This window comes from Streptomyces noursei ATCC 11455 (assembly GCF_001704275.1).
In the GTDB taxonomy this organism is placed as follows: domain Bacteria; phylum Actinomycetota; class Actinomycetes; order Streptomycetales; family Streptomycetaceae; genus Streptomyces; species Streptomyces noursei.
In genome coordinates this window covers 7687125-8143591 of sequence record NZ_CP011533.1, presented here as the reverse complement: position 1 = coordinate 8143591, position 456467 = coordinate 7687125, and the positions used below count along the sequence as shown (strand labels likewise).

Here is a 456467-nt window from a genome sequence, read left to right as displayed (position 1 = left end):
GGTGCGGCGATCAGGGCGCTGCCCGCAGGGGTCCTGCTGCTGGCGCTGCGCCGGCAGGCGCCCCACGGGACGTGGTGGTGGAAGTCGCTGGTGCTCGGCACCCTCAACGTGGGGTCCTTCTTCACCCTGATCTACCTCGCGGCCCAGCTGCTGCCGACGAGCATCGCCTCCACCATCATGGCGTCATCGCCCGCGGTCTTGATGCTGCTCGCCTGGGCCGTGAACGCAGAACGCCCTTACAGCCTCCCGCTGGTGGGCGTCGGCATCGGTTTCGCAGGCGTATGCCTGATGCTGCTCACCGGTGACGTCCCCCTGAACGCACTCGGCGTCCTCGCATCGGTCACGGCGATGGTGACGTCCTCCTTCGGCTACGTGCTCGCGAAGCGGTGGAGCAGCGAGGTCGATGTCCTCGCCTCGACATCCTGGCAGCTCATTGCCGGCGGCCTGGTCGTGCTGCCGCTGGCCGTCGTCCGCGAAGGAGCACCGCCCGACCTCGATGCGGGCGCGATCCTCGGATTCGCCTACGTCACCGTCGTCGCGACAGCGGTCGCCTTCGCCGCCTGGTTTGCCGGCCTGCGTCACCTGCCGGCAGCCACTGTCGGCCTGGTCGGACTGCTGAACCCGGTCACCGGCGTGCTGCTCGGCACCGTCATCGCCAAAGAGCCCCTCACCCTGCAGCAGATATGCGGACTGGTTCTGGTCCTGTTCGGGATCGTGCTCGGACAACCGATCGCCGCCACGGCCACCGCCCGCATCCGGTCCCGGGCAACCAGGGCACCGTGGCGCAGCTCGTAGGCCCTTGGTGGAAATGGTGTTGGCGGCGGTGTCGCATTGATCGCTGCGGCTCCGAGTGCCCCGCTGCGGCGCCCTCAGGGCATGTCGTGGGCCCGGCGAGGTGTCGGACAGGGTGGCCCCTCCGGTGGTGCTCGCCGGTGCGCGGCGGGCACTGCCGGAAGGGGCCTGTCGCGTCTGTGCGCGTCGGGTTGGCGACTCGCGCCGCGTCGATCGCCGTTCTGACACGCGCGGGCCCCTGGAACAGTAGGGGCGTTGGGGTCGTCAGGCAGCTTCGGCCGGTGGCCGGTCGTCGATGATGATGCGCGTTACGGGCGGGCAGTCGTTGCCGGGTTGGTAGTGGGCGTCGGCTTCGCCGGTGTCGACTTTGCGTAGGGCTACGCCGATGCGTTCGTAGATCCTGCCGGCGAGTCGCCGGGTCCCGGGGATGGCAGCGGGGTCTTGATGGGTGGCGTGCAGTGCGTCGAGTGCGGCGATGAGAGTACGGCCGGAGATCTCGGCATGGATGAGGCCACTTCCTTCCTTGACGCCGGCGGGGAGCCGAAAGTGCTGACCGCGGCTGGATTGGCCGACGAGGAAATCCCAGTGGTCCCGATGGCAGATGATCTGGGCATAGGCAATGCCGGCGGCGAGGGTGAGGAGGTGCTCGAAGTCGTCGTCCTCGGCTGGGGGTTGGGGTGGCTCTTGCGCGGCCGGCTTCGTCGGGGGTGCGGGTGGCTCCGGAGTCCTGGCGGCTGTGAGGTCGGCACGGAGTCCTTCGACGCTGCTGTGGAGTTCGGCGAGCCGGATGAGGATCTGCTGGTCGTCGCGTGAGGGTGTGGCGGCTCGTAGGCGTTGGGTGTCGTTGCGGAGACCCTGGAGTTCGCTGTGGATGGCGTCGGTTCTGGCATGGGCGAGGGCCGCTGCGTCGCGTGCGTGCTGGGCTGCGGTCAGTGTGGTTTCGATGGTGGCGCGGAGGCCGGCGAGGCTGCGGTCGAGTGCATCGGTGATTGCCGATTGCGCATCGGTGATTGCCGATTGCACGTTGCTGATTGCCGTGCGGAGCTCTCTGATGATGCGTTCAGCGCCGAATGCCACGGTCCCCCCTGGTGTTGGTGGCTGTTGTTGCAGCGGGAGGCTCCCCGTCGATCGCTGGGGTGACGCGGCGAGTTTCGGTCGTGGAAATCATGGGAGCGCATTGGTGTGGATGCGGTTGCGTGGAGTGCCGCATCGGGCTCTTCGGCTCCGCGCGCCCCATGTTGGCGTCTTCGCGCCCTGTCGTCCGCCGCTCTGTCGCCGGCAGGTTGTCGTCTTCCTGGCCCGAGGAGGCTGGCGTTGGCTTGTCCGCTCTGCACAGCAGGGGGCCGTAGGGAGGTCGGCGATCTCGTGGATGTGACCACGCTCGCTGTCGCGTTCGTCAGTGTCGGTGGAACGCCGTGCAGGACGCTGGGGGGAGCTACGGTTAGCCAGGGGCTGCTTGGTTGGACTGGGTGGTCGTGTCGTACGGGGTGGCGATGCCGCGTCGTTGCTTCAAGCCGTTGTCGACGCTCACGCCACGGGTGCAGGACCGTGGGTTCCGGTGGCGCCTTGGCTGAGCGCCAGCTGCGCCTGGGTGAGCCTGCGGACTGCCTCGGTGAGCTGGCCCGAAGGGAGGGTGTACGGCAGTCGGATGTACCGTTCGAAGGCGCCGCCGATCCCGAACCGTGGTCCCGCCGCGATGGTCACTCCGTAGTCCGGCGCGATCGCTGCCAGCCGTGAGCTGATGGGCTCGCGGAACGTTGCCCACAGTGTCACGCCTCCAGCCGGTTGCGGTGCGTGGACGTCGGGCAGGTGCTCGGTGAGTGCGTGCCGTAGTGCGTCGCGTTGCGATCGCAGTTGCCGGAGCGTGTCGGGCCGTTCGGTCTGACGCTCATTCAGAAGGACGGCCGTGGCCAACTGTTCGACGACAGGGGTGCCGAGGTCCGTGGCGGGACGGGCCTTTTCGAGGCGCTGCAGGAGTGAGGGGAGGGCGCGGATCCAGCCGATGCGGAGGCCGCCCCAGACGCTCTTGGAAACCGAGCCGACGCTGACGGCGGTCGGCATGTGTACTGCGAACGGTTCCGGTCTTGCGCCGTCCAGAGCCAGTTCGGTCATGGTCTCGTCGATGATCGTGGGACAGGCCAGCCTGAGCCGACGGCGCACGCTCGCGGACATGCACATCCCGGTCGGGTTGTGGAAGTCCGGTATCAGGTAGGCGAGTTGTGCGTCACGCCCGGCCGCCTGGAGTTGTACCGCATCCCAGCCGGACGCCCCAACGGCCACGGGCAGGAGTCGGGCGTGCGCATCGGTGAACGTCCTGATCGCGTGCGGGTATGTGGGATGGTCGATCAGGACCTTGTCCCGTGGGGCCAGGAGCGTGCGCGCCAGGAGACCGAGCGCGTGCTGCGCACCATTAGTGATCATGATGTGGTCGGGGGCGGTGGGCAGCCCTCTGCGCTGGTACCAGTCGGCGACCGCCTCGCGCAGCTCGGCGGTGCCGTATCGATCGTATCCGTGCCGCTCGAAGTGCCGTGGCAGCCGTTCGAGAGCAGCCGCGAACGCGGCGTGGAGGATCTCGACGGGTGCCGGTGGCGCGGCGAACGACAGGTCGATGGTCATCGGGTCCGCGCTGGCCGGGGGCTCGGGCGGGGTGTCCTGCGGGAGGCGCACCGTCGCCCGGGCGCGCGCCCTCGTGGCGAGGTAGCCGTGCTCGACCAGAGTGCGGTATGCGGCACCGACGGTGGTTCGGCTGGTGCCGAGCACGGTGGCGAGGTCGCGTTCGCTCGGCAGTGCCGCCCCGAGGGACAGACGTCCGTCCAGGATCAGCAGCCGCAGCCTGTCCGAGAGGCACTGGTGCGCCGGCCCGGGCCCCTGCTGCCAGGTCCCCATCATGCGCGCAACCGCGTACGAACTGATCTTCACCGAGCCAGCCTAATCAATCTGGCTATGGAATCCGAGTCCAGTTGGCGTCGAGGCTTGCGCCATGGCTCCTCCTGCTTCCCCCGCCCAACTGTCCGTCCCGGCCCGTCATGACCGCCCTGTGATCATCCGCATGAACGCCTTCGCCCAACTTCGCGCAGGCCGAGCGGGGCGGCGCATTCCCCAGCTCCTGATCGGCTTGGTGGGATACGGCGCCGCCGTCATGGTGCTCGTCCGATCCGGTCTCGGCACAGCCAGTTGGAGCGTGCTGACGGACGGCACGGCGAAGACTCTCGGCATCTCATTCGGATGGGCCACGAACCTGATCTCGCTCATCGTGCTTCTCGCCTGGATACCCCTGCGCGAACTACCCGGGCTCGGCACGCTCCTCAACGTCGCAATCGTCGGCTTCGCCGCAGACGCGACCGCGGCGGTGCTCCCTGCCCCTCACGGGACACTCGCCGAGAGCGGTTACCTTGTAGTCGGCCTCGTCGCGCTGGCCTTCTTTGACGCGCTCTACCTCGGCGCACAGTTCGGGTCAGGACCACGTGACGGCATCATGACCGGACTTGTTCGACTCACCCGCCTGCCCGTCGCGGTGGTGCGTACCGGCATCGACGTCGCCGTCGCCGGGATCGGTTGGGCTCTCGGCGGAAGCTTCGGGGTCGGCACGGTACTCGTCGCCCTGTGCATGGGGCCTCTCATCGGATGCTTTCTGCCGCTTCTGACGGTTCGCCTCCCCGCTGCTACGGCAGGCGAACGGTGCAGCCGGTGATCGCCAGTAGCGTGCCGCTTCAGCGGAGTGGTCGGCACCGCGGCGAGGTCGGCGCCGGCCCGGCCGTGCGACCGTTCGCGCAGTTCGCTGAGCGCGGGTTCCCAAGCGGTCGCCGAGCGGTCGCGGGCCGCACCGCATCGGGACTTCATCGCCATTTCAGCGCCACCCACGACAGTGGACCGAACAAGGCGCCGGACAGCCAGTCGTGCGCCTGCCGCGTCCGCACCCCTCTCCGTAGGTGCGCGCCCTCAGCGAGTGAACGGGTTCCCCATGAACGATCTTTTGCACAAGCTGGTCTCCACCGCCATCACCGGCGCGCTGATCGCCCTGGTGGGATACCTCAGCGTGACCGTGCGCAGGCGTCGGGTAGCCCGCGAGGAGGCCGCCGCGCCGGCCCCCGTCGAGGACCCGACCCAGGCCCTGCTGCGGCAGGCCCAGCAACTGGACGTCAGCCGGGACGAATTGGCCATCCAGGGCCGGCAGGCAGAGGCACTGGCCCGGGCCGGGGAGGCCGCCGACGCCTGGCGCGCGCTCACCCGGGCCCGGCCGGGGCGGTTCCAGGCGGAACGCAGGGCAGCACTGGTCCGGCTGAGCGAACTGCTGGTCGCCGAGGGGCAGGAGCAGCAGGCCGCTCAGGTCCGCCAGGAAGCCACCGGCCTTTCCTGACCGAGCGAGGAGAAGCATCCATGCCCGCTGCGATCTGGACCGGCCGGAACGCCACTCCCGAGCAGGCTGCCGCCGACATCACCGCGGCGCTGCGGGACGAACTCGGCCTCACCGCACCACCGTTGGCCATCACACTGCCGGCCGAGAGCACCGGCGTACCGGCCGGCAGTCTTCTGCCCTCGCGCGCACGGTTCAGCGGAATGCCCGTGCCGACGCTCTGCTTCCTCTACATCGACGCCCAGTCCCCCAGGCCCTTCGAACTCCGCGCCTCGGTCCTGACCGGACGCTCGGGCATCCGCCGAAGCCTGGGCCTGGGACATCTCCTCTACGCGGTGCCCCTGGCACCGACGGTCCCCTCCGTCATCGAACTGAACACGCCCGGCGGCACCACCCCCGCCCGCTTCGAGGGATCCCCCGCGACCGCTGACCGGCTGAACCAGGACACGCACCTCATCGACGCGGCCCGCGCATTGACGCCCACCACGGCCGGCCCGGACCGGAACCACAGCTGGCAGGTGGCCCGCCGACTGGCGATCGAGCCGCTTCCCGAGAGTCCCGAGGGTTCGGTCCTGTTCGTCCAGACCCTGCACCGCCCCACCACCCGCGCCTGGTCCCTCCGCGCCGCCGCGATAATGGACTTCGCGGGCCGGGTGGAATCGGTCTTGGCGTAGTACCGGTTCGGGGTCGCGATGCGTGATCGGCCGGACTTCCAGCCTGCGCGGAACGCCGCCGAGGGGCGCAGGGCTGTCGGGCAGCCGCCCCGGGCCGGGCCCGCTCTGAGGACGGAGAGTTCGCCCTCTGCCGGGCTCGCGCGCCTCGTGGCACGACCATGGTCGGAGCCTGGCAGGCAAGCTCCGACCATCTGTGACGACGCCCGCTACGGCACCCACGCCCAGGGGCCGCTGGCCCTGCGGTGTTGGCGTGGACCCTGGCGGCACTGGCTACCGGGGACGCAGGGGGTGCACGTGTCGGTCTGATGCGACGTTCAGGCTACGGACGCTCCGGGGCATCCAGTCGACCAACCGAGTCGTCCGTCTCGGAGTAGTTGGAGCCGTCGTAGAGGTCCCGGACGGTGCGCAGCGCTCTGCCGAAGGTTGCCGCCGCAGTGCAGCCCATCTGCGCCCCGGAGACGCACGTCTGCGGGTCTGCCTCGGCTGCTGCACCGGCCCTCGGTACAGGGGCGGCGTCGGCGATCGGCGCGATGAGTGCGGTAGCGGACACGGCAAGGGCAGCCGCTGCGAGAACAGTGCGAAGTTTCGTCATGCGTTGATCAACGACCAGACGAACGGTCGGTAATGTCAAGCGAAGGCAAGGCCGACCTGGCGTGAGCCGGTCACGGTCGGCGATGGTCTCCGCACCATCGTCGCCGCATCCGGCTCCCCGCACCGTACTGACCGGCTCAGCCGGCGGCACCGGCGTAGGAGAGCCGGAAGCCGCCTGCCGTGCGGACGGAGGGCGCAACGCCCCTGGCTGCTCAGACCTGCACGCGCTGCCAGTGGCCTCGCCGGGTCCACTCGCCGTCGTCCTGCGCCCAGCTCGTCACCAGGGCCGCGACCTCGTCGTGGCCCTTCATGGCGTAGGGCGGCGCCACGACGGTGCGGAAGTGCTGGTCGGGTCCGCCGTCGCGGTACTCCACGAGGCAACTCCCGTCCTCCGCGAGGTGGACCTGGATATAGTACTGCTCCGGATCGCGGCCGTCCGCGCGTTCCACGACGAGGAACGGCAGCGCCAGGTTCAGCTCGCTGAGCAGGTCGTAGAGGGTGTCCGGGTCGGGACGGTCGTGCACGGCCCCGATAGCGGTGTGGACGCGGGTGGCGGTCATACGGCCTCCTCCGGACGCAGCACCGACTGATCGGCCAACGCGACGAGCTCGTCCCCGGTCGTCCGGATCGCTCCGTCCGGTCCGTGCACCGTCAGGGTGTCGTCGCACTCCGCCCGGAAGACGGCGCCGAGGCGGTTCTCCCACTCGACGTGACTGCCGGGGGAGCCGGGCAGGAGGGACAGTTCGTGCCGCAGGACGTCCAGGGTCGCCAGGCCGCGGTCCGGGCCTTCGCTGTGGCTCCCGGTGCGTTCGTTGCGGTAGCGCATGCGGAGGAAGGGGACCGGGTCGCGCCGCAGCCGTGTGGGCTGCAGGCCGCGGTCGAATTGGTGGCGGGCCTCCGCCAGGCTCTCCGAGCCGGCGAACTCCTGGCGCCAGGCGGGGAAGAGTGCCACCGTCGCCTTGTGGAGGTCGGTGTCCTCCTGGCTGTGGTACTCGTGCACCTCCGGTCCGACGGCGGCGACCGTGTCGAAGTCCCACCCGGGGCAGGCGAGCCCGTCCAGCGTCATCAGCGGACGGTCGCCGTCGAGCACCTGCTCCGCGTGGTCGCGGGCCAGTTCCAGCACGGCGCGGGCCAGTGCCGGGTCGTACTCGCCCATGACGCGCATCTCCAGCACACGGTCCCCGGAGACCACGGCGTCGAACGAGAAGATCATGCGTGACCAGTGCCAGGCGTCCGGCACGCCAGGTACGGGCTCGGCGCCGGGCTGGGCGGCCAGCTTCGACGTCAGGTCCATGGTGGGTGGCTCCTCTGCGGGGGTCCTGCTCAGGTGCAGGAGTAGTTCGGGCCGGTGTCCTGGCGGTAGGTGGAGGTCATCTTGCCTCCGCCGCTGGAGTTGTCCTTGCGGGACATGGGCTCCATGTTATTGGCATCGTTGTAGAAGTCGTTGCGGGTGGCGCGGTCGGAGTTGTAGCCCGTCTGGTTCCAGTGGTCGACGACCGGATGCAGATGCTCGTAGGTGAGGTGGTCCTTTCCGGCGGGCACGGGTTCGCCCTTGGAGTTGAACCAGGTGAGCTGGTCCCGTGGGATGCGCTCACCCTCCTGTGGGTGGCCGGTGGGGAAGCGGGGGGCGCCGCCCTGTGCCTGCCCCTCGACGGTCCACTTGGACGTCATGGCGTCATGGGTCGACTGTCGGTAACTGCCGGGATATTCGGTGTCGCGGTTGTGGGTCGCCGGACCGTTCGGGTTCGGGAGGAAGCGGCCGTTGGGTCCGCGCTGCGGCGTCAGCCCGAGGGGGTCCGCGACGGTGAGCGGGTTGTCGACGTAGGCGTAGTGGTTGGGGGCCGCCACCAGCCCCAGTGGGTCGGGGGTGAGGTAGCGGGCCGTCTCCGGGTCGTAGTGGCGGAAGTAATTGTAGTTCCACCCGGTCTCGGAGTCGGCGTACTGGCCGGGGAACCGCAGGGGGCAGGTGTCCGCCGGCCCGTCGCCGACCGGCATGCCCCAGGCGGTGGTGCGCAGCCGCCAGGTGATCCGTCCGTCCGGGGTGACCAGTTCGGTCGGGGCGCCCGAGACGTCGGTGACCACGGTGTGGAAGTCGACGCGGCCCTCGGCGTGGACGACGGTCTGAGTGAGCGGCCGGTGGGTGCCGGAGTGGTAGTCCCAGACGGTCGCGGTGCCGTCCGACGTCACCTGCTCCGCGAGTCGGGTGCCGTCCCAGACGAAACGGACCTCCTGGGCCGGGCGCCCGTCACCGTCGAGGCGACGCTTGACGGTGCGCCGGCCCGCCGTGTCGTACTCGTATGTCCAATGTGTGCCGTCGGCCAGCACGGCGTCGGTGAGTTGGTCCGCCGTGTTCCACGCGAAGGAGGCGGTACGGGTCTGGCCGTTGAGGAGCCGCGTGGTGCGGCGCACCATGCGGCCGTCCTCGTCGTACGCGTAGGTGTGGCGTCCGCACCGCTCAAGGCGGTTGCCGGTGAATGCGCGCTCCGTGCCGGCGGTCCCGTCGCCGGGAACCTCGGCGTGGGTGAGGTTGCCGGCGCTGTCGTAGGCGTAGGTCTCGGTCCAGCCCTGGGCGCGCACGGCGGTGACCCGGCCGTCGGGATCGAGCTCGAAGTGCCGTGTGCCGCCCGCCGAGTCCGTGATGCCGCGGAGGTGGCCGTCCGCGCGGTAGGCGTAGGCGCGGTGCTGGAGGGTGTCGGCACCGAGGGTGACGGCCTGGGAGCTGAGCCGGCCCGCGCTGTCCCACTCCTGGGAGAGGACGAGGTCGGGGCCGATGAGGCGGCGCACCTCCCGGTCGGCTTCGTCGAAGGCGAAGCCCACCCGGTCACCCCCGACGTCGAGGGTGGCCGGCCGCCCCGCGGCGTCGTACGACCACGTGGAGAGCACTCCGCTGGGGGTGCGCCGGCTGGTGCGCCGCCCCAACGCGTCGTAGGTCCAGGTCGTGGTGCGGCCGTCGATGTCCTCGGAGAGCTTGCGGCCGAGGACGTCGTAGGTGTGGGCGACGGTGGTGGTGGCGTTGGCGGACCGCAGCAGGCAGCCGGCCGGGTCGTAGGCAAAGGTGGCGATACCGTCGGGCGAGTGCTCCTCGACGGTGCGGCCGAGTTCGTCGCGGACGAACACCGTGGTGCGGCCGGCAGCGGTGGTGCGGGCGGCGATATTGCCCGTGGGGTCGGGCCGGTACTCCACGGCCCGGCCCTGGAAGTCGCTCTCCCGGACGAGGTGGCCGACGGCGTCGTATGTGTAGTCCCAGGTGTGGCCGCGCGGGTCGGTGACGGTGGTGAGCCGCAGTTCGGTGTCGTGCGCGAAGGTATAGGTGGTCCCGTCGGGAGCGGTGCGCGTGACGGGGAGGCCGAAGTGGGTGTAGGTGAACCGGGACACCTGACCCAGTCGGTCGGTGTGGGCCACGAGATTGCCCTCACCGTCCCACTCCCATGTCTCGGTCGCACCGTCGGCGAACTCCCGCCACGCCGGCTTGCCCTCGACGGTCCAGCCGAAGCGCTCGGTCCGTCCACAGGCGTCGGTGTAGGAGCCGACCCGCCCGAACGCGTCGCGCTCGACGACCGTGGTGTGGCCCAGCGGATCGGTGACCGTCAGCGGCAGGCCGGCCGCGTTGCTCGCCACCGTGCGGGTGTTGCCGAGGGCGTCGGTGACGGCGGTCAGCCTTCCGCCGTCGTAGGCGAAGCCGGTGACGGCGCCGGTCGGATCCGTGGTGCGTACCTGGTTGCCCCGGGCGTCGTACTCGTGCCGCCAGGTCGCGCCGTCCACCTCGACGATCTCGACCGGCAGGCCCAGTGCGTTGTAGGTGGCACGGGTGGTGCGGCCGTCGGGGCGGGTGACGGTGGTGAGGTTGCCGTCGTCGTAGGTGTAGCTGCTGGTGTGGCCCAGCTCGTCGGTGACCGAGGCGAGCAGGTCCCGGCCGGTCCAGGTGCGGTGCGTGCGGTGGCCCTCGGCGTCGGTCCAACCGATGAGGCGCCGCTGCTCGTCGTAGTGGTAGACGGTGGTGCGGCCGAGGGAGTTGGTGTAGCTGTTGGCACGGTTGCGGACGTCGTAGGTGAGGGTGCAGGACAGGTAACCGTCGGATCCGGTGCCGCGCACGCAGCGGTCGGCGCCGTCGTACTCCCAGCGGTACCAGCCGCCGTTGCGGTCGACGCGTTCGACGATGCGACCCGACTCGTCGTAGTGGAAGCGCTCGGTGTGGCCGAGCGCGTCGGTGACCGCGGTGAGTTGGCCGTCGTCGTAGCCGTAGTGTCGTAGCACCGTGCCGGCCTCGCCGGCTTCGGTACCGAGGAGGCGGAGGGCCACGACCCGGTCTCCGTCGGTGTCGACGGCGATGCGGTACCCGCCGCTGTGCCGGATCTCGAAGGGGGTGCCGTCGTCGTCTCGCCAGATGTCGACTCGGTGGCCGTTGCGGTCGGTCACGGCCTGGAGGGGGAGGGTCACCCGGCCGGCGGCGGCCTCCGCCGGTGTCACGGTGGCCGGCATGAAGTGCAGGGTGTGCCCGGTGTCGCGGTCGGTGACGAGGATCTCGCCGGCCGGTGTCCCGTCCCACCGCAGCTCCCGGCGGGGGCCGTGGTGGGGAAGGTTGACGGTGTGCGGGGCCGGCACGTCGTACGAGAGCAGCATGCCGTCCGCGGTGGCGAGCACGAGTCCCCGTTCGTCGGCCTCCAGACGCTGGTCCAAGGTGGAGGCCCAGGAGCTGCCGAACCACTGACCGCACCGGTAGGACGACAGGTGGGTGCGCTCGACGACGAGATCGAGCAGACCGGGCAGGCGCACGTCGGTCGCGGTGAGGATCATCTCGCCCGACACCAGGTCGATGGGGTCGCCGCCCTTGCAGCGGCCGCCCGCCGGCTTGGACGACCCGACTCCGTCCCGGTTCGCCCCGTCCCGCAGTGAGGGGTCGGAGGAGTTCGGCCGACCGGAACCCGGGCCCTCCACGGGGCTCTTGGGGCCCTTGGGGCCCTTGGGGCCCTCACCCCCCGGCCCGCCCGACGTGTGCGGCGATGAGGAGGGGGATGCATGGGGATCCTTGGGCATGTCACCGTGCCGGCCCTTGAGGATGCCCTCCATCTCCGAGGCATGCTTCGCGTCCGTTTCGGCGTGGTTCTTCGCCACCTGCCGCAGGCGGTCGCCCGTATCGTGGTAGAGGTTCTTGACCGCCTTGCCGGCGTCCTCGCCGAGGGTCTTGCCGAGCCGTGATGCGCCGTCCTCCAGCGCCTTGACGATGCGGTTCGTCACGCGAAGCTCACCCCGCTCAGCTTGCTCTTGAAGTCCTCGGCGTGCGCCGCCACCGTCTCGGCGTGCTTGGACAACGCCTGTGAGCGAGCGTGCAGTTCCTCGGGATGGACGGAGAAGCTCTGCCCTGCGCCCCCGCCGCCGGACACCCCGAGGGCCTTGGCGGTTCCCTCGTAGACGAGCCCGCTCACCGCGTTGCCGACCACGTCGACGAGCGGGGTGATGGCGGCCTCGATCACCTGGCCGATGACGTACTGTTCCAACTGCTGTTCCAGATAGCTCGTCGCCTTGCGGGCCGCAGCGATGATGCCGGCCTCCGCGACTTCGGCGAGCCCGAAGGTGAAGGCCGCGGCGGCCTGGTCCGCGACGAACGTCACGGCGAGTACCACCAGTTCGGCGATCGCCGCCGCCTTCATGCCCACGATGACACCGGCCGCAGCGTCCAGCGCGGTCGCCACCGTATGGCACGCGGTCACCAGCTCGTTCATGTGACTGGACGACATCTGGCCCCACTTGGCCATGAGGGCGTCGTAGGAGGCGCCCTGGTAGACCTCGGACAACTGCTCCACCGACGAGGTGGCGTCCTGGTGACTCTGCTGGATGTTGTTGGCGAAATCCCTTACATGGCCACCAAACTCGCGGACCTTGTCCTCGTCGACATTGGGCCAGTGGACACCGATGAAGTCGAGAAACGACACCACCGCGTCGGGTAGTTCCAGTGCCACCGCGCCCCCAGGTGAGAACTCGTCAGACCGCTCGTGGCAACGTATCGCCGCCGAACAAAGCCGAGGTAATCAAAGGGTCAGTTTTGCCCCAGGGTGTCGAGAGCCTGCGCCGGGCCGGCGCGCCGGCAGGACGGAAATTCGCCAACCCGGGCCGCACAAAGGCGAGGACGCCCTGACGTTGACGGGGAACGATGCGGCGGGCCTCAGCAATCCTGCTCGTCGCCGCGCCCCCGGCATTCCTGCTCGTCGCCGCCCTCGCCGCCTGCGCCGCAAAGGGGATATGGAAGCGCTCACCCCCCCGTCAGTTGTGCTCACCTCCCGTCAATTGTCGTCATCGTTCTCTTGATCCATCTGACGGAACTCCTCGTACACAGCCGTCCCCGGCCCCGCCACATGCACCTCGAAGTCCGCCCAGTCGGAGTCGTGGAATTCGCGGAAGAACAAGTTGGCGATGCTGTCGTTGATTTCGACGCTGGCCACGTGCAGGGCCGGAACACGGAACGGCTTCACACGGGGCCAAGGCTCATCGCCCGCCTCGTCCACATGGATGTCGATGCCGAGCAACGGCAGATCGTCGGAGGCAAAGGTCTCCGCGTCGGCCAGATAGAGGTGGTCGTACGGCAGGTCGTGGCCGGATTCGGGGGCGGCGGCGAGCACCGTCTCGGGCAACAGGCCCCGGTACTTCTCCTCGTCGATCGGGGTGACATACGAGATGGCCCGGTCGTAATCGCAGATGTCCTGCGAGCCCTCCTCGAAAGCGACGGGCATCTCCAGGGCCCGCAGCAGGCGAGCCCAGCCGCCGAGGTCGGTGACGTCGGTCCGCAGTACGGGAGCAGCGTCCGTGCGAGGCAGGCGTATCGATCGTCGATCGTGATTCATGCCGTGGACCCTAGTGCCGGGCACTGACAGGACACGGGCGCACGGGCCGCGCGCCGGTCGGCCCGCGCCCCTGAGTGCGACTCCGGCTCGGGCACCCAACGCGACTTCGCAGGGCGCAAGTTCGCCCATCTGCGCTGGTACCGCCGCCTGCGGATCCGCTGGGAGATCCGCGGCGACATCCACCAAGCGTTCCTCACCCCCCGACGTCTCCCCTCCCCACGATTCGAGCCTTGAGAGATCATGTTGAGCATGACGATTGCGGACGTAGCCGTGGTGACAGGCGCGAACCAGGGGATCGGGCGAGAGGTGGCACGGCAACTCGCCGCCGCGGGCATGGTGGTCTATCTCGGTGCCCGGGATGCGGAACGGGGCCGCGCTGCCGCACGCGAGTTGTCCACTGCCGGCGACGTGCGGTTCGTGCCTCTGGACGTGGCAGACCAGTCGCAGGTCGACGCCGCGGCCCGAACGATCGAGGCGGAGTGGGGCAGGCTCGACGTACTGGTGAACAATGCGGGCATCGGCGGCACCCGCCCGGCGGTGGAGGAGACCACCGCGGACGATTTCACAGAGGTCATGGACGTCAACCTGCTCGGCGCTGTCCGGACGACACACGCCCTGCTGCCTCTGTTGCACAAGGCTCAACATCCACGCATCGTGAACGTGTCGAGCGGCCGCGGGTCGTTCACCATCAGCGACGACCCGGAGCGCATGGAATCCCGGTTGCGGGGCCTGGTCTACCCGGTCTCGAAGGCGGCCTTGAACATGCTCACCTACCAGTACGCCCGCGCTCTGCCCGGCTTCCGCATCAACGCCGTCGATCCTGGGTTCACCGCGACCGCGCTCAACAACCACACCGGCATCGGCACGCCCGCGCAGAGCGCCGTGACGGTCGCGCAAATCGCCCTGGCGATCGACGGGCCCAGCGGACGACTCTTCGATTCCACCGGCCAGGTCGGCTGGTAGTGACCCTCCTGCGCCCGGTCCGAGCGGCCACCCGGACCTCATCCCCGGCCGGACACCGGACCCGACAGCGGGACAGGTGTCCGGCCCTCCTCAGCTCCTGACCTCGAAGGACTTCTTCTCGATCAGCTTGCCGTCCTGGAAACAGAACCGGAAAACCGGCTGCATGCTCCAACTGCTGCTGTTCTCGTAGGACATCAGCGTGAGGCATGCGGCGCCCTTGGGTGCGGGCGGTGCTCCTCTCTCCAGATCTTCGGCCAGGAACGAGTTTCCGCGGGGCAGTTTCGCTCGGACTTCCGCTTCCGACTGGCCCACCCGCACCGCGTCGTACTGCTTCGGCTCGATCATGGCCTTGTCGGCCTCCCCCACCAGGAAGACCGCGGCGACGACCCCGAAGACCACCAGCAGTAGGAGGATCAGTGCCGCGATCCCGCAGCCGATGGCGACGCCGCTGCGCTTCGTGTTCCTGCTCATGGCCCTGGCCAGCTCCCTCGGAAGACCGTTCCCGTCGATGACCGGAACACGTTCGCCCAGAGGGCCGGCCGGCATCTGCTCCCGAAAGTCGCCGGTGGGATCGACGAACGTCGTCACCGCATCCCCCGGTGAGCGACCCGCGGCCCCGCCTTCCGGCGAGGCGTAGGGCAGCACGCCCGCCAGCCGGAAGCCACCGTCCGCCGTCGGGCTCGCGTGCACCATGCCGCCGATGAGCCGGGTCCGTTCGCCGAGGCCGGTCAGACCCTGACCACCGCTCACCACGCTCCGGCCGGTCTCCGCCGTCTGCGGGGCGGGGCCGTTCGCGACCTCCACGACCAGCGCGTCCGGCTCGTACCGCAGCTCGATGGTGATCGCAGCCCCCGGGGCGTGCTTGTGGGCGTTGGTCAGCCCCTCCTGGGCGACGCGGTACGCCGCGTGATCCGCGGTCGGGGCGAGCGGGCGAGGTTCGCCGGAGCGTCGCAGCTCCACGGTCGTCCCCACGCTCCGGGACGCCTCCGCCAGGCCCTCGATGCCGACCACCCCGCGCGACGGCGCCGTGTTGCCCTCCTCCCGCACCGCGTGGAGGCCATGGGTGGCGCCTTCCTGGTCGGGCCCCTCCATCCCGTCCCGGAGCAGCCCGACCACCTCGCGCAGCTCGTGCATCGCGGCCACCGACGCCTCGCGCAGCACACCGACGGCTTCCCGTTGCCGTCCGGTCAGTTCCCGGTCCACCTCCAGCGCCCCGGTGTGGACCGAGATGAGGGTGAGGTGATGGCCGAGACTGTCGTGCATGTCCTGCGCGATGCGCTGGCGCTCCCGCATCCGGGCCTGGCCGGCGACCATCGCGCGTTCGCGCAACAGCTGGGCGTTGTACTCCCGCAGGATGTCCGTCAGTGTGCGGCGTTGTGACCAGTAACGGCTGATCAGACCGGGGACGACGATCATGACCAGCAGCAGCGGGACGGCGAGGGTAAGGGTCATCGTGAGGGAGAGCGGCTCCTTCAGGAGGCCCAGGCCGAGGCTGAGGACGTATGCGGCGGCGAAGGCGCCGGCCGCCTTGCCGACCCCCTCGATCCGCCGCCCGGCCGACCAGGCGGCGACCGGGAGCAGCAGGATGAGGCCGTCGAACTCGGCCATGCCGGTAGCGGTGATCAGAAGCACGGTGGCGGGCAGGACCCGGCGCAGGGGCGAGAGCAGCGCGGCGGCCAGACCCACGGCGACGACCCGTACGATCCCGGCGTCGGACACCGACCCCGACGGGATCTCGACAGCCGCCGCCAACAGCCCGAGCAACGCACACAGCAGCGTTTCGCCCACGATGCGCCCGGAAGTCCACATCCCCGGGGCGAAGAGTGCCCTGACCGGATCGGTAAGCCGCCGGGGCGCCGAGCGCAGCGCCGCTGCCAGCGCCTGGCGGGCCGAAGCCGAAAGGTCCATATGTTCCACACGTGTCACGCGGCCACGGTAGGCGGCCGCCGCCGGACACCGCATTCGCCGTTGGTCGCGACGGCCGACGACTTAAGTCGCTCATCGAGAAACCTGCGTGGCGCGGTACGGATCGGGCCCAGGGCGGCGACAACCGTACGACGACGTGCGGGCGAAGCTGCCTGAGTTCCGCAAGGCGTCACCGGTCTTCGGCGAGTTCACGGCCTGGGGCCTGACCGGCTGCACCGACTGACCGGTCGCCGGCAGGACCGGCAAGACCGAGGTCGGCGCCAAGGGCTCGTAGCACCGCCCGCGCCCAGGAGGCGCGAAGGGGCTGAATCGCAACACCCCGGCTATCGGGGTTGGCGGCCCGGGTGCAGGTGTCAGCGGGCGATCCAAACCCCGCGAACCAACGTCGTATGCGGCTCAACACCAGGGTGCCCCTCTCTCTGGGTGACGTCGGCCGCGGGGAGCGTGACCTCGGTGGCCGAATGACCGTTGACGGATTGCACCCGGCCGTCGACCCCCGGGGTATCCGCTCGCCGCGTGCGCCCTGGGGCCCGGCTCGTCCTGGGGCCCGGTCGGTCCCTGCGTGCCTTGCTGTCCGCGGAGCCGATCAGGGATGCGGGCCAGTCGGGCCGGGTGCCCTTGAAGCCTTCCGTGACGGCCACTTCGTACGCGGAAGTGCCAGGCACGGAAACGTTGTTCGGCTTGGTGGGGTCGGTCGGCGCGGTGTCGGCGCGGCCGACCTCGGACGCCTCGGCGGGCAGAACGTGCCGATCCCCCTTTGACGAGCTTCGTCACCTCAGATCGACGGAACAACCTGCGAAACCCGGAACTCGCTGGCTCACCGTCGACGGCGTGCAGCTGCGGCACGGGCGGGCGGACCGCGTCCTGATCGCGGGCTCCGCCCGGTCTGCGCTTCTCCTGGCCTGCTTCGACGACACCTTGTGCGAGCACGACTTCCGGACCATCGTGGGTTGGCCACGCGACGAATTCCACGCCTTGGCGGCGAAGTGCGAGGTCCTGGACGCCGAGGGGCTGCGAGCCGAGATCTTCCGTGCTCGTGCATCGGGGGACGGTCTCCGGCGCCGCAAGCTGCTGACCTTCGCCCTTGACCACATGGACATGGGCCCGACCAGCAGGGACGTGGAGTCGGCAGAGCGGGGCCTTGCGGAACTGGCCGACACCTGCGACGTGGAGATGCTCACAGATCTGCTCGCAAGAGTTCGGGGCAGGGTGCTGGCATCTCCACCATCTCCACGCCGCTCCAGGGGACCGAGGTCCGGACTCCGTGGCCAACGGCCCCACCGGTGAAGGTCGTTCGTCCGCCGCGCCTTTGCCGCCCGTCCGGGACGGCGGGGGGCACGGCTGTGTGCGGGGCTTGGCCCGGGGGCCGTGTCGATTACACGCTGGCCCGCGAAGTCTGCCGTCGGTGTCGGCTGGTTTTCCTCGGTGCTGTGCTGGGAGGGGTGTTGCGGTGGGTGTGGTGCCGGGTGAGGGTGGCCAGGGCTGCGATGGTGAGGCCGCAGCCGGTGATGATCCACCAGGCGGGGCGGCTGGCGTGGTCGAACGTGGTGGCGGTGTAGCCGGTGGCCGGGAGGGTGGCGCCGGTGACGGCGACGCCGAGGGCGCTGCCGATCTGGCGGCTGGTGGTGGTGATGGCGGAGGCCACGCCGGCCTGGGCGCGGGGCATACCGGAGACGGCGGTGTGGGTGATGGGGGCGTTGACGAGTCCGAAGCCGATGCCGAAGAGGAGGTAGCAGGCCAGGAGGAGCGGGGTGTGTTGCTGGGCGCCGAGGAGGGCCAGGAGTCCGGCGAGGGTGGTGGCGGTGCCGGAGAGCACCAGGGGCAGGTGGGGGCCGCGGGTGGCGGTGAGGTGTCCGGCCAGGGGTGGGCAGGCGATGGTCATGGTGGCCATGGGCAGCAGGTAGAGGCCGGCCTGCCAGGCGTGAAGGCCGCGGGCGTCCTGGAGGTCGAGGGCGGTGAGGAAGAGGAAGCCGCTCAGGGCGGCGAAGGCGCACACGGCGCTGAGGGCGGCTGCGGTGAACGGGGGTTGGCGGAAGAAGCGCAGTTCGATCAGCGGTTCGCGCTGGGCGAGTTCGGTGATGATCAGCGCGGGCAGTGCCACGGCGGCGGTGACGGCGCAGGCCAGTACCTGGGGGGAGGTCCAACCCGTGGCCGGGCCCTGGATGATCGCGTAGACGCTGGTGGCGAGCAGCACGACGATGAGGAGTTGGCCGAGCGCGTCCAGGGGGCGGGGGTGCGGGGCGCGGGATTCGGGCACCTGGCCGGTCAGGGCCAGTGCGAGGAGGCCGATGGGCAGGTTGATCAGGAAGATCCAGCGCCAGCCGACGGTGTCGACCAGTAGCCCGCCGAGCAGGGGGCCGACGGCCATGGTGATGCCCTGGACCGCGCTCCAGACGCCGATGGCGCGGGCGCGTTCGCGGCGGTCGGTGAAGACGTTGGTGATGAGGGCCATGGCGACGGGGGTGAGCATGCAGCCGCCGACGGCCTGGAGGGCACGGAAGGCGACCAGCCAGCCGAGGCCGGGAGCCAGGGAGCACAGCAGGGAGGCGGTGGTGAACAGGGCGAGCCCGGCGCGGAAGACGCGGCGGCGGCCTATGCGGTCGCCGGTCGAGCCGGCGAGCAGCAACAGGGCGGAGAGCACGACGAGGTAGGCGTCGACGGTCCACTGCAGTCCGGCGGTGGAGGCGTCGAAGTCGCGCTGGATGGCCGGCAGTGCGGTGTTCAGGGCGGTGTTGTCGAGGCTGACGAGGAACAGGGCTGAGCAGCAGACGGCAAGGACCAGCTGCCGCTGCCTTGGGGACGGCTCGGACACGGCATCACCTCGGTGGAGGACGTTCGGGACGGGGTGTGGGCGCGGACGAGCACAGCGGTGGTGCACCGGCCCCGGGACGGAAGGGGTGAGGCCGGTGCACCGTCGGGGTTCACCAGCGCAGGAGTCCGCCGGTGGCCGCGAGGTGGTCGAGCACCTCGTGGGTGGTGGCTCGGGGGCGGTGGCCGTGGGTGCGGGTGACGAGGAGCCGGCCCTCGTCGAGCCGGGGCCGGGCCACCTTCTCGGACGCCTCGGGCACCGGGGCCTCAGTCGGCGGTCGGGACGCCCGCGACGCGGCGCTCGCCGCCGTTGCGCTCCTGCCAGAACCGGTACACCTCGACGGCGTCCTCGCGCTCCTCGTAGCGCATCGGCAGCCTGCGGTCCTGCCAGGGCTTGGCGAACTCGTCGTAGAAGGTGTCCAGCTCGAAGTACTTGCGGTCGTCGACGTAGTGGGGCTCGTAGGCGTCGCGGGTGGTGAGGAAGACGACCTCGTCCGGCGAGCAGTAGTACAGCGAGCCCAGGCACATCGGGCAGGGGTGCGCGAGTACGTAGATGGTGGTGCCGGTCAGGTGCTCGGTGCCCAGCTTCATGCATGCCTCGCGGATGGCGAGGATCTCCGCGTGGGCGGTGGGGTCGTTGGTCTGGGCGACCTTGTTGGGGCTCTCGGCGAGGATCTTGCCGTCCTTGACGATGACGGTCGCGAACGGGCGGCCGCCCTCGGCGACGTTCTGGCGGGCGATGTCGATGGTGCGCTGGACGAAGTCCATGAAGGGTCCTCCAAAGAGGGAAGGGGGATGCGAGGCCGCGGGCAGGCGGCTTCGCGGGGTTCGGGGAACAGGGCGGGGCGGGCCGGAAGGCTGTTTCCGGCCCGCCCCGTTGCCGTCCGTCTGCGACGCCGTGCCGGCGCCGGTCAGAAGGGCTTGGTCGGCAGGTACTTGCCGTCCAGGGTGATGACGGCGCGCTCGCCGCCGTCGGGGTCGGCGACCTTCTTCACGTCGAGCTTGAAGTTGATCGCGGAGATGATGCCGTCCCCGAACTCCTCGTGGACCAGGGCCTTGAGGGTCGTGCCGTAGACCTGGAGCATCTCGTAGAAGCGGTACATGGTCGGGTCGGTCGGGATCCGGTTCGGCATCGAGCCGCGGACCGGGATGGTCTGCAGCAGCATCACCGCGTCCTCGTCCAGGCCCAGCAGCTCGGCGACGGCCTTCGCGGAGTCCTCCGGCAGGGGGTGCTGGCCGAGGACGGCGGCGGTGGTGAAGGCCACCGACAGACCGGATGCCTCGGCGATCTGCTTCCAGGAGAGGTTCTTGCGGGTCTTGGCCTCCACGGCCTTGGCGGCCAGGGCCTCACGAGCGGTCTGCTCGAACTGGGCGTGCACCATGATCAGTACGTCCTCTTCTCAGATGTGCCACTCCACGAACAGGGGTGGGGTGAAGTGGCGAGTGGGTGGGGTGGAAACGGGTTCCCGGCACGCTGTCGTCGTCGCGGACCGGGAACCGGAACCGGGAGGGTCAGGCCGAGAGCGCCGGGCCGGCGGCGGCCAGGTCCTCCATGCGACCCGTGGGGATGTCGTAGACCCAGCCGTGCAGGGCGACCTTCCCCTCCGCCAGGGCCTTGGCGACCGAGGGGTGCGTGGCCAGGTTCGCCAGCTGGGCGAGCACGTTCTGCCGCACCAGGGCGGGAACGTCACCGGCAGCGGTGGTGCGAGCCTGGGAAGCGTCCGCGTGCCGCAGCCAGGCGGCGACCGCCGGGGCGCCGCTGAGGTCGTGGCCCTGGGCCAGGGCGGTCATCGCGCCGCATGCGGAGTGACCGCAGACGACGATGTCCTGCACGCCCAGCGCGGCGACGGCGTACTCGATGCTCGCCGCGACCCCGTCGGCCTCAGTCGTATAGGCGGGGACCAGGTTGCCGGCGGTGCGGACGACGAACAGGTCGCCCGGCTCGGTGCCGGTGATCAGCTCGGGCACGACGCGGGCGTCGGAGCAGCTGATGAACAACGTGTGCGGGGTGTGATGCGTGGCCAGATGCGCGAAGAGCTCTGCCTTGGCCGGGAAGACGTCCCTCTGGAAACGGGCGACGCCCTCGGTGAGGTCCTGCATGGGTCACTCCCTCCGGGTGGTGATCTACCCCTGTGGGCTGGTGAGATCCACCATGCATGACCTGTATCTATAGTGTCCAAGAGCCATTAACCATAGAAGCTATTAGCCCCATCTATAGTTTCCCCATGGCTGCTCTCGAACTGCGTCATCTGCGCTATCTGCTCGCCGTGTCCGAACACGGCAACTTCACCCGCGCCGCCGAAGAGCTGCACATCTCCCAGCCCACGCTCTCCCAGCAGATCAAGCAGCTGGAGCGGACCCTGGGCGTGCAGCTGCTGGACCGCACCGGCCGCACGGTACGACTCACCGACGCCGGCGCCGTCTACACCGACCATGCCCGGCGCGCACTGCGCGACCTGGCCGCCGCCGAACGCGCCGTCCACGACGTCCAGGACCTCTCCCGCGGCCACCTGCACCTGGGTGTCACCCCCACGTTCACCGCCTACCTGATCGGCCCGCTCACCGCCGAGCTCCACACCCGCCACCCCGGCGTCGGCCTCACCCTGACGGAGATGCCCCAGGACCGCATCGAAGCGGCCCTGCTCGCCGACGACCTCGACCTGGGCATCGCCTTCGCCGGCCCCCACCTGCCCGGCATCACCGCCACCCCGCTGTTCACCGAGACCCTCAGCCTCGTCGCCGGCACCCCGCGCGCCCGGGCGATGCCGGACCCGCTACCCGCCCGCGCCCTCAAGGACGAGCAACTCGCCCTGCTCAGCGGCGACTTCGCCACCCGTGGCCACATCGACGCCTACTTCGCCCGCCATCAGGTCGCCCCCCGCATCACGATCGAGGCCAACTCCATCCAGGCCCTCACCGAAATCGTCCAACGCACCACCCTCGCCACCGTCCTGCCCGACGCCATCACCCACGACCACCGCCACCTCACCCCCATCCCCCTCGACCCGCCCCTGCCCACCCGCACCGTCACCCTCCTGCACCGCACCGACGCCTACCGAAGCGCCGCCACCCATGCCTTCGCCGACCTCACCCACGACCTCATCCGCACCCGCGGCTACGCCCCGCCCCTGTGAATCCACGCGCCTGGGGCACCTCGCGGACCGGTGAAGCTGATGACCAGTCACTGCCGTGATCTCGGCGGCCAGTTCGGTGGTCACCGTGGTGTGCGGCGCCCCCCTTCACCACCCAACCCTCAACCGTGACCGCTTGGTTATCGCTGATCAGCTTGGTTGGGAGCAGGTGTCCTGCCCCAGGCCCCGACGGATCGCGATCTCCACGGGCGAGTACGCGCCGTCAGCCCGTTCCAGTTCGTACGGCGTGGCCGGCATCAGCGGCGGCTGGGCCATGAAGCGCGGCCGCGCCCCATGGTGCGGTTGCGCCGCGTGCACCAGGAACGGATGGCACAGGAAGACGTCGCCCGGGGCCCCGGTGGCGAGGGCGAGTGGCCGGTGGTCGGACGCCGTCACCAGATCGGGCGCCAGGGCCAGCCCGCTCGCCCCGTCCTCCCCGTACTCCGCCAGCACCTTCGGCACGTCGAGGTGTGAGCCGACCCGGATCCGGGTCGGGGCGTCCTCCTCACCGACCTCGCTGAACAGGAACAGCATCAGCAACGCCCGGCCCCGGGAGCGCAGATTCGCGAAGTACCAGCTCTCGCCCTCCGGCAGATAGCTCCCCTCGATGTGCCAGCCCGCGTCGTCCGGCTCCTCCTCGTGCGGGAAGCGCAGCGGGAACGAGCCCAGCGAGTAGCGCGGCTCCCAGCGTCCCGCGCCGACGAGCAGGTCGTACGCGCGATGCAGGGAAGGGGAGTTGGGCGCGGCGGCGAACGGCCCCTGCGCCAGACCCGCCACCCAGTGCACGGGCTGCGTCCACGTCGCCGGATCGTCCGGGTCGCAGCCCGTCTCCCGCCACAGCAGCCGCGCGCAGTCCGCGGCCACGCGCGGCGCGACGGCGCCCTCCAACTTCACGAAGCCGTCGCGGAGGAAGCGGGATACCAAGGTCGTGTCGTCCATGCCCTCATCGTGCGGCGACGCCGCTCCCGTTCACCCGACATTTTCCGCACCGCCTGTGTCGGGTGTTCAGCGAGTCGAGCCGCGGACGCCGGTTCGCGGGCGCGTCCGTCGCGTAGGAGCGCCCGCGGGACGTCGACCACAGGAGATAGGCCATGGCGCGCAGGTGGCCGAGTAGCCTGTGCGGAGGGATGGCGAAGGAAGGCGACAGCGGTGGACCGAAGTGACGAGGAGGCCCGCCAGGCATCCGGCAGGCGGGCGCGCGGTGAACTGGAGAGCGATGTGCTCGCCGCACTCTGGGCCGCTCGCGGTCCGCTGACTGCGCGCGAGACGCAGGAACGGCTGCCGGGCGACCTGGCCTACACGACCGTCATGACGATCCTGTCGCGGCTGCATGACAAGGGCATGCTCATTCGACACCGCGAGGGCCGCGGGTACGCCTACGAGCCGGCCCGGGACGAAGCGTCCCATACCGCCCAACGCATGCACTCGCTGCTGGAGGGCGGCTCCGACCGAGAGGCGGTGCTCGCCCGTTTCGTCTCGGAGTTGTCCGCGCAGGACGAGCACCTGCTGCAACAGTTGCTGACCGGGCACGGCGAACCACCCGCCGAGAGCGAGCGCTCCCCCAGGAACCGGTGACCCCGTGCTGGTCAGCGTCTACGTCCCGTTCCTCGTCACCGCCGCACTCGCGGTGCTCGCACCCCCCATCGCACGTCGGCTGCCTCCGCGCCCGGCCGCCCGGGCACTGGTCTGCGTCGCGCTCGTCACGGCGGTCGGCTGGACCGGATCGCTCGCCCTGCTGGCCTTCACCGGCGTGGCGCAGATTCCGCAGATCGCGAAGGAAGGTCACTGGTCCGTGGCCGTCCTGCGCGCCGAGGACCCGGTCCACCTCGCCGTCGCGGCCGGCAGCGCGCTGGCACTGGCGACGGGCCTCGTGTCGTTGGGCGTGGCCGCCGTACGCCAGGTTCGCCACCTGATCCGGGCACGACAGGAGTGCGCCGACCTGCCCGGGCGGACGGAGCTGGCCGTCGTCGACGACGATGTCCCGCTGGCCTTCGCACTGCCCGGGGCGCCCGGGCGGATCGTGGTGTCCCGCGGGATGCTGCGCTGCCTGGACGACGACGGACGCGCGGCCCTGCTCGCACACGAGCGGGCACATCTGACCGGGCGCCACCACCTCTTCCAGGGCCTTTGGCGACTTGCCGCGGCCCTGAACCCGCTGCTGCGGCCGCTGGCCGCCGCGGGCGGTTTCGTCCTGGAACGGTGGGCCGACGAGGAAGCCGCGGCGCGTGTCGGCGACCGCCGGGTCGTCGCCCATGTCGTCGCGCGCGCCGCGCGCGCCTCCGCCGCCGCGGCCCGTCCCCCGGCACTGGCCGCTACCGGCGGGGCGGTACCGCAGCGGGTGAAGGCCCTGCTGTCCCCGCCTCCCGCCCGCCGGAGGCTGCCCTTCGCGGCGGGCGGTCTGCTGCTGGCTCTCTGCTGCGCGAGCCTGGCCAATGCCGCGTCCGACAACGATCGGATGCTGGACAACGCGCAGTGGGCGCAGTGCGCGGCGTACGACGACACCGCGCGCTCATGGCCGGCCGAACACGAGGTGCGGCCGGGCCTGCACTGCATGGATCGCGATCGACGGGAACACGAGGAACGCCGCTCGTAATCGGCGCGGCGTCCGAGCCCGCTCCCCTCACTCGGGGCACCCACTCCCCAAGTTCTACATCATGTAGTAGCTTCGGCCTTCGACGCTGCCGCAATCAGCCATGGCCCGGATCCGCATCGAGGCCCGACCTCGGCCTGTGCGCGGTACCGCCCGCCCGGAGTGCACCCATCTCGCACCCCGCATTCCGTGCACTCCATGCATTTCACGCATTCCGCCAGGAGGCTGATCGACCGTGCCCGAGCGTGACCAACTGCTGCCGGGCTCGCCTCCCTCCGTAGGACCGCAGGGGACGGGCCGCCACCGCATCGTCGTCATTTCCGCGAGCGTCGGCGCGGGCCACGACGGGGCGGCGGACGGGCTGACCTCCCGGCTGGCCGCACAGGGATTCCTGGTGGACCGGTACGACTTCCTCGACCTGCTGCCCGCGCGCACGGGCAAGCTGCTGCGCGACGCCTACCACCGACTGCTGACCCGGGCACCGGAGAGCTACCAACGCCTCTACCAGGCCACGGAGCACGCTCCGCGCCCCGGAGCGGTCTGGCGGGCACTGTTCCGCAGTGCCGAACACCGCACCCTTGCCGCACTCCCGCCGGACACGACCGCGGTCATCTCGACCTACCCGGGAGCCAGTCAGGTCCTCGGCGCACTGCGGCGGCGCGGTGTGCTGAAGGTGCCGGCCTACACCTTCCTGACCGACTTCTCCGTCCACGCCCTCTGGATCGCCCCGGGCGTCGACGCGCACCTGGCCGTGCACCCGATACCCGCGGCCCAGGCCCACGCCCGGGGCGCCGCCGCCGTCACCGTCGTCGGCCCGGTCACCGATGCGCGCTTCGCCCCCGTCATCGGCGGACAACGATCCGCCGCACGGGCCCGGTTCGGCCTCCCCGAACAGGCGCCCCTGGCCCTGCTGGTCGCCGGGTCGTGGGGCGTCGGAGCGGTGCGGCAGGCCGCCGCCGAGATACAGGAGACGGGGGTCGCGGTGCCGGTGGTGGTGTGCGGGCGCAACCAGGCTCTCGTCGAGCAGTTGCGGCAGGACGGCATCGCCCACGCCTTCGGCTGGGTGGACGACATGCCCGGCCTGATGCACGCCTGCGACGTACTGGTCCAGAACGCCGGCGGGCTGACCGCACTGGAGGCGTTCGCCTCCGGGCTACCAGTGGCCAGCTACCGCTGCATCCCCGGCCACGGCCGCACCAACGCCCAGGCACTGGAGGAGGCGGGCCTGGCGGCCTGGATCCGCACCGCCGACGACCTGCGCCCCGTGCTCGCCGAGCTTCTGCACGAGCCACGAGGCAGGGCCCAACGCCTGGCAGGTATCGCCCTGCACCGAGCCGCCCCCGGCCCGGTACCGGCGATCACCGCCCGAGCCAGACACCGGCTCGCACCCCCCGCGCCGTCGCCCACGGTGCGCCACCCGGGCAGGCGACGGCTCGCCCTGGCCGCCGCCACCGCAGTGGCCACCGTCTCGCTGGGCGTCGCCGCGCCGCTGACCTACGCCTACGCCAAGGCACCCGCCCACTTCACCACCGTCGCCCACTACTTGGACGGAGACGACCGATGACCCCGGCCCGCGCCGCACTGCTCGCCTCGGCCACGGTCCTGCCGGGGCTTGCCGCCCTGCACGCCGCCCCCGTGGTCTCCACTTTCGGTCCACTGCGCAACACGGCCATGCCCCGTCTGGCCGGGCAGGGCCGCCCCGACCACGTCGCTCTCACCTTCGACGACGGACCCGACCACCTCTCGACCCCGCACTTCCTCCGCCTTCTCGAGGCACGCGGGATCCACGCCACCTTCTTCCTGCTCGGTTCGATGCTGCTCCGCTCGCGCGGCCTGGCGAAGGAGATGGCCGCCGCCGGGCACGAACTCGCCGTCCACGGTTGGCAGCACCGCCCGCTGCTGCTCCGCGGCCCCCGCGCCACCTGGGACGACATCGCCCGCGCCCACGACGCCGTGGCCGATGTCACCGGCCGACCACCAGCGCTCTTCCGGCCTCCGTACGGGGTGATGACCACCGCCGCCCATGTCGCCTGCCGCCGCCTCGGGCTGACCCCGGTGCTGTGGACCTGCTGGGGCGAGGACTGGCGCAAACGCGCCACCGCGCACTCCGTCCGGAACACCGTCCTGCAGGATCTGCGCGGTGGCGGCACCATCCTGCTCCACGACTCCGACTGCACCTCCGCCACCGGCTCCTGGCGCACCACCCTCCGGGCCCTACCGCGCATACTCGACAGCTGCCAGGCACGCGGCTGGCACGTCGGCCCCCTGCGGGAACACGGCATCCCCGGCCTCCCCGACACCGCCGATCGGAACACGATCCACACGTTGCGGTAGTCCACGCCGGCACGAGGAACCGGGGAACGCCCACACTGCCGCCCGTCCCTCTGCGCTCGCCGTCCCGCACCGGTACGCAGACGTCTTCGCGGACCACCGATCCTGAACGACTCTTCGAGGCACGTGCCTCGCTACCCTGGTGCGGGCCATGACAGACCGAGGTATCGGGGGCGGGCTGTGGTAGGTCGCCTGAGCTTGAGGCGGGCATATCGCGAGTGGCATCGGCGCAGGGAGTGGCACAGGCACCTGGGCTCCCTGGAGCCGTGGCTGATCGCCGCCGCGCGCAAGGCCGTCTTCCACGGCGTTGTCGAAGCGCAGGGCTCTCCCTCGGGGCGTGCGTTCGTCGGTGTCCGAGACGTCCTCGCCCAGGTCCGCCGCGACCTGCACCAACAGGCCGCTCTGGGCGCCCTGCTCTCGGCGAGATCCCTCGGGGCCACCTTGGATGACGCGCTCGACGAGGCGCGGGCGGACGAGCGGCGGGCGGGCAACTTGGAGATCCCTGCCTGGACGGCTGCGGCAGCGCTGCGGCGGCATCTGGAGATGCGTCAGCTCCCGATCGACACGGACGCATACGATCCCGTCCACGAGCGCCCCGATGCCTAGGGTGATGCGCCTGAAATGTCGAGGTTCAAGTCCACGGCCAGATCCCGGAGCCCGGAGCCCCGGCAGTGCCGCTGTGGGGGCGGCCCGCTGGTCGTCGGAGAGAGCGGCACGGACTCCGGCGAACGACGCCTCGTTGTGAAGGCGTTCCGGTCGACGTCCGATGAACAGCGCCGTGAACCCGCCGCGCCTGGCCCCGTTCGGTCCGCTCCGCCCAGTCGCTTCCGCCCGCATCGGCTACTCGGCGAGGATGTCGGCGAGTTGGGTGCGGGAGCCGATGCCGAGTTCGGGGAACGCCCGGTAGAGGTGGTGGCCCACCGTGCGCGGGCTCAGTAGGAGCTGGGTGGCGATCTCCCGGTTGGTCGCGGCGAGTCGCACCACCTCACGCTCCTGTGGACTCAGCCGTGCGATCGGGGAGTCCGCGGCGAGCGTCGGGTCGTGGTGCTCGCCGGCGGCCCGCAGCTCGGTCCGGACCCGCCGCGCCCACGGCTGCGCGCCCACTCGGTCGAAGCGTTCCGGTGCGGCGCGCAGTCGGTCGCGGGCGTCGAGCTTGCGGCGCCGGCTGCGCAGCCACTCGCCGTAGAGCAGCTCGGTGCGGGCGCGTTCGAAGCTGTCGTCGGCCGGGTGCAGGTCGAGGGCGGCGCGGTAGTGCTCCTCGGCCCGGGGATCCGGTCCGGTCAGGGCCCGGAAGCGGCGGGACCGCGCGCCGACCGCGGGCTGTCGGAGGGCGTCCGCGCACGCCGCGAGGGCCTGCGCGTGCCCGGTGCCGTCCAGCGTCCGTGCCAATGCCCGGTGCGCCGCGATGCGCTCCGCGAGCGGCGCGTGCCGACAGGCGGCGAACCGGACCAGCGGATGCCTGAAACGCAGCCTCGATCCGGAGACGGTCAGCAGCCCGGCCCGTTCGGCGGGCGCCAGATCGTCGGCCGACCCCCCGGACCGGGCTGCCGCCGCCAGTACCGCGGCCAGATCCCCGGTGTCGTCCGCGGCGGCCACCGCGAGGATCCGACGGGTGGCCTCGGGCAGCCGACGGACCTGCTCGGCGAGCGCCTCCTGCAGGTGGCTCGGGAGCGCCGGCGGCGCCTCCGGCAGCGCCAGCGGCCCCAGTTGACCGGACCGCTGCGCCGGGGTGAGCGCTGCGGACAGCTCCCGCAGCGCCAGCGGATTGCCCTGCGCCTGGTCGATGATCCGCTCGGCGACGTGCGGCGCGAGCCCGGGCAGCAGCGCCGCGGCCGCGGTCCGGTCGATGCCGGAGATGTGCAGTCGGGGCAGCGCCCTGGCCGCGCTGCCCGGCAGGTCGCCGCGGGCGGCGAAGAGCATCGCGACGCCCTCGGCGCGCAGTCTGCGGGCGGCGAACGCCAGCACGTCCACGGACGGTTGGTCCAGCCACTGCAGGTCGTCGACGAGGCACAGCAGGGGCGTGTCGGCGGCGGCCTCGGCGAGGGCGACGGTCAGCCGGTCCCGCACCGGCGCGTCGACGAGGCCGGAGACCGAGCGCAGCGCCTGGGCCTGCGGGGCAGGCAGTCGGTCGAGCACCTGAAGGACCGGCAGGAAGAGCTGGTGCAGCCCGCTGAAGCCCAGCTCCATCTCGGACTCGATGCCCTCGACGCGCAGCACCCGCAGGCCCTGCGCGCGGGCGGCGGCGTGCTCCAGGAGCGCGGTCTTGCCGATGCCGGCCTCGCCGTGCAGCAGCAGGGCGCCGCTCTCACCGCACCGGGCGTCGGCGAGCAGCAGCTCGATCCGCCGCAGCTCCTCGTCGCGTCCCTGCATCCGTGCCCCCGCGGGTCCGCCAACCCGGCCAGCGTCGGGCCTCGTTGATCGCCACTGTACGCGGACCGGGCGGGGCGGACCGGGACGCATCCGGGAGGGCGGCGACCGCTGCTCCTACGACGCTCGCTCCGGCTCGGCCACCGGCGCCGACCAGATCATCCGGATCTCCGTGGTCCGGTAGCCGGCCCGCGCGAAGGCCGCCGCCATCGGTGCGTTCCCGGTGTCGGTGGTGGCGGTGATCAGTTTGGCGCCCGCCTGCGCATGGCTCCGGGTGACCTCGGCGAGCAGGTCGTCCACATAGCCGCGGCCGCGGAACTCGGGCAGCACGCCGAGGAATCCGACGTTCCGGGCGTACGGCGTCGCGGAGGGGATCGCCAGTCCGGCGAGCCGCCCGTCGGGGCCGTACGCCAGCCGCCACCACTCCCGTTCGCCCGGGCAGCCGCGGTAGAACTCCCACTCCTCTCGGGCGGCCGCCTCGACACCCCTCGCGGCGACGTTCCGGCGGGTCTCCTCGTCCAAGCTGCCGACCGCGATCCGCCGGACCGTCCTGAGGAACTCCTCGTCGGAGGCCGGGGCGAAGCTGAGCCGGCTGTCGCCCCCGGCAGCGCAGCGCCGCTCGTCCACTCCAACTGCAGCCGCTCCACCTCGTGGCCGAGGCCGGCGGCCCGCGCGGCGGTCCGCGCGGCCTCTGACGGACGAGTGCGGTTCCGCGGCACCGGCCTCAGTGGCAGAAGCTTCGCTTGACCGCATCGACGATCTTCTGCCCCCTGTCGTGCACGGACTCTTGCTCATCGAGTCCGCGGAAGGACGCCTCCGCGTTCTTGGCCGTGGTTGCCGGGTCCTTGCCAGCGGTGATGTCGGCGCAAACCTCCATGGCGTGGCGGACCGCGGGGCCCGTCCGGCGGACGTATCCGAAGTCGATGGCCTCCAGAGCCCGGTAGAGCTCCTGCCGCTGGGTTGCGTCCGGACTGGGCGCGACGGTCGGCGCGGTGGCCACGGCCTCCGGAGAAGACGAGGAATCGCTGCCGCCGGAGCAGGCGGTGAGGAGGAGCGCGGCTGCGGCCATTGCCGCCCCGCCCATGATCTTGTTGTTGTGCATCCGCACATCTTGCCGGATCCCTCGCGGTGGTCGTCCGGACGGACTGCTCGATGACCGATGCATCCGAAATGGCCTCGCCTTCCCGCGTCCGCATGGGGATCTCCCCGGTCGCCGAGCGGATGGCCGTCAGGTGCGACGGCGCGCCCACCCCTCAAGCACGGCCCGCTGGGCGTCAGTTACCGACAACGGCGGCATCTTCGAGCCAAGGCGCCCCACACTCAACTCACGATCCACGGTGTCCGCTCACCTCCACGCGAGCAGCCTCGCCTCTCGTCGCCCGAGGCCCGCACGCCGTCGGCACACCGTAGGGCGGGAAGGAGAACCCGCGACGCTCCGAGCCTGGATCGACGGGGTTTCCGGGCTCCTCACGCGCCGGTGGCAGCCCGGTGGGCGATGATCGGCTGAAGTGCGGTCACGCACGGGGTGGGGTGCGCAGGGCGAGGATGGCCATGTCGTCGTGGCCGTCGCCGGGGTGTTGGTCGGCCAGGGTCTGACAGAGCGCGTCCAGGGGCAGCTCGGCGTGAGCGGTGGCGATGCGGGCGAGGAGGTTCAGACCGGCGTCGAGGGAGTCCTGAGGATGTTCGACCAGCCCGTCGGTGAAGAGGATCACGGTGGCGCCGGCCGGCAGCGGGTGGGTGTGGTCGGGGCGGGGCTGGGCGAGGTCGACGCCGAGGGGGACGCCGGGGTCGGCGTGCAGATACTCGGTCCGGGCATCGGGGGTGATCAACAGTGGTGGGAGGTGACCTGCGGTGCTCCAGCGCAGTGTCCAGGCGTCGTCCCCGGGTTCGATGCGGGCCAGGCAGGCGGTGGTGACGGGGTTGTCGGTGATCGCGCACAGGGTGCGGTCGAGCTGGGCGAGGACGGCGCTGGGCGGCGTGCACCTCTCGTAGAGCAGGGCGCGCAGCATGTTGCGGGTCTGTGCCATGGCGGCAGCAGCGTGCATGTCGTGGCCGACGACGTCGCCGATGACGGCCGCGCAGGCATGGTCGGGCAGCAGGACGGCGTCGTACCAGTCCCCGCCCAGGAGCCCGGGGGCGGGGGCCGGTCGGTAGATCGCGGACGCGGTGAAGGGCCACAGGTCGGGCAGGTGGGGCAGGAGCAGGCGCTGGAACTGTTCGGCTCCGGCGCGGACCTGCTCGAAGAGGCGGGCGTTGTCGATGGCCACGCCCGCGGCGCTGGCCAAGGCGAGCACCACACGCTCGTCGTGGGCGTCGAAGGGCTGCCCGTCCAGCCGCTCGGACAGGTACAGGTCCCCGTAGATCTCGCCGCGCACGCTGATCGGCACACCGAGCAGGGTGCGCATCTGTGGATGTCCGGGCGGGAAGCCGGCGGCGTGGGGGTGGGCGGGGACGTTGTCGGTCCGCAGCGGTTCGGGGTGGCGGATCAGATGGCCCAGCAGCCCCCGGCCCTGTGGCTGCCCGACACCGGCCAGGGCGGCGACCTCCCGGTCGGTGAGGCCGACCGGGATGAACTCCGACAAGCCCGTGTGCTGCTCATTCAGCACGCCCAGGGCGCCGTAGCGCGTACCGACCAGGTCCATCGCGGTGCTGACGATGCGGCGCAACACCACGGGCAGCTCCAGCTCCCGGCTGATGGTGAGCGCGGCGTCCAGCAGCCCCTGGAACTGTTCCTGGGCATCGGCCAGGGTGCGGAGCCGTTCGGTGACACGGTCCCACTCGGCGTCCAGGCGCAGCCGCAGCGCGGGAGGCAGCGGGTCCTCTCCTTGCTCCATGTGCGGCTCTTTCCTGCCACTGCCCTGCCAGACCATGATCTGGACGGCGCATGCCTCGGTGCCGGCGGCGTGGGCGCCTTGGTGTCCACCATAAGGAAGACGACCGCCTCCCGCCGCCGCTGCGGAGCCCAGACGTCCGGCTCGCCCGCCACCAGGCGTATGCCGGAGCCGACCGACCACCCGCGCCCGTCGCTCCGTCCACTCCACCCGTCGCCCTGTGCGATCCAACGGACACGACCGCCGTGCGTCGTCGTCGCGTCGGCTCCGCGCTGGTGGTGGCCGCACACATCCCCCGGCCGGAAACTGTGACGGTCCACTGCATCCCCCTCTGACCTGCGGGTTCCTACCGTATGGCGACGCTGGGACGTCCCCATCCGCCGCCCGGAAGTGAGTGCCATGGTCGCCCCCCTCAACCGCTCCCCCGACGTCCACCGGACTCAGACGGGCCGTCGCCGCCAGTCTCGTCGACACCACCACCGAGTGGTACGACAACTCATCCGATCAGGGCTATGACCTGCGGTTTTCCTTCGTTGGCAGCCTCGCAGTCAGCACGGAACCAGCACCGGCAACACACCGTGCTGGCCGACGCAGCAATCCACGGTCCAACGCGGAGCGAGGTTGGAGGCCATCAGCCGGCCAAGCTCACGGATCGCAGTCAGCTACCCGACCGGCGAACGCCCGGTCCGCAACCATGATGGAGGGCCGCAGGCGCCCGCCGTCAGCCGATCACCCGAGGGGCCCGCAGGGCGGCCGTGACCTGCTCGACGGCGAGCCCAGGCATGCTCGGGTTGGCAGGGAACACGTCAGGACAGGAGGTCGAGGAGCGTTCCGGACCCGGCGGTCTCGGCCTGCCGGTAGGCCAGCCAGCTCAGGGCCAGGTCTTGCCAGGGCAGGCCGACAGGGGCGTAGACGGTGATCTCCTGGTCGTGGGAGCGGGCGGGCGCGTCGCCACGGATCACCGCGCCCAGGCAGGCCGCGGCGGTGGCGGCGGGCAGACCAGCGTTGGCGAGAGCGCCGTGCGCGGCGACGAGGGCGGCGTCGTCGACGATCAGCCGGGCGCGGCTGAGGACCTCGGCGGCGAGTTCCTGCTTACCGGGTTCGTCGGCACCGAGCGCGGTCAGATGCTGACAGGACCTCAGATCACCTAATTCGAGCACCGGTTGGCGAGACCAGGTGGCCAGCACCACAACGTCCGCCTCGGCGGCCACCTGCCCGGGCGTGGACATCACGGTTCCGCCGTACCGACCGGCGAATTCGGCCGCGCGCTGCCCGTCGGTGTCATGGACGACAAGGCGGTTCCACGAGCGCAGCGTGCGCAGTCCCCGGATGGTCAGTTCGGCCTGGGCTCCGGCCCCGATCACGCCGACCGTGTGGGCACCGTCGCCGCCCGGCCTGGCGATCAGGTCCGTGGCCAGGGCCGCGGCGAGGCCGGTGCGCCAGGCGGTGACGGTGGCTGAGTCGATCAGCGCCAGCAAGGCGCCGTCCTTGCCGCTGTGGAGGCAGATCACCCCCCGAAGCGCCGGGGCGGCGCCGGGAAACTTCGCGTTGACCTTGACCGTGTAGGCGTCGATGCCGGGCAGCAGCCCGGGCAACAGGGCGGTGGCGGTGCCTGGGAAGGGGAGGTCGGTGCGCACCCGCTGGCCCGATACCGTGCCGTGCGGGGCTGTCGCGAAACCTTCCCGGAGCGCCTGGATGCAGTCGTGGGGGTTGAGCAGTTCCAGGAGATCGGTGCGGGTCAGGATCCGGGTCATGGCGTGAGGGTTTCACGGAGTCCGTGTCGGTCGGTGCGGAACATCGAGCTTCTCCGCAGGGACCGCGTGCGACTGTCGACATGGGTCTGGCATGCTTCTCGGATGTCTCTTGAAGCGCCTTTGCGGCAAGTGGTCCTGACTGCTGGTGAGTTACTTCTCCGGCCTCCGAGTGTGGAAGAGAGTTCCGCGGTCCTGGAACTCGGCCTCGACTCGGACGTGCGCATGTGGAACCCCCGCTGCCGGATCACCGACGAAGCCTCCGCGATCAAGGACTGTCTCGCGGGCGCGGACTGGTCGGACGGCAGCCATGCGACGTTCTCCATCGTGCACGGCCCCGACGGGCGGTACGCCGGCAACATCGCCCTTCATGGCATCGACCATGTGAACGCGCAGGCAAAAGTGGGGTACCGGATCGCCCGCTGGACCCGTGGCCAAGGGGTTGCCACGGCCGCCGTGCGCAGCGTCGCCGACTGGGCCCTGAGCGAACTGGGGCTCAACCGGATCGTCCTGACCCACGGTGTGGAGAACACCGCCTCCTGCAGAGTGGCGCACAAGGCCGGGTTCGACCTTGAAGGCACCATGCGCATGGCCAAGCGGTTCGGCGACGGACGGTTGCACGACGAACACCTCCATGCCCTCATCTCGCGATCTGCCGCCTCCAGGACGGTGTCCCGCCGCATGGTGTAGCCGGGCACGGGCCATGAACGCGCGGATGTCCGCCTCGGGCGTGCATCCGCTGGCGATGACTGATCCCTGGGCAAGGGCAGGACAAACACACGAGTCTCCCTGGTGAACGGGGAGTTCGGCCAGGCCGGTGCATGCGGCGCCGGGCCACGGGAACCGAGCGGCGCAGACACAGGCGACGGCTCGCGGTCCGTTTCCCGACAGAGCATCAGGAACGGTGGATTCAGCGCCCGCCCAGGCTGCTTCCGCCATCGACATCGAGAACATGGCCGGTGATGAAGCCCGCCTCGTCGGACAGCAAGAACGCCACCGCCGCGGCGACTTCGTCGGGAGTTCCCAGACGCCCCATCGGAATCGAAGCAATCGCCCTTCGCTCACCCTCACTGCCGACCGGCCGTGCACGACGGAACAACTCCGTCGCCGTCGGGCCGGGGGACACCGCGTTCGACGTGATGCCATCCTGAGCCAGCTCCAACGCCCACGACCGCGTGCAACCCACCAGCGCACTCTTGGCCGCCGCATAGGACGTACGCTCCCTGGCCCCATACGTCGCCCGTGAGGTGATGTTCACGATCCGACCGAACCTCTCCGAACGCATGCCCGGGACAAGCGCCTGGACGATCTGAACCGAAGCGCGCAGGTTCAAGTCCACCACCTGTTGCATGACCGCCAAGTCCAGGTCCTCGATGGGCTGGGGCTGGGCGATACCCGCGTTGTTGACCACCCGACACACCGCACGCCCCCGGGTCACCTCCTTGAGCATGCGTGCGGTGTCCTCGACATCGGAGAGGTCGCACCGCAGGAACGTGCCGGGGAACTCCCCCTCGGGTGCACTCCGAGCCACACCGATGACCTCGTACCCCTTCTCCGCCAACCGCTGAGAAGCCGCCAACCCGATGCCCTTGCTAGCCCCGGTGATCAGAACGTCTTTCATGTTGCTCCTCGAACTTCCAGGGAATTCCCAGCCGTTGCCCGTCCCGTCCCCTCGAACACGGCTGCCCGCACCATGGTGGCACCCCCACTCTCCTGGCCCACAACTCCCTGCCGCACAAAGGCCCGCGCCCGGACCGGCGACTCAAGACGCAGTCCGGCAAGGGCAGTGCGCATGGTCAGGGCAAGCTGCACACAACTCCTCACCTCCGCCCTCAAGGACGAGCCGCATTCCACCAACGGCTCCTCCCGACTCGCTGTTCCCACCCACGAGCTGCGGCAACTGCATCCCGGACAGCACGCAGCCGGAGACCCACCCTGTCCGGCCAGCCCTGTCCGGCGAGCGGCCTGTGCATCACGGGCCGGAGGAACGGCGGTACGGGAGGGGGACCAGCGCGTTCACTCACCCCGCCACCCCAACAGACCATCGGCTGCAGACCAGTGGATTCGGCCCGCACCCACACCATCGAGCAATGGCAGGACTGCTCGAAGACTCACGAACCGCCCTCTTGGATCTGGGGCTTGACACTCCACCTACATGCGAGGTGGGCACGCATGTCGTTCTTCTGCGAGTCCTGAGCGCACTTGCCCCGCCGTAGCCGGCAACCGTGACCCGGATCGGATCAGCAGCTTGGGCCGGCTCGCCCCCGGCCATCGCGCCGGTGGTGGCCGCGCACATCCCCCGGACGGTAACTGTGGCGGTCCGCCACATACCCCTCTGACCTGCGGGTTTCTAGCGTATGGCGACGCTGGAAGGTCCCCATACGCCGCCCGGAAGTGAGTGCCATGGTCGCCCCCTCAACCGCTCCCCCGACATCCGCCGGACTCAGACGGGTCGTCGCCGCCAGTCTCGTCGGCACCACCATCGAGTGGTACGACTACTTTCTCTACGGGTCCGCCGCGGCCCTGGTCTTCGGTCGGGTCTTCTTTCCGGAGTCCGACCCGTTGACGGGGACCCTGCTGTCGTTTCTCACCTACGCCATCGGCTTCGTCGCCAGGCCGTTGGGGGCCTTGGTGTTCGGGCACTTCGGCGACCGTCTGGGGCGCAAGAAGCTGTTGGTGGTCAGTCTGTTGATGATGGGCGGGGCCAGTGCCTTGATCGGCTGCGTGCCGGGGTACGACGCCATCGGGGCCGCCGCGCCGATCCTGCTGACGACGTTGCGGCTGGTCCAGGGCTTCGCCCTCGGTGGTGAGTGGGGCGGCGCGGTGCTGCTGGTCTCCGAGCACGGCGAGCCCGAGCGTCGTGGGTTCTGGGCCTCGTGGCCGCAGGGGGGTGCTCCGGCGGGCAATCTGTTGGCCGTGGGTGTGTTGTCGTTGGTGACGACGTTGCAGAGCGAGGCGTCGTTCACCGCGTGGGGGTGGCGTATCCCCTTCCTGCTCTCGGCGGTTCTGGTCGGCGTCGGTCTGTGGATCCGGCTGTCCGTCGACGAGTCGCCGCTCTTCAAGGAGGCGCTGGCGAAGGCGGAGCGGCGCAAGGCGGCGCAGGGGGCCGAACAGCCGCCGCTGCTGGCGGTGTTGCGCCATCACTGGCGGGACGTCCTGGTCGCCATGGGCGCGCGGATGGCCGAGAACATCTCCTACTACGTGATCACGACCTTCGTGCTCGCCTACTGCGTCGAGCACCTGAGGATCGAGAAGCAAGCCGCGTTGAACGCCGTACTGATCGGTTCCGCGATCCAGTTCTGCCTGATTCCGGTGTTCGGGGCGCTGTCGGACCGGCTCGGGCGCAAGCCCGTCTATCTGGTGGGCGCGGTCGGCGTGGGCGGGTGGGCCTGGGCCTTCTTCGCTCTGCTGGACACCAGGTCCTTCCCGGCCCTCGTGCTGGCCGTGACGGTCGGGTTGGTCTTCCACAGCGCGATGTACGCGCCGCAGGCCGCCTTCTTCTCCGAGTTGTTCGCCACCCGCATGCGGTACTCGGGCGCGTCCATCGGCGCCCAGTTCGCATCGGTGGCGGCCGGTGCGCCGGCTCCGCTGATCGCGACGGCGCTGCTGTCCTCGTACGGCGACGCGACGCCGATCGCGGTGTATGTGACGTCGGCCGCCGTGCTCACCGTGATCGCCCTGGCCGCGGCGCGGGAGACCCGTGGGCGCGACCTCGCCCGGGTCTCCCGGGTCTCCCCGGGCGCTGTTGGCGATCCGTCGGATTCGGATGGCACCGCGGGGGAGACAGCCGCTTCGTCCGCCTGAGATCCGCCGACGGCGGGAGGGGCCGGGAGGTCGCCCCCCCATGTCCCCGTCCCCCCTCCCCTTCCCCTGTTCCCCTCTCTCCTGCTACGGCTCGCCTCATGAACCCAGATACCGTGTCCGCCGCTCCGTACCTGCGTCGCCTGATCGATCTGCTCGGCGCGGACGCCCCGGCCGAGGAGTTCGGCGCGGTCGCCGCCGAGGCGCGCGTCAACGGGGTCGGTGCCCAGGATCTGTCCGAGGTGGAGGGCGCCACCCGGACCGTGCTGCGGATGAGGGGCGTGCTGCGGCAGCACCGGCGGCGTGAGGCGGAGCTCGCGGCCCTGTTCGACACGGCCGGTGACCTGGCCGGACTGCGCGACCTCGATGCCGTGTTGCAGTCGATCGTGCGCCGGGCCCGGACGCTGCTGGGCACCGACACCGCGTACCTCACGCTCCCCGACCCGGCGGCCCGGGACACCTATATGCGGGTCACCGACGGCTCGGTGTCCGCGCTGTTCCAGGGGCTGCGACTGGGGCTGGGCGACGGCCTCGGCGGCCTGGTCGCCCAGAACGCCCGACCGTACGTCACACCCGACTACCGCACCGACAGCCGCTTCCGTCACACCCGCACCATCGACGCCGGGGTCCTCGACGAGGGCCTGGTGGCGATCCTCGGCGTGCCGCTGCTCCTGGGGTCCGGGGGTGGCGGCGGTGGCGAGGTCATCGGCGTGCTGTTCGCCGCCGACCGCACCCCGCGGGCCTTCTCGCCCGACGAGATCGCCCTGCTGTGTTCGCTGGCCGCGCACGCCGCCATCGCCATCGACACCGCGGCGGCGATCACCAACACCCGGGCCGCGCTCGCCGAGTTGGCGGCGGCCAACGAGGTCATCCAGGCGCACGCCGCCGCCATGCAGCGCGCCGAGGAGGCGCACGACCGGCTCACCGACCTGGTGCTGCGGGGCGGCGATGTGCGGGACGTGGCCGCCGCGGTCGCCGACCTGCTCGACGGGGCCATCGCGATCCACGACCCCGAAGGGCGGGTACTCACCGCCGTCGGCCCCGGCGGCGCCGCGTTCCCCGGCCGCGGCACGGTGGCCGAGGTCGTGGCGGACTCCCGGACCGCCGGCCGCACGGTGTTCCGCGACGGGCGCTGGACGTGTGCCGTACTGGCCGGGCAGGAGGTGCTGGGCAGTCTGGTGCTGCACGGCCGGCCCGACCTCGACGACGCCGCCAGGCGGCTCTTCGAGCGGGCCGGCGTCGTCACCGCCCTGCTCCTGCTGCAACGGCGTTCCGTCGCCGAGGCGGAGAACCGGATCCGCGGGGAACTGATCACCGACCTCCTCAACGCCCCCGACCGCGATCCCGTCGGCCTGACGGAGCGCGGGCGCCGCCTGGGGTTCGACCTCGACCGGCCCCATCTGCTGCTCGTCGCCGAGGCCTACGCCGAATCCCGGCAGCGACTGGCCGGGGCGGCCATGCGCCACCGCGTCGCCCGCGACAGCATCAGCGCCGAACACGCCGGCCGGGTGGTGGTGTTGCTCGCGGAGAACGGCGCCCCGCCCGGCGACGTGGCCAGAAGCGCCGCCAGGCACCTCAGCCGGCTCGCCGGCGCGCCGGTGACGGTCGCCGCGGCCGGACCCGCGGCCGGACCCCAGGCACTGGCCGCCGCCCACGCCGAGGCGGTCCGGTGTCTGCGGGCCCTGCGCGCGCTGGGCCGGGAGGGCGGCGCCTGCGCGGCCGACCTGGGGTTCCTCGGCATACTCCTGGGCGACGAGAAGGACGCGGACGGCTTCGTCGCCGGTGTCCTGGGGCCGCTCCTGCGGTACGACGAGCGACGCGGTACCGCACTCGTGCGCACCCTTGAGGCGTACTTCGGCTGCGGCGGGAGCCTGACCCGCGCCAAGGACGAGCTCCACGTGCACGTCAACACGGTCGTGCAACGGCTCGACCGGGTCCAGGCACTGCTCGGGGAGGACTGGAACGGCCCCGAGCGCGCACTGGAGTTGCAGATCGCGCTCCGGCTCCATCGGCTGACCGGGAGTTGACGCGGCGACCCGCCGGCCGGGAGGTGACGCCCCCGTCCCGGTCGGCCCGCCGTGCCGGCCGAGGTCGCGGACGGTGGGCCGACCGGGGTGCGGTGACGGTCGGTTCGCCCCGCCGGTGGTGGTCCAGCGGGCCGCGGCGGCGCTGCGCAGGGGCGTGACCGCCCCGGGCATCGATTGGTCTAGTCCTACCTTGGTCCAGTCCATTGACATGCCCCTGACCCCAGAGCTATCCCAGATCCCATACCGCCGCGTACCAACGGGAATCGGCGGTCACTCCCCCTCACACCCGGGACAGACATGAGACGCAGGCGCTCCCTCCGTGCACTCCTCACCGCTACCGTCACCGCCGTGGCCACGGCCGGCCTGACCGCCCTGGGCGGGGGCGCGGCCCAGGCGGCGACCCCGCTCCCGGCCCATGTGTTCGCCCCCTACTTCGAGTCGTGGACGGGCGAGAGTCCCGCCGCGCTGTCCGCCCAGTCAGGCGCCAAACACCTGACGATGGCGTTCATCCAGACAGCCACCAAGGGCTCCTGCACGGCCCTGTGGAACGGCAGCACCGACACCCCCATCGCCACGTCCTCGTTCGGCGACGACATCAAGACCATCCGGGCGAACGGGGGCGACGTCATCCCGTCGTTCGGCGGATACACCGCGGACACCACCGGCACCGAGATCGCCGACAGCTGTACCGACGTCGACCAGATCGCCGCCGCGTACGAGAAGGTCATCACCACCTACGACGTCACACGGCTGGACATGGACATCGAGGCCGACTCGCTGGACGACTCCGCGGCCGTCGACCGGCGGAACAAGGCCCTCAAGCTCGTCCAGGACTGGGCCGCCGCCAACGGGCGCACGGTCGAGATCTCGTACACCCTGCCCACGACGACCCGGGGCCTCGCCGACAGCGGGGTCGCCCTGCTGCAGAACGCGGTGCGCAACGGGGCCCGGGTGAACGTCGCCAACATCATGACGTTCGACTACTACGACAACGCCACGCACGACATGGCCAAGGACACCGAGACCGCGGCCCAGGGGCTGTACGACCAGCTCAAGACGCTCTATCCCGACAAGACCCCGGCCCAGCTGTGGAGCATGATCGGGATCATCGAGATGCCCGGGGTGGACGACTTCGGCCCGGCCGAGACCTTCAGCCCGGCCAACGCCACCCAGGTCTACAACTGGGCGGTGGCCAAGGGCATCAGCACGCTGTCGTTCTGGGCGCTGCAACGTGACAACGGCGGTTGCCCCGGCGCCCCGTCCGGCGACACCTGCTCCAGCATCCCGCAGAACACCTGGGACTTCAGCCACATCTTCGAGCCGTTCACCGGCAGCGGCACGGCGCCGACCGACGACTTCTCCGTGACGGCCAGTCCCGGTGCGGGTTCCGTGGCGGCGGGCAGCCGGACCACCGCCACGGTGCGGACCGCGGTCACCGCCGGGGCGGCGCGGACGGTGGACCTCACCGTCGGCGGGGCCCCCGCGGGGGTCACCGCCTCGCTCAGCCCCACCTCGGTGACGGCGGGCGGGTCCTCGACGCTCACCGTATCCACGACCGCGGCGGCGGCCTCCGGCACGTACCACCTCACCGTCACCGGCACCGGCCCCGCCGGCACGCACAGCGCGTCCTACGACCTGACCGTCACCGGCGGGAGCGGCAACCAGTGCACGGCGAGCCCGTGGACCAGCGGCACGGTCTACACCGGCGGCCAGCAGGTCTCCTACAAGGGGCACACCTGGAAGGCCAAGTGGTGGACGACGGGCGAGGAGCCCGGCAGCACCGGCGAGTGGGGTGTCTGGCAGGACCTCGGCGCCTGCTGACCCGCCCCCGGCGCCGGCCCGGGCGGCCCGGGCCGGCGCGTCGCCCCTCAGCAAGAGGCATCAACTTCCTCTTTCTGTAGATGAGTTGACGACGGCGACGGGTGGGCGCGGCGGCAGACGTCGGGGGGCGGCCCCGGCGGCCGGATCGGTCGGACCATCCCTTGACATCACGGATCGGCCCGGGCCAACATCCGGTCCGAGAACCCGGCGTTGATCATCGCGATCGACGAGGAGGCCGGGGACGTCACCCGACTCGAATCCACGACCGGCGCCACCCGGCCCGGCAACTTCGCCCTCGGCACCGTGGACGATCCCGACCCGACCGGGTCCGTCGCCCGCGACCTGGACCGCCAGCCGCACGCCGCCGGCGTGAGCCTGGACTGATCGTCACCGACGCCGTCGAGGTGGCCGCCGTCGCGGATCGCCATGGCCTCGGCGGCGCCGCGGCCGAGGCCGTCGCCGCCGGCGCCGACGCGGTCTGCGTCAGCGGGGAGAGCGCCGAGGAGTCCACCGTCGCCCGCCGCGCCCTGCGCGTCGACGGCCCGAGGGCGGGCGCCCTCCCGCTGGCCGCGGCCCCGCACGTGGTGGAACTGGTGCCCTCGCCGACCTCACCGCCGCACGTCCGGACGCCGTCGTGGTCGAGATGGGACTGCCGGGCGACGGCCTCCCCGGAGCGGTCCGGATCTTCACGCACGGCGCCACCGCCGCCTGTGGGGTCGCCGCCGCGGAGGTCCTGGCCGCAGGCCACCCGGACCGGCCCTAGGGCGCTTCTGATGGATCTCCGCGGCGTCGCGGCGCCTGCCACGCACGCTCGCGGCGTTGCCGAAATGCCCCCATAGCTCCGCTATGAAGACATCCCGGCGCCTTGCGATCGCACGCACCAGGCGCCGCTCCTTCTTCCACGGAGATCCATCAGAAGCGCCCTAGCCGCCGACGAGGCCACCGACGGCGGACAACAGGGCAGCGCTCCCGGCCGGGGAGTGTTAGAAATAGCAGCATGGCCGCAGGGTCCGGCCGATATCGGCGCGCAACGGTACGGTCACTGACCGAACGACGTCCGCAGAGCCTCGCGGGGCAGGTTTTCCTGCTCCAGCTCACGGTCGGTCTCCTGCTCGTCCTGGGCGCGCTGGCGGCTCTGCTGCTGACCTCGCGGCACGATGCCGAGCAGGAGGCGCGCAACCGCTCGGTCGCGGTCGCGGAGACCTTCGCACACTCCCCCGGCGTCCAGGCAGCCCTCAAGGCCCCGGACCCGTCGAAGATCCTCCAGCCGCTCACCGAGGCGGCCCGGAAGCGGGCCGACGTCGACTTCATCGTCGTGATGAACACCCACGGCATCCGCTACACCCACCCCAAGCCCGAGGAGATCGGCAAGCACTTCGTCGGCAACATCGGCCCCTCGCTCGCCGGCAAGGTCCGGGTCGAGAGCGTGCACGGGCCGCTCGGTCACGAGGTGCAGGCCATCGTGCCGATCACCGATGCCAAGGGCACGGTCGTCGGCCTGGTGTCCGCGGGGATGAAGGTGGCCAGCGTGAGCCGCGCCATCGCCTCCCACCTCCCGGTGATCTTCGGCATCGCCGGCGCGGCGCTGTGTCTCGCCACGGCCGCCACGGCGGTGATCACCACCAGGCTGCGGCGGCAGACCCGCGGGCTGGGGTCCGTCGAGATGAGCCGGATGTACGAACACCACGAGGCGGTGCTGCACGCCGTGCGGGAGGGCGTGGTCATCGTCAGCGGCGCCGGCCGGCTGCTGCTGGCCAACGACGAGGCCAGGCGGCTGCTCGCGCTGCCCGAGGACGCCGAGGGGCAGGAGGTGTCCCAGCTGCCCGGGCTCGCCCCGGGGCTGGCCGCCCTGCTGGCGTCGGGCCGGGCCGCCACCGACGAGATCCACCAGGCCGGTGGCCGGCTCCTGGCGGTCAACCAGCGGCACACCGACCGGCACGCCGCCGGCATGGGAACGGTCACCACCATCCGCGACTCCACGGAGCTGCGGCTGCTCTCCGGCCGCGCCGAGGTCGCCCACGAGCGCCTGCGGCTGCTCTACGAGGCCGGGGTGAGCGTCGGCACCACCCTCGACGTGGCACGGACCGCGGAGGAACTCGCGGAGGTCGCGGTCCCCCGGCTCGCCGACTTCGTCACCGTCGACCTGGCGGCGCCCGTCCTGCGCGGCGACGAGCCGGCCGGCAGCGGCCTCCAGCAGATGCGGCGCACCGCGGTGCACGGCATCCTCGACGACCTCCCGTTCCTCCCGCCCGGGACGCTGATCACCTTCGTGCCCGGCACGCCCCAGGCGCGCGGTATGGCCGGCGGACGCTCCGAGGTGGTGTCCGACCTCTCGACGACCCACAGCTGGCAGCTGCAGGATCCGGAGCGGGCCCGGCGCGTCCTCGCCTGCGGCATCCACTCGCTGATCACCACGCCGCTGACGGCCCGCGGCAACATCCTGGGCGTGGCCAACTTCTGGCGGTCGCAGAAGCCCGAGCCCTTCGACGACGACGACCGGTCGCTGGCCGAGGAACTGGTGGCCCGCGCCGCGCTGAGCATCGACAACGCCCGGCGGTACACCCGGGAACACGCCCTGGCGGTGACCCTGCAGCGCAGCCTGCTGCCGCGCACCCTGCCCGAGCAGAGCGCCATGGAGGTGGCCCACCGCTACTTGCCCGCCCAGTCGGGGGTGAGCGGTGACTGGTTCGACGTGATCCCGCTGTCCGGCAGCCGGGTGGCGCTGGTCGTCGGCGACGTCGTCGGCCACGGGCTGCACGCCGCGGCCACCATGGGCCGGCTGCGCACCGCGGTGCACACCTTCTCCACCCTGGACCTGACGCCGGACGAGCTCCTGGGCCACCTCAACGACCTCGTCGACCAGATCGACCAGGAGGAGGCGGACACCGCCAGCGGTACCGGCATCACCGGCGCCACCTGCCTGTATGCGATCTACGACCCGGTCTCGCGGCGCTGCGACATGGCCCGGGCCGGGCATCCGCCACCGGCGCTGGTCCACCCGGACGGCACCGTGGAGTTCCCCGAGCTGCCGGCCTGCCCGCCGCTGGGGCTGGGCGGCGTCCCGTTCGAGACCACGGTGCTGCACCTGCCCGAGGGCACCCAGATCGTGCTCTACACCGACGGGCTGGTCGAGGAGCGCACCCGGGACTTCGACGTGGGGATGGAGCTCCTGCGCGGTGCGCTGTCCCATCCGGGCCGGTCCCCGGAGGAGAACTGCCGGGCGGTGCTCGACCGGCTGCTCCCGGACCGCCCGCGGGACGACGTGGCCCTGCTGATCGCCCGCACCCGGGTGCTCGGCCCGGACCGCGTCGCGGCGTGGGACGTGCCGTTCGACCCGGCCGCCGTCGCGGGGATGCGCTCCAGCATCTCCGACAAGCTCACCGAGTGGGGCCTGGACGAGCTGGCCTTCGCCACGGAGCTGGTGGTCAGCGAGCTGGTCACCAACGCGATCCGCTACGGCTCGCCGCCGGTGAAGGCGCGGGTGCTGCGGGACCGCAGCCTGGTCTGCGAGGTGGCCGACGGCAGCAACACCTCGCCCCACCTGCGGTACGCCGCGACGACGGACGAGGGCGGCCGCGGCCTGTTCCTGGTGGCCCAGCTGACCGATCGCTGGGGCACCCGCTACACACCGCAGGGCAAGGTCATCTGGGCCGAGCAACAGCTGCCCCAGGTCGCCCCGAACGGCCCGAACGGCCCGGACGGCCCGGTCAGCCTGGACGGACTGATCAGCGCGGACGACCCGGACGCCCCAGGCGGCCCGGCGGGCTCGGGCGCCCGGGGCGAGTCCTAAGCCCCCGGAACCTCCCGCCGACCGTCGCCGGGATCGGGGACTCGGGATCAGGGACCGAGGCGGTCCGGGGAGCCGTCCTGCCCGGTCGCGGCGGCCCGCTGCCGGTCCAGTGCGTCGTCGAGCGTGGTGGCGGCCATGATGAGCGACAGATGGGTGAACGCCTGCGGGAAGTTGCCCAACTGCTCGCCGCTGGGGCCGATCTCCTCGGCGAACAGGCCGACGTGGTTGGCGTAGGTCTGCATCTTCTCGAAGGTGTAGCGCGCCTGGCGGAGCCGGCCGGCGCGGGCGAGCGCGTCGACGTAGAGGAAGGTGCACAGGCTGAAGGTGCCTTCGGAGCCGCGCAGGCCGTCGGGTGAGGCGACGGGGTCGTAGCGGTAGACCAGGCTGTCCGACACCAGGGTGCGTTCCATTGCGTCCAGGGTCGACAGCCAGCTCAGGGTCCTGGGGGCCAGGAAGCCCACGCGCGGCAGGAGCAGCAGCGAGGCGTCGAGCACGGTGCCGTCGTAGTGCTGGACGAGCGCCTGTTGCCGCGCGTCCCAGCCGCGCTGCATGACCTGTTCGAGGATCGCGTCGCGGGCGGCGGTCCAGCCGGCGGTGTTGGCGGGGCGGCTGTACTCGGCCGCCAGCCGCAGCCCCCGGTCGAAGGCGACCCACGACATGATCCGGCTGAAGGTGAAGTGCTGGCGCCCGCCGCGGGTCTCCCAGATGCCTTCGTCGGGGCGGTCCCAGGAGTCGGCGAGCCAGTCCAGCGTCCGGGCGAGGTTCTTCCAGCCGTGGTAGCCGGCCCGCATGGCGATCTCCCGCCCCTCCGACAGGGCGTAGAGCGCCTCGCCGTAGATGTCCAGTTGCAGCTGGTCGGTGGCGGCGTTGCCGACGCGTACGGGCGCCGAGCCGCGGTAGCCGGCGAGGTGCGGAAGGACTTCTTCGGGGAGGTCGGGGTCCCCGTCCACGCGGTACATGATCTGCAGCGGTTCGTCACGGTCGCCGTCCCGGGCCTGGAGGCGGTCCCCCAGCCACTGGGTGAACTGCGCCGCCTCCTCGACGAACCCCAGGTCGAGGAGGGCCCGTACCGACAGCGAGCCGTCGCGTACCCAGGTGTAGCGGTAGTCCCAGTTGCGTTCGCCGCCCACCTGCTCGGGCAGTCCCATGGTGGCCGCGGCGACCGGCGCTCCGGTGGGGGCGTAGGTCAGGAGCTTGAGGGTGATCGCCGAGCGGTGCACGACCCCCGGCCACCTGCCCCGGTAGCGGGAGGTCTGCACCCACCGCTGCCAGAAGTCCACGACCTCCCAGTAGCGCTCCGCCGCGCCGTGCGGCGTCAGGGGCGGTGGGGCCGGCGCGTCGGGACCGTCGACGGTGAGGACGGCGGTGGCCAGCTGTCCGGCGCGCAGGGTGAGCGTGCCCCGCACGTCGACGCCGTCGGGCCGGAGCGGGAAGCTGCTCTGGAGGTGTGCGGTGATGCCCGGCGCCCGGAACGTGGCGGTGTCGCCCCGCACCTCGCAGGTGTGGGTGGCCCGCCCGTAGTCGAAGCGCGGGCGGCATTCCAGGCCGAACCGGACCGTTCCGCGGACCACGCGCGCCCCGCGGATCAGGACGTGCCGGTCGGACGGCGTCCCGGCGCGGTCCGGCGGCATGCAGTCGAAGACCTCGCCGACGCCGTCGGGGGACATGAACCGGGTCACCAGCACCGCGGTGTCGGGGTAGTAGAGCTGTTTGCAGGTGCTGCCCGGGTCGTCCGGCGCGAAGCGGAAGTAGCCCCCGCGGTCGTGGTCGAGCAGGGCGGCGAAGACGCTGGGCGAGTCGAACCGGGGTGCCGCGAACCAGTCGACGACCCCTTCGGAGGAGATAAGCGCGGCGGTCTGGAGATCGCCGACGATGCCGTGGTCCGCGATGGGTGGGTACCGTTCCATGATCTTCCCGCTTCCTGGACAGGTACCTCCACTGTCCGCCCGCGCCGACGGACGCGCGACGGCGCAGGCCGCGGCGGCGGCAGGGGCGGACGCGGTGCGGGGCCACGGAGGCGCCGGCCCGGCCCGGGGCGGGTTTCAGGGGGTCGTCGCCGCGCCCCGGTCCGGCCGGCCGCCCGCCCGGCGGCGACGCAGGGTGACCACGAGGATGTGGCCGCTGACGGCCAGCATCCACAGCGGGAAGACGAGTTCGAGGTGGCTGGTGCCGCCGACCGCGAAGAGCAGCACCAGTGCGACCAGATAGCCCAGCCACGCCAGCCAGCGCGGAAAGATGCCCAGCCGGTGCCCGATCGTCGTCGTCGACACCACGAACACGGCGGCCATCCGCGTCGCGTAGCCGGTCAGCAGCTCCAGCACGAGGTGGCGTCCGTACTGCCACAGTGCCCGCTCCCCCGCCGAGGCCGAGGCGGACACGTCCGTCACGGCCAGCAGGCTCCCGGTCGTCGCCGCCAGGACGAACAGCATGGCCACGAAGAGGAATCCGCTGCCGAGGAAGAGGGTGGCGAAGAACCGGTCCTCGGCCTCCCCCACGTAGTCCCGGACCGCGCCCATGAACCACAGGAAGAAGATCCCGGCGAACGGCAGCAGGGCCAGCGCGCCGTGCAGGAAGTCCCGCTGGGAGGTGTGCTCGACCCAGTCGGCGGCGTCCTGGGGGTGCTCGGGCACCGCCAGGTGGACGAGCAGCACGGCCGCGCCCAACAGCAGCGCCGCGACGATCCCGGCCACCGCGGCGACCTTCGGTGTCCGCAGCATGCGGGCCGTTGCCCCGTCGGTCGTTCGCATCACGCTCTCCCGCCGCTCGTCACCGGCTCCGCGGGCCCCGGCCGCGCGGCCTGCGCGGACCGGCCGGCCGACCCGCCGTGCGCACCGCGCCTGACTGTCAGTTCTACGACCCGGCGAGGCGGCGCACCGCGTCGTCCGGGCCAGACGGGTGAGCGGGCGGCGGTCCGCGTTACCGGGCCGCGGGACGGCGTATCGGGCGGCTCCCCGGGCCCCGGGGCCGCCGCTCAGAGCCGGAGCAGGCGGGCGAAGTAGGGGGTGCGCTCCGGACCGGCGTACCGCAGCAGCGCGCCCAACCCGTCGGCCAGCGACAGTTGCTGCTCCGGCACCACGACCAGTCCCGCGCCGGTGCGCACCGCGGCGCGGATCACGGCGGCGGGCGCGGGGCCGGTACGGAAGCCGAGCGCGCCGTACGGGGCCAGTGCCGCGTCGCACGGGTCGAGCGGCGCCCCGCCGGCGTCCACATGGAGGCGCATCGCGAGATCCAGGGGGACGCTGAGCAGCAGCGAGCTGACCTGGGAACGGCGCAACGCGGCCACCACGCTGCACAGGCCCTCGACGGCGCCGTGCCGGCTGGTCCGGCGGGCCCGGAACAGGTCGAGCCGGGCCCGGTCGGCGATCCGGAGCTGTCCCTGGAACGCCTCGGTGAGCTCCCGTTCCATCAGGGCCCGGCCGGGCGGCGCCGGGTAGCCGTCGCCGCCGCTGGTCACGAGGCGTTTGCGCCAGCGTTCTGCGAGGTGGTCGGCGAGCGCGTTGCGGGCCCGGGTGATCCCGCCCAGCACGATCGTCTCGGCATCGGTGCGGCATGCCAGTTCGGCGATGCGGGCGGCGGCCAGCCCGGCCCCGTCGGTCCAGCCCGCGGCGGGGCCGCTCATCAGGTGGCAGACGCCCGGCGCGACGGCACTGCTCGGCCACGTCCCGGCCTGGAAGGCCACTTCCCATCCGTCCGGGGGCTCCGGTCGCGGGCGCGGCGTGCTGTGCACGGTGGCGGCGACGTAGCAGATGTCCGGGGCGTGCTGGAGAGCCAGCGGCATCAGGTCGGGCAGCGGGGTGAACTCGGCCTCGTCGTGCGCCGGCGGCTCGGGAAGCTCCACGGTCAGCACCACCCGCCCGCGGCTGGCGACGATCGCCTGGCCGTGTCGGCCGGCGATCTCCCGGTCATCGCCCGCGACGGCCGCCAGGGCGTCCACCGTGGCGCCGTCGGCGCCCTGTTCCACGAGCGTCTGGCAGACCTGCCGCCTGCGGAGCGCCAGCGCCTGCTCCGGCTCGTCGGCGTCGCGTGATGTGTCGAGATAGGCGCAGGCGTACGGTCCCCCACTCGCGTACACCGCATTCAGGAAGGCCAGGTCCACGATGCCTCCACGCGCTGTGTCGGTCGGCTGCCTGGTGTTCTTCCCTCCCAGTAGAGCCCCAAGGCACCGGGGCCGCGCGCCGAGACCGGGCGCGCCCGGCGGCACCGCACGTCCGCGGACCGAGGCCGCCGGGGCCCGCTCAGTCCGCCTGCCCGGCCGGCCCCGGCAGGCGGGCCGCGACGGCCTCCAACAGCAGTTCCAACGCGTACGGATAGCCGCTGCGGCGCATCTCGGCGGCGAGCCGGGAGGCGGTCGCGGCGATGTGCGGGTGGGTGTCCGCCGGCAGCCGTCCGTAGTCGGCCTGCCAGACCTCGCGGTCGGCGGCCTGTGCGGCGGCGGGCAGGGCCAGGGCCGCCGCGTCCAGGGCCGCGAAGCCCAGGCTCTGGTCGACGAAGGCGTGGTAGACGCGGACCGCTTCGGGGTCCGGGAAGCCCGCGCGGCGGAGCACTCCGAGGATCGCCTCGACGGCGCGGGTCTCGTGGGTGCGCCCGGTGGTGCGGTGCGCGGCCAGCAGCGCCGCCTGGGGGTGTGCCTGGTAGGCGCGGTGGATGCGCAGGCCGATCTCGCGCAGGTCGGCGCGCCAGTCGCCGGTGGGCCGCCAGCCGTGCTGGGCGCGCCCGATCAGCTCGTCGGCGAGGGCGAGGAGCAGGTCGTCGGTGTTGCGGAAGTAGCGGTAGATCGCGCTGGGGTCGGCGCCGAGCGCGGCGCCCAGCCGCCGCACCGTCAGCGCCTCGGCGCCGTGCTGGGCGACCAGCCGCAGCGCGGTGTCGACGATCAGCTGTCGGGAGAGGACGACGCCCTGCCTGGTCGGCCTCCGGCGTCGCCGCTGCGGCTCGGGAACCACTCGTTCGGCCATGGCCCCGCACCTTATGACAACGTCATTGACGTGTGAAGTGCGCGAGGGCTTTCATGTCCAGCCAACCGGCCATCCGGTCGGATTCCACACGAGTACGGCGGTGATCCATTGACAGCCAAGGTCAAGGGCACGAGCACGGGCCGGGGAACGGAAAGCGGCGACCGTCCGGCCGCCATGGAACGGTCGCTCGGGGTCGGTGGCGCCGTGGTGATCGCCGCGTCGAGCACCGCGGCCACCAGCAGCATCGGCATCGGTCTGGGCCTGATGGCCGGGGTCGTCGGTCTGCACCTGCCGGCGATCATGCTGGTGGCCTTCCTGCCGGTGCTCGCCATCGCCGGCGCGTACGGGCGCCTCAACCGCGTCGAACCCGACGCCGGCAGCAGCTACCGCTGGGTGGGGCGCATCCTCAACCCCTGGTTGGGCTTCCTGACCGGCTGGGTCAACGTCGTCGGCACCGTCGTCTTCATGGCCTACACCACCGCCGTCACCGGCTCGGCCGTGCTCCAGCTCCTCGGCGAGGCCGCCGTCCACCGCGTCGGCGGCCTCGCGCTCGACCCGGACTCCACGCTCCAGTCGACCCTGATCGGCCTGGTCGTCCTGATCGCCGCCGCCCTGGTCGCCGTCCGGGGCCTCGACCTCGCCGCCCGGCTCCAGCGGTATCTGCTGGTCTTCGAGTACGCGGTGCTGCTCGGCTTCTGCGGCTACGGCCTGATAGCCGGCGACCAGCCGTTCTCGATGGAGTGGTTCGACCCGTTCGCCCTCCCCTCGCTGGAGGCGCTCGCCCAGGGCATGGTGCTGGCGGTGTTCTGCTACTGGGGCTTCGAATCGGTCTTCAGCGTCGGCGAGGAGGTCCGCACCGCGCGGGACGCCTCCCGCGGCGGCTTCCTGGCCCTGGCGATCATGATGCTGCTCTTCGTCTTCGCCGGCACCGCCTTCCAACGGGTGCTCCCGTTGGGCGAGTTGGCCGACAACGGCGCGCACGGGCTCACCTACTTCGGCGCCAAACTGGCCCATCAGCCGCTCGCCGCACTGCCGTTGATCGCCCTGACCTTCTCGGCAGCGGCGTCGCTCCAGGCCGCGGTCATCCCCACGGCGCGCGGGATGTACGCGATGGGCCGCGACGGCACGCTCGGCCGGGTGTGGACCCGGCTCCACCCCCGCTACCGGACGCCCGCCGCCGGCACCCTGCTGATCACCGCGATCGCGAGCGTCCTCGCGGTGCTGTCGCTGGTCATCCCGACCGTCGGCGCGCTGATCTCCGCCGCGGTCAACGCCATCGGCATCGTCGTCGCGCTCTACTACGCCCTCACCGCGCTCGCCGCCGCGGTGCACTTCCGCGCGCTGCTGCGCACCGCGCCCGCCGAGGCGCTGCGCGTCGTCGTGGCACCACTGCTCGGCGCGCTCGTCCTGCTCGCCGTCGGCGGATACCTCTCCTGGGACTTCTACCGGTCGACGGACCACTTCGAACTCGCCGCCGACAACGGCTGGTTCGAGCTCGCGGTGGTCGCGTTGATGCTCGTCTCGGGCCTGCTGGCCGCCGCCTGGTCCCGCTGGCACCGGCGCGCCCCGTACTTCACCGGGCGGCCGGACCAGGGGGCGCCGGCACCGACCGAATAACCGCCCCCCGATCCGCCTCCCCCTGTACTGCTTGTATCGCCGTACCGCCGTACCGCCGCGGACCGCACCCGGTCCGCCGACCCGACTGGAGTACCCTCCATGCCCAAGGCCGACCTGGTCTTCACCCACGGCCCCGTGCACACCGGGGACGCCGCCCGTACCCGGGCCAGCAGCCTGGCCGTCACCGGCGAGCGGATCACCGCCGTCGGCCACGACGAGGTCCGGGAGCTGATCGGCCCCGGAACCGAAGTGGTCGACCTCAGCGGCAAGTTGCTGCTGCCCGGCTTCCAGGACGCACACGTCCACGCCGTCTTCGGCGGCCTGGAGCTCGCCGAGTGCGACCTCACCGGAACGAACGACGCCGAAGCCTCCCTGCGGCGGATCCGCGAGTTCGCCGACGCCCACCCCGAGCGGACCTGGATCACCGGCGGCGGCTGGTCGCTGGAGAGCTTCGCCGGCGGCCTGCCGACCCGCCAACTCCTCGACTCCGTGGTACCGGACCGCCCGGTCTACCTCCCCAACCGCGACCACCACGGCGCCTGGGTCAACACCCGCGCGCTCGAACTGGCCGGTATCACCAAGGACACCCCCGACCCGTCCGACGGCCGGATCGAGCGCGAGAGCGACGGCACGCCGAGCGGTGTCCTCCAGGAGGGCGCCACCGGCCTGTTCGCCGCGCTCCTGCCGCAGCGGACCGCCGCTGACCGCCTGGCCGGCCTGCTGCGCGCCCAGGAACTGCTGCACTCCCTCGGCATCACCGGCTGGCAGGACGCCCTGCTCGGCGCCTTCCACGGGCAGGCCGACCCGTCGGACGCCTATCTGACCGCCGCCCGCGAGGGCAGCCTGACCGCGCGTGTCACCGGCGCGCTCTGGTGGGACCGCGCCCGCGACGCCGAGCAGATCCCCGAACTCATCGCGCGGCGGGCCGAGTTGGCCCACGGAAGGTTCCGGGCCGGCGCGGTCAAGATCATGCAGGACGGCATCGCCGAGAACTTCACCGCCGCCATGACCAGCCCCTACCTCGACGCCTGCGGCTGTGCGACCACCAAAACCGGCCTGAGCTTCGTCGACCCCACGGCGCTGCGCCAGTACGTCACCGCACTCGACGCACTGGACTTCCAGGTCCACTTCCACGCCCTCGGCGACCGCGCCGTCCGCGAGGCCCTCGACGCCATCGAGGCGGCCCGCGCGGCCAACGGCCGCCGCACCGCCCGGCACCACCTCGCCCACCTCCAGGTCGTCCACCCCGACGACCTCGACCGCTTCGCCCGACTGGGCGCCATCGCCAACATCCAGCCGCTCTGGGCCGCCCACGAACCCCAGATGGACGAGCTGACCATCCCCTTCCTCGGTCCCGAACGCGCCGGCTGGCAGTACCCGTTCGGCGCCCTGCTGCGGGCCGGCGCCACCCTCGCGGCCGGCAGCGACTGGCCCGTCAGCAGCCCCGACCCGCTCGCCGGCCTCCATGTCGCCGTCAACCGCCAGGAGCCCGACGCCACCGACGACCGGGTCTTCCTCCCCGAGCAGCGCCTCGACCTCACGACCGCCGTCGCCGCCTACACCGCGGGCTCGGCGCACGTCAACGGCCTCGACGACGCCGGCACGCTCCAGGTCGGCCACCTCGCCGACCTGGTCGTCCTCGACCGGGACATCTTCACCGCCCCGCCCCAGGAGATCGGCCGGGCCACCGTCCTCCAGACGTACGTCGGCGGGGCACGGGTGTACGCGGCCGACTGACCCGGGCCGCACCCGAAACCGCGGCGCGGGCGGAAGGGGGCCGGTGGTCGTCGACCCGGCCCCCGCGCCCCTTCCGCCGGCCCTTCGGCGCGCACGATCGGGCCGGAGCTGGTCTGCTGGAGGAGGAGGACGGGGGCCCGGACGCCGGCGTGCGCCGGCCGAGGACGACGCGACATCTCCGACATCTCCAGGTCACCGCCGGCGGCGGGCCCCGGGACCGCCGGGTGTGACGTGCGGAACGACCCCTTCGACCCTCCGGATCGAGGCGAACCTGAGCGATGAGCACCGCACGGGACCTGATGATCACCGCCGTGGACGTGGCGCCCGGCCACCCCGTGGAACAGGGCGACCTGTCACTGGCGCTCGCCGGGGCCGAGGTGATCGACCTGCTCGCTGCCCAGGCCCTCACCCTGGACGACGATCGCATCGTGCCGGGCTTCCGCCCCACCACGGACGATCCCCTGCTGGACCGGGCCGCGGCGGACCTGGTCCGCGAGACGCCCTACGAGCCGGTCGAGGACTGGCTGTGGCGCCGCGGCCGCGGCCTGTCCGCGACCTATCTGGCGACCCTGGAAGCGGAAGGGCTGCTCAGTCGGCAGCGCCGCCGCGGGATCCCCCTGCGGGCCGGCCAGATCGTGCTGGCCGATTCGCCGCAGCGACGCACCGCGGCACACCGCCGGGCCTCCGACGAGCCCGTCCTGACCGCCCTCACGGCGGCCCTCGGGCTCCGCGGCGAGGACCGGACGGAGGCCGCGGACCCCCCGGGTGTCGGCGACGACGCCGTGGACACCGTGCTGGCCGCCGTCCACGGCGCGCTGATGCACCTGGAGGCCATGCGGCAACGGCGCGCGATCGAGCAGGCCGCCTTCGACAACATCTGGCGCGGCGACTGACGCGGGCCGCGGAAGGCCGCCGGCAGGCCGGCGGAGCGCCGCGCCTCTCGTGCCATTTCCGTCAGGATGGCCGAACTCTTCCGCATCCACCGTTTAGTGGTCGTCTATCCGTTCAGGGTTAGCTGTCCGTGAGCGCTTGACCGCGATGAGCGGTCAACGGCTCCGAGTACGGGGGCGAAGCGATCCGACGACCGCTCTCCAGCGGTCGTCGGGACGCCTGTTCAGCACGGCACCACCGACGGTGGTCGTGAAGTGCCCCCGATTCCACATGCGAATCAAGGGGGACCTGTGATCTCGAAAACGAAGAAGGCCGCGCGTTCCGTGGGCGTGGCGTTCGCCGCAGCCGCCACCCTCACCCTGGCCGTGCCGACCGGCGACGCGTTCGCCATCGACCACATCGAATGACGGGGCGACAGATCGATTGCCAGGACGGCCATTTGGTCGACCGTCCGTCCTGGTCACCGCCCCAGGTCGGGCGAGCGTGAAAGTTCCGTAGCGGGAATCCGCTCGCACCCGGGCCACTGGTGCCAGCCGCTCCTCCCAGGCGTGGCCGGCACCAGTCGGAGGCGTACGCCCGCCCGCATCCCGTGATCCCGTGCGCCCTGTCATGCCGGACTTCGGGCGTTGTACGGTTTTTGCTCGACATGCGCCACTTTCCCAACGGACGCTCTTCGGCCGCGTCGTTGGGGCCCGCGCACCCGCCGACAGGGGAGCTCGCCTGTGGCTGACCGGCCCTATCCCTACCGATCCGCGCTGATCACCGGCGCCTCCAGCGGCATCGGAACGGCCATGGCCCGGCAGTTGGCGGCCCGGGGCGTCACCCTGGTGCTCGTCGCCCGCCGGGAGCCGCTGCTGCGCGACCTCGCCGAGGAACTGCGCCGCGCGCACGGCGTCGAGGTGGAGGTCCTGCCGGCGGACCTCACCGACGCCGCACAGCTGACGCGGGTGGAGGCCCGTCTGACCGACGCGGCCCGGCCGGTCGAACTCCTGGTCAACAACGCCGGTTCCGGGGCGGCGGGCGTCTTCGCCAACCTCCCGGTGGACCACGAGGAGGCCACGGTACGGCTGAACAGCCAGGCAGCGGTGCGGCTCACCCGGTGCGTGCTGTCGCGGATGCGGGCGGACGGGCACGGCGGAATCCTCAACGTCTCGTCCCTCACGGGCGAGTTGCCCTCGCCGTCGCTGGCCACCTACTCCGCGACCAAGGCGTTCCTCACCCACTTCTCGGAGGCCCTGGCCATCGAGAACCGCGGCGCGGGCATCCACGTCTCCGCGCTGCTGCCCGGCTTGACCAGAACCGACTACTTCGCCTCGAACGGCCTCACCGCCGCCTGGGTGCCGGGGTTCTGCTGGCTGGCGGCGGAGCAGGTCGCCGCCGCCGGCCTCAAGGCCGTCGCGGCCGGCAGCGGGCGTTGCGTGCCCGGGGTTCCCTACAAGGTCGCGGCGGCGCTGCTCCCCCTCACTCCCCGCCCCCTCAAACGAGCCCTGGGACGCTACCTCTGGCATCGGTGAGGCCGCCCGCGCCGCCTCCCGCCGCGGTCGCCCGGCCGGTGGCGGCATCCCCGCCCGGCGCCCCGGTCCCGGCCAGGAGCTTCTCGACGGCGGCGAGGATCGCGGGGATCACCGTGGTCATACGGGGCCGCCAGCCGGGCACCGCATTGACCTCGCAGAGGGTGTGGCCGCCGTCGGCGGTGAAGAGCAGATCGACCCCGGCGACGGTCAGACCGAGCGCGCGGGCGGCCCGGACCGCCAGGGCCTCGCCCTCCGGATAGCGGCCCGGACACAGCTCGGCGGAGGCGCCCCGGGCGAGGTTGGAGGCCAGGGACCCGTCGCGGGAGCTGCGGATCTGCGCCGCGACCGGCTCGCCGTCCACGACGATCACCCGCAGATCCCGTCCGTGGGAGGGGGCGACGTACTCCTGGAGGATCAGCGGCACGTCCTGGGCGAGGCTGCCCGACAGCGACTGCAGCAGCTCCGCGTCCGGGGCCAGGAACACATGCGCGCCGTTGCGCCCGTTGACGCTCTTCACCACGCACGGCGTCTCGACCTGAGGGCTGCGCACCACTCCGGCGAAGGGCGCGGTGGCATACGACAGGGAATCGGGCACCGGCAGTCCGGCGGAGACCAGCTCCTGCAACTGCCAGATCTTGTTGCCGCAGCGTTGGTGGGCCGTCGCCGAGTTGATCAGGACGGCCCCCATGTGCTCGAGGTGCCGGAGCAGGGTCAGTTCGCGGTGCTGCGCCATGGAGCCGGGCGTCTGCCGCACCAGGACGACCTTGGGTGGCGGGATGTCCTGGCCGCCCAGGTTCTGCAGCGTCAAACGGCTGTCCCGCACGCCGAAGAGGAGCTCGTCGGAATGCCAGACGGCGAAGCGCGGCCCGTACGCTTCCTCCAGTGCCTGGCCCAGGGCCCGGGTCGCCCTCATCAGCGGCGCCGGGTGTTCCCGCGCCAGCACCCAGACCTCGGCCGGTGCGTCGATCGCCCACGGCATCCCCTGCTCCTCTTCCCTAGCTGACCGCTGGAGCCGGCAGGAGCCTCTCCCGGCCCGACCGGCAAACGTTCGGCACGCCCTACGCCGGACCGCACCTCCGCTTGCCCGCGACGATCCGCGAGCCCGACGCCCCGAGCGTAATGGTGGCGCAGGGCCTGACAGGGTGTGACCGGCCATGGAGCCGCGAGTGGGGCCCACGTGGACGGACGGACCGACCGCCCCGCCCTCCGGGCGAACGGCGGCGCTTCGCGGCCACGACCAGGGCGCCGCGGAGATCCGTCAGAAGCGCCCTGGGCCTGTCCGATGGGTCAGGCCCTAGACGGTCCGTTCGGTGGCGTCGATCGCCCGGCGCAGGGTCAGCCGGGCCTGCGCCAATTCCTCGGCGCGCCGGTCGAGGTGGGCGAGCTGGGCGCGGAGCTTGTCCAGGACCCCGGGGCAGGGGCGCAGCGAACCGTCCGCCAGGCCGCACGGCAGCACCTGCCGGATCAGGGTGGTGGGCAGTCCGGCCGCGAGCAGGGCCCGGATCTGACGGACCCTCTGCTCGGCCGCGTCGTCGTAGTCGCGGTAGCCGTTGGCGAGTCGGCGCGAGGCGAGCAGGCCCACGCGCTCGTAGTACCGGAGCAGGCGCTCGCTCGTTCCGGTGCGCCTCGCCAGTTGCCCGATCAGCATCGCTCCCGCTCCCCGTCCGGGTCGGCCTTGCCCCGACGCCAGGCACCAACACCGTTCGCCGCTCCGGCATTCCCCCGCCACGCGGCCCGATGGCGGCCCGGCGTCAGGCGTCCGCGTCGAGGGTGAGCACGGTGCGCAGCAGGTCCGGGAACCGCTCGTCGAATTCGGGGCGCAGCGAGACCCAGCAGCGGGTGCCCTCCGGCCGGCTGTGGGTGATGCCGCCCTGGCGGAGCTTCTTGATGTGGTGGCTGAGCGTGGACTGTGAGACGCCCAGGTCGAAGTCGCCGGCCGGGTGTTCCCGGCCGTCGGTCAGTACGCGCACGATCGCCCGGCGGGTCGGATCGGCCAGCGCGGCGAGAGCGTCGGACAGCGAGACCGAGGACAGCTGCGGATGGTCGAGGGAGCGCATGGCGCCAGTGTAGGCATTACATCGATGATCGACGAACATCGATGTATGGTCGGACGGAAGCCCGGACAACGACCACCGCACGAGACAGCGACAGGGGAGCGTCATGATCGTCGACCATCGCGTGTACACCATCCGGCCCACCCGCGTGGCGGACTGGGTGGCGCTCTACCGAGAGAAGGGCTACCCGCTCCAGGAGCGGTACCTCGGCCGGTGCGTGGGGTGGTACGTCCCGGTCGAGGGCCGGCACGACCAGGTCGTCCACCTCTGGGCCTACGAGGACCAGGCCGACCGGGAACGCCGCCGGACGGCGCTGTACGCCGACCCGGAGTGGCAGGCATATCTGGCCGAAATGAAACGTGCGGACCTGCTGCTCACCATGGAGAACCGGATCCTCGCACCGACCGACTTCTCCCCCGTGCCGTGACCACCGCGGCACGGGCCGCCGGCGGGCCTGCCCGGTAGCGCCGATCCCAGGACGAGGAAACCACTGGCCGACCGCGCCGCCCGGCGGGAACCTGGAGGGATGACGACAACGCTGATCACCGGAGCGAACAAGGGCCTCGGCTTCGAGACCGCGCGCCGCCTCGTCGCCGCGGGCCACACCGTCTACCTCGGCAGCCGCGACGCCGAGCGCGGGCGCCGGGCCGCCGAGCAGTCGGGGGCGCGGATGGTGCTCCTCGACGTCACCGACGTCGCGTCCGTCGACGCGGCGGCGAAGACCATCGAGGCGGACGGCGGACTGGACGTGCTGATCAACAACGCCGGAGTCGAAGTGCGGGGGCCGGACGGCGGGGTGGCCGGCGCCGCGGACGTGACCGCCGACATCATGCGGCAGGTGTTCGAGACCAACGTCTTCGGCATGGTGCGCGTCAGCCATGCCTTCCTGCCGCTGCTGCGGCGGTCCGCGGCGCCGGTCGTGGTCAACGTCAGCAGCGGCCTGGCCTCACTGACCCGCGCCACCACCCCGGACGCGCCGGGGTACGCCTACCCGGGCGTCGCCTATCCGGCGTCGAAGGCCGCGGTCAACATGATCACGGTGCAGTACGCCAAGGCGTTCCCGAACATCCGGATCAATGCGGTGGAGCCCGGTTACACCGCGACCGACCTGAACGCACACGCCGGCACGCAGACCGTCGAGGAGGGCGCCGAGATCATCGTCCGTATGGCGCAGGTGACGCCCGACGGCCCGACCGGCGGCTACTTCGACGCCGCGGGCCCACTCCCGTGGTGAGCTGACGGCTCGCAGGGCACGAGGGCGCGACGACGGACGCCGCCGGGCAGGCACCGCCGGGCAGGCACCCCACGCACGGCTGGACGGGGACTCCGCCACCCCGCCCAGCCGTCGTCCGGTCCGTCGGTGTCCGGACTGCCGGCGTCCGAACTACCGCGCGCCGTCCGGTCTCGCCGCGGCCCGGTTGGTGGCGTCCACGGCGGCCCCTCGGCCGCTCTGCACGGTCCAACTGGTGGAGCCGGTCAGGGAGGTGCGGACGGCGGGGTCGCGCACCGCGTTGGTGGCGTCGGTGACGGTCGCCGTCAGCCGGTGGGCGCCGCGGCCCAGCGTCAACTCGCCGATCGCCACCCGGTCGCGGTCGCGCTGGCGGCGCAGTTCCTTCCCGTCGAGATACCAGCGGACGGTCACCTTGCCGTGCGCGGTGTCGTTCGCCCGGGGCAGCGCCAGGCGGGCCGTGCTGCTCCAGGTCCGGGCGTCGCCGACCGGGACGGCCGGCTTGGCGTGCCGGTAGAAGCCGGCGATCATGGCTTCGGCGCCCGGCAGGTTGAAGGGCTTGCCCAGGGTGCGCATCAGGGAGTTGTCGGTGGGGCGGTACAGCCCCTTGACGTAGTAGTTGCCGCCCTCGTACGCGCCGACGGCCCCGCCGTCCGGCGAGGTCGCGCCAAGCCAGCGGTACCACTTGGCGTGCGCGCCGGCCATCGCGTCCGCGGTCAGCACGGACGAGTTGGCCTGCGGCATCTCCGGCCCGGTGTACTGCTCGTACTCCGGCACGCCGGGGTAGAAGTACTCGTCGGCGAGCTTGCCGAGGGAGTGGCCGGTCTCGTGGACGGCGACCTGGCTGGAGTCCTTGTTGTGGGCGGAGAAGGTGGCGATGCCGTCGTAGCCGAGGGTCGGACTGGCCTCGTTGTAGCCGGCGCCGCCGTACTTGGTGCTGTTGGCGAGCACGACCACCAGGTCGGCCTGCGGCGCCTTGGCGACGTAGGAGTCGACCTTCCGCTGGTCGATGCAGAGCAGTCGCTCGGTGCCGTCGCACCAGAAGTGCGCACCGAGGGCGGTGTTGCGGACGACGTCCTGACCGGGGTCGCCGCTGACTCCGCTCTCCGCCGAGACGGCGTCGACGGTCCAGACGTTGAAGAGCTTCTGGTACGTGCGGTAGGGCTCCACGCCCAGGAAGTCGTTCCACTTCTCCTTGACGTCGAGGTGGAACTGGTCGAGTTGGTCCGCGGTGTAGCCGTCACCGATGACGACGACGTCGAGGCGGTCCTTGGTGTCGCCGTTGTCGATCACCTTGGTGACCTGCCCGTCGGCTGCCCGACCCGGGCCCGTCAAGGCCGCCTTCGGGGTGTGGAAAGTCCGCGGGACGGAACGGTAACCCGCTCCGGCCTCGCCACCGGCGGGGCCGGGGACTTCGACCCGGACCCGGTGCGGGCCGGGGGCTTCCGCCCCGACCGACTGGGGGCCGGGGGCCGCCACGGCGGAGGCGGAAAGACTCACGAACGCCAGAACGCAGGCACCCACGGCGGCGCCCACCGGTCTCATCCGACGCACGGCTATCGGTATGTGCACGAAGTGCTCCTCTTTCCCCGCTACTTGATGGCTTGCCGGTCGACTCCGAGCCGAGTTGACGCGGTCGGCCGGAACGCCAGGCAACGATGGCACGGAACGTCCGACCGATCGACGTGGAGTCGTCGGGAGCGGTCGCGAAGTGAATCCGCGCGCGGGGTGTGAAAAGACCGCGGGGACATGGCGCGGCCTGCGGGGGCCGCCCGCCCCCGCACCCGACCTCCGGGGGAAATTTCACAGGCGCACGCACCGATCCCGACGTCCGCTCCGCCCCGGTCCAGCCCAATCCATATCTCCCCCTCCCCACTCGGCTTGACCTTGTCACGGTGTCAACCTTCGACACTTGCGCCACGGCGACCGCACTCCCCCGCGGCCGCCCGAACCGCTCCGCCCGTTTCCCTCCGACCAGGAGAATTCCTTGATCATCGACGCGCACAGCCACGTCCACGACCCCGTGCACAGCCACCTCGCCCTGCTCGACGAGGCCGGGGTCGACCGCGCCGTGCTCTTCGGCACCCGTCCACACCCCGAACGGGCCACCGATCTGGCCTCGTTGCGCCGCGAGATGAGCGTGTTGCACGAGACGATCGGCGGGCGGTCCGACGCCCCGGAGGGCTACCGGGCCGCACGGCGGGAACTCGAAGCGGCCTGCGCGGCCCACCCCGACCGCTTCCTCGGCTTCGGCAAGGTACGTCTGGACCTGACGGTGCGGCAGACAGCGGCCGAGGTCGAACGGGAGGTGGTGGGCCGGGGTTTCCGCGGCATCGGTGAGCTCACCCCGCCCCCGGACGGAGCCGGTCGGATCGAGCCGGTGCTCCAGGCGGCCGCCGACCACCGTGGACTGCCGGTCGTCGTCCACGGCTTCGCCCCGACCACCGCGGGTGACCTGGCGACGCTGGCCGGCCTGGCGCGCCGCTATCCGACCGTCCCACTGGTGATCAGCCAACTGGGCGGGCTGAACTGGCTGACGGCGATCGAGCTGGCCCGCCAGAACCCGAACATCTACCTGGAGCTGTCGACGGCGCACATCATCTTCGCCGTACGACTGGCCATCACCGAGGTGCCCGAGCGGACGATGTTCGGATCGGACGCCCCGTACGGCGACCCGGTCCTCGCCCGCGCCACCGTCGAACGCGTCACCCGGCCGGGCACCTTGCGCGATCGCGTACTGGGCGACACCCTCGCGGAACTGCTCGGGCTGTGACGGCCTTTGGGCCGCGACCTACCCGGAGGCCCTCGGGCTGACGCGCATCCGGATGTCGTCGGCCGCCCAGAGGACGAACCGCTCGATCGGCGTCACCTCGTGCCCCGGTACCGGCCGGAACCGGAAGCGCTTGAGCAGTACGGCCAGCACCAACGTGGCCTCGACCATGGCCAGGGCGGCCCCCTCGCAGCCGCGCGGCCCGAACCCGAAGGGGATGTGGGCCAGCCCGGGTCGTGCGGCCGCCTCGTCCGGCGTGAACCGCTCGGGCGCGAACTTCTCTGGCTCGGGCCAGTGTTCGGGGTTCATGTGGACGGCCCAGAACGGACAGAAGAGCGTCGCCCCGGCCGGGATCGTGTAGTCGCCCAGCCGCAGGGGTTCGGTCGTCTCCCGCGCGCCGTACGGGCCGGGCGGGTAGAGCCGCATCGCTTCCTTGAGGGTCATGTCCAGATACGTGAGACGGCGGAGGTCGGCGTACTCGGGCGCCGCGCGGTCGCCGAGTACGCGGTCCAACTCGTCCGTGACGCGGGCCGCCACGTCGGGATGCCGCCCCACCAGATACAGCGTCCACGAGACGGCCACCCCGGTCGTGTGGTGGGCGGCCAGCATCGTCATCATGACGGTGTCGCGGATCCGCGCGGGCCGCTCGCCGGCCGCCACCATCGCCCCGATCAGATCGCTCCGGTCGATCCGGTCGCTGGTCCGATGCGCGCTGACCACCCGGTCCACCGTCGCCCGCAGGGAGGCGAGGGCCTTCTCCGCCCGCTCGGCACGCCCGTCCCGGGCGCCACTGCCGGGCGGCTCGTACAGCCGTCCCAGATGCTCGGTGAGCACCTCCTCGAACGCGGCGACGACGCCGTCCGGGTCCGCGAGGTCGCCGCCCAGCGCGAACGCGCAGATCATCCGCAGGGACAGCGCGGTCAGGTCCTTCTGCAACGCGACGGGCTCACCGTCGGCCCGCTCCGCCCAGCGGTCGGCGAGCGCCGTGGTCAGCGCGGTGAACTGCGCGAAGTGCCGCTGGTGGGACGGGCGTCCGGCGAGCACCGACAGCAGCAGGTGCCGCCAGGGGGCGTGCTCGTCGGCCGGCAGCACCTGGAGGTTGCCGGCCTCGCACAGCGGGTCCAGGAAGGCGAACAACCGCTCCGGCCGCTCGTCGAGGTGAGCCGTGGCCTCCAGCAGCACGGGGTCGGCGACCGACACCGCCAACTCCGCACCCGGCAGCTGGAACCGCACGACCGGTCCGTACTCCGCGTGCAGCCGTAACTGATAGGTGTGCAGCCCGCCGGCCGCCGCGATGGCGCCGGCCCCACCGTCGGCCCGGGGCTCCGGACCCGGGATGTTCATGGCCGACCCGGCCGCCCGACCACCCGCTTCACAGGATTCCACCGCTGCTCCTCCCACGCCGGCGACCGGATCCCGTTCCCCACCGCCCCATGACGCCCCGTCATGGATCCCTCTCCACGGATTGATTCCAGTGCAACACCGCCACCGGCCCCTTGCCCAGTCCCACACCCCAGGCATTCCGACGAAGCCGACCATCCCCGCCGTCCCACCCGCGTCGATTCCTGCGGTGACCATTCCGGCCGTGCGGCGTTGGTCCTGGAGACCGGTGGGTGGGGTCGGGGATGTACGTCGCCGTGGTTGGGCCCGACGCACATCCCCGACCGGCGCGCCCCGGCCCGTCCGGACAACAGGCGTCAGTGGTCGCCGGTCGCCCGAAGGCCGCCCGCGATCCGCTGCCACTTCGCGAACACCTGCGGCCGCTCGTCAGCCGGCGCCCGATCCATCTCGTCGTCGAAGCGCCGGGCGAGGGACGGGCTGGCGAGCGCCTCACGAATACGCTCGATGGTCCATGGCATGATGCTCATACCTTCCTCCCTTTCCGGCATTGTGAAGCTTTCAAAGATAGCGGCCCGATCGGGCCCTTGAACGCCTTTCCCCCGGCAGCAACCCGAAGGGGCGAATCACCGGGAGCGACGGCCGAGCCGAACGCCGCCCCACGGGCCGCACACAAGACCCCGAAGAACGGCCCCGCCTGCCGGGGCTGGGCTGGGCTGCGGTCGTCACGTGGCCGATCGGTGCGGTCGGACATGGGTGGGCGTGTCGTCTCGTTCCAGGACCGCCTGGACGGAGTCGCGGATGCGGGAACGCAGCCACTGATGGGCGGGGTCGGCTTCGTCGCGTGGGTGCCAGGCCAGGGAGAGCTCCAGCGGGGGCAGGGCAAAGGGCAGTTCACGGGTGACCAGGCCGAGGGTGCGCACGTTGGTCCGGTACTGGCGCCAGGGGAAGAAGCCGATCACATCGTGCCGGTTGGCCAGCATCAGCAGCGTGGCGGCGAACGTCGGGGCGACGACGGCGGCGCGACGGCCGAGACCCCGCGCGGCCAGGGCGTCGTCCAGCGGTCCGTGCAGCCGGCCGCGGCGCGAGGTGACGATGTGTCTGGCATCGGCCACCCGCTCGGCGGTGAGATCGCCCGCGGCCAGGGGGTGGTCGGGGCGCATGACCATGACGGTGTGGTCGGTGGCCTCGGCGCTGTCCTGGGCCGTCAGTCAGGCGGCTCGGGGCCATGGCTCAGGAGCATCCGGCGCCGGGTGGGGCAAGCGTTGGCGGCCAGCCGTGCGCGATGGAGCGGCTTGGGGCGATCGCCCACTCCGATGGCACACCGTGACCGTCGCTCGGTACGGGCATACAGAGCCCCCTCCCCCTCGCCCCGCTCCGACCTGTGTGCCGTGCACCGGAGGTACCGGCAAGGGAGCGATCCGGCCGCCTGGCTGCCCGGCGCGCCACGTCGGGCCGGGGCGGCGGCGCCATTCGGGGGAGTACCCCGGGCGGAGCGTTCGGGCGGGGGCCCGGGCGGAGCGTTCGGGGGCTCCGCCAGGGGCGGGGCACGGGGGCGGCCCGTGGGGTGGCGCAGGCGGGCGGGTCGCTCGGGCGGCCGGTGGGGCCCGGGTGGGGAGGTGCCGGAGGTGCGAACGGACCCGGTGGCGTCGATCCTGAAGCAGAGGAGTCGCACGTCGCGGCGACGACGCACCGGGCGACAGTACCGGGAGTGAGCACGAGGTACCTGACTAGGCAGCGTGTCGCGGCACCGTCGTGACAGCGGAACGGACGCACATGAGCAACGGATCCCTGGGTCCGGAGGGTTATGGCCCGGACTCGTTTGGTGACTTCCTCGCGCGGTTCTTCGGGCGTTCCGCGCAGTCGCCGGGTGAGGAGGGGGGCACCGCCATGCCGCGGCAGGCGGACATCGCCCGGCTGATGAGCGGGCCGGCCCGGGATCTGGTGACCTCCGCCGCCGCGTACGCCGCCGAACACGGCAGTCCCGAGCTGGGCACCGAGCACCTGCTGCGGGCGGCGCTCAGCGCGGAGCCGACCCGGAGCCTGATGCGGCAGTCGGGGGCGGATCCGGATGCGCTGGCCGCCGAGATCGACCGCAACGCCGGGTCCGGACCGCTGCAGAAGAGCGTCGCGGTGACCCCGGCGGTCAAGCGGGCGCTGCTGGGGGCGCACGAGCTGGCGCGCGGCACGGGGGCGTCGTACATCGGGCCGGAGCACGTGCTGGAGGCGCTGGCCGCGAATCCGGACTCGGCGGCCGGCCGGATCCTGCACCTCGCGCACTTCGACCCGCAGGCGTCCACGGGCGGGCACGGCGGTGGCGGGACGCACCAGCCGTCGGGGGCGGGGGCCGAGCACGGTCCCGCGCCGCATCACGAGACGCCGACGCTGGACAAGTACAGCCGGGATCTGACGGACCTGGCCCGGGCCGGCCGGATCGATCCGGTCATCGGGCGGGAGGAGCAGATCGAGCAGACCATTGAGGTGCTGTCGCGGCGTGGAAAGAACAATCCGGTGCTGGTCGGCGACGCCGGCGTGGGCAAGACCGCGATCGTGGAGGGGCTGGCGCAGCGGCTGGCCGACGGGGAGGTGCCCGAGACGCTGGCCGGGCGGCGGATCGTGGCGCTGGACCTGACCGCGGTGGTGGCCGGCACCCGCTACCGCGGTGACTTCGAGGAGCGGATGAACAACATCATCGAGGAGGTCCGGGCGCACTCCGACTCGCTGATCGTCTTCATCGACGAGCTGCACACGGTGGTGGGGGCGGGCGGCGGTACCGGGGAGGGCGGTGCGCTGGAGGCCAGCAACATGCTCAAGCCGGCGCTGGCGCGCGGTGAACTGCATGTGATCGGCGCGAGCACGCTGGAGGAGTACCGGCGGTACATCGAGAAGGACGCCGCGCTGGCCCGCCGCTTCCAGCCGATCCTGGTGCCCGAGCCGACGGTGCCCGACACGGTGCAGATCCTGCGCGGTCTCCAGGACCGCTACGAGGCCCACCACCAGGTGCGGTACGCCAACGAGGCGGTGCTGGCGGCGGTGGAGCTGTCGGACCGCTACATCACCGACCGGTTCCTGCCGGACAAGGCGATCGACCTGCTCGACCAGGCCGGCGCCCGGGTGCGGCTGCGGTCGGCCACCAAGACTCCCAACGTGCGCGATCTGGAGCGCGAGGTGGAGCAGCTGGGCCGGGACAAGGACCAGGCGGTCGCCTCGGAGCAGTACGAGCGGGCCACCGAGCTGCGGGACCGGATCACCGCGCTCACCGAGCGGATCCGCAACGTCCAGGAGGAGACGCAGCAGGAGCGGCCGGTGGGCGGCGACGGGCGGATCGTGGAGGTGACCGCCGAGGACATCGCGGAGATCGTGTCGCGGCAGACGGGGGTTCCGGTGAGCAGTCTGACCGAGGAGGAGAAGGATCGGCTGCTGGGGCTGGAGGGGCGGCTGCAGACCCGGGTGATCGGGCAGAGCGACGCGGTGACGGCGGTGTCGGAGGCGGTGCTGCGGTCGCGGGCCGGTCTGGCCGACCCGAACCGGCCGATCGGCAGCTTCCTCTTCCTCGGCCCTACCGGGGTGGGCAAGACCGAGTTGGCGCGGGCGCTGGCGGAGGCGCTGTTCGGCAGCGAGGACCGCATGGTGCGGCTCGACATGAGCGAGTATCAGGAGCGGCACACGGTCAGCCGGCTGATCGGCGCGCCGCCCGGATACGTCGGCCACGAGGACGCGGGGCAGCTCACCGAGGCGGTCCGCCATCACCCGTACTCCCTGCTGCTGCTCGACGAGGTGGAGAAGGCGCATCCGGACGTCTTCAACATGCTGCTCCAGGTGCTCGACGACGGGCATCTGACGGACTCTCAGGGCCGCACGGTGGACTTCAAGAACACCGTGATCGTGATGACCAGCAACCTCGGTTCGGAGGCGCTCGGCAGCGGTCGCGGGGTGCTCGGCTTCGGGACGTCCGAGGCGGGCGCGGACGACGGCGCGCGGGAGCGGGCGCTGAGCGCGCTGCGCGGGCACTTCCGGCCCGAGTTCCTCAACCGACTGGACGAGATCATCCTCTTCCGGCAGCTGACCGACGAGCAGTTGCACCAGATCACCGGGCTGCTGCTGGAGGGCACCCGCCGCAGGCTGCACGCCCAGAACATCACCGTCGACTTCTCCCCCAGCGCCGTGGACTGGCTCACCCGCCGCGGCCACCAGCCCGAATACGGTGCCCGGCCGCTGCGCCGGACCATCCAGCGGGAGATCGACAACCGGTTGTCGCGGATGCTGCTGGACGGGGCGCTGTCCGGCGGGGACCGGGTGCGGGTGGACGTCGCCGACGACGCGCTGTCGTTCCAGGCCAGTGCGGCGGAGCAGATGAAGTGAACCAGGAGAAGTGAGCTGCGCGACCGCGGGCAACGGGAGGAGTCGACCTGAACGGCCAGCCGGATGACGGGAGCGAGTCGGAGCTGATCTGGCCGCGGGGCCGCAACGAGACCGAGGAGGAGCGCGCCGACCGGAGGTGGACCGAACTCCTGCAGGAGGTACGGGTCATCCAGACCGGTGTGCAGATCCTGTTCGGCTTCCTGCTCACCGTCGTCTTCACCCAACGGTTCGCCACGCTCGACGCGGCGGACCGGAACATCTACGTGATCACCCTGCTGTTGGGGGCGTCCACCACCGGTGCGCTGGTGGGGACGGTGACCTTCCACCGGCTGGTCTCCGGGCACCGGCTCAAACCGCAGACCGTGCTGTGGGCGTCGCGGTTGGCCCTGACCGGCGTGGTGCTGCTGCTGGGCACGGTGGCGTCGGCGCTGTTGCTGATCCTGCGGTTGGCGCTGAACGGCAGCGCGGCGCCGTGGGTGGTGACGGCCCTGGTGCTGTGGTTCGTGGTGTGCTGGTTCGTGCTGCCGGCGTGGGTGCTGCGCCGCTATTCGTCGTCGGAGTAGCGCCTGTCTGTGGAGTGGCTCAGGAGGCCCCGGCTCCGATCCGTCGGGCCCGGCCCCGAGCGCCCTGCGGGCCGGCGGGGGCGGTGCGACGATGGAGGAGAGGTGTGGGGCGCGCCGGGTGGGGCGGCGGGAAGGTTGCAGGCCCGGCGCCGCCGACGGAACCGCGGGATGGAGGGATCACCATGACGGTCTGCGAGGTCTGCGGGAACGACTACCCGCGGGGATTCGAAGTGCGTATCGACGGCGAGGTGCACTCCTTCGACTGCGTGGAATGCGCCGCGCATCTGCTCGCACCGACCTGCGAGAACTGCCAGTGCCGGATCCTGGGGCACGGGCTGGAGGCCAGTGGCCGCTTCTTCTGCTGCGCGCACTGCGCGCGGACCCGTGGGGTCACCGAGCTGGCCGACAGCGTGGCGTGACGCCGCGCGGTGTCGCCCGGTGCGGCTCGGCGCGCCACGGAAGGTGAACTGACGCGGCGTCACATCAGCGGTGGACGCCGGCCCGGACATGCGTGCGGCGGCCGTCACCGAAGGACGGCCGCCGCACCCCGCTCGCCGCTCACACAGCGGCCGTCGCGGGAGTCACCCTGCGCGGGCGCAGGAGCAGCGCGGCGCCGGCGAGTCCGGCGCTCACGATCGCGAGCCCGACCGCCAGCAGCTCCGGCCAGATCGTGGCATCGCCCAGGCTGCTGCGCAGCGGGACCAGGACGCCGGCCCGGGACAGCGCGTGCAGGATGATCACGGTGACCGCGGCCGCGGCGCTGGCGGTCCAGATGGCAGCCGTGTCGCGCACCGCCAGGCAGCCGGCCAGCAGCAGGTACACCACCGCGATGGTCAGCGAGATGGCGTCCGACGAGCCGCCGTTGGTCTCCACCGGTCCCACCGGCAGGTGGCTCAGCCCGCACAGGGCCAGGGCCGCCGCGGCGGGCCAGCGCAGGACCGACCGCAGGACGCCGCCGACCGCGTGAGCGGCCTGGGCGGGCGTCTCGGCCGACGGCCAGTCCCGGCCACCCTGTGCCGCGGTGGCCGACGGCCACGGGGCGCGCTGGGGCCGCGGCGGGGGCTCCGGCGGGGCCCCGTCCCGCATCGCCGGTTCGCCGTGGGCGCCGGCCGGGTAGCCGTCGGGCGCCTGCTGGCCGTAGGGATCGGGGTAGGGGTCGGCGTAGGGGTCGTTGAAGGTGGGCGGACCCGTGGTGCCCATGTTCGCGGTGTCGGCATGACCGTCGGTGTAGGCGTCGCCGTCCGACGCCCCCGTGACGGGGAGGTGGCCCTCCTGGGCCCGGTCGAACAGCCTGATCAGCTGGACGACCTCGTCGACGGATCGGCCCACCGCCGCCGCACGCAGCGCCTCATAACTCGCCTCCGCGGTGTGCGGGGTCTGGCCGAGCATCGCGAGCAGCGGCCCGAGCTCGCTCACCGGGCGGGTCATCGCCGCCACCCGCAGGGCTTCGTCGCCCGGATTGGGGTCGTCACCACTGCGCTTGAGCAGTTCCACGAGGGCGGCGACTTCCTCCACCGGTCTCGTGGTGGCCGCCGTCCACACGAGAGTGCGGAACGAGACGTTCTCCTGGCTGCTGGACGGAATGTGTTCGCCGTGGTCTGTCGGGGACGGATCGGATTGGCCCCCACGAGGAGCTGGTTCAGGTGACATGTAGGGACTCCACTGAACGAGGTGAGAGCGTCCGCACCGGAGGCGCCGGCGCTCATCGGGCGTTGTGCGTACTGGTTGTGCCTGCTCTGGTTCAGCCAACGTCCCTCTTGGCCGCGGGCGCCAATGCTGGCGGGCCATCTGGTGGAGACACGCCGCGGGACGGGAGGACGACCGGGCGTGTCGGCCCGGCGGGATCAGTCCTGCGCGGTGGCGACGGTGAACAGTCCGCCCTGCGGATCCCGGATCACGGCCTCGCAGCCGCTGTCGTCCACCATCGGCGTCACCGGCAGCGCGAAACCGCCCGCGGCGACCGCGGCCGCGGTGACCTGTTCGATGTCGTGCACCGGGAAGTACACGTGCCAGCGGGGGCGGACGTGCGGGTCGGGGGCCGCCTCGACGGCGCCGCCGCGCAGCGCGGCCACGGTGCGCCCCGCCATGTCGCGCACCATGACCTCGTCGTGCTCGTAGGTGATGTCGCAGCCGCCGGGCCGGTCGGGAGCCCAGCCGAAGACCTCGCCGTAGAAGATCGCCGCCTCGAAGGCGTCACGGGTGCGCAGTTCCAGGCACATCGGAGCCGCGCCCTGCCCCACCGCCCAGGAGAGCGTCTGGCCCTCCCAGAGGCCGAACACCGCACCGTCCCGGTCGGCGGCGAGCGCGCCGCGCCCCTTGCCCAGTTCGAGCGGGCCGACGGCGAGCGTGGCGCCGCGCTCGCGGATCCGGGCGGCGGTGTCGTTCGCGCTCTCCACCGCGAAGTACGGCGTCCAGGCGACGGCGATGTGCCACTCGGGCGCCAGCGTGCCGATCCCGGCGACCGGCTGGCCGTGGGCCAGTGCGATGGAGAAGTCGCCGCCCAGCGTGCCGGGGCGGAAGGTCCAGCCCAGGACCTTCCCGTAGAAGTCCTGTGCGCCCTTCAGGTCGTGGGTCACCAGGCTCACCCAGCACGGGGCGCCGCCGATGGCGGCGGTGGTGTTGCGGGCTTTGGTCGCGGGCATCGGGATCCGCCTACCAGGGCTGACGGCGGCCCCGTGTGCCACGCGGGCCCGACGTGCGGAAGAGGAAGCCGATCAGCAGGACGGCGACGAGGGCGAGGGCGACGAGCCAGAGCACTCTCATGACGAGGCCGGCGCCCACCAGGAGCAGCACGAGCAGCAGGACGAGGAGGAGAGGGGCCATCGGGATCCACCTCCGGACAGGCTGGTTCCCTACCTGGCCACCATTATGCGCTTCCGCGGTCGGCCCCTCTCGTGTCCGGACCCACGGGCCCGGACACGCTTCCGTGCCTGGTCAGCGGCGCAGCGTGACGTTTCGAGGTGCCGACGGCGGCGGGCCCTGATTCGCTGGTGGCAGCGGCTTCCCCGGATGGACGCCGGTCACCGCGCGTCACCGGGCTGCCGGGTATCGGCACCGGACGAGAGGGACGGGTCATGGGATCGGAAGAGACACGCGAACGCCTTCAGCACATGCGGGAGAAGGCTCAGGAGCTGGCCGAGGCCGCGGAGCGCGCCAGCGATCCCAAGGAGCGGCAGCGGCTCCAGGAGAAGTCCCGCCGGCTGCAGAGCCGGAGCGAGCAGGAGAGCGCGATGCGGGGCGGTGACATCTACCCCTCGCAGTGATCCTTCGCCCTGCGATCAAGGGAGTTGAGCACTTCGGGACGCCGGCGGCGGGCCGCGCCGCCGCACGCCGCACGCCCGGCTGTTCGAGTGGCTTACGGCCGGGTGCCGGTGCGCCGTCCGCGTCCCCGGGAAGGAGGTGCGGCGGAGGAACGGCGGCAGGAGGCGGAATGCACCGCACGCGGCCCACCGTGGTCTATGTGCACGGGAACGGGAACAAGGTCCGCTCGGGACTGCTCAAGTCGCAGTGGGACCAGGCACTCTTCGGCCGGGACATGGCGGACGCGTCCCGCATGGCGTACTGGGCCGCGCTCCAGTACGAGCGGCCCCTGCCGGATTTCCGGGTGGACGCGCTGGACGGCGGTCCGCTGACGGAGACCGAGTCGGTGGCCGCGGCGGGGGCCGGGGTGTTCGACTCGCCGGAGGAGTTCGTGGCGCGCACCGTCCAGGAGGCCCGGCGGGAGGCCGGGGCCGCGGCGCCGGAGGGCCGGGCCGTCGAGACCCCGGCGGAGGCGGCGGAGGGCGCGCTGGTCGGCTGGCTGCGCGAGATGACCTATCTCGCGGAGACCCTGGGCGCGGCGGAGACCGGCGGCCATGAGGGCACCGAGGACGACGGGGCGCTGCCGCTGGAGGTGCTGCCGCTGCCCAGGCCGCTGCGGACCGCGCTGTTCCGGGAGCTGGTCCGGCGCACGTTCCGGGACGTCCATGCGTACTTCTTCGGCGACCGGGGGCCGGCGATCCGGCGCGTGATCGAGGACGCGCTGCCGCCGCGGGGTGCGGGGCCCGTGGTGGTCGTCGGCCACAGCCTGGGGTCGGTGGCCGCCTACGAGGTGCTGCGGGAGCGCGAGCAGGAGGTGGCGCTGTTGGTCACGCTGGGGTCGCCGCTGGCGATCACCGAGGTGCGGGACCAGTTGGCGCGGCCGCCCGCGGTGCCGGCGGGGGTACGGGCCTGGCGCAACGTGTCGGACCTGCGGGACCTGGTGGCGCTCGGGCACACCCTGCGGCCGGAGTACGGCCCGCCGGAGCGGATCACCGACGCGCTGGTCACCAACAACAGCGAGAACCACCACGGGATCAGCCAGTACCTGGCCCAGGCGGCGGTCCGGGAGCCGGTGCAGCGCCTCTTCGGTCAGCCCGCCTGAGCTGGGATTTCCGGCGCCGGGCCGCGCCTTGCACAGGGGCAGACCGGATGTAAGCATGACAAAGAGGAGGAAGGACGGGGGCGGGCCGACGTCCCTGCCCACAGGCCGGCCGGGTAGGTGCGGGCATGCCGTTGCGCGAGACCGAGTGGGAATCCGTCACGACGTGGCTGGAGAGGTATCTGCTCAACGTCGTCGACCCGTACACCCAGCTCGCCCCGTACTTCGACGAGGAGTTCATCGCGGCGCTCCCCCTCGGCAACATCAGCTCCCACAACGCCCGGGTGCTGGTGTCCGCCTCGCGCCGGGACATCCAGCGGCAGGTGAAGCTCATCGAGGTGGTCACCACCATCGACGAGATACGGGTCCGCCCGGAGTTCGGCGAGGCGGCCGAGTTCCTGCACCGCCTGCGCGAGGACGCCCGGATCCACGCCACGCAGGACCCCTTCGGCACCCGCGTCCTCAAGGGCGGCACCGAGGCGTTCATCGACCGCGAGGACCTGCGGGAGACCCTGCGCCGCTTCGTCGTCGACCCGGAGAAGTCGGTGCTGCTGGTGGACGGCGAACCGGACAGCGGGCGGTCGTACACCTACCACTTCCTGTGCCACGTCGGGCAGCACCGGGGATTCCGGCCGGCCCGGGTCACCCTGTCCCGCACCTCCACCCCGCGGCAGGTGCTGCAGCGGCTGGCCGGGTTCGTCACCGATCCACAGGCCGGGACGCAGCCGTTCCCGTCCTCCGCGCTCAACGATCCGCTGCTGTCGCTGGACGACGCGGTGCACTGGGTGGTCGGCCTGGCCACCTCCTCCGACCTGCACTTCTGGCTGGTGCTCGACGAGTGCGACAAGCTCGATCCGCACTCCGACGTCTGGGACCTGATCGGCCAGCTGGCGCTGGCGATCTACGAGCACGCCGCCGTCCACGGCGACCGGGCGCCGCGGCTGGTGCTGCTCGGCTACGGCCGCGCGATGCCCAAACTCCCCAACGACGTGCAGAGCAGCCTGTGCTGGGACACCGCCCGGATCGTCGAACCGGACGACCTGCGCCGCTTCTTCGACCAGCTCTTCCACGAGTCGCGGCCCGCCCGCCTGGACGACGCCGACCCCGCGGAGATCGACGGATTCGTCGAGGAGGCGGTCACGGAGGTGCTGCACGCCGCGCAGGACGACGACGGCGAGAGCTATATGCGCAGGCTCTGCACGGCGACGGAGAAGGCGATCGATGTCTACCGCAGCTTCTGACCCCGACCGCCGGGCCCGCTCCCCGCTGCGGGAGGAGTTCGCCGCCCGGCTGCGGCGCGCGCTGCGGTCGGAGGAGCCCTCGCGCGCGGCGGTCCCCGACGGCCGCCGGGCCTATCGCGAGGCCGCCTGCCTGCTCGCCGGCTTCGACCCGCGGCGGCTGCGGCTGCCCGGTGAGGACCGGCCGAGCGGCGGCGCGGTGCTGGCGCTGCTCGACGACTGCACCACCCTGGGTCACCGCCGCGGGGGCACCGCGTGGGTGCTCAAACCCGAGGCCAGGGAGGACGCGTTGCACGGCATGGCCGGGCCCGAGGCCGCCCTGCGGGCCCTGGAGGCCAACCGCGAGCAGTTCCCCGACGCACCCGGCGGCCCGGAAGCCCTCTGCCTGGCCTACCTCCAGGGCACGCTGCCCGCGAGGGCCGACCGCCCCGCGCGCCGGTCGGCCGAGGAACTCGCCGACACCCTCCAGGCGGTCCTGTGGCTCTCCCGGATACCCGGCGTCGGCGGCCTCCCGGACCCTGCCGAGCTCCAGGCGGCCCTGGACCGGACCAGGCTGCTGGAGCCGCTCCGCCGCCTGATGGCCACGCCGTTCCACGGCCGTTCCCAGGAACTGCGCCAACTGCACGCCTACGTCCACGGGTCCGGAGCCGACCAGGGGACGCCGGCGGCCGGCGGGGACGACGCCCGCCCGGCCTTCGTACCGCCGCTGGTCATCCACGGGCCGGGCGGGATGGGCAAGAGCACGCTGCTGGCCGCGTTCCTGCTGGGCCAGGTGGCCGGGGCGGAGGACGAACGACCGGGCGGCGGCCCGTCGGCGTTCCCGTTCGCGTACATCGACTTCGAGCGGCCCACCCTCTCCATCCGGGAACCGGTCACCCTGATCGCCGAGTCGGCCCGCCAACTCGGCGTGCAGTACCCGGAGTTCGGCGCCGAGCTGGCGGCGCTGGCGGACGAGTGCCAGGAGGCGGCCGCCACCCAGCGCGAGGAGCAGGAGCGGATCACCCAGCTGCACCAGCTGGCCACCACCCGGGTGCTGGGCCGCAGTTCGTCGGAGGCGTTCCAACTGCAGGCCACCGAGCGGGAGACCGGTCTGATCCGGCGGGTGGCCGACGTCCTGGTGCGCGCGGTGGCCGCGGCCGGCCAGCAGGATCCGCCGTTCGTGCTGGCCGTCGACTCCTTCGAGGCGGCGCAGTACCGCGGCTCCCCGGTGCTGGGCCGGATCTGGGCGATCTGCACCGCGCTGCAGAGCGTCTATCCGAAGTTCCGGATGGTCGTCTCCGGGCGGGCGCCGGTCGACCACCCGGCCCGCACCATGGCGCTGTCCGAGATCGAGCTGCGGGAGCTGGACCGGCCGGCCGCCGTGGCGCTGCTGCGCTCCCTGGGCGTCCACGACGCCGATGTGGCCGAGGCGCTGGCCGAGCGGGTCGGCGGGCATCCGCTCAGCCTGCGGCTGGCCGCCCGGGCCGCCGCGCTCGCCGGCAGCGAGGCCGAGCAGACCGGCGAGCTGATCCGCAGCCTGCCCGAGCGCGGGCCCCGCCACCGGGTCGACCGACTGCTGCTCCAGGGCGCCCTCTACGACCGGATCCTCAGCCATGTCGCCGACGAGGACGTGCGGCGGCTCGCGCACCCCGGGCTGGTGCTGCGGGTGATCACTCCCGAGCTCGTGCAGGACGTGCTGGCCGGGCCGTGCGGGCTGACGGTGGCGGACGCGGGGGCGGCGCACCGGCTGTTCGCCGGGCTGAGCCGCCTGGACATGGTGGAGCCGGCCGGACCGGAGGCGGTGCGCTACCGCCGCGACGTCCGCGCGATCATGCTGCGGCTGCCCGGCGGGGACCGTGGCGAGGTGATGCGCGAGGTCGAGCGGCGGGCGGTGGCGCACTACGCGGCGCGCGAGGGACTGGAGGCGCGCGCCGAGGAGATCTACCACCGGCTGCGGCTGGACGAGGACCCGCGGTCGGTGGAGGAGCGCTGGCTCCCCGGCGTCGAGCGGTTCCTGGCCGGGGCGCAGCAGGACATGTCGCCGCGGGCCGCGGGGCTGTTGACCGCCCGCCTCGGCAAGGGCGCGCCCGACCGGGTGGCCGCCGCGGCCGACCAGGAGGACTGGGAGCGGATCGCGGCCCGCGAGGCGGAGGACCTGCTGGCGCAGGGGTTCGCCGACGCGGCGCTGGCCAGGCTGGGGCAGCGGCGGCCGTGGACGCCGTGCAGTCCGCTGCACTCCCTGAGCGCGGACGCCCAGAACCGGCTCGGGCGGCGCGACGAGGCCCGCAGGGGCGTGGCGGAGGCCATCGGGCAGGCGGAGCGGGCCGGTTGCGCCGAGCGGCGGCTGGAGCTGCTGCTGTTCGGCGCCCGGCTGGCCGAGGAGGCCGGCGATCTGGCGGACGCCGACCGGCAGTTGCGGGTGGCCGAGGACGTCGCGGTGGACCTCGGGCAGGATCTTGAGGCGATGGGCGTGCGGCTTGCGCGGGCCCGGCTGCCCGCCACCCGCGACACCGCCCGCTCCGGCGCGCAGGCCGGCCGTCAACTCGCCACCCAGCTGCGGGAGTTGCCGGACAAGGTGCTGGCCGATCAGCCGGTGCTGGTGCGCGCCGTCGCCTCGCAGATCTACGGCCAGGACCCCGGGGCGCTGTCGCACGCCCTGGACGTGGTGGGCCTGCCGACCGACGACGCGACGCTGGAAACCCTGGGGGCCGCGATGCGCCGGGCGACCCGTCGACAACCGGCGCTGCTGGGGGCGGTGATGGGGATCCTGGACGAGGCCGCGGGGCCGTCCGGGACACCGCCGTGGTCCGAAGCGCCGACGCCGACGCCGCGGACGCCGGGTCCACCGGCACCGAGCCCCGTGGCCACCGGGCCGCGCACGCCCACCGCCGCGGCGGCCCCCGAGGCCCCCGCACACCCCGCCCCGCCCTCCCGCCCCACCGGCATCACCGGCATCCTGCGGCTGGCGCGCGACCGCGGCACCCTCAACGCGCTGGCCCGCCGGCTGCTGTCGGTCCCCGACCGCAGCGGCGAACTCGTCGCCGGGGTCGCCGCGGCGATGGGCGTCGGGACCCACGGCCGCACGACGCCGGACGGGGCGCCCGACGGGGCAGCGGCACCACAGGCCGGGCGCCACCGGCCGGACGGAAGGAGCGGCCCGGCCGGGCCTGAGCGCCGATGACCGCCTATCTCTCCCCGGACGAGCTCCTCCTACTGCGGGACGCGGCGCTGGAGAGCGGGCTGACCGACCCCGGCGTGCGCCCGCTGCTCTTCGACGGGATCATGCCCAGATACCGCGGCACGCTGCCGATGCTGGCCGCCCCGATGCATCAACTGCACTCCGACCTGGCCCAGATGAACCAGGTGGAACGGCTGGTGGACGGCTCGGTCCCACTGGAGATCTGGCTGCGCAACGCGGTGGCGCAGACCACCGAGGCCGAGCCGCTGAAGGTCTTCCAGCGCGCCCTGGACGAGGTGGCCCGGCGCGCCGGCGGCGAACCCGACATCCTGGCCGACCGCCCGGCGCCCGAGATCAAGGAGCAGATCGTCCACCGCGACGACACCGTCCCGATCGGCTTCCTGCGCGGCGGCGACCTGGCCGGCACCGCGGTCGCCCGCCTCAAGGTGCCGCCGTACCAGGACGGCGCCCCGCTGCAACCCAACGGCTTCCCGCACGCCGGCACGGGCTGGCTGATCGCCCCCGCCCTGCTGATGACCAATCACCACGTGGTCAACGCCCGCACCGGGACCGGCGCGGAACGCCCCCTGGCCGCCCCCGAGGACCTGCGGCTCCAGGCCCGGCACACCCGCGCCCGCTTCGGCTACGACAGCGACTCCGGCGACCTCGACGACTCCGCGGCCGAGGAGGTCGAGGTCGCCGAACTCGCCGCCGCCGACCCGGACCTGGACTATGCGGTGCTGCGGCTGTCCGCGCCGCCCGACCGCCCGGTGCTGAAGCTGGCCCGGCGCCCGCTGGAGGTCGCCGACGGCGAGTACGTGGCGGTCAACATCATCCAGCACCCCGGCGGCCAGTCGAAGCGGGTGGCGCTGCGCAACAACCTGGTCTACGAGACGGACGAGCACGACGTCCGCTACTTCACCGACACCCGAGGCGGTTCCTCCGGCTCCCCCGTCCTCACCGACGACTGGCGGGTGGTGGCGCTGCACCGCGGGACCCGGCGGGTGGAGGACGTGCTGTTCCAGGGGCGGACGACCGCGTTCGTCAACGTCGGCACCCAGATGACCAGCGTGCTGCGCCACCTGGAGACCCATGCCCCGGACGTCCACGCCGAGATCAGCGCGGCACAGGGCGACGGACGGGGCTGAGCCGGCCGACCGGCGCCACGGCCCGGCCGACCCGACCGAGGAGGACGAGATGGACAAGCGGAGCCGATCACCGGTGGCGACCGGTCCCGAGCGGGTCTTCTCCGATCTGCACGCGGTGGCGGCGCGGGTGCGGGACCAACTGTCCTGGGAGGAACCGGAGTCCGCCGTTGAGCTGCCCCCGGCACAAGCGCCGGCCGGGCAGATCTCGCAGTACGCCCGGCAGGAGCGCACCCGGGTGCTGTCGGCCGGCGCCAACGGTCTGGAGAAGCTCGCCGAGGGGCGGGCCGACGAGATCAGCGACGACGAGTCCTTCGGGATGGAGGCGATCGTCCTGCTGGAGGGGCGCCCGGCCATCCTCGTCCAGCACCACGACTTCGCGCCGCAGCAGGGCGACTGGGCGGTGCTGGAGGGCCATCGGGCGGCGATCCGGGAGTCCCTGGCCCGGGTCGGCCGGGTGGAGGTCTCCGGGCACATCAGCCTGGACTGGCTGGGCACCGGGTTCCTGGTCGGGCCGGAGACGGTGATGACCAACCGCCACGTGGCGGTGGAGTTCGCCCGGAGCGCGGGCGAGGGCTGGGCCTTCCAACAGGGGCTGGGCGCCGCGCTGGACCTCGGCGAGGAGTACGGGGCCGGCCGGGAGCCCGCGGACGGCGGACCGTCGTACGAGGTCACCGAGGTCCTGGGGATCCATCAGGACGTCGATCTGGCCCTGCTGCGGATCGCCCCGTACCTGGGCGGCAGTGCGCTGCCCACTCCGCTGGCGGTCGCCGCGGACGCGCCCGCGGACCTGCCGGGGCACCCGGTGTACTGCGTCGGCTACCCGGCCTGGGACGGCCGTCGCAACGAGCCGGAGTCCATGCGCCGGATCTTCATGGACGTCTACAACGTCAAGCGCCTCCAGCCGGGCATGACGACCGGGCTGGAGGCGGAGGGTGATGTGATGCGCCACGACTGCTCCACCCTGGGCGGCAACAGCGGCTCCCCGGTCATCGACCTCACCGACCACCGCGTCCTCGGCCTGCACTTCGGCGGCCGGTACGGGCTGGGAAACTACGCGGTGCCGCTGTGGCAGTTGGTGGAGGACCCGCTGCTGGCGCGGGGGCGCGTCAACTTCGTGTGAGCGCCGCGCGCCGGCAGCAGACGCGACGTCACTTCTTGACGAACTCGGTGGTGTAGGTCTTCTTCAGGTCGATGGTGGCGTTCTTCAGGGTGGGGTTGAACGCCTTGAGGACCCGCTCGACGGTGGCCGGTCCGTCCGCCGGCATCACCCCGTCCTTGGTGAACATCGGCAGGGTGTCCTTGATGGCCTGGACGTACAGCTCCTTGCCGCCCTGCGCGTAGTCCGCGGGCATCTTCGCGGCGATCTCCTCGGCGGTGTGCGTGGACATCCACTTGAGGGTCTTGACGAAGGCGTTGGCGAGCTTCTGGACGGTGTCCTTGTGGCTGTTCACCCAGTCGGTGTTCATGTAGAGGCTGGACGACGGGTAGGGGCCGCCGAGCGCCTGCCGGGAGCCCTCGGGGGTGCGCATGTCGACGAGCACCTTGCCGATCTTCTTGTTGACGACCTGGGCGACGGTCGGGTCGGTCGTCATCCCGGCCTGGATCGAGCCCTGTTCCATGGCGGAGAGGAAGGTCTGGCCGGCGCCGACCGCGACCGGGGTGATCTCCTCGGGCTTCACGCCGTTCTTGACCGCCAGGTACTTGGTGAGGAAGTCGGTGGACGAGCCCAGCCCCGTCACGCCCAGCTTCTTGCCCGTGAAGTCCTTGGGCGAGGTGATCTCGGAGGCGGCCTTGGTGGAGACCACCTCCACCTCGCCGGGCGCGTGGGCGAGCTGCACCACCGATTCGACCTGCTTGTTCTTCGCCTGCAGGTCCAGGGTGTGGTCGTAGAAGCCGACCACGCCCTGGACGTCGCCGGAGATCAAGGAGGTGGTGGCCTGGACGCCGGCGGGCTCGGTCAGCAGGGTGACGTTGAGGCCCTCGGCCTTGAAGTAGCCGAGCTGCTGGGTGAGTCGGGCCGGCAGGTAGATGACCTTGTCCAGGCCGCCGACCATGATCTGGATCCGGCCGTCCCCGGCGTCCGCGGCCGAGCCGGAGGAGGAGCCGCCGCAGGCGGTGAGGCCGGTGAGGGCGAGCGCGGTGGCGGCGACCGCGGCCGAGATCTTGAGCGGGGTGCGCATGGTCACGTCCTTGTGAGGTGAGGCGGTGCGGGCGGGTGTGCGGGGGTCAGCGGCCGTCGCCGGCGTCGGCCGGCTTCCAGCGGAAGAGCCGCTTCTCCAGGAAGGCCAGCAGCCCTTCGGCGAGCAGGGCGACGACCGCGAGGATCGCCATGGCGGCGTAGACGCCGGCGGCGTTGAAGGTGCCCTGGGAGGCCGAGACCAACAGGCCCAGGCCCTTGGTCGCGCCGATGTACTCGCCGACGATGGCGCCGATCAGCGCGAAGCCGAAGCTGACGTGCAGGCTGGTGAAGATCCAGGAGGTGGCGGAGGGGATGACGACCTGGAGGGTGACCTGGCGGTTGCTGGCGCCCAGGATCCGGGAGTTGGCCACCAGGTTGCGGTCGACCTCGCGGGCGCCCTGGAAGGCGTTGAAGAAGACCGGGAAGAAGACCAGGACGACGGCGGAGGCCACCTTGGAGGCCGGTCCGAGGCCGAACCAGATGAGGAAGATGGGGGCCAGGACGATCCGCGGCAGCGCGTTGAGGACCTTGATGTAGGGGCCCAGCACATCGGCCAGGAAGCGGATCCGGCCGAGCGCGATGCCCAGGACGACGCCGCCGATGACGCCGATGACCCAGCCGAGCAGCGCCTCGTAGAGGGTGTACCAGACCTGTTCGATCAGGGGGCCCTGCGGGGTGCCGTTCAGCGCCCACTGGGTGATCTGGTCCCAGATCTTCGAGGGCATGGAGAAGTTGAACGGGTCGATGACGGCGGCGCGGGCCAGCCCCTCCCACAGGGCGACCAGTGCGACCAGGAGCGCGACCCGGGTGGCGTAGACCAGGATCTTGTGGTTGCGGGCGGCGCGGGCCCGGGCCTGGCTGCGCTCGCCGGGGATGCCGGCCTCGGTGGTGGCGGCCGGTGCGGCGACGGTCTCAGGCGACATGGGCGGCACCCCTTTCGCGGGTGATCCGGACCTCTTCGCCGAGCGAGGACCAGATCTCCCGGTAGATCTCCACGAACTGCGGCTCCAGCCGCACCGACTCGACCCGGCGGGGCCGCGGCAGGTCGATGGTGAAGACCTCCTTGACGGTGGCGGGGCCGGCGGTCATCACCACGACCTTGTCGGCCAGCGCGATCGACTCCTCCAGGTCGTGGGTGACGAAGACGACGGAGGCGCCGGTGCCGGACCACAGGTCGAGGAGCTCGTCGGACATCAGGGCCCGGGTCTGCACGTCGAGCGCGGAGAACGGCTCGTCCATGAGCAGGATCTCGGGGTCGTTGACGAAGGTCGCGGCGAGCGCGACGCGCTTGCGCTGGCCGCCGGAGAGCTGGTGCGGATAGCGGTCCTCGAAGGCGGCCAGGCCGACCCGGGCAAGCCATTCACGGGCCCGCTCCCTGGCCTCGGTCTTGGGGACGCCGCGGAAGCGCGGGCCGGCCATGACGTTGGAGAGCACGGTCCGCCAGGGGAAGACGGCGTCCTGCTGGAAGACGAAGCCGACCTTGTCGCCGATACCGCGGACCGGCTCGCCGGCCACCAGCACCTCGCCCTCGGTGGGCTCCTCCAGGCCGCTGACCAGCGTCAGGGTCGTGGACTTACCGCACCCGGTGGGCCCGACGACGGCGACGAACTCGCCGCGCTCCACGGTCAGGTCCAGGTCCCGGACGGCGGTGTGCAGACCGCCCGAGGGGGTGCGGAAGGTCTTGCTCGCTCCCCGTAGCTCGATGGCGGGGCTCGTGTGGCTGTTCATGGACCGGGAGGCTAGGAGCGGTGCGGGCCACCGCGGCAGCCTTGTGGGCGCAAGCCGTCTTTCTGCGCGCAAACCCTGTTGTGCCCATTTTGCTCACGCTAGAACAACAAAAGTTCGACGGGGTCTGGGCAGCCGGGCCGCGGCGGCTTACGTTGCGTTCACACGAGATCAACAGACAGCGTCATGAACGGAAGGCGTCGGTTCCGCATCCCGCGGAGGGCCGGCCGAGACAGGGGGGACCGCATGCGGATCCACTGGCCCCGTCGCGTCTTCGCGCAGGTCCTGACCGCGCAGCTGGTCATCACCACCGGTGTGATGGTGCTGGCCACCGGGCTGTTCCTAGCCCCGCTCGGCCACGCCCTGGACGACCAGGCGATGCGCCGGGCCCTGGCCATCGCCCAGACCACGGCCGCCGACCCGGAGCTGGCCCGCGAGGTGCAGGCCACCGTGCCGGCCCCGGGAGGCCCGGTGCAGTCCACCGCGGAGCGGATCCGGCGGTCGACCGGGGCGCTGTACGTCGTCGTGATGGACACCCGCGGGGTCCGCTGGTCGCACACCAACGCCGCGGAGATCGGCCATCACGTCTCCACCGACCCCAGCCGGACGCTGGCCGGCAAGGAGGTCCGCCAGATCGACACCGGCACGCTGGGCCGGTCGGCCCGCGCGAAGGTGCCGCTGCGCGACGACGACGGCGCGATCGTCGGCGCGGTCTCGGTCGGCATCGCCTACGACAGCGTGCACGGCCTGCTGCTCGGCACCATCCCGGGGCTGCTGCGGTACGCGGGCGCGGCGCTGGCGGCCGGGGTGCTGGCCGCGGTGGTGGTCGCCCGGAGCCTGCGCCGCCGCACGCACGGGGTGGCCACCGCCGACATCTCCGCGCTGCTGGACGAGCGGGAGGCGATGCTGCACGGCATCCGCGAGGGCGTGGTGGCGTTCGACCGGCGGGGCCGGATCCGGCTGGTGAACGACGAGGCGGGGCGGCTGCTGGGCCTGGACGCCGGCGCCGCCGGCCGGGCCCTGGACGAGGTGCTGCCGCCGGGCCGCACCACCGACGTGCTGGCCGGCCGGGTGGCCGGCGGCGACCTGCTGGCGATCAGCGGCGGCCGGGTGCTGGTCGCCAACCGCGTCGCCACCCGGGACGGGGGCGCGGTGGTGACCCTGCGGGACCGCACCGAACTGGAGCTGCTGGGCCGGGAACTGGACAGCACCCAGGGCCTGTTGGACGCCCTGCGCGCCCAGGACCACGAGCACGCCAACCAGCTGCACACGGTGCGCGGGCTGCTCGAACTCGGCCGGTACGACATGGCGGTGGAGTTCGTCGCCGAGGTGGCCAGCGCCCATCGGGCGTCCGCGGAGCAGATCGCCGAGCGGGTGCACGACCCGCTGCTGTCCGCGCTGCTGGTCGGCAAGGCGGCGATCGCCGCCGAGCGCGGTGTCGCGCTGCGGGTGTCCTCCGGCACGCTGCTGCCGGACGCGGTGGTGGACCCGCGCGACCTGGTCACGGTCCTGGGCAATCTGATCGACAACGCGCTGGACGCCACCGCCGAGCGCCGCGGCGCCGATCCGTTCGTCGAGGTGGAGCTGCGTGCCGAGGGCAGCACCGCGGTCGTCCGGGTCAGCGATACCGGGCCGGGCGTGCCGCCCGAGATGCGCGACCGGATCTTCGCCGAGGGCTGGTCCACCAAGACCGCCACCGTCGCCTCCCGGGGCCGGGGGCTCGGCCTGGCGCTGGTGCGCCGGCTGTCCGAACGCTACGGCGGGATGGCCCGGGTCACCGCCCGCGCGGGCGGCGGCGCGGTCTTCACCGTCGTCCTGCCCGAGGCCCTGTCGCCCGACCTCCACCCCCCGATTCGTCAGCTCACGGCCACAGGAGAGTCACCTTGATCGATGTCCTTGTCGTGGACGACGACTTCCGCGTCGCGGAGATCAATGCCGCGTATGTGTCCCAGGTGCCCGGCTTCCGGGTCGTCGGCCGCGCCCACACCGCGGCCCAGGCGCTGGCCACGTTGGAGCGCGGCCACGTCGACCTGGTGCTGCTCGACCACTACTTGCCGGACGAGACGGGTCTGACCCTGGTGCGGCGGCTGCGCCAGATGGGCCACCACACCGACGTGATCATGGTGACCGCGGCCCGGGACGTGGCGACGGTGCAGGCCGCGATGCGGTACGGCGCCCTGCAGTACCTGGTCAAGCCGTTCGGCTTCTCGGGGCTGCGCGCCAAGCTCGACGGCTATGCCGCGCTCCGCCGCACCGTCGAGGGCGTCGGCGGCCGGGGCGAGGCCGGCCAGGAGCAGGTGGACCGGATCTTCGCCGCACTGCGCACCCCGGACTCCCCGCACACCGAACTGCCCAAGGGCCACTCGGCGGCGACCGTCGACCTGATCCGCCGCATCCTGGACGAGGCCGGGCTGCCGCTCTCCGCCCACGAGGTCGCCGAACGCGCCGGCGTCAGCCGCTCCACCGCCCAGCGCTACCTCAAGCACCTCGAACGCACCGGCCGCATCAGCCTCACCCTGAAATACGGCGACACCGGGCGCCCGGAACACCGGTACGCCCGGGCCCGCGCGAGCTAGGGCCTGTCCGCCCCCGACCCGTCGGACGGCCCCTGGGGCGTGTCGTCCTCCGCGGCCTCGTAGCACGCCTCGATCAGGGCGCGCAGACCGACCCCGGGTGGTCCGGTCCGCACCGCGAGATAGGCCCGCATGACCGGTGCCGGCCCGGCGAGCGGGCGGAACACCACGCCCGGGACCGGGAGTTGGTCGGCGTGCGGGGCGTAGAAGACCGTCCAGGACGGTTTGCCGTAACCGATGGCGGCGAGGGTGTCCTGGGCGTTGGTGAACTCCGGTCCCTGGACGGGCTCGAAGCCGGCCTCCCGGCAGGAGCGCATGACCAGGTCGTGGAGCGCGGGGTTGCGGGTGTGCGGGGAGAGCCGCAGCGGCAGCCCGGCGAGCCCGGACAGCTCGACGCTCTCCCGCGCGGCGAGCTCGTGCCGCGCGGGCAGCGCCGCCATCAGCGCGTCCTGCCACAGCGGCAGGAACTCCAGCCCGGAGTCGGTCCGTTCACCGCGCAGGAGGGTGGCGTCCAGGTCGCCGGCGCGCACCTTCGCCAGGCGTTCCTCCGTGCTGCCGGCGACGAGCTCCAGCTGGGCGTGGTCGGCGCGCCGGTCGAACGCGGCGAGCAGGGCGTCCAGCCGCGCGCCCAGTCCGGAGCTGGTGCCGAGCCGCACCGTCGCGGCCCGTTCGGCGCGCAGTTCGTCGATGGCCTCCCGGGCCCGGGCCTGGAGGGCGAGCATCTCCCTGGCGTACGGCAGGAGCCGGTCGCCGGCCTCGGTGAGCCGGACGACGCGGGTGGAGCGGGCGAACAGCTCCGTGCCCAGCTCGCGTTCGAGCCGGCGGAGCTGCTGGCTGACCGCGGACTGCACGATGTGCAGCCGCTCGGCCGCCCGCCCGAAGTGCAGTTCCTCCGCCACCGTCAGGAAGTAGCGCAGCTGTCGGATCTCCATGGCCCCCCGTTCGCCGTGACCCGCATTGATCACCGTACGCGATGAGTGTAGGCGCGGATCGCCCATTGGTCGGCGGAGGTGATCGCGGTTGGCTGAGGACGTCACACACCGCGCGGCCCGCAGGGGTCACAAGGTCGGAGGAGACCGCCATGCCGTACCTGGACGTCAACGACACCACCCTCTACTACGAGGACGAGGGGACCGGCCCCGCGCTGCTGTTCCTGCACGGCTGGGGCACCAGCGGCCGGGTCTGGGGCGCGCAGCTGCCGGACTTCACCCAGGACCACCGGGTGGTCACCGTCGACTGGCGGGGCTGCGGGCGGTCGGCCCGCCCGCTGCGGGGCAACACCACCGCCGGCGTGGTCAGCGACCTGGTGGCGCTGATCGGCGCGCTGCGCCTGGACCGGCCGGTGGTCGTCGGCTCGTCGATCGGGGCGACCTTCGGCACCGAACTGGGGGTGCGGCGACCCGAGTTGATCAGCGGCGTGATCGCGGTGGACGGACCGGGGTACTGGCCGTCCACGGGGATGCCGATGACGGAGCTGATGGCGGGCCTGCGCCTGGACCGGGCCGGCACGCTCGCCGGCTGGGTCCCCGGGTGGTACGCGCCGGGCACCTCGCCCGCGCTCGTGGACTGGACGGTCCGGCAGATCCTGGACTCCGGGGTCCACATCGACCAGCACTTCGTCTCCGCCGGCAGCTACGACCCGCGGCCGCTCCTGCCCGCGCTGCAGGTGCCGATCCACTACCTGCACGGCGAGCTGGACACCTCGATCCCGCTGGAGGTGGCCCGCACCTGCGCCGCTCTCACGCCGGGCGCCGAGGTCGGCGTCATCCGCGGCGCCGGACACATGCCGCAGCAGGAGCGACCCGACGCGTTCAACGCCGCACTGCGCTCCGCACTCGCCCGGATCGCCCCGGCCGCGGCCTCGGCCCACACCCGCTCCTGAACACCCCACCTCACCCCACCCCCTCGAAGGAGACCTCCATGCCCGTCACCCAGGTACCCCTCGCCGACGGCGCCGCCAGCATCGCGTACGACCGCACCGGGACCGGCCCGGGGCTGGTGCTGGTGCACGGCACCGGCGCCACCCGTGCGCAGTGGGGGCCGCTGACCGAAGCCGTCGCCGACCGCTTCACCGTGGTCGCGCCGGACTACTCGGGCTCCGGCGACACCACCGACCACGGCGGCCCGCTCACCCTGGCGGACCTCGCGGACGAGGTGCTGGCCGCGGCCGACCACGCCGGCCTGGACCGCTTCCACCTGGTCGGCCACTCGCTCGGCGCCGCGATCGCCACCCACCTCGCCGCCCACCACCCCGGACGGATCCGCTCGCTGGTCCTGCACGCCGGCTGGGTCCGCACCGACACCCGGCTGCGCGCCGAATTCGCCTACTGGCTCGACCTGCTGCGCACCGACGCCGAGCACGGCACCGCGCACTTCGCCCGGATGCTGCCGCTGATGGCGTTCGGCCCCCGGTACTGGGAACGGACCGACACCGCGGCGAACGAGGAACTGGTGCGGACGCTGGCCGCCACACTGGCGCCCGGCATCGCCCGGCAGATCGAGGTGGACCTGTCGGTGGACCTGCGGCCGCTGCTCGGCCGGGTCACGGCGCCGACGCTGGTGCTGGCCAGCGCCCACGACCGGATCATGGGCGCCGATCAGCAGCAGGCGCTGCTGGCCGGGATCCCGCACACCCGCTACCAGGAGATCGACGCCGGGCACGGTGCCCCGGGCGAGGACCCGGCCGGATTCGCGGCCCTGATCGCCGCGTTCCTGGACGAGCGGCGCGCCGCCGAGGCGTCCGAGGCGGCACCGGCCCCCGGCACCGCGGACGCCCCGGGCCGGTCGGCCGTCGCGGCGCCCGCATAGGTCCCGCCCCCGATCCGCTCCCCCGCCCCGATTCCGGTCCACTTTCCTGCAATTGGATCAGGAGACGGGGGCCCGCCCCCGGCTAGGTTCGGTCGTCCCGACCCGACGAACGGAGCACACCGTGCACCCCCACCTCGCCGCCGATCTCGCCGCGCTGCCCGACCTGTTGGAGGCCACCCGGGAACGGGCCGCGGCCTTCCTCGACGGCCTCGCCGAGGCGCCGGTCGTCCCCGCCCGGCCAGCTCCCGAGCCGCGGCCGCTGCCCGTGCGCGGCACCGGACTGCGGGACGCCCTGGCGGACTTCGCGGCGCGCTGGCAGCCCGGTCTGTCGGCCAGTGCCGGCCCGCGCTACCTCGGCTTCGTCACCGGCGGCGTGACCCCTGCCGCCCTCGCCGGTGACTGGCTGACCGGCGCCACCGACCAGAACTCCATGTCGTCCCTGGACGCCACCGGACAGCACCTGGAGCGGGAGACGGTGGGGTGGCTGCGCACGCTCTTCGGGCTGTCGGACGCCCACGAGGGCGCGTTGGTCAGCGGCGCCACCATGTCCAACACGGTCGGGCTGGCGATCGCCCGCGAGTGGCTCGGGGAACGGCGCGGCATCTCACCGGCCGAGGACGGGACGGCCGCCCTCGGCCCGGTCCGGGTCCTGTCCGGCACCCCGCACTCCAGCGTGGCCAAGGCACTGTCGCTGCTCGGCCTCGGCCGGTCCGCGCTGGTCACCGTCCCCACCCTGCCCGGCCGCGAGGCGGTGGACCCGGCCGCGCTGGAACGTGCCCTGCGGGACGCGGACGGCCCCTGCGTCATCGTGGCCAACGCCGGCACCGTCAACACCGTCGACTTCGACGACCTCCGTGCGCTCGCCGCGCTCCGCGACCGCTACGACTGCTGGCTGCACATCGACGCCGCGTTCGGCGCCTTCGCCGCGCTCTCCCCGGACCACGCCCACCTGGTCGACGGTCTGGACCTCGCCGACTCGCTCTGCGTCGATCTGCACAAGTGGCTGAACGTCCCGTACGACAGCGCGGTCCAGTTCACCCGCCGCCGCGACCTCCAGGCCCGCGTCTTCCAGAACGCCGCCGCGTACCTGGGTCCGCTGGGCGACACCCCCGACCTGGTCCACCTCACCCCGGAGAACTCCCGCCGGCTGCGCGCCCTGGCCACCTGGTTCACGCTGCGCGCCTACGGGCACGAGGGCCACCGCGACATCGTGGACCGCTGCGCGGAGGGCGCCCGCACCCTGGGCGCGGCGGTCGACTCCCTCGACGGCCTGGAACTGCTCTCCCCGGTCCGCCTCAACGTCGTCTGCTTCACCCTGGCCCGCTCCGCCACCGCCGAGCGCCTCGCCGCCCTCGCGGATGCCCTGGCCGCCGAGGTGTTCCTGACCCCCACCGTCCATGCCGGACGGCCCGCCCTGCGCGCCGCGTTCAGCAACTGGCGGACCACCGCCGAGGACGTCCGACGCATCGTCACGGCCCTGGAGCGCGCGGTCCGCGACCTGCCGGCGGACCGAGGGACCCGGCCATGACCCATCGGACACGATCTAGATGAATGAGTCCGATGTCTTCAGTGGTCATACGCGATCAGTGATCGTTTGGCTGGGGCGTTGGTGGTCCAGTTGTGCCAGATCACCGTGGCCAGGGCGAGGAGTCGTTGGCCGGTGCGGGCGAAGACACCGGCGAGTGTTCGGCCTCCGTGTTGTTCCAGGCTGAGCTGGCCTTTGAGGGTGTCGAATACCGCCTCGATCCACTGGCGGACGTGGGCCAGGCGTCCATGTCGGACAGGCTCGTTCTTCATGTCCGGCCGCACCAGATGGACGCCCAGGCACTCTTCGAGGAACGCCTCGAACTCCCGCCCGGCGAAGCCCTTGTCCGCGAGGATCACTTGACCGGAGCGGATGAGGTGGTGGTCGCGTTCCAGCAGCGCGGTCATCACCTGGCGTTCACCGAGTTTGGGGTTGGCCAGGCACCAGGACACCGGCATGCCCTCGGCGGTGGTCAGCAGGTAGAGCCGGAATCCCCAGAAGAAGCGGGAATGGCTTGGGCAGTAGCCGTATCCGGCGTGCCCGGCCAGGTCGGAGCGTTTGACTGTCTCGCGGGAGGCCGCGCAGGGCACAGGTGTGGAATCGATCAACCGCAGGTTGTCGTTCCACGTGGGAACCTGCCTGGCCAAGGTCTCGATCACGCGGCTGATCAGCGGGCCGGCTGCGTTGAGGCGCTTGTTGTAGGCGGACTGTTGGGGTAGATAGCGAAAGAGGTGTCCCAGGCGGGCGTGTACGAAGCGGATCCAGTGCCTGGGTGAGGGAAAGCCCAGCAGGACCTGGGCGACGGCCAGGCACAGCAGTTCGGCGTCTGTCAGTTTCGGGGGTCGCCCGATCCGGCGACGCGGGGCCACATGGTCGTCGATGAACACGTACAGTGCCGCCAGAAGGGCGTCCAGGTTTGTCGTCACACACGAGCCAACGGGCGCCCTTCGCCATGGTCGCGGCCAGCACAAACATCGGACTCATTCATCTAGGCTGCGCCCCATGCGACACTCCACGATCAACGAGCCTGACGACGGCCCCGAGCCCGTCGTCCTGGACGCCCACGGCGTGCTGGCCGACCCCGAACTGGCCGCGGAATTCGCCGGGTCGACGCACCGGATACTCGCCGACCTGGTCGGCGCCGGCGCGGCGCTCGGCTGGGTCGATCCGCCGGACCGGGACGAGGTGGCCGAGCTGGTCGAACGGGTTCTGGCCGCCGCCACGTCCGGCGACGGGGCCCTGCGCGCCGCATACGTCGGGCACACCCTGATCGGCCTGGGCTACTGGCTGCGCCACACCCGCCCGACCAACCGCCCGCACGCCGATCTGGAGAAGCTCGCGGTGGCCGCCACCGCCCACCGCCGCGGCACCGGCCGGACGCTGACCACCGCCCTGATCGCCGACGCCCGCGCGGCCGGCATCGAGGTCCTCACCCTGGACGCCCGCGCCGACAACACGCACGCCCTGCGGCTGTACCGGTCACTGGGCTTCCGCGAGTACGGGCGCCTGCCCGGCTTCGTCGCCATCGGCGAGCGCCGCTGGGACAAGGTCTTCTACATGCTGGACTTCCGCGCGGAACCCTCCGGCGCGACGGCGCCCGACGCGGGCCCGGTGGTCGGGCCCTAGCCACGACCACGCGAAAGGTCCCTCTCCCGATGGGAAGAGGGACCTCTTCCGCGAGCGCCCGGCCCGGGACGGGGCACCGCTCAGCGGCGCGTGGCGAAGTGCCGCTCGAAGGAGGCGAAGGCGGTCTCCTGCCGCCACTCGACGGCCGCCTTGGGGCTGGACGCGAGCAGGTGTCGGCAGGCGAGACCGGGGGTTCCGTCGCCGGGGAGCTGACCGCGACAGGCCGCGACCGGGTGGTAGCCGTTCCGCGTCGGGTTGCCCTGCCACAGGCTGCGACCGGGGAGGAAGGAGTACTGCAGGGAGGCGCGGGCCAGGTCCTTCAGCTCGCCGTAGCCGAGGTCGTACGTCGTGGCGGCGTACTGGTACTCGTGGGTGATGTCGATCCGGGAGACACCGGGATCGTCGGTGGCGAGCACGATCGGCACCCCGTACGCCCGGTAGGTCGAGAAGGGGTGTTCGGCGCCCTTCACCCCGAGGATCTGGGCGTTGCTGCTGAAGGGGACCTCGACGGCCACCTGGCGGGCGGCCATGGTGCGCGCGAGTCGCCGCCAGTCGTCCTCGTGGACGAGGTCGACGCCGTGGCCGATGCGTTCGGCCTGGGCGACGTTCACCGCCTCATTGATGTGGAACTTCAGGTCCTCCGGCTTGACCAGGCCGGGCCACAACTCACCGGCGTGCAGGGTGATGTGGGCGCGCGGATAGACCCGGTGGAGATAGGCGAGCATCCGCATCTGGAGGGAGTAGTCGCGCAGGGCGTTCTTCCCGTCCTCGGGCTGGACGAGGTTGACCGCGGTGAACCGTGAGTCCCGCTCGGCCAGCCGCATGCCGACTTCCATCTGCGCGAAGACCCGCTCGGGGCTGCTGCCCCGGGACACCTGGGAGTTCCACCGCACCGTCAGACGGCATCCGGGAGCGGCGTGCGCCGTGCCGCAGCGCGAGGTCGCGCGGAACTCGGCATCCGCGTCGTCCGCCTCCTTGCGGGCGGTGGCCACCAGGCGGTCCAACTTGCCTTCGGCGACCAGGGACCGGTGCATGGCGGCGAAGTCGTCGACCCAGCCGACCGCGTCGGCGACCTTCTTGGTCTCCTCGGAGGCGGGAGTGACCAGCGTCTCCAGGTAGAACTGGTGCTGCGCGGCGATGCCGTCGGCGACCTTCGCCAGCAACTTGCCGCGGTGGCGCCAGGTCACCTCGCCGAACTTGCCGAACGTGTCGAAGAAGTGGTCGTGCCCCGACTGGCCCGACGGGAAGTCCTCCATGGACCAGGCGCGCAGCACCGCGTCATGGAACGCCCGGTCGGTCCGGGCGTCGGCGGCCGGTCGCTTCCCCGGTCCGCACGGCGCCGTGACCGCCGTCATCGTCTTCTCTTCTATGCACAGCCCGTCCTCGGCGGCGAGCGTGATCAGATACTCGGTCGGTATCGCGCCGGAGAGGTGGTTGTGCAGGTCACCGCCCTTCGGCAGCTGCCGGAAGAAGTCGCGCAGCCGTCCCGGGTCCTGGCGGACGGACTCCAGGTACGCGGCGGTACGGGCCTCGGCGGCGCCGAGCGGACGGGCGGAACTCGACTTGGGAGTCGGTGAGTTGGGTATCTGCGCGGCGGCGGGCACCGCGGGGAGCAACGACAACATGCTGAGGGTGGCCAGACCGGTCCGGAGAACCCGGCGACGGTTCGTGGCTCGACGATCACGATTCACTGTCGCATCGTCACCGCCTGACACCATCATGGCGAGACGGTTTTCAGCACATTCTCCCAAGGCGGACGATCACCCCGATGCCCCCGTCCGGCGCCGCGCCCGCCTCCCCCCTCCACGTCCCGGACATCCCGAACCGGGCGTTCTCGGGCGGAAGTTGAACACGGCGGGCGGCATGTGGTCGGGCGAACACGACGACCACCTCGAACGGACCGCACGCGCGTTCGCGGGGCGGATCCGGCGGAAACACGCCGGGGAGCGCTCCCCGGCGCGGGCCGTTCAGTCCCGCCGGGAGCCGCCGGGGGTCGCGTCCGCGGGCATGGGCGACCACAGTCCGGCGGCCGTGCCGTCGCGCAGGTGCTCCTCGTAGGTGACGACCTTGGTGTGGACGACCGCCAGGCACGCCTGGAGCTCGGCGATCCTGGCCTGCACGTCCCGCTCGTGTTCCCGCAGCAACGCGAGCCGTTCGGGCTCGTTGCCCGGACCGGAGCGGACGAGAGCGGCGAACTCCCGGATCGTGGCGATCGGCATGCCCGAGGCGCGCAGCCGGTCGCAGAGCGCCAGCCAGTCCACGTCCGACTGGGCATAGACCCGCTGTCCGCCCCCGGACCTCGGGATCTCCCGCAGGAACAGTCCTTCCCGCTCGAAGAACCGCAGCGCGTGCACGCTCATGCCGGTCGCCTCGGAGACCTTGCCTATGGACAGTCCGGTGGTGCGCTCGCTCATCCCCGCACCGTACCTTGACCTAGCGCGCACTCCAGCTTCTAGCGTCGTCCGCATGATCACCGAGCAGCAGAAGATCGGCACCGGATTCGGTGCGCACAGCACGGCCGACGACGTCCTCGTCGGGATCGACCTGACCGGCACCACCGCGCTTGTCACCGGCGGATATTCGGGACTCGGCCTGGCGGCGACGCGCGCCCTGGCCGGCGCCGGGGCCCGCGTCATCGTCCCGGCGCGGCGGACGGCCACCGCCCGGGAGGCCGTACGGGACATGCCCGGCGTGGAGGTGCTCCCGCTCGACCTGGCCGACCTGGAGAGCGTCCGGATCTTCGCCGAGCACCTCCTCGACGCCGGGCGCACCCTTGACGTCGTCCTCGCCAACGCGGGCATCATGGCCTGCCCGGAGACTCGTGTCGGGCCCGGTTGGGAGGCGCACTTCGCGGTCAACCACCTCGGTCACCACGCGCTCGTCAACCGACTCCGCCCGGGCCTCGCGCCCGGCGCCCGGGTGGTGGCGGTGGCCTCGTCCGGCCACTTCCTCTCCGACATCCGGTGGGACGACATCCACTTCCGGACCGGTTACGACCGTTGGCTGGCCTACGCCCAGTCCAAGACCGCCAACGCGCTGTTCGCCGTGCACCTCGACCGGCTCGGCGCCGCGAGCGGCCTGCACGCCTTCGCCGTCCACCCCGGCAGCATCCTCACGCCGCTGCAGCGCCATGTCCCGCGCGAGGACTGGGCGGGGCTGGGCTGGGTGGCGGCCGACGGCCGGCCGGCGGAGGGCTTCAAGACGCCGGAGCAGGGCGCCGCGACCGCCGTCTGGGCCGCGACCTCGCCCCTCCTCGACGGGCGCGGCGGCGCCTACTGCCAGGACTGCGACCTCGCGGAACCGGCCACCACCGAGGACATGCTCGTCGGCGGGGTCAAGCCCTGGGCCCGGGACCCCGACGCCGCCGCCCGGCTCTGGGACCTGTCGGCGGAACTCACCGGCACGCACGCGTTCTGACGGCCCCAACGGGCCGCACCGGTGGCCGGGTCGACGCGAAGCGGCCTGCCCTGGACGGGGCCCGGGCAGGCCGCTTCGGGGTCAGGAGATCAGGCGATCAGGCCGACGGGGCCGGGTAGGTCGGGTACTCCACCCCGGAGACGTACTGGACGACGCGGATGACCTGGCAGGAGTAGCCGAACTCGTTGTCGTACCAGAGGTAGAGGATGGCGTTGTCGCCCTCGACCTTGGTGGCACCGGCGTCGACGATCGAGGCGTGGCGCGAGCCGATGAAGTCGTTGGAGACCGCGTCGGGGGCGCTGGTGAAGTCGATCTGGCGCTTGAGCGGCGAGGTCAGCGACACGTCGCGCAGGTAGTCCAGGACCTCCTCGCGGCTGGTCTCGCGGGCCAGCTGGAGGTTGAGGATGGCGATCGAGACGTCCGGCACGGGGACGCGGATCGAGCTGCCGGTGATCTTCGCCTTGAGGTCGGGCAGCGCCTTGGCCACCGCGGAGGCGGCACCGGTCTCGGTGATCACCATGTTGAGCGGCGCGGAACGGCCACGACGGTCGGACTTGTGGTAATTGTCCAGCAGGTTCTGGTCGTTGGTGAACGAGTGGACGGTCTCCACGTGGCCGCGCAGCACGCCGTACTCGTCCTCCATCGCCTTCAGCGGCGGGACGATCGCGTTGGTGGTGCAGGAGGCGCAGGACAGGATCTGCTCGTCCGGCTTGATCATGTCGTGGTTGACGCCGTGCACGATGTTGGGCACGTCGCCCTTGCCCGGGGCGGTCAGGACCACCTTGTCGACGCCGGGGCGGAGGTGCTTCGAGAGGCCCTCGCGGTCGCGCCACTTGCCGGTGTTGTCGATCAGGATGGCGTCCTTGACGCCGTACTCCGTGTAGTCGATCTCCGACGGGTCGTTGGCGTAGATCACCTTGATCGGGTTGCCGTTGGCGATGATCGTGCTGTTCGCCTCGTCGACGGTGATCGTGCCCTGGAACTGGCCGTGGATGGAGTCGCGGCGCAGCAGCGAGGCGCGCTTGACGATGTCCTGCTCGCCGCCCTGGCGCACGACGATCGCCCGCAGCCGCAGACCGTTGCCGGAGCCGGTCTTCTCTATGAGGAGGCGGGCGACGAGGCGGCCGATGCGGCCGAAGCCGTAGAGGACGACGTCGCGCCCCTGACGGCACTCGATCTTGTTGGCGCCCGTGGCACCGGCGACGGCCTCGGCGGTGAAGTCCGCCACCGACAGACCGCGGTCGTCGGTCCGGTACGTCGCGGCGAGCATGCCGATGTCGATCTGCGACGGCCCGAGGTCGAGGGTGGCGAGCGCCTGGAGGAAGGGCAGCGTCTCGGTGACCGAGAGCTCCTCGCCGGCGATCTGTCGGGCGAACCGGTGGGTCTTGAGGATGCTGACCACCGACTTGTTCACCAAGGAGCGGCTGTGGAGCAGGACGGTGACGTCACGCTCCCGGTGCAGCTTCCCGATGATCGGGATCATCGACTCCGCGATCTCCTCGCGGTTCTTCCAGTTGGTGAACGAGTCGTCGTTGACAGTCACAGGCTTATCTCTCGATCGAGCTAGGCGGTGCTCATATGCTAACCCCACGCCGATTCGCCCCTTCAGGGGGTGCCCTCCGGGGACCCCGAAGGCGCGACGATCGCTCCAACTCGCCCAGCGCGATGGGGAGTTGGAGAACGATCAAGGAATCGGCGGACGGGCGGCCGGAACGCTCCGCCCGCTCGGGGCGAACCCCCGACCGCCGCTCCCTTGACAGCTCCCCCGTCCCCGACCGACGATCCAGGGGTGAACCTGTCAGACAGCCAGACAGCTGGTGTCCTGCCCACCGCCCCCGTACCGCGCCGCGTGAGCGCGATGGAGGCCGTCCTGAGCCATCTGCGCGACGCCATCGAGCGGGGCGAGTACGCCGTCGGGGACAAGCTCCCCTCCGAGGCCGAGCTGTGCCGCCGCCTCGAAGTCAGCCGGCCGGTGCTCCGTGAGGCGCTGCGCGCGCTCCAGACGATGGGCCTCACGGTCTCCCGCACGGGCAAGGGCACCTTCGTCGTCTCGAACGGCGCGGTGCCGGACCCGACCTTCGGCGACTACGCGGCCAGCGACCTGCTGGAGGTCCGCCGGCACGTCGAGGTCCCGGTCGCCGGGTACGCCGCGGTGCGGCGGACACCGGAGGACCTCGACCACCTGACGCATCTGCTGGAGCGGATGGAGCGGGAGACCGACACCACGGCCTGGGTCGCCATGGACACGTTGTTCCACCTGGCGGTCGCCCAGGCCGCCCGGAACCCGGTCTTCCGCCGGGTGATCGAGGAGATCCGGGACGCCCTGGCCCGCCAGTCGGCGTTCCTGAACGACGTCGGCGGGCGACGCGAGCAGGCCAACCGGGAGCACCGGGCGATCGTGGAGGCCCTCGTGGACCGGTCCGAGCACGACGCCGTCGAGGCGATGAAGCACCATCTCGCACGGGTCGAGTCGACGCTGTCCACCATCGTGCGGACGGCGCACCGCCCGGCCGCCGACGCCGACGGCAGCGAGGACGGGGAGGGTCGGTGAGCGCGTCACCGATACGAGCAGCGGTTCCGACCGCGACCGCACGGGACGGGGCCACGGACGCTCCCCCGCCCGTCCGCACGCCGCGCCATGTGCCCGTCGCCGAACTCGTCCGCGGCGGCATCGTCGAGGGCGTCCACCACGGTTCGGTGGTGGTGCTGGCGGCGGACGGGACCGTGGCGTACCAACTGGGCGACGCCGAGGCCGCGTTCTACCCCCGCTCGGCGCTCAAGCCGCTCCAGGCGGTCGGCCTGCTGCGGGCCGGGCTGCCGCCGCTGGACGAGGCGGCGCTGGCGCTGGTCGCGGCCAGCCACTCCGGTGACGAGCGCCATCTGGCGACCGCCCGGCGCATCCTGCGGCACGGCGGACTGACCGAGGACGACCTCGGCAACGTCCCCGACCTCCCCTACGGGACCGCCGAGCGGCACGCCTGGCTGGGCCGCGGACTGGGCCCCGGCCGGCTCGCCCAGAACTGCTCCGGCAAGCACGCCGCCATGCTGCTGACCGCGCGCGCCCGGGGCTGGCCGCTGGAGCGCTATCTCGACGCCGGGCATCCGCTCCAGCGGGAGCTGGCCGCCACCGTCGCGGAGCTCACCGGCCAGGGCATCGCCCACATCACCGTCGACGGCTGCGGCGCACCGCTGTTCGCGGTCTCGTTGCTCGGGCTGACCCGGGCCGCGGCCCGGCTGGCGACCGCCGCCCCGGACACCGACGAGGGCCGGGTCGCGGACGCCATGCGCACCCACCCGGAGCTGGTCTCCGGCCGCGGGCGCGACGTCGCCCGGCTGGTCGGCGCGCTGCCCGGACTGCTGGCCAAGGACGGCTTCGAGGGCGTGCAGATCGCGGCGTTGCCGGACGGCCGGGCGGTCGGCGTGAAGATCGCCGACGGCGCGGACCGCGCCCGGATGCCGGTGACGGCCGCGGCGCTGGCCCGCTGCGGCATCGACCCCGACGTGCTCGCGCCCTTCGCCACCGCACCGGTGCTGGGCGGCGGCGCGGAGGTCGGCCACCTGCGGGCGATCGACGCGCCGGCCGACCGCCCCGACCGCGACCGCCCCCGGCAGCCCGCCGGGTGACCCGCCCCCTCCCCCTCGACTCGACCCCTCGCACGAAGGAACCGCCCGTCATGACGTCCGGCCACCGCCGCGAACACGACCTGCTCGGCGACCGTGAGATACCCGCCGACGCCTACTGGGGCGTGCACACCCTGCGCGCCGCGGAGAACTTCCCCATCACCGGCACGTCGATCTCCGGCTATCCGCACCTGATCGACGCACTGGCCGCCGTCAAGGAGGCCGCCGCCCGCGCCAACGCCGACCTCGGGCTGCTCGCCCCGGAGCAGGCCGAGGCCATCGCCGCCGCCTGCCGGGAGATCCGGGACGGCCATCTGCACGACCAGTTCATCGTCGACGTCATCCAGGGCGGCGCCGGCACGTCGACCAACATGAACGCCAACGAGGTGATCGCCAACCGGGCGCTGGAACTGCTGGGCCACAGCAAGGGCGACTACGCCCGGCTGCACCCCAACGAGCACGTCAACCTCGGCCAGTCCACCAACGACGTCTATCCGACGGCCGTCAAGATCGCCACCGTCGGCGCGGTGCGGGAGCTGCTGGCCGCGATGACCGTGCTGCGCGAGGCGTTCGCCGCCAAGGCCGAGGAGTTCCGGGACGTCCTCAAGATGGGACGCACCCAGCTCCAGGACGCGGTGCCGATGACGCTGGGCCAGGAGTTCTCGGCGTACGCGGTGATGCTGGAGGAGGACCAGAGCCGGCTGGCCGAGGCGGTGACCCTCGTCCACGAGATCAACCTCGGCGCCACCGCCATCGGGACCGGGCTCAACGCGCCCAAGGGCTATGCCGAGGCGGCCCGTCGGCATCTGGCGGAGATCACCGGGCTGCCGCTGGTGACCGCCGCCAACCTCGTGGAGGCCACCCAGGACTGCGGTGCCTTCGTCCACCTGTCCGGCGTGCTCAAGCGGATCGCGGTGAAGCTCTCCAAGAGCTGCAACGATCTGCGGCTGCTGTCCTCCGGCCCGCGCGCCGGGCTCGCGGAGATCAACCTGCCGCCGGTGCAGGCCGGTTCGAGCATCATGCCGGGGAAGGTCAACCCGGTGATCCCGGAGGTCGTCAACCAGGTCGCCTTCGAGGTGATCGGCAACGACGTCACCATCACCATGGCCGCGGAGGCCGGGCAGCTCCAGCTGAACGCCTTCGAACCGATCATCCTGCACGCGCTCTCGGAGAGCATCACCCACCTGGGCGCGGCCTGCCGCACCCTCGCCGAGCGCTGCGTCCTCGGCATCACCGCCAACACCGAGACGCTGCGGGAGAGCGTGCAGAACTCCATCGGCCTGGTCACCGCCCTCAACCCGCACATCGGGTACACCGCGGCGACCGCGATCGCCAAGGAGGCCCTCGCCAGCGGGCGCGGCGTGGCGGAACTCGTCCTGGAGCGGGGGCTGTTGCCCGCGGACCGGCTCGCCGCGCTGCTCCGCCCCGAGGAGATCGCCGGCGCGGGCGGCGGCCCGACCTGATCCGGCCGCGGCGCGGGCGGTCGTGCGCCGCGCCGTGCGCTCCGCCGGGGCCCGGTCCGCGTCCGCCGCGGGCCGGGCCCCGGCCATTCCGGAAGGGAGGTGTGGCACGGGGCGGCACCGCGTACCGTCCAGGGCAGGGCGGCCCGCACGGGCCGCGGGACCGGCTACGACAGGAGAGAGCTCCGATGCGGATCGCGCTGTGCCAGATGACCTCGTCGACCGAGCCGAAGGAGAATCTCGCGCTGGTCGCGGACCTGGTGCGCCGGGCCGCCGCCGAGGGCGCGCGGCTGGCGGTGCTGCCCGAGGCGGCGATGGTGCGTTTCGGGGTGCCGCTCGGCGCGGTGGCCGAGCCGCTGGACGGGCCGTGGGCGGAGGGGGTGCGGGCGGTGGCCCGGGAGACCGGGGTGACGGTGGTGGCCGGGATGTTCACCCCGGCACCGGACGGCCGGGTGGCCAATACGCTGCTGGCCACCGGGCCCGGCGTCGAGGAGTCCTACGACAAGATCCACCTCTATGACGCCTTCGGTTTCCGCGAGTCGGACACCGTCGCGGCGGGCGAGCGGGTGGTGACGATCGACGTGGACGGCGTCCGGGTGGGCCTGGCGACCTGCTACGACCTGCGGTTCCCTGAGTTGTTCCGGGCGCATGCGGACGCCGGCGCGACGGTGTCCGTGCTGCCCGCGTCCTGGGGCGCGGGGCCGGGCAAGCGGGAGCAGTGGGACCTGCTGGTGCGGGCCCGGGCGCTGGACGCGACGGTGTGGCTGGCGGCGGTGGACCAGGCCGCGCCGGACCAGGGCGCCGATCCGGAGGCGCCCACCAAGGCGCCCACCGGGGTGGGGCACAGCGCGCTGATCGGCCCGGACGGCGCGGTGCGGGCGCGGCTGGGCGGTGCGCCCGGGCTACTGGTGGACGAGGTGGACCCGGCGGAGGCCGAGCGGGTGCGGCGGGCCGTGGCGGTGCTGGACAACCGGCGGCTGTAGGTGGCGTGCGCGGGCCCCGGTCGGAGGGTTCCGGCCGGGGCCCGCGTCGTTCATCCGGCCAGGGGTTCGGCGGTGCTCGACGGGGTGTCGCGCAGTCCGAGGCGGAGGTGCTCGACGTGGTAGAGGGCCTGGTCGAGGAGTTCCGCGACGTGGTGGTCGTAGAGGGCGTAGACGATCGAGCGGCCGTTGCGTTCGCCGGTGACCAGGCCGAGGTTGCGCAACAGGCGGAGCTGGTGGGAACAGGCGGACTGTTCCATGCCGACCGCGGCGGCGAGGTCGCCGACCGCGCAGGGGCCTTCCTGGAGGCGGGCGAGGATGCGCAGCCGGGAGGGGGTGGACAGGGCCTGGAGCGTGGCGGCGACGTCCGCGGCCCCTACCGCGTCCAGGCGTTCGCGGGTGGTGGCGCTGCTGTTGGCATCAATTCCGTGGCCCATAAAGGCCATCCTAAGGATCCGGAGGCGCGGAATAGATGAATAACTGTACATATATTCCTGCGTGAGGTGCCGCTGTCCGCCCCGACCGGTTCGTGAACGGCCCCGTGGGCGCACGGACGCCTGGCCGGGGCGGGCGGATCCGGGGCCGGGCGGATCAGTCGCGCGCCGGGACGGCGGCCGGGGCGTCGGTGCCGTCGGGCGGTGCGGGACGGGCCGCGTGGTCGGCGAGGACGCCGGTGCGGTGACGCTGGACGCACCAGTAGTAGGTGAAGCCGCCGACCGCGACCAGGCCGACGAAGAGCACCGCGCCCCAGCGCAGATACCAGTGGTGCGGCGGGGCGGCGTTGTAGACGGCCGCGCGCGGCCAGGCCAGGTTGACGATCATGGCGGCGCCCCAGAGGACGGCGGCGAGGTTGACCGGCAGTCCCCAGCGGCCCAGGCCGAACCGCCCGCCGCCGGCCGGCCGCCATCTGCCGCGCAGCCTGGCCACCAGCATGGGCGCGGTGACCAGCAGATACGCCGCGTAGATCATGATGATGCCGATGCTGGTGACGACCGAGAAGATCTGCGGCTGGCGGATGTTGAGGAGCAGGACGGTCAGCGCGAGCACCCCGATGATCACCGCGGGCAGTACCGGGGTCCGAAAGCGCGGGCTGACCCGGGCGAGCCGGGCGGCGAAGGGGAGGTTGGTGTCCCGGGCCATCGCGAAGGCGAGCCGGACGGCCGCGGTGTGCACGGCCAGCGCACAGACCGTGACGGCGATCAGTACGCACCACAGCATCGCCTTGCCGCCGGTCCCGCCGAGCACGTCCAGGACGACGTACTGGAGCCCGTCGGTGGTCAGCCCCTTGCCGTCGAGGCTGCTGACGCTCATCAGGGCGAGCAGCAGGACCAGCCCGCCGAGCACGAACGAGGCGATCAGTGCGCGCAGGATGGCGCGCGGGGCGTTGCGCGAGGGGTCCAACGACTCCTCGCCGAGCGAGGCGGCGGTGTCGAAGCCGTACATGACGTAGGCGGAGGCGAGCGAGGCGGTGAGGAAGGCGCCGACATAGCCGAGGTGCTGGCCGGCTCCGGTGTGATGGGTCTGGAGGAGCACCTCGGGGCCGCGGACGACGTGCACCGCGAACAGCACGACGAGGACCACGGTGGCGATCAGTTCGACGAAGACGCCGGCGGTGTTGATCCGGGCCATCAGCTTCACGCCGAAGGCGTTGACCAGGGTGGTGAAGAGGATCAGCACGGCGGCCAGCAGCACCGCGTTGGTGGCGGTGTCGTAGGTGCCGGTGCCGTCGCCGACGAACTGGAAGGCGGTGGAGATCTGCGGCAGGGTCAGCTGGTAGGCGAGGGCGACCGCGGCCAGCGAGACGACGGAGGCGACCAGCATCATCCAGCCAGCCAGCCAGCCGATGTGCGGATTGCCGAGCTTCTTGGCCCAGTTGTAGACGGAGCCGGCGACCGGATGACGGGCGGCCAGCTCGGCGAAGCAGAGGGCGACCATCAGCTGGCCGACGAAGACCATCGGCCAGGACCACCAGTAGGCCGGGCCGCCGTGGCCGTAGCCGAAGTAGAAGAGCTGGAAGGTGCCGGTGAGGATGGAGATGTAGCTGATGCCGGCGGCGAAGGTGTGGAAGTTGCCCAGGGTGCGCTGGAGTTCGGGGCGGTAGCCGAACTCGGCCAGGCCGGTGTCGTCCTCCGGTGGTGCGTCGTCGGATGCGGTCAAGGCCGTCCTCCTCGGTCGAACCGGTGCCGCGCCGTGGGCGCGGTGGTGCGCCACGCCTGCCCGGGAGGATCCCGGCGGCCATCTCCATGAGCGAATCAGCCGCGCCCGGCGGCCAGTTGCGCGGCGACCCAGGCGTGGAACCCCCCGATGTGGTGCTCGCTGGGCACCAGGACGCCGCCGTCGCGGTAGGCACGGGAGTCCATACCCGGCTGGGTGCGCTCGCAGGCGTCGAAGTCCTGGACGTTGACCCGGTGGAAGAGCTCGACGGACTTGGCGACGTCGGCGCCGGAGTCGATCACCTCCGGGAGGTACAGCCAGTCGCACTCGACCAGGGTGCGGTCGGCGGCGAGCGGGAACATCCGGTGCAGGATGACGTGGTCGGGGACGAGGTTGATGAAGACCTGCGGGCGGACGGTCACCGCGTAGTACCGGCGGTCCTGGGCGTCGTCGATGCCGGGCAGCCGGCCGAACCCGGCGCTGCCGTCCACCGTGAAGCCCTGCACCTGCTCGGCGAACTCCGCGCCGTGCCCGACGTAGTACTGGGCCGCCAGGCCGTCCGCGAACTCCGGCAGCACCTCGGTGAGTTCGGGGTGGATGGTGGCGCAGTGGTAGCACTCCATGAAGTTCTCGACGATCAGCTTCCAGTTGGCCCGCACGTCGTAGGTGATGCGCCGGCCCAGCGCCAGGGTCTCGGTGCGGTAGCGGTCGATGGCGGCGAGGTCGCCCAGCCGCTCGGTGGCCGCGCCCCGCACGGTGTCCTCGAAGGACGGCGGGTCGTCGGCCAGGCAGACCCAGGCGTAGCCGAGCCACTCCCGCAGCGGGACGGGCACCAGGCCGCGCTCGGTGCGGTCGATGTCCGGCATCTTCTGGAGGTTGGGGGCGGCCACCAGCCGGCCGTCGAAGTCGTAGGTCCAGGCGTGGTAGGGGCATTGGAGGTTGCGGCGGACCTCGCCGGACTCCTCGGTGCACAGCTGGGCGCCGCGGTGCCGGCAGACGTTGAGGAAGGCGCGGAGCGCCCCGGCGCGGTTGCGGGTGATCAGCACGCTCTCCCGGCCGACCCGGACGGTGCGGAAGGCACCGGGCCGGGCGAGGTCGGCGCTGCGGACGGCACAGAACCACAGCCGTTCGAAGATCAGCTCCTGTTCCTGCCGGAAGCCCTCGGGGTCGGTGTAGGAACGGCCGGGGAGGGTCGCGATCAGGCTGGCGGCGGGTGCGGGGACGGTCGGTTGCGCGTCGGCGGAGGTGGTCGTCATGGCTGCTCTCCTCAGGCGACCGGGGCGGCGGGCCGGCCGGGGCTCTCCCCGGCGAAGCGGCGGGACGGGGCGAACAGGTCGATCGGGTGCGTGGTGGCGCCGGTGAGCGCGAGGTCGGCGACGATCTCGCCGACGACGGGGACGAACTTGAAGCCGTGGCCGGAGAAGCCGCAGGCGACGGTCACGGTCTCCGGGTGGGCCGGATGGCGGCTGATCACGAAGTGCTCGTCGGGGGTGGTGGAGTACATGCAGGTGGCGGCCTTCAGGAAGCGGCCGGGCAGGGCGGGGATCCGCGGACCGAGCTGGTCGGCCATGGCGCGCACCTCGTGGTCGTGGACGGTGCGGTCGATGGTCTCGGGGGTGCAGACGGTGCCGTTGCGGAAGAAGGCGACCTTGGCACCGCCGTCGGGGCCGTCGATGGCCGGGAAGCCGTAGATCTGGACGCCGTGGGCGTCCTCCCAGATGTAGATGGGGTGGCGCGCGGGGACGAAGGGAGCGGTGCCGCCCTCGGGGGCGAACCAGTACATGAGGTGCCGCTCGATGGTGACCGGGACGCCGAGGTCGGCGAGGAGCCGGGGCGCCCAGGCACCGGGGCAGATCACCAACTGGCCGGCGGTGTAGGCGTTCTCGTGGGTGTGGACGCGGACTCCGGCGCCGCCGGGCAGCTCCTCCCAGCGGGTGACCGGCTCCTCGAAGTGCAGCTCGGCGCCGTCCTGGGTGGCGAGCTGGACGTGGGCGGCGACGGTGTTCTCGGGGCGGACGAGGCCGGCGCGCGCCTCGTGGAGGGCGACCTCGTCGGGCGCGGGGGTGAGGGTAGGGAAGCGGCGGCGGATCTCCTTCGCGTCGAGCATCTCGTGCGGGAGGTCCCACTGTCGGGCCGAGGCCAGGCTGCCGCGCACGGTGCGGCTGTCCGGGCGGCCGACCATCACGCCGCCGCAGAGGGTGGCGATCTGCCGGCCGGTGTCGCGCTCCAACTTCTCGTACAGCTCGTAGGCGCGCAGCAGAAGCGGGACGTAGGCGGGGTCCTCGAAGTAGGACTGGCGGGTGATCCGGGAACCGCCGTGGCTGGAGCCCCTGTTGTGCACCGGGCCGAATTTCTCCAGGCCCAGGACCCGGGCGCCGCGGGCGGCGAGGTGGTGGGCGGCGGCGCTGCCCATCCCGCCGAGGCCGAGGACGATGACGTCGTAGGTGGGGGCCATGCGGACGCTCCTTCGTCGTGCGGACACGACCTAGCGGCGGATGCGGGTCATCTGCGGATCGAAGAGCGGCTCCCGGGCGACGGTCGCGGCGACCTTCTCCCCGAAGTACTCGATGTGGACGGCGGTACCGGGGACCGCGGCGGCGGCCGGCAGCCAGGCGTAGGCGATCCCGCGGCCGAGGGTGTAGCCGTAGGCGGCGGAGGTGACATAGCCGACCGGGTCGCCGTCGAGGAGGACGGGTTCCTTGCCGAGGACGTTGGCGGCCGGGTCGTCGAGGGTCAGACAGGTGAGTTTGCGGGTGACGGTCTCCTCGCTGAGGCCCGCCAGGGCGGCCCGGCCGAGGAACGCGCCCTTGGCAGGGCGGACCGCGAAGGCGAGTCCGGCCTCGTACGGATTGTGCTCGGTGGTCATGTCGTGGCCCCAGGAACGGTAGCCCTTCTCCAGGCGGAGGCTGTTGAAGGCGCTGCGGCCTGCGGCGATCACACCGTGTTCGCGGCCGGCCTCCCAGAGCGTGTCCCAGAGGCGGAGTCCCAGGTCGGCGGTGGTGTAGAGCTCCCAGCCCAGCTCGCCGACGTAGCTCAGGCGCAGGGCGGTGACCGGGACGTGGCCGAGATGGGTCTGCCTGGCCCTGAAGTAGCCGAAGGCCGCGGCCGAGAAGTCGTCCCGGGTCAGCGGCTGGACGAGGTCCCGGGCGAGCGGGCCCCAGACGCCGATGCAGCAGGTCCCTGAGGTGACGTCCCGTACGTGCACGTCGTGGGGCGCGTGCCGCAGGAGCCAGTCGAGGTCGGCTCCGCTGTTGGCGCCGACCTGGAAGCGGTCGGCGGCGAGCCGGGCCACGGTGAGGTCGGAGCGGATGCCGCCGGCCTCGTCGAGCAGCAGGGTGTAGGTCACCGCGCCGGGCTTCTTGTCGAGCTGATTGGTCGTCATGCGCTGGAGGAAGTCCAGCGCGCCGGGCCCGGTGACCTCCAGGCGGCGCAGCGGGGTCATGTCGTAGAGGGCGACCCGCTCGCGGGTGACGGCGGCCTCGGCGGCGGCGATCGGCGACCAGTAGCGGGCCGACCAGGCGTCCCGTTCGGGGAGCCGGATCCCCTCGGCGAGCGGGGCGTTGGCCTCGTACCAGTGCGGGCGCTCCCAGCCGCCGGCCTCCAGGAAGTACGCGCCGAGCTCCTGTTGGCGCGGATAGAAGGGGCTGGTGCGCAAGGGGCGGGGGCGCTCGACGGGTTGGAGGGGGTGGACGACGTCGTAGACCTCGATGAAGCTCTGGGCGCCGCGCTCCTCTATATAGGCGGGCGAGCGCTGGGCGTCCTCGAAGCGGGTGAGGTCGCATTCGTGGACGTCGGTGGCGGGGCGTCCGTCGGTCATCCATTCGGCGACGGCCCTGGCGACGCCGGCGGAATGGGTGACCCAGACCGCCTCGGCGAGCCAGAAGCCGCGCAGGGTGCGGGACTCGCCGAGGACCGGCATCCCGTCGGGGGTGAAGGAGAAGACGCCGTTGAAGCCGTCGGCGATCCGCGACCGGCCGAGGGCGGGCAGCAGCTCGACGCTGTCGCGCCAGCTGGGCGCGAAGTCCTCCTCGGTGAACGGCAGCGAGGACGGCATCACGGGGGCGTCGTCGTAGGCCGGCACGGTGAACGGGTCGACGGGCATGGGGCGGTGGGCGTAGGAGCCGATGCCGAGTCGGCCCCCGGTCGCGTCGAGGTGCTCGCGGAAGTAGAGGTCGCGGTCCTGGAAGCGGAGGATCGGCCGAACGGCCTCGTCCCCCGAGCCCTCGGCTTCCTTCGAGCGGAGGGAACCCTCGTACGGGGCGTCGGTGCCGGCGAGTTCGGGCAGCGGCGCGGTGGTGGCGTACTGGTGGGCCAGCGGCAGCAGCGGTACGTCCACCCCGGCCAGGGCGCCGATCACCGGCCCCCAGAAGCCGGCGGCGGAGACGACGTGCTCGGCGGGGAAGACGCCCCGGTCGGTGACGACGCCGGTGACGCGGCCGGCCGCCCGCTCGATGCCGGTGACGGTGTGTCGGGCCAGGAAGCGGGCGCCGCGGCGTTCGGCGCGGGCCATCTGGGCGCGGCAGGCGGGCAGGGCGCGGGCCAGTCCGTCGTCGGGGGTGTGGAAGCCGCCGTGGAGCCTGCTCGCGTCGAGCATCGGCCAGAGCTTCTTGCACTGCTGGGGGTCGAGCAGTTCGCCGCGGACGCCCCAGGAGGCGGCGAGGCCGGCCTTGCGGTGGAGGTCGGCCCACCGGGCCTCGGTGGTGGCGACCTCCAGGCCGCCGACGGGGGTGAAGCAGGGCCGTCCGTCCACGTCGAGGGAGCCGAGCTTCCGGACGGTGTAGGCGGCGAACTCGGTCATGGTCTTGGAGGGTCCGGTCTGGAAGACCAGGCCGGGGGCGTGCGAGGTGGAGCCGCCGGGGGCGGGCAGCGGGCCCTGGTCCAGGACGGTGACCCGGCGCCAGCCGCGGGCGGTGAGTTCGTCGGCGAGCGAGCAGCCGACGATGCCGGCTCCGATGATGACGACGGGGGCGTCCACGGGGTTGCGCAGCGGGCCGGTCACAGGACCACCACCGAGCGCAGCACCCGGCCGTCCCGCATCTTGTCGAAGGCGGCCTCCACGCCGTCCAGGCCGATGGTCTCGGTGACGAAACCGCCGAGGTCGAGCCGGCCGCTGAGGTAGTGGTCGATCAGGACGGGGAAGTCGCGGCTGGGCAGACAGTCGCCGTACCAGGAGGACTTCAGCGCGCCGCCGCGCGAGAAGAGGTCGATCAGCGGCAGTTCGATCGTCATGTCGGGTTCGGGCACCCCGACCTGGACCAGGGTGCCGGCGAGGTCCCGCATGGCGAAGCCCTGGCGGTAGGTCTCGGGGCGGCCGACGGCGTCGATGACCACGTCCGCGCCGTGACCGTCCGTCAGTTCCCGGACCGCCTCGACCGGGTCGGTGCGGCGGGAGTTGACGGTGTGGGTGGCCCCGAAGCGGGTCGCGCCGTCGAGTTTGTGCTCGTCGATGTCGACGGCGATGACCCGGCGGGCCCCGGCGATCGAGGCGCCCGCCACGGCGGCGCTGCCGACGCCGCCGCAGCCGATGACGGCGACCGTGTCGCCGCTGCCGACCGCCCCGGTGTGGACGGCGGCGCCGTAGCCGGCCATCACCCCGCAGCCGATCAGACCGGCCGCCTCGGGGCGCGCCGACGGGTCCACCTTGATCGCCTGCCCGGCGGCGACCAGGGTCTTCTCGGCGAACGCGCCGATGCCGAGGGCGGGGCTGAGCGGGGTGCCGTCCAGGAGGGTCATCGGCTGGGCGGCGTTGCGGGAGTCGAAGCAGTACCAGGGTCGGCCGCGCCGGCAGGAGCGGCACGCTCCGCACGGGGCCCGCCAGGCGAGCACCACGAAGTCGCCGGGCGCGAGGTCGGTGACGCCCTCGCCCACGGTCTCGACGATCCCGGCCGCCTCGTGGCCGAGCAGGAAGGGGAACGCGTCGTCGACGGCGCCCTCGCGGTAGTGCAGGTCGGTGTGGCAGACCCCGCACGCCTGGACATCGACGCGCACTTCTCCCGGGCCGGGATCGGGCACCACAATCATCTGCGGACCGACGGGTGCGCCCTTCTTCGCCGCGACGACGGCATGGACTTCGTGTGGCATGCCTAACCCCTCAGTGTTGCGCACTGCACGACTGGTTGCGCGATGAGAGACATAGTGGGAACGGCGTATCGGCAGCGTCAAGAGGTACGTGCCGGCCGTTCGTCAACGGCCGGTTACGCATGCGGACACACGGCGCGCCGGCCGCGCACGCCCCGCGCACGCGAAAGCGGGGCCGGGTCGCGCGCCCCGGCCCCGCTCCGGACGGCCGTCAACAGGCGGTCAACGGGCGCCGCGCCCGCATCGCCCGGCACCGGTCAACAGGCGTACCCCATCCGCCGGGAGAGCTCCACACCGGCGGCGACGGTGCGCTTGACCACCTCCGGCAGCCGCTCCTCGTCCAACCGGTAGGCGGGCACCGAGACGCTGATCGCGCCGATGACCGAGCCGTCGTGCGCCCGCACCGGCGCCGCGACCGCGCGCAGCCCCAGCTCCAGTTCCTCGACCGCGACCGCGAAGCCCCGCTCGACGACCTCGGCGAGCTGATCGCGCAGCTCGACCGGGGAGGTCACGGTCCGCTCGGTCAGCCGCGGCAACTTCCGTGCCAGCACGGCCTCCTGGACCGGCGTCGGCTGGTACGCGAGCAGCGCCTTGCCACTGGACGTGGCGTGCAGCGGCGTCCGGCGGCCGAGCCAGTTCTGGGCGGTGACCGATGCCGGACCGCGGGCCTGCATGATGTTGACCGCGGCGTCGCTCTCCATGACCGCGATGTTGACCGTCTCGCCCAGCTCGTCGGCGAGCGTCCGGCAGACCACCGCGCCCTCCTGGGAGATGTCCAGCCGCACCGCCGCGGCCCCGGCCAGCCGCAACACCCCCGCGCCGAGGTAGTACTTGCCGCGCTCCTGCTCCTGGGCGACCAGTCCGCGGTTCTCCAGCACGCCCAGCAGCCGGAACGCGGTCGACTTGTGCACGCCCAGCTCGTCGGCGATCTCGGTCACTCCGGCCTCGCCGAGTCTGGCCAGGATCTCCAGCACGGTCACCGCCCGGTCCACCGACTGCACCGCGCTCGCCGCGCCTCTGGGTGGCTTTCCCGCCACCGCCCTGCGCGGCTTCCCGTCCGGCCTGCCCGCCGGCTGATTCTCCGCCCGCGCCTCCGACTTAGCCGTTTTCGTCATAGGTCCGTGTCACCACCCAGCTCGCTGCCACCATCCAGCGGCCCGATCGGGCCGGCATTCCCGAGGACCGCTTGACGCGCCCGGCCCCCGACTGGATTCTGTTGCGCATAACGCTCTGTCGTGCGGATTGCGAAACTCGATAGTACCGAACAGTAATAGGGGGGCCCAGTGATACCCGTCTGCCACCTCGCTGACCTGCCCGCCGGCGAGTCCGTTCGCCTCGACACCACGCCTCCGATCGCCGTCTTCAACGCCGACGGAGAGCTGTACGCCATCGACGACACCTGCACCCACCAGGACGCCTCACTCGCGGACGGCTGGCTGGAGGGGTGTCTGGTCGAATGCCCGCTGCACGCCGCTTCATTCGATCTCCGCACCGGCGCACCGACCTGCCTGCCCGCCCGCCGCCCCGTCCGCACCCACCCCGTGACGGTCGAGGACGGCATGGTCTATGTCCACCGCACGGCCGAGGAGGACACCGCCGCATGAAGTCGGTCACCGTCATCGGAGCCTCGCTGGCCGGGCTGTACGCCGCGCGGGCGCTGCGCGCCCAGGGCTACGACGGCCGCCTGACGATCGTCGGGGCGGAGCCGCACCGCCCGTACGACCGCCCGCCGCTCTCCAAGGAGTTCCTCACCGCGCCGGCCACCGCGGACGGCGACGCGGACCCGGCCGCCGAAGGGCCGCTCGCCCTCACCGACGCCGAAGAGCTCGCCGGACTCGACGCGGAGTGGATCCTGGGCACCCGCGCCACCGCCCTCGACACCCGCCACCGCGCCGTCCGCCTCGACACCGGACGCACCCTCACCACCGACGGCATCGTGCTCGCCACCGGCGCCGCACCGCGCCGCCTGCCCGGCCCCGCACCGGACGGCTCGCACACCCTGCGCACCCTCGACGACGCCCGGGCCCTGCGCGCCGACCTGGCCCGCGGCGGCCCGGCCCGGGTCGTGGTGATCGGCGGCGGCTTCATCGGCGCCGAGGTCGCCGCGTCCTGCGCCGCCCTCGGTCACCGGGTCGCCGTCGTCGAGGCCGCACCCCTGCCCCTCGTCCCCCAACTGGGGGAATCCATGGCCGAGTTGTGCGCCCGGCTGCACGGCGACCACGGTGTCGCCCTGCTCACCGGCACCGGCGTCCGGGGGCTGCGGGCGGGCGGCGACGGCCGGGTCACGGCGGTCGAGCTCGCCGACGGCCGGCTGCTCTCCGCCGACGTCGTCGTCACCGGCATCGGCGTGCGCCCCGCCACCGACTGGCTCGAAGGATCCGGCCTGCCGCTCGGCGACGGCGTCCGCTGCGACGCCGGCTGCGTCACCCCGATCCCCGCCATCGTGGCCGCCGGCGACGTCGCCCATGTGGCCGGCGCCCGCGCCGAACACTGGACCAGCGCCACCGAACAGGCCGCCACCGCCGTCCACAACCTCCTCGCCGGCCGCACCGCCCGCACCCACCGAGCACTCCCCTACTTCTGGTCCGACCAGTACGGCGTCCGCATCCAGTTCGCCGGCCGCCGCCGACCCGGCGACGTGCCCCGCATCGTCGAGGGCTCCCCGGACGACCGCAGCTTCCTCGCCCGCTACGAACGCGACGGCCGCACCACCGCCCTGCTCGCCCTCAACCGCCCCCGCCCCTTCATGCGCCTGCGCCGCGAACTCGCCCACCCGTCGCCCGCCCCGACCGGCTGACGGCCCGGCAACCCCGGTCTGGCACCCCACGAGAAGGAGTAGCCGACGGATTCGGGGCGGCGGCGCGCACACCCCGAACACCGCTTCCACCGCGGATAATTCGGCGGAACGGCGGGGCGTCGGCGGACATAATCGGCACCATGACCGCGAACGACTCCCCCACCGCCCCCACCCGGATCACCCCGCAAGGCCCCTGGCTCGCGCCCGGAGTCGTGGTGATCACCGGCATCCATGCCGCCGGCAAGTCCACCGTGGCGCAGGCGCTCGCCGAGCGGCTGCCCCGGGCGGTACATCTGCGCGGCGACGGCTTCCGGCGCAACATCGTCCGTGGCCAGGTCGGCATGACCCCGGACGCGGGGGAGGAAGCCCTCGCCCAACTGCGGTTGCGCCATCGGCTGACGGCCGTCTGCGCGGACGAGTACGCCCGGGCCGGCTTCACCGTCGTCGTCCAGGACATCCTCCTCGGCGAGCATCTCGCGCAGCTGGCCGCCGACATCGTGACCCGCCCGCTCGCCGTCGTCGCCCTGCTGCCCGACCCGGAGGCGGTCGCGGCCCGCGAGGCGGGTCGGCCCAAGACCGCGTACGGGCCGGACTGGAGCGTGCGGGACCTGGACGTGCTGCTGCGCGCGGAGACGCCCCGCGACCTCGGGCTGTGGCTGGACACCACCCGGCAGACCGTCGAGGAGACGGTGGACGCCATCCTCGGCCGGGCGTGGACCGAGGGCGCGGTGGCCTGACGGCCGTGGCCGCGACAGGGCGGCACCCCCACGACCGGTGGGCGGCACCCCCGCGACCTCCCACCGGTCGCGCCGCCTTCACCGCCGCGGCAACTGCCGGGCGAAGAAGGACGGCAGGGGGCGCGATGATCCGGATCCACTTCACGGCCGCGGACTTCGCCCGGGTCCGCTTCGCGCCCCGACCGGCCCCGCTCCAGGAACTGAACGTGGCGCTCGGCATGATGTGCCGTCGCGACGCCGCACCGCCCTTCGAGCGCTGGCGGCAGCGGACGCTGCGCGCCCTGCCGACGGCCGCCGAGCCCTTCGGGAACCTGGTCCCCGTTCCGCGGGCCCCACGCTTCCTCGACCAGTTCGACGACGACCTCGCGGAGGGGCTGGAGTCCGTCCGGGCCACCGGGCCCGAGGTGGTCCGTGCCGAGATCGAGCGGGTCTACGCCGGGCAGCGGACGCCGGCCCCGCACTGGGTCCATGGCCTGCACCGGGGCGACGCCGACGCCTGGCGGCTGCTCAGCCGGGCCCGGGGTGCCGCCTTCGAGGCCGTCCGGCGTCCCGTCTGGCCACTGATCCGGCCGGGCCGGGGCTTCCCCTGCCGCCGTCCCCGGCCGGCGGCGCCGACGAGGCACTGGCCGCGGTGCTGGGCCGGACCCGTCTGGACATCCTGCTGGTCCTGGCGGAGGAGCACACCACCGGGGCGCTCGCCCGCCGGCTGTGCGTCAGCAACGCCACGGTCTCGACCCACACCGCGGCGCTGCGGGGTGCCGGCCTGATCACCACGGAGCGGGCCGGCCGGGCGGTGCTGCACCGCCGGACGCCGCTGGGAACCCTGCTCGTCCAGCGGGGTCGGCCGGCGGGCCCGCCGCCGGTGTAGTGGTGGCCGCGGACGGCCCGGGGGCGACGTCGTCCGCGGCCACCGGCCCGTCAGCGCAGAGCCATCACGTTGGTGGCCTTCGCGCCGTGCACATCGAAGACGACCTGCTGGCCGACGTCGGTGGTCTGCGTCTCCATCCCCGAGAACGGGAGCCGCTCGCCGTGCTCGTCGGCGATGATGCCCACACAGTCGCTCTTGTTGAACAGGACGATGGTTCCCTGCGGCATCGCTTCCTCCGTGGACGGACAGATCCCGGCGGCGGGCCACTCCCGCCGACTGCGGTGGGTAGGAAACCTATTACGGAACGTGCGTCGAGGGGGAAGGGTCCGACGCCTCCTTGGCCATACTTGACCGAAAGTCAGCCCTGCATGCTTCGCGTTCGCGACCGGGCAAAGGTCAGCCGGGACGCCCGCACCGGACCGGGCCCGGACCGCCGGCGCGGCGGTCCGGGCCCGTCCCCTCAGCCGCGGGCGCCCTCGACGGCCCCGCACAGCTCGTCCTGATGCCGACGGACGGCCTCCGCCGCCCAGTCGCACATCATCAGCCGGGGCAGCGTCCCAGCGTCGAACCAGTGCAGCATCACCCCTTCGGTGAGCGGCAGCGCGGCCGCGTCACCGTTCCAGTGCCCGAGGAAGACCTGGATGTGCCCGCGCAGGACGCCGTCCGGCCCCGAGCGGCGCAGCAGCACGAACGGCGCCAGGTCGGGCACCGCCAACCCGGCCTCCTCGCACAGCTCTCGGGTGAGCGCCTCGTGCGCGGTCTCGCCCGGCTCGAGGGCGCCGCCCGGCAGCGACCAGGTGCCGGAGTCGTGGATCTCCTTGTGGGCGTCCCGGAGATGGAGGAGGTACTGGCCCCGGTCGTTGACCAGCAGTGCCGCGGTGCCGGTGACGACGGGCCGGTCCTCCGGGGCCGGGGCGTCCGCCGGATCGGCCGGAGCCAGCGGGACGGCCGGAGCAAGCGGGACGGCCGGAGCAAGCGGGACGGCCTCCGTGACGATCGGCCCGCCCGCCTCGTTCCGGTGTGTCTCCCGGGTGTGCTGGTAGGCCCACAGGTCCCGGAACAGCCCTGGTTCGGCGACCAGTTCGGGGAAGGTGCCGTGCTGGACGACCCGGCCCTTGTCCAGGACCAGGATGCGGTCGGCCACCGCCACGTTGGTGAGCCGGTGGGTGATCAGGACCACCGCACGGGTCGCCGCGCTCTCCCGCAGACCGGCGAAGATGCGGTGCTCTCCGAGCGGGTCCAGCGCGGAGGTCGGCTCGTCCAGGACGAGCAGTCCGGCCCGGCGGTGGAACGCCCGGGTGAGGGCGATCCGCTGCCACTGCCCGCCGGACAGCTCCTGTCCGCCGAGCCAGTCGCGGGCCAGCACCGTGTCGAGCCCGGCCCGGAGTTCGGCGATCACCTCGTCGGCACCGGACCGCGCACAGGCGTCGCGGACGTCGGCGTCGCCGCCCTCGGTGGGCCGGCCCAGGGTGATGTTCTCCCGGGCGGTCAGCGGCCAACGGGCGTAGTCCTGGGGCACCAGGGCGACCTGCGCCCACATCGCCTGCGGGTCGAGGTCGCCGGTGGGCACGCCGTCCCAGGTGACCGTGCCGGTGGTCGGCAGGTACAGCCCGCTCAGCAGCTTGGCCAGGGTGGTCTTGCCGCTGCCGTTGTAGCCGACCAGGGCGATGACCTCACCGCGCCGCAGGCTGAACGAGACACCGCGCAGCGCGTCCTGGGCCGCCTCCTCGTACCGGAAGACGAGATCCTGGACGCGGATCTCCTGCGGGGCGGCGGGCACGACGTCGCCGCGGCGCATCCGGAAGCCGCCGGCCTCCGCCAGGAACTCCGACCAGTCGTCCATGTAGAGCCCGGTGCGCATGATGCGGGCGCCCCCGGCGACCAGGCCGCGCAGCGCCGTGCCGACCGTCTGGAGCGCGAACACCGCGGTGCCGGCGTGCCCGACGGTCATCCCGCCGGTGGCCAGCAGCCACACCACCGCCGCCCAGACCGCCGTGGAGGCCAGCCCGCCGCAGACCGCGCCCGCCGCGGACATCCGTGCCCCGGTGTCGGCCGCGCGCCGGTCGGCGCGGTTGATCCGATCGGTGATCTGGCGGTAGCGCCCGATCAGGAAGTCGGCCATGGTGCCGGCCCGTACCTGGTCGGCGGCGTACCGGTCGCAGACGTGCCAGCGCAGGATCGACAGCAGCCGGTAGTCGCCACCGGCCCGCAGCCGGGCCAGGTACCGCACCCGGGCCGCACCGACCTGGGCCACCGCCTGGGGCAGGCTGGCCAGCGCCAACAGCGGCAACAGCGCCGGGTGCAGCGCCGTCAGCACACCCGCGCCGGCCGCCAGCGAGGCGAGCGAGGCGATCAGGTCCTGCCCCTCCCCCACCAGGTCCTGGGCGATCTCGGCGCCGCGGTCGGCGGCCTCCTTGCGGTGGGTGAAGCCGGGCGCGTCATAGGCCGTCAGCTCGACCTCGGTCACCGCCTGGAGCAGCCGGAGTTCGGCCTCCCGGGACATCTGCGGCCCCAGCCTGGACGACAGCCAGACCACCACGATGCCGAGCGCCGCCCGCACCCCGGCGGCGACCGCCAGCAGGACCACCGACGGCCAGGCCCCGAGCAGCCGGCCGTAGATGTCCCCGCCGGTCAGCAGCGCCGTGATCGTCCCGCTGACCGCCAGCAGTCCGAGCGCCTGCAACGCCCCCGAGGCCGCCTGGCAGACCAGCAGTCCCAGGGCCGCCGTGCGGTCGGTGCGCCAGGCCAGGGCGACCGACCGCCGCACCAGTTGCGGCAGTCGGCGCGCCATGTCCACCAGGCGGATCTGCCGCGCGGCCCGCTCCCGGCTGCCGGTCCGGTCGACGTACCGGAGCTCCTCCCCGTCCGTCGCCCCGCCGGCCACCGCCGCGGGTTTCTCCTTCCGTACCCGTCCGTATCCCCCAACTCGCGTACTGCGCATCGCTCTTGTTCCCCTTCCACGGTCATCGGCTGGTGCTCGCGGCCGGGCCGGCCGGGCCCGCAGGGCGCGCCGTCCCGGCTCCCGCGGTGTCAACCGCGCGCCGCGCCCGGACGGGCCACCGGAGAGGAATTCGAACGGAACCGGACCGCGCCCGGACACGGGCGCCGGCCCGCCCCGCTCTCTCCGAGGCGGTCGATGGGCACAGGTGCCCTACAGAACGGCCCGCAGCGGACCCCGTAACGGGTGATCCGGGGGCAGACATTGCACATACGTTCCCCCAGCCCGCGGGAAGCCGTGGGAGATCTGGCGTCCGGACGCCGACGACCACTCGAACAGCGCGGGTCACTCCTGCGGGGTATTGCGAGCCGGTCCCGGTACGCGGCTCCCGGGCGGGCGCCGCACCGCCCCCGACCGCCCTCGACGGCACCCCGTCGTCAGGGCGTAGCGGACCCGACTGACCTCCTCCCCCATCGCCTCCGCGGCGTCCTCCACCGAGTAGCCGAGCACCTCGTGCAGGACGAACGCGTCGTATTCCAGGACGTGATGACGGAGCGCCGGCTGCGCACGGTGACGTAACGCGCCCTCCTCCAGGGTGGGGTCCGGGCCCCCGCCGCGCTGCCGTATGCGGGTGCTCACCAGGGTCCAGGCGCAGGCGGCCGGGTTGGGCCGGCGGACGATGTCGGCCCAGCGGATGGCGACTTCACCCATGGCCTCGCCCAGGATCCGGGAGGCGGCCGGTTCCGCCGCGTGGGCCAGGGCGTAGTCGAGGTAGCGCCCGCAGTGCAGGGCGTAGAAGGCTTCGAAGGCGGGCGGCAGGGTGACCGCCGGCGGGGCGGCGGGGACCGCGGACCGCCGGCTCGCCGGGGCCGACGCACGGGAGGGGGCCGGCGCGCCGGAGGGGGGCGGCGTCATCCGAACGCCTCGGCGCGCGGCGTGCGGCGCTCGGACACCAACCCGCAGGTACGGCGGGCGAGTTGGGCGAGTCGGGCGTGGTCCCAGAGCGGACGGATGTCGTCCGGGCGGCCGTGCAGGACGCCGACGACCGTGCCGACGGTCTCCCAGTCCGGGACGAGGGAGCCGTGCAGCAGGCCGGCGACCTCCCGCTCGTTCAGGGCGTGCCCGCTGGAGCGGCAGATCTGGGTGGGATCCGGGCAGGCCGCGGAGAGATAGAGCCCGCGCAGCGCCGCGTGCAGACTCCCGGCGCGCGCCGGGCGCCGTCCGTGCGCGGCGTCCCACAGCGGGCGGACGGTCTCCGGGTCGCCGCCGCAGGCGTGCACCAGCCGGCGGGTGACCTTCCAGGAGGGGCTGCGCTCGCCGGAGAGGATCCGCGAGATGTACGAGGCACTCACCCGCGCCTCGTCGGCCAGGGCCCGGAGGGTCTTGTCACTGGCCCGCTGGAGGTGGGACAGCGCCGAGGCGAGCGCGGTTCCGGAGTCCTGGCCCGGCGGTCCGCCGCCCGGCGCGACCGTGCCACCGGCCGCACCCCCGTCGCCGCCTCTCCCCCCGCCTTCGCCGCCGCCCTCGCCCTCCGGGTACGGGCCGCGCTGCGGCGAGGTGCGGACGGTGCCGGCCCGACGGCGCTCGCCGTCCGCGCGGACGGCGGACGGCGGCTCCGGGCGGGGCGGGGCGGTCAACTGCTCCGGGCGGGCCTGGCAGGGCGGCGGCTCGGCCCGGCCGGCCTGCAGCGCCGCCGGGATGGCGGCGAGGGTGGCCGCACGCCGCTCGCGGCGCTTGGTCATCTTCCGGACGATGCGCTCCGCCGTGTACGACCGCCCGACCTTGTCCACGGTGACGCGCAGGGCCTCGGCGATCGCCGGCCCCTTGTGGCCGCGGTCGCGGGCCTGTTGCACCACGGCGGCGGTGACGTGGTCGAGGTCGCTGGTGAGCTCGACGACCTGCCGGAGCCCGGCGAGGGCGTCGCCGTCGCGTATCTGGGTCCGCAGCACCGCGATCCGGCAGGCCATGTCGTTGGCGACCTGAAGGGCGTCCTCGTCGTGCGACCTGGCCTCCGGTGTCCGCCGCGAGCTGCGGATCTTGCGGGCGGCTCGGCCGCAGGCGTCGCTGCAGTACTTCCGACGCCGCCCCGGGCCGGATCCGCTCTCCACCGTGTTGGGGCAGCCGGCCCTCGCGCAGGGGACCGATCCAGGATCCTTAGGAGTCATCAGCTGTAATCCTTCTGGGGGATGTTCCACCGTGAACTCGCCGCAGAAATGGGCGATTTGCGGTTTGCCGGCGGGCATCGGAGTCGCGACCCGAGGGCCGTCGGGCGCCGCGTCGCGACCCCGGCACCGTGCCGGGCGGCCCGCCGTGACGCCGGAAGGACCTCCGGCGCCACGGCGGGCCCAGGTCTCGGACCACCGTCCGAGCGCGTCTCACCGGGACCGGGCGGCTGCGCGCCGCACCGGGTCAGCCGGCGCGTCGGCGCTGGTGGCGGAGACGGGAACGGCAGACGGCGATCAGTCCGGCCAGCGCCACGGCGGACGCCCAGCGGGTGTCGACACCCTGCACCAGGACGTTCCCCAGATACGGGATCGCGAGGAACGCACCGAACGGCGCGGTGAGTTGGACGTCGCACCGGACGCCGAACCGGGCCGCGGACCGGGTGCCCGCCCGGTCGTTGACCGGGAAGTCACGCCGGCCCCCGGTTTCAACCGGGCCCCCGCGAGGGATGTTAGCTTCGTAGCGCTTCAACTGGGCTGCCCTCGGGCGCCAGTGAGGCGTTCGGTCAGGGGGCATCTGTCCTCCTCGATCGAGTGGGATGCGAATGAGTGGCCCTGGCACCGGTTCCGAGCCTTGCCAGGGCCACCTCGTGTTCCCGGGACGGTACATCGTCACAGAACCCATCCACCAACGCTACAGTCGGTTATTGGCACGATTGCGGTTGCCGTTGCCTTTCCAGTTGCGAATCCGACTCCCCCTGCAACGCCTTTTCGGATTTCGCGCCACGGAAAGGGCGTTCGCCCTGCTCCCGCGGTTTCCCCCGCGGCGCGCCTCCGGGCGACGTAGGGTGAACGGGTGATCGAGACCTGGCAGACCACCGACCCCGGGGTCCTGCGACTGCCCTCCGGTCGTCTGGTCCGCGGACGCGGCCTGCGCCGCCCGCTCCCCGCCGGCCCGACGCCCTCCTACGCCGTCCACCTCCTCGGCAAGCAGCCACCCGAAGTCCCCTGGGAGGCCGGGTGGTTGCTCTGGCCGGACTTCCGACTGCCGCGCGATCGCGCGCAGGCACAGCACGTGCTCCGCGAGGCGTGGGAACGGGCGGCGGGGGAACGCGTCGAGTTCGCCTGCGGCGGCGGGCGCGGTCGGACCGGTACGGCGCTGGCCTGCCTCGCCGTACTCGACGGCGTCCCGGCCGACGAGGCGGTGGAGTTCGTCCGCCGGAACTACGACCGGCACGCCGTGGAAACCCCCTGGCAGAAGCGGTACGTCCGCCGCTTCACGGCATAGCGCAGGCCGTCGAACTCCCGCCCGCCGCAAGGCGCTTCTCGTGTCGGTACGTCGAGGAGTGCCCTCCGGCAGGGCACACGTCCCCCGAACGCCCGGTGTGGTTCGCGGGTGCGAAGCAGGGGTCGCTGTCAGTGGTCGGTGGTATCCCTGAGGATCGGGCGACGCGCGTGCCGACGCCGCGCCACTCCGGGGCCGAACGGGGCGCGGGGGCCCGGCCGTTCGACCGAACCCCCGCCGGTCACCGCGCCCGCTCGGGCCGGGTCAGCCCCGGACGCCGTTCACCCACTTCCTGAAGGCGTGGATCTCGGTGTGGATGTCCGGCGTCGTACCGCAGGTCGAACCGACCCCGCGGCTGTCGACGCCGTCGATCTCCCAGCGGCCGGCGGCCCACCGAGGCCACTTGGGTCAAGTGACACCACTGCAGCAACAACTCACGCAGGAACAACGGAAGTTACGAGTGCGGTGGATGACACGGGGGAGCGTCAGGGGCGTGGGGCGGTCCCCGGCATCTGGGCGGCACCACCGGCGCGTACCGCTTCGAGCACGGCCCGGTGGAGCACGTCCACGCCACCGGGTGGGATCCGGACCGGGCCCCCTTCGAGGTCGTAGCGGTCCTCGGCTCCGGTGTAGTGGATGACGACCTGGGCCGTGCCGTCGCCCCGGTCGGTGGTGGTGACGGTCAGGTCGCCGGTGATGACACCGACCTGAACCGTCATCGCGCCACCGGGACCGGCGGTGACCCGGTCGGTGAGTGCGTCGGGGTCGGAGGTGGTCACGGTTCGCAGGTGTCCAGCATCTCGGTGAGTTTGACCTTCTCGGGCGCGGTGATGTTGAGGTGGTAGAGGTGTTTGACGTCGGTCCAGGCGCGGGCGTAGGTGCACCAGTAGGTCTTCAGCGGCGGGGCCCACTGGTCCGGGGACTGGTCGCCCTTCGACCGGTTCGAGGCGGCCGACACCGCGATCAGCTGGGAGTGGACGAGGTCGTTGGCGAACTTCCGGCGCTCGAAATTCCTGGGTTTGGAGGGGTCGTTGTCCCACTCGTCGGCGCCGGAACGCCAGGCGTTGGCCAGCGGGACAACGTGGTCGATGTCGAGCTGCCTGGCCTCGGTGAATTCCTTTCCGTCGTATTCGCTGGTCCATCTCCCGGAGATGGCCCGGCACTTCTCGTCCTGCTTGACGTCTTCGCCGTCCCGGGCGAGGACGACCTCGCGGGTGTCGCATTCCCCGTACTGCTTGATCCAGTGCGGGAATTTCGCGCGACTGTACCCCTCCATCGAATGCGGCGGCGCGACGTGTAGTTCGGCGAGTTCGGTGCGCACCTCGCCCACCGGCGGCGGCTCGGGGAGTTTCAGCGGCGCGGCGTCGAATGCGGTCCCCGCGGGCCGCAGCGCAGAGGCGGGGGTGGCGTACGGATCCGGGGCGGCTATCGCGGTCGTCGACGCGTTCGGCAGAACCGCGGCGAGGATCAGGGCTGTTGTGGTGGCGACACGGCGCCACCATGCGTTGGTCAACACCCGGAGAGCATCACCAGGCGAAACGATTCCGCATCCCGAAATTCACTCCTTGGTGGGTAAATTCGGGTTTCCGGCATTCCGTTGAGGAGTGAGCAAGTACAAAGCGCTGCACGATTCGCAGGAATTTCGGGCGAGGGCGGGGCAGGATGAATCGGAACGGGGATTGCGACAGGGACTGCGGCAGCTGCTGCGGCAAGGACTGCGACGGCGACTGCGACGGAAAGCGAAGAGATACCGGTCGGAATCGGAGCGGGAATCGGATCTCGCGAATCCGGAGACGCTCGGCGGTCCGGCCGCGCCGCGGGTCCCTCAGGCCGGGGCGTGGGGTGGTGGGGGCGGCATCGTGCCGATGTCGGGGGCCGATTCGGGCCAGACCAGCAGGACCGGGCAGGGGGCGTGGTCGACCACGAAGCGGCTGGCGGGCGAGAGGCTGTGCGGGCCGAGGTGGCGGCGGTCGCCGTCGCGGGCGAGGATCAGCAGGTCGGCGCCGTCGGCGGCGGCGACCACCGCGCGTTCGGGGCGGCCGGGGCGTTCCTGGCGGGCGCAGGGGCGGGCGAGGCGGGCGGCGGCGGTGCGCAGGAGCGCGTCGGCGGAGGTGGCGGCCAGGTCTTCCAGGCGGGTGCCGGGGTCGCTCCCCCAGCCTTCGGCGGCGCGGTGCCCCCGGCCGTGGCCGCGGCCGAGCAGTCCGGCGTAGGCACCGTGGGCGGCGGCCGGGACGTCGGGGCCGGTGACGTGCAGGAGGACGATCTCGGCGTCCTCGGGGACGTGGCGGCGGGCGGCGTCCACACAGGCCGGCCAGGTGCCCTCGACGATCCAGACGATGACGGTCACGCGGTCGGTCTCCGTGCTCAGCTTCCGAGGACGTGCAGCGACAGCCACAGTGCTACCACGGAGAGCACCAGCGCGGCGGGGACCACGAGCAGGCCGAGCAGGGTGAATTCGCCCAGTGCCACCTCCGCGTCGTGTTCCCGGACGATGCGCCGCCACAGCAGGGTGGCCAGCGAGCCGGCGTAGGTGAGGTTGGGGCCGATGTTGACGCCGAGCAGCACGGCGAGCACCGCGCCGGGCCCGGCGGGGGCGGTGAGCGGCACCAGTACGAGGGTGGCGGGCAGGTTGTTGATGACGTTGGCCAGGGCGGCGGCGAGCGCGGCGAGGCCCAGCAGGGCGGGCAGGGTGCCGCTGTGCGGGACCAGGTGGGCGAGGCCGGCGGCCAGCCCGTTGTCGACCACCGCGCGGACGACGATGCCCAGCGCCAGCACGAAGGCGAGGAACGGCAGGGCGGCGGAGCGGACGATCGCGGCCGGGGTGGTGCGGCGCCGGACCAGGGCGCGGGTCGAGAGCACCAGCGCACCGGCCAGCGCGGCCCAGACCGGGGCGATGCCGACGGCGGAGGCGAGCACGAAGCCGGCCAGTGTGCCGGCCACGGTGAGCAGGGCGAAAAGCGGCAGTTGTGGTGGTTCATCGGGGGCCGGGGCGAGCGCTCCGGCGTCCAGGTCGGTGGCGAAGAACCGTCGCAGCACCACGTACTCGACGGCGATGGCGGCCAGCCAGGGCAGCGCCATCAGCGCGGCGAACCGGGTGAAGGTCAGCCCGCTGGCCGCGAACGCCAGCAGGTTGGTGAGGTTGGAGACGGGCAGCAGCAGGGAGGCGGTGTTGGACAGGTGGGTGCAGGCGTAGACGTGCGGCTTGGGGCGGGCGCCCAGGCGCGCGGCGGTGGCGAAGACCACCGGGGTGAGCAGCACCACGGTGGCGTCCAGGCTCAGTACCGCGGTGACCACCGACGCGACCAGGAAGACCTGTGCCAGCAGCCGGCGCGGACGGCCCCGCGCGCTGCGCGCCATCCAGGCGCCGCAGGCCCGGAACAGCCCCTCGTCGTCGCAGAGCCGGGCGAGCACCAGCACCGCGGCCAGGAACCCGATGACCGGTCCGAGCCGCTCGGTCTCGGCCCGCACGTGTTCCAGCGGGACCGCCCCGGTCGCGATCACCACGCCGGCCGCCGGGACCGCGACCACCGCCTCCGGCCAGCCCCGGGGCCGTACCACCGCGCAGACCAGGACGACCACGAGCAGCCCGACGGACAGTGCTTCGGCCAACGGCGTGTTCAGGATCGACTCCTCGCGGACGGGCGAGGCGGCGACGCCTCGGGGTAGCGGGCCCACGGTAACTTCCCGGCCTCGGGACCCGGCCGGTCACCCGCCGCGCCCGCCCGACGTGCCCCGGGCCGCCACCGAGGTGCACCGACCGTGGCCCCGCCCCCGTGCGAGACTCGCCCGATGATGATCCGACTCGCCACGGAACGGGACCTGCCCGGCTTCCTCGGTCTGGCCGCGCAGGTGGAGCAGTGGTTCGGGCCGATGGTCGAGGAGCCGGACTTCCATCGCGCCGTCGAGCAGCACGTCCACCGCTCGGCCGCGCTCGTCGCCGTCCCCTCCTCCGGCGGGCCGGCCCTGCTCGGCGGCCTGCTGTTCGGGGCCGACGCCTCGGGTTCCCCTCAGGCGCCGTGCCATCACGTCCACTGGCTCGTCGTCGCGTCGGAGGCGCGGGGGCGGGGCGTGGGCCGTGCCCTGATGGCGGACGCGGTACGGCGGTTCGTGACGGTTCCCGCGAGCATCGAGGTGGTCACCTTCGGGAGCGACCATCCCGGGGCCGAGGCCAGCGGGGCGCGCCGCTTCTACGCGTCGCTGGGCTTCGTCCCCGCCGAGCCCGCTCCGCCGGGTCCGGAGGGCGGTTCCCGCCAGGTGTACCGCCGGGCGCGGGAGTACCGGGCCGCCGACTGACCGCCGCGCCCCGGGGAGGGGCTGCCTCGCCAACCTCCCTTGGTTCGGCGGAAATTGGCGTGCGCGGCGGCGGTGGACGCTGCGATGATCCCCGGATGCCCGGTCCGACGGCAGCCGGCGGAGAGGGAGCGGCGGATGACCACACAGCGCGGGCGGGCGGCCGGGCCGGCGGCGTCCGGGTGCCTGATCGTCTCGGGGATGCCGGGGGCCGGGAAGTCGACGGTGTCGCCACTGGTGGCCGGGCACTTCGAGCGAGCGGCGCACATCAACGGGGACTTCCTGTCGTACATGGTCGTCCAGGGGCGGGTCGGATTCCTGGGCCGGCCCGCTGAGGAGTCGCGGCGGCAACTGCTGCTGTGCGCCCGCAACATGTGCGCGTTGGCCGACAACTTCGCCGAGCACGACATCTTCCCGATCATCGAGTACGCCATCGCCGACCGCGAACTCCTGGACTTCATGGTCGGGTTGCTCGCGCCCCGGCCGGTGATGTTCGTGGTGCTGGCCCCACCGCCGGAGGTGTGCCGGCAGCGCAACGCCGCCCGCCCCGCCCGGGAACGCGTCGACTACGACATCGCCCCCTTCCACCGCGCGATGCGCGACGAACTGGGCGACGTGGGGTGGTGGCTGGACAGCACCGGGCAGACGCCCGAGGAGACCGCCGCCGGCATCGCGGCCGAGGCCCGGCACCGGGCCGTGCTCACCGGTGGTCAACTGTCGTAGTGCAGGGTGCCGTCCTCGTCCATGGTCGGGTGGATCTTCGTCGGGCCGTAGTCGTCCACGTCCGACCGGCGGGGTGGTTCCGGGCCGTCGGGGCCGATCCTGACCATCCGCTCGATGCGGCAGATCTGGAACCTCTTGTCGTCCACCCGCACCTCGTTGGCGCGACCGGCGGCCTTGAACTCCTCGGCGGCCTCGACGTACCGCTGCCGCTCGGCGGCGCTGAACTCGTAGAGCTGCGGCCAGAATTCGATCATGGCGTCGACGAGCAGCCGGCGCGCCTCGTGCGGGGTCGGCATCAGCGCTCCCCGCGGCTGCCAGCACCCGCGGCGGCGTTCGGCGACGCCGAAGCCGACGGGCAGCAGGACGACCTCCGGGTAGGCCGTGCGGGCCCGCTCGGACTCCTCGCGGACGGCGGCGGGGAAGCGCGCCCCGGAGTAGGCGTAGCCCTGGAGCGCCACCTTCATGGCGACGACCATAGGGCTGGTCTCCCGGCCGGGGACGAGGGCGAAGTCCCGGTCGGGCGAGGGGGTGTCGCTCCGGCCGCCCCAGGTGCGGTCGGCCGGCTCGGGGTCGGTGGGCCGGGGCGGCTCCAGGCCGCTCCGGCCGGTGCGGGCGAACTCGTCGCCGCGGACGATCCGGTAGCGGGCGCCGCAGACCGTGAGGTCGTCGATCGGTTCGCGTTCCAACCGCGCCACCGCGGCCAGCAGTTCGCGCCGCACCGCGGGATCGTCGGTGTCGTCCTTGGCCTTGAACCAGAGATGTGAGTTGAGGGTGTCCCGGGCGTCCTGCGGCGTGGCGTCGGTCACCGGTTTCAACAGGCGCCATTCCGCGGCGCGTTCGGGGTCCGCGGGATCGAGGACGGCAAGACCGAAGACCGGACCGCGGAAGGCGAGGTCCGGGTAGCGGCGGGACGCGTCCACGGCGTCGGCCTCCACGACCCACTCGGCCGGATCGTCGCGCCGCACCAACTCCGCGTGGAGCCGGTCGATCTGTCGCTTCCAGTCATCGGTCATGAGCGCATTGTGGTCGCTGACCGGGCCGATTTTGGCCGGAACCGTGGATGTGGCCCACTCCCGTGGGTGAATGTGGGGGAAAGTGTTGCCGCCCCGGGGCCGGGGCGGGTCGCGGAAGAGCCGAGAGAGGCACGGGATGGGCAGCGGAACGGGCAGCGGTACGGGCGCGGTGACGAGCCGGCAGCGCGGTGATCGACCGCCGCAGGCACACGCCACGTTCGGGGTCGGCGTCATCGTGCTGGATCCGGACGGACGGATTCTGCTCGGTCTGCACCGCGCGGGGACCTGGGAACTGCCCGGCGGCAAGGTCGATCCCGGCGAGGGCGTACGGCACGCCGCGGCCCGTGAGCTGCGCGAGGAGACCGGGCTGGACACCGCGCCGGACGACGTCCGGGTCTTCGCGATGCTGCACGACGACGTGCACGGTCTGAACCGCATCACGATGGCGTCGCTCGTCACCCGCTACCAGGGCACGCCGTACGCCGCCGAGCCTCAGCACGTCAGCAGTTGGGAGTGGCACTCCCCCACCGCGCTGCCCGGCCCGCTGTTCACGCCGTCCGCGCAGATCCTCACGGTGTGGCGGCCGGAGCTGGAGATCGCCGCTCCGACGGCGCACCGGCTCGACGTGATGTGCGTCGGGACGACCTGAGGGACGTCGACAGCGCCCGGGCGGTGCGGCTGATTTCGGCCACCGTCGGCCCCGGTACGGGCGGGCGGGCGGTGGCGCGGTGCGGCGCGGCGCGGCGCGGCGCGGAAACCGGCTGCGGACGGTGCACCGGCCCGGTGACCATGGAGGCATGCACTCGACATCAGCGCACCCGACGGTGCACCGGCTCGACCTGGGCTACTTCGTCCGGCCGGCGTCGGAGACCGGCGGCCCGGAGCCCCGCGTGGAGCCGGCACTGGCCTATCTGGTGGAGCACGACCGGGGCCTGCTCCTCTTCGACACCGGCATCGGCGCCGCCGACCCGGAGACCGAGGCCCACTACCGCCCCCGACGCCGCCCGCTCCAGGCCGCGTTGGCCGCCGTCGGGGCGGCCCTCGCGGACATCTCGCTCGTCGTCAACTGCCATCTGCACTTCGACCACTGCGGCGGGAACCCGCTGTTGGCCGGGAAGCCCATCCTGGTGCAGGACGTGGAGTTGGCCACCGCCCGCCGGGGCGACTACACCATCGACGAGCTGATCGACTTCCCCGGTGCGCGCTACGAGCGGCTGACCGGCGAGGCGGAGGTCTGGCCGGGCGTCCTGGTCGTCCCGACGCCCGGCCACACCGACGGGCACCAGTCACTGGTCCTCCACCACCCCGACGGCACGGTGGTACTGGCCGGCCAGGCCCATGACTTCGCCTCGCACCACGCCTCGGACCACCTGGCCCGGCAGGCCGCCCTGGACGGCGCGGCCCCGCCGCTGCCGGGCTACCGCCCGTGGCTCGACCGGCTCGCCGCCTTCGCTCCGCGGCGGGTGTACTTCGCCCACGACTGCTCGGTCTGGGAACCGCCGCACGCCACGTGACGCACCGCGGAGCGGGGTCGCCGGGTCGCCGCGCGGCCCCTCGCGGGTACGGTGCACCATGACCACCCACCGCACCGTCATCCACCCCGTCCCGTACCACTCCCAGTGGGCCTCGCCCGAACTCGTCCCCGCGCTCCTCGCCGGGACGACGTCGGCCACCGAGGACCCCCGCTGGCCGGAGTACGGCGCAGGGACCCCCGAGGAGTACGCCTGGTGGTCCTGGCGCCTGTGCGGCATGGCCTGTCTGCGGATGGCGTTGGAGTTCTGGCGGCACTCCGCCCCCACCGCCATGGAGCTGGCCACCGAATGCCTGGACGCCGGCGCCTACGTCCGCCATGCGGAGGGCCTGCACGGTCTGATCCACGCACCGTTCGCCGCCTACGCGGAACGCCGTTGGGGTCTGAGCGCGGAGTCCCGGCCCGACCTGCCCCGGGAGGAGATCCCGGCGCTGATCGGCGCCGGCCGGCTCGTCCTGCTCTCCGTCCACCCCTCCATCCGGGACGCCGACCCCGAACCGCCGCGGCGGGGCGGCCATCTGGTCCTGGCCGTCGGCGTCACCCCGGACCACGTCGTGATCCACAATCCGTCCGGACTCCCCGGGCACTCCCAGGAGTTCGCCCACGTCGAGTGGCGCCGGCTGGACCGGGTGTACGCCGGACGCGGCGTCGTCCTGGGGCAGCACCGGGAGTAGCGCCTGTCCGATGGGGCATGGCCGGGGCTGCGGCGTCTGGCGCGGCTTCCCGCCCCTGATCCGCCGGAAGAACGCCTCGAATTCCCTCCCCGCAAGGGACGTTGGACTCACCGATATCGAGCGGAACCCTCCCTACCTCTGGTAATTGCTTGAGCAAGCAGTTACGTTACCGCCGTGATCGGGTTCGAGTCGATGCCACAGGACAGCTCCGCGGCACCCGCCGGCGACGCGGAGGACGAGCGCTGGTGCATGGCGGTGCGGCTGTTGGGCCGGGTGGAGAAACAGCTGGACGCGACCCTCCAGCGCCGCCACGGCCTGCCGCTCTCGGAGTACCGGGCACTCTGCGCGCTCAGCCGTCCGGACAGCGGGCCGGCGCTCCGGATGGGCGAACTCGCCGACCGGATCGGCCTGCAGGACAGCACGGTCACCCGCCTGATCGGCCGGCTGGAGGCGCAGGACCTGGCCGAGCGCGCCGCCGCCCCCGGTGACGGGCGGGCGGTCGCGGCCCGCATCACCGAGGCCGGCCGACAGCGGTACGCGGAGGCGACCCCCACCTACCGGGCGGCGCTCGGTGCCGCCCTGGAAGCCTCCATGGCCAATATCTACCTCGCCGACCTCGCGGCGTGGGTGCGCACCGGCGAGTCGGCCGTCGAGGGCACGCCCCACACACCCGAAGGGACCTCCTGATGACCGATGCCGTCGACCACTACGCGCGACTGCTCGCCGAGCACTACACCTGGATGCTGGGCGGCGACATACCCGCCGCCGCGTCGGGCCAGCTCGAACTCCTGCGGAAGCTGGGCGTGCACGCGGAATGGGGCACGTCCGACGCGTCGGACGACGCGCGCGGGGAGGCCGTCGCCGTCGATCTGGGCTGCGGGCCCGGTACCCAGACGCTGGCCCTGGTCCGCCTCGGGTTCGCGCCCGTCGTCGCCGTGGACACCAGCGCGCACCTGCTGGCCGAGCTGGCCGCGACCCACGCGGGGACCGGCGGCGCCGCGGAGGCGCTCCGGCCCCTCCGGCGGGACATCCGCGGCGCTCTCGCCGAGGCGGCGCCCGCGGGCTCGGTGGCCGCGGTGGTGTGCATGGGCGACACCCTGCCGCACCTGCCCGCCAAGACCGACGTCACCGAGCTGCTCGGCGACGTGGCACGCGCGCTCCGCCCCGGCGGCCATTTCGTCGCCACCTACCGCGATCTGACGGTGGCGCTGCACGGCACGGACCGCTTCCTGCCGGTCCGCAGCTCGGACGACCGGCTGCTGACCTGCTTCCTCGAATACGTCGACGACGACACGGTGCTGGTCCACGATCTGTTGCACACCCGCTCGGCGACGGGTTGGGAACAGCGGACCAGCAGCTATCCGAAGCTGCGGATCCCGGCGCGGTGGCTGGTGGAGCAGTGCCGCGCCGCCGGCCTGGAAGTGCGGCACGACGAGACCGGGCCGCGGGGGATGCGGGTCCTGCACGCCGTCAAACCGTGACCTGATCCGGTCGCCACGACACCCTCCCCCCTTATGGGTGATGGCCAACTCAGCTCGTTTCCAAGGAACATGAGAAGGAACATGAAAGGGAGCGTGCGGCCGGAACGCACTCCATGAAGCCGGCGCGGCCGCGGGGAGGGGACCGGTGACGGGCTTGCAGCGCGACGGAAGCGAGCGGGAGGGGCGTCGACGCATCCCGTTCGGGGCCATCGGCCTCACCCTCGCGCTGGCGTGCAGCATCGCCGGCATCGTCTGGACCGCCGGCCTCGACGAGACCGGCGTGGAGGTCGCCCCGTCGAGCGGCGACACGCTCCGCCCCGCCGCCACTCCCGCCCCGCCGCCGTCCCCGCACCGCGCCGCGCCCTCCCGCCCGTAGCGCCGCGGCAGTTGGCGCGCCCGCGGTGCCACTCGGCCGCGGCGTGCCCGGCGCGGCGTGCCCCGTCCCCTCGCGCCCGTCCTGAAGTATGGGACAAAAGGTGCGTACACCCACAGAACTCCGTGGGTGCCGCGTCACCGGCCGAACCCGCCGCACCCATCGCAGCAGAACGAGGGCACGTCCCATGGAGATGCACCAACCGACCGCACCTGCCGCGCCCCGGAATCCCGGCCTGAAACGCGACATCGGGCTGATCGGGCTGATCTGGACCTCGGAGGGGTCCATCATCGGATCCGGATGGCTGTTCGGGGCGCTGTTCGCGGCACAGGCGGCCGGCACCGCGGCGCTGGTCTCCTGGGGCATCGGGGCGGTGGCCATCGTCATCCTGGCGTTCGTCCATGCCGAGCTCGGGGCGATGTACCCGGTCGCGGGCGGCACCGCGCGCTTCCCGCACTACGCGTTCGGCAGCGCGGCGGGCGCGTCCTTCGGCTGGTTCTCCTGGCTGCAGGCGGTCACCGTGGCACCGATCGAGGTGATGGCGTCGCTGAACTACCTCAGTGTGCACGCACCCTGGGTGCAGACCGGCAAGAACCACCTCACCCCGGCCGGCTACGGACTCGCGGTCGCCTTCATGGCGTTCTTCGTCGTCGTCAACTTCTTCGGCATCAGGTGGCTGGCCCACACCAACAGCGTGGCGACCTGGTGGAAGCTGGCCGTCCCCGTCGTCACCATCATCGTGATGGGGGCCGCGGCCTTCCACCCGGGGAACTTCGGATACCAGGGCTTCGCACCCTTCGGCGCCAAGGGCATGCTCTCGGCGATCAGCACCAGCGGCATCATCTTCGCCCTCCTCGGCTTCGAGCAGGCCGACCAGTTGGCGGGCGAGAGCCGCAATCCGGCGCACGACATCCCGCGGGCGGTGATCGGCTCGATCTTCATCGGCGTGTTGGTCTACGTCGCACTGCAGACGGTGTTCATCGGGGCGCTCCCGCGCACCGCCTTCGCGCACGGCGGCTGGGCCGATCTGACGTTCAGCGGCAAGGCGGGGCCGTTCGCGGGGCTCGCCACCTCCATCGGCCTCGGCTGGTTGGCGACGCTGATCTACATCGACGCGGTCGTCTCGCCGTCCGGTACCGGCCTGGTCTATGTGACGGCCACCTCCCGGGTCTCGTACGGGCTGTCCCGCAACGGCTATGTGCCGGCGGTCTTCGAGCGGACCACCCGGCGCGGCGTGCCGTGGTTCGGGCTGCTGATGGCGTTCGTCGTCGGGCTGATCGTCTTCCTGCCGTTCCCCACCTGGCAGAAGCTGGTCGGCTTCGTGACCTCGGCGAGCGTGCTGATGTACGCCGGTGCCCCGCTCGCCTTCGGCTGCCTGCGGAAGCAGGATCCCCACCGGCCGCGTCCGTACCGCTTGCCCGGTGGGCTGCTCTGGGCCCCGGTGGCCTTCATCGTCGCCAACCTGATCATTTACTGGGCCGGTTGGGACACGCTGTGGCGCCTCGGGGTGGCGATCGTCCTCGGCTATGTCGTCCTGGGGGGCTCCGCGCTGCTGAAACTCAACCCCAAGGCCCCGCGCCCGAACTGGAAGAACGCGCAGTGGCTGCCGGTGTATCTGCTGGGCATGGGGGTGATCTCGTGGCAGGGCGGTTTCTGCAGTACCGGACCGGCGGCCAAGGTGTCCTGCGGCGCGACCGACGCCCTTCCGCTGTGGTGGGACATCGCGCTCATCGCCGCCTTCAGCCTCGTCATCTACTTCTGGGCGCAGGCGGTGCGGCTGCCGGACGAGGAGACGCGGGAGTACATCGGATCGGTGGAGGTCGTGCCGGGGGCGTGAACGGAGCCGCGGTGCGGGGGATCGCGGGAAAAACCGGCCGTGGCGCGGCCGTCACGGGGCCCGTGGCGGGGTTCGACGGGGCGGCGGACGGGGTTTCCCGCGGCACGTGGGGCCGTCGGTCGGCGTGCCTCGGCGCGGCGCACCAGGCGGGCGCGGGGGCGCTCCGACCGATGGGCCTGACCTGGGCGTATGTCGCCGTACGTCGCATGGCGCCGTAGCCTCGCCAGGGACTGCGGAGCCTGGCAGCGGGACGGGGAGGGCCGATGGGCACGGTGGACGGATGCGGGCGGCCGGAGGGGTCCGGCGATGGCGGGCGGGGGGAGCCGGACGCGCGGAACATCCGGACGGTGGAGGACGTACTCCGGCTGCTGGACGGCCTGTTCGCGCCGGCGGCCGACCGCTGGACCGCGGACGGCGCCGCCTGGTGGGACGGGTTCTACGCGGACCGCGACCGGCCGGTGCCGTTCTTCGTGGCGAAGCCCGACGAGAACCTCGTGTCGTACCTCGACCGCGGGCTGATCACCGTCGGCCGGGCGCTGGACCTGGGCTGCGGTCCGGGCCGCAACGCGCTGCACCTGGCCTCGCTGGGCTTCGAGGTGGACGCCGTGGACCTCTCCCCGGCCGCCGTCTCCTGGGCCCGGGAGCGGGCCCGCGAGGCGGGGGCCGCCGTCCGCTTCCATTGCGGCGACGCCTTCGCCGCCCTCGCGGACCCGGACGCCGGGCTCGGCGGCCCGTACGACCTGGTCTACGACTCCGGCTGCTTCCACCATCTGCCGCCGCACCGCCGGATCAGCTATCTCGCCCTCCTCGACCGGGCCCTGGCCCCCGGCGGCCACTTCGGCCTCGCCTGTTTCGCGGCCGGGGGGATGGGGTCCGAACTCCCGGACGCCGACTTCTACCGCGGGGCGGGGCTGCACGGCGGCCTCGCGTACACCCCGGAGTCGTTGCGCGCGCTGTTCGCCGAGCTGACGGAGGTCGAGTTGCGCCGGATGCGGGACGAGCCGCCGCAGTCCCCCGCGTTCGGGGAGGCGTTCCTGTGGACGGCGTTGTTCCGGCGCCCGCCCCGGAGGTAGTCGCGCGGCGTGCGCCGGTCGCATGCACCGACACACCACATGTTTTCTCACTTGCGCAAGTTTCAGGAGTACTGTCGGCCTGTCGTGGCTCCGTCCGGGCAGGAGGCCGAGGTTGGGTGCCGTCAGCTTTCCCGTGCGCGGGACGACCCGCGCCGCAACGGTGTGGGGTCGGATCCTCGGCCGGGGGTCCCTGGTCCGCCGGCTCGACTGGATGTTGTTCGGCGCGGCCTTCGCGCTCTCCGTGATCGGCGCGCTGCTGGTCTTCTCCGCGACCCGCGGGCGGATGCAACTCAACCAGGGCGACCCGTACTTCTTCGTGGTGCGGCACCTCATCAACACCGGGATCGGCCTCGCCCTCGGCGCGCTCACCCTGTGGTACGGCCACCGGCGCCTGCGCGACACCGCGGCCGTCCTCTACGCCGTGACGGTGCTGCTGGTGGCGCTCGTGCTGACGCCGGTCGGCGCGACCATCAACGGCTCCCGGCGGTGGATCGTGATCGGCGGCGGCATGTCGATCCAGCCCGCCGAGTTCGTCAAGGTCGCGATCATCATCGCCATGGCGGTGGCGCTCACCGCACGGGTGGACGCCGGTGACCTGATCGAGCCGGACCGGCGGGGCATCATCCGGGCCCTCGCCCTGGGCGGGGTCCCGGCGCTGCTCGTCCTGCTCACCCCCGATCTCGGGCAGGCGCTCGGCATCGCGGCGATCGTGCTGTGCATGCTCGTCGCGGCGGGGGCGCCGAAGCGCTGGGTCCTGGGGCTGCTGGCGACCGGCGTGGCGGGCTGCCTGGCCGTCTGGCAGTTCCACCTGCTGGACCAGTACCAGATCAACCGGTTCGCGGCGTTCGCCGACCCCGCGCTCGACCCGTCGGGCGTCGGCTACAACACCAGTCAGGCGAGGATCGCCATCGGCGCGGGCGGGCTGACCGGCTCCGGGCTCTTCCACGGGGCCCAGACCAACGGGCAGTTCGTGCCCGAGCAGCAGACCGACTTCGTCTTCTCGGTCGCCGGGGAGGAACTGGGCTTCCTCGGGGCGGGCCTGATCATCGTCCTGATCGGCGTGGTGCTGTGGCGGGCCTGCCGGATCGCGCGGCACTGCCCGGATCTCTACGGCACGGTCACCGCGGCCGGGATCGTCGGCTGGCTGTCCTTCCAGGCGTTCGAGAACATCGGGATGAACCTCGGCATCATGCCGGTCACCGGGCTGCCACTGCCGTTCGTCAGCTACGGCGGGTCGTCGATGTTCGCCGGCTGGGTCGCCGTCGGGCTGCTGCAGTCGATAAAGGTGCAGCGGACGATGTCGGCCTGAGCGGACGGGCGGCGGCGCCACGGCCCGGCGGGCCGCGGGCCCCGTGCCGGGACCGGCCGGGCCCTGGGGCCTGTCCGACGGGTCAGGCCCTAAGCGCCGGCGAACAGGCCGCGCAGCCGGCTGCCGTTGGCGAGCACGACGACGCCCGACAGCGCGAGCCCGCAGACGCCCTGCTCCACCTTCAGCCACGTCGGGAACGGGCCGGGGACCGCGATGATCACGGCGATCGCCGCCGTCATGACGGCGGAGACGATCCGCAGCCTGCGGTAGGCGCCGCGGGACCCACGGGCCGTCCCGGCGGCGAAGAGGTAGGTCAGCACGGCGCTGACGACGACGATGCTCGCCCGCACCCAGACCGCGTCGTTGACGACGGCGGGATCGCCGCGGAGCAGGTAGACGGCCGCGAGGGTGAGCGCGCTCAGCCCGAGGTAGCCGGCGACCAGCAGCTTTATGCCTCGTAAGGCACGGGTGGCACGGGGGTGTCGGAGCGCTTCGGGGGGAACGGTGGCGGGGCGCGGGCTCCGGGCGTTCATGGTGATGGTCCCTTCTGTCGTCCGGAGCGGCGGCGCGCCCCTGCGTACGGTCACCTCCAGGATCCGGGCGCCCCGGCGGTCGTTCATCACCCACGCGGACGACGCGCCGGGCGCCCGGCCTCGGGGGGCGGTGGGGGGCAACCCGTACGGGCTCCCACCACCGGGTCTCGGGGTCGCCGTCCGACGGGCCGGGCGCCGCCCCGAAGGTCTACGAGGGCGGGTGCCCCGGGCCGGTGCCGGTGACCGGCGACAAGGTGCTCAACAGGGCAGCATTTGCAGCAGCGTTGAGACATTCCACGCCTCACTCCAGGCGCGGCTGCCTCTAGAATCCTGCGGTAACGCGAAAGGTGGCCCATGACGATCTCGGGGGACGTCACCGTCGTCGTGTACGACGAGGACGCTGATGACCAGGAACTCGACGCACTGACCCGGCAGTTGCATGAGGAGCTGCTGCGGCTGGACCTGCCGGAGGTCGTCCGGGAGCAGACGCCCGGCACGGCCGGCGGCAAGGGCGGACTGCTGGCGTCGCTCGGCACGCTGCTGCTCAGCGGCGGCTTCTCGATCGCCGTGCTGCGGTCGGTGACCCGCGTCGTGCGGGACGTGATCCAGCGCACCGGAGCCCGCAAGGCCGTCCTGGTCAGCGGGAAGAACCGGCTGGAGATCCAGGGGGCGTCGAAGAGGACGACGGACGCGGCGGTGGATGCCTGGATCCGGGCCGTGGCCGACGAGTCCGCCGCCGCGCCGGGCGGAGCGGTGGGGCCGGCGGCGCTGGAGGGCCCCTCAGGGGACGCCTGATGGCCCGGCCGGACCGCGCCGGGCCCGGCCTGGCGCGGCGGTCCGCGGGAGCGTCCCGTGGGTGACCGCCGCGCCCTGCTGATCGCCACCGAGCGCTATCTCGACGACTCGCTGCCCCAGCTGCGGTCGCCGGTCCACGACGCCCGCAAGTTGGCGACGCTCCTCGAAGACCCCGACATCGGCCAGTTCGACTCCGTGCAGGTTCTGGTCGACGAGTCCAAGGCGGTCATCGAGGAGGCCGTGGAACGGCTCTTCATGGACCGCGAGGTCGACCTCGCCCTGGTCTACCTGTCCTGCCACGGGCTGAAGGACACCCGGGGGCGGCTGCACTTCGCGACCGTGCGGACCAACCGCGAGATGATCCGGGCCAGTTCGGTCTCGGCGGAGTTCATCAAGGAGTCGATGGAGTACAGCCGGGCGCGGCAGAAGGTCGCGCTGCTGGACTGCTGCTTCTCCGGCGCGTTCGGGATGTCCAAGGGCGATGCGGAACTCGACGACATCCCCCGGCAGTTCGTGGACCATCGCGGCAGCTATGTGATCACCGCCGCCAACTCCGTCCAGGAGGCCGTCGAGGACGAGACCCCGGGCGGCGGCCCCGCCGCATGGAGCTCGGTCTTCACCCGCGCCGTGATCGAGGGCCTGCACACCGGCCGGGCCGACCTCGACGAGGACGGCTGGGTCACGGCGCAGGAGCTGTACCAGTACGTGTCCGACACCGTGGCCCGCACGCACGAGCAGAAGCCCACCTTCTTCGGCAGCGACATCCAGGGCGGCAGCCGACTGCGGCTGTCCAAGGCGTCCCCGCACGCGCACCGGCCGTTCCCGGGCCTGACCGAGACCGACGGCCCAGCCCCGCTCGCCACCATGGACCAGCTGCTGCCACCGCTGGTGGTGACCCACGACCGCGGCCTCATGCCCGAGACGTGGCGGGACAACGGCCGGCTGGTCACGCCGATAGGCCGGTCGCACCGGGCCGAGGGCCGCCGGGTCCAGACCCACTACGTGGACCTCTCCGGGGGCGCCGGGCACGTGGCCGTGGCCGGTGGGCCGCGCAGCGGCAAGACCCTGCTGCTGCAGACGCTGGTGACCTCGCTCGCGCTGACCCACACCCCGCACGAGGTCGAGTTCCACTGCATCGACTTCGGCGGTGGCGGGCTCCGTCGGCTCAAGCACCTCCCGCACGTCCGCGGCTTCGCCCAGCGTCAGGACCCGGACGGGGTGCACCGGATGGTCGCCCAGGCGGTGGCGCTCAACACCCGCCGGGAGAACGACTTCGAACGGCTGCCGGCGATCGACTCCATCGAGGCGTACCGCGGCGCGCGGGCCCGCGGGCAGCTCGCCGACCAGCCCGTCGGCGACCTCTTCCTGGTCGTCGACGGCTGGCCGGAGTTCGCCGAGAACTTCCAGGACCTCGCGGTGGCACTGCGCGGCATCGGGGCCACCGGCCTGCGCCACGGGGTGCACCTCGTGCTGAGCACCTCCCGCTGGCCGGCGGTCCCCCGGCCGCTGCTGGAGGTGATGCTGAGCCGCTTCGAGCTGGCACTCAGCTCCCCCGACGAGTCGCTGATCCACCCGGAGCTGGCCGCCCGGCTGACCCCGGCCACGCCCGGGGTGGCGCTGTGCAACGACCGGGCCGAGAAGCGGTACGTGCACATCGCGCTGCCGCGCACCGACGGGGTCTCCGCGGTGCACGACCTGGCGGCGGCCGCCGCGGAGCTGGGCGCGCGGGCCCGCGGCGGCTGGGCACGGTTCGCGACGGCGGAGCCGGTCGCCGCGGCCCGCGCGGACCGGGACGAGCTGTCGTTCGTCGAACTGCTGGAGATCGGCGATCCGGGGAGCTTCGAGGTGTCCCGGCTGTGGCGGCGGCGGCGCCCGCCCGAGGAGCGGCTGCGGGTGCCGATCGGGCTCGGGCAGGACGGCCGGCCGGCCTTCCTGGACCTCAAGGAAGCCGCCCAGGGCGGGATGGGCCCGCACGGCCTGTGCGTGGGCGCCACCGGTTCGGGCAAGTCCGAGCTGCTGCGCACCCTCGTGCTGGCGCTGGCCGTCACCCACTCCTCCGAGGACCTGAACTTCGTCCTCGCGGACTTCAAGGGCGGCGCGACGTTCGCCGGGATGGCGGAACTGCCGCACGTGGCGGCGGTGATCACCAATCTCGCCGACGACGTCGCCCTGATCGACCGGATGCGGGACGCGCTCACCGGCGAGCTCCAGCGCCGGCAGGAACTGCTGCGCTTCGCGGGGAACCACCCCAATCTCACCGACTACGAACGGGCCCGGGCCGCGGGGGCGCCCCTGGAGCCGATGCCGTCGCTGGTCATCGTGGTCGACGAGTTCAGCGAGCTGCTGGCGGCCAATCCGGACTTCATCGAGATCTTCGTCCAGATCGGCCGGATCGGCCGCTCCCTCGGCGTCCACATGCTGCTCGCCTCGCAGCGCCTGGACGAGGGCCGGCTGCGCGGCCTGGACAGCCACCTGTCGTACCGGATCGGGCTGCGGACGTTCTCCGCGGCGGAGTCGCGGGCGGCGATCGGGGTGCCGGACGCCTACCACCTGCCGAGCACGCCGGGCGCCGGCCTCCTCCGGTACGGCAGCGAGGCCATGATCCGGTTCAAGGGCGCGTACGTCTCCGCCACCCACCGGGCGCCCGGGAAGGACGGGGCGGCCGTGGGCCACGCTGACGCACCCTTCGAGAGCGTGCTGGACGTCCTGGTCGGACGGCTGATCGGCCAGGGCCCGGTGGCGCACCTGATGTGGCTGCCACCGCTGGACGTGCCGCCGACGGTCGACCAGATGTTGCCGCCGCTGGCGGTCACCGCCGAGCGCGGCCTGCACGCGGCCTCGTTCGCCGCGTCGGGCCGGCTGGCGGTGCCCGTCGCGGTGGTCGACGCGCCGTTCGCGCAGCGCCGCGAGGTGATGTTCCTGGACTTCACCGGTGCGGGCGGGCACGGGCTGTTCGTCGGCGGCCCGCAGAGCGGCAAGTCGACCGCGCTGCGTACGACGATCGCCACGTTCGCGCTCACCCACACCCCGCGCGAAGTGCAGTTCTACTGCGTGGACTTCGGCGGGGGCGGGATGCTCGACCTGGCGGAGCTGCCGCACGTCGGCGGGGTCGCCTCGCGGCTGGAACCCGACCGGGTGCGCCGTACGGTCGCCGAGGTCGCCGGCCTCCTGGAGCGCCGCGAGGAGTTCTTCCACGCGCACGGCATCGACACGATGGCCACCTACCGGCAGCGCCGGGCCGCCGGGGAATTCCCGGAGGAGGCGTGGGGCGATGTCTTCCTGGTCGTCGACGGCTATTCCTCGCTCCGGTCGGACTTCGAGGAGCTGGAGGGCACCCTGCTCGACCTCGCCGGGCGCGGTCTGGCCTTCGGCGTCCATCTGGTGCTCAGCGCCTCCCGGTACAGCGAGCTCCGGCCGGCGCTGCGCGATCTGCTGCTCAACCGGGTCGAGCTGCGGCTGGGGGATCCGCTGGAGTCGGAGATCGACCGGCGGCGGGCGACCAACGTGCCGGCCGACCGGCCCGGCCGCGGTCTGTCGCCGGAGCGTCTGCACTTCCTCACCGCGCTGCCCCGGGTGGACGGCGTCACCGAGAGCGACAACCTGGGCGTCGCGCTGGGCGAGCTGGCCTCGACGGTGCGTGCGCACTGGTCGGGTCCGGGGGCGCCGCCGGTCCGGATGCTGCCGTCGATGCTGCCGGCCGCCGAGCTGCCGGCGGTGGTGGGCGCGTCGGGCGGGCGCCCGCCCGGTATCCCGTTCGGCATCGACGAGGTCGCGCTGGCCCCCGTCCACGTCGACTTCGAGAGCGATCCGCTGCTGGTGGTCTACGGCGAGACGGAGTCGGGCAAGTCGTCGCTGCTGCGACTGCTGACCCGGCAGCTCGCCGCGCGCCATCCGGACAAGGAGGCGCTCATGGTGGTCTCCGACTACCGCAGGTCGCTGCTGGGCGACCTGCCCGACGCCCACGTCGTCGAGTACTGCGCCTCGGCGCCCCGGCTGAAGGAGGCGGTGGCCGGCCTCGCCGAGACGCTGGGCCGTCGGATGCCGGGGCCGGACGTCACGCCGGAGCAGCTGCGCAACCGCAGCTGGTACGACGGGCCGGACGCGTTCGTGATCGTCGACGACTACGACCTGGTGGCGACCGGCAGCGGCAACCCGCTGCAGCCGCTGCTGGAGTACCTGCCGTTCGCCCGTGACCTGGGTCTGCGCCTGATCCTGGCGCGCAGCACCGCCGGCGCCGGCCGGGCGGCCTTCGAACCGGTGCTGCAGCGCACCGTGGAGCTGGGCGCGCAGGCCCTGCTGTTCTCCGGCGACCCCGCGGAGGGCGCGCTGGTCGGCCCGTACCGCCCGGTGAAGCTGCCGCCGGGGCGGGCGCGGTTCATCACCCGTAAACGGGGTGTTCAGCTGGTGCAGACGGCCTGGCTACCGGGCGGTTAGGACGCGCCGGAGGCGGCTCGGGAGCGGCTGACGTGGGCTGATTTGCCCCGGGCCGGGGGCGGTGTGCGACAGTGGGCCCTCCGGTCGGCCGGGCGCTTCGCCGTGTGCGGCGGTGGCCGCCGGAATTCTGACATTCCCCATCCCCGAACGACGGTTCAGGCCGCGCCGTGCGCGGATCCTGCCCGTACGTCCGCCCCTCCCCGAGCGATTTCTTCCCCCCGAGAGCGATGCAGGCGACGACTCTTCTCCCCCGGACCACGGACCTGTTCACCCAGGGCCTGGAGTCGCAGAGCGGCTCCGCGCTGCTGCGTTTCGGCGCCGCGCGACCCCGCCCGGCCGGCCGGATCAGCTGGTCCGGCGAGGGTGCGGTTGCCTGGCTCGACGAGCCGCGCGGCCATCTCTGGAGCGTCGGCGAGCCGACCGCGGCGGCCGGTCTCGTCCTTCGCGCCACCCATCGACTCCCGGACGCGGTGCGGGAGTTCACCGCGCCGCGGGGCACCGAGACGCTGCTCGGTCGGCACCTTGCGGTGACCGACCCGATCGCCTGGGACTTCCGGTGGACGCTGGCCGAGCCGCCGGCCCATCCGGCGGAGGAGCGGGTGGTCCCGCTGGACGAGACGCACCACGACGAGCTGCTCGCCTTCCTCACCGAGCACAGCCCGGCCCACTCCACCGGGCCCGGCTCCGCGGACGTCAGCCTGTGGACCGGGATCCGTGGCACGGACGGCCGGCTGGTGGCGTGCGGAGCGCTGAGCAGCCTGCGGGACAGCGGCGCCCCGCTGATGGCGTCGGTCGCCACCGACGCGGCCCAGCGCGGCCAGGGCCTGGGGGCGGCCCTGACGTCGTGGCTGACCCGCTACGCCGTCCGCCGGTACGGCTTCTGCACCCTGTGGCAGCTCGCCGACAACACCCCCGCCGACCGGCTCTACACCCGCCTCGGCTACCGCGACGAGGACCCCTGCGTGGCCGGGCGGCTCAGCGGGCACTGACCGCCGGGGCGCGGCCGCCGGGCGGCCGGTGGTGGCGGTTGCGCAGGTAGTTCTGCAGGCGCCCGCCGCGGCGGGCGGCGTGCTCGGGCCGCAGCGGCGGGAGGGCGTCGGTCAGGAAGAAGAGGTAGGCCAGGACCTGTATCGCCCAGCGGTCGAAGGCGACGAGGCTGCGGAACTGGCTCCGCGGGTAGTGCCCGGTGCGGAGCAGCGCGGCGGCCGGTGAGCTGAGGACCAGGATCGTCAGGGCCACCAGCGCCAGGACGGCGGACAGCCCGCCGATCCACCACACGAGCCGGAAGACCAGGCCGACGAGCGCCACCAGCAGGAGCTGCGGGAGGGCGCGCAGCCGCGACAGGAGCAGCCCCGGGCCGCGGGGCAGGTGCTCGGGGCGGTCGATGAAGAGGCGGGCGGGGTAGTCGGGGACCGCGCCGAGGGTGAAGGGCGGGTAGCGGTCGGTGGCCAGCGCTCCGTAGGAGTAGTAGGCCACGCGCCAGGCCCAGCGCAGCACGCCGGTGGAGTAGAGGAACAGCCACCGGGGGTAGCGCCCGGTGAAGAAGATCACCGGGAACGCCAGCGCGGTGGCGATCAGCAAGCCGATGCCCAGGGCGGTCAGCAGGAAGTGGTGCGGCAGGAGGAGCAGCCACTTCACCGCCCAGAGCCAGCGGGACAGCGGCTCGTCCAGGTCCGCCTCGACCCGTACCGGCCGGTACTCCGCGGCGATCGTCGACATGGCCGTCAGCTCCCTTCCGCCACCGTGGCCGGATCCGGCCGGAGCACCCCCTCCCCACCAGCGTGACCGAGTCGGGCCGGTTTGGGCAGGGGCTGTGGACGACGGACCTGCGCCCCCGGCCCGGCGCGGCGGCCGGTGCGTGACCGACCGCGGTCAGTCGCGGACCGTCTGCTCCGGGATGACCGGGCGGCCGGCCTGCTTGTTCTCCGCGCCGTGGGCGAAGCCGCCGGCGTCGGCGGCGTCGCGGTGCGGGCGCTGCTGGGCCTGCAGGCGCGGCAGGACCCGGCGGAGGTCCTCCAGGAACAGGTCGCCGAGGTCGTGGCCGAAGCCGTTGCGGACGACGACGCGGAGGGCCGCGAGGTCGGTGCGGTTGGCGGGGAAGGTGTAGGCGGGGACCTGCCAGCCGCGTTCGCGGAGCGCGGCGGAGACGTCGAAGACGGTGAAGTTGGTGACGTCGTCGCTGGTCCGGAAGGCGAAGACGGGGAGTTGGCTGCCGTCGGTGAGCAGCGTGAACGGTCCCATCCCGGCGATCTCGGCGGCGATCCGGGTGGCGACGTCCCGGCTGGTCTGCTGGACGGCGCGGTAGCCCTCGAAGCCCAGGCGCAGGAAGTTGTAGTACTGGGCGATGACTTGGGCGCCGGGCCGGGAGAAGTTCAGCGCGAAGGTCGGCATGTCGCCGCCGAGGTAGTTGACGTGGAAGACCAGGTCCTCGGGGAGCGCGTCGGCGTCCCGCCACAGGGCCCAGCCGACACCGGGCATCACCAGGCCGTACTTGTGGCCCGAGGTGTTGATGGAGGCGACCCGCGGGAGCCGGAAGTCCCAGACGAGTTCGGGGTCGAGGAAGGGCGCGATCATCGCGCCGGAGGCGCCGTCGACGTGCAGCGGGACGTCGATGCCGGTGCGCTCCTGGAGGTCGTCGAGGGCCGCGGAGATCTCGGCGACCGGTTCGTAGGCGCCGTCGAAGGTGGAGCCGAGGACGGCGACGACGCCGATGGTGTTCTCGTCGCAGAGCTCGACGGCCCGCTCCGGGGAGAGGATGAACCGGTCGCCCTCCATGGGCACGTAGCGCGGCTCGACCTCGAAGTAGTTGGCGAACTTCTCCCAGCAGATCTGGACGTTGATGCCCATCACCATGTTGGGGCGCTCGGTGGACCTGCCCTCGGCGCGCCGGCGCTGCTGCCAGCGGCGCTTGAGCGCCAGCCCGGCGAGCATCGCCGCCTCGCTGGACCCGGTCGTCGAACAGCCCACCGCGGCATGGGAGTCGGGGGCGTGCCACAGGTCGGCGAGCATGTGCACGCAGCGCGCCTCGATCTCGGCGGTCTGCGGGTACTCGTCCTTGTCGATCATGTTCTTCTCGGCGCACTCGGCCATCAGCCGCTGGGCCTGCGGCTCGGCCCAGGTGCTCACGAAGGTGGCGAGGTTGAGCCGGGCGTTGCCGTCCAGCATGAGTTCGTCGTGGACGATCTGGTAGGCGGTGTCGGGGTCCATGCCGTCGGCCGGCAGCTCGTACCGGGGGACGTGGACCGGCTGCCGGCTGAAGACCGGGTTGACGGCGAGGTTGCGGCTGGCGTCGCGGTGCTGGTGCGGGCGCTTGAGTGGCATGGTGAGCGTGTCCTTCTCGGGTACGTGCCGGGCCGTGCGGCGGACCGGCCCGGCCGACCCTCCCGCCCGGCCGGGCCGGTCCACACGCGGCGGTCAGGGTAACGGGTGCGACTGTGCGGGAGCGGCGGGGTGCGGCGGGCACAGGGCTACTTCCCGCCAATCCGGTCACGTTGGACGCGTTTCTCCTCCCGGGCAACACCCTCGCCTCCTTCGATCGGCGCCGCACCGGCCCCCACCCACGGTGACCCCTCCGCCACCAACCGCCGCCGCCCGCTCGGCGCGCGTGATCGGCCCGGAGCTGGTGTGCTGGTGACAGGAGGCCGTTGCACCAACGCGTCACAGCGCCGGCAGGTGGCAGAGCCGACGGCACGTGGCGCGACCGCGCCGGCAGGTCCGGGCGGCCGGCACGTCCATGTGGGAGAGATCCAGATGAGCAGCTACCGAGTCGCGCAGGTCGGTGCCGTCGGCGCACCCTTCGAGATCGTCGAGCGGGCGGTGCCGCGGCCGGGACCACGGCACGTCCGCATCGCCGTGGACGCCTGCGGGGTCTGTCACAGCGACGCCATGTTCGTCGACGGCGTGCTGCCGGGCGTCCACTTCCCGGTGGTGCCCGGTCATGAGATCGCCGGCCGCATCGAGGAGGTCGGCGAGGGCACGGACAACGGCTGGAAGGTGGGCGACCGGGTCACGGTGGGCTGGTTCGGCGGCAGCTGCCACCACTGCACGCCCTGCCGGCAGGGCGACTTCATCGTGTGCGAACAGCTGAAGGTGCCGGGCTGGGCGTACGACGGCGGGTTCGGCGAGCAGGTGATCGCCCCGGCCGATGCGCTGGCGCGGATCCCCGACGGCCTGGCGGCGGCCGACGCGGGCCCGATGGCGTGCGCCGGGGTCACCACCTACAACGGGCTGCGGCGCAGCTCGGCCCGGCCGGGCGATCTGGTCGCCGTACTGGGCCTCGGCGGCCTGGGGCACCTGGGCGTGCGGTTCGCCGTCGCCATGGGCTTCGAGACGGTCGCGATCGCCCGCGGCGCCGACAAGGCGGACTTCGCCAAGCAGCTCGGCGCGCACCACTACGTCGACAGCACCGCCGGCACCGCCGTCGCGGACGCGCTGCAGTCGCTCGGCGGCGCACAGGTGGTGCTGGCCACCGCCGCCAACTCCGCCGCCATCACCGCGACCGTGGACGGCCTGGCGCACCGCGGCGAACTGGTGGTCATCGGCGCGGACACCGAACCGCTGCGCCTCACCCCCACCCAACTCCTGATGCGCGCAAGGGTCGTCCGCGGCCACCCCTCCGGCACCGCGCAGGACGTCCAGGACACCCTGGAGTTCTGCGTCCTCCAGGGGATCCGCCCGATGATCGAAACCATGCCGCTGGACAACGTCAACGAGGCGTACGGGCGGATGCTCTCCGGGACGGCACGGTTCCGGATGGTGCTCACCCACACGGAAGCCGGCCGCGCGCACTGACGCCGGCGGCCACGCCCCGTGCGGCGGCCGACCGCGACGCCGTCCACGAAGGCGACCAGGGCCCGCAGCAGGGGCCGAGGTCGCGGGAGACCGCCTCCCCCCGGTGCGTCGCGCTACGCCGCCGCCCGGAACGCCCGGCGATAGGCGCCCGGCGTCGTCCCCAGGGCGCGCAGGAAGCGTCGGCGGAGGTTGGTGGCCGAGGAGAGGCCGACGCGGCGGGCGACGGCGTCCAGCGGGAGGTCGGTGGACTCCAGGAGTTCCCGGGCCGCGGTGATGCGCTGGGCGAGCAGCCACTGCCCGGGGCTCGCGCCGAGTTGGTCGGTGAAGCGGCGGGCCAGCGTCCGGGCCGATACGCCCTCGTGCGCGGCCAGTTCCTCGACCGTGAGCGGTTCGTCGAGCCGGGCGGTCGTCCACTCCAGGAGCGGCGCCAGCGAACCGTCCATCTGGACGGGGTGCGGTGGGGCCGTGAACTGGAGCTGACCGCCTTCGCGATGCGGCGGCATGACCATGCTCCGGGCGACCTGCGCCGCGTAGCCGGCCCCGTGGTCGGCGCGGACGAGGTGCAGGCACAGGTCGATGCCCGCCCCCGAGCCCGCGCTGGTCGCGACGTCTCCGTGGTCCACGTACAGCACGTCCGGGTCCACCCGGACGGCCGGGAACCGTTCGGCCAGTTCACCGGCGCGCGCCCAGTGGGTGGTCGCCCGCCGCCCGTCCAGCAGCCCGGCGTGCGCCAACGCGAAGGCGCCGGAGCAGATGCTGACCACCCGCGCCCCGCGGTCGTGCGCCCGGCGCAGCGCCCGGACGACGGCGGGTGACGGCGGCTCCTCCGGAGGCAGCCACCCGGGGAGGACGATGGTGTCCGCCCGGTCGAGCACGGTCAGCCCGTCCGGCACGAGCATGTCGTACCCGGCGAGCGTGGCCACCGGGCCGGGGTCCTCGGTGCACACCCCGAAGACGTACCGGACCGCGACCCCGCGCCGCTCGATCCCGAACACCTCGGCCACACAGCCCAGTTCGAAGGTGGACTGCGGCGGGCGGACGAGTGCGACGACACGATGGACGGCAGGCATGGCAGAAAAGTACCTCAGGATGTCATTCCTGACACTCGGCCGGTCGGCGCCGACCGACGAGGCTGTCCGCATGGCTACGAAAGAGAACGCAGGAAACGGACAGGCCGGCTACGTGTGGACCGCGCTGGCGGACGCACCGGTGCACGAGATCTTTCCCGGCATCCGGTCCCGTCCCCTGTGGAGCGCGGAGAACGGCGCCAAGGCCCAGGTCCTGGAGATGGATCCGCAGACCTGCTGGGAGGGCATCGACGTCCACGAGCCGGGCCCGGAGGAGGTGTTCGTGGTCTCGGGCGTCTTCAACGACGGCGAACGGGACTATCCGGCCGGCTCGTTCATCCACGCGCCGGCCGGATCCTGGCACGTCCCGCAGACGACGACGGGCTGCACGCTGTTCGTCTTCTACCCGGAGGGCTAGGGCCTGTCCGACGCCCGTCGAGGCGGCCGGGCTCGCCCCCGCGAGGCCGGCGACCAGGCCGCGACGATGACGGCAGCGAGCGCACGACCTGCGACGCCACATCTGACGTCATCATGGCACCACGCATAGCGCCGGCCGCGCCAACCACCCACGCCGGGCACACATCACAGGCACCACAAGGCACCCCACTCCGACCACCATCCACCTGACGCCGACTCACACACCCAGGACGCACCCAGGTCACACCCCACGAAAGCCCCGACAACGCGACACGATCGCCCGCTCGACGCCATCACGGCACACATTTGACGCCAGCACTCTCGCAGTGGCGCCACATGTGTGCCATGATGGCGTCATGGACCTCACGCCTCATGCGGCGTCCGCCGCCATGACCTCGACCCTCCGCACCCCCACCCGCCCCGCGGCGATCTCGGCCGTCGGGCTCGCCAAGTCCTACGGCGACAAGGTGGTGCTCGACGGGATCGACCTGACCATCCCCGAAGGCACGGTCTTCGCCCTGCTGGGGCCCAACGGCGCAGGCAAGACCACCACGGTCCAGATCCTCTCCACACTCCTGTCGGCGTCCGCCGGCCAGGTGCGCGTGGCGGGCCACGACATCACCCGCGAACCCGACGCCGTGCGCACCGCGATCGGCGTGACCGGCCAGTTCGCGGCGCTGGACAACCTCCTCAACGCCCGGGAGAACCTCCTCCTGATGGCGGACCTGCACCATCTCGACCGCCGCGAAGGCCGTCGCCGCGCCGCCGAACTGCTGCGCCGCTTCGACCTCACCGACGCCGCGACCAAGCCCGTCGCCACCTTCTCGGGCGGTATGCGCCGCAAGCTCGACCTGGCGATGACCCTGGTCGGCGACCCTCGCATCATCTTCCTGGACGAGCCGACCACCGGACTCGATCCGCGCAGCCGCCGGACCATGTGGGAGATCATCCGCAGTCTGGTGGCCGACGACGGCGTGACCATCTTCCTCACCACCCAGTATCTGGACGAGGCCGACCAACTCGCCGACCGCATCGCGGTCCTGGACCGCGGCAAGCTGGTCGCCGAGGGCACCGCGGACGAGCTCAAGCGCCGGATGCCCGGCGGTCACATCCGCCTCCAGTTCGCCGGCCTCGACGGTCTGGAGTCGGCCGCCGCCCTCTTCGGCGCCGCCACACCGGACCGCGACGCGCTCTCCCTGCAGATCCCCGGCGACGGCCGGATCCCCACCGTGCGCGCCGTCCTCGACGCCCTGGACACCGCGTCGCTGCAGGCCGAGTCCCTCACCGTGCACACCCCCGACCTCGACGACGTCTTCCTCGCCCTCACCGGCCGTCCGCAGCACGACGAGCGGTCCCCGCGGACCCGCCGGTCACCCGACTCCCGGATGGAGAACGCCCGATGAGCACCCCCTCGTACGCGCTGCGCGACTCGATGACGATGCTGCGGCGCAACCTCAAGCACGCGCGGCGCTATCCGTCCATGACGATCTCGATCGTCGCCATGCCCATCCTGATGATGCTGCTGTTCGTCTACGTCCTGGGCGGAGCGCTCGGCAGCGGCATCGGGCTCCCGAACGGCGCGGACGACCGGAGTGGGTACATCAACTACCTCGCGCCGGGGATCATCCTGATGGCGGCGACCTCGGGCGCGGTCGCCACCGCGGTGTCGGTGTGCACCGACATGACCGAGGGAATCATCAACCGCTTCCGCACCATGCCGATCTCGCGCGGTTCGGTGCTCACCGGTCATGTGGTCGGCAGCGTCGTCCAGACCATGGTCAGCCTCACCCTGGTCATCGCCGTCGCACTGGCCATCGGTTTCCGCCCGCACGCCACCCCCCTCGACTGGATCGCCGCGATCGGCCTGCTCGCCCTGCTGACCTTCGCCCTCACCTGGCTGGCCGCCGCGATGGGGCTGGTGGCCAGGACCGTCGAATCGGCGAGCAACGCCCCGATGCCGCTGACCTTCCTGCCCTTCCTGGGCAGCGCCTTCGTCCCGCCGGAGTCCATGCCGGCCGGAATCCGCTGGTTCGCCGAGTACCAGCCCTTCACCCCGATCAACGAGACCGTGCGGGGCCTGCTGACGGGCACGCCGATCGGCAACAGCGGGATGGCCGCCCTCGCCTGGTGCGTCGGCCTCGCCCTGGCCGGCTACGGGTGGGCGCGCATCGCCTTCCGCCGCCACGCCAAGCGCTGACCGGGCCCGACGACTCCGCCGCGCCCCGGGCACGCCACACCCCGACCACTCCACGCGACCATCCAACTGCGTTGCACACGGAAGGACTTGACCCATGTCACACGAACCCGCAACCCCCACGACGTCTTCGGCACCGTCGGCGCCCTCGTCAGCGCCGGCCGCGCGGCCGGCGCGGGAACCGCTCACCGAGCTGCCGATCACCCGCCCCGCGGGATGCCCCTTCGCCCCGCCCGCCGAACTTGCGGAACTGCGCGAGGAACAACCGCTCCGCCGGATGCGCTACCCCGACGGGCACCTCGGCTGGCTGGCCACCGGGTACTCCGTGGCCCGTGCGGTGGCCGCCGACCACCGCTTCAGTTCGCGCTACGAGCTGATGCACATGCCGTTCCCGGGCACAGCGGCCGTGGAGCTCCCGCCGGCCACGGTCGGCGACCTGACCGGCATCGACCCGCCGCACCACACCCGCTACCGGCGGCTGCTCATGGGCAAGTTCACGGTCCGTCGGATGCGCGAGCTGACCTCACGCGTCGAGCAGATCACCGCCGAGCACCTGGACGCCATGGAGCGACAGGGCCCGCAGGTCGACCTGGTGAAGGCTTTCGCGCACCCCGTTCCGGCGCTGATGATCTGCGAACTGCTCGGAGTGCCCTACGCCGAACGCGCGCGCTTCCAGCAGCACGCCATGACCGCGTCCAGCACGGAGGGGTCGGTGGAGGAGCAGTACGCCGCCATGGCCGCGCTCCAGGAGTTCGTCGGGGAGCTGGTGCGCGCCAAGCGCGCCCGGCCCACCGACGATCTGCTCAGCGACCTGACCGGCACCGACCTCACCGACGAGGAGCTGGCCGGCCTCGGGAGCTTCCTCCTGGGCGCGGGGCTGGACACCACCTCGAACATGATCTCGCTCGGCACCTTCGCCCTGCTGACCCATCCGGACCAGGCCGACGCCCTGCGCGCCGATCCCGGTCTCGCCGAGCAGGCGGTGGAGGAGCTGATGCGCTACCTCACCATCGCCCACACCGGGGTCCGGGCGGCGCTGGAGGACATCGAGCTGGAGGGGCAGTCGATCAGGGCCGGGGAGTCGGTCACCGTCTCCCTCCAGGCCGCCAACCGCGACCCGCAGCGCTTCCCCGACCCGGACCGCCTGGACCTGCGGCGCAAGGCCACCGGCCATCTCGCCTTCGGGCACGGCATCCACCAGTGCCTGGGCCAGCAGCTGGCCCGCGTCGAGATGCGCGTGGCCTTCCCCGCGCTGCTCACCCGCTTCCCTACGCTGCGGCTGGCCGTGCCGCCGCACGAGGTGCCGCTGCGCAACGACCTCTCCATGCACGGGGTGCAGCGCCTCCCCGTCACCTGGGACGCCGCGTAGAGCCCGGCTCCGCCCGGTGTCCGGGATGTGCCCGTCCGCGGCCGGCGGCCGGGCACGCCCCGTCGGCACACCGGACCCTGATGGACCGTCAGACCCCGAACGCCGCCGCGTACCGGATCACTCCGCTCGGCACGGCGTGGGACGCGTCCAGCACGAGGGCCATCAGCGCCTCGTCGGGCACGTCGAACGGGGCCCGGATGCCGAAGCGGGACGCCGGGACGAAGCCGAACCGCGGGTAGTAGTCGGAGTGACCGAGGACCACCACCAGGCCCTCGCCCTGCGCCCGGGCGGCGTCGAGCGCGGCGCGGATGGCGGCCGCCCCGGCGCCCCGGCGCTGGTGGGCCGGCAGTACCGCACACGGAGCCAGCGCCAGCGCGGGCCGGCCGTCGATGTGGCAGCGGGTGAGCAGGGCGTGCCCGGCGGGGGTGCCGTCCGGCGCCCGGGACACCAGGGAGAGGCCGTCGATCCAGGCTTCCGGGTCCGCGCGCAGGGCGTCCACCAGGTCGGCCTCCTCGGCTGAGGGGAACGCCGCGAGGTTGATCCCGCGGATCGCGGCGGCGTCCTCGGGCGTCTCGGAGCGGGTGGTCCAGGTGGTGCTCACGACAGTTCCGTTCTGGGTGCGGGGCCGACGACCGGCGCGATCCGGCGCCACGGTCCGAGGGCGCGGTGACAGGGGCCCGACGGTAACACTCCCGTCGCGGACCCCACCCCTGCTTTTCCCGCGCGCCCCGCCGCTCAGCAGTCGCAGCAGCCACAGCCATCGCAACAGTCACAGCTGTCGCAGCAGCAGCCGCAGCCGTCACCGCAGTTGCAGCAGTCGCAACAGTCGCAGCTGTGGCAGCAGCCCTCGCGCGTCTTGCGCGACCACGGCCCCTCGAACTCCGACGCGCAGCAGACCTTGCAGGTGCAGCACAGCCCGATGGCCACCGCGCAGCCCGCCCAGAAGCCGCGCGGCTTCTTCGGCGGCTGCGGGAAGTGCGGCGACCGGCCGTCGCCGCCGCCCGGTCCGCCGTCCCCGCCGCCGTAGCCACCGCCCGAGCCGCCGGGCGGAACCGGCCCGCCGCCGGCCGGGGCCTGCGGGACGTTCAGATGCTGCTGACCACCGGCGTACGGACCGCCGACCGGCGGCTGCCCGTACGGGGAACCCCCGTTGGGCACGCCCCCGTTCCCGTACGGGTTCCCGTAGGGATTGTTCCCGTAGGGATTGTCGGCATAGGGATTGTTGGCGTACGGGTTCCCGCCCTGCGGGTCGTAGGGGCCGGGCGTCGCGCCGTGGCCCTGGTGGGAGCAGGACGACGTCCCGAAGGCGCGGTCCACCGAGCGCCGCAGTTCGTGCACCAGCAGCACATGGACCAGGGCCGAGTCGGTGAACTCCACGTCGCGCAGCGCCAGTCGGATGCCGTGCAGTGCGTCGTCGCACAGCCGGCGGGCTTCGGCCAGGCCGGCGCCGGTGGCGGTGATCGGGTTCCAGGCGCCCTCGGCGGCGTCCGCCGCACGGTCCTCCACGGCGTCGAGGAGGTGGGCCAGTCGACCGAAGAGCCGGCCGGCCTCGGCCAGCGGCGCGGCGTTGCCGGGCCGGCCCGCCAGCACCGCGGTGTGTGCGAAGGCCGCGGCGGTGGCCGTCTCGGTCGGCTCGGTGATCACCGTCAGCAGCGTCCCCGGGCCGGCCAGTTCCTCGATGCCCAACTGCCGGTCCACCGCGTCGACGAGGACGGCGGTGTCGAAGCCGAGCGCGGCGCCGGTGCGGGCCCCGGCCCGGTCCCAGCCCGCGGCGACCCGGCGCGCCGCGGCGGCCATCGGACGGCGGCGCAGCACCCCGTTCCCGTCGGCGACGTGGTCACGGATCTTCGCCGAGGCGAGGACGAGGGACACCGACGCCGCGAGGCGCGCGCCCTCCCCCTGGGCGACCGAGGCGGTCCGCATCCCGCGCAGGGGGCAGGGGCCGGCGGTGCGGCGTCGGAGTTCGGTCCGGCCGGACTGGGCGTCGGTCAGCACCGAGACGATCAGGCCGTCGTAGTTGGTGACGATCCGTGCGAACTGGCCGTGGTCGGCGCGCAGCGCCAGACACAGGCCGCACAAGTGGGCCATCCACTCGGTCTTGAGCCCTTGGGTCAGCCGATGGGAACAGGGCCTGACGATTCCGAACATGTAAGAGCAAACCCCCCGTATGACATGAGCATGAGCCGGCAGCTGCGGCGGCAGGGAATGCTACCCACCGGGCCCGTGACCTGCGCGCACACCCCGCGCGCGGGGCAACACCCCAGGCGCCGAACCAGCATCGAACCGGCATCACGCCGAGCCCCGCACCGGGCCTCACCCTGACCGGATCAACCCGCCCACCCCCGCCGCCGTTCACTCTTTCTGCTGATACCACCGGGCCGCCCCGCCTGAGAGCATGACGGCGCCACCGCGCGGACGACCGGGCCGCGCCCGCGCCCGGCTCTCGACCGACGGTCCTCTTCCGGCATTTGGAGTCCCATGAAGGCGACGAGGTATCTGGCCGCGGCGTGCGCCGCGAGTGCGGCACTGGGCATGGGAACGGCCTCCGCCACGGCGCCGGCCGCGCCGGGCCCGGCCCTCCCCCGTGCGGTCCGGGCCACCCCGGCCCACGGCGTCCTGCTCGCCGACGCGGACAACGGCCGGACGCTCACCGTGCACACCGGGGACGTGATCGAGGTCCGGCTCACCGGTGAGCGCACCGGCGGCACGACCTACGCCTGGAGCGCTCCGGTCGCCGGCGGCACCGCGGTGCTCCGGCGCACGGCGGCCGGCGTGACACCGGCCGGCGGCACCACCGGACGCTTCGTCGCGGCCGGACGGGGCACCGCCACGCTCACCGCGCGGCGGACCTGTCACGCCTCCCCCGGCTCGCTCTGCGCACACCATGTCCTGCTCTGGAAGGCCACGGTCACGGTGGCGTGATCGGGCCTCAGCCCGCCGCCCCCAGCTGCCGGGTGGCCGCGTCGACGGTCTGGGTGAGCAGGGTGGCGATGGTCATCGGGCCGACACCTCCGGGCACGGGGGTGATCAGGCTCGCGACCGCCGCCGCGGACGGGAAGTCGACATCGCCGACGTTGCCGGGGTTGTAGCCGGCGTCGATGACGACGGCTCCGGGCTTGAGCTGGTCGCCGTGGAGGAAGCGGGGACGGCCGACCGCGGCGATCAGCACATCGGCCTCCCTGGTGTGGGCGGCGAGGTCGGTGGTGCGGGAGTGGCAGTAGGTGACGGTGGCGTCGCGGCCGAGCAGCAGCATCCCCACGGGCTTGCCGAGGATCGCGCTGCGCCCGACGACCACCGCGTGCTTGCCGGTCAGATCGACGTCGTAGTGGTCCAGGAGGTGCATGATGCCGCCGGGGGTGCAGGACGCGAAGCCGTCCATGCCGAGGCTCATCGCGGCGAAGGAGTGCGCGGTGACCCCGTCGACATCCTTCTCGGGGGCGATGGCCTCGAAGGCCGCGCGCTCGTCGATGTGCGGACCGACCGGGTGCTGGAGCAGGATGCCGTGCACACCGGAGTCGTCCGACAACTCGCCGATGGTGTCGACGAGTTGGGCGGTGGTGGTGTCGGCGGGCAGCGCGATGTGCCGCGACTGGACGCCGGCCTCGGCGCAGCGGTTGCGCTTCATCCGGACGTAGGTGACCGAGGCCGGGTCGTCGCCCACGAGGACGGTGGCCAGGCACGGCGCCCGGCCGGTGCGCGCGGCGAGTGCCGCGGCGCGCTCGGCGGCCTCCCCGACCATCCGACGGGCGAGCGCGCTGCCGTCCATCAGGCGGGCGGTGGGGGACGTGGTCTGCGACATGGCGCCTCCTGAGCGTCGTACGTCGTACGGGATCGCCCAGGCGCACGGCATTGGCCGAAGTGGCCGAGCCGCTTCCCGGTGGTACTCCACCCAAGCGCCAGTCACGGCTCGCGCACCACTTTAGGCGATGACCGGGAGACGGTGGGAACGGGTGTTCGCGGGCGGCGGCGCGGGCCGCCCGGGGTCAGGGGAATTGTTGCCCCGGACTGGAGGTGTACGGCGCGCTGGCGGCCTCCCATTGGCTGAGGATGCCGTCCCAGTCGTGCTGGGCGACGGTGACGGCGCTGGGATCCCAGGTGGGCGCCGCCGCCACCGGTGGCGGTGGGGATGACCAGGCGGCGTGGGCCTCCTGTGGCGTCCAGGAGGCATAGGGATCCTGTGGCGCCGCCCACGCGGCGGGGTGGCCGGGCGACGCCCAGGTGGCGTGCGGCTCGTACGGGGAGTGGGGCGGTGGAGCCTCGGTGCGGGGCTGGTGGCCGGCGTCGGCCGGGGCGGTGGGTTGGGCGTCGGCCATCCGTCGGTGGCGGCCGATGCGGTCCGGTGCCGTGGGGCGGGCGGTGTGGGACTCGGCGGCGAGTTGGTGGGCGCGGGCGGCCAGGATCGCCACGTCCAGGCCCAGTTCGGCGGCGAGCGCCGAGAGGTCGGCGCCGGTGTGGTGACTGTGCACCAGGACCGCGTCCAGCGCCGGTGACCAGGCCGGTTCGGTGACGGGCGGGGGCGTGGGGGCGGGCGGCGGCATGGGCGCGGGCGCGGCCGGGCGCGGGGGGATGCGGGTGGCGTCCGGCGGGGCGGCCGGGGCGACGGGGATGGTGGACGCGCTGCCCGCGGTGGTGGCCCGGGGCCAGCCGTTGCCGATCGCGGCTGCGGCGGCCGCGGCCGCGGCGGCCGCGGCGGCCGGCGAGATGGACCGGTTCTGCTCCGGCCGCTCCGGCCGCTCCGAGGTGTCGGCCCGACGGGCGGCGCGGCGCTCCCTGGCGGACTCGTCGAGCAGGCTCTTGGCCACCGCACGGGCGTCGTCCTTGCCGACCGTACGGCGGGCCAGGCGCACTTCGCGGGCGTCGAGGCCGAGCAGATCGGCGACCACCTCGTCGCTGCCCACGGTCACCGCGAAGGCGGCCAGGGTCCGCGAGCGGCGGGCCTCGGCCTCGTCGAGGAGTCCTTGCGTCCGGCGGACCTCGTCATCGCTGATGCAAAACGCCTGTGCGAGTACCGCGTGGCGCTCCCACAACTCCCTCGGTTCCATGTCAGCGTCAACGCCTTTTGGCCGGTGTTGGTCCGGTTCTCAATGAGAGATCACTGTAAGAGGTGATATTCCCTGCATCGCGCGCAGTGCTTTGGGATGTTATGAGACGGGGTATGCGGGGCCGACCGGGCGTATCCGCAGTGACCGATCGTCGGGACGCATCGTTTCAACGGCCATGAGTGTTCCCTCATCCGTCACCGTTGCCGGCCATGGCCGAACCGCCTTCGTCCCCCGCCCTCCGATGGACCCGTCCCTGCCGCCCGGCACGGAGGTCGCACCCGCGCCGCCGCGGATCAACGCCGAGGTCGTCCGGCAGACCCCCGTGTACGCGGGGCTGGTGCAGATCTGGACGGAGCGGTGCGCGACGGTGCCCGGGGTCGCCGATCCCGAATGGCAGCGACTGGTGTCCTACCGGGCACTGATGGAGGAGACCGAGATGGCGCTGACCGCGCTGCGGCCGCACCGGGCGCCGGACGTGCTGCCGCCGCGCCGCACCCTTCCGGTGCCGCCGGCCCGGTACGCGAGCGAACTGACACCGGTGCACGGCGGATTGCGGCCGCTCGCACACCCGTGACGGCACGGCCGGGGAGGGTGGCGCCTCCTCATGCCGGTGGGCCCGGGTGCCGGACCCGGGCCCACTGGGGTGGCGACGCGCTGGAACTCGACGACTAGAGCAGCCCGAGGAAGTCGAGGCCGAGGAGGCCGTGCCGGCCCAGGCCGTCGGCGAGGCGGGCCGACTCCTCGCGGCCGTCGTCGTCGCGCCGACCCGAGTCGCCGCGGCGCCCGCCGTCGCTACGGCGCCCGGAGTCGTCGTCGCGCCGACCCGAGTCGCTGCGACGGCCGCCGTCGTCGTCGCGGCGGCCGTAGTCGTCGTCCCGGCGGCCGTAGTCGTCGTCGTAGCGACGGTGCTCGCTGCTGCGCCCGTAACCGTCGTCGTAACGGGCGCGCCCGTGCCGGCCTTCGTGGCTGCCGCCCTTGCCGTGGTGGCGGGCCGGCTTGGCGTGGCACCGGCTGTGGGCGGGGCACAGCGTGGTGTGCGCGCTGCTGGGGGTCGTCGCGGTGGCGGCGCCCGCCGCCGGGACCACCAGGGTGGCCGCGGCGAGGCCGGCCACCGCAAGCCCGCGAGGAATCGAACGAAGCATTGTTCCACCTTTACTCAGCTGGGCAGAAAAGGAACATTCTGCTGCAATCGCGACAATAGGTCGGCCATCCAGCCCTGTGCGGAGACCCGCCGGAGGGTCACCGGAACGCAGCACCGGCCGCGCCACCCCGAGCACATCCCTGCCGCACGGCGTCACTCCGCCTTCGGCAGTCCTTCCAGCAGGGTGCCCAGGGCCTCCCCGACCAGGCGCGAGACGGTGTTCGGATCGGCGCTGGCCAGTGGCTCCTTTCCGACCACCACGCGCATCAGGCCGATGCCCAGCAGCCAGGACAGCGCCAGATCGCCGCGCAGCGCGCCGTCCTCGGCCCGCGAGAGGGTGGCCAGCACCTCGGCGTACTCGTCGCCAAGTCCCCGCAGCGCCTCGGCGATTTCGTCGCTGCCGCCGATGGAGCGGAGGCAGACCTCCAGCGACCGGTCGGCGCCGGGGCCGCGGCCCTCGGCGAGCATGCCGCGCAGTGCGACGTCGAAGAGTCGCTCGGCGGGGGTGCTGCGCAGCTGCTCCTGACCGCCGCGCGCCATCACCTCGCCGAACAGCGCCTTCTTCGACCCGAAGTAGCGGAACAGCAGGGCCTGGTTGACGCCGGCCCGGGCCGCGATGTCGCGGACCGTGGCGCGCTCGTAGCCGCGTTCGGCGAAGAGTTCCGAGGCGGCGTCGAGCAACAGCCGCCGGGTGCCCTGTGCGTCCCGGCGCTGCTCGCCGGCGCCGCCCCGCCGGGCCTCCCCCGCCGGCCGCGCCGCGACCTCCCGCGTTGCCTCCCGCATCGCCACTCCCCTTTCCGTCGGTCCGTCGGATGACCACCGTGGCCCGCCGTGCCGGCCATGACGACGGCCACAATCCATCGTTGACCGCCCCGAGCGCACGTCCTACCGTTGTAAGCAGGTGCTTACACAAGGGAGGTCACCGTGACCACAGCCGGCACAGCACCCGTCTCCTACCCCTTCAATATCGCTGAGAGCCTCGATCTTTCGGCAGAGTACGAGCGGGTGCGCAGTCGCCCCGGTCTTCTCAAGGTCAAGTTGGCATACGGCGAGCCCGCCTGGCTCGTGACGCGGTACGCCGAGGCCCGGTTCGTCCTGGGCGACCAGCGCTTCAGCCGGGCCGAGAGCGTCAAGCACGACGAGCCGCGGCAGTCCGAGGGAAGCCGTGACAGCGGCATCCTGAGCATGGACCCACCCGATCACACCCGACTGCGCACCCTGGTCGCCAAGGCGTTCACGGTCCGTCAGGTCGAAAGACTTCGGCCACAGGTCAGGGAGCTGACCCGGGAGCTGCTCGACGAGCTGGAGGCGGCCGGGCCGCCGGCCGACCTGGTCGACCGGTACGCCCTGCCCATCCCGGTGGCGGTCATCTGCCGGCTGCTGGGGGTGCCGACCGAGGACCGGCCGCAGTTCCGGGCCTGGAGCGACGCCGCCCTGTCGACGAGTTCCCTGACGGCCGAGGAGTTCGACGCCAATCGCGAGGAACTCCGGGCGTACATGGGGAAGTTGATCGCGCAGCATCGGAAGCATCCGCAGGACGACCTGATGACCGCGCTGATCGACGCGCGCGATGTCGACGACCGGCTGACGGAGCTCGAACTGGTCGATCTGTGCGTCGGCATCCTGGTCGCCGGGCACGAGACCACCGCCACCCAGATCCCCAACTTCGTACTGGCGCTGCTGGACCACCCGGAGCAGCTGGCCCTGCTGCGGGAGCAGCCCGAGCTGATCGGGGGCGCCGTGGAGGAGTTACTGCGGTTCGTGCCCCTGGGGAGCGGTGCGGGTCAGGCGCGGTACGCCACGGAGGACATCGATGTCGGGGGCACGCTGGTGCGGGCCGGCGAGCCCGTACTGGTCGCGGTGGGCGCGGCCAACCGCGACGCGCTGCGGTTCGACGCCCCGGGGAAGCTGGACATCCAGCGGACCGGCACCCAGCACCTCGGCTTCGGGCACGGCGTCCACCACTGCCTGGGCGCGCCGCTGGCCCGACTGGAGCTCCAGGAGGCGCTCTCCGCGCTGATCACCCGGTTCCCCGGGCTGCACGTGGCCGGGGACATCGAGTGGAAGACCCAGATGCTGGTGCGCGGTCCGCGGGTCCTGCCGGTGGGGTGGTGAGCGCGGTGACGTGGAAGGTGGAGATCGATCCGGGGCTGTGCATCGCCTCGGGTTCCTGCCCGGCGATCGCACCGGAGCTGTTCGCGCTGGACGGGCCGCGCGCCCGGGCGGTGCGGGAGGAGATCCCCGAGGACGAGCGGGCGTTGGACGCGGCCGAGGTGTGCCCGGCGATGGCCATCACGGTGCGGGACGCGTCCGGGCAGGTGATCGGCCCCCTGCCGTAGCGGGATCCGGGGGCAGTCGGCGGGGCGCGGCCGGGGGCCGCGCCCCGCTGCGCGCGCCCGGGCGCCGATCGGGCCGCGGGAGTCGCGGTCCTGACGGTCGGCCAGGAATCCGGGTGGGCGAACTCGGCGCGCACCCCTTGCCAAGGCGAGATAGTACGTGTTCGGATTATCTTCGTCAGGATGCCAGCAGCATGGCATCACCGCAGATCAGAGCATGTCCACAGGACCACGGCGACGGGCCGGCAGCGTCCCGTCGCGCGCACCGACGACCACCCAGCCCCCGAACGCGTCTTCTGGAGGGTCCCCGTGTTCGACCTCTCGTCCGTCGATCTGCTCGACGTCTTCACCCGCCAGCTGCGGCTGTGCAAACTGCGCGCCGACGAACACGTCGTGGTGCTGGCCGAGCCGGACAGTCGCGGCGACTACGTCGCGGCGGCGTTCGGCGCGGCCAAGGCGTGCGGCGCGCATGTCATCGCCGCGACCGTCCCCGGTGGCACGCCCGCGCCGATGCCCAGCACGCACACCGGCGCCGGCCCCGGGCTGACCTCCGTCCTCAACGACACCACCGCCCAGGACCTGCTCAAATCGGCGGACCTGGTGGTCGATCTCACCCGCGAGGGCTTCATCCACGCCCCGGTCCAACAGGAGATCCTCCGGACCGGCACCCGCATCCTCTTCGTCTGCGACGCCCCCGAGGTGCTGATCCGCAACCTCCCCAAGGAGGAGGACAAGGCCGAGGTGCTGCGCGGCGTCGAGCTGCTCCGGCGGTCGTCGCGGATGCGGGTGCGCTCCGCCGCCGGCACCGACCTGACCGTCCAACTCAGCGGCTCCAAGCCGGAGTTCCAGTGCGGCTTCGCCGACGATCCGGGCCGGTGGGACCACTGGCCGAGCACCATGGTGCTGTGCTGGCCGGAGTTCTCCGACGGGCAGATCGTGCTGGCCCCGGGCGACATCCTGCTGCCGTTCAAGGAGTACGTCCGGGAGCCGGTGACACTGCGGATCGCCGGCGGCCACATCGAGAAGGTCAGCGGCGGCGCCGACGCCGACCTGCTCGCCACGTTCTTCGAGGACTCCCGGGACACCTGGGCGCGCAGCCTGTCGCACCTGGGCTGGGGGCTGATGCGGACCGCCGACTGGTTCGCCACCGCCATGTACGGCAAGGACGAGCTGATGGGCATGGACGCCCGGGCCTTCGCCGGCAACTTCCTGTGGTCGACGGGCCCGCACCCCGTACTGGGCCGCGAGTCCTACGCCCACCTCGACATCGCCATGCGCGGCTGCTCGGTGACGGTCGACGGGACGGAGGTGGTGGTGGACGGCCGGCTCGTCGACGACGCCCGGCCCGCCGACGGCTGACCGGCCGCCGCGTCCCGTCCCCTCGTGTCCGTGCGGAACGTCCTGGAGGAAGCATGGTGCCCAGTCAGTCCTACGAAGTCACCATCACCGGCGGCGGTCTCGGCGGCCTGACCGCGGCGCTGGCGCTGCGCCAGCGCGGGCTGCGGGTCACCGTCCTGGAGCAGGCGCCGCTGCTCGGCGAGGTCGGCGCCGGCATCCAGACCGCGCCCAACGCCAGCCGGATCCTGCTCGGGCTGGGGCTGCGCCGGCAGTTGGAGGCGATCCACACCGAACCGCTCGACCAGGTGCGGCGGCGCTGGCAGGACGGCCGGGTGGTGGCGCTCACGCCGCTCGGCCAGGCGTGCAAGGACCGGTTCGACGCCCCGTACTGGCACTACCACCGCGCCGATCTGCACCAGGTGCTCATGGCGGCCTGTCTCGATCCGACCGGTCCGGGCCCGGTCGTGACGATCCACACCGCGAGCCGGGTGGTCGAGCTGGACCGCGCCCGGCCCGAGCGGCCGGTGGCGGTCACCGACGACGGGCGGCGGTTCGCCGGCGACGTGCTGATCGGCGCGGACGGCGTCCGCTCGCGGGTGCGGGAGCTGATCGGGGCGCCGGACACCCTGCTGTTCTCCGGGGAGATGGCCTACCGGGCCCTGATCCCGGGCGAGCTGATCGCCGCCGACCCGGCCACCCGCTGGCTGGTGGACCGCTTCCAGAGCACCATCTGGTACGGGCCGGAACGGCACCTCGTCCACTACCTGATCCGCGGCGGCGCGTATCTGAACGTGGTGGCCTGTGTGCCGTGCACCGACGAGGTCGCCGAGAAGTGGACGGTGCCCGCCACCCCGCAGGACCTGGTGGACGCCTTCCCCGGCTGGGACGACCGGGTGCCGGCGATGCTGTCCAAGGCCAAGGAGGACGTCGGCTGCTTCGCCCTGTACCACCGGCGGCGGGACCCGGTCTGGACGGACGGGCACGTGGCGCTGCTCGGCGACGCCTGCCACGCCATGCTCCCCTACCAGGCGCAGGGCGCCTCGCAGGCCATGGAGGACGCCGCGGTGCTGGCCGAGGAGCTGGGGGCGGTCACCGCCTCCGGGGTGCCGCAGGCGCTGCGCCGGTACGTCGACCGGCGCGCCAAGCACGCCGGGATGGTGCAGGAGGCGTCCTTGCAGAACAAGACCTTCTACCACTTCCCCGACGGCCCCGAGCAGCGGGCCCGGGACGCGCAACTGCGCCGCTTCGACGGCGAGTCGGACCTCTCCTACGACTGGCTGTGGCGCGGGACCCCGCTCAACGACCCCGACCAGGTGGCGTTCTCCTATCCGTTCGCCCGCTGAGGCCCCACCGCACCGGACGCGCCCGGCCCGGGCCCCGCCGGGAACCGGCCCGACGACACGAACAGGAAGCCCATGAAACCCGCCCCCTTCCGCTACCACCGGGCCCGCGACGTCCACGGCACCACCCAGTTGCTGGCCGAACTGGGCGAGGACGCCAAGGTCATCGCCGGCGGGCAGAGCCTGGTCGCGATGATGAACTTCCGACTGGCCCGGCCGAGTCACCTCGTCGACATCGGCGCCCTGCGCGCACTCGACCACCTCGGCGCCGGGCCCGACGGCGCCCTGCACATCGGCGCACTGACGACCCATCACACCGTGGAGACCGCCCCCGACGAGGTGTTGGGCACCGGGTTCGCGGTGCTGCGCCGGGCCATGGGCTGGATCGGCCATCTGCCGATCCGGACCCGCGGCACGGTCGGCGGCAGCGTCGCGCACGCCGACGCGACCGCCGAGTGGTGCCTGCTCGCGGTCGCCCTCGGCGCCCGGCTGCGCGTCGCCGGCCCCGGCGGGCAACGCCGGGTCCCGGCCGAGGAGTTCTTCGTCGGCCCGTACACCAGCGTTCTGGAGCCCGACGAGCTGCTCACCGAGATCGTCTTCCCGCGGCCCGCACCGCACGCCGCGCTCACCGAATTCGCCGAGCGCAAGGGGGACTTCGCGCTCGTGTCGGCGGTCGTGGACCTCGACATCGACGGAGGGCGGGTGCGCGGCGGCCGGGTGGGGCTCGGCGGGGTGGCGCCGGTGCCGGTCCGGGTGCCGGCGGCGGAGGCGGTGCTGGCCGGCGGCGGATCATTCGCCGAGTGCGCGGCGGTGGCGGCCGCGGCCGTCGATCCACCGGACGACGCGGGCGGCAGCACGGCCTACCGGCGGCAGCTCGTCCGGGCCCTGGTCGAGCGGGCCTGCGCGGAGGCGGCGGAAGCGACGGAGCGGCGGGAGGCGGGGCGGCGATGACCCGGGGCGAGAACGGTGCGCGGCAGGGCGAGGGGCGGCTGATCGGGCGGTCCGTGCCGCGGCGGGAGGACCCCCGGCTGCTGACCGGGCGCGGGCGGTTCGTCGACGACATCGCGCTGCCGGGCATGCTGCACGCGCAGTTCGTCCGCAGCACGGTCGCGCACGGCGAGATCACCGCGATCGATCTGAGCGCGGTGCGCGCGGTGCCGGGGGTGGTCGCCGCGTTCACCGCGGAGGACCTGAAGGCGGGCGACATCATCGCCCGACTCGACCGTCCGCCACAGGAGTTCGTCACCACGGCGATGCCGGTACTGGCCCGCGACCGGGTGCGGTACGTCGGCGAGCCGGTCGCGATCGTGGTCGCCCGCGACGCCTATGCCGCCGAGGACGGGATCGAGGCCGCCCGGGTCCGCTACGCCGTCCGCCCCCCGGTGACGAGCGAGGCGGCGGCGCTGGCCGACGGCGCTCCGCTGGTCCACGCCGAGGCCGCCCGCAACACCCTGGTGGACGTGGAGCTGTTCGCCACCGACGGCATCGACGAAGTCTTCGCCGCCGCCGACCGCGTGGTCCGGGTGGAGGCCCGCACCGGCCGGCAGAACGCCCTGCCGCTGGAGACCCGGGGCGCGGTGGCGCACTGGGACGACCGGGAGGAGCAGCTGGTCCTCCACACCTGCACCCAGGTCCCGCACCAGGTGCGGACGGTGGCGTCCCGGTGCCTGCGACTGGCCGAGCGGGCGGTGCGGGTGGTGGTGCCCGACATGGGCGGCGGCTTCGGGTTGAAGTGCGTGGTGGGGCGGGAGGAGATCGCCGCGGCGGCGGCCGCGCTCCGGCTGCGGCGCCCGGTGAAGTGGATCGAGGACCGCAAGGACGCGCTGTCGGCGTCGTTCCTCGCCCGCGAGCAGCACTACGACGTGCGGGCCGCCTTCGACGCGAACGGCCGGATCCTGGCGCTGGACGCGGACGTGGTGTGCGACATGGGCGCCTACTCCTGCTATCCGTTCACCGCGGGCATCGAACCGCTGATGGCCGCCGCGGAGATGCCGGGGGTCTACACCGTGCCCGCCTATCGGGTGCGCGGCCGGGCGGTCGCCACCAACAAGGCGCCCTCCGCCCCGTACCGCGGGGTCAGCCGCCCGCAGTACGTGATGGTCATGGAGCGGCTGTTCGAGCGCGCCGCCCGGGAACTGGACCTCGACCCGGTGGAGATCCGCCGCCGCAACCTCATCACCTCCTTCCCCTACACCGGCGTCAACGGCATCACCTACGACCCCGGCTCCTACCGGGAGTCGCTGGACCTGTGCGAGCGGACGCTGCGCGCGGAGGGCTGGTACGACAGGCAGCGCACGGCCCGTGCCGAGGGCCGCCACGTGGGGATCGGATACGCCTGCTTCAGCGAGCGGACCGGCTACGGCTCCGCCGCCTTCGCGCAGCGGAAGATGGCGGTCGTCCCCGGCTTCGACCTCTCCGAGGCGCGGATGGATCCCAGCGGGGCGGTGACCGTCACCACCGGGACGATGAGCCATGGGCAGAGCCACGAGACGACCCTGGCGCAGATCGTCGCGGACGAACTCGGCCTGGACCTCGACAAGGTGCGGCTGCACCAGGGGGACACCGATCGGGTCCCCTACGGCTGGGGCACCTTCGCCAGCCGTTCGGTCGCGATCGGCGGCAGCGCCGTACGGCTGGCCGCCGGGCGGCTCGGCGACAAGCTGCGCGCGCTCGCCGCGGCCCGCTGGGACGTTCCCGTGGACCGGACCGCCCTCGGCCGCGGCGAGGTGTTCCGCCGGGACGATCCCGACACCGCGATCGGCTACGTCGAACTGGCCGAACTCGCCTATCTACGAGCCGATCTGCTGCCCAAGGACATCGAGCCGGGGCTCACCGCCACGGCGTCGTTCGACGTCTTCAACGACGGCACGTTCTCCAACGCCACACACGGCACCGTCGTCGAACTCGCCCCCGACACCGGCCGGGTGGAGATCCTGCGCTACGTCTGCGTCGAGGACTGCGGGGTGGCCATCAACCCGCAGGTGGTGGAGGGCCAGTGCCGGGGCGGGATCGCCCAGGGCATCGCCGGGGCGCTGTTCGAGCGGGTGACCTACGACGCCCAGGGCGAGCCGTCGGCGACCAGCTTCATGGACTACAAGGTGCCCACCGCGCACGAGATCCCCGACGTGGCGATCCACCATCTCCAGACGCCGTGCGCGTTCACCGAGACCGGCGCGAAGGGCGCGGGCGAGGGCGGCACGATCGGCGCCCCCGCGGCCGTGCTCAACGCCGTCAACGACGCCCTGCGCCCCACCGGCGTGGAACTGGACGACACCCCGATCACCCCCGAGACGGTGCACCGCGCGCTGCACCGCCGGCACTACCAGGAGAGCACCCGATGACCACGCACTCCCGGCCGACCGACGCCCCCGCCGCCGACGCCCCCGCCCCGGAGGCGCCGGAGCTCCAGCTGATGGTCCTCGACGTGAACGGGGAGCGGCACGAGGTGATCACCGAGCCGCGCCGCACGCTGGTGGACGTGCTCCGCCACGAACTGCGGCTGACCGGCACCCACGTCGGCTGCGAGCACGGCATCTGCGGCGCCTGCACGGTCCTGGTCGACGACCGGCCGGTGCGGGCCTGCCTGATGTTCGCCGCGCAGGCGGAGGGGGCCCGGATCCGCACCGTCGAATCGCTGTCGGCGGGGTCCTGCGGCCGGCCCGACGAACTCGGCGATCTGCAGCGCGCGTTCCGGGAGCGGCACGCCCTGCAGTGCGGCTTCTGCACGCCCGGGTTCCTGATGCTCGCCGAGGGTTTCCTCGCCGAGCGGCCGGACGCCGACCGGGAGCAGATCCGCGAGGCGGTCGCCGCCAACCTGTGCCGGTGCACCGGCTACCAGCCCATCGTGGAGGCGATCGAACAGTGCGCCGCGGCCCGGCGGGCGGCCCGGCCCGACGCCCGGAAGGAGAAGTGATGCAGCTCAGCAACACGGTGCCGGTGAACGCCGCGCCGGATGCGGTGTTCGCCCTGGTCAACGACGTGCAGCGGGTGGCGTCCTGCATGCCGGGCGCGGTGCTGGACGGCCGGGACGGCGATGCCTGGCAGGGGCGGGTGCGGGTCAAGGTCGGGCCGATCACGGCCGCGTACGCCGGCACGGTGCGGTTCCTGGAGACCGACGCCGACCGCCGGCGGCTGCGGGTGCAGGCCCGCGGCGCGGACGCCCACGGCAACGGCGACGCGGAGGCGGAGGTGACGCTGACCGTCACCGAGGCACCGGAGGGAGCGCGGCTGGAGCTGGTGACGGATCTGGTGATCCGGGGCAAGCTGGCCCAGTTCGGCAAGGGCGCGATCGGCACCGTCTCGACGCGGATCCTGGAGCAGTTCGCCCGGAACCTGGGCGGGTTGCTGGCGGCCGAACGGGGCGGCACCGCGACGACGACGCCGGTGACGACAGCGGCGCCGGCCGGTCCGGTGCCGGCACCTGCGCCAACCACCGCTGCCGGAGCGGATCTTGACGGGCTCTCGGTCGTCTTCGGACCCGCCCTCAGGCCCGTGCTGGCCAAGTACGGCCCGTTGGCCGTCGCGTTCGCGGTCGGGGTGGGCGAGGGCTGGTTGCTGGGGCGGCTCGCGGGGATGCGGCGGGAGCTGCGGACACTGCACCGGGGGCGGGCATGAGCCACTACGGGACGGCCACCGACCGGACCTACGAACGGGCCGGCTTCGGCGCCCCGGTGCGTCGCGGTCGGCGGCCGGCGCTCATCGTCGTCGATCTGACCCGGGGGTTCACCGAGGACCGGTTCCCGACCGGTGCCGATCTGACCGAGGTCGTCGCGGCAACCGCCCGGCTGATCGAGGCGGGCCGGCCCGCCGGCGTCCCGGTCCTGTTCACCGCGATCGCCTACACCTCCGCCGAGGTGGCCGGTGACCACATCACCTGGCTGCGCAAGGCGCCGGGCCTGGGCACCCTGTTGGAGGGCGGCGAGGCGGTCGCCCTCGATCCGCGACTGCCGCGGCGGGAGAGCGATCCGCTGGTGGTCAAGAAGGGCGCCTCGGCGTTCTTCGGCACCCCGTTGGCCGCCACCCTGACCGGGCTGGGCTGCGACACCGCGGTGGTGTGCGGCGCGACCACCAGCGGCTGCGTACGGGCCACCGCGGTCGACGCGGTGCAGTCCGGGTTCCCGGTGCTGGTGCCGCGGGAGTGCGTCGGGGACCGGGCGGCGGGCCCGCACGACGCCGCCCTCTTCGACATCCAGGCCAAGTACGGCGATGTCATCGCGCTGGAGGACGCGATCGGCTATCTGGGCGGGCCGGCGGGCGACTGAGCGGCCACGACCGCCGCATCCGCCGTGCCCGTCGCCCGCCGCGCCTCCCGCCCCTCCCCCTTGCGCCATCAGGAAGGTGACCGTCATGCCTCAGTACCGGCAGCACGAGGACTACCAGCAGTACGGGAAGTACGGAGAACACGGGGAGTACGGGGCACGCGAGCAGGCCCCGGAGTCCCGGCGGCCCGCCGCGTCCGGCCGGTCCGTTCTCCAGTCCGCGCTGGCGGACCTGGCCGACGTGCCGGCCACCAGCCGATGGGTGCGCTCGGGGGCCACCCGGCTGCACGTCCTGGACTACGGCGGGGACGGGCCCGCCCTGGTGGTCCTGCCGGGCATCACCAGCCCGGCCGTCACCATGGACTTCGTGGTGCGGGAACTCACCGATCTGGTACGGCCGTTGGTGCTCGACGTGCGCGGGCGCGGGCTGTCGGACGGGAGCGCCGACGGCCCGTCGGACGACGGCGACGGCGACGGCGACGGCGACGGGCGCGGCTACCGGCTGGAGGTCTACGCCGAGGACACCGAGGCGGTGATCGAGGGGCTCGGGCTGGCCCGGCCGCTGCTGTTCGGGCACTCCATGGGCGCGCGGATCGCGGCGGTGGTCGCGGCCCGCGGCAGGGTCGCGATCGGCGGCAGCGTGCTGGCCGATCCCCCGATGAGCGGGCCGGGCCGCGGCCCGTACCCCACCACGCTGGCGGCGTTCCTGGGGCAGTTGGCGGAGGCCGAGCGGGGCACGGACGCCGAGGAGGTCGCCCGGTCGTGGCCGCGGTGGCCGCGTCGGGAACAGGAGTTGCGGGCACGGTGGTTGTCCAGCTGCGACCGGCGGGCGATCGCCGCCACCCACCGCGGTTTCGAGACCGAGGACTTCTTCGCCTGGTGGCCCGCGGTCACCGGCCGCACGGCGCTGCTGTACGGCGCGCAGAGCCCGGTGGTCACCGCGGCCGGGGCGCAGGAGGCGCGGGCGTCGCTGCCGTCGGCCGCGGTGACCGCGGTCCCGGACGCCGGCCACATGCTCTTCTGGGACAACCCGCCGGCCGCACGGGCCGCACTGCGTGCGGCGCTGCGCCCCATGGTGGGGTGAGCGGGACGGGCCGCCCGCGGGAACCGTCCCCGCGCACCGTGATTGAGTTGCCCCATGGCTGACGAGACCACATCCTCCGCTCCCGGATCCCCCGAGGCTCCCCGCACCGCCGAAGCCGGTGTGGCGATCCCGCACGCCCTGACGGCGGCGCCCGGCTATCAGGTGCGCCGGCTCTACCAGGCGTATCTGGCCGTGTGGGTGCGCGCGGTCGATCCGACGCTGACCGGGCCGCAGTTCGCGGTGCTGACCGCGGTGGACGCGACGCCTGGACGGGATCAGCGGTCGATGGCGTCGGCGGTGGCGCTGGACACCTCCACGATGGCGGACGTGGCCCGGCGGCTGGAGGGCCGGGGGCTGATAGTCCGCCGCACCGACACCGCCGACGGCCGCCGCAAGCTGCTGTTCCTGACCGAGGAGGGCGAGCGGACGCTGCACGCGGCGCGCGAGCGGACCCGGCAGCTGGACGAGCGGCTGTTGGCGCCCTACGGCGCGGGGCAGCGCGCCGATGTGATGCATCTGCTGACGTCGCTGGCCGACCGCTGGGAGGGCCTGGCCGCGGATTCCTGACCGGCACCCGGCGCTCCGTGCGGCGGGGCGCCGGGCCCGACATCGGTCCGGCGCCCCCGACAGCCCGGCGCCGGCGCCCGCCCCGTGACATCGCGCAGTCCTACGTCTTCGCCGACTACGCCGAGGCCGGTCGGCTCTACCGCGCGCACCGGCCCGCTTCAGCCGCACCCCCGCGTACGCCGCCTTCCTGAAGGGAGACGTGGGGATGCTGCTGGCCCACCCGATGCTCCTCGATGCGGCCGACCGGGCCCGCGTCCCGTACGCGCACGCCGCCTTCCCCATGAAGGACGGGGGCGCGGCGCCGCCGGCTCCGAGCGCCTGCGGGCGCAGCGGTCCGGACGCGCCCTGCGGGAGTTCATCGACCAGATGCCCGACGCCGAGTTCCAGCCCGTCGGGAGGAGCACCCGGCCGAAGGTCCGGGACGCCCTGCGGCGGCGGATCGGTGCCGCGGTCGAGCCCGGCGGCGACCCGCGGGCCCTGCTCAAGTCGCTCCAGCGGACGGCGGGGGAGGCCGAGGCGGCGCGGTCGGCGAACGACGCCGGGTAGCGGCGCCGGCGCCCCGAAGTGCGCCACTTGCGGACCTCCCGGCTCCCTTCCGGGGGCGAGGTGCGACGATGGGGCCTGTCATGGATGCGGGGCACGTTCTCAGGGGGCTGCGCGCCGCGGTGTTCGCGGCGGTCTGCGTGCTCCTGGCTGCGCTCGGGCACGCGGTGATGTCGGATGCCGCGGTGCCCGGCTGGATGCTGCTCGCGGCCGGTCTGACGACCGCGGCCGGGGCCTGGTGCTTCGCCGCACGCGAACGCGGCCCCGTACTGGTGGGATTGCTGACCGTCGGTACCCAGGCCGCCCTGCACAGCGCGTTCTCCCTGGGGCAGGCGATGGCCGGCGCCGGCACGGACCGGGCCGCCCTCGCCCGCGCGTGGGCGAACACCTGGCTCTGCGGCGCCCAGGGGCTGTCGCTCCAGGAGATCGACGCGGCGCGGGCGCAGACCCCGATGGGGCAGCCGGACGCGACCGGGTCGATGGGCTCCATGGGTTCGATGGGTTCGATGGGTTCGATGGACCCCTCGGCCGGCATGGGCGGCACGGGCCTGTCGCACGGCGCGATGTCCCATCTGGGCACGGCACATACCGATATGTCCGCCATGGGCATGCACGGCAGCGCCGGCGGCATGCTCGCGGCGCACCTGTTGGTCGCCCTGCTCAGCGCGTGGTGGCTGTGGGGCGGCGAGCGGGCGGCGTTCCGGCTCGTACGGAGCGTGTCCGCCTGGCTGTTCGCGCCCCTGCTGCTGGTGCTGCGGGCGGTGCTGCCGGTGTCCCGTCCGGTCCCGCGCCCCGCCCGGCAGGAGCCGCGGTGCGCGGTGCGGCAGCTGCTGCTGGCGCATGCGATGTCCTTGCGGGGTCCCCCGCGTGAGCCGGCTGTCGGCTGACAGCACGGTCGAATTCCCGAGCCGGAACGACGGACGGGCACCGCGGGCCACTGCCCCGTGCCCGGTGTTCCGGCTGCGACTTCACCGGTCGTCCGCGCCGTGGCGCGGTGGCCGGATCACGCGAAGGACTCCGAAGGACTCCCGATGATGAATCCTGTCCGGATGCCGGTGGCGCCGCCGCCCGCGTCCGATTCCCGCCAGAGGGAGGGCCGCGGCGGACGCCCGGCGCTCCCCGGCAGTTCAGCCCGCCCGTCGCCCCGTCCGGAGGCCGGCGAGCAGCGCCTCGACGGCGGCCGGGGCCGCCTCGTCCTCGTGCGCGGTGGCGTCGCCGAGGGCCGTGGTCAGCGCTCGCGCCCTGGCCTCCCACCGGCGGCAGTCGCGGCAGCCCGCGAGGTGGTCGTCGAGATGGTGGACGGTCAGCCCCGGGGGCAGCGCCTCGCCGTCGAGGCGGGCGGAAAGTGCCGTACGAATGCGCGAGCAGAGCATGCGCCCAGTCTCCCCGAATTGGTCCGGACCGGCGAGGGGTGGTTGTGAATGCGTGACGACGAGAGGGTCACGGCCTGGGCGCTGGCCGCCCGGGACGGCGACGAACGGGCCGTCGAGCAGTTCGTACGGGCCACCCAACTCGATGTGCGGCGGTATGTGACGCACCTCAGCGGGGAGGCCCAGGCGGCCGACGACCTGGTGCAGGACACCTATGTGCGGGCGCTGCGGGGGCTGCCGCGGTTCGAGGGCCGGTCGTCGGCGCGGACCTGGCTGCTGACGATCGCCCGGCGGGTGGTGGCGGACCGGATCCGCACCCACGCGGTGCGCCCCCGGCTGTCGGCGACCGACGACTGGCAGTCCGCCGCCGAGCGGGTCCAGCCGCGCGGGGTGCCGGGCTTCGAGGAGGGCATCGCGCTCGCCGAGTTGCTGGCGGCCCTGACGCCGCAGCGGCGGGAGGCGTTCGTGCTCACGCAGCTGCTGGGGCTGTCGTACGCGGCGGCGGCCGGGGTGATGGGCTGTCCGGTGGGGACGGTGCGCTCGCGGGTGGCCCGGGCCCGGGAGGCGCTGATCGCCCTGCTGGCGGAGGCGGAAACCGGGGCCGAGGCGGAAGCCGGGGCCGTGGTGCCTGCCGACGGGGTGGGCCGGCAGCGGGCGGCGGACCCCGCCCCGCGCGGCGCACCGCACCACAGACCGGGGCCGGCTGAGCTGCGACCGCGCCGGCTCACCGCCGCGGTGGCCTGACCGGCCGGGCGCGGCGGGCCGCTGGGGCTCATGGGCAGGCGGTGGCCGGCCCGTGAGCCCCGGTGGCGGGACGCCACGCCCCCGTCCCTACTGGCCGGGGCGTACCGCCCGGGCGGTGACGACCAGCGGCGGACTGTCCCGGAAGTGCAGGGTGAAGGTGAGGCGGTCGCCGGGGGCCAGCCGGGGCGGCGGGCTGATCATGATGTCGAGGGTGGTCGGCGTCATGGTGAGCGCGCCGCGGGCGGGGACGGTGGCGCCCTGGACCATGGCCATGGACCGGGCGTTGCGGCCGACTTCGACGTCCCGGCTGAGCATGGTGCGGTGACCGGGCGGTCCGGTGACGCCGGTCAGCACGTCGTTCGCGGTGCCGGCGTTGCGGATCGTGAAGAACGCCGCGGTGGCGTCGTTCCCGCCGGGGATCAGCACCCGGCCCTCGGCGGCGGTCAGCCGGGCGGGCGTGCCGGCGTTGCCGGTGACGGTCCAGGCGGTGAGGGCGCCGAGGGTCGCCAGGCAGGTGACCAACGGCACGGCACCGGCGGCGAGGCGTGAGCGGTTCATACGGATTCCCGAGTGCCCCGGGACCGGGGCGGGTTGGCGCCGGAGCGCGGTGCGTGCGGACGGCGGCGGGAGGTGCGGCCGGCGCCCGGTGGTTGCCAGGCGCGGAGCCGCAGGCTGTTGCCGACGACCAGGAGGGAGCTGGCGGACATGGCCGCCGCGGCCAGCATCGGGTTGAGCAGCCCGACGGCGGCCAGCGGCACGGTGACGAGGTTGTAGCCGAAGGCCCAGAGGAGGTTGCCGCGGATGGTTCCCAGGGTGCGGCGGGCGAGGCGGACGGCGTCGGCGATGGCCTGGAGGTCCTCGCGGACGAGCGTGACGTCGGCGGCGCCGATCGCCGCGTCGGTGCCGCTGCCCATGGCGACGCCGAGGTCGGCGCGGGCCAGGGCCGCCGCGTCGTTGACCCCGTCGCCGACCACCGCGACCCGGCCGCCCTGCTCCCGCAACGTCGCGACCAGCGCGGCCTTGTCCTGCGGGCTGGCCTGGGCGTGCACCTCGGTGATGGCGAGCTGCCGGGCCACCGCACGGGCGGTGGCCGCGCGGTCCCCGGTGGCCAGCACCGGCCGCAGGCCCAGCCGGCGCAGGTGGTCGACGGCGCGGTAGCCGTCGGGGCGCAGGGTGTCGCCGAGGGCGAGGACCGCCGCCGGGGCGCCGTCGACGGTGACCAGGACCGCGGTGTGCCCGGCGGCCTCGGCGGCGCGGACCGCGTCCGCCAGTGCGGCGGGCAGTTCGTCGGGGTCGTCGGGCGGGCGGACCACGGTGACCGTGCGTCCGTCGATCACCCCCCGGACGCCCAGGCCCGGTGTCGCGGTGAAGTCGACCACCGCGGCGGCCGGTTCGAGCGGCGCATCGCTCCCGTGCTCGCGGGCGTAGGTGAGGACGGCGCGGGCCACGGGGTGCTCGGAGCCCTGCTCCACGGTGGCGGCGAGCCGCAGCACCTCGTCCGGGTCGGGGCCGTCCGGGCGGGCCGTGAAGGCGGTGACGGCCATCCGGCCGGTGGTGAGGGTCCCGGTCTTGTCGAGGACGACGGTGTCGATGCGGCGCAGGCGTTCCAGTGCCCGCGGGCCGCTGACCAGGATCCCGAGCTGGGCGCCGCGGCCGGTGGCGGCCAGCAGCGCGGTCGGGGTCGCCAGGCCCAGCGCGCACGGGCAGGCGACGACGAGCACGGCGACCGCCGCGGTGACCGCGGCCTGCGGGTCGGCCCCGGCGCCGAGCCAGAATCCCAGGACGGTGACCGCGATGGTCAGGACGGCGGGGACGAAGACCGCCGCCACCGCGTCCGCGAGCCGCTGGGCCCGGGTCTTGCCGGTCTGGGCGTCCTCCACGAGCCGGGTGATCCGGGCGAGTTGGGTGTCGCCGCCCACCGCGTCGGCGCGTATCTCCAGCAGTCCGCCGGAGTTGACCGCGCCGCCGACCGCCTCGGAGCCCGGTCCGACCTCGACCGGATGGCTCTCGCCGCTGATCAGGGAGAGGTCCAGGGCCGAGCTGCCCGAGACGACGGTGCCGTCGGTGGCCACCCGTTCGCCGGGCCGGACCAGGAACCGGTCGCCGACCTGCAACAGGCCGATCGGCAGGCGGCGTTCGGCGCCGTCCGCGCCGCGCACCGACACCTCCTTGGCGGCGAGCTCCGCCAGGGAGCGCAGGGCGGCGCCGGTGCCGCGCCGGGCCCGGGCCTCCATCCGCCGCCCGGCCAGCACGAACAACGGCACGCCGACGGCGGCTTCCAGGTAGAGGTGGGCGGTGCCGTCACCGGCCGCGGGGAGCAGGCTGAACGGCATCGTCATGCCGGGCGTGCCGGCCCCGCCGAGGAACAGCGCATAGCCGGACCAGCCGAACGACGCGACGACGCCGAGGGACACCAGGGTGTCCATGGTCGCGGCGCCGTGCCGGAGGCCGCGCGCCGCACGGGCGTGGAAGGGGGCCGCGCCCCACACGGCGACCGGGGCGGCGAGCACGAAGCAGAGCCACTGCCAGTTGCGGAACTGCCAGCCGGGCACCATCGACAGGGCCAGTACGGGCAGGGAGAGCAGCGCGGTCAGCAGCAGCCGGCGGCGTTCGGCGCGGGCGTCGACGGGGTCGCCGTCGGGACCGTCGGCGGGGTCGCCGGCAGGGCCGTTCCCGGTGGTGGACCGGCCGGGCTCGTCCGGGTCCGGTGCGAAGGCGGTGAACCCGGCGGCCTCGACGGTGGCGATCAGGTCGTCGACGGAGAGGGACGCCGGGTGGCTGATCCGGGCCCGCTCGGTGGCGAGGTTGACCGACGCGGTGACGCCGTCCAGCCGGCCGAGCTTCCGTTCCACCCGGCCCACGCACGCGGCGCAGCTCATCCCGCCGATGGCGAGCGTGGTGAGGCGGTCGGCGCCCGGCGCGGGGGTCGCGGCGGCGTCCGACGCGGCGCGCGCCCCGTGGCCGTGCCGGGTCATCGCCGTGCTCCCAGCGCGGTCATGCCCGCCATGCCGGGCATCCCACCGGAGTCGCCGGCCGGCTCGGTGGTCCCGGGGCGGTCGTCGGGCCGGAGGCCGGGGGCCACCGGCCCGACGGCGCCGCCCACCGCGTAGGCGAGGACGAACAGCAGCGCCAGCAGCGCGAGGAAGCCGAGGACCGAGCGGGCCGGCAGCAGCCGGAGCGGGAGGACGGAAACCGGCGGCCGGAGGCGCCGGCCGCGGTCTGGTGCGGAGGTCGCGGGGGTGGTCATCGCGTCATCGTGGCAGGTGGGCGCGGGGGCGAACGGACGATCAGGGGCCGTTCGGCACGTGAGGTTCGTCCCGTCCGCGCGCCGGAACCTGACGCCCTCGCGGACCGACTAACTGGGTTTGCGCCGCCGCCCACTTCGGCGCACCGCCACCCGGGCCCGGGAATTTTTCGCGCTTCGTCGGGAACTGGGGCCGCCCTTCGCCCGACCTCTCAGACGCCGCCGTGCCGGACCGGTGCGGCGGGACGAGGAGAGGACGGGCCGGTGCCACGGGACCGGGCAGAAGCACATCAGGAGCGGTGGGGGCTGGTCGCCGTCGCCGGGATCTGCGCATTCCTGGCCATGTTCGACATGAGCGTGGTGACGGTGGCGGTGCCCGACATCGCCGCCGGCTTCGACGTCCCGGTCTCCGTCGCGCAATGGGCGGCGCTGGCCTATCAACTGCCGGTGGTGGCCCTGCTGTTGCCGGCCGGGCGGTGGCTCGACCGGGCCCCGCTGCGCCCGGTGGTGCTCGGCGCGCTGGCCGGCTTCGGGCTGTGCGGCGCGGCGGCGGCGAGCGCGCCGGTCGTCTCGGTGCTGTTGGTCGCGCGGCTGCTCCAAGGGGCGTGCGGCGCGGTGCTGTTCGTGTTCATGCCGCTGCTGGCGGTCCGCGCGGTGCGCCCGGAACTGCGCGGGCGGGCGATGAGCGTACCGGCCACGCTCGGGCCGCTCGGCGCCGTCACCGGCCCGGCGCTGGGCGGGGTGCTGCTGGACCACTGGGGCTGGCGGGCCGTGCTGCTGGTGAAGCTGCCGGTGTGCGCGGCGGCCTGGTGGCTGGCCCGGCGCGGGCTCGCCCCGGGTGGGCGGCCGGCGGCGCCGGGCCGGGCGGAGTGCCGGGACGCCGCCCTGGCCGGCTGCGCCGTCGGGCTCCTGCTGCTCGGGCTGACGCTGCCGGACCGGGGGTGGGTCGGTCCGGGCTGTGCGCGAGCGCACTGGTGCCGGGCGCGGTGTGGGCGCGGGGTGCGGGCGGGCGGCGCGTGCGCGACGTGCTGCGGGAGTCCGGCACCGGCGGGATCCACGGCGCCGTGCTCGCCCTGGCGGCGGCCTTCGCGGCGGTGCACTTCCTGCTGGCGGTGCACCTCCAGCGCGCGGAGGGCGTCTCGGCCTCGGCCACCGGACTGGCGCTGCTCGCCTTTCCCGCCGCGATGGCGGTGGCGGGCCCGGTGGGCGGGCGTCTCGCCGACCGCTACCGGGCCCGACCGGTGGCGGTGGTCGGCGCGGTGCTGGTCGCCGTGGGCTTCGGCCTGCTCGCCACGGCGGGTTCCTGGCCACCGCTCCAGGTCGGCTGGCGCCTGGCGGTGGCGGGGCTCGGCATGGGGCTGTACGGCGGGCCCGCCCAGCTGATGGTGTTCGACGCTGCGGGGCCGGAGCGGACGGCCACCGCCGGCTCGACCGTGCAACTCGCCCGGAGCGCCGGCTTCACGCTGGGCCCGGCCGCCGCCACCGCCCTGGCGGGCCTGGGCGGCACCCGCACCGGGCCGGCGCTGGCCACCGCGGCGGCGCTGCTGGCGGCGCTGCTGCTGACCCGCCGGCCGGCGCGGCGCACACCGGCACCGCCCCCGGCCCAGGGCCTGTCCTCGTAGGCCCCTCCCCCATCTCCCCAGAAGGGCACCCCCATGTGTGGCATCACCGGCTGGATCTCGTTCGGCGAGGCCCCCGGGCACCGGCCCGACGTCATCGAGCGGATGACCGCCGCCCTGGCCCCGCGCGGGCCCGACGGCGCGGGCGTCTGGCGCGGCCCGCACGCCGCGATCGGGCACCGGCGGCTCGCGGTGCTCGACGTCGACGGCGGCGCACAGCCGATGACAGCCGGCGCCGGCGACGCGCCACCGGCGGCCGGGCGTCCCGCCGCCCCCGACGCGATCGTCCTCAGCTACAGCGGCGAGGTCTACAACCACCACCAGCTCCGGGTCGAACTCCGCGCCCTTGGGCGGGAGTTCGCCACCCGCAGCGACACCGAGGTGGTGCTGCGGGGATACCAGGAGTGGGGCGCCGGGCTGGCCGGGCACCTGGAGGGCATGTACGCGTTCGCGGTGTGGGACGCGCGGGCGCGGCGCCTGCTGCTGGTGCGGGACCGGATGGGCGTCAAACCGCTGTACTACGCCCGGACGCCGGACGGCGGACTGGTCTTCGGCTCGGAGCCCAAGGCACTGTTCGCGCACCCCGACCGCGCCCCGCGGGTGGACGCGCAGGGCCTTGAGGTGCGGGTGCCGTACTGCGACCACCGGCTGGTCGAGTACGCGTTCAACACGCCCTGGGAGCTGCAGACGCACGACGGCCGGGAGAAGAGCCTGCTGCGTGCCGTGGGCGCCGGGCTCGCCCCGCCGTCCGTGCTGTGGCGAGCCGAGAACCACTATCCGGCCACCCATCACCCTGACTACAACCGCGGGTTGCAGAAGCTGGCCCGCGAGGCGCTGGACGCGGCCGGCGGGCGGGTGCGCGACCTGGTCGACGAGCGGGTCGTCGGGTCCTGCCTGACGACCGAACCGGAGCGGCTGGAGTGGGGCCACCGGTTGCGGTTGGAGCGGGTGGTGGACCTCGCGCTGTGGCTCGACCACTACCGACCGGAGATCGCCGTGTGAGCCGGACACCGCCGTGCGACGGCGCCCGCACGAAGGGGCCACGGCCCCGCCCCCCTGCTTCCCGCCCCACCCCCCTCGCCGAGGAGACCCCATGCACCGCCCCACCCCCTCGTCCGACACCGCCGATCCGATAACCGCAGCCGCCATGGAGCCCGTCGAGCTGTACGGCGCCGACTACAAGCGCGACCCCGCTCCCCTCTATGCCGAGCTGCGGGCCCGCGGGCCCGTCCACCGCGTCCGCTTCCCCAGCGGAGTGTGCGCCTGGCTCGTCACCGGGTACGACGCGGCGCAGCAGGCGCTGACCGATCCCCGCCTGGGCAAACACCACTCGCGCGGCAACGCGGCCTGGCGGGCGCGCGCCTCGATCATGCCCGAGCCGCAGCACTCCCAGCTCCAGGTGCACCTGCTGCACCAGGACCCGCCCCGGCACACCGCGATGCGGCGGATGGTCACCGATGCCTTCGCCCCGCAGCGGGTCGAGGCGCTGCGCCCGCGCTTCCAGGAGATGGCCGACGCGCTGCTGGACCGGTTCGCCGACGCCGGCCGGGCAGACCTCGTGGCGGACTTCGCGGCGCACTTCCCGTTCCGGGTGCTGGCCGAAGTGATCGGCCTGCCGGAGGAGTTCGCGGACCGCTTCGACCGCGACTGGGGGAAGGTGGTGCAGCCGGTCGGTCCCGCGGATCCGGGCCGGCCGGCCTACGAGGCGCGACTGCGCGGCCTCCAGCAGTACATCGCCGATCTGGTCGTCCACAAACGGCACGCGCCGGGCGGGGACCTGCTGTCCCGGCTGGTGGCCGCCCGGGACGCGGGCGGGCTGACGCCGGAGGAACTGGACTCGATGCTCTTCCAGTTGCTGGTCGCGGGGCAGGAGCCGGTCACCAACCAGATCACCACCGCGCTGGTCACTCTGCTGCGCCACCCCGACCATCTCGCCGCGCTCGCGGCCCGCCCCGGGCTGCTGCCGCGTGCCGTCGAGGAACTGCTCCGCCACGACGCCGCCTTCGAGCTGACGACCTGGCGGTTCTTCGCCGAGGACAGCGAGTTGCACGGGAGCCGGATCCCGGCCGGCGACTCGGTGATCGTCTCGCTGTGGGCGGCCAACCGCGACCCCCGGCGCTTCGCCGACGCCGACACCCTCGACTTCGACCGCTCGCCCAACCCGCACCTCGCCTTCGGCCAGGGCATCCACTTCTGTCCGGGGGCGGCGCTCGCCCGCGCCGAGCTGCAGATCGCGCTGGGCACGCTGGTGCGCCGGCTACCCGACCTCCGCCTGGCCGTGCCCGAGGACGAACTCCCCTGGGTCCCCGCGGTGTTGGGCCGCGGGGTGAACAGCCTTCCGGTGACGTACGGAACGGGGTCCGCGGCCCCGGGGCGGTACGCCGCCGGCTGCCCGATGGCCGCGGCCCGCGCCGGCCAGCCGTCGAACGCCGCAGCCGCCACGGACGCCGCAGACGCATCGGGTGCGGCATGCTGACCCCGCCCACCGCCACCGCCCCCCGCACCGATCCCCACGTCCCCGCCACCGCCCCCGCCTCCGCACCGGCCCCGCTCACCCGCTCCCGCTGCGAGGAGATCCTCCGCGTCCTCCTCCCCCACCGGCGCACCCTGGACGCGGCCCACGGGGACGCCCCGGACGCCTTCCCCCACCAGCTGCGGCAGCTGTCCCACTGGGTCGCGGCGGGCCGGCCGGTGCTGTTCACCCTGCCGGGGTTCCCCTGCAAGTCCCCCCATCCCGCGAAGGTGCTGGGCCCCCTCCCGGACGAGGGCGAGCGGCTCGCGCTGCGCTTCCTGGACCGGTTGTGCGCCCGCATCGCGGCGGTGTACCCGCCCGGTGCGCGGGTGGCGATCTGCTCGGACGGTCACGTCTTCAGCGACCTCATCCGGGTACCGGACGCCACCGTCGACGCCTACGGGGACGGCCTGCGGGCGCTGATCCACGAGGAGGGGCTCGCGGACCGGCTGAGCGTCTTCGACCTCCGAGCGGCCTACGGCGACCTGCCGTACGCCGAGAAGCGGGCCAGGATCGAGGCGGAGCACGCGCCGGCGCTGGCGGCGCTGCGGGCCGAGACCCGGGCCGACGAGTCGGCCCGTCGGCTGTACCAGGGGATCACCCGTTTCCTCTTCGAGGACACCGACCTCCAGGCGTACCCCGGCACCCGTTCGGCGCTCCAGCGCGAGTGCCGGGCCCGGGCCTACGACGTGATCCGGCGGAGTCGGGCCTGGGGCGAGCTGATCGATGGGTACCACCCGGGGGCGGTGCGGCTGTCCATCCATCCGCAGCCGCGGGGGTCGGCGAAGTCCGGCATCCGGCTGCTGGACGCCCCGGACGTGTGGTTGACGCCCTGGCACGGGTGCGTACTGGAACACCCCGACGGGCGGCGGGAGTTGCTGCACCGGGCGGACGCCGAGCGGCGGGGGCGCCTGGTCGTGCGGCGGGGACGGCCGAGCCACTTCGCGGCGGCCGGGGCCCCGGCGGAATGAGCGCGGGGGCCGGGCCCGCACCGGTGGGGTCCCCGAGGGGCCGTGCGGGTGCGGGCCCGGCCGGCGGCCCCGCGGGTCTCTCCCGCCGGGGCGCCGACCGGGCCCGCTGGGCCGGTCAGGGAAGCGCCTGCCGGTGATCGAAGGCGATCAACGGGTCGCCGGTCAGCGGGTGTTCGGTCACCGCGGCTCGGACACCGAAGACCTCTCCCAGCAGCTCCGGCGTCAGCACCGTACGGGGCGGGCCGGAGGCCACCAGGCCCCCGGCGTGCAGCACGTGCAGCCGGTCGCAGAGCGAGGCCGCGGCGTTCAGGTCGTGCAGCGAGATCAGAGTGGTCCGGGCCCGGTCGCGGAGCAGGGCGAGCAGCTCGACCTGGTGCCGGACGTCGAGGTGGTTGGTGGGCTCGTCCAGGACCAGGACGTCCGGTTCCTGGGCGAACGCCCGGGCCAGCAGGACCCGTTGCCGCTCGCCGCCGGAGAGGGCGGTGAACCGGCGGGTGCCCTGGCCGGCCATGCCGACCGCGGCGAGCGCACCGGCCACCGTCTCCCGGTCGGCGCGGTCCTCGCCGGCGAAGGCCCGTTTGTAGGGCGTCCGGCCCATCGCCACCACCTCATGGACCGTCAGCTCGAAGTCGGCGGCGCGCTCCTGCGGCAGGGCCGCGATGTGCCGGGCGGCCCGTCCCGGGGACAGGGTGCGCAGGTCGGTGCCGGCGAGCAGGACCCGGCCCGCGGTGGGTCGCAGATGGCGGTAGACGGTCCGCAGGACGGTGGACTTGCCGCTGCCGTTGGGGCCGACCAGCCCCACGATCTCCCCGGGCGCCGCCATGAGGTGGACCCCGGCGACCACGTCCCGCCCGTCGTAGCTGACCCGCAGCTCCTCGATGTCGATCCTCATCGCTCCGCTCCCAGCCGCCGGTCCAGCACGAACAGCAGGGCCGGCGCGCCGATCATGGCGGTGACGACCCCCACGGGCAGTTCCTGGCCGTCCATGGCCGTGCGGCAGACCACGTCGACCACCACCAGGAGCAGCGCCCCGGTGAGCGCGGCCAGCGGCAGCAGACGGCGGTGGTCGCCGCCGAGGACCAGCCGGCACAGGTGCGGCACCATCAGGCCGACGAAGGCGATGGCGCCGGAGACCGCGACGAGGACGCCGGTCAGCAGGCTCGTCACCACGAACAGTTCGCGGCGCAGCCGGACCACGTCCACGCCCAGCCCGGCCGCCGTCTCATCGCCGATGAGCAGTGCGTTCATCGCGCGGGCACGGGCCTGGAGCACCAGCAGACCGGCCGCGACCGCGAGCGCCGGGAGCCACAGCGTGCCCCAGGTGGCCCCGCTCAGGCTGCCCATGAGCCAGAACAGCACGCCGCGGGTCTGCTGTTCGTCGCCGGCCTGGAGGACGAGGTAGCTGGTGAAGCCGGACAGGAACTGGCCGATGCCCACCCCGGCCAGCACCAGCCGCAGCGGCGAGAATCCGCCGCCCCGGCGCGCCATCGCCCACACCAGGGCGAAGGCGGCGAGCGCCCCGGCGAAGGCCGCCGCCGACATGCCGAGCCCCAGCACCCCGCCGGCGCCCGCGCCCAGCACGATCGCGGCGACCGCGCCGAGCGAGGCGCCGTTGGAGATGCCGAGCAGGTACGGGTCGGCGAGCGGATTGCGCACCAGGGCCTGGGTGGCGGTGCCGACCAGGCCGAGGCCGGCACCGACGCAGGCCGCCAACAGGGCCCTGGGCACCCGGAGTTGCCACACGATCAGCTCGTCGGTGCCGGGCCGGGGCGGGGCCCCTTCGAGCCGGCGCAGGACCACCGACCAGACGTGTCCGGGCGGGATGTCGGTGGCGCCCAGGGACACCGCGGCGGTCAGCGCCGCGAGCAGGGCGACGGCGAGGAGCAGGGCCAGGGCTCCGGTGCGTGCGGTGTGAGCCCGTTCCCCCACTAGCGCGCCGCCTTGAAGCGCGCGGGGTACAGGGTGTGCGCGATCTCCTCGACGGTGTCCGCGGTGCGGGTGCCGGGGAGGGTGGTGCGCTCGGAGCCGATGCGCAGGAACCTGCCGTCGCGGACGGCCGCCAGGTCCTTGGTCGCGGGGAAGGTCCGCAGGAACTGGGCGGCCTGGTCGTACGCCTGCGCGTTGGCCGCCGCGTCGCCGCGGTCGCGGATGCCCAGCTGGATCCAGTCGGGGTTCTTGGCGACCACGTCCTCCCAGGAGACCGGCTTGAAGTCCCCGTCGCAGTCGGCGAAGACGTTGCGGGCGCCGGCCTGGGTGAGCACCGCGTTGGCGACCTGCTTGCCGCACAGGGCCATCGGCTGCTTGGTCCCGGCGTCGAAGTCGAAGAAGAAGTAGCCGGGGCGCTTGCCCTCCGGGACGTCCGCCAGCGCGGTGCGGACGGCGGCGACCTTGGCCCGCATGCCGGCGACGAGTTCCCGGGCCCGCTGCGCGGTGCCGGTGACGGCGCCCAGCCGGGTGAGGTCGCCCTCGACGCCGGACAGGTCGCGCTGCGGCCCCTTGGCCATGGAGGCGCAGGCGGTGGACGCCAGGTAGATGTGGCGGATGCCGGCCGCCGCGAACTCCTCCTCCGTCGGGGCGTCGCCCATCCCACCCATCCCACCCATCCCGCCCATGGAGGCGAAGGTGTCGATGTAGAGGTCGGCGCCGGAGCCCAGCAGCTTCTCCTTCGGGATGACGGCCTTCCCGAGCACCGGCACCTTGGCGGCCCGGGCGCCGAGGTCGCCCGGCAGGGTCCCCTTGCCGGGCGGGAATCCGGTGCCGATGACGCGGTCGCCGACGCCCAGCCGCAGCAGCATCTCCAGGGCGGCGGCGTTGCTGGTGACGATCTTGTGCGGCGGGGCGGCGAAGGTGGTCTCGACGCCCTTGCAGTCGGCGACCTTCACGGGGAAGCCGTCGCGGCCCGGCGGGCCGACGTCCGCTGCCGTGCCGCGCTCGCCGCCGCCTCCGCTGCACGCCGTGGCGGTCAGCGCGACGACCATCGCGAGTCCGCACCACTTCCTTGGGCGCATGGGTCTTCTCCCCTACCACTGTGACGCTCCGGCCGGTCCGCCGGCCGTGGGCCACCCTCGTGGCCCGGCACAGGTAGTCGGGCGCGCGCCGCCTCCGGTTCCCGGGAACGCACAGGTCGTCCCGCGGGTCGCGGTCACGGCCCGGCGGTGCCGCCCTGGGGGCCGTAGAGGTCGAGGAGACGGGTGCGGGTGCCGTGGAGGCGTTCGGCGACGGTCTCGGCGACGTAGCGGTAGACGGCGCGGCCCAGGATGGGGTCGTCCTCGCACAGGGCGCGGACGAGGGGGGCGTCGAACTCCAGGGCGTCGACGTGGCCGACGGTCTCCGCGCCGAAGTGCCAGAGGTAGGGCGGGAACAGCCAGGACCAGCCCAGGACCTCGCCCCGGCCGAGGGTCTCGACGACGGCGGCCTGGCGGCCGGGGACCCGCTGGTCGAGTGCGATCTGGCCGGAGCGGATGATCCAGAACCGGTCGGCCCGGCGGCCCTCCTCGAAGAGGCGGGTGGCGCGGGGCAGCGACACCTCGTGGCCGAGCTCGGTCAGCCGGCGGCGCCGGTCCGCGGGCAGGGCGTCGAACAGGTGCTCGACCTGGGGCATCTCGTCCTCCATCCACCACTGTGCAGTGCCTCGCACGATATGTGGCGGATCGCGGGGATCCCGGGAATGGCCGGTCCGGCGGCCGGCGGCCGGCGGCCGGGGCGCGGTCAGGCCATCTGACGGCGTACCAGGTCGTGCAGCCGGCCGCCGGTGTCGGCGAGGAGTGCGGCGGGGGCGCCCTGCTCGACGATCCGGCCGTCGGCCATGACCAGGACCCGGTCGGCGTCGAGCACGGTGGACAGGCGGTGCGCGATGACCACGCGACTGGCGCTGAGCGCGCGGGTGCTGTCGATGACGATCCGCTGGGTCTCGTTGTCCAGGGCGCTGGTGGCCTCGTCGAAGAAGAGGATCCGCGGGCGGCGGACCATCGCCTGGGCGATCATCAGCCGCTGCCGCTGGCCGCCCGAGATGGCACCGCCGCCGGAGATCATGGTGTGCAGCCCCATCGGCATCCGCTTGATGTCCTCGGCCAGCCCGGCCATTTCGGCCGCCGCCCAGACCTCTTCCTGGGTGAACGCCTCGGCGCCGCAGATGCAGTCGAGGATCGAGCCGGTGAGCGGCTGGGCGTTCTGCAGCACCACGCCGCACTGCCGGCGGACGGCCGCCTGGTCGAGCGCGCCGAGGTCCTGGCCGTCGTACAGGACGCTGCCCCCGGACGGCCGGTCGAAGCCGATGAGCAGGCGCAGCAGGGTCGACTTGCCGCAGCCGCTCGGGCCCACGATCGCCACGAACTCGCCGGGCCGCACCTGGAGGGAGACGTCGTCGAGGACGAGCGGACCGTCCTCGCTGTAGCGGAAGGAGAGTTTGCGGGCCTCGATGGCGCCGGAGAGCACACCGGGTTGGGAGCTGCCGCCGCGGACCTCGGGTGCCTCGTCCAGCACCGGCTTGATCTGCTCGAACATCGGCAGCGCCGCGGCGGCCGAGACGAGCGCGCCGGTGATCTGGGTGACCGAGGTGAGCAGCATGGTCACCGAGGTGTTGAAGGTCAGGAAGGCGCCGGCGGACAGGGTGCCGCGGGCCGGGCCGGCCAGCAGCACGAACAGCGCGAGGGAACAGAGCGGGAGGTAGACGGCGTTGAGCACGGCGGTGAGGTTCTTGATCCGGCCGGCCTTCTGCTGGAGCTCCCGGGAGCGGGCGAACTCCCGGGCCCAGGCCGCGTAGGCGAAGGACTCCGCCGCCGCGACCCGCAGTTTGGGCAGCCCGCGCAGGGTCTGGAACACCCGGTTGTTGAGCTTGTTGCCGAGCGTGATCAACCGGCGCTGCCAGCGCAGTTCCCACAGGCCCAGGACGAGGAACACCGCGCCGATGACGAACAGCACGGCGAGCGCGGCGAGCGCCAGCGGCACGCTGTAGAGGAGCAGCAGCACGAGGTTGACCGCGCCGACCGTGGCGGCCTGCACGGCCACCGGCCCGACGCCGGCCAGCACCTGGCGGATGGCGCTGATGCCCATGGCGGCACTGGCCAGTTCACCGGTGGAGCGGCCGGCGAAGAACTTCGTCGGCAGGCGCAGCAGCCGGTCCCAGACGGCCGGTTGGAGGACGCTCTCGATCCGGCCCTCGATGCGCAGCACGGTGAGGTTCTGCAGCAGGGTGAAGGCCGCCGCGACCACGCCGGCGATGATGACGGCGAGTGCGACCTGGACGATCGGGCCGCGGGCGGCGGCCGGTACGTAGACGCCGAGGACCTTGCCGGTGGCGATCGGGACGAGGGCGCCGAGGGCGACCGTCACCAGTCCGCTCAGGGCGAGGTTGCGCAGGTCGGCGCGGTTCCCGCGGAGGCTGAAGCGCATCAGCCGCCACAGCGTGAGCCGGCGTTCGGGCAGTGGCCGGTAGAACATCACCGCGTGCGGCTCGAACTCGTCGGCGGTGTCCTTGCCGATCCGGATCCGCAGCCCGGAGGCGGGATTGACCGCCTCGTACCGGCCGCGCCGCCACAACAGCGCCACCGGGGCACCGGACTTGGCGCGGTGGCCCACCAGGGGCCCGGCGTCGGTGCGCCACCAGCGGCCGTCGAGGCGGACCGCGCGGGTGCGGATCCGGGAGGCGAGGGCGATCCGTTCGACGGGGCTGATCCGGTCGCCGGCGGCGGCGCCCTTGGGCGGTTCGGTGAGCACGATGCCGGCGGCCCCGGCGACCTTCCGGCAGACCGCGAAGGTCAGGTCGTCGCCGGCCCGGTCGCGGCCCGCGGCGGCGCGTCCGGAGCGGTCCTTGCCGATGGACGCCAGCAGTGCCTGGTCGGCGCGTTCCCGGACGGCCTCGCCGGCCTTGATGCCGGCCGCCGCGCGGTCCTCGTGGGCGCGCTCCAACTGCTCGATCCAGCGGTCGACGGCGGACAGCAGCCGGTACTGCTGGTTGACCATCCGCTGCCACAGCGCCGCGTCGACGAGCAGGTCGGCGGCGGCCTCGGCGCTGTAGGAGGCGCCGTACTGGACGCTGCCGGACGGCACCGGCATCCACAGGACGTCGTCGTCGGCGACCGCTTCGTCGCTGGGCCGGCCGTCCAACGGCGCCTCGAACAGCACGCCCAGACCGCGCGCGGTGCCGAGCGCGAAGGCGTGCTCCAGGGGGGTGGCCGGCTGCCCGCCGTAGGTGTCGTCGGGTCCGAAGGTGCCCTCGTGCCCGTACGCGCCCTGGTCGCCGTGGTCGGCGCGGGGCAGTTCGCGCAGGGCGATCCGGCGCAGTCCGCAGTGCGAGGAGGGGCGGCCGACGAGGGTGTGCTGGGGGCCTTGGACGGGCCCGAGCAGCAGGGTGCCGGCTTCGAGGCGGCCGAGGAAGTGCCAGTGGCCTTCCTGACCGGCGTCCACCGCGAACAGGTCGAGGGTGCCGCCGGTGACCAGCCACAGCACGTGCGGGCCTTCGAGGGGGACGTCGCGCAGCCCGGCGCGGTCGACGGGGGTGCCGAGGCCGCCCAGGGCGTGCGTGACCGCGTCGACGCCGTGCGGATCCGCGGCCGGTGCGGCCGGCTGCGTGGCGGATCCCGCGTCCGGGGACGGGTGTACGGATGCCACGTCAGTGCTCCTTGACCAGCTCGGCGTAGGCGCCCCCGGCGGCGACCAGTTCCTCGTGCCGGCCGCGTTCGACGACCGTGCCGTGGTCGAGCACCACGATCTCGTCGCTGTCGCGGACGGTGCTCAGCCGGTGGGCGATGATGACGCAGGCGCAGCCGCGGCGCCGCAGGTTGTCCATGATGACCGCCTCGGTCCCGGCGTCGAGGGCGCTGGTGACCTCGTCGAGGACGAGGATGCTGGGGCGCCGGACCAGCGCCCGGGCGATCTCCAGGCGCTGCCGCTGGCCGCCGGAGAAGTTGCGGCCGTCCTGTTCGACGCGGCTGTGGATGCCGTCGGGGCGGCGGGCGATGACGTCGTCGTAGAGGGCGGCGTCCTGGAGGGCGGCGATCACCGCGTCGTCCGGGATGGAGGGGTCCCACAGCGCGACGTTGTCCCGTACGGTGCCCTCGAAGAGGAAGACGTCCTGGTCGACGAAGGAGACCGAGGCGGCCAGCGCGCTGCGCGGGATGTCCGCGAGGCGCTGTCCGTCGATCCGGATCGTGCCCTCCCAGGGGGTGTAGAGGCCGGAGATCAGCCGGGAGACGGTGGACTTGCCGCTGCCCGAGCCGCCGACCAGGGCGACCTGGCGGCCGGGGCCGACGGCCAGGGAGAAGCCGGTCAGCAGCGGGGCGTCGAGCGGGCTGTAGCCGAAGGTGACGCCGTCGAGGGTGATGTGGCCTTTGAGGCGGCGGGTGCCGGCGTCCGCGTCCGGGCGGGAGTAGTGGGCGTCGGCGGGGAAGCTCTCGACGTCCTTGAGGCGGGCCACGTCGGCGGCGAAGTCCTGTATGCGGCCGGCGACGCCGTTGAGCCGGGTGATCGGTGCGGTGAAGCGGGTCACCAGGGCCTGGAAGGCGACCAGCAGGCCGATGGAGATGTGGCCCTCGACGGCGCGCAGGCCGCCGATCCACAGGATCAGTGCGCTGTTGAGGGTGGCGAGGGTGGGCGCGACGACCGCCAGCCAGGCGCTGGGGACGCCGAGCCGCTGCTGCTCCTCCAGCGTGGTGGCGTGCTGGCCGGCCCAGCGGCGGAAGTAGCCGTTCTCGCCGCCGGTGGCCTTCATGGTCTCGATGAGTTGGAGGCCGGTGTAGGAGGTGTTGGTCAGGCGGGCGGTGTCGGCGCGCAGCTTCTGGGTGTGGGTGGCGCGCAGCCGGACCACGATCCGCATGGCGACGACGTTGAGCAGCGCGATCAGCACGCCGATGACGGTGAGCTGGGGGTCGTAGGTCCACAGCAGCACCGCGTAGAGGACGACCACGACGCCGTCGACGGCGGCCGCGGCCAGGTCGCGGGCGAGGGTCTCGGCGACCGCGTCGTTGGACTGCAGGCGCTGGACGAGGTCGGCGGGCGAGCGCTGGGAGAAGAAGGTGACCGGCAGCCGCAGCAGATGGCGCAGGAAGCGGGCGCTGCTGAGGGTGGAGGAGATGATCCGGCCGCGGAGCAGGTTGGCCTGCTGGAGGCCGGTCAGGACGGCGGTGAGCACCACCATCGCGCTCATCGCGGCGAACAGCGGCCCCAGCAGCGAGGTCTGGTTGCCGATCAGGAACATGTCGATGTAGGTGCGGCTGAGCGCGGGCAGCGCGGCGCCGACGCCGACCAGCAGCAGGCTGGCGAGCAGCGCCGCCAGCAGGGTGCCGGCGGTGCCGCGCAGCCGGGCCGGCAGGGCGCTCCGCACGCTGGGCCGGCGGCCGCCCTTGCGGAACGCCTCGGTGGGCTCGAAGACCAGGGCGACGCCGGTGAAGCTGGTGTCGAAGTCCTCCGTCGGCACGAAGCGGCGGCCCTTGTCGGGGTCGTTGATGTGGACGCCCCGGCGGCCGAGGCGGCGGCCCATGCCGTCGTAGACGACGTAGTGGTTGAACTCCCAGAAGAGGATGGCCGGTGCCTGGACCTCGGCGAGGGCGGCCGGCTCCATCTGCATGCCCTTGGCCGACAGGCCGTAACTGCGGGCGGCCTTGAGGAGGTTGCTGGCCCGGGAGCCGTCGCGGGAGACGCCGCAGGCGATCCGCAGTTCCTCCAGCGGCACATGGCGTCCGTAGTGGGCGAGCACCATCGCCAGGGAGGCGGCGCCGCACTCCACCGCTTCCATCTGGAGCACGGTGGGGGTGCGCACGGACTTCTTCGCCTTGGGGGCGGCGGCCGGCGGCCTGCGGCGGCGGGTGGGCGGCGCGCCCTCGGGGCGGTGCCGTCCGCGGCCGGCGGGCGGGAGGTGCTGCGGGGGTGCCGCGGCGGCGTCGGGTGCGGTCACGAGAGCAGCCAATCGATCGGGTGCTGCGCGGCCAGGTGGACGGCGGCGGTGGCCTGGGTCATCGAGTCCAGGGCGAACGGCGGGCCGTCGGAAGTGGACCAGGCATAGCCGGTGGCGGTGGACGCGGTGTCGAGCCGGACCAGCACCGCGACCGGCTGGCCGGCGCGGGAGAACTGCTCGCCGAGTTGGCTGCTGCCGAGGAACGCGGAGATCCGCTGGCGGCTCTGGGCGGTGCGGCCGATGGCCGCGACATGGCCGCGCAGCACGCCGTACCGCTGGGTGGGGGCGGAGGCGACGGTGAGGTCCACGGCGGCGCCGGCGGGGAGGGTGGCGGCACTCGTGGCCGGGACGTAGAGGGTGGCCGTCAGGGGGTCGTGGGGGCCGTTGGTCCGCTCCACGGCGGCGAGGTCGGCGCCGGTGGTGACGACCGCGCCGATGGTGGCGACCAGGCTGGTCAGCCGGCCGGCGGCGAGCGCGCGGACGACGGTGGTGGTGCCCTGCACGGTCCGTATTCGCGCCAACGGGGCGCCGGCGGCGACCGGTTGGCCCTCCTCGGCGAGGACCGCGGTGACCTGTCCGGCGACCGGGCTCTGCAAGACGTAGCTGCCGCGGCCGTGGGTGAGGATGCCGGGGGCGGTGAGGGTGGCGGAGACCGTGCCGGTGACCGCCCAGACGGTCGCGGCGATCATGACGAGGACGGTGACGGTCAGCACCAGCCAGCCCTGGGGGCGGGCGAAGCGCACCGGCAGGTCGAGCTCCTCGGGCGATTGCAGCTTGGAAAGGGCCTGTTGGCGGAACTGCACGACACTCTTCCCTCAACTGCAGGGGCTGGTACGGGAGTAGCGGGAGTGTACCGCCGCCGGAGATCCGGTGACGGTTTCCCGGCGGCGAACAGCCGGGTGCCCCGGACAACCCGGCCGGAACCGGGTTGTCCGGGGCACGCGGTACGGCAGATCGACAGGGAGGGGGCGCCGACTGCCGTCACGACCGTTCGTCGCCGACCGTGCCGCGCGGCGGCACAGGGGCGGCTCGGATCAGAGACCGGCGGTCGCGCCGCCCACGATGCCGTTGACGTCGAGGCCGGTGGTCTGCTGGACCAGGCCGGTGGCGGTGGCGAGGACGCCGCCGACCGGGGCGACCGAGCCCACGGTGGTGGTGACGGTGCTCAGCACGCCGCCGACGAGGCCACCGGACACGTTGTCCAGGTCGGCGTCGGAGATTTCCTGGGTCTGCACCTGGGCGTTGTTCATGATGTTTCCCTTCGGATCAATATCAAGAAAAAACAAGCGAAACGGGCCGTCCGGTGGGTGACCCGGCCGCGGCCACGGCAGTCCGGCCCCCGATATCGGGAAACCCCGGCGACTTCCGCGGTGCGATGGATCAAAGCATGCGGGCGGGTTTCCCTGCTAATCGGATGAGCGGCGATCCGGGCGCGTCTGCGCCGCGAAATTACCGGACGTGTACGTGTGTCCATGGCTTGATCGAAGCATCTTCACATCTCCTCCGGTTTCTTTTCCGCCGAAGGGTCGTTGCGACACCCGCGGAATGGGGCATTCCGGAACTAGACCGCCGACCACCTGGGCGGCCGTGTCACCCGAAACCCTGAAGCGTGTGCCGGCTGCACATTCGGTGTGCAGATTTCCTGGAGGTCGCCGAACTCAACGTCCGGCTGACGCACCGACCCGCCGAGAAGTCCGATTCGCGTTTCCGCAGTACGGCCGGGATGTTGCCCAGGTTTTAACCGAACATGATTGCCCTCGACTTCCGGTGCACTAATGACCGGAATCATCACGGCTATCGCCCCGTCATTCCGATGGAAACGGATCGAGTATCCAGAGAACGGACATATTCGCATAACTGCGGTAGGGGGCGTGCGCCGGCCCGACCGCGGTGGCAGCCGCGCCCCGCCCGGTGCACGGTGGGGAGGTGGATCCCGTGGCGGCGCTGGAGCGGATCGCGTTCCTGCTGGAGCGGCAGGGGGCGCTGACGTACCGGGTGCAGGCGTTCCGCACGGCGGCGTCGGTGCTCGACGGACTGACCGCGGAGGAACTGCGCGAGCGGGCCGGGAACGGGACGCTGGGGCGACTGAAGGGGCTCGGCCCCAAGACGACCCGGGTCGTCGAGGAGGCACTGGCCGGTAGGCAACCCGCCTATCTGACGCGGCTGACGGAGGAGGCGGGCGGCCCGCTGGTCGAGGGGGAACGGGGACTGGCGCTGCGGCGGGCCCTGCGCGGCGACTGCCATCTGCACTCGGACTGGTCGGACGGCGGCAGCCCCGTCGAGGCGATGGCCAGGGCCGCCCGCGACCTCGGCCACGACTGGTGCGCGCTGACCGACCACTCCCCCCGGCTCACCATCGCCCACGGGCTGACCGCCGAGCGGTTGCGGCGGCAGCTGGACGTGGTCGCCGAGGTCAACGCGCGCCTGGCGCCGTTCCGACTGCTGACCGGGATCGAGTGCGACATCCTCGACGACGGCTCGCTGGACCAGGAGCCGGAGCTGCTGGACCGGCTCGACGTCGTGGTCGCCTCGGTCCACTCCACACTGCGGATGGACCGGCGACCGATGACCCGGCGGATGCTGGCCGCGGTCGGCAGTCCGCTGGTGGACGTGCTCGGCCACTGCACCGGCCGGCAGCTCACCGGCCGGCTCCGCCCGGAGTCGGCGTTCGACGCCGCGGAGATCTTCGCGGCCTGCGCCGAGCACCGCACCGCGGTGGAGATCAACTGCCGCCCGGACCGCTTCGACCCGCCGCGCCGCCTGCTGCGGCAGGCCCTGGACGCCGGCACCCTCTTCGCGGTGGACAGCGACGCGCACGCGCCCGGCCAGCTGGACTGGCAGATCTACGGCTGCGCCCGCGCCGAGGAGTGCGGCGTCCCCGCCGACCGGATCATCACCACCTGGACGGCCCGCCAGCTGACGACCTGGACGCGGACCGGCCGCACCCCGCACAGGGCCGGCGGCTGACCGTCCGGGGCCGGTCCGGGACCACTCGCCTCAGCCCTGCGCGGACGCCGCCGTGCGCAGCGCCGCCAACACCGGGCGGAACAGCGGATGGTCCTCCGCGCCGCGGCGGACCGCGGCGAAGACCCGGCGGGTGGGCGGGGCGCCGTCGACCGGTCGCACCACCACGCCCCCCAGGTCCATCCCGCGCAGCGCCGAGCGCGGCACCAGGGCCACCCCCACGCCCGCCGAGGCCAGCGCCACCACCGCCCGGAAGTCGTCCGAGGAGTGCGTCAGGCGCGGCCGGAAGCCGGCGTACTCACAGGCCAGCACGACCACGTCATGGCAGGGATTGCCGGAATAGGGCCCGATCCAGGGGTCCTTGGCGAGCCCGGCCAGCGGCACCGCCGCTGCCCCGGCCAGTGGATGCCCGGGCGGCAGCACCGCGTCGAACGGCTCGGCGTAGAGCGGGACCCGGGTCAGCCGGGGGTCGTCCGCGTCCGGCGCGCCCCGGTACTCGACGGCCACCGCCACGTCGACCTGCCGGTCCAGCACCATCAGCAGGCTGGCGTCGCCCTCCGCGTCCTGGACCCGGACCCGGATGCCGGGTGCGGAACCGGCGAGTTCGGCCAGGGCCGGGGCGAGCACCAGCGCGATGCCGGTCGCGAACGCCGCGACGGTCACCGTGCCGGCCTCCCCCTTGTCGTACGCCGCCAGCTCCGCCTCGGCGCGCTCCAGCTGGGCCAGCACGGCGTTGGCGTGACCGAGCAGGATGTCGCCCGCGGCGGTCAGTCGGACGCCGCGGGCGCCGCGCTCGACGAGGCGATGGCCGGTCTCCTGCTCCAGGGCGGCCAGTTGCTGGGAGACCGCCGAGGGCGTGAGGTAGAGCGCGGCGGCCGCCGCCGTCACCGTGCGATGGTCGGCCAGCGCACGCAGGATGTGCAGCCGACGGGCTTCGATCATGGTTCCAGTTTCGCAGGGTTCGGCGGGGTTCCGTGCCCCGGAACCCCGCGGTCACCCCGCCAGGGCGGCGCGGGCGGCCACGAAGGCGTCCACCGCGCGGTGCACGTCCTCGGTGGAGTGGGCCGCGGACAGCTGGACGCGGATCCGGGCCTCCCCCTTGGGGACCACCGGGTACGAGAAGCCGATGACGTACACCCCGCGCTCCAGCAGCAGCTCGGCCATCCTGGCCGCCTCGGCCGCGTCACCGATCATCACCGGCGCGATCGGGTGCTCGCCGGGCAGGATCGCAAAGCCCTCCTCGGTCATCCGGGAGCGGAACAGCGCGGTGTTGGCGTTGAGGCGTTCGCGCAGGTCACCGGCGGACTCCAGGAGGTCGAGCACCTTCAGCGAGGCGGCCGCGATCACCGGCGCGAGCGAGTTGGAGAAGAGGTAGGGGCGGGAGCGCTGGCGGAGCAGGGCGACGATCTCGGCGCGCGCCGCGACATAGCCGCCGGAGGCGCCGCCCAGCGCCTTGCCGAGGGTGCCGGTGATGATGTCGACGCGGTCCATCACGCCGCACAGCTCCGGGGTGCCGCGACCGCCGGGGCCGACGAAGCCGACCGCGTGCGAGTCGTCGACCATGACCATCGCGCCGTAGCGGTCGGCCAGGTCGCAGATCTCCCGCAGCGGCGCGAGGTAGCCGTCCATCGAGAACACGCCGTCGGTGACGATGAGGGTGCGCCGGGCGCCCTCGGCGTCCTTCAACTGCCGCTCCAGGTCGTCCATGTCGCGGTTGGCGTAACGCAGCCGGCGGGCCTTGGAGAGCCGGATGCCGTCGATGATGGAGGCGTGGTTGAGGGCGTCGGAGATGACCGCGTCCTCCGGGCCGAGCAGGGTCTCGAAGACACCGCCGTTGGCGTCGAAGCAGGAGGAGTAGAGGATGGTGTCCTCCTGGCCGAGGAAGCCGGAGATCCGCTTCTCCAGCTCCTTGTGCACCTCCTGGGTGCCGCAGATGAAGCGGACCGAGGCCAGGCCGTAGCCCCAGCGGTCCAGGGCACCGTGGGCGGCGGCGATGACCTCGGGGTGGTCGGCCAGGCCCAGGTAGTTGTTGGCGCAGAAGTTGAGGACCTCGCCGGGGCGGCCTTCCCCAAGCTCTCGGCTTCGCTCGAGCAGGGGAGACCCCATTGCGGTGACCGTGACGGTGGCGGACTGCGGGGTGCCGATGACCCGCTCGGGCTTGTGCAGTCCGGCGGCGCGGATCTCGTCGAGGGCGGTGCGCAGATCGTCGCGTACGGCGTCGAACATGAGGTGGTGTCTCCTTAGGCGGGGTCGAGGTCGGGCGACAGGAGGGCAGGCCGGCTGGCGGCGCCGTCATCGGGGGTGGCGGGGCTCAGGCGCTCCAGTCGAGGATGACCTTGCCGCCCTGGCCGCTGGCCGCGTCGGCGAAGGCGGTCTCGAACTCCTGGTACGGGTAGCGGCCGGTGATCACGGGGGCGAGGTCGAGGCCGCCTTCCAGCAGCACCGACATCGCGTACCAGGTCTCGAACATCTCCCGGCCGTAGATGCCCTTGATCGTGATCATGGAGGTGACGATCCGGGACCAGTCGACCGGGAACTCCTCGGCGGCCAGGCCCAGCACGGCGATCCGGCCGCCGTGCGTCATGTTGCCGATCATGTCGCGCATGGCCTCGGGCCGGCCGGACATCTCCAGGCCGACGTCGAAGCCCTCGCGCAGGCCCAGTTCACGCTGGCCGGCCTCGATCGAGGTGTGGGCGACGTTGAGCGCGAGGCTGACGCCGACCTTGCGGGCCAGCTCCAGGCGCTGCTCGCTGACGTCGGTGATCACCACATGGCGGGCGCCGGCGTGCCGGGCGACCGCCGCCGCCATGATGCCGATCGGTCCGGCGCCGGTGATCAGAACGTCCTCGCCGACCAGCGGGAAGGAGAGCGCGGTGTGCACGGCGTTGCCGAACGGATCGAAGACCGCGGCGATGTCGAGGTCGACCGGGACCCGGTGCACCCACACGTTGGTGGCGGGCAGCGCGACGTACTCGGCGAAGGCGCCGTCCCGGCCGACGCCCAGGCCGACGGTGGCGCGGCACAGGTGGCGGCGGCCGGCCTGGCAGTTGCGGCAGCTGCCGCAGACCAGGTGGCCCTCGCCGCTGACCAGGTCGCCGGGCTTGATGTCGGCCACGTCCCGGCCGGTCTCGACGACCTCCCCGACGAACTCGTGGCCGACGGTCAGCGGGGTCCGCACGGCCTGCTGCGCCCAGCCGTCCCAGGCCCGGATGTGCAGGTCGGTGCCGCAGATGCCGGTGCGCAGCACCTTGATCAGCACATCGCCGGGGCCGATGGTCGGCTCCGGCACGTCCGTCAGCCAGAGTCCCGGTTCCGCGTTCTGCTTGACCAGTGCCTTCACCGCATCGGCTCCCGTACGTGAATGAGTGCTGTGACATCACGGGGACCCGGTGCGGCCCGCCGATCTCGGCCAGAAATCTTCCGTACGACGGGCTCCGGGTCCATCGAGGATTTCTTAATCGCGCCCTCAGATCACCTTTACGGCCCATCCGTCACAGGGGTACGCAGCCTTCACCTCACTCGCGTGGCGGCTCACCGGCACAGCCGCGCCACGAGCCTCTCCGGCAAGGTCCCCGCGGTCTCCGGGACCACCCGGGCCTGCCCGTCCGGCCGCTCCGGGCAGCCGCCGCGCGGTCCCCGGGGCACCTCGGTCGCCGGAGGCAGGACCGCACCGCGCCACGTGGCGCCGGCCCCGACCGCCACCGGGAGCGGGTCCTCCACGCGGTTCGGGCACAGGGGACAGAACCGTAGCTTCCGGCCGCGCGGCGGTGGCACAATGCCGGCCCCATTCGGAACCAGCCTCAGGGGCACCATGGCGCCGAACGAACCGGATTCCCAGATCCCCGTCTTCCACGGAGCCGGCCACCTGCTGCGGCTGATCGCCGACCTCGTCCGTCGGCCGCGCCGCAGGGAGTGTCCGGAACCGGTGCGGCACCGCGGTGTCGCCCAGGGCCGCGAGGGGCTCCCGGTGATCTGCCTGGTCGCCGGCGACGACCACGCCCAACTCGCCCGCGGCATCAGCTACTTCCTCGGACACGCCGACCCCCGCCGGGTCCCGCACTGCCTGCACGATCTGGGCGCCGAGCCGTCGCCGGCCGACCCCGAGTCGGTGGAGGCGGTGCGCCGCACGCTGGAGCGACTGGCGCAGGGCTTCGCGCGCAGCGTCAACGGCGCCGACGGCCGGGTCCGCTTCCGGCGGTTCGGCCTGGTCAACTGGCTGGTGCAGACCGGCGCGAGCGGCGACCCGGACGACGCGGGCGACGTCGAGGGCACCGACCACAGCCTCCTCCAGCGGCTGCGGGAGCGGGAGTTCCGGCGCCGCCGGGTGTTCGGCCTGCTGCGGGCGCCGGAGACCGAACTGGCGGTGGACGGCCATGTGCCGTGGTGGGTCTGGCTGTTCGCGCTGCACCTCTTCCCGCTGGCGTGGTTCCGGGTCCGCCGCGGACTGGGCCGGGAGTACCGCTGGCTGCTCAACCAGCCCTACCTCGCTCCGCGCGACCCGGGCACCTTCCTCGGCTTCGCGGAGCGGCTGACCGTGCCGCACAACCAGGTCGAGGACCCCGAGCAGCTGCGCAAGCTGATGGTCAACGCCTTCCTGGAGGACCTGCGGACCGCCTTCCGCCGCCGCCCGTGGCGCCCGCGCTCGTCCCGCCGCACCGCGTACTGCGTCGCTCTGCTGGACGGTGTGGACGCCGACAACTGCGGCCATCCGCTGCTGCGCACCGTCATCGACGTCCGCAACGAGACCGGTGCCTTCGATCCGCTGCTGGTCGTCGCCTGCGGCGCGCGGCCACCCGCCGAGGGCACCGGGACCCGCGCCGACTGGGGCCACAGCTCCCTGTGGGAGCTCTCCGACCGGCTCTACGGCGGCTGGCGGGACACCTTCCTGACACCGGCCGGGCCCGCAACCGCGCACCCTGGTACCTGCCGGTCACCGTGCCCCCGCTGATGCCGCCCTCCGACGACCCGGTGGCCAAGGCACGATACGAACTGACGCGACGTCAAGAAGTCGCCCAGGACGCCCGGTTGCGCCTCCCCGAGCCGCCACTGTGGGCGCGCCGGGCGGTCTCCGTCGCGGCCGTGTGCTGCGCGACCGCGGCGCTGCTGGGGGCCGGCGGGCTGCTCTGGGGCGAGGAGAGCGCCTACCGCCGGGCGCACTGCGGGCTGAGCCGCTTCCAGGACGACGCCGACACCCTGCGCACCGTGGAGACCGGCGAGTGCATCGGGGTCTCCCGGCACGGCTTCACCTTCCACTCCCCCGACGCCGAGCTGAACAAGACCCTGCACACCATCGCCGACCAGAACGCCCGCGCCGACCAGATCCACCAGGCGTCCCCGGAGCGTCCGTTCGTGACCCTCGTCCACCTCTCCGCGCTGCTCAGCAGCACCGGCAAGTCCACCGCCCAGCTCGCCTACGGCCGGGAGGCGCTCCAGGGGGCGGCCGGCGCCCAGTCCCGACAGCTGCGCACCACCGGCAGCACCGAGCCGATCCTGCGGATATTCCCCGCCAACGCCGGGTCCGGTATGCGCTTCGGCACCCAAGTCGTCCAGATCCTGGAGGAGTTGCAGGGCAAGGACCCCTCCATCGTCGGCGTCACCGGCCTCGACCAGAGCCGCGAGGCCACCAACCGGACGATCCGCAAGCTGACCGAGGCGGGGCTGCCGATGGTCGCCACCACCCTCTCCGCGGACTCCCTGGTCCGACAGTCGCCGATGTACTTCCAGGTGTCGCCGCAGAACAGCCGGGAGGCGGAGGTCGCCGCCGCCTACGCCGACCACCTCGTCGGCGGCCGGACCAGGCCCACCCGCCAGGTCCGGGTGATCGCCTCCGCCGACCCCACCGACACCTACAGCAGGACCCTCGGCGACGACGTCGCCAAGCAGTTCCGGGCCCGCGGCTTCACGGTCGAGCGGACCGCCTTCAGCCCCCCGCCTCCCCCGGGCGGCGAGCCGTCCTCGGACGCGCCCGGTGCCGGCTCGGTCGGCCAGCGCAGCTGCTCCTACCCGGGGCTGGTCTTCTACGCCGGCCGCGCCGAGGACTTCGAGACCTTCCTCGGCGGGATCAACGAGTCCTGCAACTCCGCCCCGCCGGCCGTCTTCGGCGGCGACGACGTGGCACGGCTGGCCGCCGACCCGGTCCGCCGTGCGCAGTACCCCGGAATCCCCTACGACTTCCTGGACTTCACCCTCGGTTCGGCGCGCTGCGACGACGCAAGCGGGCTGTACGCGGAGATGTCCCGGCTCTTCCCCGAGGAGTGCGCCAAGGTCCCCAACTCGTCCCTCGACGGACATGCCGCGCTCGGCTTCGACGCGGTGAAGCTGTACGTCGACGCGGTCAGGCAACTGCGCGAGGACGCCGCGGGGATGCCGCTGACGCCGCCCGCGGTGTGGCACGCGATCAGCGGGGTGCACGGGGACGAGGCGCTCGACGGGGAGAGCGGGATCATCGGCTTCGGCGGCGAGGTGGACCGTCAGGTCCCGCTGGACAAGCTGCTGTCGGTGCAGCACATCGACGGCGTCGGCAAGCCCACCCAGGTCGGCTACTGCGGCCGGCTCGGCGGCCGCGCCCAGTCGTCGTGGTGTCCGGCGCTGACGCCGGAAAAGGGTCGATGACCGCTCCCGTGACGGGCGTCAGGGCGGCGGCCCCGGCCCCGTCACGGTGAACAACCCGCCGTCGGGGTCGCGCACCATCGCCTGGCTCCCGTTCCCGTCCCACGTCGCGGTCACCGGCGTGATGGTCCCGCCGGCGTCCACCGCGGCCTCGGTCACCGCCGCGACGTCCGGCACCCGGAAGTGCACGTGCCACTGCGGCCGCACCCGGGGGTCCGGGGCCGCCTCCACGGCGCCGCCGCGCAGCGCCGCCACCACGTGCGTCCCGTCGTGCACGATCACCTGGTCGTGCTCGTACGTCACCTGGCAGCCGCCGGGCTTCTCCGACGCCCAGTCGAAGACCTCGGCGTAGAAGATGGCCGCGGCGAACGCGTCCCTGGTCCGCAGCTCCAGCATCGCCGGGGCGTGGCCCGTCCCCACCGACCAGGCCAGCGTCTGCCCCTCCCAGAAGCCGAAGGTGGCGCCGTCCCGGTCCGCGGCGAGGGCGGCCCGCCCCGGGCCGAGCTTGAGCGGCCCGACGGCGACCGTGGCGCCGCGCTCACGGATCCGGGCCGCGGTGTCGTCGCCGTCGGCCACCGCGAAGTACGCGGTCCAGGCCACCGGCACCTGGAAGCTCGGTGCCAGCGCGCCGATACCGGCGACCGGCTCCCCGTCGAGCAGCGCGACCGAGAACTCCTCGCCGAGACTGGCCGACCGGAACCGCCAGCCGAGCACGGAACCGTAGAAGCGGTGCGCGGAGGGCAGGTCGCTGGTCATCAGGCTCACCCAGCAGGGCGCGCCGCGTACCGGAGCGGCCGGACGTGGGGACGGCATGGACATCTGCCTCCTGCATGCTCGGGCCTGTCCGACGGGTCAGCGTGGATCAGCCCGCGCGGGTCGGCATGGATCGCGGCCGGGTCCTCGGCGCCCCCACCCACTGTGCCAGCGACCGCCCGACCCCGCACCAAGGGACACCGGCGCCGCCGGTCGCCCGCTCGGGGCAGGGCCGGTTGTGCCGGTGGGGGCCGGGCTCGATGCTGGAGGTACTGAACCGGGCTGGGTTGATGCCATGAACGCATGGAACGCGGCGACGAGCGCCGACTTCCGTGGTCCCCTCGACGTCACCAGGGCGGCCACAGCGGTTCTGGACGCCCGGGGACTGGTGATCGGGTGGAGCGCGGCGGCCCGGAAGCTGCTGGGGTACGCCCCGGAGGAGATCATCGGCCGGCCGATCGGCACGTTCCTGCCGGACGCCGCGGACGCGGCAGCCGCGGCGGGGGCCGAGAAGCCGTCGCCCGCGGAGATGGTCAACATCGAGACCCGGACCGCACGGCACGCCGACGGCCATCGTCTGTCGGTGGCGATCACGATGTGTCCGCTGGCCGACACTCTGCCGGCGGCCCCCCGGGGACCGGCCCGGGTGATGGTGGCGACCGCACTGGACGACCTGCGGTACTGGGAGTCGCGCCAGGCGATGCTGCACGGGCTGGCGACGCAGTCACCGGTGGGACTGGCCATCTACGACGAAGCGCTGCGCCTGACGTGGTTCAACACCTCGTACGGACGGGAGATCGGGCTGCCGCTGCGGCAGTTGATCGGCAAGCGGGCCGACGAACTGTATCCGGGCGAGTTCGTCACCGAGGGCTACCCGCACACCCTGCACACGGTGATGGGCCATGTGCTGGCCACCGGCGAGCCCTTCCTCGACCTGCACTTCGTCGGCGAGCAGCCCACCGACCCGGGCACCAAACACGTCTGGTCCTGCTCCTACTACCGGCTCCAGGACCCGGACGGGCGGGTGCTGGGCGTGTGCGAGGACTCCTTCGACATCACCGACCGCTATCAGGCGCAGCGCCGGCTGAACCTCCTGGTGGAGGCCGGCCGGCGGATCGGCACCACGCTGGACATGGTCGGCACCGCCCGGGAGGTGACGGCGGTCGCGGTACCGGACTTCGCGGCCACGGTCACCGTCGACCTGCTGCGGTCGGTGCTGGAGGGCGGGGATCCGGAACCGGGCGAGGGCGGGATGCCCGAGCTGGTCCGGGTCGCCGCCCGCTCCCGGGACGACCCGCCGGACCGGCCGCCGCTCCCGCCGCACCCGATCGTCTACCAGCGGGGCACGCTCCCGTACCGGAGCCTGTCGTCGGGCGGCCTGATCCGCACGGAGCGGGCGATCGTGGTGCCGCTGCGGGCCGGCGGCACCCTCATGGGGCTGGTGGCCTTCGACCGCGGGGACAGTTCGTCGGTCTTCGACGGCGGCGAGATCGACCTGGCCGACGAGTTGGTCATCCGGGCCGCGGTCTCGATCGACAACGCCCGCCGGTTCGCCCGCGAGCACGCCGCGGCGCTCACCCTCCAGCGCAATCTGCTGCCCCAGCGCCTGCCCCCGCAGTCCGCGGTGGACATGGCCTACCGCTATCTGCCCAGCGACGACCGGGCCGGGGTGGGCGGCGACTGGTTCGACGTGATCGGGCTGTCCGGCACCCGGGTCGGCCTGGTCGTCGGGGACGTGGTCGGGCACGGCCTCCAGGCCGCGGCCACCATGGGCCGGCTGCGGACGACCGTACGGGCGCTGGCCCGGATGGACCTGGCGCCCGACGAACTGCTGAGCCGGCTCGACGACCTGGTGGGGCAGACCCCGGAGGAGCGCGCGGCGGGAGCCGTCGTCGAACCCGCCCCGGACGACGTGGCCACCGGGGTGACCTGCCTGTACGCGGTCTACGACCCGGTGTCACGGCACTGCACGACGGCCCGGGCCGGGCATCCGCCGCCGGTGCTGGTGGCCCCCGGCGGCGAGGTGTCGTTCCCGGACCTGCCGGCCGGTCCCCCGCTGGGGCTGGGCGGCCTGCCGTTCGAGTCGTGGGAGACCGAGCTGCCGGCGGGCAGCCTGCTGGCGCTGTTCACCGACGGGCTGCTGCGCGGCCGGGACCGCGACGTCGACACCGGCCTGGCACTCCTCGGCGAGGTGCTGCGGGAGAACCACCGGCCGCTGGAGGAACTGTGCGACCGCGCGGTCGCACAACTGCTGCCGAGCGGGGCGGCGCCGGACGACGCGGCGCTGCTGCTGGTGCGGACCCGGGAACTGGACGCCCGGCAGGTGGCCGCCTGGGAGCTGCCCGCTGAGCCGGCCGCGGTGAGCACCGCCCGCGAACTGGCCACCCGGCAGCTGGCCGAGTGGGGTCTCGCGGAGCTGTCGTACGCGACCGAGCTGGCGGTCAGCGAGCTGGTCACCAATGCCGTCCGGCACGCCTCGGGACCGGTGCACCTGCGGCTGCTGCGGGATCTGGCGCTGGTCACGGAGGTCTCCGACACCGGCCACACCTCGCCGCACCTGCGGTACGCGGCGAGCGACGACGAGGGCGGCCGGGGGCTGTTCATCGTCGCGCAGCTGGTGCAGCGCTGGGGGACGCGGTACACGCCGTTCGGCAAGACGATCTGGATGGAGCAGGCGTTCCCGCCGCACTACCCGGGGGCCCCGCGGCCGGTCGGCTGAGCAGGCGGCCCGGTGTACGCCGTGCGGGTCGCCGGTGCCCGTCCCATGATGGAACCAGCGAGGTCCCGGCACTCGGCGGGCGCGGACAGAGGAGGACCTGTGACGACCAATGGCAGTAAGACCCCGGCCGAGCGGCGGCCGGTGGAGCTGTACACGGGTAGCGAGCGGCCCTTCGACGCGGAGGACCTGGTCAGGGCATCGGGGCGCGAACCCACCCCACAGAGCCTGGAGTGGGCACAGCGCCTGATCGAGGAGAAGGGCCGAGCCGCCATCGAACGGTATCTGCCCTAGCAGCGCGCTCCGCCACACGCCTGTACGGCCCGGGTGCCACGGCCCCCGGGCCGTGACACGTGCCGCGGCCGCCGCTGGCTACCCTCTCCGTACATGACAACCGAACGCATCGATCCGCCCCGACAGGGACCACCGGCGCGACGGCCTTCGCCGCCTGGCAGGAAGAAGTGGCGCACTCCCGGCGCATCGAGAGGGCGGCCGAGTCGCTGGACCTCACCGCCTACCAGCCCCGGTGGGGCGAACACGTCTCGCTCCGGCTGATCATGCTGCACATGATCCACGAGTACGCCCGGCACAACGGCCACGCCGACTCCCTCCGCGAGGGCGTGGACGGCACCGTCGGCCCCTGATCCCGCGGCGCAGGCCGCTCACCGACAGCACGCACAAGGTCCCTTCCCCGTACGGGAAAGGGACCTTGTGAGGGTGAGCGGAGCGCCCGGCCGGCCTTGCACCTGCATTTCCCACCGGTTGGTGGACGTCTTTCCTTGGACCACGGACGCGCGACTCCCGTCCGCAGGACCGGAGTTCATTCATGATCATACCGAACTCCGGGGGCGCTCCCGACCAGGCAGACTTCCCCCGAACCTGACGCAAAAGTCCCGGCCCGAGGCAACCCGTGAACGGTGGGCCGACGCGGAATGCGAAGGTGTCATGGCGAACGACGACGGGCCGTGGGGCCCGTCCTGGTGGGGAGGAACGGACATGGCCGCGCCGAGTGAAGAGTCCAACGGGGCGGGAGGGCTGCCCAGCCGACTGCCGGACGACACCCTCCCCCTGCGCGTCTCCACCGCGCGGGACCCCGCACCTGCCGCGACGTCCGAACCCGAACCGAAGGGCGGCGGCTCCCGGCTGGCCAAGTCCAGTGCGCTGATGGCCGCGGGCACCATCGTGTCGCGGATCACGGGCTTCCTGCGCACGCTCGTCATGGCGGCCGCGATCGGCGTCGGCACGCTCAACGACTCCTATCAAGTCGCCAACGTCCTGCCCACGATGATCTATGTGCTGGTCGGCGGCGGCGCGCTGAACGCGGTGTTCGTCCCCCAGCTCGTGCGCGCCATGAAGAACGACGAGGACGGCGGCGAGTCGTACGCCAACCGCCTGCTCACCCTCGTCGTCATCGTCCTCGCCGGTGCCACGACGCTCTGCGTCCTGGCCGCGCCGCTGCTGGTCCGCGTGATGTCCCCGGACATCGCCGCCGACCCGCAACGCATGGCCCTGACCGTGGCCTTCGCCCGCTACTGCCTGCCGACGATGTTCTTCATGGGGATCCACGTCATCCTCGGGCAGATCCTCAACGCGCGCGGCCGGTTCGGCGCCATGATGTGGACCCCCGTCCTCAACAACGTCGTCATCATCGCCTCCTTCGCCGCCTTCATCTGGGCCTTCGGCGGCTTCACCGACTCCGGCGTGAGCCCGGCGACCATCACCCCCGAAGGCGTCCGGCTGCTGGGCCTGGGCACCCTGCTCGGGCTGGCCGTCCAGGCGTTGGCCATGCTGCCGTATCTGCGCGACGCCGGCGTCCGGATCCGTCCCCGCTTCGACTTCCGCGGTCACGGTCTGGGCAGGGCCGCCGGCCTGGCCAAGTGGACGCTGCTGTTCGTGCTCGCCAACCAGCTCGGCCTGATCGTCGTCACCGAACTCGCCACCAAGGCCGGCGCCGCCGCCGAGCGCGCCGGCCACCCCGGCTCCGGCATCACCGCGTACAACTTCGCCTACCAGATCTGGCAGATGCCGCAGGCCATCATCACCGTCTCGGTCATGACCGCCGTGCTGCCGCGGATCTCCCGCGCCGCCCTGGACGGCGACGCCGCGGCCGTCCGCGACGACATCTCCTACGGCCTGCGCACCTCGGCCGTCGCCGTCGTGCCGTGCGCCTTCGCATTCCTGGCCCTGGGCATGCCGATGGCCACGCTGCTCTACGCCAGTTCGGGAACCGAGGGCGCACAGGGCATCGGCCGCGCCCTGATGGCCTTCGGCCTGGGCCTCATCCCCTACTCCGCGCAGTACGTCGTGCTGCGCGGCTTCTACGCCTACGAGGACACCCGCACGCCCTTCTACAACACCCTGGTCGTCGCCGCCGTCAACGCCGCCGCGTCCGCGGCGTGCTTCGTCCTCCTCCCCGCGCACTGGGCGGTGGCCGGCATGGCCGCCTCCTACGGCCTGGGCTTCGCCGTCGGCATCGCGGTCGCCTGGCGCCGGCTGCGCAAGCGCCTGGACGGCGACCTCGACGGCCCCCGTGTGCTGCGCACCTATGTGCGCCTGTGCACCGCCGCCGCCCCCGCCGCGCTCGCCGGCGGAGCCGCCTCGACGGCCCTGCTGCACGCCCTGGGCACCGGCGCGCTGGCCTCCCTGGTCGCGCTGCTCGCCGGCGCCGTACTCCTGCTGGGCCTCTTCCTGGCCCTCGCCCGCCTCCTCAAACTCCCCGAGCTCGACGCCCTGTTCGCCATGCTCCGCAGCCGGCTCGGCCGCTGAGCCTCCTCCGCGCCGCCCCCGCCGCGCCGTCGCCGTCAGGCCGACGGCGCGGCGTCGTACCCGGCCCGCCCGGCCTGCTCCAGGCCGGCGGCGAGCGCTGCCGCGGGCGCCCGTGCGTGGCGTCATGGTCGGCGCACCTCCCAGGCCATCTCCTTCAGCGCCATCCGGGCGGCCGGGGCGTGGCCGGGGATGTCGGCCCAGTAGGGGTGCGTGGCGATCTCCACGGAGAGCCGCTGAAGTCGGCGGCGCAACACGGTCGTGCGCGCCGGACTCTCCTCGGCGGCGAGCTGTTGATAGGCGGCGTACCAGGCGGACTGAGCCTGTACGAGGTCGGCGGGAAAGGCGTAGTCGGTCACAACCAAAATTGCATCACGTGTTCGAATTACGGCGCAGCACTCACACGAGTGAAGATGGCCGACCCTCGTGACTGAGCGTTGTAGCCGGCCAGGGAGCCTCGTACCCGGCCAGCTGAGCGTGCGGGCCTCTGCATCGTCGACGACTGTCACCGGCCGGATGGTCATGGACTGGGGGCCGTCGACCGTCGGTCCTGCGCCAGCTCTGGCTCGGTCAGGTTCCCACCGGGTCCGTGACGAAGACGCTGTATGCATTCTCGGCGACGCCGCTGGTGAGCGGCGGCACGACGGAGACCACCTGGCCGTAACAGCCGGGACAGTTGTAGACGAGTGCCATGGCGTCGGTGCCGTTGGCCACGGTCATGTATCCCGTGGGCAATCGAGTGTTGATGCATGAGCCCGCGGAGGGGTTGTGGATACCGGGCCTTGATCTTCTTCATCGTCAGATGGGACTCCACCCGCAGCACGCCGCGCAGGCCCGTCAGCTTGCGGGTCAGGAACTCCTCGTAGGCGGCGCGGTCGGCGACCGCGACGCGCAGGAAGTAGTCCGGCCGCGGCCGATCGCCGCGGAATCGATGACGGCCCGGTAGCCGGAGATGACACCGTCCTCCTCCATGCGCTTGACCCGACATGGCAATACCTTCGGCCCGTGTCGACGCCCCCGCTCGGCCCGCGCCTCCCGCACCCTCCCCCCGCACACCGCCCCAGGCCCGCGCCGCCTTGAAGGACTCCGCCTCGGTGGGCCTGGGTCTCGTCCCGCTCGGCGGGCGATCTGCCCACCCCCGCCCTGGCCCTGCTCGGCGCGCTGGCCGCCCGCCTCGTCTTCCCCGACCAGGTGCTCCCGGCCGCGTTCGCCCTGTTCACCGCCGGGCTGCTGGCCCGCCACTTCGTCACCGGCAGGAGGTCCGCCCGTGCCTGACACCCGCTACCTCGTCGCGGCGGTCGCCGTCTCCGTCGCCGTCACGTGGGCCCTGCGCGCCCTCCCCTTCGCCGCGCTCGCCCCGCTGCGCGCCAGCGCGACCGTCCAGCACCTCAGCCCCCGCATGCCCGCCGGCGTCATGGTCATCCTGCTCGTCCACTGCCTGCGCGACCTGCCGGTGACCGAACCGCGCGCCCTCGCCCCCTGACGGCTCTGGCCGTCACCGTCGGCCTGCACCGGTGGCGCCGCAACCCCCTGCTGAGCATCCTCGGCGGCACCGCCATCCATGTGGCCCTGGCGAGCACGGTCTTCGCCCACTGACCGGGCGACCGGAACGCCCCGCCCGTACACCCCGCGCGCCCGCGCTCGAACGTGAGGGCATCGGCGTGCCCCGCCCCCCGTGGTGGGGCGCGGGACACGCCGGTCGCGTTCCGGAGCGGATTCCGTCAGCCCAGTTCGAGGCTGGTGACGCCGAAGGTGTGCGCGGCGTCCGCGGACGGGACCGGGCCGGTGTACATGCGGACGGTGTGGGAACGGGGGGTCAGGCCGCGGGCGGTGGCCAACGTGTGGGCGGGGGTGCGGGGTTCGGGGACGTCGATGCTGACCTCGTCCGCGGGGTCGAGGTGGGCGGTGAGGGCGTCGAAGAGGGCCTCCGCGGTCTCCGGGGTGTCGGCGAAGAGCGGGCCGATGCGGTGGCCGGAGTGGGCCGGGCGGAGCACGCCGTAGCCGGCGACCCGGCCGTCCCGGAGGTGGACCCGGGCGGTGTGGCCGGGGGCGGTCAGCCAGCGGGCGACGAAGTCGCGGCGGTCCGCGGGGAAACAGCGGCGGTCATATGCGGTGATCGCGTCGAGGTGGGCGGCGGTGACCGGGTGGGTGTCGGGCGAGGGCCGGGCGCCGGGGGTGGGGCGGCCGGTGTAGCGGAGGGTGTCGTGCGCGGGGGTGAAGCCGGCCCGACGGTAGGTGGCCTGCTGGGCGGGGACCGCGTCCAGGCCGACGGTCCGGGCCCCGGCGTGCGGGAAGGCGGCGCGCCAGGTGGCGAGGCCGAGGCCCTGACCGCGGAGACCGGGGGCGACGAGGTAGAAGCCCAAGAAGGCGTAGTCGTCGGAGTAGTTGACGATCGAGAGGGCCGAGACCGTGCGGTCGCCGAGGCGGCCGAGGAAGAAGCCGTCGGGGTCGGTGGGGTGGAAGTGGCTGATGTCGCCCTCGCCCGGGTTCCAGCCCTCGTCGGCGGTCCAGCCGACGATCTCGTGCCAGAGGTCCAACGGGGCCGCGGTGATGGCGAGTTCGCCGTCGTGGGCCGGGGCGGTGCGGGTGGTCGGTCGCATCGGGGGGTGCGTCCCTTTCTGATGGGGGCTTCGGTCAGATCAGGTCCATGGCCGCGACCTCGTCGGGGCTGCCGTAGCTGACCGGCCCCTGGAAGCGGCGGCGGGCGGTGGCGAACCACCAGACCGTGGCGATCACCAGGACCACCGCCAGTGCGATCGGCGCGTAGTTGAAGGACTCCGGGGTGACCGGGTACTGCTGCGGCAGCATGAAGAGGATGTTGCTCAGGGCGATCCAGATCACGGCGATCGCGGCGACGGGCTTGCCGTAGCGGCCGAGGTTCCACGGTCCGGCCTGGAAGTCGTCGAGCCGCAGGCGGAGGAAGATGGGCACGCCGTAGGAGAGGAAGAGGCCCACCACGTTGATGCTGACGACCGCGGTGAAGGCGGTGTGCGACCACCAGCCGGGGACGACCAGGAGCAGCGAGCAGACGGCGGCGAGCCAGACGGCCTTGACGGGGGTGCGGGTGCGGTCGGAGACCGAGTGCCACCAACGGGAGCCGGGCATCGCGCCGTCGCGGGAGAAGGCGAAGATCTGCCGGGTGTTGCTGGTCATGTTGGCGAGTCCGCAGAAGAGCATGGCGCCGATGACGATCAGCAGCAGGAACTTCGCGGAGTGCACGCCGAGCGCGTCGATGAGAATCCGTACCGGCGGGGCGTCGTCCGCCGCGGCGCCGCGATAGTCGCGGATGGCGTACACCAGAGCGAGCATGAGGACCAGTCCGGTGAGCGCGGAGCAGGTGATCGCCCGCATGATCCCGCGCGGGGCATTGACGGTGGCCTTCACCGTTTCTTCGGACATGTGGAAACTGCCGTCGAAGCCGGTGAACGTCCAGCTGGTGACGAGCAGACCGAGCATTCCGCCGTAAAGGGCGTTGGTGAAGCCGGTGTTGTTGACGAAGTGGGTGGCGAAGGACGGCTCTTGATGGTGTGTCGGAATCAGCGCGAGGGCGGCGACGATGACCACCATGCCGATCAGCAGCCACCACACGGAAATCCGGTTGAGCACGGCGACCAGTCGGACGGTGTAGGTGTTCGCCAACGCTTGCACCAGCAAAATCGCCGCGGTGATGCCGACCGTCTGCGGTGCGGTGGGCTGATAGGACGGCCATTGCATGGCGATGAACGCCTGGATGAAGGTGGCGGCGGCGAAGTTGGTGGCGGCGGTGCCGCCCACCTGGCCGACGAAGTTGAGCCAGCCGGTGTACCAGGACCAGGCGCCCTGGTGGCGCTTGGCGAGCTTGCCCGCGGAGAAGTAGAGCGCGCCGCTGGTCGGGTACGCGGAGGCGATCTCGCCCATGGCGGCTCCGACGAACAACACCATGACGGAGACGCCGATCCAGCCGAATACCAGGATCCGCGGTCCGCCGGCGTTCAGGCCGAAGCCGAAGGAGGAGAAGATGCCGGAAATGATGTTGATGATGGTGAAGGAGATGGCGAAATTGTCAAAGGCGCGAAATCTGCGGGTGAGTTTGCGCGGATAGCCCATGGCGTGCAGGGTCGCGTCGTCGTCGAGGGCGGCGGGGTCCACGCCCTGCGGAGTTTTCGAGCGGGTTTTTACGCGGGTCGGGGAGGACGTACGCTCGGGCACTGCCGGAACCTTTCTGCGGGTGGGGGGTGAATGCTGCGGCGAAGGTATACGGTCGGCGTGTCACAGAGCGTGCGGGACGGGAAGTCCGCACGCTCTCCGGGCTTTTGTCAATTGCTCCTCGGGGTCGCCAAAGGCGCTCCAGGGCATTCGGGAGGCATACGGGCCCATGGCCGTGAGGACTTCGCGGGCCTCGAATTCGTGTTTCGCCATGAACAGCGCATGGGCGAGATAGGCCAGATCGACGACCGGGGTGAAGCGGTATCCGGCCACGGTGGGGAACCAGTTGCGGTGCACGCCCGTGGCGGCGGTGATCCACTGCGGCTGCTCCCAGGTATGGTCGGCCAGCAGCATGTCGGGGTTGTAGTCCTCGACGAGTGCCACCAGGGGCAGCAGCCGGAGCGGCGAGGAAGCCGCGGCGCGCTGGCTGAGGAAGGCGGCGACGTCCCAGCTCGCGCTGGACGAGCCGCCGTACCGGGTGAAGAAGAAGGACAGGAAGCGGTGGTGGGCCTCGCGGTGCCAGGGGTCGAGCCGGAGGACGTGCGCGAAGAGATACCAGGGCCCGGTGGGCGAGGTCAACAGCCCCTGGGGGGCGGGGTCCTGCGGGCGGTCGAGACGAGCCAGGGCGAGCCGGGCGACCCAGGGGGTGGGGTCCTCGGGGGCCAGTTTCGCGGCCCGTTCGCAGGCGGTGCGCGCTATCCGCTCCAGGGCGCCGGCCCGGCGGTCGCCGGCGTCGGCCATGCGCAGGGTCCGGAGCATCGCCACCCGCGCCCATAACAGGGCGGCGTCCGGTCCGGGTTCTTCGGCGAGCCAGCGTTCGGCCAGGTCGGTACCGGCCGCCTCGGAGGCCAGCACCAGTGACCGGTGGGCCCGTAGCTCGAAATCCTGCCGGGTCTCCCGCAGTACCTCATGAGCGCTCAAGTAGCGCCCGGCCCGGACATCCATACACGCTCGCGCCAGCGCCCGGTCATCGGCTGCTGGACTCCATACGTACTGCCCCTCGAAAGAGCCGGCCGGCATGTTCCCCTCCCGGTCCACGCGGGTGCCTCGCGGCACCCGCGCATTCCGTCCATGCCGAATTCGGCTGGACCGCCGCCGCTGGTCAGTCGGCAGCGGCCCACACCCTACTCATTTCCTCCCCATCTCGAAAACAGTCGTCTGGAATATCTGGTTCCGCACCTTTTCGCCACAAGGCGTTTGAAACGGGAACCACCGCGCGGGAGCTTTTGTTTGGCATATTCACTCCTTCCCGCAGACCAGCCATGCCACCGCTCCGCCGAGCGCCGCGACCGCACCCGCGACGAGGAACACCGCGCCCAGACCTTCCCCGTACGTCACCGGTGGGGCGCCGACCCCGGTCCCCGGTACGGAGCGGTGGAAGACGGTGCCCAACAGGGCGATGCCCAGCGCCAGTCCGAGCTGGCGGGCGCTGTTGGCGGCCGCGCCGGCCACGCCGCTGTGGGCCGGATCCGTCGAGGCCATGGCGAGCGCCGGCAGGACCGGCGAGACCAGCCCGGCGCCCACGCCGGTGACGACCAGCCCGGTGTCAACACCGGCCAGTTCGCGCCGGGTTGGACGACCAGGAGGAGCAGCAGGTCCCCGGCCGCCACCAGGAGGGTTCCCCCGCCGACGCTCCACCGGGCGGGCATCCGGTGCAGCGCGCCGCCGGCCAGCGCGGAGGTGGCGAAGAAGGCCACCGGCTGGGCGGTGATGACGAGGGAGGTGGCGAACGCGCTGAGCCCGGCGCCGTTCTGGAGCCAGAGGGAGAGCACCGGCAGGAAGGCGAACCCGCCGAGGTAGTAGGCGCCGGAGGCGAGCAGCAGACCGTTGAAGGCGGGCTTGCGGAACAGCCCGAGCGGCACCATGGGGCGGGTCGCCGCGCGCTCCACGAGGGCGAAGGCGAGCAGCAGTACCACACCGAGGCCGAAGCCCAACAGGGTCGAGCCATCGCCCCAACCGGCCTCGCCGCCGCGGATGAAGCCGAAGGTGATGCCGGTCGCGGCGAGGCTGAAGGTGACGATTCCCGGCCAGTCGATCCGGGCCGCGCCGCGGGCGCGGTCGGCGGGCACCCTGGTGGCCGGCCACAGCGCCACGGCACAGACCGGCAGCGCACCGTAGAAGATCCATGGCCAGGACAGCAGTTGGGTGAGCATGCCGCCCGCGACGTTGCCGATGCCGGCGGCGCCGGCGACCGCCCCCCCCAGACGGCGAAGGCCCGGGCCCGGTCCCGGCGTCGCCGAGCGAGCCCGTCCCCAGGAGCAGTCCGGCCAGGGCGAGGGTGTAGCCCCACCTTGATGTAATGCCCTTATTCGGCAGAACCCTTACTCTTCTCGACGCGGTACGGCGACACCGCACCCGGCATCGGCATCGGCGCCGACACCGGCACCGGCACCGGCACCGACGGCAGAAGGCTTCATAAGGAATGCATAAGGGAATCGCCGGACAGGGAAACGATTCCCAGGAGGTCGACGACCCGTCCCTACGGACCGCCGACCGGCCCGAAGGCCGCCAAACATGAAATCGGCTCAAGAGCAACCGTAATTAGCGGAAGCTACTATCCGGAAGCGCGCGATCACATGTAGCGTTCGTTCGGACCGGTGACGTGACGGTTGTTCACGTCATGGCCGAGTACGGGCACGGGCGCGAGCGCTCTCCCCAACAGGGACGGGAGGGTGTTCGGCCCGTTGGGCGCACCCGCATCACGAGTGTCGGTGTACCGGCCCGGCCTCTCACCGGGCTGCACAGCGTTCGCGGCACAGCGGTACCGCACGCCGCACGCCGAGCACCGCCATGTCTGTCCGAACACGCCTGCTTTGCAAGAGGAATGGGCCCAGATCATGTTTATGAACGCGTCGACGACCCCCCTTGCGTTGCGACCGGATGCCGATTTCGGCCGGCCGGCAAAGGCCGGCCCCGGCGGAGGGCCACCCTTGGCGGTCGACCGGCTCCCCGACGGCAAGTGGCAACTCACCTTGCACGATTTGGAACCCGTGTCGGTTCACCGACTGACCTCGGACAAGCTGCACATCATCCTCGCCCCGCCGTGCGCCGGACCGACCGCACCGGTCGCCGGTGCGCAGCCGTCGGCCGGCGAGTTCGCGCCCGACCCGATCCAGATCGACACCGCGGCACGCACCGTCTCCATCGACGGCCGTCAGATCGACATCCCCCGGCTGGAGTTCGACCTGCTGGCCCACCTGGTGCTGCACCCGCGGCGGGCCTTCACCCGGCAGCAGCTGATGGCCGCGGTCTGGCCGGACTGCCGGTCCAGCGACCGCACGGTGGACGTGCACATCGCCCGGCTGCGCCGGCGGCTGGGCCCGGGGCGGCGCAAGCTGATCACCACCGTCTTCGGCATCGGCTACAAGTACCTGCCGACGCCGTGACTCCGCCGGCGTAGCCGGTACGGGTGGACGGGCCGGCGGCCGACGTACGACAACGGCCGCCGGCCCGTTCGGCTGTGGGCGCCCCGTCAGTCATGGGCTCCCGGCATCGCGCTCGCCCCCGGGGCACCGGCGTTCAGATGTGCCGGGGTGCCGCAGGGGCCTTCCTTGCGGACGAAGGCGCGGCGCAGGGCGTGATAGGGGGCGTCCGGGTCGAAGAAGGTGCGCCGCATTCGGGCCAGTTCGTCGTCGCGATGGGCGGCGAGCGGGCGCCGCGCCTCGTCGCTCTCCCGGCGGGCCTTCTTGGCGGCGATCCGGGACTGGACGCCGGGGGAATCGGCGAGCCGGCGGGCGAGCCGTCCGGTGTGGTCGCCGAATTCCTGCGCGGTGCAGTCGACGATCCGGTCGACCAGGCCGAGCCGCTGGCCGTGCGCCGCGGTGATCGGCAGGGCACGGTCCCTCATGTGCGCGGCGGTTTCCGGGCCGACCCTGCGCGGCAGGGTGTACGTCCAGTATTCCGAGCCGTGGAGCCCCATCAGCCGGTAGTGGGGGTTGAGGACGGCGGCGAAGCGGCACCAGACCTCGTCGGCGGCGAGCGCCAGCATCGCGCCGCCGGCCGCCGCGTTGCCGCCGAGGGCGGCGACCACCAGCCGGTCGGTGGTGGTCAGCACGGCCTCGACGAGGTCGTCGATGGCGTTGATGTTGGCCCAGGATTCCGCGGCGGGGTCGGCGGCGGCCTCGATGACGTTGAGGTGGATGCCGTTGGAGAAGAAGTCCCGCTGCCCGCCCAGGACCAGGACGGAGGTGGGCCGGGTGCAGGCGTGGCGGTAGGCGGCCAGCAGTCGCCGGCAGTGGTCGGTGCTCATCGCGCCGCCGGGGAAGGAGAACCGTAGGAATCCGGCCGGTCCGTCCTCGTGGTAGCGGATGTCGCTCCAGGTGCGCGGGGCGCCGTCGGCCGCCTCCAGGGGGGCGGGGATCTCGGGTAGCGGCGGGAGGCGGTCGCCGAGCGCCAGGGTGGCGGGCAGCTTGACGGCAGCGGGTCCGCCCGGGGTGCGGGCCGGGCGGAGTTCGGGGATCCACACCGCGCCGTCGGCGGTGGCCCGGCAGACCGCGCCGTTGCGGGTGGCGAGCAGTGCGCCGGGGCGCCCGGTGAGGGTGTCCTCGGGGTGGCCGCCGTGCAGGAACCAGGTCCCGCCGAGGAGTTCGTCCCGGACGCCGGGGCGGGAGTCGGCGGCCCGGAGGGTGCGCAGCACGGTCTCGGTGGGGTCCGTGGCCCAGTCGATGCGGCGGTCCTCCTGGCGGAGTCGCGGCCGGGGGCGGCCGAGGAGCCGGTCCGCGGGGAGGGTGCGCTGCGGTTCCGGGCGGTGGGTGCCGACGGCGAAGCGGGCGACGGCGGTCAGCAGCGCCTCGATCGCCGCGTCGGCGATCTCGTTGCGGTACAGGTCGCTCTTGCCGACATCCGGGACCGGGCAGTCGGCCGTCGCCCAGATGTCGCCGCCGTCCATCTCGTCGTCGGCCTGGAGGACGGTGACGCCCCATCGCTCCGCGCCCTGTTGGACGGCCCAGTCCACCGAGGACGGGCCGCGGTCGCCGAGCGGCCCGGGGTGCACGATCAGGCAGGGCCAGGTGGACCAGACCTCGCGGGGGACGACCGTGGTGAGCATCGGCGCGACGATCAGGTCGGGGGCGTGCCGGGGCACCAGCGCGGCCAGTGGTGTGGCGCGGGTGACCAGTTCGACGCCGAGGTGGTGGCCGCGGTCGGCGAGTTCGGCGTAGGCGCGCTGCGTCAGACTGTTGAAGGCGTCGGCGAGGAGCAGGATGCGCACAGCGGGCTCCCTGGGGTGGCTGGACGGTGGACGATCGTGATCGTTCCCGCGCGCGACGGGCCGGCGACGGTCCCGCCGAGGAGGTCACCCGAACGCATCGGGCCCGGGCCCCGTCGCCGCGGTCCCGCCCGCCGGGCGGCCCCTCGCACCGTGCCGCCTCCCTCGGCGAGGTGACTGCACATCAGATAGTTCCGCCGTCGGCCACCGCGGCGGGATCCCGCCAAAGTTGGCGCGCCGAAACGCCTTCCGGGCAGCCCGACATTGCCTATCGTTGACATTCACTTGGCGATCCTTTTACCTTCATTGACGTCGGCATCGGCGCAGGTCATCACCGCACCGCCGGATGCCGTCCCCCCCTTTCCACACCTTTGGAGGTCCCCATGGAGCAGCTCATCAAGAAGATGGCCCAGGACGACGTCTGGCAGAGCTGGGTGGCCGCCAACTCCGCCGGGTCGGACCCGCGGACGGCGAAGAACGGCTGCATCAGCGCCGCCCCCAAGGCCGGCTGCATCAGCGCCGCGCCCAAGCGCGGCTGTATCTCCTGACGCCGGACCGACCGCCCCGGCGGGCCGGCGGCGGCCACTCCCCCGCCGCCGGCCCGCCGGTGGGCGCACGCACCCCACGCCCCGGGCGGCTCCCCGCCCGCGCACACACCCGAGGGACCCCATGGAAGGCCAGCCGACCGCCGAGGTCATCGAGCAGATCCGCGACATCCCGATCTACCGCGCGTCACTGGCGAAGGGCCACTTCCCGGTGCTCGACAAGCCGGAGATCGCCCGCGGCTTCCCCGACAACTGGATGACTCCCCGGCTGGCCGCCGCGCTGGAGTCCGGCGAGGCCGAGTTCGTGCTCTCCACCGGCACCAACCACGCCCGGATGCAGCTCATCCGGCCCCCGTACTTCCTGCTGCGCTCCTACTACCAACTGTGGAGCGAACACCCCGACCTCGCCGCGACCTGGGAAGCCGGCTGCCGCCGCGTCTCCCTGACCACCGTGCTGGCCACGGAACACGTCGCCCGGGTCAACGCCGCCAAGCGCGGCACCCCGCCCGACCCCGTGCCCGGCCTCGACGACCGCCGGCTCGACGACCGCACGTGCTACGTGAACCTGCGGCTCGACCCGGCACTGTGGAGCCGCGACGACGTGGTCCGCATGCTCGCCGAGATACGCACCGCCCAAGAGGCGCACCCGGAGGGCTGGTACCACCTCGACTGCTCCGGCTACCACCTGGCCCACCTGGTCCGCAAAGTCGGCGAATGGGGGCTGTGGGACGACTTCCCGCCGCCCGCCAGCATCATCCACGCCTACGAGTACACGCCGGTGAACGTGCGGCGCTTCCTGCACCAGCACTTCGCCTGCCCGATCATCGACCTCTTCGGCAGCACCGAACTCGGCTACCTCTACTCCAGCGACCGTCGCGGCAACTACCGCCCGCACCTGGACAAGATGAGCGTCGAACTCCACCCGGTCGCCCCGGACAGCACCCTGTACCACCTCGTCGTCTCCAGCGTGCGCAACCCCTACATGCCGCTGATCCGGTACCGCTCGGGCGACTGCGTACGCACCACCGACGGCACCCCCGACCCGGGGCGGATCGCCCAGTTCTGCGGCCGCCAGAAGGAGTTGCTCCGGACGCACGACGGCCCGGTCGCCCAGGGCGACCTGGACCGCTGCATCGGCGAGGCGACCGCGCAGATCTTCGTCCACCAGCTGCGCCTGGTGGGCACCGCCGAGGCCCGGCTGGCGTATACGACCTTCCACGGCGCGCCCCTGGGGCCGGCGGAGACCACCGCGTTGGAGCGGAGCATCGCCGAACTCACCGGCCGGCACTGCCGGCTCGACCACCGTCCGCACATCCCCATCGGCCGGTCCGGGAAGTACTCCTGGCTGGCGAGAGGAGAAGCATGACCCACCGGACCGCGCCGGCGTCCGCGGCCACCGCACCCGCCACGGCCGCCCCGCACCGGTTGATATCCGAGGAGGACCTGCGGGACCTGCTCGGCGCACCGCTGCACGCCGAAGTCCTCGCGCACTTCGAGGAGAAGACCGGCGCCCCACGGGAGTTCGTGGCGCGCCAGGTCACCGAGTGCCTGCGCTACCTCTACCTCGTCTCCCGCCACCGCGACCGGCTCGGCGGGCTGTTCCTGCCCGTCGAGCAGGACATCGACGAGATCTGGCACTACCTCATCCTGCAGACCCGCGAGTACCGCGCCCTGTGCGAGGAACGGCTCCCGGGAGGCTTCTTCATCGAGCACCGCAGCATCGGCTACGAGGCGTACCAGCAGGAGCCGGGGCGGGCCCAGGCGCTCGAAGAGGCGCTGCGCTGGATCCCTTTGTACTGCCGGGAGTTCGGCCCGTTCGACGAGGACGCGCTGCCGCACTGGACCATCGTCCGCTTCCTGCACCGGACGATGGGGATGTCCCTGACGGAGATCGCGGCGCTGGAGCCGCCGGCCGCATGAACGGTGCCGCGCCGCGCCGGCCACTGGCCGTCCTGGTGTTCTCCCAAGTGCTCAGCGGGGCGGGCCTGGCGGCCGGGATCACGGTCGGTGCACTGCTCGCCGAGGACATGCTCGGCTCGACCGGGCTGGCCGGGGTGCCCAGTGCCCTGTTCACCGCCGGATCGGCGCTGGGTGCCGTGGCCATCGGCCGGCTCTCCCAGCGCTGGGGGCGCCGCCCCGGGCTCGTGCTGGGGTACGGGGCCGGGGTGCTCGGCAGTCTGGGGGTGGTGGCCGCCGCCGCTCTGAACAGCGCCCTGCTGCTCTTCCCGTCCCTGCTGGTGTACGGGGCGGGCACCGCGACCAACCTGATGGCGCGCTACGCGGGAGCCGAACTGGCCCCGCCGGACCGGCGCGGGCGCGCGGTGAGCACCGTGCTGTTCGCCACCACGCTCGGCGCGGTGGCCGGCCCCAATCTGGTGACGGTGACCGGGGATCTGGCGCTGGCCTGGGGCGTGCCCCGGCTCGCCGGGCCGTTCCTGTTGGCCGCCGCCGCGTTCGGGGCCGCGGCGGCCGTGCTGGCCTGCCTGTTGCGGCCCGAACCGCCGTCGCCCGAACGGCGCGCGGACGGCCCGCCGGACGACCGGACGGCCTCCCCCGCGGGCCCCGGCCCGACCGCCGGGCGACGCCGCGGCCTGGCGGCCGGCACCGCGGTGATGCTGCTGACCCAGCTGGTGATGATCGCGTTGATGACCATGACCCCGGTGCATCTGCGCGCGCACGGCCACGGCACCGAGACGGCCGGGCTGGTGATCGCGCTGCACGTCGGGGCGATGTTCCTGCCGTCGCCGCTCACCGGGCGGTGGGTCGACCGGGCCGGGCCGCACCGGGTCGCCGTGGCGTCCGGGGTGACGCTGCTGGCCGCCGGGCTGCTCGCCGCCCTCGCCCCGCCGCACTCGGTGCCCGGGCTCACCGTGGCGCTGGTACTGCTGGGCCTCGGCTGGAACTTCGGGCTGGTCAGCGGTACCGCGCTGGTCACCGAGGCACTGCCGCCGGCCCGCCGTGCCGCGTCCCAGGGACTGGTGGACGTCGGGATCGCGCTGGCCGGCGCGACCGGCGGGATGGCCTCCGGACCGCTGCTGGCCACGAGCGGATTCCCGGTGCTGGCGCTGGTCTGCGGGGTGCTCGCGGCGGCCGTGGTGCCTGTGGCCGTACTGGCCGCACGGGGAGATGGCGGCGCCCGTTGTTCCTGAGAAAACACGCAACATGGCGTCATTTCTCGTTTTCATACCCGAAACCTGGATGCTGAACTATGAGAGCGCGGTTTCGGACAGCCGCGGGCGGCGCGAAGCGCACGCGGCCGGAACCGCTCCCGGACGACCAGGACCGTGCCCAGCGGCGGCCGGCCGCGCCGAGTGCGCGCGGCGGCCCCACACCTGCCGAACGACCCAACGGCCCCCGACGACATGGGGCGATGCGGAGGACGACGATGCGCAAGGACACCGGCATACCGGGGCGACGCCCCCGGATACCGGCCCTGTGCCGTCTTCCGCTGACCGCGCTCGCCGTCGTCCTGACCTTCCTGCTCGGCGCGGCGGCACCGGCGTACGCGGCCAAGCCCGCGCGCCCGGCGGCCGGTGCGCTCGGCAAACCCGGCGCACCGGCCGCCGCGAGCACCAACTCCGAGGAGGAGAAGCACTCCAAGCGCGAGACCGAGCGCAGCCGCCCGCGGCGGCTGACGCCGGCCGCGGAGGAGAGCGCACCCACCCGGCGACCGCTGCCGCCACAGCTCGCCGGCGCCGCCGGCGAGGACACCGCGCCGGGGCACGATCCGGCCACCGACAGCGCGCCGGCCTCGCCCAGACCGACCCGACTCCCCCTTCTCCACTGCGTCTTCCGCTGCTGATCGGCCCCGCGGCGGGCGACGGCCCCGCGCCGCGCCCCGCCGTCCGAGTGCCGCACATCCTCGCCATCCCCACGGTGGCATCACCCTTCAGCAGGAGACCTCCTCGTGGAGACCTTCATTCAGCACGCCCGGGGCCTGACCGCCCGTATAGCCGCGCAGCGCGAAGAACAGGAGTCCTACGGCCGGCTGGCGGCCGGCCAGTCCCCCCTCGCCCTGTTCATCACCTGTTCCGACTCCCGGGTCGTCCCGTCCCTGATCACGGGGGCCCGACCCGGCGAACTCTTCGAACTTCGCACGGCCGGCAACGCCGTGCCCGTCTACCAGGAAGGCATGGCGGCCAGCTCCGAGGCCGCCACCATCGAATACGCGATGCGGGTCCTGCGCGTCGCCGACGTCATCGTCTGCGGCCACTCGCATTGCGGCGCGGTGGGCGCCCGGGCCCGCGGCGAGGACCTGACCGGCGCACCGTCGGTCCGCGACTGGCTGACGCTCCAACTCTCCGACGAACTCCCCGGCGACGACGGGCCGGCCGTCACCACGGCCGTGCAACGCCATGTGTGCCAACAGCTGGTCCGACTGGGCGGCTACCCGTGTGTGCGGGAGCGGCTGGACGCCGGCGAGGTACGGCTGCACGGCTGGTTCTACGAGGTGCACACCGGGTCGGTGTCCGTGCACCAGCCGGCCGCCGACGCGTTCCTCCCCCTGTGAAGGCGAGCTGCACGTGATGAAGCGATTCCCTTTCCTCCGGGCGGACTTCACCGCCTCCCTCGTGGTCTTCCTCGTCGCCGTCCCGCTGTGTGTCGGGGTGGCGGTGGCCTCCGGCGTACCGGCCGAACTGGGGCTGGTCACCGGCATCGTCGGCGGGCTGGTCACCGGACTGCTGCCCGGCAGCAGCCTCCAGGTGAGCGGCCCGGCCGCCGGCCTGACGGTGCTGGTCTTCGAAGCGGTCAAGGAGTACGGCCTGGGCGCGCTGGGCGCCCTGGTCCTGGCCGCCGGCATACTCCAACTGGCCATGGGCGCCCTGAAGTTGGGGCGCTGGTTCCGGGCGATTTCGGTCGCCGTGGTGCAGGGCATGCTGGCCGGTATCGGACTGGTCCTGATCGCCGGGCAGCTCTACGCCCTGATGGACGCCAAGGCGCCGGGCAGCGGCCTGGCCAACATCGGGGCGCTGCCGCGGCTGGTGATGGACACCGCGCGGTCCGGCACCGGGCTCACGGCGCTCGCCATCGGGGCGGGCACCATCGCGGTCCTGGTGCTGTGGCCGCGGTGGCGGCGCGCGGCGCGGGTGCTGCCGGCCCCGCTGGCGGCGGTCGCGCTGGCCACCACCTCGGTCTGGGTGCTGGACCTGCCGGTCGCCCGGGTCGAGGTGAGCGGGTTGCTGGACGCGATCCAGCCGCCCGGGCTGGCCGACATCGGCCGACTGACCGAGCTCGGCGTGCTGGGCACGGTGCTGGCGTTCGCACTGATCGCGTCCGCGGAGTCGCTGTTCAGCGCGGCGGCGGTGGACCGGCTGCACGACGGTGCGCGGACCGACTACGACCGGGAGCTGATGGCCCAGGGCGCCGGCAACACGCTGTGCGGGGTGCTCGGTGCGCTGCCGATGACGGCGGTGATCGTGCGCAGTGCCGCCAACGTCCAGGCCGGGGCCCGGACCAAGGCGTCCCGGGTGCTGCACGGGGTGTGGCTGCTGCTGTTCGCGGCGGCCTTCCCGGCGGCGCTGGGCGTGGTGCCGATCGCCGCGCTGGCCGGTGTGCTGGTGCACGCGGGCTGGAAGCTGATCCCGCTGCGGGAGCTGCGGCCGCTGTGGCGGGCGCACCGCGGTGAGGCGGTGGTGCTGTGCGTCACCGCGCTCGCCATCGTGACGGTGAACATGTTCGAGGGCGTGCTGATCGGTCTGCTGCTGGCGGTGGCCAAGACCGCGTGGGAGACCTCCCAGGCACATCTGGAGGTCCACATCCCCGGCGTCCCCGGCCCGGTGCGGGTCCGGGCGGTCGGCAACGCCACCTTCCTGCGACTGCCGAAACTGCTGGACCAGTTGGAGGCACTGCCCGCCGACCGGGACGTGGAGCTCGACCTGAGCGGACTGCGCCATGTCGACCACGCCTGCCAGGCGGCGCTGGAGAACTGGGCCGAGCAGCACCGTCGCAGCCGGAGCCGGGCGGTGGAGCTGGTCTCCTGACCCGGTGGGCCGGCGTCGGGCGCCGGGGCTGAGCGGGGAATGCGGCGGGGCCGGAATGATCGGGCCGGCTCCGCCGTTCTCCGAAGACCAGGAGTCTTCCGGGACCAGTGGTCTTCGACGAGAGGACGGACGGCATGCCCCTGCAGGGAGAGTACGAACCGAGCCCGACCCCATGGGTCCGCGAGCAGGTCGAGCGGTACGAGGGATCCGGCGGCACACAGGGCACCACGATCCGCGGCCTTCCGGTGATCGTGCTGACCTCGCGCGGCGCCAGGTCCGGCAAGCTCCGCAAGAGCCCACTGATGCGGGTCGAGCACGAGGGGGTGTACGCGGCGGTGGCGTCGTTGGGCGGCGCACCCAGGAATCCCGTCTGGTACCACAACGTGCGCGCCGATCCGCGGGTGGAACTCCAGGACGGCCCGGTCCGCCGGGACATGACGGCCCGTGAGGTCACCGGCGAGGAGAAGGTGCTGTGGTGGGCGCGGGCGGTCGAGGCGTTCCCCGACTACGCCGACTACCAGCGCAAGACGGACCGTCGGATACCGGTCTTCGTACTGGAGCCGGCAGCCGCCCCGCACTGACGAACGGCCCGCCGGCACCGCGCCTCTGACGCCCCGTCAGAGCTGGGTCAGCGTCACCTCGGTGGCCTTGACGCTGGTCCAGACGGTGGCGCCGTCGGCGAGCCCGAGTTCCAGGGCCGCCGCCGGGGTGATCTCGGCGACGAGATCGGGTGCCTCGGGCGAGGTGACGAGCACCCGCAGCCGGCTGCCCGCGGCGGTGATCTCCCGTACGGTGCCGGGCCAGACGTTGCGCGGACTGCCCGCGGGCTTTTCGAGGTGCACCGAGACCGCCTCGGGGGCGATCACCGCCAGCGCCCGGGTGCCCTCGGGGAGCCGGTCGGCGACGACCAGGCGGCCACGCCCGGAGAGCGCCAGCCCCTCGCCGTCCGCGGTACCGGGCCAGGCGTTGCGGCCCAGCATCCGGGCCACCCAGGGAGAGCGCGGATGACGGGTGACCTCGGCGGGCGGCGCGTCCTGGAGCGCGCGTCCGCCGTTGAGGACGAGGACGCGATCGGCCAGCGAGACCGCCTCGACGGGATCGTGGGTGACGATCAGGCAGACCCCGCCGAAGTCGGCGAGATGGCCGCGCAGGGTGTGCCGGACGTGTGCCCGGGTGGTCTGGTCGAGGGCGGCGAGCGGTTCGTCGAGCAGCAGCAGGCGCGGCCGGGCGGCGAGCGCGCGGGCCAGCGCGACGCGTTGGGCCTGGCCGCCGGAGAGCTGGGCGGGCCTGCGGTGGGCGAGCGCGCCGACGCCGAGCCGGTCGAGCCAGTGCTGTGCGGTGCGCCGGGCCTCGGCCCGCCGGACGCCCTGGGCGCGCAGTCCGTAGGCGGTGTTGGCCAGCGCCGTCAGGTGCGGGAAGAGCGCCCCGTCCTGCGGGACCCAGGCGACCCCGCGGCGGTGCGGGGGCAGGGCGGTGGCGTCGCTCTCCCCCAGGTGCAGCACGGCGCGGGCGCGCGGGGTGAGCCCGAGCAGGGCGCGCAACAGGGTGGTCTTGCCGGCTCCGTTGGGGCCGACGACGGCGATGGTGGTGCCCGGGTCCGCCTCCAGGGTGAGCTCCGTGAAGCCGGTGACCTCGGCGTGCAGCGGCCAGCGTCCCCCGGGGGACGACTCCGGTGCCGCCGGCTCCGGGTGCCCGGTGCTCGCCCCGGCCTCGACGCCGCCGCCCACGGCACCGCCGTCGTCATCGGCCGGTTCACCGCTGGACCTGACCGCGCGTCCGGTGCGGTCCGGGGGTGCGCCCGTCCACCGCCCGCGCAGGCACACCAGGACGGCCATGGCGATGACGAGCAGCAGCAGGGAGACCGAGGTGGCGGCCTCCGGGGAGTCCTGGAGCAGCAGATAGACCTGCAGCGGCAGGGTCTGGGTGGTGCCGGGCAGGTTGCCGGCGAAGGTGATCGTCGCGCCGAATTCGCCGAGCGCCCGGGCCCAGGTCAGCGCGGCGCCGGCGGCCAGTCCGGGGGCGACCATGGGCAGGGTGACGGTGCAGAAGACCCGGACCGGCGAGGCGCCGAGGGAGGCCGCGGTCTCCTCGTAGCTGGGGCGGAGTCCGGCGAGGGTGCCCTCCAGGCTGATGACCAGGAAGGGCATCGCGACGAAGGTGGCCGCGACCACCGCGCCCGAAGTGTGGAACGGCAGCACGATGCCGAAGCTGTCCTCCAGCCAGGGGCCGAGGAGCCCGCGGCGGCCGAAGCCGAGCAGCAGGGCGACACCGCCGACGGTCGGCGGCAGCACCATCGGCAGCAGCACCAGCGAGCGGACCAGCACCTTGCCGGGGAAGTCGACCCGGGCCAGCAGCCAGGCCAGCGGGACGCCCAGCAGCAGCGACAGGCCCAGCGCCCAGCACGACACCAGCAGCGACAGCCGGAGCGCTTCGAGCACTCCCGGGGTGGTCAGATGCGTGCCGAGGTCGCCCCAGCTGGTGCGGCCGAGGATGCCGAGCAGTGGCATCAGCAGGAACGCGACGGCCAGCAGCGCGGGGACGGCCAGCGCGGCGGGGGTGCGGGCGCCGGAGCGGCGCCGGGCGGCCGGCGCCGGGGCGGTGGTGCGGGGGCGGCTCATCAGGAGTCCTGGGATCGGGGCGGGCGGCGGGCCCGGGCCGTCCGGCGGACGGCCGCGGGTACGGCCGGGGCTACGGCGGCGGGGCGGGGGCTGTCCGCTCCCCCGAGCCGGACAGTCCCCACCCCGCACGTGGTCACGGCTTCTGGAAGCCCGCGTCCTGGAGGAGCTTCTGCGCCTCGGGGGTGCTCAGCCACTTCACGAACGCGGCGGCCGCGGCGGCGTGCTGGGAGGACTTGAGGGTCGCCGCCGGGTAGGAGGCGACGGCGTTCTGCGCGTCGGGGATGTCGACGGCGTCGACCTTGGTGGGCGCGGTGGCGGCGTCCGTCTTGTAGACGATGCCGGCGTCCGCCTCGCCGAGTTCCACCTTGCTGAGGACGGCGCGGACGTTGGGCTCCTGCGAGACCGGCTTGACGGTCAGCTTCTGGGCGTCCAGGACCTTCTTGCTGTAGCGGCCGACCGGGACCTCGGGGGCGGCCAGCACCACCTTCAGCTTGCTGTCGGCGAGGTCCTTGAGGGCGCCGACCTTCTTGGGGTTGCCCTTGCCGGTGGCGATGACCAGGCGGTTCTTGGCGATGATGGTGGGGGCGCCGGTGTCCGCCTTGAGCCCGTCCATGGTCTTGGTGTCGGCGGTGACCAGGGCGTCGGCGGGGGCGCCCTGCTTGACCTGGGCGGCGAGCTCCTGGGAGCCGGCGAAGGAGAAGGCGACCTTGGTGCCCGGGTGCTCCTTCTCGTAGACGGCGCCGGCCTTCTGGAAGACGTCGGTGAGCGAGGCGGCGGCGAGCACGGTGAGCTTGGTGGTGCTGCCGGATCCGCCGCCGTTGTCCTTCTTGGTGTCGTCGCCACCGCCGGAGCAGGCGGCGAGCGGGACGAGGAGGGCGGCGGTGACGATCGCGGCGGCGGCGCGGCGCCCGGTGCGGAACGGGGACATGGTGCGGAACTCCTTGGTACGCGGGGCGACGCGGTCGCCCGAGCGGATGGGGACAAAGCCGCGCCGAGTGGGGTCTCCCCCGCTCCAGGACGTTCGAGAGCTCGGGGAAGGGCGACGCCGCTGGGTGGGCGGCCGGTCCGCGGGGGACGTGGGGCGGACCGCCGGGTGAGGGTGCGGGGGTCAGGTCCGGTCGATGTGCACGCTGGTGGATTTCACCCGTGCGACGGCCTGCATGCCGACTTCCAGCCCGAGTTCCTCCACCGCTTCGCGGGTGAGCAGGGAGACCAGACGGTGCGGGCCGGCCTGGATCTCGACCTGGGCGGCGACGTCGCCGAGTTTGACGGCGGTGACGATGCCCGGGAAGGCGTTGCGGACGGAGGTGTAGGTGTCGTCCTCCTCGCCGCCGGGAGTCTGACCCACCTCGATGGAGAAGGCGGCCAGGTCCCGGCCGTCGATGAGGCGACGGCCGCTGTCGTCGCGGTGGGTCGCGACCCGTCCGGCGTCCGCCCACCGGCGGGCGGTGTCCGGGCTGACGCCCAGCAGACGCGCCGCCTGGCCGATTGTGTAGGACTGCATGTGCGACAAGATATGAGGTGCTACCTCGCATTTACAATCCTTTTGGTCTTTCTCTCTAGCAGATGCAAGGTGCATTGGAGGAAGGAACAAGCGCGTTTTCCGGCCACCGGAAGTCGCCCACCGCGGGCCGGCGGTGCCCCCGGTGAGCCGCATCCCACGAGGAATCCCCGCGCGAACGCGATTACAGTGCGAGGAATCGAGGGAAAACGTCCCGAATTCCGCCTCCAGACGCCGATTTACGACGGGATCGCCCATGAGCCTGAGCATCCGCAACCAGCTCCCCGGCACGGTTCTCGCCCTCACGGCCGGGGAGGTGATGTCGACCGTCACGGTGCGGCTGGCCGGTGGGCAGACACTCACCGCCGCGATCACCGTGGAAGCCGTCGACGACCTCGGGATCACGGTCGGTTCGGCGGTGCGCGCACTGGTGAAGTCCACCGAAGTGGCCCTGGCCACCGGCGCGGTCGACGGGCTGAGCATCCGCAACCGGCTCCCGGGCACCGTCGTCGACGTGGCGACGGGCGGGGCGATGGCCGGGGTCAAGGTGGCCGTGGCGGGCGGGGAGCTGACCGCCGCGATCACCAAGGACGCGGCGGCGGACCTGGGGCTGGCCGCCGGCTCCGAGGTGACCGCGCTGATCAAGTCCACCGAGGTCGCGCTGGCCGTCGCCGACCGCCGACCGGACGGGCTCTAGAGTCCGTCCGGTGCCGGGCAGGTGCCCACCCAGATGCCGGTGATGGCGCTGATGTAGCGCGCACCGCAGCGATCGGAGGGCACCACCAGCTGGCAGCCCGCGGCGTCCAGCGGCTGCCCGTCCATGGCCGTGGCCAGCAGGATCGGGGCGTCGCCGAAGTCGGCGTCGATCTCCGCCCAGGACAGCACGGTGTGATGGCCGTCCCCGCCGGTGACGGTCAGCAGGAAGCGGGAGCGGTCCTTGCGCCGCCGGGCGTCGAAGGCGGGGCTCGCCGCGCCCAGGACGTCCCGCAGCAGCGGCCCGTCGAAGGTGTGGTGCTGCGGCCCGTTGGCCGCGCAGTCGAAGACCACCGGGGCGTGCCGCTGGGGCCAGCGCGTGCGGAGGTCGGCGACGGTCAGCGCGAGCGGGTGGTGCAGCTGCCCGCTGATCAGGAAGCGCCGGGCGGCGGGCGGGCCGTCGGTGGGCGCGCCGCGGACGGCGGTGGGGCCGGACGGCGGGCTGAGTCGGCTCATGGGTGTCCCCCTGGAGAGGATGCGCGCGGCGGCTGCCTCCCAGTGATGCCCCGGCGGCTCCCGACTCAACCACATATGCCACCCGGCTATGGATGTTTCCCTTGCGTAAGTGAGGTGAATAGGGGCAAGAGGGCCGCAGGTCAGACCGAGCCCTCCCGCCCGGGGTGCGTCCGGGCCGACCAGCCCTCCTCCTCGTTCGCCGTGCGGTGTTCCGCCAGGGCCAGCCAGACCTTGTCCCGGAGGAACGGAACTTCGGTGAAGCGGACCCCGGTGGCGTCGCGCAGCGCGTTGCCGAAGGCGGGTGCCACCGGGTTGAACGGGCTCTCGCTCATCGACTTCGCGCCCAGCGGCCCGATGGCGTCCGACGTCTCCATGAAGTGCACCTCGGTGCGCGGGACGTCGGCGTAGGCGGGGAGCCGGTAGCGGCGGAACGCGGGGGTGAGGACCTTGCCGGCGGCGTCGACCAGGACCTGTTCGAAGAGGGTGGCGCCGAGCGCCTGGGCGACCCCGCCCTCGACCTGGCCGCGGCACTGCATCGGGTTCATCACCTTGCCGGCGTCGGCCGCGTGGACGCTGCGCAGGATCTTGATCTCGCCGGTGTCGGGATCGACGGCGATCCGGAACCACTGGGCGTTGAAGGCCACCGAGCGCGGGGAGCCGCCCCAGTGCCCGGCCGCCGTCAGCGCCACGTCCCGCTCGCGCGCGGCCTGGTGCAGTTCCTTGAGCGAGACCGTCCGCCCGGCGCACTCCACGGCGTCGGTCAGCAGGTGGCACTGGCTCCGCGGGGCGCGGGCGTATTCGGCGGCGAACGTGAGCAGCTTCTCGGCCAGACCGTTGGCCGCGCGCATCACGGCCTTGCCGGCCACGACGGTGCCGGCCGAGCCGAACGCGCCGGTGTCGTGCCGGACGACGTCGGTGTCGGACTGGCGGATGACGATCCGGTCGACGGTGGTGCCGAGCGCGCCGGCGGTGATCTGCTTGTGGACGGTGGTGGTGCCGTTGCCGAACTCGGCGGTGCCGACGGCGATGTCGTAGGTGCCGTCCTCCAGCAGGGTCACGGTGGCGTCGGCGTAGTGCCCGCCGGGCGGGCCGGTGGCGATCATCGACATCGCGGTGCCCTGGCCGACCAGCCAGCCCTCGGGGGCGTCGGCGGCGCTGCGGTCGCCGGCGATCGCGTCCCGGACGACCTTCAGGCACTGGTCCAGGCCGTAGCTGGCGATCTGGAGGTCCTCCTCCTCGCCGCCGGGGCTGATCATGTGCTCCCCGGGGCCGATGATGTTGCGTTCCCGGAAGACCAGCGGATCGATGCCGAGGCGGCGGGCCAGTTCGTCCATGGTCGATTCGACGGCGAAGGTGACCTGGCCCAGTCCGTAGCCGCGGAAGGCGCCGGCCGGGACGCAGTGGGTGTAGACGGAGTAGGCGTCGACCTTCTTGTGCGGGGCGCGGTAGACGGCCATCGACTCGCCGACGCTGTGGAACATCACCGCCGGGCCGTGGTTGCCGTACGCACCGGTGTTGGCGACCACCCGCAGTTGGAGGGCCGTCAGGGTGCCGTCCCGCCTGGCACCGGCCTTGATGCCGATGGTGAAGGGGTGCCGGGTGGTGGCGCCGAAGAACTGCTCGGCGCGGGTGAACTCCAGCTTCACCGGCCGGTGCAGCCGCCGGGCGGCGAGCACCACGATGTCCTCGGTGAGCATCTCCTGCTTGCCGCCGAAGCCGCCGCCGACCCGGCCCGCGACCACCCGGACCGCGTCCTGCGGCAGGTCGTAGAGGGCGCACAGGGCGCGCCGGGTCAGGAACGGGACCTGGGTGCTGGAGCGGACCACGATCCGCTCGCCGGTGCCGTCCTCCTTCTCCTCGAAGTAGGCGAGGGCACCGTGGGTCTCCAGGCTGGCGTGCTGTACCCGCTGGGTGCGGAAGGTCTCCTCGTAGACCAGATCGGCCTCGGCGAAGCCCTGTCGGACGCTGCCGATCTCGCCGTGCACCTCGCCGACGACGTTGTTCTCCGGCCGGGAGATCCGGCAGTCCCCGGCGTCCTTGGCGTGGACCACCGGCGCGCCGGGCCGCATCGCCTCCTCCGGGTCCAGGACGTGCGGCAGCACCTCGTACTCCACCGCGATCCGACGGCAGCCCTCCTCGGCGGCGCCCTCGGTGTCGGCGACCACGGCGGCCACCCGCTGGCCGACGAAGCGGACCGTGTCGTCCAGTACCCGGGTGTCGTCGGGGTCCTCGGTGGGGTGCTCGTGGCGGGCGGAGGAGAACAGCCGCTCGGGGGCGTCGTGGTGGGTGAGGACGAGGCGGACGCCGGGGACGCGCAGCGCGTCGCCGGTGTCGATGGAGACGATCCGGGCGTGCGGGTGCGGGGAGCGCAGCAGCTTCATGTGCAGCAGCCCCTCGACCTCGATGTCGAAGGTGTAGCGGGCGGTGCCGGTGACCACCTGCGGGCCGGCGGGGGCGCCGAGGTTGCGGCCGACCGACTCCCCGGGGCGGGGCTCCTCGACGTGCGAGACACCGCGGATCGCGTCCTCGATGGCCCGGTAGCCGGTGCAGCGGCAGAGGTTCCCCTTCAATGCCCGTGGGAGGTCGGTGAGTTGGTCGTCCTCCAGTTTGGCGGTGGTCATCAGGAAACCGGCGGTGCAGAAGCCGCACTGGAAGCCCTGGGCGGCGAGGAACCGGCGCTGGACGGGGTGGAGTTCGCCGTCCGGCTCGGCCAGGCCCTCGACGGTGGTGACCCGGCGGCCGGCGGCGCGGACGGCCGGGTAGAGGCAGCTGTGCACCGGTTCCCCGTCGACGTGGACGGTGCAGGCCCCGCAGTCCCCCGCGTCGCAGCCCTTCTTCACCCCGAACCAGCCGCGGTCCCGCAGGTAGGTGCGCAGGCACTGGCCGGGACGCGGTTCGGCGTCGAAGGGCCGGCCGTTGACGTGGACGGCGTAACTCATCGGGCGGCCTCCTCGGGGGACGACGGGTGGGGGGCGAGTTCGGCGCGGACCTCTTCCGCCAGGCGCAGCGCCATGTGCCGCCGCCAGGCGGGCAGTCCGTGGATGTCGTCGAACCACTCGGGTCCGGCGACGGCGGCGTCGAGGGTGCCGCGCAGCACGGCGGCGCCGGGCGGGGTGGGGAACCACAGGCGGACCGGGCGGACGGTGGCGGCGGTGACGGTGATCGCCAGCGAGCCGTCCAGCGGGTCGAGGGCGCCGATGACCAGGGCGCCGGAGCGGCCGAGCCCGTAGAGGGAGACCTGACGGAACGCGGTCCGGCAGGTCAGCGCGCGGGCGGGCAGGGTGACCGAGCGCAGGAGTTCGCCCTCGCCGAGGTCCTTGCGGCCGGCGCCGGTGACGAAGTCGGCGACCTTGGTGCGGCGCCGCGAGCCGTCCTGGGCCTGGAGCAGGGCGCTGCCGTCGAGGGCGGCGGTCAGCGAGATCATCGGCCCGGCGGGCAGGCCGTTGCAGAGGTTTCCGCCCACCGTCGCCATGTTCCAGATCTTGAACGACGCCAGAAAGGCGCGGCAGCACTGCTCGAAGAGGGGCGCGGCCGGCGCCGGGAAGCGGGCGGCGAAACGGGAGAGCTGGGCGATGGTGCAGGTGGCGGCGATCTCCAGGGAGCCGTCCGGGAGTTGGGCGACCGGCTCCCAGCCCATCCGGCTCAGGTCCACCAGGCGGCGGAGGTGCGGCTGGGGTTCGGAGAAGAGGTAGGTGCCGCCGCCCAGCCAGGCGTCGCCGGTGCGCCAGGTAGCGAGCTGCCGGGCGTCGCGCACCTCCAGCACGGTGTTCAGGTCCATGCCGTCGAGTGAAGCAACGCGGCGCCCCCGTGCACGACTGGTCCGCAGCACGGAAAACACACCAACGCCCGCGCCCGGAACTGGATGATCAACCAAGAGGGATTTCGGCGAGAACGCCTTGCATTTACGATGTCAGAACCCACATTCGCCTCGTGAATGTGAGATGCCGGGGTGCCCGCTCGGCAGCCGTCCAAGGAGCCACCACATGCACGTCCACGATCTTCTCCAGCTCGATGCGCTCGACCTGACCCTCCTGTGGGGCGAGGACCCGCTGCTCGCCCGGGAGGTCAGCGGGGTGACCGCCACCGACCTGGAGGACCCCGCGCGGTTCCTGCAGTCGGGCGAGCTGGTGCTGAGCGGGCTGGTGTGGTGGGCACCCGGGGACGACCGGGAGAAGGTGGACCGCTTCGTGGCGGCGCTGGCGGACGCCGGGGCCGCGGCGCTGCTGGCCGGGGAGGAGACCCACGGGACGGTCCCCGACGTCCTGGTCGAGTCCTGTCGCGCGCACCACGTCGCCCTGCTCGCGGTGCCCGCACACACCACGTTCCGGGCGATCACCGAGGCGGTGTACCTGCGCCGGTGGGGAGACCTCAGCCGCCGCCCGGCCGGCCACTACGCGCTGCCGGAGAACGTGCGCACGGAACTCGCCGGGATGCTCGCCGGGGACGCGGCGCCGGACGCGCTGCTGGACCGGGCGTTCGCGCACCTGGGCGGTCCGGCGTGCGCCCTGCTGTCCGCCACCGGCCGGGTGATCGCCCGCACCCCGGCCGCCACCGGGCTGACGGCTCGGCAGGCGCGGCGGCGGCTGGCCTCCGGCACCGGCACCACCCTGCGGATCGAGGGCGACCCGGGTCCGTACGACGCCTGGTTCCTGCATCTGCACGACGCGGACGACGCGCCGCCGCGGGTGCTGCACGAGATCGCCGAGGTCGTCGCCCAGTACCGGCACCACGAGGCGGCCCGGGAGACGGGCGCGCGGCGGGCGGCGGACGCGCTGTTGACGCTGGCCGCCACGGTCACCGCCGAGCGGGCGGCGCTCGACGCGGCGCTGCACGCCTGCGGGCTGCCCGCGGACGGCCCGTTCCGCGTGGTGCTGGCCGCGCTGGACGACACCGAACCCGAGCAGGCGGTGCGGGCCCTGACCGAGGCGCTGCGGCACGCGCCCGGGGCGCCGTTCGCGGCCGGACTGCTGCCGGACGGCACGGCGGCCGCGGTGGTCGCGGTCGGCACCGGCGCCGAGGCCGACGGCGGGGCCGACGGCGAGCGGGTGCCGTCACTGGGCGAGATATGGCCGGCACTGCACGACTGCCGCCCGCAGGCGCCGCTGCACGCCGGGATGAGCGGCCCGGCGGCCACCGGCGGGGGCCTCAACTCGGCACTGGAGCAGGCGCGTTACGCACTGTCCGCGGCCCGGTCGGCGGCCCCGGAGGGCGCCGGGGTGACCTCCGTCGACGACCTGACGACGCTCGGCGCGCTGCTCTCGGGGGTGCCGGCCGAGGTCCGCGCGGCGTTCAGCAGCCGGGTGCTCGGCCCGCTGGCCCGCGGCGGCAGCGCCTCGCACCGGATGCTGCTGGAGACGCTGGAGGTGTTCCTCGCCCAGCACGGGTCCTGGGCGCGCACCGCCGAGATCCTGCATCTGCACGTCAACACCGTGCACTACCGCATCCAGCGGATCGAGACCCTCACCGGCCGCGACCTGTCCCGGCTCGACCACAAACTGGACCTGCACGCGGCGCTGTTGTGCCGCTGACCGCCGTGGCGGGCGGGCTCAGCCGCGCCCCTCCGGCCGGTCCACATGCACATGGGTGGACTTGACCCGGGCGGTGGCCTCCACGCCGACCTCGATGCCCAACTCCTCGACGGCCTCGCGGCTGACCACCGACACCACGCGGTGCGGCCCCGACTGGATCTCCACCTGGGCGATCACGTCGTCGAGGGTGACCGCCGTGACGATCCCGGCGAACGCGTTCCGGACCGAGGTGCGGATCTCGCCGGGCACCGGGTGCTGCCCCGCGGCCCGCTCCTTGGCGAACGCGGCCAGGCTCACCCCGTCGATGGCGCGGTTGCCCGCGCCGTCCCGGTCCATCCGCAACTGCCCGCCGTCGGCCCAACGACGGACGGTCTCCGAACTCACACCCAGCAGCCGCGCTGCCTGGCCAATGCTGTACGAGGGCACATCGGCACTCTAGGGCCTGCCGGCGCGCTCCCGTCATCCGCCCGGAGGACGGGCACCGCCGACGTCACGGCCGGCCGTGGCCGGGCCGCCGCGGGGCGGGCCGTCGGCGCGGCGCCTCGGTCAGTTCCTCCAGGGCCGGCAGGGCGTCGGGCCGGCTGGGCGGCGGGCGGCCGGGGCGTCCTGGGCGGTGCGGCCGCTGGTGAGGGTGACGGGCAGGGATCCGGCCGGCCCGGTGAGGACGGCGATGAGCCCGGCGGCGAAGGTGAGGTTGACCCACCGGTCGGGCCGGGCCGGGGTGAGGCCGGGAAGGCGTCGGTGAGGAGCGCGCCGGAGTGGGCCGCTCCATGCAGTCCGGGGATCCCGACCGGGCTCCCGGAGCGCCCGGCCCCGGGCGGGTCGGCCCGGCGTGGCGACCCACCCGCTCAGACCAGTCCGGCCCACGCGTGAACGGGCCCCCGCGCGGGGTGCACGGCCGGCCCCGAGGCGCCCGGAACCGCACGTTCGGCGCCGTCAAGTCCACGGCGCTGCAAGGGAGTTCACACCCCCCTCCGACCCTCCGGCGAGCGCCCGGCGCACCGGAACGGCATCGGGACCGGGATTGCAGTAACACACAGTCATCGTCCGGATTGCGACGGTATATAGCGAATGTCAGCCTGGTGTCCCGCTCATCGAAGGAGTTGATCGCATGGTTACGGATCGCACGGCGCCAGTAGAAACGACTGCCCTGGCCTCCGAAGTCGAGGGGCTGCTCAGCCCCGCCGAGCCCGACGGCATCTACCGCGACAGCCGTGAGTGCGGCGGCGGGCTGCTGCTGCTCGGCGCACTGCTGCTGTCGCCCCCCACCCCTCGCCCGAAGTCCGGCGATCGCTGAGGGGAATTGTGTTGGCTGAACAGACGCAGGGAGCCGTCCCGCTAAGCGCTGTAATTGCCGATGCCGCAACCGGTGTCGCCCTCGCCCTTCAGGGCGGGGGCGACCCCTATGCGCTCTCCCGGATCCTGCGCCAGGGCGATCCGCTCGCCCCGGCCGCGGTCCGGGTGCTGGGTGCCGACGCGCTCGCGCCCTACGCCCTGGAGCACCGCGCGGTGCCGGTGGGCGCGGACGACGAGGCGGTGGTGCGGCAGACGTTGGCGAGCTACCCCCCGGGCGCGGACGCCTCCGGAGTATCGGCTTGGAGCTACCGCGGCCTGGTCGAGGCCACCCACACCTATCTCGTCTCCGACGCCCGACCCTGGCCGCGGCCCCCCGAGGTCGGCACCGAATGGCTCGACACCGACCGCTGGCCGCGGCTCGCGCACCGGATCTCCCAGCTCGCGGCGTTGGCCCTGCCCGGCCTGGCCGCCGACCTGGAGGAGCAACTGGCCGCACGAACCGACGATTTGGCCCGCGGTTTCGTCCGGGCGGTGCGCCGCCGGGACTGGCTGCAGGCCGCCGGAGTGGGCCGCTGGCTGGCCCGGCTCCCCGACGTACCGCCCACCCTGGGGCTGGACGCGGGGCTGGCGTTCGTCCGACAGATGGGCGGCGGCGACCCGCGGGTGACCCTGCATGTCGTGGCCGCGCAGCGGTTCTTCGGGCGGGGCTGGTGACTGCCGGCCGGGGCGACCCGGAGCTGCTGGACCGGATGGTCGACAGCAGCCTGGGGTGGCTGGCGCGGTGGCGGACCCGCTTCCGCCTGCCACCGGACGTGACGACCGACGCCGACCCCAACCACACCCTCAAACCCCTCGGCGAACTGGCCGAGTTGACGCAGTTCATCGCCTCCTCGCACCCGCGCGCCGACCTCCGCTCGGCCGCGGCCGAGCTGTTCGCCTTCGCCTGGCAGGAGACCGGCGAGGGCGAACTGTTCGTCGAGCTGATCCGCGGGGAGCCGTACGCCACCTACCCGGTGGAGATCTACGGCGCCTTCGCCCAGGCCGGGTTGCGGCACCCGGCCGTCGAGGCGCTGGCGCTGACCACCACCGGGCTGCGCGGCTGGCGGGTGGCCCGCGAGGACCACACCCGCACCCTGGCGGTGCTCAACGCCGAACGGCGCATCGGGCTGCCCCCACACGGCGACTTCGACGACGAGTTCACCCGCACCGGACTCGGGGTGCTGCCGGAGCCCTGGGCGCTGGACAGCAAGGCGGCCTACGGCATGACGCACGACGTCTTCCACCTCACCGACTGGGGCCGCGACCGCCGGCGCCTGGCCCCCGAAACCGCCGCCTACCTGCGGCTCTGGCTCCCCTCCTGGCTGGAGAACTGGCTGGACGAGCAACTGCTGGACCTGGTCGGCGAACTGCTCGCGATCACGGCCATCCTCCCGGCCGCGCCCTACGACGCGGCGGCCTGGCGACGGCTGGCCGCCGAGCAGGCCGCCGACGGCAGCGTGCCGGAGAGCGCCGCCGTGCCCCGGCCCACCGACCCGACCGAGACGTTCCGGGCCTGCTACCACTCCACCCTGGTGACCGCGTTCGCCGCCACCCTCGCCCGTATCGCCTCGGCCGGGGCCGGTGCGGTGGCCCGTCGGCCCCCCTTCGAAAGCGAGGCTGCGCTGTGACCGTGACGGCTGCGTCCCTGGCCTCCCCGGCCTCCCCGGCACTGCTGCACCAGGTCGGCGACCGGGCCCTGAGCTGGCTCGACGCGCACCGCGACCTCTTCCGGCTCACTCCCGAGGACCGCGCCACGGGCAGCGCGACGATCGAACGGCTCAAGCCCGTCGGCGAGTTGGCGATCAACATGCATGTGCTGTTCCGGGAGGGCGTGGCCGGCTCCCGGCAGCGCACCCGGGCCGGTGCGTTGCTGGACTTCGCCTGGCGGGAACTGCTCGACGGCGGCAACGTCCTGGCCGCGCTCCAGCGCGAAGAACCGCACTCCCCGGTGCCCATGGAGCTCTACGCGCCGTTCCACGAACTGGGCCACCGCCACCCCGGCCTGGAAGCGGCCCTGGACGTCGCGCGGCGCACCACCGGCTGGAGCGCCCTGGAGATGATGCCCAATCGGCGACTGGGCCTGCTCAACACCGAGCGCAGGCTCGGGCTGCCGCCCACCGCCGACTTCGACCGGGCCGTGGCGCGCACCTGGCTGGGGCAGCTCCCCGAGCCCTGGACGGTGCAGCTGCACATCGCCTACGACATCACCCACACCGTCTTCCACCTCACCAACTGGGGCGCGGCACCGGACCGGATCCCACCGGACATCGCCGACTACCTCACCCGGTACCTGCCGGCCTGGCTGGACGACTGGGCCGACCTCGAGCACTGGGACCTGCTCGGCGAACTCCTGGTCGTGGACGCCTGTCTGCCGCGCCCGACCCTGGACGCGCGGCTGTGGGAGCGGTACGCCGCCGCCCAGGACGCGTCCGGCGCGATGCCCATCCACCGCGCCATGCCCGAGGGCGACCCGGAGGTGGTCTTCGACCTGCTCCACCATCCCACCCTGGTCGCCGCGTTCGCGTCGGCGATGGCCACCTCCCGCGCGCTCTCCGCCGACGCCGGCTGATGCGGACCGCACCCGGCGGGCCGGCGCTCGCGGACCGGCTGACGGAGGCGTTGACCCGGATCGACGCCCCGGACGTCGTACTGGCCGTCACCCGGCAGGGCCACCGCACGGTGGTCAGCGGCGGCACCGCACTGGCACCGCCCACCCCGCGCCCCGCCCTGCGCTACGAGCTCGGCTCGCTGTCCAAGACCTTCACCGTGCTGCTGCTCGCGGACCTCGCGGTGAACGGGGTGCTGTCCCTGGACGATCCGCTCACCGCCCGGCTGCCGCGGCTGCCGCTGAGTCACCCGCGGTCCGGCCGGATCACCCTGCGGCACCTGGCCACCCACACCTCCGGACTGCCGCGGATCCCCACCGACCTGCTGCGCGGCGCACTCGTCCGCCCGTACGAGAACGGCTACGCCGGCTACGACACCGAGCGGCTGCTGGACACCTTCGCGCGGACCCGGCCGCGCCACCGGCCCGGCACCCGCTGGCACTACTCCAACTTCGGGGTGGCGCTGCTCGCCCCGGCGATGGGCCATACGACCGGGACCGACTACCCCGAGCTGCTCACCGCCCGGGTGCTGAAGCCGCTCGGGCTCATCGGCACCACCCTGGCACCCGGCACGACCGGCACCGAGGCCGTCGGCCACCGGACCAACGGCACCACGCCGGTCCGCAGCACCGACATGGGCGCCTTCGCCGCCGCCGGGGCGGTCCGGTCCACTCCCGATGACATCCTCACCTACCTGGAGGCGCACCTCTTCCCGGACGGCAGTCCACTGGCCCGGGCGCTGCGCGAGGTGCGGGTCCCGCTGCTGCGGCGCGGCTGGCGGCGCCGCACCACCCACACCCTGACGTGGTACCAGCACCCGGCGCCGCGCGGGCCGCTGCTCTTCCACGTCGGGGCGACCTTCGGCCAGCAGGCGTTCGTCGGCTACCACCCGGCGTCCGGGACCGGAGTGGTCGGGCTGGCCACCCGTCGCGGCCGGACCTGCCACGTGGTGCCCACCGCCTACGAGCTGCTGTACGGGCTGGCCGGCGACGACGGCTGAGGCCGCTTCGGACCGGCGGTCACAGGTCCCTGGCGAGGATCCGGGCGAGCAGCGTCTCCGGGTTCTGTTCGGCGGCCCGGTCGAAGATCGCGGCGTACGTCTCGTCGCCGATCGCGGCGCGGGCCCGCTGCTCGCACTGCTCGCGCACCGCGCGGAGTTCGGGGGTGCCGCGCTGCGGGTGGCCGACGGTGCGCCAGAGGGCCTGGCCGCCGCCGTGGAACTGGGCCGCGAGCGCGCCCTTGCCCTGGGCGGCGACCGCGGCGGCCAGCAGGTCCAGGCCGAGCGCGATCCCGAACTTGTCGCCGATCAGGCGCTTGGCGGCGAGCATGGCACGGGCGTGATCGGCGGACTCCTCGGGCCGCCCCTGTAAGAGGGAGACCAGGGCGAGCTGGTAGTCGGTGTAGGACCGGGACCAGTACTCGCCGCTCTGGACGCAGCCCTGCCGCAGCACGGTGGCCTCGTGCCGGGCCTCGTCGAGCCGGCCCAGGGCGGTGAGCGCGAAGAGCCGTACGAGGTGGCAGCGGAGCCGGGCGGCGGAGCCGAAGGGGTCGTGCGGGGGCGGGCCGAGCACCTGGTCGGCGACGGTGTGGGCGGTCAGCGGGCGACCGGCCATCAGGTGGGTGAGGCCGATGAGGTAGCCGGCGGCCAGCATCGCGTCCTGGTCGCCGGCCTCCCTGGCGGCGCGGGCGCACTGCCGGCCCAGGCTCTCGGCGGTGTGCAGCTCGCCCTGGAGGAGGACCGCGACGCCGAGCGCCCACAGGGCCCGGGTGTGGGCCGGGCCGGGGGCGTCCTCGGCGGCGAGGGCGCGCTCCAGGTAGTCACGGGCCTCGTGCAGATGGCCGCAGCAGGTCCAGAAGAAGCCGACGGCCGCACAGAGTTCCTGGGCACGGCCCGGGGCGCGCTCCAGCAGGTGGTCCAGCGCGGTGCACAGATCGACGTACGCCTCGGCGATCCGTCCGTACCAGGTGACCTGGTCGGGGCCGAGCCAGCCGTCTTCGGCGCGGCGGCCGAGGCCGACGAAGTGCTCGGCGTGCCGGTCGGCGACGGCGGTCGTCTCGTCCAGCTCGGCCAGCCACATCCGGCCGTACTCGCGGAGGGTGTCGAGCATCCGGAAGCGGTTGCCCTCGCGGCTGAGCACGGACTTGGCGGTCAGGCCGGCCAGCGCGGTGCGCACCGCGTCGGCGGTGAGCGGGCCGTCGGCGCAGACCGCGGCGGCGGAGTCGGCGTCGAAGGTGCCGCGGAAGACCGAGAGCCGGGCCCACAGCAGCCGCTCCAGCGGTGCGCACAGTTCGTGGCTCCAGCCGATGGCGGTGCGCAGGGTGCGGTGGCGCGGGGTCCAGGACACGCCGCTGCCGTCCAGGGCGTCGAGGCGGGAGCCGAGCCGCTCGGCGACCTGGGCGAGCGGGCGGTGCGCCAGCTGGGCACCGGCCAGTTCCAGCGCCAGCGGGATGCCTTCCAGGCGTCGGCAGATGAGGTCCGCGGCCCGGGCGCTGGCCGGGTCGGTGAGCCGGAGGTCGGGGGCCGCGGCGGCGGCCCGCTCGGTGAACAGCGCCAGCGCGTCGTTCTCGCCGGTGCAGGGCAGCGGACCGACCTCGGTGATCCGCTCCGCGGGGACGCCCAGCGGCTCGCGGCTGGTGACCAGGACGGTCACGCCGGGGGCGGCCGTCAGCAGGTCGCCGACCAGGTCCCGGCAGGCCGCGACGAGGTGCTCGCAGGAGTCCAGTACCAGCAGCAGGTCCTTGTCGGCGAGCCATTCGCAGAGCGCGGCCACCGGCGTCCGTGCCGAGTGGTCGGCGAGCCCGACGGCGTCGCAGACGGTGGCGACCAGCAGTTGGTCGCCGTCCAAAGGCCAGAGAGGAGCCCAGTGGACGCCGTCGGGGAACCGCGCGGCGGCGGCCCTGGCCGCCCGCATCGCGATCCGGGTCTTGCCCACCCCGCCGGGGCCGGTCAGGGTGATCAGCCGGTGCCGAGTCAACTCGCTGCTCAGTCGCCTCAGTTCGGTGCGCCGGCCGACGAAGCTCGTCGATTCCTCGGGAATGTTGCTCGCCACCGGCCCAGTTTGCCCCACTCCGCGGACCGTGCGCGTCCGTCGGGGAACGGGCCGGTTCAGGGAGTGACGATGGGGAAGTTGGGGTCCGGGGCGCTGAGCAGGTCGAGCAGTTCATGGAGGGCCGCACCGGGCTCACCCTCGTGAGTGACGGCGGTCGGGACCCGGCCGCCGAGCAGCGCGCGGAGCTGGGGTTTGGTCAGGGTGAGGGTCAGGTCCGGCCGGCTGTCGGCGGTGGGGGTGCCGGGGGTGCTGAGGTGGGTGAGCGCGCCGTTGGAGAGGGTCAGATGCCAGGTGCGGTCCTCGTCGGCGAGGTAGAGGTCGAGGGTGAGGCGCTTGTGCCAGGCGCGGGGGCCGTCGACGCGGATGGCGAGCGAGTCCAGGAGTTGGTCGACGCTGCGGGCGCGGACGAGGTCGGGGGCGGGGGCGTCCGGCCCGGTGGTGTCGGGGCGGGCGGCGGCCCGGGTGCCGCGCAGCTCCATGGCGCCGGTGAGGTAGTAGTTGCGCCAGGTGCCGTTCTCGCAGCCGTGGCCCAGCCGTTCGTAGACGGTGGCGAGTTCGCGGCGGGCGCGCAGGTTGTCCGGGGCGGCGAAGACGGCGTGGTTGAGCAGGGTGGCGGCGAACCGCAGGTCGCCGCCGGCGGCGTAGCGCTTGCCGGCGTCCACGGTGGCCTCCACGCCGCCCAGGGTCTCCACGTAGCGCCGGGCCTGCTCGGTCGGCGGGTGCTCCCACAGGTGGGCCGGGTTGCCGTCGAACCAGCCGAGGTAGCGCTGGTAGATCGCCTTGACGTTGTGGCTGAGCGAGCCGTAGTAGCCGTGGTGCGCCCAGAGGCGGGCCAGGCCCGGGGGCAGCCGCAGCTCCTCGGCGATCTCCGGGCCGGTGCGGCCCTCGTTGAGCAGCCGCAGGGTCTGGTCGTGGAGGTAGGCGTAGAGGTCGCGCTGGCCCGCGAGCAGGCGGCGGATACGGGCGTTGCCCCAGGTGGGCCAGTGGTGGGAGGCGAAGGCGACCTCGGTGTCGGCGCCGAAGAGGGCCAGCGCCTCGTTGAGGTAGTGGGCCCAGCGCCGGGTGTCGCGGACCACGGCGCCGCGCAGGGTCAGGACGCTGTGCATGGTGTGGACGGCGTTCTCGGCGGTGCACAGCGCCCGGTGGGTGGGGGCGGCGAAGTTCATCGCGGCGGGGGCGTCGGCGCCCGGGGTGAGCTGGAAGACCAGGCGGACGCCGTCGACGATCTCCTCCTGGCCGGTGCGGGTGAGGTCCACGGTCGGCGGGACGAAGCTGCGGGTGCCGGCGGAGGGGAGGGTGCCCAGGCCGCAGCCGATCTGGCCGTCCGGTCCTGTGGGGAGCTGCGTGCCGTACATGTAGACCGCGCGGCGGGCCATCGCCGGGCCGGTGTAGAGCTGCTCACCGACCGCGCTGTCCCGGAATCCGGCGGGCGCCAGGACCGGCACGGGATGGTGTCCGGACGGCAGCACCCCGCGGGCGCCGCCGAAGTGGTCGGCGTGCGCGTGGGTGTAGATCAGGCCGGTGACCGGCCGGTCGCCGCGGTGTTTGCGGTAGAGCTCCAGCGCCGCGGCGGCGGTCTCGATGGAGAGCAGCGGGTCGACGACGAGGACGCCGTGGTCGCCCTCGATGAGCGTCATGTTGGACAGGTCCAGCCCGCGGGCCTGATAGATGCCGTCGGTCACCTCGTACAGGCCCTGCCGGCTGACCAACCGGCCCTGGCGCCACAGGCCCTCGTCGGCGGTGTCGGGGCAGTTCCCGGCCAGGAAGGCGTGGCGGTCGGCGTCCCAGACGAGCCGGCCGTCCGCCGCGGTGATCCGGGGTGGGTCGAGCGAGGCGATGAAGCCGCGGTCGGCGTCGGCGAAGTCCTCGTGGTCGTCGACGGGCCCGGCGTCATCCACCGGCACAGTGGTCACGGCGCGCCACCTCTCCGGGACGGCGGGCCATCACGGCGCATGGCCCACACGTTCGATTTAACCGAAGATGCCCGGTTGCCGCACGTGTGGGCCGCGCGCCGACAGGATCACACCGGCTCGGCCTCGATGACCGAGAAGCGGTTGGGGCGCGGGAGGGCGGTGACGGAGCGGACGGCGAAGCCCGCGGCGCCGCACAGCCGCTCGAAGTCCTCCCGGGTGCGCTCCCGGCCACCCACGTTGACCAGCATGTTCAGGTCGCTGAGGTAGCTGATCACGTCGGCCGAGGGGTCGGCGACGTCCGGCAGGACCGGTTCGACGATCAACAGCCGGCCGTGGTCGGGGACGACCCGGCGGACGTGGCCGAGGATCTGCCCGCACTGCTCGTCGTTCCAGTCGTGGATCACGCTCTTGAGCAGGTAGAGGTCGGCGCCCTCGGGGGCGGTGGCGAAGAAGTCGCCGGGCACCAGGGAGCAGCGGTCGGTCAGCCCGTCGGCGGCGAGCCGGGGGCCGGCCTGGGCGAGGCCCTCGGCGCGGTCGAAGACGATGCCGCGCAGTGCGGGGTGGGCCCGCAGCACACCGGCGAGCAGGGTGCCGTCGCCGCCGCCGAGGTCGGCCACGGTGCCGAAGCGCTCGAAGGGGAAGGCCGTCGGCAGCAGCTCGGCGGTGTGCCGGGTGGCCTGGCTCATCGCGGCGTTGAACTCGGCCGAGAGGTCGGGGTGTTCGGCCAGGTAGCCGAAGAAGTCCGTGCCGTGGACGGCGTCGAAGGCGGGCGTGCCGGTGCGGACGCTGTCGTCCAGGCATTCCCAGGCGCGGAGCATGGTCGGGTCGGTGAACATCCGGGCGACGGAGCGCAGCGAGCCGGGGATGTCGCCGCGCAGCTGTGCGCCGACCGCGGTGACGGCGAAGTGGCCCGGGGTGGGTTCGGTGAGCAGCCCCAGTCCGGTCAGCGCCCTCAGTAACCGTGTGAAGCTCAGGGGTTGGGCCGCGCACTCCGCGGCCAGGTCGTCGGCGGCGCGCGCCCCGTCGCCGATCCGGTCCACCACGCCGAGGCGGACGGCGGCGCCCACCGTGTGGCTCGCCATGGCGCCGTAGGCGAGCGTGACGAGGACGTTGCGGTCCTGGTCGGCGGGCAGGTGCTGCTGGGGCTCCTGGTGCGTGGGGTTCTTCTGCGGCTGGGTGTCCGGCATGCGCGTTCCCTCTCCGGTGATGTCCGGTCAACGGCGTTACGCACGGCGCCCGGCAGGGCACAACAACGCCTGTGTGCCGTTGTGCACCACACCACGGGCCGCCGCACTTAGGTAACCCTAAGTCGGCCCGATCTTCGAGGCAACGCTCATCAGCCACCCTGCCCGTTCGGCGCGACCGGCAGTACCACCCGGGAGAGGAGGGACGCTCCCTGTCCCCCGACGACGACACCCAACTCCGCGACCTCGCGGAACAGTTCCCGACCGACACCGCCCCCTGCCCGCCCGTCGGCATACCGGCGGTCCCCGCGGCACCGTTCCGGCGCTGGGCGGTCTGGCTGATACTGGCCACCGCCATCGCGGTCCTGGTCACCGGGGTGGCCCTGGCGCACGGACTGGTCCTGGCCGGCGGGCTGGTGCTCGCCGGGGTGGCGGGACAGCTCTGCACGCCGAGCCGGTCCGCGCCCCCGGGCCACGACCACCACCGGTAGCCGCTCCGGAACCGCCGGCCCGCCGGGGCCGGGCCGGACGTGCCCGGCCCGCTTGCCGTCGCTGTGGGACTTTCGAAGGGCAAGCGGGCCGGTGGTTCTCACACGCCCCCGCAGGAGCGCGCCTCACGTGACACGGCGGCTCCTCGATGCCACGGCGACACACAGTGCACCCAGCACCAACGTCAGGGCACCGATGACGATGTTGTTCCAGATGACCCCCGCATCGGGACCGCGGCCGACGATCCAGGGCGCCACGATCAGCCAGGCACCGATCGCGCACATCGCGCCGCTCAGGCCGTACATCCGTTCCGGAGTGACGGTGAACCCGACTGCCAGCAGGGCGATCGCGATGCCGACGATGAGGTTGTGGGTCATCAGCGCCGGCTGGGAGGCCGTGTAGTGCACGATCCACGGGGATACCGCGCAGTACAGGCCGACCAGGAAGACCGGCCCGTCGACGAGCACCACATCACGCCCGCCGAGCGTCCGCTCGAACCGCTCCCTCATCTCGGAAACGTCGGGGTGACCAGCGAGATCTCCTCTGGGGTGTGAGACGTCGGCCATACGACTCGCCTCCTTCGCTCCACGTCGGGGCCGCATCGCGTGGCATCAGCCGCGCACCTTTATTTTGCTCTTATGTCGCCTTTATGTGTAGATGCCGGACCATGAGAATTTGGCGAGATCCGGACAATCCGGGCTCGACCGCTCAGGACGGGCCACGGACCCCGTCCAGATGCGGGAGGTCATGGTCCAGCCGCTCCCGTTTGGCGCGGAGGTACCGGAGGTTCTCCGCGCCGGGCGGCACCAGCAGCGGGACCCGTTCGGCGACCGGCACGCCGTACCGCTCCAGCGCCTCACCCTTGCGCGGATTGTTCGACAGCAGGCGCACCGAGCGGACGCCGAGGTCCTGGAGCATCCCCGCCGCGGAGCGGTAGTCGCGGGCGTCGACCGGCAGGCCCAGCGCGACGTTCGCGTCCACGGTGTCCAGACCGTCGTCCTGCTGGAGTTTCATCGCCCGCAGCTTCGCCAGCAGCCCGATGCCGCGCCCCTCGTGTCCCTGGAGGTAGACCAGGACGCCGCGCCCCTCCTCGGCTATCGCCCGTAACGACGACGCCAGTTGCTCACCGCACTCGCAGTGCGTGGAGCCGAAGGCATCGCCGGTCAGACACTCCGAATGCAGCCGGGTGAGCACCCGCTCCCCCGCCGCCTCCCCCCGGACCAGGGCCACCTGCTCGGTTCCGGTGCAACGGTCGAGAAAGCCGACGGCCCGGAACTCTCCGTACCTGGTGGGGAGTCGGACCTCCACCACCCGTCGCACGCCCGGGTCGCCGACGTCGAAAGCGCCATCGGAGTCCGTCATGGCATGATCGTACCCGCGTTCGGACCTCCGCGGCGGGCGTCGTCACGGCCGGCCGCGGATCCGCCAACCGGGTTCGTCCCACGACGGATTGCCGCCGATCGGAGCCTGCCGATGCCCACGACCGCGCCGGGCCACCGGAGTTCGCCCGCCGACCTGCCGCTCCACACCACCGAGGACGTCCGCGCCGGACGCCCCCGGCTGGCCCTGCTGCCCATCGGCAGCTTCGAACAGCACGGCGCCCACCTGCCGTTGACCACCGACACCCTGATCGCCTGCGCCGTCGCCGCGGAGATCGCCGCCCGCCACGAGGTGCTGCTGCTGCCGCCGCTGACCGTCTCCTGCTCCCACGAACACGCCGACTGGCCGGGCACCGTCAGCGTCTCCGCGGGCACCCTGCACGCGGTGGTCACCGACATCGCCGCGTCCCTGCACCGGTCCGGCGTCCGCGCCCTGGTGCTGGTCAACGGCCACGGCGGGAACTACGTGCTGCGCAACGTCGTCCAGGAGTCCGCGGCGCACGACGGGATCCGGATGGCGCTCTTCCCCGGCCCGGCGGACTGGGCCGCGGCGCGCGACCGGGCCGGCCTGGAAACCTCCGCCCACGACGACATGCACGCCGGCGAGACCGAGACCTCGATCCTGCTGCACACCCGCCCCGAAGCGGTCCGGGACGGCTACGCCACCGCCGACCACCGCGCCGACGAACGCCCGCACCTGCTCACCCTCGGCATGGCCGCCTACACCGCCTCCGGGGTGATCGGGCGGCCGTCCCTGGCCTCCGCCGAGAAGGGCCGGGAACTGCTGGCCGGGCTGGCCGAGGCGTTCGACGCGTACCCGGAGGTGTGCGGTGTCAGCGGCGACTGACCCGCTCGGCGCGGCGGCGACCTGGGAGTCGCTGCTCGGGATCCGCGGCGCGGCGCAGGCGGTGGCCGCCGGGCTGCGGTCGGACGGCGACACCGGCGGCCCGGACGGCCCGGGCACGGCCGGGCACCCGCCGCGGGCCCTCTCCCCCGCCGCGGCGGAGCTGGCCGAACGGTACCTGCCGCTGTGCCTGGCCGGCCCCCGGGTGGTGTTCGCGCAGCTCGGGCAGAGCCTGGACGGCTTCATCGCGACCCGTACCGGCGACGCCGACTACGTCACCGGGGAGGAGGACCGCCGGCATCTGCACCGGCTGCGGGCCCTGGCCGACGCGGTGCTGGTCGGTGCCGGGACCGCGGTGGCCGACGACCCCCGGCTGACCGTCCGCGCCTGCGCCGGGCCCGACCCGGTGCGGGTGGTGCTCGACCCGCGGGGCCGGGTGCCACGGACCCGGCGGGTGTTCACCGACGGTGCGGCGCCGACGCTGTGGGTGGTCGGCCCGGGGGTGGTCCCGGAACGCGTCGGGGACGGCGTCGAGGTGCTGGCGCTGCCGGACCGGGACGCGTTCGCGCCGGGGCGGCTGCGGGCCGCGCTGGCCGCCCGCGGCCTGGGCCGGGTGCTGGTCGAGGGCGGCGGGGTCACCGTCTCGCGGTTCCTGCGGGCGGGGGCGCTGGACCGGCTGTACCTCACCGTCGCACCGGTCCTGCTCGGCGACGGCGTCCCCGGGCTGCGCTTCCCCGGTACTCCGGTGATGCGCCGGGCGCTACGGCCGCCGGTGCGCCGGACCGTGCTGGGCGAGGACACGCTCTTCGAGCTGGAGCTGCGGGCTCCGGGCGGCGGACCGGACGTGGCGGACACGCCCCAGGGCCTGTCCGACCCTGACCCATCGGACACGCCCTAGCAGCACCCCGGCGCCGGGCAGGCTCGCGGCCAGGACGAGCGCCCCGTAGACGACGGCGGTGGCCAGGCCCTGCCCGGCCCCCAGCCCGGCGACGCCGAAGGCCCAGGCCGCGACGCCCTCGCGGGGCCCCCAGCCGCCGACGTTCAGCGGCAGCGCCATGGCCGACAGCGCCAGCAGCACCAGCGGCACCAGGTCGGCGACCGGCGCCCGCACCCCGGCGACCCGCGCGGCCAGCAGGAACGTCGCCACATAGCCGGCGAGGACCACCAGCGACAGCGCGGCGACGCCCGACCAGAGCGCACCGGCCCGCCGGACCCCTGCCAGTGCGGCCCGCAGCCGGCCGCCGGGCCAGCCGCCCGCACCCGTCCGGCGACCGCGCGCCCGGCCCAGCAGCACGACCGCGAGGACGGCCGCCGCGACCGCCGCGCCCACCGCTGCGGCCGCGGGCGTGCCGAGCGCCCGGCCGAGCGCGGTGCGCACCGGCGAGGGCCGGGCGGCCAGCGCCGCCGTCCCGGCCGCGAGCAGGACCAGCTGCCCCGCGACCCGCTCCAGGACCACGGCGCGCACGCCCCGGCCGACGTCCCCGGTGGCACGGCCGTGGCGCACCGCCCGGTTGACGTCGCCCAACACCCCGCCGGGCAGCGCCGCGTTGAGGAACAGCGCACGGTAGTAGTCCGCCACCGCCCGCCCCAGCGGGAGCCGCAGGCCCAGGCCGCGGGCCACCAGGCACCACCGCCAGGCGCTGCACACGGTCGTCAGCACCCCGATGCCCAGGCCGGCCAGGAGCGTGCCGGCGTCGATCCGGCGCAGGCCGTCCAGGAAGGCGCCGGAGCCCAGGTGCCACAGCAGCACCAGCAGGATGCCCAGCCCGCCGAGCATCCGCAGCCACGACCAGAGTTGACGCTTCATCAGGCGAATCCGGTGTCCCGTCCGCGGACCGGGCCCGGCAGCGCCAGCAGGTCGGCGTGGTGCACCGTGACGGCCAACTCCCCGGCCGCGCACGCCTCCAGCCGCCGCCCCAGGTATCCGTCGGCCGTGGTGGCCAGCTCCGGCCGCTGCTCCCGGGCCGCGGCCACCCAGCCCCGCAGCCACTGCTCGGTCAGCGCACGCTCGGGCCCGCGCAGCCGCCAGGGGCTGGGGCGGGTCACCACCCGCGCCCCGCGCCGGGTGAACGCCTCGGTGGCCGCGACGACCGCGTCCGGCCCCAGCAGCCGGCGTCCGCCCGCGGTCCGCCGCTGGTGCGCGTTGAACGCGGCGGAGAACTCCGCGTCGAGCGGGTCGGCCGGGGACAGTTCGACCCGGCCGGTGACGGAGAGCGCCAGCAGGGCCGGGCAGCCGGCGCCGGTACAGGCCGCGACGAGGGTCTCCAGCTCGTCGCGGGTGAGCACGTCGAGCAGCGCGGAGGCGGTCACCAGCGACGTACCGGCGAGGGCGGCCGCGGTCAGTCCGGCCAGCCCGCCACAGTCGGCCTCGGTCGTAACGGGCCGTCCATCGGCGGCGGTTGACGGCATTGCGCCCCCTGCCCGGGCGAGCAGCGCCGGGTCGTGGTCCTGGAGGACCCAGTGCTGGGGGCCGGGCAGCCGGACCGCGAGCCAGCGGCCCATCGAGCCCGTACCGCAGCCCAGGTCGCGGATCGCCAGGCCGCCGGTGCCGCCGAAGCGCTCCGGGGCGGGGGCCGCGGCGAGCCGCTCCCGCAACGGGTGCAGCAGCTCCGAGGATCGGGCCGCGGCGTCCGCCGGCTCCCGCAGCTCCAGCCACCAGGGAGCGAACCGCGGCCGGCCGACCGCGTCGTTCACGGGCTCAACGGCCCGTTCCGCAGCCGTTCCAGCGCTCCGGCCAGACTGTGCGACGTCGTCTCCCACCCCTCCAGGATGGCACGGCGGGCGCGCGCCGCGACCGCCAGTCGCCGCCGCAGGTCCGGTGCGCCGAACCAGGCCCGCAGCGCCCCCGCGAGCGCGGCCGGTTCGTCGGACGGGACCAGCAGCCCGGGAACGCTGCCGTCCGGGGCCCGCCCGACGGCCTCCGGTACCCCGTCCACGGCCGTCGCCAGCACCGGGATCCCGCGCGCCAGCGCCTCGGTGAGCACCATCCCGTACGTCTCGGCGTACGAGGCGAGCAACACCAGGTCGGCGGCGGCGTAGCAGGCGGCGAGGGCGGCGCCGGTCCGCGGGCCGGCGAGGCGGACGCGGTCGGCCAGGCCCGACGCGGCGATGTCCCTGCGCAGTTGCCGCACACCGTCCGGGTCGGACCCGGTGCCGCCGACGAAGGTGCAGGTCCAGGGGGCGTCGGCGACGGTCGCCAGGGCGTCCACCAGGCGGCGGTGGCCCTTGCGCGGGGTCACCGACGCCACGCACAACAGCCCGCCGGCGCCGTCCGTCCCGGGGGCGAGCGGCGCCGGATCGGCGCCCGGCCGGGCGACCGTCACCGGCGGCAGCCCCGGCCCGTGGTGGGCGCGGATCCGGCGGGCGGCCCAGTCGCTGGTGGCGATCACCGCGGCGACGGTGTGCAGGGCGCGCCGTTCGCGGGCGTCCAACTCCGCCGCGGCCCGCGGGGCGAGGCCGGTCTCGTCGGCGAGCGGCAGGTGGAGCAGGACGGCCAGCCGCAGCCGGGCGGCCTCGGGGCGCAGCACGTCGGGCACCCCGCACGCCACCAGGCCGTCCAGCAGCACCACCGCGCCGTCCGGCAACCCGGCCAGCAGGCGGACCAGTCCGGCCGTGGCGGCGGCGTCCGGGCGCGGCCAGCCGCCGGGCACCGGATGGCGGTGGACCCGCCAGCCCAGGGCCGGCAGGTCGCGGCAGACCCGCAGGTCGTAGACGTTGCCGCCGCTGGGTGCGGTGGGGTCGGCGACGTCGCCGGGCAGCACCGCGTGCACCACGCGTCCGCCCGCTGGAGCGGGCCCGGTCACCGGGTGCGCCCGCGTCGGGTCACAGCGCGCGCTCGTAACTGGCCCAGGCGATATGGGACTCGTGCAGGGTGACGGTGATCCCGGCCAGCTCGCGGGCGCCCGCGCCGAGGTTGCCGGCGTGCACCCGGTCGGCGAGCCGGTCGGCGATGACCTTGGCCAGCGCCTCGGTGGAGGTGTTGGTGCCGGCGAAGGCCGGTTCGTCGTCGAGGTTGCGGTAGTTGAGCTCGGCGACCACCGCGCCGAGTTCCTGGGTGGCCAGGCCGATGTCGACCACGATGTTGTCGGCGTCCAGTTCGGGGCGGCGGAAGGTGGCGTCCACGATGAAGGTCGCGCCGTGCAGACGCTGCGCGGGCCCGAAGACCGCGCCGCGGAAGCTGTGCGCGACCATCAGGTGGTCGCGGACGGTGATGCTGAACACGGGTGTTCCTCCAGGGTGTCGTGACCGAAGGTGTCGATTCCGGGGCGTCGGTACCGGGGCGGGGCGGGCGGGGCGTCCCGGTGGGCGTCACGCCGCGCCGGGCGCGGGGGCGCCGGCCGCCGGATAGCGGATGCGGTGGCAGAGCGCCGGCAGCGCGCCCGAGGCCAGCCGGGGCAGCACCGACGGCAGTTCCGCGAAGCGGGACTCCCCGGTGATCAGCGCGTCGAAGGCGGGGTCGGCGAGGAGTTCCAGCGCGAGCCGGAGCCGTTCGGCGAAGCCGTGCCGGCCGCGGCGGGCCGGGGCGAGGGCACCCACCTGACTGCTGCGCAGGGTCAACCGGCGGGAGTGGAAGGACTCCCCCAGCGGCAGGCCGACCCGGCGGTCGCCGTACCAGCTCAGCTCGATCACGGTGCCTTCCGGGGCGAGGAGTTCGAGGGCCCGGGCCAGGCCCTCCTCGGTGGCGCTGGCGTGGACGACGAGGTCGCAGTCGCCGCGGGCGTCGGCGGGCAGCGCGAACGGGACGCCCAGCGCCTCGGCGGTGGCGGCGCGCGCCGGATCGGCGTCGACCAACTGCACCCGGGCGGCCGGGTAGCGGACCAGCAGGGCGGCGACCGCGGAGCCGACCATGCCGCCGCCGACCACCGCGATCCTGTCCCCGAGCAGCGGCGCGGCGTCCCACACGGCGTTCACCGCGGTCTCGACGGTGCCGGCGAGCACGGCGCGCGCCGCGGGGACGTCGTCCGGGACGGGCGTCACCGCGTCCGCCGGGACGACGTAGTGGGTCTGGTGCGGGTAGAGGCAGAAGACCGTGCGCCCGCGGAGCGGGGCCGGCCCCTCCTCGACCACGCCCACGTTCAGATAGCCGTACTTGACCGGGGCCGGGAACGCGCCGTCCTGGAACGGGGCGCGCATCGCCGCGTACTGGCTCGGCGGGACGCCGCCGCGGAAGACCAGGCTCTCGGTGCCTCGGCTCACCCCGGAGTAGAGCGTGCGCACCAGGACCTCGTCGGCACCGGGCCGCGGCAGCTCGACCGCCCGGATCTCGCCGCGACCTGGAGCGCTGAGCCAGAAGCCCTGGGCGACGCGCGGCAACGAATCCTCCTGGACGGTACGGCGATGCGTCGTGGATGCTGGGCGACGCACACCGGGGATCATGGCGACGGCGTCACCCTACGCGGCGTCCCCCGGCTCCGCCACAGGGTCTGGGAGGCGCGATGGCCGGACAAGCACGGTTCGGGACAAGGCCGTTCGTCCCGGAGCCGGCGGCCGGGACGGTCGCGCAACTGGTCCTGCTGGAGGTGCTGTGCCGGGCGGTGGGGCTGGGCCCGGCGGGGTGGCTGACGGGCTGTGTCTTCGCGGCGGCCACCTGGGCCGCGCTCGCCCGGGCGCTCCGCGGGTCCTGGCCGCGCTCCTTCGGGCCGGCCAACCGCGTCACGCTGGCCCGGACCACGCTCGTCGGCGGGGTGACGGCGCTGGTGGTCGACTCCTTCGACCGGCCGGGGCCGGTGGCGGTGCTGGTCGGGCTGGCCGCGGTGGCGCTGGTCCTGGACGCGGTGGACGGCCAGGTGGCGCGGCGCACCGGGACGGTGACGGCGCTCGGGGCACGGTTCGACATGGAGGTCGACGCGTTCTTGATCCTGGTGCTGTCCGTCCACGTGGTCGTCCCGCTGGGGCCGTGGGTGCTGGTCATCGGCGCGCTGCGCTATCTGTTCGTCGCGGCGTCCTGGGTGCTGCCGTGGCTGCGCGCGCCGCTGCCGCACAGCATGGCGCGCAAGGCGGTGGCCGCGCTCCAGGGCATCGTGCTCGTGGTGGCGGCCGCCGGGATCGTGCCGCGGGCGGTCGAACGGGGCGCGGTGGCGGGGGCGTTGGCGCTGCTGGTGTGGTCCTTCGGGCGGGACGTGGGGTGGCTGTGGCGCGTGCGGCGGGAGGCGGTCGGCGGGGGTGCCGGGGATCTTGTGGCACGGGCGACCGGCGGGGAGTCGGTGTCGGGGGCGGGGTGAGGTCGCGGGCGTCAGGTCCCCGCGTGGCGCCCGAGGTAGACGACCAGCGCCAGGAACACCAGCACCAGCTGGGCCACGGCGATGTGGAGGAGCACGCGTATCCACAGGCTGCGCCGGGCCGCCTCGTGGGCCGCGGCGCGCTGGGTCACCAGGACGGCGGCGGGCAGCCGCGCCAGTCGGGTGCCGGGGCGGACCGCGGTGGCCCGGGCCCGGCGGACGCCGCAGCGGGGCGACGTCAGATGCCGGGCGGCGATCTTCGGGCAGGCACGCCCGTGGCCGCCAGCGGGGCGCAGCGGACCCCGCCCGAAGTAGCGGCGGCCACGGCAGGCCCGGGCGGCGGCGGTGGGTATGCAGGTGCGGGAGCGGACCGCGCGCCACGGCGGCGGCCCCTTGCGTCGCGATGCGCCGGACATCGGCCGTCACCCGGCTCCGGTGGTGCCGGACGCCGCGGATCGCCGGCGCGGCGGCGCGCCGCTCACTCCGACGCCCCCTGGGAAGCGTCGCCCGTGCCGCGGTCCGGGTCGATCCCGATGCCGTGCGCGATCCGCAGTGCGTCGTCCAGTTCGTCCTCCGCGACGGCCAGCGCATAGGCGTCATCGGCGGTCCGCGCCGCCTCAACGGCGGTCCGTGCCGCGCGCACCCGTTCCCGTACCGATTCGGCGAAACCGCCCACGCATGCCCTCCGCGTTCAGGCCGACCGGCCATCGCGTTGTTCGTTGAACAGGGGAATTCCTCAACTGTAGACGACGGGCCCGCCGGGTTGAACGGGCGGGGCGCGCCCGGCGGGTCCGCCACCGGCGCCGAATGGACGGCCCGGGTCCGGCACTTGCCGCCCTTGAACCTCCCGCTGCGGGAGCTTCTACGTTCGTCCCGCGGCCGCCGCTCGGGGGCCGCGCACCGTGGACGAGGACGAGGAGTACCCGAGATGACCGCATTCGTGCTGGTGTCGGGCGGCTACACCGGCGGCTGGATCTGGCGGGAGGTGGCCACGCTGCTCCGGGAGCGGGGCCACACCCCGCTCCCGGTGACGCTGACGGGGATGGGCGACCGGCGCCATCTGGCCGGACCCGACACGGACCTGGAGACCCACATCGAGGACATCGTGCAGGTGCTGGACCACGAGGACGTCCGGGACGCGGTGCTGGTGGGCCACTGCTACGGCCTGCTCCCGGTGCTGGGCGCCGCCGACCGCCGCGTGGACCGGGTGGGTTCGCTGGTCTATCTGGACACCGGGATGCCCCAGGACGGCGACGCGGGGGTCGACGTGATGCCCGATCCGGCCGTGCGGGACCGGCTGCTGGGGCGGGCGACACAGTGCGGCGGAGGACGGTTCCTGCCGCCCCCGCCACTGGAGGACGAGGCGGTGTGGGGCGATCTCACCGGGGTGGCGCCGGCCGACCGGGTCCGGATGGAGCGACTGGCGGCGCCGCAGCCGCTGGGCACCCTGACCCGGCCGCTCCGGCTCACCGGCGCCGCCGCCGCGCTGCCGAGCACCGGCGTCTTCTGTACCGCCAACGGGCCCGGCATCGCGGTCCTGGAGGCCCTGCTGGCCACCGGGGACCCGCGCTACGCGGTGCTCGCCGAGCCCCGGGTGGGCTACTTCGAGCTGGAGACCGGGCACTATCCGATGCTCTCGCGGCCCGGTGAGCTGACCGACGTGCTGATCCGGGCGGCGGCCGGTGAGGGCCGCCGCCTCGGGTAGCGCGGGTCAGCCGGCCTGTTCCGACCCCGTCCGACCGGCCTCCTCCTGGGCCGCCGCGATCCGCTCCCGGGCCTCGACGAGGTCCTCCTCGGTCGGCGCGTCGTCCTGGGTGAGGCTGCGGCGCCAGTAGCCGGCGAACTCGATCCGGCGCTTGTCGAGGCCGCGGTCGGCGATCAGATGGCGCCGCAGCGACCGGACCGCGCCGGCCTCGCCGGCCAGCCAGGCCAGGGCCGGGTCCGCCGGGAGGCGGGCCGCACGGACGGCGGCGAGCAGGGCGCCGTCGGGACCGGCCGGGGCGCGGTCCCGGTGCACCCAGTGGACGGTGAGGTCGGCGCGGGTCGGCAGGGGCTGCTCCTCGGCCCGGTCCGCGATCTCGATCCAGGCCGTCGCGCGGGCGGTGGCGGGCAGGGCCTCGGCGAGCGAGCCGATCGCGGGCAGCGCGGTCTCGTCGCCGGCCAGCAGGATCGGGCCGGGGGCGTCCAGGGGCAGCGGCCGGGCGTAGACCGCCGACGGCCCGTACCGGGCGAGGGTGTCGCCGACGGACGCGGTGGCCGCCCAGCGGGTCGCGGGGCCGGCCGACTCGTGCGCGCCGTGCAGGACGAAGTCGACGGTGAGCCACTGCCGCTCGGGGTCGTAGGCGCGCACGGTGTAGCTGCGCATCCAGGGGCGTTCGTCCTCGGGGAGCGCGAGGAACGCCTGGTACCAGCGCATCCCGTCGTCGTCGGCGGGGGCCTCGGGGAGTCGCGGGGCGGTCTGGCCCGGCCGGGGGAAGAGGAGTTTGAGCTGCTGGTCGGGCCAGGTGGGGAAGGTGTCGAGGCCGTCCCCGGCGAAGGTGCAGCGGACCATGCGCGGGGTGAGCCGCCGGACGCCGGTGACGTGGACGAGCGCGACGGGCAGGACCGTCATGGGAATCTCCTTGCGGTGTGGTGCCGACGGAGGGTCGGCGGGTGAGTGGCCCGGGGTGGCGCCGAGGTACTCGCGGAGGTGTCGGGCGGTCAGCGACGTGCCGTTCTCGACGAGGTCGCGCGGGGTGCCGGTGAAGACGACCCGGCCGCCGTCGTCGCCCGCGCCCGGGCCCAGGTCGGTGATCCAGTCGGCGTGGGCCATCACCGCCTGTGGACGGCGAGTTTGAGCCGCTGGCGCTCGCCGCCGGAGAGGGTGGCCAGCGGCTGGCCCAGGCCGAGGTGGCCGAGGCCGACGTCCCGGAGGCGGTCGAGGATCGTGCGGGCCCGGCCGGTGGGGAAGAACTCCCGGGCCTCGGCCACCGACATGGCCAGCACCTCGCTGATGTTCTTGCCGCGCCCCCCCACTCGGTTTCCATGACCCTCCCCCTTGATATCTTTACGCCATAAAGAGTTCGATCGGAGACGGTAGCTTTACACCCTAAGGAGTAGCAAGTTGACGGTATTCGCGGGCCAGGGCGACGCCCGCCGTTCACTGTCCCTGCTGTGGCGGGCGGAGGAATCCGACGCCGCGGACCGCCCCCGCGCGACCCGCGGCCCCAAACCGGCGCTGAGCGTGGACGCGATCGTGGCCGCGGGCATCGCGGTGGCCGACGCGGAGGGCATGGCGGCACTGTCGATGCGCACCGTCGGCGAGCGACTGGGCCGCACGGCGATGGCGCTGTACACCTACGTCCCCGGCAAGACCGAGCTGGTGGACCTGATGTACGACCAGGCGCTGGCCGAACTCCCCACCGACTACGACCCGTCCGCCGGCTGGCAGGCCGCGGTGACGTCCTGGGCCACCGACACCTGGGAGTTCTCCCTGCGCCACCCCTGGGTGCTCCAGGTCTCGCAGGCACGCCCGGTGCTGGGCCCGCACGAGTACACCGCCATGGAGACCCTGTTGCGGGTGCTCTACACCACCGGACTGGACTCCGCCGCGCTGCGCCGGATCGTCGGCGTGCTGTTCCACTTCGTCCGCGGCGCCGCGCGGACCGTCGCCGAGTCCCGGGAGGCGGCCACCGCCACCGGCGTCACCGACGAGGACTGGTGGCACTCCCGCGCCGGCACGCTGACCGAGGTGGTCCCGGACTTCGCGGAGCGCTTCCCGCTGCTGGTCCGCCTGGAGACCGAGGGCGCCTCGCCGCCGCCGGAGGAGGGCGCGCCGGTCTCCTACCTCGAACGCGAGGCGCGGGCGACCTTCGACGCCGGACTCACGGTGATCCTGGACGGCATCGAGGCGGCCGTCGCACGGCAGGCCGCGCGGCCACCCCGGTAGCCGCCGTTGGAGTGATGAAGCCACCGGGCGTGCCGCGGGCGGGTGTCGTCTGGACGTGTGACGGCGTTGAGCATCCGTGACCGCCCCCCGCCTCCGTCCGTGGTTCCTGCCCGCCAGCCTCGCGGCCCTGCTGACGCAGACCCCGCCGGACGGCCCGGCCGACGCTCCGTCCGATCCCGGACCGGGCCCGACGGCCGATCCGGGGTCGGGCCGCGGGCACGCCGGCCGGGCCGCCGCGCCCCGCTCCGCCGGCCCCCGCCCGGGCGCCCCCGGACCGGAAAACTGACGCCCGCACGCACCGTGTCCGCCGGGCTACCACATGTGGCGAGCGCGGATGATCGCCCATAGCTTCGCCTCATGGCTCTACGACACATGCCCCGCGGGGCACGGCGGATGACCCACCTGGGCTGCGCGGCGGCGGTCCTGGCCGGCGCGCTCGGCATCGCCCCGCCGTCCCAGGCCACGCCGGACCGCGACGACCGGGTGCTCGTCGTCCACCCCGGGGAATCGATCCAACGGGCGGTGGACGCGGCCCACCCGGGCGACACCGTGGCCGTGCTGCCCGGCGTGTACCGCGAGAGCGTGCTGATCGACAAGTCGCATCTGGTGCTCCGCGGCACCGACGGCGGCACGGTGATCGCCCCGCCCGCCACCCGGGCAGCGAACGCCTGCGGGCAGAACGGCGACGGCATCTGCGTCCTCGCCGGCCGCGGCGGCCCGCTCACCGACGTCCATCTGCGGCGGCTGACCGTCGAGGGCTTCCGCCGGAACGGCGTCTGGGCCTCCGGCACCGAGGGGTTGACGGTGCGCGGCGTCACCGCGCGGCACAACGGCCAGTGGGGCATCGCGCTGGAGAAGTCGGTGCGCAGCCTGCTGCGCGACGACATCGCGTCGGAGAACGGCGACGCGGGGATCTTCCTGGCCAACGTGGTCACGGAGGAGGGCGGGGCGGTCGACACCCGGGGCACCCGGATCGTCGAGAACCGGCTCGCCGGCAACCGCATCGGCATCACGGCCCGGCGGCTGAGGAACCTGCTGATCGCCCACAACACCGTGGCCGGGAACTGCGCCGGGGTGTTCGTGGTCGGCGACGAGGGCCACCCCAAGGCCGGCGCCCTGACGGTACGGGACAACGAGGTCTCGCGGAACAACAAGCACTGCCCGGCGACCAAGCGACTGTCGTTCCTCCAGGGCTCCGGCATCGTCCTGACCGGCGCCGAGGACACCCTCGTCCGGCACAACCTCGTCCGCGACAACGCCGGCGGCTCGCCGCTGTCGGGCGGCGTGGTGCTCTTCCCCAGCTTCGTCAAGGCTTCCAGCGACCGCAACGTGATCAGCGACAACGTCGTCCTGCGGAACTCCCCGGCGGACCTGATCAACGCGGACAAGGCCGGCCGCAAGAACGTCTTCACCCGCAACACCTGCCGGACCTCCAGGCCGGCCGGGCTCTGTCGATAGCGGTGCCGGCCGTGGCCGACCACCGCGACCGCCGCGCAGCGGCCCGCTCAACGCGAACGCCAAACGGGAGAATTGAGGCGGAATGACCACCGTGAGCTCCACCCCCCAACCCACCATGCGGCTGCGGGAACTCATCTTCGGCGCCGCATGCGCGGCAGCCGTCCGGGCGGCCGCCCGGCTCGGCGTGGCCGATGCACTGGGCGAGCGGCCCACGCCCGTGGAGGAGCTGGCCGCCACGGTGGGCACCGAACCGGGGCCGCTGGAACGGCTGTTGCGGGCGCTGGCCTGCTACGGGATCTTCGAGGAGACCGAGGGCGGGAAGTTCGTCCACACCGAGATGTCGCGGCTGCTGCGCGAGGACACCCCGAACAGCCTGCGCTACATCTCCCTGTGGTGCACCGAGCCGTGGACGTGGGAGGCGTGGCCGCGGCTGGACGACGCGGTGCGCTCCGGCCGGAACGTCTTCGACGACCTCTACGGCAAGGGCTTCTTCGAGTACCTGCACGAGGACGCCCGCGACTCCGCGCAGGTCTTCGACCGCGCGATGACCACCTCCAGCAGGCAGTCGGCCCGCGACATCGTCGAACTCCTCGACCTCACCGGGGTGTCGTCGGTGGCGGACGTCGGCGGCGGCCAGGGCCACGTCCTGGCCGGCCTGTTGGAGAAGCACCCCTCGCTGCGCGGCGCCCTGCTGGACCTGCCGTCGGTGGTGGCCGCCGCCGACCCCCGGCTGCGGGACGGCGGTCCGCTGGCCGAGCGGGCGCGGATCGTGCCCGGCGACTGCCGCGAGGAGATCCCCGTCGAGGCCGACCTCTACATCATCAAGAACATCCTGGAGTGGGACGACGACAGCACCCGCAGAACGCTGGGGAACGTCGTCGAGGTGGCCCGGCCCGGCGCCCGGGTCGTGGTCATCGAGAACCTCGTGGACGACAGCCCGTCGATGAAGTTCACCACCGCCATGGACCTGCTTCTCCTGCTGAACGTGGGCGGCGCCAAGCACTCCAAGGAGAGCCTGGTCCGGCACATGGCCGAGGCCGGGCTGCTGGTCCACGACATCCTGGTGGTCAACCCGTATCTGCACGCCTTCGACTGCACCGTGCCCGCGAAGTGAGCCGACGTGGACGGGCCGACGACGGAGACCTGGGCGGCCTCCCCGCAGGACATGACGGGGAGGCCGGTCACCGTGCGCCGGTCCGGATCAGCCGGCGCGGTCCCGTTCCCAGCGGTAGAACTCCTGGGCCATGGCGTCCTTGGGACTGCGCCAGGTCTCCGGGTCGTACGCGCTGACGTACGCGGACAGTCTCTTGCTGATGGCCTGGAACTCCGGGTGCTGGTGCGCCTTGGCGATCTCCGGGCCGGGCGGGACGTCGGACTCGATGAGGTGCAGGTACACCTCACCGAACTGGAACAGCGTCCGCCGGTTGACGCCCACCAAGTGGGGCAGCTCCGTGCGGTCCGAGGACGCGAAGACCTCGGCGATGTCGGGAGCCGAGCCGGGCTTCATCCGGGCGACGATCAGAGCGTGGTGCATCGGGGAGGTTCCCTTCCTTGCCGCCGGGCGGCGGTCCGGGGGCGGACTGACGGGCGGTCGGTGTCAGGCGTTCGCGCGAAGCTCGCGGTCGCGCTGCTCGATCCGGTCCCGGATGAGCTCCATCTGGATCCGGGAGTTGCGGTTGATGTGCTCGGTCATGCCCTTGTCGTCGACCGGCGCCTCGGGCTTCATCGCGAAGTCCTGGGTCCAGTGCATCGAGGTGCCGCCGGGGATCTCCCTGTACTTCCAGAAGATGTCCATGAACTTGAACGGGCCGGTCTCCACGCGGCGGGCGCGGACGGTCAGCGCCCCGCGGTCCGGGGTCCGCTCCGAGACCCAGCTCCAGACCTGGCCGTTCTCGTCGGGGTGCATGGTCAGCCGGAAGGTGGTGGTGTCGCCCTCCTGGGAGAGCACCTCCACGGAGGCGTACTCGCTGAAGAGCCGGGGCCAGTTCTCCAGATCGTTGGTCATGTCCCAGACGAGGCTGAGCGGTGCGGCGATGGTGATCTCGTTCTCGGTGTGGCCGGGCATGGTCAGGCTCCTGTCGTAGTGACGGTGTCGGTGTTGACGAGGTCGAGGAAGTCGCGCGGCGTCTTGGCGCGCTCGGCGTCGGGCGGCAGCGAGCAGTCGTACCGGTTCTCCAGCTCACCCACGATGCCGAGCAGGCCCAGCGAGTCCAGCCCGTACTCGGCGAAGGTCGCCTCTGGCCGGTTCGCCATGTCCTCCGGGTCGACGGTCAGACCGGCGGCCGACTTCATCAGCGCGGCCAGCTCGTCGAGGTTCAGTCGAGCGGTCATGGGAATCTCCTCTCAGGAGGGGGACTTTTCGCACCGCCGCAGCACCAGCGCCGAGTTGGAGCCCATCAGGCCCCGGCTCAGCACCAGCGCCGTCTGCAAATCGGCGGAACGGGACTTCCCGGTCACCACATCGAGGTCGACGTTGACGTCGACGACGTTGGGGGTCGGCGGCACGACGGAGCCCTCCATCGAGAGCACCGCGGCCGCAATGTCCAGGACCGGGGCGCCGCAGTACGCCCGACCGATGCCGGTCTTGGGCGCGGTCACCGGGACCCGGGTGGCGTGCGGGCCCAGGGCGTCGGCGAGCGCCAACGCCTCGGCCCGGTCCGCCGCGAGCACCCCGAGGGCGTCCGCGAACACCACGTCGACCTCCTCGGGGGCGCACCCGGCGTCCGCCAGCGCGCTGCCGATCGCCCGCGCCAAGCCCTCCCGGGACGCTTCCCAAAGGGCCGCCCCGGTGAAGGTGGCGGCATGACCGGCGACCACGGCCCGGGGCCGGGAGCCCCGGTCCACCGCCGCATCACGCTCCTCGACGACCAGCATCGCGCCGCCCTCGGCGGGCACGAACCCGCACGCGGCGTCGGTGAACGGCCGGTAGGCGCGGTCCGGTTCCTCGCACCGGCTGAGGTCCTCGTAGCCGAGCTGGCATACCACCGAGTACGGGGCGAGCGGGGCCTCGGCGGCGCCCACCACCACCGCGTCGGTGCCGCGCCGGATGGTGCGGCCGGCGTGCGCCAGCGCGTCCAGCCCACCGGCCTCGTCACTGGCCACCACACCGCACGGCCCCTTGAAGCCGCCGCGGATGGAGATCTGGCCGGTGCTGGCCGCGTAGAACCAGGCGATGGACTGGTAGGGGCCGACGTGGCGCGAGCCCTGGCCCCACAGGTGTTGCAGCTCCCGCTGGCCGAACTCGCCGCCGCCGGAGCCGGCCGCGGTCACCACCCCCACCGCGAACGGCGAGCGGTTGTAGTCGGCCCGGCCCAACAGGGCGTCGTCCAGCGCGAGGTTGGCCGCGGCCATCGCGAAGTGCGTGAACCGGTCGGTCTGGACGAGGAAGCGCTCCTCGATCAGCTCGGTCGGATCGAAGTCGCGGACCTCGCCGGCGACCTTGAGTGGCAGGTGCTCGCACCCCTCGCGGGTCACCCTGTCGACGACGCTGATGCCCTCCTTGGTGGCCTTCCAGAAGGCTTCGGTGTTGGGCCCGTTGGGGGCGATCACACCGATGCCGGTGACGACGGGACAGCGTGTGTACGGGGAGTTCATCTCGTCCTCCCACCCGGGCGGGTCAGGACCACGGCCGACTGGAATCCGCCGAATCCGCTGCCCACGGACAGCACCGACCGCAGCGGTACTTCCCGTGCGGTCTTCGGCACGTAGTCGAGGTCGCACTCCGGATCGGGGTTCTCGTAGTTGGCGGTCGGCGGGACCACCTGATGGGTCAGGGCCAGCACGCAGGCCACGATCTCAATCGCGCCGATCGCGCCCAGCGAGTGGCCCACCATCGACTTGATCGAGCTCATCGGCACCTTGTAGGCGTGGTCGCCCAGCGACTTCTTGACCGCCGCGGTCTCGTGACGGTCGTTCTGCTGGGTGCCCGAGCCGTGTGCGTTGACGTAGTCGACCTGGGTGGGGTCGAGCTGCGCGTGGGCCAGCGAGCGGTTGATCGCCTCGGCCATCTCCAGACCTTCCTGGGTCAGGCCGGTCATGTGGTAGGCGTTGCCGAAGGTGGCGTATCCGCGGATCTCGCAGTGGATGGTGGCACCGCGGGACCGGGCGTGCTCCAACTCCTCCAGGACCAGGACGGCGCCGCCCTCGCCCATGACGAACCCGTCGCGCTGGGCGTCGAAGGGCCGGGAGGCGTGGGCGGGGTCGTCGTTGTTGGCGGAGGTCGCCTTGATGGCGTCGAAGCAGGCCACCGTGATCGGGGAGATCGGCGAGTCCGAGGCTCCCGCGACGTAGACGTCGGCCCGGCCCTCCTCGATGGCCTGGAAGGCGTAACCGATGGCGTCGAGGCCGGAGGTGCACCCCGTCGAGACGGTCTGCACCGGGCCGTGCGCGCCGATCTGCTCCGCCACCGCGGACGCCAGCGAACTGGGCGAGAACGCCCGGTGCAGATGCGGCCCGGCGGGTCGGTGGTCCACGTCCCAGCGGCGGCCGGACTCGCTGACCGCCACGTAGTCGTGCTCCAGGCGCGTGGTACCGCCGACCGCGGTGCCCAGGGACACCCCGACCCGCCACGGGTCCTCCCGTGCCAGGTCCACACCGGCCTCCCGCAGCGCCTCCGCGGCGGCTACCAGCGCGAACTGGATGTACCGGTCCGACCTCGCCACCTGCTCCTCGTCCAGACCGTGCGCGGCCGGATCGAAGTCGCACTCGGCGGCGATCCGGGACCGGAAGCCGGTCGGGTCGAAGAGGGTGATGCCACGAGTGGCCGTCCGTCCGGCGGACAGCAGGTCCCAGAAAGCCGGGATCCCCACGCCGCCGGGGGCGACGATGCCGACGCCGGTGACCGCCACGCGGCGGGTCATGACACCGGCTCCGTACGTTCGGGTGGGGCGGCCGATGTGCGCTCCCCGGTGGCGGCCGCGCCCGCACCGGCCTCGGCGCCCTCGGTGTCGACATGGCCCAGTTCCGGGCGCGGGGCCAGCGGGCCGAGGTGGAAGACCATCCGGGCCTGGGTGTTCCCGACGTTGCGGAAGCGGTGCCGCATGTACGGCGGGATCATCAGCCCCTGGTCCGGGCGCAGCGAGAAGGTCTCCCCGTCGAGGTCGACTTCCAGGGCGCCCTCGACGACGTACACGAACTCCTCGGAGTACGGGTGGTAGTGCTCTCCGATGCGCTCGCCCGGCCGGACGAGGGCCATGCCCATGAAGCCGCTCGTGGCGCCCACCGCGCTGGGTGTCAGCATGGCGCGCAGATCACCTCCGCGCCGGCGGTTGGGCTGGGTCTCGCTGAGGTCCACGATGCGTGGGCGGTACGTGGTCATGGCTGATTCCTCCAGGGGCGTGATGCCGGTACATGGGCAGGGGGTGGTGCGGCCGGTGCGGCCTGGTGGGGCCCGGTACGGCCTGCGGTGCGGCGGACGGCACGGCGACGGCCGCTCGGGGGGCCGGTGCTGGCGCCGGGGGACGGTCGGCGCGGTCAGGCGTCCGGCGCCCGACGGTCGGTGATGAGGTCCATGTCGGCGCGGGCCAGGAAGTGCGCGAGCTCGCGTTCGGTGGTCAGACCGCCGGCCACGTCTCCGTCGAGCAGTCGACGCAGCACGGCGAGCTTGCGGTCGCCCCGGACGCCGAGGGACACCAGTGGGTCACGGTCGAGGGGGGCCCGCAGGTCGATGAGGCGGACGACGATGTCGTCGCGCTGGAAGATCGTGCTGCTGTGGACGGGGCACGCCGGATCGTCGGCGGCCTCCTCGTCCTGGTGCGCCAGCATCTTGGCCAGCGTCAGGCCGCGGCCGGGCTTGGCCGGGTAGTACAGCGCGTGCCGGGTGGTCTCGGAGCTTCCGGGGTCCTGACCGGCCGCCACGTGGTGCACCGCGGGCAGCGCGGCGCGGGTGAAGAACACCCGGGCGGAGTTGGGGTCGTTGAGGTCCCGGTCCTGCTCCAGATAGGGGTTGATGGCCTCCTCGACGGCCCGCACCTCGGGCTGCTGGGAGACGTGGCGCAGCGCGGCGACCAGGTCGCCCTGCACCTCGATGGCGCGTACGACGCGGTTGCCGTACATGAACAGGGAGGTGCGGCGCAGCCGGGTGGTGGCGTCGACCCGGGCGGCCGGGGAGGTGTAGCCGGACAGGATGTCGGCCACCATGGGCTCACTGCCCGGCTTCACGGTGAAGGTGAGGGCGTGCCGGACCACTCCGTCCCCGACGCGGGGGGTGGCCTGGAACCGGCCCTTGAGGGGCTCGGGGGTGCGGGCGGCGACGTTGGAGGTCTCGCGCAGGACGCTGAAGCGGAGGGAGCGGGTGTTGCGCACGCAGCTGTGCAGCGGCTGCACCATCTTGACGTGCTCCTCGCTGTTGACCCAGGCGAGGAACGGCGGGGCACTCTCCCATTCGCTGGTGATCAGCCACTGGGAAGGGTTCTCGATGGACTGGCACAGCTGGTCGGTGATGTGCCCGGGAACGGAGGCCACCTGGTTCCGCAGCTGCTCGTAGGCTTCCAGGAACTGCTGCTGGGCGCCGTCCTCCAGATCCAGCAGGAGTACGACCCGGAGTCTGGAGCCGTCGAAGGCGGACTGCGATATTCGTTCCGACAGCGTTGTCATCTTCTACGCATCTCCTCCGGGGCGTCTGGCCCCTGTGGTGCGTCGTCGGTTCCGGCACGATCCGGGATTCGGGTGCCTCCCGGCCCCCGGTGCGACCCGGGCGGCTGAGCCGGATGGGCGGACGTCCGGCCCCCGGCGTTTCGCGGGCGGCGGTCCGGATTCGATCGTGGCCAAGACCCACGGTCGGCGCGAGATCTGTGAGCCATGCAGGTGAACCGTGATGGAAGGGACCACCGGCCGGGCATGCGTTGCTCCATCTCCCGTACGCGCCGCTGGAGCTGGAGCCACGTACATGAACCCAAGGGTCGAGGACCGGGTGCCGGTACTCATCGTGGGCGGGTCCCTGGTGGGCCTGTCCGCCTCGCTCTTCCTGGGACGCCTGGGCGTCCCCCACGTCCTGGTCGAGAAGCACGCGGACACCTCACGGCACCCCCGCGGACGGGGGAACAACGTCCGCACCATGGAGCTGTACCGGGTCGCCGGCGCCGAGGACCCGATCCGCGAGGCCGCCTCGGTCCTCGCCGACAACCACGGCATCCTCCAGGCCCGTTCGCTGACGGGGGACGACCAGGAGTGGCTGTTCCGGGAGATCGACCCGGGCGGCGGCCTGGCCAGGTTCAGCCCGGCCGCGTGGTGTCTGTGCAGCCAGAACGACCTGGAGCCGGTGCTGCTGCGATGCGCCCGCGAACTCGGCGGCGACCTGCGGTTCAGCACCGAGCTGACGACCTTCGAGCAGGACGCCGACGGGGTGACCGCGGTCGTCGAGGACCGGAACACCGGCGAGCACACCACCCTGCGCGCCGACTACCTCATCGCCGCGGACGGCCCGCGCAGCCCGGTGCGGGAGCGGCTGGGCATCGGCCAGAGGGGCCCCGGCGACCTCTTCCACAACGTCAGCATCACCTTCCGGGCCCGGGAGCTGGCGGACGTGGTCGGTGACCGCCGCTTCATCGCCTGCTACCTGACCGACCCCGAGGCCGACGGGGCCCTGCTGCCGGTCGACAACCGCGAGGAGTGGGTCTTCCACGCGCCCTGGCACCCCGAGCGCGGCGAGACGCTGGAGGACTTCACCGACGAGCGGTGCGTCGCGCACATCCGCCGGGCGACCGGCGTGCCCGACATGGCGGTCGAGATCACCGGCAAGGCGCCCTGGCACGCCGCGGAGCGGGTCGCCGAGCGGTACTCCGCCGGCCGGATCTTCCTCGCCGGCGACGCCGCCCACGAGATGTCCCCCACGGGGGCGTTCGGCTCCAACACCGGCATCCAGGACGCGCACAATCTCGCCTGGAAACTGGCCGCGGTGCTCGACGGCGCCGCGGCCCCCGCGCTGCTGGACACCTACGAGGAGGAGCGCCGGCCGGTGGCCGAGGTGACCAGCGCCCGCGCCTCGGCCCGGTCCGCCGAGCACAGCCACCCCGGCTACGACCCGGCGCCCGGTGGCGGCGGCCGGCAGCGCGGGGTGCTGACCGTCGCCCTCGGCTACTGCTACCCGTCGGGCGCGGTGATCGGCGCCGACCCCGAACTGCCGGTCGTCCCGGAGCAGCTGCGGCTCACCGGCGAGCCGGGCACCCGGGCCCCGCACCTGTGGCTGCACGGGGACGGCGCGCGGCGCTCCACGCTGGACCTCTACGAGCGGTCGTTCGTCCTGCTGACCGGCACCGAGGACGGCAAGATCTGGCGCGCCGCGGCGGAGGCCGCCGCGGCACACTGGTCGGCCTGTCTGGACCACTACCGCATCGGCACCGACGCCGACGCCGACCTGGTCCCGGAGGAGGGCGTCGACTGGGCCGAGGTGCACGGGACGGCGCCGGAGGGCGCGGTGCTGGTGCGGCCGGACGGTTTCGTGGCGTGGCGCGCGGACGGGCGGGTGGCCGACCCGGAGGGGGCCCTGCGGGAGGTGCTGGGCGGGCTGCTCCGCCGCGCCTGAGTCCGCCGGTGCCGACGGATCCGTCGGACGGCACACCAGGGGCCGACGGGACGGGCAGCCGCTCCGCCGGCCCCTGGAACGTATCTTCTGACCGTCACCGCCGCAGGCGCATCTGACGCGTGGACCGGCCCGATGCCGCAACTCCCGGGGCGATCTGGTGTTGAGACCAGGCATGGACGCCAAGAAGACCCCGGCCCACCCCTTCCAGCGCATCTCGCTGCCGCACCAGCCGCCCCGGCTGCCGCCGCCCGCCCCCCGGCGCCCCGTCGACGAGGACACGCCGATCTTCGACCAGTTGCTCAGGGAGTGGCGGGCCGGCACGCTGCGTCCGGCGGTCAGCTGGCCGGTCGACGAACCCGGGAAGATCAGGCCGGGCACGGTTGTTGGGGGCGAAGACGGACGTCCCCGTCCACGGAACCGCATGGAGGAGCCCGAGCATGAGCCTGTACGACATCCCGCTGCGCACCCTGACCGGTGAGCCCGCTTCCCTGGCCGACTATCAGGGCAAGGCCCTGCTGGTGGTGAACGTGGCGTCCAAGTGCGGGCTGACCCCGCAGTACACGGGGCTGGAGCGGCTCCAGCAGCAGTTCGCCGACCGCGGGTTCAGCGTGCTGGGCTTCCCCAGCAACCAGTTCGCGGGCCAGGAGCCCGGCACGGCCGAGGAGATCGCCACCTTCTGCTCGACGACGTACGGCGTCAGCTTCCCGTTGTTCGAGAAGACCGACGTCAACGGCGCGGACCGGCACCCGCTGTACGCCGAGCTGACCGGCACCCCGGACTCCGAGGGCGCGGCCGGCGACGTCCAGTGGAACTTCGAGAAGTTCCTGATCGACCACACCGGCGCGGTGGCCGGCCGCTTCCGGCCGCGCACGGAGCCCGAGGCGGCGGAACTGGTCGCGGCGATCGAGGCGGCGCTGCCGGCCTGATCCGCGGCGTCCGGGGTCAGGGTCGGCCCCGGACGCCGGTGCAGCACGACGCACCCCATCGGCTTCCGCGGGATCAGGTTCCGCTCGGCACGGTCAGCGTCTCCCACTCGGCTGGTCCCGCTCGGCCACCAGCTCATCCCGCGCCGCCTCGAAGACACCCTGCGGGTACTCGTCCGGGTTCTCGACGGCGTCGGCGGCCCCTCCAGGGCGTACGCCACTGTGACGGGGCGTGTCTGCCGTTGGTAGATCGCCCTGAACACACCCGTGTTCGTGCATGTCGTGCCAGCCGTCGAGGTGGAGTTCGGCACTTCGCCGCACGCCTTCTGCCGCAAACCCGGCCTTCAACGCAGACCGGCAGGACGCTTCGTTGGCAGTCGCATGTGCAAGGGCGAGACGATGCAGGCCGACGTCGTCAAAGGCCCAACGGGCCACCCTTTGCCGAGCACGATAGCCCCAGCCGCAGCCGCGGCTGCTCCGCAGCAACCAGCAGGTAGTACGTCCGGTGCCACGCGGGAGGTTGAGCTGTTGCAAGGCAATATGGCCTACCGGCACTCCGCTGGGTGGAACCACGGCCCAACCAATCGCGGTTTCGTCCTTCCAGGACTGCACCCACCGGTTGATCCACGCACGCGCGTCATCGTCCGAACTCCCCGAAAGCAGGGTCCACTGCCGAATCTCCGGATCAGCAAAAGCCATACGGACGACGGGAACATCCTTCAACTCCCACGGCCGCAAGACCAGGTCACCCGCTACGAGAGTCGGCTGAGTTGACGAACTGAGGCTGCCGGGATCAACCACCGGCGGGACCAGCAATGACACGGGGCTCGCGAACCCTTCTTCTCGGGCTGTACAAGACCTGTTGCCGCCGGCTGTTCCGACGCAAGCCCGTGGCAACGGAAGTCTTTTGCACGCTTACACGACGTGAACGAGCTCGCGGCCCGCAACGGCACGCGCAGATACCTCGCGCACGGCTGCGTATCGCCCCTGCTCGTCCAGGCCCGGCGCAGCAACGGCCCCGGCACCTGTACGGCGTGGTGCCGGGACATGAGGGTGAGGCGATGCACGCTTCCCGACTCCATCCCCACCGTCGATATCGCCGGTCGATCCCCACCGTCGATGTCGCCCGTCGTCTCCTCGCCCCCGACGGCCGGCTCCTGTCCGGCTCCGTCACCTCCCGCGCACCGGCGCAGCTCACGTTCCCGGCAGCTGACGTCATCCCCCGGGCCCTGGCACCGGCATCGCCTGGTGCCAGGGCAGCCAATGGTGACGCCGGCTGTGGCGTTTGCTTCCGCGGGCAGGTATGCGTCGTTACCCCTGAACCTTGCCGTATATCCGTGGGCAAGGCCCTTGACCCATGTCTGAGGGTCTCCGGCGAACTGCGCGGATTCACGGGTGCCCCGGCCGACTGGCTCGCGTCTCTGGTCGGCCCGCGCGACCCGGAGTGCCAACGGGGCCCGACCGGGACCCAGGACAAGCCGGGCCCCCAGGGCGCACGCGGCGAGCGGGGTACCCCGGGAGTCGACGGCCCAGTTCCATCTGGCAACGGCCACGCTGCCGCCGAAGTCACGGTCACCGCGGCCGACTTCGGAGCGATCCCCACCGCCGCGGCGGGCGCCCCAGGTGGCGTCGCTCAGCTCGACGACACCGGCTGCGTACCCGCCGCCCAACTCCCGTCCGTTACTGGGGCGGTCGCGTCGATCAACAACATGACCGGCGCAGTGCAGCTCACCGCGAGCGACGTCGGCGCGCTGGCCACCAGCACGCTGGGCGAGTTCGTGATGAGCCAACGCTGCACCGAAGTCCGGGACTTCCGCGAGGAGGCGACAGCCCGGCTCACGGCCCTCTACCAGCCGACCGCCGCGCCCACTCCACACTGACGGTCGCCGTAACCTGACGGCGCCCCATAGGGATCGTTCCCGGCAGGGCGCCGTGCCACATTTCCCCCAGGTCACAGGGTCTGTTCATTGGAGGGAAACCCGAGAAGTCCCGATCGACCACACCGGCGCGGTGACCGGCCGTTTCCGGCCGCGCACGGAGCCCGAGGCGGCGGAACTGGTCGCGGCGATCGAGGCGGCGCTGCCGGCCTGATCCGCGGCGTCCGGGGTCGGGGCGGGGTGCGGCAGCGCTCCGGCCCGAGTGGGACCGTAGCCGCCCCGATGCCACCCTTCCGGGCGAATTAGACTGGTCGGAGCCGTATCGTTTCCGCGCCGCACCGCGCCGCACCGCGCCAGCTCAGAAGTCGTCTCCATGCCGCATTCGCCGCCGTTCTCCGAACCCGCCGACCCGCACGAAGGTGCCGGGGTCGACAGCTCGGCGGCGGTGCTCGCCGAGCGGACCGCGCAGAGCCTGCGGCATCTGGCCGGCGGCCCGCTGACCCGGCTGCCGCAGCTGCTGGAGGCGATGGTCGCCATCGGCTCCGACCTCGACGTGCACCGGGTGCTGCACCGGATCGCCGAGACCGCCGCGTCGCTGACCGGCGCCCGCTATGCGGCCGTGGAGGTGCTGGACGAGGACGGCGACGGGCTGCGCGACCTGATCACCCACGGCACCCCGCCCGAGGGCCGGCCGGCCGCCCCGTTCACCCTGCGGGTGCCGATCAAGGTGCGGGGCGAGCTGTTCGGGAGCGTCTTCGTGGCCGGGCAGCCGGACGGCGGTGCGGCCGGGCAGGGTGCGGGGCCCGGTGCGGAGGCGGGGCGGTTCAGCGAGGTGGATCTGCATCTGGTGCGGGTGCTGGCCACCGAGGCCGGGATCGCGATGGGCAACGCCCGGATGCACGCCGCGGCCCGGCAGCGCCGGCGCTGGATCGACGGGGCGGCGTCGGTGACCACGGCACTGCTGGCCGGCCCGGAGACCGGCTCCACCACGGAGCACGCGCTGACGGTGGTGGCCGAGAAGGGCCGGGAGCTGGCCGAGGCGGCGACCGGGGCGGTGCTGCTGCCGCAGTCCGACGGCGCCATGGAGGTGGTGGCGATCTCCACGGTGCTGTCCGAGTCGGTGCGGGCGGAGACGTACGGCGGCACGATCCCGCCGGAGAGCCCGGTCCTGCACCAGATCCACGCCGGGCTGGCGGTCTTCTCCGACGACTTCGCCGGCGACCCCCGCTCGATCTCCCCGCTGTCGCGCCACTACGGGCCGACGATGCTGCTGCCGCTGCACAGCGGCGGCCGGGTGTTGGGCGCGCTGGCCCTGTGCCGGGCTTGCGGCGACACCCGCTTCACCCATCTGGAACGGACCCTGGGCACCCAGTTCGCGTCCCAGGCGGCGCTGGCGCTCGTGCTGGCCGACCGCCACCGCGACCGGGAGCGGCTCGCGGTCTACGAGGACCGGGACCGGATCGCCCGCGATCTGCACGACCTGGTGATCCAGCGGCTGTTCGCCACCGGGATGCTGCTGGAGAGCGCCCAGCGCACGGCCGTCCTCCCGGAGGTCACGGAGGACGTGGGGCGGGCGGTGGACGAGTTGGACGCGACGATCCAGGAGATCCGCACCGCGATCATCGCGCTCCAGCAGGGGCCGCCGGAGGTGCCGGCCGGGCCGCGCACCCGGATCCTGCGGGAGGCCGGCGCGGCCACCGCGGTGCTGGGTACCCGGCCGTCGGTGCACTTCGTCGGGCCGGTGGACGCGCGGGTCGGCGCGGAGTGCGCCCGGGCGCTGGTCGCCGCGGTGGGGCGGGCGTTGGCGGAGGTGGCCCGGGCGGCGGCCTCGGCCCAGGTCGTGGTGGACGCCACGGTCACGCTGGCCGACGGCCGGGAGGGCGTGCGGCTGACGGTGACCGGCGAGGGGGAGGGCGACGACGACGGCCCGGCCGCGCCGGTGGTCTGGGAGGGTCCCCTCCAGCCGTAGGTCGTCTCACCCTGCGCGGCGGACGAACGGCAGGTCGCGCGGGGCCAGCCGGGACCGTGGCCCGGCGGCCCGGCGGCCCGGCGGCCCGGCGGCCCGCAGGACGGTGTCCAGCGCCGCTTCCGGGTCGGCGGCGTAACACCCGCTCGCCCAGGCCGCGTTGGCCCCGACGACCACCCAACGGCCTTCGGTGCGGCCGACGTCGACGACGATCGCGGAGGGCAGGGTCGAGCCGTGACGGGCGAGGAGTTCGGCGCCGAAGGCCGCCGCGTCGGGGTGTGCCGTCCGCGTCGGCGGGCGGTGTCGCGGAGCCGGGCGGCGGAGGCGGTCAGCCGCGACGGCAGCAGCAGTGTCGCCGTGACGGCCGTGCGGGCGTTCCCTGTGCCGTGCGCTCCCCCGTCCCGCATGGCGGCCATCGTGGCGACGGCCCGGTGGGGGGAACGGGGCGCGGTGCGGGTAGCCCCGCGGGGTGACGGTGCGGGAATCCCTTGACCTCAAGATTGGTTTAGGTTCTAGGTTCTTTCATGTCGCCGGTCACGCACGGCGATCCCGTGACGACCCGGCAATCAGGAGGCCGCGATGGACATGGAAGTCACCGCCTGGCATTCGCTGCACAGCACGATGACCGCCCAACAGGGCAAGCACCGCCTCTCCCGGGGCACGCTGCGCCGGATCGCGGCCTTCGCCCGCCCGCACCGCCGGATGCTGGTGTGGTTCCTGGTGCTGAGCACCGTCACCGCGCTGCTCGCGGTGGCCACCCCGCTGCTCGCCGGGCGGGTGGTGGACGCGATCGTCGGCCGCACCTCGCCCGGACTGGTCCTGGGGCTGTCCGGGCTGATCGCGGCGATCGCCGTCGCCGAGGCGGGGCTGGGGCTGCTGACCCGCCGGCTGTCGGCGGGCATCGGCGAGGGGCTCATCCTCGACCTGCGCACCACCGTCTACGACCACGTCCAGCGGATGCCGATCGCCTTCTTCACCCGCACCCGCACCGGAGCGCTGGTCAGCCGGCTCAACAACGATGTGATCGGCGCCCAGCGGGCGTTCAGCGACACCCTGTCCGGAGTGGTCAGCAACATCGTCACCCTGCTGCTCACGCTCGGCGTGATGCTCAGCCTCTCCTGGCAGATCACGCTGATCGCCCTGGTGCTGCTGCCGGTGTTCGTGCTGCCCGCCCGGCTGGTCGGTCGACGGCTGGCGGCGCTGCGCAGGGAGGGCGCCGACCACAACGCCGCGATGGGCACCCAGATGACCGAGCGGTTCTCCGCGCCCGGCGCCACCCTCGTGAAGCTGATGGGCCGACCGGCGCGGGAGTCAGCGGAGTTCGCCGCCCGGGCCCGCCGGGTGCGCGACATCGGCGTCCGCTCGGCGATGGTGCAGACGTACTTCGTCACCGCGCTCACCCTGGTCTCCGCGCTGGCGCTGGCCGTGGTCTACGGGCTGGGCGGGTTCCTGGCGCTGCGCGGGCAGCTGGAGCCGGGCGCGATCGTCTCGCTGGCCCTGCTGCTCACCCGGCTGTACGCCCCGCTGACCGCGCTGTCCGGCGCCCACATCGAGGTGATGAGCGCGCTGGTCAGCTTCGAGCGGGTCTTCGAGGTGCTGGACCTCGAGCCGCTGATCACCGAGCGGCCGGACGCCCGTCCGGTGCCCACCGGCCCGGTGTCGGTGGAGTTCGACGCGGTGCGCTTCGGCTACCCGTCCGCCGACAAGGTGTCGCTGGCCTCCCTGGAGGAGGTCGCCACCCTCGACACCCGGGGCGGCGAGGAGGTCCTGCACGACGTCTCCTTCCGCGCCGAGCCGGGCCAGATGGTGGCCCTGGTCGGCTCCTCCGGCGCCGGCAAGTCGACCATCGCCCAGCTGCTGCCGCGGCTGTACGACGCGGACTCCGGCGCGGTGCGGTTGGGCGGGGTGGACGTCCGGGACCTGACCGCCTCCTCGCTGCGCGACACCCTGGGCATGGTCACCCAGGACGGCCACCTCTTCCACGAGTCCATCCGGGAGAACCTGCTGCTGGCCAACCCCGAGGCGGCCGAGGAGGAGCTGTGGGACGCGCTGCGCCGGGCCCGCCTGGACGCGTTGATCGCCTCGCTGCCCGACGGCCTGGACACCGTCGTCGGCGAGCGCGGCTACCGTCTCTCCGGCGGCGAGCGGCAGCGGCTGACCATCGCCCGGCTGCTGCTGGCCCACCCCCGGGTGGTGATCCTGGACGAGGCCACCGCCCACCTGGACAACACCTCGGAGGCGGCCGTCCAGGAGGCGCTCACCGAGGCGCTGGACGGGCGGACCGCGCTGGTGATCGCCCACCGGCTGTCGACCGTGCGGGCCGCCGACCTGATCCTGGTCGTCGAGGGCGGGCGGATCGTCGAGCGCGGAACGCACGAGACACTGCTGGCAGCCGACGGCCGGTACGCCGAGCTGTACCGGACCCAGTTCGCCGGCGGACCCTCCGGGGCTGCGGACGGCCCGGCCCCGGCGGACGTGACGGACGCGGTCGACGCGACGGAGGCGGTGGACGTGGCGGACGTGGCGGTGGCCGCCGGCGCCGCGCCGGGCGACACCCCGGAGCTGTCCACCGCACCCTCGCTGGTGAACTGACGACGCCCGCCACCCGGCCGGCGACAGGCCCCCGTCCCCTTGGGCGGGGGCCTCGCCGTGCGCCTCACGGGAGCGGCGGTCCGGGTGCACGAGAAGTGGCGGGAGCCCGGGAGGGCTGACAACCCTTGAGCGTGGCAAGAGATATCGACGGGACACAGCGGCACACGCTGGGGCAGGCACGGCGACAGGGAGCCCGTATGGACATACCGCTCGGCCACCGGACGCGAGGGACCGGCTCGCTCTGGACGCGCGGTCCGGCCGCCGCGCTCGCCGGCGCGCTGCCCGCCCTCGCCTTCCCGGAGCCCTCGTGGTGGTGGCTGGCGTATGCCGCGCTGGTGCCGTGGCTGCTGTTGCTGCGCACGGCGCGGACCGCTCGACGGGCGGCGCTGTACGGCTGGCTGGGCGGCGCCGGGTTCATGCTGGCGGTGCACCACTGGCTGCTGCCGAGCCTGCACGTCTTCATCCTGGTGCTGGCGCTGCTGCTCGGTGCGCTGTGGGCGCCCTGGGGGATGCTGGTGCGGGCGCTGCTGGGCGGGGTACCGGGTCCGGGGCGGGCCGCCGCCGCACTGGTACTGGTGCCGTCCGGCTGGCTGATGGTCGAACTGGTCAGGTCCTGGGAGTACTTGGGCGGGCCCTGGGGGCTGCTGGGCGCCAGCCAGTGGCAGGTGCCGCCCGCGCTGCGCATGGCCTCGCTCGGCGGGGTGTGGCTGGTGAGCCTGCTGATCGTGGCGGTGAACACCGCGCTGGCGGGGCTGCTCGCCGTCCCGGCCGCCCGGCGGCCCGCCGTCGCCGGTCTGCTGGTGTGCGCGCTGGCCGGCACCGCGGTCTGGCTGTGGGCGCCGCTCCCCCGGCCCGCCGGGACGGTCCGGATCGCGGTCGTCCAGCCCGGCCCCGACGGCACTCCCACCCAGCGGCTGGCCCGCAGCGAGGCGCTCACCGGCGCGCTGGCCGGCCGCGGGGTGCGCCTGGTCGTCTGGGGCGAGAGCAGCCTCTACCAGGACCCGGCGGACCACCCGGCGCTAGCCGCCCGGCTGGCCGCGCTGTCCCGGCGCACCGGCGCCGACCTGCTGGTGAACGCCGACGCGCCGGACTCCGGCAGGGCCGGCATCTCCAAGAGCGCGGTGCTCATCGGCCCGCAGGGCCTGACCGGGGACCGGTACGCCAAGATGCGGCTGGTGCCGTTCGGCGAGTACATACCGGCCCGGTCCGTGCTGGGCTGGGCGACGAAGGTGGGCAAGGCCGCCACCAGTGACCGGCGGCGCGGCACCCACCAGGTGGTGATGCCGGTGCCCGCCGCGGCCGGACTGCGGGTCGGGCCGCTGGTCTGCTTCGAGACGGCCTTCCCGGACATGAGCCGCCAGCTGGCCGCGGACGGGGCGCAGGTGCTGGTCGCCCAGTCCTCGACGGCGACGTTCCAGGACAGCTGGGCGCCGGCCCAGCACGCCTCGCTGGGGGCGCTGCGCGCCGCGGAGACCTGGCGCCCGATGGTGCACGCCACGCTCACCGGGGTCAGCGCGGTGTACGGCCCGCGGGGCGAGCGGATCGGCGAGCGGCTGGGCACCGACCGCAGCGCGGCGGCCGTCTACGACCTGCCGCTGGCCCGCGGCACCAGCCCGTACACCCGGTGGGGCGACTGGGCGCTGTACGGGGCGGTCGCCGCACTGCTCGCCCACGGTCTGGTCGCGGTCGTGCGGGCCGGTGGACGGCGGCGCGGCACCGGTCGCTCCGGGGACGTCGGTGCTAGCCCCGGGCGGCGGCCTGTGCGAGGGCGTCGGTGATCACGCGTTCGCACAGCTCGTGCGTGCGCAGCGCGTCCCGGGCCGACGGCACGCGCCCGGCCCGGACGTCGTCCAGGAAGGCCAGCACGATCTGCTCGATGCCCCGCTGACGGGCCACCGGCTCCCAGTCGCCGCGGCGCCGGACGCTCGGCCGACCTTGGTGGTCGACGACCTCGGCGAGGTTGACGACCTGGCGCCGGGTGTCCTGGCCGGACACGTCCAGCAGCTCCTCGGCGGAGCCGCTGCGGCGGTTCATGGTGCCGAGGGCGGTGAACCCGTCGCCGGACAGCTGGAGCACCACCTGGTCCATCAGCCCGTCCCGGATCCGGGCCCGGACGTCGATGTGCTCGATCTCCCCGGGCGCGAGGAAGCGCAGCGTGTCGACGACGTGGATGAAGTCGTCGAGGACCAGCGTGCGGGGGTCCTCGGGCATCCCGGTGCGGTTCTTCTGGAGCAGGATCAGCTCGCGGGGGTGCTCCCGGCACTCGGCGTATCCAGGGGCGAAGCGGCGGTTGAAGCCGACGGCCAGCCCCACCCCGCGCTGTTCGGCGAGATCGACGATCCGCCGGGTGTCGGCGAGCTCGTAGGCGATCGGCTTGTCCACGTAGGTCGGCACGCCGGCCTCGATCAACCGGGTCACGAGCTCCGGGTGGGCGATCGTCGCGGCGTGCACGAAGACGGCGTCCGGGCCGGCGGCGAGCAGCGCGTCCAGGTCGGAGTGGAGCTGTCGCCCGGTCAGTCGGTAGGCGTCGCCGGCCTGTTGCAGGGCAGCCGGGTTGCGGGTCTGGAGGTGCAGCTCGATGCCGGGCAGCGTGCCGAGTACGGGGAGGTACGCCTTCCGTGCGATGTCTCCGAGTCCGATGCAGCCGACCTTCACGCGATGTCTCCCTTGGTTCCGCGGTCCCGGTGCCCGGGCCCTGGGGATCTCCGGGCACCCGGTCCCCGCAGCTTACGGGGCGCCCGGCGGCCGCCAGTCGGCGATCCCGTCCAGACCGCGCAGCGCGAGGTCGGGCGCCAGGCGGGCGGTGGCCGCGACCAGGGCGCCGCGCAGGGCGCAGGCGGGCCGGGACCGCCAGGTGGAGACCCGGCCGATGCGTCCGGACCGGCGGACCACGGCCATGGTGCGGGGCAGCCGCTGCCGGGTGTACGCGGCGAGCGCGGCGTCCAGCGGCGCGTCCGGGCCGGCCTCGTGGGCGAGGACGACGGCGTCCTCGACGGCCTGGCAGCCGCCCTGGCCGAGGTTGGGCGTCATCGGATGCACCGCGTCGCCGAGCAGCGCGACCCGGCCGCGGTGGAAGGCGGGCGGCGGGGCCGCCGCGGCGTACACGTCGTTGCGGAGCACGGCGGCCGGGTCGGCGGCGGCCAACAGCTGCGGGACGGGCCGGTGCCAGTGGCCGAAGCGGCGCCGCAGTTCGGCCCGCCGGTCGCCGCCGGCCCGGTCGCCGCCGGGCGGGACGGCCGCCGTGGCGTACGCGTAGATCCGCCCGTCGTGCAGCGGCAGGGTGCCCCACAGGCCGCCGGGTCCCCAGGTCTCGTGTGCGGTGCCGGGGTCGACGAGCCCGGCGGCGTCGGCGGCGGACACCACGAAGCGCCAGGCGGTGAAGCCGGCGTAGCGGGGCTCGGGGTGGGCGGGGAAGAGAGCCCGGCGGGTGGCGGAGCGGATGCCGTCGGCGGCGACGACGAGGTCGGCGGTCAGCTCCTGCGGGGCGCCGTCCGGGCCGGTGGTCCGCACCCGGGCGGGCCGGTCCTCGCGCAGCGGATCGCCGGGGTCCACGAGGGCGGCCGGGGCGCCGGTGCGGACCGCGTCGCCGGGCAGCCGGCCGGCGAGCAGGGCGATCACGTCGGCGCGGTGGGCGAGCACGACCGGGCCGCCGTACCGCCGCACGGCCGCGGCGTTGTCCGTGCGGGCCAGCAGTCGTCCGTCGGGGCGGCGGATCTCGCCGGCCAGCTGCCAGGAGGCCATGGCGCGGACCGCGTCGCCCACGTCCAGGGTGTCCAGTGCGCGCTGGGCGTTGGGGGCCAGTCCGATGCCGGCGCCCACCGGCTCCAGGGCGGCGGCCCGTTCCAGGACGGTCACCCGCCAGCCCCGTCGGTCCAGGGCCACCGCGGCGGTGAGCCCGCCGATCCCGCCGCCGATCACGAGTGCGGTGCGCTGCGGCATGGCGCCGCCTCCCTCCCTCTGCCGGGTGACGACGCGTGCGGCGCAGGGCCGCGCGTCCCCCCGGCGTTACTACACCTGTAGTTCCGAACGCCTCAGAGACTACACCTGTAGTCGAACGAGCGGGCAGCGCACCACGGCCGCGGTCCGGCACCGCACTACGGCCGTAGTCAGCCACGGCCCGTCCCGCTAGGCTCACCTGCATGAACGCCCGCGCGGCCGCCGCTTCCCCGCCCCCGATCCCCCGGCACCGGCTGATCGCCGACACCGCCCTGGACCTGCTCGCGGAGCGCGGGATGCGGGGGCTGACGCACCGCGCCGTCGACGAGGCGGCCGGGCTGCCGCAGGGCTCCACCTCCAACCTCGCGCGGACCCGGGCGGCGCTGCTGGCGGCGGCGGTGACGCGGCTGGCCGAACGCGAGGCGGCGGTGCTGGCACCACGGGAGATGCCGGGCGCCGCGGACCCGGAAGCCGCCGCCCCGGCCGCCCTGGCGGACGCGCTCGCGCTCGCCCTGCATCGCTATCTGTCGCACCACCGCGGGCTGCTGATCGCCCGTTACGAGCTGGCGCTGGAGGCCACCCGCCGGCCGGAGCTGCGGGAAGTGTACGACCGGGCGGGCCGGGCCTTCCGGGAACCGGTCCAGGCGCTGCTGACGGCGGCCGGCTCCCCCGCGCCGGAGCGGCAGGCGCTGGCCCTGGTGGCCTGGTGCGACGGAGTGCTGTTCTCCTGTGTCGCGGGGCAGTTCCACGCCGCGGTGCCCACCCGGGACGCGCTGCGCACCTCGTGCGCGGAACTCCTCGACGGAATGCTGCGCGGCTGAGGTCCCGGACCGCGCCGGGCCTCCTATCGGAACGGCCCGGTCGCGCCCTCGATGCGCAGCTCCAGCCGCTGGATCGCCTCCGTGAGGCGGCGGCGGTACTCGCCGTCGGCCAGGGCGCGGACCGAGGCGCGGGCCCGCCGGAGCTGGGCGCGGGCGTCGGCCGGGCGGTCGAGTCCGGCGTAGTCGGCGGCGAGGTTGAGGTGGAGTGCGGGGAAGAACGCCCGCAGCGCGGCGAGGGGGTGGCGGGGGCCCTGGCCGCCCGCTTCGCCCGCGGCCCCGGTCCGCGCGGGCCGCTCGGTGACGAAGCTCTCCGCCTCCGCCAGGGCGCGCAGGTCCCAGTCCAGCGCGTCCCTGGGGTCGTCCTGGGTGTCGGCCATGTAGTGCGCGAGGGCGCAGCGGTGGAAGGCGTCGCCGCGCGGCCCGATCTCCTGCCACAGCGCGGCGAGGCGGTTGCGGGCCTCCTCGCGGTCGCCGGCGCGGTGCAGCATGATCGCCTGGCCGATCCGGGTCAGTACCCCGTCGTCGTGCTCCGCCTCACGGCGCTGCTCCACCACCGCGCACTCCCCGTCCTCGCTCGCCGCCACCACTGGCTCCCCCCGACGCTAACCGCCGGGGGAAAGGTCCGCGCGGTGTGCGCGACGCGAGGGGTGGCCGGTCAGCCCAGGTCGGGGATCCGCCAGTCGATCGCGGTGTGCCCCTGGGCGGCGATCGCCTCGTTGATCTGGGTGAAGGGGCGGGAGCCGAAGAACTTCTTCGCGGAGAGCGGGGAGGGGTGCGCGCCCTGGACCACCGCGTGCCGCTCCTCGTCGATCAGCGGAAGCTTCTTCTTGGCGTAGTTGCCCCAGAGGACGAAGACGGCCGGATCCGGACGGTTCGCGACGGCGCGGATCACCGCGTCGGTGACCTTCTCCCAGCCCTTGCCCTTGTGTGAGTTGGCCTCGCCCTCGCGGACCGTGAGGACGGCGTTCAGCAGCAGGACGCCCTGCTGGGCCCAGGGCATCAGATAGCCGTTGTCCGGAATCGGGTGGCCGAGCTCCTCCTTCATCTCCTTGTAGATGTTCCGCAGCGACGGCGGCGTCCTGACGCCGGGCTGCACGGAGAAGCACAGGCCGTGGCCCTGGCCGGCGCCGTGGTACGGGTCCTGGCCGAGGATGAGCACCTTGACCTGGTCGAAGGGCGTGGCCTCCAGCGCCGCGAAGACCTGCTCGCGGGGCGGATAGACCGGGCCGCCCGCCCGCTCCTGCTCGACGAAGTCGATCAGCTCCTTGAAGTAGGGCTTCTCCAACTCCTCGCCCAGGACCCCGCGCCAGGACTCGGGCAGCATGTCGGTGACCACGTCAACAACCTCCGGTGTGCGTTCCGTTCTCATCGAGAGAACCTACCGGCGACCACTGACAGTGCCGGCCACGGGCCGCACGGCAGGATCCCCCGGCCCCTCACGCGGTGTCCAGCCGGGCCCGCTGGCACGGGTCCAGGACGAGGTCCAGCGCGGCCAGGCACTCGTCGAGCTGGGCCACGGAACTGACCCCGAGCACCGGCACCACCGGCACCGCGCCACCCATCAGCCAGGCCAGCACCACCTGGTTCGCGGTGGCCCCGCACTCCGCCGCCACCTCCGCCAGCACCCGCGTGCGGATCACCGTCCCGGGGTGGTCGTAGCGGTCCGGGAGCGGCCGGTCCGCGCGGGTGTAGCCGCCCTCCACCAGGGGCGAGTAGCCGAGCAGGGTCAGATCGGGGTGCGCGGCCGCGTAGTCGAGGAGTTCCTCGTCGGTCTCCCGTTGGAGGCCGGTCGGCGACTCGGGACGCGGCCGCAGATAGGTGTGCCGCTGCTGTACGGCGCGGAAGCCGGGCAGTCCGCGGACGGCGGCGTGCTGCCGGGCCTCGGCCAGCCGCCAGGTCGCGTGGTTGCTGGCCCCCAGGGTGCCGACCCGGCCGTCCCGGACGAACCCGGCCAGCGTCTCGACGGTCTCCGCGAGCGGGACGGTGCGGTCCTCGACGTGCGCGTAGTAGAGGTCCACCCGGTCGGTGCCCAGGCGGCGCAGGCTGCCGTCGAGGGCGGTGCGGAGCGCGCCGGCGCCCAGGCCCTCGGCGTTGGCGGGCCAGCGGGGCCCGCGGGCCGGGTCGGGCCGGGCGCCGGCCTTGGTGGCCAGCACCGTGCGGTCCGCCGCGCGGCGGCTGCGCAGCCAGCGCCCGAGCACCCGCTCGCTCTCGTCACCGGTCGCGCCGGGCACCCAGCAGGCGTAGTTGTTCGCGGTGTCGACGAAGGTGCCACCGGCCTCGGCGAAGCGGTCCAGGAGGGCGAACGCGGTCCGCTCGTCGACGGTGGTGCCGAACGGCATGGCCCCCAGGCACAGCGCGCTGATCCGCGGTCCGTCGCCGCCGCCGAGCGTGCGGTGGTGCATGGCATCTCTCCCTGACAGGTCCTCGACACACGTGGCGCCGGCCCCTCGTCGGGACCGGCACCACGGACTCTGCCTCTTGGAGCGCACACGAAGGCAAGCCCCGTGGGGGGCCACCCGCTCCGGCGGCCCCCGGGCGTCACACCCCGGCGTTCAGGAACAGCCCGCCGTCCACGACGAGCGTCTGCCCGGTGACCCAGCCGGCCGCGTCGGACAACAGGAAGGCCGCGGCCCCGCCGATGTCCTCCGGGACGCCCAGCCGCCCCATCGGGTAGCCGGCCGCCGCCTCCTCCTCGCGGTCCTCGTAGAGCGCCGCGGCGAACTTGGTCTTGATCACCGCGGGGGCGATGGAGTTGACCCGTACCGCCGGCGCGAACTCGTGGGCCAGCTGGAGGGTGAGGTTCACCATCGCCGCCTTGCTGATCCCGTACGCGCCGATGAACGGCGAGGGCGCGACCCCGGCGATCGAGGCGATGTTGACGATCGCGCCGCCGTTGTCCTTCTGCCAGGCGTGCCAGGTGCGTTGGGCGAAGCCCAGCGCCGAGACGACGTTGGTCTCGAAGACCTTGCGCGCCACGTTGAGGTCGAGGTCGGCGATCGGGCCGAACACCGGGTTCGTCCCGGCGTTGTTGACCAGGTAGTCGACCCGGCCGAAGGTCTCCATGGCCCGCTCGACGGCGGTGGCCTGGTGCGCCTCGTCGTGCGCCTTGCCGGCGACGGGCAGCACCCGGTCGGCGCCGAGCTTCTCGGCGGCCTCCTTGAGGGACTCCTCGTTGCGTCCGGTGATCACGACCCGGTCGCCGCGGGCGACCAGGGCCTCCGCGATGCCGTACCCGATGCCGCGGCTGCCGCCGGTGATCAGGGCCACCTTGCTGGAGGGCTCGGGGAACCCGCTGTCCTGCTCTGTCATATCGCGCTCTCCTGCTCGTGGGTTCCTGCGGTCGGTCCGGCGGTCAGCACAGCGGGCCGCCGGCGACGTACAGGACCTGGCCGGAGACGAACCCGGCCGCGTCGCCGGTGAAGAAGGCGATGGCGTTGGCGATGTCGTCAGGGTTGCCGACCCGCTGCACCGGGATCTGGGTGGCCGCCGCGGTCTTGAAGTCGTCGAAGTCCATCCCGACGCGCGCGGCGGTGGCGGCGGTCATGTCGGTGGCGATGAAGCCGGGGGCGACGGCGTTCGCGGTGACGCCGAACTTGCCGAGTTCGATGGCGAGGGTCTTGGTGAAGCCCTGCAGACCGGCCTTGGCCGCCGAGTAGTTGACCTGGCCGCGGTTGCCGAGCGCCGAGCTGGAGGAGAGGTTGACGATCCGCCCGAACTTGGCGTCCACCATGTGCTTCTGACAGGCCCGCGACATCAGGAACGCGCCGCGCAGGTGCACGTTCATGACGGTGTCCCAGTCGCTGTCGCTCATCTTGAACAGCAGGTTGTCGCGGAGCACACCCGCGTTGTTGACGAGGACGGTCGGCGCGCCGAGCTCCGCCGCGACCCGCTCGACGGCGGCCGCCACCTGGTCGCTGTCGGAGACGTCGCAGCCGATCGCGACGGCCTTGCCGCCGGCCGCGGTGATCTTCCCGACGGTGTCCTTGCAGGCCGCCTCGTCGAGGTCGAGTACGGCGACGGCACGGCCCTCGGCGGCCAGGCGGACGGCGGTGGCCGCGCCGATGCCGCGGGCCGCGCCCGTCACGATGGCGACACGCTGCTCGGTGGTGGACATGCGGGTTCTCCTCACCCTCGATCGTCGAAACCTCGAACACCAGCGGCCGCCCCGATCCAGGTGAGCAACCGCTTAGTAGCCTCAGCAGGGCTGACGCTAGAAGCCCGGCCACCCCCTGTCAACGCCCCACCACCGCACACCCGCCCGCAGACGCCGAACGGGGCGGCCTCCCGAAGGAATCCCGCCCCGTCCACCGCGCACTCGGCGCACCGTCACCGCACCAGCAGCTCCAGCAGCCGCTCCGCCTCCGCCGTGGGATCGGCGGTCAGACCGGTGTGCACCGGTCCCGGCTGGACGATCGTGCTGCGCGGCGCGATCAGCCAGCGGAAGCGCTGCCCCGGGTCCTCCCCGGCCGCCTGTCCGGCCCGCGCGCCGCCCTCGCAGATGCCCTCCACGGCACACAGCGCGGCCCGTACGCCGGCCACGTCCACCGTGGGATCCAGCGCCAGCAGCCGGGCCTCGTCCAGGTGCGTACGGGCTTCGACGAACCGCTGCGCACGGCAGTACACCACCACCCCCGCGTTGATCATCTCCCCGCGCTCGACCCGGGGTACGACCTTCAGCAGCGCGTACTCGAAGACGTCGCGCCCGTTGTACATTCCGCTCACTTCACGGCCCTCCGCGGCAACTTGCCCGCCAGCCACTCCGGTGCCTGCGAGGGCCTGTCCTTCGTCGGCTCCCCGAGGGTGATGTGCTCGCTGACGGTCCGGGCACGGTCCAGCAGCGTGCGCACATACGCCTCGCGCAACTCGTCCGGCGAGTCGAAGCCGGGCTCGCCGTCCAGCCACTCGTCCGGCACGTCCGCGGCAATCTCGGTGAGCAGGTCCTCGGTGATCCGCGGCGCGAACTCCTCGGCCGCAGCCGCCACATCCGGCCCGAACGTGGCCAGCGCGTGGTCGGAGGCGTTGTAGGACCGGGCCGAAGCCTTCTGTGCGGTCGGCCAGTTGTGGTGCCAGATCATCGCCGCGCCGTGGTCGATCAACCACAGCTCGCCGTGCCACACCAGCAGGTTGGGATTGCGCCAGGACCGGTCCACGTTGTTGATCAGCGCGTCGAACCACACCACCCGGCCGGCCTCGCGCGCGCTCACCTCGAAGGCGAGCGGATCGAACCCCAACGCCCCGGGGAGGTAGTCCATCCCCAGGTTCAGCCCCCCACTGGCCTTCAGCAGCGCCTGGACCTCCTGGTCCGGCTCGCTCAGCCCGATGACCGGATCCAGCTGCATCCGCACCAGCTCCGGCACCCGCAGCCCGAGCCGCCGCCCGAGCTCCCCGCAGATGACCTCCGCGACCAGCGTCTTACGCCCCTGTCCCGCGCCGGTGAATTTCATGACGTAGGTCCCGAGATCGTCCCCCTCGACGAGCCCGGGAAGCGACCCACCCTCACGCAGGGGCGTGACATAGCGGGTCGCAGCGACCTCCCTCAGCATTTTCCCAGGCCCCACGAAGCTTTTTCCTTAGATTTCACGGTCAACCCCAAAGTGGTGCACGTCAGCAGACCGCCCGCTCTCAGCCCTGGAGAGAATCTGGAGAGTTTCGACTGGCGCGCCCATCCCGCTCCCCTCCGAACAGCCCATCGATGGCGGTCCGCCCTCTACTTCCTGCCTCCGACATAAAGTGAGCATAGTAACCGAGCGTGATGGCCGGAGAGGAGTGCCCAAGCCACCGCGCCAAAGTCACCACGGATTCGCCTGCCTCCAGCAGGAGGGAGGCGTAGGTATGCCGCAGGACGTGGAAGCCGTCCTTCGGCGCCGCCGCCCACTGCCACGGCTTCGCCCCTTTAGGACACGGCGGAATGATGCCAGCCTTGGCCAGCGCCGGCTTCCAGGTGTACGTGTTCCACGTGTTCACGGCCACTGCGTTGCCGAATCGCGTGGTGAGCAGAAGAGACACCTTCCTCCGCTGCCCGTCCGCCTCCGGCTTCCCCCATGGAAGCTCCACTTCTACCGGCGGGAACGCTGCCACGTGACGCTTCAACTCCTCGGCCACTGAGGAGGGCATGTCGACAGTACGCGTCTTGGCCCCCTTCGGCAGGGCAAAAAACAACTTGCCGTGGATCGCTTGGACTTGGCGACGGACATGAATCACACCCCTGGCGTAGTCGATGTCCTCCGGGCTCAAGCCGAACACCTCGCCCTGACGAAGCCCGCATCCCAGACCGAGTACAACGGCTATACGGTCTCGGGGGCTGATCACGTCACGGACTCGGAGCGCCCTCTCCAACGACCACGCCTCTCGGCGTTCCCGCGGCGCCTTCGGCCACTTCACGGACTTCGCACACATAGGGTTCCTGGCAAGCCGCTTGTCATCAACGGCCGCCTCCAGAATGCTGGACAACTGTGACAGAATGCCGCGCTGGTAATCGACCGAGGCGACGGTGGCCTCCAACGTCGCCGTGTACGCGCGGAGCTCCGCTGCCGTAATGCTTCTTAGCGGAAGATGACCCAAATGCGGGATGATGTGAAGCCGCACTCGCCGCTCTCGGCCCTGCTGAGTCTTCGGAACACCTCCCCTGCCCGGCGCCCAGTGCTTCGCGATGTAGTCGGCCAGCGTGATGGATCCATCGCGCGGGTCGACGAATTCCCCGCGCTCCTCGTCCGTGGCTGACCGGCGAAGCCACGTCTTGGCGTCCTCCAGGGTCTCGAAGGAGCGGTCCCGGATCCCAGGTATGCCGGAGACCTTATATCTCTTTCCCTTACCGTAGCGAGCTGCCCTTTCCCTTTTCCCGGTTACTGGGTCCTTCTTCTTCTTGATCCAGCGATCTTCTATGTATCCGGCCAAATGCGTCTCCTTGTCAAAGGGGGAAATCAGAACTCCACGACACGTTGCGCCTCAGACGCCGACCGTGCCCGCGGACCGATGCTGTGGAACGGCGCTCAGCGGGCTCAGAGCCGTGTTGGAGCGGGCGTCGGCCTGTTCTTGTTCGCGGATCCAGGCATCGAGGACTTCCCGTCGGTACATGACGCGACCACGAGGTCCCATACGGAAGCTCGGTGGCCCCTGCCGACGGTGCCTCCAGACGTAGCGGGTGTGCGGTGAGAGACCGAGGTACGTGGCAGCGTCCTTCACCGTGAGGAAGGCCGCGCGGGTGGCGTGGCTACACACGTCGGCGGCGGGCAGCGTTTCCGCCGGTCGCGGTACTACCGCTGTCACGAGGGCACCTCACCATCGCAGCGGACGATAGGGCTGACGGAGAGTGCGTGCTGACCTGCCGTTGCTGAGTGGAAAAGAGCAGGGGGTATCGCGGATCGACACATGAGAGGGGTGTTCCTTGCGAGGGAGCGTGCGGGGCAACAGAGCGGGTTCAACAGCGCCGGGAGCCCATGCTGAATCACAAGGGCCTCGCCGTGTTTGAGCGATGAGGCGCTACGAACTTCAGGGCGCAGCAGGCGGGGCCGCTCATTACCTCCTTCGCGTCTTTGCGGCGGTATCTACTGCGTTCGCCACGGCTCCACCGCCAAGTACAGCCGGGTGCGAACACCATCAAGGCTCTGATGCGATCCCCGGTTTCGGCAACCGGGGATCGTCTGCTATGTATTGCCCTGCACGACAAAAGACTGGCCCTCGCCTCTGTTTCAGCCTCGGTCAGGGCGCCAATCGATAGGCCCGGAGTGCAGAAGTCGCACCGTCGGTGACAAGCACCACCAGCCCGTCGCCGGTGAGGCGACCGAGGTTATGGGCCGCAACACGCTCGGAGACGCCAACCGCGCGGCCTACCTGCCGAGTTGCGGCTCCCGGGTGCACCGCGATGTACGTAAGAACGACACGGTCACGGCGGTAGCCATGTTGCAGCAGTTCCTCGCCGAACAGCCCGGCCGCGCAAACGAAAGACACAGCGCGGCGGAAAGGGCCCCGTAGTCCTCCTTCTCCTGGGCAGTCCATGCATTCAGGGCACCGAGCGCCAAAAGGGCGGGTGCAGTGAAGCGGTGGATCGGATAGCGGGGTTCGACAGATGGACCTCCTTGGGGCCGAGGGGGCGGGCCGTGAGCCGAGTAGCGCGGGCTGCGGGCTGTCGTAGGGGCCAGCTGATATGCCGAGCACCGATGGAGCCTGCGTCCCGTCGCTGACCTCGCGTTTCTCAGGAGGTTGTACGTTGACATGGTCGCGGAAGAGGTTCCAGTCCTTTGGGGCTCTTCCCCGTCTGCCGTCGGCGAATCCTGTCCTTTGTCATCCAATCGAGACTCTTAATACTCCAGCTGTAGATCGTGATCTTCATGTCTAGGTTGCGGCCTGCCGCCGGTAGTGGCCGGTTTGGGCTCGGGCCTGGTGGCGGCGTCGCCAGTCGGACCAGCCGAGTCGGTGGGCCGTGTCGTGGACGGGCTGGACGACGAGGGTGATGAACAGCCGCTGGATTTCGTTGCAGGTCAGTGAGATCAGATCGGTGGGGTCAGGGGTGCGGGCGTGTTCGTCGGCCCGGACGATGGCGAGAAAGGCATGGGCGAGCATCGCCAGGGTGCCCCAGCGGGCCCAGGACACGAACCGTCGAACCTGGTGCTCATCGAGCCCGGCCAGGCCCTTCTCGGACTGGAAGGTCTCCTCCACTCGCCACCTTGATCCGGCGACCCTGACCAGGGTGGTCAGCGGCACGGTTTGGGGTGAGTAGCAGCGGTAGTAGGCGCGTTCACCGGTGGTGCGGTTGCGGCGGATCAGCAGCTGACGGCGTCCCGGGCCGGGACTGGCGGTGTCGATGACAGCCCAGTCGTACAGGCGGTGGCCCTTCGCGCCGGCTCCAGCGGACAGCTTCTGCCAGGCTCGCTTGGGCAGCCTGTCGGCCAGGGCATCGGCCCGGAACTTCCCCGCCCGGGTGGTCACTTCGGCCGAGCAGGCGACGGCGAGGACATAGCCCAGACCGCGCTTTTCCAGTGCGGCCCGTAGCTTCGGGTTGCCGCCGTAGACCTCGTCCCCGGCCGCCCAGGAGGCGTGATGCCCGGCGTCCAGGAACCGTTCGATCATCACGGTGGCCAGCTCCGGCTTGGTTGCGAAGTCCCGGTCTTCCGGGATTCCTGCGGCCCGGCAGCGGTCGGCATCAGTGGTCCACGAGCGCGGAATGTACAGCTCGCGGTCCACCGCGGCGTGCCCGCGGCTGCCGGCGTAGACGAGGTAGACGGCGACCTGGGAGTTCTCGATCCGGCCAGCGGTACCGGTGTATTGCCGTTGGACCCCGACGGTGTGCGCCCCCTTCTTCACGTCACCGGTCTCGTCGACCACCAGCACCGCCCCGTCGTCGTGCAGATGCTCGACCACGTAGCTGCGGACATCGTCACGGACCGCATCCGCGTCCCAGGACGCCCGGCACAGCACATGCTGCATCCCGTGCGGGGTGGCTTCCCCAGCCCACTCAGCGATCGTCCAGCAGTTCTTGCGCGGGAGGTCAGCCAGAAGACCGAGCACCAACCTCACTGTCCGGCGCCGGGGCTCGACTCGGGCGAAGCGGCCCGCGATGCGGCTCATCAGGGCCTCGAACGCATTCTGCCAATGGGCGAGATCTATGCTGTGACCTGCGGCCACCGTCTCTTCGTTGGTCCACACAACTCACGATGATCAACGGTGGTCGCACCCATGTCCGCACCGGCGGTCAGTCCCTACGATGGCGTAATCCGGTCGCGCAGCCAGGAGTTGATGCCGCTGAGCGCCGTGCTGGCCATTGTCGTGGGGTGGCTCGTGAAGCCGTGAGGTGACTCGGGGTAGACCCGGAGCTCGACGTCATTGCCGGCCGCTGACAGCCGACCTGCCAGCGTCAGGTTGTCCTCCAGCAACACGTCTGCGCTTCCGACGATCAGCAACGTTGGGGGAAGCTCGCCAAGGACGCCGTAGAGGGGAGAGATGTCGGGAACAGTGCGGTCTTCCACATGGCCGGCGTACGCCTGGATGAAGTATTCGTCCGCGATGCCGCGGCCGGCCGGGGTTCGTGCGCTCAAGTCGTAGGTGCCGAATTGGAGTGCAGCGCCGGTGAATCGACCAACGGCACCTTTGTCTCTCAGCCTGAGCAGGGTCGCCAGGGCGAGTGTGGCTCCCGCGGAGCTCCCGCCGATCGCAAGTCGGGACGTTCCGAAGCGGGCATCAGCTTCTTCGACGAGCCAGAGCGCCGCTGCTTCACAGTCGTTGGGCGCCGCTGGCCAGGGGTGCTCAGGCGCCAGCCGGTAGTCGACGCTGACAACAGCGAGCTGCAGGGCGTCTGCGAGCTCTCGGTTGCGTCCGTCGCCTCGCGCTGCGGAGTCCATATAGAAGCCGCCGCCGTGTATATCCAGATAGACGCCCCGCGGCGGACCGTCGATAGGCGTGAAGATCCTGACAGGGACACGCGCTTCCGCGGCTTCAATCGTCTCCTCGATGGCAGGCGGATCGGCGGCACGAGGAGCAGACCTCTTCGCTCGTGCCTCCATGAGCTCTCCCAGTGTGCTGGGGTCTGATGCACGATCGGGTGACATCTGAACTGGCTTGCCCTGTAGGGCGGGTGGGAAGGATGTCGCTGTGCCCAAGCCCTATCCCGAAGAGTTCCGCCAGGACGTCGTGCGGGTCGCGAGGAACCGCGGCCCGGGTGTGACAGTGGAGCAGGTGGCCACCGACTTCGGAGTCCACCCGATGACGTTGTGGAAATGGATGCGTCGGGCGGACATCGATGACGGGACCAAGCCCGGAGTGACCAGCCAGGAGAGCACGGAGCTGCGGGAAGCACGTCGGCGGATCAAGCTGCTGGAGCAGGAGAACGAGGTCCTGCGCCGGGCTGCGACCTATCTGTCACAGGCCCATCTGCCGGGAAAAGGATCTACCCGCTCGTGAAGGAGCTGGCCGCAAACGGGACGCCCGTCGCGGTCACGTGCCGGGTCCTGAAGCTCGCCAGACAGCCTTACTACCGCTGGCTCGACAAGCCGGTGACCGACACCGTACCGGAGGAGGCATACCGCGCGAAAGCGCTCTTCGACGCCCACCGCGACGACCCGGAATTCGGCTACCGCTTCCTAGCCGATGAAGCTCGCTGTGCCGGGGCCCGGATGGCGGACCGGACCGCGTGGCGGATCTGCCGGGACAACCGCTGGTGGAGCGTGTTCGGCAAGAAGCGCGGGAGAATCAAGAAGGCCGGGCCGCCGGTGCACGACGACCTGGTCCGCCGCGACTTCACCGCAAACAGGCCGAACCGGCTGTGGCTCGCCGACATCACCGAACACGCCACCGGCGAAGGGAAGTTGTACGTCTGCGCGATCAAGGACGTGTTCAGCAACAGGATCGTGGGCTACTCCATCGATGCGCGGATGAAGTCCCGCCTGGCCGTGACCGCCCTGGAGAACGCCGTCGCCCGGCGGGGACAGGTCGACGGATGCATCCTGCACAGCGATCGCGGCTCGCAATTCCGGTCGCGGAAGTTCGTCCGGGCACTCGACCGGCACTGCATGGCCGGATCGATAGGGAGGGTCGGGGCGGCCGGCGACAACGCGGCCATGGAGTCCTTCTTCAGTCTGCTGCAGAAGAATGTCCTCGACCGCCGGAGCTGGTCCACTCGCGAGGAACTGCGGATCGCGATCGTGACCTGGATCGAGCGGACCTACCACCGACGCCGCAGACAAGCCGCGCTCGGGCGGCTGACCCCCGTCGAATTCGAAACCGTCATGACCACACCGGCCCTCCAGGCCGCGTGACCGAACCTGTCACCCAAACCTGTAGCAGACCCCTCCATGCCGGTGTGCTCGTCGATCGGCAGTGGCGTGGCGGTCAGGTTCAGGACCTCGACCGCTTCGGGGACGATTTCCAGGCCGCCGAGTTTTACCCGGGCGGCGTCGACGACACGGCCAGTGATCTTGATCGCGGACTCAGGCGTGAGGGCTTCGAGCTGGTCCTCCAGCAGCCCTCCGTCACGCTTGTGCGTCACCTGCGCCATGCCGGTGTTGTCCCGCACGATGACGAACTGCATCTTGCTCTGCAGGCGGAGGGCGTTCACCCATCCGCAGACGGTAACGGTACGGCCGACGTGTTCTCACAGGTCGGAGACGTGTACGCGGCTTTGGATCATTTCGCTCCTCCGAAGGACGTCGTCATGATCCCTTGGGAGTGCGGGCGAGAAGGGCAACTCGCGGTGCCACCGCACTTTCGCCGCCACCAAGTGGCGGCCTCATTCAGGCCCGGTGACGGGGGCCGGCCGGCGGGGCATTGGACCACCAGGCGGGGTCGTTCCTCCCCGCGCTCAGGAGGGTCTTCGCCTCGGGGCGCGGGACCGCCTTCCCAGCTGCCGGCGGCTCTCTTAGCTCGCGTGATCCGTGGCTACTCGTCTCCGTCAACGCGTTGCCCAGCAGGATACGGAGTGACCGGCCCCGGGGGCAATCAAGAACGGACACAAGAGCGGGACGCGTCGATGAGCGCACCCACGGACGGTCCTGAGCGGCCTTGGGAGAACCCCGGCCGGTTACGCCACGCCCTGGCCGGTCAGCTGGCCAAAGAAGGCTGGATCGCGACTCCGGCGGTCGAAGTCTCGCTCCGCCGCGCCCCTCGTCGATTCACCTCGTCGACAGGCGGACCGCCCGATGCCCTCGCAGAAGGGGTCCGGCATGGGGATTAGCATCTCCGTCACTGTTCTTCTAGCGATCACCGTGTTCGCGCTCGTCAGGAAAAGCGGTCTCAAGGCCGGTCACGCCGCTGTCTGCATCCTGCTCAGGTTCTACTTGGCCAGTTCGTCGCTCGCACCCACGATCAGCCGTCTTACTGCGAGCCTCGCCAACGTCGTTGGCGGGATCAAGCTTTGAGCACACACCGCACTCCTCGCCCATTCTCGCGAGGCCGTTTCCGGAATTCTCTGAGGACTTCCATGAGCCCCCGCATACCGACAACTCCACCGTTACAGAACGTGCAACTAACCGGTAAAGCCATGGGAGTTAGGGACCCTCGGCTGCTTGCATTACTCCCGGCGGGGAGCATCGGGACGGCCTGATGAACCTGCTCTATCACCCTGCGGGTGCGGACGATGCGCTACGTGCCGCGATGACCGAGTTGGCCGTCGGCCGGTGGATGTCGATGCGCGGTCTCCTTGTCGAGACCGGCTCGAACTGGCCGCTGCGGAGTTTCCGGACACGGGTACTCGGCATCATGGCGGCCGGCTCCGATGTGGTGGAGGCATGGTTGGCCGAGGAGCCAGACAGCTACGACGCCCAGGTGATGCAGGCTCGGGTATCGGTGGAGCGGGCCCTGCGGGCACGTCGTCAGCAGCACGCCTCCGCAGGGCGGTTGGAGCAGCGCGCGCGTGTCCTCGCGGCGTCAGTCTCCCAGCATGATTGGCGGGATCCGGTGCCGTGGTTGTGTCTGCTTACGTTGGCGCAGCTCGATGCGGGGCAGGTGTGGCGGGAGCATCGTGTGCGGGCGGCAGAGCCGATGCTGCCGGCAGGTCCGTGGGGGCTGCTGTGTGAGGTTCACCGGCGTGATCCGTTCAGTCGGGAGGCGTACCACCGGATGGTCCAGTTTCTCCTGGCGCGGCGGGTGGCGGAGGCGGGGGCGCTGGCGGAGGTGATGGACTTCAGCCGGTGGGCGGCGTCTTGGGCTGCGGAGGGGTCGCCGCTGCTGTTGTTGCCGCTGTACTCGCTGGCGGAGCAGTTCCGGCGCCGAGGTGGGCGGTGGCGGCCTGCGACGTGGCGACTTCAGTGGGCCGAGGAACCCACCATCGGCTACACCCTGCGGGCATACGAGGGGTGGTTTCGGAAGGCGGATTCGGGCTTGAGGTCGGTGTCCGACCTCAATCATCTGGCGTGTGCGTTGTGGGCGGGGCACAAGCTGGTGCAGGCGGCCGAGGTCTTCGACGCCATGGGTCCGTACGCGGCCTGGGAGCCGTGGGCCTCGGTGCAGGACTACGGAGACCAGCAGGACGCCGCCAAGGCCCTGTTTCTGCGGGCCCGGTCCGAGTCGTACACGGCGAGGTCGCACGCTCGGCACCGCGGGCCTGTCGCTGGGCAGCAGACCCGCCCCTCTGCCTGACCTTCCTCCCTCGCTCCAGGGGGTTCTGTCCGTTTCTCTGATTTGGAGGTCATCCCATGTCTCACCGATCCTCTCGCTCCCGCAGTGCTAGGTCCGATGACCTGGTGCTGAGGGAGCTGGGCTACACGCAGCAGCTGACCCGCCGGATGACCGCGTTCGGGAACGCGGGGGCCGCCTTCACCGTCATCAGCGTCCTGTCGGGGTGCATGACGATGTACGGCTTCGGCATGGCGACCGGCGGGCCCGCGGTCATGATGTGGGGCTGGGTGGCGGTCGGGTTCATGGTGCTGTTCGTCGGCGCTGGCCTGGCCGAGGTCACCTCCGCGTACCCCACCAGCGGCGCCCTGTACTTCATGGCCCACAAGCTCGGCGGCAAGAAGTGGGGCTGGTACACCGGCTGGCTCAACCTCCTCGGACTGTTGGGCGCCATCGCCGGCATCGACTACGGGTGCGCGCAATTCACCGCGGCCTTCCTCGGCCCGCAGTTCGGCCTGGCTGCGAGCCCCGGCACCACCTTCGTGATCTTCCTCGTGATCCTCCTGCTGCACGCCGTGCTCAATCTCCAGGGTGTGCGGCTGGTCAGCCTCTTGAACGTGGTCAGTGTCTGGTGGCATCTGGCCGGCGTCGCCGTCATCGTCGGCGCCCTGCTCCTGGTCCCCGCCCATCACCAGTCCGCGTCGTTCGTGTTCACCACGTTCGTCAACGACACCGGGTTCTCCTCCACCTGGTACGTCGCCCTGATCGGTCTGCTGATGGCGCAGTACACGTACTCCGGCTACGACGCCTCGGCGCACCTGTCGGAGGAGACCACCAACGCGCAGGTCGCCGCCCCCAGAGGCATCATGCGGGCCATCGTGTGGTCATGGGGGGGCGGGGTTCGTGCTGCTGGCCGGGCTGACCTTCGCCATCCAGGACTACACCGCCACCCAGCATGCCGACGTACCCCCGGCACAGATCTTCCACGATGCGCTCGGCCCGGGGGCGGCGAAGGTCCTGCTGCTGCTTGTGATCGTCGCGCAGCTGTTCTGCGGGAACGCAGGGACTGCCGCCTGTTCCCGCATGATCTTCGCGTTCTCCCGTGACCGGGCACTGCCCGGCTGGCAGTTCTGGCAGCGGGTGAGTGGTGGTACCCCGAGGGCGGCTGTGTGGCGGTCGGTGGGGGGCGGCGGTGCTGGTCTTGCCGTCGTTGTACAGCGCAACCGCCTACGGTGCGGTGACCGCGATCAACGTCATCGGGATCACTCCGTCGTACGCGGTTCCCATCTTCCTGCGGATCAAGAACCGGCGGCGTTTCGAGGCCGGCCCGTGGAACCTGGGCCGCTGGGGCGTACCGGTTGGCATCGTGGCGGTGGCCTGGGTGGCGTTCGTGACCGTGCTGTTCTGCCTGCCGCAGCACTACCCGGTCACCGCCGACACGTTCAACTACGCGCCGATCGCGCTCGTCGCGGTACTGTCCCTGGCGACCCTGTGGTGGTGGCTGGCCAAACGCACCTACACCGTGCCCACCAGCCAGACCGACCGCGACCTGGCCAACCTGGAGCGTGAGGTCATCTGATGCCCCTGACTCCGGATTCCCTCAGCAAGGTTCCACGAATGTCTGCACCTTCACCACGAGCGACAACCGCGCGGCCCGGGCCGACCTGCCCCGCGCGGGACAGACGCATCTGGACAATGCCCTGGCCGCGTTGTGGTAGTCCCATAGCCACAGACGCGTTCAGCGCGGACGTCGTGGCGCACTACGCCTCCCTTGCGCTGCCGTTGTCGGGGCGGCGCGAATGGGCAGAGGAATGAACAGACAAGCCCGTACCCATCAGTGGGCTCGGTCGGGCACGAGTGGCAGCCTCGGGACACCGGTGCCGCTCGGCTGCATACCCCGCCCCCGGCATTTGAGGGCCGCTCCTCCTCGTTAGCCACCAGTTGTCTCCGGCCAGTGCCATGTCTGTTCGGGAAACGCACCAACAATGGCGATCAGCGTGTCGGCCATCCCCTGGATCTCGTCGAACGGTTGGCGGCCACGGGTCCAGCCGATGATCCGGTCGCCATCGATCCGCCAGCCGAGGTGTGCCCGGCGGGTGAGTTGGTGGACCTGTTTGGTGTCGATGAGCACGGCGAAGTCAGGATCGACCGATTGACGGCGTACGGCGTCCAGAGGTCCGCCGCCGGGGCGGTCCTGGTAAGTGCCGGCGGATACGGGAATGGCCCGGCGCTTTCCTTTCTCCGTCTCGCTGATGAAGGTGCCTGAGGTGAACGCGGTGGCGGGCAGAGCCCGGGGCAAGGTGACAACAGCGACCGAGTAGTCGTTCCATGTCTCATTTGCCCCGGGACTGCCTCCCCCGGACTTGCGTGCGGTGTGGTGGAAGAGGCTGACAGGGCGGCCCTGGATGGTTCCCTGGAAGATGTGGCGAATGGAGTTGCCGCGGGGACCGAGACTGAACGGGTAGCCGTCCTGCTCGAAGGAGGCCAGGTAATCCGGGGCTCTCTTGCGGTAGGCCCAAGCCGGGTCTTCCCGGAAGTGCTTGATGCTCTTACGGACGCGGAACACAGTGAAAAACTCCACAGCAGTGCAGGAGAAAGCCGTGCCGCCTGAATGGCTCACGCTCCAAGCAGGACGAATGGCGGATACCCGGCGCTTTAATTCTCCAGGTAGTATTCAATGGCGTTGCCTTCAGCGTAGATAATGCCGTCGGCGTCGATCTGCTGCCAGGCAGGAAGCTTTCCGCCCCGGTCACTCGCCCGGTGCTCGCCCCCACCGTAGAACTTTTTCCCCGCATGATTGACGGAGCCAGCGGCGGCTCCGGTCGCGCCGCTGGTCAGCATGTCGGGCAGGATGTCGGAAGCGTGCTTGGTGTTGTTGCCGGGTTCGGCGATGTCCACTCCGTCAGCTGCGCCCTGCCCGACTGCGCTAGTGGCACCCCCCATTACTGTGTTGCCGAGTACTCCCTTGCTTTCCAGCAAGTCCGCTGCGGCCGTCCCCGGCTTCCAATCCAACCCGCGTGTGTGACTTGATTCCGACCACGCCCGAACCTTGCCGCTCAGCGCCTCACCACCGATGCCGAGGGCCGCTCCCACTCCGCCGGCCACAGCGGCATCCTGCAGATCCTGTTTCCAATCGACGTCTTGCCCGGTGACTTGCTGCCCAATGACGTTGCCGAGGAAGTTGGCGCCGGTGTTCTTGCCGAACTCGATGGCGAACTTAAGCAGCTTGCTGTCCTCCATCGCCGTTTTAGTCTTCTCCAGTATCTCGGCGACCTTGATCAGGAGCTGGCCGAGCTGGGTGATTTCGCCCGCCGCCTCGGCGATTTCCGCTTCGGCTGCGCCTGCCGCGACGGCGTCGGAGAAGCCCGCGGTCACCACGGACAGGCCGATGCCGATCGCCGCTGTGATCGCGAGTTCCTCGATCACATGGTGGACCATCTCGTTGCCCTTCTGGATGGCCTCCGCGGTCCTCTCCAGCTGGTGCTCGACGGTGGCGAAGTGTGGCAACGCCTTCTCCACCTGGCCTTTGGTGTGTGCCCAATGCGCGTGGAAGGCGTCGGCGGCGGCACCGGTCCAGTTGTCTTTGAGTCGGGCGACCTCCTGGTCCTGGGCCTCGATCGTGTTCTTCAGGTCATGGGCCATATGCCGCCATGCTTCAGCGCACGCCCGCAGGACGGAGGGATCCCCGCCGGGGTTGAACAGGTCGAAGCTTTTCTCAATCTTCGGCTGCTGCTCCTGCTGTTGCCCCGTCATGTCACTTCCCTCCGAACTGCTGGGCCTGCGCGGCGTCAGATGCCTGGTACGCGGCCACCGTGTGGTGTAGGCCCTCGGCGTAGTGCTGCAGCCCGCTGCGTAACTCCTTCAGGGCGTCCACGGTGCGGCGGGTCATCTCGACATACTTGGCCAGCGCGTCAGTCGACTCGGACATCACACCGAAGGCGTCGTCCACGTTCTCCGCCCGTGCGGCGAAGGTGCTGATGCTCCCTCCTAGGTGATCGGCGGAGGCGGCGAAGTCCTTGCTCAGGGCCGTAACAGGCCCAGGATGAATCGAAAAATGCTCATGGGCCATCGCAGTTCCCCCTGAGAAAGCCGTGTGTGATCACTCCCGAGCGTAGGCAGACGCGCAAGACAGATCGCGTTCACGAGCCACCGATTTCACGCATCCTTGACACCGTCGACCCCAAGTCCCTGTAGACGAGTTCATAAGGCAAGTCGAACTCACCCGACATCGACACGTAACGTATGCAACTGTCCAGTAAGTCATGGGAGATCGCTTGCGGGACACCTGTGGTTCAGGCGTGCCACACCCCACTCAACCAACGGGCGATGGTCCAGCAGTTCTTACGCGTGAGAGTCGACAGGAGCCTCCTCACCAGATCCCGTACCGCTTGCGAGTGGATGCACGACGGCCACTGTGACGGGGGGACGGAGCCGGGCGTGGATAGAGTCGGTGTCCATGACGTTCGGGGGTTGTGGCAGTGGCCAGGGAAGTCAGCTCGGGCAGGGCGGTGGTCCAGGCGGCCGTCACCAAGGCAGTCCAGGCGGGTACATACTCGGGGTCCTCGGTCTCCTCTGGGCCTTTGCCCTGTGCTACTACGGTGCGTCCAACGCGGCCGTCGCCACCGGACTCGCGGGCACCCACGGCACGCTGACCGTGGGCAGGTGCCAGGCGCATTCGGGTGGGGCGCATTACGGGCCGTCGAGGCAGTGCGAGGGAGTCTTCCGGCCAGACGGTGACCGGAGGCCGGACGGCGATCAGCGTATTGACGAGGAAAGCGGCGGACGGGAAGCGCGGGCGCATATCGCGTCATGGACCGCGCAGCCGGGCGAGGTGATCGAGGTCCGGAAGGGCACCGGCGAGTATCTGCGCCCTGGCCACAACTCGCCAAGAAGGTATCTCTTCTTTGCCTTCGGCGGGCTGCTGGTGGCCGCCGCCATGCTGCCCGTCACCGTCCGTGGAACCGGGCCGCGGGCGCTCCGAGAGGGCCGCAGTCCCCTGACGGAAGTGCGCGGAACGTGGACTGGCAAGATCTCGAAGTGGCTTGCGATCATCGGTGCCATCGGTTTGGCGGCTGACATCCTCTTTGCCCTTGCCGTCCCGTAAGACACGAGAATTGGGATCGTCATGTGCCAGTCGTAGCATGGGGTTTGAGCGTCAGAGTGAGACCGCCGCAGCGCGAGGGGGCACGGCGTTCCTGGTCCCGGGACGTCCCTGGGCGAAGTTCTAGGGCCCGCCCGCTTTGGCATCAAGGCCATGGGGCGGGCCCTCCGAGTATGCAGCCAGCAGCTCGGATGGAGAGAACATCGCTCACGTTGCGGCAGGCAAGCGCACCGGCCCGGGAGTCGTGCTGCGGATCCTTCGGGCCGTCCGGGCGCTCTTCACGCACCTAGGGTCGTGGGCATGAGCACCATGCATCCAGACGTGCGCCGAGTTCGAATCGCCACGTGTCCCGAAAGGGACGCGGTCATCGAGATCGATGGACGCGATGTCGCTTCCGCGGTTGAGGCGTACCGGATCACGCAGACCGTCAACGAGGGCCCCGAGGCCACGCTGTACGTGAAGCAAGGCTGGCGTGGCATGGAGTTCGAGGGCTTGGCCGAGGTGTTTGTGGAGCCGGCCGATGTCCGGCATGTGGTGATCGGGTTCTTGGATGCGGTGGACTGGCGGAAGCTCGACGAGGCCGTCCTGGTGCGGGGTGACCTGGACGGTAAGCCGGGGGAACTGACCCGCGGGCTGCTCAGCCAGCTGAGGGAGTGGGCTGCGGGTGCTTGAGCGGTCGGCGATATCCCGGTTCGCTGAGCGTCATCTGATGCCGGACAAGGTGCAGGTCAGCCGGGGCAGCGGCGAAGACGTACTGGATCCGGATGCCGGTGATCTGGTGCCGGCTGCGCCGTTGATCGTGTACGCGGACAAGGCGGGCTTGTATCCGCATCAGGAGCGGATCCGAAGCAGGGGCTCGGGGCAGGATGGTGCGTGGGTCGAGGAGGTCCGGGCCGGCTACCGGCTGCTGCTGCCCCCGATGCTCCGGAGGTGTGGGAGAACGACACGGTGCTGGTCGTTGAGGCCCGTGATGAGCAGGCTGTGGGCCGCACGTACCGGGTGGCGGCGCAGGGTGAGGTGTCGTCGGTGCCGGTGCTGCGCACGGTGTGGCTGGAGGAGCACAACCGGAAGCCGGTGGCGCGGTGAGCGGAGGCGTGTTCCAGCACCCGGCTGAGCTGGCTGCCGCGCTGGAGCGCGGGGGGGGGAGGGCGGCGCTGGCAGCGGCCGATGTGGCGATGCGGCACAGCGCGATGGCCCTGGTGGTGGAGGTGCAGCGTCGTGCGTCCGGCCGTCCTGGGCCGCGGGCGGTCACGGGCCGGTATCGGGCGTCGTGGCAGTCCGACGTGCACCGTGCCGGGCCGGTGATTGTTGCCGAGGGTCGGTACGAGTGCGCCGCAGGGTCGCCGGTTGGAGTTCGGGTTTGTCGGGGTCGACAGTCTGGGGCGGCATTATGCTCAGCCGCCGTTTCCGCACCTGGGGTCTGCTGTGGAGGGGTTCGGACCAGTGCTGGTGCGGGAGCTTGGCCAGGTGGTGGTGGAGGCGTTGTGAGCGACATGACCAGCGACGTCGAGGTGGCCTTGGCCGGTGTGCTGGCCGAGCATGAGCGCGGGCTGCTTGCGCGTGCCGTTGTCGTGGCCGAGGTCTTCGACGAGGACGGGGAGCGCAGTTTGTCGATCCTCACTACGCCAGGGGTGATGGAGTGGGATGCGCTGGGGCTGTGCCGGTACGGGGTGCTCAGCATCGAAGGCCCGGCTGCTGCCTACTTTGCGGGAGGCGACCTGTGATTGAGCGGGCGCTCGTAACCGAGGCCCTGCAGGTGATGCTGACTGCCGCGACGGGCAAGCCGTGCGGTTTTGGCCGGCTGCCGGTCGTCAGCGGGAAGCCTTCACCACTTCCGTACACGGTGCTTTACCCACAGGGTGGATCGGTCTGCGGGGCGCCGTTGGCGGACAGGTCGGAGGACGCCCGCCTCGTCTACCAGGTGACGGTTGTGGCGGCGCGTGCCGATCAGGCCGAGTGGCTCTCAGATCGTGTACGGGAAGCAATACTGGGCCGCACTGACGCTGGCCAGTGGGCAAACGCGATCGAGGTGTCGGGGGTGCGCGTGTGGGCGCGGGAGATGCTTGCAGATGATGGTGTCGATCCGGGTGGGGCTGGCCAGGGCGTGGTGACAGCAGCAGCGCGATTTGGGCTGCTGGTCTCAAGCTCGGGCTCCGGGGCCTGAGCTGCGTGTTCAGGTCAGTATCGTGCGAGTTCGGGGGTCGTACGGCATCGCGGCGGACCTGGCGGCCGGCCACGGTGCCCCGAAGCCCGCAGCCGTCCTGGCCCTGCTCGTCCTCGTTGGCGCTATCTCAGGACCGCCCGTCAAGCTCGCTGGGCCCGCACTCGGGTGAGTGCGGGCCCGGTGGTGCATGGGGTGCGAGCGTTACAACTGCCAGTCCCCCTGCCAGGTGATGGACGTGAGCGCGGCCAGGCCCCCATTGGCCAGGCCCTTGTAGGTCACCGTCCGGGCGGGACCCAGCTCGTGTGCGACCCGTTTCGCCAGGTCCAACCCGTCCTGGAACAACCACTCCCACTCGGCGTCGTACTTGCCCTCCTCCCGGTCCCGCAGGTGCAGGTTCAGCGTGGTGTCGATGCTCTTCGCCCACGTGTACAGGTCGGCGATGAGGTTGTCGGACAGGTCCAGCGCGGCAGCGGGATCGTCCGGAAAGAAGTCCCCGAACCCTTCGGCGCGCAGCGGACCGAACGCGTACTCGCCCTCGACTGTGACGTCGACCGGATGCGGGGGCGTGCCGCGCTCGTCGCGCTCCCAGTGCAGGCGGTTACAGCCCCAACACAGCCACTTCGCCGTCCGTTGGCGCTCGTCCCAGTAGCGCACGGACCAGGACCATCCGAGCCGCCGGGCTAGTTGCTGAGTGGTCGCCAGCCCATGTTTGACGTGTTTGCGCAGGTCCGGGCGAGAGGTGAAACCTCCCGCCGGGCGGGACCGCGACCAGGCACGCAGTGCGTCCGCCAGGTCGGCCGGGAGAGCCAGCCGCTCGTCGTCCAGCGGGACGGTGCGGGTGTAGGCGCCGAGGTCGTCGTAAGCCGCGGGGTCCTCGGGCTCGTACAACGGGGACGGCCCGCCCCGGGCCTGCACGAGCACGGGGCACGGTTCTTCGACTGTCATGCGGGATCGGCTCCGATCACATATCCGTTGGCGCCCACGCTAATGGCCACGCGCTGGCTTTGGCCGTTGAAGACGACCTCGCAGGCATTTGATTTGAGATATGAGTAGAAATACCTGGAAGCTGTTCGCGGTGCATCAGACGCTCTCCGTAGTCTCGCGGAAGCGAAACCCATTGTGGTTGAGACGCGATAAAAGCCTGGAGCTGTCTGGGACCGCTCATCGTCCCTGAGTTTGCCGTACCAACCTCACTCGCCCATCTCGGCACTGAGCCATCCGGACCCGAAGGTCCGGATGGGGTACTCAGGATCTTCACGGGCTTTACCTCAGCCCTCTCATGCTTCATCTTCCCAGACGCGGATCGCCAGCGGGCGCATGTCGTCGTCTGCAATATCGGCCCGAAAACCTGCCGATGCAAGAATTCCAATCATCGCATCCCGCATATGTGAAACAACGGCTCCGGAATGCCGGATGGCTGGCACCTGAAGTTGACCGTTTCGCACACCGTCGGCTGCGGCTTGGGAAAGGCTCGGGTGTGGATTCCAGCTCACGAAAACCCCTCCTGCTGAATCGGCGCCGAGGTCAACTTCAATCTCCGCGCCTGCGCGCTCTCCTGCGTCCTCCTGCCGGAAGGTGGCGATTCCAGCCAGCTCCAACTCCCGGCGAACCTTATCGGCCAGGGCGTTTCGATTAGCGACGATCTCATCGGAAGCGTTGGTGTAGTCAAACATGAACACTCTTCCCATGTTTAGTGGTTGGGGTTCTACAGGAGTATGGTGGGCATCCACTGATGCCCACCATACTCCTGAACTTTGCGCGCCTGACTCAGCCGGACGCGGCGATCATTTGTTTCAACAGTGTGTTGGATGCCGCATTCAAGACAGCGTCATCGCCCCAGGGCACGGACCAGCTGATAGGTGTCCCTGGTTTAAGGGCGTCTTCGAGAAGGGGTCCACATGCCGAACAAGGCTGACGTTCACTATAGAGGGCTGCGATTTGGCTCGGTTTAAACCCTCTTGCCGCCAACTGGTCCAGAATGTGGTTCTCCGAATGATATCCGTTGCCCTTGCTGAAACCGATCACAAGGTCACCAGTCTTACTGTCATTCCAACCTGGAACTCTCGCGACGGCAACGTTCCGTCCGGGGCTCACCCCAGACGCGGCTCTGGCCTTGTAAGCCGCGTTGCTCAGCTCATTGCCGTTGTAGGCGATGATCCCTTCGCAGGCGTTCCCCGACTGGGAAGCTGCGAAGACTGCGGCGCGAACGCGTCTGGTGCAGACCTTGAGCAGGTCGTCGACGGCCTTGATCCCGCTGCCGAGAAGGGCCTCCTCCGACACGCCAAGGGCCCGTAGCCCCTTCCACGCATCCGCGAACCCAACCCCGGTTTTCGCTGAAGCGTCGAGGGCGCGAATCCCCTCGGCGAGGGCGCCCAGGGGCTTTCCGACAGGGGCGAACATGGCCAGGGTCCAGGCACAGCCGGACTTGCTGCCATGGAGACATTTCGTGACATCGCCGAGGATGACCTGGTAGAGGACTGTGCCAAGCACATCGCCGAAGAGGTTCTGCCAGCCCAGGCGGATGATGTCCGAGCCGCTGAAGTGATGACTCCACTCGCTCGTCTGGTTCTTGAAAGTTTTCCTGTCGAGATATCGCCAGGCTTTCTTGGGGCATCCCTGCGCGGTGGCGAGGGCGCTTTCCTCGGTGCACAGGTAGAAGTCAGCGACGATGTCTACGTGGATGGTGTAGGTGGCGTTGCAACCGATCAGGGGTGCATTGGCCGGGCACTCGCCGAGCTGTTCGGCGCTGATCAGCTTGGACGCGTTCTCGTCGATGACGTAGAACACTCCACCGACGCCGGTTCCGGCACCGTCGGCGATATTCTGGTTTGCCTCCTTGCGCTCGGCCTTGTCCGCGGCGCCTTGCGCGTCTTCGGCGTATGTCTGTGCTTCCTTGGCTGCTGCTTCGGCAGCGGTGGCATCCGCGTCCGCACGGTTAGCAGCTTCGCGGGCCTCGTTGGCGGCCCGTTCCGCTGCATCGGCGGCCTGGCGGGCCGCTTCGGCGTCGAGGGCCGCCTGGTCGGCGGAGGCGCGGGCATCCTTGGCGTAGCCCTCGGCCCGTCCGGCTGCCGCGTCGGCCGCTGCGGCGTCCTCGGTAGTCTGCCGGTCGTGTTCGATCGTGCGTGTCAGTGCTTGCGCGGCCTTGGACGCGGCTTCAGCGGCATCGGCCGAGTAGCCGAGTGCTTCGTTTGCGTAACCGCGGGCTTGTGATGCGTAGTTGGCGGCGTTGGCGGCGCTTTGGTAGGCGGCCTTGGTGTCCGCGGCGGCCTTGTCGGCAAGGCTCTGGGCGAGGGCTGCTTCCTTCTTGGCGTTCTTGGCATGCGCCTCGGCCACAGCGGCCTGTTGCTCGGCGATGGTCTTCGTCCCCTGGCCGGAGAGCACAACCAGGGGTGCCGCGGAGTCGGTGGTGATGTAGGGCGAGCCCAGTTGGATGGCGTCGTTGGCCGGCATGGCGACCTGCGCTGCCGCTTGGCGGGCGTCGGCGGCTGCCTGGGCGGCGGCATAGGCGAAGCCTGCAGCCTTGGCCGCTGCTGCCCGGGCTTTGCTGGTCTCCTTCTGGGCTTCGTCGGCATGGGACTTGGCGTCTTTGGCGTGCTGTTCGGCCTCGTCGGCGTCCTTGACTGCGGCGTTGGCCTCGGCGGCGGCATGTTGGGATGCGGCGATGGCGTCCGCGGCGGCGCTGGTGGCCGTCCTTACGGCGGCGTCGGCCTTGAGCTTGTCGGCCTGGGCTGCGTCGGACGCGGCTCGGGCCCTGGTTGCGGCGGCTTCGGCACGAGTGGCTGCGGCATCCGCGTCCGCTGCGGCCTGCGTAGCCGCGTTGGCTTCACTGCGTGCCGACTTGGCCGCTGATTCGGCGGTGTCGGCGGCGTGGTCTGCCGTATCGGCTGCGGCGCGGGCCTCTGTGGCATTGTCGTCGGCGTCGTGTGCGTCGGCGTAGGCGTCCTTGGCGTCCGCCTTGGCGCGTGCGGCGTCCGCCTTCTGTTCGGCGTCCCAGGCATCATCCCGCTTGGCCTTGGCGTTATCGCGGGCCGTCTCGGCCGCTTGACGTTTCTGGGAGGCCGTGGTTGCCGCGGCGTCGGCCTTCTTCTTTGCTTCCTCCGCCGTCGATTGGTAACTCTCGGCGTTGCGCTTGTGCTCGGCGGCCTCCGCCTTCTTGGCGTCCGCTCTCTCCTTCTGAGCTTTGGCCGTCTTCTCCTCAGCCTCCGCTGTCAGTCGCTTGGCGTGCGCATCGGCCGCCGCGGCCTTGGCGTCGGACTCGGCCTTGAGAGTCTCCTGCAGCTTGCTTTCGGCAGTCTCTTTGTCCTTTTTCGCGTTGTCGCGGTGCTCCTTCGCGGAGGCGGCGGACGCTTTGGCCTGCTGCTCGGCGAACTGTGCCGCCTCTTTGCGGAACTCTGCCTTCGACTGGGCGGCCTGTGCCAGCGCGCGCTGCGCGATCGTCGCACTGTCGGAGGCCGAGGCGTGCGTGGCCGCCTCGGCGGTCTGCGCGGCGACGACCATGGCGTCCAGTGCGGCTGCCGCGCCATGGGTGACCTGTGCTTTTTGCTGGGCGACCAGCAACCCACGCCCGCGCGGTGCCCCGTTGGTGTCGGCGGTGGTGTAGGCGGCCTGTTCGGCGGTGTCGGTGGTGGTGACGGCCCGCTTTGCTGCGGCTGCCTGCTGCTTGAGCAGGATCAGCTGGGACTTCGTCACCGACTGGGCGTTGGCCAGGCTCTTCTTGGCCTTGTCGAACTGCGCCGCGTCGGGCTTGGTGGGCTTGCTGCTGCCGGCCCCGCCGGGTAACCAGTAGGACTGCCACCGGGCAACATGGTCGGCCACCCAGGAATTGCCCAACATGTTGCCGAGGATCTTCGCTCCGGAAGCAAGGGCCTTGGTCGCGTCGGTGTTTGCGTCCAGAATCTGATTGCGCTGTGTGGCCTGCGAGGTGATCTCCTGCTGCCACTCATCGGCCGCAGTGCTCACTTCGTTGCCGAGGACCTTGTCGGGGTCGATCGGGTCGCGCCATGTGCATGCGGCGAAGCGACTCTTGAGGTTCTCGACCGCGATGCGGAATTCGGCACTGTCCGGCTCCGGCGCCGACTTGGGAAAGCCTCCCGACTCCAGGAAGATCCGGGCGTTGTCGGCGCCCATCGGCTCTACCGTCTGGTTCAACAGGTAGTCGTACGCGTCGTGCTCGGCCAGGGCACGGTTCCACTCATCGCGTGGCAGGCTCGGGTCCGGGTCGTTGGCGTACAGCGAGCCGCCCTGGGCCGCCACCGCGTTCCTCGTGGCCTTGTCGGCCGAGGTGGTGGGGTCCTCGTAGAACGTGTCCTCTTGCTGCCAGAAGAGGCCGGCGTACCACTGGCCGAGGCCGGTCTGATCGTAGAAATCCTTCTTCCCATCGCCCGGGGAACCGGGCGGCCAGTGGAAGTCGGAGTCCGTGAAACCGCCTGGCGTGTCCAGGCCCTCCAGGGGTGCCTGCCACCCCTTGGCTAAAGCTCTGAGGTCCTCTATGGCCTTGAGGGCGGTGTCCTTGTCGCTGCCGTAGGAATGGCCGAGTGGGGTGTCCCCCCAGTGCTCACGGTTGGCCAAGGTGTGCAGCTTGTCCGGGGGTTGGTTGAGGCCGTCCTGGGCCGTAGCCGCCATCGACGTTCCGCCCAGTCGCAGCACGTCGTTCATCAGGCACTGGTCTTGTCGCAGCCGCTCGGCCGCGGTGTCCTCTTGCCAGTCGTAGGAGTCACTGACCCTGCTGGTGCGGTCGTCCTGTTTCGGTGTCAGAGCTCCCGGTTGAGCGGCCAGCCCTGCTACCAGAACCAGCGCGGTGACCGGCGTCAGCACTGGAGCGAGGCGTATAAGTCTTCGTTTTCTTCGCCCACTTGACGACGTCTTGGGGGGCAACTCGGCTCCTTCCGCGTGTCGCCATTGGCGGCACGAATGAGCATGGGCCTGACATAAATCCCCTCAGTTCATGGGCGCTGGCGCCGAGTTGACGGCAGGGCGAACTGACGCGAGGCGGACATCAGACCGCATCAACAGACTTGGGATTCACTGATACATCACAGGATGCACACACTAGGCGCACAGCATGCACATATGGCAAGATCCGGGAGGCGGCCAATCCCCACAGCGATCGTGCGGGCTGCCCGGTGTGACTCGCGGTCATATGCAGTGGTTGCACTGCTCGTTCGCAATGAACCGGAGCATTCAAGCAGCCAAGATCTGCGACAGCCCGCCAACGCCGACCATCACCTGCGATGTCGATCCAGTTCACAGGAGATCCCATGCCTGGCCTCACCAACTACCGCCATGACAGGCTGCTCTCACGGCTTACCGCCACGCTCGCTGTCGCAGCCCTGATCACCACCACGGGCAGTGCCGCATCAGCAGACACCGGCACACCGGCTAGGGCGCCCGACGCCTCCCAGATCACGAAGGCAGCCCGCGACGCAGCCTCGGCGCGGCCTCGTTCACCCCAGGCGTCCGCGTCACGGGCTGCGGTCTTCGGCATGTTCGCCATCGACACCCAGGGCAACCTCTACTCCTACGCAGCCGACAATGCCCAGGTCCTCGCTCCCCGCGAGCTCCTCGCCACCGACTACGGCAACGTACGGACGGCCAGCAGCACCGATGACAACGGGGACGGTGTCGCCGACGACACCTGGGTCTGGACGACCGACGGCGGCATGTCCAGTAGCTACGGATACGTCGGAGGCGGCTGGAACATCTACGACACAGTCTTCTCACCAGGCAACCTCGGCGGCGCCCCCGGCTACGACGTGCTCGGACGAGACTCATCCGGCCTCCTGTGGCTGTACTTGGGCTACGGCGACGGCACCCTCACCGACCGCCGCAAAGTCGGCGGCGGCTGGGACGCATACACACAGATAGTCGGCAAGGGAGATCTCACCGGAGACGGCTGGCCCGACATCGTCGCCCGCGACGCCTCCGGAGTCCTATGGCTCTACCAGGGCACCGGAGACCCCGATGCCCCCTTCGCGGCACGTACGAAGATCGGGAGCGGCTGGAATGCCTACGACGCCCTGGTTGCCACAGGCGACATGGACCTTGATGGGAAAGCCGACCTTATCGCCCGTCAGCCCAACGGCGACCTCTTCTTCTACAAGGGCACCGGCAACGCAGCCGCCCCCTTTGAACCGAAGCGGAACATCGGCTACGGCTACCAGAATTACCGCGTGATGTTCTCCTGAACAGCCAGGCCAGCGGTCTGTATGGATGTCGAGCAGCGAGGCAAGGCGGGCGCCGGGCCGAGCCGGCTAGCGTGCAGGCGATGGACGGCAGGACCGACCACAACAGCGGCGTCTTACGGGCGTGCGGCGAAGTCAGCCCTCGATCTGCTCAGCAAACGTCACCGCGGTGCACGGGCTGTTCGGGCACCGGAAATGGCACAATCAGCTCGATGGCCACAGCGCGGCCGCCTATCGCGGCGTCGGTCAGTCGTCGGACATACTGCCCGTGCAACCGGCTTGGGGGTACCAGTCACGCAAGGTCGCCTCTGAGGGGCTACAGGGAGCGGGACGTTGTACTTTCCTGGTGTGCCGCAGCATGCCTCACCTGCCGTGACAGCAGCTTCCGGCCTCCGATCAAAGTCAGGATGGCGATCGCCGAAAAGGTGATGCCACCAAGTCCAAAGAGGGCGCGCTACCACCACACCCAACCCAGACCTGGCGCAACAACGTTCCCGATCATGATTGGTGCCCCGAGAAGGACTGCGAAGAGGCCGCGAGCATCCCATGACCACAGTGAGGTTCGGCGACCGTCACGCTTGTACGGCAGAACGACACACGCGACACGTACTGCCAGGTCCCGTTCCGGAGCGCGCTGCCGCTTCCCGCGTCGTGTGACTATCTCCATCGATCCCCTGAGCCGTTCGGACTGTCTTTCATCATGCCTTGAGGCATGGCCGGCATGTTGGTGGTTCGGTGAACGGAGCGCCCACGTCGGACTCGGCCGCATCGGGACAGGGCGTTCTTCTCGGCGCGCGGCCGGTCTCCCCGCACCCGATCCACCGGTGACGCGAACCATGGTGGCGGAAGTGGGCTGCTCGCAGCCCACCGAGTCACGGACAACACCGTCCTGTGTTCGCGGCGGCCCATCCGCACACTCCCACCCGCCTCATTCATGAAGGACAACAAGCCTGGTCTGTGTTGTCAGGCCAGGCTTGCATAAGTCCCTTGGAAACGCTGGCCTTTCAGGCCGTGCGCGCGAGGGGGTCGAAGGCTGGGCGGTTCCTCCATAGGACGAGCGCGCAGCCGACGATGAACAGGAAGGCGGCTTCGGCGATGCCCAGGTGGGAGGTGCGTTCCTGGATGGGCCATGCCCATGGCTGGGCGGAGCCTCCTGGTCGGCGGCCGGCGGCGGCGCAGAGCAGAGGAAGTGCGGCGACGCAGATTGCGGCGATGCTAGTGCCCAGCACAGTGCGGACGATGAGGGCGCTTCCGAGGAAGCCGATGCAGTTGCGGGCGAGCGACAGGGCTTCCGGCCGGTCCCACAGGAGGTGGACGACGGCAGCCAGCAGTACGACCAGCAGGGCAAACGCTCCGCACAACGCCGCATTGCGCCGACCTGCGTGACGGAGTGCGACTTCCTCGGTGATGGTGTCCCCGCGGTCGATGCCGTGGAGGAGCAGGGCGACGGGGACGATCCCCAGGATCTGGGTGACCAGGAGTTGTCCCGTGGCGCCGACGACTGCCGGGACGGGGATGGCTTCCTGGCGTACCAGGATGGCGAGGAGGTACGCCACGAGCGTGGCTGCTGCGACTGCGGGGGCGCTCTTGGCCCTGAGCCACCAGATCATCGCGAGGTCTCCTGGGCGCGGGGTGAGGGAGCCGCGGCGGGGTGGGTCGTGCAGTCGCGCAGTGCCTTGCTGTTGTGCTCGAACCACGCCAGTTGCTGGCTGCGGGGCAGCCGCAGGACGGCGGTGGCGACCGCGTTCTCGGGCTCCCCGTAACGCCCGGCCATGTCCTGGGGATCGGCGCCTGCGGTCCGGGCGAGCCATGCAGCGGTCGGCCCGTAGGCATCGGCACCGGGGAAGGGTCCGCGCTCGGCGCAGGCGGGTGGTCCGGAGGGGAGCAGTGCGGCGGCGACCCCGGAGCGGATCTGGGAGGGAGTGGGGTTGGGCCAGGCCCCGATGAACAAGGCGCCTTGCCTGGCCTGCTTGTCCATGGTGAGTTCGGCGGGGACGGTGAGGCCGGCCTGCTGCAGGCGACTGCGTGCGTCGGCGGCGTTCTGGCGGATCATGTCGGCTTGCCGGGAGAGTTCCGGCCACAGGCACACGCGTGGATTGTCCCCGGCGCATTGCAGTTGATCGGCGGGGCGGGCGTTCACAGGATCGGCGGGCAGTCCGTAGGCAAGCCATCCGCTGCCGGCCAAGCCGGCCACCAATGCAACAGTGACCAGGACGGTTCGTACGCGCCGGGCCAGCACGGTCAGGACCACCACAGCAGCCGCAATGACACCGAGAGCCAGGACGAGCGCGCTTGCCGCCGCGCGCCAGTCAGGGGTCTGCGACAGAGAGCAGCACGCGGACATTCCGCCTGTGACCATGTGGCGCAGCCACAGCGGTTCCATGGCGGCCGGGTACGCGGTCAGCACGAAGCTCAGGATCAGCGCCAAGGGAGCGGCCACGACCAGCGGCATGCGTCTGCCGAGCAGGAAACCCGCGAAGGAGTGGGCCGCAAGGACGACCAGCCAGACGAGCACGACGCCCACGGGCGGGGTGCCGATGTCAGGCTGGCCTGTGGAGATGGTCAGCGCCGCGGCGACCGCCATGCCGACGGCGCCCAGGACGAAGACTGGTGCCAGGAGTGGCAGGGCGATGGTGAGTCCGGAGCGGGTGGGGGCCCAATGGGTCACGTTGCCGCGTGTGAGGCGTGAGCCTTCCCAGGCGCTGGCGGTGGCGCAGGCCGGTGCCACGAAGTGCAGTGCGAAGTTGGCGTGCCCCAGCGCGCTGGGCCAGTATCCGGGAGTGACCCCGGCGGTGAGGTCGTCGGCCAACAGCAACGCGACAAAAGCGGCCAGCAGGGGTGCCAGCCACGTGGCGGAGGAGGAACGTAGAACGGTACGCCACAGCACGGCTCACACCTCCCTTGCGATGAGGTGGGTGTAGGCGGCTTCGGCGCGCCGGCCTTCGGGCGTGCCCGGGGCTGCGAGGGCCAGGAAGTCGTCCGTGTCGCCTTCGAAGCGAACCTGTCCCTTGTCGAGGACGACGACGTGGTCGTACATGGCGTCGAGGCCCTCGGTCTGATGGGTCGAGACCACGACCTGGATGTCGGCCAGCATCTGCGTCACCAGGTCGCGGAAGATCTGGCGCTGTGAGGGGTCGAGACCTGCTGTCGGTTCGTCGAGCAGCACGATTTCGCTGCTGTGGACGAGCGTTCCGGCTATGCCCATCCGCCGCAGCTGTCCGCCCGAGAGCTGGTGGCTCTTCCGTTCCGCCAGGCTGCCCAGCTTTACGCGCTCCAGGGCGTCCCGCGAGGCGTCCCATGCATCGGAGCGGGACATTCCCTAACCAGCCGATGTAGGCGACGTTTTCCCGCACCGTGAGCCCGGGCATCGGCTTGACGTTCTGCGGAAGCCAGCCCACCGCTTTGCGGTACGGCGCACGTAACGGCGCCTTTGCCGGATCAATCCCCCGCCATCTGACCGACCCCTCGGTGGGGTTGATCCACGAGGCGGCGATACCCATGAGGGTCGACTTCCCCGCGCCGTTCGGCCCGAGAAGGACTGTGGCCCTGTGCCCGATGGACAGATCGAGCCGATCGAATACAGGCACCTTCCGGCCGTACTGGAAAGAACACCGAGTGAATTGCAGAGACATGCCGACCTTGCTTGTCGCGAGCCGAACGAAGGACGGCCAGGAGCATCTTCGCGCTCCCGACCGACACTTCATCACCATCGAGTTACCAGGTCATCGTGACCGGCTTGGCGTCGAGGTCAAAGTTCCCGGTCCCGACGCCCCATTAGGGGCGCACCCGTCGTTGCAGCAAGCGCGACGAGAGGCGCACCCACGCGCCCCGCATGTCGTCCACCATGCGTTGCCGACAGCTGCGCGGTCACGGCATCACAAACAAGGAGGCGTTCCGCGGCCAGCCGGTGGGTTGTCAGCACACCGGCATCTCCAATGCTCCGGCGACTGGCTCGCCAGGCACGCCAAGGTGCGCTCCGACGCTTTGGGCAGTCACGTCTCCACTCCAAGACCCACACCGCACTTGAACGTGTTCAAAAACAGGTCTACAGTCACCGACGGCAACACTTTTGAACACGTTCAAGAAGGAGTGGGGACCGTGGACCTCACCGTCGTCGCATACGTCATCTATCTGCTTGTCAGCATCGGCCTCACCATCTGGGTCGCCCGCACTCTCAGCCGGAACGGGCGGATCTTCCTCGCCGATGTGCTGCACGGAAACGACAAGCTGGCGGATGCCGTCAACCACCTACTCGTGGTCGGGTTCTACCTCGTGAACCTCGGTTTCGTCGCGCTCTACCTGCAGGACGACGCCGTGATCGCCACTTCTCGGCAGGTGTTCGAGGCACTGTCGCAGAAGCTCGGCGTCGTGCTGCTGGTGCTCGGGCTGATGCACCTCGGCAACGTCTTCGCACTGAACAAGTTCCGCCGGCGCGGCATGATGGACCGGGAGCAGAACCCGCCGGTGCTGCCGCAGGGATACACCCAGCCCGGGCCCTGGGGCGCGCCCGCCGGTCAGGTTCAAGGATGACGGCGACCGCCGCCACCGCCGACCGGGGTGCCCCGAGCGCCCCGGTCCGCCGGCTCACCGTGCTGTACGACGCGCACTGCCCACTGTGCGCCTTCGTGCGCGACTGGCTCGCCCGACAGCGCCAACTGGTGCCGCTGGACCTGGTGCCGGCCGGAACGCAGGAGGCTCATCGGCGCCTGCCGGAACTCGACCACACCGCCACGCTGGAGGAGATCACCGTGGTCGGGGACGGCGGGCAGGTGTACCGGGGCGCCGCCGCCTGGGTCGTGTGCCTGTGGGCGCTGGACAAGTACCGGCCGCTGGCCCACAAGATCAGCACCCCCTCCGGGCTCCGCTTCGCGCGCGGCGCAGTGCTCACCGCGGCAAAATACCGACAGATGTACCAAGGCCCACAGCGCACGCCTTGGGAGACGGGCGCACCCGGCAGCAGCTGGGCCTCCCTGGCGACTCTCCCCGCCGCGACGGGCTGCCGCAGCGGTTGCGCCGTGCCCGATTAGGCTCTGACCGTGCCAGCACAGAACCAGACCCCACCGGCCAAGGCCAAGAGCGAGCAGACCCGCACCCTGATCCTGGAGACGGCGATGCGGCTGTTCCAGGAACGGGGCTACGACAAGACCACGATGCGAGCCATCGCCAAAGAGGCCGGGGTCTCCGTCGGGAATGCGTACTACTACTTCGCGAGCAAGGAGCACCTGATCCAGGGCTTCTACGACCGGATCGCCGCCGAGCACCGGGCGGCGGTCCGCGACGTGCTGGACCAGGAAACGGACCTGGAAGCACGGCTGGCCGGCGTACTGCGCGCCTGGCTGGACATCGCCACACCGTTCCACGAGTTCGCGGCCCAGTTCTTCAAAAACGCCGCCGACCCGGACAGCCCCCTCAGCCCCTTCTCGGCCGAATCCGAGCACGCCCGCCGCGCAGCCATCGACGTGCACCGCGAAGTACTGACCGGCTCGAAGGCGAAGGTCCCCGCCGAACTCGCCGACGTGCTGCCCGAGCTGATGTGGCTGTCCCAAATGGGACTCGTCCTTTACTGGGTCTTCGACCGTTCCCCCGGCCGCGAGCGCAGCCGCCAACTGGCCGGCCGCGGCGCACGACTGACCGCACGGGGGGTATCGCTGGCCCGCTTCCGGGTGCTGCGCCCCCTGGTCCACGAGGTGCACGAACTGTTCACCGACTTCCTGCCCGGTATGGCCCAGACAGCCGTGGCCCGCAAGGGGGCGAGAGAGTAACCAACCGCATACGGCATCACCTCCCACCACGTCCGGACGCTTCCCCGGATGGGCGCCGACACCGGTTGCTTCGCGCGGTAGCAGCAGGATCAGTAGCTCACCACGCACCAGTCCGTCCGAGCGAAGAACGAAGGCTTCCGTGCCCGGGCCATGACCCACATCCACGATCTCGTCCAGCACGCGATTCCGGTCAGCAAGCGCAGACGGCGGTTTCGAGAGGGAAGCCCTCACGGTCCAGTAGTCGACTCCGTCGATCATCTCCTCGACTCGATAGCCGAGTTGGGCGAGAGCGGGCACCGCTGAAGTGGAGACGTCATAGCCGGACCCCAGCAGTGGGTGACGACGGGAACCGCTGGGTCCAACAAGGGTGCGGCACCCGAACCGGGATGCCCGCGGTCGGCAGGCGCACCAGGCCCGGCAGGTGGCCTTGCTGCCAGCCGACGGCCCCACTCGAGTCACCGTCGTGCGCGCCCAGCCAGGAGCGGAGTCGCCATCGCCAAGAGGTTCCCCTTCCTCGGAACTGCTTGATCCGGTCGATCGACCGCTCGGCCTCGTTGTGTGATTTGTGCATCTCCTCGTCGAAGCCGGTGGGCTGCCGCCTTCGCCCCCAGTGCGCCTTCAGTGCTTACGCATCGTCTTCGTCATCCTCACAGACGTCGCGTACGAAGTGGAGGTCGAGGACGTACTGCTCAGGGGTTGGGTTGTTCTGCCAGGCTTGCCGGAGGGCATCGGGGGCGGAGTGTTCGGCAAGTTCGGCCACGATGCGGTCGTAGTAGTCGAGGGTGGCCCGGCGACCAGACCACCATGCGGTGCCGTGGTACACGCCGGGACGGGGCAGATCCATGGTTCCGGCAGGGCCGAAGGTGAGCTGATTGATGACGAGGCAGGCAGTGGTGGATTCGATAGTTACAGGAGTGCTGCCTTCGCAGTGGGCAGGGGGTGCCTGTGGCTCGCCCCAGAGTTGGCGGCCGAGACGGACGGAGCCGGCCGCCGTCTGGTGGTCCGCAACGGCCACCACCGACCGCGCACGGTGGTCACCGCGGCCGGCCCGGTCGAGGTCAAAGCCCCGCGGGTGAACGACCGCCGTATCGACGAGGAGACCGGCGAGCGCAAGCGGTTCTCTTCGAAGATCCTGCCGCCGTGGTGCCGCAAGTCGCCGAAGATCTCCGAGGTGCTGCCGCTGCTCTACCTGCACGGACTGTCGTCCGGAGACTTCGTGCCCGCGCTGGAGCAGTTCCTCGGCGGCACGGCCGGCCTGTCACCCGCGACGGTGACCCGGCTGACCAGGCAGTGGAGTGACGACCACGTCGCCTTCCAGGCCCGCGACCTGTCCGACCGGGACTTCGTCTACGTGTGGGCCGACGGGGTGCACCCGAAGGTGCGGCTCGGGCAGGCACACTCGTGCGTCCTGGTCCTGCTCGGCGTCCGCGCGGACGGCACCAAGGAGCTGATCGCCCTGGCGGAGGGGCTGCGCGAGTCCACCGAGTCGTGGGCCGACCTGTTGCGCGACTGCCGCCGCCGCGGGATGCGCGACCCCGAGTTGGTCGTCGGCGATGGCGCGATGGGCCTGTGGAAGGCGCTGGCCGAGGTGTTCCCGGCCGCCCGCCATCAGAGGTGCTGGGTCCACAAGGCCCGCAACGTCTCGAACGCCCTGCCGAGGTCCGCACAGCCGGGCGCAACCAAGGCGATGCAGGAGATCTACAACGCCGACGGCCGTACACATGCCGAGAAGGCGATCGAGGCGTTCGCCAGGACCTACGGCGCCAAGTGGCCCAAGGCGGTCGCAAAACCCACCGAGGACCGCGAGGAGCTGCTGGCGTTCTACGACTTCCCGGCAGAGCACTGGATTCACCTGCGGACCACGAATCCGATCGAGTCCACCTTCTCCACCGTCAAGCTCCGCACCAAGGTCACCCGCGGCGCCGGCAGCCCGGCCGCCGCCCTCGCAATGGTGTTCAAGCTCGTCGAGTCCGCCCAGGGCCGCTGGCGGGCGATCACCGGCGCCCACCTGGTCCCTCTGGTCCGCGCCGGCGCCCGCTTCGAGAACGGCGTCCTGGTCGAGCGCGAGGAGCAGGCCGCATGAACCTCCATGACGCCCACCAGGAAGGGCCACTCGAGTATGTCCGCTCCAACCGGCGGGCGATCCTGATCGACATCGGCGGCGTCCTCGTCCCGGACCACCTCACCGCGGCGGCCATCGAGTGGAGCGCCCGACTCGGGATTCCTCCGCAGGGCTTCCTCGACGCGCTGTTCGGGGGAAACGACGACCACGTGCTCATCGGTCGGACCAGTGAAGAGTCCTGGTGGAACGTCGTTCGAGACCGACTCGGCCTCGGCCCGGACCTGATCAGCGAGATCCGAAACGATCTCGCGTCCAGGGAAACCTGGGACGGCGCCCTCCTGGAGGGCCTGCGTCACCTTCGCGGCCGCGTGAAGATCGCCGTCGTCAGCAACGCCTGGCCGCACATGCGCAACAGGATGGCGAACGCCGGACTTCTGGAGATAGTGGATCTCGTCGTCTTGTCCTGCGAAATCGGGGTCGCGAAGCCCGACCCCCACATCTACACGGCGGCTCTCCGAGGTGTCGGTGCCCGTCCCGCCGAGGCCCTCTTCATCGACGACACCCCCGGACACGTCGCGGCCGCGAGCTCACTCGGCATCTCTGGCCACGTGCACACAAGCACGGCGGACACCCTCGCCCGGATCCAGAAGTTCCTGGACCTGGACGCCTGAGAGACCACCCCGCCCGACACCGCCCGGATCCAGAAGGCCCTGGACGGCTGCGCCCAGACCGGCCGGAACACCGTCGCCGTCCGCCTCCGATCCGGCGACGCCGCCCACAACGCCTTCCTCACCGGCCCCCTGACCATCCACCAGGGTGAGGTGCTGCTGCTGGACAGCGGTGTCACCCTGTACGGCTCGCGCAACCCCGCCGACTACCAGCAGTCCGGCAAGCCCAAGTGCGCCACCCTCGCCTCCTCCGGCGGCGGCTGCAGGCCGCTGGTCCACGTCGAGGGCGCCAACGCGGGCATCGAGGCGATCCGCACGGCCGACGGCAGCCAGGGCCGGATCGACGGCCGCGGCGACCAGACCATCTTGAACACGGGCACCAGCTGGTGGCAGCTCGCCACCGACGCCCAGAAGGCCGGGTCGAACCAGAACAACCCCCGCCTGATCCAGGCGGACGACTCCGACAACTTCACGCTCTACCACGTTGACCTGCTCAACTCGGCGAACTTCCACGTGGTCTACAACGACGGCAACGGCTTCACGGCCTGGGGCGTGCGGATCAAGACCCCCCGCCACCGCCCGCAACACCGACGGCATCGACCCGGCCGGCGCCACCAATGTCACCATCACCGACTCCTTCATCATGGACGGCCACGACGGCATCGCGATCAAGGGCGGCAACAAGGCCAGCAGCAACATCCCGGTCAGCGGCAACCACTTCTACGGCACCCACGGCATCTCGATCGGCAGCGAGACCAGCAGCGGCGTGACCAACGTGCTCTTCCGCGACAACACCCTCACCGGCACCGACGCGCTCGGCAACACCAGCGGCTCCAGCGCCGGCATCCGGATCAAGAGCTCTCCCGCCAACGGCGGCAAGGTCACCGACGTCGGCTACCTGAACACCTGCCTCGACGCGGTGCGCGCCCCGCTCGTCTTCGACACCCACTACTCGGGCGGCAGCGGCCCCAACACCCCCTGGTTCACCGGCATCACCGTTGACGGCGTCACCGCCACTCACTCTCCCGGCGGCGCCAAGTCCACCCTCGTCGGACTCGACCCGGCCCACCCGCTCCAGGTGACCCTGGAACACCTCAACCTCGACGCCACCACGACAACCGCCGCCAACGCCCACATCAGCGCGGCCGACACCAACCTCCACCCGTCCGGCTCCGGCGTCACCGTGACGCCCACCAACAGCCCAGGCAGGGCCCCCACCTGCGCCTTCCGCGCCTTCCCCGCCCTCTGATCCCCTCGACGACCGGGCCATCCGCCCGCTCGGCCGAGGGGTTTTCTTGAAGGCCGGACAGCCCGCCGGATCCGCCGGATCCGGCGGGCTGTCCGCTGAGCTGAGGGCCGACTGCCGCCTGATCGCTACCCCCGCGGTGAGCGGCGATCACGAGTGACGGGTACGTAGGAAGCTTCGCACCGGTCCGGGGCATTGCGGATCCGGGGCCGTGGGCGGGCCGGCAGGTCGAGGCGGCGGTCCCAGGGCGGGAAGTCCTTCGGCAGCGCGCGCCACTTGCAGCCGGTGTCGACGACGTAGCGGATCGCGTCGACGATCTCCCGGCGCGGATGCTTCTCCGGGCGCCCGCCGACCCTCGTCTCGCCGACCGGGGTCGGCAGCAGCGGCTCGATGAGCGCCCCCTCGTCGTCGAAGGTGTCCGAGGGGTAGCAGCGTCGGCGCGTCACGAACTCCCCTCCGGGTTTCGAGACAGGCAGTTGGCGGGCCCGGCCGCGCAGGCGGCCGGGACCGGGTGATCGGTGAGGGTCAGGCGTCGCTGTAGCCGGCGATCACGTCGAGCGTGGACTCCACCGAACTGAGCTGGGTGTTCAGGTGCTTGATCCAGCGGCCCTTGGGCTGCAGGACGGCGTGCGGGGCGACGACGCCGGCGATGAACCGGCGGATCTCGGTGAGTTTCTCGCGGATCACCGCGACCTCGTATACCTGGAGCTCGACGGGGTCGGAGTAGAACGTGTAGCCGCCCGCCCTGCTCCAGATCAGCGGCGGCCAGTTCCGCTCGGCGATGATGTCGCGCAGGCAGGCCAGACCCGCTCTGACCTGGCTCTTGCTGAGCGCCGAGGCCCGGACGAGCTGGTCGAAGGCCTGATCTCCTGCCGACCACTGGTTGATCACAACATCACACAGACCCTAGTCCGCGCGCAGGGCCGTCATGGGCGAGACCGCCGCTGAACGCAGGGCCGGGATCACAGACGCGCCCAGCACGAGGGCCAGGGCCCCCACCAACGTCACCGTCAACTGCCCGTACGGGATCGTGGGGCTGCTGAGACCGGGCAGCGCACCGAGCATCATCCGGCCGTAGAGCGAGCCCAGCGTGACGCCGAGGACGGCCGCGTACAAGCCGAGCAGTCCGGCTTCCCAAGCCGTCACGGAGCGCAGGCGTGAGCCGCGCATACCCACCGCTCGCAGGACACCGTTCTCTCTTTCGCGTTCCATCGAGGACAGGGTCAGGGTGATCGCCACGCCTACGAGCGATACCAGCACGGTGATGCCGACCAGCCCCAGTGCCGTGATCCGCAGCTGACTGATCAACTGTCGCAGAGAGGCCCGGTCTTCGCCCGGATAAGACAGGTGGAGCGAAGCGTTCAAAGGCAGCGCTCTGTCCAACGGAGCGCGCAGCGACAGCGGGTTGTCTCGGTGGACGGCGGTGATGTACAAGGACCGTACAGGGGCGAGAGGCGCCAGTTCGGCGAAGTCCCCCGGCAGGACGGCGACACCGCCCAGCATGTAGGCGTCGTCCGGATGGATCAGGGCCACTTCGGCGCTGGACTTCCCGCCGCCGGACACGCGCAGCGAGATCCGGTCGCCGGGACGGACCCCCAGCGACTGTGCCACGGACGTGGAGATGGCTGCCTGGCCACGCCGCAGGTCTCCGCCGTGGGAGTCGCGTTGGCTGTCGGCGAGCAGTGCGGGGATCGCGGCAGGATCGAGGCCTCGGATCTCCGTCTCCTGGTGGCGGCCGTTGCCGCCGAGGGCGACGCCGTCCACCCGGGTGACGGGCACCACCGCGTCGGTCTCGGGCTGTGCCGCCACCGCCTTCACTACGGCAGGGGTGAGCGCCGACGGGCCGGTGCGCGACGCGTCGAGCACGACGTCGACCGGGTCGCGCTCCCGTAGCCGCCGGTCCGTGCCCTTCTCCACCGAAGCCAGTGTAACGAGCACCGCGGCGACCATGGTGAAGCCCAGGGTGAGGACCGTCGCGCAGGCCGCGGTCCGGCGCGCGGCACGGCCCAGGTTGCGCACCGCCAGAGCACCGTCCAGCCCCGCGACCGCCCGCACGGGCCGGTGAAGGGCGAGTGTCGCGCGGCGCAGCAGTGCCGGCCCGAGCGCGAGGAGGCAACCGAACAGAGCGACCGCGGAGGCGACTGAGCCGACCGCCGCCACGGCACCGCCCGCGCCGCCGAGCCCGGCGAGGGCGATGAGCAGGAGCGCGCAGCCCAGGCAGAGCGCTCCGATCAGCGCGCGCGTCCGGCCGATGTGGTCCGGTGCGTGGCGGGTGGCCGCCACGGACAGGGCGGCGACCGGTGCGACGCGCGCTGCGGCTCTCGCTGCCGGCATCGCCGCGACCAGGGCAGCCAGCACGGAAACGAGCACACCTGCGGACAGTGAGGGTGCCGAGATCGCGGGGCCGGGCAGATCTGTGATTCCGGTGATCGCGAAGGCGCAGCAGATCGCCGCGACCGTTCCGACCGCACCGGCGATCAGCCCGGAACCCGCGGCCTGTAGCAGCACGGACCGCATTACCTGCCCCGGCCGGGCGCCCACGCAGCGCAGCAGGGCCAGCCGTGTCTGGTCCCGCACGAGCAGCACCCGATACGTCGTGGAGACGATCAGGGTTCCGGCGAGCAGGGCCACTACGACGAAGATCGTGAGCAGGGTGGACACGGTGGTGACCCACTTGGGTCCGCTCTCCGCGCGCAGTTTGGACGCGGTGCGTACGGAGAAGCCTCTGCCCAGCTCGGCCTGGACCGTGGACGCCACGTCGGCAGCGGGGCGGTCCGGGACGCGGAGCAGCGTCTGCTGCCAGCCGCCGGTGCCCAGCCACGAGCGGGCGTTGGTGGGCGTGGTGAGCACGGCGGTTCCCATGGCCGAGGGGGCCTGGACGACGCCCGAGACCTTCACGGTCACCGTTCGGGCAGGAGCGTCCTGGGAGGTCGCCGAGCCGACGCCGGCCTGCGGAACGAGTGTGATCCGGCTGCCGACTCCCATGCCTGGCAGGTCGGCCAGCATCCGGGTGAGCACGACCTCACCGGGCCCGTCCGGAAGCGTGCCCTGCAACGGGCGGATGACGGACTGCGGCCCCGTGAGCGCCGTGCCGATCAGCGGGTAGGGGTCACGGCCCGCACCTTTCAGAAGCACGCTGCCGGTGGCCACGGGTTGGACCTCGGCCACTCCCGGTACGTTCTTGAGTTCCTCGACCCTCTTGTCGTCGAGCGGCTGGGTGCCTTCCGTGCCGACCACCACGGCCGTGCCCGCGGCGACCGGCGAGAGGTCGTCGGCCAACTGCCGCTTCAGGGTGTCGGTGAAGACGATCGAACCGGCCAGGAAGAAAGCCGTCACCATCAGTGTGCAGCCGGTGAGCAGCAGCCGTGACGGCCTGGCCGCGATCTGCCGTATCGCCGCCTTGGTCAGCCCCGATGCCCTCAACGCCCTCACCGCTTCCCCGGGTTCTGGAGCGCGTCGAGTACGGACTCGGGGGTGGGTCCGTCGACCCTGCCGCTGATGCGACCGTCCAGCAGCAGCACGACGCGGTCGGAATAGGAGGCCGCCACCGGGTCGTGCGTGACCATCACCACCGTCTGCCCGAACTCGCGGGTGGAGTAGCGCAGGAACTCCAATACGTGCCGGCCGGAGCCGGCGTCTAGATTGCCGGTGGGCTCGTCCGCGAAGACGACTGCGGGACGGGCCGCCAGCGCGCGAGCGATGCCGATGCGCTGCTGCTGTCCGCCGGACAACTCCGAGGGGCGGCGCGAGAGTTGATCACCGATCTGAAGGGTGTTCACGAGCGTGTCCAGCCAGTCCTGGTCGGGGCGGCGGCCCGCTATCTCCAGCGGTAGCAGAATGTTCTCGGAGCCGTTCAACTCTGGTAGCAGGTGGTACTGCTGGAAGACGAAGCCGATGCGGTCGCGACGCAGGTCCGTGCGCTGTCGCTCGGACAGTGCGGTGATCTCGGTGTCCTCCAGAGTGATCGTGCCGGAGGACGGACGGTCCAGGCCGGCAAGGCAGTGCATCAGGGTGGACTTCCCGGATCCGGAAGGTCCCATGACGGCCACGAAGCTTCCCTCGCCGATCTCCAGGTCGACTCCGCGCAGTGCCTGGACGCCGACCGACGCGGCGGTGCCGGGCTTTTCCGCCCCGTACACCTTGGTGACGCCGGTCGCGCGGACCGCCGTGCGAGCGGCCACGCTCGTCAAAGTCATCGGATCAGCCCTTCAGGTGGATGGAGCACGACAGGAAGCCCCTGGCGTTGGGCTTGTTCTGCTCATCCTTGAGCTTGCCGTCGACGTAGATACGGCAGACGGTGCCGGGTTTCGGGTTCTTGACGCCCAGATCGTTGAAGCCGAAGCCGACGTTCTGGGCCTTGTTCCAGGGCAGCTTCTGATTGAGCGCCGTCTTCCCGTTGCTGTCACCGGAGAAGGCGTAGCCGACATCGGCGCTGCCGGGACCTGTCACCTCCATCTTCACGTCCCAGCTTTGGCCGAAGAGGCCGCAGCCGGTGAGCGACACGGCTGCCACAACCACGGATCCCGTCGCCAGCAGGGACCTGACATGTGTACGGAACGCGGGGAACTTCACAGCAACTCCTGGTGACGGGAGGATCTTTTGCCTGGACACGCACCATTGTGGGGAGCGGCCGACGGGTCGCGATGCCGTCGAAAGACGGTATTCGCTCTGGCGGCATCGGCCGAAAGTACGTATCGGCCTGCTCCGTTCCGAGGGCCGGCGAACGGCCGTCTAAACTCCTCACCATGCCCCGCCCTATCCCGCGTCCCTCCCCCGGGACGGTCGCCGCACTGTGTCTGAGCGCGCTGCTCGTGCTGCTCGACGCATCCGTGGTGAGCTTCAGCTACGTCGGCCTTGCGGTGGTCGCCAGCGGGGTCATGGCGCTGGGCGCCGCCGCCGCGCAGTTGCGGCTGTACCGGTTCGGACGGCAGTGGACGGCAGGCGCGCTGTGCGTCGTCGTGGCGACCGTCTCGTTGCTGACCACGTCCCTGGTGAAGGGCACCGTGCTCCAGCGCACCCCCGGTTGGGTCGAACTTCTCGGGCTTCTGGTGCTGTTGTGCCTTTCCTGCCGGTATGGACGACCTGTGCCGCTCATGTTGTCGGTGGTCCCGCTCTTCGTGGCGGTCGTACGGATCGAGGGCCGCGCTCCAACGCTGTCGGATCTGCCGGTGCTCAATGACATCGACGGCCTGTTCACCCTGCTGCCGGTGGGTTTCGTGCTGCTGGGCGGCTACCTGCGAGCCGAGGACGGCAGACGCAGGACCGCCGCGGAGAACGTACGCCAGGCAGAACGCCTGGACCTCGCCCGCGACTTGCACGATCACGTGGCCCACTACGTCACGGCCATGGTCGTCCAGGCCCAGGCTGGTGAACCCACCGCGGAACGTGACCCGGCCACGGCACGCAAGCTGTTCGCCAACATCGAGCGGACCGGCCAGGAAGGGCTGGTGGCGATGAGCCGCATGGTCCGACTCCTGCGCAAAGCGGACGGAGCCGTGGCGGAGGCACCCGTCACCCCCGCCATGACGAGGATCGAGGAGCTCGTCCACCAGTTCAGCGGCACCGGCCAGCAGGCCTGGCTGGACATAGCCGACGACGTGGACGGTACCGTCTGGTCGCCACAACTCGCCAAGTCCGTGGAACGACTGGTCCAGGAGGGCCTGACCAACATCCGCAAGCACGCCCGCACCGCGACCACCGTGCATGTCAAGCTGGGAACCGACGGAGACCGACTGGTCGTCCGCGTACGTGACAACGCGAGCGGTCAGCAACGCGGCCGGGTCTGGTTCCGCCCCAGCGGTTTCGGCATGGTCGGCCTGTCGGAGCGGGTGGTCGAGCTGGGCGGTGAGCTCAGCAGCGGCCCCATGCCGGAGGGCGGCTGGGAGCTGGCTGCGTCGATACCCATGAAGTGAGGGAGTGGGGACCCGTAGTGAGCGTCTCTGTGGTGATCGCCGACGATCAAGAGATGGTGCGGATGGGCTTCCGCCTCATCCTGGAGGGGCAAGACGACATCTCCGTGATCGGGGAGGCCTCCGACGGCGCGGAGGCGGTCGAGGCAGTTCACCGGCTGCGGCCGGACGTCTGCTTGATGGACATCCGCATGCCGAAACTGGACGGCCTGGAGGCGACCAGGCGCCTGCGCCAGGCACAGGGAGCCGCGACGGACGGTACAAAGATCGTCATCGTGACGACGTTCGACATGGACGAGTACGTCTACGGAGCGCTCCGCGCCGGTGCCAGTGGCTTCGTGGTCAAGAACTCCGGCCCCCGGCTGCTGATCGAAGCAGTGCATGCCGCTGTCAAAGGTGACTCCCTCATCTCGCCGTCCGTCACCGTTCGGCTCCTGGAACACCTGAGCAAACCGTCACGCGCTGAGACCGCGGCCGCCGCCGCACGACGGCTCACTCCCCAGGAACTCAAGGTCGTGAGCCGGGTCGCCCGCGGGCACACGAACAACGAGATCGCCGCACAACTGACTCTCTCGCTCAGCACCATCAAGAGCCACCTCAGCCGGGTCCAGGACAAACTGCCGGCCCGCAACCGTGTGGAGATCGCAGCCTGGGCCTGGGAACACGGCGTCGTCCGCTGAAGCCACCGCGGTCCTGAGCCCGTAGGACCTTGTTGGTCGATGTGACCTCAGCTGTCTGCTGTGGTGCTCATGCCGCCAGTGTGAGGGCGAGTTGTTCGTCGTGGGAGACGTGGGTGGTGCCGAGTGGAGTTCCGGTCCGCCCTGTCCTGAGAACGCATGGTCAACGATGTCCTGAGTGGGCGTTGGATCCCGATTCGAAATGACCATTTAGGCCATCTCGCGGCGTTCTGTCCGAGGGCTTGGCCGCCCGGTTCGCTGCATGCGGGGGCTAGGGCGCTTCTGATGGATCTCCGCGGCGTCGCGGCGCCTGCCACGCACGCTCGCGGCGTTGCCGAAATGCCCCCATAGCTCCGCTATGAAGACATCCCGGCGCCTTGCGATCGCACGCACCAGGCGCCGCTCCTTCTTCCACGGAGATCCATCAGAAGCGCCCTAGGGCAGCCCGTCGACGGGATCCACGAGACCGGCAAAGCGAACGAACCAGCTGGCTTTCAGGCCAGACACGCTTCATGGGCTGTTTCGGTCAAAATCGCCGAGTGCGAGGCCGGCGGCCGACCTCGCAAATCTCCATAAAAGCTATTTACCCTGCAAGTCGGGCATGGAACAAACCGGGCTTCAGCATGCATCAGCGGATCAAACGCCCACCGAGATCGAACGGTCCCGAAACCTCAACTGCCCACCAGTGAGGGCGCTATCCACAACTCTTGACAATTGCTCGCTCCTCGGCGCCCGGCCGGGCATGGTCGCGGCGCATACCGGTCGTCAACCGTTTCTTGAGCATTCAGCTGACTGCTCCTGAACGTTGTCGCGCACCGCCTCTACGGTCCTTGAGGCTTTCGAAGGAAGGGACTCATGGACGCACTCCTCGCAGTCCGGGCTCGGGGGATCACCAAGTGGTTCGGCGACGTCGTCGCACTCGACGGCGTCGACCTGGATGTGACGCAGGGGCGGATTCACGGCCTGGTCGGACCGAACGGCGCCGGCAAGACGACCCTGCTCGGCCTTCTGCTGGGTCTGTCCGTCGCCGACAGCGGCAGCCTCCGGATCCTGGGTACGCCGGTGGGGCGGGTGCTCGACGCTCCGGACGGTGTCGCGGGCTTCGTGGACGGACCCGGTCTCTACCCCTCGCTCACCGCCCGGCAGAACCTCGCCGCGCTGGCCGCGCTCCGCGGTGACGACGCGCGGACGACGGCGATCGACGACGCGCTGGCGCAGGTCGGGCTCACCGATGTCGCCGACGACCGGGCGCGCGGCTTCTCCCTCGGCATGCGACAGCGGCTGGGGCTGGCCGCGGCGCTGCTCACCAAGCCCCGGCTGCTCGTGCTCGACGAGCCGTCCAACGGCCTGGATCCGGCCGGCAAGAAGCATGTGCACGGTGTCCTGACCCGGCTCGCGGCGGACGGCACCGGCGTCGTGCTCTCCAGTCACCGCATGGACGACGTCGAGGCCCTGTGCTCCGACGTCAGCATCCTCGCCGCCGGACGGATCGTCTTCTCCGGACCGTTGAGCGAACTGGCCGCCGAGGAGCGGGAACTCGACTACCGCGTACGCACCTCCGACGCGCACGCCGCCCGCCGACTGGCCGCCGAGGCAGACGGGATCCGCCTCGTCGAAGACGCCGGGGCGCGGCACGAGGCGCAGGTGCTCGTCGTGCGCGCGCCGGTGCCTGCCCTCGACGAGCTGGTGGTGCGGCTGGTGCGGGCGGGCGTCGCGGTACGCGAGCTCTCCCCCGTGGTATCGCCGCTGGAGGCCGCGTTCCTCGCCCTCACCGAACCCGAGGAGGGCGCGCGATGAACGCGACCCTCACGGACGCCCACGCCCGGCCCCACGGTGCCGGTACCCGCCGCGCCTCGGTGGCGCGTGGCTACCGCTTCGAGCTGGTCAAGCTGGTCTCGCAGTGGCGGATCCGCCTGCTGGTTCTCGCCTGCTGGATCGCGCCGGCGCTCTTCGTCGCCGCGGTGGGCCAACAGAGCACGCTCCCCGTCGACACCCTCTTCGGCCGCTGGATGCACGCCACGGGATGGGCCGGATCACTGGTGATGCTCGGTTTCGCGGGCACCTGGGCGCTTCCGCTGCTGACCTCGGTGGTCGCCGGCGACGTGTTCGCCGCCGAGGACCGGCTCGGCACCTGGCGCCACCTGCTCGTGGCGGTCCGGTCGCCCAGGCGGATCTTCGCCGCGAAGGCGCTCGCCAGCCTCACCGTCCTGATGCTGCTCGTGGCCGGGCTGGCCTGTTCCAGCGCGGCCGGTGGGGTCGTGGCGGTCGGCAACCAGCCGCTGGTCGGCCTCGACGGCCACCTGCTGACGCCGGCGGACGCCGCCGTCAAGGTCCTGCTCGCCTGGGTCTGCGTCCTCGCTCCGGCCCTCTCCCTCGCCGGGATCGGACTGCTCGGCTCCGTCGCGCTGGGGCGCTCCCCGATGGGACTGCTGGTGCCCGTCCTCGTCGCCCTCGCGATGCAGCTCGCCCAGATGATGCCACTGCCCGTCGCCGTCCGCCTCGCCCTGCCCAGCTACGCCTTCATCGCCTGGAACGGTCTGTTCACCGGCCCGGCCCAGCTCGCCCCGCTCCTGATCGGCATCGGTGTCAGCCTGGCGTGGGCCGTGCTGGCGACGGCGCTGGCCTACCTGCTGTTCCTGCGGCGCGACTTCACGAACCTGAGCCACGACGGTTCGGGGCGCCGCACGGTCACCGTCGGAGTCCTGCCGCTGGCCGGGCTGGTCGCCGTGACGATGGCGGTCCTGGCCACGTCGGCCACGGCCACCGGCTCCGGCATCGAGCAGGACAAGGTGCAGCGCTCGGTCGCCACGGCGTTCGCCCACCTGTACCGCATGCAGACCGAGCAGCTCCACCGGCCCCACGTCACCGAAGCCCGGCTCAAAGCCGAGGCGACGTGCACCAAGGGTGACCTCCGGACTGCCGCGCAAGGGGCGGGCAACGACTGGCGCTGCGTCGTCTCCTGGCACCTCCCCGGCGTCGACGCCGCCGGCCAGGCCGTCTATCAGCTCGACGTGACCCCGGATGGGCGGTTCATGGCCGACGGCGATGGACCGAAGGAAGTCAACGGCTACTTCCTGGTGCACACCCCGCAGGGCGACACACCCAACCCGCTGTGGCAGTTCGACGGCAATGTCGCGCTGCTCGCCACCTCGAAGGGATGACTCCATGCAGGTCATACGCCGCCGTCGGCATGACGAGAACGACGGTGCCGGCAATCTCCGCAGACGTTTCAGCCGCCGCGGCACCCTGGCCACGGCCACCGCGGTCGTTCTCGCCGCCACCGCCGGCATCGGTTACGCCCAGACGCACCAGTTCGGCACCGAACAGGTCGGCCAGAAGACGGCTGACGGCCAGGTCGTCTCCAGCGACCAGTACATCGCCCCGTACGGCGACCGCCTCGTCATCGACAACGGCAAGATCATGTCGTCCTCGGTCAGCCCGGACGGCACCCACGTCGCGGCCTCGCTGACCGACGGTGGAGCGGCGCTGGCCATCGTCGACCGCAAGAACTGGAAGGTGCAGCAGTACGTCAGCGCCTCCGCATCGTCGAACCCGCGCATCAGCGGCAACTCCGTGGGCCAGGAAGGCCCCACGTACTCGCCCGACGGCAAGCAGCTGTGGCTGGGCCAGACCGACGGCTACACCAAGTTCACCGTGAGCCCGGACGGCAGCGTCACCGACCCGACGTTCATCACGATCCCGGCGGACGGATCCAAGCACGCGCTGGTGGGTGAGCCGGTGTTCTCGTCCGACGGCTCCACCGTGTACGCCGCGGTCAACGGCCAGAACAAGGTGGTCGCCCTCGATGCGGCGACCGGAGCCGTCAAGCACAGCTGGGCCGTGGGCAACGCCCCGCGTGGCATGGTCGAGGTCGGCCACAAGCTCTACGTCAGCAACGAGGGCGGCCGTCCGGCCAGGCCCGGCGACACCACGATCAACTCCTACGACACCCAGGTGCCCGCCGATCCGAAGACCGGTGCCACCACCACCGGCACGGTCAGCGTCATCGACCTGGCGAAGCCGGGTGCCGCCGTCAGGAGCATCGACGTCGGTCTGCACCCGACCGCCCTGTACGCCAAGGGCGGGGCGCTGTTCGTCACCAACACCGCCACCAACGACGTGTCGGTCATCAGCACCGCCCGCGACAAGGTCGTGCAGACCATCGCCACCCGTCCGTGGCCGGAGGCGTCGGTGGGTTACGAGCCCAACGCGGTGACGCTCACCGACGACGGTCATCTGCTGGTGACGCTCGGCCGCGCCAACGCGGTCGCCGTGTACAAGTACAAGAGCCCGCAGGAGCCGGTCGGCTACGTCGGCCTGCTCCCCACGGACTACTTCCCCTCGCAGATCGCCACCGTCGGCAAACAGGTGCTGGTCTCCAACACCCGTGGTACCGACGCCCGCCGCCCCAACGCCAGCGGCGCGCACGGCACCCACGACACCACCTCCAGCCTGCAGCGGTTCACCCTGCCCGACGACAGCGTCATCAGGTCCGAGACGGCCAAGGTCTTCAAGCAGAACGGCTGGACGGGCGACTCGGTCAGGAAGACCGACGGCAGGAGCCACGCGAAGCCGACAGCGGTCCCGAAGCGGCTCGGCGACCCCTCGACGATCAAGCACGTCTTCCTGATCGTGAAGGAGAACCGGACCTACGACCAGGTCTTCGGCGACATCCCGCGGGGCAACGGCGATCCGAAGCTGACGCAGTTCGGCGAGAACGTCACGCCGAACCAGCATGCGCTGGCCAAGCAGTTCGGGCTGTACGACAACACCTACGACATCGGCACGAACTCCGCCGAGGGCCACAACTGGCTGATGCAGAGCGACAATCCGGAGTACACCGAATCCTCGGCCGGTGAGTACCAGCGCAGCTACGACACCGAGAACGACGCGCTCGGCCACCAGAAGTCCGGTTTCCTGTGGACCGGTGCGCAGGCGGCAGGCAGGTCCGTCAAGGACTTCGGTGAGTTCCAGTCGGTGGAGAGCAAGCCGTCCGGAGCGTCCTGGCAGAACCTCTACTGCGACGCCAGGACCATGGACGCCACCGGGAAGCCCACGGCCTACCCCATCAAGACCGGGTCGGCGATCCCCTCGCTCAACGGCGTGTCGGTGCCCGGCTTCCCGATGTTCGACCTCGACGTCCCGGACGTCTACAAGTACCAGGTCTGGAAGCGGGACTTCGAGAAGAACGGGCCGGCGAACCTGAACATGTTCTGGTTCTCCAACGACCACACCGGTGGCCCCGCGAGCCCGTCCGCCCAGGTCGCGGACAACGACCTCGCGGTCGGCAAGATGGTCGACAGGATCTCGCACAGCAAGTACTGGAAGGACTCGGCCGTCTTCGTCGTCGAGGACGACTCCCAGGCCGGCCTCGACCACGTGGACGGGCACCGGGCCCCGATCCAGATCATCAGCCCCTGGGCACAGCACGGCAGGACCGACAGCCACTACTACACCCAGATCACGATGATCCGGACCATCGAGCAGATCCTCGGGATCCACCCGATGAACCAGAAGGACAGCGCGGCCAGCCCCATGAGCGGCGCCTTCACCTCCCGCCCGGACACCACCCCGTTCACGGCGCAGCCCAACCGCGTCCCCCTCACCGACGGCCTGAAGACCCAGCCGCCCTGCGGCTCGGACACCCCGGCACCGCAGAGCCCCAGGGCAGCGGCCGTCTCACCCGCGAAGGTACCCGCGGACCAGCAGGATCTGGCGGCGACCTGGGACAAGTGGAAGTCCAAGCAGCACCTGACCGGCCCCCACGCCGTCCCCGACTACGCCAACCCCGCCCAGATGAACCACCTCACCTGGTACGAGACCCACAACTGGAACAGGCCGTACCCGGGCGAGAACAAGATCTTCGCGCCGCAGGACGTGCCGGGCGCGTACCTTCCCTCCTCGGAGAACGACGGCTGATGCCCGCTGGAAGCTGAGGAGCGAGTGGCATCACCACGGCCCGACGGCCAGGCCGTCGGGCCGTCTCCCGTCCACCCGGCCAGGCGTCGAGGTCCACCATCCGGAAGACCTCGACATGCCGCGTTCACCGATGGGCGGCCAGCACCGCCGCGAGGCCCTCTTGTAGATCTTTGACGAAGTACTCGGGAACCTCCAACGACGGGAAATGCCCCCCGCTTTCGGGCGACCTCCATCGGACGATCCGTCGGTACCGCTCCTGTGCCCAGGCGCGTGGACACTTCTCGATGTCGCGGGGATACATGGTGATTGCCGAGGGGACGTCGACCCGGAGTTCGGGGTCCAGCGCGTTGTGGCTTTCGTAGTAGATGCGGGCCGCCGACGCGCCGGTCCGCGTCAGCCAATACAGGGTGACGTCGTCGAGAACGCGGTCTTGGGAAATCGTCTCGAACGGGCTGTCCTCGGTGTCCGACCACTCGGCGAACTTGTCGAGGATCCAGGCGAGAAGCCCGACCGGTGAGTCGACGAGCGAGTAGCCGATGGTCTGCGGTCGGGTCGCCTGCTGCTTCGCGTACGCCGCGCGGTGGCGCCAGAAATCGCGGGTCTCCTCGGCCCACTCGCGCTCGACCGCCGTCAGCCCGTCCGTTGTCGACCCGGGCGGTCCCTCCGCGAACGTGGTGTGGATGCCGAGAACGTGCGCCGGGAACCTGCCGCCGAGAACCGTGGTGATATTGCCTCCCCAGTCGCCGCCGTGGGCGACGAACTTGTCGTAGCCGAGCCTTCCCATCAGTTCCACCCATGCGGCCGCGATCTTTTCGGTTCCCCAACCGGTGGTGGCCGGTTTGTCGCTGTAACCAAAGCCTGGTAGCGACGGGACCACGACGTGGAACGCCGGCGCGTCCGCATCGTTCGGATCTGCCAGTTCGTCCACGACGTCGACGAACTCAGCGATGCTGCCCGGCCAGCCGTGCGTCAAGATCAGCGGAGTGGCATCCGTGCGCGCGGAGCGGCGGTGCAGGAAGTGGATTCCCAGATCATCGATGGTCGTGCGGAACTGGCCGATCCGGTCCAGGCGTGCTTCGAACGACCGCCAGTCGTACCCGGTGCGCCAGTAGTTCACGACATCGACGAGGTCGGCGAGCGGAACGCCCTGTTCCCATCGGCGGGGGTCGGGCGCGGCGCGATGGACCGTCTCGGTCTCCGGAAGGCGCGCCGCGGCCAGTCGCGCGCGCAGATCGTCGAGGTCGGCGTCAGTCGCGCGGGCTTCAAAGGCTTGCACGTCGCTGGTTGGACGGGGCATGGGACCTCCTGACCTAGTGGAACCGGCTAAGGCGGTTCTAGCAGTCTTCCGGGCGACGCTGCAACCCTCTAAGGTGGTTCCATGCGTGCTGAGTTCCCTGACTTCCGCCTCGGTAAGGTGCTGGCGACCAGCTTCACGGGGACGCTGTCGGAGCGTCATGGCGACGCCGTGGAGCGCATCCCCGCGCCGCACCGGCTCATCGACTGGCTGGCAGTGAACGGCCTCGCCGTGGACTCCTGCACCCCTGCCCAGCTCGACCTCGCTCGGGAACTGCGGGAGTCGATTCACGCCGCCGCGACAGCGGCCGCGACCCAGGACGCTCTCCCCGCATCCGCCGTCCACGTCATCAACGACTGCAGCGCTCAGGGGCGGGCCGCGGCCGTCCTGACGCCCGAAGGCAAGCGGCGATGGCGGCTCAGCTCGGCTTCCCGCGTGGAAGATGCCCTCGGCGTGATCGCCGCCGACGCGATCAGCATCATCGCGGGCGAACGCGACGGTAAATTGGCCTTGTGCGCATCGCCGACCTGCCGAGCCGCCTTCTTCGACACCAGCCAAAGCCGCACCCGCAAATGGTGCGACATGAACACGTGCGGGAATCGTCAGAAGAAAGCGCGCTTCCATGCCAACCGACGCAAGAACCCCGGATCAGCGGAGTGATTGATTCTGCGGACGATGCGGTGGGTCCGGCCCCGCGTCGGGCATCCCGCCTTCGGCCGGGCACATGGCCGGGACTCGTTGCCGCGGTATGGGGGATCCTGTTCGCGGTACCCAGTTTCGCCTGGGCGACGGGATTCACCTTCGGCGCGCGGACGACGGTGTCGCCGTCCCTGGTGAAGCTCGCCGAGGACCGGGTGGCGTGGTTCGTGGCCGTCCTGTGGGTGACGGGTCTGCTGAAGCTCTTGGGGGCCCTGATCGGTGTCGGCCTGACACGGCGGCGCGGCAGGTGGATCGGCCGTCTCCTGGTGTTCTGTGGCGGCGGCGCGGCGGTGTTGCTCGTCTGGCACGGGTGTCTGTTCGTCGCCCATGGGGTGCTGGTCGAGGTCGGCAGCCTCACGGTCGCGCCCGACCTGGCCGGGCTGACCCGCTGGTACCTCTTCCTGTGGGGACCGTGGTTCGTCGGCGGCGGTCTGGCTTTCGCCGTGGCCACCGCACGGTATGTCCGACGACCGGGCGCCGGGGGCGAGTTGCGACTATACGGAGCCGTGGGGGCGCTGGGCGCGTTGCTCCTGTCGCTGGCGTCGATGATCACCGGGATCGGTTGAGGACCGTCGGACAGCTGCCGGACGCCGGTCCGGGACATGGGGGATGACCTCCCCCGCCAGGCGCCGGATCGGCGGGATGACGAACCGGGTCCGGCACGTTCATGTGCCGGACCCGGCGGTGTCAGCCATTCATGGCCGCCCAGAACTCCTCGAAGGACATCTTGCGGTCGCCGTCGGTGTCGAGGGAGTCGATCAGCTCCTGAGCCTGCGCCTCGGTGATCTCCGAACCCTCCAGCTCCGCAACGACCTTCTGGTACTCCTCCGCGGTGACCTGACCGTCCCCGTCGAGGTCGTAGCGCTCGAAGACCTTCCGCGCCGCCTTCTCCACGATGTCCGCCATGTGCTCCGCCCTTCAGTGATCTTCGTTGACGGGCCCAGGTTATCCGTCCGTCCGGAGCGACGACGGCGCGGCCGGGCGGCTTCACCGGCGGCCGGCGAGCGGCTTCGACTGCGGGGTCGCGGCGGTGTGTTCCAGGTCGTGGCCGCGGGTCTCGGCGGTGAGCCAGACCGCGGTGGCGCTGACCAGGCAGGCGACCAGCATGTACAGCGCGACCAGGGAGGGGTCGTGACCGCCGGCGGCCGACAGCAGGGTGGTGCCGGCCAGCGGGGCCAGTCCGCCGCCGATGACCGCGGCCAGTTGGTAGCCCATGGACACCCCGGTGTAGCGGGTGCTGGTGCCGAACATCTCCGAGAACAGGGCCGGCACCGGTCCGAGCAGCGCGCCCATCGGGAGCGGCGCGAGGACGCCCAGCGCGAGCATCATCAGCGGCACCGAACCCGTCCCGACCATGAGGAACACCGGGAAGGCGACCGCACCGAGGAGGAGCGCCGCGCCCAGCAGGACGGGGCGTCGCCCGATCCGGTCCGACAGGGCCGCCGAGAGCGGCATGGCGACGGCGGCGGCGAGTCCGTTGAGGAGTTGGCCGCTCAGGAGGTCGGTGCGCGCATAGCCGGCGGCGGTGCCGAAGCTGATGGCGAAGACGCTGGTCAGCGCCTGGGACACGGTGGCGCCGAAGACCACGAAGCAGGCCAGGAGCAGGGGTTTGGGCGTGCGGAGGACCTCGACCAGCGGTCGGCGGACGACGGCGTCGCTCCGCTGCACCTGGGAGAACAGCGGGCTCTCGGTCACCTTCAGCCGCACGAACAGGCCGAGGGCGAGCAGGGCGGCGCTCAGCAGGAACGGCACCCGCCAGCCCCAGGACAGGAACTGCTCGTCCGGCAGGGTGGCGAACAGGGTGAGGACGAGGGTGGACAGCACCGTGCCGGCCGGGCCGCCCAGTTGGACGAGGCTGGTGAGCAGGCCGCGCCGGCGCCGGGCGGCGTGCTCGGCGGTCAGCAGCGCGGCCCCGCCCCACTCGCCGCCGACCGCGACGCCCTGGACCAGGCGCAGGGCCACCAGCAGCGTCGGCGCCAGGTTGCCGACCTGGTCGTGCGTGGGGAGCAGTCCGATCAGGGTGCTGGCGACGCCCATCATCGCCATCGAGAGCACCAGCATCGCCTTGCGGCCCAGCCGGTCCCCGAAGTGGCCGAAGAGCGCCCCGCCCAGCGGGCGGGCGACATAGCCGACGGCGAAGGTGCCGAAGGTGGCGAACGTCCCGGCCAGCGGCGAGAGGCCGGTGAAGAAGAGCTTGTCGAACACGAGCGAGGCGACGGTGCCGTAGAGCATGAAGTCGTAGTACTCGATCGTGCTGCCGAGCAGGCCGGACAGCACGACGCGGCGCATCTGGCCCCGGCGGTGCGGGCCGGATCCGGGAACGGGCTGAGACATCGCGGTACCCCTTGCCTGTGCGGATGCGGTCGTGACGGGACGTGGATCCGAGGTGCGGGAACGCGATCCGTCAGCGCGGGCGTACCGCGCGGCGGTAGTGCGCCAGCGCCCGGTCGACGAGTGCGCCGGCGGCACCGGTGTAGCGTCCGGGGTCGAGCAGTTCGGCGAGCGTGGCCTCGTCGAAGCGGCCGGCCAGTTCGGGGAGTTCCGGCAGGACGGCGCCGAGCGGCCGGCCGGTGCGGACCGCCTCGGCGGCGGCCCGGCTCATCAGCGACTTCGCGGCGACCTTGCCGACCACGGGGGCCAGCACCGCGGCGAGCCGCTCCGTGATCAGCAGGCTGCCGGTCAGCGCCAGATTGCGCTCCATCTGCCGGGGGTGCGCGGTCAGCCCTTCGGCCAGCTCCACGGCGGTGTGCGCGGCGCCGCCGGCCAGCCGCAGGCACTCCCGCATCGGCTGCCACTCGGCGTGCCAGACACCGGCCGGCCGCTCGTCCTCGGCGAGCATCGCCTGGGCCAACACCAGGGAGAGGGCCGGCACTTGCAGGGCGGCCGAGCGGACGAGGGTGGCCAGGGCGGGGTTCCGCTTGTGCGGCATCGCCGACGAGACGCCCCGGCCGGCCGCCGCCGGCTCGGCGACCTCGGCGATCTCGGTGCGCGAGAGCGTCTGGACGTCCACGGCGAACTTGCCGAGCGCCCCGGTGACCTCGGCGAGCGCCGCCCCGAGCCGGGCCAGCGGGCCGCGCGCGGTGTGCCAGGGCAACACCGGTTCGGCGAGGCCCAGTTCGGCGGCGAAGGCGGCGATCAGCTGGTCGGCGTAGCCCGGCACGTCGGGGCCCGCGGCGATCCGGGCGTACTCCACATAGCCGGCCAACGTGCCGGCCGCGCCGCCGAGTTGGGCCGGCAGCCGGTCACGCAGGGTGCGCAGCTGCGTCCCCGCCTCCTGGACGGCCTGAAGCCAGCCGGCGGCCTTCAGTCCGAAGGTGACCGGCACCGCGTGCAGCGCCAGGGTGCGGCCCGGCATGGGGGTGTCCCGGTACCGCGCGGCGAGTTCGGCCAGCGCCGCCGTGACCCGGTCCAGATCGGCCAGGAGCAGGCCGGTGGTCCGGTGGGCGACCAGGATGGCGGCGGTGTCCATGATGTCCTGGCTCGTGGAACCGCGGTGGACGTACTCGGCCGCGGCCGGATCGGTCGCGGCGACCGCGGACGTCAGTTCCTCGACGAGTGCCACCACCGGGTTGGCGGCGCCGCGGCCGCGCCGGGCCAGCGCGACGAGGTCGAGCCGGTCGGCCCGGGCGGTCCGGGTGATGGTCGCGGCGGCCTCCTCGGGCACGACGCCCAGGTGGGCCTGGGCCCGGACCAGGGCCGCCTCGGCGTCCAACAGCGCCTGGAGCCAGGCCCCGTCGGAGGTGGCCGCCTCCGCGGGGGCGCCCGCGCGCACCGGCGAGAGCAGCCCGGAGTCCGGGGTGGGGTCGAAGTCCGGGGAGGAGGAGTTCGGTGATCTCATACCGTCGCCTTCGTGCTCTCGGATGCGGTGGCGGTCGCCTTCGCGACCAGGGCGAGGGCGGCCCGGGCGACGGCGTCGGCGTCGCTGAGCGTCACCGAATTGACGCCCGGACGGATGCCGGCGGCGGTCACCCAGTGGACCGCTTCCGTCGGCACGCCGAAGGCGAAGCGCCGCGGGTGGGGGCGGCCCGCCGCGTCGACCAGGCGGTAGAGGCGTTCGGTCACCTCCAGTCCGCCGGTCTGGTACACGGTGCCGTCGGGGTCGGGTATCCCGTACGCCCGGCACCCGCCGTCGGCCAGGAGGCGGCCGAGCAGCGGATCGGCGGTCCGGCGCAGGTCGGTGTCGGGCAGCCGGGCGTCGACGAGGACCGAGGTCCGCACCTCGGATCCGGGGACGGCACCCGCGCGCAGGGCGAAGGTCCCGGCCGCGGCGTCGGCGTGCGCGGTCACGTCGGGGCCCAGGACCTCCAGCACGCCCGCGTCGATCAGTGCCACGGCCTCCTCGATCCGCCGTACGGGCGGGCCGATGGACAGGAAGGCGTTCAGCGGCGTGTACCACCCGTCGAGGTGCCGGTGGTGGGAGTGGCCGGTGAGGCCGCGGTGGTCCACGACCAGCCGCACCTCGTTGCGCAGGTCGCGCAGGACGTCCAGGGCGGCCTTCAGCGGTCCGCTGACGTTGCCGGCCCGGGCCTCGGCGATGTCGTGGCGGAGGTGGTCCAGCAGCCAGGCACGGAAGTCGTCGGGGCCGGTGAACGTCCGGTCGCCGTAGGGGCGGGCGATCCGCTCCCAGTCCCAGTGGCGGTCCCGGGGGAAGCCGAAGGTGTCCAGGACGCGGGTCTCCGCCGGGGTGTTCCAGGGCGCGGCGAGATAGCGTCGACGGAAGGTCTCCGCGGCCCGTACGCCCTGTTCGGCCGCGAGGAAGGTGGCGTAGTAGACGGTCTCCACCTCCTTCGCCACCAACGGCCACACGTCGCGGCGGAAGTCGACGCCCGCCCCGCCGGCCGCCCGTGCGCGCAGGTCGTCGATCACCTCGGGCGTGAGCACCAGGGGCGCGTGCCGCCCGTACGGGCCCTTCTCGTTCTCGCCGCGGGAGTGGAAGGGGACGCCGCGGCGGGAGCCGGCGTACAGCCGCGGCTCGTCGCCGGACGGCAGATAGCGCAGCGAGCCGTCGTCCCGGCGCGCGAAGCGGCCGCCGCGGCCCACGGTGAACAGGGCCATGTAGTCGAAGAAGTTGAGGCCCAGGCCGAGCAGGCCGACGCGTTCCCCGGGCCGCACCCGGGCGAGGTCCGCGTCCGCCGGGTTGGCCGGCGGGAAGTACACCAGGTCGCGCTCGGCCGCGAAGCGGGTCAGCGCTCTCTCGCGCGTCGTGGCGCGGGTGGGCAGGTGGCCCTGCGCGAGGATCACGGCGTGCAGGTCGCCGAGCCGGGTGCCGTCCTCCAGGTGCACGGTCTGGAGGCGGCGGCAGCCGTGCTCGGCGTCCCGGGACGGCGTGGGGGCCGTGGCGGGGTGGGCGCCGTCGTCGAGGGCGACGGCCCGCGACCGGTGGGTGTGGACGCGGACGTGGTCCGGCGCGGTGTCGACGACGCGTCGGAAGACCCAGCGCAGGTAGTGCCCGTAGAAGGCGCGGGTGGGGTACGAGTCCGGCCCCAGGGCGGCGGCCTCGTCCAGGACGTCGGACGGGTACTGGTGCCCGTCGAAGGGCCCCATCAGGGTCAGGAACCGAGCCCATTCGTGCAGGCTCGGGCCGGGTAGAAGCGGACCTTCGAGGTCCACGCTGGCGTCGGTGAACATCGTCACCTGCGAGGCGACGGTGTTCATCAACAGGTGCCGCGACTGCGTGGTGCGCCAGACCTGACCCGCACCCGCCGGGTGGGGGTCCACGACGTGCACGGCGATCCGCCGGTGCGGCGCGACCTCCCGGGCGTTGGCGCAGATCCGCTCCAGCACCGAGAGTCCTCGTGGGCCCATGCCGATGATGCAGATGTCGAGTCGTGGGCTAGACATGGCATTCTCCAATGGGTTGCGTGCGCGGCGCGGACGGGGCCGCGCTCCGTCACCGGAAGACCGTCGGCCGCGCGCTGTGCTGCCCCCGCCGCACCCGGAACGTCCGGGGCGGCGGGGGTGGTTCACGGGAGGTGCAATCCGAACTCGCTCGACAGCCCCGCCACGCCCTCGGCGGTCACCACGACGGCGCGCTTGTGCTCGCGGGCCCTGGTGATCCAGCCCAGCGCGAACAGCTGGTCCGTCAGGGCCGTCGCCGCGCTGCCGGCCAGGTGGTGCCGGCGCTCGCTCCAGTCCACGCACCCCTTGATCAGGGGCTGCCCGTCGGACTCCAGGGCGTCGAGGGTCAGGCCGAGCGGCTTGCGCGCGTCCCAGCGTTCCGCGTCGATCTCGATGCCGTCCGCCGTCCGACGGACCAGCCCCCGCTCGCACAGTGCCTCCGCCAGTTCCACCCCGATGCGCCCGGCCAGATGCCGGTAGCAGGTGCGGGCGTTGCTGAGCGTCTTCAGCAGCCGCGCGGACCGCAGCGAGGTGGGCTGCCGGACCGGCGCGATGACGGCCAGGGCTTCCACCAGTTCGGCCACCTGGGGGGAGGAGATCCGGTAGTAGGCGTGCCGCCCCATCCGGTCGACGGTGAGCAGGCCGTGCTCCACCAGCCGGGAGAGGTGTTCGCTCGCCGTGGGTCGGGAGACGCCCGCGATCGTGGCGAGCTCCCCGGCGGGCATCACGAAGTCCCCCACCAGCGCGCTGACCATCGCGGCGCGGGTCGCGTTGCCCAGGAGTTCCGCGACCGTGGCGATGTCGGGGCGGGGCTGTGCGGGGTCCAACATGGTTCCTCCGTCGTCACGCCGCGGGGTGGGAGGGGGCGAGGGCGACGCACTGCACCTCGACCTGGAGGTTGGGCAGCGGCAGTCCGGACACGGCCACCGCGGTGCTCGACACCAGCGTGTCCCCCAGGATCTCCCGGCGGATCTCGAAGAAGCGGGGCGCGGTGCGCATGTCGGTCAGGTAGATGGTCATCGACACCAGGTGTTCGAAGCCGCCGCCCGCCGCGCTCAGCACCCGCCGGACGTTCTCCAGCGCCCGGTACGCCTGCTCGTCGAAGCTGTCGCTGACCGGCTGGTAGTCCTCGTCGATGCCCAACTGCCCGGAGATGTAGAGCAGTCCGCCGGCGGTCACCGCCTGGGCGTAGCCGAACCTGCGCGGGTCGCCGACGCCGGGCACGTCCACATGGCGCACGATGGCCTCGTCCGCCGTGGCCTTGGTTTCCTGTCGGTCGTTGGTCATGCCTGCTCCTCGAACTGCTCGGACTCGGATGCCGGAAGGGCCTGGATGCTGTCGGCCGGGAGGCCGGAGCCCTCCAGCGGCGGGGTGAAGCGGGTGGGCAGCTGCTCCTGGGTGCAGCATTCGGTGAGGTACGCGGTGACCCGCTGCCCGGCCTCGCTCCGCGGCGACACCGGAACCGGCTCGTTGCGGGTATCGATCACCGCCGGGCAGAAGCCCGCGGCGAGCACGCCGTGCGTGTCGAGGCGGACGACGGCCACGCCGGTCATCCGCGCGTCCGGGTGGAAGGGCAGCAGCGGGTACTCCTCCTGCGGCCGTATCCGGAACTCGCCGAAGCGGCGGCCCAGTTCGCGCTCGTCCTGCGGGCGAGCGGCGCTGAGGTAGCCGTCCTTGGCCAGCCGCTGCGGCAGGTTGGGCAGGTCGAAGACGTAGTGTCCGAGCCCGTAGAAGACCGGCTTGCCCTTGTAGAACTCGATGCCGCGGAGCATGTGGTGGTGGTGCCCGAGGACGACGTCCGCGCCGGCGTCGACGGCGAGCCGGGCCAGTCGGCGCTCGTTGTCGGTCAGCACGAACGGTCGGGTGAAGTCGCCCCAGTGGAAACTGATGACGACGATATCGGCCTGCGCGCGCACGGCCCGCACGTCACGGGTGAAGGCGGCCACGTCCTCCGGGAAGTTCTCCGTGGTGACGCGCGGGAGAAGTCCCGGATTCCATTCGTTGATCTCCCACGGCGTATAGCGGGTGTGGGCGCGCAACGGGGCGAGTCCGGGCACCCCGGCACGGGCCTCGTAACCGTGCGGGAAGACCGAGGAATAGGCGAGAAAGGCGATCCGCAGACCGTCGCGCTCGACGATGGCCGGGGTGCGCGCCTCGTCGATGGTGGCCCCGGCGCCGGCCGTGGCGATGCCCAGGCCGCGGAGCGTGTCCCGCGTGTTGAGCAGTGCCTGGTGGCCGCCGTCCACGCTGTGGTTGTTGGCCAGTGACATCACGTGGAAGCCGGCGTCGGCGAGCGGCTTGGCGTTCCGTCCGGGGGCGACGACGGGGGAACCGGAACTCGGCGCCCTCTCCCAGGTGTCGCTGAACACTCCTTCGCAATTGCCGAAGACGACATCACCGGTGTTCAGGAATCCGCCGGCTGTTTCGAATGCAGTCTCGGGATTCTCCCGGTCGATGAAGACATCGCCCACCGCGAATAAGGACACAGTCATGGTCACTCTTTCGGATGCTGGAGACGGGATGTGGAATGAGGCCACTCCGTACTGCTGAACAAGCCTAGTTCCCGGGCGGTTTGTCCCCGGCCGAACTGTCGTCGGGCGTGGCGGCCGGCCGTCGCCACACCCGACGACGGCGCGGATGTCCGTCCGACGGGTCAGGGTCGGAGGGGCCCTGGTTCAGTGGGCGCGGGTGTGCCGGCCGGCGTGGCCGACGAGGAGCAGCCGGTGCATGGGCGCCTCCAGGACGGCCACCCGCTCCAGTCCCGCCTCCGCGAGCCACTGGTCGTAGGTGCTCAACGCATAGGCGTCGCCGCCGCCGGTGGCGAGCATGGAGGCGGCGAACAGCAGCGCGAAGCGGTCCTGTGCCGTGGTCGGGCGTGCCTCGTCCACCACGATCTGGTCCGCGATGCAGATCAGGCCGTCGGGGGCCAGGACGTCGGCGGCGCTGCGCATCAGCTTCTGCACGGAGTCGTCGGTCTGCAGATGGAAGATGTTGGCGAACAGGATCAGATCGACGATCTCGCCCCAGCCGTGCTGCCAGAAGTCCCGGACGGTGCCGGTGAAGCGCGCGCCGACGCCGATCTTCTCCGCCTGTCGGGTGGCGAGGGGGATGATGCGCGGGGCGTCGATGCCCTCCGCCGTCCAGGACGGGAAGCGTTCGAGCAGCAGTTGGCTGTAGAGACCGGTGCCGCAGCCGACGTCGAGCACCGAGACCGCCTGGTCCTTCTTCCAGCCGGATTCGGCGAGGAAGGACGACAGCACGTCCACGATCGGGGGCGCCCAGAAGTTGATGCCGAAGGTCAGGTCCTCGTAGTTGGTCTCCGAGATCTGGTTGGTGCGGTCGTTGCCGGACCGGTCGCGGGTGCCGTGCCGGACGGCGTCGCCGAGGTTGCGCCAGGCGGCCCAGGCGACGTGCCGGTCGTGGGCCATCTTCCCCACCAGGCTGAAGGTGCCGCCCGGGAGCAGGGCGTGCCGGAACTCCTCGGGGAGGACGTAGCGGCTCTCGCCGTCGTCGTCGGAGCGCTCCAGCACGCCGTAGGCGACGAGACCGCCCAGCAGGACGCGGGTGGCCCGCTGGTCGGTGGCGAGGTCGGTGGCGAGCTCCGCCACGGTCCCCGGGCCCTTCGCCAGCCTGGCGAAGACGCCGAGGTCGTGGGCGGTTTCGATGATCGCCGGCGCCCACAGGCTGATGAGGTGCTCGTAGAGCTGGTGTGCCGCGCGGATGGTCTTGCGCTCGCCGGTGGTGGTGGACAGGTAGTTGTAGTCGACCAGTTCCCTGACACCGTTGTCGGGGCGTGCCGGGCCGCCGCCGGCGCGGGTGCGGCTCTGGGTTGTGGTGGCCAGGTTGACGGATTGCTCAACCATGAGGGGAGTTCCTCTCGTTGCCGGCCGGCGGGAGGGCGCCCGGCGCGGCCGGCGGTGACGGTGAAGGCGGGCTGGGGAACAGCCGCCGGGTCGGGAAGCAGGGTCGTCGGACCGCGGTGTCGGCCGCGGTCCGACGACCCGGTGACGGCGGCGTCAGGCGTGGGTGCGGGCCTGGAAGCGGGTGTCGAACCGCGTGGTGCCGTCGGGGACGCCGGCGAGCCGTTCCGCGCCGTGGACGTCGAGGGACCACAGTCGGAGCCAACCGTCGGCGCTCGCCGCGTAGAGGGCGCCGGACTCGATGCGCAGTGCCCCCGGGGCGTCGGGGGCGGGGAACTTCCGGCCCACGTCCTCCGCCGTCAGGACGGTGAGTTGCTCTCCGCGATCGGTCCGCACATAGGCGCCGGGACTGCGGTATCCCGCCCGGACCGTCCGCAGGATCGTTTCGCTCGACCGGCCGAAGTCCAGCCAGTAGTCGCGGTCGCCCGGCTTGCTGAAGTAGCTGCGCAGCGCCGGGTCCTGGGGCGAGGTGGGGTAGTCGCGTGCGATCAGCCGCGGCAGGAGCTGCCGCAGCAGCGCCACGTTGGCGATGGTGTGCGACTCCCGGACCTCCAGGGCCGTCTCGTTGCCGGCCAGCCGGATGCGCTTCTGCATGACGATCGGCCCGCCGTCGATCTGCGGTGTCATCTCGATCGCGGTGACCCCGCTGTCGAGTTCGCCCTCCCTGACCGTCCAGAAGAAGGGCGCCCAGCCGGCATAGCGCGGCAGGGGGCTGGGGTGGAAGTTGATCGAGGTGACGGCCGGTACGGCCAGCAGGTCGGGCTTGAGGATCTGCTGGTAGTTGCCGGTCAGGAAGTAGTCCGGTGCCAGCGCGGCCAGTTCGCGGATCAGCCCGGGGTCGTTGACCTTGGTCGGGCGGAAGAGCGGAACGCCGCGTTCGCCGGCCTGCTTTTCGAGGTCGACCTGGTCCTCTTCCCCGAGGAAGTAGGGGCACAGCTTTCCGGGCGGGCTGGTGACCACGCCGACCAGTCGGACCAGCGGATGCTCCGCGAGGATCGACAGGAACGGCGCCCCCAGCTTCGAGTTGACTTCGGAGAAGAGTACGACCCGGATCGGGTGTAACTCGCTCACTCAGTCCACCACTTCCCGGGGACCATCTTGGCCGTCCAGCTCAGGGAATCGAAGATGGCGTAGCCGGGCTGGACGGGGAGCGGCTCCAGTCCCGGGATTTCCAGGATCTCCAGGGCGAGTCGCTCGGTGAGGATGCCTTCCGCCATCGGCGGGCAGGCGCCGAAGATGGGCATGCGCTTCATGTCGACGAACCAGTGGTCGATCATCTCGCGACCGGGGTACGACGGCATCACCGCGATGGCCCGCTCGACGAGTTTCTTGATGACGTCGGGGGTGAACTCGGCGTCCTCGGGGATGTCGTACACCTCCTCGATGGTCATCGAGTCCTTGGTGTACTTGTACACGATGACGGTGTGCCCCACCGTCGGTATCTTGAGCATGAATTTGCACCGGTCGGACTTGCGGAACGCGCGGTGCAGGGCGTAGCGATTCTTGACCTGATAGAACTCCATCTGGTCCATGACGTAGTCGCAGCCGTCCATGAATTCCTCGGCCGACTCCGGAGTGATGCCTTCCGGGAACACGTCGATGTTCACGTCCCGGGTCAGGTCGTAGGCCAGTTCCGCGACGACCTCCGCCTTGTTGCGGCCGAGGTGTTCGACGTCCGCCCCGATCTGCCGCTGTACGTTGGAGAGCTCGAAGATGTCGGGGTCGGCGAGCTTGAGGTTGCGCACGCCCATGCGGACGAGCCGCAGTGCCACCGCGCCACCGATTCCGCCGGTGCCGACGATTCCGACGACGGAGTCGCGGAGCTTCTCCTGGCGGGCCCGCTGTTCTTCCGGGGTGTCGCCGAGCCAGCCGAGATTCCGGTCGACGCGCTCCCAGTAGAATTTGTCGTCGTAGGTGCCGCGGTAGGTAGTCCTGTCAGCCATTGCGTGGACCCTCTCGTGAATGAGCGGACAACTTGGCGTACCAGGCGCGACAAGAGGGATCAACGTTTTTCGATTTCCCCCGTGACGCCTGTTCGAAAACTACCTGAGGAACAGTTAGGAAGCCGCCTAAGTGTGCGTAGCATCGGGCGTTCGTGATGCCTAGGCGGAATATGCCACTCCGATGCAACACCGAATCTTTGATTCCGCCCGAATTCATAGATAATAAAGTGTGGTTCCGGTCAGCGTGGCCGGAAAGCGTGGTTCGGTCCCCTTCTTCGGGTCGCCCCCCGATTATGGTGATCGACATGCCACGAACACCTGAGATCGGGCCAGATATCGCCACCGTCGCCCAGCTGTTGGGTGATCGGACGCGCGCATTGATGGTCAGCGAGTTGGCGACGGGCGAGCCGCTGTCCGCCAGTTCACTGGCGGCGCTGGTCAGCATTTCCCGGCCCACCGCGAGCGAGCACCTGGCCAAGCTGGTCGACGGCGGGGTGCTGCACGTGGAACGGGTCGGACGGCACGCCTACTACCGGCTCGCGAACGACGATGTCGCGGTGGCGCTCAAGGCGCTGGCCTCGGTGGCCCCGGACCTGACGGCTCCGGCCGCCCCGCCGACCCGCGCCCGGGGCGTCCTCAGCACGGCGCGGACCTGCTACGACCACCTCGGCGGGCGGTTGGGGGTGGAGCTCACCGACGTCCTGCAGGCGCGGGGGCTGATCCAGCGGCGCGCCCAGCAGTGGGAGGTCGCGACCGATGCCTGGGACGCCTGGCGGCCGTTGGGGATCGCCTGTGCGCCGCTGAAGGACTCCCGGCGGCCGATCGTGCGCGGCTGCGCGGACTGGAGCGGGCCCCGGCACCACATCGCCGGCGGGTTGGCCGCGGCGGTGACCGAGCGGCTGTTCAGCCTGGGGTGGTTGACGCGCGTCTCCGCCGGCGACCGCGTCGTCACCGCCACGGAGGCCGGTCTGGTGGGGTTACGGCAGACCTTCGGACTGTCGCTGAGTGGCCTCGGGCCCGACCGATGAACACCGCCATCGGTCGGGCCCGAGGTCATTCAGCGCACGCGGCACACGACATCGCCCGGGGGCCGGCGCGGCCTCCCGGGCGATGCTGCGCTCCTCGCGCGCGCTCAGGCGTCGATGGTGCGCATGATGCCCTCCGGGTAGCGCTCGCCGGCCACCGCGTCGCCGGGCATCAGGGCGTCCAGGTCGGCGACTTGATCCTTCGTCAGTTCCACCTCGGCGGCCGCCGCGTTCTCCTCGACGTAGCGCACCCGCTTGGTGCCGGGGATGGGGACGATGTGCTCGTCCTTGGCCAGCAGCCAGGCGAGCGCAATCTGGCCGGGAGTCGCCCCCGCCTCGTCGGCGAAGGACTGGATGCGTTCGACCAGGGCGAGGTTGTGGGTGAGGTTCTCGCCCTGGAACCGGGGGTCGGTGTGCCGGTAGTCGTCCTCGGACAGCGCGGCCAGGTCGCGGACGGTGCCGGTGAGCATCCCGCGCCCCAGCGGTGAGAAGGCCGCCACCCCGATGCCCAACTCCCGGCACGCCGGGAGGACATCGGGCTCGGCGTGCCGTGCGAACAGCGAGTACTCGCTCTCCAGGGCCGCGAGCGGGTAGGTCGCATGGGCCCTCCGCAGGGTGTCCTCGCTGACCTCGGAGAGGCCGATGTGCCGGACCTTCCCCTCGGTCACCAGTTCCGCCATCCCGCCGATGATCTCCTCGATGGGCAGCGAACGGTCCCTGCGGTGCAGGTAGTAGAGGTCGATCACGTCCACCCCCAGCCGGCGCAGCGACGCCTCGCACGCCTGCTTGGCGTAGGCCGGGCTGGAGTCCAGCTCGAAGCTGCGGTCCTGGGACCACCCCCTGATGCCGAACTTGGTGGCGATCACCACCTCGTCCCGACGGCCCGTGATGGCCTCTCCGATCAACTCCTCGTTGTGGCCCCGGCCGTACATGTCCGAGCTGTCGAGGAACGTCATACCGAGGTCGAGGGACCGCCGGAGCGCGGCGATCGACTCACCGCGGTCGGCCGGGCCGTAGTTCTGCGACATGCCCATGCAGCCGAGGCCGATGGCGGAGACCTCCAGGCCCCCCAGCATGCGAGTCTTCATCGTGGTGCCCTCCCGTGATGTGCCCGGACGAGGCCGTCGAGGGCCCCTGCCCGGGCAGCGTTGCGATGGCCTGTGAACGGAGGTGCGGCCCGCGCGCGGTGCGCCGTCGAACGGCGCGCGGCCCTCACTCGGGGTGCAGTTCGAGTTCCGCCGCGATCTCGACCGGCACGTCCCACGGCAGCGCGATCGTGCCGACCGCCACGCGGGCGTGGTAGCCGATCTCCGCACCGAACACGTCGAGCAGGAGCTGTGAGGCGGGGTTGAAGACGGCGGGGAAGTCGATGAATCCCGGCACCGAGTTGGCCATGCAGTGCAGTCGGCAGAACGCCCGCACCCGGCCCAGGTCCCCCACCGTCTGCTCGACGCTGGCGAGCACGGACAGGACCGTGCGCACCGCGGCGTCCTGCGCGCACCGGAGGCCGACGGTGTCGCCGATCGTGCCGTAGGGCCCGGTGAGCCGGCCGTCCTCGGCGATCGGCACATGCCCCGACACGAAGACCCGGGTGCCGACGACCCGCACCAGCCGGGCCGGGATCCGCAGTTTCGGGCTGGTCGGGATGCGCCACGGCACCGGCAGCGCCAGTTCCCTGCGCGCCAGCCGTTCGGCCACCTCACGGCTCGTGACCCGCTCGGCCGCCGTCACCTGCGCCGCTTCGCCGGTCGTTACGCTCTGCCCCACGATCTGTGTCCTCCTCCATGCCAACGGATGCCCGTGCGACGGCGGTTGTCAGGCCCGGCTCTCGGCGTAGCGTGCCCTCAGGGTCTTCTTGTCGGTCTTGCCGATGCTGGTCTTCGGCAGCTCGGCCACCAGCTCGATGGTGTCCGGCACCCACGACGGGGCGAGGCGGGCGGCCAGGAACTCCCGCAGCTGCTCCCCCGTCACCGTCGCGTCCTCCTGGGGGCGCAGCACCACACAGGCCAGCGGGCGCTCGCCCGCCGTGGCATCGGGGACCGCGACGACGGCGGCCTCGACGACGGCCTGGTGGCCGAGGAGTTCCTCCTCCACCTTGAGCGAGGAGATCCATTCGCCGGCCGACTTCACCAGGTCCTTCATCCGGTCCACGATGCGCACATAGCCGAGTTCGTCGATGACGGCGACGTCGCCGGTGCGCAGCCAGCCGTCCATGAACTTGTCGGGCCGGGAACCCTCCCGGGCGTACTCGCGGGCCACCCAGGGGCCGCGCACCTGCAACTCCCCCATCGCCCGCCCGTCCCAGGGCTGCTCCGCCCCCGCGTCGTCGGCGATCCGCATCTCGACCAGCGGCAGCGGGCGCCCCTGGGAGGTGGCGTAGTACCCGCGGGTCTCCTCGGACGCGTTGCCGCCCACGTCGGCGGGGAGCTTGCTGAAGCTGCCGTGCCCGCTGGTCTCCGTCATGCCGAAGACCTGGACGATCGGGAATCCCACCTCCACCTCGAACGCCCGGGAGACCGGGCGGGCCACCGGCGAACCGCCGCACACCATGCGGCGCAGCGAGGACAGGTCCGGGCGCCGGTCCCGCCAGTGCGCCAGCAGCCCGGGCAGCGCCGCGCCGAACCCGACGGCGACGGTGGGGCGTTCCTTCTCCACCAACTCGCAGACCCCGGCCGGGCTCAGGTCACGGCCCGGCAGGACCAGCGCGGAGCCGTGCAGGGCGGCGGCGAAGGGCAGCCCGACCTGGCTCAGCGCCAGCGGGACCAGGGCCAGCAGGGTCTCGGAGGAGCCGAGGCCCTCCGCGTCGGCCAGGCCGGTGCAGAAGCTCTGCAGGACGGTGCTGCGGTGGCTGTAGACCACGCCCTTGGGGAGCCCGGTCGTGCCGGTGGTGTAGCTGGTGTGGGCCGGGGCGCTCTCCGCCACGGACGGCCAGGCCGCCATGGGCTCGGCCGCGGCCAGCAGCGCCTCGTACTCCAGCGCGTCGCCGTCCTGCGCGGCGTCGTCGGTGTCGGGCAGCACGACGAGGCGCCGGGCCCGGCTCAGGTGCGGCTCGACCCGGCGCCAGTCGGCCAGCAGGCTGCGGTCGCAGAGCACGATCGCGTCGTCCGCGTGGTCCACGATGTAGGCCACCTGCTCGGCGGCGAGGTTGATGTTGACCGTGTGCAGCACGGCGCCCATCGACGGGACGGCGAGATACGCCTCCAGATGCCGGTGGGTGCTCCCGGCGAAGGTCGCCACCCGGTCGCCCGGCTGAATGCCGAGGTCGCGCAGCGCCCCCGCCAACCGCCGTGCCCGGTGCACCACTTCGCCCCAGGTCGAGCGGTGCAACCCCGTCCCGACCCGGCTGATCACCGGCCGGGCGGCGAAGAGTTTCTCGGCCCGAGGGGTGATCAACGCCGGAATCGTGAGGGGGAACTCCGACACTGCGTCCTGCATCCGACTACCTTTCATCCGGTGTTCCGCGGATCGGCCGGGCCAGCGTCATCGACGATTGCACTGGCCACGAGAAGACGCGCTGCGCTGCGGGCCGACAGGCTCGGGGACCGGACCGACATGCGCACCGGTCGCCCTGATCCAAGTATTCGGAATTACCGTTTGGGAGGGGCCGAAGTGTCGTCGCCGGGGTTGCGCGGGGGCCTGCCGCGGCCTGGGCCCTGTCGTCGAATTCCCGTCTGCCGCGCGGCCGCCCGCCGGGCGACGACGGGAATGTGACGACAGGACCTACGACAACCACCGCACCGGGGACGCCCGGCGGATGTGGACGAGAACGTCGAAGGCGTCGGCGAGGGATGCCACCGCGAGGTGTTCGGCGGCGTCCCGGGACGGGTCGTAGACGCCGCTGATGACGCGCAGCCTCGCCGGTCCGTCCCAGCGGCGGCGCACGGCGGCGGGGCGCAGGTCCAGCCGGTGGGCGGGCAGGTCCACCGCGCCGAGCCGCGCGTCGAGCAGGTCGTCGGCCGGCTCCGGGACGACGGCGACGCCGAGGTCGCCGTGGTGGAAACCGATCGCGACGGACGCGTACCGCGCGCCGTACCGCGCACGCAGCAGGCTGCCGACGCTCGGCTGCGGCCCCTTCTCGGGAGCCAGGCCCAGGGTGCCCTCGGTGGCCGAGGTGTGCCCGATGCCGTCCCAGTAGACGGTGCGCAGGCCGGTCCGGCGCTGCTGGTCGCCGAGGACGTCGGCCCCCGCCGCGGCGTCGCCCGCGTAGCTGCCGCGCCCGGCGACGCTGCGCTCGTGGAAGTCCACGATCCGGCGCATCCGCGCGGCGACGTCCTCGTCACGGTGGGCACCGGGCAGGGACCGGATCAGCGCGAGCGCGTCGCGGGCGTGGTCGGCGAACGGCCGTCCCGGATGGGTGCCCCGGGCGCGCTGCACGTGTTCGTCGGTGTGGTGGGCGGTCCGGATCGGCTCCAGATGGGAGGTCAGCTCCGACAGCAGCTCCGGGGCGGACGCCCGGACGTGGGCCAGGACGACGTCGTAGTCCTGGGGCAGCGCCTGCGCCGGCCGGACGCCGAAGATCCGTACGGGGTCGTGCGGATGCTCCTGGTTGAACGCCCGGATCCACTCCAGGGCCGCGACCATCTCGGCGGTGCGCCACGGTCGCCAGGCGTCGTCCAGGGCAGCCGCCGCCGACCCCTGGCCGGTCCCCACGTACCGGTCGAGGCGGTCGGCGACCGCGACGGTGTCCTGGAGAGCCAGCGCCCGGAACCCGTGGTGCCGGACCAGTCGGCGGAAGAGCCGGTCCCGGGCGTCGAAGGTCTCGCGGGAGAAGCGGGTGGACTCGCCGAGGCCGACGATCGTCGCGTCCGCGAGGCTCGCGGCGAGGTCGTCGAGCACGGCGTCGGTCAGCGGAGCGATGTCGTCGGGCGCGGGATCGTGCGGTCCTGCGGGCGAGGGGAGGGCGGGCCGGGGAACGGTGGTCTCGTGCGTCATGTCGCCCACCCTGCTTCCTCAAGTTCGCTTGAGGTCAAGCGGCGGGTTCCGGCCGGCCCACGTACCGACCGACCAGTCCACCTCAAGGCGCCTCGGCGGCAGGGTCTTCCGGGGCAAGGGACATGTCCGATGCGGCCCGAGCTGCGGCGGGGCGGTCGTGCGGGTCGGGCCGAACAGCACCAGGGGCCCGACCACATGGGTCCCACTCGACACACCATGCCACGCCACACCACGCACCGCGCTCCCGCCCGGGAAGCGGGGTTTCAGCAGCCGCCCTGCTCCCCCACCCTCGCCCACAGGCCGCGCAGCGCCCGGTCCGTGCCGGTCCCCGGCGCCGCCGTGTACACCATGACGCGCTGATCGGAATCCGGAACGGCGAGCACCTCACAGCTGAGGTCCAGCGCACCCACGACGGGGTGGCCCATGCTCTTGGTGACGGTGCGGTGGACACCGACGTCATGGCGCTCCCACAGCTCGGCGAACTCAGCGCTCTCCCGGGAGAGTTCCGCCACGAGCCGCCGGACTCCCGGATCGTCGGGATACCGGCCGGATCCCCGGAGATCGGCGACGCAGCGGCGGCCCAGTCGCGCCCGGTCGCGCGGGCCGATCCCGGTGGCCGGGCCGGTGAACAGCCAGCGCAGGGTGTTCCGTTCGCGCGCCGGCAGCTCAGCGAGGTTCGCCACCAGGGCGTCCAGCATGCGGTTCCAGGCGAGGATGTCGTAACGGGAGTTGAGCACCATGGCCGGCACGGCGTCGAGCTGATCGAGCAGGCGCCGCGCACTGGCGTCGGTGGTCCGCGACATCGGCACCGGCACGGCGGCCTCGCCGGCCAGCCCCAGCAGGTAGTTGCGTTCGCCGTCGGAGAGGTGCAGCGCCCGTGCCAGGGCGATCACGACCTGCCGGGAGGGCCGGAGCCTGCGCCCCTGTTCCAGCCGGGTGTAGTAGTCCAGCGAAACCCCGGCGCGCTCGGCGACCTCCGCACGGCGCAGCCCCCGCGTCTGCCGCCGCCCAGCGCCGTCCAACCCCACGTCCACCGGCCGGACGCGCGCACGACGGGTACGGAGGAATCCGGCCAGCTCTGCCGCGTTCATTCCCCCAGAATGCCGGATCACGGCGCCCACCGACCAACCCGGCCGCCCGTGTGCGGCCCCGTCCCCACGCCGCCGGGTAGGACTCCCCATCCCCTCCCGTACACCGCACCGCCCCGAAAGACTGCTGCCGTACCGACCAACGCGAAAGGGGTAGTTGTGACGATTCTGGTGACGGGTGGGCGCGGGCACGTGGCACGGTCGGTGGTCGACGGTCTGCTGGCGGCCGGGGCGCGGGTCCGGGTGGCCAGCCGCAGTCCGGAGCGGGTGGTGCCCGCCGGGGTGGAGACGGTCCGGGCCGACCTGGCCGACCCCCGCTCCCTGCCGACCGCCCTGGAGGGGGTGCGCAAGGTGTTCCTGTATGCGGACGCGCACGGCGTCGACGGGTTCGTCGCGGCTGCCGAGGCGGCCGCTTCCCCACACGTCGTGCTGCTGTCCGCCCTGGGGGTGGAGACGGGCGATCCGACGCGCGACCCGATCGTGCGGATGCACCGCGCGGCCGAGGAGGCCCTGCGCCGGTCCCGGCTCACCTGGACGTTCCTGCGCCCCGGTGCCTTCGCGACCAACACCTTGCAGTGGGCGCCCGGCATCCGCGCGTCGGGGACGGTACGTGCGCCCTACCCACAGGCGCATGCCGCCTCCGTCCACGAGGACGACATCGCCGACGTCGCCGTCCTCGCCCTCGCCCGGGACGGCCATCAGGGCCTGACCCATCCGCTGACCGGCCCGGCGTCGGTGACCCAGCAGGAGCAGATCGACTGCCTCGCCGCGGCCACCGGCCGGAAGATCCTGCTGGCCGAGATCGGCACCGAGGAGTACCACGCGACGCTCCGCCAGTGGGGCGACGAGGAGAAGGTCGACACCCTGCTCACCCACCTTGCCGAGGCCGACAACCGGCCGGCGGTGGTCAGCTCCACGTACCGGGACCTGACGGGTGGGCCCGGCCGCAGCTACGCACAATGGGCCCTCGACCACGCCGCCGACTTCCGCTGACGACCGGTCGACGCAACGGCCGCCGCTCCCTTGCGGCATCCCTCGTTCCACCTCTTCCATTCGGCCTCTGCCGTTCGGCTTCTCCTATTCGGCTGCGGCAGCACCCGCCGTCCGGGTATGATCCACTGGCTCCGATCGACCGTCGCGACAGTGCCTGCCCGATCACCTCAGGTGGCCGTCGTCTCCGCGCAGAAGCCCGGCCGGACGACAATGCGCCACGGACGCCACGGATGTTCCTGACACCCGGCTCAACCGCCGTGTGCGCACGGCGAATTCCCCGGCCGAGCAGCCGACCACGCACACTCACGCGCCCATCCGGCGACGCGTCCCCTGCGGCATGCTCCAGCTCCGCATGCCCTGCACCCTGCACACCACGCGCAGCGCTCCCGTTATGCGCATGCCGACTCATCACCCCCTATGGAGAACAACACCGTGAAACGTCAGACGAACGACACCACGAACACCCCCGCCGCCAATACCGACGCCGACACCGACGCCGACACCGACGCCGACACCGACACGGGTACCGACACCAACGCCGCGCTCTTCCCGGAGCAGTTCGCCCGTACCCGACGCTTCTCTCTCGGTGTGCCCAGGCAGTTCACCGTCTCCCCCGATGGGCGGCGGGTGCTCTTCGTGCGTACCGGGTCGGGCAGCGATCCCGTTGGGCGACTGTGGCAGCACGAGGCAGGTGAGGAGCGGCTGTTGGCCGATCCTGTGGTCCTGATGGGCGGGGATTCCGAAGACGTCCCCGAGGAGGAGCGACTGCGGCGCGAGCGGGCGCGCGAACGTTCCACCGGTGTGGTCGGCTACGCCACCGACGGCGCGGCGCGGCTGGCGGCGTTCGCACTGTCCGGCGCGCTGTGGGTGGTGCCCACGGACGGCGGTGGGGCGTTCGCCGTGCCGACGGCCGGGCCGGTGGTCGATCCACGGCCGTCGCCGGACGGGCGGCACATCGCGTATGTGAGCGGGCACTCGCTGCACGTCGTCGGGCTGGACGGCGACGACCGGCAAGTGGCGCGGGCGGAGGGGCCGGACATCTCCTACGGGCTCGCCGAGTATGTCGCCGAGGAGTCGATGGGCCGCTCGCGCGGCTACTGGTGGGCGCCGGACGGCCGCCGCCTCCTGGTGGCGCGGGTCGACACCGCCCCGGTGGCGCGGCGGTACCTCAGCGACCCGGCGGACCCGACCCGGCCGCCGCAGGTGATCCGCTATCCGTCGGCGGGCACCGCCAACGCTGAGGTGACGCTGCACCTGCTCACCCTGGACGGCGACCGCACGGAGGTCTCCTGGGACCGCGCGGCGTACGAGTACGTCGTCGATGCGGGCTGGGACGCGCATGGCCCGTTCGTGGCCGTGCAGAGCCGGGACCAGCGGGTGGTGCGCACCCTGGCGGTCGATCCGATGACCGGCGCCACCGAGGTGCGGCACGAGCGGACCGATCCCGCCTGGGTGGAGTTGGTGCCCGGTACCCCGGCCCGGACGGCCTCCGGCGCCCTGGTGCTCCCGGAGGACGCGGGCGGCACCCGCTGGCTGACCGTGGGCGGGCGGCGGGTCACGCCCGAGGGGCTGCAGTTGCGCGAGGTGCTGGGCGTCGAGGGCGAGCGGGTGCTGTTCGCGGCGAGCGACGACCCGACAGAGACCCATGTGTGGCGCCATGAACCCGGCGTCGGGTGCCGCCGGTTGAGCCGGGACCCGGGTGTCTGGACCGGCGCCGGGCGCGGCGGGACGACCGTCCTGGCGGGCCTGACGCCGCGGGGACACGAGGTGTGTGTCCTGCGGGACGAGGCCGAACCGGCCGCGCCTGCGCCCGCCCAGCAGCCCGCACAGCAGCCGTCAGGACAGTCGTCGCAAGAGCCGCGCTCCGCCCAGCCTGCAGCGCCGTCTTCACCGCGGGCCTCCGTGGCCCTCACCTCGCTCGCCGAGGAGCCGATGGTCACGCCGCGGCCGCTCCACCTCACCCTCGGGGAACGGGAGTTGCGTGCGGTCCTGTACTTCCCGTCCTGGCACCGGCCGGGCACCAGGAAGCTTCCGGTCCTGCTCGACCCGTACGGCGGGCCGGCGCTCCAGCTCGCCATACGGGCGCGGGGGTGGACCAGTTGCGTGTCCCAGTGGTTCGCCGAACAGGGTTTCGCGGTCCTGGTGGTGGATGGACGGGGCACTCCGGGACGGGGGCCCGTCTGGGAGAAGGCGGTGCACGGCGACCAGTTGGGTCCGGCGCTGGAGGACCAGGTGGACGCGGTGCGTGCCGCCGGGGAGCGCTTCGGCGACCTGGATCTCGGGAGGGTGGCGATCCGCGGCTGGTCGTTCGGCGGGTTCCTGGCCGCCGCGGCCGTCCTGCACCGCCCGGATGTCTTCCACGCGGCGGTCGCCGGCGCCCCGCCCACCGATCAGCGGCTGTACGACACCCACTGGAAGGAGCGGTTCCTGGGCCACCCCGATACGCACCCGGAGAACTACGCGCGTTCCTCCCTGACCGGCGACGGCCATCTGTTGCGCCGCCCGCTGATGCTCGTCCACGGGTTGGCGGACGACAACGTCGCCGTCGCGCACACCCTGCGCTTCTCGGCCGAACTGCTGGCGGCGGGCCGCCCGCACACGGTGCTGCCGCTGCCGGGGGCCACCCACCTGCCGGCCGACGACGCGGTCAACGCCAATCTGCTGCGCGCCCAACGCGACTTCCTCAAGGGCGCGCTGCCCGCCCCCGGGGAGGCCGCCACCGGGACGTGACGCCCGGGGTGCGCCGGGACACCGAGGCATCGGGCGTCGAGGCTTCGGGGCTTCGGGGCGTCGGGGCGGCAGTCGCGCCGGGTCGGTGCTCGCCCCGGGGTCGGTGGACGCCGGGTCAGCGGGCGCGCTTCGGGCGCTGCCAGTTGGTGAGGACGGCCTCGGTGGTCGTCACGGTGGCCACCAGGGCGAGGGTGTTGCGGATCATCGCGGGGGTGTAGTCGGCGGGCACCCCCGCGATGGCGTCGGCCGGGACCACCACCGTGTAACCGAGGTTGACCGCGTCGAACACGGCATTCGGGATCGCCACGTTGGCCGAAACCCCGGTGACGACGAGCGTGCGGCAGCCGAAGTTGCGCAGCAGCGCGTCCACATCGGTGCCGGCGAGCGGGGAGAGTCCGTGCAGTCTGCGCACCACCAGGTCGTCCTCCGACACCGGTATGGGGTCGGCGACGCGCACCGCGGTGGACCCGATGACCTGCCGCACCGGCAGCCGCTCGGCCGCCCGGAAGAGCCGGGCGTTGCGGTTGGCGCCGCGACCGTCGGGACGCCGTTCGGCGATCGCGTGCAGCACCTGGACACCGGCGCCGTGGGCGGCCGCCACCAGCCGGGCGATGCGCACCAACGCCCCTGAGGTGCGGGCGACTTCGGCCAGTTCGGGCAGGGCGCTGTCGGGGCCGACCACGCCGCGCTGGCACTCGACGGTGAGCAGCACCGTCGTGGCCGGGTCCAACACCTCGGCGAGCCGGCTGTCCGAAGGCATCGGCGGTCCCCTCTGCACGTTCCGTCTGCGTTCCCCTCGGCGGGCGTCGCGCCGGTGTCCTCCCATACGGGCGGATGCCGGCGCGGCGGGCCGGGAGGCGCGAGCGTATCGACCATTGCGTCCGGCAGGAAGAGCCCCCATGATTTCTGACACTCCATCAGAATTAGTGAGGGGCGGCGAGGATGACCGAAACACCGCGCGCGCAGCACACCCCCCGCACGGACGGCGCACCCCGGTCGACCGCGACCCAGCGGCGGGGCCGCCGGATCATGATGACCCCGGCCGAACTCGACGCCTTTCTGGCGTCCCAGCGGACCTGCCGGGTCGCCACGGTCGGCGGGTACGGCACGCCGCACCTGGGCGCACTGTGGTTCGTCTGGGACGGGACGGCGCTCTGGCTGTACTCGATCACCCGCAGCAAGCGGTGGGCGCAGCTGCGCAGGGACCCGCGGATCGCGGTGCTCGTGGACGACGGGCACGACTACGGCGAGCTGCGCGGCGCCGAACTGACCGGCCTCGCGGAGTTCGTCGGCGAGGCGCCGCGCACTGGAGAACCCTGCCCGGAACTGATCACTCCGGAAAGCCTGTTCACACGGAAGTACTTCGGGCTCGCGGAGATGCCGCACGACGGCCGACACGCCTGGCTGCGGCTGGCGCCCGAGTCGGTGGTGTCCTGGGACTTCCGCAAGATCCCGGGCTGACCGCCGCCCGTCGCACCGCGACCGGAGGCAAGCCGGCCACCACCGCACGAGCCGAGTTATCCACAGGCCGGCGGCCCGTCGATCACAAACTCCGCGGTCTCTGCGAGAGTGGATGCGTCAGCCCGTTCCGCGCGGCGGCGCGTGCGGGACGGGAACAGCTCCGGCCCACCGGCCGGGCAGCCGACGAGATCGAAGGAGACCCGGTGAACGTGCTCTTCCCCGCACTGCGCGACGGCTCGCCCGCCCCCGCGCTGCGTTTCGGCGACCGCGCACTCGACTACCGCCAACTGGCCGCGGTGGTCGGCCCGCTCGCCGAGCGGATCGGCGGGCTGGCCCCAGGCGGCGGTCCGGCCCGGATCGCGGTCTGGGCGACGCCGACGCTGGAGACGTCCGTGGGGGTCATCGCCGCGCTGCTCGCCGGCGTGGCCGCGGTGCCGGTGAACCCGAAGATCGGCGAGCGCGAGCTGACGCACATCGTGACGGACAGCGCCCCCGCCCTCGTCGTGGCCGAACCGGGCACCGTCCTCCCCGGCCCGCTGGCCGCCCTCCCCCGTCTCGACGTGGAGATCGCCGAGCCCGCCGCAGCGCCGGCGCCCCACCCGCTCCCGCTGGAGCCGGGCGACGAATCCCCGGCCCTGATCGTCTACACCTCCGGCACGACCGGCCCGCCCAAGGGCGTCGTCCTCCCCCGGCGGGCCCTCGCCCACACCCTCGACGCACTGGCGGACACCTGGCAGTGGACGGCCGACGACGTGCTGGTGCACGCCCTGCCGCTGTTCCACGTCCACGGCCTGATCCTGGGCATCCTGGGCCCGCTGCGCCGCGGCGGCAGCGTCCACCACCTGGGCCGCTTCAGCACCGAAGGCGTCGCCCGGGAGCTGTCCGCGGAAGGCACGATGCTCTTCGGCGTACCGACGATGTACCACCGGCTCGCCCTGGAGGCCGGCGAGAATCCGGCCCTCGCCAAGGCACTGGGCCGCGCCCGACTGCTGGTCTCCGGCTCCGCCGCACTGCCCCTGACCGACCACGAACGACTCACCGCGGCCACCGGCCGCCGGGTGATCGAGCGCTACGGCATGACCGAGACGCTGATGAACACCAGCGTGCGCGCGGACGGCCCCGACGCCACCGGCACGGTCGGCGTCCCCCTCCCCGGTGTCTATGTCCGCCTCGTCGACGACGCCGGCCAGGCCATCGAGACAAGCGACGGCGAGACGGTCGGCGAGATCCAGGTGCGGGGCCCCAACCTCTTCTCCGAGTACCTCAACCGCCCCGACGCCACCGCCGCAGCCTTCGACGGCGGCTGGTTCCGCACCGGCGACATGGCCGTGCGGGACGCCTCCGGGAATTACCGCATCGTCGGCCGCAAGGCCACCGATCTCATCAAGAGCGGCGGCTACAAGATCGGCGCCGGCGAGATCGAGAACGCGCTGCTGGCCCACCCCGGCGTCGCCGAGGCCGCGGTCACCGGCGAGCCCGACGAGGACCTCGGAGAGCGGATCGTCGCCTGGATCGTGCCCGCGACCTCCCCCGATCCCGACTCCCTCCCCTCCGCCCAGGAACTGGCCGACCATGTCGCCCAGCAGCTGGCCCCCCACAAGCGCCCCCGCGTCGTGCACTTCCTCGAAGCGCTGCCGCGCAACGACATGGGAAAGATCCTCAAGCGCGACCTCCGGGCTGCCAGGCCCACGGCGGGCGCCGGCAATGCATGAGCAACCGCCGCACGACGCGACCCCACCGCCCAGCCTCCGCCTGACGGCCCGTCAAGCCATCGCCGCCGTCACCGACTCCTACACCGAACTCCCCCCACCCCTCCCCACCGCCCCCACGACACCCGCTCCCCCCGACGGCCCCCTCAACTGGCACGGCTATGACGCCTCCCGGGAGCGCGCCCGCGCCCGGACCGGCGAGGACGAGTCGGTGCTCACCGCCCTCGCCTCGATCGGCGGCACCGACGCCGTGGTGCTCTCCTTCGAGTTCGGCTTCCTCGGCGGATCCCTCGGCGAACGCACCGGCGACCGGCTGGAAGCCGCCTATGCCGTGGCGCGCGATCGGCGCCTGCCCCTGGTGTCGCTGATCGCTACCGGCGGCAGCCGGATGCAGGAAGGCATGCGGGCCCTGTCACAACTCCAGCGTGTGGCCCGCCAGTCGGCGCTGAACCGCGCCGCGGGACTTCCGCAGATCGCGGTGGTCCGCGACCCGACCACCGGAGGCGGCTGGGCCACGCTGGGCGCCGGCGCCGATGTGATCCTCGCCCTCCCCAAGGCCCAGGTCGGCTTCGCCGGCTCGCGGGTACGACCACCGGACGCCGATCCCCATGCCTACTCCGCCGAGGGCCAGTTCGGCGCCGGCCAGGTCGACGCCGTGGTCCCCACCGACACCCTCCGCGCCACACTCCGACGCTGGCTCCACCTGCTCGCCGACGCACAAGGCCCCTCGGCCGAAGCGCCCTCGCCGGCCCCCGTCCCCGCCGCGCTGGGTACCACTGCTCTCCCCACCACCGGCTGGGACGCGGTGAGCCGCGCCCGCGACACCCGACGCCCCCGTGCCGAGGCATATCTACGGGCGTACTTCGACAGCTGGGAGGAGATCAGCGGCGACCGGTGCGGCGGACGCGACCCCGGCATACGCTGCGGATTCGGCCACCGCGACGGCCGCACCATCGCCTTCGCCGCCCAGTGCGGAACCGCCACCCGCCCGGCCGGTTTCCGCACCGCGACCCGACTGATACGACTCGCGGACCGGCTCGGCATCCCCGTCCTCACCCTCGTGGACACCCCGGGTGCCGCCAACGACGCGGACGCCGAACGCGCGGGGGCCGGCGCAGCCATCGCCGACACCTTCGCCGCGCTCGCCTCCGCCCGCGTCCCGGTCACCTCACTCCTCATCGGCGAAGGCGGATCCGGCGGCGCACTCGCCCTGGCCGCCCCGAACCGCCTGTGGGCCACCCCCGACAGCTACTTCTCCGTCATCGCCCCCGAACTGGCCGCCGCCATCCTCAAACGCGCCCCCGCCGAAGCCCAACACACCGCCGACCAACTCCACATCCGCCCACAGGACTTGCTCGACCTCGGCATCATCCAGTCCATCGCCACCTCGGAGCCCGGACCCGGGTGACGCCAAGCCCCCAGCCGTGAGCAAGCGGGCAACCCGCGGCGGGAGCCGATCCAGCACCTCCCAGAACGACCCGCTCCCACGACCTGGGAGGCTCGCAAGCTTGGGACACTCACAGATTTGCACAGACTTGGAACACACCAGAGGAGGACAACTGGCTCACGTCTGGAGGACTGGCCCGCACCGGGGGGACTGGCCCACACCAGGACGACTGTTTCGCGTCGGGACGACTGGCTCACCCTGACGGTGGCTGGCTCACGTCCGAAGCTGGCTCACGCCGGTGAGAGTGACTGGCTCACCGACGGGACAGCCGGACACGACTTGATGTGGCCGAACAGGGCCTGATGTGGCCGAACACGATTCAAGCTGACCTGCCTCGATCCGGGAACGAGCATGGCCGGGCCAGGCACGGCCGGGGCGGCGACGTACGTCCCGGCCGTGCCCAGCACGCCAGGCACCCCCAAATGCCCCTCAGGGAACCGACGTCTACCTGGGGCACGGGCACAGGGAATCCCCATGGAAATGCGCATGGGGACGAGCAATCCCGCGACGGCGGTGGAGGGGGTGGGTGGGGAGGGAGGGGGGAAGGAGGGGGCGGGCCGGGGGGAGCGCGCACGCAGCACTCACGCACCACAACCACCGCCCACCCCACCCCCCCTCAGCCCTCTCCCCCAACCCCACCCCCACTCCCCGAACGGCCCCCCACCCCTTCCATCCCGGCCTCCACGCGCTCCCCGGCCCTCCGGAGCGCCGCCACGGCCGCCCGGATCGAGGGCCGGCGATCGGCGTCCGCACGCCAGATGGCATAGACGTGCCGCCGCATGGGATGACGTACAGGCACCACACTCACGCCATCCGGCACCGGTCCGCGCCCCAGTCGTGGCGCCACCGCGACGCCCAACCCGGCCGCGATCAGGGCGAGCTGGGTGTGATGCTCCTCAGCCAGGTGCGCGATACGCGGTTCCACCCCCTTGCTGCGCAGCGTGAAGATCAGCCAGTCATGGCAGAACCCCGCCTGCGGCCAGGAGATCCACTCGTCGCCCGCGAACTCCTCCAACTCCACGAACTCCCGCCCGGCCAGTGGATGGTCCGACGGCATCGCCACATCCGAGGGGTCGTCGAGCAGCGGCGCCTTCGCCAGCCCCTCGGGCAGCGACAACGGCCGGTTGTACCAGTCGAGTACGACGGCCAGATCGACGTCACCGCGGACCACACCGCGCACCGAGTCGTCCGGCTCCATCTCCCGCAGCCGCGGGCGGAGTTGCGGATGTTCGGCACGCAAGGCGGCGAGCGCGGACGGGAAGAGTCCGCGCGCCGCGGTCGGGAAAGCGCTCATCCGCAGCTCGCCCACGGGCTGACCGCGATGCGCCTCCAGCTCGGCCTGCGCCAGCTCCACCTGGGAGAGGATGCGCGCCGCATGGTCGGCGAGCAGCCGACCGGCGTCGGTCAGTCGGATTCCCCGCCCGTTCTTCGCGAGTAGCTGCTGCCCGGTCTCGCGTTCCAGCTTGGCGATCTGCTGGGAGACCGCCGAGGTCGTCACATGCAACCCTTCGGCTGCCGCGCTGACCGAACCGTGCCGGGCGATGGCAGACAGCGTCCGTAGCCGATCAAGGTTCAACATATAAGTAATGCTAAGCGATACCTGCCATTAATTCTCACTTGTGCTACGAATTTGAATGCCTGCATCGTAGACACCATGAGCACCACCGACGCGCCCTCTGCACGCGCCATCTCCGCCGACGTCCCGGCCCCCAGGTCCGCACCGGCACCCGTCGCGACCTCGACCGCCCCACGCTCCGCCCAGTACACGGCCGCGCCGCGCCGTACCTTCGCCTGGCAGATCCGTTTCGCCTTCCTCTGCCTGGTCTGGGGATTCAGCTTCCTCTTCATGAAACTGGGCACCGAGGGCTTCGCGCCGTTGCAAGTCTCGCTGGGCCGGGTGGCGTTCGGCGCACTGGTGCTGTTGGTGTTCCTCGTGATCAAGCGCGAACGACTCCCCCGCTCGGCTCGGACCTGGGGCCACCTCGCGGTCGCCGCGCTCCTCCTCAACGCGCTGCCGTTCTCGCTCTTCGCCTACTCCGAGCTGACGATCCCCTCGACACTGGCGAGCATCTGCAATGCCACCTCGCCACTGTGGGGCATGGCGCTGTCGGTCGTGGCGCTCTCGGAGGACCGCCCCACCCGACGCCGGGTCGCGGGACTCGGCATCGGATTCCTGGGGGTGCTCACCGTCCTCGGTGCCTGGCAAGGCTTCTCCGGCACCGATCTGACAGGGACCGCCATGGCCCTGGGCGCCTCGCTCAGCTACCCGATCGGCTGGATCTACGTCCGCCGCACCCTCGCACGGGACGAGCACTCACACCTGGCCAAGATCAGTGCCCAGCTACTGCTCGCCACCCTCCAACTTGCCGTGGTCACTGTGCTGTTCACCCCGATGCCGACCGCGTTCCCGGCCGTCCCGCTCCTCGCCGTCTTCGCCCTCGGCGCGCTGGGTACCGGCGTCGCGTTCCTTCTCCAGTACGGCCTGGTCGCGGAGGTCGGACCCACCACCGCCCAGATGGTCACCTACTTCACCCCCGTCATCGCCACCGCGTCCGGTGTGGCCCTCCTCAACGAGCACCTCGCCTGGAACACTCCCGTGGGCGCCGTCATCGTCCTGGCCGGCGCCGCTCTCACCCAAAGCAAGCCCCGCGCCTCGTAGCCGTCCGCAGCAACCACCCCACAGCCGCAAGACCCGAGCCGAAGCCGGAGTCGAAGCGAAGCCCCAACGCCCGGCCGAAAACCGGCAGGCGCGACTCCGCCCCGGCCCCCGAACCTCTCGGGGGGCCAACCGCTCCCCTACGGGCACGGGGCTCCGCCCCCCCCCGCGAGCAGCCCGCTTCCTACGCCCAGCACGCCCGACCGGGCCTCTCACCCCTCGCCTCCCTCTCTCCCCCCGGGGGCCTCCCCCCCCACCCCCCCCACCCACCCCACCCCACACCCCACGCCCCCCTATCCGCACCCCTCACCGACCACCTCACTCATACCTCCGCGCCTCCCCCACCCCCGCCCCCATCGCCTCGGCTATCGCGTCGGCCAGGGGGGCGACGTCGTCGGCGGCGAGGCCGGAGACGGTGATCCGAATGCCTTGCGGGGATTGCATGCGGAAGCGAGCACCGGGGGCGACCGCCCAACCGGAGTGCAGGAGTCGGGCCACCACACCCGTTTCGTCGGGGACCGGTACCCAGACGTTCATCCCGCTGCGTCCTCGTGCCGGGACTCCGCGCTCCTCCAGGGCATGTATCAGCGCGTCCCGTCGTGCGCCGTACGCGCCGGCGACGGCCTCGGGGTCGATCGCGAACGTGCGCCACAGGTGCACCACCGCGTGCTGGATGAGATGGCTGACCCAGCCGGGGCCGAGGCGCTGGCGCCCGCGGACCCGGTCGATGGTGATCGGATCGCCGGTGAGTGCCGCGAGGCGCAGGTCGGGGCCGTACGCCTTGGCAGTCGAGCGGACCAGCACCCAGTGGTCGGTGACGCCGGAGAGCGGGTGCAGCGGGAGATCGACGATGCCATGGCCGTGATCGTCCTCGATGAGGAGCACTCCGCGGTGTCCGGCCAGCAGGGTGCGGAGTTCGGCGGCGCGGGGGCCGCTGATGGCGGCGCCCGTGGGGTTCTGTGCCCGGTCGGTGACGACGACCGCGCGGGCCCCGCCGTCGAGTGCCGCCGCCATCCGCTCGGGGATCGGGCCCTCGTCGTCCACCCCGACGGGCACAGGGCGCAGGCCGAGGGCGGGGATGAGGTCCAGCAGGCTGCCCCAGCCGGGGTCTTCGATCGCCACGGCGTCTCCGGGGCGCAGGTGCGCCGCGAGGACGCGTTCGATGGCGTCGAGGGATCCGCTGGCGACGGCGATGGGGCTCTCGGGCACTCCCTCGCGGGTGAACGCCGCCCGGGCGAGTGCTTCGAGGTCGTCGTCGACGGCGGGCATGCCGTAGAGGACGGGGCGTCGTGTGTTACGCGCGGCGGCTTCGGCCAGGGCTTCCTCCAGCGGAGGGAGCAGGGTCGGGTCGGGGTTGCCGTCGGCGACGTTCCGGACGCCGGGCGGGGCTACCACGCGCAGCGCCTCGCGGGAGGTGCTGGCGGGTCTGGGGCGGACGCGACTGCCTCGCCGGCCCGCGGTTTCGATCACTCCCCGGTCGCGGAGCGTGCGGTACGCGGACGCGACCGTATTGGGATTCACCTCCAGATAGACAGCCAACTCCCTTAGCGGGGGCAGCACTTCGCCTGGTTGGAGCTCGCCGGCACCGATGGCTCGCTCGACGCTTGCGGCAATCTCCGATGCGCGCCGCCCTTCGATCCGATACTCTCCTAGCACAAAGCTGATTATGTACTAGTGCAATGGAGTTCGCAATGGCCGAGGGAAAGTCTTTCGCCGCGACGGATCGCACCCTCCCCACCCGGGCCCGGGAGCGAGCCAGGTACGACGAGGAGACGGTGCACGCGATCCTCGACGAGGGCCACGTCTGTCATCTCGGTTTCGTGCGCGACGGCGCACCGGTCGTCCTGCCGACGCTCTACGGCCGGGTCGACAACCGTCTCTATGTGCACGGTTCGACGGGTTCCCGCCCGCTGCGGATGGCCGGCGGGCAGAGCGCCGACCCCGGCCTCGCGGTCTGTCTCACGGTGACCCACGTCGACGGCCTGGTCCTCGCCAAGTCCGCGTTCCACCACTCCATGAACTACCGCAGCGTCGTGGTCCACGGCACCGCTCACCAGGTCACCGACCGGGAGGAGAAGAAGGCCGCGCTGGACGCCCTCGTCGATCACGTCCTGCCCGGCCGCGCCGCGGACTCCCGGCCCGCCAACGCCAAGGAGCTGGCCGCCACCGCCGTGCTCCGCCTCGATCTGCACGAGGTCTCCGCGAAGATCCGCACCGGCGGCCCCAACGACGATCCCGAGGACCTGGCCCTCCCCCACTGGAGCGGCGTCCTCCCCGTCTCCGCCGCGTACGGCGCCCCGATACCGGCCGACGACCTCGCCCCCGGCATCCCCGCCCCGGACTACTTCTCCACCCGCTGAGGAGCACCGATGCTCATCCATCCCTGGGACGCTCCCGGCGACGATGCCGAATGGCAGGAGTGGCTGGCCGCCCATGACTTCGGACAGCTCGCGGTCAACGGCTCCGCCGGCGAGCCGCCGTGGGTGCAGCCGCTGCACTTCGCGTACGACCCGGCGCGCCGCGAGGCCGTCACCCACCTCGCCCGCCCCAACCCCATCTGGTCCGCGCTGCTGGACAGTCCGACGGTCCTGCTGAGCGTGGTGGACGACTACACCTTCATCCCCGGCCCGTGGCAGGCCGGCGAGGACCAGCCGCCCGAGCACGGTGTCCCCACCAGCTTCTACGCGGCGGTCCAGCTCCGCTGCACCGCGCACGTGGTGGACGATCCGGAGGCCAAGGCCGCATTGCTGCAACGCCAGCTGGCCCATTTCCAGCCGGACGGCGGCTCGGCGCCGGTCGTCGCCGACGCGGCCCCGTACGGTCGGCAGTTGCCCGGCATCCGCGGGCTGCGCCTCGAAGTGCTCGACGTGCGGGCCAAGTTCAAGTACGGCGGCAAGCGGAGCGAGGCGGTCCAGCACCGTATCTCGGAACGTCTCGCCGAGCGGGACGGTGCCGGCGATGCCGCGGCGCGCCGTCACCAGCAGCGTCGCCTCGCGGCCGCCGGCGGCTCCACGCCGACCACGAGCCGCTCGAACGGGACAAGGTAGCGAGGCAGGAGAGGTAGAAGAGGTAGGAGAAGAAGGAGTCGACGCACGCCCGACACATGTCCAGCACACAGTGCCCGGCACACCGCACACCGCACACCGCACACCGGATGAACGACGAGCGGGTCGTTCATCCGGTGGTCCGCCGCGCTCCGGCCGCGGGGGTCAGCGGTGCGCCCCGACCGTCGCCCGGTGTTCCGCCACGGCCCGCTCGACGTCCTCCTCCACCAGGTCGAGGTTGAGGGCGAAGGCGGCGGCCGCCCCCATGCCGGCGGCCGTCACGACCTGCGCCCGCGGATCGGCCACGTTTCCCGCGGCCCACACGCCGGGCACGCTGGTCCGTCCCGAGGGGTCGGTGCGCACCCAGCCGTCCTCGTTCCGTGCGCAGCCCAGCGCGGTGAGCAGGGTGTCGTGCGGCACCATCCGCGGGAAGACGAAGACGGCGGCGCGCGGCACGACGTGCCCCTCGGCCAGTTCGACCCCGCTCAGGCGGTCGTCGTCGACCACCAGCCGTTTGACCGTCCCCTCGGCGATCCGCACGCCGCGCGCCGCCAACCGTTCCCGCTCCTCGTCGCTCGGGTCCAGCTGGTGCGGGAAGAGGACGACGTCGTCCGACCACTGCCGCAGCAGGAGCGCCTGGTGCACGGAGCCCGGGTGGCTGCCGAGTACGCCGAGCGGCCGGTCGCGGACTTCGTAGCCGTGGCAGTAGGGACAGTGCAGCAGGTCCCGGCCCCAGCGTTCCCGGAGGCCGGGGAGGTCGGGGAGTTCGTCGCGCAGGCCGGTGGCGACCAGGACGTGGCGGGCGCGGAGTTCGGGGCCGCCGGCGAGCCGCACGCCGAGGTCGGGGGTGATCTCCGTTGCCCGGCCGGTGATCAATTCGGCTCCGTAGGCGGCCAGTTCGGTGCGGCCGACCTCCAAGAGGGCTGCCGGTGGCATGCCGTCCCGGGAGAGGAAGCCGTGCATCCGGTCGGCCGGTGCGTTGCGGGGTGCCCCGCCGTCGATCACTGCCACACGTCGGCGGGCCCGGGCCAGGACCAGGGCGGCGTTCAGCCCGGCCGCGCCGGCCCCGACGACCACGACGTCCCAGTCCGCGTCGCGGGCCGGACCGTGCGTGTGGTGGGCGTCCCCGGCGCCGTGTGCGGCGCTCTCCGCCCCGCCGCCGTGGCTCCGCGCCATCCCGGTGTTCATCTCGACCTCCACCTCGGCCTCCACCTGGACCTCCGCCTTCGCGTTCGTCTCGCTCATTGCGATCACCTCCGTCCGCAGGCTGCGCCAGGCGTCGCGTTCTCAGCAATGTTTGTTGCCGAATCCGGGAATGGCGCGGTGCAATGGACGGTGTGGAACACTCATCTGCCATTTCCCAGGCCCTCGCCGAGGTCGGTCCGCGCCTGAAGCGGTTGCGGACCGAGCGCGGCGTCACGTTGTCCGCGCTGGCCGAGTCCACCGGGATCTCCAAGAGCACGCTGTCCCGGTTGGAGTCCGGTCAGCGCCGGCCGAGTCTGGAGCTGCTGCTCCCCATCGCGCAGGCGCACCAGGTCCCCTTGGACGAGTTGGTCGGGGCGCCGGAGGTCGGGGATCCGCGGGTGCGGCTCAAACCGCGGCACATGCACGGCGCCACGGTGTTGCCGCTGACCCGTCATCCGGGTCCGCTGCAGACGTTCAAGATGGTCATTCCGGCCACGCGGAGCACGCCGGACCCCTGTACCCACGAGGGGTACGAGTGGCTGTATGTGCTGGCGGGGCAGTTGCGGCTGGTGTTGGCCGACCATGATCTGGTCATGGGGGCGGGCGAGGCGGCGGAGTTCGACACCCGGTTGCCGCACTGGTTCGGGAGTACGGGGGACGGCCCGGTGGAGGTCCTCAGTCTCTTCGGACGTCAGGGCGAGCGCATCCATGTGCGCGCCAAGCCCCGGTCGCGCGCGGAGGACGACGACGCCCGCTGAGCGCGGCGGCGCACCCGCCGGTCATGCCTCGGGCGTGTTCTCGCGGTGCGTTGGCGCCTGGAGGAAGCGCCGGAGGATCAGGTGCAGCACGGGCAGTTGTGCGGCGGGCTTGAACTCCGGGTCGGCGGCCGCGCTGCTGTAGAGCGAGGCGATCAGGGCCTGGACCCAGGTCGCGGCGTCGTGCGGATCGAGCGCGGGGTCGATCTGGCCGGCGGCCGCCGCCCTGGTGAGCAGGGTGGTGAGGGCCGTGCGTTCCAGGGCGTTGTCCCGGCCGAGCAGGGCGTCGAGTTCGGGGTCACGGTGCACCTGGACGACGGCTTCCATGACCAGCGGCGGGGCGACCGGGTCCATGGCGTCGGCGGTGAGGAGGTCCACGACCTCCAGCAGCGCCGCCCAGGGGTCGTCGCCGGCCTGCGCCCGGGCGAGCCGCTCGGCCTTGCTCTCCCCCGTCTCCCCGGCGTCGTCCTCGAAGATGGCGTGGAAGATCGCGCGCTTGTTGGGGAAGTAGTGGAAGAGGTTGCCGGAGCTCATGCCGGCGGCCTTGCAGATCTCGGCCGTGGTGGTGCGTTCGAAGCCTTTGGCGGCGAAGAGTTGGGCGGCGGTGTGCACGATGTGCCGGCGTCGGGCGCGGTGCTTCGCCGGGTCGATCTTCCTCATGGCGCTCTCGCCTTTCTGCCCGTGTCCCCTGCGTCGGTTGATCCGCCTGGCGGCTCCGGCGTTGTCGCCGGGACGGGCTTCGGCCGCTCCGTGGCCAATAATAGACCGCCTACTCGGTTTATTATTGCTGGCGACGCGCACGACCCGCATTACCCAGGGGGATCAGACACATGGACACCGACAAGCCGCAGCCCACTTCCGGCCCCGTCGCGCCGGGATCGGAGCCCGGTGGGCCGCCCGGCCCCACCGTCCTGGCCGACTCGACCGCGATGGTGGTCGCCGTCTGCGTGATGTTCGCGGCGCTCGGCGCCGGCGTCGGCTGGCTGGTGCGGCTGCTCGCGAAGTGGCTGGTGACGCTGGAGCACGCGCCCTGGCAGGGCCCGGCCAGGCTGCTGACGTCGATCCCGGAACCCTGGCTGACGCTCGGTGTCCTGGCGCTGGGTGCGGTGCTGGGGCTGGCGGCCGCGCTGTTCGGGCAGCACGACGAGTTGGCCGTGCGCGTGGCCGACGACGAGGTGGTGCTCACCCGGCGGGCGAAGCCCCGCGCGTTCCCGCGCGCGGCGGTCCAACTGGCGTTCCGGGACGGCAAGGAGCTGGTCCTCCTCGGCCAGGACACCGCCGAACTCGCGCGGGAGGGCTGCACGTTGAGCGTCCAACGCCTCGCCGGGGCTTTCCGTGCGCACGGCTACGACTGGGCGGACGGCGATCCGCACGAGGACGAGTTCCGGCGCTGGGTCCCGGACACCCCGGGGCTGCCGATCGGCGCGAACGCCCTGTTCACGGCGCGCGAGCGGGCCCTCGGCAAGTCGGGGACGGCCGAGGAAGCCCGGGAGTTGCGGGACGAGTTGGCCCGGCTGGGTCTCGTCGTCCGGGACAGGGACAAGCGGCAGTTCTGGCGGCTGGTCCCGTAGGACCAGCCGCCGTGCGGCTATCGGAGCTCGCCGCGGTCCCGGCCGCGGGCCTCCGTCACCGCCAGCGCGGCGACGGCCGTGAGCAGGACGGCGGTGCCGGCCGCCGTCGCCGTGGTGAGTCGCTCACCGAGGAACAGCACCGCGATGGCCGCCGCCGAGACCGGTTCGATCAGGGAGATCACGGAAGCGGTCGCGGCCCGTACGACGGCCAGTCCGGCGAAGTAGAGGCCGTAGGCGAGGGCCGTGGGGATGGCGGCGATGTACCCGAGCAGGAGCAGGCTGCGGCCCAGGTCGTGGGCGTACGGCCACAGCCCCTCGGCCGCGGCGAGGGGCAGCAGGCACAGGGCGCCGACCGCGAACGCGCTGATGGTCGAGGCGTAGGGGTCGCTGCCGCCGCCCCGCCCGAAGCGGCGGGTGGTGAGGGTCATCACGGCGCAGGCGGCGGCGGAGAGCACGGCGTAGCCGACGCCGGCCGGGCGGACGGTGGCGGCACCGTCGCCGCCGAGGACGAGGATCAGCAGGCCGGTCAGCGCCCCGCCGACGGCCAGGATGCCGCCGGCGCCGAGCCGTTCGCCCATGGTCAGGCGGGCTCCGATGGCGATGAGGACGGGTCCTGCGCCCATGGTGATGACGGTGCCGACGGCCAGGCCGGTGGCTTCGACGGACGCGAAGTAGGCGGCCTGGAAGACGGCGAGGGCGATGCCGGTGACCGCGACCCGTGCGGCGCGGCGGCGCAGCGGCTCGGCCGGCAACGGGCTGGTGGTGTCGGTCGTGCTGCCGGTCCGGTGCCGCCGTGCCGCCCGTACGGCAAGCAGGAGCAGCAGGCCGCCGAAGGTGCGCCAGAAGGTGAGGGCGAGGGGGCCGAGTCCGCTGCCGTGGTAGAGGAGGGCTGCGGCCGCGCCGGCGGTGCCCCAGGCGGTCGCGGCGAAGGAGACATAGGCCAGTCCCCGGCCCACGGGCAGGGCGGGGTGGGATGTGCTGTGCATGGGAGCTGTACTCCGGGAAATCCAGGACGGCGCTGGGCGCCGTGGCATGGTCGCGTGGTCCCGTGTGCGGGCAGCGTCAACCGACTCGGGACTCCGCCCGGGCCGGGATTTCCTCGGAGGCCGCCGCCCGCCTTACGCGGCGGGAGGGGGCAGCACAGTCGAATGCATGATCGTCAGCCTATGTCGTGGGGGAACCGGCCGACAACTCGTCGCCGGAGGGCTCGGTGGTGCCGTCCCGCGCGGTCCGGGGCCCGTGGGCGTCGACTGCGGGCGCTCCCCCGCCGGCGACGGTGACGGTGCCGGCCTCTCCCGGTTCGGTCCGCGGTTTGGCGGACTGGGCGATGAAGGCGCCGATCAGGACCACCGCGCCGCCGGTGATCTGGGGCGCGGAGAGGTGTTCGCCGAGCAGTACCCAGGCGAGCACGGTGGCGATCACCGCTTCCAGGCAGGCGACGACGCCGGCGACCTGCGGGGAGAGTCGCCGGATCGACACCACTCCGGTGAGATAGGCGGCCACCGTGGCGACCAGCACGATCCAGGCGAGCAGCAGCGCCGCGGGGACCTCGATGCCGTTCATGTCGGCGCTGCCGCCCAGTACCGACCAGTGCAGGTTCCAGGGCCGGGCGACGACGGTGAGGATGAGCGCGCCGATCAGCAGGCCGTAGGCGATGACGCCGAGGGGGTCCGGCACCGCGTCGCCCTCGCCGTCGCCGCCGTGGTCGGAGAGGACGAAGTAGCCGACCTGGCAGCAGGCCGCGCCGAGTGCGAGGAGCAGACCGAGGGCGTCGAAGCTGAGGCCGGACCACACCTCGACGACGCAGGCCAGTCCGCCGACGGCGAGGACGACGCCGACGGCGGCGGCGCGGCTGACGGGGCGTTTCTGGACGAAGCGCACCCAGCCCAGGACGAGGGCCGGGGCGAGGTATTCGATGAGCAGCGCGACGCCGACCGGGATGCGGGAGAGCGCGGCGAAGTAGCACGCCTGGACTCCGGCGACGGCCAGCAGTCCGAAGCCGGCGAGCAGCGCGGGCCGGCGGCGGGGCAGGTCGCGGTGGCGCCAGGCGACGGGGAGCATCACCAGCGCGGCGCCGGTGACGCGCAGCCAGGTGACGTGCAGCGGTTCGAGGCCGGCGGCTATCAGGGGCTTGGCCGCCACTCCCGAGCCGCCGAAGGCGAGCGCGGAGAGCAGGGCGATGCCGAGTCCGGCGCCGCGTCCGGCGCGCGGGCCGGGTGCGGCCGACCGTGGGGTCCCCGTGGACCCTGAAGTTCCGTGGCCCGGGCCGGTGGTGTGGCCTGCCGGGCTCCCCGATGAGGCGTGCATCGGGTCATCATGACAGTCGCGGTCAGCAGCGTCATCCCCCGAAACCCCTGTCTCATCAGGCGATACGCGGGGGCCGCGGGGCGGGCGTGCGCGATGTCCCGGTCAGTCCGGTACGGGCTGTTGGTCGCCGTCGAGGCGGGCGGCGAGCCGGGCGGTGTCGACGGCGGCCCGGCGCAGGACCTCGACGGCCCGGGATTCGGGGTCGTCGACCAGTGCGGCAAGGAGGTCGAGGCAGCCGGCGCGGGTGGCGTAGCGGGCGTGGGCGCGATCGAGGGCGCCGTCCATGGCGGCGGCCGCGGCGGGCGACCAACCGGGGACGCCGCCTTCGGCGACCATCGGGACGGCGCCGGAGTCCTCGACGGTGCCGTGCCACTGGAGGCCGTAGCCGATGCTGCGTTGGACGAGGTAACCGAGCAGCCGGGCGACCTGCTGGCCGCCGTCGAAGACCTCGCGGACCGCGGGGTCCCATTCCAGGAGTCCGTGGAGCAGGTGTGCGGTGTCGACCTGGTGGTCGCCGTCGCGGGTGGCGCGCCTGCGGGCAGCGGACACCACCGACGCGAGCTCCACGGTGAGCTGACTGTCGGGGTCCTCCTGGGCGGAGCGGTCGCCGCCACTGTACGCAGTACGGTTTTGCACAGCCCCACCCCACCAGTCCTGAAAGGCCGGAGCATCCCCGGCGGGAAGCATTTGCACATCCCACCCTGGTTGGGGAAGCCGACACACGATCTCATCCTCACGGAGGATATGCGGAGAGAACGTGGAGGTCGGGCATATCGTCGCAAACAGGAGCACCCCCGTTCACCCACCCCATATCGCCAGGTCGCGGGCGACAACCGAGCCCCGCCGCCCGCATGCCACGGCGCGACTGTCGACACCCGGGGCCGGCGGCCAGGACCTGTCGGGTGGATCCGACGCGCGGGCCGCACCGACATCCGTGGACCGCCCGCCGACCCGCCCGACACGACCTCGCCCCATACGGAACTGACAATCCATCAGTAAAGCCCGGCGGTTGCTATTGAACCCTCGCCGCCGTACCGCTACGTTCCGCGCACCAGCCAGGACGCCGTCACCGAAGGGGTGCACGCATGGCCGATGTCACCGCCCAGGCCCGGATCGAGGCACCGGCCGAGAAGGTCTGGGACCGGCTCACCGACTTCGACTCCTACGGACAGTGGAACGCCACCCACACCAACTTCCCGCACGGCGGCCCTCAGCCCCTCCACGCGGGCGCCACCTACGACGAGAACATGAAGCTGATGGGCTTCCCGGCGGAGGTGACCTGGACCGTGCAGGAGCTGGAGCCGGGCCGCCTGCTCGCCGTCAAGGGCAAGGGCCCGATGGGCGTCAACCTCGGCATGCGCTATCAGCTGACGCCCGACGGCGAGGCGACCACGGTCCGGATCGACGGAACCTTCACCGGCGCCGCGGTCTCACTGATGGCGGCCAAGCTGAAGGACTCGGCGAGCGCCGCACTGAACGAGTCGCTGCGCACGCTCGCCGGCCTGGTCGCCTGAGCCGCCGCCGGGGCGGCCGCGCCCTACGGCACCGCCGCCCCGGCCCGCCGCGTCAGTCCTCCTCGGCGAGGATCAGATACAGCTCCTTGCGGGCCTTGTTGACCACCGCCATGGCCTTCTCCCGCTGTTCGGGGCTGCCGGTGGCCCACACCTGACGGAACGCCTCGACCAGGCCGCCGCCCGCCTTCCGTATCTCGTTCATCGCCTCCCAGTCGACGCCGCGACCGGCGTCCTCCCAAGGGGCGTCGGAGCCGCCGTCGGCCTCGGCGCGGCCGGCCTCGGTGAGCGAGAACAGCTTCTTGCCGCCCTCGCTGGCGCTGGTGATCAGCCCCTCGTCCTCCAGCAGCTGGAGGGTGGGGTAGACCGAGCCGGGGCTGGGCTTCCACGCCCCGCCGCTGCGCTCGGCGATCTCCTGGATCATCTCGTACCCGTGCATCGGGCGGTCCTTGAGCAGCGCCAGTATCGAGGCCCGCACATCGCCACGACGGGCCCGGCCGCGCGGTCCGCCGCGCCCCCGGCCACCACCGAAGGGCGGACCCCCGAAAGGCGGCCCGAAGCCGCCGAAGGCGGCGCGCCGCCGCTCGAAACCGCCGCCGAACTCCCCGTGGCCACCGTGTCCACCGCGGCGTCCGGGGCCACGGTGCTCGTGTCCGTGATCGGGTCCGTACTCGTATCCCTGGGAACGCATGGCGTCCTCCCTCTCGTCATCCGTGCTCACGCACGTGCTATCGCTCGCAATCGTTGACCGATCGCGATGCTTCAACGATATATCGGGAGTGTTCGGCGAGCAAGGGTCGCCCGTTGCCTTTTCTCCGCCGGAGTCCGTGGCTCCCGAACGCGCGCCGCCGAGCCCCGGCGATCGCGACGCTCTGACGACCGCGACGCCGTGGCAACCGTGGCGACCGCGCTTCCGCTCCGGCGGGGCGCGAGCAGCGGCAGCGAACGCGGCAGCGCCGGCACCAGCGCCGGCGGCACGTCCTCGACGGCGTTCACGGCGCAGTACCGGGCGGAGCACCGCGGGAGCCGCCAACCAGGTCCAATGTCCCGGGATTGGCCTTGGCCCATGGCTCTGCGGCACGCCTACGCTCCGGCCATGAGGATCCGCATCGTCGACGCCTTCACCGACCGTCCGTTCGCCGGCAACCCCGCCGGCGTCGTGCTGCTGGACGCCGACGCGTTCCCCGAGGACGCCTGGCTCCAACACGTCGCCACCGAGGTCAATCTCTCCGAAACCGCCTTCGCGCACCCGCTTCCCCCCGGCGGCGACGCCGACTGGGCGCTGCGCTGGCTCACCCCGACCGCCGAGGTGAACATGTGCGGGCACGCCACTCTGGCCACCGCGCACGTGCTGCACACCACGGGCACGGCGACCGGCACCGTGCGCTTCAGCACCCGCAGCGGCGTGCTGATCACCCATGCCGACGACAGCGGCTCGATCACCATGGACTTCCCCACCGCCCCACTGACCCCCGTGGCCGTGCCGGACGTCGTCGCCCGGGCACTGGGCGCCGAGATCCGCTCCGCGCACGACACCGGGCCCGACGTCGGCGACCTGCTGATCGAGTTGGCCGACGAGAAGGCCGTACGGGACCTGGCGCCGGACTGCGCCCTGCTGGCCGGACACGGCGGGCGAGGCGTGATGGCCACCGCCCGCGCCGAAGACCCCGACGGTGCCTACGACTTCGTCTCGCGCGGCTTCTTCCCCGCCCTGGGCATCGACGAGGACCCGGTCACCGGGAGCGCGCACACCGCGCTCGCCCCCTTCTGGTCGGCACGCCTGGGCCGCGGCAACCTGGTCGGCTTCCAGGGCGGCACCCGGACCGGCCTGGTCCGCACCGAGCTGCGCGGCGAGCGCACCCTGTTGACCGGCTCGGCCGTGACCGTCATCGACGGCGAACTGCTCGCCTGACCGCCGCCGTCCGGACACGGAACGGGGCGGGGGCCACCAGGCCACCCGCCCCGCACCTCCATATGCCGCGCCTCACCCCGTGGGCAACCAGGGCACCCGCCCCGCGAGCAGCGCGTAGCCCAGGAAGGCGACGATGTCGATGAGGGCGTGCGCGGCGACCAGTGGGCCGACCCGGCCCCAGCGCCGGTATACCAGGGCGAAGATCACGCCCATCACCATGTTGCCGACGAAGCCGCCGATGCCCTGGTAGAGGTGGTACGAACCACGCAGCACCGAACTGGCCGCGACCGCCGCCCACGGCGTCCACCCCAGTTGCCCCAGCCTGCGCAGCAGATATCCGACGACGATGACCTCCTCCAGGACGGCGTTCTGCACCGCGGAGGCGATCAGCACCGGGATCTTCCACCACACGTCGGGCAGCGCCTCGGGCACCACCGTCAGATTGAAGCCGGCGGCCCGCGCGCCCAGGTAGAGCAGCAGCCCGCTGCCCCCGATGGCCGCCGCCAGCCCGGTGCCGACCCCCAGATCGAAGCCGGGCCGTCGCCGGTCGAAGCCGATGGCGCGCAGTCCACCGGCCCGTTCCCGCATCAGCAGGTGGGCCACCAGCACCACCGGCACCAGTGCGGTCGCGATACCGAACAGCTGCCAGGCGAGATCCAGCCAGGGCCGGCCGGGCGCGTGCGAGGCGTTGAGCGTCGCCGCCTGGTGCTTGAGGCCGCCGGGTTTGGTCAGTGACCCGATGAAGCTGATGAGCGCGGAGACCGCACTGGCTCCCAGGGAGAGCGCCAGAACGATCAGCGTCTCGTTCCGCAGCACGCTCCGGGCCGGCTCGCCGGCCGCCTCGACGGGCCGCCCCGAGCCGCTCCCCGCGCCCGGAACGTCCGCGCCCGCCACGGGACTTGTATCCGACTGCAAAGGTTCCTCCACTTCCGCAATACCGCCTCTTCACCACCGTCGCCCCGCTAGGGTCTCGAAAGCAGGTACGAAGATCGCTCGCGACAGGCCGGGACGGTCGCGCTCCACGTGGGTGTTTCCGTCCGCATCGATCCCGATAGAGGTCCGGGGCTCCGGAACTCCGAGTATCAGGAGAGGCGCTACCGCATGGGACGTCACAGCTTGCCTGACGACTCCGCACCACAGGGAACGGGGTCCCCCCGAACCCGCCGCAGGACGGTCGTCCTCGCCACCGCCGTCCTCGTGATCGCCGCCACCGGCTCCGTCGTGGCGCTGCGTGGCGGGCTCCTCCCCTTCGGCACGTCGTGCGACGGCGATTCCGTACGGCTGGAAGTGATCGCCTCGCCCGATATCGCGCCGGCGCTGAACGCGGTGGCGGACAAGGCCCGCGAGGACGCGGTCCGCACGGACGGCAGGTGCCTGGACGTCAAGATCGATGCGCGGCCCTCCGCCGAGGTCGCCGACTCGCTCGGGCAGCGGCCGGCCAACCCGGACTTCCAGGTATGGGTGCCCGATTCGGACCTGTGGGTGAACCAGGTCACCGACAACCGGGGGTCGACCCTGACCGCCGTCGGCGCCGTCGCCTCCTCGCCGCTCGCGCTGGGCGCGGTCCACGACGCCGCCAAGACCCTCGGCTGGCCTGCGAAGACCTACTCCTGGACCGCGCTGACCCGGGCCGCCTCCGGTGGCGCGCTGCGCCTGGGCGTCGCCGACCCGGCCCGCAGCGCCACCGGGCTGCTCGCCCTGGCCCGCATCGACGCCGCCGACCGCAAGGAGGCCGGCAGCGGCGACGTGGCCGCCACCCGTACCGCGGCCACCGCCAAACTGCTCCACGAGCGGGTCGCGGACGGCGACGACCAGGTACTGGCCACCCTGCCGCGCAACGGCTCGGGGGCCGAACAGGGCAATCCGCGCCGCAACCAGGCGCTGCTCCTGTCCGAACAGGCCGCGTACGCCCACAACACCAGTGGGGACGCCGGCCCCGCGCTCGACCTCTTCTACCCCACGGACGGCACGGCGCAGCTCACCTACCCGTACACCCTCGTCGACGAGGACTCCCTGACCGCCGACCAGAACCGCGCCGCCAACCGCTTCATGACGCTGCTGGACGACACCTCGGGGCAGCAGACCCTGCGCGACCACGGTTTCCGGGCCGGCAACGGCAGCGCCGACCCACCGCTGACCGGCAAGGCGGGCGGCCGTGCACCGCAGCCGTTCGCCGCCGCTCCCACCGACCCGCCGACGTCCAAGGAGCTCCAAGCGCTGCTGGGCATGTGGAGCCTCACGGTGCAGAGCGCCCGGACCACCACCGCCGTGGACGCCTCGCCGTCGATGGCGCTGGCGGGACGGTGAGATCGTCGTCGGCGGCGCCCGGCTCCTGGCCCGGATCCACTCGGCCGGCTTCCGTAGCCGCTGCACGTCACGGCGGCCTGCCCCCCGTGGGCGGGTCGGCACGTACACCTACCGGCTGGCGGTCGCCGTCGAGGTGGCGGGCCTGCCCGTCGACGACTCCCCGGCGGCGAGCCCGCGGATCCGCACCGACTGCGGCACCGGCGTCAGCCGACCGGACGGCCTCGCCGGGGCGCTCCACGGCGGGCGTCACGCGACGGTGCCCCCGGCCGCCGGCCGGCGCTGCGCCGGTACGACGGCCGCGCCGGCCGCCCATGGCACCGGCCAGGTGTGCACCGGCTCCCCGGTGTGCATCAGCTCGCTGTAGCGCCGGGTCATCGCCGCCAGGGCGGCGTCCCGGGGCAGTCCCTGCCGCAGTGCGTGGTGGAACGCCGCGGCCTGCCAGGACGCCCCGTTGGTCCGGCGTGCGCAGCGGGCCTCGATGATGCCCAGGTAGTGGTCGCGGTCGGCCGGTTCGATGCCCCAGGCGTCCAGCCCGGCGGCCGCCAGCGGCAGCAGTTCCTGTTGCACCAGGCGCACGGCGGGGATCTCGGTGAGGCCGCCGGCGCGGCCGGGCCGGGGCCAGCGGAGGGTGGCGTCGATGCCGTGGCGGCAGGCGGTGTCGAAGTTGGCGGCGGCGACGGTGAACGGGAGCCGGGTCCAGACGGGGCGCGGCTGCTCGGCGAGGGCGCGCACCAGGCCGTAGTAGAAGGCGGTGTTGGCGATGACGTCGGCGACGGTCGGGCCGGCCGGCAGCACCCGGTTCTCGACGCGGAGGTGCGGGAGGCCGTCGGCGACCGCGTAGACGGGGCGGTTCCAGCGGTAGATCGTGCCGTTGTGCAGGATCAGTTCGGCGAGGTCGGGCACGCCGCCCTCGTCGAGGACGCGCAGGGGGTCCTGTGGTCCGCACAGCGGCAGCAGCGGCGGGAAGAAGCGCAGGTTCTCCTCGAACAGGTCGTAGGCGGAGTCCACCCAGCGCTCGCCGAACCACGTGCGCGGGCGCACTCCCTGGGCCTGGAGTTCGGGTGCGCGGGTGTCGGTGGCCTGCTGGAAGACCGGCGGTCGCGATTCGCGCCACAGCTCCCGCCCGAACAGGAACGGGGAGTTGGCGCCGACGGCTATCTGGGCGGCGGCGATCGCCTGGGCGGCGTTCCAGACGGCGGCGAACCGCCCGGGCGTCACCTGGAGGTGCAGTTGCACGGAGGTGCAGGCGGCTTCGGGGGCGATCGACGGCGAGCGGGTGATCAGGCGCTCGACGCCCTGGATGTCGATGACGAAGTCCTCGCCGCGGGCGGCCCGCATCTGGTCGTTGAGCAGCACATAGCGGTCGTTGGCGGAGAGGCTGGCGACGGTGAGGTCGTCGGCGTTCAGGGTCGGCAGGATGCCGATCATGACGATGCGGGCGGCGACTTCCCGGGACTTTCGCTCCGCATAGCCGAGCCCGGTGCGGAGTTCTTCGGCGAGCTGGTCCAGTACGCGTCCGGACAATCGGTGCGGGGTGATGTTGACCTCTAGATTGCACTGCGCGAGTTCGGTCTGGAAATCGCCGCTGGCGATCCTTTCCAGGACCTGCGAGTTCAGCATGCGGGGGCGCCCGTCGGCGCCCGCGAGATTGAGCTCGATCTCCAGCCCCATGAGATTCTTGGGGCGGTCGAACCGCTTCTCCGTCAGGAGTCGCCGCAATCCCTCCAGGCAGTCGTGCAGCTTTCTTCGATAGCGCTCCCGGTCCACCAGGTCGTTCCCCTCCGCGGCGACCTTCTCCCCCATCGGCGGGTCCCTCCTAGGTGAACGGCTCGCGGCCACGGGCTGGTCGGTACCGCCCCCGGCACGCCGGGGTACGGGCTACGGTCGATGATGCCCCGGCAGTCTGATCGATAACGCCTCAAGGGCATGCCGGTACCGTTACTCTCAAAGAGCGCGCCCGAGGCATTTTCCAGGGGCATATCTGATCGGCCGACACCCACCGCAATTCGCTCGTAAAAAACACCGACGGGTTCCGGCCTACCGCTTCGTCGAAGAATTACGAGGTGGCCTCTCCCAGTTCCCGCCCAAAGCGGCGGAAATCACCCCGGATGGCGGACCGGATTCCATCTTGCCAGAAATCCACAAGGCGAGTAGCCGAAACACTTCCAGAACATATGTCGTATAAACTTCGCAGACGAGGCAGAGATTTGGCGCCCAGCGCGGCGGTGCCCCCATCGGTGCCCCGACACCGCTGCCGACCCGTCGGTCCGCAGTTGCGGTCGGCCAGGCTCTGACCCGCCCGCAGACAGCGCCGTCCGCACTGCCACGCTCCACCGTGTCTCCTAAGTGAGAGGCGACCCGCCATGCCGCTGCACGTTCCTCCCTCCCCTGCGCCCGCCCTGCGCAGCATCCTCAGTGCCCTCGGCTCCCCCACCGCGGTCCGCGAGGCCCCGGCCGCCGCGCTCCGCACCCATCAGGGGCCGCTGAGCCCCGACCACCCGCTGCCCGTGCACGTCTGGGACGACGTCAGCCAGGCCGGCCCGCCGCGCACCCGCCTCGCCGGCTGGCGTTTCCTGATCCGCGGTGGCGAGCGCGCCGTGGCCGCCGCCGAGGCCCGGCTGACCGCCGACGGCTGGACGTTCTCGCACTTCTGCGACGGCCCCTATGTCGCCGCGACCGAACGGGCCCTGCAGCAGGCCGAGTCGCTCACCGCGCCCTACCAGCCGCGCCTGCTGTCCGTGCCGGAGCTGTACATGCTCACCCTGTGGCTCCACCACGACCTCACCGCGGACGGCGCGGAGGGGATGCCCGCCGCTAGTGATCTCCTGGTGCCGCTGGCGCCCGCCCCGCCCGGGATCGCCTCCTACCTCCCGCAGCGGGTCGCCGACCTGCTGCCCCGTCTGACCCTCCGCCTGGGCCCGACGCCCCTGCTCCGCGAGCCGGCCTGACCGTCCGCCGCGGGCCCGCCGCGTCACGCGGTACGGAGGCCCCGCACCGCTCACGACACCCCGCACCCATGCGCCCCGTGACCTCTCCGGCCGCGGGGCGCACCACGCTGTGCGCCCCTGTGCGCCGGTAGCGCGCCAACGCCTGCGGGCGGGCGCGCAATTGGAAGCAACCGCCCGCACGGGTGACACGTCCGTATCGAGTGTGTAGCGCTGCTGCGAAATCCCTGCGGAATCCCGTCCGTAGGGCAAGACTGGGACCGACAGGAAACGGGGGAGCGGCCATGAGCATCGCATCGAGCCGCACGACGTTCACCACTCCGCAGCGAAAGACATTTTCCATGTGCCAGCATCAACCGCCATGCCCATCAGCCGACTCCACCGACCGGGAGGCCGCCCAGCTGGTGGCGCACCACCCGGAGCAGGGCTGGAGCCTGCTGTGCAACGGCGTCCTGCTCTTCGAGGACACCGGTGAGCTGCTGCCGGACGGGCAGGTTATCGCGCCGCATCGGCCGGTCGACCCGCCGCGGGTCACCGCCGCCGCGTGACCCCGCAGTCACCCGGCACGTACACCAGGGCCCCCGGCGCATCCGCCGAGGGCCCTTGATGTTGCCACCGGTCACCGGTGGCGGGGGGTGATCAGACGTCGTACTCGTCCAGCGGCGGGCAGGAGCAGACGAGGTTGCGGTCACCGAAGGCACCGTCGATCCGGCGCACCGGCGGCCAGTACTTCTGCGCGGCGTTGACGCCGGCAGGGAAGACGGCCTCCTCGCGGCTGTAGGGGTGGTTCCACTCGCCGCCGAGCGCCGCCGCGGTGTGCGGGGCGTTGCGCAGCGGGTTGTCGTCCTTGTCCCACTCCCCCGAACCGACCTTCTCGATCTCCGCGCGGATGGCGATCATCGCGTCGCAGAACCGGTCCAGCTCGGTCAGGTCCTCGCTCTCGGTCGGCTCGATCATCAGCGTGCCGGCCACGGGGAAGGACATCGTCGGCGCGTGGAAGCCGTAGTCGATGAGCCGCTTGGCGACGTCGTCGATGCTCACTCCGGTCGCCTTGGTCAGCGGTCGGACGTCGACGATGCACTCGTGGGCGACCAGTCCGCCGGGGCCGGTGTAGAGCACCGGGTAGTGCGGCTCCAGGCGCTTGGCGATGTAGTTGGCGCCGAGCACCGCGACCTGGGTGGCGCGCTTGAGGCCCGCACCGCCCATGAGGCGGACGTACGTCCACGAGATCGGCAGGATGCCGGCCGAGCCCCAGGGGGCGGCGGAGATCGGCCCGACGCCGGTCTCCGGGCCCGCGGTGGGCTGCAGCGGGTGGTTGGGCAGGTACGGCGCCAGGTGGGCGCGGACCGCGACCGGGCCGACGCCGGGGCCGCCGCCGCCGTGCGGGATGCAGAACGTCTTGTGCAGGTTGAGGTGCGAGACGTCGCCGCCGAACTTCCCGGGCTCGGCCAGGCCGACCAGGGCGTTGAGGTTGGCGCCGTCCACGTAGACCTGACCGCCGGCCTCGTGCACCGTCGCGCAGATCTGGGTGATGTGCTCCTCGAACACGCCGTGGGTGGACGGGTAGGTGACCATCAGGACGGCCAGTTCGTCCCGGTGCTTCTCGATCTTGGCGTGCAGGTCGTCGATGTCGACCTCGCCGTCCGCACCGGTCTTGACGACGACGACCTTCATGCCGGCCATCACGGCGCTGGCGGCGTTGGTGCCGTGCGCCGACGACGGGATCAGGCAGACGGTGCGCTGCTCGTCCCCGTTGGCGCGGTGGTAGGCGCGGACCGCGAGCAGACCGGCCAGCTCGCCCTGGGAGCCGGCGTTGGGCTGGATGGACACCTTGTCGTAGCCGGTGACCGCGGCCAGCTGCTCCTCCAGTTCCTGGATGAGCGTGAGGTAGCCCTGGGCCTGGTCTGCGGGGGCGAAGGGGTGCAGCTGACCGAACTCGGGCCAGGTGACCGGCTCCATCTCGGTGGTGGCGTTCAGCTTCATCGTGCAGGAGCCGAGCGGGATCATGCCCCGGTCCAGCGCGTAGTCCTTGTCGGCGAGGGTGCGCAGGTAGCGCAGCATCGCGGTCTCGGAGCGGTGCTGGTGGAAGACCGGGTGGCCGAGGTAGTCGTCGGTGCGCAGCAGGGACTGCGGCAGGCTCTCCTCGACGGTCGCGTCCAGCGCTTCGATGTCGCCCTGGATGCCGAACGCGCCCCAGACGCCGGTGAGCTGGGCGCGCCCGGTGGTCTCGTCGCAGGCGATGCCGACCAGGTCGGCGTCGACCTCGCGGAGGTTGATGCCGGCCTCGCGGGCGGCGGCGACGACCTCGGCGGCCCGGCCGGGCACCCGTGCGGTCAGGGTGTCGAAGTAGACGTCGTGGACGAGCTCGACCCCGCCGGCCCGCAGGCCCGCGGCGAGGATCGTGGCGTAGCGGTGGGTGCGCCGGGCGATGGTCCGCAGCCCGTCGGGGCCGTGGTAGACGGCGTACATCCCGGCCATGACGGCGAGCAGCACCTGCGCGGTGCAGATGTTGCTGGTGGCCTTCTCGCGGCGGATGTGCTGCTCGCGGGTCTGCAGCGCCAGGCGGTATGCCTTGTTGCCGTCGGCGTCGACGGAGACGCCCACCAGACGGCCGGGCAGGCTGCGGGCGTACTGCTCGCGGACGGCCATGTAGCCGGCGTGCGGGCCTCCGAAGCCCATCGGGACGCCGAAGCGCTGGCTGGTGCCGACCGCGATGTCCGCGCCGAGCTCACCGGGCGGGGTGAGCAGCGTCAGCGCGAGCAGGTCGGCGGCGACGGTGACGATCGCGCCCAGCTCGTGCGCCCGCTCGATCACCGCGCGCGGGTCGCGCACCGCGCCGGACGCGCCCGGGTACTGGAGCAGCACACCGAAGACGCCGCGCTCGGCGATCTCCTCGGGGATGCCGTCGGACAGGTCGGCGACCACGACCTCCACACCGGTCGGTTCAGCCCGGGCCCGGATCACGGCGACGGTCTGCGGCAGACAGTCGGCGTCGACCAGGAAGACGCCCTGCTTGACCTTGCCGACCCGGCGGGAGAGCGCCATCGCCTCGGCGGCGGCGGTGCCCTCGTCCAGCAGCGACGCACCGGAGGTGGGCAGTCCGGTCAGGTCGGCGACGACGGTCTGGAAGTTCAGCAGGGCCTCCAGGCGACCCTGCGAGATCTCCGGCTGGTAGGGCGTGTAGGCCGTGTACCAGGAGGGGTTCTCCATGACGTTGCGCAGGATCACCGGCGGCGTGAAGGTGCCGTAGTAGCCGAGCCCGATCATGGGCGACAGCACCTGGTTGCGGTCGGCGAGCGCGCGCAGCTCGGCCAGGACCTCGGCCTCGGTGCGGCCCTCCGGCAGACCGAGTGCCTCGGTGCTCTTGATCACGTCGGGCACGGCGGTGGCCGTGAGTTCGTCCAGCGATCCGAAGCCGACCTGCGCGAGCATCTTCGCCTGCGCCTCGTGGTCGGGGCCGACGTGCCGCTGCTCGAACGGGATGCCCCGCTCCAGCTCGGTCAGGGAGATGCGGTGGGTGTTCATCTGCGGGGGCCTCCTGGTCAGTACGACCTACGAGGGGCACCACGGCGCTGGTGCCCGGACGGCCTCCCCCTCTGTCATCTCAACCTGAGAGCTTCACCGGTCCGCGGGCTGCGGTCCGGCTTTCACCGTCGGTGAGGAGGGGTTCCGGCATGGTGCCTGTCCGTGGCCCGCCCTGCTTTCCAGAGTGACCTCGTCCATGCGGTACGTGTGCCTGAGAGATTCCGGGGAGGATTTGCTCCTTCGGCGCCCTGGTCGCGAACGACAAAGGACTCTCCCGCATGGGGTCGACGGCCAATCGCCAGCCTACCAGCGCACCGCCGAAACGATCCTTCGAGTGGCCGGGGCATGAAATGTGCCGTTTCGTAGTGGTCACAAGGCAGTTGCGACCACGTGGAGGGACCGTGCAAACCGATATCGATCCCCGGAGCCTCATCGGCCGCAAAGCGTTCGACCGGAACGGCGCGAAAATAGGGACCGTCGACGAGGTGTACCTCGACGACGCGACGGGCGAACCGGAGTGGGCGGCCGTCCGCACCGGCCTGTTCAGCCGGGATGCGTTCGTCCCCTTGGAACCGAGCAAGATGGTCGGCGACAGCCTGCACATCCCCTACGACCGGAAGCTGATCAAGGACGCCCCGGACTTCGGCGTCGGCCGGCACCTCTCCCCCGAGCAGGAGCTCCAGCTCTACCACCACTACCGCCTGGATATCTCCTCACCGGCCTCCGACTCCGCCTCGCCCGCCGGCGACACCGACTTCGGGCGGATCGCCGGCGCGGACGACTGATCCGGCCCGCCGATCAGCGGCAGGGGCTCGCCCGGCCGCAGCGCCGGATCGTCGACGGTGAAGGTCCGCACCCGCCCCGGTGCGGACCATGGCGTCTCGAACCGTACGGTCACCCTCCCCAGGCCACTGCCCTGCACCCACCCGGCGCCGAACTCCTCGTGGACCACGTCCAGCCCCGGATACCAGCGCCGCGGCAGCTCCACGCCGGCCTCCGGCTCGCCCGCCGCCTCCTCGGCCGGCTCCGCGGCCCCGCCCGCCGCCTGCTCCTCGGCCTCCCGCTCCGTGGCCAGCTGGGCGAAGAGGTCCTCCTGCGTGAAGTCGGCCAGCCCGGTCACCCCCACGCCCAGCAGCCGCACCCCGCCCGTGGTGTCCACCGTCTCCAGCAGCCGCACCGCGGCCTCCCGGACGACGGCCGGGTCGTCGGTGGGCCCGCGCAGCGTCTCGGACCGGGTCAGCGTCGAGAAGTCGTAGTTCCGGACCTTGATCACCACCGTGCGCCCGGACCGCCCGGCCGCCCGCAGCCGCCCCACGCACCGGTCGGCCAGCCTCAGCACCTCGTTCCGCACCCGCGTCCGGTCGGTCAGATCGACCTCGAAGGTGTCCTCCACCGACACCGACTTCGCGTCCCGCTCGGCCACCACCGGCCGGTCGTCCTGCCCCAGCGCCATCGCGTACAGCCCGGTGCCGTGCGCCTTGCCCAGCAGCCGCACCAGCTCCGCCTCGCCGGCCTCCGCGGTCTCCGCGACGGTGTGGATCCCGGCCCGGCGCAGCGTCTCGGCCGTCGCCGGCCCGACCCCGGGCAGCGTCCGCACCGGCATCGGCCCGAGCAGCTCCCGCTCGGTGCCGGGCTCGATCACCACCAGGCCGTCCGGTTTCGCCGCCTCGGACGCGATCTTGGCGAGCATCTTGGCGCCGGCCAGCCCCACCGAACCGGTCAGCCCCGTGGCCGCCCGGATGTCGCGCCGCAGCTGCTCCCCCACCGCCCGCACCGCGGCCGTCTCCGCCGGCACCCCGCCCGCCTCCAGGTCCACGAAGGCTTCGTCCAGGCTCAGCGGCTCGACGAGCGGCGAGAGCGCCCGCAGCAGCTCCATGACCGTGTCACTCACTTGGCGGTACAGCGTGAACCGCGGACTGAGATAGGCGGCGTTGGGACACAGCCGACGCGCCTGCCCCGTCGGCATCGCCGAGCGCACCCCGAAGACCCGCGCCTCGTACGAGGCCGTGGCGACCACGCCGCGCGGCCCGATCCCGCCGACGACCACGGGCTTTCCCCGCAGGCTCGGCTTGGCCGCCTGCTCGGCGGCCGCATAGAACGCATCCATGTCCAGATGCAGGATCGTCGGCGCACGTCTCACACCACTGATGCTGCCGCACACCACTGACAATCGACCCGATCCCGGGCCGGCAAGGCCCGCCGGTCGCCGGTCGTCCGTCAGCCGGCCCGATTCCGCCGCCGCGCCAACTCGTCGTGCGGGTTCTTCCCGATCAGCGTCTCGCCGGTGTCCACCCGCTCACCGTGGAGCTGCGACAGTGTGCCCTCCACGTCCCGCCACACCACGCCCACGGCGATCCCGAAGACCCCCTGGCCGCCCTGGAGCAGATCCACGACCTGGTCGGGCGAGGTGCACTCGTAGACCGTCGCCCCGTCGCTCATCAGCGTCATCCGCGTCAGGTCGTCCAGCCCGCGCGCCCGCAGGTGCTGGACGGCGGTGCGGATGTTCTGCAGCGACACCCCGGTGTCCAGCAGCCGCTTGACGATCTTCAGGACGACGACGTCCCGGAAGCTGTAGAGCCGCTGGGTCCCGGACCCGTAGGCCGGCCGGATGCTGGGCTCCACCAGGCCCGTGCGCGCCCAATAGTCCAGCTGTCGGTAGGTGATGCCCGCCGCCGCACACGCGGTCGGTCCGCGGTAGCCGATGTTCTCCGCCTCGCGGGCCCCCGACATCGCAGCGGCCTGTACCGGGCCACGGTTCGCCGCCGCGCCCCTGTGGAGCGGCAATGCCCCTTCCGCCGCCGTACCGTCGCCGGTGATTGCCACGCCGCCCTCCGTCCTCCACGTCCCGGACGGGACCTGCCTTATCGACGGTATGCAGTCACTCGGGGTGCGTCAACGATCGCCGCGCTCGCCACGCCGAGTGATAATCACCCTACGAGTGGTTTCTCGTGACTTGTCGCGGGGAAGGGATTACAGGTTGGCCGGAAACAGGTGGTTCGCTTGGCCGATCACTGGTTGGTGCCGAAGTCCTCCGGCGAGATCTGGTCGAGGAACTCGCGGAACTTCTCCACCTCGTCCTCCTGCTCGTCGGGGATGGCGATGCCCGCGTCGTCCAGCACACCATCGGTACCGAAGATCGGGGTCCCGGTGCGCAGCGCCAGCGCTATGGCGTCCGACGGCCGCGCACTGACCTCGACACCACTGGCGAAGACCAGTTCGGCGTAGAAGACCCCTTCGCGCAGATCCGTGATCCGGACCTGCGTCAGCTCTTGCCCCACGGCTTCGAGCACGTCCTTGAAGAGGTCATGCGTCAGCGGCCTGGCGGGGACCATGCCCTGCTGGGCGAACGCGATGGCGGTGGCTTCTCCCGGCCCGATCCAGATGGGCAGGTAACGGTCGCCTCCCACCTCCCGCAGCAGCACGATCGGTTGGCTGGAAGGCATCTCCACCCGGACACCCACGACGTCGAGCTCGTTCACACAGCAACCCTAGGCCGTGCCCGGCCGGTTTGGGTAGTCGGGCACTCGTTTGCTCACGGCAGACGGATGCGCAGGGCGCTCTGCAACAGCGCCGCGTGCAGCCGCGCCGACAGCGTGGCCAGCTCCCTGGCGGTGGCCTCGGCATGAGCCCGGGTCTGCGGGTTCCGGTGCCGCCGAAGGGGTGCCACGACCTGCTCGACCAACCCCGCCTCGCGCTCTGCGGCCGCCTTCACGGCCCGCAGGTGCCGCGGCTCCAGACCGAATCGACCGAGGTCCGCCACGAGTTTGGCGACGGTGACCGCTTCGATGTCGTATCCCCCGTCCTCATGGGGGACGATGAGTCCGTACGACTCCCAGTCGGCGAGCGCTGCCTCGTCGACCTCGGTGGCGGCCAGCAGCTCGGCCCGGCCGATCCGGGCGGCCGTCGGGCGCTCCTCGTCGGGATCGGAGACGCCCTCGACGAGGTCCCGCGGCGCCGTCGGAGCGGGCAGCTGCACCTGCTCGCCCCGCTCCAGGGCGTCGAGGTGCTCCTTGATGACCTTCAAGGGGAGGTAGTGGTCCCGCTGCATCCGCAGCACGCTCGCCAGACGCTCGACGTCCGCCGCGGTGAATTTGCGGTACCCGGAAGGCGTGCGCTGCGGCTCGACCAGCCCTTCGGCCTCCAGGAACCGGATCTTGGAGATGGTGACCTCGGGGAACTCCTCGCGCAAGACGTTGAGCACCGTGCCGATGCTCATCGATTTGCGGTCCGAGGAGGCGGTGCCGGACGAGCCGGCACCGCCTGTCGGTGTGTGGCGCATATGCCTTCCCTGGCGGTCAGATACCGACGCCTCGCTGGCTCGCGTAGAAGACCAGACGGTACTTGCCGATCTGGACCTCGTCGCCGTTGGAGAGCACCGCGGAGTCGATCGGCTCGCGGTTGACGTAGGTGCCGTTGAGGCTGCCGACGTCGGTGACGGTGAAACGGCCGTCCGAACCGCGGCGGAACTCCACGTGGCTGCGGGAGACCGTCACGTCGTCGAGGAAGATGTCGCCCTGCGGGTGCCGACCCGCAGTCGTCAGCTCACCGTCCAGGAGGAAGCGGCTGCCGGCGTTCGGGCCCCGGCGGACGACCAGCAGGGCCGAGCCCATCGGCAGGGCGTCGACGGCGGCCTGGGCCTCCGGCGAGAGAGCCGGGGACAGGTTCTGCCCGGTGGCCTCCGCGTCGTATGCCTCGAGCCCCGAGATGGAGATCGTCGACGTCGTCTCGGAGGCCCGCTCGGGCTGGGCCCCCGGGCGCAGCGGCGCGCCGCAGTTGGAGCAGAACCGGCTCGCCTCGGCGTTCCGGTGCCCACACCTCGTACAAACCGGCAAGGTCGACCCTCCACCCGTGTGTGCGGCTGATGGTTCCTGGGAACCTATGCGGCCGGCACCGGAGGGGTCAACAGAACCCGCGCCATGCCCCCCGGACGGACCGCCGACCTCGTCACGGAAGAGCGGACGACTCTCGGACCCGGAGCCCTCCTCCTGGCGGCGCGGAGCGCGGTGCCGCGCGGAGCCGCCGTCGCCTTCCTGACGCGCGCTCTTGCCGAACAGCTTTCCAAACAACTTCACGGGCGATTCCCCTTGTACGACACAGACCCGCCCGTGGGGCAGGACGAACCCTCGATGCACACACCGGCCGATCCGGACATCCTGTGAACGTCCGTGGCCTTCAGACAGTTTCCACCACACACCACACGCACGGTGCGTCGACCCCCCGCTACCTCATGCCCTCGCCGGGCCATCACCATACGCAGACGCCTCACTGGGATGACAACCGAGCGTAGTCAGGCCGCTTCGCCTCCCGCAAGGCGTCCACAATGATCTTCTGTTCACGGGTCACAGACACCTTGGCCTGCTCCTTTTCCAGTGTCTGGACCACTCCGCCAGGGATGTTGAGCGCCGGCTCCAGGTCCTCCGGCTTCCCGATGACCTTGAAGCGGTACGGCGGCGTGACGTTCTTGCCGTCGACCTCCACCCCGCCCCGGAGGTCCGAAAGAGAGGTGTTCGCGACGACGCGAACGCTGTTTACCTGGATGGCCTCGGCTCCAGCCGCCCGCAGTTCCTGGATGGTGTCCAGCAGTTTGTCCGCCTCCACGGAGTGGTGGGGATCGTCGATGGTCAGGTTGATGCCGGGGCCTTGCGCCGCGACGGTCCCGGCCAGCACACCCAGCTGCTGTTCCTTCTCCACGGTCTGCTTGCGAGCCTCCTCGGCTTGGTCCGAGCTGTTCTCCAGCTCGGTCTTCTGTCCCTCCAGGCGCCGCTGCTCATCCGTCAACCGCTGGGAGCGGTTGTCCAGTTCGTCCAGAATGCGCACCAAGTCCTCTTGGCGCGCACCCCGCAGCGCACTGCTGTCACTGGTGGAACGTACCTGAATCGCGAGGCCGAGGCCGAGAATGAACAGGAGCAACGCGACGATCAGTTGAGCCCGGGACACCCGCGGCGGCCACAGACCGGCGCGGAGCCGCTGCCTGCCGGTCAGCGGAGGCGCGGCGGCTTCCTCGTCCGGTGCCGCGTCCACACCCGCACCAACTGCCGGTTCGGCCCCCTTCTGTCCGGCTTCGTTCTTCCGGGGTTCCGATTCCGCTCCGGCGGTGTGCCCGTCCGCCCGCACTGGACGGCGGGGACTCTCCGGCGGCATCGGCTGCCGCCCGGCGGGACTGTCCGCACGGCCCTCCTGCGCCGGGCCGGGCGCCGGCCGCCCGTCCGGCGTGCGCTCCGGCTCCGGGGTCTCGTCCGTTGCCATCGGCCTCACGCCCGGAAGACGTGCCGACGGATCGCGGCAGCGTTGGAGAAGATGCGGATGCCGAGCACCACGACGACGCCGGTGGAGAGTTGGGCGCCGACGCCCAGTTTGTCCCCGAGGAAGACGATAAGGGCGGCGACGACGACGTTCGACAGGAAGGAGACGACGAAGACCTTGTCGTCGAAGATGCCGTCCAGCATCGCCCGCAGACCACCGAACACGGCATCCAGCGCGGCGACGACAGCGATCGGCAAGTAGGGCTCGACCACCGTCGGCACCACGGGTCGGACGACGATTCCGACCACGACTCCTACGATGAGGCCCAGTACGGCGATCACGATGTGCCCTTCCCTGTGTCGGCGCCGACCGCCTTCGCGGCACCGGCCTTCGGCTTTGCGGTACGTACGGTCAAACTGGGCGCGGGCGGCAGCGTGACCTCGCTCTCCACGGAAATCCTGGCGCGCACGCCGTAGTTCTCCTGCAACACATGCAGATACTGGCCATCGGCGCTGTCCTGGAACTTGGTGCTCAGCCGCTGCCCGTCCCCCACCGCCAGCACCGTATAGGGCGGCACCAGTGGCTTGTTGTCGACCAGTATGGCGTCTCCCGCGGCTCTGATCGCCGAGAGCGACGTGAGCCGCTGCCCATTGACGGAGATGGCCTCCGCACCGGACTGCCACAGGCCGTTGACGACCCGCTGCATGTCACGGTCGCGCACCCGACCGGTGTCGGAGAAGTCGCTGCTCTCGCGCGGACCTCCGGTGCCGGCTTCGGAACCCTTGGCGTCGTCCACGACCAGCTTCACGCCCGGCCCGGTGACCTGCGTCGAGCCCGCCAGCAACGCGAGCAGTTCGGCCTTGCCTTCACCGCTCTGTTTCAGCGCCTCGCGCTGCATCCGGTCCACCGCATCCCGGGTCGCGTCGACCCGCTGCTGCTGGCCGTCGGCCTCGGCGGTGCCCTTCTGGATGCGGTGGATCAGCTCCTCCCGCTCCTTGGCCAGCGTCGGCGCCGCGACCCGCGCCTGCGCCGCCCCCACGGTCACCACCAGCGCCGCCAGCACCAAACCGGCCGCCAGGCCCAACTTCGCGCGCAGCGTGCGCGGCAGGCCGCTGACGCCCTCTGCGGACTTCCGCGCGGCGGCCTCGGCGTATCCGTCGTCGAGGCTGTGATCCATCACGTTGGTCAGCAGCGACATGGAGGCGTCCGGGCGCGCGGCCAACGGGTGGGGGTTGCTCCGAACGGGGCGCTGCTGCGACATGCCGCACATCGTCCCATGTCGGCGGCACGGTCTCCCAATGGCCCCACCGGCGTGCCGATCGGCGGCACGCCGGTGGGGCCAGGGTCAGCGTCCGGCGCTGTCCACGACAACCGCCCACTCGTCCAGCAGCTGCTGGGCGGAGGCGTCGTCCGGCCCTTCCGCCCAGAGATGGGTGACCGCCTCGGCCGGGTCGGGCAGCACCAGCACCCAGCGCCCGTCGGCCTCCACGATCCGCACACCGTCGGTGGTGTCCACGTCCCGATCGCCGGCCGCCTCCACGACGTGCCGCATCACCAGGCCCTTCACCGCCCACGGCGTCGCCAGATCCCGCCGGTGGACGTGCGCCCGCGGGATCCGCGCGTCGATCTGGCTGAGCGTGAGCTGCGTACGGGCCACCAGACCGATCAGCCGGACGAACGCGGCGGCGCCATCGAAGACGCTGCTGAACTCCGGGATGATGAAACCGCCCAGACCGTCGCCGCCGAAGATCGTGGCGTCCTGGCGCCCCACCCGGGTCAGGTCGTCCGGTGAGGTCGTCGTCCACTCGACCTGCGTGCCGTGGTACGCCGCCACCTGCTCGGCGATCCGGGTCGTGGTGACCGGCAGCGCCACCCGCCCACTGCGCCGCTCGGCCGCGACCAGGTCCAGCATCACCAGCAGCGCGCGATCGTCCTCGATGATCCGGCCGCGCTCGTCCACCAGGGAGAGCCGCTCGCCGACGGGGTCGAACCGCACGCCGAACGCGGCCCGCGCCGAGGCCACGATCTCACCGAGCCGGACCAGACCGGAGCGGCGGGCGTCGCCGGTCTCGGTCGGCCGGGCCTCGTCCAGACCGGGGTTGATGGTCAACGAGTCGACGCCGAGCCGTCCCAGGAGGCTGGGCAGCACCAGGCCGGCGCTGCCGTTCGAGGCGTCCACGACGACCTTCAGGCCGGACTCGCCGATGCCCGTGGTGTCCACGGCCCGCAGCATCGCCCCCGTATAGGAGTCGAAGACGCTGGCCGGGAACTGGAGATCACCGATCTCACCGGGGAAGGCCCGACGGTACTCCTGGCGGGCATAGACCCGGTCGAGCTTGCGCTGCCCGGCCTGCGAGAGGTCCGCCCCCCGCTCGTCGAAGAACATGATGTCGACGGAGTCCGGCACCCCCGGCGTCGTCCGCACCATGATCCCGCCGGCACTGCCGCGAGCGGTCTGCTGACGGGCCACCGGCAGCGGTACGTTCTCCAGGTCGCGGACGTCGATGGCGCTCGCCTGCAGCGCGGAGATCACCGCGCGCTTGAGGGCCCGGGCGCCACGCGAGTGATCGCGCGCCGTGGTGACCGTGGCGCCCTTCTTCAACGTGGTGGCATACGCACCGGCGAGCCGCACGGCCAGTTCCGGAGTGATCTCGACATTGAGGATCCCCGACACACCGCGCGCCCCGAAAAGGTGCGCCTGGCCGCGGGACTCCCAGATGACGGAGGTGTTGACGAACGCACCGGCCTCGATCGTCTTGAAGGGATAGACCCGCACGTTGCCCTGGACGATCGACTCCTCGCCGATGAGGCACTCATCGCCGATGACCGCGCCGTCCTCGATCCGCGCGGCCCGCATGATGTCGGTGTTCTTGCCGATGACGCAGCCGCGCAAATTGCTCTGCTGGCCGATGTAGACGTTGTCGTGCACCACGGCCCGGTGCAGGAACGCACCGCTCTTGACGACGACGTTGGAGCCGACGACGGTGTGCTCGCGGATCTCCACATCCGCCTCGACCTTGGCGTAGTCCCCGACGTACAACGGGCCGCGCAACACCGCGTCCGGGTGCACCTCCGCGCCTTCGGCGACCCACACCCCCGGCGAGATCTCGAAACCATCGATATCGACGTCGACCTTGCCTTCGAGCACATCGGCCTGGGCCTTCACATAGCTTTCGTGCGTGCCGACGTCCTCCCAATAGCCCTCGGCGACATAGCCGTAGATGGGCTTGCCTTCCTTCATCAGCTGCGGGAAGACGTCCCCGGACCAGTCCACCGGAACGTCGGCCTCGACGTAGTCGAAGACCTCCGGCTCCATCACGTAGATACCGGTATTGACGGTGTCCGAGAAGACCTGGCCCCAGGTGGGCTTCTCCAGGAAGCGCTCGACCTGCCCGGCCTCGTCGACGATGGTGATGCCGAACTCCAGCGGATTGGGCACCCGCGTGAGGCACACGGTGACGAGGGCGCCCTTTTGCTTGTGGAACCGGATGAGATCGCTCAGGTCGAAGTCGGTGAGAGCGTCACCGGAGATGACCAGGAAGGCGTCGTCCTTGAGGGCCTCCTCGGCGTTCTTCACGCTGCCCGCGGTGCCGAGTGGCTTTTCCTCATTGGCGTAGGTGAGCTCCATTCCCAGCTCTTCTCCGTCGCCGAAATAGTTCCGGACGAGCGAAGCCAGGAATTGCACGGTCACGACGGTCTCGGTGAGACCATGCCTTTTCAACAGCCGCAGTACATGCTCCATGATCGGCCTGTTGACCACCGGGAGCAGCGGCTTGGGCATGCTGGATGTCATGGGGCGAAGACGAGTGCCTTCGCCGCCGGCCATCACAACGGCCTTCATGTCGGAAGCGTCCTCCTCGAAGAGACGACGGTCTTGCCGACTTCACTTGTCAAGGGCGCCCACTGTTTCCCCAATGGGCGCCCGGCCTTGGCACGATCTGCCTCTTCGGCGAGCTCAGTCGGCCGTGGCGTCCGCCCTGATGATCCGGCGGACCTGGACCACGTAGAGGATCCCTGCCCACCAGTAGAGCGCCGTACCCCATCCGGCGAACGCCCATCCGAAAACGGTCGCGAGCATGTGAAGCCAGCTATGTCCGTCTCCGTCGCTCAGCAGCAGCAACGGGAAGGCGTACATCAAGTTGAACGTAGCCGCTTTGCCCAGGAAGTTCACCTGGGGAGGCCCGTAGCCGTGGCGTCCGAGGAGCCCCACCGCGATGAGCAGCATCAACTCGCGGGCCAGCAGCGCTGCGGTGAGCCACACCGGAAGGATCTCCCGCCAGGTCAGACCGACCAGGGTGGAGAGGATGTAGAGGCGATCGGCGGCCGGGTCGAGGATCCGCCCCAGGCTGCTGATCTGGTTCCAGCGCCGGGCGAGCTTGCCGTCGAGGTAATCGCTGACACCGCTCAGCGCGAGCACGAGCAGCGCCCAGCCGTCGACGTTCGGACCGCCGAACGCCGGCCAGAGGATCAGCCACAGGAACACCGGCACGCCGACCAGGCGCGCCATGCTCAGGATATTCGGGATGGTGAGGACACGGTCTGTCTGGATCCGCGTCTCCTGGACCTCCACGCGGAAGCCTCCTGTGGGAGAAATATGCCGATGTTGTCCCCGACTTTACCCGGCCCGCCGGCCACCTCGTACCGCGGGTCCCCGTTCCGAAACGCAAGAAAGCCCCGTTGGGAACCGAGGTTCCCAACGGGGCTTCTTCTAAAATTAGTTCGGCGGCGTCCTACTCTCCCACAGGGTCCCCCCTGCAGTACCATCGGCGCTGAAAGGCTTAGCTTCCGGGTTCGGAATGTAACCGGGCGTTTCCCTAACGCTATAACCACCGAAACACTATGAAACAAAGAACAACCGTTGGTCTGTTCGTGGCTTCAGAACCAACACAGTGGACGCGAGCAACTGAGGACAAGCCCTCGGCCTATTAGTACCAGTCAACTCCACACCTTACGGCGCTTCCATATCTGGCCTATCAACCCAGTCATCTACTGGGAGCCTTACCCCATCAAGTGGGTGGGAGCCCTCATCTCGAAGCAGGCTTCCCGCTTAGATGCTTTCAGCGGTTATCCTTTCCGAACGTAGCCAACCAGCCATGCCCTTGGCAGAACAACTGGCACACCAGAGGTCCGTCCGTCCCGGTCCTCTCGTACTAGGGACAGCCCTTCTCAAGACTCCTACGCGCGCAGCGGATAGGGACCGAACTGTCTCACGACGTTCTAAACCCAGCTCGCGTACCGCTTTAATGGGCGAACAGCCCAACCCTTGGGACCGACTCCAGCCCCAGGATGCGACGAGCCGACATCGAGGTGCCAAACCATCCCGTCGATATGGACTCTTGGGGAAGATCAGCCTGTTATCCCCGGGGTACCTTTTATCCGTTGAGCGACGGCGCTTCCACAAGCCACCGCCGGATCACTAGTCCCTACTTTCGTACCTGCTCGACCCGTCAGTCTCACAGTCAAGCTCCCTTGTGCACTTACACTCAACACCTGATTACCAACCAGGCTGAGGGAACCTTTGGGCGCCTCCGTTACCCTTTAGGAGGCAACCGCCCCAGTTAAACTACCCACCAGACACTGTCCCTGATCCGGATCACGGACCCAGGTTAGACATCCAGCACGACCAGAGTGGTATTTCAACAACGACTCCACACCAACTGGCGTTGGCGCTTCAAAGTCTCCCACCTATCCTACACAAGCCGAACCGAACACCAATATCAAGCTATAGTAAAGGTCCCGGGGTCTTTCCGTCCTGCTGCGCGAAACGAGCATCTTTACTCGTAATGCAATTTCACCGGGCCTATGGTTGAGACAGTCGAGAAGTCGTTACGCCATTCGTGCAGGTCGGAACTTACCCGACAAGGAATTTCGCTACCTTAGGATGGTTATAGTTACCACCGCCGTTTACTGGCGCTTAAGTTCTCAGCTTCGCCCCACCGAAATGGAGCTAACCGGTCCCCTTAACGTTCCAGCACCGGGCAGGCGTCAGTCCGTATACATCGCCTTACGGCTTCGCACGGACCTGTGTTTTTAGTAAACAGTCGCTTCTCGCTGGTCTCTGCGGCCACCCCCAGCTCAGACAGTAAATGTCATCACCAGAAATGGCCCCCCTTCTCCCGAAGTTACGGGGGCATTTTGCCGAGTTCCTTAACCATAGTTCACCCGAACGCCTCGGTATTCTCTACCTGACCACCTGAGTCGGTTTAGGGTACGGGCCGCCTTGAAACTCACTAGAGGCTTTTCTCGACAGCATAGGATCATCCACTTCACCACAATCGGCTCGGCATCAGGTCTCAGCCTTAACGTGTGACGGATTTGCCTACCACACGGCCTACACCCTTACCCCGGGACAACCACCGCCCGGGCTGGACTACCTTCCTGCGTCACCCCATCGCTTACCTACTACAAGTCTGGTCCGTCGGCTCCACCACTCCCCTCAACTCCGAAGAGATCAGGGCGGCTTCACGGACTTAGCATCGCCTGATTCAGTATTGGGCGCTTCAAAGCGGGTACCGGAATATCAACCGGTTGTCCATCGACTACGCCTGTCGGCCTCGCCTTAGGTCCCGACTTACCCTGGGCAGATCAGCTTGACCCAGGAACCCTTAGTCAATCGGCGCAAGAGTTTCCCACTCTTGTATCGCTACTCATGCCTGCATTCTCACTCGTGAACCGTCCACAACTCGTTTCCACGGCTGCTTCACCCGGCACACGACGCTCCCCTACCCATCACGATCCCCGTTAGGAGTAATATCGCAATGACACGACTTCGGCGGTGTACTTGAGCCCCGCTACATTGTCGGCGCGGAATCACTTGACCAGTGAGCTATTACGCACTCTTTCAAGGGTGGCTGCTTCTAAGCCAACCTCCTGGTTGTCTCTGCGACTCCACATCCTTTCCCACTTAGCACACGCTTAGGGGCCTTAGTCGATGCTCTGGGCTGTTTCCCTCTCGACCATGGAGCTTATCCCCCACAGTCTCACTGCCGCGCTCTCACTTACCGGCATTCGGAGTTTGGCTAAGGTCAGTAACCCGGTAGGGCCCATCGCCTATCCAGTGCTCTACCTCCGGCAAGAAACACACGACGCTGCACCTAAATGCATTTCGGGGAGAACCAGCTATCACGGAGTTTGATTGGCCTTTCACCCCTAACCACAGGTCATCCCCCAGGTTTTCAACCCTGGTGGGTTCGGTCCTCCACGAAGTCTTACCTCCGCTTCAACCTGCCCATGGCTAGATCACTCCGCTTCGGGTCTTGAGCATGCTACTCCAACGCCCTATTCGGACTCGCTTTCGCTACGGCTTCCCCACACGGGTTAACCTCGCAACATACCGCAAACTCGCAGGCTCATTCTTCAAAAGGCACGCAGTCACGACCACACAGCAAGCTGCATGGCGACGCTCCCACGGCTTGTAGGCACACGGTTTCAGGTACTATTTCACTCCGCTCCCGCGGTACTTTTCACCATTCCCTCACGGTACTATCCGCTATCGGTCACCAGGGAATATTTAGGCTTAACGGGTGGTCCCGCCAGATTCACACGGGATTTCTCGGGCCCCGTGCTACTTGGGTGGCTCTCAAGCAAGCCGCTGACATTTCAGCTACGGGGGTCTTACCCTCTACGCCGGACCTTTCGCATGTCCTTCGCCTATATCAACGGTTTCTGACTCACCGACCGGCCGGCAGACCGATCAAGAAAGCTCCCACAACCCCAACCACGCAACCCCTGCCGGGTATCACACGTGACTGGTTTAGCCTCATCCAGTTTCGCTCGCCACTACTCCCGGAATCACGGTTGTTTTCTCTTCCTGCGGGTACTGAGATGTTTCACTTCCCCGCGTTCCCTCCACACTGCCTATGTGTTCAGCAGCGGGTGACAGCCCATGACGACTGCCGGGTTTCCCCATTCGGACACCCCCGGATCAAAGCTCGGTTGACAGCTCCCCGGGGCCTATCGCGGCCTCCCACGTCCTTCATCGGTTCCTGGTGCCAAGGCATCCACCGTGCGCCCTTAAAAACTTGGCCACAGATGCTCGCGTCCACTGTGCAGTTCTCAAACAACGACCAGCCACCCACCACCCCAACCCGAAGGCTGAGTTCACTGGGACCGGCATCCCGAAGGCTCAGACCATAGTCCGCACCCTCAGACACCCAACAGCGTGCCCGACCAGTTCAACCCACAGTCCCGTGTTCCACGCCGAAGCAGTACTAACGATCCATGACCCTGAACAGGCCGAGTAGTCAACGTTCCACCCATGAGCAACCAGCATCAGACACTCGCTGATGTACTGGCCTCTGACCAAGCAAAGCTCGGTAAGAAGTGCTCCTTAGAAAGGAGGTGATCCAGCCGCACCTTCCGGTACGGCTACCTTGTTACGACTTCGTCCCAATCGCCAGTCCCACCTTCGACGATTCCCTCCCACAAGGGGTTGGGCCACCGGCTTCGGGTGTTACCGACTTTCGTGACGTGACGGGCGGTGTGTACAAGGCCCGGGAACGTATTCACCGCAGCAATGCTGATCTGCGATTACTAGCAACTCCGACTTCATGGGGTCGAGTTGCAGACCCCAATCCGAACTGAGACCGGCTTTTTGAGATTCGCTCCACCTCGCGGTATCGCAGCTCATTGTACCGGCCATTGTAGCACGTGTGCAGCCCAAGACATAAGGGGCATGATGACTTGACGTCGTCCCCACCTTCCTCCGAGTTGACCCCGGCAGTCTCCTGTGAGTCCCCATCACCCCGAAAGGCATGCTGGCAACACAGAACAAGGGTTGCGCTCGTTGCGGGACTTAACCCAACATCTCACGACACGAGCTGACGACAGCCATGCACCACCTGTACACCGACCACAAGGGGGGCACTATCTCTAATGCTTTCCGGTGTATGTCAAGCCTTGGTAAGGTTCTTCGCGTTGCGTCGAATTAAGCCACATGCTCCGCTGCTTGTGCGGGCCCCCGTCAATTCCTTTGAGTTTTAGCCTTGCGGCCGTACTCCCCAGGCGGGGAACTTAATGCGTTAGCTGCGGCACGGACGACGTGGAATGTCGCCCACACCTAGTTCCCAACGTTTACGGCGTGGACTACCAGGGTATCTAATCCTGTTCGCTCCCCACGCTTTCGCTCCTCAGCGTCAGTATCGGCCCAGAGATCCGCCTTCGCCACCGGTGTTCCTCCTGATATCTGCGCATTTCACCGCTACACCAGGAATTCCGATCTCCCCTACCGAACTCTAGCCTGCCCGTATCGAATGCAGACCCGGGGTTAAGCCCCGGGCTTTCACATCCGACGCGACAAGCCGCCTACGAGCTCTTTACGCCCAATAATTCCGGACAACGCTCGCGCCCTACGTATTACCGCGGCTGCTGGCACGTAGTTAGCCGGCGCTTCTTCTGCAGGTACCGTCACTCTCGCTTCTTCCCTGCTGAAAGAGGTTTACAACCCGAAGGCCGTCATCCCTCACGCGGCGTCGCTGCATCAGGCTTTCGCCCATTGTGCAATATTCCCCACTGCTGCCTCCCGTAGGAGTCTGGGCCGTGTCTCAGTCCCAGTGTGGCCGGTCGCCCTCTCAGGCCGGCTACCCGTCGTCGCCTTGGTGAGCCATTACCTCACCAACAAGCTGATAGGCCGCGGGCTCATCCTTCACCGCCGGAGCTTTCCACACGGAGATCATGCGACCCCGTGTCATATCCGGTATTAGACCCCGTTTCCAGGGCTTGTCCCAGAGTGAAGGGCAGATTGCCCACGTGTTACTCACCCGTTCGCCACTAATCCCCGACCGAAGCCGGTTCATCGTTCGACTTGCATGTGTTAAGCACGCCGCCAGCGTTCGTCCTGAGCCAGGATCAAACTCTCCGTGAATGCTTTCCGGACTGCGTTTAATGAAAAACTGCCGGTATCAACACTCGCGTTGAGCGGAACCACAAGGAGGAATAATCCTCGCGGTTCACAGCGTCCTCGCTGTGCGCCTCCCAAAGCTATTGGAAGGACTTTTCAAAGGAACCTCATCTCCATGATGGAGACGGGGTATCAACATATCTGGCGTTGACTTTTGGCACGCTGTTGAGTTCTCAAGGAACGGACGCTTCCTTCGGATTCCCTTCCGGGTTTCCTCCGGGCGCTTCCCTTCGGTGTTTCACACTCTATCAGGGCTTTTCCGGCTTTCGAACCACCGCTTTTCTGCAGGCATGCAGAAGCGCACGATTCGAGAATCTGGATCAAGACTCTGAGGAGTGCCGCCCACTCAGTCGGTCGCGTCGAGCGCTTCCTGGCTGTCCGGGGCAGATCCCAAACACTACAGCGGCCGGATGGGCGAGGCAAATCGATTCCGCGTCGGTGGGGCCTCAATCGGGCTCTGTCATGCGGAACCGTCAGTTCTTATGACTTACGCTTCTCAACGGTGCGCCGTCCGGGACAGGCAGTGACGGCGGCCTGATGAATCTTCACCCCTGGGAGGTTTCCCATGACCACCGTGACGTCCCCTCTTGCAGGACGCGCCATCGGCCTCGCGGCTGTGCCGGACCCCGTCTTCTCCGGCGCGATGGTGGGCCCCGGTACCGCCATCGACCCGGTGCGTGAGCCGTCGGAGGCGGTTTCGCCCGTGGAGGGCGTGATCGTCTCGCTCCACCCGCATGCGTTCGTCGTCGTAGACGCCGAAGGTCACGGCGTGCTGACGCACCTTGGTATCGACACCGTGCAGCTCAATGGCGAAGGCTTCGAGCTGCTGGTGAACAAGGGCGACACCGTGACCCGCGGACAGGCTGTCGTGCGCTGGAACCCGGCCGCGGTCGAGGAGGCCGGCAAGTCGCCGGTGTGCCCCGTCGTCGCGCTGGAGGCCACCGCGGACTCGCTCGGCGAGGTGCGCGAGGACGGCGACATCAAGGCCGGCGACGCGCTCTTCTCCTGGCAGTAGGCAGCCGGGTGCCGTCGTGAGACGGCAGGTACGACATCCACCGCGGCGGCCGGGCCCGCCGCAACAACCGGAGACGGGTGACATGGAGACAACGCTGCGGGGCGTCGGGGTGAGCCACGGCGTGGCCATCGGCGAGGTGCGGCACATGGGGACGGCGGTGCTGGAGCCGCCGGCCAAGCAGATTCCGGCGGAGGAGGCGGAGCGCGAGCAGGGCCGGGCCCGTCAGGCCGTGGAAGCCGTCGCCGCCGACTTGATCGCGCGGGGCAATCTGGCCGGCGGCGAGGCACAGCACGTGCTGGAGGCCCAGGCCATGATGGCGCAGGACCCCGAGCTGATGGCCGATGTCGAACGGCGGATCGCCGTCGGCAGCACGGCCGAGCGCGCGGTGTACGACGCGTTCGCGGCCTACCGCGCGTTGCTGGCCGGGGCGGGTGAGTACCTCGCGGGCCGGGTCGCCGACCTCGATGACGTGCGGAACCGTATCGTCGCGCGGCTGCTGGGCGTGCCGATGCCGGGCGTTCCGGACAGCGACGAGCCGTATGTGCTGATCGCGCGGGATCTCGCGCCGGCAGACACCGCGCTGCTGGATCCGACGCTGGTGCTCGGTTTCGTGACCGAGGAGGGCGGGCCGACCAGCCACAGCGCGATCCTGGCGCGGGCGCTGGGCGTGCCGGCCGTGGTGGCGCTGCCGGGTGCGGGCGAGCTCGTCGAGGGCACCGTGATCGCGGTGGACGGCAGCACCGGTGAGGTGTTCGTCGACCCGAGCGCGGAGAAGCGGGCGGCGCTGGCGAAGGCTGCGGAGGAGCGGAAGGCGGCGCTGGCCGCGTCGTCCGGTCCGGGTGCCACGTCCGATGGACACAAGGTGCCGCTGCTGGCGAACGTCGGCGGGCCGGCGGATGTGCCGACGGCGGTGGAGGCCGGTGCGGAGGGCGTCGGGCTGTTCCGTACGGAGTTCCTGTTCCTCGACGACAGCAAGCAGGCGCCGTCGGAGGAGAAGCAGGTCGAGGCGTACCGGCAGGTGCTGGAAGCCTTCCCCGAGGGGCGCGTGGTGGTTCGCGTGCTGGACGCGGGGGCGGACAAGCCGCTGGACTTCCTGACGCCGGCCGACGAGCCGAACCCGGCGCTGGGCGTGCGGGGTCTGCGAACCCTGCTGGACCACCCCGACGTGCTGCGGACGCAGCTCCAGGCGCTGGCGAAGGCTGCCGAGGGGCTGCCGGTCTACCTTGAGGTCATGGCCCCGATGGTGGCGGACCGGATGGACGCCAAGGCGTTCGCGGACGCCTGCCGGGAGGCCGGGCTGCAGGCGAAGTTCGGTGCCATGGTGGAGATTCCGTCGGCGGCGCTGCGGGCGCGGTCGATCCTGCAGGAGGTGGAGTTCCTGTCGCTGGGCACCAACGACCTGGCGCAGTACACCTTCGCGGCGGACCGGCAGGTGGGCGCGGTGTCCCGGCTGCAGGACCCGTGGCAGCCGGCGCTGCTGGACCTGGTGGCGGCTTCGGCCGAGGCCGCCAAGGCCGAGGGCAAGAGCTGCGGCGTGTGCGGTGAGGCGGCCTCCGATCCGCTGTTGGCGTGCGTGCTGACGGGTCTGGGGGTCACCAGCCTGTCCATGGGCGCGGCGTCGATTCCGTATGTGCGGGCGACGCTGGCCAAGCACACGCTGGCGCAGTGCGAGCGGGCGGCTGCCGCGGCGCGGGCCGCGGACACCGCGGAGGATGCCCGGGCGGCCGCGCAGGCGGTGCTCTCCGGGGAGTGATCCGGGCGGCGCGCGGCGCCGTGTGAGGTGAGAGGGACGGCCGTCCCGCCTTTGTGGCGGGGCGGCCGTTTCGCGTGGGTGCGGGGCCCGGGTGGTGGTCAGGGATGGCAGTGCGGGCCGGGTGGGGGTGGGAGGGGGAGGCCGGGGGCGTAGTCGACGCGGTGCTCGGGCGGGATGGGTTCGTCGGTCTCGGGGTCGGTGCAGTAGGCGTCGAAGATCTCGGCGGCGCTGATCGGGTCGGGCCAGGCGTCGCGCAGGCGCCAGCCGCGGACGGTGGCGGGGGTGGGTTCGGCGGGGGTGCCGGTGGGGCCGTCGGTCGGTGTGGTGCGGCAGACGAGGGCGCCGGTGGCGGGTTGGGCGAGGGCGGCGGCGAGGACCGTGCAGAAGACGAGCGTTTCGGATTCGGGGAGTTGGGGCGGGCCGCCGTCGGGGGTGCCGGTGATGTGCAGATAGGCGCGGAGGGAGTCGCCGGCGTCGGGGAGGGTGCAGACGAGGTGGTGGGTGCCGTCGCCGAGTGCGGTGAGGAGGTGTTGGAGGGCGGTGGTGGCGCGGGTGAAGGCGGCGTGGGCGAGGTCGTGGCCGCACTCGGCGCAGCGGCCGGCGCGGGCCAGGAGGGTGGTGGCGCGGTCCCAGGACGCGCGGCGGGCGGCTTCCTCGGTGAGTAACGGCAGGAGGCGGTCGAGGGGGGTGCCGTCGTAGGCGAGGGAGGCGCCGGTGCAGGCGACGGCGGCGGTGTAGCGGCTGCGGCTGCCGGGGTCGTCGGGGTCGAGGCCGTGGTCGGCGCAGTAGCCGGCGAAGGCGGTCGGGTCGAAGAGGCAGAGGGTGGTGTGCACGCCCTGGGCGGCGAGGGTGCGCAGCAGGGTCTCCAACTGCTGGAGGTAGCGCCGGTGGTCGTCGAAGGGGAAGGTGCGGTAGCGGCGCATGGCGGCGAAGTCCCGGGCGTCGGCGAGGACGGCGGCGGTGCTGGGGACGTCGCGGCGGAGCGGGTGGCCGGCGGGGTGGCGGGCGGGTCGGGTGGTGGGTGTCATGGCTCCCCCTCGGTGTGGGCCCTGGGCGGGCGTCACTGGTCGGTCAACAACTGTCACCGAGAGTAATCGAGGGGTCTGACAACGGCGGTGCGGTGCCGGTCGGGACGGTGGGAGGGCCGTGCGGAGGGGGTGGTCCGGCGCCGGGGCGGTGGTGCCGTCGGCGCCGGGCCGGGGTCACTTGGCGCGGTCGGCGGCGATCCGCTCGTAGAAGCGGAGGAGTTCGAGGTTGTCGACGGAGCCGGGGTTGACGGCCTTTTCGAGGGGGGTGCCGGCCAGGAGGCGCTTGATCGGGACCTCGATGCGCTTGCCGGTGAGGGTGTGCGGGACGCCGGGGGCTTCGATGATCTCGTCGGGGACGTGGCGCGGGGAGAGTTGTTCGCGGATGGTCCGCTTGATGCGGTCGCGCAGGGCGTCGTCGAGGGTGGCGCCGGGGGCGAGGTGGACGAAGAGGGGCATCCAGTAGCCGCCGTCGGGGAGTTCGAGGCCGATCACGAGGGATTCGCGGATCTCGGGGAGGCGTTCGACGGCCTCGTAGATGTCGGCGGAGCCCATCCGGACGCCCTGGCGGTTGAGGGTGGAGTCGGAGCGGCCGTGGATGACGACGCTGCCGCGGGTGGTGAGGGTGATCCAGTCGCCGTGCCGCCAGACGCCGGGGTACATGTCGAAGTAGCTGTCGTGGTAGCGGGTGCCGTCGGGGTCGTTCCAGAAGCGGGTGGGCATGGACGGCATGGGCTCGGTGACGACCAGTTCGCCGACCTCGTCGAGGACGGGCCTGCCCTGGGGGTCCCATGCCTGGAGGTCGGTGCCGAGGCAGGCGGCCTGGAGTTCGCCGATGTGGACGGGGAGGGTGGGGACGGCGCCGGCGAAGCAGCTGCAGACGTCGGTGCCGCCGCTGACCGAGGCGACCCACAGGTCGGCGCCGCTCTCCGCGAAGCTGTCGTGCAGCCAGCGGAAGCCGTCGGGCGGGAGCGGGGAGCCGGTGGTGGCGACGCAGGTGACGGTGGAGAGGTCGAGGTCGCGGGCGGGGTGCAGGCCGGCCTTGCGGCAGGCCATGACGTAGGCGGCGGAGGTGCCGAGGACGGTGGTGCGGGTGGCGGCGGCGACCTGCCACTGGGCGGCGGTGTCGGGGTGGCCGGGGCTGCCGTCGTAGAGGACGATCGTGGATCCGGCGAGGAGGCCGCCGACGAGGAAGTTCCACATCATCCAGCCGGTGGAGGTGTACCAGAAGAAGCGGTCGTCGGGGCCGAGGTCGCAGTGCAGGCCGGTCTGCTTGAGGTGTTCGAGGAGGATGCCGCCCTGGGACTGGACGATGGCCTTGGGGAGGCCAGTGGTGCCGGAGGAGTACAGGACCCACAGCGGGTGGTCGAAGGGGACCTGTTCGAAGACCGGTTCGGTGTGCTCCGAGGTCAGGTCGGACCAGTTCAGGGCGCCTTCGGGGGCGGGGGTGCCGAGCAGGGGGACGTGGACGACGGCGCGCAGGGTGGGGAGTTCGGCGCGGAGTTCGGCGACGGTGTCGCGGCGGTCGTGTTCCTTGCCGCCGTAGCGGTAGCCGTCGACGGTGAACAGGACGACCGGTTCGACCTGCTGGAAGCGGTCCAGGACGCTGCGGGCGCCGAAGTCGGGGGCGCAGGAGGTCCAGACGGCGCCGACCGCGGCGGTGGCGAGGAGGGCGACCACGGCCTGCGGGATGTTGGGGAGGTAGCCGCTGACGCGGTCGCCGGGGCGGACGCCGAGGCGGCGGAGGGCGGCGGCCAGTGAGCCGACCTGGGCGCGGAGTTCGGCCCAGGTGACGGGGTCGGGTTCCTGGCGCTCGTCGACGTGGAGGAGTGCGGGGGTGTCGGCGCGGGCGGGGTCCTCGGCGGCGCGCAGGGCGTGTTCGGCGTAGTTGAGGGTGGCACCGGGGAACCAGCGGGCGCCGGGCATCGTGCGGTCGGCGAGGACGGTGTCGTAGGGGGTGCCGAAGCGGACGTCGAACCATTCGGCGACGGCCTGCCAGAAGGTGGGGAGCTGGTCGACGGACCAGTGGTGCAGGGCGGCGTAGTCGGCCGCGGGGTCGCCGGGGGTGGGGGCGGGTGCGCCGTGGTGGGTGGCGGCCCAGGCGTGGAAGCGGGTGACCTGTGCGCCGGCGATCCGGTCCGGTCCGGGCTGCCAGAGGGGTTCCGGTGCCGGTTGGGCGGTGGAGTGCGGTGCGGTGGTCATGATGCGGCTCCTGGCAGGTACGCGTCGTGGGCGTCGGCCGCGCACCGTGGTGGGGGTCCCCCGACGGTGCGCGTGGTCGGCTTGTCTGGACGATGCCATGTGATCGACTCGTGCACCAGGGTGGATCTGCACATTCGGGAGTGGTGTGGGACTCCATGTGCGGGCCGCGCGTTGCGGGGCGGGGCCGGGCCGTGGGGTGGTGCGGTGGGGAGGTTTCCGGCCGTCGGGCGGCGGTGGTGGGGGCCGGGGAGGTGGCCGGGACGGCCGTGCGCAGGTGAACGGCAGTTGAACGGTTCCCGCCCGAGGGGTCGTCAGTGGCAGGCTGACCGGCATGGACGGGCGTGATCTGGTGCGGTCGGTACGGATGGTCAGGGCGGTCGGGCCGGCGCAGGGGCTGCGGTCCGTGCGTGCGGCGTGGCGCCGGAGCAGAGCGGATGCGCGGGCGTTGCCTCCGCGGGGTGCGGAGCGGGCGCGGGTGCCGGGTGAGGCGCGGGATGCGGAGCCGTTGCCGGGTGGCGGGGTGATCCGTTTCGCGCGGTCGTCGTTGCGGGTGCGGGTCGCGGCGGGCGGTGCGGTGTTCTGCGGGTGGGACGGGGCCGGGCCGGAGCCGTCGTACGCGCTGGCCGGGGAGTGCCCGGCGGTGGATCCGCGGGTGGTGCTGGAGCCGGATACCGAGGGCGGCTGGCGGATCGTCTCGGAGCGGGTGCTGGTGGTGGTGTCGCGGTTCGGGGCGGTGGAGGTGCGGACGCCGGGTGGCGCGAAGCTGCGGCGTGAGCTGCCGCCGCGCTGGTGGGAGCGGGTGGCGGAGGGCGCGGACGGTGGTCCGGAGGGGGACGGCCGGTGCGCGGGGGCGGGGGCGGCGCGGTGGGTGCAGCGGTCGGAGGTGGCGGCGGACGCGCGGTTCTTCGGGCTGGGCGGCCGGTCGGCGGGGCCGCGGCTGCGGGACGGGGTGTACCGGCTGTGGAACACCGATCCGGGCGGTGCGTTCGGGCCCGGGGACGATCCGCTGTACCTGACGATGCCGGTGCAGCTGGTGGTGGCGGACGCGGGGACGCACCTGGTGTTCCACGACAACTCCTGGGACGGCCGGGTGACGTTGCACGAGGGCGTGGAGGGCGCCGGTTCGGGGCACGACCGGCCGGGCACCTGTGAGCTGCGGATGGACGGCGGGCCGCTGCGCTACTGGGTGGTGGCGGGGACGCCGGCGCGGGTGTTGTTGGGGTGGACGGCACTGACGGGTGCGCCGGCGCTGCCGCCCCGTTGGGCGCTGGGGTACCAGCACGCCCGGTGGGGGTTCGGCGGTGCGGACGAGGTGCGGCGGGTGGTGGCGGGCTATCGGGAGCGGGGGTTGCCGCTGTCGGCGGTCCATCTGGACATCGACCACTACGACGGGCACCGGGTGTTCACGGTGGACCGCGAGCGGTATCCGGATCTTCCGGGGTTGGCCGGTGAGTTGCGGGCCGAGGGGGTGCGGCTGGTGTCGATCGTGGATCCGGCGGTGAAGGCGGAGCCGGGGAACACGGTGTACGACGGCGGGGTGGCGGTGGACGCCTTCGTGCGGGACACCCGGGGGGAGGTGGTGCGGGGGGTGGTGTGGCCGGGCGAGTCGGTGTATCCGGATTTCACCGACGCGCGGGTGCGCAAGTGGTGGGGGGCGCTGTACGCGGAGCGGCTGGCGCAGGGGTTCGCCGGGGTGTGGCACGACATGAACGAGCCGGTGTCGTTCGCGGCGTTCGGGGAGTCGACGCTGCCCCGGTCGGCGCGGCACGCCCTGGAGGGGTGCGGTGGCGACCATCGGGAGGCGCACAACGTCTACGGGTTGGCGATGGCGCAGGCGGCCTACGAGGGGCTGTGCGAACTGCGGCCCGGGGAGCGGCCGTTCCTGTTCTCCCGGTCGGGCTGGGCGGGGCTCCAGCGGTACGGGGGGACGTGGTCGGGGGACGTGGCCACCGGGTGGCCGGGGCTGCGGGCGTCGTTGTCGCTGGTGCTGGGGCTGGGGCTGTGCGGGGTGCCGTACAGCGGGCCGGATGTGGGCGGGTTCTCGGGGGTGCCGTCGCCGGAGTTGTATCTGCGGTGGTTCCAGCTGGGGGCGTATCTGCCGTTGTTCCGTACGCATTCGGCGCTCTGGGCGGGGCGGCGGGAGCCGTGGGAGTTCGGGGCGGAGGTGTTGGAGCATGCCCGGGCGGCGCTGCGGGAGCGGGTGCGGCTGCTGCCGTACTTCGTGACGCTGGGGCAGTTGGCGCGGCTGTCGGGGGCGCCGTATGTGCGTCCGGTGTGGTGGAGCACGCCGCGGGACCGGGCGCTGCGGGACTGCGAGGACGCGTTCCTGTTGGGGGACGCGCTGCTGGTGGCGCCGATAGTGGAGGCGGGGGCGGTGCGGCGGGCGGTGCGGCTGCCACGCGGCCGGTGGTACGACACCGCGACCGGGCGGGCGTACGACGGGCCGGGCCGGGTGTGGGTGGACGCGCCGCTGTCCCGTATTCCGGTGTTGGCGCGGGCCGGTGCGGTGTTGCCGGTGGCGGGGGCGGACGGTGCGACGGAGTTGGAGGTGTGGGCGCCGGCGGCGGGGCGTACGGGCGGGGGGCTGGTGGTGCCGGACTGCGGGGACGGCTGGCGGCGGCCGGAGGTGGAGCGGTTCGTCTCCCGGTGGGAGGGCGACCGGGTGGTGGTGGAGCGGCGGGACGGGGGTCCGGCGGGGTATCCGGTGCGGGTGCGGGGGCTGGCCGGGGAGGAGGCGGGCCCGGCGGCCGGGTAACGGGGCGGCGGGGCGGGCCCGTTGAGCGGGTCGGTGCTATACGGGTGGACGGCGGGGGTTCCCCCGTGCCCGCCCCGCCTGGTAGACGAGGGTCCATGCCGAGACTTGCTGCCGCCTGGCGCGGCCTGGCCGCCGCTGCCGCCGCCCTGTTGACCGTCACCCTCGTCCCGTCCAGTGCGGTGGCGGGGCCCGTCGCCGCGCCGTCGTCGCATCACGCCGGTGCCGACGACCCCAGGGCACCGAAGGAGTTCGTGGCGCTGCGGGACGTCGATCCCACGATCATCCAGGAGATCCGGTACGCCACTCCGCACGATTTCATGGGCGTACCGGTGACGGGATATCGCGAGCCGCTGTGCATACTCACCCGGGACGCGGCGCGGGCGTTGCACCGGGCGCAGGTCGCTTTCCTGCGGCGCGGCTATTCCCTGAAGGTGTACGACTGCTATCGCCCGCAGCGGGCGGTGGATCACTTCGTGGCGTGGGCGAAGGATCTGTCCGACCAGCGGATGAAGGCGGAATTCTATCCGCGGGTGGACAAGTCGGTGCTGTTCCGGGACGGGTACATCGCGGAGAAGTCCGGGCACAGCAGGGGCAGTACGGTCGATCTGACGCTGGTCCGGCTGCCGGCGGTGCCGACCCGGCCGTATGTGCCCGGGGAACCGTTGACGTCGTGCTTCGGGCCGAGGGCGAGCCGTTTCCCGGACAACTCCCTGGACATGGGGACGGGTTTCGACTGTTTCGACACTCTCGCGCACACGCTGGATCCGCGGATCAAGGGGAAGCAGCGGGCGCACCGCATGCTGTTGAAGGAGGGACTGGAGCGGGCGGGCTTTGTGAACTACGCCGACGAGTGGTGGCATTACACCTTTTCGCCGGAGACGTTTCCGGACACCTATTTCGATTTCCCGGTGGCGCGGAGTTCGCTGGTACGGCGCTGAAGCGGAAACGGCGCGGCGGCCTGCGTGGCCGTACGCTCCGGAAGGGTGCGTGAACAGTGCGTGAACGAGGCTCCGCGGGTGCCCGGGGAGCGGCATCCTGCTGCTCGTGCCTGCCTGGACGGACCAGCTCCGCTTCGCTTTCCAGCCCGTGGTGAACCTCGCGACCGGCTCGGTCGCCGCGCTGGAGCCGCTCGCCAGACCCGAGGACGGCGAGGTCGACGTGCTCACCCGCGCCCGCCACTCCCCCGATCTGGACGTCGAGTTGGCCGCGCTCGCGGTCCGGGCCGCGGCGGAGCAGGAGACGCTGCTGCCGCTGCACATCAACGTGTTCGCGGCGACCGTCGCGCGGCGCCCGGAGGTGACGCCGCTGGGCAAGGCGGTGCGGGAGGCGGGGCGGCGGCCGTGGGAGATCACCCTGGATCTGGTCGGGCCGTTCGCCCAGGTCCCCGAGCGGGAGCTGCTGGCGGCGGTGGCGGGGCTGCGGGACGAGGGGTACCGGATCTGCGCGGACGGGGTCGGGGACGGCGACCTGCCGCTCCGGCTGCTGGGTGAACTGTCCCCGGATCTGGTCAAGTTGGACGGTTCGCTGTGTGTGCGGCTGGAGCGCGACCCGGGGCGGCAGGCGGCGGTGGCCGCGATGCGGCAGCTGTGCGAGCGGGTGGGCGGGCTGCTGGCGATCGAGGGGGTGGAGACCGAGGGGCAGTACGCGGCGGTGCGGGCGGCCGGGGTGCAGCTGGCCCAGGGGCATCTGTTCGCGCCGCCGGCGCGGCGGGTGGTGACGGAGGTGTTCGTGCCGGCCTCGCATCCGCCGCCGGCGAGCGGTCGGCGGGTCCCGGACCGGCCGCCGTCGGGGCCGCCGGTGGCGCAGTTCCTCCAGCCCGCGGCGCTGCTGCCGATGGACGCGTCGGCGGGCGCGGTGCGCAGTCATCTGACCGGCTTCCCCGAGGTGTCGGGGGTGCTGTTGGTGGACGCGGACGGGGTGCCGGTGCGGGCGATCGACCGGGATCGCTTCCTGCTGTCCCTGTCCGGGCGGTACGGGCACGCGCTGTACGCGGATCGGCCGGCGCTGCGGCTGGCGGACCGGCCGCGGACGGTGGGCGCGGACGCCACCGCCTGGCAGGTGCTGGACATGATCGCCGACGGGGAGCGGGACCGTACCGGCGACGACGTGGCGGTGGTGGACGAGCGCGGCCGCTGCATCGGGGTGGTGCACCTCGCCGACATCCTGCGGGCGCTGGCCGAGAGCCGGGTGGAGGAGGCGGCCCGGCTCAATCCGCTGACCCGGCTGCCGGGTTCGGACGCGGTCAACGGCGAGGTGGACCGGCGGGTCGGCGAGGGCCGGGAGTTCGCCCTGAGCTGGCTGGACGTGGACGGTTTCAAGCAGGTCAACGACGGTGCCGGGTTCGCGGCGGGGGACGAGCTGATCCGGTCGGTGGGGCGGACGCTGGCGGAGGTGGCGGCGGGCGAGCCGACCAGCCGGGTGGGGCACATCGGCGGGGACGACTTCCTGGTGCTGACCGAGCCGGACGGGCTGGAGCCGTTCGCCGAGGCGCTGTTGGACGTGGGCTGGTCGGCGGGTGAGATGCAGGTGACGCTGTCGCTGGCGACGGTGGTCTGTCCGCCCGGTGGCGTCACCGGGCACGGGCCGGCGGCGGCCGCGCTGGCGCCGTTGAAGAAGGCCGCCAAGGACCTGCCGGGGGCGAGCTGGGTGGTCGGGCAGCTGGGGTCGGAGCGTACGGAGGTGCGGCGGGGGGAGCGCGCGCGGGTCCCGGAGCCGGCGGGGGCGCCGGAGGGGGCGGACGCGGGGCAGGAGGGCGCGGGGGCCCGCGGCTGACTCTCGGCCTCCGTTTCGCGCCGCACGGTGCGCCGCTGCCGCGAACGTCAACTCCCTTTGTGTACACGCGCTTGACGCTCCCTCAGCCACGGAGAACACTTCCGGGTGCCGGTCGCCGGATGCCCGCGGGCACCGCCGTACTCAGGCATGGCACGCATCCTGCACGGAGGACCGGGGCCCGCCCCGGGCAACGGCCGAGGAGCCGCCATGTACACCAATGGGGACATCGTCGTCGGTGAGGTGATCGGTACCGCGCTCCTGATCCTGTTCGGGTCCGGGGTGTGCGCCGCCGTCACCCTGCACCATTCGAAGGCCAGGGGCGCGGGCTGGGTGGTGATCGCCTTCGGCTGGGGCCTGGGCGTGCTGGCCGGCGCCTACACCGCGGCACCGCTGTCCGGCGGGCACCTGAACCCGGCGGTGACGCTGGGCTCGGCGGTGGCCGGCGGCACCCCGTGGGCGAAGGTGCCGCTGTACGTGCTGGCGCAGCTGGTGGGCGCGGTGCTCGGGGCGGTGCTGGCCTGGGCGCTGTACTTCGCGCAGTTCGCCGCCAATGCCGAGCCGGGCAGGGCCCAGCCGACGCTGGGGGTCTTCGCCACCGCGCCGGAGATCCGCCGGCCGGGCGCCAACCTCGTCACCGAGGTCATCGCCACCGTCGGGCTGGTGCTGCCGCTGCTGTTCTTCGGCCGCAACCAGGGCATCGGGATCGGCCAGGTGCCGGGCGCGCGGGCGGGCGTCTACGGCTCCGGGATCAACGTCCTGCTGGTGGCGCTGCTCGTGGTCGGCATCGGGCTGTCGCTCGGCGGTCCCACCGGCTACGCCATCAACCCCGCCCGCGACCTCGGCCCGCGGATCGCGCACGCGCTGCTGCCGATCCCCAACAAGGGTTCGTCGGACTGGGGTTACGCCTGGATCCCGGTGGCCGGGCCGCTGCTCGGCGCGGTGCTGTCGGGGCTGGTGTACACGGCGGTGTTCTGACGGCGGGCGGCGCCAGAGCGGGCGGCGCCAGGGCGGACCGCAATCGGCCGGTACCGGCCATGACTTCGGGAGGCGGGACGGATGACCAGCCAGCACACCGGGACGGACGGCGCAGCCGGGACGTATGTCGCCGCGATCGACCAGGGCACCACGTCGAGCCGCTGCATCGTCTTCGACCGCGCCGGCGCGGTGGTCGCCGTCGACCAGCGCGAGCACCGCCAGATCTTCCCCAGACCCGGCTGGGTGGAGCACGACGCCACCGAGATCTGGGCCAAGGTGCAGGACGTGGTGGCGGGTGCGCTGGCCCGGGCGGGGCTGCGGGCCGACCAGCTGAGCGCGCTGGGCATCACCAACCAGCGGGAGACCACGGTGCTGTGGGACCGGGCCACCGGTCGGCCGGTGCACCACGCCGTGGTCTGGCAGGACACCCGTACCGACCGGCTGTGCGCCGAGTTGGGCGGGGCGGCCGGCCAGGACCGCTTCCGGGAGACCACCGGGCTGCCGCTGGCGAGCTACTTCTCCGGGCCGAAGGCGGCCTGGCTGCTGGACGAGGTGCCGGGGCTGCGGGCGCGCGCCGAGCGCGGCGAGATCGCGTTCGGCACCGTCGACTCCTGGTTGATCTGGAACCTGACCGGCGGCACCGACGGCGGGGTGCACGTCACGGACGTCACCAACGCCAGCCGCACCCTGCTGATGGGCCTGACGACCCTCCAGTGGGATCCGGCGATCCTCTCCGCGATGCGGATACCGGAGGCGATGCTGCCGGAGATCAGGTCGTCGGCCGAGGTGTACGGCACGGCGGTCGGGCCGTTGGCGGGCGTCCCGGTGGCGTCGGCGCTGGGGGATCAGCAGGCGGCGGTCTTCGGGCAGACGTGCTACGGCGTCGGGGAGGCCAAGAACACCTACGGCACCGGCTCGTTCCTGCTGCTGAACACCGGCCACCGGCCGGTGGTGTCGAAGCACGGGCTGCTGACGACCCTGGGCTACCAGCTCGGCGGGGAGGCGCCCGTCTACTGCCTGGAGGGCTCGATCGCCATCACGGGCGCGCTGGTGCAGTGGTTCCGCGACCAGCTCGGGCTGATCGGGTCCGCGGCCGAGATCGAGGAGCTGGCGGCGAGCGTGCCGGACAACGGCGGCGCCTATGTCGTTCCCGCGTTCTCGGGGCTGTTCGCGCCGTACTGGCGGGCCGACGCGCGCGGGGTGATCACCGGGCTGACCGGCTACGTCACCAAGGCGCACCTGGCCCGGGCGGTGCTGGAGGCGACCAGTTGGCAGACCCGTGAGGTGGTGGACGCGATGTACCAGGACTCGGGGGTGCGGATCACCCGGCTGAAGGCCGACGGCGGGATGACCGCCAACAATCTGCTGATGCAGCATCAGGCGGATGTGCTGGGCGTGCCGGTGATCCGCCCGGTCGTCCCGGAGACGACGTGCCTGGGCGCCGCGTACGCGGCCGGGCTCGCCACCGGGGTCTGGCAGGACCTGGACGAACTGCGCTCCCACTGGCAGCCCGACACCGAGTGGACGCCGCAGTTGGCCGCGGCGGACCGCGAGCGCGAGTACGGCAACTGGCGCCGGGCGGTGGAGCGGAGCTTCGGCTGGCTGGCGGCGGACGGCGGCGCCGCGTCCTGACGTCGGCGGGCCCCGAAAGCGTACGGCCCGTACCCCGGGCGGCGGGGTACGGGCCGTACTTCCGCGCCCCGTCAGGGAAGCGCGGGTCCGGGTGGCACGGCCCGGGACCGCGCGGCGCTGCGCGGGCGCGGTCCGGGGGCGGCGCCGGTCAGGGCAGGGCGGGCTCCCGCTGCTGGGCGCCGCGCCGCATCGCGTGCTCGACGACGGCGACCAGCACGTCCCGCGCGGAGTCCCGCACCCGGGCGTCGCACAGCATCACCGGGACGGCGCCGTCGAGGTCCAGGGCGTCCCGGACGGCCTCGGCGGGGTAGCGGTCGGCGCCCTCGAAGCAGTTGACGGCGACGACGAAGGGCAGGCCACGGCGCTCGAAGTAGTCGATGGCGGCGAAGCTGTCCGCCAGGCGGCGGGTGTCGGCGAGCACGACCGCGCCGAGCGCGCCGCGGGCCAACTCGTCCCACAGGAACCAGAAGCGGTCCTGTCCCGGGGTGCCGAAGAGGTACAGGACCAGTTCGTCGCGGACCGTGATCCGGCCGAAGTCCATGGCGACGGTGGTGGTGGACTTGGCCTCGACGCCGTGGAGGTCGTCGATCGGGCGGCCGGCCTCGGTCAACCGCTCCTCGGTCCGCAGCGGCCGGATCTCGCTGACCGCGCCCACCAGGGTGGTCTTGCCGACGCCGAAGCCGCCCGCGACCAGGATCTTGAGCGTCACCGGTTCGGCCGGGGCGGGCCGGGGACGGCGCTCAGAACGCCCGAAGACCATGGGTTTCCTTCTCCTGGTTGCCGGGGATGCGGGGCGCACGGGGGCAGCGCGAGATGTCCCGAGCGCGGGGCGGCCGTCGCTGACGGCGGTCGCCAGTGCACCGTACAACGTGCTCCGTACGGCGCCCACTTGAGGTCCACCCCGATCGCGCGGGCTGCCGGGCCAAGGCCGCCAACCGTCCCAAAAGGACCGCGAGGGCGGGCGGATCAGCCCTGTCGGTGGGCGGCGAGGTGGTCGAGGATCTTGGGCGTGACCAGTGCCGGGACCTCTTCGGGCAGCCAGTGGCTGGCGCCCTCCAGGGCCTCGAAGCGGTAGGGACCGTCCACCCACTCCCCCGTCGACTCGGCCGCGCCGCGCCCCAGGGCGATGTCCTCGCTGCCCCACAGGAAGAGGGTGGGCACCGCGATCCGCCCGGCCGGGACGGAGATCACCGCCTCGGGGGCGCGGTACCAGTTGAGGGTCGCGGTCAGCGCGCCGGGCTCGGAGAGCCGCCGGACGTTGGCCTCGACCAGCTCCGCGGGGACCTTGCCGCCGTAGACGGCGCGCAGCCGGGCCGCCGCGTCGGCGAGCAGGGCGGACTCGGCGGCGCCGTCCGGGCGGCGGAAGAAGCGGACGTAGTCCAGCCGGTGGTGCTGTTCGGGGTCGTCGGCGGCGGCGCGGTCGAGCGCCTCGGGGTGCGGGGTGGCGAGGACGGTCAGTGACGCCAGCCGCTCGGGGTGGGCACTGGCCAGCGCCCAGGCGACCATGCCGCCCCAGTCGTGGGAGACGACGTGGCAGCGCTCGGCGCCCAGGGCGTCGACGAAGGCGAGGGCGTCGGCGACGAGTTCGGGGACGGCGTAGTCGGCGATCCGCGGCGGGCGGGCGTCCGGGGAGTAGCCGCGCTGGTCGACGGCGACCGCGCGGTACCCGGCGGCGCCCAGGGCGGGCAGCACCTCGCTCCAGGAGTCGGCGAACTCGGGCCAGCCGTGCAGCAGCAGGACGACCTCGCCGTCGGCGGGGCCGCAGGACAGGGCGTCGAAGGTGTGGGGTCCCGCGGTGATCCGCAGGGGTTGGAGGGGGGTGGCGTCGGCGGCCATGGCGGCGGGCTCCTCGGTTCCGGGTGCCGGCCACGGCACGGGGCACGCGGTGGCGGCCGGCGCGGGACGGCACATGATCGACGGCAACCGTAGTCCGCCGCCGAGCGCGCGCTCGACAGGGGGGGGCGGAAGCGGAGTCGGGGGTGCCGCCCGCCCGGGGCGGGGCGGGCGGCGGGGCGGTGCGCGGCGGCGTCCGCCGGGTCGTCACAGCGCGCGCAGGCCGTCGATGACCTCGCGCAGCACCTCTTCGTCCGGCAGCTCGGCCGGCGGCACCGGGCGGGTCACATGGACCAGCCCGGCGTCCAGCAGATCACCGATGAGGACCCGGACCACGCCGACCGGCAGGTCGAACTCGGCCGCCAGCTCGGCGACCGACTGCGGCGCCGCCCGGCACAGCTCGACGATGTCCACCTGCTCCGGGGACAGCGTCTGGTCGGCGATCGGCCCGTCGGCGCGGCTCTCGGCGATCACCAGCGCGATCAGGTCCAGCCGCCCCTCGGCGGCCGTCCGGGTGCGCCCGCGCGTCATCGCGTACGGGCGGACGACCGGGCCCGCGTCGTCGTCGAACCAACGGGCCGGTTGCCGCTCCGGTGCCGGCCCGCCCTCCTGATCGGTCATGGCGTCACCGTAGTCGTACTCGGCCGGCGGTCAGGACCGGGGCGCGGTGCCCAGGTGCGTGCCGACGCGCTTGACGAGCAGGGTCATCTCGTAGGCGATCAGCCCGACGTCGGAGTCGGCGTCGGCGAGGACCGCCAGGCAGCTGCCGTCGCCGGCCGCGCTGACGAACAGGAACGCGTCGTCGAGCTCGATCAGGGTCTGCCGGACCCCGCCGGCCTTGAAGTGCCGGCCGACGCCCTTGGCGAGGCTGTGGAAGCCGGAGGCGACCGCGGCCAGGTGCTCGCTGTCCTCGCGGGTGAGGTCCTTGGAGGCGCCGGTGGGCAGGCCGTCGCTGGAGAGGATCAGTGCCTTGCGGATGCTGCCGACCCGCTCGACCAGCTCGTCCAGGAGCCAGTTCAACTCCCCGGATCCGTGCGGCGATGCTGCGGTGGAAGCGGATGCCTTCGGTGCGGTCATGGACCGTCCTCTCCCGATGTGGTTCGTGGTGGTGCGGTTGCGCTCCCGGGGGCGCCCTGTGGGGTGCCCGGGTCCGGAGGTGTGGGGGTGTGCGGGGTTTCACCGTTCTCCCGGCGGCCGCGCTGCCAGCCACGCTGGAGCGAGGCCATGCGGGCCCGGACCGCCTCCGCGTCGCGGTCGTCCTCGGCCGGGGCGGCCGGCCGGTCCGCCGGCGGCTCGGCGCCCTGGTCGGACTTGAGCTGCGGGGCGAGGCTGGCCTGGCGCACCCGGCGGGGCAGTCCCTTGGCGGTGGTGGCCGGGGCCGCGGGGGCGTCGTCGGCGGGGGTCCGGTCGGGGGTGTGCTGCCCGGCGGCCGGGCCTGCGACGGGCTCGGGGCGCGGCTCGCCGCCGGGGTCGTCCGGTGTCCGGGTACCGTCCACGGTCCGGCCGTGGTCGGAGACCAGGACCGGTGTGCGGGAGCGGCGCGGCAGCGGGGCGAGGTGGCCGTTCGGCGCCTGGTCGCCGGCCTGCTGGTGCTGTTCGCCGGACGGGACGAGGGCGGGCTTCGGGACGGCCCTGGGGCCGTGCGGCGCGGCGTCCGGTGCGGCCGGGTCGGCCTGCGACACGGGTGCCGCCGGTTCGACGGGGCCGGCGAGGGCCCCGCGCCCGGTGCGCCGGGCGAGCGGCACCGGGACCTGGGCGAGCGGGTCGAGAGGGATGTCCTCGGCGTGCTCGGCGTGTTCGGCGTGCTCGGGGTCGGCCGCGGCGTCGTCGGCGGCCGGCCCGGTGTCGCGGGCGCCCTCGCCGGTGTCGGTGAGGATCGCGCCGGGGACGAGGACCACCGCGGTGGTGCCGCCGTACGGCGAGGGCTGGAGGGTGACCCGGACGCCCTGTCGCTGGGCGAGCCGGCTGACGACGAACAGTCCCAGCCGGTCGGTGTCGGACAGTTCGAACTCGGGGGTCTCGGCGAGCCGGAGGTTGGCGTCCAGCAACTGGTCGGGGGCCATGCCCAGGCCGCGGTCGTGGATCTCCAGGGTGTAGCCGTGGGAGACCCGCTCGCCCAGCACCTGGACGGCGGTGTGCGGCGGGGAGAAGACGGTGGCGTTCTCCAGGAGTTCGGCGATCAGGTGGGTGAGGTCGGAGACCGCGGGGCCGTCCACGGCGAGCCGGGGCAGCCGGCGGACCTCGATGCGCTCGTAGTCCTCGACCTCGGCGACCGCCGCGCGCACCACGTCCATCAGCTGGACCGGCTTGCGCCACTGCCGGGAGGGGGCCGCGCCGGAGAGGATGACCAGGCCCTCGGCGTGCCGGCGCATGCGGGTCGTCATGTGGTCGAGCCGGAACAGGTCGGCGAGTTCGTCGGTGTCCTCGGTGCGCCGTTCCATGGCGTCCAGGAGCGTCAGTTGGCGGTGCAGCAGGACCTGGCTGCGCCGGGCGAGGTTGACGAACACCTCGGAGACGCCGCGGCGCATGTCGGCCTGTTTGACGGCGGCTTCGACGGCGGCCCGTTGGAGGGTGTTGAGCGCCTGGCCGACCTGGCCGGTCTCCTCCGGGCCGAACTCCAGGCGGGGCGCCTCGGTCTCCACGTCGACGTGTTCGCCGGCCGCCAACCGGCGCATCACGCTGGGCAGTCGGACGCCGGAGACCTCGTGGGCGGTCTTGCGGAGCCGGGTCAGGTCCCGGACGTGCCGGCGGCCGATCCGCAGCGAGACGATGACCGAGACCAGCAGCGCGACGAAGCCGAGGACGCCGGTGGCGACGGCCTTGAGGACGATCCGGGTGGCGATCGGCGCGACCCGCTGCTGGTAGCGCTCGCCGGCGTCCTTGCCCATCCGGCCGAGGTCGCCGAGGAGCTTCTCCGCCGCGGTGTTCCAGCGGTCGGCGTTGACCGTGCGGGCGGCGGTCGCGGGGTCGGCGGCGATCACCCGGTCCTCGTAGGAGGTCAGTTCGCGGGCGCCGGCGGAGCGCCAGTAGTCCTCGTAGACACCGCGGTCGGTGGCCGGCAGCAGCGGCAGGTTGGTGCTGTAGAGGATGCGGCGCTCGGCGACCCGGTCGGAGAGGGCGCGCTGGTCGCGCTTGTCGATGCTGCCGGAGGTGAGGATCGCGGACATCAGCGCGTCCTCGCGGGAGAACGCCTCGCGGGCGCGGGTGATGTTGACCAGGGCGCGGCCCTGCTTGTCCATCTCGACGTTCTCCAGCGAATGGAGGGCGGCGAGCAGGTCGTAGCCGGGGTCGACCATGGCGTTGTAGGACTCCATGGCCTCGTCGCGGCCGACCTGGTTGTCCTCGACCTGGCTGCGCAGGGCGTCCAGGCCGTCCAGGCCCTTGACGAGGTCGGTGACCCGGCCGGCGGCCGGGCCGGCGAGGTCCGAGCGGACGTCCGCGGCGTCCACCTCGTCGTGGAGCCGGGCCACGGCGTCGTCGGTGGCCCGGGTCTGGCCGCGGAGTTCGTTGAGGGCGTTGGCGCCGCGGCGGTCGGCGAGGTAGGTCAGGCTCTGGCGGCGTTCGCGCTGGAGGGCCTGGATGACGTCCTCGACCGGATAGCCCAGGCTGCGGACGACGGTGCCGACGTCGAGGAGCTGGTTGGCCTCGCGGCCGGTGACGTAGGTGGTGACGCTCCACATCAGCGTCAGGGACACCAGCGGCACGAGCAGCAGCGCCACGATCTTCCGGCGGACCGACCTCCCGCGAAAGCGCATGGCCTCCCCTACGTCAACCCCGGCGGACGGGGGCGGTGTTCCGTCAACAGCGGCGCGAGCCTACTACTGTCGGGGGAACGTTCCGAGGCCCGGCGGCGCGGCGGGGGATGCGGGTGGGGCGGGATCGTCACGAGTTGTCCGGCGATGCCCGGAGGGCCTGCCGGCGAGTGTGGCCATGGCCACCCGGGCGCGCGACCCGTGCCGACCCTGCGGGGCGCTTCCGCGCACCCCGGTGTGTGGCGCCGGAGGGGGACGCGGAGTGGACAGGAGCCCGCTCCGTGTGGCATGTATCCGATGAAACCCGGGCAGCCACCGAGGAGTCGGGCGGCCCCGGGTGCGGGGAGAGTGCGGGGAGAGTGACGCGATGGACGGCGACAGGCGTCCCTTGTGGCAGGTGGAGCCGACGGCTCGGCGCCGGATGGCCGATCCGGTGCGGACGGCCGCGGTGCGCGCCGTCATCATCGTGGCGGTCACCCTGATCCAGGCCATGGTGGCCTTCCTGTGCACGCTGGCGGGGTCCTGGTTCGCGTTCCCCGCGGTCCTCTCGACGGTCGCCAGCACGATCGTCGCCACGTGGGCGGTGCTGGACGTCTGGGTGACGCGCCAGGTCTGGGTCCAGCGGCACGGGGTGCGGTCCGAGCCGAGCAGCACCGCCCGGGAGTTGCGCCGGGAGCGCCGGGAGGCCCGCCGGCAGGAGCGTCGGCGGCCACCGGAGGGGCCGTCGCGGACGGACCGCGCGGCGGCCTGACGGGCCGCTGGGCGTGCGGGCGACGCCCTGTCGCCCCGGGCACCGATCGGTATCATCACGTTGTGAATTGCGCATCACATCGCACGATGCGCAACAGAGATCCAGGCCGGGCAGCGCCCCGTCGAGGGCTTCCCTCCCGGCGAACGGCCCCGAGGCGGGTCCGTCGGGGGCAACGGGTGGTGAGGCGAAGAGCCATGGCGAACACGACAGATGCGGCGGAGCGGCACGCCGAGGAGCGGCGCGGGGCGGGTTCCGTCCAGTCCGTGGACCGCGCGGTGAGCGTGCTGGAGAGCCTGGCCCGGCTGGGCGAGGCCGGGGTGACCGAACTCGCCGACGAACTGGGCGTGCACAAGTCGACGGCGTTCCGGATCCTGGGCGTCCTGGAGAACCGCGGCCTGGTCGAGCAGGAGCGGGAGCGCGGGAAGTACTTCCTGGGCGCCGGGGTGCTGCGGCTGGCCGGCGCGGCGGCGATCCGGCTGGACATCTCGCAGGAGGGCCAGCCGGTGTGCCGGGCGCTGGCCGACGAGACCGGGGAGACCGCCAACATCGCGGTGCTGGACGGCGATGCCGCGGTCAACATCATGCAGGCCCGGGGCTCCGCCGCGGTGACCGCGCACAACTGGCTGGGCCGCCGTACCCCGCTGCACGCCACCGCTAGCGGCAAGGTCCTGCTGGCCCACCTGCCCCGGGAGCGCCGGGAGGCACTGCTGGGCCGCAAGCTGCCGCGGTTCACCGGCGACACCCTGACCGCCCCGGCCGCCGTCCGGGAGCAGCTGGCCGCCGCCCGCGAGGACGGATTCGCCTGCACCACCGAGGAGTTCGAGACCGGGCTGAACGCCGTCGCGGCGCCCGTCCACTCCTACGACGGGACGGTCATCGGGGCGATCGGGGTCTCCGGGCCGGCCTACCGGATGGCCCGGGAACACCTCCCGGAGCTGGCGAAGGCCGCGGTGAAGGCCGCGGCCGAGCTCTCCCGCCGCATGGGGTACGGCGGCTGAGCCCGGGCGCGGTGGCCGCCCCGCCCGTGCGGCCGGGGCGGCCCGCTCAGCCGGCGGCCGGCGCGGCCCCCGCCGGCTCCTCCGGGCGGCGGTACATCCGCGTCGCCGTGATCTCCCCGTGCACCACCTCGCCGGACGGGTCCGCCTGCGGCAGGCCCGGCCGCAGGTGCTCCTCGACGCTGATGTACTTCAGGCCGGCCCGCAGGTCCGCGTCGTTGCGCAGCCGGATCACCAGCGGGAACTCCGCGAGCGCGGTGGTGTCGAACAGGCCCGTGGTGTAGAGGAGTTGGACGCCCAGCGCGTCGGCGACGGCACGCTGGAGCTCCAGCAGATAGGTGGCGTTGGCGCGGCCGATGGGGTTGTCGAGGAACAGCGTGCCGGCATGCCGCTGCTTGTCGCGGCCCCGGTCGTTGCTGCGCAGCGCCGCCATCGTGCAGTACAGGGCGATGGCGGCGGTCAGCAGCTGGCCGCCGGAGAAGACGTCGCCCATCTGTCCCACCGGCACCCGCTCGGCGCGCAGCACCGCGTCCGGCTTGAGGATCTCCACCGCCACCCCGCGCGGCTGGAGCGCGGCCTGCACCCCGCGCAGCAGCAGGGACATCCCGTCCCGCCGCAGGTCGCTGTTCTTCTTGACCGCCGAGCGGGTCGCCTCGTCGATGACCTCGCCCAACCGCTCGGTCAGCGTGGCCTGGTCGGGGTCCTCGAAGCGGATCCGCAGGAACTCCTGGCCGGACCACTCCCCCAGCCCCTCCGGCAGCCGGGACAGCCGCTGGGCGGAGCGCAGCGTGGTCAGCGAGGACTCGACCAGGCCGCGCAGCCGGTCGACGATGGAGTCGCGGTTGCGCTCCAGCTGCGCCAGCTCGTCGGTGAGCACCCGCAGCCGGGGCGCGAACGCCTCCGCCCACTTGGCGGCGTGGTCCGGCAGCGCCGCGGCCGGCAGCTCCCGGATCTGCTGCCGGGCGGGGGTGCGCACCTGCTCGTAGCGGGTGGCGTTGGCGTGCCGGACGAGGACGTCGGCGGCCTCGCGGACCGCGGCCTCGGCGGCGGAGAGGTCGGCGGCGCAGCCGCGCAGCGAGCGGCGGGACTCCGCGGCGGCCTGCCGGGCCTCGGCCGGACCGCCGGCGTACGGCTCGACGGCGGCGTCCTCGCCCTCCTCGGCGTCCTGGTGGTCCCGCAGCAGATCGCGCAGCAGCGCGGCGGTCTCGTCGAAGCCGCCGGCCGCGTCCTCGGCGCCGCGGTGCGCGCGCAGCAGCTCCTCGTGCTCGGCGCGGGCGGCCTCAAGTGCCTCGGTGGCGGTGGCCAGTTCGCCGTTGGCGGTGCGCAGCAGCTCCTTGGCCCGGTCGGCGTCGGCGGGCGCCAGCTCCTCGGGGAGCTCGGTGTGCGCCTCGCCGTCGGTGGGGGCCAGCCGCTCCGCCTCGCCGCGCAGCCGGCCGAGCTGCTCGCTGGCGGCCGAGGCGCGGGTCTCCAGCATCTGCACCAGCGACTCGGCCCGGCCGGCGGCGGCCTGCCGGGACGGGCCGTCGGCGGCGTCCGGGCTCTGGAGCAGCTGCTCGGCGCGGGTGCGGACCTTGTTGGTGAGGCGATCGAGCTCGGCCAGGGCGGCGGACTCGTCGCCCTCGGCGCGGGCCTGCTCGGCGCGCAGGTCGGCGCCGACGCCGACCTTCTCGTAGAGCTGGGAGGCGGCGCGGTACGCCTCGCGGAGCGCGGGCAGCGAGGCGGTCGGCTCCTGCGGGGCCTCGCCCAGGTCGTCGGGGACGCCGGCGATCTCGGCGCGCTCGGCGCGCAGCGCGCGGGCGGTGCGGCGGGCGTCGTCGGCGGCCCGCTGGGCGGCCCGGCGGTCCTCGTCGGCGGCCCGGGCGCGGTCCACGCACTCCTCGGCGCGGGCCTCGAACTCCACTGCCTCGTCGGCCAGTTCCCGCATCCGGGACTGCCAGCCGGCGCGCTCGCGGAGCCGGTGGGCGAGGCCGGCGAGCAGGTCGGCGGCGCGCCGGGCGCGCTGGGCGGCCTCCTGCCGCTCGTCGCGCACCCGGGTCGCCTCGGTGGCGACCTCGTCGGCCTCGGCACGGGCCGTGCGGGCCTCGGCCAGCTCGGCGGCGGCCTCCTCCGCGGCGGTCCGGGCGGCCTCCGCGGCCTCGGCGAGCTCGGTGAGCCGGCCGGCCGGGCAGCCCGCGCGCCAGGAGCCGAGGCGGGCGGCGAGCGCGCGGTCGCCGGCGAGGCGGGCGGCCAGCACCCGGATCTCCTCGTCGCGCTCGGTGGCGCGGGTGCGCAGCGCGCGGCGCTCCTCGTCGGCGGCGGACTCGTCGTGCATGGCCGGGTTCGGCGGGACGAGAAATACGCCGGAGACGCTGCCGTCCTGGGCGTCGGGGGCCGGGGTGGGGGCCAGCAGCGCGGCGGCGGTGCCCACCGCGACGGCGGAGCGGGGCAGCAGCGCGGCCTGCGCCAGCACCTCGCGGGCCCGGGCGTGGGTGTCGGGGTCGGTGATGATCACGCCGTCGACCAGCTCGGGGCGGGCGGCCAGCACCCGGGCGTGGTCGGCGGGGTCGACGGACTGGGCGAGATAACGCCAGCCGGGCAGCGCGGGGATGCCGTGCTCGCCCAGATACTCCACCGCGGCCAGTACGTCGGGGCCGGGCGGCAGCAGCCCGCCGTCGCCCAGTGCGCCCAGGATGCGGGCGTCGTCGGCGGCGGCCGTGCGCAGGTCGAACAGCTGGCGCTCGGCGGTGGCGACGCCCTGCTCCAGCAGCTCGTGCAGGGCGTCGGCGCTGCGGTCCAGCTCCTCCGCGGTGAGCGGGCCGGCGGCGCGGCGCGGGGCGGCGGATCCGGTGCCGTCGGCCGTACGGGGGCCGGGCAGGGCGATCGTCGACGCCTCGGGGAGACCGAGGAGTTCCACCAGCCGCTGCTCGGCGCCGATCGACTCGGCCGCCCGCCGCTCGGCGTCGTGGGCCCGCTCGGCGGCCTGGGCGGCGTCCTCGGCGCGGGCCGCGGCGAGTTCGGCGGCGGAGTGCCGGGCGGCGGTCTCGCGGGCCCGGTCGGTGGCGTGGCGGGCCGACTCGCGGGCCGCGTCCCACGCCTCGACGGCGGTCTTCTCGGCGTCGGAGGCGGCGAGCGCGGCGCGGGCCGGGTCGGCGTCCGGATCAGCGCCCTGGGCGGCATCGAGCCAACCGGCCCGGACCGCCTCCGCGGTCTCCTCGGCGACCTCGGCGAGCCGCTGCTTGAGGTGGTCGGACTCGCTGCGGGCGCGCTGGGCGTGGGTGGCGGCGGTGGTGGCGTCGCGGTGCGCGGACTCGCCGGTCTCCTGGAGGGCGGCGGAGCGCTCCTCCTCCTCGTTGGCGACGCGTTCGCTGGCCTCGGCGGCGCCGTGCAGGGCGCGCACCAGGTCGGCGGCGGCGGTGGCGCGGGCGGCCAGCGCCGGGGCGGCGTCCCGCTCGGCCTCGCGGATGGCGGCGGCGACCCGGGCGGAGCGGTCGGCGGCGGCCCGGTGCCGCAGCGCGATCTCGGCGGCCTGCCAGGCGCTGTGCAGCGTCCGGGCGTCGTTGAGCTCGCGGCGCTGGGCGGTGGCGCCCTTCTCTGCGGCGGTCAGCGCCAACGAGGCGTGCCGGTAGGCGAGTTCGGCGGAGACCAGAGCGCGGCGCTCGCGGCCGCGCTCGGCGTCGGTGACCCGGTGCGCGGCGGCGGCGACCGCCTCGGCCAGCTCGGCGGCCCGGCCGCGCTCCTCGGTGCCGCGGGCGTGCAGCCGCTGGGCCAGTCCGCGGGTGCGGCGCTCGGCGCCGGCGTGCACCTCGCGGGCCCGTTCGCGCGCCTCGGCGGCCTCGGCGATCCTGGAGAGCAGGTCCAGCGAGCCGGCGGTGAAGTCGCGTTCGGCGGTGAGTTCGGCGCGGCGACCGAGCTTGTGGGCGAAGCCGTGGACGAGGTCGGCGAGGCCGTCGGTGTCCCGGGTGTCGGTGACGGCGCGCAGCAGCAGGTCGGTGAAGTCGGAGTCGTTCTTGACCGCGAAGAGGCCGGCCGCCTCGCCCTCGTCGGCGTTCATCTCCCGCTGGTAGCGGAAGAGTTCGGGGTCCAGGCCGAGGTCGCCGAGGTGTTCGTTCCAGCGCTCGTGGACCTCTTCCCAGACCACGTCGAGGTTGGGGTAGTTCTTGCCGGCCTCGGTGAGCGCGTCGCGGAAGCCCTTCATCGTGCGGCGGCGGCCGTGGGCGCCGGAGCCGCCCTCGCCGTGCTCCGTCCGGGGCCGGACGAGGGTGGCCTCGGCGACCGGGAGGGAGTCCAGGCTCATCCCGGGGCCGGGGCGGAAGCTGTACCACGCCTCGGCGAACTTGCGGGGGTCGTTGGAGACCTGGCGGCCGCGCCATTCGCTGACCTTGCCGACCACGACGGACTCGCCGGTGACGACGTGCTGCCATTCCAGGGCGACGTGGCCGCAGTCGTCGGCCAGCAGGAACTTGCGCAGCACGCCGGAGCTGGCGCCGCCGAGGGTGTTGCGGTGGCCCGGCAGCATCACCGAGAAGATCAGCTTGAGCAGGACGGACTTGCCGCCGCCGTTCTCCAGGAAGAGCACGCCGGCCGGGGCCGGGCGGCGCGGCGGGCCGACCGGTTCGTCCTCGAAGAAGTCCGCCTGGGCCGGCGCCGGCTGCGGCACCGGCGCGCCGACCCCGCGCAGGTCCAGGACGGTGTCGGCGTACCGCGCACCGGCGGGCCCGATGGAGTAGAGGCGGACCCGGGACAGCTCGTACATGGCGGACTCTCGTTGGTGTGTGGGTGGGTCGGTGGGCGGGGTGGGCGGCGGCGGGTGGTCAGCCGGAGTGGAACGGCAGGCCGGCCTCGGCGACCAGGTCGAGGTCGTCGGTCTCCTCGCCGGGCAGCAGCGAGGCGCTGCCGTCGGAGACCGGCACGATGCCCAGCTCCAGCAGCTCGGCCATGGCGGCGGTGCCGGCCATGTCGCGGACCTGGAGCTGATAGCGGGCGGTGGTGCGGTAGGCGCCGCCGGCGTCGTCGCCGGTGCGCTGGAGGAAGCCGGAGTCGACGAGGAAGGTGACGGCCTTGGCGATGATGCCGGTGGTCGAACCGGCCAGCCGCCGGGCGTCCTTGGTGGCGCCGGTGGCGCTGCGGCGCGCGTAGACCCGCCAGGCGGACTCCAGGCCGGGGGCGTCGCTGACCGGGTCGGTGTTCTCGCCGTCCTGCTCGGCACGCTCCTCCAGGCGGCGGCACGCCTGGCGGACGAAGGCGTCGACGCCGTTGACGGTGATCCGGCCGATGTAGCCGTCGTCGGCGAGGTCCTCGGGGCGTGGGAAGGACATCGCGGCGATCGCCAGATGGGCCAGGCCGTGCAGGAAGCGGTCGGCGGAGTCGGCGGAGGCGCGGCGGGCGTAGTCGCCCATCCGGACCGCGAAGACGGAGTCCTCGGCGGCGGTGACGGCCATCCCGGCGCGGGTGGAGACCTCCAGGACGACCAGGCCGAGGCCGCCGGCGACGGCGTCGGCGAGCCGGGCGAAGGCGGGCTCGTCCCGATAGCGGCGGAGCAGGTCGGCGTATTCGACGTCCCGGGCCGGCAGCAGCTTGGGCTGGAGGCCGAAGGCGACCAGCCGGGCGGCGTCGGCGGCGTCGGCCGGGGTGAGGGCCGCCGGGGTCGTTTCGGGGGCGTCGGCGGGCGCGCCCCAGGCCGTTTCGCCGGTGTCCGGCGCCGGGTCGGGCTGCGGCACCTCGTCGGCGTCGTACTGGGTCACGGGAGGAGCTCCTTGCGGGGGACGGTCGGGGGTATCGCGGAGCGGAGCGGGGGCGGTCCGGCCGCTATCAGGAGGCGGGGCTGCGCGGCGGGCATCAGGCGACCTCGGAGCGGTCGGCGGCCATCCCGGCCGCGTCCAGCAGGGCGGTGCCGACGATGAGGTCGGCGCCGCCGAACTCGGGGTCGACCAGCTCGGTGCCGTCGTCGACGGCGAAGAGCAGCTGCTGCTCGCCCTGGCGGTAGGCGGTGCCGACCGGGGGGCTGGCGGCGTGCACCGCCAACAGGGCGACCAGATACGGGAGTTCGGGGTCGTCGCGGCGGGCCTCGGCGAGCAGGCCGGAGAGCCGGCGGGGGGCGTCGGCGGGCAGCGCGAGCAGCGCCATCGCGGCGTCGAGCTGGGCCTCGCTGAAGCGGCTGTCGTCGGGCGTGGCGACCAGGTCGGGCTCGGGCATCTCGGCGCCCAGGTGCTCCCGCTCCACAGGAGGGGTGAGCAGCACCTCGACGAGGTCGGCGACCCGGACGGCGGCGGGGGTGCGCAGGCCGGTGCCGCGCGCGAAGAAGGCGTCGGTGACCCGGGTGGCCTGCTCGACGGGGAGCGGGAGGACGGGGGCGACGAGCTGGCCGTAGAGGTCGAGGCCGGTGCGGGCGGCGGGGGCGGCGAACGCCTGGCGGTCCTGCTCGGCCCGGAAGAGCGGGCCGGCCTCCAGGAGCCGGGACTGGAGCTGGGTGTGCCGGCGGATGCAGTCCTTGACGATGTCGACCAGCTCGGCGGCGCGCCGCTTGTGCTCGCCGGTGCGCGCGTCGACCGCCTCGGCCTCGTCGCGGGCCTTGCGGATGTTGGTGAGGATGGCGTTCTCGTGGCGGTAGCGGTCCGCGATGTGGTCCAGGGCCTCGTTGATCATGTCGGGGACGGTGCGCAGCCAGTCGACCGAGCGGACGTTGCGCCGGGTGGCCTCCAGGGTCTTGCGGAGGGTCTCGGCGTACTGGACGGTGCGGTAGCGGGCCTGCTCGGCGGCGAGCTGGGCGTCGGCCAGCCGGCCCCGGCTGATCAGCACCTCCAGCTTGACCTCGGCGGCGATCTGGGCGCTGGTGACGTCCGTGTCGAGGGCGCCGACGAGGACGTTGACCGCTTCGTCGGTGGCGCGGAGGTAGACCGTGCCGCCGGCGCCGGGGACCTCCTCGATGAGCTTGAAGTCGTAGTCGCGGCGGACGTATGCGCCGTCGGTGTCGAACGTGCCGTAGACGGCGCGGAAGCCGCGGTCGACGCTGCCGACGTTGATGAGGTTCTCCAGCACCCAGCGGGCCACCCGCTCGTGCTCCGCGGCGGGGCGGTCCGGGGCCTGGGCGGCGACCCGCGGGAGGACCTTGGCCACTATCTCCTCGTGGTCGGCGCCGGTGTCGAAGTCCATGTTCAGGGTGACCAGGTCGATGACGGCGAGCGCCACCTCCGCCATCGCGTAGACCCCGTACTCGCCCGCGAGGTTGGCCTTGCGCGCGTCGAGGTCGTGCAGCGGCGCGGTGCACGCCAGCGCGCGCAGCCGGCGGGCCAGTCCTTCGTCGGCGGCCGGGCCCGGCGCGGGCCGGCCGTGGCCGTTGAGCTGGGGCGCAGCGGCCCCCGGGGCGGAGAAAGTCACGTCGCACAGAGTAGGCGCTGGCACCGACAACGGACGAAACGGCGCGGATCGACTCCTGGGCGGACCGCCGCCGGATTCCCGACGGGGCCCACGGGCCGGCCGACCGGTCATTTTACCGGCGGCACCGGCGGCTCAGTGCGTGGCCCCCTCGGCGACCCGCAGGTCGGTGCGGGTACGGGCGGCGGTGACGGCGATCTCGCGCAGCGCGGTGGCGACCGCGTCGACCGGCAGCGACGGCTGGGCGCGGTCGGTGACCTGCTCGGGCGCGTAGGGGATGTGCACGAATCCGCCGCGCACATGGGGCAGTTCGGTGGCGATGAGGTGGGCGAGCCCGTAGAAGACGTGGTTGCAGACGAAGGTCCCGGCGGTGTTGGAGACCGAGGCCGGCAGGCCCGCGGCGCGCACCGCGGCCACGCACGCCTTGATCGGCAGGGTGGCGAAGTAGGCGGCGGGACCGCCCGGCACGATCGGCGCGTCGATCGGTTCCGCGCCCGCGTTGTCGGGGATGCGGGCGTCGTCCACGTTGAGGGCGACGCGTTCGACGGTGAGGTCCGGGCGCCCGCCCGCCTGTCCGACACATACCACGATGTCCGGACCCACCTCGTCGATCGCCGCGCGCAGGGCGGTCAGCGAGTCGCCGTAGACGCAGGGGAGTTCGGCGGCGTGCAACGCCAGCCCGTCGAGCGGGGCGGCGACCGCGGCGCGCACCGCGCGCCAGGACGGATTGGTGGCTTCGCCGCCGAACGGCTCGAAGCCGGTGAACAGGACGCGGGTGGGCGGGGTGGGAGTCGTGCGGCTCGGCGGGGTGGTGGCGGTCATGCGGTCCCTCTCGGGCGGTGCGGAGGCGGGCGGAGCGGACGGCGGGCGGTGGGCGGCGGGCGGCGGGCGGCGGGCGGCGGACGGTGGGCGGCGGACGGTGGTCCGCCAGGGACGGCGCGGCGGTCGTCGACGGCCGCGGATGCCGCGGACGGCCGCGGACGGCTGCCGGCGGTCACGGACCGACCGCGGACGACCGTCGGAGCGGGTCAGAACGCGAACAGCGCCATGATCACGATGTTGCAGCCCAGCAGGATGCCGGCGGTCGGCAACTGCGCCTTGATGGGCCCGTACTGGTCCTTCAGTTCCAGTAGCGCCGCCGGGACGATGTTGAAGTTGGCGGCCATCGGGGTGACCAGCGTCCCGCAGAAGCCGGCGAGCATGCCGAGGGCCAGGACGGCGGCCGGGTTGCCGTGGAAGTGCCCGATCAGGACGGGCCAGCCGACGGCGGCGGTCATCACGGGAAAGGCGGCGAAGGCGTTGCCCATGATGAGCGTGAAGGCGAACATGCCCACGCAGTAGACGACCACGGCGACGTAGAGGGAGTCCTTCGGCAGCACGGCGGTGGCGAGCTTGCCGACCTGCCCGCCGACGCCGGAGACCTGGAAGATGGCACCGAGCGTGGCCAGCATCTGCGGCAGCAGCATCGCCCAGCCCATCGCCTCCAGCATGGTGCGACCGGACCGCACGGGCACCGAGAGTCGCTTCTCGCGCAGCAGCACCATGCCGACGACGAGCGCGACGACCGCGCCGAGGCCGAGGCCGAGGATGGTCTCGCTGCCCTTCTGGAGGACCGGTTCGCCTCCGATGGACAGGTGCTTGACGCCGATCGCGCAGGCCATCGCGACGACCGGGATGGTCAGGGCCGGGACGAAGAGCTTGTTGCCGAGCCGGGCGGCGCTCGCCGTGCGCTCCTCGGGGGTGGTGGTGCGCGGGGTGCCGCGGCCGGTGAAGCCGAAGCCGGCGAGGACGGCCATGACGAGCACCGCGGCGCCCAGCGGTTCGGCCGGCGCCTGCTTGGTGACGACCCAGCTGCTGTAGATGAACCCGGCGCCGATCAGCCCCCAGAAGGCGCCGGTCCCGAAGCGCTTGGGGTTGCTGCGGTCGGTGACCATCTGGGCGGCCATCACCAGGAAGCTGAGGCCGACGAGCCAGTAGAACCACTCTGCCTTGATCATCGGGCGGCCCCTTCTGCGATGGCGGGGTGGGCGTTGGCGGCGAGCAGTTCGCGCTCCAGGAAGCGGTCCAGACGCAGCAGCCGCCAGCCGTGGACGACGAAGGCGCACAGCGCGGTGGGGATCGCCCACAGCGCCAGGTGCAGCGGTTCGAGGTGGGTCCCGTAGGTGGTGTTCACGAAGCCGGTGATCAGCAGGATCGAGCCGACGGCGAGGAAGACGTCCTCCCCGAAGAACAGGCCGACGTTGTCCGCGCCGGCCGCGAACGAGCGGATCTTCTCCCGGGTGCGGGCGGGGAGCCGGCCGTAGCGGCGCTCGGCGGCGCCCTCCGCCATCGGGACCGCCAGCGGGCGGACCGTCTGGGCGTGCCCGAAGACGTTGGTCAGTCCCACGGCCGCGCCGATCTGTCGCAGGCCCAGGTAGAGCGCGAGGAACCGCCCGGTGGTGAGCCGGCCGAACCGGGCGATCAGGGTGCGGGCCTGCTCCTGGAGGCCGTAGCGCTCCAGGAGGCCGATGACCGGGAGGGTGATCGCGAAGATGGTCACCGCGCGACTGCCGGCGAAGCCCTCGCCGAAGGCGGCCAGCACCTTCGCGGGCGAGAGCCCGCCGAGCAGGCCGGTGATGATGCCGGCCGCGGCGACGACCAGCAGGGCATTGCGTTTCGTGGCGAAGCCGATCACGACCACGAGCACGCCGAGGAGGACGATCATGGATCCGCCTTCCGCGTAGACGGGTCCCCCGCGGATGCGCGCCGCGACGGCGACGGGCAGCGGACACTGGGGGAGCGTTGAGGGGTTGCTCAGGAATTGCAGCGGAGGCTATGCGATTGTTGAACGATCCGACAAGGGGTTGGCGACGACAAAACAGGACCGGGGGTCGGTCCGCCGGACCGGCCCTAGGGCCTGTCCGATGGGTCAGGGTCGGCAAGGCCGCGGCGTCTGGTGCGGTGCATCGCAAGGCGCCGGAGCGGCTCGATAGCGGAGCTATTGGGGCGTTTCGGCAACGCGGCGAGGTGCCGTACCAGACGCCGCAGACCCGGCCATGACCCATCGGACAGGCCCTAGCCTTCGGCGATGCGCTGGGCGTACGCGGCGGACAGCTGGGTGCGCGAGTCCTCCAGATAGGCGCGCAGCAGCCGTTCGGCCTCGGCCGCGTCGCCGGCCAGCAGCGTCTCGACGATCTGCCGGTTGCGGACCAGATAGGGCGAGTGGAAGCGCCGCGGGTCGTCCATCACGTGGAAGACCAGGCGGAGTTCGGCCAGCACGCCGCGCATCAGCTCGTCCGTGCGCGGGCTGCCCGCCAGCGCGACGACGGCCTGGTGGAAGCGGAGGTTGGCGGTCGACAGCTCGGCCCAGGCACGGTCCGCCGCGGCCTCCTCGCCGGCCCGCACCGCCTCATCGATCGCCGCCACCGACCGGGTGGTCGCGGCGTCGTACGGCCCCGGTCCCAGCCCGCGCACCGCGGCGCACTCCACCAGCATCCGCACCCGGAAGATGTCGTCGAGGTCCTCGACGGTCACCATCCGCACGAAGACCCCGCGGTTGAGCCGGTGTTCCAGCAGCCGCTCGTGGGTGAGCAGCCGGAACGACTCGCGCAGGGTGTTGCGCGAGACGCCCAGCGCGCCGCCGATGCTCTCCTCCGACAGCCGCACGCCGGGCGGGAAGTAGCCCTCGGTGATCCGTTCGCGCAGGATGTCGGCGACCCGCTCGGCCGTGCTGGCGCGGCCGAGCAGGGCGCGGTCCCGTTCCAGTCCCGCGACCTCGGCGAGCCGCCGCTGATCGTTCTTCGCCACTCCGCCGGCCATACCGCTGTCCGCTCCGTCCGTTCGGACGGACCGGCGAGGCCCGTCCCGCTGCGCTGTCAGCCGAAGTCAATCCCAGAAGACGGGACGGGACAACACACCTCTTGTCGGATCGTTCAACGATCTGTACGTTGACTTGCGCTGCGGCCCCCCACGGTCTCCCCCACCACATTCCCCTCCCCCTTCCCGTCACCCTCCCCTCCGCACCCCCGCACCCGGAACGGACATCCATGAGCGACTCCGCGGCCCCTCCCCTCATCGACCTCAACGCCGACCTCGGCGAAGGGTTCGGCCGCTGGCAGCTCACCGACGACGAGGCCCTGCTGTCCGTCGTCACCAGCGCCAACGTCGCCTGTGGCTTCCACGCCGGCGACCCGAGCACGATGCGCCGGGTCTGCGCCCTGGCCGCCGAGCGCGGGGTGGTGATCGGCGCCCAGGTCTCCTACCGCGATCTGGCCGGCTTCGGCCGCCGCGCCATGGACGTGCCGCCCGAGGAACTGGCCGACGAGATCACCTACCAGATCGGCGCGCTGGAGGTCTTCGCCCGCGCCGCCGGCGCCCGCGTCGGCTACGTCAAACCGCACGGCGCGCTCTACAACCGCTGCGTCCACGACGCCGAACAGGCCGCCGCGGTGGTCGCCGGGATCCGTGCCGCGGGCGGCCGGCTGCCGGTCCTCGGGCTGCCCGGGTCGCAACTGCACCGGGCCGCTGCGCAGGCCCGACTCCCGGTCGTCGGCGAGGCGTTCGCCGACCGCGCCTACACCGACCGGGGCACGCTCGTGCCGCGCCGGGAGCCGGGCGCGGTCGTCCACGACCCCGACACGGTGGTCAAGCGCGCCGTGGGCCTGGCCCGCGACCGGGCGGTCACCTCCCTGGGCGGCACCCGGATCGCGGTCGCCGCGCGCTCCCTCTGTCTGCACGGCGACACCCCGGGCGCCGCGGAGCTGGCCCGACGGGTCCGGTCCGAGCTGACCGCGGCCGGCGTCCACGTCCGGAGCTTCGTATGACGTCGCAGGGCGCGGGGGCGGCGACCGACGGGGCCGGGCGGCCGTCCCTGACGACGCTGCCGGTCGGCGACCACGGACTGCTGATCGAACTGCCGACCCCCCGGGACGTCGAGGCACTGCACGCCGAACTGCTGCGCCGGGCCGCCGCCGGCACCCTCCCCGCGGTCCGCGAGATGGTGCCGGCCGCCCGTACGGTCTTCCTCGACGGCCTGGCCGATCCGTCCGCGCTGGCCGCGGAGCTGGCCGGCTGGCGGGTCCCGCCGCCGACCGCCGACGACCGCCCCGCCGTGGAGCTCCCGGTCCACTACGACGGTCCCGACCTCGCCGAGGTCGCCGCGCTGTGGGGGATGTCCGCCGACGAGGTGGTCCGCCTGCACTCCGGCACCACCTTCCGGGTCGCGTTCTGCGGATTCGCGCCCGGCTTCGGCTATCTGACGGGGCTTCCCGCGCACCTGCACGTTCCCCGCCGGGAGAGCCCCCGCACCCGGGTCCCGGTCGGCTCGGTCGGCCTGGCCGGCGCGTACACCGGGATCTATCCGCGCTCCTCCCCCGGCGGCTGGCAGTTGATCGGCCGTACCGACGCCGTCCTGTGGGATCCCCGGCGCGAACCGGCGGCGCTGCTCGCCCCCGGCACCCCGGTCCGCTTCGTCCCCGCGGACGCCACCGTCCCGACCCCGCGCACCGCCCCGTCCCGCACCGACCGCGCACCCGAGGAGCCCGCCCGATGACCGACCGCGCCCTCTCGGTGGTCCGGGCCGGTGCGCTCACCACCGTCCAGGACCTCGGCCGGCCCGGCCACGCCCACCTGGGGGTGCCGCACTCCGGGGCGCTGGACGGGCCCGCGCACCGGCTCGCCAACCGCCTGGTGGGCAACCCCGCGTCGGCGGCCACCCTGGAGACCACCCTCACCGGCTGCGCCGTCCGGCTGCGGACCGCCGCCACCGTCGCGGTCACCGGAGCCCCCTGCCCGGTGACGGTGGACGGCCGCCCCGCCCCGTGGGGCGCCCCGGTCCCCGTCCCGGCCGGCGCCGTACTGGAGGCCGGGACGGCCACCCACGGGCTGCGCGCCTACCTCGCCGTCGCCGGCGGCATCGACGCCGAGCCGGTGCTCGGCAGCCGCGCCACCGACCTCCTCTCCGGCCTGGGCCCGGACCCGCTCGCGGACGGCGCGGTGCTCCCGCTGGGGTCGCCGTACGGCCCCCCGGCGGCGGCCGACGCGGTCCCGCACGCCGGGCCGGCGGCCGAACTCGTGCTGCCGTTCCTGCCCGGTCCGCGCGACGACTGGTTCACCGCGGCCGGGCTGCGCACGCTGGCCGCCGGCCGGTTCCGGGTCTCCGCGGCCTCCAACCGGATCGGGCTGCGCACCGAGGGCCCGGCCCTGGAACGCGCCCGGGACGGTGAACTCGCCAGCGAGGGCATGCCGTTGGGCGCGCTCCAGGTGCCGCCGAACGGCCTGCCGGTGCTGTTCCTGCACGATCACCCCACGACCGGCGGTTACCCGGTCGTGGGGGTCGTCCCGGAGCGCTTCCTGGCCGCGGCGGCGCAGGCGGCACCGGGGACTCCGGTGCGGTTCGCGCGGATCGGCCGGCGGTCGCGACCAGCGGCCCGCCCCAGCTGACACCGGAGCGCACCACCGACCCAACTACGCCTCGCGCGCCGGCCGTTCACTCCCGGCGCCTCGCCTCCCCCCGTATCGCGGGCACCGGCACTGGGCACTTTCCGTAGCGGATCACACACCCTGAGCTCCCTCTCGGGGGCTCCCGCACGGAAGGAACCGTCACCACCATGCGTCTCATCCCCCGCCTCACCGCCGCCCTCAGCGGTCTCGCCCTCGCCCTCGGCGGCGTCGTCGCGCTCGCCCCGGCCGCCCACGCGAGCCCGCACGCCTGCTTCTACACCGTTCTGGAGCACCACCCCGTGGCGAACGAGGAGGTGGTCGAACGGGCCTGTCTCCTCGGGGAAGAGGGTGGCGCGGAGAGCGTCCGGGCCTGCTACTTCGAGCTGCGGCAGGAGTACGTCCCCGCGGTGCTCGCCTACGAGGCGTGCCGCCGCGCGGGGGCGGAGGAGTAGCCAAGGAGCAGCCGACGGGAGGACGGCGCCCGGCCGCGGACCCGACGGTCTCCGCGACCGGGTGCCGCCCTGCTAAGCCACCCCGTATCCCCCACCGCCCGGTGTGCGGATCACCAGCACGTCGTCCACCCCGACCTCGGCCGTGTCACACCCCCGCAGCTCCTGCCGTGAACCGTCCGCCCGCTCCAGGAAGTTGGCGCCCAGCGCCCCCGGCCCACCGCCCGCCATCCCGTACGGGGGCACCCGGCGGTGGCCGGAGAGCAGGGCGACGGTCATCGGCTCCAGGAACCGCAGCCGCCGCTCGGCCCCGCGCCCGCCGTGCCAGCGTCCGGTGCCGCCGCTGCCGTCGCGCAGCGCGAAGCCGTCGACGCGGACCGGATAGCGCCACTCCAGCACCTCGGGGTCGGTGAGCCGGGAGTTGGTCATGTGGGTCTGGACGGCGTCCGCGCCGTCGAAGCCGTCGCCGGCGCCGGAGCCGCTGGCGACGGTCTCGTAGTACTGCACCCGGTCGTTGCCGAAGGTGAGGTTGTTCATCGTGCCCGAGCCCTCGGCCTGCACGCCGAGGGCGGCGTACAGCGCGCCGGTGACCGCCTGGGAGGTCTCCACGTTCCCCGCGACGGTGGCCGCCGGGAAGACGGGCGCCAGCATCGAACCCTCCGGGATGCGCACCTCGACGGGCTTGAGGCAGCCGCTGTTGAGCGGGATGTCCTCGGCGACCAGGGTCCGCAGCACGTACAGCACCGCCGCCATCACCACCGAGCTGGGCGCGTTGGTGTTGCCGGGCTGCTGCGGCGAGGTGCCGGCGAAGTCCAGCACCGCGCTGCGGGCGGCGCGGTCCACGGTCACCGCGACGCGGATCTCCGCGCCGCCGTCCGTCTCGTAGCGGTAGTGCCCGTCCGGCAGCCGGGCCAGGATCCGGCGCACCGACTCCTCGGCGTTGTCCTGGACGTGCCGCATGTAGGCCCGTACGACGTCCAGCCCGAACTCGTCGGTCATCCGCCGCAGTTCGTGGATGCCCTTCTCGTTGGCGGCGATCTGGGCGCGCAGATCGGCGAGGTTGACGTCCGGGGCGCGGGACGGATACGGCCCGGAGCAGAGCAGTTCGCGGGTCTCCCGCTCACGCAGCCTGCCGTCCCGGACCAGCAGCCAGTTGTCGAAGAGGACCCCCTCCTCCTGGATGGTGCTGCTGAACGCGGGCATCGAACCGGGGGTGATCCCGCCGATCTCGGCGTGGTGGCCGCGGGAGGCGACCAGGAAGAGGAGTGCGGCGCCCGAGGGGCCCGGCGGGGCGAACACCGGGGTGACGACGGTGATGTCCGGCAGATGCGTCCCGCCGTGGTACGGGTCGTTGATCGCGTACACGTCGCCCGGCCGCAGGTCGCTCCCGCGCCGCCGCAGCACCTCCTTGATGGACTCCCCCATCGACCCCAGGTGGACGGGGATGTGCGGGGCGTTGGCGATCAGATTGCCCTCGGCGTCGAAGAGCGCGCAGGAGAAGTCCAGCCGCTCCTTGATGTTGACGGAGTGCGCGGTGTTCTCCAGGCGGACGCCCATCTGCTCGGCGACTGCCATGAAGAGGCTGTTGAAGACCTCCAGCAGTACGGGGTCCGCCGCGGTGCCGACGGCGGTCCGGTCGGGGCGCGGGCGGGCCCGGGTGAGCAGCAGGTGGCCGCGCTCGCCGACGGCGGCCCGCCAGTCGGGGTCGACGACGGTGGTGGCGTTCTCCTCGGCGATGATCGCCGGGCCGGTGAGGACGTCGCCGGGCCGCAGGTCACCGCGGTGGTGGAGACCGGCGTCCCGCCAGCGCCCGCCAACGTACATCCGGACGGTCGCCACGGCTGCCGACTCCCGCTCCCGCTCGGGCAGTCGGACGTCGTAGCCGGTCGCGCCGCCGGCCGCGCCGCGCGCCTCCACCGACACCGCCTCGGCGACCAGCGGCTTGTCCATGGTGAAGGCGTACCGCTCGCGGTGTGCCCGGACGAACGCGGCGGCCATGGTGGCGGGGTCGGCGAGCGGCACGGCGAGGGCGGCGTCGGTCCCGGCGTAGCGGACCAGGACCCGGGCGCGGGTGGTGAGCGACGCGGCCGGCACGCCGTCGTCGAGGAGCTCGCGCCGGGTCTGCCGGGCGAGGGCGTCGCAGACCGCGCGGACCCGGTCCATCGCCCCCGGTTCCGCGAACCGCTCCTCGACGGCCTGTTCCCGCATCGCGGTGGCGTCGGCGACCCCGATGCCGTACGCGGAGAGCACCCCGGCCAGCGGCGGGACCAGGACGGTGCCGACGCCCAGCGCGTCGGCGACCGCGCAGGCGTGCTGGCCGCCGGCGCCGCCGAAGCTGACCAGCGCGTAGCGGGTGATGTCCCGGCCGCGCTGGACGGAGATCTTCTTGACCGCGTTGGCCATGTTGAGCACGGCGATGTCCAGGAAGCCGGCGGCGACGTCCTCGGGGCCGCGGTCGTCTCCGGTCGCCGCGGCGGCCCGGGCGGCCAGCTCGGCGAACCGGGTGCGGACCGTGGCGGCGTCCAGCGGCCGGTCGCCTTCGGGTCCGAACACCGCCGGGAAGTGGTCGGGTTGGATGCGGCCGAGCATCACGTTGGCGTCGGTGAGGGTGAGCGGGCCGCCGCGCCGGTAGCAGGCCGGTCCGGGGTCCGCGCCGGCCGAGTCGGGGCCGACCCGGTAGCGGCGGCCGTCGAAGTGCAGCACGGATCCGCCGCCGGCCGCGACGGTGTGGATGTTCATCATCGGGGCGCGCATCCGCACCCCGGCCACCTCGCTGCCGAAGATCCGCTCGAACTCGCCCGCGTAGTGCGACACGTCGGTGGAGGTGCCGCCCATGTCGAAGCCGATCACCCGGTCGAAGCCGCCGCCCGGACCGCCGGCCTCCGCGGCCGTCCGCACCATGCCGACCACCCCGCCCGCCGGACCGGACAGCACCGCGTCCTTGCCCCGGAAGTGGGTGGCCTCCCGCAGCCCGCCGTTGGACTGCATGAACAGCAGCCGGATCCCGGGGAGTTGGGCGGCGACCTCGTCGACGTAGCGCCGCAGGATCGGCGAGAGGTAGGCGTCGACGACCGTGGTGTCGCCGCGCGCCACCAGCTTCATCAGCGGACTGACCTCGTGCGAGCAGCTGACCTGGGTGAAGCCCGCCTCCTCCGCCAGTTCGGCGACGGCCCGTTCGTGCGCGGGGTGGCGGTAGCCGTGCAGCAGCACCACGGCGGCGCTGCGCAGGCCGTCCGCGCGCGCCCGGAGCAGCTCCCGGCGGACCGGCTCCCGGTCGAGCGGCCGGACCGGCTCCCCGCGGGCGCCGACCCGTTCCGGCACCTCGACGACCCGGTCGTAGAGCGCCTCCGGCAGCACGATCCGCCGGTCGAAGATCCGCGGCCGGTTCTGGTACGCGATCCGCAGCGCGTCACCGAAGCCCTCGGTGGTCAGCAGCACCGTCGGCTCACCGGTGCGCTCCAGGAGGGCGTTGGTGGCGACGGTGGTGCCCATCCGGACGACCGAGACCCGCTCGGCGGGCACCGGCGCGTCCGGGGCGAGCCCCAGCATCATCCGGATCCCGGCGACCGCGGCGTCCCGGTAGCGCTCGGGGTGGTGGGAGAGCAGCTTGCCGGTGACCAGGCGCCCGTCCGGGCGCCGGCCCACCACGTCCGTGAAGGTACCGCCGCGGTCGATCCAGAACTCCCAGCGTCCGGTCACCCCGCCATTGTGGCAGCGCCGCCGGGTTCGGACAGGGCCGCGAGCGCACTGCGGGTGGCCCGCTCGGCGGCGGCGTCCAGCAGCCGACCGGATCCGGCCAGGCCGTACCGGCACTCCCGGACGGCCAGCGCCAGCAGGCCGGGCAGCAGGTCGGTGCACCGGTCGGCCACCCACCGGGTGCCGCGGGTCGCCATCCACAGCGCGGCACCGGCCCGGGTCGGCGGCGGGCCGTCCAGGTCGAGTGGGGGCGGCGGGCCGGCGGCCAGTCCACGGGCGGCGAGCGCGGTGTGGAAGTCGCGGGCCAGCAGCCGGTGGCCGCGCTCGCTGGGGTGCAGCCGGTCCACGCTCCAGGTGGCCCGGTCGGCCACCCACGGATGCTCGGCGAGGTGGACGTGGACGCCTCCGTAGCGCGCGGAGACCGCGTGCACCACGGTGTTGACGGCGCGCATCCGGCGGGCCAGGGGGCGGGCCAGCGGCCCGGGCAGCCCCAGCATCCGCCCGGGGTCGGGCAGACAGGCCGTCAGCACCACGGTGCCGTCGGCGCTCAGCGTGCCGTGCGTCCGGTCCAGCGCGGCGGCCACCCGCTCGATGGCGAACGCCGCGCGCAGCGTGTCGTTGGCGCCGGCCAGGAGCGACGCGAAGCGCGGGGCGAGCTCCCGGGCCACCGGCAGCTGCTCCCGCGCCACCTCGTCGGCCAGCGCCCCGCTGCGCGCGAGGTTCACCAGCCCCATGTCGCCCGGCCGTTCCCCCAGCGCGTCGGTGAGCAGCGCCGCCCAGCCCCGCCAGCCGCCGCCCGCCACGGGGTCGCCGAGCCCCTCGGTCAACGAGTCCCCCAGGGCCACGAACCGGGGCGTCACCAGGCACTCCAGGGACCCACGGCCCGCGGCCCGGGCCTCCCGGCCAGTCGCCCGCCGGCCGGCCGCGGTGCGTCGTGGGCCGCCAGGAACGCGGCCACCGCCGGCTGCCAGCCGTAGCCCTCGGCGCGCCGCCGCGCGGCGGCCCGGCGGGCCGGCTCGGGCCGCGCCAGCACCCGCTGCACCGCGTCGGCGAAGGACGGGCCGTCGTCCAGCGCGGTGTCGCCGCCGTCGCCCACCAGGCCGGCCAGCGCCGAGGCCGCGCTGGCGACCGCCGGGGTGCCGCAGGCCAGCGCCTCCAGCGCGGCGAGCCCGAACGTCTCGGCCGGGCCGGGCGCCAGGGCCAGGTCGGCACTGGCCTGGAGCGCCGCCAGCCGGCCCGGGTCGGCGAGGTGCCCGAGGAACGTCACCGGCAGCCGCCCGGTCCGCGCCCGGTGCTCCAGCCGGGCCCGCAGCGGCCCGTCGCCGGCCACCACCAGCGCCGCGTCGACGCCCCGCCGGCGCAGTTCGACGAGCGCGTCCAGGGCCCGCCCGGGCCGCTTCTCCGTCGACAGCCGGGAGCACATCAGCAGCAGCACGGCGGCGCCTCGGGCGTACCGGTCGCGCACGGCCGGGCTGCGCAGGCCCGGGTGCCGGGCGGCGAGATCGACGCCGAGCGGCGCCCGCACCACGTTGCGCGCGCCGGCCCGCAGGAACTCCGCCGCCGCCCACTCGGTGGTGCACACCACCCGACTGTAGGCATACGCGGTACGGGAGTTGACGCGGTCGGCGACGGCGCGGGCCAGCGGGCGCGGCACGCCCCAGGTGTGCAGCACCCCGTCCACGCTCTCGTGCGACACCATCACCGCGGGGACCCGGGCCCGCCGGGCCCACTCCCCCGTCCAGCGCAGCGTCGTGCGGTCCGAGACCTCCAGCCGGTCCGGGGCCAGCTCCGCCAGCAGTCGTCGCAGCCGGGGGCGGTCGGTCAGCACCCGGTAGCCGCCGCTGCCGGGCACCAGCGGACCGGGGAGGGTCAGCACCCGGCCCTGCGCGCTCTCCTCGTCCCGTATGCCGCGCGGCCCCAGCGCGTCCGGCGGGCCGGGCACGATGAGCAGCGGCTCGTGGCCGGCGGCACGGTAGCCGGCGCCCAGCTCGCGCAGCGCGGTGCGCAGCCCGCCGGAGGCCGGGGCGACGAAGTTGGCGATCCGGACGATCCGCAGTCCCGCCCGGGCGTCCCGGGGCCGGCGGGCGGTCACGCCGCCACCGCCGTCCGGTCGGCCAGCACGTCCGCGTAGTGGCCCAGCAGCTGGTCGCCGACCGCCTCCCAGGTGCGGGCCGCGACCGCCCGCCGGGCGGCGGCCCCGTACCGCACCCGCAGCTCCGCGTCGCCGCCCAGCGCCCGCACCGCGTCCCGCAGGGCGCCACCGTCCCCGGGCGGGACCAGCAGCCCGGTCCGCCCGTGGTCGACGAGGTCCAGCGGCCCGCCGGCGGCCGGCGCGACCACCGGGACGCCGGAGGCCATCGCCTCCTGCACGGTCTGGCAGAAGGTCTCGTAGGGCCCGGTGTGCACGAAGACGTCCAACGAGGCGTACAGCCGGGCCAGTTCGTCGCCCGTCCGGCGGCCCAGGAAGCGCACCTCGGGCAGCTGGGCCCGGAGGGTGGCGGCGCTGGGCCCCTCCCCGATCACCACGGTGCGGACGCCGGGGAGCCGGGAGGTCTCGGCCAGCAGCCGGACGTCCTTCTCCGGCGCCAGCCGCCCCACGTACCCCACCAACATCTCCCGCCCCGCCAGCAGTGAGCTGCGCAGCACCGCGTCCCGCCGCCCCGGGTGGAACCGCGCCGAGTCGACCCCGCGCGGCCACAGCCGCACCCGGGGCACCCCGTGCTCGGTCAGGTCCAGCAGCGCCGCGCTGGACGGGGCCAGGGTGAGGTCGGCGGCGGCGTGCACCGCCCGGATCCGCCGCCAGGCCGCCGCCGCGCCGCGCCCCAGGTAGGTCCGCGCATAACGCGCCATGTCGGTCTGGTACACCGCGACCGCCGGCACCCCCCGCCGGGCCGCGGCCGCCATCCCGCGCGCCCCGAGCACGAACGGGCTGGCCAGGTGGACCAGATCGGGCCGGTGTCCGTCCAGCGCCGCGGACAGCCGCCGCCCCGGAAGCGCGATCCGCACCTGCGGGTATCCGGGCAGCGGCATCGAGGGCACCCGCACCACCGGGCACGGGCTCTCGTAGGCGAGCGCGGCGGCGGCCGGCGCGGAGTTCGCCAGCGGCGCGATGACCAGCGGCTCGTGCCCGCGCCGGACGAGGTGGCGGGCGGTTTCCAGGGCACAGTGCGCGACGCCGTTGACGTCGGGCGGGAAGGATTCGGTGACCAGGGCGACACGCATACCGCTGTTGTCGGCGGGCCGTGCGTGGACCGGGCCAAGGGGATCTTTCCAACCGGCGAACGTCCCATGAGCGTTAGGGCTTGTCCGGTGGATCACGGTCCGACCGACCGTGGTCCACCGGACGGGCCCGCACCACCGCGCCCGATCAGGCGGGCATCGCCCGCGGCGTCACACCGCCGAGGCGTCCGGGCCGATCCGGGCGCGGACCGCGGTCTGCACCTCGGCCTCCTCGGCCGGGTCGGCGGCGAGCCGGCGGAGCTGTTCGACAACCCGGTCGTCGCCGGTGGCCGCGTGCCGGGCGGCCAGTTCCCGGGTGGTCTCCTCGCAGTCCCACAGGCACTCGACGGCGAAGCCGGCGGCGAACCCGGGGTCGGTGACGGCGAGCGCGGCGGCGGCCCGACCGCGCAGATGGGAGGAGGAGGTCTCGCGGTAGAGGTGGCGCAATACGGGGGCGGCGCAGGTGATCCCGAGGCGGCCGGCCCCGTCCACCAGATCCCACAGCGCGTCGGCGTCCGGGCCGTCCTCCCGCACGGTGCGGCGCAGCGCGGCCAGCACCAGGTCGGCGTCGCGGCGGGCCCCGCGCCGGGCGAGCATCCCGGCGGCGGACGCGCCCAGCCGGTCGTTGCGCGCGGCCCACCCCCGGGCCCGCTCGACGGCGGCCACGCTGCGCATCCGCTCGTACGAGGAGAGCGCGGCGGCGACCAGCGGTTCGGCGGAGAGCGGATCGGTGACGGCGGCCTCGACGAGGTCGAGGACCTCCGGGTCGCCGCGTTCGGCGAGGTGGTGCAGGACGGCGGCGCGCGCCGCGTCCGGTCCGCCGCGGCCGGCCCGCAACAGCTCGGCGCGGTCCTCGGGACCGGCGACGGCGCTCAGGCAGCGGGCGGCGGCGATGTAGCGGTGCTCCCCGGGGCGCGGTTCGAGCTCCTGCTGGGCCCACTCCAGCACCTCGGCCACGCTCCAGCCGGGGCGCGGTCCGCGCGGCCGGAGCTGCCGCTGCCAGCGGTCGAAGGAGCCCTGTTCCCCGGCGGCGGCCAGCCGCGCGCGGTAGCGGGGATCCTCGGCCCACAGCCGCCAGGGGCGGGGCTCGAAGGCGTCGCGGACGGCGGTGGCCAGCTGGGCGTCACCCTCCGGCGTCTCGGGGAAGCGGGCCAGCACGGCCGGCGCCAGCCCGATCAGCCCGGCGTCGTCGTCCCGCAGCGCGAGCTCGTCGAGAGCCCAGCGCCAGTTGCCGCCGACCGCGGCGTAGCTGCGCAGCAGCAGTCGGGCGGCGTCCCTGCCGTACGCGGCGAGGTGGCCGAGGACCGAGAGGGCGAGGCCGGTGCGCTCCTCGCCGGTGTCGGTGAGGTCGTCGGGGTGGAACAGGTGCCGTTCGATCTCCTCGAGGCCGCCGTCGAGCTGCATGTAGAGGCGCGCGTAGTAGAGCGAGCGGTTCTCCACCTGCCAGTCCCGGCGCGAGTCGCACAGCACACTGTCGTTGAGTGCCGCGAGCGCCTCGGCCCGCGGCGCCGCGAGGGCATGCAGGGTCCCGTCGCCGCGGCCTCGCTGAAGGAGGCCGAGCAGGGTGCCACTGGGCGCTATGTCTGGATCGAACATGAGGTCAGCATCCGGTGCGGGGGACAGGCTGGCAACGGGATTTCCGCTGACCGGCATTCTTGCCGGTGACTGCGGGCCCTATGCGTCGTTCCCCCCATGGATCGGCGGGGTAGACAGCTGTACGGCGGCCGAAGCCTAGCGTGGAACGCGTTATTCCGCCGATTCGGCCCGACCACCGAAGGGAGGCCGTTGACATATGCCAGGTGCACCACCGTATCGGGTAATGCCAAATCCCTTACGGACGGTCGCAGCCTGTGCAAGAGTCGTAACCGGCCCATACGTTCCGGCGCCGCCTGATCACGGAGTACGTCATGCCGCCCCCTCTCTTCGCGGATCACCCAGCCGATCAGACCCCCGAGCGTGACGCGGTCGAGGCACTCATCTCGCAGGCCCGCACCCTGCGCGGTGGCCTCGACGCGGTACGCAGAGAGTCCTCGGTGGCCGGTGACCTCGCCGCCGACCCGCAGCTGCGCTGGCAGCGGGCGCTGTGCGACCTCGCCGTCCACCACCTGGACGACCTCGGCGGCCACCTCGACCAGCTCAGAGAGGGCCTGCCCGCCGACCTGACCGCCGACCCGACCGATGTCGTGGAACCGCCGGTCGAGCTGCCTGCGGCGACGCCGGAGCCCGCGGCGCCCGAGCGGGGCGCACTGCTGCGCCGGGTGGGCAGCGCCGAGTGGAATCTGCTCACCGACGAGGTGACCTGGTCCGACGAGCTCTTCACGATGTTCGGCCGGGAGCCCGCCGACGGCCCGCTGACCCTGGACGAGCTGCCGTCCCTGGTGCACCCCGACGACCAGGAGAAGCTGGCCGTGATGGTCACCGACTGCCTGGTGGACGGCCGGCCCATCGACGGCGAGTTCCGGATCGTGCGCACCGACTCCGGCATCCGCACGGTCCACATGGTCGGCGAACCGGTGCTCGACTCCGACGGCGGCACGGCCTGCATGTGGGCCGTCCTCCGCGACGTCAGCGAGCTGCGCCGCAGCCAGATGGCGGTGCGCGAGACCGGTGACTCGCTCCAGCGCCAGCGGCACATCGCGCAGACCGAGCACCGGCTCGCGGTCGAGCTGCAGGAGGCCGTGCTGCCGCCCTGGCGCGGCTCGCTGCGCTTCCCCGAGGGCGGCCCGGTCACCCTGGACCTCGCCGGCCGCTACCTCCCCGCCGGCGCCTCCGCGCTGATCGGCGGCGGATGGTACGACGCGCTGCAACTCCCCGACGGGCGCACGCTGTTGAGCGTCGGCGACCTCACCGGGAACGGGGTCGCGGCGACGTCCGGGATGGCGATGGTGCTGGGTGCGCTGCGCGGGATGGCCGTGGCCGGCCACCGGCCGGGACAGCTGATGGGCTTCCTCAACCAGCTGCTGGACACCGCCACCCAGCCGGCGCTGGGCAGTGCGGTGTGCTGCCAGTTCGACCCCGCGACCCGGGCGCTGGAGTGGGGCCAGGCCGGGCACCCCGCACCGCTGCTGTTCCGCGGCGGCACGGGGCGCGCGCTGGACCCACCGGAGGGCGTACTGCTCGGCGCCACGACGGGCGCGCACTACGATCAGCGCACCGAGCAGCTGGAGCCGGGCGATCTGCTGGTGCTGGCCACCGACGGACTGGTCCCGCGCCGCGCCCACGGCCCGGAGAGCGCCCATGAGGGCACCGAGCGGCTGCTGGACCTGGCGCCGCGGTTCAGCGCGGCCCGCAGTGCGCAGGACTGCGTCCGCATCGTGGTCGAGGAGTTCGGCGCGACCGAGCGCGAGGACGACGCCTGTGTCCTGATCGCCAAGGTCGGCGACTGACGCACGGCGCGACCGCCCAGGGCGGACCGGCCGCGCGAGAGCCGGCCGCCCCGAGAGGCCCCGATCGTTGTTGATGGGGTGTCATATATCAGCTGACGCAGCATGGTTGGCAGGTCGCCCGGCGGGTGGTCCGCTGAGCTTCGGCCGGTGGACATCAGTCGGCGGGCATCGGTCGGTGGACAAGGATCGGTTGCGGCATCGGACGTCGAGGCCGGGACGTTCGACCGCGGCGTTCGACGGTACGAGTGCACCGTCGTCGCGTGTGCGGACGACTGTTCCTCGCGGACCGACCCGCGAGGACGGGCCGCCCCACGCCGTCGGGGCGCGGGGGCGGGTCGCACGGCGGCGCTCAGAGTGAGAAGTTCGGCCCCAGCTCCGGCCCGATGCTCGGCCCCAGCGCCGCCGTCTGCCCCTTGGGGCGCGGTTTCGGCAGGACCTGCTGGAGCTCCTCGCGGAGTTCCTGGATCTTGCCGCAGCCGGCGTACTGGCCGGTGAGCCGGAACATCTCCCGCAGCCGGTCCCAGGTGCGGTGCGAGGAGTTCTCACCGATGGAGACCAGCGCCAACCGGGCGTAGGTGTCGGCCTGTTCGGGGTCGCCGCCGATGAAACAGGCCGAGGCCATCGAGATGTAGTCGAAGATCTGCGACCGTTGGTGACCGTTCCTGCGCAGTTGGAGCGCCTTCTTGGCGTGCCCCTGGGCGATCCTGGCGGCGGCCGGATCGTGCTCCGCGAGGGTGCGGAAGGCCAGCGCCTGCATGCCGTGCATGTCCGCCTCGTCGAACATCTGCATCCAGGCCGGCGGCGGCACATCGCCCTTGTCCGAGACGAACAGTTCCTCGGCCTCGCCGAGGGTGCGGCGCATCGCCTGGCCGTGGCCCTTGGACGCATGGGCCCACGCCTCGATGGTGTGCAGCATGGCGCGGGTGCGCGGCAGGGTCTCCTGGCCGGAACCGGACTGGGCCAGCTTCATCAGGTCGAGGGCGTCGTCCGGGCGGCCCAGGTGGACCATCTGACGGGCGGCGCGGGACAGCGCCTCGCCGGCGCGCGGGCGGTCGCCGCCCTCGCGGGCCGCGTGCGCGGCGATGATGAAGTACTTCTGCGCGGTGGGCTCCAGGCCCACGTCGTGCGACATCCAGCCGGCCAGCACCGCGAGGTTGGCGGCCACGCCCCAGAGCCGGCGCTGGAGGTGGTCGGGGTGGCGGTAGGCGAGCATCCCGCCGACCTCGTTGAGCTGGCCCACCACCGCTTTGCGCTGGAGGCCGCCGCCGCGGGCCGCGTCCCACCGGCGGAACACCTCGACGGAGTGCTCCAGGGCGTCGATCTCCTGTGACCCCACGGGGGCCGCCTCGTAGCGGTCGAGGCCGATCTGGTCGAGTTCGTGCAGGGATTCGTGGGCGAGCGGATCGTCGTGGCGGAGGGCCATGGGGGCGGGGTCGGTGTGCAGCCAGTCGTGCATGGCGCCGGTGAGTGCGGAGCCCGCGGCGAGCGCCGCGCCCGCCCCCACCAAGCCGCGTCGATTGAGCATGAGGTCCATTCCCGTGAATTCCGTGAGGACCGCAGCGGTCCGCTCGGGCGCCCACGGCAGACCGTCCATGGCCTGACGCTTCCCCGAGCGACCCGACCGGGCGAACCCGAGGTCCTCGATGGTTACGACACGGCCGAGGCGCTCGGTGAAGAGGGAGGCGAGGACCTTGGGCACCGGGTCTCTGGGCGTCTCGCCCATGTCGATCCAGCGCCGGACCCGCGAGGTGTCGGTCGCCAGCTGCGGATGACCCATGGCCGCCGCCTGCCGGTTGACCAACCTCGCGAGTTCTCCCTTGGACCAGCCGGCCAGGCCGAAAAGGTCCGCGAGACGGGTGTTCGGCTCCCTGCTCACGTCAAGCCCCCAGGTTCCTCGACTGAGTTGACACTAACGGCCGCTGACATGCGCTGCGAGCATTCGCCAGGGTTCGCCAGGGTGCGCCAGATGGTCTGCCACCCGCACCCGCGTGTTCGGTAGGTGTGCAGCCCCCGGCCCGGTGGCGGGACCGCATTCCCCAGGGTGCGTGCCCTGCACGGGGACCTACGGATCGGCCGCCTGTACGGGGCCCGTTCGCGGGTTCCCGCCACCGGGCCGGGAGCGCACGCAACTCGTCGGCGCACGAAGGGACCTGTCTCACCCATGTATGCAGCATCGTCCGCCGTGACCGCCCCCACCCGGACGTACCGCCCGCACCCCCACGGGAGCGGGCCGTATCTCGATCCCTCCCCGGCCGCGGGGGCGGTGACCGGACTCCCCGGCGGCCGGAACCGGCGGGCACAGGGGATGGGCACCCAACCGCTCAGCGGGAGACTCGATTTGTCCGGCCCCCAGGGCGCCCAGCTGCGCGCCGCCGTCGCCTCAGTGCACCGCATCTGCCCGGAGTTCAATCCGGTCCAGGTGTTGCGCCGCGGCGGGAAGTCCGTACTGCTCCTGGGGACGACCGGTCGGATGAGCGCCGTCGCCAAGTGTTTACTGGACCACTCCCCCGCGTGGGCCGAGAGCTTCCGGCAGGAAATAAGTGCGTACCGGGCGTTCGTCCGGCACCGTCCGCCGGTCCGGGTGCCGCGGCTGGTGGCGGCCGACCCCGACAACTGCACGCTGGTGGTGGAGCGCATGCCGGGGCGGGTGGCGGCCCTGGCGCGGCACCCCTCCGAGGCCCCGCCGCGGGCCGATGTGCGGGCCGCGCTGGCGGCGATCTGCCGGGTCAACGCCTGGCGTCCGCCCGCCGGGCTGTTCGACGCCCCGCTGGACTACGCCGGCCGGATCGGGCGCTATCACGATCTGGGACTGCTCACCGACCGCGACATGGGCGATCTGCAGAAGCTGCTGCACGGGCTGGCGCACACCCAGGGCCAGTTCTGCCACGGCGACGCCCTGTTGAACAACGTCCTGCTCTCGCCCGCCGGCCCGGTGCTGCTGGACTGGGACAACGCGGGCTGGTACCTGCCGGGTTACGACCTGGCGACGCTGTGGACGGTGCTCGGCGACGCGCCGGTGGCCCGCCGGCACATCAGCCAGCTCGCCCAGGCGGCGGGCACCACCGCGCGGGACGCCTTCCTGGTGAACCTCATGCTGGTGCTCACCCGCGAGATCCGGCGGTACGAGACCGCGGTGCAGCGGACCATGCGCGAGCCCGCACCGACCACCACTCCGGGGGCGGGCCACCACCCCGGGGCACCCACGGCGGGCGAGGAGCAGCGACTGCTGCTGCGCAGGCTGCACGACGACGCGCAGATGGCGCGGCGGGCGGTGCGGGCGGCGGTCGGCACCCGCTGACCGCCGGGTGCCGACCGGTGCCCGAGGGGAAATCTGTGAGCGGCGCGCCCGTACCCGGGCCGCGCCGCTCACCCGTGCATTGGTCCATTCCACTGATGCCCCGCAGGTCCCGGGTCGACTCCGGGAAGGCTCCTGGCGGTGCTGCCCTGACATGCGAAAACCCAACCGGGTGGGGTGATTGACGGCGCGTCGGCAAATCTATGGTTCTCGGCCGACCGGGGCCTTACGCTCGGGTTCTCCCGCGCGACCGCGGCCTGGCCGGTTCACGCACCACCGGGCAGGCCCTGGCACACCACCGTCACACCGCCCCGGCTCGGGCCGGCTTGAGGAGGCTGCTTTGCGAGGATCCGCACCGGAAGACGCGCCGAGAACCCGCCATCCCGCCCTACGCAGATCCGCCACCGCCGTCGCCGCCGCGGCGCTGCTGCTGCCCCTGCTCGCCGCGGCCCCGTCCGCGCGGGCCGGTGAGTCCCCGTCCGGCGCCCTGCAGCGGGCCTTCGGCGACGCCGCCGCGCGCTACCACGTCCCGCGCAGCGTGCTGCTGGGCGTCTCGTACCTGGAGTCCCGCTGGGATGCCCACGGTGGTGCGCCCAGCGTCTCCGGGGGCTACGGGCCGATGCACCTGACCGACGCCCGGGCGGCCGTGGCGCGGGCGCCGGAGTACAGCGCGGACGGCGAGGACGCCCGCGGCGACGGTGCGCGGCCCCTGCGCACGGCCGGGCGGTCGCCGTCCCGGCGGGTGGCGCTGCCCGCCGAACTCCCGGCCCGGTTGCGGACGTTGCCGACCGCGGCGCGGCTGACCGGGCTGCCGGCGGCGCGGCTGCGCACCGATCCGGCGGCGAACGTGCGGGGCGGGGCCGCCCTGCTGGCCGCCGCGCAGCGCGCGCTGGGGCTGCCGACCAGCAGCGACCCGGCGAAGTGGTACACCGCGGTGGCGCGCTACGGCAGCGGGGACGATCCGCGCAGCGGCGCGGCCTTCGCCCGGGACGTCTTCGGGGTGATGCGGCAGGGGCTGAGCCGCACCACGGACGCGGGCCAGCGGGTCACGCTGGCCGCGGCGCCCCGGCTGACCGCCGACGCCACCCAAGAGAAACGTCTCAGCAGCGCCGCCACCGCCCGCCGCGCCGCCACGTCCGGTGCCGGCGGGGCGTTGGAGTGCCCCTGGTCGGTGGCCTGCGAGTCCTGGCCGGCTCCGTACGAGCAGTACGACGACGGGGCCAACTACGGCAACCACGATCTGGCCGACCGCCCGAAGGACCAGCGGATCGACGCCATCGTCATCCATGACACCGAGGGGTCGTGGGAGACCACGCTGCGGCTGATCAAGGACCCCAAGTACGTGTCCTGGCACTACACCATCCGCTCGGCGGACGGGCTGATCGCGCAGCACGTGCGGACCCAGGACGTCGCCTGGCACGCGGGCAACTGGTACCTCAACTCGCACTCGATCGGCATCGAGCACGAGGGGTTCCTCGCGTCGCCGGACGCCTGGTACACGGAGGCGATGTACCGCGCCTCGGCCCGCCTGGTGAAGTACCTGGCGAGGAAGTACGGCATCCCGCTGGACCGGCAGCACATCCTGGGCCACGACAACGTGCCCGGCACGGTCCCCTCGACGATCCCGGGGATGCACACCGACCCCGGCCCGTACTGGGACTGGGCGCACTACTTCACCCTGCTGGGCCGGCCGTTCACCCGTACCGCGGGCCCGCGCGGCGGCCTGGTCACCATCCGCCCGTCCTACGACCGCAACCGGCCGGTCTACACCGACTGCGAGAAGGCCGGGCAGCCCTGTGCGGCGCACGGATCCGGCGCGGTGCGGCTGTACACCGCGCCCAGCGAGAGCGCGCCGCTGGTCCAGGACATCGGGCTGCACCCGGACGGCTCCGCCTCCACCACCGGGGTGAACGACACCGGGGCGCGGGCCACGACCGGCCAGCGGTTCGCGGTGGCGGGCCGGTCCGGCGACTGGACGGCGATCTGGTACCTCGGGCAGCGGGCGTGGTTCCACAACCCGCGCTCGCACCCGACGGCGGTGAACGCCAAGGGCCTGGTGGCCACGCCGAAGGCCGGCCGACTGGAGATCCCGGTCTACGGGCGGGCGTACCCGGAGAAGGAGGCGTATCCGGCGCAGGTGCCGGTGCAGGCGGTCACCCCGCTGCCGTACCGGCTGCTGGCCGGCCAGGAGTACGCGGTCGGCGGGCGGGTGCGGTCGGAGTACTTCTACTCCCCGACCTTCGACGTGACCAAGCACGCGGTGGTCCGGGGCCAGGACGTGTACTACGAGATCCAGGTCGGGCACCGGGTCGGCTATGTGCGGGCGGCCGACGTGGACGTCCGGTCCTCGGGGTCGTAGCGCCCTGACGGGCGGGAACGCGACGCGCCCGGTGGTGGCCCTGGGGCCCCACCGGGCGCGTCGCGTGCGCCGCCGGTCCGCCGCCGGGTCAGCCCTGCTGGAAGAGCTCCGCGGGCAGCGGCTTGAGCAGGGCGTAGAGGTCGTCGGTGATCGGGCGGTCCCAACTGGCGATGGTGACCAGCACCCCGTCGTTCCGGTCGAACTGCACGCAGGAGATGCGGCCCTCGGAGCACTTGATCCGCTTGACGATCAGGAGGTTGTCCTGGTGCATCACGGGGGTGTCCTCGGTCTCGACGACCGTCACCGGCTCGTCGTTGCCGAGCGCCGCGAGCAGTTGGGCGACCTCGAAGGGCACCTGTCCCTCCTCGACCTCGCGGGCCGGGGAGCCCTCCGGCAGATTGCCGATGATCATCGCCGGGCCGCGGCCGCCGAACAGGTCGTAGCGCAGGAACACGCCCTGGCAGCTCCCGTCGGGCGCGGGCAGCAGCCCGGCCCCGAGATTGCCGGGCCAGTCTCCCGGGTCCATGGCGAGTACGTCGAAGTCTGGACCGGCGGGAGTGGCGCTGCGGCGGCGGAGGAAGGACATGCCGCCATCGTACGTGGCCCGGCCCGGCGCACCGTGCGGGCGCCCGCCCCCGGCGCACCCCCGTGGCGCGCTCTCATTCGTCCCCGCTCCGCCGGCGCCGCTCGTGGTGGCGGGCGACCCTGGCGCGGTTGCCGCAGGAGGGTTTGCACCACTCCTGGCGGGCGTGGTCCTTGACGAAGTAGCGCACGCAGCGCGGGGCCGGGCAGGCCCGCAGCAGGGCGCGGTCCGGGCCGGCGAGGAAGGCGAGTGCGGCCCGGGCCAGTGCGGCGGTGAGCCGGTCGGCGGCGGGCGGGGCACCGGCCGGGAGGTCGCGCAGGACGGGGGGTGCGCCGGGTTCCCAGACGAGTCGGGGGGCGGTCGGGACCCGGGCGGCGGCGGCGTTCAGTCGGGCGAGCGCCTCGTCCTCCGGGAGCAGCCGGTGGGCGTCGGCGGAGCTGGGCGGGCCGGGGCGGACGGCGCGGGCGAACAGCGAGCGGACCGCGGCCCGCAGCTCCCGTACCGCGGTGAGCAGCGCCTCGTCCGCCGGGGGCGGGCCGTCCTCGGCGCAGTCCAGGGCGGCGGCCCGGTCGGCCGTCCAGGCCGCGAGCCCGGCGGTGTCGGCCAGGTCGTCGGCGACGCCGCCGTTTCCGTCGTGGCGGATGGTGACGGCGAGATCCAGGGCGAGCCGTGTTGCGTCCATGACGCTAATGGTACGGTCTCGCTCAACCATTAACACCCGAGGGGGGAAGCATGGCCGACATCCGTCAACTGCTGTGCGATCCGCCGGCGTTCGGGGACGGCGGGCTGCCGGATCGGACGCCGCGCGCCCTCCGGGCGGAGCCTGCGGGGTTCCGGCAGGGCGCCGAGGACCGCGACCGCACCCGGCCGGCGTACCGCCGTACCGGGACCGCATGGACGAAGGAGCTGCTGTGGCCATGACCCACCACGCCGCCGGCACACCGGCGAGCGCACCCCTTTCCGCCGAGGCCGTACGGGACGCCGTGGAAGCCGGGCACGCCCGGCTGCGCGCCCTGCTGCTCGGGCTCACCGACGCCGCGGTGCGCGGACCCAGCGCCCTGCCGGACTGGTCCAGGGCCCATGTCCTCGCGCACATCGAGGGCATCGGCCGGGCGATGGCCCGCCAGGCCCGCTACGCCCTGCGCGGAGAGCTGATCGAGCCGTACGACGGCGGGTTCCCGGCCCGCACCGCCGCCATCGAGGAGGGCGCCCGGCGCGATGCCGCGGCGCTGCGGACGGCGGTCGGCGACGCGCTGGCGGAGGCGTCCGCGGCCTGGGCGGCGGTCGGTCCGGACGACTGGTCCCGCCCGGTGCGCTACCGCGACGGCACGCTGCGCGACGCACTGCTGGCCTGGTGGCGGGAGCTGGTGATCCACACGTCGGACGCCGACCTGGGGCAGGGGACGGACCAGTGGCCGCCGGAGCTGTGCCACCACCTCCTGGGCCATCTGGCGCCCCGGGCACCCGAGGGCGTCCGACTGGTGCTGGAACCGGCGGGCGAGGCGGCGGCGCTCCGGTACGGTCCCGCCGACGCGCCGGTGGTGACCGTGCGCGGTCCGCTCACCGCGCTCGCGGCCTGGTTGGCCGGCCGCGCCCCGCACACCCCGCTCGGGTGCCTGCGGGCGGGCGTCGCCGGTCCGCTGCCGGAACTGCGGCCGTGGCCCTGACGCCGCGGCCCGCTCCGGGGCACCTCAACTACTGGCGGGCGGGCCTGGGTTCGGTACCGGAGGAGGTGTGGCGGCACCACGACTGCGAGGTCCTGATCCTGGCCGACAACCGCCTCACCCGGCTCCCTTCCGGCCTCGGCCGGCTGCGCCGCCTGCACACCCTCGACCTCGGGCACAACGCGCTCACCGAACTGCCCGAGGAGATCGGCTCGCTGGCCGCCGGCCTGACCCGCTTCCTCTACGTCCACGACAACCGCCTCACCGCCCTGCCGGACGCGCTGTGCCGGCTGAACCGGCTGGGCTATCTCAACGCCGGCGACAATCCGCTCGGGCGACTGCCGGAGGGGATCGGCGCGATGGCCGGATTGGTCGAACTCCGGGTGCAGCGGGCGGGGTTGGCGGCCCTTCCGGAGTCGGTGGGACGGCTGCGCGGACTCCGTGAGCTGTGGCTGGGCGGCAATGCGCTGACCGGGCTGCCGGACGGGGTCGCCGGGCTCGGCGCGCTGCGCGAGCTGGAGCTGCGCGACAACGCGCTGCCGCACGTCCCCGGGGCGCTGCGCGGACTGCCCCTGCTGCGGCGGCTGGACCTGCGCGGCAATCGGATCGACGCGCTGCCGCCGTGGATCGACGGGCTGCCGTCCCTGGAGAAGCTGGACCTGCGCTGGAACGCGGTGGACGACGCGGCGGCGCCGGTCCGGGCGCTGCGGGAGCGGGGGTGCGTGGTGCTCACATGACGGGCCGGCCCGCGCCGTCGGGCGGGGCCGGCCTCGGTCATCACGCACCAGTGGCGGTCCGATCGGACCTGCCCGGGTCGGACCTGCCGGGATCAGGTCAGGTCGAATTCGCCCGCACGGGCGCCGAGGACGAAGCCGCGCCACTCCGCGGGGGTGAAGATCAACGCCGGGATCTCCGGGCTGCGGCCGTTGCGCATCGCGACATAGCCCTCGACGAAGGCGATCTGGACGTCTCCCCCCACGCCCCGCGTGCTCGTCTGCCACTCCGCGTGGGTGAGGTCGAGTGCGGGCCTGGGCCCGCCCGCGAGCCGCTGGTCGGTGATGGTGTCGGCCACGTAACCACTCCTCCCGGTCGTCGTCGGTGGCCAGGGTAACGACTGGGCCCTGGGACGGACAGGGGACGTCCGGCCGCCGTGGGACCGTCAGCCGACCGGGGCCTCGGCGCCCACCAGCCACATCGAGAAGAACTGTGCGCCGCCGCCGTAGGCGTGCCCCAACGCCCGCCGGGCGCCGTCCACCTGGTGCTCGCCGGCCTGGCCGCGGACCTGGAGGGCGGCCTCGGCGAAGCGGATCATTCCGGAGGCGCCGATGGGGTTGGTGGAGAGCACCCCGCCGGAGGGGTTGACGGGCAGGTCGCCGTCGAGTGCGGTGGCGCCGGACTCGGTGAGCTTCCAGCCCTCGCCCTCCGCGGCGAAGCCCAGGTTCTCCAGCCACATCGGCTCGTACCAGGAGAACGGGACGTACATCTCGACGGCGTCGATCTGGCGGCGCGGATCGGTGATGCCGGCCTGCCGGTAGACGTCCGCCGCACAGTCCTTGCCGGCCTGCGGGGAGACGAAGTCCTTGCCGGCGAAGAGGGTCGGTTCGCTGCGCATCGCCCCGCCGTGGACCCAGGCCGGCGGGCGCGGGGCGCGGGCCGCGCCGGACCGGTCGGTGAGGACCATGGCGCAGGCGCCGTCGGAGGACGGGCAGGTCTCGGAGTAGCGGATCGGGTCCCAGAGCATCGGTGAGGACTGGACCTTCTCCAGGGTCAGATCGTGCTCGTGGAGATGGGCGTAGGGGTTCTTCAGGGCGTTGCGGCGGTCCTTGTAGGCGACCAGGGAGCCGATGGTGTCGGGGGCCCCGGTGCGTCGCATGTAGGCGCGGACGTGCGGGGCGAAGAACCCGCCGGCGCCGGCCAGCAGCGGCTGCTGGAACGGGATCGGCAGGGACAGCCCCCACATCGCGTTGGATTCGGACTGCTTCTCGAAGGCGAGGGTGAGGACCGTGCGGTGCACCCGGGCGGCGACGAGGTTGGCGGCGACCAGGGCGGTGGAGCCGCCGACCGAGCCGGCGGTGTGCACCCGGAGCATCGGTTTGCCGACGGCGCCGAGCGCGTCGGCGAGGTACAGCTCGGGCATCATCACCCCCTCGAAGAAGTCGGGGGCCTTGCCGATCACCACGGCGTCGATCTCCGCCCAGGTCGACTCGGCGTCCTCCAGGGCGCGTTGGGCGGCCTCCCGGACGAGTCCGGCGATCGAGACGTCGCGCCGGGCGGCGACGTGCTTGGTCTGGCCGACGCCGACGACGGCCACCGGCTCCTTCGCGGTCGCTGCGTTGCTCATCGCTCCCCCTCCAGGACGGCGACCAGGTTCTGCTGCAGGCACGGCCCCGAGGTGGCGTGCGCCAGGGCGCGGTCGGAGGCGCCGCGGTGGATGGCGGCGGCGGCCTCCCCGAGGCGGATCAGTCCGGCCGCCATCACGGGGTTGGCGGCCAACGCGCCGCCGGACGGGTTGACGCGGACGGTGCCGCCGGGGGCGTCGAGGCGCAGCGCGCGGCGCAGCACGACCTCCTGGGAGGTGAACGGGGCGTGCAGCTCCGCGGTGTCCACCGGTGCCTCGAAGGCCCCGGCGCGTTCGGCGGCGAGCCGGGTGGACGGCGAGTCGGTCAGGTCGCGGACGCCCAGGCTGTGCGCCTCGATGCGGTGGTCGATGCCGCGGATCCAGGCGGGGCGGTCGACCAGGCGGCGGGCGGTGTCGCCGGCGGCGAGGATCACCGCGGCGGCGCCGTCCACGACCGGCGGGCAGTCGCCGGTGCGCAGCGGTCCGACGATCCGCCGGCCGGGGTCGGCGTCCGCGCCGCCGCGGCTGCGCGCGCCGATCCCGGCCAGTTCGCGGGCGTCGGTGATCCCGCTGTCGATCAGGGCCTGGGCCTGGAGGGCGGCGAGCGCCACCGAGTCGGGCCAGAGCGGGGCGACGTAGTACGGGTCGAGCTGGCGGGTGAGGACCTCGCGCAGGTCGCCGGGCGAGGACTTGCCGTAGGCGTAGACCAGCGCGGTGTCGGCCTCGCCGGTGAGGATCTTGACCCAGGCTTCGTAGAGCGCCCAGGCGCCGTCCATCTCGACGTGGGACTCGGCGATCGGCGGCCAGGCCCCGACGCCGTCCAGGGCCATGGTGAAGGAGAAGGCCCGGCCGGCGAGGTAGTCGGAGGAGCCGGAGCAGGTGAAGTCGATGTCCCGGGCCTTGCGGCCGGTCTGCGCGAGCACGTCGTGCAGGACGGGCATCAGCATCTCGACCTCGGAGGTCTCCGCGCTGTCCGGGACGTGCTCGCTCTGCCCGAAGGCGACGACGGCGACCTCGCGCACCGGGCCGCGCACTGGCTCGGACATCAGATCAGCTCCTTGTAGCTGTCGTAGTCGGCGTCGGGCTCGCCGGTGGGGCGGTAGTGGTCGGGGATGGGGGCACCTCCCATGCCTTGAGGGCTATGGGGGAGTGCGCCCGCGGTCCATACGGGTTCGACGCGCAGCCCCATCCGCACCTGGTCGTAGGGGATGCCGCCGATCCGGGCGTGCAGCGCCAGGTCGGCGCCGTCCAGGGCGATGTGGGCGTAGACGTAGGGCACCTCGATGTCGAGGTTGCGGGCCTTGATGTTGACGATGCAGAAGGTGGTGACGGTGCCGCGGGGGCCGACCTCGACCTGCTCGCCGGTCGCCACGCCGCAGGTGGGGCAGGCGCCGCGGGGCGGCACGTACACCTTGCGGCAGGACGGGCAGCGTTCGCCGACGGTCTTCCGTTCGGCGAGCGCCTGGATGTAGCGGGACTGGGCGCCGCCGGGCGCGTAGGTGTAGTCGAGCCGGGCCGGGGCGGTGATACCGGTGACGGGATCGGCGAACTCACCGCTGTGCGGCGTGACGTGGTGCTCGGCCGCCTCGCCGTCGGCGGGCTCGAAGCAGGCGATGTCGGTGATGGCGCCGGTGCGTTCGACGGCCCAGCGGATCCGGACCCGCATCCCGGTGCGCACGGCCTCCGGGGCGGGCGCGTCGAGGGCGTGCAGCAGGGCGGTGTCGGCGCCGTCGAGCCGGACCAGGACCCAGGCGAAGGGGGTGGCCAGCGGCTGTCCGCGGCGCGGGGAGGGGTTCCAGGCCCAGGTGGTGACGGTGCCGGTCGGCGCGACCTCGACCAGGTCGCGCAGTTCGTCGGCGGTGACCGGGTCGTACTCGACGGGCGGCACCACCACCCGGCCGTCGCGGGCCCGGATCCCGAGGACGGTGCGTTCGCGCAGTCCGGTGAGGAAGGCGCCCTGGACCGGCCCGAGCGAGCGGGTGAAGGGGAATTCCACGACGAGCGGTGCGGTGAGGACCTCTGACATGGCGGACTCCTCGGTCGGGTGGGATCAGGCGCGCCGGAAGACCGGTGGCCGCTTCTCGGCGAAGGCGCGGGAGCCCTCCTTGGCGTCGGCGGTGTCGAAGATCGGCCAGCCGCGGGCGAGTTCGGCGGCCAGCCCGTCGGCCTCGGTCAGTTCCGCGGTCTCGTAGACGGACGCCTTGACCGCCTCGACGGCGAGCGGGCCGCAGGCGTTGATCCGTTCGGCGATCTCCAGGGCCTTCTCCAGTGCGGTGCCGTCGGGGACGACGTGGCCGATCAGGCCGATCCGGGCGGCCTCGGGCGCCGGGTAGGGGCGGCCGGTGAGCAGCATCTCCAGGGCGTGGGTGCGGGGGATCTGCCGGGGCAGGCGGACGGTGGAGCCGCCGATGGGGAACAGGCCGCGCCGGACCTCGTAGAGCCCGAAGGTGGCGCCCTCGCCGGCGACCCGGATGTCGGTGCCCTGGAGGATCTCGGTGCCGCCGGCGACGCAGTGGCCCTCGACGGCGGCGATCACCGGTTTGCGCGGGCGGTGGTGGCGCAGCATCGCCTTCCAGTGCAGGTCGGGGTCGGCGCGCAGCCGTTCCCGGTACGCCTCGCCGGTCATCCCGCCGCCGGCCAGCGCCTTGAGGTCCATGCCGGCGCAGAAGGAGCCGCCGGCGCCGGTCAGCACGATCGACCGGATGCCGTCGTCGGCGTCGGCGGCGAGCCAGCCGTCATGGAGGCCGACGAGCATCGGCAGGGACAGCGCGTTCTTCGCCTCCGGCCGGTCGAGGGTGAGCACCAGTGTCGCGCCGCTGCGCGTCACGGTGAGGTGTTCGGTGCCCGCGTCCTCCGGCCGAGCCGGTGCGGTCGCGGCGTGTTCGGTCCCGCCCATTCCGTCCTCCCGTCTCACGACGTAGAACAGGTTGCAGTAGCCGCACGGCGAGTTCAAGGCTTTTCTGACGACCAGTCAGTTTTCTTGGCCCCGGCCCTTCCCTGCGCTCCGCCGCGGCGCTCTAATGACCGCCGAGCCGACGCCCGCCCGGTCTGGAGGAGCCATGGAGTACAACCTCGCCGACCTCTTCGAGTCGATCGTCGACACCGTCCCCGACCGCGAGGCGCTGGTGCACCTCGACCATCCGGGCACCGGCGCCGAGCGGCGACTGACCTACGCGGAGCTGGACCGGGCCGCCAACCGCCTGGCCCACCACCTCGCCGACCAGGGCGTCGGCCCCGGCGACCACGTCGGCCTGCACCTCTACAACGGCGTCGAGTACCTCCAGACCGCCTACGCGTGCCTGAAGATCCGCGCCGTCCCGGTCAACGTCAACTACCGGTACGTCGAGGAGGAGTTGGCCTACCTCTACCGCGACGCCGAGCTGGTGGCACTGGTCTTCGACGGGGAGTTCACCGAGCGGGTCGCCGGGGCGCTGCCGCGGGCGCCGGGACTGCTGCACCTGGTGCGGGTCGGTGCCCCGCCCGCGGGGGCCGCCGAGCCCTCGATCGCGCCGGTGCCGCTGGCGCAGGCCATGGGGGCCGGCTCCCCCGCCCGCGGCTTCGGACCGCGCTCCGCCGACGACCGGATCGTCATCTACACCGGCGGGACCACCGGGATGCCCAAGGGCGTCGTCTGGCGCCACGAGGACATCTTCTTCTCCGGGATGGGCGGTGGCGCGCCGACCGGGGAGCCGGTCGGCCGCCCGCAGGAACTGGCCGAGCGGGTGGCGGCCGGCGGCGAGGGCCTGGTCTTCTTCCCGACGCCGCCGCTGATGCACGGCACCTCGACGCTCACCGCGTTCATCGCCTTCCACTTCGGCCAGAAGGTCGTCGTCCACCGCAAGTTCGTGCCGGAGGAGGTGTTGCGCACCATCGAGCGGGAGCGGGTCACCAGCGTCTCCCTGGTCGGCGACGCGATGCTGCGACCGCTGGTGGACGCGCTCGCCGGGCCGCTCAAGGGGACCGACTGCTCGTCCCTGTTCAGCGTCAGCAGCTCCGGGGCGATCCTCTCCGACACGGTCCGCGCCCAGTTCGCCGCGCTGGTGCCGAACGCGTTACTGCTGAACAACTTCGGCTCCTCGGAGTCCGGATTCAACGGCACCGCCACCGACGACTCCGGCCCGGACAAGGGCTTCCGCCTGAACGTCAACTCCCGGATGGCCGTGGTGGACCCGGCCACCCACCGGCGCTCCGCGGTAGGCGAACCGGGCCGGCTCGCGCTGCGCGGCCACGTCCCGCTCGGCTACCACAACGACCCGGCCAAGACCGCCGAGACGTTCTTCGAGGCCGACGGCGACCGGTGGGTGCTGCTCGGCGACATGGCCACCGTCGGCGCCGACGGCGTGGTCACCGTGCTCGGCCGGGGCTCGCAGTGCATCAACTCCGGCGGGGAGAAGATCTATCCGGAGGAGGTCGAGCAGGCCCTCAAGGCGCATCCGGACGTCTACGACGCGCTGGTGGCCGGCGTCCCGGACGACCGCTGGGGCAACCGGGTCGCCGCCGTCGTCCAACTCCGGCCAGGCGCCGACCCGTTGGACCTCACCGCCCTCCAGACGCACTGCCGGACCCGGCTGGCCGGCTACAAGGTGCCGCGCCAGGTCGTCTTCGCCGACCGCATCCAGCGGTCACCCAGCGGCAAGGCGGACTACCGCTGGGCGAAGGCGGTGGCGGCGGGCGAACGGGAGGCGTGAGCGACCGGCCGGGCGGCGGGCGCAACGTCGCGGACCCCGGGTCGCGTCCACTGTGCGGACACGGCCCATCGGACAGACCCCAGGGCGCTTTCCGACGGATCTCCGCCAGAAGCGCCCCAGCCTCCGCAGACCGAGCGCAGCGATCGGGCCAGCCCCGCCGCGTGCAGCGCGTCCAGCCGGCGCTCGTGGCCCACCCACAGCGCGGACAGCGCCAGCCGCGGCGCGCAGCCGGGCGCCGTGCGGGCCCGCGGGGACGCGGCGACGGCCCGCACCAACTCCCCGTTGATGCGGTTGATCTCCGTGCGGATCCGCGCGAGGTCCGGCCGGGTGGTGGGTGCCTGCGCCGGGTCGGCGGTCCAGCGGCGGTACAGGCCGCGCTGGACGACCTTGCTCGCCTCGATCTGGTCCCGGAAGATCCGCACGGTCGCGGCCGGGTCGGCACCCAGCCGGCGGGCCAGGGCCGCCACCGCGTCCAGCACCTCCCGCTCCCGCGCCGGGTCGTCGATCGGGCTGCCGGTGCCCCACTTGGCGGCGGCCACCAGATCGGCGGCGGCCAGCCGCTCGGCGGAGAGCGCGACCAGCGGCCGGAGTTGCCCGATCGGCGCGGGTGCGGCGCCGACCGGCGCGCTCACCGGTCGCGCGGCCCCGGCGGCCGGCGCCGCGACGGCGCTCCCGGCCCCGGCGAACAGCACGGCCGCGGCGGTCCCGGCGAGCAGCGCACGGCGTATCGAGGTGGTCACCTGCACATCGAGCCTTTCTCGGAACCGCGGCCCGGCGAACGGCGCGCGGGCCACGGGGGGGTGCGGATGCCGGGAGCCTACGGCCGCCCCGGCCGCCGCGCCAGGCGCCGTGCGCCGCCCCGCCGGGCTCTCACCGGCCGCCCGCCAGGAACGACGTGACCGCCGCCAGGTACGCGGCCGGCCGCTCCTCGTGGACGAGGTGGCCGGCGTCCTCGATGGTGACCAGGCGGGCGTCGGGGATGGCGCGGGCCAGTTCGGCGAGATGGTGCTGGGGGATGTGGCTGGTGGGGCCGCCGGCGATGACGAGGGTGGGAGCGGTGACGGCGGGCAGGCCGTCGCGCCAGTGC

General features: G+C 72.4%; 398 protein-coding genes, 3 rRNA genes, 16 pseudogenes and 2 riboswitches (2 of these 419 cut by a window edge). Of the genes and pseudogenes, 194 read left to right on the top strand and 223 right to left on the bottom strand.

The window, feature by feature from the left end; genetic code table 11:
* Positions 1 to 795 carry the 3' portion of a DMT family transporter gene (locus tag SNOUR_RS34805; RefSeq protein ID WP_067355091.1) on the top strand. It extends 108 nt beyond the left edge of the window, so only the last 795 of its 903 coding nucleotides appear in the window; the start codon falls outside the window, past its left edge; its stop codon occupies positions 793 to 795.
* 261 nt (positions 796 to 1056) lie between these two features.
* Here SNOUR_RS34805 and SNOUR_RS34800 read toward each other — a convergent pair whose 3' ends face one another.
* The gene (locus tag SNOUR_RS34800) at positions 1057 to 1869 is read right to left on the bottom strand and encodes a hypothetical protein (protein WP_312634550.1); all 813 of its coding nucleotides are present in this window, start codon (positions 1867 to 1869) and stop codon (positions 1057 to 1059) included.
* 450 nt (positions 1870 to 2319) lie between these two features.
* Entirely contained in the window at positions 2320 to 3711 is a 1392-nt protein-coding gene (yczR, locus tag SNOUR_RS34795; RefSeq protein WP_067355088.1) for a MocR-like transcription factor YczR, read from the bottom strand.
* Positions 3712 to 3829: 118 nt separating this feature from the next.
* On the opposite strand from yczR, the gene yczE reads away from it, so the two are divergent.
* The 3 genes from yczE to SNOUR_RS34780 all read left to right on the top strand — a co-directional run bounded on the left by yczE (position 3830) and on the right by SNOUR_RS34780 (position 5820).
* Positions 3830 to 4483 (top strand): membrane protein YczE, encoded by a 654-nt coding sequence (yczE, locus tag SNOUR_RS34790; RefSeq protein ID WP_312634549.1) that lies wholly within the window; start codon positions 3830 to 3832, stop codon positions 4481 to 4483.
* Positions 4484 to 4753: 270 nt separating this feature from the next.
* Positions 4754 to 5149: a hypothetical protein gene (locus tag SNOUR_RS34785; RefSeq protein ID WP_067355086.1), complete on the top strand. Its 396-nt coding sequence runs from the start codon at positions 4754 to 4756 to the stop codon at positions 5147 to 5149.
* Positions 5150 to 5169: 20 nt separating this feature from the next.
* A complete protein-coding gene (locus tag SNOUR_RS34780; protein WP_067355084.1) occupies positions 5170 to 5820 on the top strand; it encodes a hypothetical protein in 651 nt (216 codons plus the stop codon).
* A gap of 319 nt (positions 5821 to 6139) precedes the next feature.
* On the opposite strand, the gene SNOUR_RS34775 is transcribed toward SNOUR_RS34780, so the two are convergent.
* From SNOUR_RS34775 to SNOUR_RS34750, 6 genes are all read right to left on the bottom strand, one after another.
* Positions 6140 to 6370 (bottom strand): hypothetical protein, encoded by a 231-nt coding sequence (locus SNOUR_RS34775; RefSeq protein ID WP_067355081.1) that lies wholly within the window; start codon positions 6368 to 6370, stop codon positions 6140 to 6142.
* Between the two features lie 253 nt (positions 6371 to 6623).
* On the bottom strand, positions 6624 to 6971 hold the full coding sequence (locus SNOUR_RS34770) for a hypothetical protein (protein ID WP_067355080.1): 348 nt from the start codon (positions 6969 to 6971) through the stop codon (positions 6624 to 6626).
* The gene (locus SNOUR_RS34765; protein ID WP_067355077.1) at positions 6968 to 7705 is read right to left on the bottom strand and encodes a hypothetical protein; all 738 of its coding nucleotides are present in this window, start codon (positions 7703 to 7705) and stop codon (positions 6968 to 6970) included. The genes SNOUR_RS34770 and SNOUR_RS34765 overlap by 4 nt, the downstream gene beginning before the upstream one ends.
* A gap of 29 nt (positions 7706 to 7734) precedes the next feature.
* The gene (locus SNOUR_RS34760; protein ID WP_067355075.1) at positions 7735 to 11646 is read right to left on the bottom strand and encodes a DUF6531 domain-containing protein; all 3912 of its coding nucleotides are present in this window, start codon (positions 11644 to 11646) and stop codon (positions 7735 to 7737) included.
* On the bottom strand, positions 11643 to 12368 hold the full coding sequence (locus tag SNOUR_RS34755) for a WXG100 family type VII secretion target (RefSeq protein ID WP_067355072.1): 726 nt from the start codon (positions 12366 to 12368) through the stop codon (positions 11643 to 11645). Before SNOUR_RS34755 ends, SNOUR_RS34760 begins: the two co-directional genes overlap by 4 nt.
* A 321-nt stretch (positions 12369 to 12689) precedes the next feature.
* Positions 12690 to 13247: a DUF6924 domain-containing protein gene (locus tag SNOUR_RS34750; RefSeq protein ID WP_067355069.1), complete on the bottom strand. Its 558-nt coding sequence runs from the start codon at positions 13245 to 13247 to the stop codon at positions 12690 to 12692.
* Between the two features lie 249 nt (positions 13248 to 13496).
* On the opposite strand from SNOUR_RS34750, the gene SNOUR_RS34745 reads away from it, so the two are divergent.
* The gene (locus SNOUR_RS34745; RefSeq protein WP_067355068.1) at positions 13497 to 14210 is read left to right on the top strand and encodes an SDR family NAD(P)-dependent oxidoreductase; all 714 of its coding nucleotides are present in this window, start codon (positions 13497 to 13499) and stop codon (positions 14208 to 14210) included.
* A gap of 90 nt (positions 14211 to 14300) precedes the next feature.
* Here the strand turns inward: SNOUR_RS34745 and SNOUR_RS34740 are convergent, their stop codons facing one another.
* Positions 14301 to 16019 (bottom strand): sensor histidine kinase, encoded by a 1719-nt coding sequence (locus SNOUR_RS34740; RefSeq protein ID WP_067359027.1) that lies wholly within the window; start codon positions 16017 to 16019, stop codon positions 14301 to 14303.
* Between the two features lie 948 nt (positions 16020 to 16967).
* On the opposite strand from SNOUR_RS34740, the gene SNOUR_RS34735 reads away from it, so the two are divergent.
* The gene (locus tag SNOUR_RS34735; RefSeq protein WP_067355065.1) at positions 16968 to 17423 is read left to right on the top strand and encodes a hypothetical protein; all 456 of its coding nucleotides are present in this window, start codon (positions 16968 to 16970) and stop codon (positions 17421 to 17423) included.
* Positions 17424 to 17511: 88 nt separating this feature from the next.
* On the opposite strand, the gene SNOUR_RS34730 is transcribed toward SNOUR_RS34735, so the two are convergent.
* The 5 genes from SNOUR_RS34730 to SNOUR_RS34715 all read right to left on the bottom strand — a co-directional run bounded on the left by SNOUR_RS34730 (position 17512) and on the right by SNOUR_RS34715 (position 21044).
* Complete coding sequence (locus tag SNOUR_RS34730; protein WP_067355063.1) at positions 17512 to 18948, bottom strand: MFS transporter; 1437 nt, start codon at positions 18946 to 18948, stop codon at positions 17512 to 17514.
* Positions 18949 to 19057: 109 nt separating this feature from the next.
* Positions 19058 to 19204: a hypothetical protein gene (locus SNOUR_RS46520; RefSeq protein ID WP_159425964.1), complete on the bottom strand. Its 147-nt coding sequence runs from the start codon at positions 19202 to 19204 to the stop codon at positions 19058 to 19060.
* A 7-nt stretch (positions 19205 to 19211) separates the two neighbouring features.
* A complete protein-coding gene (locus SNOUR_RS34725) occupies positions 19212 to 19712 on the bottom strand; it encodes a nucleoside deaminase (protein WP_067355060.1) in 501 nt (166 codons plus the stop codon).
* A gap of 143 nt (positions 19713 to 19855) precedes the next feature.
* Complete coding sequence (gene cynS, locus SNOUR_RS34720) at positions 19856 to 20326, bottom strand: cyanase (RefSeq protein WP_067355058.1); 471 nt, start codon at positions 20324 to 20326, stop codon at positions 19856 to 19858.
* Between the two features lie 130 nt (positions 20327 to 20456).
* Positions 20457 to 21044, bottom strand: coding sequence for a carbonic anhydrase (locus SNOUR_RS34715; protein WP_067355055.1), 588 nt, complete (start codon positions 21042 to 21044; stop codon positions 20457 to 20459).
* A 125-nt stretch (positions 21045 to 21169) separates the two neighbouring features.
* Between SNOUR_RS34715 and cynR the strand changes: the two genes are divergently transcribed.
* Complete coding sequence (gene cynR / locus SNOUR_RS34710) at positions 21170 to 22078, top strand: transcriptional regulator CynR (protein ID WP_067355053.1); 909 nt, start codon at positions 21170 to 21172, stop codon at positions 22076 to 22078.
* A 147-nt stretch (positions 22079 to 22225) separates the two neighbouring features.
* Here the strand turns inward: cynR and SNOUR_RS34705 are convergent, their stop codons facing one another.
* Complete coding sequence (locus SNOUR_RS34705) at positions 22226 to 23014, bottom strand: phytanoyl-CoA dioxygenase family protein (protein WP_067355050.1); 789 nt, start codon at positions 23012 to 23014, stop codon at positions 22226 to 22228.
* A gap of 210 nt (positions 23015 to 23224) precedes the next feature.
* Between SNOUR_RS34705 and SNOUR_RS34700 the strand changes: the two genes are divergently transcribed.
* The 5 genes from SNOUR_RS34700 to SNOUR_RS34680 all read left to right on the top strand — a co-directional run bounded on the left by SNOUR_RS34700 (position 23225) and on the right by SNOUR_RS34680 (position 27602).
* Entirely contained in the window at positions 23225 to 23650 is a 426-nt protein-coding gene (locus tag SNOUR_RS34700) for a BlaI/MecI/CopY family transcriptional regulator (RefSeq protein WP_067355047.1), read from the top strand.
* Between the two features lie 4 nt (positions 23651 to 23654).
* Positions 23655 to 24668, top strand: a complete 1014-nt coding sequence (locus SNOUR_RS34695; protein WP_067355044.1) for a M56 family metallopeptidase — start codon at positions 23655 to 23657, stop codon at positions 24666 to 24668.
* Positions 24669 to 24900: 232 nt separating this feature from the next.
* Positions 24901 to 26229: an MGDG synthase family glycosyltransferase gene (locus SNOUR_RS34690; RefSeq protein WP_067355041.1), complete on the top strand. Its 1329-nt coding sequence runs from the start codon at positions 24901 to 24903 to the stop codon at positions 26227 to 26229.
* The gene (locus SNOUR_RS34685) at positions 26226 to 26999 is read left to right on the top strand and encodes a polysaccharide deacetylase family protein (protein ID WP_067355039.1); all 774 of its coding nucleotides are present in this window, start codon (positions 26226 to 26228) and stop codon (positions 26997 to 26999) included. Before SNOUR_RS34690 ends, SNOUR_RS34685 begins: the two co-directional genes overlap by 4 nt.
* Before the next feature lie 195 nt (positions 27000 to 27194).
* Positions 27195 to 27602: a hypothetical protein gene (locus SNOUR_RS34680; protein ID WP_067359026.1), complete on the top strand. Its 408-nt coding sequence runs from the start codon at positions 27195 to 27197 to the stop codon at positions 27600 to 27602.
* A gap of 234 nt (positions 27603 to 27836) precedes the next feature.
* Here SNOUR_RS34680 and SNOUR_RS34675 read toward each other — a convergent pair whose 3' ends face one another.
* The 5 genes from SNOUR_RS34675 to SNOUR_RS34655 all read right to left on the bottom strand — a co-directional run bounded on the left by SNOUR_RS34675 (position 27837) and on the right by SNOUR_RS34655 (position 33948).
* Positions 27837 to 29366, bottom strand: coding sequence for a helix-turn-helix transcriptional regulator (locus SNOUR_RS34675; RefSeq protein ID WP_067355036.1), 1530 nt, complete (start codon positions 29364 to 29366; stop codon positions 27837 to 27839).
* A 114-nt stretch (positions 29367 to 29480) separates the two neighbouring features.
* Positions 29481 to 29990, bottom strand: coding sequence for a GNAT family N-acetyltransferase (locus tag SNOUR_RS46515; protein WP_067355034.1), 510 nt, complete (start codon positions 29988 to 29990; stop codon positions 29481 to 29483).
* A 97-nt stretch (positions 29991 to 30087) separates the two neighbouring features.
* Positions 30088 to 30465, bottom strand: a complete 378-nt coding sequence (locus tag SNOUR_RS34665) for a hypothetical protein (protein ID WP_067355031.1) — start codon at positions 30463 to 30465, stop codon at positions 30088 to 30090.
* Between the two features lie 412 nt (positions 30466 to 30877).
* Positions 30878 to 32197, bottom strand: coding sequence for a PP2C family protein-serine/threonine phosphatase (locus SNOUR_RS34660; RefSeq protein WP_079143052.1), 1320 nt, complete (start codon positions 32195 to 32197; stop codon positions 30878 to 30880).
* 803 nt (positions 32198 to 33000) lie between these two features.
* On the bottom strand, positions 33001 to 33948 hold the full coding sequence (locus SNOUR_RS34655) for an ornithine cyclodeaminase family protein (protein WP_067355028.1): 948 nt from the start codon (positions 33946 to 33948) through the stop codon (positions 33001 to 33003).
* Positions 33949 to 34050: 102 nt separating this feature from the next.
* On the opposite strand from SNOUR_RS34655, the gene SNOUR_RS34650 reads away from it, so the two are divergent.
* The gene (locus SNOUR_RS34650) at positions 34051 to 34635 is read left to right on the top strand and encodes a GNAT family N-acetyltransferase (protein WP_067359024.1); all 585 of its coding nucleotides are present in this window, start codon (positions 34051 to 34053) and stop codon (positions 34633 to 34635) included.
* Positions 34636 to 34855: 220 nt separating this feature from the next.
* Here the strand turns inward: SNOUR_RS34650 and SNOUR_RS34645 are convergent, their stop codons facing one another.
* Entirely contained in the window at positions 34856 to 35566 is a 711-nt protein-coding gene (locus SNOUR_RS34645) for an SDR family oxidoreductase (protein ID WP_067355025.1), read from the bottom strand.
* A 782-nt stretch (positions 35567 to 36348) separates the two neighbouring features.
* Between SNOUR_RS34645 and SNOUR_RS34640 the strand changes: the two genes are divergently transcribed.
* From SNOUR_RS34640 to SNOUR_RS34625, 6 genes and pseudogenes are all read left to right on the top strand, one after another.
* Complete coding sequence (locus SNOUR_RS34640) at positions 36349 to 37749, top strand: MFS transporter (protein WP_067355023.1); 1401 nt, start codon at positions 36349 to 36351, stop codon at positions 37747 to 37749.
* A gap of 98 nt (positions 37750 to 37847) precedes the next feature.
* Positions 37848 to 39773, top strand: a complete 1926-nt coding sequence (locus tag SNOUR_RS34635) for a helix-turn-helix domain-containing protein (RefSeq protein WP_067355021.1) — start codon at positions 37848 to 37850, stop codon at positions 39771 to 39773.
* Between the two features lie 297 nt (positions 39774 to 40070).
* The gene (locus SNOUR_RS34630; protein WP_067355019.1) at positions 40071 to 41594 is read left to right on the top strand and encodes a glycosyl hydrolase family 18 protein; all 1524 of its coding nucleotides are present in this window, start codon (positions 40071 to 40073) and stop codon (positions 41592 to 41594) included.
* 183 nt (positions 41595 to 41777) lie between these two features.
* Positions 41778 to 41975 (top strand): annotated as a pseudogene (locus SNOUR_RS49595) (glycoside hydrolase family 3 protein); the annotation flags it as partial.
* A gap of 214 nt (positions 41976 to 42189) precedes the next feature.
* Positions 42190 to 42357: pseudogene (locus SNOUR_RS49590) on the top strand (glycoside hydrolase family 3 protein); the annotation flags it as partial.
* A 234-nt stretch (positions 42358 to 42591) separates the two neighbouring features.
* Positions 42592 to 45384, top strand: coding sequence for a SpoIIE family protein phosphatase (locus SNOUR_RS34625; RefSeq protein WP_067355017.1), 2793 nt, complete (start codon positions 42592 to 42594; stop codon positions 45382 to 45384).
* A gap of 47 nt (positions 45385 to 45431) precedes the next feature.
* Here SNOUR_RS34625 and SNOUR_RS34620 read toward each other — a convergent pair whose 3' ends face one another.
* The 4 genes from SNOUR_RS34620 to SNOUR_RS34605 all read right to left on the bottom strand — a co-directional run bounded on the left by SNOUR_RS34620 (position 45432) and on the right by SNOUR_RS34605 (position 50336).
* Positions 45432 to 47291 carry a glycoside hydrolase family 15 protein gene (locus SNOUR_RS34620; protein WP_067355015.1) on the bottom strand — a complete coding sequence of 620 codons (1860 nt, stop codon included), beginning with the start codon at positions 47289 to 47291 and terminating at the stop codon, positions 45432 to 45434.
* Between the two features lie 135 nt (positions 47292 to 47426).
* Positions 47427 to 48131, bottom strand: coding sequence for a hypothetical protein (locus SNOUR_RS34615; RefSeq protein WP_067355013.1), 705 nt, complete (start codon positions 48129 to 48131; stop codon positions 47427 to 47429).
* Between the two features lie 224 nt (positions 48132 to 48355).
* Positions 48356 to 49480, bottom strand: a complete 1125-nt coding sequence (locus SNOUR_RS34610) for a baeRF2 domain-containing protein (protein WP_067355011.1) — start codon at positions 49478 to 49480, stop codon at positions 48356 to 48358.
* A 139-nt stretch (positions 49481 to 49619) separates the two neighbouring features.
* Positions 49620 to 50336 (bottom strand): TetR/AcrR family transcriptional regulator, encoded by a 717-nt coding sequence (locus tag SNOUR_RS34605; protein ID WP_067355009.1) that lies wholly within the window; start codon positions 50334 to 50336, stop codon positions 49620 to 49622.
* Between the two features lie 174 nt (positions 50337 to 50510).
* On the opposite strand from SNOUR_RS34605, the gene SNOUR_RS34600 reads away from it, so the two are divergent.
* From SNOUR_RS34600 to SNOUR_RS34585, 4 genes are all read left to right on the top strand, one after another.
* Positions 50511 to 51953, top strand: a complete 1443-nt coding sequence (locus SNOUR_RS34600; RefSeq protein ID WP_312634511.1) for an APC family permease — start codon at positions 50511 to 50513, stop codon at positions 51951 to 51953.
* Between the two features lie 99 nt (positions 51954 to 52052).
* Positions 52053 to 53690, top strand: coding sequence for an amidohydrolase (locus SNOUR_RS34595; RefSeq protein WP_067355005.1), 1638 nt, complete (start codon positions 52053 to 52055; stop codon positions 53688 to 53690).
* 278 nt (positions 53691 to 53968) lie between these two features.
* Positions 53969 to 54583, top strand: a complete 615-nt coding sequence (locus SNOUR_RS34590; protein ID WP_067355003.1) for a GOLPH3/VPS74 family protein — start codon at positions 53969 to 53971, stop codon at positions 54581 to 54583.
* 720 nt (positions 54584 to 55303) lie between these two features.
* Positions 55304 to 56095 (top strand): SDR family NAD(P)-dependent oxidoreductase, encoded by a 792-nt coding sequence (locus SNOUR_RS34585; RefSeq protein WP_079143050.1) that lies wholly within the window; start codon positions 55304 to 55306, stop codon positions 56093 to 56095.
* Here the strand turns inward: SNOUR_RS34585 and SNOUR_RS34580 are convergent.
* The 3 genes from SNOUR_RS34580 to SNOUR_RS34570 all read right to left on the bottom strand — a co-directional run bounded on the left by SNOUR_RS34580 (position 56058) and on the right by SNOUR_RS34570 (position 58152).
* Positions 56058 to 57074, bottom strand: a complete 1017-nt coding sequence (locus SNOUR_RS34580) for an ATP-grasp domain-containing protein (protein ID WP_067355000.1) — start codon at positions 57072 to 57074, stop codon at positions 56058 to 56060. The genes SNOUR_RS34585 and SNOUR_RS34580 overlap by 38 nt on opposite strands.
* 315 nt (positions 57075 to 57389) lie before the next feature.
* Positions 57390 to 57743: a MerR family transcriptional regulator gene (locus SNOUR_RS34575; protein WP_067354998.1), complete on the bottom strand. Its 354-nt coding sequence runs from the start codon at positions 57741 to 57743 to the stop codon at positions 57390 to 57392.
* A 103-nt stretch (positions 57744 to 57846) separates the two neighbouring features.
* Positions 57847 to 58152 carry an ArsR/SmtB family transcription factor gene (locus SNOUR_RS34570; protein ID WP_067354996.1) on the bottom strand — a complete coding sequence of 102 codons (306 nt, stop codon included), beginning with the start codon at positions 58150 to 58152 and terminating at the stop codon, positions 57847 to 57849.
* A 103-nt stretch (positions 58153 to 58255) separates the two neighbouring features.
* Between SNOUR_RS34570 and SNOUR_RS34565 the strand changes: the two genes are divergently transcribed.
* Entirely contained in the window at positions 58256 to 58576 is a 321-nt protein-coding gene (locus tag SNOUR_RS34565; RefSeq protein WP_067354994.1) for an NIPSNAP family protein, read from the top strand.
* A gap of 99 nt (positions 58577 to 58675) precedes the next feature.
* Positions 58676 to 59383, top strand: coding sequence for an SDR family NAD(P)-dependent oxidoreductase (locus tag SNOUR_RS34560; protein WP_067354992.1), 708 nt, complete (start codon positions 58676 to 58678; stop codon positions 59381 to 59383).
* Between the two features lie 150 nt (positions 59384 to 59533).
* Here the strand turns inward: SNOUR_RS34560 and SNOUR_RS34555 are convergent, their stop codons facing one another.
* Positions 59534 to 60949, bottom strand: a complete 1416-nt coding sequence (locus SNOUR_RS34555) for a M64 family metallopeptidase (protein ID WP_312634501.1) — start codon at positions 60947 to 60949, stop codon at positions 59534 to 59536.
* A 415-nt stretch (positions 60950 to 61364) separates the two neighbouring features.
* Between SNOUR_RS34555 and SNOUR_RS34550 the strand changes: the two genes are divergently transcribed.
* Positions 61365 to 62150 carry an amidohydrolase family protein gene (locus tag SNOUR_RS34550; RefSeq protein ID WP_067354986.1) on the top strand — a complete coding sequence of 262 codons (786 nt, stop codon included), beginning with the start codon at positions 61365 to 61367 and terminating at the stop codon, positions 62148 to 62150.
* 18 nt (positions 62151 to 62168) lie between these two features.
* Here SNOUR_RS34550 and SNOUR_RS34545 read toward each other — a convergent pair whose 3' ends face one another.
* The 3 genes from SNOUR_RS34545 to SNOUR_RS34540 all read right to left on the bottom strand — a co-directional run bounded on the left by SNOUR_RS34545 (position 62169) and on the right by SNOUR_RS34540 (position 64648).
* Positions 62169 to 63491, bottom strand: coding sequence for a cytochrome P450 (locus SNOUR_RS34545; protein WP_067354983.1), 1323 nt, complete (start codon positions 63489 to 63491; stop codon positions 62169 to 62171).
* A gap of 353 nt (positions 63492 to 63844) precedes the next feature.
* The gene (locus SNOUR_RS47320; RefSeq protein ID WP_167390785.1) at positions 63845 to 64015 is read right to left on the bottom strand and encodes a hypothetical protein; all 171 of its coding nucleotides are present in this window, start codon (positions 64013 to 64015) and stop codon (positions 63845 to 63847) included.
* A 195-nt stretch (positions 64016 to 64210) separates the two neighbouring features.
* Complete coding sequence (locus SNOUR_RS34540; protein ID WP_376738558.1) at positions 64211 to 64648, bottom strand: LysR substrate-binding domain-containing protein; 438 nt, start codon at positions 64646 to 64648, stop codon at positions 64211 to 64213.
* A 613-nt stretch (positions 64649 to 65261) separates the two neighbouring features.
* Here SNOUR_RS34540 and SNOUR_RS34535 point away from each other — a divergent pair.
* The 3 genes from SNOUR_RS34535 (at position 65262) to SNOUR_RS34525 (ending at position 68829) form a co-directional block, all read left to right on the top strand.
* Positions 65262 to 67847 (top strand): ATP-dependent Clp protease ATP-binding subunit, encoded by a 2586-nt coding sequence (locus tag SNOUR_RS34535; RefSeq protein WP_067354980.1) that lies wholly within the window; start codon positions 65262 to 65264, stop codon positions 67845 to 67847.
* Positions 67848 to 67930: 83 nt separating this feature from the next.
* Positions 67931 to 68410 (top strand): DUF6328 family protein, encoded by a 480-nt coding sequence (locus SNOUR_RS34530; protein ID WP_067354977.1) that lies wholly within the window; start codon positions 67931 to 67933, stop codon positions 68408 to 68410.
* Between the two features lie 182 nt (positions 68411 to 68592).
* Positions 68593 to 68829, top strand: coding sequence for a metallothionein (locus SNOUR_RS34525; protein ID WP_067354975.1), 237 nt, complete (start codon positions 68593 to 68595; stop codon positions 68827 to 68829).
* A gap of 139 nt (positions 68830 to 68968) precedes the next feature.
* Here SNOUR_RS34525 and SNOUR_RS45560 read toward each other — a convergent pair whose 3' ends face one another.
* From SNOUR_RS45560 to SNOUR_RS34510, 3 genes are all read right to left on the bottom strand, one after another.
* Complete coding sequence (locus tag SNOUR_RS45560; protein WP_067359022.1) at positions 68969 to 69925, bottom strand: hypothetical protein; 957 nt, start codon at positions 69923 to 69925, stop codon at positions 68969 to 68971.
* Positions 69926 to 70254: 329 nt separating this feature from the next.
* On the bottom strand, positions 70255 to 71052 hold the full coding sequence (locus tag SNOUR_RS34515) for a VOC family protein (protein WP_067354972.1): 798 nt from the start codon (positions 71050 to 71052) through the stop codon (positions 70255 to 70257).
* A gap of 10 nt (positions 71053 to 71062) precedes the next feature.
* Positions 71063 to 71233 carry a hydrophobic protein gene (locus tag SNOUR_RS34510; protein ID WP_067354969.1) on the bottom strand — a complete coding sequence of 57 codons (171 nt, stop codon included), beginning with the start codon at positions 71231 to 71233 and terminating at the stop codon, positions 71063 to 71065.
* A 251-nt stretch (positions 71234 to 71484) separates the two neighbouring features.
* Here SNOUR_RS34510 and SNOUR_RS34505 point away from each other — a divergent pair, with 251 nt between their 5' ends.
* The 6 genes from SNOUR_RS34505 (at position 71485) to SNOUR_RS34480 (ending at position 79472) form a co-directional block, all read left to right on the top strand.
* Entirely contained in the window at positions 71485 to 71673 is a 189-nt protein-coding gene (locus SNOUR_RS34505; protein WP_067354961.1) for a DUF6381 family protein, read from the top strand.
* A gap of 167 nt (positions 71674 to 71840) precedes the next feature.
* A complete protein-coding gene (locus tag SNOUR_RS46510; RefSeq protein WP_067354958.1) occupies positions 71841 to 72812 on the top strand; it encodes a thioesterase domain-containing protein in 972 nt (323 codons plus the stop codon).
* A 125-nt stretch (positions 72813 to 72937) separates the two neighbouring features.
* Positions 72938 to 74050 carry a hypothetical protein gene (locus SNOUR_RS34495; protein ID WP_067354956.1) on the top strand — a complete coding sequence of 371 codons (1113 nt, stop codon included), beginning with the start codon at positions 72938 to 72940 and terminating at the stop codon, positions 74048 to 74050.
* Complete coding sequence (locus SNOUR_RS34490; protein WP_067354954.1) at positions 74031 to 77207, top strand: AAA family ATPase; 3177 nt, start codon at positions 74031 to 74033, stop codon at positions 77205 to 77207. The genes SNOUR_RS34495 and SNOUR_RS34490 overlap by 20 nt, the downstream gene beginning before the upstream one ends.
* Positions 77204 to 78352 carry a trypsin-like peptidase domain-containing protein gene (locus SNOUR_RS34485; RefSeq protein ID WP_067354951.1) on the top strand — a complete coding sequence of 383 codons (1149 nt, stop codon included), beginning with the start codon at positions 77204 to 77206 and terminating at the stop codon, positions 78350 to 78352. Before SNOUR_RS34490 ends, SNOUR_RS34485 begins: the two co-directional genes overlap by 4 nt.
* 49 nt (positions 78353 to 78401) lie before the next feature.
* Positions 78402 to 79472, top strand: coding sequence for a trypsin-like serine peptidase (locus SNOUR_RS34480; RefSeq protein WP_067354948.1), 1071 nt, complete (start codon positions 78402 to 78404; stop codon positions 79470 to 79472).
* A 28-nt stretch (positions 79473 to 79500) separates the two neighbouring features.
* Here SNOUR_RS34480 and SNOUR_RS34475 read toward each other — a convergent pair whose 3' ends face one another.
* The 3 genes from SNOUR_RS34475 to SNOUR_RS34465 are packed head-to-tail and all read right to left on the bottom strand — an operon-like array spanning position 79501 to position 82259.
* Entirely contained in the window at positions 79501 to 80532 is a 1032-nt protein-coding gene (locus SNOUR_RS34475; RefSeq protein WP_067354945.1) for an ABC transporter substrate-binding protein, read from the bottom strand.
* A gap of 46 nt (positions 80533 to 80578) precedes the next feature.
* Positions 80579 to 81454 carry an ABC transporter permease gene (locus SNOUR_RS34470; RefSeq protein WP_067354942.1) on the bottom strand — a complete coding sequence of 292 codons (876 nt, stop codon included), beginning with the start codon at positions 81452 to 81454 and terminating at the stop codon, positions 80579 to 80581.
* A complete protein-coding gene (locus SNOUR_RS34465) occupies positions 81444 to 82259 on the bottom strand; it encodes an ABC transporter ATP-binding protein (RefSeq protein WP_039638532.1) in 816 nt (271 codons plus the stop codon). The genes SNOUR_RS34470 and SNOUR_RS34465 overlap by 11 nt, the downstream gene beginning before the upstream one ends.
* 243 nt (positions 82260 to 82502) lie before the next feature.
* On the opposite strand from SNOUR_RS34465, the gene SNOUR_RS34460 reads away from it, so the two are divergent.
* Positions 82503 to 84143, top strand: a complete 1641-nt coding sequence (locus tag SNOUR_RS34460) for a sensor histidine kinase (protein ID WP_067354940.1) — start codon at positions 82503 to 82505, stop codon at positions 84141 to 84143.
* Positions 84140 to 84832: a response regulator gene (locus tag SNOUR_RS34455; RefSeq protein WP_067354937.1), complete on the top strand. Its 693-nt coding sequence runs from the start codon at positions 84140 to 84142 to the stop codon at positions 84830 to 84832. The genes SNOUR_RS34460 and SNOUR_RS34455 overlap by 4 nt, the downstream gene beginning before the upstream one ends.
* Here the strand turns inward: SNOUR_RS34455 and SNOUR_RS34450 are convergent.
* A complete protein-coding gene (locus tag SNOUR_RS34450; RefSeq protein ID WP_067354933.1) occupies positions 84829 to 85761 on the bottom strand; it encodes a LysR family transcriptional regulator in 933 nt (310 codons plus the stop codon). The two genes, SNOUR_RS34455 and SNOUR_RS34450, sit on opposite strands and share 4 nt — an antisense overlap.
* A 149-nt stretch (positions 85762 to 85910) precedes the next feature.
* Here SNOUR_RS34450 and SNOUR_RS34445 point away from each other — a divergent pair, with 149 nt between their 5' ends.
* The 3 genes from SNOUR_RS34445 (at position 85911) to SNOUR_RS34435 (ending at position 89165) form a co-directional block, all read left to right on the top strand.
* Complete coding sequence (locus tag SNOUR_RS34445) at positions 85911 to 86711, top strand: alpha/beta fold hydrolase (RefSeq protein WP_067354930.1); 801 nt, start codon at positions 85911 to 85913, stop codon at positions 86709 to 86711.
* Between the two features lie 38 nt (positions 86712 to 86749).
* Positions 86750 to 87637 (top strand): alpha/beta fold hydrolase, encoded by an 888-nt coding sequence (locus SNOUR_RS34440; protein ID WP_067354927.1) that lies wholly within the window; start codon positions 86750 to 86752, stop codon positions 87635 to 87637.
* Between the two features lie 121 nt (positions 87638 to 87758).
* A complete protein-coding gene (locus tag SNOUR_RS34435) occupies positions 87759 to 89165 on the top strand; it encodes a pyridoxal phosphate-dependent decarboxylase family protein (protein ID WP_067354924.1) in 1407 nt (468 codons plus the stop codon).
* 38 nt (positions 89166 to 89203) lie between these two features.
* Here SNOUR_RS34435 and SNOUR_RS34430 read toward each other — a convergent pair whose 3' ends face one another.
* Complete coding sequence (locus SNOUR_RS34430; protein ID WP_067354922.1) at positions 89204 to 90088, bottom strand: IS982 family transposase; 885 nt, start codon at positions 90086 to 90088, stop codon at positions 89204 to 89206.
* A gap of 76 nt (positions 90089 to 90164) precedes the next feature.
* Between SNOUR_RS34430 and SNOUR_RS34425 the strand changes: the two genes are divergently transcribed.
* Complete coding sequence (locus SNOUR_RS34425; RefSeq protein WP_067354921.1) at positions 90165 to 90788, top strand: GNAT family N-acetyltransferase; 624 nt, start codon at positions 90165 to 90167, stop codon at positions 90786 to 90788.
* Between the two features lie 80 nt (positions 90789 to 90868).
* Here SNOUR_RS34425 and SNOUR_RS34420 read toward each other — a convergent pair whose 3' ends face one another.
* Both SNOUR_RS34420 and SNOUR_RS34415 read right to left on the bottom strand, forming a co-directional pair.
* A complete protein-coding gene (locus SNOUR_RS34420; protein ID WP_312634481.1) occupies positions 90869 to 92413 on the bottom strand; it encodes an adenosine deaminase family protein in 1545 nt (514 codons plus the stop codon).
* Positions 92414 to 92755: 342 nt separating this feature from the next.
* Positions 92756 to 93202: a MerR family transcriptional regulator gene (locus SNOUR_RS34415; protein WP_067354915.1), complete on the bottom strand. Its 447-nt coding sequence runs from the start codon at positions 93200 to 93202 to the stop codon at positions 92756 to 92758.
* 52 nt (positions 93203 to 93254) lie between these two features.
* Here SNOUR_RS34415 and SNOUR_RS34410 point away from each other — a divergent pair, with 52 nt between their 5' ends.
* Positions 93255 to 94205 (top strand): SDR family NAD(P)-dependent oxidoreductase, encoded by a 951-nt coding sequence (locus SNOUR_RS34410; protein ID WP_067354913.1) that lies wholly within the window; start codon positions 93255 to 93257, stop codon positions 94203 to 94205.
* A 97-nt stretch (positions 94206 to 94302) separates the two neighbouring features.
* Here the strand turns inward: SNOUR_RS34410 and SNOUR_RS34405 are convergent, their stop codons facing one another.
* Positions 94303 to 95748 carry a glyceraldehyde-3-phosphate dehydrogenase gene (locus SNOUR_RS34405; RefSeq protein ID WP_067354911.1) on the bottom strand — a complete coding sequence of 482 codons (1446 nt, stop codon included), beginning with the start codon at positions 95746 to 95748 and terminating at the stop codon, positions 94303 to 94305.
* A 246-nt stretch (positions 95749 to 95994) separates the two neighbouring features.
* Between SNOUR_RS34405 and SNOUR_RS34400 the strand changes: the two genes are divergently transcribed.
* The 4 genes from SNOUR_RS34400 (at position 95995) to SNOUR_RS34385 (ending at position 100269) form a co-directional block, all read left to right on the top strand.
* Entirely contained in the window at positions 95995 to 96756 is a 762-nt protein-coding gene (locus tag SNOUR_RS34400; protein ID WP_079143048.1) for a FadR/GntR family transcriptional regulator, read from the top strand.
* Positions 96757 to 96767: 11 nt separating this feature from the next.
* Entirely contained in the window at positions 96768 to 97829 is a 1062-nt protein-coding gene (locus tag SNOUR_RS34395) for an asparaginase (RefSeq protein WP_067359021.1), read from the top strand.
* 50 nt (positions 97830 to 97879) lie between these two features.
* Entirely contained in the window at positions 97880 to 99289 is a 1410-nt protein-coding gene (gene aspA / locus SNOUR_RS34390) for an aspartate ammonia-lyase (protein WP_067354906.1), read from the top strand.
* 185 nt (positions 99290 to 99474) lie between these two features.
* The gene (locus SNOUR_RS34385) at positions 99475 to 100269 is read left to right on the top strand and encodes a carbon-nitrogen hydrolase family protein (protein ID WP_067354900.1); all 795 of its coding nucleotides are present in this window, start codon (positions 99475 to 99477) and stop codon (positions 100267 to 100269) included.
* Positions 100270 to 100319: 50 nt separating this feature from the next.
* Here the strand turns inward: SNOUR_RS34385 and SNOUR_RS34380 are convergent, their stop codons facing one another.
* From SNOUR_RS34380 to SNOUR_RS34350, 7 genes are all read right to left on the bottom strand, one after another.
* The gene (locus SNOUR_RS34380; RefSeq protein ID WP_067354898.1) at positions 100320 to 100703 is read right to left on the bottom strand and encodes an ArsR/SmtB family transcription factor; all 384 of its coding nucleotides are present in this window, start codon (positions 100701 to 100703) and stop codon (positions 100320 to 100322) included.
* A gap of 154 nt (positions 100704 to 100857) precedes the next feature.
* The gene (locus tag SNOUR_RS34375; protein ID WP_067354894.1) at positions 100858 to 102423 is read right to left on the bottom strand and encodes an APC family permease; all 1566 of its coding nucleotides are present in this window, start codon (positions 102421 to 102423) and stop codon (positions 100858 to 100860) included.
* 95 nt (positions 102424 to 102518) lie between these two features.
* Entirely contained in the window at positions 102519 to 103676 is a 1158-nt protein-coding gene (locus SNOUR_RS34370) for an aromatic ring-hydroxylating oxygenase subunit alpha (protein ID WP_067354893.1), read from the bottom strand.
* 11 nt (positions 103677 to 103687) lie between these two features.
* Entirely contained in the window at positions 103688 to 104875 is a 1188-nt protein-coding gene (gene solA, locus SNOUR_RS34365) for an N-methyl-L-tryptophan oxidase (RefSeq protein WP_067354891.1), read from the bottom strand.
* A 30-nt stretch (positions 104876 to 104905) separates the two neighbouring features.
* Entirely contained in the window at positions 104906 to 107419 is a 2514-nt protein-coding gene (locus SNOUR_RS34360; RefSeq protein ID WP_067354889.1) for a GcvT family protein, read from the bottom strand.
* Complete coding sequence (locus tag SNOUR_RS34355; protein WP_067354884.1) at positions 107416 to 108501, bottom strand: S-(hydroxymethyl)mycothiol dehydrogenase; 1086 nt, start codon at positions 108499 to 108501, stop codon at positions 107416 to 107418. The genes SNOUR_RS34360 and SNOUR_RS34355 overlap by 4 nt, the downstream gene beginning before the upstream one ends.
* A gap of 254 nt (positions 108502 to 108755) precedes the next feature.
* Positions 108756 to 109499 carry an IclR family transcriptional regulator gene (locus tag SNOUR_RS34350; protein ID WP_067354881.1) on the bottom strand — a complete coding sequence of 248 codons (744 nt, stop codon included), beginning with the start codon at positions 109497 to 109499 and terminating at the stop codon, positions 108756 to 108758.
* A gap of 282 nt (positions 109500 to 109781) precedes the next feature.
* On the opposite strand from SNOUR_RS34350, the gene SNOUR_RS34345 reads away from it, so the two are divergent.
* The 4 genes from SNOUR_RS34345 to SNOUR_RS34330 all read left to right on the top strand — a co-directional run bounded on the left by SNOUR_RS34345 (position 109782) and on the right by SNOUR_RS34330 (position 112900).
* Complete coding sequence (locus SNOUR_RS34345; RefSeq protein ID WP_039638513.1) at positions 109782 to 110102, top strand: bifunctional 3-phenylpropionate/cinnamic acid dioxygenase ferredoxin subunit; 321 nt, start codon at positions 109782 to 109784, stop codon at positions 110100 to 110102.
* Complete coding sequence (locus tag SNOUR_RS34340; protein WP_067354878.1) at positions 110099 to 111295, top strand: NAD(P)/FAD-dependent oxidoreductase; 1197 nt, start codon at positions 110099 to 110101, stop codon at positions 111293 to 111295. Before SNOUR_RS34345 ends, SNOUR_RS34340 begins: the two co-directional genes overlap by 4 nt.
* A gap of 140 nt (positions 111296 to 111435) precedes the next feature.
* Positions 111436 to 112032 carry an AAA family ATPase gene (locus tag SNOUR_RS34335; protein ID WP_312634459.1) on the top strand — a complete coding sequence of 199 codons (597 nt, stop codon included), beginning with the start codon at positions 111436 to 111438 and terminating at the stop codon, positions 112030 to 112032.
* Positions 112033 to 112069: 37 nt separating this feature from the next.
* Positions 112070 to 112900: an ArsR/SmtB family transcription factor gene (locus SNOUR_RS34330; RefSeq protein ID WP_312634456.1), complete on the top strand. Its 831-nt coding sequence runs from the start codon at positions 112070 to 112072 to the stop codon at positions 112898 to 112900.
* Positions 112901 to 112950: 50 nt separating this feature from the next.
* On the opposite strand, the gene SNOUR_RS47315 is transcribed toward SNOUR_RS34330, so the two are convergent.
* The 5 genes from SNOUR_RS47315 to SNOUR_RS44850 form a co-directional block, all read right to left on the bottom strand.
* Positions 112951 to 113127 carry a hypothetical protein gene (locus SNOUR_RS47315; RefSeq protein WP_167390850.1) on the bottom strand — a complete coding sequence of 59 codons (177 nt, stop codon included), beginning with the start codon at positions 113125 to 113127 and terminating at the stop codon, positions 112951 to 112953.
* Between the two features lie 233 nt (positions 113128 to 113360).
* On the bottom strand, positions 113361 to 115841 hold the full coding sequence (locus tag SNOUR_RS34325) for an ATP-binding cassette domain-containing protein (RefSeq protein WP_312634452.1): 2481 nt from the start codon (positions 115839 to 115841) through the stop codon (positions 113361 to 113363).
* A gap of 342 nt (positions 115842 to 116183) precedes the next feature.
* On the bottom strand, positions 116184 to 116753 hold the full coding sequence (locus SNOUR_RS34320) for a hypothetical protein (protein ID WP_067354873.1): 570 nt from the start codon (positions 116751 to 116753) through the stop codon (positions 116184 to 116186).
* A complete protein-coding gene (locus SNOUR_RS34315) occupies positions 116750 to 118003 on the bottom strand; it encodes a helix-turn-helix domain-containing protein (protein ID WP_159425963.1) in 1254 nt (417 codons plus the stop codon). Before SNOUR_RS34315 ends, SNOUR_RS34320 begins: the two co-directional genes overlap by 4 nt.
* Before the next feature lie 244 nt (positions 118004 to 118247).
* The gene (locus SNOUR_RS44850) at positions 118248 to 118577 is read right to left on the bottom strand and encodes a hypothetical protein (protein WP_159425962.1); all 330 of its coding nucleotides are present in this window, start codon (positions 118575 to 118577) and stop codon (positions 118248 to 118250) included.
* A gap of 279 nt (positions 118578 to 118856) precedes the next feature.
* Here SNOUR_RS44850 and SNOUR_RS34305 point away from each other — a divergent pair, with 279 nt between their 5' ends.
* The gene (locus SNOUR_RS34305; RefSeq protein WP_067354865.1) at positions 118857 to 119288 is read left to right on the top strand and encodes a protein-tyrosine phosphatase family protein; all 432 of its coding nucleotides are present in this window, start codon (positions 118857 to 118859) and stop codon (positions 119286 to 119288) included.
* A gap of 482 nt (positions 119289 to 119770) precedes the next feature.
* Here SNOUR_RS34305 and SNOUR_RS34300 read toward each other — a convergent pair whose 3' ends face one another.
* The 4 genes from SNOUR_RS34300 to SNOUR_RS34285 form a co-directional block, all read right to left on the bottom strand.
* The gene (locus SNOUR_RS34300) at positions 119771 to 120064 is read right to left on the bottom strand and encodes a hypothetical protein (RefSeq protein WP_039638506.1); all 294 of its coding nucleotides are present in this window, start codon (positions 120062 to 120064) and stop codon (positions 119771 to 119773) included.
* On the bottom strand, positions 120061 to 120801 hold the full coding sequence (locus SNOUR_RS34295) for a GmrSD restriction endonuclease domain-containing protein (RefSeq protein WP_067354864.1): 741 nt from the start codon (positions 120799 to 120801) through the stop codon (positions 120061 to 120063). The genes SNOUR_RS34300 and SNOUR_RS34295 overlap by 4 nt, the downstream gene beginning before the upstream one ends.
* Before the next feature lie 309 nt (positions 120802 to 121110).
* Positions 121111 to 121632, bottom strand: a complete 522-nt coding sequence (locus tag SNOUR_RS34290) for a universal stress protein (protein WP_067354862.1) — start codon at positions 121630 to 121632, stop codon at positions 121111 to 121113.
* A gap of 17 nt (positions 121633 to 121649) precedes the next feature.
* Positions 121650 to 122906, bottom strand: coding sequence for an SLC13 family permease (locus SNOUR_RS34285; protein WP_067359019.1), 1257 nt, complete (start codon positions 122904 to 122906; stop codon positions 121650 to 121652).
* Between the two features lie 168 nt (positions 122907 to 123074).
* Between SNOUR_RS34285 and SNOUR_RS34280 the strand changes: the two genes are divergently transcribed.
* Positions 123075 to 123578, top strand: a complete 504-nt coding sequence (locus SNOUR_RS34280; RefSeq protein WP_067354861.1) for a GNAT family N-acetyltransferase — start codon at positions 123075 to 123077, stop codon at positions 123576 to 123578.
* A gap of 135 nt (positions 123579 to 123713) precedes the next feature.
* The gene (locus tag SNOUR_RS34275; protein ID WP_067354859.1) at positions 123714 to 124298 is read left to right on the top strand and encodes an AAA family ATPase; all 585 of its coding nucleotides are present in this window, start codon (positions 123714 to 123716) and stop codon (positions 124296 to 124298) included.
* On the opposite strand, the gene SNOUR_RS34270 is transcribed toward SNOUR_RS34275, so the two are convergent.
* Entirely contained in the window at positions 124286 to 125311 is a 1026-nt protein-coding gene (locus tag SNOUR_RS34270) for a DUF5954 family protein (RefSeq protein ID WP_067354856.1), read from the bottom strand. The genes SNOUR_RS34275 and SNOUR_RS34270 overlap by 13 nt on opposite strands.
* Before the next feature lie 136 nt (positions 125312 to 125447).
* On the opposite strand from SNOUR_RS34270, the gene SNOUR_RS34265 reads away from it, so the two are divergent.
* The 9 genes from SNOUR_RS34265 (at position 125448) to rodA (ending at position 133589) form a co-directional block, all read left to right on the top strand.
* On the top strand, positions 125448 to 125960 hold the full coding sequence (locus SNOUR_RS34265; RefSeq protein WP_067354854.1) for a nucleotide triphosphate diphosphatase NUDT15: 513 nt from the start codon (positions 125448 to 125450) through the stop codon (positions 125958 to 125960).
* Positions 125961 to 126108: 148 nt separating this feature from the next.
* Positions 126109 to 126825, top strand: a complete 717-nt coding sequence (locus SNOUR_RS34260; RefSeq protein WP_067354853.1) for an MBL fold metallo-hydrolase — start codon at positions 126109 to 126111, stop codon at positions 126823 to 126825.
* 58 nt (positions 126826 to 126883) lie between these two features.
* The gene (locus SNOUR_RS34255; RefSeq protein ID WP_067354851.1) at positions 126884 to 127516 is read left to right on the top strand and encodes a C39 family peptidase; all 633 of its coding nucleotides are present in this window, start codon (positions 126884 to 126886) and stop codon (positions 127514 to 127516) included.
* Positions 127517 to 127690: 174 nt separating this feature from the next.
* Positions 127691 to 128203 (top strand): MarR family winged helix-turn-helix transcriptional regulator, encoded by a 513-nt coding sequence (locus tag SNOUR_RS34250; protein ID WP_312634434.1) that lies wholly within the window; start codon positions 127691 to 127693, stop codon positions 128201 to 128203.
* Positions 128203 to 128997, top strand: coding sequence for a class I SAM-dependent methyltransferase (locus SNOUR_RS34245; RefSeq protein WP_067354846.1), 795 nt, complete (start codon positions 128203 to 128205; stop codon positions 128995 to 128997). The genes SNOUR_RS34250 and SNOUR_RS34245 overlap by 1 nt, the downstream gene beginning before the upstream one ends.
* A gap of 145 nt (positions 128998 to 129142) precedes the next feature.
* Positions 129143 to 129373, top strand: coding sequence for a hypothetical protein (locus SNOUR_RS34240; RefSeq protein ID WP_067354843.1), 231 nt, complete (start codon positions 129143 to 129145; stop codon positions 129371 to 129373).
* A 184-nt stretch (positions 129374 to 129557) separates the two neighbouring features.
* Positions 129558 to 131207, top strand: a complete 1650-nt coding sequence (locus SNOUR_RS34235) for an APC family permease (RefSeq protein WP_067354841.1) — start codon at positions 129558 to 129560, stop codon at positions 131205 to 131207.
* Between the two features lie 263 nt (positions 131208 to 131470).
* Positions 131471 to 132280, top strand: coding sequence for a class I SAM-dependent methyltransferase (locus SNOUR_RS34230; RefSeq protein ID WP_079143046.1), 810 nt, complete (start codon positions 131471 to 131473; stop codon positions 132278 to 132280).
* Between the two features lie 112 nt (positions 132281 to 132392).
* Positions 132393 to 133589 carry a rod shape-determining protein RodA gene (gene rodA, locus SNOUR_RS34225; protein WP_067354839.1) on the top strand — a complete coding sequence of 399 codons (1197 nt, stop codon included), beginning with the start codon at positions 132393 to 132395 and terminating at the stop codon, positions 133587 to 133589.
* Positions 133590 to 133678: 89 nt separating this feature from the next.
* On the opposite strand, the gene SNOUR_RS34220 is transcribed toward rodA, so the two are convergent.
* Positions 133679 to 134122 (bottom strand): hypothetical protein, encoded by a 444-nt coding sequence (locus SNOUR_RS34220; RefSeq protein WP_067359016.1) that lies wholly within the window; start codon positions 134120 to 134122, stop codon positions 133679 to 133681.
* 354 nt (positions 134123 to 134476) lie between these two features.
* Between SNOUR_RS34220 and SNOUR_RS34215 the strand changes: the two genes are divergently transcribed.
* The 3 genes from SNOUR_RS34215 to SNOUR_RS34205 all read left to right on the top strand — a co-directional run bounded on the left by SNOUR_RS34215 (position 134477) and on the right by SNOUR_RS34205 (position 140340).
* Positions 134477 to 134917, top strand: a complete 441-nt coding sequence (locus SNOUR_RS34215) for a hypothetical protein (protein WP_067354837.1) — start codon at positions 134477 to 134479, stop codon at positions 134915 to 134917.
* Positions 134918 to 134974: 57 nt separating this feature from the next.
* On the top strand, positions 134975 to 139351 hold the full coding sequence (eccCb, locus tag SNOUR_RS34210; RefSeq protein ID WP_067354835.1) for a type VII secretion protein EccCb: 4377 nt from the start codon (positions 134975 to 134977) through the stop codon (positions 139349 to 139351).
* A gap of 227 nt (positions 139352 to 139578) precedes the next feature.
* Positions 139579 to 140340 (top strand): GNAT family N-acetyltransferase, encoded by a 762-nt coding sequence (locus tag SNOUR_RS34205; protein ID WP_067354834.1) that lies wholly within the window; start codon positions 139579 to 139581, stop codon positions 140338 to 140340.
* Here the strand turns inward: SNOUR_RS34205 and SNOUR_RS34200 are convergent.
* On the bottom strand, positions 140327 to 141070 hold the full coding sequence (locus SNOUR_RS34200) for a DUF4389 domain-containing protein (protein WP_067354833.1): 744 nt from the start codon (positions 141068 to 141070) through the stop codon (positions 140327 to 140329). The genes SNOUR_RS34205 and SNOUR_RS34200 overlap by 14 nt on opposite strands.
* A 153-nt stretch (positions 141071 to 141223) precedes the next feature.
* Positions 141224 to 142672, bottom strand: a complete 1449-nt coding sequence (gad, locus tag SNOUR_RS34195) for a glutamate decarboxylase (RefSeq protein WP_067359015.1) — start codon at positions 142670 to 142672, stop codon at positions 141224 to 141226.
* A 429-nt stretch (positions 142673 to 143101) separates the two neighbouring features.
* On the opposite strand from gad, the gene SNOUR_RS34190 reads away from it, so the two are divergent.
* Positions 143102 to 144142, top strand: a complete 1041-nt coding sequence (locus SNOUR_RS34190; RefSeq protein WP_067354827.1) for an alcohol dehydrogenase catalytic domain-containing protein — start codon at positions 143102 to 143104, stop codon at positions 144140 to 144142.
* A gap of 113 nt (positions 144143 to 144255) precedes the next feature.
* Here the strand turns inward: SNOUR_RS34190 and SNOUR_RS34185 are convergent, their stop codons facing one another.
* Positions 144256 to 145212 (bottom strand): helix-turn-helix domain-containing protein, encoded by a 957-nt coding sequence (locus SNOUR_RS34185; protein WP_067354824.1) that lies wholly within the window; start codon positions 145210 to 145212, stop codon positions 144256 to 144258.
* 70 nt (positions 145213 to 145282) lie between these two features.
* Between SNOUR_RS34185 and SNOUR_RS34180 the strand changes: the two genes are divergently transcribed.
* From SNOUR_RS34180 to SNOUR_RS34165, 4 genes are all read left to right on the top strand, one after another.
* Positions 145283 to 145627 carry a cupin domain-containing protein gene (locus SNOUR_RS34180; protein ID WP_067359014.1) on the top strand — a complete coding sequence of 115 codons (345 nt, stop codon included), beginning with the start codon at positions 145283 to 145285 and terminating at the stop codon, positions 145625 to 145627.
* Positions 145628 to 146015: 388 nt separating this feature from the next.
* The gene (locus SNOUR_RS34175) at positions 146016 to 147029 is read left to right on the top strand and encodes an ATP-binding cassette domain-containing protein (protein ID WP_067359013.1); all 1014 of its coding nucleotides are present in this window, start codon (positions 146016 to 146018) and stop codon (positions 147027 to 147029) included.
* The gene (locus SNOUR_RS34170; protein WP_067354822.1) at positions 147026 to 147823 is read left to right on the top strand and encodes an ABC transporter permease; all 798 of its coding nucleotides are present in this window, start codon (positions 147026 to 147028) and stop codon (positions 147821 to 147823) included. Before SNOUR_RS34175 ends, SNOUR_RS34170 begins: the two co-directional genes overlap by 4 nt.
* A 94-nt stretch (positions 147824 to 147917) precedes the next feature.
* Positions 147918 to 149189, top strand: a complete 1272-nt coding sequence (locus SNOUR_RS34165) for a cytochrome P450 (protein ID WP_079143044.1) — start codon at positions 147918 to 147920, stop codon at positions 149187 to 149189.
* Positions 149190 to 149277: 88 nt separating this feature from the next.
* Here SNOUR_RS34165 and SNOUR_RS34160 read toward each other — a convergent pair whose 3' ends face one another.
* Positions 149278 to 149790 (bottom strand): GNAT family N-acetyltransferase, encoded by a 513-nt coding sequence (locus tag SNOUR_RS34160; RefSeq protein ID WP_067354820.1) that lies wholly within the window; start codon positions 149788 to 149790, stop codon positions 149278 to 149280.
* 134 nt (positions 149791 to 149924) lie between these two features.
* A complete protein-coding gene (locus SNOUR_RS34155; protein WP_067354818.1) occupies positions 149925 to 151337 on the bottom strand; it encodes a DUF5685 family protein in 1413 nt (470 codons plus the stop codon).
* A gap of 330 nt (positions 151338 to 151667) precedes the next feature.
* On the opposite strand from SNOUR_RS34155, the gene SNOUR_RS34150 reads away from it, so the two are divergent.
* On the top strand, positions 151668 to 152111 hold the full coding sequence (locus tag SNOUR_RS34150; protein WP_067354817.1) for a hypothetical protein: 444 nt from the start codon (positions 151668 to 151670) through the stop codon (positions 152109 to 152111).
* 7 nt (positions 152112 to 152118) lie between these two features.
* Here the strand turns inward: SNOUR_RS34150 and SNOUR_RS34145 are convergent, their stop codons facing one another.
* The gene (locus SNOUR_RS34145; RefSeq protein WP_067354815.1) at positions 152119 to 152988 is read right to left on the bottom strand and encodes a bifunctional 5,10-methylenetetrahydrofolate dehydrogenase/5,10-methenyltetrahydrofolate cyclohydrolase; all 870 of its coding nucleotides are present in this window, start codon (positions 152986 to 152988) and stop codon (positions 152119 to 152121) included.
* Positions 152989 to 153015: 27 nt separating this feature from the next.
* Positions 153016 to 153103, bottom strand: a riboswitch (ZMP/ZTP riboswitch).
* Positions 153104 to 153172: 69 nt separating this feature from the next.
* Positions 153173 to 154231, bottom strand: coding sequence for a hypothetical protein (locus SNOUR_RS47530; protein WP_174717925.1), 1059 nt, complete (start codon positions 154229 to 154231; stop codon positions 153173 to 153175).
* Between the two features lie 175 nt (positions 154232 to 154406).
* Between SNOUR_RS47530 and SNOUR_RS34135 the strand changes: the two genes are divergently transcribed.
* Positions 154407 to 154805, top strand: a complete 399-nt coding sequence (locus SNOUR_RS34135) for a hypothetical protein (RefSeq protein ID WP_067354808.1) — start codon at positions 154407 to 154409, stop codon at positions 154803 to 154805.
* A gap of 94 nt (positions 154806 to 154899) precedes the next feature.
* Here the strand turns inward: SNOUR_RS34135 and SNOUR_RS47525 are convergent, their stop codons facing one another.
* Together SNOUR_RS47525 and SNOUR_RS34125 are read right to left on the bottom strand one after the other, a co-directional pair.
* Positions 154900 to 155373 (bottom strand): hypothetical protein, encoded by a 474-nt coding sequence (locus SNOUR_RS47525; protein ID WP_174717924.1) that lies wholly within the window; start codon positions 155371 to 155373, stop codon positions 154900 to 154902.
* Positions 155374 to 155525: 152 nt separating this feature from the next.
* Complete coding sequence (locus SNOUR_RS34125; protein WP_067359011.1) at positions 155526 to 156155, bottom strand: TetR/AcrR family transcriptional regulator; 630 nt, start codon at positions 156153 to 156155, stop codon at positions 155526 to 155528.
* Between the two features lie 141 nt (positions 156156 to 156296).
* Between SNOUR_RS34125 and SNOUR_RS34120 the strand changes: the two genes are divergently transcribed.
* The 13 genes from SNOUR_RS34120 to SNOUR_RS34060 all read left to right on the top strand — a co-directional run bounded on the left by SNOUR_RS34120 (position 156297) and on the right by SNOUR_RS34060 (position 168725).
* On the top strand, positions 156297 to 157487 hold the full coding sequence (locus SNOUR_RS34120) for a cytochrome P450 (RefSeq protein WP_067354806.1): 1191 nt from the start codon (positions 156297 to 156299) through the stop codon (positions 157485 to 157487).
* Positions 157484 to 157711 carry a ferredoxin gene (locus SNOUR_RS34115; protein ID WP_376738557.1) on the top strand — a complete coding sequence of 76 codons (228 nt, stop codon included), beginning with the start codon at positions 157484 to 157486 and terminating at the stop codon, positions 157709 to 157711. The genes SNOUR_RS34120 and SNOUR_RS34115 overlap by 4 nt, the downstream gene beginning before the upstream one ends.
* Before the next feature lie 306 nt (positions 157712 to 158017).
* Positions 158018 to 159067, top strand: coding sequence for a 2,5-dihydroxypyridine 5,6-dioxygenase NicX family protein (locus SNOUR_RS34110; RefSeq protein ID WP_067354804.1), 1050 nt, complete (start codon positions 158018 to 158020; stop codon positions 159065 to 159067).
* A 53-nt stretch (positions 159068 to 159120) separates the two neighbouring features.
* Positions 159121 to 160389: an FAD-dependent monooxygenase gene (locus SNOUR_RS34105; protein ID WP_067354802.1), complete on the top strand. Its 1269-nt coding sequence runs from the start codon at positions 159121 to 159123 to the stop codon at positions 160387 to 160389.
* A gap of 72 nt (positions 160390 to 160461) precedes the next feature.
* On the top strand, positions 160462 to 161337 hold the full coding sequence (locus SNOUR_RS34100; protein ID WP_067354800.1) for an FAD binding domain-containing protein: 876 nt from the start codon (positions 160462 to 160464) through the stop codon (positions 161335 to 161337).
* Entirely contained in the window at positions 161334 to 163727 is a 2394-nt protein-coding gene (locus SNOUR_RS34095) for a xanthine dehydrogenase family protein molybdopterin-binding subunit (RefSeq protein WP_067354798.1), read from the top strand. The genes SNOUR_RS34100 and SNOUR_RS34095 overlap by 4 nt, the downstream gene beginning before the upstream one ends.
* Positions 163724 to 164299, top strand: coding sequence for a (2Fe-2S)-binding protein (locus SNOUR_RS34090; RefSeq protein ID WP_079143042.1), 576 nt, complete (start codon positions 163724 to 163726; stop codon positions 164297 to 164299). The genes SNOUR_RS34095 and SNOUR_RS34090 overlap by 4 nt, the downstream gene beginning before the upstream one ends.
* A complete protein-coding gene (locus SNOUR_RS34085; RefSeq protein ID WP_067354790.1) occupies positions 164299 to 165000 on the top strand; it encodes an SRPBCC family protein in 702 nt (233 codons plus the stop codon). Before SNOUR_RS34090 ends, SNOUR_RS34085 begins: the two co-directional genes overlap by 1 nt.
* Positions 164997 to 165647 carry an isochorismatase family protein gene (locus SNOUR_RS34080; protein ID WP_067354787.1) on the top strand — a complete coding sequence of 217 codons (651 nt, stop codon included), beginning with the start codon at positions 164997 to 164999 and terminating at the stop codon, positions 165645 to 165647. Before SNOUR_RS34085 ends, SNOUR_RS34080 begins: the two co-directional genes overlap by 4 nt.
* An 85-nt stretch (positions 165648 to 165732) precedes the next feature.
* Positions 165733 to 166728: an alpha/beta fold hydrolase gene (locus SNOUR_RS34075; RefSeq protein ID WP_079143041.1), complete on the top strand. Its 996-nt coding sequence runs from the start codon at positions 165733 to 165735 to the stop codon at positions 166726 to 166728.
* A 54-nt stretch (positions 166729 to 166782) separates the two neighbouring features.
* Positions 166783 to 167295 (top strand): MarR family winged helix-turn-helix transcriptional regulator, encoded by a 513-nt coding sequence (locus SNOUR_RS34070; RefSeq protein WP_067354785.1) that lies wholly within the window; start codon positions 166783 to 166785, stop codon positions 167293 to 167295.
* 366 nt (positions 167296 to 167661) lie between these two features.
* Positions 167662 to 167841: a hypothetical protein gene (locus SNOUR_RS34065; RefSeq protein WP_067354784.1), complete on the top strand. Its 180-nt coding sequence runs from the start codon at positions 167662 to 167664 to the stop codon at positions 167839 to 167841.
* Positions 167842 to 167909: 68 nt separating this feature from the next.
* The gene (locus tag SNOUR_RS34060; RefSeq protein WP_079143040.1) at positions 167910 to 168725 is read left to right on the top strand and encodes a PE-PGRS family protein; all 816 of its coding nucleotides are present in this window, start codon (positions 167910 to 167912) and stop codon (positions 168723 to 168725) included.
* 240 nt (positions 168726 to 168965) lie between these two features.
* Here SNOUR_RS34060 and SNOUR_RS34055 read toward each other — a convergent pair whose 3' ends face one another.
* Positions 168966 to 169211: a zf-HC2 domain-containing protein gene (locus tag SNOUR_RS34055; RefSeq protein WP_067354778.1), complete on the bottom strand. Its 246-nt coding sequence runs from the start codon at positions 169209 to 169211 to the stop codon at positions 168966 to 168968.
* Positions 169212 to 169259: 48 nt separating this feature from the next.
* Here SNOUR_RS34055 and SNOUR_RS34050 point away from each other — a divergent pair, with 48 nt between their 5' ends.
* On the top strand, positions 169260 to 169952 hold the full coding sequence (locus SNOUR_RS34050) for a sigma-70 family RNA polymerase sigma factor (RefSeq protein WP_067354775.1): 693 nt from the start codon (positions 169260 to 169262) through the stop codon (positions 169950 to 169952).
* An 87-nt stretch (positions 169953 to 170039) separates the two neighbouring features.
* Here the strand turns inward: SNOUR_RS34050 and SNOUR_RS34045 are convergent, their stop codons facing one another.
* The 3 genes from SNOUR_RS34045 to SNOUR_RS34035 all read right to left on the bottom strand — a co-directional run bounded on the left by SNOUR_RS34045 (position 170040) and on the right by SNOUR_RS34035 (position 173199).
* Positions 170040 to 170510: a copper chaperone PCu(A)C gene (locus SNOUR_RS34045; RefSeq protein WP_067354772.1), complete on the bottom strand. Its 471-nt coding sequence runs from the start codon at positions 170508 to 170510 to the stop codon at positions 170040 to 170042.
* Positions 170507 to 172831 (bottom strand): heavy metal translocating P-type ATPase, encoded by a 2325-nt coding sequence (locus SNOUR_RS34040; RefSeq protein WP_067359007.1) that lies wholly within the window; start codon positions 172829 to 172831, stop codon positions 170507 to 170509. Before SNOUR_RS34040 ends, SNOUR_RS34045 begins: the two co-directional genes overlap by 4 nt.
* A gap of 92 nt (positions 172832 to 172923) precedes the next feature.
* Positions 172924 to 173199, bottom strand: a complete 276-nt coding sequence (locus SNOUR_RS34035) for a hypothetical protein (protein WP_067354770.1) — start codon at positions 173197 to 173199, stop codon at positions 172924 to 172926.
* A 339-nt stretch (positions 173200 to 173538) separates the two neighbouring features.
* Between SNOUR_RS34035 and SNOUR_RS48600 the strand changes: the two are divergent.
* The 5 genes and pseudogenes from SNOUR_RS48600 to SNOUR_RS34015 form a co-directional block, all read left to right on the top strand.
* Positions 173539 to 173997: pseudogene (locus SNOUR_RS48600) on the top strand (MFS transporter); the annotation flags it as partial.
* Positions 173998 to 174212: 215 nt separating this feature from the next.
* Positions 174213 to 174818 carry an MFS transporter gene (locus tag SNOUR_RS48595; protein ID WP_312634391.1) on the top strand — a complete coding sequence of 202 codons (606 nt, stop codon included), beginning with the start codon at positions 174213 to 174215 and terminating at the stop codon, positions 174816 to 174818.
* Between the two features lie 33 nt (positions 174819 to 174851).
* Entirely contained in the window at positions 174852 to 175817 is a 966-nt protein-coding gene (locus tag SNOUR_RS34025) for an asparagine synthase-related protein (RefSeq protein WP_067354767.1), read from the top strand.
* 91 nt (positions 175818 to 175908) lie between these two features.
* Positions 175909 to 177291, top strand: a complete 1383-nt coding sequence (locus tag SNOUR_RS34020; RefSeq protein ID WP_067354765.1) for a cytochrome P450 family protein — start codon at positions 175909 to 175911, stop codon at positions 177289 to 177291.
* Positions 177285 to 178298, top strand: coding sequence for an L-tyrosine/L-tryptophan isonitrile synthase family protein (locus tag SNOUR_RS34015; protein ID WP_079143038.1), 1014 nt, complete (start codon positions 177285 to 177287; stop codon positions 178296 to 178298). Before SNOUR_RS34020 ends, SNOUR_RS34015 begins: the two co-directional genes overlap by 7 nt.
* Before the next feature lie 115 nt (positions 178299 to 178413).
* On the opposite strand, the gene SNOUR_RS34010 is transcribed toward SNOUR_RS34015, so the two are convergent.
* From SNOUR_RS34010 to SNOUR_RS33975, 8 genes are all read right to left on the bottom strand, one after another.
* Positions 178414 to 179190: an ABC transporter ATP-binding protein gene (locus SNOUR_RS34010; RefSeq protein ID WP_067354763.1), complete on the bottom strand. Its 777-nt coding sequence runs from the start codon at positions 179188 to 179190 to the stop codon at positions 178414 to 178416.
* Positions 179187 to 180227 carry a FecCD family ABC transporter permease gene (locus SNOUR_RS34005; RefSeq protein ID WP_067354760.1) on the bottom strand — a complete coding sequence of 347 codons (1041 nt, stop codon included), beginning with the start codon at positions 180225 to 180227 and terminating at the stop codon, positions 179187 to 179189. The genes SNOUR_RS34010 and SNOUR_RS34005 overlap by 4 nt, the downstream gene beginning before the upstream one ends.
* Positions 180227 to 181306, bottom strand: a complete 1080-nt coding sequence (locus SNOUR_RS34000) for an ABC transporter substrate-binding protein (RefSeq protein WP_312634380.1) — start codon at positions 181304 to 181306, stop codon at positions 180227 to 180229. Before SNOUR_RS34000 ends, SNOUR_RS34005 begins: the two co-directional genes overlap by 1 nt.
* Before the next feature lie 134 nt (positions 181307 to 181440).
* On the bottom strand, positions 181441 to 181899 hold the full coding sequence (locus tag SNOUR_RS33995; protein WP_067354755.1) for a cyclic nucleotide-binding domain-containing protein: 459 nt from the start codon (positions 181897 to 181899) through the stop codon (positions 181441 to 181443).
* A gap of 107 nt (positions 181900 to 182006) precedes the next feature.
* Positions 182007 to 184907: an NHLP bacteriocin export ABC transporter permease/ATPase subunit gene (locus SNOUR_RS33990; protein ID WP_067354753.1), complete on the bottom strand. Its 2901-nt coding sequence runs from the start codon at positions 184905 to 184907 to the stop codon at positions 182007 to 182009.
* A gap of 1 nt (position 184908) precedes the next feature.
* Positions 184909 to 187188 (bottom strand): NHLP family bacteriocin export ABC transporter peptidase/permease/ATPase subunit, encoded by a 2280-nt coding sequence (locus SNOUR_RS33985; RefSeq protein WP_039638463.1) that lies wholly within the window; start codon positions 187186 to 187188, stop codon positions 184909 to 184911.
* Positions 187185 to 187991 (bottom strand): HlyD family efflux transporter periplasmic adaptor subunit, encoded by an 807-nt coding sequence (locus SNOUR_RS33980; RefSeq protein WP_067354750.1) that lies wholly within the window; start codon positions 187989 to 187991, stop codon positions 187185 to 187187. Before SNOUR_RS33980 ends, SNOUR_RS33985 begins: the two co-directional genes overlap by 4 nt.
* 231 nt (positions 187992 to 188222) lie before the next feature.
* Entirely contained in the window at positions 188223 to 188438 is a 216-nt protein-coding gene (locus SNOUR_RS33975) for a type A2 lanthipeptide (RefSeq protein ID WP_067354747.1), read from the bottom strand.
* A gap of 676 nt (positions 188439 to 189114) precedes the next feature.
* Here SNOUR_RS33975 and SNOUR_RS33970 point away from each other — a divergent pair.
* A complete protein-coding gene (locus SNOUR_RS33970) occupies positions 189115 to 190155 on the top strand; it encodes a PHP domain-containing protein (RefSeq protein ID WP_067354744.1) in 1041 nt (346 codons plus the stop codon).
* Between the two features lie 30 nt (positions 190156 to 190185).
* Here the strand turns inward: SNOUR_RS33970 and SNOUR_RS33965 are convergent, their stop codons facing one another.
* From SNOUR_RS33965 to tdh, 3 genes are all read right to left on the bottom strand, one after another.
* Positions 190186 to 191094, bottom strand: a complete 909-nt coding sequence (locus SNOUR_RS33965; RefSeq protein ID WP_039638460.1) for a LysR family transcriptional regulator — start codon at positions 191092 to 191094, stop codon at positions 190186 to 190188.
* Positions 191095 to 191145: 51 nt separating this feature from the next.
* The gene (locus SNOUR_RS33960) at positions 191146 to 192378 is read right to left on the bottom strand and encodes a glycine C-acetyltransferase (RefSeq protein ID WP_067354743.1); all 1233 of its coding nucleotides are present in this window, start codon (positions 192376 to 192378) and stop codon (positions 191146 to 191148) included.
* Positions 192379 to 192463: 85 nt separating this feature from the next.
* Entirely contained in the window at positions 192464 to 193492 is a 1029-nt protein-coding gene (tdh, locus tag SNOUR_RS33955) for an L-threonine 3-dehydrogenase (protein WP_067354740.1), read from the bottom strand.
* A gap of 471 nt (positions 193493 to 193963) precedes the next feature.
* Here tdh and SNOUR_RS48590 point away from each other — a divergent pair, with 471 nt between their 5' ends.
* Positions 193964 to 195100 (top strand): hypothetical protein, encoded by a 1137-nt coding sequence (locus SNOUR_RS48590; RefSeq protein ID WP_312634365.1) that lies wholly within the window; start codon positions 193964 to 193966, stop codon positions 195098 to 195100.
* Complete coding sequence (locus SNOUR_RS48585; protein WP_312634364.1) at positions 195100 to 196764, top strand: ABC transporter substrate-binding protein; 1665 nt, start codon at positions 195100 to 195102, stop codon at positions 196762 to 196764. The genes SNOUR_RS48590 and SNOUR_RS48585 overlap by 1 nt, the downstream gene beginning before the upstream one ends.
* An 18-nt stretch (positions 196765 to 196782) precedes the next feature.
* Here SNOUR_RS48585 and SNOUR_RS33940 read toward each other — a convergent pair whose 3' ends face one another.
* Positions 196783 to 197574: a VOC family protein gene (locus tag SNOUR_RS33940; protein WP_067359005.1), complete on the bottom strand. Its 792-nt coding sequence runs from the start codon at positions 197572 to 197574 to the stop codon at positions 196783 to 196785.
* 235 nt (positions 197575 to 197809) lie between these two features.
* Here SNOUR_RS33940 and SNOUR_RS33935 point away from each other — a divergent pair, with 235 nt between their 5' ends.
* The 4 genes from SNOUR_RS33935 to murJ all read left to right on the top strand — a co-directional run bounded on the left by SNOUR_RS33935 (position 197810) and on the right by murJ (position 202996).
* Positions 197810 to 200233, top strand: a complete 2424-nt coding sequence (locus SNOUR_RS33935; protein WP_067354736.1) for a SpoIIE family protein phosphatase — start codon at positions 197810 to 197812, stop codon at positions 200231 to 200233.
* Positions 200234 to 200332: 99 nt separating this feature from the next.
* Entirely contained in the window at positions 200333 to 200524 is a 192-nt protein-coding gene (locus SNOUR_RS33930) for a hypothetical protein (protein ID WP_039638455.1), read from the top strand.
* Positions 200525 to 200598: 74 nt separating this feature from the next.
* A complete protein-coding gene (locus SNOUR_RS33925) occupies positions 200599 to 200874 on the top strand; it encodes a mycothiol transferase (RefSeq protein ID WP_312636163.1) in 276 nt (91 codons plus the stop codon).
* A gap of 352 nt (positions 200875 to 201226) precedes the next feature.
* Complete coding sequence (gene murJ / locus SNOUR_RS33920) at positions 201227 to 202996, top strand: murein biosynthesis integral membrane protein MurJ (RefSeq protein WP_079143036.1); 1770 nt, start codon at positions 201227 to 201229, stop codon at positions 202994 to 202996.
* A gap of 122 nt (positions 202997 to 203118) precedes the next feature.
* On the opposite strand, the gene SNOUR_RS33915 is transcribed toward murJ, so the two are convergent.
* Entirely contained in the window at positions 203119 to 203352 is a 234-nt protein-coding gene (locus tag SNOUR_RS33915) for a DUF8825 domain-containing protein (RefSeq protein WP_079143035.1), read from the bottom strand.
* A 161-nt stretch (positions 203353 to 203513) separates the two neighbouring features.
* The gene (locus tag SNOUR_RS48580) at positions 203514 to 203846 is read right to left on the bottom strand and encodes a hypothetical protein (protein ID WP_312636161.1); all 333 of its coding nucleotides are present in this window, start codon (positions 203844 to 203846) and stop codon (positions 203514 to 203516) included.
* On the opposite strand from SNOUR_RS48580, the gene SNOUR_RS48575 reads away from it, so the two are divergent.
* Together SNOUR_RS48575 and SNOUR_RS33905 are read left to right on the top strand one after the other, a co-directional pair.
* A complete protein-coding gene (locus SNOUR_RS48575; RefSeq protein WP_312636291.1) occupies positions 203796 to 203939 on the top strand; it encodes a hypothetical protein in 144 nt (47 codons plus the stop codon). The two genes, SNOUR_RS48580 and SNOUR_RS48575, sit on opposite strands and share 51 nt — an antisense overlap.
* Positions 203940 to 204260: 321 nt before the next feature.
* Positions 204261 to 204589: pseudogene (locus tag SNOUR_RS33905) on the top strand (branched-chain amino acid transport AzlD family protein).
* Between the two features lie 125 nt (positions 204590 to 204714).
* On the opposite strand, the gene SNOUR_RS33900 reads toward SNOUR_RS33905, so the two are convergent.
* The 4 genes from SNOUR_RS33900 to SNOUR_RS33885 form a co-directional block, all read right to left on the bottom strand.
* Complete coding sequence (locus SNOUR_RS33900) at positions 204715 to 205593, bottom strand: GNAT family N-acetyltransferase (protein ID WP_067354731.1); 879 nt, start codon at positions 205591 to 205593, stop codon at positions 204715 to 204717.
* A gap of 34 nt (positions 205594 to 205627) precedes the next feature.
* Complete coding sequence (locus SNOUR_RS33895; RefSeq protein ID WP_067359004.1) at positions 205628 to 207079, bottom strand: amino acid permease; 1452 nt, start codon at positions 207077 to 207079, stop codon at positions 205628 to 205630.
* 162 nt (positions 207080 to 207241) lie between these two features.
* Positions 207242 to 208198 carry a SirB1 family protein gene (locus SNOUR_RS33890; RefSeq protein WP_067359003.1) on the bottom strand — a complete coding sequence of 319 codons (957 nt, stop codon included), beginning with the start codon at positions 208196 to 208198 and terminating at the stop codon, positions 207242 to 207244.
* 314 nt (positions 208199 to 208512) lie between these two features.
* Positions 208513 to 209331 (bottom strand): efflux MFS transporter permease, encoded by an 819-nt coding sequence (locus SNOUR_RS33885; protein ID WP_067354728.1) that lies wholly within the window; start codon positions 209329 to 209331, stop codon positions 208513 to 208515.
* Between the two features lie 837 nt (positions 209332 to 210168).
* Here SNOUR_RS33885 and SNOUR_RS33880 point away from each other — a divergent pair.
* Positions 210169 to 210564 (top strand): winged helix-turn-helix domain-containing protein, encoded by a 396-nt coding sequence (locus SNOUR_RS33880; RefSeq protein ID WP_312634356.1) that lies wholly within the window; start codon positions 210169 to 210171, stop codon positions 210562 to 210564.
* Between the two features lie 86 nt (positions 210565 to 210650).
* Here SNOUR_RS33880 and SNOUR_RS33875 read toward each other — a convergent pair whose 3' ends face one another.
* Positions 210651 to 212387 (bottom strand): hydrogenase maturation protein, encoded by a 1737-nt coding sequence (locus SNOUR_RS33875; protein WP_067354724.1) that lies wholly within the window; start codon positions 212385 to 212387, stop codon positions 210651 to 210653.
* Between the two features lie 380 nt (positions 212388 to 212767).
* Between SNOUR_RS33875 and SNOUR_RS47310 the strand changes: the two genes are divergently transcribed.
* The 8 genes from SNOUR_RS47310 (at position 212768) to SNOUR_RS33840 (ending at position 219491) form a co-directional block, all read left to right on the top strand.
* Positions 212768 to 212932 (top strand): hypothetical protein, encoded by a 165-nt coding sequence (locus tag SNOUR_RS47310; RefSeq protein WP_167739077.1) that lies wholly within the window; start codon positions 212768 to 212770, stop codon positions 212930 to 212932.
* Between the two features lie 121 nt (positions 212933 to 213053).
* Positions 213054 to 214295, top strand: a complete 1242-nt coding sequence (locus tag SNOUR_RS33870; RefSeq protein ID WP_067354723.1) for a phenylacetate--CoA ligase family protein — start codon at positions 213054 to 213056, stop codon at positions 214293 to 214295.
* Positions 214292 to 214849 carry a glycine-rich domain-containing protein gene (locus SNOUR_RS33865; protein WP_067354721.1) on the top strand — a complete coding sequence of 186 codons (558 nt, stop codon included), beginning with the start codon at positions 214292 to 214294 and terminating at the stop codon, positions 214847 to 214849. The genes SNOUR_RS33870 and SNOUR_RS33865 overlap by 4 nt, the downstream gene beginning before the upstream one ends.
* Entirely contained in the window at positions 214846 to 216078 is a 1233-nt protein-coding gene (locus SNOUR_RS33860; RefSeq protein ID WP_067354712.1) for an MFS transporter, read from the top strand. The genes SNOUR_RS33865 and SNOUR_RS33860 overlap by 4 nt, the downstream gene beginning before the upstream one ends.
* A 236-nt stretch (positions 216079 to 216314) precedes the next feature.
* On the top strand, positions 216315 to 216731 hold the full coding sequence (locus SNOUR_RS33855) for a hypothetical protein (protein ID WP_067354710.1): 417 nt from the start codon (positions 216315 to 216317) through the stop codon (positions 216729 to 216731).
* A 105-nt stretch (positions 216732 to 216836) separates the two neighbouring features.
* Positions 216837 to 217439 (top strand): carbonic anhydrase, encoded by a 603-nt coding sequence (locus tag SNOUR_RS33850; RefSeq protein WP_039638438.1) that lies wholly within the window; start codon positions 216837 to 216839, stop codon positions 217437 to 217439.
* Positions 217440 to 217455: 16 nt separating this feature from the next.
* Positions 217456 to 218910: a SulP family inorganic anion transporter gene (locus tag SNOUR_RS33845; RefSeq protein ID WP_067354707.1), complete on the top strand. Its 1455-nt coding sequence runs from the start codon at positions 217456 to 217458 to the stop codon at positions 218908 to 218910.
* Between the two features lie 134 nt (positions 218911 to 219044).
* Positions 219045 to 219491 carry a nitroreductase family deazaflavin-dependent oxidoreductase gene (locus tag SNOUR_RS33840; RefSeq protein WP_067359002.1) on the top strand — a complete coding sequence of 149 codons (447 nt, stop codon included), beginning with the start codon at positions 219045 to 219047 and terminating at the stop codon, positions 219489 to 219491.
* Between the two features lie 36 nt (positions 219492 to 219527).
* Here SNOUR_RS33840 and SNOUR_RS33835 read toward each other — a convergent pair whose 3' ends face one another.
* The 3 genes from SNOUR_RS33835 to SNOUR_RS33825 all read right to left on the bottom strand — a co-directional run bounded on the left by SNOUR_RS33835 (position 219528) and on the right by SNOUR_RS33825 (position 223032).
* On the bottom strand, positions 219528 to 221528 hold the full coding sequence (locus SNOUR_RS33835) for an ABC transporter permease (protein WP_067354704.1): 2001 nt from the start codon (positions 221526 to 221528) through the stop codon (positions 219528 to 219530).
* Positions 221529 to 221661: 133 nt separating this feature from the next.
* On the bottom strand, positions 221662 to 222456 hold the full coding sequence (gene modA / locus SNOUR_RS33830; protein WP_067354703.1) for a molybdate ABC transporter substrate-binding protein: 795 nt from the start codon (positions 222454 to 222456) through the stop codon (positions 221662 to 221664).
* A 180-nt stretch (positions 222457 to 222636) separates the two neighbouring features.
* On the bottom strand, positions 222637 to 223032 hold the full coding sequence (locus SNOUR_RS33825; protein ID WP_067354702.1) for a TOBE domain-containing protein: 396 nt from the start codon (positions 223030 to 223032) through the stop codon (positions 222637 to 222639).
* A gap of 253 nt (positions 223033 to 223285) precedes the next feature.
* On the opposite strand from SNOUR_RS33825, the gene SNOUR_RS33820 reads away from it, so the two are divergent.
* Positions 223286 to 223726, top strand: coding sequence for a TOBE domain-containing protein (locus SNOUR_RS33820; RefSeq protein ID WP_067354701.1), 441 nt, complete (start codon positions 223286 to 223288; stop codon positions 223724 to 223726).
* Here SNOUR_RS33820 and SNOUR_RS33815 read toward each other — a convergent pair.
* The 3 genes from SNOUR_RS33815 to SNOUR_RS33805 form a co-directional block, all read right to left on the bottom strand.
* On the bottom strand, positions 223723 to 224238 hold the full coding sequence (locus SNOUR_RS33815) for a molybdopterin-dependent oxidoreductase (protein ID WP_079143034.1): 516 nt from the start codon (positions 224236 to 224238) through the stop codon (positions 223723 to 223725). The genes SNOUR_RS33820 and SNOUR_RS33815 overlap by 4 nt on opposite strands.
* Positions 224239 to 224378: 140 nt before the next feature.
* Positions 224379 to 227177: a molybdopterin-dependent oxidoreductase gene (locus tag SNOUR_RS33810; RefSeq protein WP_067354700.1), complete on the bottom strand. Its 2799-nt coding sequence runs from the start codon at positions 227175 to 227177 to the stop codon at positions 224379 to 224381.
* Positions 227174 to 228016, bottom strand: coding sequence for an FAD binding domain-containing protein (locus SNOUR_RS33805; protein WP_067354699.1), 843 nt, complete (start codon positions 228014 to 228016; stop codon positions 227174 to 227176). Before SNOUR_RS33805 ends, SNOUR_RS33810 begins: the two co-directional genes overlap by 4 nt.
* Before the next feature lie 205 nt (positions 228017 to 228221).
* Between SNOUR_RS33805 and SNOUR_RS33800 the strand changes: the two genes are divergently transcribed.
* Positions 228222 to 229766, top strand: coding sequence for a helix-turn-helix domain-containing protein (locus SNOUR_RS33800; protein WP_067354697.1), 1545 nt, complete (start codon positions 228222 to 228224; stop codon positions 229764 to 229766).
* 18 nt (positions 229767 to 229784) lie between these two features.
* Here the strand turns inward: SNOUR_RS33800 and SNOUR_RS33795 are convergent, their stop codons facing one another.
* The gene (locus tag SNOUR_RS33795) at positions 229785 to 230192 is read right to left on the bottom strand and encodes a TOBE domain-containing protein (protein ID WP_067354695.1); all 408 of its coding nucleotides are present in this window, start codon (positions 230190 to 230192) and stop codon (positions 229785 to 229787) included.
* Positions 230193 to 230877: 685 nt separating this feature from the next.
* Here SNOUR_RS33795 and SNOUR_RS33790 point away from each other — a divergent pair.
* Genes SNOUR_RS33790 through SNOUR_RS33770 form a run of 5 tightly spaced genes read left to right on the top strand, consistent with a single transcriptional unit; the run spans position 230878 to position 234707 of the window.
* Positions 230878 to 231063: a hypothetical protein gene (locus tag SNOUR_RS33790; RefSeq protein WP_067354693.1), complete on the top strand. Its 186-nt coding sequence runs from the start codon at positions 230878 to 230880 to the stop codon at positions 231061 to 231063.
* A gap of 11 nt (positions 231064 to 231074) precedes the next feature.
* Positions 231075 to 231776, top strand: coding sequence for a hypothetical protein (locus tag SNOUR_RS33785; protein WP_067358999.1), 702 nt, complete (start codon positions 231075 to 231077; stop codon positions 231774 to 231776).
* Entirely contained in the window at positions 231773 to 232729 is a 957-nt protein-coding gene (locus SNOUR_RS33780; RefSeq protein ID WP_079143033.1) for a DUF6895 family protein, read from the top strand. The genes SNOUR_RS33785 and SNOUR_RS33780 overlap by 4 nt, the downstream gene beginning before the upstream one ends.
* Positions 232726 to 233670 (top strand): DUF6895 family protein, encoded by a 945-nt coding sequence (locus SNOUR_RS33775; protein WP_067354692.1) that lies wholly within the window; start codon positions 232726 to 232728, stop codon positions 233668 to 233670. Before SNOUR_RS33780 ends, SNOUR_RS33775 begins: the two co-directional genes overlap by 4 nt.
* Positions 233670 to 234707: a serine hydrolase domain-containing protein gene (locus SNOUR_RS33770; protein WP_067354690.1), complete on the top strand. Its 1038-nt coding sequence runs from the start codon at positions 233670 to 233672 to the stop codon at positions 234705 to 234707. The genes SNOUR_RS33775 and SNOUR_RS33770 overlap by 1 nt, the downstream gene beginning before the upstream one ends.
* A gap of 19 nt (positions 234708 to 234726) precedes the next feature.
* Here the strand turns inward: SNOUR_RS33770 and SNOUR_RS33765 are convergent, their stop codons facing one another.
* The 3 genes from SNOUR_RS33765 to SNOUR_RS33755 form a co-directional block, all read right to left on the bottom strand.
* Positions 234727 to 236757, bottom strand: a complete 2031-nt coding sequence (locus tag SNOUR_RS33765) for an ATP-binding protein (RefSeq protein WP_067354688.1) — start codon at positions 236755 to 236757, stop codon at positions 234727 to 234729.
* Between the two features lie 56 nt (positions 236758 to 236813).
* The gene (locus SNOUR_RS33760) at positions 236814 to 238670 is read right to left on the bottom strand and encodes an alkyl/aryl-sulfatase (protein ID WP_067354683.1); all 1857 of its coding nucleotides are present in this window, start codon (positions 238668 to 238670) and stop codon (positions 236814 to 236816) included.
* 107 nt (positions 238671 to 238777) lie between these two features.
* Positions 238778 to 239857 carry a methyltransferase gene (locus SNOUR_RS33755; RefSeq protein ID WP_067354681.1) on the bottom strand — a complete coding sequence of 360 codons (1080 nt, stop codon included), beginning with the start codon at positions 239855 to 239857 and terminating at the stop codon, positions 238778 to 238780.
* Positions 239858 to 239928: 71 nt separating this feature from the next.
* Between SNOUR_RS33755 and SNOUR_RS46505 the strand changes: the two genes are divergently transcribed.
* Positions 239929 to 240345, top strand: coding sequence for a hypothetical protein (locus tag SNOUR_RS46505; RefSeq protein ID WP_079143032.1), 417 nt, complete (start codon positions 239929 to 239931; stop codon positions 240343 to 240345).
* A gap of 123 nt (positions 240346 to 240468) precedes the next feature.
* Here SNOUR_RS46505 and SNOUR_RS33750 read toward each other — a convergent pair whose 3' ends face one another.
* Together SNOUR_RS33750 and ribA are read right to left on the bottom strand one after the other, a co-directional pair.
* Complete coding sequence (locus SNOUR_RS33750; RefSeq protein ID WP_067354678.1) at positions 240469 to 240909, bottom strand: SPW repeat protein; 441 nt, start codon at positions 240907 to 240909, stop codon at positions 240469 to 240471.
* A gap of 142 nt (positions 240910 to 241051) precedes the next feature.
* On the bottom strand, positions 241052 to 241705 hold the full coding sequence (gene ribA / locus SNOUR_RS33745; RefSeq protein ID WP_067354676.1) for a GTP cyclohydrolase II: 654 nt from the start codon (positions 241703 to 241705) through the stop codon (positions 241052 to 241054).
* A gap of 111 nt (positions 241706 to 241816) precedes the next feature.
* Here ribA and SNOUR_RS33740 point away from each other — a divergent pair, with 111 nt between their 5' ends.
* Together SNOUR_RS33740 and SNOUR_RS43560 are read left to right on the top strand one after the other, a co-directional pair.
* Positions 241817 to 242569 carry a creatininase family protein gene (locus tag SNOUR_RS33740; RefSeq protein ID WP_067354673.1) on the top strand — a complete coding sequence of 251 codons (753 nt, stop codon included), beginning with the start codon at positions 241817 to 241819 and terminating at the stop codon, positions 242567 to 242569.
* Positions 242553 to 243224, top strand: a pseudogene (locus SNOUR_RS43560) (RibD family protein); the annotation flags it as partial. The gene SNOUR_RS33740 and the pseudogene SNOUR_RS43560, both read left to right, overlap by 17 nt.
* Before the next feature lie 102 nt (positions 243225 to 243326).
* On the opposite strand, the gene SNOUR_RS33730 reads toward SNOUR_RS43560, so the two are convergent.
* The 5 genes from SNOUR_RS33730 to SNOUR_RS33710 form a co-directional block, all read right to left on the bottom strand.
* Complete coding sequence (locus tag SNOUR_RS33730; protein ID WP_067354667.1) at positions 243327 to 244373, bottom strand: lysylphosphatidylglycerol synthase transmembrane domain-containing protein; 1047 nt, start codon at positions 244371 to 244373, stop codon at positions 243327 to 243329.
* A complete protein-coding gene (locus SNOUR_RS33725) occupies positions 244373 to 245260 on the bottom strand; it encodes a class I SAM-dependent methyltransferase (protein WP_067354665.1) in 888 nt (295 codons plus the stop codon). The genes SNOUR_RS33730 and SNOUR_RS33725 overlap by 1 nt, the downstream gene beginning before the upstream one ends.
* Positions 245257 to 246369 (bottom strand): glycosyltransferase family 4 protein, encoded by a 1113-nt coding sequence (locus SNOUR_RS33720; RefSeq protein ID WP_067354662.1) that lies wholly within the window; start codon positions 246367 to 246369, stop codon positions 245257 to 245259. Before SNOUR_RS33720 ends, SNOUR_RS33725 begins: the two co-directional genes overlap by 4 nt.
* A gap of 19 nt (positions 246370 to 246388) precedes the next feature.
* Entirely contained in the window at positions 246389 to 246787 is a 399-nt protein-coding gene (locus SNOUR_RS33715; RefSeq protein WP_067354659.1) for a 6-pyruvoyl trahydropterin synthase family protein, read from the bottom strand.
* A gap of 87 nt (positions 246788 to 246874) precedes the next feature.
* The gene (locus SNOUR_RS33710; protein ID WP_067354657.1) at positions 246875 to 247879 is read right to left on the bottom strand and encodes a zinc-dependent alcohol dehydrogenase; all 1005 of its coding nucleotides are present in this window, start codon (positions 247877 to 247879) and stop codon (positions 246875 to 246877) included.
* 122 nt (positions 247880 to 248001) lie between these two features.
* Here SNOUR_RS33710 and SNOUR_RS33705 point away from each other — a divergent pair, with 122 nt between their 5' ends.
* Positions 248002 to 248787, top strand: coding sequence for a CDP-alcohol phosphatidyltransferase family protein (locus SNOUR_RS33705; protein ID WP_067354654.1), 786 nt, complete (start codon positions 248002 to 248004; stop codon positions 248785 to 248787).
* 11 nt (positions 248788 to 248798) lie between these two features.
* On the opposite strand, the gene SNOUR_RS33700 is transcribed toward SNOUR_RS33705, so the two are convergent.
* A complete protein-coding gene (locus SNOUR_RS33700) occupies positions 248799 to 249200 on the bottom strand; it encodes a hypothetical protein (protein ID WP_067354652.1) in 402 nt (133 codons plus the stop codon).
* Positions 249201 to 249262: 62 nt separating this feature from the next.
* Positions 249263 to 249460 carry a hypothetical protein gene (locus SNOUR_RS33695; RefSeq protein ID WP_067354649.1) on the bottom strand — a complete coding sequence of 66 codons (198 nt, stop codon included), beginning with the start codon at positions 249458 to 249460 and terminating at the stop codon, positions 249263 to 249265.
* Positions 249461 to 249712: 252 nt separating this feature from the next.
* Here SNOUR_RS33695 and SNOUR_RS33690 point away from each other — a divergent pair, with 252 nt between their 5' ends.
* On the top strand, positions 249713 to 250489 hold the full coding sequence (locus tag SNOUR_RS33690) for an alpha/beta hydrolase (RefSeq protein ID WP_067354647.1): 777 nt from the start codon (positions 249713 to 249715) through the stop codon (positions 250487 to 250489).
* A 6-nt stretch (positions 250490 to 250495) separates the two neighbouring features.
* Here the strand turns inward: SNOUR_RS33690 and SNOUR_RS33685 are convergent, their stop codons facing one another.
* Both SNOUR_RS33685 and SNOUR_RS43555 read right to left on the bottom strand, forming a co-directional pair.
* Positions 250496 to 251395, bottom strand: coding sequence for a siderophore-interacting protein (locus tag SNOUR_RS33685; protein WP_067358998.1), 900 nt, complete (start codon positions 251393 to 251395; stop codon positions 250496 to 250498).
* Positions 251396 to 251455: 60 nt separating this feature from the next.
* A pseudogene (locus tag SNOUR_RS43555) lies at positions 251456 to 251790 on the bottom strand (excinuclease ABC subunit UvrA); the annotation flags it as partial.
* A 97-nt stretch (positions 251791 to 251887) separates the two neighbouring features.
* Between SNOUR_RS43555 and SNOUR_RS33675 the strand changes: the two are divergent.
* From SNOUR_RS33675 to SNOUR_RS33660, 3 genes are all read left to right on the top strand, one after another.
* Positions 251888 to 252712: a TetR/AcrR family transcriptional regulator C-terminal domain-containing protein gene (locus SNOUR_RS33675; protein ID WP_067354642.1), complete on the top strand. Its 825-nt coding sequence runs from the start codon at positions 251888 to 251890 to the stop codon at positions 252710 to 252712.
* Between the two features lie 357 nt (positions 252713 to 253069).
* Entirely contained in the window at positions 253070 to 254170 is a 1101-nt protein-coding gene (locus SNOUR_RS33665; protein WP_312634321.1) for a right-handed parallel beta-helix repeat-containing protein, read from the top strand.
* 82 nt (positions 254171 to 254252) lie between these two features.
* A complete protein-coding gene (locus SNOUR_RS33660; RefSeq protein ID WP_067354636.1) occupies positions 254253 to 255284 on the top strand; it encodes a methyltransferase in 1032 nt (343 codons plus the stop codon).
* An 87-nt stretch (positions 255285 to 255371) separates the two neighbouring features.
* Here SNOUR_RS33660 and SNOUR_RS33655 read toward each other — a convergent pair whose 3' ends face one another.
* The 7 genes from SNOUR_RS33655 to SNOUR_RS33625 all read right to left on the bottom strand — a co-directional run bounded on the left by SNOUR_RS33655 (position 255372) and on the right by SNOUR_RS33625 (position 260764).
* Positions 255372 to 255704, bottom strand: a complete 333-nt coding sequence (locus tag SNOUR_RS33655) for a TcmI family type II polyketide cyclase (RefSeq protein WP_067354634.1) — start codon at positions 255702 to 255704, stop codon at positions 255372 to 255374.
* A 63-nt stretch (positions 255705 to 255767) separates the two neighbouring features.
* Positions 255768 to 256235, bottom strand: a complete 468-nt coding sequence (locus SNOUR_RS33650) for an SRPBCC family protein (RefSeq protein ID WP_067354631.1) — start codon at positions 256233 to 256235, stop codon at positions 255768 to 255770.
* A 2-nt stretch (positions 256236 to 256237) separates the two neighbouring features.
* The gene (locus SNOUR_RS33645) at positions 256238 to 256501 is read right to left on the bottom strand and encodes an acyl carrier protein (protein ID WP_039638403.1); all 264 of its coding nucleotides are present in this window, start codon (positions 256499 to 256501) and stop codon (positions 256238 to 256240) included.
* A 12-nt stretch (positions 256502 to 256513) separates the two neighbouring features.
* Positions 256514 to 257764 carry a beta-ketoacyl synthase N-terminal-like domain-containing protein gene (locus SNOUR_RS33640; RefSeq protein ID WP_067354629.1) on the bottom strand — a complete coding sequence of 417 codons (1251 nt, stop codon included), beginning with the start codon at positions 257762 to 257764 and terminating at the stop codon, positions 256514 to 256516.
* Positions 257761 to 259029 carry a beta-ketoacyl-[acyl-carrier-protein] synthase family protein gene (locus tag SNOUR_RS33635; protein WP_067354626.1) on the bottom strand — a complete coding sequence of 423 codons (1269 nt, stop codon included), beginning with the start codon at positions 259027 to 259029 and terminating at the stop codon, positions 257761 to 257763. Before SNOUR_RS33635 ends, SNOUR_RS33640 begins: the two co-directional genes overlap by 4 nt.
* Entirely contained in the window at positions 259026 to 259487 is a 462-nt protein-coding gene (locus SNOUR_RS33630; protein ID WP_067354623.1) for a cupin domain-containing protein, read from the bottom strand. The genes SNOUR_RS33635 and SNOUR_RS33630 overlap by 4 nt, the downstream gene beginning before the upstream one ends.
* A 155-nt stretch (positions 259488 to 259642) precedes the next feature.
* Positions 259643 to 260764, bottom strand: a complete 1122-nt coding sequence (locus SNOUR_RS33625) for a SchA/CurD-like domain-containing protein (RefSeq protein ID WP_067354621.1) — start codon at positions 260762 to 260764, stop codon at positions 259643 to 259645.
* Positions 260765 to 261056: 292 nt separating this feature from the next.
* Between SNOUR_RS33625 and SNOUR_RS33620 the strand changes: the two genes are divergently transcribed.
* The 3 genes from SNOUR_RS33620 to SNOUR_RS33615 all read left to right on the top strand — a co-directional run bounded on the left by SNOUR_RS33620 (position 261057) and on the right by SNOUR_RS33615 (position 263617).
* Positions 261057 to 262691 (top strand): FAD-dependent oxidoreductase, encoded by a 1635-nt coding sequence (locus tag SNOUR_RS33620; RefSeq protein ID WP_067354618.1) that lies wholly within the window; start codon positions 261057 to 261059, stop codon positions 262689 to 262691.
* Between the two features lie 172 nt (positions 262692 to 262863).
* On the top strand, positions 262864 to 263169 hold the full coding sequence (locus SNOUR_RS46500) for a hypothetical protein (RefSeq protein WP_159425961.1): 306 nt from the start codon (positions 262864 to 262866) through the stop codon (positions 263167 to 263169).
* Positions 263129 to 263617 carry a glutathione peroxidase gene (locus SNOUR_RS33615; protein WP_067354615.1) on the top strand — a complete coding sequence of 163 codons (489 nt, stop codon included), beginning with the start codon at positions 263129 to 263131 and terminating at the stop codon, positions 263615 to 263617. Before SNOUR_RS46500 ends, SNOUR_RS33615 begins: the two co-directional genes overlap by 41 nt.
* A 93-nt stretch (positions 263618 to 263710) precedes the next feature.
* Here SNOUR_RS33615 and SNOUR_RS43550 read toward each other — a convergent pair whose 3' ends face one another.
* Complete coding sequence (locus SNOUR_RS43550; protein WP_312636158.1) at positions 263711 to 264415, bottom strand: GNAT family N-acetyltransferase; 705 nt, start codon at positions 264413 to 264415, stop codon at positions 263711 to 263713.
* 536 nt (positions 264416 to 264951) lie between these two features.
* On the opposite strand from SNOUR_RS43550, the gene SNOUR_RS47520 reads away from it, so the two are divergent.
* The 3 genes and pseudogenes from SNOUR_RS47520 to SNOUR_RS33605 all read left to right on the top strand — a co-directional run bounded on the left by SNOUR_RS47520 (position 264952) and on the right by SNOUR_RS33605 (position 267460).
* The gene (locus tag SNOUR_RS47520; RefSeq protein ID WP_067354613.1) at positions 264952 to 265494 is read left to right on the top strand and encodes a hypothetical protein; all 543 of its coding nucleotides are present in this window, start codon (positions 264952 to 264954) and stop codon (positions 265492 to 265494) included.
* 112 nt (positions 265495 to 265606) lie between these two features.
* Positions 265607 to 265705: pseudogene (locus SNOUR_RS48570) on the top strand (glutathione peroxidase); the annotation flags it as partial.
* Between the two features lie 312 nt (positions 265706 to 266017).
* Positions 266018 to 267460 carry a sensor histidine kinase gene (locus SNOUR_RS33605; protein WP_446677952.1) on the top strand — a complete coding sequence of 481 codons (1443 nt, stop codon included), beginning with the start codon at positions 266018 to 266020 and terminating at the stop codon, positions 267458 to 267460.
* 6 nt (positions 267461 to 267466) lie between these two features.
* On the opposite strand, the pseudogene SNOUR_RS49305 reads toward SNOUR_RS33605, so the two are convergent.
* Positions 267467 to 267730, bottom strand: a pseudogene (locus tag SNOUR_RS49305) (ATP-grasp domain-containing protein); the annotation flags it as partial.
* A 306-nt stretch (positions 267731 to 268036) separates the two neighbouring features.
* Here SNOUR_RS49305 and SNOUR_RS33595 point away from each other — a divergent pair.
* Both SNOUR_RS33595 and lnt read left to right on the top strand, forming a co-directional pair.
* Complete coding sequence (locus SNOUR_RS33595; RefSeq protein ID WP_067354608.1) at positions 268037 to 270049, top strand: ABC transporter ATP-binding protein; 2013 nt, start codon at positions 268037 to 268039, stop codon at positions 270047 to 270049.
* 197 nt (positions 270050 to 270246) lie between these two features.
* On the top strand, positions 270247 to 271827 hold the full coding sequence (gene lnt / locus SNOUR_RS33590) for an apolipoprotein N-acyltransferase (protein ID WP_067354605.1): 1581 nt from the start codon (positions 270247 to 270249) through the stop codon (positions 271825 to 271827).
* On the opposite strand, the gene SNOUR_RS33585 is transcribed toward lnt, so the two are convergent.
* Together SNOUR_RS33585 and SNOUR_RS33580 are read right to left on the bottom strand one after the other, a co-directional pair.
* Entirely contained in the window at positions 271790 to 272704 is a 915-nt protein-coding gene (locus SNOUR_RS33585) for a Gfo/Idh/MocA family protein (RefSeq protein ID WP_067354602.1), read from the bottom strand. The two genes, lnt and SNOUR_RS33585, sit on opposite strands and share 38 nt — an antisense overlap.
* A 72-nt stretch (positions 272705 to 272776) precedes the next feature.
* The gene (locus SNOUR_RS33580) at positions 272777 to 273988 is read right to left on the bottom strand and encodes an FAD-dependent monooxygenase (protein WP_067354599.1); all 1212 of its coding nucleotides are present in this window, start codon (positions 273986 to 273988) and stop codon (positions 272777 to 272779) included.
* Positions 273989 to 274188: 200 nt separating this feature from the next.
* Between SNOUR_RS33580 and SNOUR_RS33575 the strand changes: the two genes are divergently transcribed.
* A complete protein-coding gene (locus tag SNOUR_RS33575) occupies positions 274189 to 274806 on the top strand; it encodes a TetR/AcrR family transcriptional regulator (protein ID WP_067354596.1) in 618 nt (205 codons plus the stop codon).
* Positions 274807 to 274829: 23 nt separating this feature from the next.
* Here SNOUR_RS33575 and SNOUR_RS33570 read toward each other — a convergent pair whose 3' ends face one another.
* The 11 genes and pseudogenes from SNOUR_RS33570 to SNOUR_RS33525 form a co-directional block, all read right to left on the bottom strand.
* Positions 274830 to 275390, bottom strand: coding sequence for a hypothetical protein (locus SNOUR_RS33570; RefSeq protein WP_079143026.1), 561 nt, complete (start codon positions 275388 to 275390; stop codon positions 274830 to 274832).
* 71 nt (positions 275391 to 275461) lie between these two features.
* Complete coding sequence (locus SNOUR_RS33565) at positions 275462 to 276175, bottom strand: uracil-DNA glycosylase (RefSeq protein WP_067354593.1); 714 nt, start codon at positions 276173 to 276175, stop codon at positions 275462 to 275464.
* A gap of 67 nt (positions 276176 to 276242) precedes the next feature.
* Complete coding sequence (locus tag SNOUR_RS33560) at positions 276243 to 277208, bottom strand: aldo/keto reductase (RefSeq protein ID WP_067354591.1); 966 nt, start codon at positions 277206 to 277208, stop codon at positions 276243 to 276245.
* A 136-nt stretch (positions 277209 to 277344) separates the two neighbouring features.
* Positions 277345 to 278115, bottom strand: a complete 771-nt coding sequence (locus SNOUR_RS33555; RefSeq protein ID WP_067354589.1) for an SDR family oxidoreductase — start codon at positions 278113 to 278115, stop codon at positions 277345 to 277347.
* 43 nt (positions 278116 to 278158) lie between these two features.
* The gene (fabG, locus tag SNOUR_RS33550) at positions 278159 to 278920 is read right to left on the bottom strand and encodes a 3-oxoacyl-ACP reductase FabG (protein WP_067354586.1); all 762 of its coding nucleotides are present in this window, start codon (positions 278918 to 278920) and stop codon (positions 278159 to 278161) included.
* Positions 278921 to 279132: 212 nt separating this feature from the next.
* Entirely contained in the window at positions 279133 to 279528 is a 396-nt protein-coding gene (locus tag SNOUR_RS33545) for a DUF3037 domain-containing protein (RefSeq protein ID WP_039638329.1), read from the bottom strand.
* Complete coding sequence (locus tag SNOUR_RS33540; protein WP_067354584.1) at positions 279525 to 280349, bottom strand: HipA family kinase; 825 nt, start codon at positions 280347 to 280349, stop codon at positions 279525 to 279527. The genes SNOUR_RS33545 and SNOUR_RS33540 overlap by 4 nt, the downstream gene beginning before the upstream one ends.
* 79 nt (positions 280350 to 280428) lie before the next feature.
* Positions 280429 to 281700 carry a tyrosine-type recombinase/integrase gene (locus tag SNOUR_RS33535; RefSeq protein WP_174717923.1) on the bottom strand — a complete coding sequence of 424 codons (1272 nt, stop codon included), beginning with the start codon at positions 281698 to 281700 and terminating at the stop codon, positions 280429 to 280431.
* A 51-nt stretch (positions 281701 to 281751) separates the two neighbouring features.
* The gene (locus SNOUR_RS43540; protein WP_079143617.1) at positions 281752 to 281988 is read right to left on the bottom strand and encodes a helix-turn-helix transcriptional regulator; all 237 of its coding nucleotides are present in this window, start codon (positions 281986 to 281988) and stop codon (positions 281752 to 281754) included.
* Between the two features lie 1149 nt (positions 281989 to 283137).
* Entirely contained in the window at positions 283138 to 284370 is a 1233-nt protein-coding gene (locus SNOUR_RS33530) for an IS701 family transposase (protein ID WP_079143615.1), read from the bottom strand.
* Positions 284371 to 284501: 131 nt separating this feature from the next.
* A pseudogene (locus SNOUR_RS33525) lies at positions 284502 to 285308 on the bottom strand (alpha/beta hydrolase); the annotation flags it as partial.
* 82 nt (positions 285309 to 285390) lie between these two features.
* On the opposite strand from SNOUR_RS33525, the gene SNOUR_RS33515 reads away from it, so the two are divergent.
* Positions 285391 to 286553 (top strand): IS3 family transposase gene (locus SNOUR_RS33515; RefSeq protein WP_099055743.1). Its coding sequence is split into 2 segments (ribosomal slippage): positions 285391 to 285675 and positions 285678 to 286553, totalling 1161 coding nucleotides; the frame shifts between segments, so codons are not numbered across the junction.
* Between the two features lie 32 nt (positions 286554 to 286585).
* Here SNOUR_RS33515 and SNOUR_RS33510 read toward each other — a convergent pair.
* Positions 286586 to 286924 (bottom strand): annotated as a pseudogene (locus tag SNOUR_RS33510) (OB-fold nucleic acid binding domain-containing protein); the annotation flags it as partial.
* Positions 286925 to 287456: 532 nt separating this feature from the next.
* On the opposite strand from SNOUR_RS33510, the gene SNOUR_RS33505 reads away from it, so the two are divergent.
* The 3 genes and pseudogenes from SNOUR_RS33505 (at position 287457) to SNOUR_RS33495 (ending at position 290425) form a co-directional block, all read left to right on the top strand.
* Entirely contained in the window at positions 287457 to 287651 is a 195-nt protein-coding gene (locus tag SNOUR_RS33505; RefSeq protein ID WP_067358992.1) for a hypothetical protein, read from the top strand.
* Between the two features lie 184 nt (positions 287652 to 287835).
* Entirely contained in the window at positions 287836 to 288870 is a 1035-nt protein-coding gene (locus tag SNOUR_RS33500) for a hypothetical protein (RefSeq protein WP_067354573.1), read from the top strand.
* 56 nt (positions 288871 to 288926) lie between these two features.
* Positions 288927 to 290425, top strand: a pseudogene (locus SNOUR_RS33495) (amino acid permease).
* A 351-nt stretch (positions 290426 to 290776) separates the two neighbouring features.
* Here the strand turns inward: SNOUR_RS33495 and SNOUR_RS33490 are convergent.
* From SNOUR_RS33490 to SNOUR_RS33480, 3 genes are all read right to left on the bottom strand, one after another.
* Positions 290777 to 291427, bottom strand: a complete 651-nt coding sequence (locus SNOUR_RS33490; RefSeq protein ID WP_312634281.1) for a hypothetical protein — start codon at positions 291425 to 291427, stop codon at positions 290777 to 290779.
* A 74-nt stretch (positions 291428 to 291501) separates the two neighbouring features.
* A complete protein-coding gene (locus SNOUR_RS33485) occupies positions 291502 to 292599 on the bottom strand; it encodes a WXG100 family type VII secretion target (protein ID WP_067354567.1) in 1098 nt (365 codons plus the stop codon).
* A gap of 1 nt (position 292600) precedes the next feature.
* Positions 292601 to 292915, bottom strand: coding sequence for a type VII secretion target (locus SNOUR_RS33480; RefSeq protein ID WP_067354566.1), 315 nt, complete (start codon positions 292913 to 292915; stop codon positions 292601 to 292603).
* A 387-nt stretch (positions 292916 to 293302) separates the two neighbouring features.
* Here SNOUR_RS33480 and SNOUR_RS33475 point away from each other — a divergent pair, with 387 nt between their 5' ends.
* From SNOUR_RS33475 to SNOUR_RS46485, 5 genes are all read left to right on the top strand, one after another.
* On the top strand, positions 293303 to 293950 hold the full coding sequence (locus tag SNOUR_RS33475; RefSeq protein ID WP_159425958.1) for a hypothetical protein: 648 nt from the start codon (positions 293303 to 293305) through the stop codon (positions 293948 to 293950).
* Between the two features lie 297 nt (positions 293951 to 294247).
* Positions 294248 to 294619: a hypothetical protein gene (locus SNOUR_RS33470; RefSeq protein WP_159425957.1), complete on the top strand. Its 372-nt coding sequence runs from the start codon at positions 294248 to 294250 to the stop codon at positions 294617 to 294619.
* Positions 294620 to 294877: 258 nt separating this feature from the next.
* Entirely contained in the window at positions 294878 to 295033 is a 156-nt protein-coding gene (locus SNOUR_RS46490) for a hypothetical protein (protein ID WP_159425956.1), read from the top strand.
* Between the two features lie 398 nt (positions 295034 to 295431).
* A complete protein-coding gene (locus SNOUR_RS33465; protein ID WP_067354557.1) occupies positions 295432 to 295671 on the top strand; it encodes a hypothetical protein in 240 nt (79 codons plus the stop codon).
* Positions 295668 to 296111: a hypothetical protein gene (locus SNOUR_RS46485; protein WP_159425955.1), complete on the top strand. Its 444-nt coding sequence runs from the start codon at positions 295668 to 295670 to the stop codon at positions 296109 to 296111. The genes SNOUR_RS33465 and SNOUR_RS46485 overlap by 4 nt, the downstream gene beginning before the upstream one ends.
* Before the next feature lie 201 nt (positions 296112 to 296312).
* On the opposite strand, the gene SNOUR_RS33460 is transcribed toward SNOUR_RS46485, so the two are convergent.
* From SNOUR_RS33460 to SNOUR_RS33455, 3 genes are all read right to left on the bottom strand, one after another.
* A complete protein-coding gene (locus SNOUR_RS33460; RefSeq protein WP_067354554.1) occupies positions 296313 to 297056 on the bottom strand; it encodes an immunity protein CdiI family protein in 744 nt (247 codons plus the stop codon).
* A 332-nt stretch (positions 297057 to 297388) separates the two neighbouring features.
* Complete coding sequence (locus tag SNOUR_RS46480) at positions 297389 to 297784, bottom strand: hypothetical protein (protein WP_159425954.1); 396 nt, start codon at positions 297782 to 297784, stop codon at positions 297389 to 297391.
* 94 nt (positions 297785 to 297878) lie between these two features.
* Entirely contained in the window at positions 297879 to 301925 is a 4047-nt protein-coding gene (locus tag SNOUR_RS33455; RefSeq protein WP_312634272.1) for a nucleic acid/nucleotide deaminase domain-containing protein, read from the bottom strand.
* A gap of 416 nt (positions 301926 to 302341) precedes the next feature.
* Between SNOUR_RS33455 and SNOUR_RS33450 the strand changes: the two genes are divergently transcribed.
* Complete coding sequence (locus SNOUR_RS33450; RefSeq protein WP_312634270.1) at positions 302342 to 303295, top strand: FG-GAP repeat domain-containing protein; 954 nt, start codon at positions 302342 to 302344, stop codon at positions 303293 to 303295.
* Positions 303296 to 304296: 1001 nt separating this feature from the next.
* Here the strand turns inward: SNOUR_RS33450 and SNOUR_RS33445 are convergent.
* The 3 genes and pseudogenes from SNOUR_RS33445 to SNOUR_RS48565 all read right to left on the bottom strand — a co-directional run bounded on the left by SNOUR_RS33445 (position 304297) and on the right by SNOUR_RS48565 (position 306792).
* Positions 304297 to 304902 carry a hypothetical protein gene (locus tag SNOUR_RS33445; protein WP_067354551.1) on the bottom strand — a complete coding sequence of 202 codons (606 nt, stop codon included), beginning with the start codon at positions 304900 to 304902 and terminating at the stop codon, positions 304297 to 304299.
* Entirely contained in the window at positions 304899 to 306179 is a 1281-nt protein-coding gene (locus SNOUR_RS33440; protein WP_067354549.1) for a DUF7224 domain-containing protein, read from the bottom strand. Before SNOUR_RS33440 ends, SNOUR_RS33445 begins: the two co-directional genes overlap by 4 nt.
* A gap of 3 nt (positions 306180 to 306182) precedes the next feature.
* Positions 306183 to 306792, bottom strand: a pseudogene (locus tag SNOUR_RS48565) (ATP-binding cassette domain-containing protein).
* Positions 306793 to 307390: 598 nt separating this feature from the next.
* Here SNOUR_RS48565 and SNOUR_RS33430 point away from each other — a divergent pair.
* From SNOUR_RS33430 to SNOUR_RS33420, 3 genes are all read left to right on the top strand, one after another.
* Entirely contained in the window at positions 307391 to 307822 is a 432-nt protein-coding gene (locus tag SNOUR_RS33430) for a hypothetical protein (protein WP_067354546.1), read from the top strand.
* Positions 307819 to 308319 (top strand): thiol-disulfide oxidoreductase DCC family protein, encoded by a 501-nt coding sequence (locus SNOUR_RS33425; protein ID WP_067354543.1) that lies wholly within the window; start codon positions 307819 to 307821, stop codon positions 308317 to 308319. Before SNOUR_RS33430 ends, SNOUR_RS33425 begins: the two co-directional genes overlap by 4 nt.
* A gap of 84 nt (positions 308320 to 308403) precedes the next feature.
* Positions 308404 to 309054 (top strand): TetR family transcriptional regulator, encoded by a 651-nt coding sequence (locus SNOUR_RS33420; RefSeq protein ID WP_229922068.1) that lies wholly within the window; start codon positions 308404 to 308406, stop codon positions 309052 to 309054.
* A gap of 208 nt (positions 309055 to 309262) precedes the next feature.
* Here SNOUR_RS33420 and SNOUR_RS48560 read toward each other — a convergent pair.
* Both SNOUR_RS48560 and SNOUR_RS33415 read right to left on the bottom strand, forming a co-directional pair.
* Positions 309263 to 309490 (bottom strand): annotated as a pseudogene (locus SNOUR_RS48560) (rhodanese-like domain-containing protein); the annotation flags it as partial.
* 189 nt (positions 309491 to 309679) lie between these two features.
* A complete protein-coding gene (locus tag SNOUR_RS33415) occupies positions 309680 to 309898 on the bottom strand; it encodes a hypothetical protein (protein ID WP_067354538.1) in 219 nt (72 codons plus the stop codon).
* Between SNOUR_RS33415 and SNOUR_RS33410 the strand changes: the two genes are divergently transcribed.
* The 4 genes and pseudogenes from SNOUR_RS33410 to SNOUR_RS33395 all read left to right on the top strand — a co-directional run bounded on the left by SNOUR_RS33410 (position 309893) and on the right by SNOUR_RS33395 (position 313033).
* On the top strand, positions 309893 to 311137 hold the full coding sequence (locus SNOUR_RS33410) for an IS256 family transposase (RefSeq protein WP_446677951.1): 1245 nt from the start codon (positions 309893 to 309895) through the stop codon (positions 311135 to 311137). The genes SNOUR_RS33415 and SNOUR_RS33410 overlap by 6 nt on opposite strands.
* The gene (locus SNOUR_RS33405; RefSeq protein WP_067354532.1) at positions 311134 to 311787 is read left to right on the top strand and encodes an HAD family hydrolase; all 654 of its coding nucleotides are present in this window, start codon (positions 311134 to 311136) and stop codon (positions 311785 to 311787) included. The genes SNOUR_RS33410 and SNOUR_RS33405 overlap by 4 nt, the downstream gene beginning before the upstream one ends.
* 150 nt (positions 311788 to 311937) lie before the next feature.
* Positions 311938 to 312300 (top strand): annotated as a pseudogene (locus SNOUR_RS49300) (glycosyl hydrolase family 28 protein); the annotation flags it as partial.
* On the top strand, positions 312269 to 313033 hold the full coding sequence (locus SNOUR_RS33395) for a glycosyl hydrolase family 28 protein (protein ID WP_079143022.1): 765 nt from the start codon (positions 312269 to 312271) through the stop codon (positions 313031 to 313033). The pseudogene SNOUR_RS49300 and the gene SNOUR_RS33395, both read left to right, overlap by 32 nt.
* Before the next feature lie 236 nt (positions 313034 to 313269).
* Here SNOUR_RS33395 and SNOUR_RS45550 read toward each other — a convergent pair.
* The 5 genes and pseudogenes from SNOUR_RS45550 to SNOUR_RS33370 form a co-directional block, all read right to left on the bottom strand.
* Positions 313270 to 313506 (bottom strand): annotated as a pseudogene (locus SNOUR_RS45550) (transposase); the annotation flags it as partial.
* A gap of 49 nt (positions 313507 to 313555) precedes the next feature.
* Positions 313556 to 313921 (bottom strand): RacP protein, encoded by a 366-nt coding sequence (locus SNOUR_RS33385; RefSeq protein WP_312634258.1) that lies wholly within the window; start codon positions 313919 to 313921, stop codon positions 313556 to 313558.
* A 15-nt stretch (positions 313922 to 313936) separates the two neighbouring features.
* Complete coding sequence (locus SNOUR_RS33380) at positions 313937 to 316453, bottom strand: FtsX-like permease family protein (protein WP_067354523.1); 2517 nt, start codon at positions 316451 to 316453, stop codon at positions 313937 to 313939.
* Positions 316454 to 316458: 5 nt separating this feature from the next.
* Complete coding sequence (locus SNOUR_RS33375; RefSeq protein ID WP_067354522.1) at positions 316459 to 317226, bottom strand: ABC transporter ATP-binding protein; 768 nt, start codon at positions 317224 to 317226, stop codon at positions 316459 to 316461.
* Between the two features lie 4 nt (positions 317227 to 317230).
* Entirely contained in the window at positions 317231 to 317602 is a 372-nt protein-coding gene (locus SNOUR_RS33370; protein WP_067354519.1) for an MmpS family transport accessory protein, read from the bottom strand.
* 173 nt (positions 317603 to 317775) lie between these two features.
* Between SNOUR_RS33370 and SNOUR_RS33365 the strand changes: the two genes are divergently transcribed.
* The 5 genes from SNOUR_RS33365 (at position 317776) to SNOUR_RS33345 (ending at position 325535) form a co-directional block, all read left to right on the top strand.
* A complete protein-coding gene (locus tag SNOUR_RS33365) occupies positions 317776 to 318942 on the top strand; it encodes a sensor histidine kinase (protein ID WP_159425953.1) in 1167 nt (388 codons plus the stop codon).
* A gap of 53 nt (positions 318943 to 318995) precedes the next feature.
* Entirely contained in the window at positions 318996 to 319619 is a 624-nt protein-coding gene (locus SNOUR_RS33360) for a response regulator (protein WP_376738598.1), read from the top strand.
* A gap of 852 nt (positions 319620 to 320471) precedes the next feature.
* Positions 320472 to 321413: an ABC transporter ATP-binding protein gene (locus SNOUR_RS33355; RefSeq protein ID WP_067354513.1), complete on the top strand. Its 942-nt coding sequence runs from the start codon at positions 320472 to 320474 to the stop codon at positions 321411 to 321413.
* On the top strand, positions 321410 to 322777 hold the full coding sequence (locus SNOUR_RS33350; RefSeq protein ID WP_067354510.1) for an ABC-2 transporter permease family protein: 1368 nt from the start codon (positions 321410 to 321412) through the stop codon (positions 322775 to 322777). Before SNOUR_RS33355 ends, SNOUR_RS33350 begins: the two co-directional genes overlap by 4 nt.
* A gap of 4 nt (positions 322778 to 322781) precedes the next feature.
* Positions 322782 to 325535 (top strand): bifunctional YncE/alkaline phosphatase family protein, encoded by a 2754-nt coding sequence (locus SNOUR_RS33345; protein ID WP_067354508.1) that lies wholly within the window; start codon positions 322782 to 322784, stop codon positions 325533 to 325535.
* 124 nt (positions 325536 to 325659) lie between these two features.
* Here the strand turns inward: SNOUR_RS33345 and SNOUR_RS33340 are convergent, their stop codons facing one another.
* A complete protein-coding gene (locus tag SNOUR_RS33340; RefSeq protein ID WP_067354505.1) occupies positions 325660 to 326832 on the bottom strand; it encodes an epoxide hydrolase family protein in 1173 nt (390 codons plus the stop codon).
* An 81-nt stretch (positions 326833 to 326913) separates the two neighbouring features.
* Here SNOUR_RS33340 and SNOUR_RS33335 point away from each other — a divergent pair, with 81 nt between their 5' ends.
* Both SNOUR_RS33335 and SNOUR_RS33330 read left to right on the top strand, forming a co-directional pair.
* Positions 326914 to 327489, top strand: coding sequence for a CGNR zinc finger domain-containing protein (locus SNOUR_RS33335; protein ID WP_067354503.1), 576 nt, complete (start codon positions 326914 to 326916; stop codon positions 327487 to 327489).
* Entirely contained in the window at positions 327402 to 328094 is a 693-nt protein-coding gene (locus SNOUR_RS33330; protein WP_079143018.1) for a DUF3995 domain-containing protein, read from the top strand. The genes SNOUR_RS33335 and SNOUR_RS33330 overlap by 88 nt, the downstream gene beginning before the upstream one ends.
* A 121-nt stretch (positions 328095 to 328215) precedes the next feature.
* Here SNOUR_RS33330 and SNOUR_RS33325 read toward each other — a convergent pair whose 3' ends face one another.
* The 10 genes from SNOUR_RS33325 to SNOUR_RS33280 form a co-directional block, all read right to left on the bottom strand.
* The gene (locus tag SNOUR_RS33325) at positions 328216 to 328434 is read right to left on the bottom strand and encodes an EF-hand domain-containing protein (protein ID WP_067354500.1); all 219 of its coding nucleotides are present in this window, start codon (positions 328432 to 328434) and stop codon (positions 328216 to 328218) included.
* A gap of 81 nt (positions 328435 to 328515) precedes the next feature.
* Positions 328516 to 329862, bottom strand: a complete 1347-nt coding sequence (locus tag SNOUR_RS33320) for an MFS transporter (RefSeq protein WP_067354499.1) — start codon at positions 329860 to 329862, stop codon at positions 328516 to 328518.
* Between the two features lie 70 nt (positions 329863 to 329932).
* Positions 329933 to 331366 (bottom strand): nitrosuccinate lyase, encoded by a 1434-nt coding sequence (locus tag SNOUR_RS33315; RefSeq protein WP_067354496.1) that lies wholly within the window; start codon positions 331364 to 331366, stop codon positions 329933 to 329935.
* Positions 331363 to 333369: an FAD/NAD(P)-binding protein gene (locus tag SNOUR_RS33310; protein ID WP_067354494.1), complete on the bottom strand. Its 2007-nt coding sequence runs from the start codon at positions 333367 to 333369 to the stop codon at positions 331363 to 331365. The genes SNOUR_RS33315 and SNOUR_RS33310 overlap by 4 nt, the downstream gene beginning before the upstream one ends.
* Positions 333370 to 333491: 122 nt before the next feature.
* The gene (locus SNOUR_RS33305) at positions 333492 to 334196 is read right to left on the bottom strand and encodes an ArsR/SmtB family transcription factor (RefSeq protein WP_067354491.1); all 705 of its coding nucleotides are present in this window, start codon (positions 334194 to 334196) and stop codon (positions 333492 to 333494) included.
* Positions 334197 to 334209: 13 nt separating this feature from the next.
* Positions 334210 to 334653, bottom strand: coding sequence for a RidA family protein (locus tag SNOUR_RS33300; RefSeq protein ID WP_159425952.1), 444 nt, complete (start codon positions 334651 to 334653; stop codon positions 334210 to 334212).
* Entirely contained in the window at positions 334650 to 335858 is a 1209-nt protein-coding gene (locus SNOUR_RS33295; RefSeq protein WP_067354489.1) for a CapA family protein, read from the bottom strand. The genes SNOUR_RS33300 and SNOUR_RS33295 overlap by 4 nt, the downstream gene beginning before the upstream one ends.
* 183 nt (positions 335859 to 336041) lie before the next feature.
* Positions 336042 to 337229 (bottom strand): class I SAM-dependent methyltransferase, encoded by a 1188-nt coding sequence (locus SNOUR_RS33290; protein ID WP_067354486.1) that lies wholly within the window; start codon positions 337227 to 337229, stop codon positions 336042 to 336044.
* A gap of 153 nt (positions 337230 to 337382) precedes the next feature.
* A complete protein-coding gene (locus SNOUR_RS33285) occupies positions 337383 to 338357 on the bottom strand; it encodes a methionyl-tRNA formyltransferase (protein WP_067354484.1) in 975 nt (324 codons plus the stop codon).
* Positions 338354 to 339229, bottom strand: a complete 876-nt coding sequence (locus SNOUR_RS33280) for a ThiF family adenylyltransferase (protein ID WP_039638302.1) — start codon at positions 339227 to 339229, stop codon at positions 338354 to 338356. Before SNOUR_RS33280 ends, SNOUR_RS33285 begins: the two co-directional genes overlap by 4 nt.
* A 305-nt stretch (positions 339230 to 339534) precedes the next feature.
* Here SNOUR_RS33280 and SNOUR_RS33275 point away from each other — a divergent pair, with 305 nt between their 5' ends.
* Positions 339535 to 340257, top strand: a complete 723-nt coding sequence (locus SNOUR_RS33275; RefSeq protein ID WP_067358988.1) for an ArsR/SmtB family transcription factor — start codon at positions 339535 to 339537, stop codon at positions 340255 to 340257.
* A 104-nt stretch (positions 340258 to 340361) separates the two neighbouring features.
* On the opposite strand, the gene SNOUR_RS33270 is transcribed toward SNOUR_RS33275, so the two are convergent.
* The 5 genes from SNOUR_RS33270 to SNOUR_RS33250 all read right to left on the bottom strand — a co-directional run bounded on the left by SNOUR_RS33270 (position 340362) and on the right by SNOUR_RS33250 (position 346277).
* Positions 340362 to 341342, bottom strand: a complete 981-nt coding sequence (locus SNOUR_RS33270; RefSeq protein ID WP_067354481.1) for an aldo/keto reductase — start codon at positions 341340 to 341342, stop codon at positions 340362 to 340364.
* Between the two features lie 124 nt (positions 341343 to 341466).
* Positions 341467 to 342021: a RidA family protein gene (locus SNOUR_RS33265; RefSeq protein WP_159425951.1), complete on the bottom strand. Its 555-nt coding sequence runs from the start codon at positions 342019 to 342021 to the stop codon at positions 341467 to 341469.
* Between the two features lie 48 nt (positions 342022 to 342069).
* Positions 342070 to 343689, bottom strand: coding sequence for a long-chain-fatty-acid--CoA ligase (locus SNOUR_RS33260; RefSeq protein WP_159425950.1), 1620 nt, complete (start codon positions 343687 to 343689; stop codon positions 342070 to 342072).
* A gap of 285 nt (positions 343690 to 343974) precedes the next feature.
* A complete protein-coding gene (locus SNOUR_RS33255; RefSeq protein WP_079143613.1) occupies positions 343975 to 345186 on the bottom strand; it encodes an erythromycin esterase family protein in 1212 nt (403 codons plus the stop codon).
* A 263-nt stretch (positions 345187 to 345449) separates the two neighbouring features.
* Positions 345450 to 346277: a helix-turn-helix transcriptional regulator gene (locus tag SNOUR_RS33250; protein ID WP_067354479.1), complete on the bottom strand. Its 828-nt coding sequence runs from the start codon at positions 346275 to 346277 to the stop codon at positions 345450 to 345452.
* 156 nt (positions 346278 to 346433) lie between these two features.
* On the opposite strand from SNOUR_RS33250, the gene SNOUR_RS33245 reads away from it, so the two are divergent.
* Both SNOUR_RS33245 and SNOUR_RS33240 read left to right on the top strand, forming a co-directional pair.
* A complete protein-coding gene (locus tag SNOUR_RS33245; RefSeq protein WP_067354476.1) occupies positions 346434 to 347267 on the top strand; it encodes an SDR family oxidoreductase in 834 nt (277 codons plus the stop codon).
* A 588-nt stretch (positions 347268 to 347855) separates the two neighbouring features.
* The gene (locus SNOUR_RS33240) at positions 347856 to 349997 is read left to right on the top strand and encodes a prolyl oligopeptidase family serine peptidase (protein ID WP_312636155.1); all 2142 of its coding nucleotides are present in this window, start codon (positions 347856 to 347858) and stop codon (positions 349995 to 349997) included.
* Positions 349998 to 350112: 115 nt separating this feature from the next.
* Here SNOUR_RS33240 and SNOUR_RS33235 read toward each other — a convergent pair whose 3' ends face one another.
* Entirely contained in the window at positions 350113 to 350757 is a 645-nt protein-coding gene (locus SNOUR_RS33235; protein WP_067354474.1) for a cysteine hydrolase family protein, read from the bottom strand.
* Between the two features lie 182 nt (positions 350758 to 350939).
* Here SNOUR_RS33235 and SNOUR_RS33230 point away from each other — a divergent pair, with 182 nt between their 5' ends.
* The 3 genes from SNOUR_RS33230 (at position 350940) to SNOUR_RS33220 (ending at position 354575) form a co-directional block, all read left to right on the top strand.
* Positions 350940 to 351458, top strand: a complete 519-nt coding sequence (locus SNOUR_RS33230; RefSeq protein WP_079143011.1) for a pyridoxamine 5'-phosphate oxidase family protein — start codon at positions 350940 to 350942, stop codon at positions 351456 to 351458.
* 203 nt (positions 351459 to 351661) lie between these two features.
* Positions 351662 to 353170, top strand: coding sequence for an acyl-CoA synthetase (locus SNOUR_RS33225; RefSeq protein WP_067354472.1), 1509 nt, complete (start codon positions 351662 to 351664; stop codon positions 353168 to 353170).
* On the top strand, positions 353163 to 354575 hold the full coding sequence (locus SNOUR_RS33220; RefSeq protein ID WP_067354470.1) for a carboxyl transferase domain-containing protein: 1413 nt from the start codon (positions 353163 to 353165) through the stop codon (positions 354573 to 354575). Before SNOUR_RS33225 ends, SNOUR_RS33220 begins: the two co-directional genes overlap by 8 nt.
* 655 nt (positions 354576 to 355230) lie before the next feature.
* Here the strand turns inward: SNOUR_RS33220 and SNOUR_RS33215 are convergent.
* Positions 355231 to 356193: a LysR family transcriptional regulator gene (locus SNOUR_RS33215; protein ID WP_067354468.1), complete on the bottom strand. Its 963-nt coding sequence runs from the start codon at positions 356191 to 356193 to the stop codon at positions 355231 to 355233.
* A gap of 75 nt (positions 356194 to 356268) precedes the next feature.
* Here SNOUR_RS33215 and SNOUR_RS33210 point away from each other — a divergent pair, with 75 nt between their 5' ends.
* A complete protein-coding gene (locus tag SNOUR_RS33210) occupies positions 356269 to 357273 on the top strand; it encodes a DMT family transporter (RefSeq protein WP_067354465.1) in 1005 nt (334 codons plus the stop codon).
* 315 nt (positions 357274 to 357588) lie between these two features.
* On the opposite strand, the gene SNOUR_RS33205 is transcribed toward SNOUR_RS33210, so the two are convergent.
* Positions 357589 to 358926 (bottom strand): aminotransferase class I/II-fold pyridoxal phosphate-dependent enzyme, encoded by a 1338-nt coding sequence (locus tag SNOUR_RS33205; protein WP_067354463.1) that lies wholly within the window; start codon positions 358924 to 358926, stop codon positions 357589 to 357591.
* 35 nt (positions 358927 to 358961) lie between these two features.
* Here SNOUR_RS33205 and SNOUR_RS33200 point away from each other — a divergent pair, with 35 nt between their 5' ends.
* Together SNOUR_RS33200 and SNOUR_RS33195 are read left to right on the top strand one after the other, a co-directional pair.
* Complete coding sequence (locus SNOUR_RS33200) at positions 358962 to 359630, top strand: pyridoxamine 5'-phosphate oxidase family protein (RefSeq protein ID WP_067354461.1); 669 nt, start codon at positions 358962 to 358964, stop codon at positions 359628 to 359630.
* A 9-nt stretch (positions 359631 to 359639) separates the two neighbouring features.
* Positions 359640 to 360317: an FMN-binding negative transcriptional regulator gene (locus tag SNOUR_RS33195; protein WP_067354459.1), complete on the top strand. Its 678-nt coding sequence runs from the start codon at positions 359640 to 359642 to the stop codon at positions 360315 to 360317.
* Positions 360318 to 360479: 162 nt separating this feature from the next.
* Here SNOUR_RS33195 and SNOUR_RS33190 read toward each other — a convergent pair whose 3' ends face one another.
* A complete protein-coding gene (locus SNOUR_RS33190; protein ID WP_376738556.1) occupies positions 360480 to 361559 on the bottom strand; it encodes an NAD(P)/FAD-dependent oxidoreductase in 1080 nt (359 codons plus the stop codon).
* Between the two features lie 83 nt (positions 361560 to 361642).
* Here SNOUR_RS33190 and SNOUR_RS33185 point away from each other — a divergent pair, with 83 nt between their 5' ends.
* Positions 361643 to 362257, top strand: coding sequence for a helix-turn-helix domain-containing protein (locus SNOUR_RS33185; RefSeq protein WP_229921822.1), 615 nt, complete (start codon positions 361643 to 361645; stop codon positions 362255 to 362257).
* A gap of 21 nt (positions 362258 to 362278) precedes the next feature.
* On the opposite strand, the gene SNOUR_RS33180 is transcribed toward SNOUR_RS33185, so the two are convergent.
* On the bottom strand, positions 362279 to 362914 hold the full coding sequence (locus SNOUR_RS33180; protein WP_067354456.1) for a TetR/AcrR family transcriptional regulator: 636 nt from the start codon (positions 362912 to 362914) through the stop codon (positions 362279 to 362281).
* Positions 362915 to 363084: 170 nt separating this feature from the next.
* On the opposite strand from SNOUR_RS33180, the gene SNOUR_RS33175 reads away from it, so the two are divergent.
* Positions 363085 to 363825, top strand: a complete 741-nt coding sequence (locus SNOUR_RS33175; protein WP_067354453.1) for a YqeB family protein — start codon at positions 363085 to 363087, stop codon at positions 363823 to 363825.
* A gap of 17 nt (positions 363826 to 363842) precedes the next feature.
* Here the strand turns inward: SNOUR_RS33175 and SNOUR_RS33170 are convergent, their stop codons facing one another.
* The 3 genes from SNOUR_RS33170 to SNOUR_RS33160 form a co-directional block, all read right to left on the bottom strand.
* Positions 363843 to 364811 carry a DMT family transporter gene (locus tag SNOUR_RS33170; protein ID WP_067354451.1) on the bottom strand — a complete coding sequence of 323 codons (969 nt, stop codon included), beginning with the start codon at positions 364809 to 364811 and terminating at the stop codon, positions 363843 to 363845.
* Between the two features lie 178 nt (positions 364812 to 364989).
* Positions 364990 to 366132 (bottom strand): EamA family transporter, encoded by a 1143-nt coding sequence (locus SNOUR_RS33165; RefSeq protein WP_079143010.1) that lies wholly within the window; start codon positions 366130 to 366132, stop codon positions 364990 to 364992.
* A 102-nt stretch (positions 366133 to 366234) separates the two neighbouring features.
* Positions 366235 to 366768, bottom strand: coding sequence for a Clp protease N-terminal domain-containing protein (locus SNOUR_RS33160; protein ID WP_067354448.1), 534 nt, complete (start codon positions 366766 to 366768; stop codon positions 366235 to 366237).
* 449 nt (positions 366769 to 367217) lie between these two features.
* Here SNOUR_RS33160 and SNOUR_RS33155 point away from each other — a divergent pair, with 449 nt between their 5' ends.
* The gene (locus tag SNOUR_RS33155) at positions 367218 to 367646 is read left to right on the top strand and encodes a type II toxin-antitoxin system Rv0910 family toxin (protein ID WP_067354445.1); all 429 of its coding nucleotides are present in this window, start codon (positions 367218 to 367220) and stop codon (positions 367644 to 367646) included.
* 52 nt (positions 367647 to 367698) lie between these two features.
* Here SNOUR_RS33155 and SNOUR_RS33150 read toward each other — a convergent pair whose 3' ends face one another.
* Complete coding sequence (locus tag SNOUR_RS33150; protein ID WP_067354443.1) at positions 367699 to 368334, bottom strand: PadR family transcriptional regulator; 636 nt, start codon at positions 368332 to 368334, stop codon at positions 367699 to 367701.
* A gap of 405 nt (positions 368335 to 368739) precedes the next feature.
* Here SNOUR_RS33150 and SNOUR_RS33145 point away from each other — a divergent pair, with 405 nt between their 5' ends.
* Positions 368740 to 369555: a PhzF family protein gene (locus SNOUR_RS33145; RefSeq protein WP_067358980.1), complete on the top strand. Its 816-nt coding sequence runs from the start codon at positions 368740 to 368742 to the stop codon at positions 369553 to 369555.
* Positions 369556 to 369627: 72 nt separating this feature from the next.
* Here SNOUR_RS33145 and SNOUR_RS33140 read toward each other — a convergent pair whose 3' ends face one another.
* Positions 369628 to 370449 carry a CPBP family intramembrane glutamic endopeptidase gene (locus SNOUR_RS33140; protein WP_067354440.1) on the bottom strand — a complete coding sequence of 274 codons (822 nt, stop codon included), beginning with the start codon at positions 370447 to 370449 and terminating at the stop codon, positions 369628 to 369630.
* Between the two features lie 207 nt (positions 370450 to 370656).
* On the opposite strand from SNOUR_RS33140, the gene SNOUR_RS33135 reads away from it, so the two are divergent.
* Positions 370657 to 371862, top strand: a complete 1206-nt coding sequence (locus tag SNOUR_RS33135; protein WP_079143008.1) for a substrate-binding domain-containing protein — start codon at positions 370657 to 370659, stop codon at positions 371860 to 371862.
* 246 nt (positions 371863 to 372108) lie between these two features.
* Here SNOUR_RS33135 and SNOUR_RS33130 read toward each other — a convergent pair whose 3' ends face one another.
* Positions 372109 to 373665, bottom strand: a complete 1557-nt coding sequence (locus tag SNOUR_RS33130) for a glutamate-cysteine ligase family protein (protein ID WP_067354435.1) — start codon at positions 373663 to 373665, stop codon at positions 372109 to 372111.
* A gap of 560 nt (positions 373666 to 374225) precedes the next feature.
* On the opposite strand from SNOUR_RS33130, the gene SNOUR_RS33125 reads away from it, so the two are divergent.
* Positions 374226 to 374810: a hypothetical protein gene (locus tag SNOUR_RS33125; protein WP_067354433.1), complete on the top strand. Its 585-nt coding sequence runs from the start codon at positions 374226 to 374228 to the stop codon at positions 374808 to 374810.
* A gap of 338 nt (positions 374811 to 375148) precedes the next feature.
* The gene (locus SNOUR_RS33120) at positions 375149 to 375355 is read left to right on the top strand and encodes a DUF5999 family protein (protein ID WP_039638273.1); all 207 of its coding nucleotides are present in this window, start codon (positions 375149 to 375151) and stop codon (positions 375353 to 375355) included.
* A gap of 91 nt (positions 375356 to 375446) precedes the next feature.
* Here SNOUR_RS33120 and gcvP read toward each other — a convergent pair whose 3' ends face one another.
* Positions 375447 to 378332 carry an aminomethyl-transferring glycine dehydrogenase gene (gene gcvP / locus SNOUR_RS33115; protein WP_067354430.1) on the bottom strand — a complete coding sequence of 962 codons (2886 nt, stop codon included), beginning with the start codon at positions 378330 to 378332 and terminating at the stop codon, positions 375447 to 375449.
* Positions 378333 to 378521: 189 nt separating this feature from the next.
* Positions 378522 to 378619, bottom strand: a riboswitch (glycine riboswitch).
* 63 nt (positions 378620 to 378682) lie between these two features.
* Between gcvP and SNOUR_RS33110 the strand changes: the two genes are divergently transcribed.
* Entirely contained in the window at positions 378683 to 379117 is a 435-nt protein-coding gene (locus SNOUR_RS33110) for a PRC-barrel domain-containing protein (RefSeq protein WP_079143007.1), read from the top strand.
* Here SNOUR_RS33110 and SNOUR_RS33105 read toward each other — a convergent pair.
* The 13 genes from SNOUR_RS33105 to SNOUR_RS33040 form a co-directional block, all read right to left on the bottom strand.
* The gene (locus SNOUR_RS33105; protein ID WP_067354428.1) at positions 379027 to 380472 is read right to left on the bottom strand and encodes a DNA polymerase IV; all 1446 of its coding nucleotides are present in this window, start codon (positions 380470 to 380472) and stop codon (positions 379027 to 379029) included. The genes SNOUR_RS33110 and SNOUR_RS33105 overlap by 91 nt on opposite strands.
* A gap of 77 nt (positions 380473 to 380549) precedes the next feature.
* Entirely contained in the window at positions 380550 to 381155 is a 606-nt protein-coding gene (locus SNOUR_RS33100) for a MerR family transcriptional regulator (RefSeq protein WP_067354426.1), read from the bottom strand.
* 185 nt (positions 381156 to 381340) lie between these two features.
* Positions 381341 to 381811: a bifunctional nuclease family protein gene (locus SNOUR_RS33095; protein ID WP_016571419.1), complete on the bottom strand. Its 471-nt coding sequence runs from the start codon at positions 381809 to 381811 to the stop codon at positions 381341 to 381343.
* Positions 381812 to 381864: 53 nt separating this feature from the next.
* Positions 381865 to 382611, bottom strand: coding sequence for a transcriptional regulator FtsR (gene ftsR / locus SNOUR_RS33090; protein WP_067354423.1), 747 nt, complete (start codon positions 382609 to 382611; stop codon positions 381865 to 381867).
* 16 nt (positions 382612 to 382627) lie between these two features.
* Entirely contained in the window at positions 382628 to 383476 is an 849-nt protein-coding gene (locus SNOUR_RS43515; RefSeq protein WP_229921846.1) for an FHA domain-containing protein, read from the bottom strand.
* A gap of 118 nt (positions 383477 to 383594) precedes the next feature.
* Positions 383595 to 384578, bottom strand: coding sequence for a DUF881 domain-containing protein (locus SNOUR_RS33075; protein ID WP_312634206.1), 984 nt, complete (start codon positions 384576 to 384578; stop codon positions 383595 to 383597).
* Positions 384579 to 384583: 5 nt separating this feature from the next.
* Entirely contained in the window at positions 384584 to 384916 is a 333-nt protein-coding gene (locus tag SNOUR_RS33070) for a small basic family protein (RefSeq protein WP_016578706.1), read from the bottom strand.
* Positions 384913 to 385845, bottom strand: a complete 933-nt coding sequence (locus SNOUR_RS33065) for a DUF881 domain-containing protein (RefSeq protein WP_174717922.1) — start codon at positions 385843 to 385845, stop codon at positions 384913 to 384915. Before SNOUR_RS33065 ends, SNOUR_RS33070 begins: the two co-directional genes overlap by 4 nt.
* Positions 385846 to 385920: 75 nt before the next feature.
* On the bottom strand, positions 385921 to 388416 hold the full coding sequence (locus tag SNOUR_RS33060; RefSeq protein WP_067354414.1) for a mannose-1-phosphate guanyltransferase: 2496 nt from the start codon (positions 388414 to 388416) through the stop codon (positions 385921 to 385923).
* 114 nt (positions 388417 to 388530) lie between these two features.
* Positions 388531 to 389145 carry a cardiolipin synthase ClsA gene (clsA, locus tag SNOUR_RS33055; protein ID WP_067354411.1) on the bottom strand — a complete coding sequence of 205 codons (615 nt, stop codon included), beginning with the start codon at positions 389143 to 389145 and terminating at the stop codon, positions 388531 to 388533.
* A gap of 147 nt (positions 389146 to 389292) precedes the next feature.
* Positions 389293 to 389409: ribosomal RNA gene (rrf, locus tag SNOUR_RS33050) — 5S ribosomal RNA — on the bottom strand.
* A gap of 71 nt (positions 389410 to 389480) precedes the next feature.
* Positions 389481 to 392602, bottom strand: a 23S ribosomal RNA gene (locus SNOUR_RS33045).
* 306 nt (positions 392603 to 392908) lie between these two features.
* Positions 392909 to 394437: ribosomal RNA gene (locus SNOUR_RS33040) — 16S ribosomal RNA — on the bottom strand.
* Together the 16S, 23S and 5S rRNA genes form the textbook arrangement of a ribosomal RNA operon.
* Positions 394438 to 395038: 601 nt before the next feature.
* On the opposite strand from SNOUR_RS33040, the gene SNOUR_RS33035 reads away from it, so the two are divergent.
* Both SNOUR_RS33035 and ptsP read left to right on the top strand, forming a co-directional pair.
* Positions 395039 to 395488: a PTS sugar transporter subunit IIA gene (locus tag SNOUR_RS33035; protein ID WP_039638258.1), complete on the top strand. Its 450-nt coding sequence runs from the start codon at positions 395039 to 395041 to the stop codon at positions 395486 to 395488.
* Positions 395489 to 395570: 82 nt separating this feature from the next.
* On the top strand, positions 395571 to 397241 hold the full coding sequence (gene ptsP / locus SNOUR_RS33030; protein WP_067354409.1) for a phosphoenolpyruvate--protein phosphotransferase: 1671 nt from the start codon (positions 395571 to 395573) through the stop codon (positions 397239 to 397241).
* Positions 397242 to 397339: 98 nt separating this feature from the next.
* Here ptsP and SNOUR_RS33025 read toward each other — a convergent pair whose 3' ends face one another.
* Both SNOUR_RS33025 and SNOUR_RS33020 read right to left on the bottom strand, forming a co-directional pair.
* A complete protein-coding gene (locus tag SNOUR_RS33025; protein ID WP_067354406.1) occupies positions 397340 to 398269 on the bottom strand; it encodes a DUF8829 domain-containing protein in 930 nt (309 codons plus the stop codon).
* Between the two features lie 174 nt (positions 398270 to 398443).
* Positions 398444 to 400468, bottom strand: coding sequence for an acetoacetate--CoA ligase (locus tag SNOUR_RS33020; protein ID WP_067354403.1), 2025 nt, complete (start codon positions 400466 to 400468; stop codon positions 398444 to 398446).
* A 331-nt stretch (positions 400469 to 400799) separates the two neighbouring features.
* Here SNOUR_RS33020 and SNOUR_RS33015 point away from each other — a divergent pair, with 331 nt between their 5' ends.
* The 5 genes from SNOUR_RS33015 (at position 400800) to glpK (ending at position 408602) form a co-directional block, all read left to right on the top strand.
* Positions 400800 to 403223, top strand: coding sequence for a glycoside hydrolase family 31 protein (locus SNOUR_RS33015; RefSeq protein ID WP_067354401.1), 2424 nt, complete (start codon positions 400800 to 400802; stop codon positions 403221 to 403223).
* 95 nt (positions 403224 to 403318) lie between these two features.
* The gene (locus SNOUR_RS33010) at positions 403319 to 404161 is read left to right on the top strand and encodes a M15 family metallopeptidase (protein WP_079143005.1); all 843 of its coding nucleotides are present in this window, start codon (positions 403319 to 403321) and stop codon (positions 404159 to 404161) included.
* A 106-nt stretch (positions 404162 to 404267) separates the two neighbouring features.
* Positions 404268 to 405995: a bifunctional diguanylate cyclase/phosphodiesterase gene (locus SNOUR_RS33005; RefSeq protein ID WP_067354398.1), complete on the top strand. Its 1728-nt coding sequence runs from the start codon at positions 404268 to 404270 to the stop codon at positions 405993 to 405995.
* Between the two features lie 207 nt (positions 405996 to 406202).
* Positions 406203 to 406970: an MIP/aquaporin family protein gene (locus tag SNOUR_RS33000; protein ID WP_067354395.1), complete on the top strand. Its 768-nt coding sequence runs from the start codon at positions 406203 to 406205 to the stop codon at positions 406968 to 406970.
* An 81-nt stretch (positions 406971 to 407051) separates the two neighbouring features.
* Entirely contained in the window at positions 407052 to 408602 is a 1551-nt protein-coding gene (glpK, locus tag SNOUR_RS32995) for a glycerol kinase GlpK (RefSeq protein WP_067354394.1), read from the top strand.
* A 148-nt stretch (positions 408603 to 408750) separates the two neighbouring features.
* Here the strand turns inward: glpK and SNOUR_RS32990 are convergent, their stop codons facing one another.
* From SNOUR_RS32990 to SNOUR_RS32970, 5 genes are all read right to left on the bottom strand, one after another.
* Positions 408751 to 409362 carry a GTP-binding protein gene (locus tag SNOUR_RS32990; RefSeq protein WP_067354391.1) on the bottom strand — a complete coding sequence of 204 codons (612 nt, stop codon included), beginning with the start codon at positions 409360 to 409362 and terminating at the stop codon, positions 408751 to 408753.
* Positions 409363 to 409568: 206 nt separating this feature from the next.
* Entirely contained in the window at positions 409569 to 410438 is an 870-nt protein-coding gene (locus SNOUR_RS32985; protein ID WP_067354389.1) for an alpha/beta fold hydrolase, read from the bottom strand.
* A 204-nt stretch (positions 410439 to 410642) separates the two neighbouring features.
* On the bottom strand, positions 410643 to 411056 hold the full coding sequence (locus SNOUR_RS32980) for a DUF742 domain-containing protein (protein WP_067354385.1): 414 nt from the start codon (positions 411054 to 411056) through the stop codon (positions 410643 to 410645).
* A 30-nt stretch (positions 411057 to 411086) separates the two neighbouring features.
* Positions 411087 to 411512 (bottom strand): roadblock/LC7 domain-containing protein, encoded by a 426-nt coding sequence (locus SNOUR_RS32975; RefSeq protein WP_067354382.1) that lies wholly within the window; start codon positions 411510 to 411512, stop codon positions 411087 to 411089.
* Positions 411509 to 414190, bottom strand: coding sequence for a sensor histidine kinase (locus SNOUR_RS32970; RefSeq protein WP_067354379.1), 2682 nt, complete (start codon positions 414188 to 414190; stop codon positions 411509 to 411511). Before SNOUR_RS32970 ends, SNOUR_RS32975 begins: the two co-directional genes overlap by 4 nt.
* 364 nt (positions 414191 to 414554) lie before the next feature.
* Between SNOUR_RS32970 and SNOUR_RS32965 the strand changes: the two genes are divergently transcribed.
* Both SNOUR_RS32965 and SNOUR_RS32960 read left to right on the top strand, forming a co-directional pair.
* Positions 414555 to 414938 (top strand): hypothetical protein, encoded by a 384-nt coding sequence (locus SNOUR_RS32965; RefSeq protein ID WP_067358977.1) that lies wholly within the window; start codon positions 414555 to 414557, stop codon positions 414936 to 414938.
* A gap of 194 nt (positions 414939 to 415132) precedes the next feature.
* On the top strand, positions 415133 to 415936 hold the full coding sequence (locus SNOUR_RS32960) for an IclR family transcriptional regulator (protein ID WP_067354376.1): 804 nt from the start codon (positions 415133 to 415135) through the stop codon (positions 415934 to 415936).
* 46 nt (positions 415937 to 415982) lie between these two features.
* Here SNOUR_RS32960 and SNOUR_RS32955 read toward each other — a convergent pair whose 3' ends face one another.
* The 7 genes from SNOUR_RS32955 to SNOUR_RS32925 all read right to left on the bottom strand — a co-directional run bounded on the left by SNOUR_RS32955 (position 415983) and on the right by SNOUR_RS32925 (position 427081).
* A complete protein-coding gene (locus SNOUR_RS32955; protein WP_067354374.1) occupies positions 415983 to 420665 on the bottom strand; it encodes a hypothetical protein in 4683 nt (1560 codons plus the stop codon).
* Between the two features lie 58 nt (positions 420666 to 420723).
* Positions 420724 to 421629, bottom strand: a complete 906-nt coding sequence (locus SNOUR_RS32950; RefSeq protein WP_505388141.1) for a hypothetical protein — start codon at positions 421627 to 421629, stop codon at positions 420724 to 420726.
* 118 nt (positions 421630 to 421747) lie between these two features.
* Complete coding sequence (locus SNOUR_RS32945; protein ID WP_067354369.1) at positions 421748 to 423286, bottom strand: hypothetical protein; 1539 nt, start codon at positions 423284 to 423286, stop codon at positions 421748 to 421750.
* A gap of 132 nt (positions 423287 to 423418) precedes the next feature.
* Positions 423419 to 424105: a pyroglutamyl-peptidase I gene (gene pcp / locus SNOUR_RS32940; RefSeq protein ID WP_067354367.1), complete on the bottom strand. Its 687-nt coding sequence runs from the start codon at positions 424103 to 424105 to the stop codon at positions 423419 to 423421.
* A 206-nt stretch (positions 424106 to 424311) separates the two neighbouring features.
* On the bottom strand, positions 424312 to 425280 hold the full coding sequence (locus SNOUR_RS32935) for a DUF979 domain-containing protein (RefSeq protein ID WP_067354365.1): 969 nt from the start codon (positions 425278 to 425280) through the stop codon (positions 424312 to 424314).
* Positions 425277 to 425987 (bottom strand): DUF969 domain-containing protein, encoded by a 711-nt coding sequence (locus tag SNOUR_RS32930; protein WP_067354361.1) that lies wholly within the window; start codon positions 425985 to 425987, stop codon positions 425277 to 425279. Before SNOUR_RS32930 ends, SNOUR_RS32935 begins: the two co-directional genes overlap by 4 nt.
* A 350-nt stretch (positions 425988 to 426337) precedes the next feature.
* Entirely contained in the window at positions 426338 to 427081 is a 744-nt protein-coding gene (locus SNOUR_RS32925; protein WP_067354359.1) for a GntR family transcriptional regulator, read from the bottom strand.
* A gap of 227 nt (positions 427082 to 427308) precedes the next feature.
* Here SNOUR_RS32925 and SNOUR_RS32920 point away from each other — a divergent pair, with 227 nt between their 5' ends.
* From SNOUR_RS32920 to SNOUR_RS32905, 4 genes are all read left to right on the top strand, one after another.
* Positions 427309 to 428085, top strand: coding sequence for a LamB/YcsF family protein (locus SNOUR_RS32920; protein WP_067354356.1), 777 nt, complete (start codon positions 427309 to 427311; stop codon positions 428083 to 428085).
* Positions 428082 to 428813 (top strand): 5-oxoprolinase subunit PxpB, encoded by a 732-nt coding sequence (pxpB, locus tag SNOUR_RS32915; protein WP_067354353.1) that lies wholly within the window; start codon positions 428082 to 428084, stop codon positions 428811 to 428813. Before SNOUR_RS32920 ends, pxpB begins: the two co-directional genes overlap by 4 nt.
* Positions 428810 to 429703 (top strand): 5-oxoprolinase subunit C family protein, encoded by an 894-nt coding sequence (locus SNOUR_RS32910; protein ID WP_067354351.1) that lies wholly within the window; start codon positions 428810 to 428812, stop codon positions 429701 to 429703. Before pxpB ends, SNOUR_RS32910 begins: the two co-directional genes overlap by 4 nt.
* A 167-nt stretch (positions 429704 to 429870) precedes the next feature.
* Positions 429871 to 430155, top strand: coding sequence for a hypothetical protein (locus SNOUR_RS32905; protein ID WP_067354349.1), 285 nt, complete (start codon positions 429871 to 429873; stop codon positions 430153 to 430155).
* 72 nt (positions 430156 to 430227) lie between these two features.
* Here SNOUR_RS32905 and SNOUR_RS32900 read toward each other — a convergent pair whose 3' ends face one another.
* From SNOUR_RS32900 to SNOUR_RS32880, 5 genes are all read right to left on the bottom strand, one after another.
* On the bottom strand, positions 430228 to 433851 hold the full coding sequence (locus SNOUR_RS32900; protein ID WP_067354347.1) for a hydantoinase B/oxoprolinase family protein: 3624 nt from the start codon (positions 433849 to 433851) through the stop codon (positions 430228 to 430230).
* Positions 433848 to 434708 (bottom strand): SGNH/GDSL hydrolase family protein, encoded by an 861-nt coding sequence (locus SNOUR_RS32895; protein WP_067354344.1) that lies wholly within the window; start codon positions 434706 to 434708, stop codon positions 433848 to 433850. Before SNOUR_RS32895 ends, SNOUR_RS32900 begins: the two co-directional genes overlap by 4 nt.
* A complete protein-coding gene (locus SNOUR_RS32890; protein WP_067354342.1) occupies positions 434705 to 435940 on the bottom strand; it encodes a glycosyltransferase in 1236 nt (411 codons plus the stop codon). Before SNOUR_RS32890 ends, SNOUR_RS32895 begins: the two co-directional genes overlap by 4 nt.
* Positions 435937 to 437070: a glycosyltransferase family 4 protein gene (locus SNOUR_RS32885; protein ID WP_067354339.1), complete on the bottom strand. Its 1134-nt coding sequence runs from the start codon at positions 437068 to 437070 to the stop codon at positions 435937 to 435939. Before SNOUR_RS32885 ends, SNOUR_RS32890 begins: the two co-directional genes overlap by 4 nt.
* A 168-nt stretch (positions 437071 to 437238) precedes the next feature.
* The gene (locus SNOUR_RS32880) at positions 437239 to 438663 is read right to left on the bottom strand and encodes a hypothetical protein (RefSeq protein WP_067354336.1); all 1425 of its coding nucleotides are present in this window, start codon (positions 438661 to 438663) and stop codon (positions 437239 to 437241) included.
* Positions 438664 to 438974: 311 nt separating this feature from the next.
* Here SNOUR_RS32880 and SNOUR_RS32875 point away from each other — a divergent pair, with 311 nt between their 5' ends.
* Positions 438975 to 440453, top strand: coding sequence for a PP2C family protein-serine/threonine phosphatase (locus SNOUR_RS32875; protein ID WP_067354335.1), 1479 nt, complete (start codon positions 438975 to 438977; stop codon positions 440451 to 440453).
* A gap of 349 nt (positions 440454 to 440802) precedes the next feature.
* Here SNOUR_RS32875 and SNOUR_RS32870 read toward each other — a convergent pair whose 3' ends face one another.
* Positions 440803 to 442329: a DNA-binding protein NsdB gene (locus tag SNOUR_RS32870; protein ID WP_067354332.1), complete on the bottom strand. Its 1527-nt coding sequence runs from the start codon at positions 442327 to 442329 to the stop codon at positions 440803 to 440805.
* Positions 442330 to 442614: 285 nt separating this feature from the next.
* Between SNOUR_RS32870 and SNOUR_RS32865 the strand changes: the two genes are divergently transcribed.
* Both SNOUR_RS32865 and SNOUR_RS32860 read left to right on the top strand, forming a co-directional pair.
* Positions 442615 to 443751 carry an aminoglycoside phosphotransferase family protein gene (locus SNOUR_RS32865; protein ID WP_067354329.1) on the top strand — a complete coding sequence of 379 codons (1137 nt, stop codon included), beginning with the start codon at positions 442615 to 442617 and terminating at the stop codon, positions 443749 to 443751.
* A gap of 337 nt (positions 443752 to 444088) precedes the next feature.
* Positions 444089 to 446107 (top strand): N-acetylmuramoyl-L-alanine amidase, encoded by a 2019-nt coding sequence (locus tag SNOUR_RS32860; RefSeq protein WP_067354325.1) that lies wholly within the window; start codon positions 444089 to 444091, stop codon positions 446105 to 446107.
* An 88-nt stretch (positions 446108 to 446195) separates the two neighbouring features.
* Here SNOUR_RS32860 and SNOUR_RS32855 read toward each other — a convergent pair whose 3' ends face one another.
* Together SNOUR_RS32855 and SNOUR_RS32850 are read right to left on the bottom strand one after the other, a co-directional pair.
* On the bottom strand, positions 446196 to 446693 hold the full coding sequence (locus SNOUR_RS32855) for a hypothetical protein (protein WP_067354322.1): 498 nt from the start codon (positions 446691 to 446693) through the stop codon (positions 446196 to 446198).
* A gap of 73 nt (positions 446694 to 446766) precedes the next feature.
* Positions 446767 to 447372 carry an ABATE domain-containing protein gene (locus SNOUR_RS32850; RefSeq protein ID WP_067354319.1) on the bottom strand — a complete coding sequence of 202 codons (606 nt, stop codon included), beginning with the start codon at positions 447370 to 447372 and terminating at the stop codon, positions 446767 to 446769.
* 50 nt (positions 447373 to 447422) lie between these two features.
* Between SNOUR_RS32850 and SNOUR_RS32845 the strand changes: the two genes are divergently transcribed.
* Genes SNOUR_RS32845 through SNOUR_RS32835 form a run of 3 tightly spaced genes read left to right on the top strand, consistent with a single transcriptional unit; the run spans position 447423 to position 449091 of the window.
* The gene (locus SNOUR_RS32845; RefSeq protein ID WP_067354318.1) at positions 447423 to 447611 is read left to right on the top strand and encodes a hypothetical protein; all 189 of its coding nucleotides are present in this window, start codon (positions 447423 to 447425) and stop codon (positions 447609 to 447611) included.
* Complete coding sequence (locus tag SNOUR_RS32840; protein ID WP_067358976.1) at positions 447608 to 448357, top strand: maleylpyruvate isomerase family mycothiol-dependent enzyme; 750 nt, start codon at positions 447608 to 447610, stop codon at positions 448355 to 448357. The genes SNOUR_RS32845 and SNOUR_RS32840 overlap by 4 nt, the downstream gene beginning before the upstream one ends.
* Positions 448348 to 449091, top strand: a complete 744-nt coding sequence (locus SNOUR_RS32835; RefSeq protein WP_067354315.1) for a leucine-rich repeat domain-containing protein — start codon at positions 448348 to 448350, stop codon at positions 449089 to 449091. The genes SNOUR_RS32840 and SNOUR_RS32835 overlap by 10 nt, the downstream gene beginning before the upstream one ends.
* A 92-nt stretch (positions 449092 to 449183) precedes the next feature.
* On the opposite strand, the gene SNOUR_RS32830 is transcribed toward SNOUR_RS32835, so the two are convergent.
* The 5 genes from SNOUR_RS32830 to SNOUR_RS32810 all read right to left on the bottom strand — a co-directional run bounded on the left by SNOUR_RS32830 (position 449184) and on the right by SNOUR_RS32810 (position 453588).
* Positions 449184 to 449426, bottom strand: coding sequence for a DUF397 domain-containing protein (locus tag SNOUR_RS32830; protein ID WP_039638223.1), 243 nt, complete (start codon positions 449424 to 449426; stop codon positions 449184 to 449186).
* Between the two features lie 87 nt (positions 449427 to 449513).
* Positions 449514 to 450695 (bottom strand): thiolase family protein, encoded by a 1182-nt coding sequence (locus SNOUR_RS32825; RefSeq protein ID WP_067354312.1) that lies wholly within the window; start codon positions 450693 to 450695, stop codon positions 449514 to 449516.
* Positions 450692 to 451738: a thiolase family protein gene (locus SNOUR_RS32820; RefSeq protein ID WP_067354310.1), complete on the bottom strand. Its 1047-nt coding sequence runs from the start codon at positions 451736 to 451738 to the stop codon at positions 450692 to 450694. The genes SNOUR_RS32825 and SNOUR_RS32820 overlap by 4 nt, the downstream gene beginning before the upstream one ends.
* Complete coding sequence (locus SNOUR_RS32815; RefSeq protein ID WP_067354307.1) at positions 451738 to 452718, bottom strand: Zn-ribbon domain-containing OB-fold protein; 981 nt, start codon at positions 452716 to 452718, stop codon at positions 451738 to 451740. Before SNOUR_RS32815 ends, SNOUR_RS32820 begins: the two co-directional genes overlap by 1 nt.
* A gap of 24 nt (positions 452719 to 452742) precedes the next feature.
* Positions 452743 to 453588 (bottom strand): crotonase/enoyl-CoA hydratase family protein, encoded by an 846-nt coding sequence (locus tag SNOUR_RS32810; RefSeq protein WP_067354306.1) that lies wholly within the window; start codon positions 453586 to 453588, stop codon positions 452743 to 452745.
* 163 nt (positions 453589 to 453751) lie between these two features.
* Here SNOUR_RS32810 and SNOUR_RS32805 point away from each other — a divergent pair, with 163 nt between their 5' ends.
* A complete protein-coding gene (locus SNOUR_RS32805) occupies positions 453752 to 455380 on the top strand; it encodes an acyl-CoA synthetase (protein WP_067354303.1) in 1629 nt (542 codons plus the stop codon).
* A 119-nt stretch (positions 455381 to 455499) separates the two neighbouring features.
* Here the strand turns inward: SNOUR_RS32805 and SNOUR_RS32800 are convergent.
* Positions 455500 to 456126 (bottom strand): annotated as a pseudogene (locus SNOUR_RS32800) (chorismate mutase); the annotation flags it as partial.
* A gap of 124 nt (positions 456127 to 456250) precedes the next feature.
* On the bottom strand, positions 456251 to 456467 hold the 3' end of the coding sequence (locus SNOUR_RS32795; protein WP_067354302.1) for an alpha/beta fold hydrolase. The gene runs 482 nt beyond the window's last position; only the last 217 of its 699 coding nucleotides appear in the window; its start codon lies beyond the right edge, outside the window; its stop codon occupies positions 456251 to 456253.

Coding starts and splice junctions, on each gene's coding strand:
- SNOUR_RS34785 (WP_067355086.1), top strand. CDS start 4,754: ATGAACGATCTTTTGCACAAGCTGGTCTCCACCGCCATCACCGGCGCG.
- SNOUR_RS34780 (WP_067355084.1), top strand. CDS start 5,170: ATGCCCGCTGCGATCTGGACCGGCCGGAACGCCACTCCCGAGCAGGCT.
- SNOUR_RS34770 (WP_067355080.1), bottom strand. CDS start 6,971: ATGACCGCCACCCGCGTCCACACCGCTATCGGGGCCGTGCACGACCGT.
- SNOUR_RS34765 (WP_067355077.1), bottom strand. CDS start 7,705: ATGGACCTGACGTCGAAGCTGGCCGCCCAGCCCGGCGCCGAGCCCGTA.
- SNOUR_RS34750 (WP_067355069.1), bottom strand. CDS start 13,247: ATGAATCACGATCGACGATCGATACGCCTGCCTCGCACGGACGCTGCT.
- SNOUR_RS34745 (WP_067355068.1), top strand. CDS start 13,497: ATGACGATTGCGGACGTAGCCGTGGTGACAGGCGCGAACCAGGGGATC.
- SNOUR_RS34740 (WP_067359027.1), bottom strand. CDS start 16,019: ATGTGGACTTCCGGGCGCATCGTGGGCGAAACGCTGCTGTGTGCGTTG.
- SNOUR_RS34725 (WP_067355060.1), bottom strand. CDS start 19,712: ATGGACTTCGTCCAGCGCACCATCGACATCGCCCGCCAGAACGTCGCC.
- cynS (WP_067355058.1), bottom strand. CDS start 20,326: ATGGTGCACGCCCAGTTCGAGCAGACCGCTCGTGAGGCCCTGGCCGCC.
- SNOUR_RS34715 (WP_067355055.1), bottom strand. CDS start 21,044: ATGCAGGACCTCACCGAGGGCGTCGCCCGTTTCCAGAGGGACGTCTTC.
- cynR (WP_067355053.1), top strand. CDS start 21,170: ATGGCTGCTCTCGAACTGCGTCATCTGCGCTATCTGCTCGCCGTGTCC.
- SNOUR_RS34705 (WP_067355050.1), bottom strand. CDS start 23,014: ATGGACGACACGACCTTGGTATCCCGCTTCCTCCGCGACGGCTTCGTG.
- SNOUR_RS34685 (WP_067355039.1), top strand. CDS start 26,226: ATGACCCCGGCCCGCGCCGCACTGCTCGCCTCGGCCACGGTCCTGCCG.
- SNOUR_RS34675 (WP_067355036.1), bottom strand. CDS start 29,366: ATGCAGGGACGCGACGAGGAGCTGCGGCGGATCGAGCTGCTGCTCGCC.
- SNOUR_RS34665 (WP_067355031.1), bottom strand. CDS start 30,465: ATGCACAACAACAAGATCATGGGCGGGGCGGCAATGGCCGCAGCCGCG.
- SNOUR_RS34660 (WP_079143052.1), bottom strand. CDS start 32,197: ATGGAGCAAGGAGAGGACCCGCTGCCTCCCGCGCTGCGGCTGCGCCTG.
- SNOUR_RS34655 (WP_067355028.1), bottom strand. CDS start 33,948: ATGACCCGGATCCTGACCCGCACCGATCTCCTGGAACTGCTCAACCCC.
- SNOUR_RS34650 (WP_067359024.1), top strand. CDS start 34,051: ATGTCTCTTGAAGCGCCTTTGCGGCAAGTGGTCCTGACTGCTGGTGAG.
- SNOUR_RS34645 (WP_067355025.1), bottom strand. CDS start 35,566: ATGAAAGACGTTCTGATCACCGGGGCTAGCAAGGGCATCGGGTTGGCG.
- SNOUR_RS34640 (WP_067355023.1), top strand. CDS start 36,349: ATGGTCGCCCCCTCAACCGCTCCCCCGACATCCGCCGGACTCAGACGG.
- SNOUR_RS34635 (WP_067355021.1), top strand. CDS start 37,848: ATGAACCCAGATACCGTGTCCGCCGCTCCGTACCTGCGTCGCCTGATC.
- SNOUR_RS34630 (WP_067355019.1), top strand. CDS start 40,071: ATGAGACGCAGGCGCTCCCTCCGTGCACTCCTCACCGCTACCGTCACC.
- SNOUR_RS34625 (WP_067355017.1), top strand. CDS start 42,592: ATGGCCGCAGGGTCCGGCCGATATCGGCGCGCAACGGTACGGTCACTG.
- SNOUR_RS34620 (WP_067355015.1), bottom strand. CDS start 47,291: ATGGAACGGTACCCACCCATCGCGGACCACGGCATCGTCGGCGATCTC.
- SNOUR_RS34615 (WP_067355013.1), bottom strand. CDS start 48,131: ATGCGAACGACCGACGGGGCAACGGCCCGCATGCTGCGGACACCGAAG.
- SNOUR_RS34605 (WP_067355009.1), bottom strand. CDS start 50,336: ATGGCCGAACGAGTGGTTCCCGAGCCGCAGCGGCGACGCCGGAGGCCG.
- SNOUR_RS34600 (WP_312634511.1), top strand. CDS start 50,511: ATGGAACGGTCGCTCGGGGTCGGTGGCGCCGTGGTGATCGCCGCGTCG.
- SNOUR_RS34595 (WP_067355005.1), top strand. CDS start 52,053: ATGCCCAAGGCCGACCTGGTCTTCACCCACGGCCCCGTGCACACCGGG.
- SNOUR_RS34590 (WP_067355003.1), top strand. CDS start 53,969: ATGAGCACCGCACGGGACCTGATGATCACCGCCGTGGACGTGGCGCCC.
- SNOUR_RS34580 (WP_067355000.1), bottom strand. CDS start 57,074: ATGCCGTGGGCGATCGACGCACCGGCCGAGGTCTGGGTGCTGGCGCGG.
- SNOUR_RS34575 (WP_067354998.1), bottom strand. CDS start 57,743: ATGCTGATCGGGCAACTGGCGAGGCGCACCGGAACGAGCGAGCGCCTG.
- SNOUR_RS34570 (WP_067354996.1), bottom strand. CDS start 58,152: ATGCGCTCCCTCGACCATCCGCAGCTGTCCTCGGTCTCGCTGTCCGAC.
- SNOUR_RS34565 (WP_067354994.1), top strand. CDS start 58,256: ATGATCGTCGACCATCGCGTGTACACCATCCGGCCCACCCGCGTGGCG.
- SNOUR_RS34560 (WP_067354992.1), top strand. CDS start 58,676: ATGACGACAACGCTGATCACCGGAGCGAACAAGGGCCTCGGCTTCGAG.
- SNOUR_RS34545 (WP_067354983.1), bottom strand. CDS start 63,491: ATGAACATCCCGGGTCCGGAGCCCCGGGCCGACGGTGGGGCCGGCGCC.
- SNOUR_RS47320 (WP_167390785.1), bottom strand. CDS start 64,015: ATGAGCATCATGCCATGGACCATCGAGCGTATTCGTGAGGCGCTCGCC.
- SNOUR_RS34540 (WP_376738558.1), bottom strand. CDS start 64,648: ATGCGCCCCGACCACCCCCTGGCCGCGGGCGATCTCACCGCCGAGCGG.
- SNOUR_RS34535 (WP_067354980.1), top strand. CDS start 65,262: ATGAGCAACGGATCCCTGGGTCCGGAGGGTTATGGCCCGGACTCGTTT.
- SNOUR_RS34525 (WP_067354975.1), top strand. CDS start 68,593: ATGACGGTCTGCGAGGTCTGCGGGAACGACTACCCGCGGGGATTCGAA.
- SNOUR_RS34515 (WP_067354972.1), bottom strand. CDS start 71,052: ATGCCCGCGACCAAAGCCCGCAACACCACCGCCGCCATCGGCGGCGCC.
- SNOUR_RS34510 (WP_067354969.1), bottom strand. CDS start 71,233: ATGGCCCCTCTCCTCCTCGTCCTGCTGCTCGTGCTGCTCCTGGTGGGC.
- SNOUR_RS34505 (WP_067354961.1), top strand. CDS start 71,485: ATGGGATCGGAAGAGACACGCGAACGCCTTCAGCACATGCGGGAGAAG.
- SNOUR_RS46510 (WP_067354958.1), top strand. CDS start 71,841: ATGCACCGCACGCGGCCCACCGTGGTCTATGTGCACGGGAACGGGAAC.
- SNOUR_RS34495 (WP_067354956.1), top strand. CDS start 72,938: ATGCCGTTGCGCGAGACCGAGTGGGAATCCGTCACGACGTGGCTGGAG.
- SNOUR_RS34490 (WP_067354954.1), top strand. CDS start 74,031: ATGTCTACCGCAGCTTCTGACCCCGACCGCCGGGCCCGCTCCCCGCTG.
- SNOUR_RS34485 (WP_067354951.1), top strand. CDS start 77,204: ATGACCGCCTATCTCTCCCCGGACGAGCTCCTCCTACTGCGGGACGCG.
- SNOUR_RS34480 (WP_067354948.1), top strand. CDS start 78,402: ATGGACAAGCGGAGCCGATCACCGGTGGCGACCGGTCCCGAGCGGGTC.
- SNOUR_RS34475 (WP_067354945.1), bottom strand. CDS start 80,532: ATGCGCACCCCGCTCAAGATCTCGGCCGCGGTCGCCGCCACCGCGCTC.
- SNOUR_RS34470 (WP_067354942.1), bottom strand. CDS start 81,454: ATGTCGCCTGAGACCGTCGCCGCACCGGCCGCCACCACCGAGGCCGGC.
- SNOUR_RS34465 (WP_039638532.1), bottom strand. CDS start 82,259: ATGAACAGCCACACGAGCCCCGCCATCGAGCTACGGGGAGCGAGCAAG.
- SNOUR_RS34460 (WP_067354940.1), top strand. CDS start 82,503: ATGCGGATCCACTGGCCCCGTCGCGTCTTCGCGCAGGTCCTGACCGCG.
- SNOUR_RS34450 (WP_067354933.1), bottom strand. CDS start 85,761: ATGGAGATCCGACAGCTGCGCTACTTCCTGACGGTGGCGGAGGAACTG.
- SNOUR_RS34445 (WP_067354930.1), top strand. CDS start 85,911: ATGCCGTACCTGGACGTCAACGACACCACCCTCTACTACGAGGACGAG.
- SNOUR_RS34440 (WP_067354927.1), top strand. CDS start 86,750: ATGCCCGTCACCCAGGTACCCCTCGCCGACGGCGCCGCCAGCATCGCG.
- SNOUR_RS34425 (WP_067354921.1), top strand. CDS start 90,165: ATGCGACACTCCACGATCAACGAGCCTGACGACGGCCCCGAGCCCGTC.
- SNOUR_RS34420 (WP_312634481.1), bottom strand. CDS start 92,413: ATGTTGTCGTTGCTCCCCGCGGTGCCCGCCGCCGCGCAGATACCCAAC.
- SNOUR_RS34415 (WP_067354915.1), bottom strand. CDS start 93,202: ATGAGCGAGCGCACCACCGGACTGTCCATAGGCAAGGTCTCCGAGGCG.
- SNOUR_RS34410 (WP_067354913.1), top strand. CDS start 93,255: ATGATCACCGAGCAGCAGAAGATCGGCACCGGATTCGGTGCGCACAGC.
- aspA (WP_067354906.1), top strand. CDS start 97,880: ATGACGTCCGGCCACCGCCGCGAACACGACCTGCTCGGCGACCGTGAG.
- SNOUR_RS34385 (WP_067354900.1), top strand. CDS start 99,475: ATGCGGATCGCGCTGTGCCAGATGACCTCGTCGACCGAGCCGAAGGAG.
- SNOUR_RS34380 (WP_067354898.1), bottom strand. CDS start 100,703: ATGGGCCACGGAATTGATGCCAACAGCAGCGCCACCACCCGCGAACGC.
- SNOUR_RS34370 (WP_067354893.1), bottom strand. CDS start 103,676: ATGACGACCACCTCCGCCGACGCGCAACCGACCGTCCCCGCACCCGCC.
- solA (WP_067354891.1), bottom strand. CDS start 104,875: ATGGCCCCCACCTACGACGTCATCGTCCTCGGCCTCGGCGGGATGGGC.
- SNOUR_RS34355 (WP_067354884.1), bottom strand. CDS start 108,501: ATGCCACACGAAGTCCATGCCGTCGTCGCGGCGAAGAAGGGCGCACCC.
- SNOUR_RS34340 (WP_067354878.1), top strand. CDS start 110,099: ATGAAGTCGGTCACCGTCATCGGAGCCTCGCTGGCCGGGCTGTACGCC.
- SNOUR_RS34335 (WP_312634459.1), top strand. CDS start 111,436: ATGACCGCGAACGACTCCCCCACCGCCCCCACCCGGATCACCCCGCAA.
- SNOUR_RS47315 (WP_167390850.1), bottom strand. CDS start 113,127: ATGCCGCAGGGAACCATCGTCCTGTTCAACAAGAGCGACTGTGTGGGC.
- SNOUR_RS34325 (WP_312634452.1), bottom strand. CDS start 115,841: ATGCGCAGTACGCGAGTTGGGGGATACGGACGGGTACGGAAGGAGAAA.
- SNOUR_RS34320 (WP_067354873.1), bottom strand. CDS start 116,753: ATGACGCCGCCCCCCTCCGGCGCGCCGGCCCCCTCCCGTGCGTCGGCC.
- SNOUR_RS34315 (WP_159425963.1), bottom strand. CDS start 118,003: ATGACTCCTAAGGATCCTGGATCGGTCCCCTGCGCGAGGGCCGGCTGC.
- SNOUR_RS44850 (WP_159425962.1), bottom strand. CDS start 118,577: ATGCCCCCTGACCGAACGCCTCACTGGCGCCCGAGGGCAGCCCAGTTG.
- SNOUR_RS34280 (WP_067354861.1), top strand. CDS start 123,075: ATGATGATCCGACTCGCCACGGAACGGGACCTGCCCGGCTTCCTCGGT.
- SNOUR_RS34275 (WP_067354859.1), top strand. CDS start 123,714: ATGACCACACAGCGCGGGCGGGCGGCCGGGCCGGCGGCGTCCGGGTGC.
- SNOUR_RS34270 (WP_067354856.1), bottom strand. CDS start 125,311: ATGACCGATGACTGGAAGCGACAGATCGACCGGCTCCACGCGGAGTTG.
- SNOUR_RS34265 (WP_067354854.1), top strand. CDS start 125,448: ATGGGCAGCGGAACGGGCAGCGGTACGGGCGCGGTGACGAGCCGGCAG.
- SNOUR_RS34260 (WP_067354853.1), top strand. CDS start 126,109: ATGCACTCGACATCAGCGCACCCGACGGTGCACCGGCTCGACCTGGGC.
- SNOUR_RS34255 (WP_067354851.1), top strand. CDS start 126,884: ATGACCACCCACCGCACCGTCATCCACCCCGTCCCGTACCACTCCCAG.
- SNOUR_RS34245 (WP_067354846.1), top strand. CDS start 128,203: ATGACCGATGCCGTCGACCACTACGCGCGACTGCTCGCCGAGCACTAC.
- SNOUR_RS34235 (WP_067354841.1), top strand. CDS start 129,558: ATGGAGATGCACCAACCGACCGCACCTGCCGCGCCCCGGAATCCCGGC.
- SNOUR_RS34230 (WP_079143046.1), top strand. CDS start 131,471: ATGGGCACGGTGGACGGATGCGGGCGGCCGGAGGGGTCCGGCGATGGC.
- SNOUR_RS34220 (WP_067359016.1), bottom strand. CDS start 134,122: ATGAACGCCCGGAGCCCGCGCCCCGCCACCGTTCCCCCCGAAGCGCTC.
- SNOUR_RS34215 (WP_067354837.1), top strand. CDS start 134,477: ATGACGATCTCGGGGGACGTCACCGTCGTCGTGTACGACGAGGACGCT.
- SNOUR_RS34205 (WP_067354834.1), top strand. CDS start 139,579: ATGCAGGCGACGACTCTTCTCCCCCGGACCACGGACCTGTTCACCCAG.
- SNOUR_RS34200 (WP_067354833.1), bottom strand. CDS start 141,070: ATGTCGACGATCGCCGCGGAGTACCGGCCGGTACGGGTCGAGGCGGAC.
- gad (WP_067359015.1), bottom strand. CDS start 142,672: ATGCCACTCAAGCGCCCGCACCAGCACCGCGACGCCAGCCGCAACCTC.
- SNOUR_RS34190 (WP_067354827.1), top strand. CDS start 143,102: ATGAGCAGCTACCGAGTCGCGCAGGTCGGTGCCGTCGGCGCACCCTTC.
- SNOUR_RS34185 (WP_067354824.1), bottom strand. CDS start 145,212: ATGCCTGCCGTCCATCGTGTCGTCGCACTCGTCCGCCCGCCGCAGTCC.
- SNOUR_RS34180 (WP_067359014.1), top strand. CDS start 145,283: ATGGCTACGAAAGAGAACGCAGGAAACGGACAGGCCGGCTACGTGTGG.
- SNOUR_RS34175 (WP_067359013.1), top strand. CDS start 146,016: ATGACCTCGACCCTCCGCACCCCCACCCGCCCCGCGGCGATCTCGGCC.
- SNOUR_RS34170 (WP_067354822.1), top strand. CDS start 147,026: ATGAGCACCCCCTCGTACGCGCTGCGCGACTCGATGACGATGCTGCGG.
- SNOUR_RS34165 (WP_079143044.1), top strand. CDS start 147,918: ATGTCACACGAACCCGCAACCCCCACGACGTCTTCGGCACCGTCGGCG.
- SNOUR_RS34155 (WP_067354818.1), bottom strand. CDS start 151,337: ATGTTCGGAATCGTCAGGCCCTGTTCCCATCGGCTGACCCAAGGGCTC.
- SNOUR_RS34150 (WP_067354817.1), top strand. CDS start 151,668: ATGAAGGCGACGAGGTATCTGGCCGCGGCGTGCGCCGCGAGTGCGGCA.
- SNOUR_RS34145 (WP_067354815.1), bottom strand. CDS start 152,988: ATGTCGCAGACCACGTCCCCCACCGCCCGCCTGATGGACGGCAGCGCG.
- SNOUR_RS47530 (WP_174717925.1), bottom strand. CDS start 154,231: ATGGAACCGAGGGAGTTGTGGGAGCGCCACGCGGTACTCGCACAGGCG.
- SNOUR_RS34135 (WP_067354808.1), top strand. CDS start 154,407: ATGAGTGTTCCCTCATCCGTCACCGTTGCCGGCCATGGCCGAACCGCC.
- SNOUR_RS47525 (WP_174717924.1), bottom strand. CDS start 155,373: ATGCTTCGTTCGATTCCTCGCGGGCTTGCGGTGGCCGGCCTCGCCGCG.
- SNOUR_RS34125 (WP_067359011.1), bottom strand. CDS start 156,155: ATGCGGGAGGCAACGCGGGAGGTCGCGGCGCGGCCGGCGGGGGAGGCC.
- SNOUR_RS34105 (WP_067354802.1), top strand. CDS start 159,121: ATGGTGCCCAGTCAGTCCTACGAAGTCACCATCACCGGCGGCGGTCTC.
- SNOUR_RS34100 (WP_067354800.1), top strand. CDS start 160,462: ATGAAACCCGCCCCCTTCCGCTACCACCGGGCCCGCGACGTCCACGGC.
- SNOUR_RS34095 (WP_067354798.1), top strand. CDS start 161,334: ATGACCCGGGGCGAGAACGGTGCGCGGCAGGGCGAGGGGCGGCTGATC.
- SNOUR_RS34090 (WP_079143042.1), top strand. CDS start 163,724: ATGACCACGCACTCCCGGCCGACCGACGCCCCCGCCGCCGACGCCCCC.
- SNOUR_RS34085 (WP_067354790.1), top strand. CDS start 164,299: ATGCAGCTCAGCAACACGGTGCCGGTGAACGCCGCGCCGGATGCGGTG.
- SNOUR_RS34080 (WP_067354787.1), top strand. CDS start 164,997: ATGAGCCACTACGGGACGGCCACCGACCGGACCTACGAACGGGCCGGC.
- SNOUR_RS34075 (WP_079143041.1), top strand. CDS start 165,733: ATGCCTCAGTACCGGCAGCACGAGGACTACCAGCAGTACGGGAAGTAC.
- SNOUR_RS34070 (WP_067354785.1), top strand. CDS start 166,783: ATGGCTGACGAGACCACATCCTCCGCTCCCGGATCCCCCGAGGCTCCC.
- SNOUR_RS34065 (WP_067354784.1), top strand. CDS start 167,662: ATGCCCGACGCCGAGTTCCAGCCCGTCGGGAGGAGCACCCGGCCGAAG.
- SNOUR_RS34060 (WP_079143040.1), top strand. CDS start 167,910: ATGGGGCCTGTCATGGATGCGGGGCACGTTCTCAGGGGGCTGCGCGCC.
- SNOUR_RS34055 (WP_067354778.1), bottom strand. CDS start 169,211: ATGCTCTGCTCGCGCATTCGTACGGCACTTTCCGCCCGCCTCGACGGC.
- SNOUR_RS34050 (WP_067354775.1), top strand. CDS start 169,260: ATGCGTGACGACGAGAGGGTCACGGCCTGGGCGCTGGCCGCCCGGGAC.
- SNOUR_RS34045 (WP_067354772.1), bottom strand. CDS start 170,510: ATGAACCGCTCACGCCTCGCCGCCGGTGCCGTGCCGTTGGTCACCTGC.
- SNOUR_RS34040 (WP_067359007.1), bottom strand. CDS start 172,831: ATGAGCTGCGCCGCGTGCGTGGGCCGGGTGGAACGGAAGCTCGGCCGG.
- SNOUR_RS34035 (WP_067354770.1), bottom strand. CDS start 173,199: ATGACCACCCCCGCGACCTCCGCACCAGACCGCGGCCGGCGCCTCCGG.
- SNOUR_RS34025 (WP_067354767.1), top strand. CDS start 174,852: ATGTGTGGCATCACCGGCTGGATCTCGTTCGGCGAGGCCCCCGGGCAC.
- SNOUR_RS34020 (WP_067354765.1), top strand. CDS start 175,909: ATGCACCGCCCCACCCCCTCGTCCGACACCGCCGATCCGATAACCGCA.
- SNOUR_RS34015 (WP_079143038.1), top strand. CDS start 177,285: ATGCTGACCCCGCCCACCGCCACCGCCCCCCGCACCGATCCCCACGTC.
- SNOUR_RS34010 (WP_067354763.1), bottom strand. CDS start 179,190: ATGAGGATCGACATCGAGGAGCTGCGGGTCAGCTACGACGGGCGGGAC.
- SNOUR_RS34000 (WP_312634380.1), bottom strand. CDS start 181,306: ATGCGCCCAAGGAAGTGGTGCGGACTCGCGATGGTCGTCGCGCTGACC.
- SNOUR_RS33995 (WP_067354755.1), bottom strand. CDS start 181,899: ATGCCCCAGGTCGAGCACCTGTTCGACGCCCTGCCCGCGGACCGGCGC.
- SNOUR_RS33975 (WP_067354747.1), bottom strand. CDS start 188,438: ATGAACAACGCCCAGGTGCAGACCCAGGAAATCTCCGACGCCGACCTG.
- SNOUR_RS33965 (WP_039638460.1), bottom strand. CDS start 191,094: ATGATCGAAGCCCGTCGGCTGCACATCCTGCGTGCGCTGGCCGACCAT.
- SNOUR_RS33960 (WP_067354743.1), bottom strand. CDS start 192,378: ATGTTCGACGCCGTACGCGACGATCTGCGCACCGCCCTCGACGAGATC.
- SNOUR_RS48590 (WP_312634365.1), top strand. CDS start 193,964: ATGGCGCCGAACGAACCGGATTCCCAGATCCCCGTCTTCCACGGAGCC.
- SNOUR_RS48585 (WP_312634364.1), top strand. CDS start 195,100: ATGCCGCCCTCCGACGACCCGGTGGCCAAGGCACGATACGAACTGACG.
- SNOUR_RS33940 (WP_067359005.1), bottom strand. CDS start 197,574: ATGCCGTCCCCACGTCCGGCCGCTCCGGTACGCGGCGCGCCCTGCTGG.
- SNOUR_RS33935 (WP_067354736.1), top strand. CDS start 197,810: ATGAACGCATGGAACGCGGCGACGAGCGCCGACTTCCGTGGTCCCCTC.
- murJ (WP_079143036.1), top strand. CDS start 201,227: ATGGCCGCGCCGAGTGAAGAGTCCAACGGGGCGGGAGGGCTGCCCAGC.
- SNOUR_RS48575 (WP_312636291.1), top strand. CDS start 203,796: ATGGGACTCCACCCGCAGCACGCCGCGCAGGCCCGTCAGCTTGCGGGT.
- SNOUR_RS33900 (WP_067354731.1), bottom strand. CDS start 205,593: ATGCGACCGACCACCCGCACCGCCCCGGCCCACGACGGCGAACTCGCC.
- SNOUR_RS33895 (WP_067359004.1), bottom strand. CDS start 207,079: ATGGGCTATCCGCGCAAACTCACCCGCAGATTTCGCGCCTTTGACAAT.
- SNOUR_RS33890 (WP_067359003.1), bottom strand. CDS start 208,198: ATGCCGGCCGGCTCTTTCGAGGGGCAGTACGTATGGAGTCCAGCAGCC.
- SNOUR_RS33885 (WP_067354728.1), bottom strand. CDS start 209,331: ATGCTCACCCAACTGCTGTCCTGGCCATGGATCTTCTACGGTGCGCTG.
- SNOUR_RS47310 (WP_167739077.1), top strand. CDS start 212,768: ATGGAGCAGCTCATCAAGAAGATGGCCCAGGACGACGTCTGGCAGAGC.
- SNOUR_RS33870 (WP_067354723.1), top strand. CDS start 213,054: ATGGAAGGCCAGCCGACCGCCGAGGTCATCGAGCAGATCCGCGACATC.
- SNOUR_RS33865 (WP_067354721.1), top strand. CDS start 214,292: ATGACCCACCGGACCGCGCCGGCGTCCGCGGCCACCGCACCCGCCACG.
- SNOUR_RS33860 (WP_067354712.1), top strand. CDS start 214,846: ATGAACGGTGCCGCGCCGCGCCGGCCACTGGCCGTCCTGGTGTTCTCC.
- SNOUR_RS33855 (WP_067354710.1), top strand. CDS start 216,315: ATGCGCAAGGACACCGGCATACCGGGGCGACGCCCCCGGATACCGGCC.
- SNOUR_RS33845 (WP_067354707.1), top strand. CDS start 217,456: ATGAAGCGATTCCCTTTCCTCCGGGCGGACTTCACCGCCTCCCTCGTG.
- SNOUR_RS33840 (WP_067359002.1), top strand. CDS start 219,045: ATGCCCCTGCAGGGAGAGTACGAACCGAGCCCGACCCCATGGGTCCGC.
- SNOUR_RS33835 (WP_067354704.1), bottom strand. CDS start 221,528: ATGAGCCGCCCCCGCACCACCGCCCCGGCGCCGGCCGCCCGGCGCCGC.
- modA (WP_067354703.1), bottom strand. CDS start 222,456: ATGTCCCCGTTCCGCACCGGGCGCCGCGCCGCCGCCGCGATCGTCACC.
- SNOUR_RS33825 (WP_067354702.1), bottom strand. CDS start 223,032: ATGCAGTCCTACACAATCGGCCAGGCGGCGCGTCTGCTGGGCGTCAGC.
- SNOUR_RS33820 (WP_067354701.1), top strand. CDS start 223,286: ATGAGCCTGAGCATCCGCAACCAGCTCCCCGGCACGGTTCTCGCCCTC.
- SNOUR_RS33815 (WP_079143034.1), bottom strand. CDS start 224,238: ATGAGCCGACTCAGCCCGCCGTCCGGCCCCACCGCCGTCCGCGGCGCG.
- SNOUR_RS33810 (WP_067354700.1), bottom strand. CDS start 227,177: ATGAGTTACGCCGTCCACGTCAACGGCCGGCCCTTCGACGCCGAACCG.
- SNOUR_RS33805 (WP_067354699.1), bottom strand. CDS start 228,016: ATGGACCTGAACACCGTGCTGGAGGTGCGCGACGCCCGGCAGCTCGCT.
- SNOUR_RS33800 (WP_067354697.1), top strand. CDS start 228,222: ATGCACGTCCACGATCTTCTCCAGCTCGATGCGCTCGACCTGACCCTC.
- SNOUR_RS33790 (WP_067354693.1), top strand. CDS start 230,878: ATGGTTACGGATCGCACGGCGCCAGTAGAAACGACTGCCCTGGCCTCC.
- SNOUR_RS33770 (WP_067354690.1), top strand. CDS start 233,670: ATGCGGACCGCACCCGGCGGGCCGGCGCTCGCGGACCGGCTGACGGAG.
- SNOUR_RS33755 (WP_067354681.1), bottom strand. CDS start 239,857: ATGCCGGACACCCAGCCGCAGAAGAACCCCACGCACCAGGAGCCCCAG.
- SNOUR_RS33750 (WP_067354678.1), bottom strand. CDS start 240,909: ATGGCCGACGTCTCACACCCCAGAGGAGATCTCGCTGGTCACCCCGAC.
- ribA (WP_067354676.1), bottom strand. CDS start 241,705: ATGACGGACTCCGATGGCGCTTTCGACGTCGGCGACCCGGGCGTGCGA.
- SNOUR_RS33740 (WP_067354673.1), top strand. CDS start 241,817: ATGCCCACGACCGCGCCGGGCCACCGGAGTTCGCCCGCCGACCTGCCG.
- SNOUR_RS33730 (WP_067354667.1), bottom strand. CDS start 244,373: ATGAAGCGTCAACTCTGGTCGTGGCTGCGGATGCTCGGCGGGCTGGGC.
- SNOUR_RS33705 (WP_067354654.1), top strand. CDS start 248,002: ATGGCCGGACAAGCACGGTTCGGGACAAGGCCGTTCGTCCCGGAGCCG.
- SNOUR_RS33700 (WP_067354652.1), bottom strand. CDS start 249,200: ATGTCCGGCGCATCGCGACGCAAGGGGCCGCCGCCGTGGCGCGCGGTC.
- SNOUR_RS33690 (WP_067354647.1), top strand. CDS start 249,713: ATGACCGCATTCGTGCTGGTGTCGGGCGGCTACACCGGCGGCTGGATC.
- SNOUR_RS33685 (WP_067358998.1), bottom strand. CDS start 251,395: ATGACGGTCCTGCCCGTCGCGCTCGTCCACGTCACCGGCGTCCGGCGG.
- SNOUR_RS33665 (WP_312634321.1), top strand. CDS start 253,070: ATGGCTCTACGACACATGCCCCGCGGGGCACGGCGGATGACCCACCTG.
- SNOUR_RS33660 (WP_067354636.1), top strand. CDS start 254,253: ATGACCACCGTGAGCTCCACCCCCCAACCCACCATGCGGCTGCGGGAA.
- SNOUR_RS33655 (WP_067354634.1), bottom strand. CDS start 255,704: ATGCACCACGCTCTGATCGTCGCCCGGATGAAGCCCGGCTCGGCTCCC.
- SNOUR_RS33650 (WP_067354631.1), bottom strand. CDS start 256,235: ATGCCCGGCCACACCGAGAACGAGATCACCATCGCCGCACCGCTCAGC.
- SNOUR_RS33645 (WP_039638403.1), bottom strand. CDS start 256,501: ATGACCGCTCGACTGAACCTCGACGAGCTGGCCGCGCTGATGAAGTCG.
- SNOUR_RS33640 (WP_067354629.1), bottom strand. CDS start 257,764: ATGAACTCCCCGTACACACGCTGTCCCGTCGTCACCGGCATCGGTGTG.
- SNOUR_RS33635 (WP_067354626.1), bottom strand. CDS start 259,029: ATGACCCGCCGCGTGGCGGTCACCGGCGTCGGCATCGTCGCCCCCGGC.
- SNOUR_RS33630 (WP_067354623.1), bottom strand. CDS start 259,487: ATGACCACGTACCGCCCACGCATCGTGGACCTCAGCGAGACCCAGCCC.
- SNOUR_RS33625 (WP_067354621.1), bottom strand. CDS start 260,764: ATGACAACGCTGTCGGAACGAATATCGCAGTCCGCCTTCGACGGCTCC.
- SNOUR_RS33620 (WP_067354618.1), top strand. CDS start 261,057: ATGAACCCAAGGGTCGAGGACCGGGTGCCGGTACTCATCGTGGGCGGG.
- SNOUR_RS46500 (WP_159425961.1), top strand. CDS start 262,864: ATGGACGCCAAGAAGACCCCGGCCCACCCCTTCCAGCGCATCTCGCTG.
- SNOUR_RS33615 (WP_067354615.1), top strand. CDS start 263,129: ATGAGCCTGTACGACATCCCGCTGCGCACCCTGACCGGTGAGCCCGCT.
- SNOUR_RS33605 (WP_446677952.1), top strand. CDS start 266,018: ATGGTCGCCATCGGCTCCGACCTCGACGTGCACCGGGTGCTGCACCGG.
- SNOUR_RS33595 (WP_067354608.1), top strand. CDS start 268,037: ATGGACATGGAAGTCACCGCCTGGCATTCGCTGCACAGCACGATGACC.
- lnt (WP_067354605.1), top strand. CDS start 270,247: ATGGACATACCGCTCGGCCACCGGACGCGAGGGACCGGCTCGCTCTGG.
- SNOUR_RS33580 (WP_067354599.1), bottom strand. CDS start 273,988: ATGCCGCAGCGCACCGCACTCGTGATCGGCGGCGGGATCGGCGGGCTC.
- SNOUR_RS33575 (WP_067354596.1), top strand. CDS start 274,189: ATGAACGCCCGCGCGGCCGCCGCTTCCCCGCCCCCGATCCCCCGGCAC.
- SNOUR_RS33565 (WP_067354593.1), bottom strand. CDS start 276,175: ATGAGAACGGAACGCACACCGGAGGTTGTTGACGTGGTCACCGACATG.
- SNOUR_RS33560 (WP_067354591.1), bottom strand. CDS start 277,208: ATGCACCACCGCACGCTCGGCGGCGGCGACGGACCGCGGATCAGCGCG.
- SNOUR_RS33555 (WP_067354589.1), bottom strand. CDS start 278,115: ATGACAGAGCAGGACAGCGGGTTCCCCGAGCCCTCCAGCAAGGTGGCC.
- fabG (WP_067354586.1), bottom strand. CDS start 278,920: ATGTCCACCACCGAGCAGCGTGTCGCCATCGTGACGGGCGCGGCCCGC.
- SNOUR_RS33540 (WP_067354584.1), bottom strand. CDS start 280,349: ATGCTGAGGGAGGTCGCTGCGACCCGCTATGTCACGCCCCTGCGTGAG.
- SNOUR_RS33530 (WP_079143615.1), bottom strand. CDS start 284,370: ATGAGCCGCATCGCGGGCCGCTTCGCCCGAGTCGAGCCCCGGCGCCGG.
- SNOUR_RS33505 (WP_067358992.1), top strand. CDS start 287,457: ATGGGGATTAGCATCTCCGTCACTGTTCTTCTAGCGATCACCGTGTTC.
- SNOUR_RS33500 (WP_067354573.1), top strand. CDS start 287,836: ATGAACCTGCTCTATCACCCTGCGGGTGCGGACGATGCGCTACGTGCC.
- SNOUR_RS33485 (WP_067354567.1), bottom strand. CDS start 292,599: ATGACGGGGCAACAGCAGGAGCAGCAGCCGAAGATTGAGAAAAGCTTC.
- SNOUR_RS33480 (WP_067354566.1), bottom strand. CDS start 292,915: ATGGCCCATGAGCATTTTTCGATTCATCCTGGGCCTGTTACGGCCCTG.
- SNOUR_RS33475 (WP_159425958.1), top strand. CDS start 293,303: ATGACGTTCGGGGGTTGTGGCAGTGGCCAGGGAAGTCAGCTCGGGCAG.
- SNOUR_RS33470 (WP_159425957.1), top strand. CDS start 294,248: ATGAGCACCATGCATCCAGACGTGCGCCGAGTTCGAATCGCCACGTGT.
- SNOUR_RS33460 (WP_067354554.1), bottom strand. CDS start 297,056: ATGACAGTCGAAGAACCGTGCCCCGTGCTCGTGCAGGCCCGGGGCGGG.
- SNOUR_RS46480 (WP_159425954.1), bottom strand. CDS start 297,784: ATGTTTGACTACACCAACGCTTCCGATGAGATCGTCGCTAATCGAAAC.
- SNOUR_RS33450 (WP_312634270.1), top strand. CDS start 302,342: ATGTCGATCCAGTTCACAGGAGATCCCATGCCTGGCCTCACCAACTAC.
- SNOUR_RS33445 (WP_067354551.1), bottom strand. CDS start 304,902: ATGATCTGGTGGCTCAGGGCCAAGAGCGCCCCCGCAGTCGCAGCAGCC.
- SNOUR_RS33425 (WP_067354543.1), top strand. CDS start 307,819: ATGACGGCGACCGCCGCCACCGCCGACCGGGGTGCCCCGAGCGCCCCG.
- SNOUR_RS33420 (WP_229922068.1), top strand. CDS start 308,404: ATGCGGCTGTTCCAGGAACGGGGCTACGACAAGACCACGATGCGAGCC.
- SNOUR_RS33415 (WP_067354538.1), bottom strand. CDS start 309,898: ATGGATCTGCCCCGTCCCGGCGTGTACCACGGCACCGCATGGTGGTCT.
- SNOUR_RS33405 (WP_067354532.1), top strand. CDS start 311,134: ATGAACCTCCATGACGCCCACCAGGAAGGGCCACTCGAGTATGTCCGC.
- SNOUR_RS33375 (WP_067354522.1), bottom strand. CDS start 317,226: ATGACTTTGACGAGCGTGGCCGCTCGCACGGCGGTCCGCGCGACCGGC.
- SNOUR_RS33365 (WP_159425953.1), top strand. CDS start 317,776: ATGCCCCGCCCTATCCCGCGTCCCTCCCCCGGGACGGTCGCCGCACTG.
- SNOUR_RS33360 (WP_376738598.1), top strand. CDS start 318,996: ATGGTGCGGATGGGCTTCCGCCTCATCCTGGAGGGGCAAGACGACATC.
- SNOUR_RS33355 (WP_067354513.1), top strand. CDS start 320,472: ATGGACGCACTCCTCGCAGTCCGGGCTCGGGGGATCACCAAGTGGTTC.
- SNOUR_RS33350 (WP_067354510.1), top strand. CDS start 321,410: ATGAACGCGACCCTCACGGACGCCCACGCCCGGCCCCACGGTGCCGGT.
- SNOUR_RS33345 (WP_067354508.1), top strand. CDS start 322,782: ATGCAGGTCATACGCCGCCGTCGGCATGACGAGAACGACGGTGCCGGC.
- SNOUR_RS33340 (WP_067354505.1), bottom strand. CDS start 326,832: ATGCCCCGTCCAACCAGCGACGTGCAAGCCTTTGAAGCCCGCGCGACT.
- SNOUR_RS33335 (WP_067354503.1), top strand. CDS start 326,914: ATGCGTGCTGAGTTCCCTGACTTCCGCCTCGGTAAGGTGCTGGCGACC.
- SNOUR_RS33330 (WP_079143018.1), top strand. CDS start 327,402: ATGGTGCGACATGAACACGTGCGGGAATCGTCAGAAGAAAGCGCGCTT.
- SNOUR_RS33325 (WP_067354500.1), bottom strand. CDS start 328,434: ATGGCGGACATCGTGGAGAAGGCGGCGCGGAAGGTCTTCGAGCGCTAC.
- SNOUR_RS33320 (WP_067354499.1), bottom strand. CDS start 329,862: ATGTCTCAGCCCGTTCCCGGATCCGGCCCGCACCGCCGGGGCCAGATG.
- SNOUR_RS33315 (WP_067354496.1), bottom strand. CDS start 331,366: ATGAGATCACCGAACTCCTCCTCCCCGGACTTCGACCCCACCCCGGAC.
- SNOUR_RS33310 (WP_067354494.1), bottom strand. CDS start 333,369: ATGTCTAGCCCACGACTCGACATCTGCATCATCGGCATGGGCCCACGA.
- SNOUR_RS33305 (WP_067354491.1), bottom strand. CDS start 334,196: ATGTTGGACCCCGCACAGCCCCGCCCCGACATCGCCACGGTCGCGGAA.
- SNOUR_RS33300 (WP_159425952.1), bottom strand. CDS start 334,653: ATGACCAACGACCGACAGGAAACCAAGGCCACGGCGGACGAGGCCATC.
- SNOUR_RS33295 (WP_067354489.1), bottom strand. CDS start 335,858: ATGACTGTGTCCTTATTCGCGGTGGGCGATGTCTTCATCGACCGGGAG.
- SNOUR_RS33290 (WP_067354486.1), bottom strand. CDS start 337,229: ATGGTTGAGCAATCCGTCAACCTGGCCACCACAACCCAGAGCCGCACC.
- SNOUR_RS33280 (WP_039638302.1), bottom strand. CDS start 339,229: ATGGCTGACAGGACTACCTACCGCGGCACCTACGACGACAAATTCTAC.
- SNOUR_RS33275 (WP_067358988.1), top strand. CDS start 339,535: ATGCCACGAACACCTGAGATCGGGCCAGATATCGCCACCGTCGCCCAG.
- SNOUR_RS33270 (WP_067354481.1), bottom strand. CDS start 341,342: ATGAAGACTCGCATGCTGGGGGGCCTGGAGGTCTCCGCCATCGGCCTC.
- SNOUR_RS33260 (WP_159425950.1), bottom strand. CDS start 343,689: ATGCAGGACGCAGTGTCGGAGTTCCCCCTCACGATTCCGGCGTTGATC.
- SNOUR_RS33255 (WP_079143613.1), bottom strand. CDS start 345,186: ATGACGCACGAGACCACCGTTCCCCGGCCCGCCCTCCCCTCGCCCGCA.
- SNOUR_RS33250 (WP_067354479.1), bottom strand. CDS start 346,277: ATGAACGCGGCAGAGCTGGCCGGATTCCTCCGTACCCGTCGTGCGCGC.
- SNOUR_RS33235 (WP_067354474.1), bottom strand. CDS start 350,757: ATGCCTTCGGACAGCCGGCTCGCCGAGGTGTTGGACCCGGCCACGACG.
- SNOUR_RS33230 (WP_079143011.1), top strand. CDS start 350,940: ATGACCGAAACACCGCGCGCGCAGCACACCCCCCGCACGGACGGCGCA.
- SNOUR_RS33220 (WP_067354470.1), top strand. CDS start 353,163: ATGCATGAGCAACCGCCGCACGACGCGACCCCACCGCCCAGCCTCCGC.
- SNOUR_RS33215 (WP_067354468.1), bottom strand. CDS start 356,193: ATGTTGAACCTTGATCGGCTACGGACGCTGTCTGCCATCGCCCGGCAC.
- SNOUR_RS33210 (WP_067354465.1), top strand. CDS start 356,269: ATGAGCACCACCGACGCGCCCTCTGCACGCGCCATCTCCGCCGACGTC.
- SNOUR_RS33200 (WP_067354461.1), top strand. CDS start 358,962: ATGGCCGAGGGAAAGTCTTTCGCCGCGACGGATCGCACCCTCCCCACC.
- SNOUR_RS33195 (WP_067354459.1), top strand. CDS start 359,640: ATGCTCATCCATCCCTGGGACGCTCCCGGCGACGATGCCGAATGGCAG.
- SNOUR_RS33190 (WP_376738556.1), bottom strand. CDS start 361,559: ATGAGCGAGACGAACGCGAAGGCGGAGGTCCAGGTGGAGGCCGAGGTG.
- SNOUR_RS33185 (WP_229921822.1), top strand. CDS start 361,643: ATGGACGGTGTGGAACACTCATCTGCCATTTCCCAGGCCCTCGCCGAG.
- SNOUR_RS33180 (WP_067354456.1), bottom strand. CDS start 362,914: ATGAGGAAGATCGACCCGGCGAAGCACCGCGCCCGACGCCGGCACATC.
- SNOUR_RS33175 (WP_067354453.1), top strand. CDS start 363,085: ATGGACACCGACAAGCCGCAGCCCACTTCCGGCCCCGTCGCGCCGGGA.
- SNOUR_RS33170 (WP_067354451.1), bottom strand. CDS start 364,811: ATGCACAGCACATCCCACCCCGCCCTGCCCGTGGGCCGGGGACTGGCC.
- SNOUR_RS33165 (WP_079143010.1), bottom strand. CDS start 366,132: ATGCACGCCTCATCGGGGAGCCCGGCAGGCCACACCACCGGCCCGGGC.
- SNOUR_RS33155 (WP_067354445.1), top strand. CDS start 367,218: ATGGCCGATGTCACCGCCCAGGCCCGGATCGAGGCACCGGCCGAGAAG.
- SNOUR_RS33150 (WP_067354443.1), bottom strand. CDS start 368,334: ATGCGTTCCCAGGGATACGAGTACGGACCCGATCACGGACACGAGCAC.
- SNOUR_RS33145 (WP_067358980.1), top strand. CDS start 368,740: ATGAGGATCCGCATCGTCGACGCCTTCACCGACCGTCCGTTCGCCGGC.
- SNOUR_RS33135 (WP_079143008.1), top strand. CDS start 370,657: ATGGGACGTCACAGCTTGCCTGACGACTCCGCACCACAGGGAACGGGG.
- SNOUR_RS33130 (WP_067354435.1), bottom strand. CDS start 373,665: ATGGGGGAGAAGGTCGCCGCGGAGGGGAACGACCTGGTGGACCGGGAG.
- SNOUR_RS33125 (WP_067354433.1), top strand. CDS start 374,226: ATGCCGCTGCACGTTCCTCCCTCCCCTGCGCCCGCCCTGCGCAGCATC.
- SNOUR_RS33120 (WP_039638273.1), top strand. CDS start 375,149: ATGTGCCAGCATCAACCGCCATGCCCATCAGCCGACTCCACCGACCGG.
- gcvP (WP_067354430.1), bottom strand. CDS start 378,332: ATGAACACCCACCGCATCTCCCTGACCGAGCTGGAGCGGGGCATCCCG.
- SNOUR_RS33110 (WP_079143007.1), top strand. CDS start 378,683: ATGTGCCGTTTCGTAGTGGTCACAAGGCAGTTGCGACCACGTGGAGGG.
- ftsR (WP_067354423.1), bottom strand. CDS start 382,611: ATGCGCCACACACCGACAGGCGGTGCCGGCTCGTCCGGCACCGCCTCC.
- SNOUR_RS33075 (WP_312634206.1), bottom strand. CDS start 384,578: ATGGCAACGGACGAGACCCCGGAGCCGGAGCGCACGCCGGACGGGCGG.
- SNOUR_RS33065 (WP_174717922.1), bottom strand. CDS start 385,845: ATGTGCGGCATGTCGCAGCAGCGCCCCGTTCGGAGCAACCCCCACCCG.
- SNOUR_RS33060 (WP_067354414.1), bottom strand. CDS start 388,416: ATGAAGGCCGTTGTGATGGCCGGCGGCGAAGGCACTCGTCTTCGCCCC.
- SNOUR_RS33035 (WP_039638258.1), top strand. CDS start 395,039: ATGACCACCGTGACGTCCCCTCTTGCAGGACGCGCCATCGGCCTCGCG.
- ptsP (WP_067354409.1), top strand. CDS start 395,571: ATGGAGACAACGCTGCGGGGCGTCGGGGTGAGCCACGGCGTGGCCATC.
- SNOUR_RS33025 (WP_067354406.1), bottom strand. CDS start 398,269: ATGACACCCACCACCCGACCCGCCCGCCACCCCGCCGGCCACCCGCTC.
- SNOUR_RS33020 (WP_067354403.1), bottom strand. CDS start 400,468: ATGACCACCGCACCGCACTCCACCGCCCAACCGGCACCGGAACCCCTC.
- SNOUR_RS33015 (WP_067354401.1), top strand. CDS start 400,800: ATGGACGGGCGTGATCTGGTGCGGTCGGTACGGATGGTCAGGGCGGTC.
- SNOUR_RS33010 (WP_079143005.1), top strand. CDS start 403,319: ATGCCGAGACTTGCTGCCGCCTGGCGCGGCCTGGCCGCCGCTGCCGCC.
- SNOUR_RS33000 (WP_067354395.1), top strand. CDS start 406,203: ATGTACACCAATGGGGACATCGTCGTCGGTGAGGTGATCGGTACCGCG.
- glpK (WP_067354394.1), top strand. CDS start 407,052: ATGACCAGCCAGCACACCGGGACGGACGGCGCAGCCGGGACGTATGTC.
- SNOUR_RS32990 (WP_067354391.1), bottom strand. CDS start 409,362: ATGGTCTTCGGGCGTTCTGAGCGCCGTCCCCGGCCCGCCCCGGCCGAA.
- SNOUR_RS32985 (WP_067354389.1), bottom strand. CDS start 410,438: ATGGCCGCCGACGCCACCCCCCTCCAACCCCTGCGGATCACCGCGGGA.
- SNOUR_RS32980 (WP_067354385.1), bottom strand. CDS start 411,056: ATGACCGATCAGGAGGGCGGGCCGGCACCGGAGCGGCAACCGGCCCGT.
- SNOUR_RS32975 (WP_067354382.1), bottom strand. CDS start 411,512: ATGACCGCACCGAAGGCATCCGCTTCCACCGCAGCATCGCCGCACGGA.
- SNOUR_RS32970 (WP_067354379.1), bottom strand. CDS start 414,190: ATGCGCTTTCGCGGGAGGTCGGTCCGCCGGAAGATCGTGGCGCTGCTG.
- SNOUR_RS32965 (WP_067358977.1), top strand. CDS start 414,555: ATGGACGGCGACAGGCGTCCCTTGTGGCAGGTGGAGCCGACGGCTCGG.
- SNOUR_RS32960 (WP_067354376.1), top strand. CDS start 415,133: ATGGCGAACACGACAGATGCGGCGGAGCGGCACGCCGAGGAGCGGCGC.
- SNOUR_RS32955 (WP_067354374.1), bottom strand. CDS start 420,665: ATGTACGAGCTGTCCCGGGTCCGCCTCTACTCCATCGGGCCCGCCGGT.
- pcp (WP_067354367.1), bottom strand. CDS start 424,105: ATGACCGCCACCACCCCGCCGAGCCGCACGACTCCCACCCCGCCCACC.
- SNOUR_RS32935 (WP_067354365.1), bottom strand. CDS start 425,280: ATGATCAAGGCAGAGTGGTTCTACTGGCTCGTCGGCCTCAGCTTCCTG.
- SNOUR_RS32930 (WP_067354361.1), bottom strand. CDS start 425,987: ATGATCGTCCTCCTCGGCGTGCTCGTGGTCGTGATCGGCTTCGCCACG.
- SNOUR_RS32925 (WP_067354359.1), bottom strand. CDS start 427,081: ATGGCCGGCGGAGTGGCGAAGAACGATCAGCGGCGGCTCGCCGAGGTC.
- SNOUR_RS32920 (WP_067354356.1), top strand. CDS start 427,309: ATGAGCGACTCCGCGGCCCCTCCCCTCATCGACCTCAACGCCGACCTC.
- pxpB (WP_067354353.1), top strand. CDS start 428,082: ATGACGTCGCAGGGCGCGGGGGCGGCGACCGACGGGGCCGGGCGGCCG.
- SNOUR_RS32910 (WP_067354351.1), top strand. CDS start 428,810: ATGACCGACCGCGCCCTCTCGGTGGTCCGGGCCGGTGCGCTCACCACC.
- SNOUR_RS32905 (WP_067354349.1), top strand. CDS start 429,871: ATGCGTCTCATCCCCCGCCTCACCGCCGCCCTCAGCGGTCTCGCCCTC.
- SNOUR_RS32885 (WP_067354339.1), bottom strand. CDS start 437,070: ATGCGTGTCGCCCTGGTCACCGAATCCTTCCCGCCCGACGTCAACGGC.
- SNOUR_RS32880 (WP_067354336.1), bottom strand. CDS start 438,663: ATGTTCGATCCAGACATAGCGCCCAGTGGCACCCTGCTCGGCCTCCTT.
- SNOUR_RS32875 (WP_067354335.1), top strand. CDS start 438,975: ATGCCGCCCCCTCTCTTCGCGGATCACCCAGCCGATCAGACCCCCGAG.
- SNOUR_RS32865 (WP_067354329.1), top strand. CDS start 442,615: ATGTATGCAGCATCGTCCGCCGTGACCGCCCCCACCCGGACGTACCGC.
- SNOUR_RS32855 (WP_067354322.1), bottom strand. CDS start 446,693: ATGTCCTTCCTCCGCCGCCGCAGCGCCACTCCCGCCGGTCCAGACTTC.
- SNOUR_RS32850 (WP_067354319.1), bottom strand. CDS start 447,372: ATGGACGCAACACGGCTCGCCCTGGATCTCGCCGTCACCATCCGCCAC.
- SNOUR_RS32845 (WP_067354318.1), top strand. CDS start 447,423: ATGGCCGACATCCGTCAACTGCTGTGCGATCCGCCGGCGTTCGGGGAC.
- SNOUR_RS32840 (WP_067358976.1), top strand. CDS start 447,608: ATGACCCACCACGCCGCCGGCACACCGGCGAGCGCACCCCTTTCCGCC.
- SNOUR_RS32825 (WP_067354312.1), bottom strand. CDS start 450,695: ATGAGCAACGCAGCGACCGCGAAGGAGCCGGTGGCCGTCGTCGGCGTC.
- SNOUR_RS32820 (WP_067354310.1), bottom strand. CDS start 451,738: ATGTCCGAGCCAGTGCGCGGCCCGGTGCGCGAGGTCGCCGTCGTCGCC.
- SNOUR_RS32815 (WP_067354307.1), bottom strand. CDS start 452,718: ATGTCAGAGGTCCTCACCGCACCGCTCGTCGTGGAATTCCCCTTCACC.
- SNOUR_RS32810 (WP_067354306.1), bottom strand. CDS start 453,588: ATGGGCGGGACCGAACACGCCGCGACCGCACCGGCTCGGCCGGAGGAC.
- SNOUR_RS32805 (WP_067354303.1), top strand. CDS start 453,752: ATGGAGTACAACCTCGCCGACCTCTTCGAGTCGATCGTCGACACCGTC.